Annotated in this window: 428 protein-coding genes, 14 tRNA genes, 2 pseudogenes and 1 riboswitch (2 of these 445 running past the window's edge); of the genes and pseudogenes, 228 read left to right on the top strand and 216 right to left on the bottom strand. The window is 58.4% G+C overall.

Translation table 11 applies throughout. The features are described 5' to 3' along the window. Positions 1-690: the final stretch of a hydroxylamine reductase gene (hcp, locus tag ACQUTP_RS11805; protein ID WP_428902370.1), read on the top strand. The gene continues 963 nt to the left of window position 1, outside the view; 690 of the gene's 1,653 nt are visible here — the last part of the coding sequence; its start codon lies beyond the left edge, outside the window; its stop codon occupies positions 688-690. 10 nt (positions 691-700) lie between these two features. Continuing rightward, entirely contained in the window at positions 701-1,669 is a 969-nt protein-coding gene (hcr, locus tag ACQUTP_RS11800) for an NADH oxidoreductase (protein WP_043522152.1), read from the top strand. Positions 1,670-1,875: 206 nt separating this feature from the next. Here hcr and ACQUTP_RS11795 read toward each other — a convergent pair whose 3' ends face one another. Further along, positions 1,876-2,310, bottom strand: a complete 435-nt coding sequence (locus tag ACQUTP_RS11795) for a DoxX family protein (RefSeq protein WP_064150404.1) — start codon at positions 2,308-2,310, stop codon at positions 1,876-1,878. Positions 2,311-2,461: 151 nt separating this feature from the next. Between ACQUTP_RS11795 and poxB the strand changes: the two genes are divergently transcribed. The 4 genes from poxB to ACQUTP_RS11775 all read left to right on the top strand — a co-directional run bounded on the left by poxB (position 2,462) and on the right by ACQUTP_RS11775 (position 7,774). Then, positions 2,462-4,180: a ubiquinone-dependent pyruvate dehydrogenase gene (gene poxB, locus ACQUTP_RS11790; protein WP_285755702.1), complete on the top strand. Its 1,719-nt coding sequence runs from the start codon at positions 2,462-2,464 to the stop codon at positions 4,178-4,180. Positions 4,181-4,218: 38 nt separating this feature from the next. Then, entirely contained in the window at positions 4,219-5,220 is a 1,002-nt protein-coding gene (ltaE, locus tag ACQUTP_RS11785; RefSeq protein WP_048323519.1) for a low-specificity L-threonine aldolase, read from the top strand. Between the two features lie 10 nt (positions 5,221-5,230). Continuing rightward, on the top strand, positions 5,231-6,673 hold the full coding sequence (locus tag ACQUTP_RS11780) for an SDR family oxidoreductase (protein ID WP_043522155.1): 1,443 nt from the start codon (positions 5,231-5,233) through the stop codon (positions 6,671-6,673). An 87-nt stretch (positions 6,674-6,760) separates the two neighbouring features. Beyond that, positions 6,761-7,774: an NAD-dependent epimerase/dehydratase family protein gene (locus tag ACQUTP_RS11775; RefSeq protein WP_032455772.1), complete on the top strand. Its 1,014-nt coding sequence runs from the start codon at positions 6,761-6,763 to the stop codon at positions 7,772-7,774. On the opposite strand, the gene ACQUTP_RS11770 is transcribed toward ACQUTP_RS11775, so the two are convergent. Both ACQUTP_RS11770 and ACQUTP_RS11765 read right to left on the bottom strand, forming a co-directional pair. Then, positions 7,771-8,601, bottom strand: coding sequence for an N-acetylmuramoyl-L-alanine amidase (locus ACQUTP_RS11770; protein WP_004201345.1), 831 nt, complete (start codon positions 8,599-8,601; stop codon positions 7,771-7,773). The genes ACQUTP_RS11775 and ACQUTP_RS11770 overlap by 4 nt on opposite strands. Positions 8,602-8,632: 31 nt before the next feature. Continuing rightward, positions 8,633-9,772 (bottom strand): sensor domain-containing diguanylate cyclase, encoded by a 1,140-nt coding sequence (locus ACQUTP_RS11765; protein WP_004201344.1) that lies wholly within the window; start codon positions 9,770-9,772, stop codon positions 8,633-8,635. Positions 9,773-10,132: 360 nt separating this feature from the next. Between ACQUTP_RS11765 and yahO the strand changes: the two genes are divergently transcribed. The 7 genes from yahO to artJ all read left to right on the top strand — a co-directional run bounded on the left by yahO (position 10,133) and on the right by artJ (position 15,185). After that, positions 10,133-10,405, top strand: a complete 273-nt coding sequence (gene yahO / locus ACQUTP_RS11760) for a DUF1471 family periplasmic protein YahO (RefSeq protein WP_004201342.1) — start codon at positions 10,133-10,135, stop codon at positions 10,403-10,405. Between the two features lie 250 nt (positions 10,406-10,655). Then, a complete protein-coding gene (locus tag ACQUTP_RS11755; protein WP_004201341.1) occupies positions 10,656-11,171 on the top strand; it encodes a lipoprotein in 516 nt (171 codons plus the stop codon). A 226-nt stretch (positions 11,172-11,397) separates the two neighbouring features. Continuing rightward, entirely contained in the window at positions 11,398-12,126 is a 729-nt protein-coding gene (artP, locus tag ACQUTP_RS11750; protein ID WP_004201340.1) for an arginine ABC transporter ATP-binding protein ArtP, read from the top strand. Between the two features lie 20 nt (positions 12,127-12,146). Continuing rightward, positions 12,147-12,878 (top strand): arginine ABC transporter substrate-binding protein ArtI, encoded by a 732-nt coding sequence (artI, locus tag ACQUTP_RS11745; protein ID WP_002896390.1) that lies wholly within the window; start codon positions 12,147-12,149, stop codon positions 12,876-12,878. Between the two features lie 6 nt (positions 12,879-12,884). Continuing rightward, a complete protein-coding gene (artQ, locus tag ACQUTP_RS11740; protein ID WP_004201339.1) occupies positions 12,885-13,601 on the top strand; it encodes an arginine ABC transporter permease ArtQ in 717 nt (238 codons plus the stop codon). Further along, positions 13,601-14,269, top strand: a complete 669-nt coding sequence (gene artM / locus ACQUTP_RS11735; protein WP_004201338.1) for an arginine ABC transporter permease ArtM — start codon at positions 13,601-13,603, stop codon at positions 14,267-14,269. Before artQ ends, artM begins: the two co-directional genes overlap by 1 nt. A gap of 184 nt (positions 14,270-14,453) precedes the next feature. Then, positions 14,454-15,185 (top strand): arginine ABC transporter substrate-binding protein ArtJ, encoded by a 732-nt coding sequence (gene artJ, locus ACQUTP_RS11730; RefSeq protein WP_004201336.1) that lies wholly within the window; start codon positions 14,454-14,456, stop codon positions 15,183-15,185. An 83-nt stretch (positions 15,186-15,268) separates the two neighbouring features. On the opposite strand, the gene ACQUTP_RS11725 is transcribed toward artJ, so the two are convergent. The 12 genes from ACQUTP_RS11725 to ACQUTP_RS11670 form a co-directional block, all read right to left on the bottom strand. Continuing rightward, a complete protein-coding gene (locus tag ACQUTP_RS11725; RefSeq protein WP_023320046.1) occupies positions 15,269-16,741 on the bottom strand; it encodes a sensor histidine kinase in 1,473 nt (490 codons plus the stop codon). After that, complete coding sequence (locus ACQUTP_RS11720) at positions 16,738-17,454, bottom strand: response regulator transcription factor (RefSeq protein ID WP_004201334.1); 717 nt, start codon at positions 17,452-17,454, stop codon at positions 16,738-16,740. Before ACQUTP_RS11720 ends, ACQUTP_RS11725 begins: the two co-directional genes overlap by 4 nt. 78 nt (positions 17,455-17,532) lie before the next feature. Further along, positions 17,533-18,660 (bottom strand): 23S rRNA (uracil(747)-C(5))-methyltransferase RlmC, encoded by a 1,128-nt coding sequence (rlmC, locus tag ACQUTP_RS11715; protein ID WP_285755698.1) that lies wholly within the window; start codon positions 18,658-18,660, stop codon positions 17,533-17,535. Between the two features lie 41 nt (positions 18,661-18,701). Further along, positions 18,702-19,190, bottom strand: a complete 489-nt coding sequence (locus ACQUTP_RS11710; protein ID WP_004201332.1) for a YbjO family protein — start codon at positions 19,188-19,190, stop codon at positions 18,702-18,704. 57 nt (positions 19,191-19,247) lie between these two features. Continuing rightward, positions 19,248-20,093, bottom strand: a complete 846-nt coding sequence (gene potI / locus ACQUTP_RS11705) for a putrescine ABC transporter permease PotI (protein WP_002896372.1) — start codon at positions 20,091-20,093, stop codon at positions 19,248-19,250. Beyond that, on the bottom strand, positions 20,090-21,043 hold the full coding sequence (potH, locus tag ACQUTP_RS11700; RefSeq protein WP_004201331.1) for a putrescine ABC transporter permease PotH: 954 nt from the start codon (positions 21,041-21,043) through the stop codon (positions 20,090-20,092). Before potH ends, potI begins: the two co-directional genes overlap by 4 nt. Positions 21,044-21,053: 10 nt before the next feature. Further along, positions 21,054-22,187, bottom strand: a complete 1,134-nt coding sequence (potG, locus tag ACQUTP_RS11695; protein ID WP_004201330.1) for a putrescine ABC transporter ATP-binding subunit PotG — start codon at positions 22,185-22,187, stop codon at positions 21,054-21,056. Between the two features lie 161 nt (positions 22,188-22,348). Further along, positions 22,349-23,461 carry a spermidine/putrescine ABC transporter substrate-binding protein PotF gene (potF, locus tag ACQUTP_RS11690; protein WP_004201329.1) on the bottom strand — a complete coding sequence of 371 codons (1,113 nt, stop codon included), beginning with the start codon at positions 23,459-23,461 and terminating at the stop codon, positions 22,349-22,351. A gap of 348 nt (positions 23,462-23,809) precedes the next feature. After that, positions 23,810-24,289: a YbjN domain-containing protein gene (locus ACQUTP_RS11685; protein WP_017899416.1), complete on the bottom strand. Its 480-nt coding sequence runs from the start codon at positions 24,287-24,289 to the stop codon at positions 23,810-23,812. An 88-nt stretch (positions 24,290-24,377) separates the two neighbouring features. After that, positions 24,378-25,280 carry a 30S ribosomal protein S6--L-glutamate ligase gene (gene rimK / locus ACQUTP_RS11680; RefSeq protein WP_004201328.1) on the bottom strand — a complete coding sequence of 301 codons (903 nt, stop codon included), beginning with the start codon at positions 25,278-25,280 and terminating at the stop codon, positions 24,378-24,380. Positions 25,281-25,394: 114 nt separating this feature from the next. Then, a complete protein-coding gene (gene nfsA, locus ACQUTP_RS11675; RefSeq protein ID WP_004201327.1) occupies positions 25,395-26,117 on the bottom strand; it encodes a nitroreductase NfsA in 723 nt (240 codons plus the stop codon). Beyond that, positions 26,101-26,388 (bottom strand): YbjC family protein, encoded by a 288-nt coding sequence (locus ACQUTP_RS11670; RefSeq protein ID WP_032455809.1) that lies wholly within the window; start codon positions 26,386-26,388, stop codon positions 26,101-26,103. Before ACQUTP_RS11670 ends, nfsA begins: the two co-directional genes overlap by 17 nt. 202 nt (positions 26,389-26,590) lie before the next feature. On the opposite strand from ACQUTP_RS11670, the gene ACQUTP_RS11665 reads away from it, so the two are divergent. Further along, positions 26,591-26,854 (top strand): GrxA family glutaredoxin, encoded by a 264-nt coding sequence (locus ACQUTP_RS11665; RefSeq protein ID WP_002896352.1) that lies wholly within the window; start codon positions 26,591-26,593, stop codon positions 26,852-26,854. A gap of 6 nt (positions 26,855-26,860) precedes the next feature. Here ACQUTP_RS11665 and ybjM read toward each other — a convergent pair whose 3' ends face one another. Continuing rightward, complete coding sequence (gene ybjM, locus ACQUTP_RS11660; protein WP_004201325.1) at positions 26,861-27,244, bottom strand: inner membrane protein YbjM; 384 nt, start codon at positions 27,242-27,244, stop codon at positions 26,861-26,863. Positions 27,245-27,511: 267 nt separating this feature from the next. On the opposite strand from ybjM, the gene ACQUTP_RS11655 reads away from it, so the two are divergent. Then, positions 27,512-29,197: an aspartate:alanine antiporter gene (locus tag ACQUTP_RS11655; protein ID WP_004179131.1), complete on the top strand. Its 1,686-nt coding sequence runs from the start codon at positions 27,512-27,514 to the stop codon at positions 29,195-29,197. A 221-nt stretch (positions 29,198-29,418) separates the two neighbouring features. Here ACQUTP_RS11655 and ACQUTP_RS11650 read toward each other — a convergent pair whose 3' ends face one another. The 15 genes from ACQUTP_RS11650 to ACQUTP_RS11580 form a co-directional block, all read right to left on the bottom strand. Next, positions 29,419-29,637: an ogr/Delta-like zinc finger family protein gene (locus ACQUTP_RS11650; protein WP_032431668.1), complete on the bottom strand. Its 219-nt coding sequence runs from the start codon at positions 29,635-29,637 to the stop codon at positions 29,419-29,421. 87 nt (positions 29,638-29,724) lie between these two features. After that, entirely contained in the window at positions 29,725-30,813 is a 1,089-nt protein-coding gene (locus ACQUTP_RS11645; RefSeq protein ID WP_410293332.1) for a phage late control D family protein, read from the bottom strand. 5 nt (positions 30,814-30,818) lie between these two features. Next, positions 30,819-31,304 carry a phage tail protein gene (locus ACQUTP_RS11640; protein WP_141490230.1) on the bottom strand — a complete coding sequence of 162 codons (486 nt, stop codon included), beginning with the start codon at positions 31,302-31,304 and terminating at the stop codon, positions 30,819-30,821. Beyond that, on the bottom strand, positions 31,301-33,931 hold the full coding sequence (locus tag ACQUTP_RS11635) for a phage tail tape measure protein (RefSeq protein ID WP_428902371.1): 2,631 nt from the start codon (positions 33,929-33,931) through the stop codon (positions 31,301-31,303). Before ACQUTP_RS11635 ends, ACQUTP_RS11640 begins: the two co-directional genes overlap by 4 nt. Beyond that, positions 33,924-34,043, bottom strand: coding sequence for a GpE family phage tail protein (locus tag ACQUTP_RS11630; RefSeq protein WP_054828977.1), 120 nt, complete (start codon positions 34,041-34,043; stop codon positions 33,924-33,926). Before ACQUTP_RS11630 ends, ACQUTP_RS11635 begins: the two co-directional genes overlap by 8 nt. 14 nt (positions 34,044-34,057) lie before the next feature. Beyond that, a complete protein-coding gene (locus tag ACQUTP_RS11625; RefSeq protein WP_141490228.1) occupies positions 34,058-34,348 on the bottom strand; it encodes a phage tail assembly protein in 291 nt (96 codons plus the stop codon). Positions 34,349-34,400: 52 nt separating this feature from the next. Further along, on the bottom strand, positions 34,401-34,916 hold the full coding sequence (locus tag ACQUTP_RS11620) for a phage major tail tube protein (RefSeq protein ID WP_141490227.1): 516 nt from the start codon (positions 34,914-34,916) through the stop codon (positions 34,401-34,403). Between the two features lie 9 nt (positions 34,917-34,925). Further along, positions 34,926-36,098: a phage tail sheath protein gene (locus tag ACQUTP_RS11615; protein ID WP_428902372.1), complete on the bottom strand. Its 1,173-nt coding sequence runs from the start codon at positions 36,096-36,098 to the stop codon at positions 34,926-34,928. Positions 36,099-36,246: 148 nt separating this feature from the next. Further along, positions 36,247-37,407 (bottom strand): phage tail protein, encoded by a 1,161-nt coding sequence (locus tag ACQUTP_RS11610; protein WP_428902373.1) that lies wholly within the window; start codon positions 37,405-37,407, stop codon positions 36,247-36,249. 58 nt (positions 37,408-37,465) lie between these two features. Next, positions 37,466-37,732 carry a hypothetical protein gene (locus tag ACQUTP_RS11605; protein WP_428902374.1) on the bottom strand — a complete coding sequence of 89 codons (267 nt, stop codon included), beginning with the start codon at positions 37,730-37,732 and terminating at the stop codon, positions 37,466-37,468. Positions 37,733-37,745: 13 nt separating this feature from the next. Next, positions 37,746-39,752, bottom strand: a complete 2,007-nt coding sequence (locus ACQUTP_RS11600; RefSeq protein ID WP_428902375.1) for a hypothetical protein — start codon at positions 39,750-39,752, stop codon at positions 37,746-37,748. A gap of 5 nt (positions 39,753-39,757) precedes the next feature. After that, positions 39,758-40,354 (bottom strand): phage tail protein I, encoded by a 597-nt coding sequence (locus ACQUTP_RS11595; RefSeq protein WP_265241157.1) that lies wholly within the window; start codon positions 40,352-40,354, stop codon positions 39,758-39,760. Further along, positions 40,347-41,255, bottom strand: coding sequence for a baseplate J/gp47 family protein (locus ACQUTP_RS11590; protein ID WP_428902376.1), 909 nt, complete (start codon positions 41,253-41,255; stop codon positions 40,347-40,349). The genes ACQUTP_RS11595 and ACQUTP_RS11590 overlap by 8 nt, the downstream gene beginning before the upstream one ends. Beyond that, entirely contained in the window at positions 41,242-41,604 is a 363-nt protein-coding gene (locus ACQUTP_RS11585; RefSeq protein WP_428902377.1) for a GPW/gp25 family protein, read from the bottom strand. Before ACQUTP_RS11585 ends, ACQUTP_RS11590 begins: the two co-directional genes overlap by 14 nt. Continuing rightward, positions 41,601-42,173: a phage baseplate assembly protein V gene (locus ACQUTP_RS11580; protein ID WP_335303723.1), complete on the bottom strand. Its 573-nt coding sequence runs from the start codon at positions 42,171-42,173 to the stop codon at positions 41,601-41,603. The genes ACQUTP_RS11585 and ACQUTP_RS11580 overlap by 4 nt, the downstream gene beginning before the upstream one ends. Positions 42,174-42,248: 75 nt before the next feature. Between ACQUTP_RS11580 and ACQUTP_RS11575 the strand changes: the two genes are divergently transcribed. Beyond that, entirely contained in the window at positions 42,249-42,800 is a 552-nt protein-coding gene (locus ACQUTP_RS11575; RefSeq protein ID WP_142764333.1) for a hypothetical protein, read from the top strand. Positions 42,801-42,840: 40 nt separating this feature from the next. Here the strand turns inward: ACQUTP_RS11575 and ACQUTP_RS11570 are convergent, their stop codons facing one another. From ACQUTP_RS11570 to ACQUTP_RS11515, 12 genes are all read right to left on the bottom strand, one after another. Beyond that, complete coding sequence (locus tag ACQUTP_RS11570) at positions 42,841-43,287, bottom strand: phage virion morphogenesis protein (protein ID WP_428902378.1); 447 nt, start codon at positions 43,285-43,287, stop codon at positions 42,841-42,843. Beyond that, a complete protein-coding gene (locus ACQUTP_RS11565; protein ID WP_428902379.1) occupies positions 43,280-43,711 on the bottom strand; it encodes a phage tail protein in 432 nt (143 codons plus the stop codon). Before ACQUTP_RS11565 ends, ACQUTP_RS11570 begins: the two co-directional genes overlap by 8 nt. Beyond that, positions 43,674-43,919 (bottom strand): Rz1-like lysis system protein LysC, encoded by a 246-nt coding sequence (gene lysC, locus ACQUTP_RS11560; RefSeq protein ID WP_256657029.1) that lies wholly within the window; start codon positions 43,917-43,919, stop codon positions 43,674-43,676. The genes ACQUTP_RS11565 and lysC overlap by 38 nt, the downstream gene beginning before the upstream one ends. Beyond that, the gene (gene lysB, locus ACQUTP_RS11555) at positions 43,807-44,235 is read right to left on the bottom strand and encodes an Rz-like lysis system protein LysB (protein WP_135697555.1); all 429 of its coding nucleotides are present in this window, start codon (positions 44,233-44,235) and stop codon (positions 43,807-43,809) included. Before lysB ends, lysC begins: the two co-directional genes overlap by 113 nt. After that, positions 44,232-44,615, bottom strand: coding sequence for a DNZ54_00345 family protein (locus ACQUTP_RS11550; protein WP_135697554.1), 384 nt, complete (start codon positions 44,613-44,615; stop codon positions 44,232-44,234). The genes lysB and ACQUTP_RS11550 overlap by 4 nt, the downstream gene beginning before the upstream one ends. Before the next feature lie 4 nt (positions 44,616-44,619). After that, positions 44,620-45,129 (bottom strand): lysozyme, encoded by a 510-nt coding sequence (locus tag ACQUTP_RS11545; protein WP_428902380.1) that lies wholly within the window; start codon positions 45,127-45,129, stop codon positions 44,620-44,622. Continuing rightward, on the bottom strand, positions 45,110-45,325 hold the full coding sequence (locus ACQUTP_RS11540) for an HP1 family phage holin (RefSeq protein ID WP_032700479.1): 216 nt from the start codon (positions 45,323-45,325) through the stop codon (positions 45,110-45,112). The genes ACQUTP_RS11545 and ACQUTP_RS11540 overlap by 20 nt, the downstream gene beginning before the upstream one ends. Positions 45,326-45,328: 3 nt before the next feature. Next, positions 45,329-45,532, bottom strand: a complete 204-nt coding sequence (locus tag ACQUTP_RS11535; protein WP_064169155.1) for a tail protein X — start codon at positions 45,530-45,532, stop codon at positions 45,329-45,331. Beyond that, positions 45,532-45,996 (bottom strand): head completion/stabilization protein, encoded by a 465-nt coding sequence (locus tag ACQUTP_RS11530; RefSeq protein ID WP_049106755.1) that lies wholly within the window; start codon positions 45,994-45,996, stop codon positions 45,532-45,534. Before ACQUTP_RS11530 ends, ACQUTP_RS11535 begins: the two co-directional genes overlap by 1 nt. Before the next feature lie 95 nt (positions 45,997-46,091). Further along, positions 46,092-46,745 carry a phage terminase small subunit gene (gpM, locus tag ACQUTP_RS11525; protein ID WP_032700482.1) on the bottom strand — a complete coding sequence of 218 codons (654 nt, stop codon included), beginning with the start codon at positions 46,743-46,745 and terminating at the stop codon, positions 46,092-46,094. 3 nt (positions 46,746-46,748) lie between these two features. Next, positions 46,749-47,801: a phage major capsid protein, P2 family gene (locus ACQUTP_RS11520; RefSeq protein WP_032700483.1), complete on the bottom strand. Its 1,053-nt coding sequence runs from the start codon at positions 47,799-47,801 to the stop codon at positions 46,749-46,751. Between the two features lie 16 nt (positions 47,802-47,817). Beyond that, positions 47,818-48,651 (bottom strand): GPO family capsid scaffolding protein, encoded by an 834-nt coding sequence (locus ACQUTP_RS11515; protein WP_064169159.1) that lies wholly within the window; start codon positions 48,649-48,651, stop codon positions 47,818-47,820. Positions 48,652-48,791: 140 nt separating this feature from the next. Here ACQUTP_RS11515 and ACQUTP_RS11510 point away from each other — a divergent pair, with 140 nt between their 5' ends. Both ACQUTP_RS11510 and ACQUTP_RS11505 read left to right on the top strand, forming a co-directional pair. Next, positions 48,792-50,555 (top strand): terminase ATPase subunit family protein, encoded by a 1,764-nt coding sequence (locus ACQUTP_RS11510; RefSeq protein ID WP_319854546.1) that lies wholly within the window; start codon positions 48,792-48,794, stop codon positions 50,553-50,555. 26 nt (positions 50,556-50,581) lie between these two features. Continuing rightward, positions 50,582-51,577: a phage portal protein gene (locus tag ACQUTP_RS11505; RefSeq protein ID WP_428902392.1), complete on the top strand. Its 996-nt coding sequence runs from the start codon at positions 50,582-50,584 to the stop codon at positions 51,575-51,577. 50 nt (positions 51,578-51,627) lie between these two features. On the opposite strand, the gene ACQUTP_RS11500 is transcribed toward ACQUTP_RS11505, so the two are convergent. The 9 genes from ACQUTP_RS11500 to ACQUTP_RS11460 all read right to left on the bottom strand — a co-directional run bounded on the left by ACQUTP_RS11500 (position 51,628) and on the right by ACQUTP_RS11460 (position 57,800). Continuing rightward, the gene (locus ACQUTP_RS11500) at positions 51,628-52,245 is read right to left on the bottom strand and encodes a TIR domain-containing protein (protein WP_086817003.1); all 618 of its coding nucleotides are present in this window, start codon (positions 52,243-52,245) and stop codon (positions 51,628-51,630) included. Next, positions 52,245-52,976: a hypothetical protein gene (locus ACQUTP_RS11495; protein ID WP_428902381.1), complete on the bottom strand. Its 732-nt coding sequence runs from the start codon at positions 52,974-52,976 to the stop codon at positions 52,245-52,247. The genes ACQUTP_RS11500 and ACQUTP_RS11495 overlap by 1 nt, the downstream gene beginning before the upstream one ends. 615 nt (positions 52,977-53,591) lie before the next feature. Beyond that, on the bottom strand, positions 53,592-55,973 hold the full coding sequence (locus ACQUTP_RS11490) for a replication endonuclease (protein WP_428902382.1): 2,382 nt from the start codon (positions 55,971-55,973) through the stop codon (positions 53,592-53,594). Positions 55,974-55,992: 19 nt separating this feature from the next. Continuing rightward, positions 55,993-56,220, bottom strand: coding sequence for a TraR/DksA family transcriptional regulator (locus ACQUTP_RS11485; RefSeq protein WP_224325688.1), 228 nt, complete (start codon positions 56,218-56,220; stop codon positions 55,993-55,995). Then, positions 56,220-56,456, bottom strand: a complete 237-nt coding sequence (locus tag ACQUTP_RS11480; protein WP_032700491.1) for a DUF2732 family protein — start codon at positions 56,454-56,456, stop codon at positions 56,220-56,222. Before ACQUTP_RS11480 ends, ACQUTP_RS11485 begins: the two co-directional genes overlap by 1 nt. A 67-nt stretch (positions 56,457-56,523) precedes the next feature. Then, positions 56,524-56,865 carry a DUF5347 domain-containing protein gene (locus ACQUTP_RS11475; protein WP_032700492.1) on the bottom strand — a complete coding sequence of 114 codons (342 nt, stop codon included), beginning with the start codon at positions 56,863-56,865 and terminating at the stop codon, positions 56,524-56,526. Beyond that, a complete protein-coding gene (locus ACQUTP_RS11470; RefSeq protein WP_065799428.1) occupies positions 56,829-57,029 on the bottom strand; it encodes a phage filamentation protein Fil family protein in 201 nt (66 codons plus the stop codon). Before ACQUTP_RS11470 ends, ACQUTP_RS11475 begins: the two co-directional genes overlap by 37 nt. 7 nt (positions 57,030-57,036) lie before the next feature. Then, entirely contained in the window at positions 57,037-57,546 is a 510-nt protein-coding gene (locus tag ACQUTP_RS11465) for a phage regulatory CII family protein (RefSeq protein WP_032700493.1), read from the bottom strand. 32 nt (positions 57,547-57,578) lie between these two features. Then, positions 57,579-57,800, bottom strand: a complete 222-nt coding sequence (locus ACQUTP_RS11460) for a hypothetical protein (RefSeq protein ID WP_012016743.1) — start codon at positions 57,798-57,800, stop codon at positions 57,579-57,581. 95 nt (positions 57,801-57,895) lie between these two features. Between ACQUTP_RS11460 and ACQUTP_RS11455 the strand changes: the two genes are divergently transcribed. The 4 genes from ACQUTP_RS11455 (at position 57,896) to ACQUTP_RS11440 (ending at position 62,277) form a co-directional block, all read left to right on the top strand. Further along, positions 57,896-58,492 carry a phage repressor protein CI gene (locus ACQUTP_RS11455; RefSeq protein WP_072010702.1) on the top strand — a complete coding sequence of 199 codons (597 nt, stop codon included), beginning with the start codon at positions 57,896-57,898 and terminating at the stop codon, positions 58,490-58,492. 20 nt (positions 58,493-58,512) lie between these two features. Continuing rightward, complete coding sequence (locus ACQUTP_RS11450; RefSeq protein ID WP_428902383.1) at positions 58,513-60,189, top strand: DUF4041 domain-containing protein; 1,677 nt, start codon at positions 58,513-58,515, stop codon at positions 60,187-60,189. A gap of 16 nt (positions 60,190-60,205) precedes the next feature. Further along, positions 60,206-61,135 carry a hypothetical protein gene (locus ACQUTP_RS11445; protein WP_428902384.1) on the top strand — a complete coding sequence of 310 codons (930 nt, stop codon included), beginning with the start codon at positions 60,206-60,208 and terminating at the stop codon, positions 61,133-61,135. Between the two features lie 89 nt (positions 61,136-61,224). Next, complete coding sequence (locus ACQUTP_RS11440) at positions 61,225-62,277, top strand: phage integrase (RefSeq protein ID WP_428902385.1); 1,053 nt, start codon at positions 61,225-61,227, stop codon at positions 62,275-62,277. 122 nt (positions 62,278-62,399) lie between these two features. Here ACQUTP_RS11440 and ACQUTP_RS11435 read toward each other — a convergent pair whose 3' ends face one another. Then, positions 62,400-62,963 carry a TetR/AcrR family transcriptional regulator gene (locus ACQUTP_RS11435; RefSeq protein ID WP_285755694.1) on the bottom strand — a complete coding sequence of 188 codons (564 nt, stop codon included), beginning with the start codon at positions 62,961-62,963 and terminating at the stop codon, positions 62,400-62,402. 82 nt (positions 62,964-63,045) lie between these two features. On the opposite strand from ACQUTP_RS11435, the gene ACQUTP_RS11430 reads away from it, so the two are divergent. After that, on the top strand, positions 63,046-64,248 hold the full coding sequence (locus ACQUTP_RS11430) for an MFS transporter (RefSeq protein WP_428902386.1): 1,203 nt from the start codon (positions 63,046-63,048) through the stop codon (positions 64,246-64,248). Continuing rightward, positions 64,248-65,060 carry a Cof-type HAD-IIB family hydrolase gene (locus tag ACQUTP_RS11425; RefSeq protein WP_017900140.1) on the top strand — a complete coding sequence of 271 codons (813 nt, stop codon included), beginning with the start codon at positions 64,248-64,250 and terminating at the stop codon, positions 65,058-65,060. The genes ACQUTP_RS11430 and ACQUTP_RS11425 overlap by 1 nt, the downstream gene beginning before the upstream one ends. A 38-nt stretch (positions 65,061-65,098) precedes the next feature. Here ACQUTP_RS11425 and kdeA read toward each other — a convergent pair whose 3' ends face one another. Continuing rightward, complete coding sequence (gene kdeA / locus ACQUTP_RS11420) at positions 65,099-66,331, bottom strand: multidrug efflux MFS transporter KdeA (protein ID WP_043522168.1); 1,233 nt, start codon at positions 66,329-66,331, stop codon at positions 65,099-65,101. 326 nt (positions 66,332-66,657) lie between these two features. Here kdeA and ybjG point away from each other — a divergent pair, with 326 nt between their 5' ends. Together ybjG and deoR are read left to right on the top strand one after the other, a co-directional pair. Beyond that, positions 66,658-67,251, top strand: coding sequence for an undecaprenyl-diphosphate phosphatase (gene ybjG, locus ACQUTP_RS11415; RefSeq protein ID WP_004201292.1), 594 nt, complete (start codon positions 66,658-66,660; stop codon positions 67,249-67,251). 102 nt (positions 67,252-67,353) lie between these two features. Further along, positions 67,354-68,112 (top strand): DNA-binding transcriptional repressor DeoR, encoded by a 759-nt coding sequence (deoR, locus tag ACQUTP_RS11410; protein WP_048294430.1) that lies wholly within the window; start codon positions 67,354-67,356, stop codon positions 68,110-68,112. A gap of 39 nt (positions 68,113-68,151) precedes the next feature. Here deoR and dacC read toward each other — a convergent pair whose 3' ends face one another. After that, positions 68,152-69,354, bottom strand: coding sequence for a serine-type D-Ala-D-Ala carboxypeptidase (dacC, locus tag ACQUTP_RS11405; RefSeq protein WP_004201290.1), 1,203 nt, complete (start codon positions 69,352-69,354; stop codon positions 68,152-68,154). Positions 69,355-69,609: 255 nt separating this feature from the next. Here dacC and ACQUTP_RS11400 point away from each other — a divergent pair, with 255 nt between their 5' ends. Next, complete coding sequence (locus tag ACQUTP_RS11400; protein ID WP_285755693.1) at positions 69,610-70,236, top strand: glutathione S-transferase family protein; 627 nt, start codon at positions 69,610-69,612, stop codon at positions 70,234-70,236. A gap of 2 nt (positions 70,237-70,238) precedes the next feature. Here the strand turns inward: ACQUTP_RS11400 and ACQUTP_RS11395 are convergent, their stop codons facing one another. Then, positions 70,239-71,348, bottom strand: a complete 1,110-nt coding sequence (locus ACQUTP_RS11395; RefSeq protein ID WP_060656374.1) for a PQQ-dependent sugar dehydrogenase — start codon at positions 71,346-71,348, stop codon at positions 70,239-70,241. Positions 71,349-71,463: 115 nt separating this feature from the next. After that, entirely contained in the window at positions 71,464-71,847 is a 384-nt protein-coding gene (gene bssR, locus ACQUTP_RS11390) for a biofilm formation regulator BssR (protein WP_004201285.1), read from the bottom strand. A 377-nt stretch (positions 71,848-72,224) separates the two neighbouring features. Here bssR and ACQUTP_RS11385 point away from each other — a divergent pair, with 377 nt between their 5' ends. Next, complete coding sequence (locus ACQUTP_RS11385; RefSeq protein ID WP_080935889.1) at positions 72,225-73,466, top strand: oligosaccharide MFS transporter; 1,242 nt, start codon at positions 72,225-72,227, stop codon at positions 73,464-73,466. Between the two features lie 235 nt (positions 73,467-73,701). Continuing rightward, positions 73,702-75,027 (top strand): 30S ribosomal protein S12 methylthiotransferase RimO, encoded by a 1,326-nt coding sequence (gene rimO / locus ACQUTP_RS11380; RefSeq protein ID WP_048323498.1) that lies wholly within the window; start codon positions 73,702-73,704, stop codon positions 75,025-75,027. Between the two features lie 538 nt (positions 75,028-75,565). On the opposite strand, the gene gsiD is transcribed toward rimO, so the two are convergent. From gsiD to iaaA, 5 genes are all read right to left on the bottom strand, one after another. Then, positions 75,566-76,477: a glutathione ABC transporter permease GsiD gene (gene gsiD / locus ACQUTP_RS11375; RefSeq protein ID WP_004886276.1), complete on the bottom strand. Its 912-nt coding sequence runs from the start codon at positions 76,475-76,477 to the stop codon at positions 75,566-75,568. A gap of 1 nt (position 76,478) precedes the next feature. Continuing rightward, positions 76,479-77,399 (bottom strand): glutathione ABC transporter permease GsiC, encoded by a 921-nt coding sequence (gene gsiC / locus ACQUTP_RS11370; protein ID WP_285755692.1) that lies wholly within the window; start codon positions 77,397-77,399, stop codon positions 76,479-76,481. A 72-nt stretch (positions 77,400-77,471) separates the two neighbouring features. Beyond that, complete coding sequence (gene gsiB / locus ACQUTP_RS11365) at positions 77,472-79,013, bottom strand: glutathione ABC transporter substrate-binding protein GsiB (RefSeq protein WP_032455764.1); 1,542 nt, start codon at positions 79,011-79,013, stop codon at positions 77,472-77,474. Between the two features lie 32 nt (positions 79,014-79,045). Continuing rightward, positions 79,046-80,905, bottom strand: a complete 1,860-nt coding sequence (gsiA, locus tag ACQUTP_RS11360; protein ID WP_032455763.1) for a glutathione ABC transporter ATP-binding protein GsiA — start codon at positions 80,903-80,905, stop codon at positions 79,046-79,048. A gap of 17 nt (positions 80,906-80,922) precedes the next feature. Beyond that, a complete protein-coding gene (gene iaaA / locus ACQUTP_RS11355) occupies positions 80,923-81,864 on the bottom strand; it encodes a beta-aspartyl-peptidase (protein ID WP_131079878.1) in 942 nt (313 codons plus the stop codon). 235 nt (positions 81,865-82,099) lie between these two features. Here iaaA and moeA point away from each other — a divergent pair, with 235 nt between their 5' ends. The 6 genes from moeA (at position 82,100) to ACQUTP_RS11325 (ending at position 89,984) form a co-directional block, all read left to right on the top strand. Continuing rightward, complete coding sequence (moeA, locus tag ACQUTP_RS11350) at positions 82,100-83,335, top strand: molybdopterin molybdotransferase MoeA (protein ID WP_017900147.1); 1,236 nt, start codon at positions 82,100-82,102, stop codon at positions 83,333-83,335. Continuing rightward, the gene (gene moeB / locus ACQUTP_RS11345; protein WP_428902387.1) at positions 83,335-84,090 is read left to right on the top strand and encodes a molybdopterin-synthase adenylyltransferase MoeB; all 756 of its coding nucleotides are present in this window, start codon (positions 83,335-83,337) and stop codon (positions 84,088-84,090) included. Before moeA ends, moeB begins: the two co-directional genes overlap by 1 nt. 156 nt (positions 84,091-84,246) lie before the next feature. Further along, on the top strand, positions 84,247-85,146 hold the full coding sequence (locus tag ACQUTP_RS11340) for a glycyl-radical enzyme activating protein (RefSeq protein WP_004886257.1): 900 nt from the start codon (positions 84,247-84,249) through the stop codon (positions 85,144-85,146). Positions 85,147-85,150: 4 nt separating this feature from the next. Beyond that, complete coding sequence (locus ACQUTP_RS11335; protein WP_043521840.1) at positions 85,151-87,583, top strand: formate C-acetyltransferase/glycerol dehydratase family glycyl radical enzyme; 2,433 nt, start codon at positions 85,151-85,153, stop codon at positions 87,581-87,583. A gap of 179 nt (positions 87,584-87,762) precedes the next feature. Continuing rightward, positions 87,763-88,578, top strand: a complete 816-nt coding sequence (locus ACQUTP_RS11330) for a Cof-type HAD-IIB family hydrolase (RefSeq protein ID WP_032455759.1) — start codon at positions 87,763-87,765, stop codon at positions 88,576-88,578. Positions 88,579-88,718: 140 nt separating this feature from the next. Then, positions 88,719-89,984, top strand: coding sequence for a DUF1479 domain-containing protein (locus ACQUTP_RS11325; RefSeq protein WP_017900150.1), 1,266 nt, complete (start codon positions 88,719-88,721; stop codon positions 89,982-89,984). On the opposite strand, the gene ACQUTP_RS11320 is transcribed toward ACQUTP_RS11325, so the two are convergent. Next, complete coding sequence (locus ACQUTP_RS11320) at positions 89,981-91,054, bottom strand: LacI family DNA-binding transcriptional regulator (protein ID WP_004886244.1); 1,074 nt, start codon at positions 91,052-91,054, stop codon at positions 89,981-89,983. The two genes, ACQUTP_RS11325 and ACQUTP_RS11320, sit on opposite strands and share 4 nt — an antisense overlap. 300 nt (positions 91,055-91,354) lie before the next feature. Between ACQUTP_RS11320 and ACQUTP_RS11315 the strand changes: the two genes are divergently transcribed. Next, complete coding sequence (locus ACQUTP_RS11315; RefSeq protein WP_004886240.1) at positions 91,355-92,656, top strand: MFS transporter; 1,302 nt, start codon at positions 91,355-91,357, stop codon at positions 92,654-92,656. Between the two features lie 15 nt (positions 92,657-92,671). Next, a complete protein-coding gene (locus ACQUTP_RS11310; protein ID WP_285755687.1) occupies positions 92,672-95,035 on the top strand; it encodes a glycoside hydrolase family 31 protein in 2,364 nt (787 codons plus the stop codon). A gap of 375 nt (positions 95,036-95,410) precedes the next feature. Here ACQUTP_RS11310 and ACQUTP_RS11305 read toward each other — a convergent pair whose 3' ends face one another. Further along, entirely contained in the window at positions 95,411-97,003 is a 1,593-nt protein-coding gene (locus tag ACQUTP_RS11305) for an ABC-F family ATPase (protein WP_004886235.1), read from the bottom strand. Between the two features lie 48 nt (positions 97,004-97,051). Here ACQUTP_RS11305 and ACQUTP_RS11300 point away from each other — a divergent pair. Continuing rightward, a pseudogene (locus ACQUTP_RS11300) lies at positions 97,052-97,967 on the top strand (tyrosine-protein phosphatase). Positions 97,968-98,144: 177 nt separating this feature from the next. Then, a complete protein-coding gene (gene ldtB / locus ACQUTP_RS11295) occupies positions 98,145-99,059 on the top strand; it encodes a L,D-transpeptidase (RefSeq protein WP_004886230.1) in 915 nt (304 codons plus the stop codon). 131 nt (positions 99,060-99,190) lie between these two features. Here the strand turns inward: ldtB and ACQUTP_RS11290 are convergent, their stop codons facing one another. From ACQUTP_RS11290 to mntR, 4 genes are all read right to left on the bottom strand, one after another. Beyond that, positions 99,191-99,907 (bottom strand): GntR family transcriptional regulator, encoded by a 717-nt coding sequence (locus tag ACQUTP_RS11290; RefSeq protein ID WP_004886227.1) that lies wholly within the window; start codon positions 99,905-99,907, stop codon positions 99,191-99,193. 67 nt (positions 99,908-99,974) lie between these two features. Further along, entirely contained in the window at positions 99,975-101,351 is a 1,377-nt protein-coding gene (locus tag ACQUTP_RS11285) for a glycoside hydrolase family 1 protein (protein WP_004886222.1), read from the bottom strand. A 170-nt stretch (positions 101,352-101,521) separates the two neighbouring features. Beyond that, positions 101,522-102,634, bottom strand: a complete 1,113-nt coding sequence (locus ACQUTP_RS11280) for an anion transporter (RefSeq protein WP_048294421.1) — start codon at positions 102,632-102,634, stop codon at positions 101,522-101,524. Continuing rightward, a complete protein-coding gene (gene mntR, locus ACQUTP_RS11275) occupies positions 102,631-103,104 on the bottom strand; it encodes a manganese-binding transcriptional regulator MntR (RefSeq protein WP_004886216.1) in 474 nt (157 codons plus the stop codon). The genes ACQUTP_RS11280 and mntR overlap by 4 nt, the downstream gene beginning before the upstream one ends. Positions 103,105-103,289: 185 nt before the next feature. On the opposite strand from mntR, the gene mntS reads away from it, so the two are divergent. Further along, entirely contained in the window at positions 103,290-103,415 is a 126-nt protein-coding gene (gene mntS, locus ACQUTP_RS11270; protein WP_004886214.1) for a manganase accumulation protein MntS, read from the top strand. A 268-nt stretch (positions 103,416-103,683) separates the two neighbouring features. Further along, entirely contained in the window at positions 103,684-105,264 is a 1,581-nt protein-coding gene (locus ACQUTP_RS11265; RefSeq protein WP_004886211.1) for a phosphoethanolamine transferase, read from the top strand. A 96-nt stretch (positions 105,265-105,360) separates the two neighbouring features. Here ACQUTP_RS11265 and ompX read toward each other — a convergent pair whose 3' ends face one another. Next, positions 105,361-105,873: an outer membrane protein OmpX gene (ompX, locus tag ACQUTP_RS11260; RefSeq protein ID WP_004886207.1), complete on the bottom strand. Its 513-nt coding sequence runs from the start codon at positions 105,871-105,873 to the stop codon at positions 105,361-105,363. A gap of 351 nt (positions 105,874-106,224) precedes the next feature. Here ompX and rhtA point away from each other — a divergent pair, with 351 nt between their 5' ends. The 6 genes from rhtA (at position 106,225) to ybiO (ending at position 112,825) form a co-directional block, all read left to right on the top strand. Continuing rightward, a complete protein-coding gene (gene rhtA, locus ACQUTP_RS11255; RefSeq protein ID WP_004886203.1) occupies positions 106,225-107,112 on the top strand; it encodes a threonine/homoserine exporter RhtA in 888 nt (295 codons plus the stop codon). Between the two features lie 237 nt (positions 107,113-107,349). Continuing rightward, entirely contained in the window at positions 107,350-107,853 is a 504-nt protein-coding gene (gene dps / locus ACQUTP_RS11250; protein ID WP_004886200.1) for a DNA starvation/stationary phase protection protein Dps, read from the top strand. Positions 107,854-108,268: 415 nt separating this feature from the next. Continuing rightward, on the top strand, positions 108,269-109,015 hold the full coding sequence (gene glnH / locus ACQUTP_RS11245; protein WP_004886198.1) for a glutamine ABC transporter substrate-binding protein GlnH: 747 nt from the start codon (positions 108,269-108,271) through the stop codon (positions 109,013-109,015). Positions 109,016-109,140: 125 nt separating this feature from the next. Beyond that, positions 109,141-109,800, top strand: coding sequence for a glutamine ABC transporter permease GlnP (gene glnP / locus ACQUTP_RS11240; RefSeq protein WP_002895837.1), 660 nt, complete (start codon positions 109,141-109,143; stop codon positions 109,798-109,800). Continuing rightward, positions 109,797-110,519, top strand: coding sequence for a glutamine ABC transporter ATP-binding protein GlnQ (gene glnQ / locus ACQUTP_RS11235; RefSeq protein ID WP_064189339.1), 723 nt, complete (start codon positions 109,797-109,799; stop codon positions 110,517-110,519). The genes glnP and glnQ overlap by 4 nt, the downstream gene beginning before the upstream one ends. Before the next feature lie 110 nt (positions 110,520-110,629). After that, entirely contained in the window at positions 110,630-112,825 is a 2,196-nt protein-coding gene (ybiO, locus tag ACQUTP_RS11230; protein WP_004886194.1) for a mechanosensitive channel protein, read from the top strand. Here ybiO and rlmF read toward each other — a convergent pair whose 3' ends face one another. Continuing rightward, a complete protein-coding gene (gene rlmF, locus ACQUTP_RS11225) occupies positions 112,826-113,740 on the bottom strand; it encodes a 23S rRNA (adenine(1618)-N(6))-methyltransferase RlmF (protein WP_044521825.1) in 915 nt (304 codons plus the stop codon). A 96-nt stretch (positions 113,741-113,836) separates the two neighbouring features. Here rlmF and ACQUTP_RS11220 point away from each other — a divergent pair, with 96 nt between their 5' ends. From ACQUTP_RS11220 to ybiJ, 4 genes are all read left to right on the top strand, one after another. Next, a complete protein-coding gene (locus tag ACQUTP_RS11220) occupies positions 113,837-114,451 on the top strand; it encodes a flavin reductase family protein (protein WP_023320023.1) in 615 nt (204 codons plus the stop codon). Between the two features lie 140 nt (positions 114,452-114,591). Further along, positions 114,592-114,852: a DUF1471 domain-containing protein gene (locus tag ACQUTP_RS11215; protein WP_023320022.1), complete on the top strand. Its 261-nt coding sequence runs from the start codon at positions 114,592-114,594 to the stop codon at positions 114,850-114,852. 20 nt (positions 114,853-114,872) lie between these two features. Then, positions 114,873-115,139: a DksA/TraR family C4-type zinc finger protein gene (locus ACQUTP_RS11210; protein WP_002895824.1), complete on the top strand. Its 267-nt coding sequence runs from the start codon at positions 114,873-114,875 to the stop codon at positions 115,137-115,139. A 285-nt stretch (positions 115,140-115,424) separates the two neighbouring features. Further along, positions 115,425-115,685, top strand: coding sequence for a DUF1471 family protein YbiJ (ybiJ, locus tag ACQUTP_RS11205; RefSeq protein ID WP_004176772.1), 261 nt, complete (start codon positions 115,425-115,427; stop codon positions 115,683-115,685). 109 nt (positions 115,686-115,794) lie between these two features. Here ybiJ and ybiB read toward each other — a convergent pair whose 3' ends face one another. The 8 genes from ybiB to ACQUTP_RS11165 all read right to left on the bottom strand — a co-directional run bounded on the left by ybiB (position 115,795) and on the right by ACQUTP_RS11165 (position 125,119). Then, entirely contained in the window at positions 115,795-116,760 is a 966-nt protein-coding gene (gene ybiB, locus ACQUTP_RS11200; protein WP_004886183.1) for a DNA-binding protein YbiB, read from the bottom strand. A gap of 27 nt (positions 116,761-116,787) precedes the next feature. Next, entirely contained in the window at positions 116,788-118,944 is a 2,157-nt protein-coding gene (gene dinG, locus ACQUTP_RS11195) for an ATP-dependent DNA helicase DinG (RefSeq protein WP_048294418.1), read from the bottom strand. Between the two features lie 192 nt (positions 118,945-119,136). Further along, positions 119,137-120,492: an ATP-dependent RNA helicase RhlE gene (gene rhlE, locus ACQUTP_RS11190; RefSeq protein WP_004886179.1), complete on the bottom strand. Its 1,356-nt coding sequence runs from the start codon at positions 120,490-120,492 to the stop codon at positions 119,137-119,139. Between the two features lie 215 nt (positions 120,493-120,707). After that, positions 120,708-121,700, bottom strand: coding sequence for a transketolase family protein (locus tag ACQUTP_RS11185; RefSeq protein WP_211773428.1), 993 nt, complete (start codon positions 121,698-121,700; stop codon positions 120,708-120,710). Further along, positions 121,700-122,545, bottom strand: a complete 846-nt coding sequence (locus ACQUTP_RS11180) for a transketolase (RefSeq protein ID WP_017900161.1) — start codon at positions 122,543-122,545, stop codon at positions 121,700-121,702. Before ACQUTP_RS11180 ends, ACQUTP_RS11185 begins: the two co-directional genes overlap by 1 nt. Positions 122,546-122,558: 13 nt before the next feature. Then, on the bottom strand, positions 122,559-123,308 hold the full coding sequence (locus ACQUTP_RS11175; RefSeq protein ID WP_004886175.1) for an SDR family NAD(P)-dependent oxidoreductase: 750 nt from the start codon (positions 123,306-123,308) through the stop codon (positions 122,559-122,561). Positions 123,309-123,358: 50 nt separating this feature from the next. Next, positions 123,359-124,693 carry an MFS transporter gene (locus ACQUTP_RS11170; protein WP_004886173.1) on the bottom strand — a complete coding sequence of 445 codons (1,335 nt, stop codon included), beginning with the start codon at positions 124,691-124,693 and terminating at the stop codon, positions 123,359-123,361. A gap of 288 nt (positions 124,694-124,981) precedes the next feature. Then, positions 124,982-125,119 carry a hypothetical protein gene (locus ACQUTP_RS11165; RefSeq protein WP_032431308.1) on the bottom strand — a complete coding sequence of 46 codons (138 nt, stop codon included), beginning with the start codon at positions 125,117-125,119 and terminating at the stop codon, positions 124,982-124,984. Here ACQUTP_RS11165 and ACQUTP_RS11160 point away from each other — a divergent pair. From ACQUTP_RS11160 to ACQUTP_RS11135, 6 genes are all read left to right on the top strand, one after another. Then, positions 125,111-126,034 carry a LysR substrate-binding domain-containing protein gene (locus ACQUTP_RS11160; RefSeq protein WP_032455748.1) on the top strand — a complete coding sequence of 308 codons (924 nt, stop codon included), beginning with the start codon at positions 125,111-125,113 and terminating at the stop codon, positions 126,032-126,034. The two genes, ACQUTP_RS11165 and ACQUTP_RS11160, sit on opposite strands and share 9 nt — an antisense overlap. A gap of 57 nt (positions 126,035-126,091) precedes the next feature. After that, complete coding sequence (gene cecR / locus ACQUTP_RS11155) at positions 126,092-126,766, top strand: transcriptional regulator CecR (RefSeq protein ID WP_085956527.1); 675 nt, start codon at positions 126,092-126,094, stop codon at positions 126,764-126,766. After that, positions 126,766-127,761, top strand: coding sequence for a secretion protein HlyD (gene hlyD / locus ACQUTP_RS11150; protein ID WP_285755681.1), 996 nt, complete (start codon positions 126,766-126,768; stop codon positions 127,759-127,761). The genes cecR and hlyD overlap by 1 nt, the downstream gene beginning before the upstream one ends. Next, complete coding sequence (locus tag ACQUTP_RS11145; RefSeq protein ID WP_285755680.1) at positions 127,754-129,493, top strand: ATP-binding cassette domain-containing protein; 1,740 nt, start codon at positions 127,754-127,756, stop codon at positions 129,491-129,493. Before hlyD ends, ACQUTP_RS11145 begins: the two co-directional genes overlap by 8 nt. Continuing rightward, positions 129,483-130,616, top strand: coding sequence for an ABC transporter permease (locus ACQUTP_RS11140; RefSeq protein WP_428902388.1), 1,134 nt, complete (start codon positions 129,483-129,485; stop codon positions 130,614-130,616). The genes ACQUTP_RS11145 and ACQUTP_RS11140 overlap by 11 nt, the downstream gene beginning before the upstream one ends. 129 nt (positions 130,617-130,745) lie before the next feature. After that, positions 130,746-131,852 (top strand): ABC transporter permease, encoded by a 1,107-nt coding sequence (locus ACQUTP_RS11135; RefSeq protein WP_004886162.1) that lies wholly within the window; start codon positions 130,746-130,748, stop codon positions 131,850-131,852. On the opposite strand, the gene ACQUTP_RS11130 is transcribed toward ACQUTP_RS11135, so the two are convergent. Beyond that, positions 131,814-132,224: a YbhQ family protein gene (locus ACQUTP_RS11130; protein WP_012542390.1), complete on the bottom strand. Its 411-nt coding sequence runs from the start codon at positions 132,222-132,224 to the stop codon at positions 131,814-131,816. The two genes, ACQUTP_RS11135 and ACQUTP_RS11130, sit on opposite strands and share 39 nt — an antisense overlap. A gap of 131 nt (positions 132,225-132,355) precedes the next feature. Here ACQUTP_RS11130 and ACQUTP_RS11125 point away from each other — a divergent pair, with 131 nt between their 5' ends. Genes ACQUTP_RS11125 through ACQUTP_RS11115 form a run of 3 tightly spaced genes read left to right on the top strand, consistent with a single transcriptional unit; the run spans position 132,356 to position 135,320 of the window. Beyond that, positions 132,356-133,117 (top strand): endonuclease/exonuclease/phosphatase family protein, encoded by a 762-nt coding sequence (locus ACQUTP_RS11125; RefSeq protein ID WP_428902389.1) that lies wholly within the window; start codon positions 132,356-132,358, stop codon positions 133,115-133,117. Beyond that, positions 133,114-134,358 carry a cardiolipin synthase ClsB gene (gene clsB / locus ACQUTP_RS11120; protein WP_004886156.1) on the top strand — a complete coding sequence of 415 codons (1,245 nt, stop codon included), beginning with the start codon at positions 133,114-133,116 and terminating at the stop codon, positions 134,356-134,358. The genes ACQUTP_RS11125 and clsB overlap by 4 nt, the downstream gene beginning before the upstream one ends. After that, entirely contained in the window at positions 134,355-135,320 is a 966-nt protein-coding gene (locus tag ACQUTP_RS11115; RefSeq protein ID WP_017900169.1) for a lysylphosphatidylglycerol synthase domain-containing protein, read from the top strand. The genes clsB and ACQUTP_RS11115 overlap by 4 nt, the downstream gene beginning before the upstream one ends. A gap of 298 nt (positions 135,321-135,618) precedes the next feature. Here the strand turns inward: ACQUTP_RS11115 and ACQUTP_RS11110 are convergent, their stop codons facing one another. From ACQUTP_RS11110 to moaA, 6 genes are all read right to left on the bottom strand, one after another. Further along, positions 135,619-136,323, bottom strand: coding sequence for a Bax inhibitor-1/YccA family protein (locus ACQUTP_RS11110; RefSeq protein ID WP_285755679.1), 705 nt, complete (start codon positions 136,321-136,323; stop codon positions 135,619-135,621). A gap of 45 nt (positions 136,324-136,368) precedes the next feature. Continuing rightward, positions 136,369-136,821, bottom strand: coding sequence for a molybdopterin synthase catalytic subunit MoaE (gene moaE, locus ACQUTP_RS11105; protein WP_004886150.1), 453 nt, complete (start codon positions 136,819-136,821; stop codon positions 136,369-136,371). Between the two features lies 1 nt (position 136,822). After that, the gene (gene moaD, locus ACQUTP_RS11100) at positions 136,823-137,071 is read right to left on the bottom strand and encodes a molybdopterin synthase sulfur carrier subunit (protein ID WP_004886145.1); all 249 of its coding nucleotides are present in this window, start codon (positions 137,069-137,071) and stop codon (positions 136,823-136,825) included. Continuing rightward, complete coding sequence (moaC, locus tag ACQUTP_RS11095; protein WP_004886142.1) at positions 137,064-137,552, bottom strand: cyclic pyranopterin monophosphate synthase MoaC; 489 nt, start codon at positions 137,550-137,552, stop codon at positions 137,064-137,066. Before moaC ends, moaD begins: the two co-directional genes overlap by 8 nt. 3 nt (positions 137,553-137,555) lie before the next feature. Continuing rightward, positions 137,556-138,068 carry a molybdenum cofactor biosynthesis protein B gene (gene moaB, locus ACQUTP_RS11090; RefSeq protein WP_004886139.1) on the bottom strand — a complete coding sequence of 171 codons (513 nt, stop codon included), beginning with the start codon at positions 138,066-138,068 and terminating at the stop codon, positions 137,556-137,558. A 23-nt stretch (positions 138,069-138,091) separates the two neighbouring features. Continuing rightward, positions 138,092-139,081, bottom strand: coding sequence for a GTP 3',8-cyclase MoaA (moaA, locus tag ACQUTP_RS11085; protein ID WP_004886137.1), 990 nt, complete (start codon positions 139,079-139,081; stop codon positions 138,092-138,094). Continuing rightward, positions 139,069-139,207: riboswitch (molybdenum cofactor riboswitch) on the bottom strand. Its footprint overlaps the gene before it by 13 nt. 208 nt (positions 139,208-139,415) lie before the next feature. On the opposite strand from moaA, the gene yvcK reads away from it, so the two are divergent. From yvcK to pmrB, 4 genes are all read left to right on the top strand, one after another. Further along, positions 139,416-140,321, top strand: coding sequence for a uridine diphosphate-N-acetylglucosamine-binding protein YvcK (yvcK, locus tag ACQUTP_RS11080; protein ID WP_004886135.1), 906 nt, complete (start codon positions 139,416-139,418; stop codon positions 140,319-140,321). Positions 140,322-140,424: 103 nt separating this feature from the next. Further along, positions 140,425-142,065 (top strand): phosphoethanolamine transferase EptA, encoded by a 1,641-nt coding sequence (gene eptA, locus ACQUTP_RS11075; RefSeq protein WP_285755678.1) that lies wholly within the window; start codon positions 140,425-140,427, stop codon positions 142,063-142,065. Continuing rightward, on the top strand, positions 142,065-142,736 hold the full coding sequence (gene pmrA / locus ACQUTP_RS11070; protein WP_004886130.1) for a two-component system response regulator PmrA: 672 nt from the start codon (positions 142,065-142,067) through the stop codon (positions 142,734-142,736). Before eptA ends, pmrA begins: the two co-directional genes overlap by 1 nt. 3 nt (positions 142,737-142,739) lie before the next feature. Further along, the gene (gene pmrB, locus ACQUTP_RS11065) at positions 142,740-143,837 is read left to right on the top strand and encodes a two-component system sensor histidine kinase PmrB (protein WP_023288917.1); all 1,098 of its coding nucleotides are present in this window, start codon (positions 142,740-142,742) and stop codon (positions 143,835-143,837) included. Between the two features lie 252 nt (positions 143,838-144,089). Here the strand turns inward: pmrB and uvrB are convergent, their stop codons facing one another. Then, positions 144,090-146,111 carry an excinuclease ABC subunit UvrB gene (gene uvrB, locus ACQUTP_RS11060; protein ID WP_004886127.1) on the bottom strand — a complete coding sequence of 674 codons (2,022 nt, stop codon included), beginning with the start codon at positions 146,109-146,111 and terminating at the stop codon, positions 144,090-144,092. Between the two features lie 410 nt (positions 146,112-146,521). Between uvrB and ACQUTP_RS11055 the strand changes: the two genes are divergently transcribed. Further along, on the top strand, positions 146,522-146,734 hold the full coding sequence (locus ACQUTP_RS11055) for a hypothetical protein (protein WP_004886124.1): 213 nt from the start codon (positions 146,522-146,524) through the stop codon (positions 146,732-146,734). 86 nt (positions 146,735-146,820) lie between these two features. Further along, a complete protein-coding gene (locus ACQUTP_RS11050; protein WP_017900923.1) occupies positions 146,821-147,543 on the top strand; it encodes an ABC transporter ATP-binding protein in 723 nt (240 codons plus the stop codon). On the opposite strand, the gene bioD is transcribed toward ACQUTP_RS11050, so the two are convergent. Genes bioD through bioB form a run of 4 tightly spaced genes read right to left on the bottom strand, consistent with a single transcriptional unit; the run spans position 147,485 to position 151,133 of the window. Next, positions 147,485-148,207, bottom strand: coding sequence for a dethiobiotin synthase (bioD, locus tag ACQUTP_RS11045; protein WP_023320010.1), 723 nt, complete (start codon positions 148,205-148,207; stop codon positions 147,485-147,487). The genes ACQUTP_RS11050 and bioD overlap by 59 nt on opposite strands. Then, positions 148,200-148,955 (bottom strand): malonyl-ACP O-methyltransferase BioC, encoded by a 756-nt coding sequence (gene bioC / locus ACQUTP_RS11040; RefSeq protein WP_004886115.1) that lies wholly within the window; start codon positions 148,953-148,955, stop codon positions 148,200-148,202. Before bioC ends, bioD begins: the two co-directional genes overlap by 8 nt. Next, positions 148,939-150,096, bottom strand: a complete 1,158-nt coding sequence (gene bioF, locus ACQUTP_RS11035) for an 8-amino-7-oxononanoate synthase (RefSeq protein ID WP_032455743.1) — start codon at positions 150,094-150,096, stop codon at positions 148,939-148,941. Before bioF ends, bioC begins: the two co-directional genes overlap by 17 nt. After that, positions 150,093-151,133 (bottom strand): biotin synthase BioB, encoded by a 1,041-nt coding sequence (gene bioB / locus ACQUTP_RS11030; RefSeq protein ID WP_004886109.1) that lies wholly within the window; start codon positions 151,131-151,133, stop codon positions 150,093-150,095. The genes bioF and bioB overlap by 4 nt, the downstream gene beginning before the upstream one ends. Before the next feature lie 85 nt (positions 151,134-151,218). On the opposite strand from bioB, the gene bioA reads away from it, so the two are divergent. Both bioA and ACQUTP_RS11020 read left to right on the top strand, forming a co-directional pair. Further along, positions 151,219-152,508, top strand: coding sequence for an adenosylmethionine--8-amino-7-oxononanoate transaminase (gene bioA / locus ACQUTP_RS11025; RefSeq protein WP_116397369.1), 1,290 nt, complete (start codon positions 151,219-151,221; stop codon positions 152,506-152,508). Positions 152,509-152,578: 70 nt separating this feature from the next. Further along, a complete protein-coding gene (locus ACQUTP_RS11020) occupies positions 152,579-153,055 on the top strand; it encodes a kinase inhibitor (protein ID WP_064183015.1) in 477 nt (158 codons plus the stop codon). Positions 153,056-153,307: 252 nt separating this feature from the next. Here the strand turns inward: ACQUTP_RS11020 and ACQUTP_RS11015 are convergent, their stop codons facing one another. From ACQUTP_RS11015 to hutI, 6 genes are all read right to left on the bottom strand, one after another. After that, entirely contained in the window at positions 153,308-154,690 is a 1,383-nt protein-coding gene (locus tag ACQUTP_RS11015; protein ID WP_285755677.1) for an amino acid permease, read from the bottom strand. A gap of 98 nt (positions 154,691-154,788) precedes the next feature. Continuing rightward, entirely contained in the window at positions 154,789-156,324 is a 1,536-nt protein-coding gene (gene hutH / locus ACQUTP_RS11010; protein ID WP_285755676.1) for a histidine ammonia-lyase, read from the bottom strand. Next, positions 156,321-158,009, bottom strand: a complete 1,689-nt coding sequence (gene hutU / locus ACQUTP_RS11005) for a urocanate hydratase (protein WP_004886099.1) — start codon at positions 158,007-158,009, stop codon at positions 156,321-156,323. The genes hutH and hutU overlap by 4 nt, the downstream gene beginning before the upstream one ends. A gap of 142 nt (positions 158,010-158,151) precedes the next feature. Continuing rightward, on the bottom strand, positions 158,152-158,877 hold the full coding sequence (locus tag ACQUTP_RS11000) for a histidine utilization repressor (RefSeq protein ID WP_043521795.1): 726 nt from the start codon (positions 158,875-158,877) through the stop codon (positions 158,152-158,154). A gap of 57 nt (positions 158,878-158,934) precedes the next feature. Beyond that, the gene (gene hutG, locus ACQUTP_RS10995; RefSeq protein ID WP_023320005.1) at positions 158,935-159,891 is read right to left on the bottom strand and encodes a formimidoylglutamase; all 957 of its coding nucleotides are present in this window, start codon (positions 159,889-159,891) and stop codon (positions 158,935-158,937) included. Next, complete coding sequence (gene hutI / locus ACQUTP_RS10990) at positions 159,888-161,147, bottom strand: imidazolonepropionase (protein WP_072500723.1); 1,260 nt, start codon at positions 161,145-161,147, stop codon at positions 159,888-159,890. Before hutI ends, hutG begins: the two co-directional genes overlap by 4 nt. 214 nt (positions 161,148-161,361) lie before the next feature. On the opposite strand from hutI, the gene ACQUTP_RS10985 reads away from it, so the two are divergent. After that, entirely contained in the window at positions 161,362-162,645 is a 1,284-nt protein-coding gene (locus ACQUTP_RS10985) for a putative acyl-CoA thioester hydrolase (RefSeq protein WP_285755675.1), read from the top strand. Positions 162,646-162,721: 76 nt separating this feature from the next. On the opposite strand, the gene ACQUTP_RS10980 is transcribed toward ACQUTP_RS10985, so the two are convergent. Then, positions 162,722-165,409, bottom strand: coding sequence for a cation-transporting P-type ATPase (locus tag ACQUTP_RS10980; protein WP_049116087.1), 2,688 nt, complete (start codon positions 165,407-165,409; stop codon positions 162,722-162,724). A gap of 51 nt (positions 165,410-165,460) precedes the next feature. Continuing rightward, positions 165,461-165,892: a universal stress protein gene (locus ACQUTP_RS10975; protein ID WP_004886076.1), complete on the bottom strand. Its 432-nt coding sequence runs from the start codon at positions 165,890-165,892 to the stop codon at positions 165,461-165,463. A gap of 534 nt (positions 165,893-166,426) precedes the next feature. Here ACQUTP_RS10975 and ACQUTP_RS10970 point away from each other — a divergent pair. Genes ACQUTP_RS10970 through ACQUTP_RS10960 form a run of 3 tightly spaced genes read left to right on the top strand, consistent with a single transcriptional unit; the run spans position 166,427 to position 171,540 of the window. Next, the gene (locus ACQUTP_RS10970) at positions 166,427-167,512 is read left to right on the top strand and encodes an efflux RND transporter periplasmic adaptor subunit (RefSeq protein ID WP_004886070.1); all 1,086 of its coding nucleotides are present in this window, start codon (positions 166,427-166,429) and stop codon (positions 167,510-167,512) included. Then, a complete protein-coding gene (locus tag ACQUTP_RS10965) occupies positions 167,513-170,578 on the top strand; it encodes an efflux RND transporter permease subunit (protein ID WP_285755674.1) in 3,066 nt (1,021 codons plus the stop codon). Positions 170,579-170,616: 38 nt separating this feature from the next. Next, a complete protein-coding gene (locus ACQUTP_RS10960; protein ID WP_074186554.1) occupies positions 170,617-171,540 on the top strand; it encodes an acyltransferase in 924 nt (307 codons plus the stop codon). Positions 171,541-171,556: 16 nt separating this feature from the next. On the opposite strand, the gene ACQUTP_RS10955 is transcribed toward ACQUTP_RS10960, so the two are convergent. Continuing rightward, complete coding sequence (locus tag ACQUTP_RS10955) at positions 171,557-172,063, bottom strand: hypothetical protein (RefSeq protein ID WP_017899621.1); 507 nt, start codon at positions 172,061-172,063, stop codon at positions 171,557-171,559. A gap of 53 nt (positions 172,064-172,116) precedes the next feature. Continuing rightward, a complete protein-coding gene (locus ACQUTP_RS10950) occupies positions 172,117-172,413 on the bottom strand; it encodes a hypothetical protein (RefSeq protein WP_162492928.1) in 297 nt (98 codons plus the stop codon). Between the two features lie 370 nt (positions 172,414-172,783). Here ACQUTP_RS10950 and ACQUTP_RS10945 point away from each other — a divergent pair, with 370 nt between their 5' ends. Both ACQUTP_RS10945 and ACQUTP_RS10940 read left to right on the top strand, forming a co-directional pair. Beyond that, positions 172,784-172,996: a biofilm development regulator YmgB/AriR family protein gene (locus tag ACQUTP_RS10945; protein ID WP_004886058.1), complete on the top strand. Its 213-nt coding sequence runs from the start codon at positions 172,784-172,786 to the stop codon at positions 172,994-172,996. Positions 172,997-173,078: 82 nt separating this feature from the next. Further along, entirely contained in the window at positions 173,079-173,633 is a 555-nt protein-coding gene (locus tag ACQUTP_RS10940) for a helix-turn-helix transcriptional regulator (protein ID WP_017899620.1), read from the top strand. A gap of 41 nt (positions 173,634-173,674) precedes the next feature. Here the strand turns inward: ACQUTP_RS10940 and ACQUTP_RS10935 are convergent, their stop codons facing one another. Together ACQUTP_RS10935 and ACQUTP_RS10930 are read right to left on the bottom strand one after the other, a co-directional pair. Further along, complete coding sequence (locus ACQUTP_RS10935; RefSeq protein WP_004886056.1) at positions 173,675-174,409, bottom strand: MerR family transcriptional regulator; 735 nt, start codon at positions 174,407-174,409, stop codon at positions 173,675-173,677. A 154-nt stretch (positions 174,410-174,563) separates the two neighbouring features. Beyond that, entirely contained in the window at positions 174,564-175,775 is a 1,212-nt protein-coding gene (locus ACQUTP_RS10930) for a diguanylate phosphodiesterase (protein ID WP_032455737.1), read from the bottom strand. A 329-nt stretch (positions 175,776-176,104) separates the two neighbouring features. Here ACQUTP_RS10930 and ycgZ point away from each other — a divergent pair, with 329 nt between their 5' ends. The 3 genes from ycgZ (at position 176,105) to ACQUTP_RS10915 (ending at position 177,098) form a co-directional block, all read left to right on the top strand. Then, complete coding sequence (ycgZ, locus tag ACQUTP_RS10925; RefSeq protein ID WP_004151693.1) at positions 176,105-176,350, top strand: regulatory protein YcgZ; 246 nt, start codon at positions 176,105-176,107, stop codon at positions 176,348-176,350. A gap of 124 nt (positions 176,351-176,474) precedes the next feature. Beyond that, on the top strand, positions 176,475-176,780 hold the full coding sequence (locus ACQUTP_RS10920) for a hypothetical protein (protein WP_285755673.1): 306 nt from the start codon (positions 176,475-176,477) through the stop codon (positions 176,778-176,780). A gap of 51 nt (positions 176,781-176,831) precedes the next feature. Beyond that, on the top strand, positions 176,832-177,098 hold the full coding sequence (locus tag ACQUTP_RS10915) for a biofilm development regulator YmgB/AriR family protein (RefSeq protein WP_004886050.1): 267 nt from the start codon (positions 176,832-176,834) through the stop codon (positions 177,096-177,098). Positions 177,099-177,207: 109 nt separating this feature from the next. Here the strand turns inward: ACQUTP_RS10915 and pgl are convergent, their stop codons facing one another. After that, entirely contained in the window at positions 177,208-178,203 is a 996-nt protein-coding gene (gene pgl, locus ACQUTP_RS10910; protein ID WP_004886043.1) for a 6-phosphogluconolactonase, read from the bottom strand. 227 nt (positions 178,204-178,430) lie between these two features. Here pgl and ACQUTP_RS10905 point away from each other — a divergent pair, with 227 nt between their 5' ends. Beyond that, positions 178,431-179,249: a pyridoxal phosphatase gene (locus ACQUTP_RS10905; protein WP_004886041.1), complete on the top strand. Its 819-nt coding sequence runs from the start codon at positions 178,431-178,433 to the stop codon at positions 179,247-179,249. Here the strand turns inward: ACQUTP_RS10905 and modC are convergent, their stop codons facing one another. The 4 genes from modC to ACQUTP_RS10885 all read right to left on the bottom strand — a co-directional run bounded on the left by modC (position 179,250) and on the right by ACQUTP_RS10885 (position 182,065). Beyond that, positions 179,250-180,308, bottom strand: a complete 1,059-nt coding sequence (gene modC, locus ACQUTP_RS10900; RefSeq protein WP_004886036.1) for a molybdenum ABC transporter ATP-binding protein ModC — start codon at positions 180,306-180,308, stop codon at positions 179,250-179,252. Between the two features lie 2 nt (positions 180,309-180,310). Continuing rightward, positions 180,311-181,000 carry a molybdate ABC transporter permease subunit gene (gene modB, locus ACQUTP_RS10895; RefSeq protein WP_004886033.1) on the bottom strand — a complete coding sequence of 230 codons (690 nt, stop codon included), beginning with the start codon at positions 180,998-181,000 and terminating at the stop codon, positions 180,311-180,313. Next, positions 181,000-181,773 carry a molybdate ABC transporter substrate-binding protein gene (modA, locus tag ACQUTP_RS10890; protein WP_004886031.1) on the bottom strand — a complete coding sequence of 258 codons (774 nt, stop codon included), beginning with the start codon at positions 181,771-181,773 and terminating at the stop codon, positions 181,000-181,002. Before modA ends, modB begins: the two co-directional genes overlap by 1 nt. Positions 181,774-181,915: 142 nt before the next feature. After that, on the bottom strand, positions 181,916-182,065 hold the full coding sequence (locus ACQUTP_RS10885) for an AcrZ family multidrug efflux pump-associated protein (RefSeq protein WP_002895156.1): 150 nt from the start codon (positions 182,063-182,065) through the stop codon (positions 181,916-181,918). 153 nt (positions 182,066-182,218) lie between these two features. Here ACQUTP_RS10885 and modE point away from each other — a divergent pair, with 153 nt between their 5' ends. From modE to gpmA, 7 genes are all read left to right on the top strand, one after another. Further along, positions 182,219-183,007, top strand: coding sequence for a molybdenum-dependent transcriptional regulator (gene modE, locus ACQUTP_RS10880; protein WP_004886029.1), 789 nt, complete (start codon positions 182,219-182,221; stop codon positions 183,005-183,007). Between the two features lie 67 nt (positions 183,008-183,074). Then, a complete protein-coding gene (gene modF, locus ACQUTP_RS10875; protein WP_032455736.1) occupies positions 183,075-184,547 on the top strand; it encodes a molybdate ABC transporter ATP-binding protein ModF in 1,473 nt (490 codons plus the stop codon). A gap of 209 nt (positions 184,548-184,756) precedes the next feature. Continuing rightward, complete coding sequence (gene galE / locus ACQUTP_RS10870) at positions 184,757-185,773, top strand: UDP-glucose 4-epimerase GalE (protein ID WP_017899610.1); 1,017 nt, start codon at positions 184,757-184,759, stop codon at positions 185,771-185,773. 9 nt (positions 185,774-185,782) lie between these two features. Beyond that, the gene (galT, locus tag ACQUTP_RS10865) at positions 185,783-186,829 is read left to right on the top strand and encodes a galactose-1-phosphate uridylyltransferase (protein WP_004886023.1); all 1,047 of its coding nucleotides are present in this window, start codon (positions 185,783-185,785) and stop codon (positions 186,827-186,829) included. A 2-nt stretch (positions 186,830-186,831) separates the two neighbouring features. Beyond that, complete coding sequence (gene galK / locus ACQUTP_RS10860) at positions 186,832-187,980, top strand: galactokinase (protein ID WP_023319997.1); 1,149 nt, start codon at positions 186,832-186,834, stop codon at positions 187,978-187,980. Continuing rightward, positions 187,974-189,017, top strand: coding sequence for a galactose-1-epimerase (gene galM, locus ACQUTP_RS10855; RefSeq protein WP_032455735.1), 1,044 nt, complete (start codon positions 187,974-187,976; stop codon positions 189,015-189,017). The genes galK and galM overlap by 7 nt, the downstream gene beginning before the upstream one ends. A 290-nt stretch (positions 189,018-189,307) precedes the next feature. Continuing rightward, the gene (gene gpmA / locus ACQUTP_RS10850; protein WP_002895089.1) at positions 189,308-190,060 is read left to right on the top strand and encodes a 2,3-diphosphoglycerate-dependent phosphoglycerate mutase; all 753 of its coding nucleotides are present in this window, start codon (positions 189,308-189,310) and stop codon (positions 190,058-190,060) included. A 72-nt stretch (positions 190,061-190,132) separates the two neighbouring features. Here gpmA and aroG read toward each other — a convergent pair whose 3' ends face one another. After that, positions 190,133-191,185, bottom strand: coding sequence for a 3-deoxy-7-phosphoheptulonate synthase AroG (aroG, locus tag ACQUTP_RS10845; protein ID WP_023319995.1), 1,053 nt, complete (start codon positions 191,183-191,185; stop codon positions 190,133-190,135). Positions 191,186-191,501: 316 nt separating this feature from the next. Here aroG and ACQUTP_RS10840 point away from each other — a divergent pair, with 316 nt between their 5' ends. After that, complete coding sequence (locus ACQUTP_RS10840) at positions 191,502-191,879, top strand: YbgS-like family protein (RefSeq protein WP_004886014.1); 378 nt, start codon at positions 191,502-191,504, stop codon at positions 191,877-191,879. 118 nt (positions 191,880-191,997) lie between these two features. After that, positions 191,998-192,942 (top strand): CDF family zinc transporter ZitB, encoded by a 945-nt coding sequence (gene zitB, locus ACQUTP_RS10835; protein WP_004886012.1) that lies wholly within the window; start codon positions 191,998-192,000, stop codon positions 192,940-192,942. Here zitB and pnuC read toward each other — a convergent pair. Then, entirely contained in the window at positions 192,939-193,658 is a 720-nt protein-coding gene (gene pnuC, locus ACQUTP_RS10830) for a nicotinamide riboside transporter PnuC (protein WP_004151689.1), read from the bottom strand. The genes zitB and pnuC overlap by 4 nt on opposite strands. A gap of 35 nt (positions 193,659-193,693) precedes the next feature. Further along, the gene (gene nadA, locus ACQUTP_RS10825) at positions 193,694-194,737 is read right to left on the bottom strand and encodes a quinolinate synthase NadA (RefSeq protein ID WP_004886008.1); all 1,044 of its coding nucleotides are present in this window, start codon (positions 194,735-194,737) and stop codon (positions 193,694-193,696) included. A gap of 69 nt (positions 194,738-194,806) precedes the next feature. On the opposite strand from nadA, the pseudogene ACQUTP_RS10820 reads away from it, so the two are divergent. Beyond that, positions 194,807-194,969, top strand: a pseudogene (locus tag ACQUTP_RS10820) (hypothetical protein). Between the two features lie 59 nt (positions 194,970-195,028). Here ACQUTP_RS10820 and ACQUTP_RS10815 read toward each other — a convergent pair. The 26 genes from ACQUTP_RS10815 to sdhC all read right to left on the bottom strand — a co-directional run bounded on the left by ACQUTP_RS10815 (position 195,029) and on the right by sdhC (position 215,931). Continuing rightward, positions 195,029-195,104 (bottom strand) — tRNA-Lys (locus ACQUTP_RS10815). Between the two features lie 134 nt (positions 195,105-195,238). Next, positions 195,239-195,314, bottom strand: a tRNA-Lys gene (locus ACQUTP_RS10810). A 147-nt stretch (positions 195,315-195,461) separates the two neighbouring features. Continuing rightward, positions 195,462-195,537 (bottom strand) — tRNA-Lys (locus ACQUTP_RS10805). 3 nt (positions 195,538-195,540) lie between these two features. Beyond that, a tRNA-Val gene (locus ACQUTP_RS10800) sits at positions 195,541-195,616 on the bottom strand. 52 nt (positions 195,617-195,668) lie between these two features. Next, positions 195,669-195,744 (bottom strand) — tRNA-Lys (locus ACQUTP_RS10795). A gap of 2 nt (positions 195,745-195,746) precedes the next feature. Then, positions 195,747-195,822, bottom strand: a tRNA-Val gene (locus ACQUTP_RS10790). Between the two features lie 125 nt (positions 195,823-195,947). Beyond that, positions 195,948-196,023 (bottom strand) — tRNA-Lys (locus ACQUTP_RS10785). Between the two features lie 161 nt (positions 196,024-196,184). Further along, complete coding sequence (gene cpoB / locus ACQUTP_RS10780) at positions 196,185-196,979, bottom strand: cell division protein CpoB (RefSeq protein WP_004886003.1); 795 nt, start codon at positions 196,977-196,979, stop codon at positions 196,185-196,187. 9 nt (positions 196,980-196,988) lie between these two features. Continuing rightward, positions 196,989-197,513 (bottom strand): peptidoglycan-associated lipoprotein Pal, encoded by a 525-nt coding sequence (pal, locus tag ACQUTP_RS10775; RefSeq protein ID WP_002895068.1) that lies wholly within the window; start codon positions 197,511-197,513, stop codon positions 196,989-196,991. Between the two features lie 34 nt (positions 197,514-197,547). After that, entirely contained in the window at positions 197,548-198,840 is a 1,293-nt protein-coding gene (gene tolB / locus ACQUTP_RS10770; protein ID WP_004885999.1) for a Tol-Pal system beta propeller repeat protein TolB, read from the bottom strand. 132 nt (positions 198,841-198,972) lie between these two features. Continuing rightward, positions 198,973-200,313 (bottom strand): cell envelope integrity protein TolA, encoded by a 1,341-nt coding sequence (tolA, locus tag ACQUTP_RS10765; RefSeq protein ID WP_004885996.1) that lies wholly within the window; start codon positions 200,311-200,313, stop codon positions 198,973-198,975. 99 nt (positions 200,314-200,412) lie between these two features. Next, positions 200,413-200,841, bottom strand: a complete 429-nt coding sequence (gene tolR, locus ACQUTP_RS10760) for a colicin uptake protein TolR (RefSeq protein ID WP_002895061.1) — start codon at positions 200,839-200,841, stop codon at positions 200,413-200,415. A 3-nt stretch (positions 200,842-200,844) separates the two neighbouring features. Continuing rightward, a complete protein-coding gene (tolQ, locus tag ACQUTP_RS10755) occupies positions 200,845-201,537 on the bottom strand; it encodes a Tol-Pal system protein TolQ (RefSeq protein ID WP_004152221.1) in 693 nt (230 codons plus the stop codon). Continuing rightward, a complete protein-coding gene (ybgC, locus tag ACQUTP_RS10750; protein WP_002895056.1) occupies positions 201,534-201,938 on the bottom strand; it encodes a tol-pal system-associated acyl-CoA thioesterase in 405 nt (134 codons plus the stop codon). The genes tolQ and ybgC overlap by 4 nt, the downstream gene beginning before the upstream one ends. 149 nt (positions 201,939-202,087) lie before the next feature. Next, positions 202,088-202,378, bottom strand: a complete 291-nt coding sequence (gene ybgE / locus ACQUTP_RS10745; protein ID WP_002895053.1) for a cyd operon protein YbgE — start codon at positions 202,376-202,378, stop codon at positions 202,088-202,090. Next, a complete protein-coding gene (gene cydX, locus ACQUTP_RS10740) occupies positions 202,378-202,494 on the bottom strand; it encodes a cytochrome bd-I oxidase subunit CydX (RefSeq protein WP_002895051.1) in 117 nt (38 codons plus the stop codon). The genes ybgE and cydX overlap by 1 nt, the downstream gene beginning before the upstream one ends. 15 nt (positions 202,495-202,509) lie before the next feature. Continuing rightward, positions 202,510-203,649: a cytochrome d ubiquinol oxidase subunit II gene (cydB, locus tag ACQUTP_RS10735; protein ID WP_004885993.1), complete on the bottom strand. Its 1,140-nt coding sequence runs from the start codon at positions 203,647-203,649 to the stop codon at positions 202,510-202,512. A gap of 15 nt (positions 203,650-203,664) precedes the next feature. Continuing rightward, on the bottom strand, positions 203,665-205,233 hold the full coding sequence (gene cydA / locus ACQUTP_RS10730; protein ID WP_032455734.1) for a cytochrome ubiquinol oxidase subunit I: 1,569 nt from the start codon (positions 205,231-205,233) through the stop codon (positions 203,665-203,667). 826 nt (positions 205,234-206,059) lie between these two features. Beyond that, positions 206,060-206,929, bottom strand: coding sequence for a succinate--CoA ligase subunit alpha (sucD, locus tag ACQUTP_RS10725; protein WP_004885990.1), 870 nt, complete (start codon positions 206,927-206,929; stop codon positions 206,060-206,062). Beyond that, positions 206,929-208,095, bottom strand: a complete 1,167-nt coding sequence (gene sucC, locus ACQUTP_RS10720; protein ID WP_002895039.1) for an ADP-forming succinate--CoA ligase subunit beta — start codon at positions 208,093-208,095, stop codon at positions 206,929-206,931. Before sucC ends, sucD begins: the two co-directional genes overlap by 1 nt. Before the next feature lie 103 nt (positions 208,096-208,198). Further along, a complete protein-coding gene (gene odhB, locus ACQUTP_RS10715) occupies positions 208,199-209,425 on the bottom strand; it encodes a 2-oxoglutarate dehydrogenase complex dihydrolipoyllysine-residue succinyltransferase (RefSeq protein ID WP_285755672.1) in 1,227 nt (408 codons plus the stop codon). A gap of 14 nt (positions 209,426-209,439) precedes the next feature. Further along, on the bottom strand, positions 209,440-212,247 hold the full coding sequence (gene sucA, locus ACQUTP_RS10710; protein ID WP_004147623.1) for a 2-oxoglutarate dehydrogenase E1 component: 2,808 nt from the start codon (positions 212,245-212,247) through the stop codon (positions 209,440-209,442). Between the two features lie 440 nt (positions 212,248-212,687). Further along, positions 212,688-213,404, bottom strand: coding sequence for a succinate dehydrogenase iron-sulfur subunit SdhB (gene sdhB / locus ACQUTP_RS10705; protein ID WP_002894954.1), 717 nt, complete (start codon positions 213,402-213,404; stop codon positions 212,688-212,690). A 15-nt stretch (positions 213,405-213,419) separates the two neighbouring features. Beyond that, on the bottom strand, positions 213,420-215,186 hold the full coding sequence (gene sdhA / locus ACQUTP_RS10700) for a succinate dehydrogenase flavoprotein subunit (protein ID WP_004179067.1): 1,767 nt from the start codon (positions 215,184-215,186) through the stop codon (positions 213,420-213,422). Continuing rightward, positions 215,186-215,533, bottom strand: a complete 348-nt coding sequence (sdhD, locus tag ACQUTP_RS10695) for a succinate dehydrogenase membrane anchor subunit (protein WP_002894949.1) — start codon at positions 215,531-215,533, stop codon at positions 215,186-215,188. Before sdhD ends, sdhA begins: the two co-directional genes overlap by 1 nt. Continuing rightward, positions 215,527-215,931 carry a succinate dehydrogenase cytochrome b556 subunit gene (sdhC, locus tag ACQUTP_RS10690; RefSeq protein ID WP_004142216.1) on the bottom strand — a complete coding sequence of 135 codons (405 nt, stop codon included), beginning with the start codon at positions 215,929-215,931 and terminating at the stop codon, positions 215,527-215,529. Before sdhC ends, sdhD begins: the two co-directional genes overlap by 7 nt. Before the next feature lie 324 nt (positions 215,932-216,255). Here sdhC and ACQUTP_RS10685 point away from each other — a divergent pair, with 324 nt between their 5' ends. Both ACQUTP_RS10685 and gltA read left to right on the top strand, forming a co-directional pair. Next, positions 216,256-216,387: a hypothetical protein gene (locus ACQUTP_RS10685; protein WP_418268517.1), complete on the top strand. Its 132-nt coding sequence runs from the start codon at positions 216,256-216,258 to the stop codon at positions 216,385-216,387. Between the two features lie 184 nt (positions 216,388-216,571). Continuing rightward, positions 216,572-217,855, top strand: coding sequence for a citrate synthase (gltA, locus tag ACQUTP_RS10680; protein WP_004885983.1), 1,284 nt, complete (start codon positions 216,572-216,574; stop codon positions 217,853-217,855). Positions 217,856-217,945: 90 nt separating this feature from the next. Here gltA and nei read toward each other — a convergent pair whose 3' ends face one another. Genes nei through ACQUTP_RS10650 form a run of 6 tightly spaced genes read right to left on the bottom strand, consistent with a single transcriptional unit; the run spans position 217,946 to position 222,509 of the window. Next, on the bottom strand, positions 217,946-218,737 hold the full coding sequence (gene nei / locus ACQUTP_RS10675; protein ID WP_032455732.1) for an endonuclease VIII: 792 nt from the start codon (positions 218,735-218,737) through the stop codon (positions 217,946-217,948). 15 nt (positions 218,738-218,752) lie between these two features. Next, a complete protein-coding gene (pcp, locus tag ACQUTP_RS10670; protein WP_032455731.1) occupies positions 218,753-219,397 on the bottom strand; it encodes a pyroglutamyl-peptidase I in 645 nt (214 codons plus the stop codon). Between the two features lie 29 nt (positions 219,398-219,426). After that, positions 219,427-220,179, bottom strand: coding sequence for a 5-oxoprolinase subunit PxpA (pxpA, locus tag ACQUTP_RS10665; protein ID WP_032455730.1), 753 nt, complete (start codon positions 220,177-220,179; stop codon positions 219,427-219,429). Then, entirely contained in the window at positions 220,169-221,101 is a 933-nt protein-coding gene (gene pxpC / locus ACQUTP_RS10660; RefSeq protein WP_004885976.1) for a 5-oxoprolinase subunit PxpC, read from the bottom strand. Before pxpC ends, pxpA begins: the two co-directional genes overlap by 11 nt. Next, positions 221,095-221,751, bottom strand: coding sequence for a 5-oxoprolinase subunit PxpB (pxpB, locus tag ACQUTP_RS10655; protein ID WP_017901415.1), 657 nt, complete (start codon positions 221,749-221,751; stop codon positions 221,095-221,097). The genes pxpC and pxpB overlap by 7 nt, the downstream gene beginning before the upstream one ends. Before the next feature lie 14 nt (positions 221,752-221,765). After that, positions 221,766-222,509, bottom strand: coding sequence for a type 2 GTP cyclohydrolase I (locus ACQUTP_RS10650; RefSeq protein WP_004885970.1), 744 nt, complete (start codon positions 222,507-222,509; stop codon positions 221,766-221,768). Positions 222,510-222,776: 267 nt separating this feature from the next. Here ACQUTP_RS10650 and ACQUTP_RS10645 point away from each other — a divergent pair, with 267 nt between their 5' ends. Further along, on the top strand, positions 222,777-224,255 hold the full coding sequence (locus ACQUTP_RS10645; RefSeq protein WP_004885969.1) for an MFS transporter: 1,479 nt from the start codon (positions 222,777-222,779) through the stop codon (positions 224,253-224,255). On the opposite strand, the gene phrB is transcribed toward ACQUTP_RS10645, so the two are convergent. Both phrB and ACQUTP_RS10635 read right to left on the bottom strand, forming a co-directional pair. After that, a complete protein-coding gene (gene phrB, locus ACQUTP_RS10640) occupies positions 224,227-225,666 on the bottom strand; it encodes a deoxyribodipyrimidine photo-lyase (protein ID WP_285755671.1) in 1,440 nt (479 codons plus the stop codon). The two genes, ACQUTP_RS10645 and phrB, sit on opposite strands and share 29 nt — an antisense overlap. 183 nt (positions 225,667-225,849) lie before the next feature. Continuing rightward, positions 225,850-226,059 (bottom strand): DUF2517 family protein, encoded by a 210-nt coding sequence (locus tag ACQUTP_RS10635; protein ID WP_004142243.1) that lies wholly within the window; start codon positions 226,057-226,059, stop codon positions 225,850-225,852. A 305-nt stretch (positions 226,060-226,364) separates the two neighbouring features. Here ACQUTP_RS10635 and kdpF point away from each other — a divergent pair, with 305 nt between their 5' ends. From kdpF to kdpE, 6 genes are read left to right on the top strand one after another with little or no spacing between them, the layout of a single operon-like run. Next, positions 226,365-226,454: a K(+)-transporting ATPase subunit F gene (gene kdpF, locus ACQUTP_RS10630; RefSeq protein WP_020323459.1), complete on the top strand. Its 90-nt coding sequence runs from the start codon at positions 226,365-226,367 to the stop codon at positions 226,452-226,454. Beyond that, on the top strand, positions 226,454-228,133 hold the full coding sequence (gene kdpA / locus ACQUTP_RS10625) for a potassium-transporting ATPase subunit KdpA (RefSeq protein WP_202678186.1): 1,680 nt from the start codon (positions 226,454-226,456) through the stop codon (positions 228,131-228,133). Before kdpF ends, kdpA begins: the two co-directional genes overlap by 1 nt. Positions 228,134-228,153: 20 nt before the next feature. After that, positions 228,154-230,202, top strand: coding sequence for a potassium-transporting ATPase subunit KdpB (gene kdpB, locus ACQUTP_RS10620; protein ID WP_004885966.1), 2,049 nt, complete (start codon positions 228,154-228,156; stop codon positions 230,200-230,202). Between the two features lie 10 nt (positions 230,203-230,212). Continuing rightward, positions 230,213-230,788, top strand: coding sequence for a potassium-transporting ATPase subunit KdpC (gene kdpC / locus ACQUTP_RS10615; protein ID WP_004885963.1), 576 nt, complete (start codon positions 230,213-230,215; stop codon positions 230,786-230,788). Then, entirely contained in the window at positions 230,789-233,476 is a 2,688-nt protein-coding gene (gene kdpD / locus ACQUTP_RS10610) for a two-component system sensor histidine kinase KdpD (protein ID WP_032455728.1), read from the top strand. Further along, positions 233,473-234,150, top strand: a complete 678-nt coding sequence (kdpE, locus tag ACQUTP_RS10605; RefSeq protein ID WP_002894776.1) for a two-component system response regulator KdpE — start codon at positions 233,473-233,475, stop codon at positions 234,148-234,150. The genes kdpD and kdpE overlap by 4 nt, the downstream gene beginning before the upstream one ends. On the opposite strand, the gene ACQUTP_RS10600 is transcribed toward kdpE, so the two are convergent. From ACQUTP_RS10600 to seqA, 3 genes are read right to left on the bottom strand one after another with little or no spacing between them, the layout of a single operon-like run. Continuing rightward, positions 234,132-234,569 (bottom strand): hypothetical protein, encoded by a 438-nt coding sequence (locus tag ACQUTP_RS10600; RefSeq protein WP_004885958.1) that lies wholly within the window; start codon positions 234,567-234,569, stop codon positions 234,132-234,134. The genes kdpE and ACQUTP_RS10600 overlap by 19 nt on opposite strands. A gap of 54 nt (positions 234,570-234,623) precedes the next feature. Beyond that, positions 234,624-236,264, bottom strand: coding sequence for a phosphoglucomutase (alpha-D-glucose-1,6-bisphosphate-dependent) (gene pgm, locus ACQUTP_RS10595; protein ID WP_428902390.1), 1,641 nt, complete (start codon positions 236,262-236,264; stop codon positions 234,624-234,626). A gap of 32 nt (positions 236,265-236,296) precedes the next feature. Next, positions 236,297-236,845, bottom strand: coding sequence for a replication initiation negative regulator SeqA (gene seqA / locus ACQUTP_RS10590; RefSeq protein ID WP_004885956.1), 549 nt, complete (start codon positions 236,843-236,845; stop codon positions 236,297-236,299). A gap of 183 nt (positions 236,846-237,028) precedes the next feature. Between seqA and ybfF the strand changes: the two genes are divergently transcribed. The 8 genes from ybfF (at position 237,029) to ACQUTP_RS10550 (ending at position 244,687) form a co-directional block, all read left to right on the top strand. Further along, positions 237,029-237,802, top strand: coding sequence for an esterase (gene ybfF / locus ACQUTP_RS10585; RefSeq protein WP_186997633.1), 774 nt, complete (start codon positions 237,029-237,031; stop codon positions 237,800-237,802). Positions 237,803-237,935: 133 nt separating this feature from the next. Further along, positions 237,936-238,229, top strand: coding sequence for a LexA regulated protein (gene ybfE, locus ACQUTP_RS10580; RefSeq protein WP_004885954.1), 294 nt, complete (start codon positions 237,936-237,938; stop codon positions 238,227-238,229). A 151-nt stretch (positions 238,230-238,380) separates the two neighbouring features. Continuing rightward, entirely contained in the window at positions 238,381-238,911 is a 531-nt protein-coding gene (gene fldA / locus ACQUTP_RS10575; RefSeq protein ID WP_002894765.1) for a flavodoxin FldA, read from the top strand. Between the two features lie 291 nt (positions 238,912-239,202). After that, positions 239,203-239,655 carry a ferric iron uptake transcriptional regulator gene (gene fur / locus ACQUTP_RS10570; protein ID WP_004885952.1) on the top strand — a complete coding sequence of 151 codons (453 nt, stop codon included), beginning with the start codon at positions 239,203-239,205 and terminating at the stop codon, positions 239,653-239,655. Between the two features lie 127 nt (positions 239,656-239,782). Further along, positions 239,783-240,709, top strand: coding sequence for a tricarballylate utilization LysR family transcriptional regulator TcuR (gene tcuR, locus ACQUTP_RS10565; protein ID WP_135722075.1), 927 nt, complete (start codon positions 239,783-239,785; stop codon positions 240,707-240,709). A gap of 97 nt (positions 240,710-240,806) precedes the next feature. Then, a complete protein-coding gene (gene tcuA, locus ACQUTP_RS10560; protein ID WP_017901423.1) occupies positions 240,807-242,210 on the top strand; it encodes an FAD-dependent tricarballylate dehydrogenase TcuA in 1,404 nt (467 codons plus the stop codon). Beyond that, positions 242,197-243,336, top strand: coding sequence for a tricarballylate utilization 4Fe-4S protein TcuB (gene tcuB, locus ACQUTP_RS10555; protein ID WP_285755670.1), 1,140 nt, complete (start codon positions 242,197-242,199; stop codon positions 243,334-243,336). The genes tcuA and tcuB overlap by 14 nt, the downstream gene beginning before the upstream one ends. Positions 243,337-243,391: 55 nt before the next feature. Next, complete coding sequence (locus ACQUTP_RS10550) at positions 243,392-244,687, top strand: MFS transporter (RefSeq protein WP_200927501.1); 1,296 nt, start codon at positions 243,392-243,394, stop codon at positions 244,685-244,687. Between the two features lie 51 nt (positions 244,688-244,738). On the opposite strand, the gene chiQ is transcribed toward ACQUTP_RS10550, so the two are convergent. From chiQ to nagE, 4 genes are all read right to left on the bottom strand, one after another. After that, entirely contained in the window at positions 244,739-245,071 is a 333-nt protein-coding gene (gene chiQ / locus ACQUTP_RS10545; protein WP_023288851.1) for a ChiQ/YbfN family lipoprotein, read from the bottom strand. Positions 245,072-245,118: 47 nt separating this feature from the next. Then, positions 245,119-246,522, bottom strand: coding sequence for a chitoporin ChiP (chiP, locus tag ACQUTP_RS10540; protein ID WP_049003863.1), 1,404 nt, complete (start codon positions 246,520-246,522; stop codon positions 245,119-245,121). A 436-nt stretch (positions 246,523-246,958) separates the two neighbouring features. Beyond that, a complete protein-coding gene (gene glnS / locus ACQUTP_RS10535; RefSeq protein WP_004885933.1) occupies positions 246,959-248,626 on the bottom strand; it encodes a glutamine--tRNA ligase in 1,668 nt (555 codons plus the stop codon). Positions 248,627-248,804: 178 nt separating this feature from the next. Continuing rightward, positions 248,805-250,760 carry a PTS N-acetyl glucosamine transporter subunit IIABC gene (gene nagE, locus ACQUTP_RS10530; RefSeq protein ID WP_017901426.1) on the bottom strand — a complete coding sequence of 652 codons (1,956 nt, stop codon included), beginning with the start codon at positions 250,758-250,760 and terminating at the stop codon, positions 248,805-248,807. Between the two features lie 315 nt (positions 250,761-251,075). Here nagE and nagB point away from each other — a divergent pair, with 315 nt between their 5' ends. The 12 genes from nagB to ACQUTP_RS10470 all read left to right on the top strand — a co-directional run bounded on the left by nagB (position 251,076) and on the right by ACQUTP_RS10470 (position 258,172). Further along, positions 251,076-251,876, top strand: a complete 801-nt coding sequence (nagB, locus tag ACQUTP_RS10525; protein ID WP_002894749.1) for a glucosamine-6-phosphate deaminase — start codon at positions 251,076-251,078, stop codon at positions 251,874-251,876. 113 nt (positions 251,877-251,989) lie between these two features. Further along, positions 251,990-253,138 carry an N-acetylglucosamine-6-phosphate deacetylase gene (nagA, locus tag ACQUTP_RS10520; RefSeq protein WP_004885928.1) on the top strand — a complete coding sequence of 383 codons (1,149 nt, stop codon included), beginning with the start codon at positions 251,990-251,992 and terminating at the stop codon, positions 253,136-253,138. 8 nt (positions 253,139-253,146) lie between these two features. After that, positions 253,147-254,367: a DNA-binding transcriptional regulator NagC gene (nagC, locus tag ACQUTP_RS10515; protein WP_004885919.1), complete on the top strand. Its 1,221-nt coding sequence runs from the start codon at positions 253,147-253,149 to the stop codon at positions 254,365-254,367. 119 nt (positions 254,368-254,486) lie between these two features. Further along, positions 254,487-255,239 (top strand): HAD-IIA family hydrolase, encoded by a 753-nt coding sequence (locus ACQUTP_RS10510; RefSeq protein ID WP_004885918.1) that lies wholly within the window; start codon positions 254,487-254,489, stop codon positions 255,237-255,239. 278 nt (positions 255,240-255,517) lie between these two features. Beyond that, on the top strand, positions 255,518-257,182 hold the full coding sequence (asnB, locus tag ACQUTP_RS10505) for an asparagine synthase B (RefSeq protein ID WP_102006650.1): 1,665 nt from the start codon (positions 255,518-255,520) through the stop codon (positions 257,180-257,182). Between the two features lie 237 nt (positions 257,183-257,419). Further along, a tRNA-Met gene (locus tag ACQUTP_RS10500) sits at positions 257,420-257,496 on the top strand. Positions 257,497-257,505: 9 nt separating this feature from the next. After that, positions 257,506-257,590, top strand: a tRNA-Leu gene (locus ACQUTP_RS10495). A gap of 23 nt (positions 257,591-257,613) precedes the next feature. Then, positions 257,614-257,688: transfer RNA gene (locus tag ACQUTP_RS10490), tRNA-Gln, on the top strand. A 36-nt stretch (positions 257,689-257,724) separates the two neighbouring features. Then, positions 257,725-257,799 (top strand) — tRNA-Gln (locus ACQUTP_RS10485). A gap of 23 nt (positions 257,800-257,822) precedes the next feature. Further along, a tRNA-Met gene (locus ACQUTP_RS10480) sits at positions 257,823-257,899 on the top strand. A 47-nt stretch (positions 257,900-257,946) separates the two neighbouring features. Beyond that, positions 257,947-258,021, top strand: a tRNA-Gln gene (locus tag ACQUTP_RS10475). A gap of 76 nt (positions 258,022-258,097) precedes the next feature. Beyond that, a tRNA-Gln gene (locus ACQUTP_RS10470) sits at positions 258,098-258,172 on the top strand. A 119-nt stretch (positions 258,173-258,291) separates the two neighbouring features. Here the strand turns inward: ACQUTP_RS10470 and ubiF are convergent. Next, positions 258,292-259,467 (bottom strand): 3-demethoxyubiquinol 3-hydroxylase, encoded by a 1,176-nt coding sequence (ubiF, locus tag ACQUTP_RS10465; protein WP_023319974.1) that lies wholly within the window; start codon positions 259,465-259,467, stop codon positions 258,292-258,294. Between the two features lie 179 nt (positions 259,468-259,646). On the opposite strand from ubiF, the gene miaB reads away from it, so the two are divergent. The 11 genes from miaB to ACQUTP_RS10410 all read left to right on the top strand — a co-directional run bounded on the left by miaB (position 259,647) and on the right by ACQUTP_RS10410 (position 272,900). After that, positions 259,647-261,071 carry a tRNA (N6-isopentenyl adenosine(37)-C2)-methylthiotransferase MiaB gene (miaB, locus tag ACQUTP_RS10460; RefSeq protein ID WP_004885906.1) on the top strand — a complete coding sequence of 475 codons (1,425 nt, stop codon included), beginning with the start codon at positions 259,647-259,649 and terminating at the stop codon, positions 261,069-261,071. Between the two features lie 153 nt (positions 261,072-261,224). Next, positions 261,225-262,271: a PhoH family protein gene (locus ACQUTP_RS10455; protein ID WP_004176871.1), complete on the top strand. Its 1,047-nt coding sequence runs from the start codon at positions 261,225-261,227 to the stop codon at positions 262,269-262,271. Further along, entirely contained in the window at positions 262,268-262,741 is a 474-nt protein-coding gene (gene ybeY / locus ACQUTP_RS10450) for an rRNA maturation RNase YbeY (RefSeq protein ID WP_002894722.1), read from the top strand. Before ACQUTP_RS10455 ends, ybeY begins: the two co-directional genes overlap by 4 nt. A gap of 146 nt (positions 262,742-262,887) precedes the next feature. Continuing rightward, complete coding sequence (corC, locus tag ACQUTP_RS10445; protein WP_004197606.1) at positions 262,888-263,766, top strand: CNNM family magnesium/cobalt transport protein CorC; 879 nt, start codon at positions 262,888-262,890, stop codon at positions 263,764-263,766. A gap of 126 nt (positions 263,767-263,892) precedes the next feature. Then, entirely contained in the window at positions 263,893-265,431 is a 1,539-nt protein-coding gene (gene lnt / locus ACQUTP_RS10440; protein ID WP_428902391.1) for an apolipoprotein N-acyltransferase, read from the top strand. A gap of 354 nt (positions 265,432-265,785) precedes the next feature. Continuing rightward, positions 265,786-266,697, top strand: coding sequence for an amino acid ABC transporter substrate-binding protein (locus ACQUTP_RS10435; protein ID WP_004885900.1), 912 nt, complete (start codon positions 265,786-265,788; stop codon positions 266,695-266,697). A gap of 164 nt (positions 266,698-266,861) precedes the next feature. Continuing rightward, positions 266,862-267,602, top strand: coding sequence for an amino acid ABC transporter permease (locus ACQUTP_RS10430; RefSeq protein WP_002894709.1), 741 nt, complete (start codon positions 266,862-266,864; stop codon positions 267,600-267,602). Continuing rightward, positions 267,602-268,276, top strand: coding sequence for a glutamate/aspartate ABC transporter permease GltK (gene gltK, locus ACQUTP_RS10425; RefSeq protein WP_002894707.1), 675 nt, complete (start codon positions 267,602-267,604; stop codon positions 268,274-268,276). The genes ACQUTP_RS10430 and gltK overlap by 1 nt, the downstream gene beginning before the upstream one ends. Next, on the top strand, positions 268,276-269,001 hold the full coding sequence (locus tag ACQUTP_RS10420; RefSeq protein WP_004885898.1) for an amino acid ABC transporter ATP-binding protein: 726 nt from the start codon (positions 268,276-268,278) through the stop codon (positions 268,999-269,001). Before gltK ends, ACQUTP_RS10420 begins: the two co-directional genes overlap by 1 nt. A gap of 372 nt (positions 269,002-269,373) precedes the next feature. Beyond that, entirely contained in the window at positions 269,374-271,044 is a 1,671-nt protein-coding gene (locus tag ACQUTP_RS10415; RefSeq protein ID WP_004885896.1) for a ShlB/FhaC/HecB family hemolysin secretion/activation protein, read from the top strand. 62 nt (positions 271,045-271,106) lie between these two features. Next, positions 271,107-272,900 carry a filamentous hemagglutinin N-terminal domain-containing protein gene (locus ACQUTP_RS10410; RefSeq protein WP_285755669.1) on the top strand — a complete coding sequence of 598 codons (1,794 nt, stop codon included), beginning with the start codon at positions 271,107-271,109 and terminating at the stop codon, positions 272,898-272,900. A 77-nt stretch (positions 272,901-272,977) separates the two neighbouring features. Here ACQUTP_RS10410 and ACQUTP_RS10405 read toward each other — a convergent pair whose 3' ends face one another. Further along, entirely contained in the window at positions 272,978-273,460 is a 483-nt protein-coding gene (locus ACQUTP_RS10405; RefSeq protein ID WP_004885892.1) for a zinc ribbon-containing protein, read from the bottom strand. 226 nt (positions 273,461-273,686) lie between these two features. On the opposite strand from ACQUTP_RS10405, the gene leuS reads away from it, so the two are divergent. From leuS to lipA, 15 genes are all read left to right on the top strand, one after another. Beyond that, a complete protein-coding gene (leuS, locus tag ACQUTP_RS10400; protein ID WP_004885891.1) occupies positions 273,687-276,269 on the top strand; it encodes a leucine--tRNA ligase in 2,583 nt (860 codons plus the stop codon). Positions 276,270-276,283: 14 nt separating this feature from the next. After that, positions 276,284-276,874 carry an LPS assembly lipoprotein LptE gene (lptE, locus tag ACQUTP_RS10395; RefSeq protein ID WP_004885890.1) on the top strand — a complete coding sequence of 197 codons (591 nt, stop codon included), beginning with the start codon at positions 276,284-276,286 and terminating at the stop codon, positions 276,872-276,874. Further along, a complete protein-coding gene (holA, locus tag ACQUTP_RS10390) occupies positions 276,874-277,905 on the top strand; it encodes a DNA polymerase III subunit delta (RefSeq protein ID WP_004885888.1) in 1,032 nt (343 codons plus the stop codon). The genes lptE and holA overlap by 1 nt, the downstream gene beginning before the upstream one ends. Then, on the top strand, positions 277,898-278,548 hold the full coding sequence (gene nadD / locus ACQUTP_RS10385; RefSeq protein ID WP_023319968.1) for a nicotinate-nucleotide adenylyltransferase: 651 nt from the start codon (positions 277,898-277,900) through the stop codon (positions 278,546-278,548). Before holA ends, nadD begins: the two co-directional genes overlap by 8 nt. A gap of 72 nt (positions 278,549-278,620) precedes the next feature. Next, on the top strand, positions 278,621-279,250 hold the full coding sequence (locus ACQUTP_RS10380) for an adenosylcobalamin/alpha-ribazole phosphatase (protein WP_004885883.1): 630 nt from the start codon (positions 278,621-278,623) through the stop codon (positions 279,248-279,250). 223 nt (positions 279,251-279,473) lie between these two features. Then, positions 279,474-279,791: a ribosome silencing factor gene (gene rsfS, locus ACQUTP_RS10375; RefSeq protein WP_002894623.1), complete on the top strand. Its 318-nt coding sequence runs from the start codon at positions 279,474-279,476 to the stop codon at positions 279,789-279,791. Between the two features lie 3 nt (positions 279,792-279,794). Continuing rightward, positions 279,795-280,262, top strand: a complete 468-nt coding sequence (gene rlmH, locus ACQUTP_RS10370; RefSeq protein WP_002894620.1) for a 23S rRNA (pseudouridine(1915)-N(3))-methyltransferase RlmH — start codon at positions 279,795-279,797, stop codon at positions 280,260-280,262. A gap of 27 nt (positions 280,263-280,289) precedes the next feature. Further along, positions 280,290-282,191, top strand: coding sequence for a peptidoglycan DD-transpeptidase MrdA (gene mrdA, locus ACQUTP_RS10365; protein WP_004885880.1), 1,902 nt, complete (start codon positions 280,290-280,292; stop codon positions 282,189-282,191). Next, positions 282,191-283,303: a peptidoglycan glycosyltransferase MrdB gene (mrdB, locus tag ACQUTP_RS10360; RefSeq protein WP_004885876.1), complete on the top strand. Its 1,113-nt coding sequence runs from the start codon at positions 282,191-282,193 to the stop codon at positions 283,301-283,303. The genes mrdA and mrdB overlap by 1 nt, the downstream gene beginning before the upstream one ends. An 11-nt stretch (positions 283,304-283,314) precedes the next feature. Continuing rightward, positions 283,315-284,457 carry an endolytic peptidoglycan transglycosylase RlpA gene (gene rlpA, locus ACQUTP_RS10355; RefSeq protein WP_043521635.1) on the top strand — a complete coding sequence of 381 codons (1,143 nt, stop codon included), beginning with the start codon at positions 283,315-283,317 and terminating at the stop codon, positions 284,455-284,457. Positions 284,458-284,596: 139 nt separating this feature from the next. Then, positions 284,597-285,796: a D-alanyl-D-alanine carboxypeptidase DacA gene (dacA, locus tag ACQUTP_RS10350; protein WP_017899089.1), complete on the top strand. Its 1,200-nt coding sequence runs from the start codon at positions 284,597-284,599 to the stop codon at positions 285,794-285,796. A 112-nt stretch (positions 285,797-285,908) separates the two neighbouring features. Further along, entirely contained in the window at positions 285,909-286,172 is a 264-nt protein-coding gene (ybeD, locus tag ACQUTP_RS10345; protein WP_002894474.1) for a DUF493 family protein YbeD, read from the top strand. Between the two features lie 104 nt (positions 286,173-286,276). Then, a complete protein-coding gene (gene lipB, locus ACQUTP_RS10340; protein WP_004885871.1) occupies positions 286,277-286,921 on the top strand; it encodes a lipoyl(octanoyl) transferase LipB in 645 nt (214 codons plus the stop codon). A gap of 130 nt (positions 286,922-287,051) precedes the next feature. Next, positions 287,052-288,011 carry a YbeF family transcriptional regulator gene (locus tag ACQUTP_RS10335; RefSeq protein WP_017899088.1) on the top strand — a complete coding sequence of 320 codons (960 nt, stop codon included), beginning with the start codon at positions 287,052-287,054 and terminating at the stop codon, positions 288,009-288,011. 180 nt (positions 288,012-288,191) lie between these two features. Continuing rightward, on the top strand, positions 288,192-289,157 hold the full coding sequence (gene lipA, locus ACQUTP_RS10330) for a lipoyl synthase (RefSeq protein ID WP_004885864.1): 966 nt from the start codon (positions 288,192-288,194) through the stop codon (positions 289,155-289,157). A gap of 180 nt (positions 289,158-289,337) precedes the next feature. Here lipA and tatE read toward each other — a convergent pair whose 3' ends face one another. Continuing rightward, on the bottom strand, positions 289,338-289,544 hold the full coding sequence (gene tatE / locus ACQUTP_RS10325) for a twin-arginine translocase subunit TatE (RefSeq protein WP_004885862.1): 207 nt from the start codon (positions 289,542-289,544) through the stop codon (positions 289,338-289,340). A 242-nt stretch (positions 289,545-289,786) separates the two neighbouring features. Next, positions 289,787-290,575 carry a deaminated glutathione amidase gene (locus ACQUTP_RS10320; RefSeq protein ID WP_285755666.1) on the bottom strand — a complete coding sequence of 263 codons (789 nt, stop codon included), beginning with the start codon at positions 290,573-290,575 and terminating at the stop codon, positions 289,787-289,789. Between the two features lie 89 nt (positions 290,576-290,664). Between ACQUTP_RS10320 and crcB the strand changes: the two genes are divergently transcribed. After that, positions 290,665-291,048: a fluoride efflux transporter CrcB gene (crcB, locus tag ACQUTP_RS10315; protein WP_002894459.1), complete on the top strand. Its 384-nt coding sequence runs from the start codon at positions 290,665-290,667 to the stop codon at positions 291,046-291,048. Positions 291,049-291,114: 66 nt separating this feature from the next. Here crcB and cspE read toward each other — a convergent pair whose 3' ends face one another. Further along, complete coding sequence (cspE, locus tag ACQUTP_RS10310; RefSeq protein ID WP_002439184.1) at positions 291,115-291,324, bottom strand: transcription antiterminator/RNA stability regulator CspE; 210 nt, start codon at positions 291,322-291,324, stop codon at positions 291,115-291,117. A gap of 194 nt (positions 291,325-291,518) precedes the next feature. Then, positions 291,519-292,037 carry a lipid IV(A) palmitoyltransferase PagP gene (gene pagP / locus ACQUTP_RS10305; protein WP_004885852.1) on the bottom strand — a complete coding sequence of 173 codons (519 nt, stop codon included), beginning with the start codon at positions 292,035-292,037 and terminating at the stop codon, positions 291,519-291,521. Positions 292,038-292,374: 337 nt separating this feature from the next. Here pagP and dcuC point away from each other — a divergent pair, with 337 nt between their 5' ends. The 4 genes from dcuC to uspG all read left to right on the top strand — a co-directional run bounded on the left by dcuC (position 292,375) and on the right by uspG (position 295,844). Next, on the top strand, positions 292,375-293,748 hold the full coding sequence (dcuC, locus tag ACQUTP_RS10300) for an anaerobic C4-dicarboxylate transporter DcuC (protein ID WP_023319964.1): 1,374 nt from the start codon (positions 292,375-292,377) through the stop codon (positions 293,746-293,748). Between the two features lie 92 nt (positions 293,749-293,840). Then, on the top strand, positions 293,841-294,638 hold the full coding sequence (rna, locus tag ACQUTP_RS10295) for a ribonuclease I (RefSeq protein WP_117263396.1): 798 nt from the start codon (positions 293,841-293,843) through the stop codon (positions 294,636-294,638). A 178-nt stretch (positions 294,639-294,816) separates the two neighbouring features. Further along, a complete protein-coding gene (gene rnk / locus ACQUTP_RS10290; protein ID WP_004885849.1) occupies positions 294,817-295,227 on the top strand; it encodes a nucleoside diphosphate kinase regulator in 411 nt (136 codons plus the stop codon). A gap of 188 nt (positions 295,228-295,415) precedes the next feature. After that, on the top strand, positions 295,416-295,844 hold the full coding sequence (gene uspG, locus ACQUTP_RS10285) for a universal stress protein UspG (RefSeq protein ID WP_002894401.1): 429 nt from the start codon (positions 295,416-295,418) through the stop codon (positions 295,842-295,844). A 77-nt stretch (positions 295,845-295,921) separates the two neighbouring features. Here uspG and ahpF read toward each other — a convergent pair whose 3' ends face one another. Together ahpF and ahpC are read right to left on the bottom strand one after the other, a co-directional pair. Continuing rightward, positions 295,922-297,487, bottom strand: coding sequence for an alkyl hydroperoxide reductase subunit F (gene ahpF / locus ACQUTP_RS10280; RefSeq protein WP_017899084.1), 1,566 nt, complete (start codon positions 297,485-297,487; stop codon positions 295,922-295,924). A gap of 242 nt (positions 297,488-297,729) precedes the next feature. Next, the gene (ahpC, locus tag ACQUTP_RS10275) at positions 297,730-298,293 is read right to left on the bottom strand and encodes an alkyl hydroperoxide reductase subunit C (protein WP_002894394.1); all 564 of its coding nucleotides are present in this window, start codon (positions 298,291-298,293) and stop codon (positions 297,730-297,732) included. A 410-nt stretch (positions 298,294-298,703) separates the two neighbouring features. Between ahpC and dsbG the strand changes: the two genes are divergently transcribed. The 4 genes from dsbG (at position 298,704) to ACQUTP_RS10255 (ending at position 302,514) form a co-directional block, all read left to right on the top strand. Next, positions 298,704-299,453, top strand: a complete 750-nt coding sequence (gene dsbG, locus ACQUTP_RS10270; protein WP_004885845.1) for a thiol:disulfide interchange protein DsbG — start codon at positions 298,704-298,706, stop codon at positions 299,451-299,453. A 179-nt stretch (positions 299,454-299,632) separates the two neighbouring features. Further along, complete coding sequence (gene citR, locus ACQUTP_RS10265; RefSeq protein WP_049004684.1) at positions 299,633-300,565, top strand: DNA-binding transcriptional repressor CitR; 933 nt, start codon at positions 299,633-299,635, stop codon at positions 300,563-300,565. A gap of 114 nt (positions 300,566-300,679) precedes the next feature. Continuing rightward, the gene (locus ACQUTP_RS10260; protein ID WP_004885837.1) at positions 300,680-301,903 is read left to right on the top strand and encodes a phosphoadenosine phosphosulfate reductase; all 1,224 of its coding nucleotides are present in this window, start codon (positions 300,680-300,682) and stop codon (positions 301,901-301,903) included. Further along, positions 301,888-302,514, top strand: a complete 627-nt coding sequence (locus tag ACQUTP_RS10255) for an IbrB-like domain-containing protein (RefSeq protein ID WP_004885834.1) — start codon at positions 301,888-301,890, stop codon at positions 302,512-302,514. Before ACQUTP_RS10260 ends, ACQUTP_RS10255 begins: the two co-directional genes overlap by 16 nt. On the opposite strand, the gene ACQUTP_RS10250 is transcribed toward ACQUTP_RS10255, so the two are convergent. Beyond that, positions 302,515-303,660 carry a pyridoxal phosphate-dependent aminotransferase gene (locus ACQUTP_RS10250; protein WP_170921476.1) on the bottom strand — a complete coding sequence of 382 codons (1,146 nt, stop codon included), beginning with the start codon at positions 303,658-303,660 and terminating at the stop codon, positions 302,515-302,517. 141 nt (positions 303,661-303,801) lie between these two features. On the opposite strand from ACQUTP_RS10250, the gene mtnC reads away from it, so the two are divergent. Together mtnC and ACQUTP_RS10240 are read left to right on the top strand one after the other, a co-directional pair. Continuing rightward, positions 303,802-304,491: an acireductone synthase gene (gene mtnC, locus ACQUTP_RS10245; protein ID WP_004885828.1), complete on the top strand. Its 690-nt coding sequence runs from the start codon at positions 303,802-303,804 to the stop codon at positions 304,489-304,491. After that, complete coding sequence (locus ACQUTP_RS10240; protein ID WP_004885825.1) at positions 304,488-305,030, top strand: 1,2-dihydroxy-3-keto-5-methylthiopentene dioxygenase; 543 nt, start codon at positions 304,488-304,490, stop codon at positions 305,028-305,030. Before mtnC ends, ACQUTP_RS10240 begins: the two co-directional genes overlap by 4 nt. Before the next feature lie 126 nt (positions 305,031-305,156). On the opposite strand, the gene ACQUTP_RS10235 is transcribed toward ACQUTP_RS10240, so the two are convergent. Next, the gene (locus tag ACQUTP_RS10235) at positions 305,157-307,466 is read right to left on the bottom strand and encodes a molybdopterin-dependent oxidoreductase (RefSeq protein WP_285755661.1); all 2,310 of its coding nucleotides are present in this window, start codon (positions 307,464-307,466) and stop codon (positions 305,157-305,159) included. Between the two features lie 408 nt (positions 307,467-307,874). Here ACQUTP_RS10235 and ACQUTP_RS10230 point away from each other — a divergent pair, with 408 nt between their 5' ends. Genes ACQUTP_RS10230 through ACQUTP_RS10210 form a run of 5 tightly spaced genes read left to right on the top strand, consistent with a single transcriptional unit; the run spans position 307,875 to position 313,342 of the window. Continuing rightward, positions 307,875-308,855 carry a sugar ABC transporter substrate-binding protein gene (locus ACQUTP_RS10230; protein ID WP_004885820.1) on the top strand — a complete coding sequence of 327 codons (981 nt, stop codon included), beginning with the start codon at positions 307,875-307,877 and terminating at the stop codon, positions 308,853-308,855. Positions 308,856-308,899: 44 nt separating this feature from the next. Next, a complete protein-coding gene (locus ACQUTP_RS10225; protein WP_025999138.1) occupies positions 308,900-310,402 on the top strand; it encodes a sugar ABC transporter ATP-binding protein in 1,503 nt (500 codons plus the stop codon). After that, positions 310,399-311,388: an ABC transporter permease gene (locus tag ACQUTP_RS10220; RefSeq protein WP_004885817.1), complete on the top strand. Its 990-nt coding sequence runs from the start codon at positions 310,399-310,401 to the stop codon at positions 311,386-311,388. Before ACQUTP_RS10225 ends, ACQUTP_RS10220 begins: the two co-directional genes overlap by 4 nt. Continuing rightward, positions 311,385-312,389: an ABC transporter permease gene (locus ACQUTP_RS10215; protein ID WP_004885814.1), complete on the top strand. Its 1,005-nt coding sequence runs from the start codon at positions 311,385-311,387 to the stop codon at positions 312,387-312,389. The genes ACQUTP_RS10220 and ACQUTP_RS10215 overlap by 4 nt, the downstream gene beginning before the upstream one ends. A gap of 11 nt (positions 312,390-312,400) precedes the next feature. Then, positions 312,401-313,342 (top strand): carbohydrate kinase family protein, encoded by a 942-nt coding sequence (locus tag ACQUTP_RS10210; protein ID WP_032455712.1) that lies wholly within the window; start codon positions 312,401-312,403, stop codon positions 313,340-313,342. A gap of 42 nt (positions 313,343-313,384) precedes the next feature. Here the strand turns inward: ACQUTP_RS10210 and ACQUTP_RS10205 are convergent, their stop codons facing one another. From ACQUTP_RS10205 to ACQUTP_RS10195, 3 genes are read right to left on the bottom strand one after another with little or no spacing between them, the layout of a single operon-like run. After that, on the bottom strand, positions 313,385-314,413 hold the full coding sequence (locus ACQUTP_RS10205; protein ID WP_004885809.1) for a 2-hydroxyacid dehydrogenase: 1,029 nt from the start codon (positions 314,411-314,413) through the stop codon (positions 313,385-313,387). Beyond that, positions 314,410-315,906, bottom strand: coding sequence for an FGGY-family carbohydrate kinase (locus tag ACQUTP_RS10200; protein WP_257708169.1), 1,497 nt, complete (start codon positions 315,904-315,906; stop codon positions 314,410-314,412). The genes ACQUTP_RS10205 and ACQUTP_RS10200 overlap by 4 nt, the downstream gene beginning before the upstream one ends. A 12-nt stretch (positions 315,907-315,918) precedes the next feature. After that, the gene (locus tag ACQUTP_RS10195; RefSeq protein ID WP_165707882.1) at positions 315,919-316,527 is read right to left on the bottom strand and encodes a methylthioribulose 1-phosphate dehydratase; all 609 of its coding nucleotides are present in this window, start codon (positions 316,525-316,527) and stop codon (positions 315,919-315,921) included. A gap of 451 nt (positions 316,528-316,978) precedes the next feature. On the opposite strand from ACQUTP_RS10195, the gene codB reads away from it, so the two are divergent. From codB to ACQUTP_RS10160, 7 genes are all read left to right on the top strand, one after another. Beyond that, the gene (codB, locus tag ACQUTP_RS10190) at positions 316,979-318,241 is read left to right on the top strand and encodes a cytosine permease (RefSeq protein ID WP_017899073.1); all 1,263 of its coding nucleotides are present in this window, start codon (positions 316,979-316,981) and stop codon (positions 318,239-318,241) included. After that, positions 318,238-319,473 carry a PucR family transcriptional regulator gene (locus ACQUTP_RS10185; protein WP_017899072.1) on the top strand — a complete coding sequence of 412 codons (1,236 nt, stop codon included), beginning with the start codon at positions 318,238-318,240 and terminating at the stop codon, positions 319,471-319,473. The genes codB and ACQUTP_RS10185 overlap by 4 nt, the downstream gene beginning before the upstream one ends. Beyond that, positions 319,470-320,708, top strand: a complete 1,239-nt coding sequence (gene codA / locus ACQUTP_RS10180) for a cytosine deaminase (RefSeq protein ID WP_285755655.1) — start codon at positions 319,470-319,472, stop codon at positions 320,706-320,708. The genes ACQUTP_RS10185 and codA overlap by 4 nt, the downstream gene beginning before the upstream one ends. A 145-nt stretch (positions 320,709-320,853) precedes the next feature. Next, a complete protein-coding gene (locus tag ACQUTP_RS10175) occupies positions 320,854-321,804 on the top strand; it encodes a LacI family DNA-binding transcriptional regulator (RefSeq protein ID WP_072140537.1) in 951 nt (316 codons plus the stop codon). 121 nt (positions 321,805-321,925) lie between these two features. Further along, the gene (locus ACQUTP_RS10170; protein ID WP_043521680.1) at positions 321,926-322,735 is read left to right on the top strand and encodes an inositol monophosphatase family protein; all 810 of its coding nucleotides are present in this window, start codon (positions 321,926-321,928) and stop codon (positions 322,733-322,735) included. 110 nt (positions 322,736-322,845) lie between these two features. Beyond that, the gene (locus ACQUTP_RS10165; protein WP_023319949.1) at positions 322,846-324,204 is read left to right on the top strand and encodes an MFS transporter; all 1,359 of its coding nucleotides are present in this window, start codon (positions 322,846-322,848) and stop codon (positions 324,202-324,204) included. Positions 324,205-324,230: 26 nt separating this feature from the next. Then, a complete protein-coding gene (locus tag ACQUTP_RS10160) occupies positions 324,231-325,499 on the top strand; it encodes a histidine phosphatase family protein (RefSeq protein WP_285755653.1) in 1,269 nt (422 codons plus the stop codon). A 68-nt stretch (positions 325,500-325,567) separates the two neighbouring features. On the opposite strand, the gene mtnA is transcribed toward ACQUTP_RS10160, so the two are convergent. Next, positions 325,568-326,596, bottom strand: a complete 1,029-nt coding sequence (mtnA, locus tag ACQUTP_RS10155) for an S-methyl-5-thioribose-1-phosphate isomerase (RefSeq protein WP_285755651.1) — start codon at positions 326,594-326,596, stop codon at positions 325,568-325,570. Between the two features lie 101 nt (positions 326,597-326,697). Between mtnA and mtnK the strand changes: the two genes are divergently transcribed. Continuing rightward, the gene (mtnK, locus tag ACQUTP_RS10150) at positions 326,698-327,897 is read left to right on the top strand and encodes an S-methyl-5-thioribose kinase (RefSeq protein ID WP_004151657.1); all 1,200 of its coding nucleotides are present in this window, start codon (positions 326,698-326,700) and stop codon (positions 327,895-327,897) included. Between the two features lie 413 nt (positions 327,898-328,310). Here mtnK and ACQUTP_RS10145 read toward each other — a convergent pair whose 3' ends face one another. From ACQUTP_RS10145 to ACQUTP_RS10130, 4 genes are all read right to left on the bottom strand, one after another. Next, positions 328,311-329,552, bottom strand: coding sequence for an LVIVD repeat-containing protein (locus ACQUTP_RS10145; protein WP_017899065.1), 1,242 nt, complete (start codon positions 329,550-329,552; stop codon positions 328,311-328,313). Between the two features lie 128 nt (positions 329,553-329,680). After that, positions 329,681-330,745 (bottom strand): sugar ABC transporter substrate-binding protein, encoded by a 1,065-nt coding sequence (locus ACQUTP_RS10140; protein ID WP_004885784.1) that lies wholly within the window; start codon positions 330,743-330,745, stop codon positions 329,681-329,683. Positions 330,746-330,765: 20 nt separating this feature from the next. After that, the gene (locus ACQUTP_RS10135; protein WP_062914492.1) at positions 330,766-331,764 is read right to left on the bottom strand and encodes an ABC transporter permease; all 999 of its coding nucleotides are present in this window, start codon (positions 331,762-331,764) and stop codon (positions 330,766-330,768) included. Continuing rightward, positions 331,761-333,263, bottom strand: coding sequence for a sugar ABC transporter ATP-binding protein (locus ACQUTP_RS10130; RefSeq protein WP_100098369.1), 1,503 nt, complete (start codon positions 333,261-333,263; stop codon positions 331,761-331,763). Before ACQUTP_RS10130 ends, ACQUTP_RS10135 begins: the two co-directional genes overlap by 4 nt. A gap of 163 nt (positions 333,264-333,426) precedes the next feature. On the opposite strand from ACQUTP_RS10130, the gene ACQUTP_RS10125 reads away from it, so the two are divergent. From ACQUTP_RS10125 to ACQUTP_RS10110, 4 genes are all read left to right on the top strand, one after another. After that, entirely contained in the window at positions 333,427-334,515 is a 1,089-nt protein-coding gene (locus ACQUTP_RS10125; RefSeq protein ID WP_048323352.1) for an oxidoreductase, read from the top strand. Between the two features lie 57 nt (positions 334,516-334,572). Next, on the top strand, positions 334,573-335,316 hold the full coding sequence (locus ACQUTP_RS10120; protein WP_004885764.1) for an SDR family NAD(P)-dependent oxidoreductase: 744 nt from the start codon (positions 334,573-334,575) through the stop codon (positions 335,314-335,316). Positions 335,317-335,499: 183 nt separating this feature from the next. Next, entirely contained in the window at positions 335,500-335,802 is a 303-nt protein-coding gene (locus ACQUTP_RS10115) for a type II toxin-antitoxin system RelE family toxin (protein ID WP_043521690.1), read from the top strand. Next, positions 335,777-336,181: a helix-turn-helix domain-containing protein gene (locus tag ACQUTP_RS10110; protein WP_004885761.1), complete on the top strand. Its 405-nt coding sequence runs from the start codon at positions 335,777-335,779 to the stop codon at positions 336,179-336,181. Before ACQUTP_RS10115 ends, ACQUTP_RS10110 begins: the two co-directional genes overlap by 26 nt. Here ACQUTP_RS10110 and ACQUTP_RS10105 read toward each other — a convergent pair. The 7 genes from ACQUTP_RS10105 to entC form a co-directional block, all read right to left on the bottom strand. Further along, positions 336,178-336,375 carry a YbdD/YjiX family protein gene (locus ACQUTP_RS10105; RefSeq protein ID WP_004885759.1) on the bottom strand — a complete coding sequence of 66 codons (198 nt, stop codon included), beginning with the start codon at positions 336,373-336,375 and terminating at the stop codon, positions 336,178-336,180. The genes ACQUTP_RS10110 and ACQUTP_RS10105 overlap by 4 nt on opposite strands. 104 nt (positions 336,376-336,479) lie before the next feature. Continuing rightward, a complete protein-coding gene (gene cstA, locus ACQUTP_RS10100; RefSeq protein WP_043521693.1) occupies positions 336,480-338,585 on the bottom strand; it encodes a pyruvate/proton symporter CstA in 2,106 nt (701 codons plus the stop codon). Between the two features lie 407 nt (positions 338,586-338,992). Beyond that, the gene (gene entH, locus ACQUTP_RS10095) at positions 338,993-339,406 is read right to left on the bottom strand and encodes a proofreading thioesterase EntH (RefSeq protein ID WP_023319943.1); all 414 of its coding nucleotides are present in this window, start codon (positions 339,404-339,406) and stop codon (positions 338,993-338,995) included. Continuing rightward, positions 339,407-340,153: a 2,3-dihydro-2,3-dihydroxybenzoate dehydrogenase EntA gene (gene entA, locus ACQUTP_RS10090; RefSeq protein WP_094311510.1), complete on the bottom strand. Its 747-nt coding sequence runs from the start codon at positions 340,151-340,153 to the stop codon at positions 339,407-339,409. An 8-nt stretch (positions 340,154-340,161) separates the two neighbouring features. Further along, complete coding sequence (gene entB, locus ACQUTP_RS10085) at positions 340,162-341,013, bottom strand: enterobactin biosynthesis bifunctional isochorismatase/aryl carrier protein EntB (RefSeq protein ID WP_017899057.1); 852 nt, start codon at positions 341,011-341,013, stop codon at positions 340,162-340,164. Positions 341,014-341,026: 13 nt separating this feature from the next. Beyond that, on the bottom strand, positions 341,027-342,634 hold the full coding sequence (gene entE / locus ACQUTP_RS10080; protein ID WP_023319941.1) for a (2,3-dihydroxybenzoyl)adenylate synthase EntE: 1,608 nt from the start codon (positions 342,632-342,634) through the stop codon (positions 341,027-341,029). A gap of 9 nt (positions 342,635-342,643) precedes the next feature. After that, on the bottom strand, positions 342,644-343,819 hold the full coding sequence (gene entC / locus ACQUTP_RS10075) for an isochorismate synthase EntC (protein ID WP_004885741.1): 1,176 nt from the start codon (positions 343,817-343,819) through the stop codon (positions 342,644-342,646). A 188-nt stretch (positions 343,820-344,007) separates the two neighbouring features. Between entC and fepB the strand changes: the two genes are divergently transcribed. Next, on the top strand, positions 344,008-344,967 hold the full coding sequence (gene fepB / locus ACQUTP_RS10070) for a Fe2+-enterobactin ABC transporter substrate-binding protein (protein WP_004885740.1): 960 nt from the start codon (positions 344,008-344,010) through the stop codon (positions 344,965-344,967). A gap of 131 nt (positions 344,968-345,098) precedes the next feature. Here fepB and entS read toward each other — a convergent pair whose 3' ends face one another. After that, positions 345,099-346,340, bottom strand: a complete 1,242-nt coding sequence (entS, locus tag ACQUTP_RS10065; RefSeq protein ID WP_049116385.1) for an enterobactin transporter EntS — start codon at positions 346,338-346,340, stop codon at positions 345,099-345,101. 112 nt (positions 346,341-346,452) lie between these two features. On the opposite strand from entS, the gene fepD reads away from it, so the two are divergent. From fepD to fepC, 3 genes are read left to right on the top strand one after another with little or no spacing between them, the layout of a single operon-like run. Next, complete coding sequence (gene fepD, locus ACQUTP_RS10060; protein WP_004885733.1) at positions 346,453-347,460, top strand: Fe(3+)-siderophore ABC transporter permease; 1,008 nt, start codon at positions 346,453-346,455, stop codon at positions 347,458-347,460. Continuing rightward, complete coding sequence (gene fepG, locus ACQUTP_RS10055; RefSeq protein WP_049004480.1) at positions 347,457-348,449, top strand: iron-enterobactin ABC transporter permease; 993 nt, start codon at positions 347,457-347,459, stop codon at positions 348,447-348,449. Before fepD ends, fepG begins: the two co-directional genes overlap by 4 nt. Next, a complete protein-coding gene (fepC, locus tag ACQUTP_RS10050; protein WP_065878914.1) occupies positions 348,446-349,240 on the top strand; it encodes an iron-enterobactin ABC transporter ATP-binding protein in 795 nt (264 codons plus the stop codon). The genes fepG and fepC overlap by 4 nt, the downstream gene beginning before the upstream one ends. A gap of 64 nt (positions 349,241-349,304) precedes the next feature. On the opposite strand, the gene entF is transcribed toward fepC, so the two are convergent. The 3 genes from entF to fes are packed head-to-tail and all read right to left on the bottom strand — an operon-like array spanning position 349,305 to position 354,636. After that, positions 349,305-353,186 carry an enterobactin non-ribosomal peptide synthetase EntF gene (gene entF / locus ACQUTP_RS10045; protein ID WP_285755645.1) on the bottom strand — a complete coding sequence of 1,294 codons (3,882 nt, stop codon included), beginning with the start codon at positions 353,184-353,186 and terminating at the stop codon, positions 349,305-349,307. Between the two features lie 10 nt (positions 353,187-353,196). Next, positions 353,197-353,400: an MbtH family protein gene (locus ACQUTP_RS10040; RefSeq protein ID WP_017899052.1), complete on the bottom strand. Its 204-nt coding sequence runs from the start codon at positions 353,398-353,400 to the stop codon at positions 353,197-353,199. A gap of 27 nt (positions 353,401-353,427) precedes the next feature. Further along, positions 353,428-354,636: an enterochelin esterase gene (gene fes / locus ACQUTP_RS10035; protein ID WP_285755643.1), complete on the bottom strand. Its 1,209-nt coding sequence runs from the start codon at positions 354,634-354,636 to the stop codon at positions 353,428-353,430. A gap of 259 nt (positions 354,637-354,895) precedes the next feature. Here fes and fepA point away from each other — a divergent pair, with 259 nt between their 5' ends. The 7 genes from fepA (at position 354,896) to ACQUTP_RS10000 (ending at position 363,281) form a co-directional block, all read left to right on the top strand. Next, a complete protein-coding gene (gene fepA, locus ACQUTP_RS10030; protein WP_017899050.1) occupies positions 354,896-357,124 on the top strand; it encodes a siderophore enterobactin receptor FepA in 2,229 nt (742 codons plus the stop codon). A gap of 66 nt (positions 357,125-357,190) precedes the next feature. After that, positions 357,191-357,850: an enterobactin synthase subunit EntD gene (gene entD, locus ACQUTP_RS10025; RefSeq protein ID WP_151628494.1), complete on the top strand. Its 660-nt coding sequence runs from the start codon at positions 357,191-357,193 to the stop codon at positions 357,848-357,850. A 117-nt stretch (positions 357,851-357,967) separates the two neighbouring features. Beyond that, complete coding sequence (locus ACQUTP_RS10020; RefSeq protein WP_004178959.1) at positions 357,968-358,909, top strand: D-ribose ABC transporter substrate-binding protein; 942 nt, start codon at positions 357,968-357,970, stop codon at positions 358,907-358,909. Positions 358,910-358,919: 10 nt separating this feature from the next. Continuing rightward, positions 358,920-359,528 carry a DUF2291 family protein gene (locus ACQUTP_RS10015; RefSeq protein WP_167875406.1) on the top strand — a complete coding sequence of 203 codons (609 nt, stop codon included), beginning with the start codon at positions 358,920-358,922 and terminating at the stop codon, positions 359,526-359,528. Then, on the top strand, positions 359,528-361,054 hold the full coding sequence (locus tag ACQUTP_RS10010; protein ID WP_044521535.1) for a sugar ABC transporter ATP-binding protein: 1,527 nt from the start codon (positions 359,528-359,530) through the stop codon (positions 361,052-361,054). Before ACQUTP_RS10015 ends, ACQUTP_RS10010 begins: the two co-directional genes overlap by 1 nt. A gap of 1 nt (position 361,055) precedes the next feature. Next, positions 361,056-362,144, top strand: a complete 1,089-nt coding sequence (locus ACQUTP_RS10005; RefSeq protein ID WP_004885708.1) for an ABC transporter permease — start codon at positions 361,056-361,058, stop codon at positions 362,142-362,144. A gap of 153 nt (positions 362,145-362,297) precedes the next feature. Continuing rightward, positions 362,298-363,281, top strand: a complete 984-nt coding sequence (locus ACQUTP_RS10000; RefSeq protein WP_048296995.1) for an Rpn family recombination-promoting nuclease/putative transposase — start codon at positions 362,298-362,300, stop codon at positions 363,279-363,281. Here ACQUTP_RS10000 and ACQUTP_RS09995 read toward each other — a convergent pair. Then, the gene (locus ACQUTP_RS09995; RefSeq protein WP_004885703.1) at positions 363,271-364,221 is read right to left on the bottom strand and encodes a sugar-binding transcriptional regulator; all 951 of its coding nucleotides are present in this window, start codon (positions 364,219-364,221) and stop codon (positions 363,271-363,273) included. The genes ACQUTP_RS10000 and ACQUTP_RS09995 overlap by 11 nt on opposite strands. 311 nt (positions 364,222-364,532) lie before the next feature. Between ACQUTP_RS09995 and ACQUTP_RS09990 the strand changes: the two genes are divergently transcribed. The 4 genes from ACQUTP_RS09990 to ACQUTP_RS09975 are packed head-to-tail and all read left to right on the top strand — an operon-like array spanning position 364,533 to position 369,273. Then, complete coding sequence (locus ACQUTP_RS09990) at positions 364,533-365,363, top strand: transketolase (RefSeq protein WP_004885699.1); 831 nt, start codon at positions 364,533-364,535, stop codon at positions 365,361-365,363. Beyond that, positions 365,356-366,306 (top strand): transketolase family protein, encoded by a 951-nt coding sequence (locus ACQUTP_RS09985; protein WP_049116388.1) that lies wholly within the window; start codon positions 365,356-365,358, stop codon positions 366,304-366,306. Before ACQUTP_RS09990 ends, ACQUTP_RS09985 begins: the two co-directional genes overlap by 8 nt. 34 nt (positions 366,307-366,340) lie before the next feature. Beyond that, a complete protein-coding gene (locus ACQUTP_RS09980; RefSeq protein WP_004885694.1) occupies positions 366,341-367,759 on the top strand; it encodes an L-fucose/L-arabinose isomerase family protein in 1,419 nt (472 codons plus the stop codon). 14 nt (positions 367,760-367,773) lie between these two features. After that, positions 367,774-369,273 (top strand): FGGY family carbohydrate kinase, encoded by a 1,500-nt coding sequence (locus ACQUTP_RS09975; RefSeq protein WP_062914500.1) that lies wholly within the window; start codon positions 367,774-367,776, stop codon positions 369,271-369,273. A 62-nt stretch (positions 369,274-369,335) separates the two neighbouring features. Here the strand turns inward: ACQUTP_RS09975 and ACQUTP_RS09970 are convergent, their stop codons facing one another. Further along, positions 369,336-369,941 carry a glutathione S-transferase family protein gene (locus ACQUTP_RS09970; protein ID WP_004885688.1) on the bottom strand — a complete coding sequence of 202 codons (606 nt, stop codon included), beginning with the start codon at positions 369,939-369,941 and terminating at the stop codon, positions 369,336-369,338. A 253-nt stretch (positions 369,942-370,194) separates the two neighbouring features. Here ACQUTP_RS09970 and ACQUTP_RS09965 point away from each other — a divergent pair, with 253 nt between their 5' ends. After that, on the top strand, positions 370,195-371,088 hold the full coding sequence (locus ACQUTP_RS09965; RefSeq protein ID WP_004885684.1) for a LysR substrate-binding domain-containing protein: 894 nt from the start codon (positions 370,195-370,197) through the stop codon (positions 371,086-371,088). On the opposite strand, the gene ACQUTP_RS09960 is transcribed toward ACQUTP_RS09965, so the two are convergent. After that, positions 371,085-372,341, bottom strand: coding sequence for a mechanosensitive ion channel family protein (locus ACQUTP_RS09960; RefSeq protein ID WP_057213890.1), 1,257 nt, complete (start codon positions 372,339-372,341; stop codon positions 371,085-371,087). The genes ACQUTP_RS09965 and ACQUTP_RS09960 overlap by 4 nt on opposite strands. 225 nt (positions 372,342-372,566) lie before the next feature. Here ACQUTP_RS09960 and ivy point away from each other — a divergent pair, with 225 nt between their 5' ends. After that, positions 372,567-373,013 (top strand): Ivy family C-type lysozyme inhibitor, encoded by a 447-nt coding sequence (ivy, locus tag ACQUTP_RS09955; RefSeq protein ID WP_017899040.1) that lies wholly within the window; start codon positions 372,567-372,569, stop codon positions 373,011-373,013. Positions 373,014-373,058: 45 nt separating this feature from the next. On the opposite strand, the gene betT is transcribed toward ivy, so the two are convergent. Then, a complete protein-coding gene (gene betT, locus ACQUTP_RS09950) occupies positions 373,059-375,092 on the bottom strand; it encodes a choline BCCT transporter BetT (RefSeq protein WP_032753851.1) in 2,034 nt (677 codons plus the stop codon). Between the two features lie 128 nt (positions 375,093-375,220). Between betT and betI the strand changes: the two genes are divergently transcribed. From betI to betA, 3 genes are read left to right on the top strand one after another with little or no spacing between them, the layout of a single operon-like run. After that, entirely contained in the window at positions 375,221-375,808 is a 588-nt protein-coding gene (betI, locus tag ACQUTP_RS09945; protein WP_017899038.1) for a transcriptional regulator BetI, read from the top strand. A gap of 13 nt (positions 375,809-375,821) precedes the next feature. Further along, positions 375,822-377,294, top strand: a complete 1,473-nt coding sequence (betB, locus tag ACQUTP_RS09940; protein ID WP_004885669.1) for a betaine-aldehyde dehydrogenase — start codon at positions 375,822-375,824, stop codon at positions 377,292-377,294. Between the two features lie 13 nt (positions 377,295-377,307). After that, entirely contained in the window at positions 377,308-378,972 is a 1,665-nt protein-coding gene (gene betA, locus ACQUTP_RS09935; protein WP_017899036.1) for a choline dehydrogenase, read from the top strand. Between the two features lie 63 nt (positions 378,973-379,035). Here the strand turns inward: betA and ACQUTP_RS09930 are convergent, their stop codons facing one another. Then, entirely contained in the window at positions 379,036-379,392 is a 357-nt protein-coding gene (locus ACQUTP_RS09930; protein WP_049004475.1) for a hypothetical protein, read from the bottom strand. A gap of 201 nt (positions 379,393-379,593) precedes the next feature. Here ACQUTP_RS09930 and ACQUTP_RS09925 point away from each other — a divergent pair, with 201 nt between their 5' ends. The 3 genes from ACQUTP_RS09925 (at position 379,594) to ACQUTP_RS09915 (ending at position 381,895) form a co-directional block, all read left to right on the top strand. After that, on the top strand, positions 379,594-380,262 hold the full coding sequence (locus tag ACQUTP_RS09925) for a helix-turn-helix transcriptional regulator (protein ID WP_004885662.1): 669 nt from the start codon (positions 379,594-379,596) through the stop codon (positions 380,260-380,262). After that, positions 380,252-381,052 (top strand): PhzF family phenazine biosynthesis protein, encoded by an 801-nt coding sequence (locus ACQUTP_RS09920; protein WP_080935923.1) that lies wholly within the window; start codon positions 380,252-380,254, stop codon positions 381,050-381,052. The genes ACQUTP_RS09925 and ACQUTP_RS09920 overlap by 11 nt, the downstream gene beginning before the upstream one ends. A 624-nt stretch (positions 381,053-381,676) precedes the next feature. Further along, positions 381,677-381,895 carry a YgdI/YgdR family lipoprotein gene (locus tag ACQUTP_RS09915; RefSeq protein ID WP_004885657.1) on the top strand — a complete coding sequence of 73 codons (219 nt, stop codon included), beginning with the start codon at positions 381,677-381,679 and terminating at the stop codon, positions 381,893-381,895. A 53-nt stretch (positions 381,896-381,948) separates the two neighbouring features. On the opposite strand, the gene ACQUTP_RS09910 is transcribed toward ACQUTP_RS09915, so the two are convergent. After that, on the bottom strand, positions 381,949-382,644 hold the full coding sequence (locus ACQUTP_RS09910; RefSeq protein WP_017899033.1) for a GNAT family N-acetyltransferase: 696 nt from the start codon (positions 382,642-382,644) through the stop codon (positions 381,949-381,951). Positions 382,645-382,849: 205 nt separating this feature from the next. Here ACQUTP_RS09910 and ACQUTP_RS09905 point away from each other — a divergent pair, with 205 nt between their 5' ends. The 5 genes from ACQUTP_RS09905 to ACQUTP_RS09885 all read left to right on the top strand — a co-directional run bounded on the left by ACQUTP_RS09905 (position 382,850) and on the right by ACQUTP_RS09885 (position 387,914). Beyond that, complete coding sequence (locus ACQUTP_RS09905) at positions 382,850-384,418, top strand: ABC transporter substrate-binding protein (protein ID WP_080935924.1); 1,569 nt, start codon at positions 382,850-382,852, stop codon at positions 384,416-384,418. Between the two features lie 120 nt (positions 384,419-384,538). Further along, positions 384,539-385,561 carry an ABC transporter permease gene (locus ACQUTP_RS09900; RefSeq protein WP_049004472.1) on the top strand — a complete coding sequence of 341 codons (1,023 nt, stop codon included), beginning with the start codon at positions 384,539-384,541 and terminating at the stop codon, positions 385,559-385,561. Next, positions 385,561-386,394: an ABC transporter permease gene (locus ACQUTP_RS09895; protein WP_004885647.1), complete on the top strand. Its 834-nt coding sequence runs from the start codon at positions 385,561-385,563 to the stop codon at positions 386,392-386,394. The genes ACQUTP_RS09900 and ACQUTP_RS09895 overlap by 1 nt, the downstream gene beginning before the upstream one ends. Further along, on the top strand, positions 386,387-387,223 hold the full coding sequence (locus ACQUTP_RS09890) for an ABC transporter ATP-binding protein (RefSeq protein ID WP_049004471.1): 837 nt from the start codon (positions 386,387-386,389) through the stop codon (positions 387,221-387,223). Before ACQUTP_RS09895 ends, ACQUTP_RS09890 begins: the two co-directional genes overlap by 8 nt. Beyond that, a complete protein-coding gene (locus ACQUTP_RS09885; protein ID WP_004885642.1) occupies positions 387,210-387,914 on the top strand; it encodes an ABC transporter ATP-binding protein in 705 nt (234 codons plus the stop codon). Before ACQUTP_RS09890 ends, ACQUTP_RS09885 begins: the two co-directional genes overlap by 14 nt. 732 nt (positions 387,915-388,646) lie before the next feature. Here the strand turns inward: ACQUTP_RS09885 and ACQUTP_RS09880 are convergent. Continuing rightward, positions 388,647-389,984, bottom strand: coding sequence for an aspartate aminotransferase family protein (locus ACQUTP_RS09880; protein WP_285755635.1), 1,338 nt, complete (start codon positions 389,982-389,984; stop codon positions 388,647-388,649). Positions 389,985-390,164: 180 nt separating this feature from the next. On the opposite strand from ACQUTP_RS09880, the gene ACQUTP_RS09875 reads away from it, so the two are divergent. Continuing rightward, the gene (locus ACQUTP_RS09875) at positions 390,165-390,929 is read left to right on the top strand and encodes an SDR family NAD(P)-dependent oxidoreductase (RefSeq protein ID WP_057213863.1); all 765 of its coding nucleotides are present in this window, start codon (positions 390,165-390,167) and stop codon (positions 390,927-390,929) included. A gap of 54 nt (positions 390,930-390,983) precedes the next feature. On the opposite strand, the gene ACQUTP_RS09870 is transcribed toward ACQUTP_RS09875, so the two are convergent. From ACQUTP_RS09870 to ACQUTP_RS09855, 4 genes are read right to left on the bottom strand one after another with little or no spacing between them, the layout of a single operon-like run. Beyond that, entirely contained in the window at positions 390,984-391,745 is a 762-nt protein-coding gene (locus tag ACQUTP_RS09870; protein WP_004151676.1) for an amino acid ABC transporter ATP-binding protein, read from the bottom strand. Continuing rightward, positions 391,738-392,403, bottom strand: a complete 666-nt coding sequence (locus ACQUTP_RS09865) for an amino acid ABC transporter permease (protein ID WP_004885631.1) — start codon at positions 392,401-392,403, stop codon at positions 391,738-391,740. Before ACQUTP_RS09865 ends, ACQUTP_RS09870 begins: the two co-directional genes overlap by 8 nt. A 14-nt stretch (positions 392,404-392,417) precedes the next feature. Continuing rightward, complete coding sequence (locus ACQUTP_RS09860; RefSeq protein ID WP_002893187.1) at positions 392,418-393,059, bottom strand: amino acid ABC transporter permease; 642 nt, start codon at positions 393,057-393,059, stop codon at positions 392,418-392,420. A gap of 47 nt (positions 393,060-393,106) precedes the next feature. Next, on the bottom strand, positions 393,107-393,958 hold the full coding sequence (locus ACQUTP_RS09855; RefSeq protein WP_023319919.1) for a transporter substrate-binding domain-containing protein: 852 nt from the start codon (positions 393,956-393,958) through the stop codon (positions 393,107-393,109). Positions 393,959-394,198: 240 nt separating this feature from the next. Here ACQUTP_RS09855 and ACQUTP_RS09850 point away from each other — a divergent pair, with 240 nt between their 5' ends. Next, positions 394,199-395,662, top strand: a complete 1,464-nt coding sequence (locus ACQUTP_RS09850; protein ID WP_096833610.1) for a PLP-dependent aminotransferase family protein — start codon at positions 394,199-394,201, stop codon at positions 395,660-395,662. Here ACQUTP_RS09850 and ACQUTP_RS09845 read toward each other — a convergent pair. Next, positions 395,659-396,993 carry a PLP-dependent aminotransferase family protein gene (locus ACQUTP_RS09845; protein WP_080847288.1) on the bottom strand — a complete coding sequence of 445 codons (1,335 nt, stop codon included), beginning with the start codon at positions 396,991-396,993 and terminating at the stop codon, positions 395,659-395,661. The genes ACQUTP_RS09850 and ACQUTP_RS09845 overlap by 4 nt on opposite strands. Positions 396,994-397,117: 124 nt before the next feature. On the opposite strand from ACQUTP_RS09845, the gene ACQUTP_RS09840 reads away from it, so the two are divergent. After that, on the top strand, positions 397,118-398,026 hold the full coding sequence (locus ACQUTP_RS09840; protein ID WP_094309539.1) for a DMT family transporter: 909 nt from the start codon (positions 397,118-397,120) through the stop codon (positions 398,024-398,026). A gap of 106 nt (positions 398,027-398,132) precedes the next feature. On the opposite strand, the gene ACQUTP_RS09835 is transcribed toward ACQUTP_RS09840, so the two are convergent. The 6 genes from ACQUTP_RS09835 to ACQUTP_RS09810 all read right to left on the bottom strand — a co-directional run bounded on the left by ACQUTP_RS09835 (position 398,133) and on the right by ACQUTP_RS09810 (position 405,072). After that, positions 398,133-399,401, bottom strand: coding sequence for a Zn-dependent hydrolase (locus ACQUTP_RS09835; RefSeq protein ID WP_032455679.1), 1,269 nt, complete (start codon positions 399,399-399,401; stop codon positions 398,133-398,135). Between the two features lie 94 nt (positions 399,402-399,495). Continuing rightward, positions 399,496-400,506: an ABC transporter ATP-binding protein gene (locus ACQUTP_RS09830; protein WP_017899022.1), complete on the bottom strand. Its 1,011-nt coding sequence runs from the start codon at positions 400,504-400,506 to the stop codon at positions 399,496-399,498. Beyond that, a complete protein-coding gene (locus ACQUTP_RS09825) occupies positions 400,496-401,533 on the bottom strand; it encodes an ABC transporter ATP-binding protein (protein WP_017899021.1) in 1,038 nt (345 codons plus the stop codon). The genes ACQUTP_RS09830 and ACQUTP_RS09825 overlap by 11 nt, the downstream gene beginning before the upstream one ends. Before the next feature lie 3 nt (positions 401,534-401,536). Further along, on the bottom strand, positions 401,537-402,430 hold the full coding sequence (locus ACQUTP_RS09820) for an ABC transporter permease (protein ID WP_285755630.1): 894 nt from the start codon (positions 402,428-402,430) through the stop codon (positions 401,537-401,539). Positions 402,431-402,432: 2 nt separating this feature from the next. After that, the gene (locus tag ACQUTP_RS09815; protein WP_017899019.1) at positions 402,433-403,386 is read right to left on the bottom strand and encodes an ABC transporter permease; all 954 of its coding nucleotides are present in this window, start codon (positions 403,384-403,386) and stop codon (positions 402,433-402,435) included. Between the two features lie 18 nt (positions 403,387-403,404). Then, entirely contained in the window at positions 403,405-405,072 is a 1,668-nt protein-coding gene (locus ACQUTP_RS09810) for an ABC transporter substrate-binding protein (protein ID WP_048323285.1), read from the bottom strand. 326 nt (positions 405,073-405,398) lie between these two features. On the opposite strand from ACQUTP_RS09810, the gene ACQUTP_RS09805 reads away from it, so the two are divergent. After that, positions 405,399-406,514, top strand: a complete 1,116-nt coding sequence (locus ACQUTP_RS09805) for a YbdK family carboxylate-amine ligase (RefSeq protein WP_004202501.1) — start codon at positions 405,399-405,401, stop codon at positions 406,512-406,514. A gap of 47 nt (positions 406,515-406,561) precedes the next feature. Next, the gene (locus ACQUTP_RS09800) at positions 406,562-407,281 is read left to right on the top strand and encodes a phosphodiester glycosidase family protein (protein ID WP_004202500.1); all 720 of its coding nucleotides are present in this window, start codon (positions 406,562-406,564) and stop codon (positions 407,279-407,281) included. A 348-nt stretch (positions 407,282-407,629) separates the two neighbouring features. On the opposite strand, the gene ACQUTP_RS09795 is transcribed toward ACQUTP_RS09800, so the two are convergent. From ACQUTP_RS09795 to ACQUTP_RS09785, 3 genes are read right to left on the bottom strand one after another with little or no spacing between them, the layout of a single operon-like run. Continuing rightward, a complete protein-coding gene (locus ACQUTP_RS09795) occupies positions 407,630-410,722 on the bottom strand; it encodes an efflux RND transporter permease subunit (protein ID WP_285755629.1) in 3,093 nt (1,030 codons plus the stop codon). Positions 410,723-410,735: 13 nt separating this feature from the next. Next, the gene (locus ACQUTP_RS09790) at positions 410,736-411,815 is read right to left on the bottom strand and encodes an efflux RND transporter periplasmic adaptor subunit (protein ID WP_004202498.1); all 1,080 of its coding nucleotides are present in this window, start codon (positions 411,813-411,815) and stop codon (positions 410,736-410,738) included. A 52-nt stretch (positions 411,816-411,867) separates the two neighbouring features. Next, complete coding sequence (locus ACQUTP_RS09785; RefSeq protein ID WP_017899015.1) at positions 411,868-414,591, bottom strand: cation-transporting P-type ATPase; 2,724 nt, start codon at positions 414,589-414,591, stop codon at positions 411,868-411,870. A 501-nt stretch (positions 414,592-415,092) separates the two neighbouring features. Between ACQUTP_RS09785 and ACQUTP_RS09780 the strand changes: the two genes are divergently transcribed. After that, positions 415,093-415,341, top strand: coding sequence for a DUF1158 domain-containing protein (locus ACQUTP_RS09780; protein WP_002893037.1), 249 nt, complete (start codon positions 415,093-415,095; stop codon positions 415,339-415,341). A gap of 17 nt (positions 415,342-415,358) precedes the next feature. Here the strand turns inward: ACQUTP_RS09780 and ACQUTP_RS09775 are convergent, their stop codons facing one another. Both ACQUTP_RS09775 and ACQUTP_RS09770 read right to left on the bottom strand, forming a co-directional pair. Next, on the bottom strand, positions 415,359-415,700 hold the full coding sequence (locus ACQUTP_RS09775; RefSeq protein ID WP_049116895.1) for a RamA family antibiotic efflux transcriptional regulator: 342 nt from the start codon (positions 415,698-415,700) through the stop codon (positions 415,359-415,361). A 30-nt stretch (positions 415,701-415,730) separates the two neighbouring features. Beyond that, positions 415,731-416,846 carry an MBL fold metallo-hydrolase gene (locus ACQUTP_RS09770; protein ID WP_074404017.1) on the bottom strand — a complete coding sequence of 372 codons (1,116 nt, stop codon included), beginning with the start codon at positions 416,844-416,846 and terminating at the stop codon, positions 415,731-415,733. A gap of 179 nt (positions 416,847-417,025) precedes the next feature. Between ACQUTP_RS09770 and ACQUTP_RS09765 the strand changes: the two genes are divergently transcribed. From ACQUTP_RS09765 to ACQUTP_RS09725, 9 genes are all read left to right on the top strand, one after another. Further along, positions 417,026-417,607, top strand: a complete 582-nt coding sequence (locus ACQUTP_RS09765) for a TetR/AcrR family transcriptional regulator (protein ID WP_017899014.1) — start codon at positions 417,026-417,028, stop codon at positions 417,605-417,607. After that, the gene (locus tag ACQUTP_RS09760) at positions 417,607-417,975 is read left to right on the top strand and encodes an MmcQ/YjbR family DNA-binding protein (RefSeq protein WP_285755626.1); all 369 of its coding nucleotides are present in this window, start codon (positions 417,607-417,609) and stop codon (positions 417,973-417,975) included. Before ACQUTP_RS09765 ends, ACQUTP_RS09760 begins: the two co-directional genes overlap by 1 nt. Before the next feature lie 119 nt (positions 417,976-418,094). After that, positions 418,095-418,748 (top strand): oxygen-insensitive NAD(P)H nitroreductase, encoded by a 654-nt coding sequence (gene nfsB, locus ACQUTP_RS09755; protein WP_004202485.1) that lies wholly within the window; start codon positions 418,095-418,097, stop codon positions 418,746-418,748. Between the two features lie 247 nt (positions 418,749-418,995). Continuing rightward, positions 418,996-419,430 carry a PTS sugar transporter subunit IIA gene (locus ACQUTP_RS09750; protein WP_285755624.1) on the top strand — a complete coding sequence of 145 codons (435 nt, stop codon included), beginning with the start codon at positions 418,996-418,998 and terminating at the stop codon, positions 419,428-419,430. Beyond that, complete coding sequence (locus tag ACQUTP_RS09745; RefSeq protein ID WP_004202482.1) at positions 419,423-419,893, top strand: PTS sugar transporter subunit IIB; 471 nt, start codon at positions 419,423-419,425, stop codon at positions 419,891-419,893. The genes ACQUTP_RS09750 and ACQUTP_RS09745 overlap by 8 nt, the downstream gene beginning before the upstream one ends. Positions 419,894-419,907: 14 nt before the next feature. Next, positions 419,908-420,651, top strand: a complete 744-nt coding sequence (locus tag ACQUTP_RS09740) for a PTS mannose/fructose/sorbose/N-acetylgalactosamine transporter subunit IIC (protein WP_004183295.1) — start codon at positions 419,908-419,910, stop codon at positions 420,649-420,651. 2 nt (positions 420,652-420,653) lie between these two features. Further along, positions 420,654-421,508: a PTS system mannose/fructose/sorbose family transporter subunit IID gene (locus ACQUTP_RS09735; RefSeq protein ID WP_004176976.1), complete on the top strand. Its 855-nt coding sequence runs from the start codon at positions 420,654-420,656 to the stop codon at positions 421,506-421,508. A 16-nt stretch (positions 421,509-421,524) separates the two neighbouring features. After that, complete coding sequence (locus ACQUTP_RS09730) at positions 421,525-422,586, top strand: SIS domain-containing protein (RefSeq protein ID WP_032455674.1); 1,062 nt, start codon at positions 421,525-421,527, stop codon at positions 422,584-422,586. A gap of 64 nt (positions 422,587-422,650) precedes the next feature. Continuing rightward, a complete protein-coding gene (locus ACQUTP_RS09725) occupies positions 422,651-423,637 on the top strand; it encodes an SIS domain-containing protein (protein WP_004202478.1) in 987 nt (328 codons plus the stop codon). A gap of 52 nt (positions 423,638-423,689) precedes the next feature. Here ACQUTP_RS09725 and ACQUTP_RS09720 read toward each other — a convergent pair whose 3' ends face one another. The 3 genes from ACQUTP_RS09720 to ACQUTP_RS09710 form a co-directional block, all read right to left on the bottom strand. Continuing rightward, complete coding sequence (locus ACQUTP_RS09720) at positions 423,690-426,419, bottom strand: sigma 54-interacting transcriptional regulator (protein ID WP_008805532.1); 2,730 nt, start codon at positions 426,417-426,419, stop codon at positions 423,690-423,692. Between the two features lie 96 nt (positions 426,420-426,515). Further along, positions 426,516-427,550 carry a DUF2157 domain-containing protein gene (locus ACQUTP_RS09715; protein WP_069135135.1) on the bottom strand — a complete coding sequence of 345 codons (1,035 nt, stop codon included), beginning with the start codon at positions 427,548-427,550 and terminating at the stop codon, positions 426,516-426,518. Positions 427,551-428,082: 532 nt separating this feature from the next. Then, positions 428,083-428,952 (bottom strand): helix-turn-helix transcriptional regulator, encoded by an 870-nt coding sequence (locus ACQUTP_RS09710; RefSeq protein ID WP_004202474.1) that lies wholly within the window; start codon positions 428,950-428,952, stop codon positions 428,083-428,085. A 108-nt stretch (positions 428,953-429,060) separates the two neighbouring features. Here ACQUTP_RS09710 and ACQUTP_RS09705 point away from each other — a divergent pair, with 108 nt between their 5' ends. Together ACQUTP_RS09705 and ACQUTP_RS09700 are read left to right on the top strand one after the other, a co-directional pair. Further along, positions 429,061-430,488 carry an MFS transporter gene (locus tag ACQUTP_RS09705; RefSeq protein WP_065802290.1) on the top strand — a complete coding sequence of 476 codons (1,428 nt, stop codon included), beginning with the start codon at positions 429,061-429,063 and terminating at the stop codon, positions 430,486-430,488. A 70-nt stretch (positions 430,489-430,558) separates the two neighbouring features. Next, complete coding sequence (locus ACQUTP_RS09700) at positions 430,559-431,803, top strand: mechanosensitive ion channel family protein (protein WP_004202471.1); 1,245 nt, start codon at positions 430,559-430,561, stop codon at positions 431,801-431,803. Between the two features lie 2 nt (positions 431,804-431,805). Here the strand turns inward: ACQUTP_RS09700 and ACQUTP_RS09695 are convergent, their stop codons facing one another. Next, positions 431,806-432,786 (bottom strand): LacI family DNA-binding transcriptional regulator, encoded by a 981-nt coding sequence (locus ACQUTP_RS09695; protein WP_004202470.1) that lies wholly within the window; start codon positions 432,784-432,786, stop codon positions 431,806-431,808. 261 nt (positions 432,787-433,047) lie between these two features. Here ACQUTP_RS09695 and ACQUTP_RS09690 point away from each other — a divergent pair, with 261 nt between their 5' ends. From ACQUTP_RS09690 to ACQUTP_RS09660, 7 genes are all read left to right on the top strand, one after another. Further along, complete coding sequence (locus tag ACQUTP_RS09690) at positions 433,048-433,446, top strand: NUDIX hydrolase (protein ID WP_285755621.1); 399 nt, start codon at positions 433,048-433,050, stop codon at positions 433,444-433,446. Between the two features lie 680 nt (positions 433,447-434,126). Further along, entirely contained in the window at positions 434,127-434,744 is a 618-nt protein-coding gene (locus ACQUTP_RS09685; RefSeq protein ID WP_004202469.1) for a LuxR C-terminal-related transcriptional regulator, read from the top strand. 70 nt (positions 434,745-434,814) lie between these two features. Continuing rightward, entirely contained in the window at positions 434,815-435,393 is a 579-nt protein-coding gene (gene ecpA, locus ACQUTP_RS09680) for a common pilus major fimbrillin subunit EcpA (RefSeq protein WP_004151820.1), read from the top strand. Between the two features lie 64 nt (positions 435,394-435,457). Then, a complete protein-coding gene (locus ACQUTP_RS09675; protein WP_004202468.1) occupies positions 435,458-436,135 on the top strand; it encodes a hypothetical protein in 678 nt (225 codons plus the stop codon). Positions 436,136-436,143: 8 nt separating this feature from the next. Beyond that, complete coding sequence (locus ACQUTP_RS09670; protein WP_016831621.1) at positions 436,144-438,681, top strand: TcfC E-set like domain-containing protein; 2,538 nt, start codon at positions 436,144-436,146, stop codon at positions 438,679-438,681. Continuing rightward, positions 438,671-440,290 carry a hypothetical protein gene (locus tag ACQUTP_RS09665; RefSeq protein WP_004202465.1) on the top strand — a complete coding sequence of 540 codons (1,620 nt, stop codon included), beginning with the start codon at positions 438,671-438,673 and terminating at the stop codon, positions 440,288-440,290. The genes ACQUTP_RS09670 and ACQUTP_RS09665 overlap by 11 nt, the downstream gene beginning before the upstream one ends. Further along, positions 440,287-440,970 (top strand): fimbrial protein, encoded by a 684-nt coding sequence (locus ACQUTP_RS09660; protein ID WP_032425845.1) that lies wholly within the window; start codon positions 440,287-440,289, stop codon positions 440,968-440,970. Before ACQUTP_RS09665 ends, ACQUTP_RS09660 begins: the two co-directional genes overlap by 4 nt. A gap of 6 nt (positions 440,971-440,976) precedes the next feature. Here ACQUTP_RS09660 and ACQUTP_RS09655 read toward each other — a convergent pair whose 3' ends face one another. Continuing rightward, positions 440,977-441,672 carry a helix-turn-helix transcriptional regulator gene (locus ACQUTP_RS09655; RefSeq protein ID WP_004228166.1) on the bottom strand — a complete coding sequence of 232 codons (696 nt, stop codon included), beginning with the start codon at positions 441,670-441,672 and terminating at the stop codon, positions 440,977-440,979. Positions 441,673-442,352: 680 nt separating this feature from the next. On the opposite strand from ACQUTP_RS09655, the gene ACQUTP_RS09650 reads away from it, so the two are divergent. Next, positions 442,353-442,769: an Exc2 family lipoprotein gene (locus tag ACQUTP_RS09650; RefSeq protein WP_004202462.1), complete on the top strand. Its 417-nt coding sequence runs from the start codon at positions 442,353-442,355 to the stop codon at positions 442,767-442,769. An 18-nt stretch (positions 442,770-442,787) separates the two neighbouring features. On the opposite strand, the gene ACQUTP_RS09645 is transcribed toward ACQUTP_RS09650, so the two are convergent. The 7 genes from ACQUTP_RS09645 to ACQUTP_RS09615 form a co-directional block, all read right to left on the bottom strand. Further along, on the bottom strand, positions 442,788-443,939 hold the full coding sequence (locus ACQUTP_RS09645; protein ID WP_135711686.1) for a Gfo/Idh/MocA family protein: 1,152 nt from the start codon (positions 443,937-443,939) through the stop codon (positions 442,788-442,790). Between the two features lies 1 nt (position 443,940). Beyond that, entirely contained in the window at positions 443,941-444,963 is a 1,023-nt protein-coding gene (locus ACQUTP_RS09640) for a sugar phosphate isomerase/epimerase family protein (RefSeq protein ID WP_004202459.1), read from the bottom strand. Between the two features lie 16 nt (positions 444,964-444,979). Beyond that, positions 444,980-446,185, bottom strand: a complete 1,206-nt coding sequence (locus ACQUTP_RS09635; RefSeq protein WP_025999301.1) for an MFS transporter — start codon at positions 446,183-446,185, stop codon at positions 444,980-444,982. Between the two features lie 187 nt (positions 446,186-446,372). Continuing rightward, complete coding sequence (gene pheP, locus ACQUTP_RS09630; RefSeq protein WP_004202454.1) at positions 446,373-447,749, bottom strand: phenylalanine transporter; 1,377 nt, start codon at positions 447,747-447,749, stop codon at positions 446,373-446,375. A 107-nt stretch (positions 447,750-447,856) separates the two neighbouring features. After that, positions 447,857-450,040 carry a TonB-dependent receptor gene (locus ACQUTP_RS09625; protein WP_032455669.1) on the bottom strand — a complete coding sequence of 728 codons (2,184 nt, stop codon included), beginning with the start codon at positions 450,038-450,040 and terminating at the stop codon, positions 447,857-447,859. 59 nt (positions 450,041-450,099) lie between these two features. Next, positions 450,100-451,182, bottom strand: coding sequence for a YncE family protein (locus ACQUTP_RS09620; protein ID WP_265241395.1), 1,083 nt, complete (start codon positions 451,180-451,182; stop codon positions 450,100-450,102). Positions 451,183-451,579: 397 nt separating this feature from the next. Beyond that, entirely contained in the window at positions 451,580-453,064 is a 1,485-nt protein-coding gene (locus tag ACQUTP_RS09615; protein WP_017900837.1) for an aldehyde dehydrogenase family protein, read from the bottom strand. 159 nt (positions 453,065-453,223) lie between these two features. On the opposite strand from ACQUTP_RS09615, the gene ACQUTP_RS09610 reads away from it, so the two are divergent. The 4 genes from ACQUTP_RS09610 to ACQUTP_RS09595 all read left to right on the top strand — a co-directional run bounded on the left by ACQUTP_RS09610 (position 453,224) and on the right by ACQUTP_RS09595 (position 457,407). Further along, a complete protein-coding gene (locus ACQUTP_RS09610) occupies positions 453,224-454,525 on the top strand; it encodes an NAD(P)/FAD-dependent oxidoreductase (protein ID WP_017900836.1) in 1,302 nt (433 codons plus the stop codon). A gap of 13 nt (positions 454,526-454,538) precedes the next feature. Beyond that, the gene (locus tag ACQUTP_RS09605; protein ID WP_002892824.1) at positions 454,539-454,904 is read left to right on the top strand and encodes a cupin domain-containing protein; all 366 of its coding nucleotides are present in this window, start codon (positions 454,539-454,541) and stop codon (positions 454,902-454,904) included. Between the two features lie 432 nt (positions 454,905-455,336). Next, complete coding sequence (locus ACQUTP_RS09600) at positions 455,337-456,836, top strand: APC family permease (protein ID WP_002892820.1); 1,500 nt, start codon at positions 455,337-455,339, stop codon at positions 456,834-456,836. Continuing rightward, positions 456,814-457,407, top strand: a complete 594-nt coding sequence (locus ACQUTP_RS09595; protein ID WP_049116873.1) for a DUF3156 family protein — start codon at positions 456,814-456,816, stop codon at positions 457,405-457,407. The genes ACQUTP_RS09600 and ACQUTP_RS09595 overlap by 23 nt, the downstream gene beginning before the upstream one ends. Before the next feature lie 6 nt (positions 457,408-457,413). On the opposite strand, the gene ACQUTP_RS09590 is transcribed toward ACQUTP_RS09595, so the two are convergent. After that, on the bottom strand, positions 457,414-458,388 hold the 3' portion of the coding sequence (locus tag ACQUTP_RS09590; RefSeq protein WP_048294347.1) for a class II histone deacetylase. 141 nt of this gene lie beyond the right edge of the window; the window shows 975 of its 1,116 coding nt (coding positions 142-1,116); the start codon falls outside the window, past its right edge — the gene reads right to left on this strand; it ends in the stop codon at positions 457,414-457,416.

Genomic DNA, 458,388 nt, shown 5'->3' with positions numbered 1-458,388 from the left:
ACCGTCGGCGCTTACGACGATCGCATCTGGACTCGCAGCATCGTCGGCTGGCCGGGCGTGAACCACCTGGAAGGCGAAGACTTCTCCCCGGTCATTGCCCAGGCGCAGCAGATGGCGGGCTTCCCGTACAGCGAAATCCCGCATCTGATCACCGTCGGCTTTGGCCGTCAGACCCTGCTCGGCGCGGCGGATACGCTGATCGATCTGGTCAGCCGTGAAAAACTGCGCCATATCTTCCTCGTCGGCGGCTGCGACGGCGCGCGCGGGGAACGTAACTATTTCACCGATTTTGCCACCAGCGTGCCGGACGACTGTCTGATCCTGACGCTGGCCTGCGGTAAATACCGCTTTAACAAGCTGGATTTCGGCGATATCGAAGGCCTGCCGCGTCTGGTCGACGCTGGTCAGTGTAATGATGCCTATTCGGCGATTATTCTGGCGGTCACGCTGGCGGAAAAACTGGGCTGCGGCGTCAACGATCTGCCGCTGTCGCTGGTGCTCTCCTGGTTCGAACAGAAAGCGATTGTCATCCTGCTGACGCTGCTGTCTCTCGGCGTGAAAAATATCGTCACCGGCCCGACGGCGCCGGGCTTCTTCACTCCGGATCTGCTGGCTGTCCTCAATGAGAAGTTTGGTCTGCGTTCCGTGACCACCGTGGAACAAGATATGCAGCAGCTGCTGAGCGCGTAAGGAGTCCCTGATGACCATGCCAACTTCGCAATGCCCGTGGCGGATGCAGGTTCACCACATTCACCAGGAAACCCCGGACGTGTGGACCCTTTCGCTGCTGTGCCACGATTACTATCCGTATCGCGCCGGGCAGTACGCCCTGGTCAGCGTGCGTGATTCCGCGGAAACGCTGCGCGCCTACACCCTCTCCTCCACGCCGGGGGTCAGCGAGTATATTACGCTGACCGTTCGCCGCATTAACGAGGGTGCGGGTTCACAATGGTTAACCCACGAGGTCAAACGCGGCGATTATCTTTGGCTGTCCGATGCGATGGGCGAGTTTATCTGCGACGATAAAGCAGAAGATAAATTCCTGCTGCTGGCCGCCGGCTGCGGGGTGACGCCGATAATGTCGATGCGCCGCTGGCTGGCGAAGTACCGCCCGCTGGCAGACGTGCAAGTGATCTATAGCGTTCGTTCGCCGGAGGATGTGATCTTTGCCGAGGAGTGGCGCAACTATCCGGTTACCCTGGTGGCGGAGCACAACGCAACGCACGGTTTTGTCGCCGGCCGTCTGACCCTGGAGCTACTGCAGAGCGTGCCGGATATCGCCAGCCGCACCGTGATGACCTGCGGGCCAGCGCCGTATATGGAGAAGGTTGAGCAGGAGGTGGCCGCCCTGGGTGTCACCCGCTTCTTTAAGGAGAAGTTCTTCACACCGGTGGCAGAGGCCGCCACCAGCGGGCTGAAATTCACCAAACTGCAGCCGGCGAGAGAGTTTTACGCGCCGGTGGGCACCACCCTGCTCGAGGCGCTGGAGAGCAATCAGGTGCCGGTGACCGTCGCCTGCCGCGCCGGCGTCTGCGGCTGCTGCAAAACCAGAGTCGTTTCCGGGGAGTATAGCGTCACCAGCACCATGACGCTGACCGAAGATGAAATCGCCGACGGCTATGTGCTGGCCTGCTCCTGTCACCCGCAGAGCGATCTGGTTCTCGCCTGAGGTCAAAATCCCCGGTGGCGCTACCGCTTACCGGGGCTACAGCGCTGTGCGATTTGGTAGCCCGGAGAAGGCGCAATGCGCCGCCTCCGGGAAAACCCCTGGCGACAATAAACTCTCAGGCGACATGAGATAAACGCTTTCCCGGACTGAAAAGCGGCCAACCGACAACAGTATCGACTTTACGCCCCAGGACGAATGAGGCATTTTTACCGCCAAACCGACTGACCGGCCAGCGAGTAACGCCCGGCGCCCAAAAGCGCAATCGCCAGCGCGCCAACAAAGAAATAGACCAGATTCTCGATCGCCCACGCCCCCACCGCATCAAGCGCAAATGTCTTGCCGAGACCGACCATCAGCCACGCCACCACCATGGTGAAAGCCAACACCAGCGCCGCAGGGCGCGTCAGGATGCCGACAATTAACAAACAGGGGGCGACCACTTCCCCCGCCAGCACACCGTAGGCGATAAACCCCGGCAACCCCTTCGCCGCCAGCATCCCGCTAATGCCGTCCACGCCATCCAGCAGCTTGTGCAAACCGTGAAACAGCATTAACCCACCGACGGCGAGTCGTAACAAGAGTTTACCGGCGTCTTCATGCGACAGCGTTCTGTTTACTGCGTTTAACAATCCCTTAACCATTTGATGTGCTTCCTGTTTTACACCCTGTGAGATCCCAGAGTATGCCCAATGCTTCAGCAATAAAACCAGCAAAAAATTGAGGGCAATCGGCAACGTAAGCTGCAGTTTCATCTAAGCTTGAAGGCGTTATCAAAAAAAGGAGATGGAGATCATGAAACAAACCGTGGCCGCATACATTGCCAAAATGCTGGAACAGGCCGGCGTGAAACGTATCTGGGGCGTCACCGGCGATTCCCTCAATGGATTGAGCGATAGCCTGAACCGCATGGGCACCATCGACTGGATGGCCACCCGGCACGAAGAGGTTGCCGCTTTCGCCGCCGGCGCGGAGGCGCAACTGACCGGTGAACTGGCGGTCTGCGCTGGTTCCTGCGGACCGGGTAACCTGCATCTGATCAACGGTCTGTTTGACTGTCACCGCAACCATGTCCCGGTGCTGGCGATTGCCGCCCACATCCCATCCAGCGAGATTGGCAGCGGCTATTTCCAGGAGACCCATCCCCAGGAGCTCTTCCGCGAATGCAGCCACTACTGCGAGCTGGTCTCCACCCCGGAGCAGATCCCGCAGGTGCTGGCGGTGGCGATGCGCAAGGCGGTGATCAACCGCGGCGTTTCGGTGGTGGTGCTGCCCGGCGACGTGGCGCTGAAGGCGGCCCCGGAGAGCGCCAGCAGCCAGTGGTATCATGCGCCGTTGCCGACGGTCACCCCGGCGGAAGAAGAGCTGCGCAAGCTGGCCCAGCTGATCCGCTACTCCAGCAATATCGCGCTCATATGCGGCAGCGGTTGCGCCGGCGCCCACCAGGAGCTGGTGGAGTTCGCGGCGAAAATTAAAGCTCCCATCGTCCATGCGTTGCGCGGTAAAGAGCATGTGGAGTATGACAACCCGTATGATGTGGGCATGACCGGGCTGATTGGCTTCTCTTCTGGCTTCCACACCATGATGAATGCCGACACCCTGATCCTGCTCGGCACCCAGTTCCCCTATCGCGCCTTCTATCCGACCGACGCCAAAATTATTCAGATCGACATTAACCCCGGCAGCATCGGCGCGCACAGTAAGGTCGATATGGCGCTGGTGGGCGACATTAAATCAACGCTGAAGGCGCTGCTGCCGCTGCTGGAAGAGAAAACCGATCGCCGCTTCCTCGATAAGGCGCTGGAGCACTATCGCGACGCGCGAAAAGGACTCGACGATCTGGCGAAGCCCAGCGAGAAGGCGATCCACCCGCAATATCTGGCGCAGCAGATCAGCCATTTTGCCGATGAAGACGCCATTTTCACCTGCGATGTCGGCACCCCGACCGTCTGGGCGGCACGCTATCTCAAGATGAACGGCAAACGCCGCCTGCTGGGTTCATTCAATCACGGCTCCATGGCCAACGCCATGCCGCAGGCCATTGGCGCCAAGGCCACCGCGCCGGAGCGTCAGGTGGTGGCCATGTGCGGCGACGGCGGGTTTAGCATGCTGATGGGGGATTTTCTGTCGCTGGCGCAGATGAAGCTGCCGGTGAAAATTATCATCTTTAACAACAGCGTGCTGGGTTTCGTGGCGATGGAGATGAAGGCCGGGGGCTATCTCACCGACGGCACGGAGCTACACGACACCAACTTCGCCCGCATCGCCGAAGCCTGCGGGATTAAAGGTATTCGCGTTGAGAAAGCCTCCGAGGTGGATGAAGCGCTGCAGACCGCCTTCCGCACCGACGGTCCAGTGCTGGTCGACGTCGTGGTCGCCAAAGAGGAGCTGGCGATCCCGCCGCAGATCAAGCTGGAGCAGGCGAAAGGCTTTAGCCTGTATATGCTGCGGGCGATCATCAGCGGGCGCGGCGATGAAGTCATCGAACTGGCGAAAACCAACTGGCTCAGGTAAAACAGAAGCAATACTCTGAACCAGAACAAGGAAAAGCCGTGATCGATCTGCGCAGTGATACCGTTACCCGTCCCGGGCGCGCCATGTTGGAAGCCATGATGGCCGCCCCGGTCGGGGACGATGTGTATGGCGACGACCCTACCGTCAATGAACTTCAGCGCTACGCCGCCGACCTGGCCGGCAAAGAGGCGGCGCTGTATCTGCCCACCGGCACCCAGGCCAACCTCGTCGGCCTGCTCAGCCACTGCCAGCGCGGCGAAGAGTATATCGTCGGCCAGGGGGCGCATAACTATCTGTACGAAGCCGGCGGGGCGGCGGTTCTCGGCAGTATTCAGCCGCAGCCGATTGACGCCGCGGCGGACGGCTCGCTGCCGCTGGATAAAGTCGCAGCGAAAATCAAACCTGACGATATCCATTTTGCCCCGACCCGCCTGCTGAGCCTGGAAAACACCCATAACGGTAAGGTGCTGCCGCGCGACTATCTCCAGGAAGCCTGGGCGTTTACCCGCCAGCGCAATCTGGCGCTGCACGTCGACGGCGCGCGCATCTTTAACGCCGTGGTCGCCTACGGCTGTGAGCTGCGCGATATCGCCCAGTACTGCGACTCCTTCACCATCTGCCTGTCAAAGGGGCTTGGCGCCCCGGTTGGCTCGCTGCTGGTCGGCAGTGAGGCGTATATTCGCCGCGCCGTTCGCTGGCGGAAAATGGTCGGCGGCGGGATGCGCCAGGCGGGCATTCTGGCCGCCGCCGGGCTGTACGCGCTGAAAAATAACGTGCAGCGCCTGCAGGAGGATCATGATAACGCCGCGTGGATGGCGGATCAGCTGCGCGCCATCGGCGCCGACGTCACCCGTCACGATACCAACATGCTGTTCGTTCGCGTCGGTGATGAACAGGCCCGGGCGCTCGGCGAGTTTATGCAGGCGCGCGGCGTGCTGATCAACGCCTCGCCCATCGTCCGTCTGGTCACTCACCTGGATGTCAATCGTCAGCAGTTGAGCGAAGTGGTCGCCCACTGGCAGGCTTTTTTACAACGCTAAGGAGTCAGGCGTGTCGCAATCGGTTTTGGTGCTCGGCGCCAGCGGCTATATCGGTCAGCATTTAGTCCGCGAATTAAGCGCGCGGGGTTATCCGGTGCTGGCGGCGGCGCGCCATACCGACCGACTGCAAAAACTCGCTTTGCCCGGCGTCACCTGCCGGTCAGTCGATCTCAATCAGCCGCAGGCTCTGCCTGCGCTGCTCACCGGTATCGATACCCTTTACTATCTGGTACACGGCATGGGCGAAGGCGGCGATTTTATCGCCCATGAGCGTCGGGTGGCGACGCATGTTCGCGATGCCCTGCGCCAGACGCCGGTGCGTCAGATTATCTTTCTCAGCTCGCTGCAGGCACCAGCGCAGGAGCAGTCCGACCATCTGCGCGCTCGTCAGGTCACCGGCGATCTCCTGCGCGAGTCGGGTGTGCCGGTAACCGAGCTGCGGGCCGGAATTATCGTCGGTGCCGGCTCCGCCGCCTTCGAGGTGATGCGCGACATGGTCTATAACCTGCCGGTGCTGACTCCTCCGCGCTGGGTGCGTTCGCGTACCACCCCTGTCGCGCTGGAAAATCTGCTCGTTGACCTCGTTGAGCTGCTGAATCATCCTTCCGACGCGCACCGCGTCTTCGAAGCCGCCGGTCCGGAGGTGTTAAGCTACCAGCAGCAGTTCATTCGCTTTATGGCCGTCAGCGGCAAACACCGCCCGCTTATTCCGATTCCCCTGCCGACGCGCTGGATCTCGGTGTGGTTCCTCAATGTCATCACCTCGGTGCCGCCGACCATCGCCAAAGCGCTGATTCAGGGGTTGAAGCACGATCTGATCGCCGATGACCGGACGCTGCGGGCGCTGATCCCGCAAACGCTGATCCCCTTCGATCAGGCGGTTCGCCGTACCCTGAAAGAAGAAGAGCAACTGGTAAACTCCAGCGACTGGGGCTACGACGCCCAGGCTTTCGCCCGCTGGCGACCGGAGTATGGCTACTATCCGAAACAGGCAGGCTGCACCGTCGCCACTCCGGCGAGCCGCAAAGCCCTGTGGCAGGTTGTTAACCAAATCGGCGGTAAAGAGGGATATTTTTTCGGCAATCTGCTGTGGAAAACCCGCGGCGCGATGGATCTGCTGGTCGGCCACCGGCTGGCCAAAGGGCGACCGCAGCGCGACTATCTGCAGACCGGCGATACGGTCGACAGCTGGAAGGTGATTATTGTGGAGGAAGAAAAACAGCTCACTCTGCTGTTCGGCATGAAAGCGCCGGGGCTGGGCCGGTTAAGCTTTACCATTAACGATAAAGGCGATCGTCGTGAACTGGACGTCCGCGCCTGGTGGCACCCGCACGGTATGCCGGGCCTGGTCTACTGGCTGCTGATGATCCCGGCGCACCTGTTTATTTTCCGCGGTATGGCGCAACGCATCGCCCGATTGGCCGAACAAATCTCAGGCAGAGTCGAAGGATAAGCATTATTCTTTCATGATTCTCATTGCATAGTCGGGAGAATCACGGAAAAATGCGCACGAAATTCTTTTCTGGGACAGTAGAGTGATATGAAGGTACTGGTTACCGGTGCGACCAGCGGATTAGGCCGCAACGCAGTGGAATATCTGCGCAACAAGGGCATCAGCGTGCGAGCGACCGGGCGCAACGAAGCGATGGGTAAGCTTCTGAGCAAAATGGGGGCGGAATTCATCCCGGCGGATTTAACCGAGCTGGTCTCTTCGCAGGCTAAAGTGATGCTCGCCGGTATCGATACCCTGTGGCACTGCTCAAGCTTTACCTCGCCCTGGGGCACGCAGCAGGCTTTCGATCTCGCTAACGTCCGCGCCACCCGTCGCCTCGGCGAGTGGTCTGTAGCATGGGGCGTACGCAATTTCGTTCATATCTCTTCGCCCTCGCTCTATTTTGATTATCACCACCATCGCGATATTCAGGAAGATTTCCGCCCGCACCGCTTCGCCAACGAGTTTGCCCGCAGCAAGGCAGCCAGCGAAGAGGTGATCAACCTGCTGGCGCAGGCCAACCCGCACACCCGTTTTACCATTTTGCGCCCGCAGAGTTTGTTCGGGCCGCACGATAAAGTCTTTATTCCCCGGCTGGCGCAAATGATGCAACACTATGGCAGCGTCCTGTTGCCACGGGGCGGCAGCGCGCTGGTCGATATGACCTATTATGAAAACGCCGTCCACGCGATGTGGCTGGCGAGCCAGCCGGCGTGCGATCATCTTCCCTCCGCCCGCGCGTGGAATATCAGCAACGGCGAACCGCGCACCCTGCGCAGTATCGTGCAGAAACTGATCGACGAGCTGAGCATCAAATGCCGGATCCGCTCAGTCCCCTACCCGATGCTGGATATTATCGCCCGCAGCATGGAGCGTTTTGGCGATAAAACGGCCAAAGAGCCGGCCTTTACCCACTACGGCGTCTCGAAACTGAATTTTGATTTTACGCTCGATATCACTCGCGCGCAGGATGAGCTGGGTTATCAGCCGGTGGTGACGCTGGACGACGGGATTGTGCGTACCGCCGCCTGGCTGCGCGACCACGGTAAACTTCACCGCTAACCCTGACCATACTTTTCTAACAGCGCCTCGGCTATCGCTTCGGTTTGCGCATCTGCTACGCCATCCCAGCGCTGGGGGCGGAAGTGCATCTGGAAGGCGGTAATCACTCGTTTTTTCTGCGCGGGAGTCATCTCCGGCGTGACCTGATAGCCGTAGCGCGCCAGCAAATCCAGTACTACCTCAGGGTCCACTGGCTCACTGGCCGGGCGCCCGTTCAGATAGAAAGCCACCCGCTGCTCGTCCGGCCAGGCGCCAATCCCCTGCTGCGCCAGCTGTTGCCAGGGGAACAACGGTCCCGGATCGTCTTTGCGCTGCGGGGCGATATCGGCATGGGCTACCACGTTCTGCGGCGCGATGTGGTAGCGGGTGATAATATCGCGCGCCAGCGGGATCAGGGCCGCGATCTGCTCCGGGTGAAAGGGGGTAAAGCTTTTACCCCCCGCAGTCTTCTGCCAGCCGCGGTTTTCCAGTTCAATACCAATGGAAGTATCGTTGATGCGCGTGCTGCCGCGCCAGTAGCTCACCCCGGCGTGCCAGGCCAGATCCTCTTCCGGCACCAGCTGCCAGATCCGCGGTTTATGATGGTGGCGCGGCGGCTGTTCAGGAATTAAATAGTGGGAGCTGACCTCTTTATCAGTCAGGGTTGCCAGGGAGACATCAAAATTATCTGCGGTATAGTGGATAACCAGCACTTTTATGCGCGGATAGGCCGCCTGCGCCGGATGGCGAGTGTCCAGCTGATATCCGTCGCGATCGATGATGCCTTTTTCCCCCGCGCAGCCGGCCAGCAGTAGCGCCAACAGGAGTACATAGGCAATCCGTTTCATCCCTTCTCCCTTGCCCGGCAGCGTCTCCGGGTTAATAAGACCATTGATTACGTCCTTTATTTTTCGCCTGGTACAGCGCACTGTCCGCCCGGGCGATCAGCGTCTCCATCGGGACCGTGCCATCGGAATCGACGATCCCGATACTGACGGTCACCACCGACGCCACCTCTGATGCCTCATGAGGAAGCGCCGCCTCGTGAATTTTCTGCTGAATGCGCTCGGCAATCGCGGTGGCATGCACCAGGGGAACCCTAGGCAACGCCACCACAAATTCCTCGCCGCCATAGCGAGCCACCAGATCATCTTCGGCCCGGACCGCCATTTTCAGCACCTGCGCGACAGAAGATAAGCACTCGTCACCAGCCTGATGACCATAGCGATCGTTATAGCGTTTAAAGTAATCGACATCGATCATCATCAGCGACAACGGCGTGTTTTGCTGCCAGATCTCCGCCAGATACGCATTCAGCGCCCGGCGGTTAGCGGTCCCGGTTAATGCATCCTGGTTGGCAATACTTTCCAGCCGCTGAATAAGCTGCATATTTTCCTGATGCGTATCCCAGGCTTCATCGTACCAGCGCTGGAGAATACGTCGTCCATACAGCAAAATCGCCGTAAAGATGGTCCACAGGATCAAAAAGCGAATTTCAGCGTGATAGTGGATCTGAATTCCCGCTAGCAAGGCCGTCCCCCATAGCGGCAGCATAAAAGCGATAATGCCCGGCCAATGGTGATACAACGCAGTGAGGCCAGTGGTCAACAATATAACCAGCAGCGGCCAGGCGAAGGGCAAAGCCCAGAAAAAGATAAAACAGTAATTACTCAGGGACCAGCACAGGCTGAGCACCAGCAGCAGCGCGGTGATGATATTCAGCGTATAACGCCCCTGCGCCAGACGCGGCGTGATGGCAATAATCACTAAAATGGCCGAAATAATAATAACCGCAATCAGCGCTATTTCGATATAAGGAATAACCGCCTGGTGAGTCAGGAGCTTCTTATCAAAATAGGTAAAAATAAAGTTGCGGGAGAAAATCATTAACGCAAACGCGATATTTACAAAAGCCAGCCAGGGCAGACTCATTGACAGCGCATGGCGCTGGACATCATCTCTGGTGGCCCACAACGCGGTTCGCTGCTGCCGGGCGCGCTCTCGCTTATTTGTTAACATCTTATCTCCCTGGTGACCTGCATGACCATAGGCGCAGCCCCTGCTTGTCTATATGATAAACTATGTTTCCGGGAATGTCTGTCCGCGCGCTGTCTCCCCTGCCCCGGCCTCTTAAGCTGATTTTCAGCTAATGTCAGTAGAAATTGGTATGCTCCGTTCACGATGTGTAAACGGCAAAAAAAAGCAAGCATTATCAATGCGAATTCTGTCATCTTTTCTTTAAAAAAGAGTTAACTAGCCGTCATAAAATTGCAGTATTTTGCTTGAAAAAAAAGCAGTGTTAGTACAATCTGAAATCGCTCATTGGTGAGTTAAAACAAGAGCATGATGATAGCAAGATAAACAATGGAGTCTAAAAATATGAAATATGCAGCTTTAGTGGCAGGTGCGGCATTGTTTTTAACGGCGAACGCCTTCTCCGCTGAGATTTTATCGAAAGAAGCTTTTGATAAGGTCCATACGCAATACACCAAGATCGGCACCATTTCTTCTACCGGCCAGACCGCACCGAGCGATGCTCGTGAAGAGCTGATTAAAAAAGCTGATGAAAAAGGCGCGGATGTTATCGTGCTCTCTTCCGGGAACACGGATAAAAAACTGCACATTTCCGCTAATATCTATAAGAAGAAATAACTAATCTTATCTCTCAAGAAACACTACCCTGTTTCCGGGGTAGTGTTTCTTGTTTATGCAAAGCCATAATTTATTTTTATCCCGCCGTGATTTTTTCTGCCTGAAAACCGCCGTCATCCCCCTGCTGATTTCCAGCCCTAAGGCTGTAGCCACATCAAGGTCTTAGCTCTTTGCGTCAAGTACAATCCGCACGCTATACGCTATGCTTTAACGGAAACTGAAAACGTAGTTCGCTTATAAGGAAATCATCATGCGCTACAAACTTCTTGCAGCACTTCTCCCTTGCGCGCTGGCGCTCAGCGCCTGTACGACCGTCACCCCGGCCTATAAAGATAATGGCACCCGCAGCGGCCCTTGTGTCGAAGGCGGCCCTGACGACGTAGCGCAAAAATTCTACGACATTCAGATCCAGAACCGTACTCAGGATCCGGCGGCGCTGCGCCCCTATCTCAGCGACGGCCTGGCGAAGTTACTCAATGACGCCCGTCAGGATCCCGCCAACAGCAAGCTGCTGCAGGCTAACCCGTTCTCCAGCAGCAGCACCCCCGCGGACAGCGCCGTCGTCGCCAGCGCCTCAACCATCCCTAATCGCGATGCGCGCAACATTCCGCTGCGCGTGGAGCTGAAACAGGGAACCCAGAACTGGAAAGACGAAGTGCTGATGATCCAGGAAGGCCAGTGCTGGGCCGTCGATGACGTTCGCTATCTCGGCAACAACAGCCACGCGCCGGCCGGAACGTTGCGACAGAGTCTGGAGAAACGCTAGTTCGGGAGTTGAAGCGACGCCGCTGAAACGATAACCCCGGTAAAATGTCGGTATTCGCCCCGAGAATGCCGACATTTACGCCCCCCTCACCCACCAGGCAATATTTTGTGCTAACTTTAAAGCTAAACGTGGTTTAGATTTAACTTTTAACGCATAAATATTGCATAACTATTCTGCCAAAGGTACTATTTGCGGCCTCAATAGCTATTCGTATCAGACTGCCCAGATGAGTATTAAACTAAACGGCATTAATTGCTTCTACGGCGCGCACCAGGCGCTGTTCGACATCACGCTGGATTGCCCGCAGGGGGAAACGCTGGTGCTGCTCGGCCCCAGCGGTGCCGGGAAGAGCTCGCTGCTGCGCGTACTCAACCTGCTGGAGATGCCGCGTTCCGGTTCGTTAACCATCGCCGGTAACCATTTCGACTTCACCAGAGCGCCGTCCGATAAAGCGATTCGCGAACTGCGGCAGAACGTCGGCATGGTTTTTCAGCAGTACAACCTGTGGCCGCACCTGACGGTACAGCAGAACCTGATCGAAGCCCCCTGTCGCGTACTGGGGTTAAGCAAGGATCAGGCGCTGGCTCGCGCCGAGAAGCTGCTGGAGCGCCTGCGTCTGAAGCCCTACAGCGATCGTTACCCGCTGCATTTATCCGGCGGCCAGCAGCAGCGTGTGGCGATCGCCCGCGCGCTCATGATGGAGCCGCAGGTTCTGCTGTTCGATGAGCCTACCGCGGCGCTCGACCCGGAAATCACCGCCCAGATCGTTAGCATCATCCGCGAGCTGGCTGAAACCGGCATCACCCAGGTTATCGTCACCCATGAAGTTGAAGTGGCGCGCAAGACGGCCAGCCGGGTGGTGTATATGGAAAATGGCCATGTCGTCGAGCAAGGGGATGCCTCCTGCTTCACGCATCCGCAAACTGACGCGTTTAAAAACTATCTTTCACATTGATGTTTTTCGGGGAAATGACGATGAAAAAAGTACTGATTGCCGCCCTGCTCGCAGGCATGAGCCTCTCCGCTTCCGCCGCGCAGACCATTCGTTTCGCCACCGAGGCCTCCTACCCTCCGTTTGAGCTGGTGGACGCCAACAACCAGATCGTCGGTTTCGATGTGGATCTGGCTAACGCGCTGTGTAAAGAGATCGATGCCACCTGTACCTTCACCAACCAGGCCTTTGACAGCCTGATCCCGGGGCTGAAATTCCGCCGTTTCGACGCGGTCATGGCCGGGATGGACATCACGCCTGAGCGTGAAAAGCAGGTACTGTTCTCCACCCCGTATTATGACAACTCGGCGCTGTTCGTCGGTCAGCAGGGCAAGTTCACCAGCATTGATCAGCTGAAGGGCAAAAAAGTGGGCGTACAGAACGGTACCACGCACCAGAAATTTATCACCGATAAACATCCGGAAATCACTACCGTCCCTTACGACAGCTACCAGAATGCGAAGCTGGATCTGCAGAACGGTCGTATTGACGCGGTCTTTGGTGATACCGCCGTGGTCACCGAATGGCTGAAGAGCAATCCGAAGCTGGCGGCCGTGGGCGATAAAGTGACCGACAAAGCCTATTTCGGCACCGGGCTGGGCATTGCCGTGCGTCAGGGCAACACCGACCTGCAGCAGAAATTTAACGCTGCGCTGGAAAAAGTGAAGAAAGACGGCACTTACCAGACCATCTATAACAAATGGTTCCAGAAGTAAGACTGAATGAACGAAATTTTTCCATTAGCAAGCGCCGCCGGGATGACCGTCGGCCTTGCCGTTTGCGCGCTCGCCATCGGCCTCGTCCTGGCGATGCTCTTCGCGGTACTGGAGTCAGTGAAATGGCGCCCGGTAGCCTGGCTTGCAACCGGCATTGTGACCATCCTGCGCGGACTACCTGAAATTCTGGTGGTGCTGTTTATCTATTTTGGCTCGTCCCAGCTGCTGCTGACGCTCTCTGACGGTTTTACCATCCCGCTCGGGTTCATCCAGATCCCGGTGCAGATGCAGATTGAGAACTTTGACGTCAGTCCGTTCCTCTGCGGGGCGATCGCCTTGTCGCTGCTGTATGCCGCCTACGCCTCGCAAACGCTGCGCGGCGCGCTGAAAGCCGTTCCGCAGGGTCAGTGGGAGTCCGGCCAGGCGCTCGGGCTGTCGAAAGCGGCCATTTTCTTCCGCCTGGTGATGCCTCAGATGTGGCGCCATGCGCTGCCCGGTCTCGGCAACCAGTGGCTGGTGCTGCTAAAGGACACCGCGCTGGTGAGCCTTATCAGCGTCAACGATCTGATGCTGCAGACTAAAAGCATCGCCACCCGCACTCAGGAGCCCTTTAACTGGTATATCATTGCCGCGGCAATCTATCTCGTCATCACCCTGTTGAGTCAATACATCCTTAAGCGGATTGACCAGCGTGCGACGCGCTTCGAACGGAGACCAGGCTGATGCTCGACTACTTACCCGAACTGCTGAAAGGACTGCATACCAGCCTGACGCTGACCGTGGCGTCGATTATCGTGGCGCTGATCCTGTCGCTGATCTTTACCATTATCCTGACGCTGAAGACGCCGGGGCTGGTGTGGATAGTGCGCGGCTACATCACCCTGTTTACCGGTACGCCGCTGCTGGTGCAGATCTTCCTGATCTACTACGGCCCAGGACAGTTTCCTTCGCTACAGGAATATCCCTGGCTCTGGCACCTTATCTCCGAGCCGTGGCTGTGCGCCCTGATCGCCCTGTCGCTCAACAGCGCCGCCTATACCACCCAGCTGTTTTATGGCGCCATCCGGGCGATCCCCGACGGGCAATGGCAGTCGTGCAGCGCGCTGGGGATGAGTAAAAAGGATACCCTGGCGATCCTGCTGCCGTATGCCTTTAAGCGCGCGCTGTCGTCCTATTCCAACGAAGTGGTGCTGGTCTTTAAGAGTACCTCTCTGGCCTACACCATCACCCTGATGGAAGTGATGGGCCACGGCCAGCTGCTGTACGGACGGACCTACGACGTGATGGTGTTCGGCGCCGCCGGGATTATCTATCTCATCGTCAACGGGCTGCTGACGCTGCTGATGCGGCTGGTGGAGCGCAAAGCGCTAGCCTTCGAGCGGCGTAATTAGCGCCTGGCGTATTTTGCATAATAAGTGAACAACAAGACGGACAAGTCTAATACCTGTCCGTCTTTTTTTATATCAAATAAAATACTTAATCATTTTTATTGCATACAAATTCATTTAATGGCATTGTCACCCTATGCCGCAGACACGGCGAATAATCATAAGATTGACAGACGGGAGTTCCACGATGAAAAAGTTAGTTCTGGCTGCACTGCTCACCACGTTCACCTTCGGCGCCGCCGCCGCGGAGAAAATCAGCTTCGGCGTGTCCGCGACCTATCCGCCGTTTGAATCGATGGACGCTAATAACCAGATTGTCGGCTTTGATATCGATCTGGCCCATGCGCTGTGCAAACAAATGCAGGCAGAATGCACCTTTACCAACCACGCGTTTGACAGCCTGATCCCGGCGCTGAAGTTTAAGAAGTATGACGCGGTGATTTCCGGAATGGATATTACGCCGGAGCGCAGCAAGCAGGTCGCCTTCACCGACCCGTACTACGCCAACTCCGCGCTGGTGATCGCCAAAAAAGACGCATTCCACTCGTTCGATGATTTGAAAGGCAAACGGATCGGCATGGAAAACGGCACCACCCACCAGAAATATCTGCAGGATAAACATCCTGAGGTGAAGACCGTCGCCTATGACAGCTACCAGAACGCGATTATCGATCTGAAAAATGGCCGTATCGACGGCGTGTTCGGCGACACGGCGGTGGTCAACGAGTGGCTGAAAACCAACCCGCAGCTGGGGGCAGCCACGCCGAAAGTGACCGACCCGCAATACTTCGGCACCGGCCTTGGGATTGCCGTGCGCCCGGATAACAAGGCGCTGCTGGAGAAACTGAACGCGGCGCTGAAGGCGATTAAAGCCGACGGTACCTACCAGAAAATCAGCAACCAGTGGTTCCCGGAGTAACTTTTTTGCCGGGTGGCGCTGCGCTGACCCGGCCTACACTTTCCCCGTAGCCGGGTAAGGCGTAGCCGCCACCCGGCAATTTCTCAAAGTGGCACGAAGAACCTGAACCGCGCCCCGCTTACCGACTCCACCAGCCTGATCCCGCCCCCGTGCAGCTCCAGCATTCGTTTCACAATCAGCAGCCCTAACCCGCCTCGATCCTCCCGCGACGCCTGGGCAGACAACGCCGACGGCCGCTGGAACAGATCGTCGCGCAGCGCGGCATCGACGCCCGTTCCGTTGTCAGCCACTTCGACCTGGATCTGTTGATTCTCCTGCCAGACCGCCAGACGAATCTCCCCGCCGACGGGAGTATGCCGCATGGCGTTGTCGAGCAGATTGGTCACCACCCTCTCAATCATCGACACATCGGCGTTAACCAGCGGCAGCGGCCCCGGCACATCAATTTGCAGGTTCACCTCGCGCGTGCGGGCGGTTAATTCAAACTTCTGCGCCACGTCGGAAATCAGCTCCCCCATCGCGAAACGCTCGCGCTGCGGCTTAATGCCCCCGTGCTCCAGTCGCGCCAGCTCAAACAGCTGCTGCGAAAGATGGCGCACTTTGTTGCCCTGGCGCAGGGCGATGGTGAGATACTGCCTGCGCTCCTCGGCGGTCAGCCGTTCGTCCTTCAGGGTCAGCGTTTCCAGATACCCCAGCAGCGAGGTGAGCGGCGTACGTAAATCGTGGGAAATATTGGCCACAAATTCGCGGCGCTGGCGGTCGCTGTCGGCCAGCCGATCCCACTGACCGGCTATCTGCCGGGCAAGGTCAATAAAGCGATTTTCGAGCACCGCCACCTCGTTACCGGGATGGGGCTCCGGCGTGCGGGCCGCCAGGGTTTTGATGGCGCTGATGCTGTCCCGATCGTTCGCCGCCACCTGGGCGGTGAGCTGGCGGACCGGCCGGGTCACCCAGAACCATGCCAGGCCTCCCGCCAGCAGGCCAAACAGAGCCACCAGCAGCAGGGTCCACAGAACAATGCTCCACAGCGTTTTTTGCCAGGCGTCGGCCGCCAGCTGATTAAAGGTCTCCCCCTGCAAAATGATATACAGGTAACCGCGCAGCTGGCCGTCGACGCGCAGCGGGGCGGCGCTGAAGACTTTTCGCCCGTCAAGGCTGCGGGGATCGTCGCCATACACCGGCGACGTACTGCCGGTGAGAAAAACCTGCACCGGCGCCATGTCGATCCGCTGGCGTTGGATATGTCCCGGCGGCGCCGCATCGGCCAACAGGTCGCCATCCGGCGACAGCAGATAGAGCTCCACGCTGGGATTAAAGGTCATCAGACGGTCAAACAGCGACTTCAGGGTTTGCCGGTTGACCTCGCCGTGGGCGTCCAGCAGCGGTTCGCGGGCCACAATTTGCTGAGCCAGCCCGGCGGAGAGGCGCTGCACCATGGCGTTGCCATACTGCGCGCTGCTGTGTAACTGAACGACACACACCGCCGCCGCGCACAGTATCAGCAGGGAGACCACCACCAGCGCCAGCCGCTGGCTGAGGCTCAGGCGGCGGATCACGGGGCGGCCTCTTGCGTCACCGGGGCGAACTTATAGCCTTTGCCCCAGACGGTCAGAATGATGTCCGGCTCGGCCGGGTCACGTTCGATTTTGCTGCGCAGGCGGTTGATATGGGTATTGACCGTGTGCTCATAGCCCTCGTGCTGATATCCCCAGACCTGCTCCAGCAGCGCCAGCCGCGAAAACACCTCCCCGGGATGGCGGGCAAAGTAATATAGCAGCTCGAATTCGCGCGGCGTGAGGTCCACCAACTCGCCGCGCAGCCTCACTTCGCGAGACAGCGGGTCGATGCTCAGACCATGGCAGGACAGGCGCCCGGCGTCCATCAACAGGTTCTGCCCCATCGCCTCCTGGCGACGAAACAACGCTTTAACGCGGGCGATAAGCTCCAGCAACGAAAAGGGTTTCGCCAGATAGTCGTCGGCCCCCATCTCCAGCCCCAGCACGCGGTGCATTTCGCTGGTGCGAGCGCTGATGATGATCACCGGCAGATAACGGGTCATCTGGCGGATACGCCGGCAGATCTCCAGGCCATCGACGCCGGGCAGCATCAAATCGAGGATCACCGCATCCCAGACCCGCGTTTCCAGCCGGGCGAGAGCCTGGCTGCCGTCGGCCTCATGCACAATCTGATAGCCCTCATCCTGAAGATTGAGCCGCAGCAGCGTGGCAATATCCTCATCATCTTCCACCAGCAGAATGGTTTTGGCCATTAGATTCCCCCCACCAATAACAAAACATGCTGCGTCAAGCTTACCCGATTTCTGCGACGCAAAGCCTTCACATTTTGTTTAAACTTCGCGGACCAGCAGGGACAGCACTTCGTAGTGGGCGGTGTGGGGGAACATATCAAACAGCTGGACCCGCTCGACGCGATAGCCGCTAAGAAGAGCAATGTCGGTCGCCATGGTGCGGGCGTTACAGCTGGAATAGATAATATAGGGCGGCGCCATGCGGCTTAAATAGTCGCACAGTTCGGCGCCAATGCCGCGACGCGGCGGGTTGACCAGCACCAGCTGCGGGATATCCGCTTCATGCGTGGCGAACTGCGTGGAGTCCAGCGCCTGAAAATGCAGATTGCTGAGCCCCAGCTGCGCGGCAGACTGCCTGGCGCAGGCGATGGCTTCCGGGGCAATCTCTATACCGGTCAGGCGCATCGCCGGCGTCGCGCAGTGCAGGCCGAAACCCCCGACGCCGCAAAACAGATCCCACATATGCTGGACCGGCAGCGCGCGCACCCAGTCGCGGGCGGTGGCGTACAGCCGGCTGGCTACCGTCGGGTTAGTTTGAAAGAAGCTTTGCGGACGGATCCACAGCGGCACCTCATTAAAGACCTCCCCCAGCGCCTGCTGTTCAGTGAAGAAGATCTCCTGCTCGCCTTCCATAATAGCCATATGCACTGGCTGGATATTCGCCGTGATCACCTTAAGCTGCGGCAACTGTGCCTGTAACCAGGGCAGCGCGGCGCGCAGCTGGGCCAACTTGGCCTCTGAGCGCAGCACGAAGCGCAGCACCATCTCCCCTTGCTGGCTGGCGGTTAGCAGCAGATATTTCAGCTCCCCGCGCTTGCGCGCAACGTTGTAGGGGGTTAACCCGGCGCGGGCGATAAAGGGCTTCAGGACGGCAAATACCGGCGCAAACTCGGCGGGATAGAGCGGGCAGTCGGTGAGATCCACCGGGGTGCCGTCGCGGTGCAGCATCCCCAGCAGCGGACGCTCAACGCTGCCGCTGACCACCATTTTGGCCTTGTTACGGAATGCCGCCTCCGGCCCGCTGACCGGCTCGCCCCAGTCGGCGACAGGGATCGCCGCCAGCAGCGTGCGCAGGTCGGCCATTTTATCGGCGAGCTGTTGCGGAACCGACCGTTCCAGCCATTGACAGGAGCGGCAGCGGCCGGCGTCGTAGAGTGCGCAATGCATAATTGACCTTCAAAATTCCAGGGGCGGGGATTGTATCACCGTTATTGCAGGCGGAAAAACCGGCGGCAGTTCGCAGGCACAAACAGCAGCGTCAGGACCAGCAGATCCGGCAGTTTTTGCATCACCAGCGAGTGGAAGATCTCCCGTTTGGATTCGCCGGGAATGCTGAACAACTCCGGATACCCGTAGCCCAGCGACGCCGCCCACAGGTAGCCGGCGGCTATCATCTGCGTCAGCAGATAGACCCAGCGCGCCCAGTTGCGCCCTTTCACCAGCGAGAAGGCGCACCAGATTTCGATAAACACCAGCGCCAGGCTGCCGAGGAAGACCAGCGTCAGGTTCCAGGTCTGGACGCTACGGTGTATGAATTCGTTCAGCCCCTGCAGGCCCAACAGATTGAGGATCATCAGCAGATCCAAACCGCGAATCAAAATAATCGCAAAGGCCGCCACCTGCACCAGCGCAGGGACGTTAAGGCGGGCATGCGATGAGCGAGTTTTCGTAAACAATCCCAACGTAATGTCTTCCATGAAAACGGCGCCACAGGGTGGCGCCGACCGGAGGCTGCTGTACCGATTTTAGGTGGTTCAGCCTTGTCTTGCACGCTGGATATCGCGCACTCGCTGCTTTTCTGCGCGGGCCATCAAATACCAGGCGATAAAACCAACAATACCGACCACGCCGAGGATGAGCGTCGCCAGGGCGTTGATCTCCGGGTTGACCCCCATGCGCACGCTGGAGAAGACCAGCATCGGCAAGGTCGTTGCCCCGGGACCGGAGACAAAGCTGGCGATCACCAGGTCATCCAGCGACAGCGTGAAGGCCAGCAGCCAGCCGGAGATCACCGCCGGCATAATCATCGGCAGCGTGATGACGAAGAAGACCTTCAGCGGCGCGGCGCCCAGATCCATCGCCGCCTCTTCGATCGAGTGGTCCAGCTCACGCAGGCGCGAGGAGATCACCACCGCCACGTAGGCGGTACAGAAGGTGACGTGCGCCAGCCAGATGGTCAACATCCCGCGATCCGACGGCCAGCCGATGGCGTGACCCAGCGCCACGAACAGCAGCAGCAGCGAGAGCCCGGTGATCACGTCCGGCATGACCAGCGGCGCGGTGATCATAAACGCGAAGCCGTTGGAGCCGCGAAAACGCCCAAAGCGCACCATCACCACCGCGGCGATGGTGCCCAGGATCGCCGCCGCCGTCGCCGCGCAGGCGGCGATAGTCAAGCTCAGCCCCACCGCGCTCATCATCGCGTCATCGTGGAACAGTTCGCTATACCAGCGCGTCGACCACCCGGCCCAGACCGTCACCAGCTTTGAGCTGTTGAACGAGTAGATCACCAGCATCAGCATCGGGGCATAAAGGAAGGTGAATCCGAGCACGAGGATCAGAATGCGCCACGGCGAGCGTACTACAGGCAAGTCGTTCATCCCTGCTCCCCCATCTGTTTTTGCTGGTGCTTGTGGAACCACATGATCGGCACAATCAGCAACAGCAGCATGACAATCGCCACCGCCGAGGCGACCGGCCAGTCGCGGTTGTTAAAGAACTCCTGCCACAGCACGCGGCCAATCATAATGCTGTCCGGCCCGCCCAGCAGCTCCGGGATCACGAACTCCCCCACCGCCGGGATAAACACCAGCATGGAGCCAGCGATAATCCCCCCTTTGGTGAGCGGAACGATCACCTGAAAGAAGGTCTTCAGGGGCCGGGCGCCGAGGTCCAGCGAGGCCTCCACCAGCGAATAGTCGATGCGGGTCAGCGCGGTATAGATAGGCAGCACCATAAACGGCAGATAGGCGTAGACGATACCGATATAAACCGCCAGGTTGGTGTGCAGGATCTCCAGCGGCTGATCGATAACCCCTAGCCACAGCAGGAAGTTATTCAACACCCCGTTGCTCTTCAACAGCCCCATCCAGGCATAGACGCGGATCAAAAACGACGTCCACGACGGAAGGATCACCAGCAGCAGCAGAATATTGCGCGTCGATGGCTTGCTGTGCGCCACCGCCCAGGCCAGCGGATAGCCCAGCAGCAGGCAGCAGAGCGTCGAGATGCCCGCCACCTGCAGCGACTGCAGATAAGCCTCGAAATAGAGCGGATCGTCGGTCAGCTGCAGGAAGTTGGCAAAGTTAAGGGTCAGCGTCAGCTGGCCATCCGCCCACTCCATCAGATCGGTGTAGGGAGGGATCGCCCGCGCCATCTCGGCAAGACTTATCTTGAACACGATCAGGAACGGCAGCATAAACAGCAGGATCAGCCACAGATAGGGCAGCGCGATCACCAGCTTGCGGCCATGCGCCATCTGCAGGCGCGCCGCCCACAGCGCGAAGCCGCCCGGTTTTTTCGCCCCTGACGGGGATTCAACGGTACTCATCGCCCTCTCCTTACACCGTCAGTACAACGCAGCTGTCCGCATCCCAGCATAAACGCACCTCGTCACCCCAGGTGGGCGTCCCTTTCCGATGGCGGTGCTCATTCTGCAGCTGGGCGCTGATCATCTGCCCGCTTTGCAGGCGCACATGATAGATAGAGAGATCCCCCAGATAGGCGATATGAATCACCTCGCCGACGGCAAAATTGTAGCCATCCGCCGGCGGCTCATCGCACAGCATGATCTTCTCCGGACGCAGCGCCACCCATACCGGCACGTTGTCCACCACCGAGGCGTCGGGGTCAACCTTCAGCGGATGCACCAGGCCCGGCGAGCTCAGCACCAGGCCATCTTCGAGGCGCTCTTTCACCAGTCCTTCAAAGACGTTCACCGAGCCGATGAACTCGGCGCTGTAGCGGGTGGTCGGGTGTTCGTAAATCTCTTCCGGTTCGCCAATCTGCACAAACTTGCCGCGGTTCATGATGGCGATACGGCCCGCCATGGTCATGGCCTCTTCCTGATCGTGGGTCACCATCACGCAGGTCACGCCAACGCGCTCAAGAATATCCACCACCTCCAGCTGCATGCGATCGCGCAGCTTTTTATCCAGCGCCCCCATTGGTTCGTCGAGCAGCAGCAGCTTAGGTCGTTTCGCCAGACTGCGCGCCAGCGCGACGCGCTGGCGCTGGCCGCCAGAGAGCTGGTGCGGCTTACGTTTAGCGAACTCCTGCATGTGCACCAGAGCCAGCATCTCCTGCACCCGGGCGGTGATTTCCGCCTTCGGCAGGCGATCCTGTTTCAGGCCGAAGGCGATATTCTGCTCAACGGTCATATGGGGAAACAGGGCGTAGGACTGGAACATCATATTGATAGGCCGCTGATAGGGCGGCACGCGCGCCAGATCCACGCCGTCGAGCATAATCTGTCCGGCGGTCGGTTGCTCAAAGCCCGCCAGCATGCGCAGCAGGGTCGATTTCCCGCAGCCTGATGCGCCCAGCAGAGCAAAAATTTCGCCTTTGTAAATAGTGAGACTGACATCGTCGACAGCATGCTGGCCGTCAAACGACTTGGTTAAGTTACGGATTTCCAGCAGCGGGGTCAGCGCTTTGGGGGCTTTCGCCTGTGGGCGGGGCATTACGTCGTTCAATCGGGTGCTCTCCGGCAAAAAAACGATCACCATATGGTCCGGTGCCATACTTCGTGCTTAACAGTGCATGTGCACCATCCTGGTGCTTCTGCTCGCCGGGCGCGCTGCCATTTCCCGGCGAGTGCCGTTCTGATTCGGCCCGCTTACCGGGCCGTCAGAGTTTATTTACCGCTCTTCACTTTGGTCCACGCGCGAGTACGCACGCGGTCGATCTTCGGATCCTGCACCTTCAGCGTGAACAGTTTGGCGAACACATCCGCTGGCGGATAAATCGCCGGGTTGTTACGGATAGTCTCGCTGACCAGCGGCGTGGAAGCCTTGTTGCCGTTGGCGTAGAACACCTGGTCGCTGATTTTGGCGATCACATCCGGGCGCATCAGATAGTTAAGAAACTGATAGGCCTCATCTTTATTTTTGGCGTCGGCCGGCATGGCAAAGACGTCAAAGAACGCCAGCGCGCCCTCTTTCGGAATAAAGTAAGAGACGTTGACGCCGTTCTTGGCCTCTTTCGCACGGTTTGCCGCCTGCCAGACGTCCCCTGCCCAGCCGATCGCCACGCAGATGTCGCCATTGGCGAGGTCGTTAATATATTGCGAAGAGTGGAAGTAGCGGATGTTCGGCCGCAGCTTCAGCAGCAGATCGGTAGCCGGACCGGTGTAATCATTCGCTTTGCTGCTGTTCGGATCCTTGCCAAGGTAGTTCAGCACAGTGGCGAAAATCTCTTCCGGCGCGTCGAGGAAGGAGACGCCGCAGCTTTTCAGTTTTTCAAGGTTCTCCGGCTTCAGCACCAGATCCCAGCTGTCCACCGGCGCATCTTTGCCGAGGACGGCTTTCACTTTATCCACGTTATAGCCAATGCCCGTCGTCGCCCACAGGTAAGGCATAGCGTATTTATTATCCGGGTCATGCTTGGCGACCAGCTTCAGCACTTCGGGATCAAGGTTCTTCCAGTTGGGCAGCTTGCTCTTATCCAGCGGCTGGAACACCCCCGCCGCCAGCTGGCGCTCAAGGAAGCTTGCTGACGGCACCACCAGATCGAAACCGGTGCTGCCGGCCATTAATTTGCCTTCCAGCACTTCATTGGAATCAAAAACGTCATACACGACTTTAATCCCGGTCTCTTTTTCGAAATTGGCCACAGTGTCCGGCGCAATATAATCAGACCAGTTATAGACATGCAGGGTTTTTTGTTCGGCGGCGAGCGAACCGGCAGAGACGGCCATCAGCGCACCCGTAACCAGACCTGTTAACCATTTTTTACCAAAGGCGGTCATATCTCTTTTCCTTCTCAACGCCCGTTAACTTACGGGCTCAAATATACGCATTTCTACGCATGCAAAAATCATGCATATTTTTTCATTGCCTGAGAAAAGGAGAGCGGATCTCTCCCGGAGTGGTTGCTCGCAACTGGAAGCATCGCCAGAATAACTGTAGCCAGAATAAGAGGCTATAGCCCAGGTAAAAAAACGCCTTTTATCAAATTTTTATGCAGTAACGGTCTACGTGATAAGCCAAAACGGCCTGAATGGCGGTGAATAATGCTTTAAAGGAAGGTTAAATACAGAATAAAAGCGGGTAATACGCAGCCGCTGCGGTAGTGGCTGCGCTAATTTTAGGCAGGTTTAGTGAAGAAAATGGTATTGCACGTTTTCCGCGGCCGGCTCTTCTTCTTCGCCTTTGTACAACAGCTGATTGGCGCCGGCTTCGAGGATCACCATCGAGATCTGCTCCTCGCTTTGGCGGAAGAACCAGGCGAACTGCTCCATGGTCACCCCAGGACCGATAGACAGCGACTGGCAGACCACCAGCTTGGGCAAATTATCGTCCTGAATGTCGATAAACGCCTTCACGGTTAACGAGCTGGCGTTGATGGCCGAGAGATCCGCTGACAGCGCCAACAGAGCAGTCGGCTTCACCTCCGCCAGGGCGGAAAAGAGCACCACGTTGTCCACCAGGTCAATTTTGGCATCAAAAATACCGTCGAAATTCTGCATATGCGGCAGGTGCAATGCCTGGCAGGAATCGCACTCAAAAAAGCTGATGCCGATCTCATCCAGCCAGCGACGTAGCGTATCCAGACCCGGTACGACCAGTGAATCCATAGTGCCTGTGACCTCTTACAGTGGAAAAACGACGCCATAGCTTACGCAAAAAAAGCGCCGCATACCATGACAGTCTTGCATCCGGCGGTTAGCCGCCTATTTTCAAACAGAATTCCGGTGTCGCCTGGCGCTCGATCCAGGCGATCATCCTGCTGGCGATGTCCACACCGGAGGTGGTTTCCACCCCTTCCAGCCCGGGCGAGGCATTTACCTCCATCACCAGCGGCCCGCGGGTGGCGCGTAAAATATCGACACCGGCGACGTCCAGCCCCAGGGTTTGCGTCGCCTTGATGGCGATGGCCCGCTCCTCGTCGCTAATCTGCGCCACCGAGGCCATGCCGCCGCGGTGCAGGTTAGAGCGAAAATCGCCCTCTTTCGCCCGCCGTTCGATCGCCGCCACCACCTCATTGCCGACCACCAGGCAGCGAATATCGCAGCCTTTCGCCTCGGCAATGTACTCCTGCACCAGGATGTGGGCGTTCAGCCCGCGAAAGGCGTCTATCACGCTCTCCGCCGCCTGACGGGTCTCCGCCAGCACCACGCCGATCCCCTGGGTGCCCTCCACCAGCTTCACCACCAGCGGCGCGCCGCCGACCATGGCGATCAGATCGCTGGTGTCATCGGGGGAGTGAGCGATGCCGGTCAGCGGCAGATCGATGCCCTGGCGCGCCAGCAGCTGCAGCGAGCGAAGCTTATCGCGAGCGCGGGTAATAGCGACCGATTCGTTCAGCGGATAGCTTCCCAGGAGCTCAAACTGTCGCAGGGCCGCGGTGCCATAGTAAGTGATCGCTGAGCCAATGCGCGGGATCACCGCATCAAAGTGCGGCAGCTGGCGACCTTTGTAGTGGATCGACGAGGCCACCGGACTGACGTTCATATAACAGGAAAGCGGATCGAGGATCTCGACCTGATGCCCGCGCTGTTGCGCCGCTTCGCGCAGGCGTCGACATGAATAAAGCGTTCCATCCCGGGATAATATGGCAATTTTCATCCTGCACCTCTGCAAAAAGACCCGCTCTGGCGGGCCTCAGCTATCGAACACATTTTCACCTTTCCTGCCGCCAGCGGTGGATACCGCCTGGCCGGAGCAGCAGTGTACACGTAATCAGCGCGTTGCCCACCCCTGCTTATGCAGATAGTCGAGAATAAACGGACGACTCTCTTTCACGATAGTGCGACGGATATGATCGCTCCAGGTATCGCGGCGGGCGTTGCTGCCGCGCGACAGATAATAGTGCGCCAACTGGTCGTCATACTCCGCCAACAGCGCGTTATCCAGCGGCTGATAGCGGTTCTCATGCACCAGCATGGCGGCCGGCATCCGCGGCTTGATGTCCGGGTTATCCGCCGGCCAGCCAAGGCAAAGGCCGAACAGCGGCAGGACGTGCTTTGGCAGCTCCAGCAGCTCGGTCACCGCCTCGATGCTGTTGCGCAACCCGCCGATATAGACGCCGCCCAGCCCGAGGGACTCGGCGGCGGTCAGCGCGTTCTGCGCCAGCAGCGCCGTATCGACAACGCCGATCAGCAGCTGTTCCGCCAGCCCCAGCTCCGCCTGCGGGCAGATCTGCAGGTGGCGATTAAAGTCGGCGCAGAAGACCCAAAACTCCGCCGCCTGGGCGACATGCTGCTGGCCGCCAGTCAGCGGGACCAGACGTTCACGCAGGGCCGGGTCAGTAATACGGATGATGGAGGTGCACTGTAAAAAACTCGAGGTAGATGCCGCTTGCGCGCTGGCGATAATCGCCGCGCGCTGTTCGTCGCTCACGGGCGCATCGGTGAAGTGGCGGATAGAACGGTGGCTGCGCAGCAGCTCAATGGTCGGCGTCATTTCGTTTTTCTCTGTCAGACAAGGATTCAGGCTCAGGAGAGTGGGTTAACTGCGGGGCCACGATCTGCGCCATCCGCCACATCACGACGATGGCGGCGGGGATCATCAGCACGATCCCGACAAAGAGCATCACCAGCGCCGCGGTCGGGCTGGCAATGGACGCAGGCAGCTGGACATACTGGTTAAGTGAGAGCCAGGCGAGGGTTAACAGCCCCATCCCGAGGATCTCAACCAGCAGAATGCTTTTCGGCAACGGGGCAAATTTTCGCATCACGCCTCTCCGGTTGATAAACGCAACGCGCCAGCCAATGCCGCCGCGCCGCCGGGTCAGTATACGGGTTTTGATAGTAAGACATTTATCAAACATAGCCGTAAACCATCGAAGCAAAAGGCAGAACCTGCTTTCCCTCACCGACCAATGCAGGCATCATAAGCGCCATTCGCCATCCGGCTGAGGTTTAAGGAGAGAAGCAATGTTTACCGTTATTTTTGGTCGTCCAGGCTGCCCTTACTGTGTTCGCGCCAAAGAGCTGGCCGAAAAACTGACCAACGAGCGTGATGATTTTAACTACCGTTACGTGGATATTCACGCCGAAGGCATCAGCAAAGCTGACCTGGAAAAAACCGTCGGCAAACCGGTTGAAACCGTACCGCAGATTTTCGTCGACCAGAAACACATCGGCGGTTGCACCGATTTCGAAGCCTGGGCGAAAGAGAACCTTGGCCTGTTTGCCTGAGTAAATTTATTTGCTCGATGAATGACTGCGCCAGGTATCAAGCCAGGCGCAGATAAACAAAAAGCACAACGCCCCCAGCGCACACCAGAACACCGCGCTCAGTACCCACGCCATCTCCTGCCAGAACGTCCGGTGCGTGACGAAAAACAGCCGCATCGTCACCATGCAGACCGGCGCCGCCAGCATCGCGCCGAGCAAAGGACGCAGCACCCGCCGACCGGGAGAGAGACAGCTCGCCGCCGCTCCTGGCAGCAAAAAGAAGAGCAGGCCCAGCTCCGGGTTGCCGCTGGCGCGAAAGGCCCCTTTCATATGTAACAACAACGATAAGCACACCACAATGAACAGAACGAAGCCACAGATAATGCCGGCCCAACTACGCTCAGATTTCACCGTATCCTCCTGATGTTGCCTCTAACTCACGTCCACGTCGCCCAGTCAGATAAAGCATTTCGGCAATCCATGCCAATAACTCCCCTGCCAGCCTGAAAACGATTGTCACTAGCCGCCGCATCCAGGAAGGATTAAACTAGCGGGTATATTTTTGCTGGTTATAACAGGGTGCCAGAATAGGTTCGCGACAACGCGAACGCCTGAGCAACCTTAGACCAAATAACCATTTCCTTCAACAACTTACTAGTAAACGAGAAGTTGGCTTTCGTGAATATAAACGTCGCAGATTTGTTAAACGGGAATTACATCCTGTTATTATTCGTTGTACTTGCATTAGGACTATGCCTGGGAAAACTGCGTCTCGGCTCAGTACAACTTGGTAATTCCATTGGCGTTTTAGTCGTTTCTCTATTATTAGGTCAGCAGCATTTCGCGATTAACACCGATGCCCTTAATCTCGGCTTTATGCTGTTTATTTTTTGCGTCGGCGTGGAAGCCGGTCCTAACTTTTTTTCGATTTTTTTCCGTGACGGGAAAAACTATCTGATGCTGGCGCTGGTGATGGTCGGCAGCGCGATGCTGATCGCCATGGTGTTGGGTAAAGTGTTCGGCTGGGATATCGGGCTCACCGCCGGTATGCTGGCGGGGGCGATGACCTCCACCCCGGTGCTGGTGGGCGCGGGGGACACTCTGCGCCATTTCGGCCTGCCCAGCGATCAGCTGGCGCAGTCGCTTGACCATCTGAGCCTCGGCTATGCCCTGACCTACCTGGTTGGTCTGGTGAGCCTCATCGTCGGCGCCCGCTATATGCCCAAGCTGCAGCATCAGGATCTGCAGACCAGCGCCCAGCAAATCGCCCGCGAGCGCGGCCTCGATACCGATTCCAAACGTAAAGTTTACCTGCCGGTGATCCGCGCCTATCGCGTCGGCCCGGAACTGGTGGCGTGGGCGGATGGCAAAAATCTGCGCGAGCTGGGCATTTATCGCCAGACCGGCTGCTATATCGAACGCATCCGCCGCAACGGCATTCTGGCCAACCCGGACGGCGACGCGGTGCTGCAGATGGGCGACGATATTGCGCTGGTGGGCTACCCGGACGCGCACGCTCGCCTCGACCCGAGCTTCCGCAACGGTAAAGAGGTGTTCGACCGCGATCTGCTCGACATGCGCATCGTCACCGAAGAGATTGTGGTTAAGAATCACAACGCCGTCGGCCGCCGCCTGGCGCAGCTCAAGCTCACCGACCACGGCTGCTTCCTGAACCGGGTTATTCGCAGCCAGATCGAGATGCCTATCGACGACAACGTGGTGCTGAACAAAGGCGACGTGCTGCAGGTCAGCGGCGACGCCCGCCGCGTGAAGACCGTAGCCGATCGCATCGGCTTTATCTCCATTCACAGCCAGGTGACCGACCTGCTGGCCTTCTGCGCCTTCTTTATCGTCGGCCTGATGATCGGCATGATCACCTTCCAGTTCAGCTCCTTCAGCTTCGGCATCGGCAACGCCGCCGGCCTGCTGTTCGCCGGCATCATGCTTGGCTTCCTGCGCGCCAACCACCCAACCTTCGGCTATATCCCGCAGGGGGCGCTGAACATGGTGAAAGAGTTTGGCCTGATGGTGTTTATGGCCGGGGTCGGGCTCAGCGCCGGGGCCGGGATCAATAACGGGCTGGGCGCCGTCGGCGGCCAGATGCTGGCGGCAGGGCTTATCGTCAGCCTGGTGCCGGTGGTGATCTGCTTCCTGTTTGGCGCCTATGTGCTGCGCATGAACCGGGCGATGCTGTTCGGCGCCATGATGGGGGCGCGCACCTGCGCCCCGGCGATGGAGATCATTAGCGATACCGCGCGCAGCAACATTCCGGCGCTCGGCTATGCGGGCACCTACGCCATCGCCAACGTGCTGCTCACCCTCGCCGGGACGCTCATCGTGATCATCTGGCCGGGGCTACAATAAATTTTTTGCGAAAAAAGCCGCCACAGGCAGAACTTTTTCTCAGGGCATCAGTCATAAGTAATGCCACTGCTTTTCTTTGATGTCCCCATTTTGTGGAGCCCATCAACCCCGCCACTTCGGTTCAAGGTTGATGGGTTTTTTGTTGCCTGAATTTTAAGACATTTAAAATCATATAGTTAAAAACCCTCTTTTTAAGCCATGGCGACAAAGTGGCGGCAGCCTCAAAGAGACAGTGCTGCCTGACCTGAATTTGTAGGGTGAGGCTGCACATGATGGGCCTCTTTAGGTGTAGAGATTGAGCGCACAAAAGTCTCATGCGTTACGAACGTATGGCTGCAGTTGATATTCTGGCACTGGTTGTAACGTTCTTTGGTCATTGAAGAGACCTGGAAACTGCTGCGAGTATGGGCTGCACTTCCACACAATGGGCAAATCATCATTTTTACGTCCCCACCATTTTTCCTGAAATCGCAATAATGATACAACATTATTTCATTTTGTGAACTTTAAGTTCTTTTTTGAAAACCTCAATCCATTACTAGATCATCAATTTTCACTTCCAGTTCGATGCTGGTCGTAAATCCGCTATCCGCACTGACCGTGTGCGTTAACGTTGTGATGGTCCATTCCGCATCATCAATGGGTTGTTTAAAGCCGCTGACCTTAACGGGCATTTCCGTATAGAGATCCGCGCGTCCTTCTGCCAGCTGAAGAGAAAATGACGCCACACCGCGCTGCAGCCGCTCCCAGTTCATTTTTGCAGCCCGCTCTGCATTACTGCGGTTCGCATAGGTTCGGTTCAGAACCAGCACGTTCTCATCCGTCCCGATCAGGTAATCCCCCTGCTTTGCCTCCGGCTCTTTGGGTTTTGTCGTCCTCCGGCGGCGCTTCACCTTAGCCGTTTCTTTCTTTGCCGGTTCCCGCGTATGCAGCCAGTGAGCAATCACCCCGGTATACGCTCCCCTGTCAGCCAGGCTGAACCGGTGGCTGTCACCGTCCTTACGGGTAATAGTGATGACCGGCAGCGCTTTACCACTTGCCGTTTTTCCCTGCCCCTGCCGGATAAACAGCAGATTACTGTCCTTCACCGAGGCAATCGCACCGTACTGCCGCGCCAGCTTCATCAAAAAACTCGCATCGCTTTCGTTGGTCTGATCAAGGTGGTCCAGTGCCTGCGCAGCAACATCTTTGCCGATGGCAACCTTCAGGCTGTGCCGCGTGGCAATTTCCTTCACCACCTCGCCCACCGTCGTTTTGTGCCATGACTTTTCACGCCTGACATTTAGCGTCTCCCTGAAATCCGCGCTACGGGCACGGATTATCAGCCTGTCCGGGCTGCCGCTATGCTCTATTTCATCAACGGTAAATTTCCCTTTTGAAAACAGCGGCTCGCCCTTCCATCCCAGCGCCAGAGAAATCACCGCGCCACGACGCGGCATAATCACCAGGCCGTCGGCGTCGTCCAGCTCCAGATCGAGCTGGTCAGCCTCAAATCCGCGGTTGTCGGTCAGCGTCATACCCAGCAGACGTTTATCCAGGGTCTGCGTTGCGTCTTTGCCTTCGATCACGATGCGAAAGGCCGGTGTCTTACTGCCTTGATTGAGTAAATCAGTCATCTCACTCACTGCAGTAATCCTCCCACCGTGTTTCTGATATTCCCTACCGCTGACGCAGCGGAGTCCTGCAGACTGCTAAGCTGGTCGTTCAGGCTGCCGAACATTTCAGACAGCGACTCATCCACCCGTTTAAGTCCCAGCGAAAACTCTATTTTTCTCGCTTCACCGCTGGCGAAAAATTCCATTTTCGTCTGGCTCAGACTTTCAATCACATACATACCGTAGATGGTCCCGCCGCCCTCGATCAGAGGCCAGGCCTTGCCCTGCTCCGCCATCAGCTCCAGCGCCAGCAGCGACAACCTGCCGCCAGTAACTTCCGGCATGAGGACGCCGGAGAGCGTCAGCTGATCGTTATCTGGCCCCAGAAACTGCGTTGTCGGACGGCGATTAACGCGGTTGTTGGTCACATGCCGCCAGTTCCGCTGATACTGCAGTTGCTGATAGGGCACCGTGCGCAGCTGGAACACAAACAAGCCCAGAACCATCATCATGAATCGTACCCCCCTTGATCGCTGAAACTGCTGCGGGCCTTAGCCCTCATGCGGCGCTCGCGCTCATCGAGTTGTCGCGCGACCTCCCGCGCAATATCCTGCGGACTCTGCCCTGGTTGCGCCTGGATAATAATTTGTGCCTGGGTTTCAAACTGGAATACCGGCTGCGTACCTGCCGGTTTCTCTGCTGCTGGGCGGTATGATGCTGCCGGCAGGCTCATTGGATGAAGCGGTGCAGCCTCTGCAGGCATTGCTCCCCCCATCATTCCGGCGACAACGGACGCCAGCGCTGCGGTCCTCCGGCGGCTGGTCACATAGGCCGGACCGTTAATCAGTTCCGGGCCATTTTCTCCCGCGATGCCCACTTGCCCGCGCGGAATATAACCGCCACTGTCATACATCCCCGCAAAGAATCCTCCGGCGCCTTTTTGCTGGGTGGCGCCAGGTGATTTGTCGCCGCCGGTCATCCAGTCCGGCAGGTAGCTTTTTACCGATGCCAGCTTGCTCTTGAGCGTCTCCCATTTCTCATTGATACCGCTCAGGATGCCGTCAATGATTGCCCCGCCCACTTCTTTAAACTTCGCGGGCAGCGCGGCAACATCATTCAGAATTTCATCCCATTTATTGCTGATAGTCTGCTTAATCACAGCCCATGCCCCTGATACGCCGGATGAGATGGCATCCCACAGAGCTTTAAACTTCGGCCCCAGCGTTTCCCAGTTCTGCCAGATGTAAATGGCCCCCATCGCAATGAGGCCAATTATTGCCAGTATGGGGTTAGCCATCATAAATCTACCCAGCCACAGGATCGCCTGGCCCGCACCGCTAATCACTTTCGTGATAAGGGCAAACGCAGAGGTAAATTTAAGGCCCAAAACCCCGGCGCTTACCCGTACAATTGCCATCGGTCCCAGGATGGACGCCAGCGCCAGCGACAACACACCCGCAGCAGTAGCAACGATGGCAAATACGGCCGCAATCTTGAAAAGTGCGGCTGTCAATTGCGGATGACGCTTAACAAGCCCGTCGAGAGCTGACGCCAGATCGCCTAACCAGTCAGCAATATTTTTCAGTACCGGCGCGACGGTTTCACCGATACTCGCCATGGCGTTAGTAAACGAGCCGCCAGCAGCTTCCCATTTATTCCCCAGGGTATTAAGCGACGCCTCTACACGCTCACGCAGGGTCGCCTGGTTCTCCAGTTTGGCGGCGGTTTCACGATAGCCCGCTATCCCTTTTGTGATCATGATGTTCAGTGCCTGCAGGGTTTCCGCGTCATCACCAAAAAGGGTTGCTTTGACAGCCTGCTTTTTCCCATCGTCGGTAATTTTATTCAGCTTATCCAGTTGCTTATAAAGGTTTTCCAGCCCTGCAAACTGGCCTTTACTGTTCTGAAAACTCAGCTTTATACCTGTCCCTGCAAGTACATCATTTGCTTTATCAATCTTTTTATTGTTCAGTGTGGCCTGAAAAATCTTTCGGTAGGCATTACCAGCAGACTCCCCTGCCATCGACGCCTGATCAGCCATGACCAGCAGCGGCGCGAAGGTTTTTGCAGCGTCCAGGCCTTGGAGCTTGATAATGTCCATCGCGGCGCTGATTTTTGAAAATCCCTGCAGCATATTGCCAGGGTCAACGCCCGCGTAATAACCCCGCTGGATCACGTCCATCAGGCTCATCATGTCTTTTTCGGTGGTCTGCGTGGCGTCCTGCAGTTTCGCAGCGAACTCGGCGGCATCCGTCGGTGCCATTTGCAGCTGCACGCCGAGATACGCCGCCGACTCACCCAGCCCGCCCAGGATGACCTGCGCAGACATACCCTGGCGGCGTAACATGGTCATCATGTTTTGAAAGTCTGCCGTGGTGCCGGGCAGCCTGTCCCCCAGGGCGATCGCCAGCTTGTTTAGCTTCTCAAACTCCGGCACAACCTTTCCGCCCGGCCCCATCATAGAGCCTGCCAGCTGGTTAGCCGCGTTCTCTGATTCCGAGTAGGCGCGAATAGGCGCCAGCAGAGTTGCGCCCGTTGTCACCCCGGCCGCCATCATCCCGGCACCGTTCCCCGCCAGGCTGTTACGCACGTCACGCATCTTGTCAGCTTTGGCCCTGATCGCATTCAGCTTGCGCTGGCGCTCGCCCACATCCCGCAAGCGCCTTTCCTGCTCTGCCAGCTGTTTGTTATAGCGATCCGTTTCGCGGGTAATGCGTGCCGTTTCACGGGCACCGCCGCCCGCAGAGATGCCAAGGCGGTACAGCTCCGCCCTGGCTGCCGCCATCTGTCGCGTTTCCTGCTGCTGCTTTTGCTCCAGACGTGACACGGCCCGCCATTGCGTTTCAAGCGCCGCCGTCTGCTTTTTTGTCGGGGATTCGAGGGCTGACATTTCACGGGTCATCATCTGCGCACGCAGCCGCGCCTGGTCCAGTTCGGTACTGGTCCGGCTCAGGCTCTGTGACAGCTGATCGAATGATTTTAACTGGCCCCCCGCATCATTCAGCCGTTTAAGCTGTTCGCGGGTCTGCCGGACGGCGGAGGCCAGCTCCTTAGAGCCAGCCTGCGCCATTTTTAAAGGGCGGGTGAGTTTATCAACCGCATTCAGAACCACCTGCAGGCGCAGGTTTTTATCACTCATCGCTGGCCCCGCTTCGCATTATCGCTCTGTGCCGCCACTCCAGCACTTCTGTAAGCGACATAACGTCAGTGACGGACGGCGGCCAGTGAAAGATCGTGGCGATATCCGCCACCAGGTCTTCTACCGTCAGGTCGTCGGCAAACTGGCAAGCGCCGACTTCGGCAACAAAAAAAGGACAACCTCGATCGACATCGCAGAAAGGTCTGCCGGGTCAAGGTCCGCCATTTCCTGCGGGGTCAGCGCTGGCGTGGAGATGCGGGGGATCACGGTCATCATAGAGGCCACATCCATTTCCATCACCGCCTGAAGGCGCGTACCGCGCAGTGCGCCGGACGGCGGTTTACGCAGCACAATTTCCGTAATGGTGGTGTCGCCGCGCTTGATTGGGGTATCCAGAGTTACTGTTTTCTCGCTCATGTTTTTTTCCTGTTTTGGGGTGGCTGGCGCGGTGGTCCGCGCCAGTGCTGCATTAAAGACCGATGGCGTTACGGTGCGCTTCCATCAGGTCAACACCGTCAACGATTTCAATCATGTTGATCACATCGACCTCATAGAGCACTTCGCCGTTAATGGTCAGCTTCGCGTAACTGTTAACGCTGCTGACTTTGGTGGTGTTGCTCTCGCCGGTTTTCCACTCGCCGGAATCCACCTCTTTGTGGCGTCCGCGTACAACCAGCTCAACGGCCTGCACCTCGCCGGTGTCATCACGCTGGATAGAGCCGGTGAAGCGCATCTGCACCCCGTCAACCGTGGCTTTACCCATCTGTTTAAACAGCAGCGCCTCAGTACCGCCGATGGTCATTTCCGTATCCAGTGCCCCATCATCCAGCCCCAGATCGATACCGACGGAACCGGGCATACCACCGCCGCGATAGTTCTCAAGCTTGCGGGAAAATTTCGGCAGGGTGACGGATTCAGCAATCCCCATCCAGTTGTTACCGGCGTTAAAAATGTTCAGGTGTTTTAACTTGCGTGGTAAGGCCATGAGTCCCCCTTATGCGCTTACGCGGGTGGTGAAATCCACCAGGTAACGGTCAGTGATGCGCTGGCGCAGCATCAGGTTTTCCAGCGGCGGCACTGGCGTGTAGTCGTAATCAATCCAGAGCTTCCCGGCCTTCAGGGTGTCTTTGTCGTTAACGCTGTCATCAATCCAGCAATCACCGCCGATGAGGTAGCCCTGATTCACCAGGCTGCGCATTTTGGCGCGGATGCCCTCGATAATGTCGCGGGCCAGCGACGGGTTAAGCGGCATGTCCACCGCCCACATATGGCCTTCTGCCATAGTGTCAGCCAGTACCTGCGCGGTGCGGGTGTAGTTTTCAAACTGGAAGAGCGGATCATCGCTGAGGCAGCGGGAACCCCAGAAGCGGAAACCATCCTTGCGGATCAAGGTGGTGACGTCGTTCTGGTTCAGCAGCCCGGCATCGGTTGCCGGGTCCTGCAGGTCCCAGAACACATCCGCAGACAAGCCGGTTACGCCGTTGACGCCCACGTTAGAAAGGGTTTTGTGCCAGCCGGTCTGCTCGTCGATTTTTGCACGCAGACCCAGCGCGCGGGCAGTGGCGTAAGCAGTCGCATCCGCCTGCAGCACCGTGTCAAAGTTGATGAAATCAGGCCAGATCAACATCCCTTCTCGCTGACTGAAATTTTCGCGGTAGGCAATCGCTTCTTCCACGGTTTTACAACCGTAGGCAGACAGATAAGCAAAACCGCGCAGGCTCTGCGCCACGCTTAACAGCTCAGTGGAAACAGCCTGCGTGTCATGGCCCGGCACGCCCAGAATGCGCGGCTTCACGCCCAGCTGCGACTGCGCCGAAAGCAGCGCTTTGATGCCCGTTTTCTTACCGTCAGCGGTTACGCCGCCGATAATATTGGAGGTGGTTTCCGCTTCGGTGTCGCCCTGGGCAACACGCACCACTACGGTGACGGGTTTTGCCTGGTCTGCAATGGCGTCCAGTGAGCGGGCCAGCGTGCCGGACTCGCCCGCTTTGCCGCTGGCGGTCAGTACATCGGTAAGCAGAACCGGCTTATTGAGCGGGAACATGGAGGCATCGGCATCATCGCCGGTGCATACCATGCCCACAATCGCCGTGCTCACCGTCGTGATAGAGCGGGTGCCGTCGTTAACTTCAACAACACGCACACCATGGTGATAGTCTTGCGCCATGAATGAATCTCCTGATTAGGGGTTCACCCATGGTAGGGAAATCATTCACCGCAAGCCGTTGATGGCCGTTGTACCGTGGTTGATACAACCGCAGGCAGAAAAAAAGCCCCGTTACGGGGCTTATTGGGTCAGTGATTTGACTGGCGATTCAGGCAACGCGGCTCCAGCACATCAGCAGTGTGTGGGCTTCTACCACGCTGAACGATTTACCCTCGCCGAGGTTGTCGGTTTTGCCGCTTGTCGAGTGTTTGTGCGGCGGCTGCACAACTTCGTGATCATGTTCTCCGGCCTCGTCTGTTTCACCCAGGTTTGCCGGGTTAAAACGCTGGCTGATATCACCGCCAATCTCCCACGGATTATCCCGACTCGGCACGCCGCCGTGCTTATGTTTACCGGCGGGTTTTGTGGTCAACTTCGCCTCGGGCAATTCACTGGTTTCGCCGCTGACGTCAATCTGCACGGCGGGCAGGTTGGTCTTCTGGAGCGTAACAGTGTCATTGCCGCCGGTGGTGCCTACGTTGGAGCCGTCCGCTTTGCCGATGCGGATCGCTTTATTCTCTCCGGTGTAAACCCATGTCGACCACGGGTAGTTTTCATTCGGATTGACGTTCTGTGCGTAAAACCGCACCGTCCCGACCGGGTTTTCCAGATCCCACGCAGACCGGATGGCGGAGGCAATGGCCGCCTTTATCGCCGCCGGTGTCGCAGCTCGCGTCTGGTCATCGCTGTCCAGCGCATTACTCAGACGGGTGAACCCCTTTTCATTCAGGGTGGCGTCGGGATGACTGCGGGAACGGGCGTGTTCACTTAACTGATTATCGGTGTAATCCTTTGCTTCGTTGCCGACAGTTATCACGTCCTCAACCGTTGCCACCACCACACCGGGATCGACAATTAAATCCAGTGTCTCGGTACTACTGACTGCCAGCCATATTCTCAGCACGGTAAAACGCCCGGAACCCTCCTCCAGTAAGGGTTTGTAGGTTTCCGGGACGCTGGCAACAGCCATGCAGTCCCCTTCGTCATCAAATAACGCGGCCTCACGGATAGTAAAACCGCCGATTTCAGGGGGGATTATCATTTCCGCCGAGATAATATTTTTGCTTTCATCAACGATTTTCAGGCTGTTCAGCTGAGTGCGGAACCGCTCATTGATGAGTGCCACCTGATTTTCGTCCGTGGCAAGGGGAGTGCCGAAGCCGTCCCCGACTGACATCTGAGAGAAAACAACCCGCTCTCCGGAAATAACGGAGCTGGCTATTTTCTCGCTCCCCTTACGGGTCATCAGGGCGATAAACTTTGCGCTCATCCTGTCCTCTTCTGTGCATCGGGTGTCATTATCTGGCGCCTCATGAAATCTTCAGCGCTCAGCGAATACTGGCCTCAAGCCATTGTTCGGCTTCTTTTAACGGGTCGCCTGAACCCGACCATTCAAATTCGAACTGTATTTCCCCGGAAACCGCACTGTCCGCCGTGGAGACCCGGTATGTTGCAATGCCGAGTTGCCCGTAAAGAGAATTAATTCCCGACACCTCATAGGTGATATCTACCGTCACTTCCCTTGATGGCTCCTGAATACCCAGTGACGGATAATATCCACATTTACTGACTGTCTTTGATATTGTAAAACCCATATATTCACCTCAGTTATCCTGATGTTTTTACCCACTCACCCCACCTGGAATCGTCCAGACGTTGCTTATATATCCCACCCGATGTTTTTATGGGCGAAACGGTAATCACCCGATACCCTGCTGAAATGTAGCCAATATAAATTTCAGCAGCACCGGTAACACCAGACGGAATATTACTGTGCCGGGTAATGTCTGATGTGTAATAGCCCGCACTGACGGTCAGCGCGTGCAAATCGGTTGCAGTCTCCAGCGCCGTTAAATCCCCGGACATATCACGCCAGCGTGCCCCGTCAGATGAGTAGGGTTTTCCCCCGACAACGATAAACTCACCATAACGCGATGCGGCATCCGGTAAAGAGCCATACGGAAACGAGGTGGCAAAGGAGCCACCCAACTGGCGGACAAATGTCGGATTAGAAATACTGCTTCGTGCATAGGAAGCAGAGAATCCGGACGACCCGCCAATCGAACTTATCGGATACCCGGGCTTTGCGGTGATTTTTAACGGCCTGCCGAGATTAACACGGCTGGCGTCTCCTTTTTTCGGTGCCAGCCCCCTGAAATGCCGGTTATTTATTTTCGTGTTATACACATCATCGCAATAAATATCGTCTTCACCGGTATCATCGGAGTCACAGTCGCGGAAATTGGATTCAATGGTGGATGAATACAATTTTGACACATAAATCCCGCCCTGATTGATATGCCAGAAATCGCAGGCAACAATTTCCGCACTGACCAGACCGATACCTTCTGCTGACTTAATTCCCCACCCCGTAAAAAGGTCGGCATTGGTCGAGCCATCAAAATAGACACCGATGAGTTTCATGGTATCAATGTCATATTTATTATCATTAAACAGAAAAATCCCGGCTTCCCGCCCCGGGACAATCTGGGTGCCATCGCCAATCGTTCCCCCGGCACTGAGTTCAACAGCCCGCTCCCGGTATGCGCCCCATAATTCGCAATCAGAAATATTATAATCAGTCCCGTTAATCATCAGGGTACCGTTGGTAATACGGGACCCCTTCATGTGGGCAACAAAACCATCCTCGCCTTTTAGCGTGGTATTTCTCGCCAGTCCCAGAAGGACTCCGTAGCGGTCAGCCGTCACAATCATGTTACCGGAAGCATCCTTACGTCCCGGACAGTCAATCCAGCAGCCGTCTAATCCGCTGCTGTTACCGTTAGATAAATCGACGGTATAGTGGCTGACGCGAGAGGGTGCCATATCAATAATATGCAGGTCCCGCAAACGAACATTCGGGAATCCTTTTGCGTCCTTATCGGTGTAATTCGCCCTGGCAATAGCGGGCGCGTCCCCACCGACCCAGACTAACGACGGATTGCCACGCCCGGCACCATGAATGTTAATTCTCCCGGCATAACACAGCGGAGCGTTAATTTTCCTGCGCAGGCTGTCAAGCTCGACATGCTTTCCTTCTGCCTGAATCATCCTGTTTATTGCGGCAGTATTAGCATCAGCAGCCTCATCATCTTCAGCCCCTTCCTGCGGTGCATTCCAGCATGCATTTCTAATGTTAACCCGCCCGGTAATCACAGCAGGCGCTCGCATCGCCTCACCGACAGAAACACCAACAGAAGTCTGAAGCATATCAGCCCCCAACCCCTCATCGCCGGAGGCCATCTCCTGACGAATGGCGGCATCGGAAGTGTAAGCCCAGCGGCCCACCCCAATCCCTCCTGTGCTGACCGGGGATGAGTTCGGCGGTACCGTTTTGGGAAATGCCCCGGTCCAGACCAGACGATAATTTCCTGATAATATTTCATCTCGCGGTGACGTCAGAACGGCACCGGCAATAAAGGTTTTTATCGCTTCAACTTTCCCGGAAATATCCTCCGCGTTTTCATCATATTTTTCTTTCAGAAAACGGGTTCGATTCGCCAGTAATTTCAGCGGGCGGTTAGCAACGCCATCCTGCCCGCCGGTAACACGCTCAGTCCTGCCGATAATGTCAATCTCGTCTTCCCACGATGGAGACTCTGTCATTCTGGTCATAGTCATTACCTGTAGCTATAATTCCCATCGTGAAAAATCACGCCGTTATACAAAACATTTTCATCCGGCATATAACCATCAGGATAAACGGTGATGATTTCTCCGCTGGATAATGTTGCCCCTATAAATATCGTTCCCGTCACTTTCGCGGATATATTGAATTGCGCCATATGACGGCTGACGGGCTTTGTTTCATTTATCAGCCGGGTCAGCTCATCCAGCATTCGGGATGTAATACCGATATCATTCACATCCGTTTCAAGCCTGAATGTGCCCGCCGGGTCTGCCACATCCCACCATTCCGTTATTGACAGGGAGTAACCCATTTTTTCAATCACGCGACGGAGGGCTGCAACGGTACCTTTTCGCTGATGCAACCAGAACGCCTCACCGATAACGCTGCGCTTTTCCGCTTCACTCCAGTTCTCATCCCAGCTGTCTACAGAAAATGCCCAGGCCAGATAGGGCAGAAACTTTGCCGGGCATTTCCACGGGTTCCACAGGTCACGCAGAGGCACGTTTAAATCGCTGATGCCAGAACATGCCTGTGCCAGCCTTCGCTCCAGTGCGGACGATCCCGGCGGTAACAGGCTGCTACTCATCAGAGCCACCAATTTCTGCTTTAAAATCGGTGCAATAGGACGCCTGCGTTTTATCTAACACCATGTCCGCCAGGGGCTTCATCAGCTCAACGCGCTGGACGCCCTGAACATGCAGAGCGGCATAAATCGCGGACAGTCGCACATCACGCCCCAGGCGACGCTGCTCGTTGATGTATGCCGCGCCCTGTGCTTTCGCCGCCGCCAGAATGGGTTCCTTTGCCGGACCGGGATAGACATACAGAACCGCGTCGATTTCATAGCGGACAATCTCAGCAGAGCGGACGCTCACCCGATCCGCCACAGGGCGCACGGCTTCATCATTCAGGGCCGCACCGACCACCTGCAGTAAGTCATCAGGCGCAGTGCCATCACCGTCGCTGGCCAGAATCGTCACCACGACTTCCGCCGGTGACGGGCTGAACGCCGATGCATCCGCCACCCGACCATCCGAGCTAAGCGCGTGATATTCATAGGCTCCGACTGGCCCGGCAACGCTCATCCCCTCAAAGGCCGCCGGAATGCGCTGGCGATAATCCGCGTCAGATTCCATTACCACCTCCGTGGGCGGCGTTGTGGTGTCGTCCGCAGCCGTAATCACCCGTCGCTGTACGTTGTTATTCGCGCCTAAATTGTCCAGGTCATCCCCGCCGGAATAGGCCACCATCACGGCTTTCGCCGCCTCGTTAATCCGCTGGCGCAGCAGCAGCTCCCGGTACACATTTTCCTGCAGCATTTTCACCACCGGCTCAGATTCAAGCGTTAAGGTGCGGGCCACGGCCTCCTGTTCGTCTGCCTGAAATAACGCGACAAATTCAGCCTTGCGCTCAGACAGCAGGGTTTCAAAATCCGGCATATCCACAATTTGCGGCGGCGGCAGCTGGGAAAGGTCAATAACGGCCATTGTCTGCTCCTGTCGATACGGAAAGGGACACGGGCACGCCGTCATTACGCTGGCCTGCCAGCTCAATCACCATTGCGCCATCCATGCTGCTGCTGTTAATCGTGATGGTGTCGAGCTGCAGCCGTGGCTCCCAGCGCTGCAACGCGACGTACACCGCAGACATGATCTGCAGGCGCAGCGCCGGGTTTTGCGGCTGGTCAATCAACACGGACAGCAGGGAACCATATTCCCGACGGGCAAGGCGGCTACCCTGCGGCGTCAGCAAAATATCCCGCACGGACTGGCGCAGGTGGTTCGTTTCCGTAATGGCCTGGCCGGTATCGCGATTCATCCCGATATAGAGCGTCAAATTGGATCTCCCGTTGTTCCGCCGCTGTCGCCAGGGTGTTTATGCTTATCGGCCACAATGCCGTTTGACGTCATCGCTCCGCCGCCGTGGGTGACGTCGCCATTCAGGATCACGTTGCTGTTAATACGGGTCGTGTCAGCCTCGAGCACAAACTCCTCTGTTTTGCAGGAAACAAGCTGCGAGGATTCGATAAGCACGGCTTTAACGCCCCGGATAATCCAACGCCCGGTGGCCGGGTCGTATTCGAACCAGCCGCCATCCTCGTATGTGGTCACGTCCGCGCTTTCAGAGTCGGACGGCGGCGGGCATGCGTCGGAGTAGATGGCCGGAAGCGCAAACGCTGTTTCCAGATTGCCGCCCAGGCTGAACAGCACCACCTGCTCCCCCGGCGACGGACACCACCAGGTGCGGGATTTACCGGCGCGGTAGGTCAGCCAGTTAATCCAGTTGGTTTCGAGGTCGCCTGTTTTCACCCGGCACAGCCAGCCGTCCCGGTCCACTTCGGTCACAATGCCGGTGCGGATCAGATTGGTGATAAGGCGCATGATTTCGGTTAGTTGTGCGTTCATAAAAAAATAATGTCATCAAAAATTTTATGATGTAATCTAATGTTTATGTATGGTTAATCACACAATGTAACTTCCATGAATCCACTCGCCCTTACAGCAATAATCTTAGTTCTTGCAATATTTATATTCCGAAAAAGTCAATTCATAATAGATATCAAAAATATTTTTAAATATAAATCTGACGATCCAACCACTAATACTTCTGATGAGTCTCTAAACCCAGCAGAAATATCAGCCAATAGAATACAGTTTTTTTGTCAGAGATTGATTTTTGCAGCCTTGACTATTTTCCTACTTGTAAAAGGTGGTGTTGAAATAATCGACACCTTACACCCTAATTTTTTATCAGATCATAAGTTTTTAACACATATAAAAGAGATAAAGACACTTAGTTATGTAGCAAAAGCTTTAGCTGTTTCCTGTGGATTCCAACTTGCTTTTATGTTAATAACCAAAGGCCCCGATGAAGCAGTAGAACCAATAATGCTTGGCATTGCCTCTGTCATTTTATTAATGTTATCAGTAATAGATCCAGAAAAATGGAGTGTGCACAATTCAATATCAGTCACACTGTTAATAATTTGTATTGCAGGTTTATTTTATTTATCAAGAAAACTTAAAAAGTGATAATTAAACATATAACCTACTTCTAACTAGTCATTTAAATTCACCTTATTAACCAGTAGAGTAAGGTATCGCGTGTGATGTCCTCCACTTCGTCATTGATGCCGAGTAACTGGCGCTCTGAATACTTCACCTCCGGCCCCCTGCGGCTGACACGGTCACGCAGACCGTAATGATGAACGCGGGCAATACGCTGCACCCTGCCCTCAAATTCGACACTAGCAGAGTCCGGGGTGGCAACAGCTTTCAGGTATTTTGCGGTGCGGAGTCTGGCAAACATTTGCCGACGTATGCGGCCAGTTTTCGTGCGTGCCGTTACCCGCCGTGGTTCGTATGCCGTACCGTCCGGGTTACGCTGCATCCTGATATTTTTCTGCTGGCTGCGGCGCAACTGCTGCGCCAGCTCCCGCATCATTCGCTTACGTGCGGCAGGCTCCAGCCCCGCCAGCAGCGCATCTAACCAGGCGTCAACTTCCTGTAGCTCAGCCACGGCGCACCGCCCACATTTCGTCCGGTTCGTCCGGTTCCGGCACAGCTTCAACGCTGGACACGTCACCCTCAGCACTGACGATCACGCGCTCTGTCAGCTGCAGGTTCAGGCTGATATCGCAGATATCATTGCGCAAGATATCGACCTCAAACGTAAACAGCTTTTCACGCAGTTCCGGGTTATGGATTGCATCGGGCTGATTCTCCATCAGCCAGGCCAGCACGGGAGCCATCAGTAATCCCTGATCGCCGCTGAAATCCACGACCACCACGTTAAGGGTATAGCGATACTCCCAGGACAACGACGCTGCGCCGGTCGCCACCACCGATCCGTTATCCACGAATAAATGAAGCTTGTCCGGGTTGTCCCGAACATATGCCACGGCTTTATTCAGGGCGAGGCGTAAGGACTGAGGTTTGTTCACTGTTTCGCTCCTGGCAGGAAATTATCGCGTCCACCTTGTCAGCACAGATTGACCAGGCCGCCTCTGCCTCATCCAGTGCCGCCAGTAAATCGCCGTTAGTGCTGGCCGCTGACTTTTCCAGGCGGCATTGCGTCACCCTGGGACAACCATTCACGGTAAGCTGCACCTCCGGCGAGGGCCGGACGTTCGCGCATCCTGATAATATCAGGAGGCAAAGGAGTACCAGCCCAGCGGCGCAAATCCTCGTTTTCACGTTTTAGCTCCTCAATCCGGCGCTGGCGACCCCGCAGCAGCGCGTTTGTACTTTCTGCCGCCGCGTAAAGCCGCGCCTGTTCCCGGTTGTTGGTTTCTGACAGGATGGACAGGGCGATGAGCTGGCTGTTCGTTTTTGCCAGTTTGTCGCCCGCCGTTTTCAGGGCCCTGCCTTGCTGATCGATGGTGTGACTGGCCTCATTCAGTCGCCATGACTGCCAGCCCAGCGCCGCGAGTACGAGCGCCAGAATAACCGCCAGCGCGTGCGTCATACCGTCACCGGCTGCGCATCAACAACCTGCGCACGCAGGACCTTAAGCGCGACCAGCGTCAGCAGATAAAATGCCAGGGTGATAACGTGGCCCGTAAAGGCGAGAAAAATCACAAGCAGCGAACGCCTGGCCCATCTGATCACCTGGTTTCCTGGCGTACTGAAAAAGCGGGTCAGCGCCTGCGTTGCCTCTTCCCGATGAATGCCACCCGCATACCACCCAGCCAGGCAAAACAGCACCGCCACCCAGACCAGCAAACAGGCGACCCAGGTCAATGCGGTGACCAGCGCTGAGGCCATGCCGTTTGGGACAAAGAGACTTAAAATCATCAACGCCGCGTACAGCACAGAAAGCAACCCACTGATAAATTTCTTCTTCATTTCGTTATGCTCCTTTTAAGCACCAGGCCAGCTCCCGCCCGCGGCGGTTATCCAGCCCCTGATTAAATATGCCTTTGACATACACCCAGCGCGGCAGCTGATAGCAGGCATCACGCCAGCGCTTCTGATTGATAAACTTCACCATGGTTGAACCACATGCATTGCCTGTGCCCACGTTGAACGCCAGCGACACCAGCGCGTCATAGACATACTGCGGCACATCCACCAGAACACAGCGGGCCAGAGCCTTCTCCACCCGCAATACGTTGGTGATGAAGTTCCCCGCCGCCTGCCGCTCTGTGATGGTCTTTCCCGGCACCACACCGGATGTGTTACCGATGCCATCGGTCCACACGCCAGCGTCACACTGGTACGGCTGCAGGCGGCAACCCTCGTAATCGGCAATCAGTTTCAGCCCGTCCACAGAGGTGTGAAGCTGCTGGAAATTGGGCAGTGTGGCAGCGATGGCCAGCACTGCACCAACCAGGCAGCGCTTAACGATTGAAGGACTCATATTCCCCCTGGGTTATCTTCCCGCCGCGTAGCAGCTGATAGGTTTTGTGTTTGTAGTACCAGTTGATCGCCATCATCAGCAGACCAATCAGCACACCGCCCACCGTAGAGGCGTCTTTAAGCGATAAATCCCCCAACCACGCCAGCAGCACCGCGATGCAGTACGTAATAAAGGCGCTGATCCGTTCAAGCGTCATAATTCAGTCCCATAACTGGACGGTCTGCACCGTGGTAGCGGTGGCAATATCCGGCAGCTCCACCTGCAGCCCGTGAGGTAAAAAAGGGCCATGCTCAGCCAGCCCCGGATTTGCCTGCAGTACCTGCTCTGTGACGCCCTGTGTGCGTCCGTAATGACGCCAGCAAAGCGCATCCACCGTGTCGCCCTGGTACGCACGCACTTTCATTAGATCAGCTCCACCGTACAGTGGGGTGCATCCTGCACCCGGCTGATTGCCCAACGGGCATCACGCCACAGATCGCCGCTGGCTTCCGCCAGCTCATCACCCCGTTTGACGCCGGACGCCGTGGCGTCGTAGTCCTGATAACGCTCATTCACCTGCGCACGCGCCCAGCAAAACACAGCGTTATGATAGTGGTGGATGCGCTCGCTTTTGCCGTCCAGCTCTTCCGCCGGTACGTCTGCCAGTGTCTGAAACCCCAGCGCCTGCTGGCGCTTGCGGAAGTCGTACAGCTCCGCATTGACCTCTGACATTGCGGACCGGATAAGCTGCCCGAGACGCGGCGACGTCACCGTGCCATCCGTCCGCATCACGCTTCGAAACTCCGACAAATCAACATCGGGCCAGAATGGGGTATTTTTGATGACCTCCGCCTGTTCTGGCGCCTGTTCTGGCGCAACAAACTTCATGCGGGTTTTCTCCTGAAAAGGTGGGCGGTGAACGGGATTTTGATAAGGTAATGCCTGTCGCCATCCCGTGCCGCCCGTGCGCGGGGCACGTTCCGTTAGTGGCTGTTACGCAACTGGCGCTCCAGCCGCTCTTTGTCTTTCTTCACACCGCAGCGGGGATCGAGCTGCAGCGCAAAGTTGTAGTGGTTTAACGCTGCTGCCGGACTGGACTCACTGATCACAGCGGCGATGGCTTTATGCAGCCTGGCGCGTGACTGGTCCGGCATATCCAGTGCATCCGTCAGTGAAAGCGCCTGCAGCAGCACGTCAGCAGGAAAATCTGCTTTCATGCGCTGCGCGGCCTCTGCCTGGTCTGCCAGCTCTTCGGCGATAACGGTCTGCACGTTGCGACGTCCCAGCGCCTGCGGCATCACCCAGCCATGTCTGAGCGCGTGGGCCGCAATCTGCAGACCACCGGCAAAATCACCGGCATCAATACGCCAGACCATCAGAAACATCAGCACGTCATCCTGCTGCGCTCCACCGGCTGCCAGTACGCCATCCGCCCAGGCGGTATATTTGGGTAACAGCTCCACCTTGATTTGTGCCTTTTTCACGGTGGACTGAACCCCCTTGAGGCGGCGGCGATCTTCAGCCAGTTGCAGCAGCATCAGGTCATACCCTGACGCATGGCGAACACTGCCGCCCTGACGGGCGGCCTGTTCAGCCTGAACGCGCAGGCGGTGCTGCCGTGCGGGACTCAGGCTCATGCGTTACTCCCCGGCACCGGCGCTGAAATCGCCAATCGTGATGTTTTCCACCAGTGCCACGCAGCGGTAATCCTCCACCACATACGCTTCATTGACGGATTCGAAGTTTTCGATGCGATCACGTTTCGGGTTATCAATCACCGAACGGCGGCGGGTGTCTTCCTGCCAGTAGATGGACAGGTTATCCAGGCGGGTGATCAGCACGGCGTTTGCCGGGAATGACGGGGCGCGAACGGCCTGCAGACCGCCCATGCGTTTCTGACTGATAATCATGTCAGCCGCCAGCTTTTCGCTGTTCTCCTGGTCTTTATTGACCAGCGGGAAATACTTGTCGGACAACAGCTCACGTCCACAGATCACGACCAGTTCCGCATCGTCCTGGAAAATCGGGTCAATCAGCTCATTGACTGCATCCATCACCAGCGCATCCAGGTTGGCATATTTACCGCCTTTGCCGACCTTCACCGGGTCTGCAGTGGTGGTGCCATCTTCTGCCGTGGTACTGCCCATCACACAATCCGGGGCATCTTCGCGGACCTTCTGCAGCCAGCCTTTGTTAACGTCCTGCAGCAACGGATTGGCGGCACGGTCTGAGGTTTTGGCACGCTTTACGCCGTTAAATCCGATCATGATGCGGTCCAGCGCCTGACGTTTCACGATGGCGTTACGGATGCGCACCTGAAAATCCTGGAATTTCGCCCACATATCCAGTTTTGCGTAGGTCAGCACCGTATCAAAGTTGGTCTGTTCACATTTGTACTCAACATCCACCATCTCAGTGGGGTCGGTTGGCTCGCGCTCCTTCGTAGTCGTGTCAGTGGTCCCGGCAATGGTGCTGCCGACGCCCAGGCCCAGAAGCTGGCCTGACTGCTCCGCCACGCCAATCACGTTAACCATGGTCAGGAATGCCGTGGACTGCTGGATCTGGTCTTCCAGCGTCTGCTGTACAGACGGTTCAACGGTGAATTTGCTGGATAACTCTTCGACTTCCACGCCATTCAGACGCGCCAGCTGCTGCAGGTAAGCGTTAAAGGCAAAACGGGTATTCTTTTTCATGGGTTCTCTTGCTCCATCAGCAATTGGTCAGTGTGCCTGCAGGTGCTTCACCACCTGGCGCACGCTGGCGATAATCTTTACGGCTGTCTTCCTGGCTCAGCTTCTGCTTAAGCGCAGAAAAATCGGTCTGCTGCTTCTGCAGTGCGGTTTCCAGCTCAGCAATGCGCTTATCCTGCGCGGACAGGGATTGATCGGTGCGCTCGCCCAGGCTCTGCTGCTCAGTGGCGACCAGCTCAACAGCCCGATGCACATCAGAGAAACGCGCATCATCGGTCTGCTCTTTTTTGGTAAACATCGCGGTGACGCGGGCAAAGAGGGAGGGTTTTTCGCCCTGGACCTCTTCCCACTCGATCAGCGTTTCTTCTGCGGCGGTAAAGAGGTTTTCCGGGTTCTGTTTACGGCCTGCCAGCGGGTTGCTTTTTGCGCTGGCACTAAACTGCAGCATTTCTGTACCCAGGCTTGCCGGGTCGTCAGTCGCTGCAAGGCCAATCAGGTACGCCTTGCCGGTATCGGCAAAGCTGGTGTTTACCTCCATCGAGGTGAACAGCTTTTGCAGCTTGCGGGTATACGCCACCAGATCATCTGACGGGGTGATCCACGCATACAGGGCCATTTTTCCTTTCAGCGGGCCATCCGTAATTTCTTCAGCCTCTAACTTATCCACGGTCCCGAAACGGCGGAACGGACTGTCCGGGGTGTAGCCCTTGATGTGTTCCAGATTAATCAGCGCGGTATAGACCTGCGGGTTATAGCTTGCCGCCATCTGCTCCAGCCAGGCGCGCTCAATGGTGCGTCCGTCTGTTGTTGCCCCTTCCACACCAATGCGGAAGCGTTTTGCTTTAACTGCCATTTGAGCGACTCCATCAAATAACTCTGTGAGGCCTTATGGTTGCTGTGATGGAGGTGGGGAAACAACGCGCAGACCTTGTGCGGTAAACCACACAAAAGCCAGCCGGGGAAAGGCTCAGGGCAAGCCCGTATGTTTGTGCCATGGAAACGATGACCCCCGCAGACCTCGATCCCCGTCGGCAGGCACTACTGCTGTATTTTCAGGGATACCGCATAGCCCGCATTGCTGAAATGCTGGGCGAGAAAGCCGCAACCGTTCACAGCTGGAAAAAGCGCGACAAGTGGGGCAGCTATGGCCCGCTTGACCAGATGCAGCTCACCACCGCCGCACGGTATTGCCAGCTGATCATGAAGGAGCACAAAGAAGGGAAAGATTTTAAGGAAATTGACCTGCTGGCGCGGCAGTCCGAGCGCCACGCCCGTATCGGGAAATTTAACAACGGAGGCAACGAGGCCGATTTAAACCCCAATGTGGAAAACCGCAACCGCGGCCCCCGCAAACCCCCAGAAAAAAACCAGTTCAGCGACGAACAGATCGAAAAGCTGCAGGAGATTTTCCACAGCTCAATGTTCGATTATCAGCGCCACTGGTGGGAAGCGGGCAATAAACACCGTATCCGCAACGTGCTCAAATCCCGCCAGATCGGGGCGACGTACTATTTTGCCCATGAGGCGCTGATAGATGCCCTGGTGACGGGCCGTAATCAGATATTCCTGTCAGCCAGCAAATCCCAGGCACACATGTTTAAGCAGTACATCATTGAGTTTGCCAAAGAGGTCGATGTTGAACTCAGAGGTGATCCGATGGTGCTTCCGAACGGCGCCACGCTGTATTTTCTGGGGACCAACGCCCGCACCGCGCAAAGCTACCACGGCAACCTGTATCTTGATGAATATTTCTGGATACCGAAATTCCAGGAGCTACGCAAAGTCGCCTCTGGCATGGCACTGCACAAAAGATGGCGGCAGACCTATTTTTCTACGCCGTCCAGCCTGACGCACAGCGCTTATCCCTTCTGGTCTGGCGCCCTGTATAACCGTGGTCGCTCAAAATCGGACCGTGTCGATATCGATTTGACCCACTCCGCGCTGGCTGCGGGCCTGCTTTGTGCTGATGGTCAGTTCCGGCAGATCGTGACGGTAGAAGATGCCGTGTGCGGCGGCTGTAACCTGTTCGACCTGGACCAGCTGCGACTGGAATACAGCCCGGACGAATACCAGAACCTGCTGATGTGCGAATTTCTTGATGATCTCGCGTCCGTGTTCCCGCTGTCCGAGCTGCAGGCCTGCATGGTGGACAGCTGGGAGGTCTGGGAAGATTTTCAGGCGCTGGCCCTGCGTCCGTTTGGCTGGCGTGAGGTCTGGATCGGATATGACCCGGCAAAAGGCACGCAGAATGGTGACAGCGCCGGGTGTGTCGTCATTGCGCCGCCAATGGTGCCCGGCGGTAAGTTTCGCATCCTTGAGCGCCACCAGTGGCGCGGAATGGACTTCCGCGCACAGGCGGAGGCTATCCGCAAGCTTACCCAGCAGTACAACGTGTCCTACATCGGCATTGACTCTACCGGCGTCGGTCATGGCGTTTATGAAAACGTGAAAGCCTTTTTCCCTGCCGTCCGGGAGTTTGTCTACAACCCCAACGTCAAAAACGCCCTGGTGCTCAAGGCATACGACATTATCAGCCACCGCCGCCTGGAGTTCGACGCCGGGCACACCGACATTGCGCAGTCATTTATGGCTATCCGCCGGGCTACTACCGCCAGCGGCAACCGTCCGACCTATGAAGCCAGCCGCAGCGAAGAAGCCAGCCACGCCGATCTGGCCTGGGCAACGATGCACGCACTATTTAATGAACCACTGCAGGGCGAAGCCGCCAATACAAGCAACATCGTGGAGATTTTTTAATGACTGAGAATACCGCACAGGATGTGATGCCACCTGACGTGCAACCCAATGATGCAGCGACTACCCAGGCGTTCAGCTTTGGCGATCCCATTCCTGTACTGGACCGACGCGAACTGCTGGATTATGTGGAGTGCGTGCAAATGGACCGCTGGTATGAACCACCGGTGAGTTTTGACGGACTGGCCCGCACCTACCGTGCCGCCGTGCACCACAGCTCGCCGATTGCCGTTAAACGTAATATTATGACCAGCACGTTTATCCCGCACCCGTTGCTGAGTCAGCAGGCATTCAGCCGTTTTGTGCAAGACTATCTGGTATTTGGTAACGCCTATCTGGAAAAGCGCACCAACCGCCTCGGAGGCGTTCTGTCGCTGGAACCTTCACTGGCAAAATATACTCGCCGAGGTCTGGACCTCGACACCTACTGGTTTGTGCAATACGGCATGACCACACAGCCATATGAGTTCACTAAAGGCAGCATCTTTCACCTGATGGAACCGGATCTGAACCAGGAGATTTACGGCCTGCCGGAATACCTGTCTGCCATCCCCTCGGCCCTACTTAATGAGTCCGCCACGCTGTTTCGCCGTAAGTATTACATCAACGGCAGTCACGCCGGGTTCATCATGTACATGACCGACGCTGCGCAGAACCAGGAAGACGTGAATAACATCCGCCAGGCGATGAAAAGTGCCAAAGGCCCGGGCAACTTCCGCAACCTGTTTATGTATTCACCCAATGGCAAAAAGGACGGCATCCAGATTATCCCATTATCAGAGGTGGCGGCAAAGGATGAGTTTCTGAACATCAAGAACGTGAGCCGCGATGATATGATGGCAGCGCACCGTGTACCGCCACAGATGATGGGGATCATGCCGAGTAATGTTGGGGGGTTTGGGGATGTGGAAAAGGCTAGCAAGGTATTTGTCCGCAACGAATTAATACCATTACAAAAGAGGCTTGAGGAATTAAATGAATGGATTGGAGATTCATGCATTCAATTCACCCCATATAATCTTTAAGCATTTTATAAATATAAAACCAGGTGCATATGTGTTATGCACCTGGTTTGTTACCAATTAAAAAGAGAGACACTTCTAATCGCTGGAACATCTAAAGGATTCTTTTTAGCCGCAGGAATCATCATTTTTCTTTTATCGAATGCTTGGTTAATATAATACTCAGGATTTTTTATAAAAATAGAGTATTTTACCAAAGCACAAAACACATCAGAATCATTATAATGCGGCACTGTCTTTTCATAAACATGATTCATTCTCACTAAATATGGTAAATAGTATTCATAACCAAACCCTGGTGTTCTTAGGCTTATTGAACATCCGCACGCTGGATCTGCGCATACGGCTGGAGTAAATACACTATCATATATTTCATCTCGAATAACCCCAACCAATCCATTAAAATCATCCCCCCAAAGCGAGGCCTGTATTTCTGAATTAACAAATGGGCGATTCTTTGTTTCCGTCCCAATTAAAACAACAGTAACAGTTGAGTCCTCTAAATAATCCTCTCTGATCGTCCTCATTATTGTCTCATCAGTATTGGTCGTGCTGATATCACCATCACTAACCGATTTATCAATGAATGAATCGCCTCCAAACAGAGTAATAATCTCATCTTTTAGGTCTTGCTCTTTAGCATGATGATAACTAAGAAACGTCTTATGCATTACTCACTCCATTTTTCAATGTTAATATCAAACTCACCGACAACATTGGTATTAAAAAAATTATTCACACCTACAAAACCAGACAATATTTGATTAAAATGATAATAATGAGTTTGAATAGTGCTGATAGGGGTAAGGTGATAAGGTAACGATATAAAACTGCCGTTAGCGTCCTTATCTTTTGTAATCACACTATCATTATCTGAAACATATTTATGCCATCTACGATAATTATTTTGATGTTGCGTAAGGAAATTATTCAATGTTTTTAAAATCTCATTAGATAGTATATAAAGTTTCTTATCCCTTCTTTTTTTTACATCTAAAAGCTTCATCTCATCTCTGATAAATTTATAACATTCAAAATAAGAGTTTAAAACCTCATCAATGGAATCATAATTAGGGTCAAATTTAAATAATGTTCTTTTTGTATCCAAGTAATTCTTAACGCTTTTCTTAAATAACAAATCAGATTTATTTAGCAGGATATTTACCCCACCAAAGCTTAACTGCTCCAGTCTCAATGAATACCTTTGGTGAAATGCTCCAACCATTAGTATGTAAGCGACCAAGAACAATATCAACACAGATAAAAATGCACGAATAATGTTAACATTAGACATGAAATTAACTGTAAACCACCATTTCTCAAAAGGAGAGAATGGAATACACCCCATAACTATGAGTAGCAGAAAAAAAACACATCCCCACAAAATCCACAATCTGTACATAAGATAAGTCCTGTTTTTTTTACTCATCATACTGCAACTATACTTCAAGTCAAAACCCCCCGTGAGAGCGATGTCCTATCACAAAGTACAACTACTTAATCTCATTGCGCGCGCTCGTATCCCCGCCACGCCTGCCCGCTTTATGGAGTGGTTTTCATGCAGGTGCATGATAGGCCAGAAAGCCCGCCAGTACTGGCGGCTATGGCCCGTTGCGATCCTTTCTGGATCATGCGAATCCATGCACCATAGACATGCACTATCTTCTCAACATCAAGTGCGCTCTGTGGGAGGGAATTTCACAGAGAACAAAACGATTAATGCTTACATTCATCCTGACCTACCCCGTACTGATTTAACCTGTTCACCAGTTCGCTTGTCAGTTCTGACAACCACGAAATGGCAACCTCCTTATCGTCATCGCTACAATCTGAGCTGGCAACCAGCCGGGCCATAAGTTCTATCCGCTGCAGTGCAAGTGATTCCATGAACAAATCGTTCACAACTCCCTCCCAATATTACTGTTTATATATACAGTACATCATATAATTTTAAAGCTGAAATACTTTTTTACTCAGCTAACCCTTTGATTAATCTATAACCTCATTCCTGCATTTTTCAGTACCACTGACGCCATTTGTCATCCTCCTGTAGACGCTGGTTCCGGTAGAACAGGCGCAGCCCGGCCCCAGATGGCAGACTTCCGCCACGCAGAAGCAGATCCACCTCCGTTTCACTCGCGTCAAATCCTCTAGACCGCAGCTCCGCATCAAGCTGCAGCCGTTGGTGTTCCGTAATTTCCTGTTTGTAGCCTTTACGGCGCTTCGGTTTGACCAGCCGCAGCCTTGCTGTCAGCTCACGCAGCTCTTTTGTACTCATGTTTTCGAAGTCCGGTAGCGCTGCAGGTTCTTTGCTGCCCGGTAATTCGCCCCCTGCCTGGTACATTTTTTCAACAGGGGGACAGTTATTGCCACGAGTCCAAGGGGCGCGAACGCCCTGGTCGGCTATCGCCTCCTGAACATCAACGACCTTACGAACCATTTTCCACTTCATCGCGTGCGTGCAGATCCGGCCCTCAACGAGCGGGGACCAAATGCCATAGATGCGGATTCCGTGATCGCCGTAGGTGCCAGGCTCGTCGTTAAGCTCGTAGGCCGTTCTGATAAGGTGATTTTTGCGGGGAACTAATACGCCGCCCTGCTTCATGATGTAGGTGGCAAAACAGCCCACATCAGCGGCGGCTAGCACGGCATCGAGTTGCGGATTTTCCAGCACCGGCGCACCGGCTTTTTTGTTACCCTGCGCTCTCGCGGCCTGCCCGGCCAGAAGACGCAACTCGCGGTATGCCTGACGCCCTGGAATACCAAAGAAACGGAACTGCTGAACACGGTGAAGTGATGCCCAAGTACTAACGTGCTCAGCGCTATCGCGCAGTGATTTGCCAGTTTCTTTGCTGATCTCTTTCGCCAGGCCGCGCCCGTCGATGTTCTTGCTGATGTATTTGGCGATGTAGCTGGTCGGAGTGCCTTTACGCGGATTGATAAGCTCAGATTTGAAGCGCGGGCCGGTATTGTTGCCTAGCTCGGCGCGATCTTCACGAATGGCAAATTTACGCAGCAGCGCAGTGAGGGTGCGACGGTCTTTTTTGCGCATGAAGCACAGCAAGTGCCAATGTACGGTGCCGTCGTGGTGCGGCTCGGCAACGCGCACGCCATACCAGCGCAGCCCGGCTTTGTGCATGGCTTTGCGGAATGCGGCGAATGTATCGACAAGATAATCACTGCTCTGCCGGACCGTTTCGCTGGTCCACTTCAGATTGGGTCTGCCGTTGTTGAGCGTGGCGTGGAAGCGTGACGGGCAGGTGATGGTATAGAACACGGCGCAGTCGCCGCGCATTTCTGCGATCAGCTCCAGTCCTTTCACACAGGCCATCATTTCATTACGACGGTGCGCTGGGTTGCTGCTGCTTGCATTCACCACGTCTTCCATGTCCAGTGTGTCGCCGTCGGCATTGACCAGCTCGTGCGACTGGAAAAACTCGAGCGATTTACGGCGCTGCTCGCGTTTGTGGATCACAGCTTCATAGCTGACATACGGGGACGCTTTCTTGTTGACCAGGCAAACAGCACGCAGCTGTTCCTCCCGCCACTCGCAGCGCATCTGCCACAGTTTGCGATACCACCAGTCTGCACACAGCATCCGCGCCAGCGAACCCGGAATAAGGTCATAGGGTACAGGCTTGCGGCGGCGTTTCTTGCGGCGCAGCTGTTCAAAGGCAGGCGGAATGACATCAAGACGCATAGCCTCTGCTGCTACTTTTTCCCATGACTGTCGGATTTGCTCAGGCTTGACGTCATCATTCACAAACAGATCGCTGCAGGCGGCATCGAGACACATGCTCATATGTGCCGCAACCAGTGTAGATAGACGTTTAACCTGGTTCTGGCTCATTTCAGGCAGAAGCAGCAGCCCCTCCAGCCCTTCATGGCTCGCCATAAACCGAAAAGAGGCAGACACCTGACTTTCACGCACGCGATCCAGTCGCTCAAGGCACGGCCTGATGGTTTCACGCAGATAGCGGGAATAAGCCTTCGCCCTTCCCAGCCCCTGGAAGAATTTAATTCTCTCCAGCAGAGGTTTGCTGACGTGAGCAGGCTCGGCGCTGACGTTTGCCAGAATGACCAGATCGGGGTTAAAACACTGCTGCTCACGGGCCATTTTGGCGCGGCTGATAAGCTGGTCCTGTTCCAGTTCACGCTGGACAGGATCACGGGATTCATTGAAGAAATAGCGTTCCCAGACCTGATCACTCAGGGCCTCGCGGCGCAGCTGTTCCTGCTCGTTGTCTGCAGTGTAGAGAGTGATCAGGTTTGAAAGCGCAGACACCGGCGCAACTTCCGCCGGGTCCAGATAGGGGTTTACTGCTTTTTTCGGGGCGTTCCATGGGAAAACCCCGGCGGCCTCAGCAGGGCCACCTTTGTCGTTTGTTAATTCAGGCATCACTGACAGGCTCCGAAGCTCACAGCGCGCCTCGGGTGTAGTGCTTCCCTTTTAGCTCAGCGATTTCCTGGCAAGTCACGCAGCACTGCACGCCAGGGATAGCTTGTCTGCGAGCAGTTGGAATTGGCGCGTCACAGTCGATGCAAAGAACGCGGGCAATGCCTGGCTTTCTGGTGCGGGCGTTATGAATATGGCGTTGAAGGTTTTCTTCGACGCGCTGCTGTACGAGATCCATGGAGTCCGCCATCAGTGCCAGTCTCCGCGTGATTCAGCTTCATAACGAGCGACTTCACGGCGCAGCAGTTCTGCCGCCTCCACTCCGTTCATCCCCTCTTTCAGGATGTGGATCGCCAGTGCCTCCATGCGGATGGAAACGGCAAAGGCGCAGCTTTTACGCTCATCCAGGCGAGTCTCGTTAAACAGCTGGAACAAACCGGCATCATTCGGTCCGGTTTTGGTAGAACGGGTTTCACTATTTCGCATAATCAATTCTCCTGAATTTGGGCAAAAGAATGCCCGGCGGGTTTACGCCATTAATTTCTGTTTTGGGTTAATTCGGCATGGTTAGCCGTTTGGGAAATAAGCTCACCACTGCACGAAAATGATTCATTGCTTTAATCAACTCCCGCGTTTCGTCAGTGGTCAGCTCATTAATATTGACGCTGTGACGTTCTGCCGGAATTTTTGCCATGAAGAATATGGCGGCCAGTGCCCTCTCATTTTGTTTGTGGTTAATGTCGCGGGGATCGCGCATCTCATTAATAAACCGTTCCAGCTCCCGCTCAATATTCAGACCAAACACTTTTGCTCTCAGCTCCGCTATGTGGTTCAGCCCATTCAGGCGCTGACCGGGACTCAGTGGAACAGTCGCTGCAGGACCTTCAATAGCCATGGTTTCCCCTGTTGGATAGTAGACAGGTCGGCCAAAAGTGCATCCTGCGAGCGGCACGGATGCCAGCGCTTACCATCTTTCCCCATGATCCAGCCGTGGCCGCAGTGCATTGCCGGGCTTTGCTTAATTAGAAGAGACGCAAACGAGGGTTCATTGTTCAGCATAAACACCTCAGCTCAGACCGAACGAGGAGCCAAGGCCCGTCATGGTATCGACAACACTTGCCATTGCAGGGTTGGCCTGTAAACGCGCCTGCAGTGAAATAGCAGTTAAAGCCATCAGACGAGTAACGGAGTTGACGCTTTCAACAACCTGGCGGCGGGTGGTCGCATTTAACTGAACACCTGAAACCGCACTCGCAGCAACACGGCCGATCTCAGCGGTGGCTTTCAGTACGTACTGCGGCATTTTCTCCCGCGCGACTTCATTGGTTGGTACACATGGCAGGCAATGGATCTGCGCCAGAAAACCATCAACCAGCGTTGAGTCTTCGGTGAGATCGGTCAGCAACCAAATATCTGGCGCTGTGAGCTGGTGAGGTTGCTCCGGATTGAGCTTATTACGCAGGGTTTGAACGTTCATGCCTGCACGTTCAGCCAGCTTCGCCATATTATGGCGCAGCGCGAAAGCACGGCAGGCCTCATTGAAATGGGGATGTTTTGATATGCGATAGTCAAACATAGTCAGTTGCTCCGTGAAGTCTCAAAATGGAACTAATTGATAGTCACGTTGCAATCTGAAAGTGCATCAACGGTTAAAGCAACGATGTTAATCATTACCTTTTCACGCTTCTTATCTTTGCGCAGGCGGTGACGAGGCAACCGACCATCTGCAAGCATGTCGTTAATGGTGTCAACAGGTAGCCCAGTAAGCTCGCTATAGCGTTCAATTGTGACGTGCGGTGTGTTCAGAGTGATTGAAATATTAGGGGTCATGATGCAACATCTCCTATTGGCTTGTGGTGAGCCGTTTGTAATCGTGACAAGTCCCCAAATGGGAACAGAACTGATACTAGGATCGCATAAGAGATATGTCAACATCAAAGTACCCAAATGAGATCAAAATAAATCCCAATCAGGGTGGCAAAGCTGCGATTGAACGATTGGTAGAGGCGTATGGTTTTTCAACACGGCAAGCATTAGCAGATCACCTAGACGTCTCGAAAAGCACTTTGGCTAACAGGTATATGCGTGACACGTTCCCTGCTGATTGGATAATCCAATGCGCCCTCGAAACTGGTGTATCTCTCAATTGGTTAACCACTGGGCAGGGTCTAAAGCAAAGCTCGAAAACAGCGACTACCGAAGAACTGGCACAGTTTACTTTCACTGCTGGCAAAATGGTTGAAGATGGTTCTTGCGTTTTTGACGCATCATTTCTCCCCACCAATCTTTCATCTCCGATTGTTGTTCGTGATGGTCGTACCACATATATCTGTGATCAAAAATTCACTGAAGTGTTAGATGGGTTCTGGTTGATCAATATTGATGGAACCTATTCCGTTAGACTGATTACAAGGCTGCCGAAAGGCATGATTAAAATCTCTACTGCAGAAAATAGTTTTGAGTGTGCTTTTTCAGATATAGAAGTTATTGCATGTATAAGAAGCACAACAGTTTCACATTGATTCAGTAAAAGGATTTAAAAATGGATTTGTTTCTTGTTGTAGTTTTGCTTTTAGCCATACTCTCCCCCATCTTGGCTGTCATTTTGCTCAAGAAGAGCAAACAATATAAGATCGAGATCAAGGCACTTAGTGACCGCAATGTAACTCTGTCGAATGAATTGAGTGAAAGCCAAGAACATTTAGCGAATGCTATACGAGAGCACTCAGATCTGGAGGGGAGAGCTGCTCCATTGTGGCGATATGAAGAACTGCATAGTGCGGTTCTGGATGCAGAAAAGACGATAAAAACAGCAGACTCGATTGCTAAAAGCACAGTGAATGAAGCGCAACTTAAAGCCTCCAGCATCGTTTTAGAAGCAAATAATCAAGCCCGACTCACAATAAGTAATGCTAACAACGAAGCAGTTGTAATAACTAAAGACGCTCGCGATTCTCGTTTAAAAGCCAAGGAACGATTGGACAACGCCAATAGTAGGGCAGATGAGCTAATCTCAAATGCAAATGATAATGCGATGAAAATAATCGAAGATGCTGAGACACGTGCAAAAGAAATTGCCGGGTCCGCATACGAAGCGAAAGAGTTTGCAGAGACCTACCAAGCTGTAGCCAACTCAATGAAAAATAAAATTGAAGGGTATGGTGATGAATGGATAGTTCCAAATCGAAGCGTTTTGGACGAATTGGCAGATAATTATGAATTTACAGATGCAGGGAAAGAACTGCAAAAAGCTAGAGAATTAACCAAGTCTCTTATCAAAACAAGCAAAGCGGCAAGTTGTGAGTACGTCGAACCGAACAGACGAAACACCGCAATAAAATTTGTACTAGATGCTTTTAATGGAAAGGTCGATAGCACCCTTTCAAAAATAAAACATAATAACTACGGTAAATTATCCCAAGAAATAAAAGATGCTTTTGAGCTTGTGAATTATAACGGTTCTGCCTTTAGGTCAGCCAAGATCACTGATATCTTCTTACAGGCCCGTCTCAACGAGCTTAAATGGGGAGTAGCTGTAAATGAAATTATGCTCGAAGAAAGAGAAGAGCAAAGACGAATCAAAGAGCAGTTGCGTGAAGAAGAAAAAGCGCGTCGCGAGTACGAAAAAGCGATAAAAGAAGCTGAAAAAGAAGAAAAAACCATTCAGCTGGCCATTGATAAAGCAACTAAAGAACTGATGCTCGCAGGCGAAGAACAACGTATATCCCTCGAACAGAGACTGGCTGAGCTGCAAGTTAAATATGAAGAAGCTGAAGCCAAAAACCAACGGGCTATTTCGATGGCACAGCAAACTCGCTCAGGTCACGTATATGTGATCAGTAACATTGGCTCGTTTGGGGAAAACGTTTATAAGATTGGGATGACGCGCAGACTTGAACCCCTTGATCGCGTTCGTGAACTTGGTGATGCCAGCGTACCTTTTTCATTCGATGTGCATGCAATGATCTACAGTGATGATGCACCATCACTCGAAAATCATCTTCACAAAGTGTTTAACGATAAGCAAGTGAACAAAGTTAACTCACGCAAAGAGTTCTTCAATGTTGGTATAAAAGACATCAAATCTACGATTCAAGAAATGAGTATTGATGCGCATTGGACGATGTTTGCAGAGGCTAAAGAGTATCGTGAGTCACTAGCCATAACTGAAAAAATCCTTACTGATAAAATCCCCGAAGATGAACTGATCGTTGCTTAGCTAAGGAGAGTTTGTAATGAAATTTAAAGCTAATTCCATTAGAACATTAGATCGTTTTTTGAAATGTTGTGGTGGTCAAGAAAATATAACATTAGGTATCAAATTAGATGATTTAGGACCTGAAAAGCTAGTTGAAATTGGTTTTGGCATTTCGCCAGAAGAAGGCCTATCGATAATACCAAGTGTTATTGGTAAGTTTACTAGTTTCAATGCTAATGGAAAGGAAATCCTACGACCTGATTTGCCAAAAGAACAATACAGCGTTTCATATACAAGCACTACATACGACTGGCATAGAAATCCTCATTATGGGATGCGCACACGAACAGCTATGCGGATAGCAAGAGAACATATTCCAGCTCCTGCTATAATGATCTCTGTTGCTAAAACAAAAAATGGGACATACATAACTTCACCTTTACTAAATTTGTCCGAAGAAAATCCAGAGTTAAACATCCACATTATAAACTTAATGCTCGAATGTTTCGATGAGATAGAAATTTTAGATACAGAAAAAGAACCATTAATAACAACAAAATTCAAAAAAGTGTTATGGACTGTATTACCTAAAGGGAAATACCCATGGGACGAAATTTCGAAAATAATAGCTTCTAACACCCAAAAAACTTCAGCATCAGATAGCGATAGAGAGGTCATTGAATCCAGACTCAAGTTTATCAATGTCTACAAACCTGATTTCATTGCTACTGGTCATGCGGGATTCAACGGATATTTTATCTTTGGTTTTGAAAGTAAAAGTATATACGTACTTGAAAGCATTTTTCTTGATAACGCAACTTACATTTTCAAAAAAGATTGGGAAATATTATCTCAATTAACTAAAGCAGAGATCATTAATGGTGACCTTGAATATGAGCGTATCGTTCATAATAAAGTTTGGAAACGAGCAATAGGTGACCGCTTATCAAAGGCCTTAAGAACTTAAGTAGATGATGTTTGAATTTATGAAATTCATACATTGACCACTGTTCAAACATACAGTTAAATTTAGCCCTCAAACATGAGGGCTTTTTTATGGCAGTACGAAAACTCGACACAGGTAAATGGATATGCGAATGCTACCCCGCAGGGCGCAGCGGGCGGCGTGTGCGTAAACAGTTCGCCACCAAAGGTGAAGCATTGGCTTTTGAACGCCACACTATGGATGAGACGGAGGCGAAACCCTGGCTAGGTGAATCGGTAGACCGTCGGACGTTGAAAGACATCGTTGAACTCTGGTTCAAACTGCACGGCAAATCCCTTACCGCTGGCGAGCATGTTTACGACAAGCTACTCTTGATGGTCGATGCCCTCGGAAATCCTCTCGCTACAGATCTCAGTTCCAAATTGTTCGCGCATTACCGTGATAAACGCCTAACGGGTGAAATTTACTTTAGCGACAAGTGGAAAAAAGGTGCCAGCCCGGTAACTATCAACCTTGAGCAAAGCTATCTTAGCGGCGTTTTTAGCGAACTGGTCCGACTAGGTGAATGGACAGCGCCGAACCCGCTGGAAAACATGCGCAAATTCACCATCGCAGAAAAGGAGATGGCCTGGCTGACGCATGAACAAATAACTGAGCTTTTGTACGACTGCAACCGCCAAAGTCCTCTGCTCGCACTGGTCGTTAAAATCTGTCTGAGCACCGGAGCACGCTGGCGCGAAGCAGTGAATCTCACCCGCTCTCAAGTCACAAAATATCGAATCACTTTCGTCAGGACCAAAGGCAAAAAGAACCGTAGCATTCCGATCAGCAAAGAGCTGTATGAGGAAATCATTGCCCTTGACGGCTTCAGGTTCTTTACCGACTGCTATTTCCAGTTTTTATCTGTTATGGATAAGACCTCTATCGTGCTGCCACGCGGGCAGCTTACCCACGTTCTGCGCCACACATTCGCTGCTCATTTTATGATGTCAGGTGGAAACATCCTCGCCTTGCAGAAAATCCTAGGTCATCACGACATTAAAATGACTATGCGCTATGCTCATCTGGCACCAGATCATCTTGAAACTGCCCTGCGCTTCAACCCGTTGGCTACGCTGCCAAATGGCGACAAAGTGGCGGCAGCGGTTGGCAATGCCCCGTAATCGCCACTCCTTACCACCAACCTAACTTATTGATTATATTGCAACTCATTGTTTTTACTAACCCATTTACATAAATGGGTTTTTTGTTGCCTGCGTTTAGCCATCCCGGGTAAAACACCGCCTCAGCGCCCCTCTTGCTGCGCCCTCTCCCCCGCCAGCTGCCCGACCATCAGGCGGATCGCCGCCTTCGATAGCGGCGCGCGGTCGGTGACAAAGTGCAGGGTCATCCCTTCAATAAAGGCGTCGAGGCCGCGGGCGGTGTCAGGGGCAAACCACTGCTCCAGCGTCTGCTGGCTGCGCCGCATCCAGTTCTGCATCACCGCCTTCAGCGCTGGCTGGCTGCTACAGAACGCATACAGCTGGTACATCAGCTCCATATTGCGCGCCGTGGTCACCTGGGCGCTGAAGATCAGCTCCGCGATGGCATCGCAGGCTTGTTGCCGGTTCGCTACCCCGGCGAAGCTTTGCTGATACTGCGCCGACATCTCGGCGGTAAACAGGCTGAACGCCTCCTCGATCAGCGCCTCGATGCCGCTGAAATAGTAGGTCAGCGACCCCAGCGGCACATTCGCGCAGGTGGCGATTTTACGGTGCGTCACCGCATGGACGCCGTGCGCCGCGATGGTGTCCAGCGTCGCCTGCAGGATGCGCTCGCGGCGCTGCGGATCGTTCGGTCTACGGGCCATGATTTTCCTCTTCCGGTTTATGTACAAATGTACACATGCTTGCTACTGTTGTCTTCATTCTTCTCCTTTAAGGCGTTTACGGATGACGACGCAATCTTCGCGCAGAGCGCTCCAGCTTCAACTGTGGGCGCTGTTTATGTTCTTTTTCATCCCTGGCTTATTAATGGCCTCCTGGGCCACCCGCACGCCGGCGATCCGCGATCTGCTGGCGCTTTCTACCGCAGAGATGGGCGTCGTGCTGTTTGGCCTGTCGGTGGGGTCGATGAGCGGTATTCTCTGCTCGGCGTGGCTGGTGAAGCGCTTTGGCACCCGCAAGGTCATCCGCACCACCATGTCCTTCGCCGTACTCGGCATGCTGGTGCTCAGCCTGGCGCTGTGGCTTGCCTCCGCCCCGCTGTTCGCCTTCGGTCTGGCCATCTTTGGCGCCAGCTTTGGCTCGGCAGAGGTCGCCATTAACGTCGAAGGCGCGGCGGTTGAGCGGGAGATGAATAAAACGGTGCTGCCGATGATGCACGGCTTCTACAGCTTTGGCACCCTGTTCGGCGCCGGGGTGGGCATGGCGGTGACCGGGTTCGGCCTTCCCGCCGCCCCGCATATCCTGGCGGCCGCGCTGGTGGCCATCCTGCCCATCGCCATTGCTATCCGCGCCATTCCGGAGGGTACCGGTAAAAATGCCGCCGAAGCCGCCCACGGCGAGGCGAAAGGTCTGCCGGTATGGCGCGATGCGCAGCTGCTGCTTATCGGGGTCATCGTCCTGGCGATGGCCTTCGCCGAAGGCTCAGCCAATGACTGGCTGCCGCTGCTGATGGTGGACGGCCACGGCTTTAGCCCCACCTCCGGCTCGCTGATCTATGCCGGCTTCACCCTCGGCATGACGCTGGGCCGCTTTACCGGCGGCTGGTTTATCGATCGCTACAGCCGGGTGACGGTGGTTCGTGGCAGCGCGGTGATGGGCGCTCTGGGTATTGGCCTGATTATCTTCGTCGACAACCCCTGGGTGGCGGGCATTTCGGTGCTGCTGTGGGGCATTGGCGCCTCGCTCGGCTTCCCGTTGACCATCTCCGCCGCCAGCGATACCGGTCCGGATGCCCCTAAGCGCGTCAGCGTGGTGGCGATTACCGGGTATCTTGCTTTCCTCGTCGGGCCGCCGCTGCTGGGCTTCCTCGGCGAGCATTTCGGCCTGCGCAGCGCCATGATGGTGGTGCTGGGCCTGGTGATGGTGGCGGCGCTGGTCGCCCGCGCGGTGGCTAAGCCACAGTCTGAACCCGTTATGGAGAACAGCTAATGAGCATCAAACTGATTGCGGTGGATATGGACGGCACCTTTTTAAGCGATGCCAAAACTTACAACCGGCCGCGCTTCCTCGCCCAGTATCAGCGAATGCGCGAGCAAAACATTCGCTTCGTGGTCGCCAGCGGCAACCAGTACTACCAGCTGATCTCCTTCTTCCCGGAGATCGCCCACCAGATCGCCTTCGTGGCGGAAAACGGCGGCTGGGTGGTGAGCGACAATGAAGACGTCTTCAACTGCCAGCTGCCGGTTCACCATTTCAACGCCGTGGTCGACCATCTGCAGACGCTGCCGAATATCGAAATCATCGCCTGCGGGAAGCGCAGCGCCTACACCCTCAACCGCTACAACGACGCGCTGAAGACGGTGGCGGCGAAGTATTATCACCGCCTTGAACTGGTGGATGATTTTAACCATCTCGATGACACCATCCTCAAATTTGGTCTCAACGTGCCGGACCGCCTGATCCCGGAAATTCAGCCGAAGCTGCACGCGGCGCTGGGGGACATGGTGACAGCCGTAGCCACCGGCTACGGTAGCATCGACTTAATTATCCCGGGGGTGCACAAAGCCAACGGCCTGCGTATTTTGCAGCAGCGCTGGGGTATTGAAGATCACGAGGTGGTGGCGTTCGGCGACAGCGGCAACGATATCGAAATGCTGCAGCACGCCGGATTTGGCTTCGCCATGGCCAACGCCCGGGAAGACGTCAAAGCCGTCGCCCGCTATCACGCGCCGCACAATAACGAAGAGGGTGTTCTGCAGATTATCGATAAGGTATTGGATCGCGAAGCGCCATTCGCCTGATAAGACCCGGATGCGAGCGCATCCGGGTTTTCAACCGGTTATCCCTGCTGCGAATTGCCGACGCTTTTATCTTTCAGGAAGTAGATCATCAGCCCCAGCCACAGTACCCCGCCCAACAGGTTAAACAGGCTGAACAGCCCGTTGCCGCCGAGCTCGTAAGCATGTTTGCTGAGCTCGATGCCGACGGTGAAGATCAGCATCTGCAGCATCCCCATCGCCGCCGAAACCGTGCCTTTGCTCATCTCGCTGGCGAACAGGGTTAAGCGCACCAGGCCGGCGTTCGCCAGGCCAATCCCGAAGGCGTAGAAGCTCAGACCGGCGGTCATCCACAGATAGGCGTGGGAAGAGACCACCGTCGCCACCGCGGAGAGGAGCAGGCCAAACACGATAGGCCAGCCGCCCATGATAATCAGCGAGCGCACGGTACGGCGCGAAGTCAGGCGCGCCAGCACCAGGTTGCCGGCAATCAGCGCGCCGAAAATCGGCACCTGCAGCATGCCATACTCATAGCTTGTCGCCTGTTCGCCGCTGATAATAATCACCGGCGACTGGGCGATCCACGCCAGCAGCGGCAGGCTGACAAAGCCGGTAGCCAGCGCGCCGGCGACGAAGCGCAGGTTCTTCAGCACCAGCCGATAGTCGCGGCCCAGCTCTTTGACCGACAGCTTTTCACCCAGTCGCGTCGCGGTTTCCGGCATCGCCCGCTGCAGGCCGACAAACGAGATAGCCGCCAGCACGGCGAACAGCACGAACATCATCTCCCACGGCAGGATATGCACCCAGGCGGCGCCCACCAGCGGCCCCAGCAGCGGGGCAATCAGCGCCACGTTGGCCATCAGGGCGGTGATTTTAATACACACCGCCTCCTCAAAGGACTCCTGGATCGCCGCGTAGCCGACCGCGCCGATAAAACACAGGCTGATCCCCTGCAGGAAGCGCAGCAGGGTGAACTGTTCAATGGTCTGCGCCAGCAACGTCGCCAGGCAGGTGACGATAAACCACACCACCCCGGTCAACATCACCGGACGGCGGCCAATACGGTCCGACAGCGGCCCCAGCAGCCACTGTAGAAACATGCCGCCGGCCAGATAAGCGGTCATCGAGGTGGGTACCCACTCGTTGCCCACCTGAAACTCCTGAACCACGGCCAGCATACCCGGCTGGATCATATCGTTGCCGATATAGGTGGAAAACTCGTACAGCACCAGACATAGCGGGAACAGCAGCGCCTGCCTTCCGAGGCGGCGACCTGAAAGCGAATAATTTTGCATGAAATCTCTTATCTATCAAAAATCGCGCAAAGTGTAATGAAACTCCCGGCGCGGAGATAGTGAATTGTGGGTGACACCGCACAATATTGCGAGTTGCGCGCCAGCGTCAGGGCTCGCCTTAGCAATTCACTCTGCGTATATATTCCGTTTATGTTTCAGCCATGTGACAAAGGATATACTGACGCTTTTCAGGGGGTTAGCGCCGCACCTCAGAAGGCGACATTTCTTAACAACCTGATATTTAAGACAATACTGCTTTATCTCCGCACCGCTTTTATTTAGGGTAAGCGGCTTATTTGCTATCGGACCAACGAGCCTGGAAGTCTATGCTGGAAAATATTAACTACGCGCTGTTCGCCCTGCTCAACGCGACCCCGGCCTCGCCGCAGTGGGCCATTGAGGTGGCGATTTTCATCGCTAAAGATCTGATTCTGATCGTGCCCCTGCTGGTGGTGACCTTGTGGCTGTGGGGGCCTGCCCAGCGGCAGATGGTGTTTAAGCTGATGCTGGCGCTGAGCATCAGCCTGACCGTCTCATGGGCGATCGGCCACCTCTATCCGCACGATCGGCCGTTTGTCGCTGGCGTGGGCTATAACTTCCTGCACCACGCGGCGGACGATTCCTTCCCCAGCGACCACGGCACCGTCAGCTTTACCTTTGCCCTGGCCTTCCTGTTCTGGCACCGCGTCTGGTCCGGCGCCCTGCTGATGGCCCTTGCCGCCGCCATCGCGTGGTCCCGCGTCTATCTCGGCGTCCACTGGCCGCTGGATATGGTCGGCGGCCTGCTGGCCGGGATGTGCGGCTGCCTTGGCGCGGCGCTAATCTGGCATACTGTCGGCTCGGCGCTGTACCGTCAGCTGCAGCGCCTCTATCGCCTCTGCTTCTCCCTGCCGATCCGCAAAGGCTGGGTGCGCGGCTAAACGCCGACCGTCGCGGCGGCGACCGCGTGACTAACCCGCAAGCGACAGGTAAAATCCCGCTAACGCCCTGCCTCCGCAGGGCGATTTTAGCGCAGAGGGAATATGGAAACTCGCCGTGACGAACGCATCAGTCAGCTCATTCAGGCACTCAAGCGCAGCGATAAGCTGCATCTGAAAGAAGCGGCATCCCTGCTCGGGGTGTCGGAAATGACCATTCGTCGCGACCTCAACGGACACAGCGGTCCGGTCGTGCTGCTCGGCGGATACATTGTGCTGGAGCCGCGCAGCGCCACCCATTACCTGCTCAGCGACCAAAAAACCCGGCTGGTCGATGAAAAACGCCGCGCCGCCCGCCATGCGGCCGCGCTGCTGGAGGCCCATCAGATGGCCTTCTTCGACTGCGGGACCACCACCCCGTGGATCATCGACGCCATTGACGACGCTCTGCCCTTCACCGGCGTCTGCTACTCCCTGAACACCTTTCTGGCCCTGCAGGAAAAGCCCCAGTGCCGCGCGGTCCTGTGCGGTGGGGAATTTCATGCCAGCAACGCGATTTTTATGCCGCTGAGCCTTGAGGATACCCTCAGCCATCTGAGCCCTGACATCGCCTTTTACTCGGCGGCGGGCATTGACTGCGAGCAAGGGGCAACCTGCTATAACCTGGAGGAACTGCCGGTCAAGCACTGGGCGATGCGACACGCGCGCTACCACGTGCTGGTGGTAGACCACAGCAAGTTTGGCAAAGTGCGTCCGGCGCGCATGGGGGCGTTAGCAAAGTTTGATGTGATCGCCAGCGATATCTGCCCGGATGACGAGCTGGTCGCGCTGGCGAAGGCGCAGCAGATTTCGCTGCTGTACTGAACATGAACGGACCGCGCCCCGCCGGGCGCGGTCATGACATCAGGAGAACCAGCTGCCGAACCAGCCGTGCAATTTCATCAGTACGAAGTCGATCATTCGGCTGAAGAAGCCACCTTCTTTCACCGGCTCCATGACGATCAGCGGGCGCTGCTCGATGGTTTTATCATTCAGCTTAAAGTCGATAGTCCCGACCACCTGCCCCTTCTCCAGCGGCGCGGTAAGCTGCGGCTGGTTTAAGGTGTAGCTGGCTTTCAGGTTTTTCAGCTGGCCCTTCGGCAGGGTGATAGAGCCCGCTTCGCCAGCCCCCAGTTTCGCTTCGCTGCTGTCGCCAAACCACACACGCTGGGTAACGAAGGTGGCATCCGGTTTAATCGGCGTCACGGTTTCATAGAAGCGGAAGCCCCAGGTCAGCAGTTTTTCTGACTCGTTAAAACGAATGCGGTCGGTTTTGGTCCCCAGCACCACGGCAATCAGACGCATATCGCCCTGCGTGGCCGAAGAAACCAGGTTATAGCCGGCCCCGGCGGTGGTCCCGGTTTTCACACCATCGGCGTTGAGGTTGGTGCTCCACAGCAGACGGTTACGGTTTGGCTGACGAATTTTATTAAAGGTGAACTCTTTCTCTTTATGTACCGCGTACTCTTCCGGTACATCGTGGATCATCGCTTTGGTCAACAACGCCATATCGCGAGCGGTACTGAACTGCCCCGGCGCATCAAGGCCGTGAACGGTCATAAAGGTGGTGTTGGTCAGCCCCATTTTTTTGGCGTAGCCGTTCATCAGGCTGACGAAAGCGTCCTGGCTGCCCGCCACGTAGTCCGCAATGGCAATGCTGGCGTCGTTACCGGACTGAATGATGACCCCTTTGTTCAGATCTTCCACGGAAACCTGCATGCCGGGCTTGAGGAACATCACCGATGAGCCGCGCAGCGCCGGGTTGCCGGTCGCCCAGGCATCGCGCCCGACGGTCACCATATCGGTCAGTTTAATTTTTCCCGCTTTTATCGCCTGCCCCACCACGTAGCTGGTCATGATCTTCGTCAGACTGGCCGGGTCGAGTTTTTCATCGGCATTGCCTTCGCTCAGCACCTTCCCGCTGGCGTAGTCCATCAGGATCCAGGCGCGAGCGTCAATCGAAGGGGCGTCGGGGAGTTGTTCTGCAGCCTGCACCGCAGGTGCGACAAGAAATAACAGCGCGCAACCTGCCGCGAGGCCGCGAAGGGAAAAAGCGTCATGCATCATAAGAGCCACCCAAGTATCCTTTCCAAACAAAATATGCCGCGCCACTCTGACCGCGCCGCAGCAACCGGTGAGTAAAGCGTACAAATGACCTTAAAGAAACAGCGAGTTGGTAAAGTTTTTAAAGTTTACGCAATAACATGCCGCCGTGCTTTAATCAGAACAATTTTTTTGATCGTGATTGCCTAAATATTAACTTTATCCCAACATGATCGCCGATCGCGCTGCAACGGCAGTGAAACAAACTCAGGAGCGAAAATGATTACACTGTGGGGACGTAATAATTCGACCAACGTGAAGAAAGTGCGCTGGGTGCTGGAGGAGCTGGATCTGCCGTATGAGCAGATCCTCGCCGGGCTGGAGTTTGGTCTCAATCATGACCCGGAATATCTGGCGATGAACCCCAACGGGCTGGTGCCGCTGTTAAAGGACGATGCCACCGGGGTGGTGTTGTGGGAATCAAATACGATTATTCGCTACCTTGCCGCCCAGTATGGCGTTGACCGTCTGTGGCTGGCCGCGCCGGCGCAGCGCGCGCAAGGCGAAAAGTGGATGGACTGGTCCAACGGCACCCTCTCTCCCGCCCATCGCCCGGTGTTAATGGGCCTGGTGAGGATGCCGCCGGAGCAACGCGACCCGGCGGCCATAGCCGCGGGGATCAGCGCCTGCGAAGCGCTATTCGCCATGCTGGATGACGAACTGGCCAAAATGCCGTGGCTCTCTGGCGAGCAGTTCGGCCTTGGCGATATTGCCGTCGCCCCCTTCGTCTACAACCTGTTGTCGATCCTCGACAGCTGGCAACCGCGGCCCCATCTGCAGCGCTGGTATCAGCAGATTAGCCAGCGTCCCGCCTGGCGCGAAGTGGTGCAGATCCCGGTCACCTGACGCTACTTCTCCGGACTCAGCCGCAATAGCTCGCCGTTAGACTCGTCGGTTAACACATACAGATAGCCGTCGGGTCCCACGCGAACGTCGCGGATACGTTTCCCGCGCGCCTCCAGCAGGCGCCCCTCCTCGCGGACCTGGTTGCCGTCCACCGCCAGGACAATCAGCGACGTCTCCTTCAGCGCGCCGATAAACAGCTTATGTTGCCACTGGGGAAAGGTCTGCGCCGCGTAGAAGGCCATCCCGCTTACCCCGGGTGAGACCGGCCAGACATACAGGGGAGGCTCGGTTCCCGGAACCGTTTTGCCCCTGGCCTCCGGAATGGGCAGGCCACTGTAGTTAATGCCGTGCGTCGCCAGCGGCCAGCCGTAGTTTTTTCCCGCCTGCGGGATATTAATTTCATCCCCGCCGCGCGGGCCGTGCTCGTTCAGCCACAGCGCCCCGCTCCACGGATTTATCGCCATCCCCTGCGGGTTGCGGATGCCGTAGACCCAGATCTCCGGCCTCACGTCGGCCCGGCCAACAAAGGGATTATCCGGCGGCACACCCCCGTTCTCCGTCAGGCGGACCACTTTTCCCTGCAGCTTGTCGAGATCCTGAGCGGTGGGACGCTGATTGTTCTCCCCGAGGCCAATAAAGAGATGCCCTTTGCCGTCAAACACCAGCCGGCCGCCAAAATGATTGCCGACGGAGAGTTTCGGCTGCTGGCGAAACACCACGGTGAAATTCGTCAGTTGAGTGGCATCCTGGCTCAACTGCCCGTAGCCCACCGCGGTGCCCGCTTTGCCGCTGGCGTCGCTTTCCGCATAGCTTAGCCACACCCGCCGCGACTGCGCGAAATCCGGGGCCAGCGCCACGTCCAGTAAGCCCCCCTGGCCGTTGGCCCACACCTGCGGCACGCCGGCTATCGGCGCCGACAGGCCTTTACCCGGCTGCCAGCGCTTGAGCTCGCCGCCACGCAGGGTAATCAACATGCCCTGGTCGCCGGGGAGAAATGCCAGGCTCCACGGATGGGCCAGCCGGTTCTGCAATACCTCCACCCGCGCCGCGGCCTGGCTCAGGGCCGGCAGCGACAGGGCGCTCAATAGCAACAGCAGCGGGATCGGACGCATGGCATTCTCCTTTCGTCAGCTCTGCGCTAAAGGGTAGCCAGCGGGGAAATTTGCGCGGGGATTTTTACATAACCTTTAACAGGGGAAGCATCCACTTCCCCTGGGTTTCAGCCGATCAGGCATGAGGAATTGGCGACAATTTATTCAATTTATGAATATTTGAAGTCAATCCTGTCAGACAGCGTTCTAGCTTCTCTACGTTAACAGCGATGTACAGCGGACAATCATGATGCCCGCTCATCAGGCATACTGCAGCGGCGGCGACGGACTCGCCGGCCAAACGAAGGGCATCCTTTTCCTCCGGTGAAATGACATGCTGCAGGCGCGGCGCCTGGGCACGCATTTCACGGCAAAGCTCAAACAAGTTTTCACGCAGATGGTCATTTTCGCTGACTGACATGTAGCCTTTGGCCTTCCGCAGCTGCAGATAGGCGTCAATATCGATATTGGCGTTAATGAGCTTCTGCAAAAGGTGGCGGTATAGTCTGTCAACGGTCATCACGGTTCCTCCTCTGTCGTCCTTTACCCTATCCATGATACGGTTATTTTTTGTACAAAATGATGCGCCAGGTCAATTATTCCCAAGACTTTAACACCATTTACAATTTGACAACCTTGCCGCTTTGTCAGGTCTATAACAAAAATAATGTAATACGATCACATTTAATTTCGCAAAGAAACAAAATCGCTATCATCGCCATTAAGTGGCCAAAATAGTGCTGCAATGATCACATTATATCGCAGACTCTATTGCACGATCGTCAGCCAGAGTGCCATAACAAATCATTAATGTAATACGTATAACATTTAATAAAAACAGCGACCGCGGCCGCGGTTCGCTGATAATCTCTCTGCCCGTTTGTAAGGAACTGAACCATGACGTCCGGTAAAAGAAACTACCTTCTGTTGAGTCTTTTCGATTTCCTCTACCTGTTCGCCTGGTCGTCGACCATGGCTTTCTTTGTCATTTGGACCACCCAGCATCTTGGCATCAGCGCCACGAAAACCGGCCTGCTCTACTCGGTAAACGCCTTTATCGCCCTGCTGATGCAGCCTTTCTTCGGCTTTATTTCCGACAAGTTCGGCCTGAAAAAACGGCTTATTTGGCTGCTGGTCGCCCTGCTCCTGCCGGTAGGCCCCTTCTTTATCTACGTTTACGCGCCGCTGCTGATGCACAGCTTCTGGATTGGCGCGCTGCTGGGGGGGATCTATCTGGGGATCATCTTTAACTCCGGCTGCGGGGTGATCGACTCTTATATCGATAAGATTTCCCGCCGCTACCAGTTCGAATACGGTCGGGTGCGGATGTGGGGCTCGTTAGGCTGGGCGGCAGCGGCCTGGATCGTCGGTAAATATATCGACAGCAATCCCAATCTGGCCTTCTGGCTCGCCAGCCTCGCCATCGTCATCGCCGCCGTCTGCTTTATGCTGACCAAAATCGAATTAACCGACGCCGATGTAGCGCGAAGCGAATCGCTGAAGGTCTCCCATGCCCTCGAGCTGGCGAAGAATGGTCAGTTCTGGATGCTGCTGCTCTTTACCCTGTTCGTCACGCAGATTTATGACACCTACGATCAGCAGTTTGCCCAGTACTTCTCGCAACAATTCCCGACGCCGGAGGAAGGCAACCGCTGGTATGGGATCCTCGCCTCCATTCAGGTGTGCGGCGAAACGCTGTTCTTATGCCTGATGCCGTGGTTTGTTAACCGGACCGGCGCCAAGTGGGCGCTGATCATTGCCGGGCTGATCATGTCGGTACGTATTGTTGGTTCGGCGGTGCCTCTTGGCCCAGTGTGGATTGGCGCAGTAAAAATGATGCATGCCCTGGAGAAACCGTTAATTCTGGTGTCGGTCTTTAAATTCATCGCCGCCAACTTCGACCACAAGCTCTCTTCGACAGTCTATTTACTGGTGCTGTTTGTCGCCTCGATCGCCACCGCCATTTACTCCCCGCTGGCTGGCTATCTGTACGATACCATTGGCTTCGCCGACACCTATCTGATCCTCGGCGGCATCGCCGGGCTCTTTACTTTGATCTCTGTCTTCACGCTGCAGGATAAGCGCGAGCCGAAAAAGCCCGGCGCCGCCCCCTCCGGAGCCGTCACCCCGGCGCAATAAGTCTCTGCCCGGCAGCAACGCCGGGCGTGAATCGCCGCCTGCGCGCACGGCTTGCCGGAAGCGTTTCCCGCCCCTCTGCTCCGGGGCGTGCGGGATCCGCTTTAGCGGCAGGGGCATGAAAGGCAGGGCTGGGTGCGCTTTTTCACCATTAACCGTGACGGAGCTATACTCTTTTTCGCAAAGATCTGTAGAATTCCTGCCCTGACCATTCCAATAATTGAACACTTTTTAAGCTATGAGCAATGTCACGCACCAGCCGAAAATCGGCTTCGTCTCCCTGGGCTGCCCGAAAAACCTCGTGGACTCAGAGCGTATCCTGACCGAACTGCGTACCGAAGGTTATGACGTCGTTCCTACCTACGACAACGCCGATATGGTGATCGTTAATACCTGCGGCTTTATCGACAGCGCTGTGCAGGAATCGCTGGAAGCGATCGGCGAAGCGTTGAAAGAGAACGGCAAAGTGATCGTCACCGGCTGTCTCGGCGCAAAAGAGGATCAGATCCGTGAAGTGCACCCGAAGGTGCTGGAGATCACCGGTCCGCACAGCTATGAGCAGGTGCTGGAGCACGTCCACCACTATACGCCAAAGCCGAAGCACAACCCGTTCCTCAGCCTGGTGCCGGAACAGGGCGTTAAGCTGACGCCGCGCCACTACGCCTACTTAAAAATTTCTGAAGGCTGCAACCATCGCTGCACCTTCTGCATTATTCCGTCCATGCGCGGCGACCTAGTGAGCCGTCCGATTGGCGAAGTGCTGGCGGAAGCCAAACGCCTCGCTGACGCTGGCGTGAAAGAGCTGCTGGTGATTTCGCAGGACACCTCCGCCTACGGCGTCGACGTCAAGCACCGCACCGGTTTCCACAACGGTATGCCGGTGAAGACCAGCATGGTCAGCCTGTGCGAAGAGCTGGCGAAGCTCGGCATCTGGGTGCGCCTGCACTATGTCTACCCGTACCCGCACGTTGACGATGTGATCCCGCTGATGGCGGAAGGCAAAATTCTGCCATACCTCGATATTCCGCTGCAGCACGCCAGCCCGCGCATCCTGAAGCTGATGAAGCGTCCAGGTTCCGCTGACCGTCAGCTGGCGCGCATCAAGCAGTGGCGTGAAACCTGCCCGGATCTGACCCTGCGCTCCACCTTTATCGTGGGCTTCCCGGGGGAAACGGAAGAAGATTTCCAGATGCTGCTCGACTTCCTGAAAGAGGCGCGTCTCGACCGCGTCGGCTGCTTCAAGTACAGCCCGGTTGAAGGCGCCACCGCCAATGAGCTGGCGGATCAGGTGCCGGAAGAGGTGAAAGAGGAGCGCTGGAACCGCTTTATGCAGCTGCAGCAGCAGATCTCTGCCGAGCGTCTGCAGGAAAAAGTGGGTCGCGAAATCCTGGTGCTGGTGGATGAAGTTGATGAAGAAGGCGCCATTGGCCGCAGCATGGCCGACGCCCCGGAAATCGACGGCGCGGTCTACCTGAACGGCGAAACCCGCGTCAAGCCGGGTGACGTGGTGCGGGTGAAAGTCGAGCACGCCGACGAATACGACCTGTGGGGAACCCGGGTCTAGTCCAGCTTCCCGGATAGCGGCTTAGTGCATTCCCAGCCTACGGGGTCCTCCCGTAGGCTCCCCCCCCAGGCCCGCGCAAGCGCAGCGCTGCCGGGCAAGCGTTGATGACCTTCCAGGCAACCCTGTTGCGCCGTTATTTTGCCGGGTGGCGCTACGCTTACCCGGCCTACGGGGACCAGTCCCAATATGTGAATCGCCGCCGGACATGGGGCCGCTGAAACTGCCGGTGCTGGCGGCCTCAACATCGCTGAGACGTTCCCGGAAGGCCGGGGCAGCCCGCATGGATGCGGGCTGAGGGCCGTGTTTTGCACGGACGCTGCCTCGGCCCGACCCGCAGCCTGCAGGGATAAGTCGAAGGCACCACGCAGTGGCGATGTTGCTGGCCGGAGCCCGGGGGGACAGGGGGCGGCGGCGACTGGCCGCCCCCTGTGCGCTCCCTGCGCTATGAGAGACATAACGCAGAAGATTAACCGGGAGCGCAATGTGCGCTGAAGCCACAAATAATATAAAGCACCGCACGGCGGTGCTTTCCCTCACCCTACCCCTTTAACTTCGGATCCAGCGCATCGCGCAGGCCATCCCCCAGCAGATTAAACGCCAGCACGGTCACGAAAATCGCCACCGCCGGAAACAGCGCCACGTGCGGGGACATCACCATATCCGCCCGCGCCTCGTTGAGCATCGCGCCCCACTCCGGCGTGGGCGGCTGCGCGCCGAGACCGAGAAACGACAGACTGGCCGCCGAGATAATCGATACCCCAATGCGCATGGTGAAATAAACCACGATCGACGACACCGTCCCCGGCAGGATGTGGTGGAAGAGGATGGTGGCATCGCTGGCGCCAATGCTGCGCGCCGATTCAATAAAGGTCTGCTGCTTTAATACCAGAGTGTTGCCCCGCACCAGCCGGGCGAACGCCGGGATCGAGAAGATCGCCACGGCGATAATCACGTTGGCCATCCCGCTGCCCATGACGGCGACCACCGCGATCGCCAGCAGGATCCCCGGAAAGGCGAACAGCACGTCGCACAGACGCATAATCAGCCGGTCCCACCAGCCCTCATAGTAGCCGGCCAGCAGCCCAAGCACCGTGCCGATGGCCGCGCCAATCAGCACCGCCAGCACCCCGGCGGCCAGCGAGATCTGCGCCCCCACCAGCACCCGGCTGAAAATATCGCGCCCCAAAGAGTCGACACCGAACCAGTGCACCAGCGAAGGCCCCTCGTTAAGCCGGTCGTAGTCGAAATAATTTTCCGCATCGTACGGCGCTATCCATGGGGCGACGATGGCCACCGCAATCAGCAACAGCACGAAAATACCGGCGCCCATGGCCACCGGCTGACGCCGAAAGCGCCGCCAGAACTCATGCCAGGGGGTATGGATCTCGCCGGGCCTGATGCCCGGCATGGCGTTCAGCGCCGCCTGCCTTCTCCAGTTAAGCAATCGCACCTTACTTATACCTGATAGCCGGGTTTATGGCCGCGTACAGCACATCCACCACTAAATTGATAAGAATAAACTCCAGCGAAAAGAGCAGCACTTCCGCCTGAATCACCGGGTAATCGCGCATTTCTACCGAATCGACCAGCAGTCGCCCCAGCCCGGGCCAGTTGAAGACCTTCTCCACGACGATCGAGCCGCCGAGCAGGAAACCGAACTGCAGCCCCATCATGGTGACCACCGGGATCATCGCATTGCGCAGACCATGCTTGAGCACCACCCGCGTTTCGCTCACCCCTTTCGCCCGGGCGGTACGCATATAGTCTTCATGCAGCACATCGACGAACGACGCGCGGGTAAAGCGCGCCATCACCGCCGCCACCGCCGCGCCGAGGGTCAGCGACGGCAAAATATAGTGCCGCCAGCTGTAGGCGCCCACCGTCGGCAGCCAGCCCAGCTCAACCGAAAACACCTGCATCAGCAGCATGCCGAGGGCAAAGGCCGGAAACGAAATACCGCTCACCGCCAGCGCCATTCCCAGACGGTCAGGCCAGCGATTGCGCCACACCGCCGCCGCGATCCCCGCCGCCATGCCAAACAGCACCGCCCAGCTCATGCTGGCCAGCGTCAGCCACAGGGTGGGCATAAAGCGGCTGCCTATCTCACTGGCAACGGGACGCCGCGAGGCCATGGACATGCCAAAATCGCCGCGCAGCACGTTGGTGATGTAGTGCCAGAACTGGACGTGCAGCGGCTGGTCAAGTCCCAGCTGCTGGCGCACCATCGCCACCACCTGGGCATCGGCCTCTGGTCCGGCAATCAGCCGCGCCGGGTCGCCGGGCAGCATATGGACGAAGAGAAACACCAGCACCGCGACGATTAGCAGGGTGGGGATCAGCCCCAGCAGGCGCTTAATCACATAGTTGAGCATCGTACCTCCACAACCCGCCCCGCGGAAAAACCGCCCTCCGCCCACTAGCGCCGGAGGGCATCATCTCGACCTTCACGGTGTTAAATCTGCCTGTTCGAAGCTGAAGCCGGTGTCCGGCTGGATATAAAAGCCGGTGAGGTTCTTGCTGTGGGCGGAGACCAGTTTCTCCACCACCAGCGGCACCCACGGCGACTCTTTCCAGATAATATCCTGCGCCGCTTTGTAGAGTTTGGTTTTCTCTTGCGGATCGGTGGTTTTCAGCGCCTCGCTCAGCGCGCTATCAACCTGCGGGTTGCTGTAAAAAGCGGTGTTGAACAGGGTCGGCGGCCAGTTTTGAGAAGCAAACAGCGGCGACAGCGCCCAGTCGGCTTCGCCAGTGGAGGCGGACCAGCCGGTATAGAACATCCGTACCCCGCTCTCTTTCTGCCCTTTACCTTCCACTTCCGCCGCCCGCTGACCGGCGTCCATCGCCGTCACTTGCGCCTTTATGCCCACCTGCGCCAACTGCTGCTGGGTAAACTGCAGCACTTTCTGCGCGGTGCTGTGGTTATGTGACGACCACAGCGTAGTGCTAAACCCGTTGGGGTAGCCGGCCTCTTTTAGCAGCTGGCGCGCTTTCGCCGGATCGTAAGGCCACGCGGGGTAGCTCTGAGCGTAGGCAATCGATGGCGGCACCACGCCGGTCGCCGGGGTGGCATAGCCGGCAAACGCCACCTTGACCAGCGCCTGGCGGTTGATGGCGTAGTTGATCGCTTCGCGCACCTTCGGATTATCGAACGGTTTCTGCGTCACGTTCATGCTGATGTAACGCTGCATGATCGACGGACTGGCCACCAGCTCCAGTTTGCTGTTTTTCGCCAGCAGCGGCGCCTGCTCGTAGGGTATCGGGAAGGCAAACTGCGCCTCGCCGGTCTGCAGCATCGCCGCCCGGGTATTGTTATCGACCACCGGTCGCCAGGTAATGGAATCCAGCTTCGGCAGCCCCGGCTGCCAGTAGCCATCGAACTTGCTGACCTTCACGAAATCGGTCTGGTTCCAGGTATCGAGCTTATACGGCCCGGTGCCCACCGGGTGGAAGCCGATATCCTTGCCATATTTTTTCAGCGCCGTCGGCGAAATCATCGCTGTCGCCGGATGGGCGAGAATATTAATAAACGCCGAGAACGGCTGTTTAAGGATGATTTTCACCGTGGTCGGATCAACCGCCTCGGTGCTGGCGATATTTTTATACAGGTTATAGCGCTTGAGATGGTTTTCCGGGTTGCTGGCGCGGTCGAGGTTAGCCTTGACCGCCTCGGCGTTAAAGTCGGTGCCATCCTGGAATTTCACCCCGCTGTGCAGCTTGATGGTGTACACCAGGCCATCCGGCGACACGGTGTAGCTCTCGGCAAGGACATTTTGCAGCTTCATCTCTTTATCAAGGCCGAACAGGCCTTGATAAAAGGACTTCGCCACCGCCTGCGACAGAGTATCGTTAGCATCATAGGGGTCGAGCGTCGTGAAGTTAGACCCGACCGCCACCACCACATCTTTGGCGGCAAAAGCGGGGGCGCTCGCCAGGGCCGCCGCGATACTCAGCGCCAGCCACCATTTGCGTGAAACAGGTTGTGTCATCGTGTTCTCCTGAAAAGGTGCGTTATGTGTTGTTATGTTCTGCCCAGCACGTCGGCGGCGTCGCGGGCGACGAAGTGGCCCGGCCCAACCTGCTGCAATGGCGGGCTGGCGATCTCCTCGCCCCGCTTATAAATATTGCCCGGGACGTCATCAGACAGCAGGACCCGCTGCGGATGACGGTAGGCCGGGTCGGCCACCGGTACGGCAGCCATGAGCTTACGGGTATAGGGGTGCTGCGGGTTTTCAAACACTGCGCGGCGCGGGCCGATTTCGACAATCCGGCCGCGATACATCACCGCCACGCGGTGGCTGATGCGCTCCACCACCGCCATATCATGGGAAATAAACAGAAACGCGATGCCCATCTCGCGCTGCAGGTCGAGCATCAGATTGATAATCTGCGCACGAATGGAGACATCCAGGGCCGACACCGACTCATCGGCAATCACCACCTTCGGATTCAGTGCCAGCGCGCGGGCAATGCAGATCCGCTGCCGCTGGCCGCCGGAAAAGGCGTGGGGGTAGCGCCAGGCATGCTCCGGCTGCAGCCCCACGCGCTTCAGCAGCCAGGCGACCCGCTCGCGCGCCGCCTCCCTGTCCAGCAGGCCATGCACCCGCAGCGGCTCCATAATCGAATCGCCGACCGTCTGGCGCGGATCGAGCGAGGCGTAAGGATCCTGAAAAATAAACTGAATATTGCGCCGCAGGGACTGCAGCTTGCTGCCGGAGAGGGTATCGATCCGCTGACCGTCGAAGGTAATGGTGCCACCCTGGGTCTCAACCAGCCTCAGCAGCGCCCGGCCGGTGGTCGACTTGCCGCAGCCGGACTCCCCCACCAGAGAGAGGGTCTCTCCCGGCCAGAGATCAAAACTCACCTTCTCCACCGCATGCACTTCGCGCGTCACGCGATTGAGCAGCCCGCCGCGCACCGGGAAACGGGCCACCAGATCGCGCACCTGCAGAATCGGCTCCCCCGCCACCACCGTGTCTGGCGTTTCTGTCTCCGCCAGCGGCTGCCCCGGCAGCGGAAAGCGGCGCGGCAGATCCCGACCGCGCATCTCACCCAGCCGGGGGACCGCCGCCAGCAGGGACTGCGTATAAGGGTGCTGCGGTGAACGGAAAATCTCCTCGACGCTGCCGGTCTCCACCGCCTCGCCGCGATACATGACCAGCACCCGATCGGCGATATCGGCCACCACCCCCATGTCATGGGTGATAAAGATTACCCCCATCGCCATCTCCTTTTGCAGGACGGCGATAAGTTGCAAAATTTGCGCCTGGATGGTGACATCCAGCGCCGTGGTCGGCTCGTCGGCAATCAGCACCGCCGGCCGACAGGAGAGCGCCATGGCGATCATCACCCGCTGGCGCATGCCGCCGGAGAGCTGGTGCGGATAGCGTGAGAGCATCTCTTCCGCCTGGGGAATACGCACCTGGTCGAGCATCTTTTTGGCCGCGCGCAGCGCCTCATCGCGCCCCAGCCCCTGGTGCAGACGCAGGGATTCGGCGATCTGCTCGCCGATGGTGAACACCGGGTTCAGCGAAGTCATCGGCTCCTGAAAAATCATCGCCAGGTCCGCGCCGCGTACCCGGCGCATTTCGGCCTCCGATTGCTCATTGAGCGCGATCACCTGCCGGTTGCGCCGTCGCAGCCACAGCCCCTCGCTGCTCACCTCGCTGCTGGCGGCGTCAAGCAGACGCATCAGCGCCAGAGCGGTGACCGATTTTCCCGAACCAGACTCCCCGACAATCGCCAGCGTCTCGCCGCGGCGCAGGCTGAAGGAAAGCTGACGCACGGCCTGCACCTCTGGCGCATCCTGCTGGCGAAACGCCACGTTCAGGTTGCGCACCACCAGTACTTCGCAGGTATCCGTTTCGTGAGTTTGCGGCACTCTCCCTCTCCCTTGTTCTATTCGCGATAAATGCCAATGGTCGGCGTATCGCCGGCATAGCACCAGGCGCGGTACATGCCTTCGCTGTTAAACGGTAAAACGACGTTGCCTTCGCGATCGACGGCAATCAGTCCGCCGCTGCCGCCGAGGGCCGGCAGCTTCTCCATCACCACCCGCTCGCAGGCGGAATAGAGACTGAGCTGACCGTACTCCATCAGGGCGGCGATATCGTAGGCCGCCAGAGTACGCATAAAGACTTCGCCGGTGCCGGTGCAGGAGACCGCCACGCTGGCGTTGTTGGCGTAGCACCCCGCGCCCGGCAGCGGGCTGTCGCCAACGCGTCCGGGCAGTTTGTTGGTCATGCCGCCGGTGGAGGTCGCCGCCGCCAGATTGCCGGCCAGATCGAGCGCCACCGCCCCGACGGTGCCCATTTTCTGGCGTTCGTCGAGCGGAGCGGCATGGTGGTCAAGGATGATCTCCCCACCCGCTTTCGCCTCCTGCAGCTGCAGCAGGCGCTCGGGGGTGGAAAAGAGATCGTTATCGACGCGCGCCATTCCGTGGGAGAAGGCGAAATTTTCCGCCCCCTCACCGATCAGCAGCACGTGCGGGCTCTTCTCCAGCACCAGACGCGCCGCCAGCACCGGATTACGTAAATGTTTGACCCCGGCCACCGCCCCCGCCTGCAGGCTGTAGCCGTCCATCACGCAGGCGTCCAGTTCGTGGGTTTGATCGTGGGTAAATACCGAGCCGATCCCGGCGTTAAACAGCGGACACTCCTCCAGCAGACGGACGGCCTCGGTCACGGCATCCAGCGCACTGGCGCCCGCAGCCAACATTTTCTGTCCGCTTTCGACGATAGCCGACAGCGCCGCCACGTACTCCCGCTCCCGCTCCGGCTTCATCTGCGCGCGAGAAATCGCCCCTGCGCCGCCGTGAATTGCTATAACCGCCTTGCCCATTTCGCCAGTCCTTAACGATGAAGTGGATAGCCCCCGCCCTGTCGTAGCGCGTCGCGGCGCCGGTCACGTCAGGAATAAGGGTATTGATATCATTATATTGCTGAATGTCTTATACAATTTTTGAATATAGAAAGAGCGGCGGGCGATGTAAAGCCTCGTACCCAGGTGGCATACAGCCCGCGCCGCTTTTCTGCCATAATAGGCGTTTTCGCCGTTTTGCCCGCAGGAGTGACCCATGGATTTTACCGCCGGACTGATGCCGCTCGACACAGCCCTCACCCAGATGCTCGATCGTATTACGCCGCTGAGCGCCACGGAAACTGTACCGCTGTTGCAGGCCTTCGCGCGCGTTACCGCCCATGACATTATCTCCCCGCTGGATGTCCCCGGCTTTGATAACGCGGCGATGGATGGCTATGCCGTCCGGTTGAGCGACCTTCGCGACGGCGCGGCCCTGCCGGTCGCCGGGAAGGCCTTCGCCGGCCAGCCGTTTCACGACGCCTGGCCCACCGGCACCTGTATCCGCATTATGACCGGCGCGCCGGTGCCTGCAGGCTGCGACGCGGTAGTCATGCAGGAAGAGACTGAACAGACCGACGCCGGCGTGCGCTTTACCGCGCCGGTGAAAGCCGGGCAGCATATTCGCCGCCGCGGAGAAGATATCGCCCATGGCGCGGTGGTCTTCCCGGCGGGAACGCCGCTGACGGTAGCCGAGCTGCCGGTGCTGGCCTCGCTGGGCATTGCCGACGTCGAGGTGGTGCGCAAGGTTCGCGTCGCGGTCTTCTCGACCGGCGATGAGCTGCAGCTGCCGGGTCAACCGCTCGGCGACGGCCAGATTTACGATACCAACCGCCTGGCGGTGCATCTGATGCTCGAACAGCTGGGCTGCGAGGTCATTAACCTCGGCATTATTCCTGACGATCCGGCGCAACTGCGTGAGGCCTTTATCGCCGCCGACCAGCAGGCCGACGTGGTCATCAGCTCCGGGGGCGTCTCGGTGGGCGAAGCCGACTACACCAAAACCATTCTTGAAGAGCTGGGGGAGATCGGCTTCTGGAAGCTGGCGATCAAGCCGGGCAAACCCTTCGCCTTCGGCAAGCTCAGCAGCAGCTGGTTCTGCGGCCTGCCGGGCAACCCGGTTTCCGCCACCGTCACCTTCTGTCAGCTGGTGCAGCCGCTGCTGGCGAAGCTCTCGGGCAAGTACGGCCCGCTTCAGGCAACTCGCCTGCGGGTACGCGCCGCCACACGACTGAAAAAGTCGCCGGGCCGCCTCGATTTTCAACGCGGTATTCTGCAGCGCAACCCGGACGGCGAGCTGGTGGTGACCACCACCGGCCATCAGGGCTCGCACATATTTAGTTCCTTCAGCCTCGGCAACTGCTTTATCGTGCTGGAGCGCGAGCGCGGCCACGTTGAAGCGGGCGAATGGGTCGAGGTCGAACCGTTCAGCCATCTGTTTGGGGGGCTGTAATGGCCGTGGAGCTGAGCGATGAAGAGATGCTGCGCTATAACCGGCAGATTGTTTTGCGCGGTTTTGATTTTGACGGCCAGGAGCGGCTAAAGGCCGCTCGGGTGCTGGTGGTCGGCCTCGGCGGGCTTGGCTGCGCCGCCGCGCAGTATCTGGCCGCCGCCGGGGTGGGGCAGCTCACCCTGCTCGATTTCGACACCGTCTCGCTCTCCAATCTGCAGCGCCAGACGCTGCACAGCGATGCCACCCTCGGCCAGCCTAAGGTGGATTCCGCCCGCGAGGCGCTGGCGCGCATTAATCCGCACGTTCATCTGGTGCCGCTCAATGCCTTACTGGATGAACCGGCGCTGGCGGCGCAGATTGCCGGGCACGATCTGGTGCTCGACTGCACCGACAACGTCGCCATCCGTAACCAGCTCAACGCCGGCTGCTTCCGCCACCAAACCCCGCTGGTTTCCGGGGCGGCGATCCGCATGGAGGGGCAGATCAGCGTCTTCACCTATCAGCAGGGCGAATCCTGCTACCGCTGCCTGAGCCGCATGTTTGGCGAAAATGCCCTCACCTGCGTCGAAGCCGGCGTGATGGCCCCGCTGGTGGGCACTATCGGTTCCCTGCAGGCGATGGAGGCCATTAAGCTGCTGACCGGCTACGGCACCCCTGCCAGCGGAAAAATCGTGATGTACGACGCCATGACCTGCCAGTTTCGTGAAATGAAGCTGATGCGCCACCCGCAGTGCGAGGTATGCGGTACGCGCTAACGTTCAACCACCGGCGAGGATCGTCGCCGGTGAGGTTGTGACCTCTGCCGTTATTCTATCCCCTGGCGATTATCTCCATCCCGCTTGTTGATTTGCATCAATATAACTTTCATTCGAAAGTGTTTTTATATTCATACGCAAACGAGAGGGTAAGCCATGATCTTCAATATCCAGCGCTATTCCACCCATGACGGCCCAGGGATCCGCACCGTCGTCTTCCTGAAAGGCTGCTCGCTGGGCTGCCGCTGGTGCCAGAATCCGGAGAGCCGCGCCCGCAGCGAAGACCTGCTGTATGACCCGCGCCTGTGCCTTGCCGGCTGCGAGCTGTGCCAGCAGGCGGCGCCGGCGGTTATCACCCGCACCCTCGATGGCCTGATCATTCACCGGCAACACGTTAACGACAGCCATATCGCCGCGCTGCGCGACTGCTGCCCCACCACCGCGCTCACGGTGTGCGGCGAAGAGAAGAGCGTCGAGGAGATCATGGCGACGGTGCTGCGCGATAAACCCTTTTACGATCGCAGCGGCGGCGGCATCACCCTTTCCGGCGGCGAACCCTTTATGAATCCGGGCCTGGCGCGGGCGCTGTTCGAGGCCAGCCATCAGGCAGGGATCCATACTGCTGTGGAAACCTGCCTGCACGTCCCCTGGAAATACATTGAACCGGCTTTACCCTTCGTCGACCTGTTTCTCGCCGACCTGAAGCATGTCGACGAGGCCGTTTTCCGGCAGTGGACCGACGGCAGCGCCCGCCGGGTGCTGGACAACCTGCAGCGTCTGGCGCAGGCGGGGAAAAACATGATCATTCGCGTGCCGTTAATCCAGGGATTCAACGCCAGCGAAGCCGACATCACCGCCATCACTGATTTTGCCGCCGACCGCCTGCGGGTCAGCGAAATCCATTTCCTGCCCTACCACACGCTGGGAATGAATAAATACCAGTTACTCAGTCAGCCCTACACCGCACCGGATAAACCGCTGGATGCTCCCGAGCTGCTCGCCTTTGCGCAGGATTATGCGCGGAGCAAGGGGCTAACGGCGATCTTACGAGGATAACCTTATGACGACTCTGAAACTCAACACCCTCAGCGCCCGCATCCAGGCCCATAAAATGGCGCTGGTGCATATTGTCAAGCCGCCGGTCTGTACCGAACGCGCCCGCCACTACACCGAGATGTATCAGCAGCATCTTGATAAGCCAATCCCGGTGCGTCGTGCCCTGGCGCTGGCGCATCACCTTGCCGAGCGCACCATCTGGATCAAGCACGATGAGCTGATCGTCGGCAACCAGGCCAGCGAAGTGCGCGCCGCGCCGATCTTCCCGGAATACACCGTCAGCTGGATCGAGAAAGAGATCGATGATCTCGCCGACCGCCCCGGCGCCGGCTTCGCGGTCAGCGAAGAGAACAAGCGCGTGCTGCATGAAGTGTGCCCGTGGTGGCGCGGCCAGACCGTACAGGACCGCTGCTACGGCATGTTTACCGATGAGCAGAAAGCGCTGCTCGCCACCGGCATTATTAAGGCAGAGGGCAATATGACCTCCGGCGACGCCCACCTGGCGGTCAACTACCCGCTGCTGCTGGAGAAAGGCCTGGACGGCCTGCGTGCAAAAGTCGCCGAACGCCGGTCGCGCATCAATCTGACGGTGCTGGAAGACCTGCACGGCGAACAGTTCCTGAAAGCGATTGATATTGTGCTGGCGGCGGTCAGCGACCACAGCAAACGCTTCGCCGCGCTGGCGCGCGAGATGGCGACGGCAGAATCCCGTGACGCACGCCGCGAGGAGCTGCTGACGATTGCCGAAAACTGCGACATCATCGCCCATGAGCCGCCGAAGACCTTCTGGCAGGCGCTGCAGCTGTGCTACTTCATTCAGCTGATCCTGCAGATTGAATCCAATGGCCACTCGGTCTCGTTTGGCCGCATGGACCAGTACCTCTATCCGTACTACCGCCGCGACGTTGAGCTGCAGCAATCGTTGGATCGCGAACAGGCCATTGAGCTGCTGCACAGCTGCTGGCTGAAGCTGCTGGAGGTTAACAAGATCCGCTCCGGCTCGCACTCCAAGGCCTCGGCCGGCAGCCCGCTGTATCAGAACGTCACCATCGGCGGCCAGAACCTGGTGGATGGCCAGCCGCAGGACGCGGTCAACCCGCTGTCGTATGCCATCCTGGAATCCTGCGGTCGTCTGCGTTCGACCCAGCCGAACCTCAGCGTGCGCTACCACGCCGGAATGAGCAACGATTTCCTCGACGCCTGCGTCCAGGTGATCCGCTGTGGCTTCGGTATGCCGGCGTTTAATAACGACGAAATCGTGATCCCGGAATTTATCAAGCTGGGTATTGAGCCGCAGGACGCCTACGATTATGCGGCCATCGGCTGTATCGAAACCGCGGTCGGCGGCAAATGGGGCTATCGCTGCACCGGCATGAGCTTTATCAACTTCGCGCGGGTGATGCTGGCGACGCTGGAAGGCGGCCGCGATGCCACCAGCGGCCAGGTGTTTCTGCCGCAGGAGCACGCCCTGTCGAAAGGCAACTTCGCTAACTTCGACGAGGTGCTGGCCGACTGGGACCGCCAGATCCGCTACTACACCCGTAAGTCGATTGAGATTGAGTACGTGGTCGATACCATGCTGGAAGAGAACGTCCACGATATTCTCTGTTCGGCGCTGGTGGACGACTGCATCGAACGGGCGAAGAGTATCAAGCAAGGCGGCGCGAAATATGACTGGGTGTCCGGTCTGCAGGTGGGCATCGCCAACCTCGGCAACAGCCTGGCGGCGGTGAAAAAGCTGGTCTTCGATCAGGGCGTTATCGGCCAGCAGGAACTGGCGAAGGCGCTGGCGGAAGATTTCGACGGCCTGACCCACGAGCAGCTGCGCCAGCGGTTGATCAACGGCGCGCCGAAGTACGGTAACGATGATGACAGCGTGGACGCATTGCTGGCGCGGGCCTACCAGACCTATATCGACGAGCTGAAGCAGTATCACAACCCGCGCTATGGCCGCGGCCCGATCGGCGGCAACTATTACGCCGGCACGTCGTCTATCTCCGCCAACGTGCCGTTCGGCGCGCAGACCATGGCGACGCCGGATGGCCGTAAAGCGCACACCCCGCTGGCGGAAGGGGCCAGCCCGGCCTCCGGAACCGACCATCTGGGGCCGACGGCGGTCATCAGTTCGGTGGGTAAACTGCCCACCGGGGCGATCCTCGGCGGCGTGCTGCTTAATCAGAAGCTGAATCCGTCCACCCTGGAGAACGAGTCCGATAAGCAGAAGCTGATGGTGCTGCTGCGCACCTTCTTCGAGGTGCATAAAGGCTGGCATATCCAGTACAACATTGTCTCGCGCGACACGCTGCTGGAGGCGAAGAAACACCCCGACCAGTACCGCGATTTGGTGGTGCGCGTCGCCGGGTACTCGGCGTTCTTTACCGCCCTGTCGCCGGATACCCAGGACGATATCATCGCCCGTACCGAGCATACGCTCTAACCCCTCAGGCCCGCTGGCGCGACGCTTAGCGGGCCTTCCCTGTCCTGCAGGCCGGGAAAGGCAACGCCGCCTCCCGGCATTTTCTGAATGCATGAACTTTCATTCGAAATAAATTTGTGCTCCCCATCACATTGTAATTAGAATGTTACTGGTCGAAGTTAAGCCAGGAGCACCCCCTTATGACCGTTAAAGTTATCGTCACCGATATGGACGGAACTTTTCTCAATGACGCCAAAACCTACGATCGCGCACGGTTTCTGGCGCAATTCGCCCAGCTGCAGCAGCGCGGCATTGAATTCGTTGTCGCCAGCGGCAACCAGTACTATCAGCTGATCTCCTTCTTCCCGGAGATCCGCGAGCAGATCTCGTTCGTCGCCGAAAACGGCGCGCTGGTCTTTGCGCATGGTAAGCAGCTGTTCCACGGCGAACTGACCCGCCACGAATCGCAGGTGGTGATTGGCGAACTACTCAAAGATCCGCAGCTAAACTTCGTTGCCTGCGGCCTGCAGAGCGCTTACGTCAGCGATAACGCCCCGGATGCCTTCGTCGACCTGATGTCAAAGCACTACCACCGTCTGCAGCGGGTAAGCGACTATCACGCCATCGACGATACGCTGTTCAAATTCTCTCTGAACCTGCCGGACAGTGAGATCCCGCAGCTGATCGATAAACTGCACGTGTCGCTCGACGGCATTATGAAGCCGGTCACCAGCGGCTTTGGCTTTGTCGATTTGATTATTCCCGGCCTGCATAAAGCCAACGGCATCAGCCGCCTGCTCAAGCGCTGGAACCTGTCGCCGCAGCAGTGCGTGGCCATCGGCGACAGCGGCAACGACGCCGAAATGCTGAAGCTGGTGAAATACGCTTTCGCCATGGGTAACGCCGCCGACAGCATTAAGGCTATCGCCGGATACGCGACCGACGATAATAACCATGACGGCGCGCTGAACGTCATTCAGGCCGTCCTCGATAACAGCGCTCCCTTCAACGATTGACCTCTCTCCGGGGCTGCGCGCCCCGGCTTGTCCATTTTGTGCGCCGCAGCAAGATTTTAAACTTGCATTAACTCCATTTTAACTTAAATTAACGTTTGTAAGATTTAATACTTTCGAATGAAAGATACAGCGAGGTTATTATGGCTGCTCTCCCGACCCACGAAACACTCCCCGCCGACCACAAAGCGGCGATTCGCCAGATGAAGCAGGCGCTGCGGGCGCAAATCGGCGACGTCCAGGCGGTGTTCGATAAGCTCTCAGCGCGCATCAGCGAGCGCCTGCAGGAAATTGAGACGCTGAAAGCCGCAGGCCAGGAGGTCTGGCCAACCATTCCGTTCCGCGATATCGCCGAGGGAACCGTGAGCGATGCCCAGCGCGCGGCCATTAAGCGTCGGGGCTGCGCGGTGATCAAAGGCCACTTTCCGCGCGAACAGGCGCTGGCCTGGGATACCGCGATGCTGGAATATCTGGATCTGAACCATTTCGACGAGGTCTACAAAGGGCCAGGCGACAGCTTCTTCGGTACGCTGGAGGCTTCGCGGCCGGAAATCTATCCCATCTACTGGTCGCCCTCGCAAATGCAGGCCCGCCAGAGCGATGAAATGGCCGCGGCGCAGTCCTTCCTCAACCGCCTGTGGCGCTTTGAGCAGGACGGCAAGCGCTGGTTCGATCCGGACGTCAGCGTCATTTACCCTGACCGCATTCGCCGCCGTCCGCCGGGAACCACCTCGAAGGGGCTGGGCGCGCATACCGATTCCGGTGCGCTGGAGCGCTGGCTGCTCCCCGCCTACCAGCAGGTCTTCGCCAACGTGTTTAACGGTCATGTCGACGCTTACGATCCGTGGGACGCCGCGCACCGTACGGAAGTGGAAGAGTACACCGTCGACAACACCACCAAATGCTCAGTGTTCCGCACTTTCCAGGGCTGGACCGCGCTGTCGGACATGATCCCGGGTCAGGGGCTACTGCACGTGGTGCCGATCCCCGAGGCGATGGCTTATGTTCTGCTGCGCCCACTGCTTGACGATGTGCCGGAAGATGAGCTGTGCGGCGTCGCGCCGGGCAGAGTACTGCCGATCTCTGAGCAGTGGCACCCGCTGCTGATCAAAGCCCTCAGTTCGATTCCGGCGCTGAATGCTGGCGATTCCGTCTGGTGGCACTGCGACGTCATTCACTCGGTGGCGCCGGTGGAAAATCAGCAGGGCTGGGGCAATGTGATGTACATTCCGGCAGCGCCGATGTGCGAAAAGAACCTCGCCTACGCGCAGAAAGTGAAAATTGCTCTGGAAAAAGGGGCCTCGCCGGGGGATTTCCCGCGCGAGGACTATGAGGCCAGCTGGCAGGGGCGCTTCACTCTGGAAGATCTGAACATCCACGGCAAGCGGGCGCTGGGTATCCCGGTTTAATCGTCATACAGCCCCTGCGGCTCCACGGCGGTATGGCCTTTGCCCGGCCGGATCCGCCGTACCGAATCGCGCACCACCAGCGTACCGTGCAGCAGCAGCGAACCGTGCGGCGCCTCCGGGCGCAACAGGCGCTGCTGCAGGAGATGCACCGCCTCGCTGCCCAGTTCATCCCGCGGCACATGCACCGCGGTCAGGGGCACCTCCTGGATCGCCGCCAGATTAAACCCGTCGATGCTCATCACCGAGACATCCTGCGGCACCCGCAGGCCGCGCTTTTGCAATGCGCTGACCGTGCCGGCGGCCATGAAATCGCCGCCCACCAGGAAGGCGGTGGGCAACGGCCTGCCCTGTAAGCCATCAAGCCAGGCCCCCACCTGCTCTTCGGTCTCTCTGGCGCTAAAGTTGGCGACGCTGATGAGATCCCGGCTGGCGGTAAAGCGCAAATTGCGCGCGCGCCACGCCTCCTCGATCCCCCCCAGCCGCAGCTCCATGGTATAGCGGCGCAAACACATGACGTTCATCACCACCCGATGCCCCATATCAAACAGATAGCGGGCGGCGCACTGGCCAATCAAACGATGATCGGGGGCAATGGACGGCAACCGCATCCCTTCATCCCGACAGTTGATCAAGACGCAGGGTTTACCCAGATCCGCCGCCAGGCCATGAATATGCGGATCGTCGATCCCCAGCAGCACCGCGGCCTGGGTTTCCGCTTCGTTCATGCGGGCAAGAAACAGATTGGCGTCGCTGTCGTTTTCGTCCAGCGCGCAGTAGCGCAGGCGCACTTCATGCGCCGCCAGCGCGTTATTGATGCTCTGGATCACCCGGTAGTAGAAGATATCCGACCGCTCATCGAAGGCGCGCTGCGGGGCAAACACCAGCAGATTATTGAGCAGCAGACGCCCGGCGGCCAGCCCCTGCATGACCCCCAGCTCGCGGGCGCACTCCAGCACCGCCCGGCGCGCCTTGTCGCTGGTATTCGCCTTTCCGGCCAGGACGCGCGAAACGGTACTGGCCGACAGCCCAGTGCGGGCGGCGATTTCGGCGACGCGCAGCTTTTTATCCATTTTGTGATCCAGCTCCGATTGGAAAATGAAAGAATTTTCATAATCGCCAAAGCGCTCCCTGTAAGCAAATGACAGAGCAAAATTTGAGATCCCGGTCATTTCATGAAAAAACTTGCATAAATAGCACTTTGCCCGCCGTTTTTTCTCCCTTAGCCTGAATTGGTCCAACATCTCCCATACTAGTTATACCAATGATGTTGAGATAAAAAAATAGACTATTCAAATAGTTAATAACACTACGTGGCCACTCAAGGATTGAGGTCGTCACTTTCCCCCTACTAACGTCATGTGGAGTGTGCTATGAGTCAAGGCCTCAACAATGATATCGCGGTCAGCAAAACGCGCCGGGTGGTAAAAAACCTGCGCTGGTGGGTGCTGGTCCTGTTTTTACTTGGCGTCACCGTCAACTACATCACACGCAACTCGCTGGGGATTATCGCCCCGGAACTGAAAGCGACGCTCGGCATTACCACCGAACAATATTCCTGGATCGTCGGCGCGTTTCAGCTGGCTTACACGATTTTCCAGCCGCTCTGTGGCTGGCTTATCGACGTCATCGGCCTGAAGCTCGGGTTTATGATCTGCGCCACCTTGTGGGCGCTGGCCTGTATCGCCCACGCCGGGGCCGGCAGCTGGCTGCACCTGGCGATATTGCGCTTCTTTATGGGCGGGGCCGAGGCGGCCGCTACCCCGGCCAACGCCAAGACCATCGGCGAGTGGTTCCCGAAGTCTGAACGGCCAATCGCCGCCGGCTGGGCTGGCGTCGGGTTCTCTATCGGCGCAATGCTCGCCCCGCCGATCATCTACTTCGCCCACGCTTCCTTCGGCTGGCAGGGGGCGTTTATGTTTACCGGCGCGCTGGCCCTGCTGTGGGTGGTGCTGTGGTGGGCCTTCTATCAGAACCCGGAAAAGCACCCCAACCTCAGCAAAAGCGAGCTGGAGTACATCAAGCAGGATAACGAAGCGCCACCGGTGAAACAGCCCTTCTTTACCGCACTCAAAACCGTCTCGAAGAATAAACGTTTCTACGGGATCGCCATTCCCGCGTTTATGGCCGAGCCCGCCTGGGCGGTGCTGAGCTTCTGGGTACCGCTGTACCTGGCCAAAGAGCACGGCATGGATCTCAAGCAGATCGCCATGTTCGCCTGGCTGCCTTTCCTCGCCGCCGACCTCGGCAGCGTGGTCAGCGGCTACCTCACCCGCCTGTACGTTCGCTGGTTCGGCTGTACGCGAGTCAACTCAGTGATCGCCAGCTCGGTGACCGGAGCATTTCTGATGATCTCCCTGGCCCTCGTCGCTATCACTCGCGATCCCTATATCACCATCGTCCTGATCTCCATTGGCGGCTTCGGACATCAGATCATCTCCTGCATGCTCAGCGCGCTGGTGGTGGAGTCGTTCGACAAGGGACAAATGGCGACGGTAAACGGTATGCGCGGATCCGCGGCGTGGATCGCCAGCTTCCTGTTTTCGTTATTAATCGGGGTGACCGCCGACAAAATTGGCTTCAACCCGCTGTTCATCGCCATGGGGTTCTTTGACCTGATTGGCGCCGTTTTCCTGGTGGCATTTATTGCTGAACGTCGCGCCAAGCGCGCCTGAGAGTGGATGTAAGATATGAAAACGTTGAAACACTGGAGTTTACATCAACAGCTGGAGCATCACGTTGAACTGACGGTCGATGGCCAGCACACCCTGTGCCTGTACGTACTGGAAGAGAATTTATTCCGCGTGCTGCTGAAACGCCAGGGCCAGCTGGCGCTGGATCGCACCTGGAGTATCGCTCCGCAGCAGGATGTGCCGTGGGAAGGCCGCGCCCGGGATGACCTCAGCGGTTTTAGTCTCCCGGCCTGGCAGCTGACACAGGAGGCCGATACGCTGACCATCGCCACCCGCCAGCTGCGCGTCACCGTCCATCAGCCGCTGTGGCTGGAGTGGAGCTATCGCGACGACGCCGGGGAATGGCAGCAGCTTGCTAACGACCGCCCCACCAGCGCCTATCTGGCCAATGCCCACGGCGACGGCGTCGCCCACTATCTGAGCCGCCGGAAAGACGAGCGTTTCTATGGTCTGGGCGAAAAGGCCGGCGATCTGCAGCGCACCGGTAAGCGTTATGAGATGCGCAACCTCGACGCCATGGGCTACAACGCCGCCAGCACCGACCCGCTGTATAAACATATTCCGTTCACCATCACCCAGCGCAGCGACGTCAGCTATGGTCTGTTTTACGACAACCTGAGCAGCTGCTGGCTGGATTTGGGTAACGAAATCGACAACTACCACACCGCCTACCGCCGCTGGCAGGCGGAAGCCGGCGATATCGATTACTACCTGTTCACCGGTAAACAGGTGCTGGATGTCACCAAAGCCTTTGTACGTCTGACCGGTAAAACCCTGTTCGGGCCAAAATGGAGCCTCGGCTACAGCGGCTCGACCATGCACTACACCGACGCGCCGGATGCGCAAAATCAGCTGATGAACTTCATCCGCCTGTGCGATGAGCACGCTATTCCGTGCGATTCGTTCCAGCTCTCATCCGGCTATACCTCGATTAACGGCAAGCGCTACGTCTTTAACTGGAACTACGACAAGGTGCCGCAGCCAAAAGTGATGAGTCAGTCGTTTCACGACGCCGGGCTGAAGCTGGCCGCCAATATCAAACCCTGCCTGCTGCAGGACCATCCGCGCTATGGCGAGGTGGCGGAGCGCGGCCTTTTCGTTCGCGATTCGCAAACCGACGCTCCGGAGCGCTCCAGCTTCTGGGACGATGAAGGATCGCACCTCGACTTCACCAATCAGCAAACCGTGGCCTGGTGGCAGGAAGGGGTCACCAGCCAGCTGCTGGAGATGGGCATAGACTCGACCTGGAACGATAATAACGAGTATGAGGTGTGGGACGGCGAAGCGCGCTGCTACGGCTTTGGCCGCGAAATCGCCATCAAGCATATTCGCCCGGTGATGCCGCTGCTGATGATGCGCGCCTCGATGGAAGCCCAGCAGCGCTTTGCGCCGGAAAAGCGCCCGTATCTCATCTCTCGTTCCGGCTGCGCCGGGATGCAGCGCTACGTCCAGACCTGGAGCGGCGATAACCGCACCAACTGGGATACGCTGCGCTATAACATCCGCATGGGGCTGGGCATGAGCCTTTCCGGGCTGTTTAACGTCGGCCACGACGTCGGCGGTTTCTCCGGCGATAAACCGGAGCCGGAGCTGTTTGTGCGCTGGGTACAAAACGGCGTGATGCACCCGCGCTTTACCATTCACTCATGGAATGACGACCAGACGGTCAACGAAGCCTGGATGTATCCGGCCGTTACCCCGGCCATTCGTTCCGCGATTGAGCTGCGCTACCGCCTGCTGCCCTATCTGTATACCCTGCTGTGGCAGGCGCATGCTGACGACGAACCGATGCTGCGCCCGACCTTCCTCGATCATCAACACGACGCGCAGACCTTCGCCGAATGCGATGACTTCCTGCTGGGGCGCGACCTGCTGGTGGCCAGCGTGGTCGAGCCTGGCGCCCGTCAGCGTGAGGTGTGGCTGCCGGATAATCAGGCCGGCTGGTACGATTTCTACAGCCACGAGTGGTTCGCCGGCGGCCAGTGGGTCACCCTCGACGCGCCGCTGGAAAAGCTGCCGCTGCTGGTCCGCGCCGGGGCCGGTCTGCCGCTCAGCGAGCGCATCCGTCATGTTGCGGCGCAACAGGACGATCGTCGCGAACTGCAGCTGTTCCCGCTGAAAGGCGTCGGGACCTCTTCGGGTCTGCTGTTTGAGGATGACGGCGAAAGCTGGGGCTATAAACAGGGCGATGCGCTATGGCTGGAGTGGGAAATGGCGTGCGACAGCAGCACCATCAACCTGAAGGTCAACGCCCGCGGCAACTATCGCCCGGCGTGGAAAGCGCTGAAGCTGTCATTACCGGCGGGAGAAAAACGCAAACTGCTGGTGAATGGCGTTGAAGGAACGGAGTGGAGGCGCTAAGCGATATGCCGGGCGGCGGCTTACGCCTTGCCCGGCCTGGATTTAATGATGTTCCCGGATTGCGCTACGCTAATCCGGGCTACAAACTGGTGGCCTCAAAATCCACGGTGGCGCTACCGCTTACCGGGGCTACAGCACTGTGCGGTTTGGTAGCCCGGTAACGGACAGTTTCAGTAACCATGGGTACAAGATAGGGCTCTTAAGCTCACAATAGCACCGACCGTAGGCCGGATAAGGCGCAGCCGCCATCCGGCGCGAAAGTGGCTCTTTACCCGCGGTTATTGCCCGGCGGCGCTACGCTTGCACGGGCCTACAGATCCCATGCCAGGCGTAGCCCGGGTAAGGCGTAGCCGCTACCCGGGTAACGAAGAGGGATTACTCGATACCTTTGCTGCGCAGGTAGTCTTCGTAGTTGCCGCTGAAGTCGATCACCCGTTCCGGGGTAATCTCCAGCACGCGGGTGGCCAGCGAGCTGACGAACTCACGGTCATGGGAGACGAATATCAGGGTACCCTGATACATCTCCAGCGCCATGTTCAGCGATTCGATGGATTCCATATCCAGGTGGTTGGTCGGTTCGTCCATGATCAGGATGTTTGGCTTCTGCATCATCAGCTTACCAAACAGCATCCGCCCCTTCTCACCACCGGACAGTACTTTCGCCGGCTTCTTGATGTCATCCTGGCTAAACAGCAGTCGACCAAGGATACTGCGCACCGCCTGCTCGTCGTCGCCTTCCTGTTTCCACTGGCTCATCCACTCGAAGACCGTCAGGTCGTTTTCGAACTCGTATTCATGATCCTGCGCGTAGTAGCCAAGTTGCGCGTTTTCAGACCATTTCACGGTGCCGTTATCGGGCTGCAGTTCGCCCACCAGGGTTTTCAGCATCGTGGATTTACCCACGCCGTTGGCGCCCAGAATGGCAATCTTCTCGCCCACTTCCAGCAGCAGGTTGACGTTTTTGAACAGCGGACCTTCTTCAAAGCCTTTGGTGAGGGCTTCCACTTCCAGCGCGTTACGGAACAGTTTCTTGTCCTGCTCGAAGCGGATAAACGGGTTCTGACGGCTGGAGGCTTTAACCTCTTCCAGCTTGATCTTGTCAATCTGACGCGCGCGCGAGGTGGCCTGACGCGATTTAGAGGCGTTGGCGCTGAAGCGGCTAACGAAGGACTGCAGGTCGGCAATCTGCGCTTTTTTCTTGGCGTTGTCCGCCAGCAGACGCTCACGCGCCTGGGTGGCCGCCGTCATGTATTCGTCGTAGTTGCCCGGATAGACGCGCAGCTCGCCGTAGTCCAGATCCGCCATGTGCGTACAGACCATGTTCAGGAAGTGACGGTCGTGCGAGATGATAATCATCGTGCTGTCGCGGTCGTTCAGCGTCTGCTCCAGCCAGCGAATGGTGTCGATGTCCAGGTTGTTGGTCGGTTCGTCGAGCAACAGAATGTCCGGGTTAGAGAACAGCGCCTGCGCCAACAGGACGCGCAGCTTCCAGCCCGGGGCGACTTCGCTCATCGGGCCGTAATGTTGTTCAACCGGAATGCCCACGCCCAGCAGCAGTTCGCCCGCGCGCGCTTCAGCAGAGTAGCCGTCCATTTCGCCATATTTAACTTCCAGATCGGCCACTTTATAGCCATCTTCTTCGCTCATCTCAGCGAGGGCGTAGATGCGATCGCGCTCCTGCTTCACTTCCCACAGCTCGCTGTGGCCCATGATCACCGTATCCAGCACGGTGAACGCTTCAAAGGCGAACTGATCCTGACGCAGCTTACCGATGCGCTCGTTCGGGTCGAGAGAAACGTTGCCCAGCGTCGGTTCGAGATCGCCGCCGAGGATCTTCATAAAGGTCGATTTACCGCTGCCGTTGGCGCCGATCAGACCATAACGGTTGCCGCCGCCAAATTTAACGGAGATATTTTCGAACAGCGGCTTACTGCCAAACTGCATGGTAACGTTGCTGGATACTAGCACGGGGATATCCTGAAAAAAGAGTATGAGGGGTGTGATACAGCAGACATTATGCCAGTAAATGACGCACTTTTCACGGTCTGCGGTAAATTCCGCCGCGGCGCTTGTGCTATGGTCTTTGTCAGATGCGCCAGAGACCTGCGCGCAAACCGTTATTCTGTACGTGATGATGAGGAGTCCCATGACCACCAGCCTACCGCGACATCCGGCCTTTTTATCCCTGCAGGGCGGCATCAATTTTCGCGACCTGGGCGGCCAGCGCACCGCCGACGGACGCCGGGTACGCAGCGGCAAGCTGCTGCGCTCCGGCGCGCTAAACCGGCTAACGGCTGAGGATCTCAACCACCTGGATACCCTGCCGCTCAGCCGGGTGCTCGACTACCGCGACCCCGGTGAAGTGCAGCGCACCCCGGACAAACTGAGCCCGCTCACCCACTATCTCAACGCGCCGGCCAATCCGCCGCTCGGCGAGGTCAATGCGAAGGTCACCGAGCTGAATGCCGCCACCCTTAATGCGCTGAACGGCGAGCAGTTTATGCTGCAACTCTATCGCCAGCTGCCGTTTAACAACCCGGCCTATCGCCAGCTCGCCGCGTGGCTGACGACCCCTTTCGACGGCGCCTTGCTGCAACACTGCGCGGTCGGAAAAGATCGCACCGGCGTCGGCTGCGCGTTAACCCTGTTCGCCGTCGGATGCGACAGCGAGACGGTGATGGAGGAGTATCTCCTCACCCATGGCATGCTGACGCAGGTGGAGGCCTGGATGCTGGAGATGCTCGGCAACGACCTGACGGCCCAGGGGCGCCAGAGCCTGGCGGACATCCTGACGGTGAAAGAGTCCTATCTCGCCGCCGCGCTGTCGGCCATTCAGCAGCGCTATGGCAATGTCGACGCCTGGCTGGCGGAAGAGTATCAGCTCACCGCCCCGGCCCGCGTCGCGCTGCAGGCCCGGCTGCTGGAAGACTAACCCCTGTCGCCCCCAACGCCAGGGCGCGGCAGCCGAGGCGACAGGGAAAAAAATGTGATTTCGTACACATCTGATTTACCTGTTCAGCGGAATGCACATATAATGCGCTCCCATCTACTGTCTCAATCATTAACAAAGGCCTGTGTGGCGTTGATTTCGCACACGACATTAAAAACTATGAAATTATCTACACTCTTAGCGGCAGCCTTCGCCATCGTAGGCTTTTGCAATACAGCGTCTGCTGTCACCTATCCTTTGCCAACCGATGGCAGCCGTTTGGTTGGTCAGAACCAGGTCATCACCATTCCGGATGATAACAAGCAGCCGCTGGAATACTTCGCGGCCAAATATCAGATGGGGCTTTCCAACATGCTGGAAGCCAACCCGGGGGTGGATACCTATCTGCCGAAGGGCGGTAGCGTCCTGAACATCCCTCAGCAGCTGATCCTGCCGGATACCGTGCATGAAGGGATCATCATCAACAGCGCGGAAATGCGTCTGTACTACTACCCGAAAGGCACCAATACCGTGATCGTTCTGCCGATCGGCATCGGCCAGTTGGGTAAAGATACGCCAATCAACTGGACCACCAAAGTCGAACGTAAGAAGGCCGGTCCGACCTGGACGCCGACCGCCAAGATGCATGCGGAATACGCTGCCGCCGGCAACCCGCTGCCTGCCGTCGTACCGGCCGGTCCGGATAACCCGATGGGTCTGTACGCGCTGTATATCGGCCGCCTGTACGCCATCCACGGTACCAACGCTAACTTCGGTATCGGCCTGCGCGTGAGCCACGGCTGCGTGCGTCTGCGCAACGATGACATCAAATTCCTGTTTGAGAACGTGCCGGTCGGTACCCGCGTGCAGTTTATCGATGAGCCGGTAAAAGCCACCACCGAGCCGGACGGCAGCCGTTACATCGAGGTTCATAACCCGCTGTCGACCACCGAAGCCCAGTTCCAGGGCGGCGAGATCGTGCCTATCACCCTGACTCAGCCGGTACAGGCGATCACCAGCCAGTCTGATGTCGATCAGAGCGTGGTTGAGCAGGCTATCCAGAACCGCTCCGGTATGCCGGTGCGTCTGAACTAAGTTCTGCATGACAAGAAAAACGGCGGGCCTGATGCCCGCCGTTTTTTTATCTGTATTGTCTCTGGCTGCGGCTGGCTAAACCTGACAACACCGTGGCCCTGCTGAGCGCTGCGCCGGCAGGGTCCCCCGGTCTAGCCGTTATTCACCAGAATAATCCCGCCGTGGTCGTAGCGATAGTGGCAGTGGGCGTACTCCAGCGGCGTGCCGTCTTCCAGATAGATAACCTGTTCCACCTCCAGCACCGGATCGGTGGCCTCGCAGTGAAGATGCTGTTTATCCAGTTCGTCCGGCTTCATCGCCCGCACCACGCGGTAAGATCCCATCAGCTTCAGCCCCAGCGTCTCCTGCACGTAGCGAAACACCGACCCCTCCAGATGGCTTTTGGTTAACCCCGGCACCAGCCCCACCGGCATGACCGTCAAATCCAGCGACACCGGCTCGCCGTTGAGCAGCCGCAGGCGGACAAAGTCATACACCGGGGCATCGGCGTCGATCAGCAGCGAACTCTGCTCCTTGTCAGTGGGAAAACGCACCTCGAAGCGCACCACTTCGCTTTGCACCTCGCCAAGATGTTCCCAGGTTTTGGTGGCGCCGAAATAGTCGCTACCGGGCAGCTCCCACTGCGACAGCTGAAGGAAATTTTTCCGCACAAAGGTGCCCTGCCCTTTGCGAGTATAGATAAGCCCTTCGACGATTAACTGGCGCATCGCCTGCTGGATGGTCATCCGGCTGGTGTTGAACTCCGCCGCCAGCGCAAACTGGTCGGGTAGCGGCGCGCTGGCAGGATACTGCTGGCTGATGATGCGTTTTTTTATTTCCCGCGCAATTTGCAGATACTTCGCCGTCATTCCCGGTCCTTTTACATTCAGTGAGTGACTGGCGGGCAGCATACTTGACCTGACCGCCAGAACATCGTTACATCACGTCGCCGTTGCTGTGGATCACCTGCTTCAGCCACGCATAGCTCTTCTTCGGCACCCGCCGCAGATCCTTGAGGTCATGGTTCTCGCGATTGACGTAGACCACGCCGTAGCGCTTACGCATATCACCCTGCGAGCTCAGGATATCGATTAATCCCCAACCGAGATAGCCGATCACCTGCGCCCCATCCTCAAACATGGCCGCTTTCATGGCGTTGATATGGTCGCGATGGTAGGCGATGCGGTAATCGTCGGCAACCGGATGTTCACCGTCCCACGACTCAATCACCCCGATGCCGTTTTCAATCGGGAACACCGGCAGGCGCCAGTCGTTATAATAACGGGTGATGATGGTCCGGAAGCCCAGCGGATCGATCTGCCAGTTCCATTCTGTCGCTTTCAGGAACGGGTTATCCTGATTGCCAAACAGCATATAGTTGTTAACCGCCGTTCCCGCCGGGATGGTGTCGCTGTTCAGCGTCCGGCTGGCGTAATAGCTGAACGCCAGATAATCGACCTTCACCGTCGCCATCAGCGCCAGATCCTCAGGACGATAGATATCATCGAACCCTTCAGCGGCGACAAAATGCATCACTTCCGGGCTGTAGCCCTCCCCGGCGTAAGCCCGCAGCAGGTTCTGGTTTAAAAACTCGTCCAGCTGCTGGGCGCACAGGATATCGCGCGGTTTGCAGGTCGCCGGATAAACCAGGGCGTGGGCCAGCATTCCGCCCATCAGACACTGCGGCTTCGTCTGATGCAGGTGATCGGTCAGATGGACGTGCGCCATCATCACATGATGCTGGATCAGATACAGCTCGCGCAGGGTCTTCTCCCCCTGCAGGTAGCCGGAAATCAGAAACGCTTCCGGCGAATGGTACAGATTCTGTTCATTAAAGGTGAGCCAGTATTTCACCTTGTCGCCATAGCAGGCGATCATCTTCTGGCCATAGCGAATAAAGGCGTCCATCACCCGGCGGTCGGTGAATCCGTTGTAGCGCTCCGCCAGCGAGAGCGGCATATCGAAGTGGTACAGGCAGATCATCGGCTCGATGCCGCGGGCGATCAGTTCATCAATAAACTGATGGTAGAAGGCGATGCCCTCTTCATTAAATTCGCCGTCTCCCTCAGGACACACCCGGCTCCAGGCGATCTGAAAACGGTAGCAGTTCATGCCCAGATCCTGCATCAGATCGAAATCTTCCCGATAGCGATGATAGGAGTCGGTCGCCACCTTCCAGTCGGAAGCGAATTCCGCCGGTTGCCGGATATCGTACACCGACATCCCCTTGCCGCCCTCGTTCCACGCCCCCTCCGTCTGCATGCTGGAGACGGAATTACCCCATAAGAAATCTGCCGGTAGTCTGTTCTTCATCCTGCGCCTCGGTATATGACTAGTCATTTAAATTTCATGACTAGTCATATACCGAAAAGCGAACCGATGCGCAAAGCCAGGGATCGTTTTCTGTGAGCCGGGCAAAAAAAAGATCGCCCCGAGGGGCGATCCTGTCGAACGGCGTGGAGGGCGGCGTACCGCTGCGGAAATCAGGCGCAGAGTTTGAAGAGCCAATAGCCGGTAAGGGCCGCCCACAGCAGCATGGGAATGGAGTAGAGATGGAAACGCCACCAGATCCGCCGATCGCCTGCCATGCGCAGCGCGATGATATTGGCCAGCGAGCCCGGCAGCAGACCAAAGCCGCCCACGTTAACCGCCCAGGCGAGCTGGATCGACGGCGGGACATAGTTGAGCAGCAGAATGGTCGAGGGCACATTGCTGATCACCTGCGACAGGCCGATGGCGGTCAGCCACAGTCCACCGCCGGAGAGCGCCCCGACCCCGCTCAGCACCTGGTGCAGCGCCGGAAGCTGGGTCAGCAGATGGACGTCGATAAACATCACCATAAACACCAGCAGCAGCGACCAGTCCACATGGACGATCACCGCCCGGGCCAGTATCAGGAAGCCCAGCAGCACCAGCGCCAGCCCCCACAGCGCCTGATTCATCTCCAGCGCGGTCAGGAACACCAGATACAATCCCAGACAGCTCCAGACCAGCTTTGGCTGCCACGATGGCGCCTTATCGCTACTCTGGTAGTTGAGCCGGTTTGCCGGGAAACAGAACCAGCACAGCGCCAGCAGGGTCAGCATCATTGCCGCCGCCAGCGGCAGCATCTGGCCGATGAATCCAGGGAAAGAGAGACCGGAGCGTCCCCACAGTAAGATATTCTGCGGGTTGCCGATCGGCGTCAGCAGCGACCCGGCGTTCACCGCCAGCGCTTCGAAAATAATCAGCCGGTTCACCGGGATGGCGCACCACTTCTTCAGCGTCAGGGTCAGGGGCACCACGATAAACAGCGCGACGTCGTTGGTGAGGAAGGTGGATAGCAGCGCCGCCGCCAGCACCATAAACATAGCCAGCTGGCGCTCGGTGACAAAGCGGCGGGCCATTTTACGCCCCAGCACGTCAAAATAACCGCTCAGTTCAATCCCCTTGGTCAACAGCATCAGGCCGCTGAGGGTGATGATAGTATGCCAGTCAATGGCCGCCGGCCAGCTTGCCGGGACAAACGGCACCATCACGCTGAGTACGCAGGCGATAATCAGCAGCAGATGGAGAAAACGGTCGCGCAGCAGCGACTGGACGAAGGGAAGAGTCATGCTTCCTGAGATCCCTGTGTTTGGGTAAATTTCAGGAACATCGCCAGCGTCTCCTCGCTCACGTGATGCTCCATTCCCTCCGCATCGCGGCGGGCAATCTCCGGGCTGACGCCGATAGCCAGCAGGAAGTTCTCCACGATTTGATGGCGCTCGCGGCTCTCCTGGGCCAGCTTCTCACCCTCCGCCGTTAAGAATATGCCGCGCCACGGGATCTGTTCGATAAGGCCGACGCTGGCCAGCCGTTTGAGCATCTTGGCGACGGTGGGCTGCGAGACCCCCAGCCGGGCGGCCATATCCACCTGACGCGCCTCGCCCACCTCGCGGATGAGATCGGAAATCAGTTCAACATAGTCGTCAATCAGCTCGCGCCGATGCGCTTCCCGCACCTGGCGGAATCCTTCAACGTGCTCTTCAACATTTACCAACTGCGTCACTTTTTTTGTTATTGGCTTACCTGCGCGACGGTTCATTGTGCTTCCTCATTCGTGTGACGCGTCAAGCATCATATAAAAAGATCCACATTGTAATGGATTGCGCCAAGAGCACAAAAATTTAACGTTTTAGCCATAGCTATAAAATATAGCCTGTGCTATATCTGTATATAATGCAAACATCCATCAGGGAATGATGGAGCGAACAGGCAGGAGGAGAGCAGATGAACGAATTCAAGAGGTGCTTAAACGTGTTTAGTCATTCCCCCTTTAAAGTACGCTTAATGCTGCTCGGTATGCTGTGCGAGATGATCAACGGTAAACCGCAGCAGGACAAACCCCATTCCTGAGGCGGCGTCGCGGTACGCCGCTTCATTTTTCTGTCATCGTTTGCCGCTAAACTGACCGGTTTTTCCCGTTTCCCCCACCTTTTTTCAAGTTTTGTAAGCGCCCTCGCAAAACAATCTGTTATGTCTGGTTGACCTTACCATTTACAAGCCCTATCTTTGCACAGCCCTGCCACATTCGCGGCTCGCAGAGACCCTCTTCACGCACTGTCCAGCAGGTTTTACCCCTTGACGCCAGGGGATGCGCATGGCCTCTTTTTGATTGTTTACTATGAATGTCACCACCCTGAAAGATACGCTGGTCGCCCGCCGACTGGCACTGAACCCATGGACAGGATTCTACTTTTTACAATCGCTGTTGATTAACCTGGCGCTGGGCTATGAATTTAGCCTGCTCTATACCGTGGCATTTACCTGCGTGTTACATCTTCTGTGGCGCGCCTTTCCGCGCGTGCAGAAAGGGGTGGTCGGCGCCTATTCTCTGCTGGCGGCCCTCTACTACCCCTTTGGCCAGGCTTACGGCGCGCCCAACTTCAACACCTTGCTGGCGCTGCACGCCACCAACGTGGAAGAGTCCACGGAAATTCTCACTATCTTCCCGTGGTACAACTATCTGCTGGCGGTATTTATCTTCGCGCTGGGGATCATTGCGGTCCGCCGCAGGATCGTCGAGCAGACCCGCTGGGGAAAAATGGAGACCCTGGGCCTGCTGTTCAGCATCGGGATCTTTTTTCTCCAGCCGGTGCAAAATCTCGCCTGGGGCGGGGTATTCAAGGTGATCGATACCGGTTACCCGGCCTTCCGTTTTGTCAAAGACGTGGTGGTGAATAATAACGAGGTGCTGGACGAGCAGGCGCGGATGGCGCAGCTGGCCGGCATGAAAGACAGCTGGCACGTGCTGGCGGTGAAGCCGAAGTACCATCTCTATGTGGTGGTGATCGGTGAAAGCGCCCGCCGCGACGCCCTCGGCGCCTTCGGCGGCCACTGGGACAACACGCCGTTTGCCAGTTCGGTGAACGGGTATCTGTTTAACAACTACGTCGCCGCCAGCGGCTCGACGCAAAAATCCCTCGGCCTGACGCTTAACCGGGTGGTCGATGGCAAACCGCAGTTTCAGGATAACTTTGTCACCCTCGCCAACCGCGCCGGTTTCCAGACCTGGTGGTTCTCCAATCAGGGACAGATCGGCGAGTACGACACCGCTATCGCCAGTATCGCCAAACGGGCGGACGAAGTGCAGTTCCTGAAAAACGGCGATTTCGAAGCCAATAAAAACACCCAGGACGAGCAGTTACTCAAGTTGACCGAGCAGGTACTCTCCACCCAGCGCACCCAGCCGCAGCTGATTGTTCTGCACCTGATGGGCTCGCACCCGCAGGCCTGCGACCGGACCAAAGGCAAATACACGGTTTTCGTCCAGTCGAAAGAGACCTCCTGCTATCTCTACAGCATGACGCAAACCGATACCCTGCTGGCTAAGCTCTACAGTCAGTTGCAAAATTCCGGCGCCACCTTTTCCCTGACCTACTTTTCCGATCATGGTCTGGCGTTCAAGGAGCGAGGCAAAGAGGTGCAGTATCTGGCGCACGACGATAAGTTCCAGCAGAACTTCCAGGTGCCGTTTATGGTGCTCTCCAGCGATGACAAAGCGCATAAAGTGATTAAGGCGCAGCGCTCGGCGAATGATTTCCTCAGTTTCTTCTCGCAATGGACCGGAATCAAGGCGGCGGAAATCGCCCCGCGCTATCGGTTTATCTCTGAGCAGAAGGCCGGCCCGGTGTATATCACCAACTTCCAGCTGCAGAAGGTAGACTATTCACACCTCGGCAGCGATGAGTTCACCATCAACTAAAACGACGCGATCAGCGCCGGCCAACCGGCCGGGCTGGCGATCGCCAGGCAAAAAAAATCCGCCCCGGGAGGCGGATTTTTTATATCATCGGAGAGATTAGAAGCGGTAACCCACGCCAGCAATCCAGGTGCCGACGTCAACGTTACGAATACGAGACTGCTCGTAGGAGAAGTCCAGGGCAACGTTTTCGATCGGGTTGAACTGCAGACCAGCACCGTAGGAGAAACCGTAGTCGCTCATATCGGATTTATTAGGGAAGTTGTTGTTCTGGAATTTACCGTAACCAACACCCACTACGCCGTAGATGCTTGCCCAGTCGTTCAGACGGTAAGCCGGACCTGCGGTGATGCCGTAGTACTGACCTTTGTTGTAAGTACCGTTGCTGTTGTTATCCTTCTCGGTGTAGGTGAAGGAACCGATAACACCCAGCGGGTTGTTATCTTGCTCGTAACGGTATTTCAGGTTGAAACCGCCAGCTTTGTTCGCTTTACCCTGCATGTCGCTCTGCGCGTAACCGCCGGTTACAGTAGAAGTTGCAGCAAATGCAGTGGTACCTACGGATGCAGCCAGAACAACGGCCAGTGCTGAAAGACGTGCAATTTTATTCATAACCACCTCAAATGTGTTTCTAATAAGTCCTAAGCCTTAAATATATCAAAAACTTTTGGGAAACTCTTTGGAGTTTACATTGTCTAACATACTTTTTCATGTAACCAAAAGTTTCCATATTTCTATAACAATATGGAAAACAACAGTTTTTGGCGTTAACTTACAGTTTAACGCTCATTAAGAAATTCGCAAGCATCCAGATTAATCCTAATCACCTGGTGAATTTCTCAGCAACGTTCGCCATTGTACTGTTTTTGCCCGTGTTTTTTTCAACATTAGCTCAACCGTCAGCAGCTAATTCCAGTACACTGGAACTTTTACCCCTTTTGACAAAAACTGACAGGAGAAAGGATGCCCGGTCCATCCCGAAAAGCGGCGGCATGGTTGCCAATAGTGGTGATTTTAATCGCTATGACCTCGATTCAGAGCGGCGCATCGCTCGCCAAATCGCTGTTCCCGGTGGTCGGCGCCCCGGGGGTTACCGCCCTGCGCCTGGCGCTCGGGACGCTGATCCTGGTGGTGGTGTTCAAGCCCTGGCGGCTGCGTTTCTCTCCGGCCCAGCGCGTGCCGCTGCTGCTATATGGCCTGGCGCTCGGGGCGATGAACTATCTGTTTTATTTATCCCTGCAGCGTATTCCGCTCGGCGTGGCGGTAGCCCTCGAGTTTACCGGCCCGCTGGCGGTGGCGCTTTTCGGCTCGCGCCGCCCGCTGGATTTTGTCTGGGTGGCGCTGGCGATCCTCGGGCTGTGGTATCTCCTGCCGCTGGGCCAGAACGTGGCGCAGGTGGATTTAACCGGCGCGCTGTTCGCTCTCGGCGCCGGAGCCTGTTGGGCGGTCTATATTCTGACCGGCCAGCGCGCGGGCGAGGAGCATGGTCCAGCCACGGTGGCGATGGGGTCGCTTATCGCCTCGCTGGTCTTTGTCCCGTTAGGCATGGCGCAAGCTACCGATACGCTGTGGCAATGGTCGCTGCTGCCCCTGGGGCTGGGGATTGCCATTCTCTCCACTGCACTCCCCTACTCCCTGGAGATGATGGCCCTGACGCGTCTGCCGACGCGCACCTTCGGCACGCTGATGAGCCTCGAGCCGGCGCTAGCCGCCCTGTCCGGTATGGTCTTCCTCGGCGAAACCCTGAATCTCTCCCAGACCCTGGCGCTGGGCGCTATTATCATCGCCTCAATGGGCGCCACGCTGACCATGCAGCGGCAGAGCAAAATTAAGCAAGTCGATATCAATTAACATTCTGTTACGGCGGCGGCCCGCGCGAGTTACGGGCCCGCCAGCCTCCGCTAACCTTCTGACTTAGCTTGCTTTTTCAAATAGCCAACCACTTTACGCTATCGGAGTAATATGGCCTGCCGATGCCTCATACTTTAAAACCCTTGCTATACTTAGTCCCGAAGTTACCTGGGACAACGCTCCACATCATTCAGCTTTGAAGTGTGACGAGCATCAATATCAAGAGGATATGAAACGATGAGTACCGCTAAACTGGTTAAATCAAAAGCATCTAATCTGGTCTATACCCGCAACGATGTCGCTGACAGCGAAAAGAAAGCGACCATTGAGCTGTTGAATCGCCAGGTGATCCAGTTCATTGACCTGTCCCTTATCACCAAGCAGGCACACTGGAATATGCGCGGTGCGAACTTTATCGCCGTGCACGAAATGCTGGATGGCTTCCGTACCGCGCTCACTGAGCATCTGGATACCATGGCGGAGCGCGCCGTACAGCTGGGCGGCGTCGCCCTGGGCACCACTCAGGTGATCAACAGCAAAACCCCGCTGCAGAGCTATCCGCTGGATATCCATCATGTTCAGGATCACCTGAAAGCGCTGGCGGACCGTTACGCGGTAGTGGCGAACGATGTGCGCAAAGCGATCGGTGAAGCCAAAGACGAAGATACCGCAGATATCTTCACCGCCGCTTCCCGCGACCTGGATAAATTCCTGTGGTTTATTGAAGCGAACATCGAGTAAGGCTTTGCCGTCGGCCGTAGCGCGGTCGACGGCGCCTTTGCTTTCCCATCCCAACCCTTGCTGTTTTTCCCCTCCGCCTTTCCCTCACCCGCTGTCCTTGCACCATTTCAGGGCGTCAAATTGATGAAAATGCGCACAAAAGTAAAACAATTGTAATAATCACCTCACACAATCGTTACACCGAGATTGTTTTCCCATCAGGGTTTGCGCTAAAAATGGGCTCGTTATTCAGCGACCTCAGGATGCACCAAAATAACGCCCCGTTATGGTGCACTCTTTGCCTGAAATGATCGATATTGTGCAGCGGCTACCGCTTCGTTTGTTTAAAAACAACAGGTTGTAAAAGTGGCACGATTTTTTCATTAGGCTAGTCGTTCTCGCAGGGGATCGTCCCGTGGATATAAAAGGAAATGCTATGAAGTCTGTATTTAAAGTTTCACTGGCTGCACTGACCCTGGCTTTTGCGGTTTCTTCCCATGCCGCCAATAAGACCCTGGTTGTCGCCACCGATACGGCGTTCGTCCCGTTCGAATTTAAGCAAGGCGATAAGTATGTGGGTTTTGACGTTGACCTGTGGGCGGCCATCGCCAAAGAGCTGAAGCTCGACTACACCCTGAAGCCGATGGACTTCAGCGGCATTATCCCGGCGCTGCAAACCAAAAATATCGATCTGGCGTTGGCGGGGATCACCATTACCGACGAGCGTAAAAAAGCCATCGACTTCTCTGACGGCTACTACAAAAGCGGCCTGCTGGTGATGGTCAACGCCAATAATAACGACATCAAAGATGTGAAAGATCTGAACGGCAAAGTGGTCGCGGTGAAGAGCGGCACCGGCTCCGTTGACTACGCCAAAGCTAATATCAAAACCAAAGATCTGCGTCAGTTCCCGAACATCGATAACGCCTATATGGAGCTGGGTACCGGCCGCGCGGATGCCGTCCTGCACGATACGCCGAACATCCTCTACTTCATCAAAACTGCGGGCAACGGCAAATTCAAAGCGGTAGGTGAATCACTGGAAGCGCAAAACTACGGTATCGCCTTCCCGAAAGGCAGCGACGAGCTGCGTGAGAAAGTGAACGGTGCGCTGAAAACGCTGCGCGAGAACGGCACCTACAACGAAATTTATAAAAAATGGTTCGGCACTGAACCAAAATAATAAAAATGTCCTTCGCCGGGCGCAGGCCCGGCGACATCACAACGGTCTTCCGGCACAGACGCTGCGGGAGACCGTATTTTGGCGGAGGCTTTCCTCTGCTCTCGACACGGTAACAGGAACGTATTATGCAGTTTGACTGGAGTGCCATCTGGCCCGCCATTCCGATTTTGCTGGAAGGCGCCAAAATGACGCTGTGGATTTCCGTCCTCGGCCTGGCCGGCGGCCTGATCATCGGTCTGGTGGCCGGTTTCGCCCGCTGCTTCGGCGGCTGGATCGCCAACCACATCGCGCTGGTGTTTATTGAAATCATTCGCGGCACCCCGATTGTGGTGCAGGTTATGTTCATCTACTTTGCGCTGCCGATGGCCTTTAGCGATCTGCGCATTGACCCCTTCTCCGCGGCGGTAGTGACCATCATGATTAACTCGGGCGCCTATATCGCGGAAATTACCCGCGGCGCGGTGCTCTCCATTCATAAAGGCTTCCGCGAAGCGGGCCTGGCGCTCGGCCTGTCGCGTCGCGAAACCATTCGCCACGTGATCCTGCCGCTGGCGCTGCGCCGCATGCTGCCGCCGCTGGGCAACCAGTGGATCATCAGCATCAAGGATACCTCGCTGTTCATCGTCATCGGCGTCGCCGAACTGACCCGTCAGGGACAGGAGATCATCGCCGGCAACTTCCGCGCGCTGGAAATCTGGAGCGCCGTTGCCGTGATCTACCTGATCATCACCCTGGTCCTGAGCTTTATTCTGCGTCGTCTTGAAAGAAGGATGAAAATCCTGTGATTGAATTTAAAAACGTCTCCAAGCACTTTGGCCCAACCCAGGTGCTGCACGATATCTCTCTGAAAATCAATCAGGGTGAAGTGGTGGTCATCATCGGCCCGTCCGGCTCCGGTAAATCGACGATGCTGCGCTGTATCAATAAACTGGAAGAGATCACCAGCGGCGATCTGATTGTCGATGGCCTGAAGGTCAACGATCCAAAGGTGGACGAACGTCTGATTCGTCAGGAAGCAGGAATGGTGTTCCAGCAGTTTTACCTGTTCCCGCACCTGACGGCGCTGGAAAACGTGATGTTTGGCCCGCTGCGGGTACGCGGCGCCAGCAAACAGGTAGCGGAGAAGCTGGCGAAAGATCTGCTGGCGAAAGTCGGTCTGGCTGAGCGCGCGCATCACTATCCGTCTGAACTCTCCGGCGGCCAGCAGCAGCGTGTGGCCATCGCCCGCGCGCTGGCGGTGAAGCCGAAGATGATGCTGTTTGATGAGCCCACCTCCGCGCTCGACCCGGAACTGCGCCATGAAGTGCTCAAGGTGATGCAGGATCTGGCGGAAGAGGGTATGACGATGGTGATTGTGACCCACGAAATCGGCTTTGCCGAAAAAGTGGCCTCGCGACTGATCTTTATCGACAAAGGACGAATTGCCGAAGACGGCAATCCACAGGAGTTGGTGAACAACCCGCCAAGCCCGCGTCTGCGCGAATTCCTGCAGCACGTCGCCTGACCCACAACGGCTCTCTCCCTCGCGGAGAGAGCCGCTTTCCAGATTCCTCTTCCCTCCCCTTCCGCCAGCGGCTTCTATACTTACCCGTTTACGTTGCAACGGAGGTGCCCATGCCGTGGATCCTGCTTTTGCTCGCTGCGCTGTTTACTGCCCCGCTTTCCGCCGCCGCCCTGCCCGGCGTGCCGACCGCTAACGCCGATAAAACCAGCGCCAGCGAACCCGATGTAGAACAGAAAAGAGCGGCCTATGCCGCGCTGGCCGACGTGCTGGCCAACGACGCCGCCCGCCAGGAGCTCATTGACCAGCTGCGTAAAGCGGCCGCCACGCCGCCGCCCGACAGCACCCCGACGCTGACGCCGCCGGCGGTGAAAGAAGAGACCACCGTGCTGGAGAACGTCACGCAGATCAGCCGGGAATATGGCGATGAGCTCTCATCGCGCTTTTCCCAGCTGTGGCGCAATATTACCGGCTCGCCGCATAAGCCCTTTAATCCACAAACCTTTACCAGCGCCGCCTGGCATTTTTTACTGCTGGCCGGGCTGGTGTTTGCCTTCTGGTGGCTGGTACGCCTCGCGGCGCTGCCGCTGTATCGTAAAATGGGCGAATGGGGACGGCATAAAAACCGCGATCGCGGAAACTGGCTCCAGCTGCCGTTGACCATCGCCGGGGCGTTTATTATCGATCTGCTGCTGCTGGCGCTGACCCTGTTTGTCGGTCAGCTGTTGAGCGATCGTCTGGATGGCAACAACCCCACTATCGCCTTTCAGCAGAGCCTTTTCCTCAACGCCTTCGCGCTGATCGAGTTCTTTAAAGCCATCCTGCGGCTCATTTTCTGCCCGCGCATTCCAGCGCTCAGGCCCTTTAACCTCAGCGACGAGGCCGCCTCCTACTGGAGTCTGCGCCTGAGCGCCCTCAGCAGCCTGATCGGCTACGGCCTGATCGTCGCGGTGCCGATTATCTCTAACCAGGTGAATGTTCAGGTCGGCGCGCTGGCTAACGTCATCATCATGCTGTGCATTACGCTGTGGGCGCTGTATCTGATTTTTCATAACAAAGCGGTGATTACGCAGGGGCTGATCCATCTGGCTGACCGCTCGCTCTCCTTTTTTAGCCTGTTTATCCGCGCCTTCGCCCTGATCTGGCACTGGCTGGCCTGCGCCTACTTTGTGGTGCTCTTCTTCTTTTCCCTGTTCGACCCAGGCAACAGCCTGAAATTTATGATGGGCGCCACCCTGCGCAGCCTGGCGATTATCGGCGGCGCGGCGCTGGTGTCCGGCATCCTGTCGCGCTGGATAGCCAAAACCATCACTCTCTCCCCTGCCACCCAGCGCAACTATCCTGAGCTGCAAAAGCGGCTGAACGGCTGGATCTCCGCCTCGCTGAAGGCAGCGCGCATTCTCACCGTCTGTGTCGCCATTATGCTGCTCCTGAGCGCCTGGGGGCTGTTTGACTTCCGCGAATGGCTGCACAACGATGCCGGGCAAAAAACGGTGGATGTGCTGATCCGTATCGCTCTTATCCTCTTCTTCTCCGCTATCGGCTGGACGGTGTTGGCCAGCCTGATCGAAAACCGTCTGGCCTCGGATATCCATGGCCGTCCGCTGCCCAGCGCGCGGGCCCGTACGCTGCTAACCCTGTTTCGCAACGCGCTGGCGGTGGTGATCAGCACCATCACGGTGATGATTTTGCTCTCGGAGATTGGGGTTAATATCGCGCCGCTGCTGGCGGGCGCCGGGGCGTTAGGGCTGGCCATCTCGTTTGGCGCGCAAACCCTGGTTAAAGACATTATCACCGGCATTTTTATCCAGTTTGAGAACGGGATGAATACCGGCGACCTGGTCACCATCGGGCCTTTGACCGGCACGGTGGAACGGATGTCGATTCGCTCAGTGGGGGTGCGCCAGGATACCGGCGCCTATCACATTATTCCCTGGTCCTCGATCACCACCTTTGCCAACTTCGTGCGCGGCATTGGCTCGGTGGTGGCTAACTATGACGTCGATCGCCATGAGGATCTGGATAAAGCCAGCCAGGCGCTGAAGGCGGCAGTGGACGATCTGCTGGCCCAGGAGGAGATCCGCGGCCTGATCATTGGCGAACCGTCGTTCGCCGGGCTGGTGGGGTTGAGCAATACCGCCTTTACGCTGCGCGTCAGCTTCACCACCCTGCCGCTGAAGCAGTGGACGGTGCGCTTTGCCCTTGATACCCAGGTGAAAAAGCACTTCGACCGCGCCGGGGTTCGCGCCCCGGTACAGACCTGGCAGCAATTGCCGATGCCGGGCGCCGACAGCCCGGCCGTGGAGTAGTCAGAACGGACGGCGGCGTTTGGCGTCGTCCATAAAGCTCCAGGCGATAAAGCGGCTCTGCTTTTGCCCCTGGGCCATCTCTTTTTTCACCACTTTCACTGCCCCGACCTCGGTCAGCAGGCGGTAGAGCGGCGGCAGATTGTCGCCGCGCGACACCAGCGAGGTAAACCATTTCACCTGGCGGGCGAAGGCCTGACTTTCGCGGATCATCTGCGAGATAAAGGCCACTTCGCCCCCCTCGCACCACAGCTCCTGCTGCTGACCGCCAAAGTTAAGCCCGCTGTCGGCGCCGAGTCCGAGATTGCGGCGCTTGCGCTCGCCGCCCGCCCGGGCGCTCTCTGCGGAGTCATGGAACGGCGGATTGCACAGGGTGGCGTCATAGGTCTCGTTTTTGTGGATCACGCCGTGGAAGATGGCCTGGCTCTCTTTTTGCCGACGCAGACGGATCTGCCGGGTCAATCCCGGGTTGCCATTAACAATCGCCTGCGCGCTGGCGAAGGCTTCCGGGCTGATTTCGCTGCCGGTAAAGCGCCAGCCATATTCGTGAACGCCGATCAGGGGATAGATGAGGTTGGCGCCGGTGCCAATATCGAGGATCGTGGCTTGCTTCGGCACTTCGCCGCTGTCCCCGGCCAGCAGATCCGCCAGATGATGAATATAATCGGCCCGCCCGGGCACCGGCGGACAGAGAAAACCGTCAGGAATGTCCCAGTGTTTGACCGCGTAGAAATGCGCCAGCAGCGCTTTATTCAACGCCTTAACCGCCTGCGGATTGGCAAAATCAATGGTCTGCTCACCCAGCGGATTGAGCGTAATGTATCCCTGCAGGTCAGGATGCGCCTGGCAGAGCGCGGGCAGGTCGTAGCGTTGATGGTGGCGGTTACGCGGGTGTAACCCCGGTTTCTGGGCTTTCATGACAATCTCCTTTGAACAGCCGCGTAAGATACCCGTTGACGGCGGCGCGGTAAATAAGGGAGTCTGGATATCTCCTTTATCCGTGACAGGTGCAGCATGTACTTTTATCAACCTTCGCAGGGCCACGGCCTGCCGCATGACCCGCTGAACGCGATAATCGGGCCTCGCCCGATAGGCTGGATCGCCTCGCAGGACGCCGAGGGCCAGCGTAATCTGGCGCCATACAGCTTTTTTAACTGCTTTAACTATCGTCCGCCGATCATTGGTTTCGCCAGCAGCGGCTGGAAAGACAGCGTGCGAAATATCGTCGAAACGAAGGAGTTCGTCTGGAACCTGGCGACGCGCCCGCTGGCCGAAGCGATGAACGAAACCTCCGCCTCGATCCCGCACCATGAGGATGAATTCGTGCGCGCCGGGCTCACCGCCGCCGCCAGCCGCCTGGTCAAGGCCCCCCGGGTGGCGGAGAGCCCGGTGAACTTTGAGTGCCGCCTGTCGCAATGTATTCAGCTCGCCACCGCCGACGGCAATCTTGTCGATACATGGCTGGTGCTCGGCGAAGTGGTCGCCGTGCATATCGATGAATCACTGCTGGATAACGGCATCTATCAAACCGCCCGCGCTCAGCCGATCCTGCGCGCCGGAGGTCCGAGCGCCTATTACAGTATTGATGACAGCCTGCGTTTTGACATGATCCGCCCGGACGCCCGCTAAATAATTTACCGGCCAGAGTATCGCTACCCTGCGCCGGTAGCATGCAAAACGCCTTGTTTTTGCATAAAAAATTCCCTGCTGCGCGGTCTGGAAAGGCCTACACTTAAGCTATGTCCCATGCTGTTTATGAGGATATGCTGATGAAAATCACCTCGCTGCTGTTTGCCGCTGCGCTTGCCGCTCAGGCCAACGCGGCCTCTTCCCTGCCGCTGACACCTGAACTGCCCTATGACGGGCCGCTGCGCCCTGTCGGCACCGTCTCCGCTTCCGGCGCCCGTACCCTTGACGACCTGGTGGCTGCCCTCGCGGATAAGGCCCACCGCCGTGGGGCGATAGCCTGGCGGGTCAATGCCGCCAGCAGCGGTAACCGGCTGTACGGTTCAGCTATAATTTATCAATAACCTTTTACAGGAGGCAGACGATGGCATCAGGTTGGGCAGGCGACGGCGCCGTTCAGGATCAGATCGACAGCACCATTGACGATGCGGTGGCTCGCGCCCGCCGCGAGCTTCCACGCGGCGAAAGCAACAAATTTTGTGATGAATGCGGAGAACCGATTCCGGAGGCTCGTCGACAGGCTATTCCTGGCGTCAGATACTGCGTGAAGTGCCAACAGGAGAAAGATTTACATAACAATACATTTTCAGGATATAATCGCCGTGGTTCCAAGGATAGCCAGCTACGCTGACTTTCCTTTACCGTTCATGACAGCTTTTCGCATTATCTTTTCGCGCACACTTTTTGGCGATAAATGTCGCAATATGTGCCCTTAAGCGTGCCGGTCTCCCTCGCTCCGCCATCAGACGAAAAGAATCAGAAATAATTTATTAATAATCAGTAAATTATTAGTCATTCAAAAAAATCGATGAAGACTGTGAATTTCCTTCGATTTTATCTCCCGCAAAAAAGCGTGATACTTATCACATCGACGGAACATCGTCCCCTGAACAGAACAACCTGCGAGAGATTAACTATGAAAAACATCAAATATGCTGCCGCTGCCATCGCTCTGACCGCCCTTTCCTTCGGCGCCTTTGCCGCCGAGCCGGTTACCCCCGCTCAGGCTGAAAGCATGAATAAGATCGGTGTGGTGTCTGCGCAAGGCGCAACCACATTAGATGGTCTGGAAGCGAAACTGGCTGCTAAAGCCGAAGCCGCTGGCGCAACCGGCTATAGCATCACTTCCGCTAACACCAACAACAAACTGAGCGGTACCGCGGTTATCTATAAATAATCGCAACTCAACCCTGTAAGCCACTGAATTAACCCTGAAAAGACCTTTAATACCCTTGCCTTGCCCGTCCGAGCCACCGGACGGGCTTTTTTTTATCCTGCCGATCCGATCACCAGCAGTCGTTGACGCGGCTGAGACCCTGCTCCAGGGTTGAGACCTCGCCGCAGGCCAGCAGACAGCAGGCGAGCTGGATCTTCAGCGAGTGGGGTACCGGTTCGACGCCGGCGACGCAGCGCTCGATCCAGCGCGCGGTCACTTCGGGATCTTTCGAGGCCGGCAGAATAACTTCCGCCGCCGCCTCGGTCTGGCGGTCGCACAGCACCCGCACGCCCTGGTCATCAATCAGGCTGATCTGCGGGCAGCGCTGCGGGTTGGCGTACACTTCGCCTTCGGTACCGTGCATCAGCAGCGCGCGGCCACCGGTCTCGCGAAAGAAGCCCGCCACCCGGGGAACATATTCCGGATGCGACACGCTGGAGAGGCGTAGCGCCTCCCCTTCGCCAAACGGCGTGGCCAGTTTGGCCAGCGTATGGGCGCTGTTGCGTACGCCCATCCGCCAGCGCATCGCCAGCTGTTTCTCCAGCGGCGGGCAGAAGGCGCCCACCGGGATATACACCGGTTCATGCCCCTCCAGCTGCGCCTGCGCCTGACCGGCATGCCGGGTAGCCGGAATGTCCAGCAGGGTAAAAATGGTCTCGGTCAGCACCCGGGTTGGATCGTGACTGACGCCGTGAACCACGACCGGAAACCCCAGCTTATGCAGGAGCATCGCCAGCAGCGGCGTCAGGTTCGCCTGCTTGCGCGCGCCATTGTAGCTGGGGATAACGATCGGCATCGGCTTGCCTGCCGGCGGGGTCAGGCGCAGCGTATGCTGCTGCATCGCGGCGTAAAAGCCTTTCATCTCCGCTTCGCCTTCGCCTTTGATGCGCAGGGCGATTAATATTCCTCCCAGCTCCAGCTCCGGCACCTCGCCGTTCAGCATCCGCGCGTAGAGCGCACGGGCGGTCTCTTCATCCAGGTCGCGGGCATGATTCTTACCGCGGCCCACCTCTTTTATAATTTTGCTGTACTCCATGGCTCCCCCTGGTGCAACGCGCCGTCGTCAGCGACGTTTGCGGCCTGTCTGTTTTGCTGTCTGTTTTGCTTTCCGTTTTACTATAACCTCCGGAACGCCCGGCTGCTCAATGGGAAAAACAGGTAACGCGTTCAGTAGACGCGCGCCGTAGTTTTTGGTCAACAGACGCTTATCGTAAATCACCACCTCTCCCCAGCAGTGATGGCTACGGATCAAACGCCCCACCTGCTGAATAAGATTAAAGGAGGCGCTGGGCAAACTCTGTACCTCGAAGGGATAACGATTGAGGCTTTTCAGCCATTCGCCTTCGGTGATCACTACCGGGCTGTCGATGGGCGGAAAGGCGATTTTATGGATATGTACCTGGCTTAACAGATCGCCCTTTAAATCGAGACCTTCGGCAAAGGACTGCAGGCCCACCAGCACGCTGCGCTCGCCGCTTTCCACCCGTTTGCGATGCAGCTCCACCAGCCGGTAACGCGGCTGGTCGCCCTGCACCAGCAGCATCAGACGCAGGTCGGTCACATGCTCCAGGAAGCGATTCATCGCTCGCCCACTGGCAAACAGCACCAGCATCCCGAGATGCTTCTTGCTCTCCACCTGCTGGCGAAAATAGGCCGCCATCTCGGCAATGTGCTGCTCTTCGTTATCCATCAACGGTTCATAGCGCATTTGAGGAATAATAATTTTCCCCTGCTCCACGTGGTTGAACGGCGAATCCAGCGCCACGAAGCGGTCACCCGCTTTTTCCTTCAGGCCGCTCATCTCCTGCAGGCGCGAGAAGCTGTTAAGAGAGCGCAGCGTCGCTGACGTCACCACGATATGCGGCACGCTGCGCCACAGCAGCCGCTCAAGCTGATCGCTGACGCGGATGCCGACGCAGTGGAACCAGACGTGGATCTGGCCGTCTCGCACTACCCGCGTCGCCCATTTGGTCACCGGCGCGCCAGAGGACTGCGCCAGCGACGCCAGACGCCACAGCTTGCTTTGGCTTTCAAACATGCCGAGGGCGCGGTTCATCTGCAGCAGCACCCGATGCAGACGCACCACGTCATGGCTGCCGGTCTTTTCGCTGAGATCGTTAAGAAACAGCTCCGCCAGCCCGCGCAGCGTCTCGGTGAGCTTCGCCAGCCGCTGGCAGATCTCCATCACCTCCTGCGGCAGTTCGCCCATCGGGAAGCGATGCTCCGCTTCCTGGCCGGCGGGCATGTAGAGATTGAGAATATTATTCAACGACGCAATCAGCTCGAACAGCTCTTCGCAATGGCCGGCGAGCCGCTCCGGATTGGCCAGCGGCGGCGTGGTTTTCGGGCGGAACTGCTCCATGCAGGTAGCCACCAGCTTGCAGAACAGATCCAGCTGCAGGCGAAACCAGGGGGCGGTGATCTCGGCGCTCATCTCCAACGCGTCGCGGGCGACGTCCGGCAGATGATGGCCTTCATCAAGGACCAGCAGCAGGTTTTTCGGCTCCGGCAGCACCGCCTCGCTCTCCATCGCCGCCATCACCAGCGCATGGTTGGCTACCACCACTTCCGCCTCCTGAATTTCCCGCCGCGCCACAAAGAACGGACACTCGCGATAATAGTGGCAGTTGCGGTTCAGGCAGCTGGCCTTATCGGTGCTCAGCCGGCTCCATAGTCCATCGTCGATGGGTTTGTCGGTATGGTCGCGCAGGCCGTCCCAGCGATAGCTGTCAAGGTCCTGCTTCAGCGTCGCGCACAGTTTCTGCTCCGCCTGGTTGTTCGGGGTGAGATCGTCGTCGAGGAAAGCCAGCAGATCCTGCTGCGTCGGCTCGGTGCTGGCCAGCGCCGCCAGGTTGCGCGGGCAGACGTAGCGTCCGCGACCAAAGGCGGCGGTGAAGCGCAGGTCGGGGATAATCTTGCGCAGCAGCGGCAGGTCTTTACTGTAGATTTGATCCTGCAGGGCGACGTTGGCGGTGCTGACCACCAGCGTTTTTTGTTCCTCACGGGCGATGGCAATGCCAGGGATAAGGTATGACAGCGTTTTACCGACGCCGGTCGGCGCTTCGATAGCCAGATGCCTGCCCTCATCCCCGGCGAGGGTTTTCGCCACATCAGCGATCATCTGCCGCTGCGGGGGGCGGGGAATAAAGTCCGGGATCTGTTCCTGAAGCGCCTTATACCAGGCGGCGATTTGCGCTTTCAGCGCAGCGGTCAAAGCCATGAGAAAACCTGAATACTGTATAAACAGCCACTATTGTGCCATTTTTACCCGTCCGGAGGTATTGCTTTCTGCTGTGTGTGGAAGCGTGCTCGACAAATAGTGTAATGGAAAGAAAAAGGCCCGCCGCCGCGTAGCGGACAGACGGGCCTGAGCCGTGCTTAACCGCGTTATCGCGGCCCGGGCATCAGCCTGTTATTCGCCAGCCGGCTTACGCGGGCGACGGCGGCGCGGCGGTTTGCCGTCCTGAGTGCGCGCTTTCGGCGCCTCGCCGTCCTGGCGACGCGGGGCGCTGCTCTGGCTGCGCGGCTGTCCGCTGCGCCCCTGCCCCTGGCCGCCGCGTCCCTGCCCCTGACCACGACCGCCGCCGCGCTGCTGGCGACCGTTCTGGATAGGTTCGGCTTTAATCGACGGGTCCGGCTCATAGCCGGCAATCGCGATGCGCGGAATCTCTTTTTTCAGCAGGCGCTCGATATCGCGCAGCAGCTTGTGCTCATCGACGCACACCAGCGACAAGGCTTCGCCGGTGGCCGCCGCGCGACCGGTACGCCCAATACGGTGGACATAATCTTCCGGCACGTTCGGCAGCTCGTAGTTCACCACGTGCGGCAGCTCTTCGATATCCAGTCCGCGGGCGGCGATATCGGTCGCCACCAGCACGCGAATGCCGCCGGATTTAAAGTCGGCCAGCGCGCGGGTACGCGCCCCCTGACTCTTGTTGCCATGGATCGCCGCGCTGCGGATGCCGTCTTTGTTGAGCTGCTCCGCGAGGTGGTTGGCGCCATGCTTGGTGCGGGTAAAGACCAGCACCTGCTGCCAGTTGCCTTCGCCGATAAGCTGCGACAGCAGTTCGCGCTTGCGGTTCTTATCAACAAAATGGACGTGCTGGGTGATCTGCTCGGAGGCGGTGTTGCGACGCGCCACTTCCACTTCCAGCGGGTTGTGCAGCAGTTTCTCCGCCAGGCCTTTGATCTCGTCGGAGAAGGTCGCCGAGAACAGCAGGTTCTGCCGACGCGGCGGCAGTTTCGCCAGTACGCGGCGGATGTCATGGATAAAGCCCATATCCAGCATGCGGTCCGCCTCATCCAGTACGAGGATTTCCACTTTATCGAGGCTGACGGCGTTCTGATGTTCGAGGTCCAGCAGACGGCCCGGGGTGGCGACGAGGATATCGACGCCGCCGCGCAGCTTCATCATCTGCGGGTTGATACTCACGCCGCCGAACACCACCAGCGAGCGAATATTCAGATATTTGCTGTAATCCCGCACGTTCTCGCCCACCTGCGCCGCCAGCTCGCGGGTCGGGGTCAGGATCAGCGCGCGCACCGGACGACGGCCCTTCGCATGCGGCTCGTTCTGGATCAGGCGCTGCAGCAGCGGCAGAGTAAAGCCCGCCGTTTTACCGGTGCCGGTCTGGGCGCTGGCCATCAGGTCGCGGCCCTGCAGTACCGCCGGGATCGCCTGCTGCTGGATAGGGGTCGGCTCAACGTAGCCCTGCTCAGCGACAGCGCGCAGGATATCGGGATTCAGGCCAAGGGAATCAAAAGACATAACAACTCCGAACCGCCCCGGCCCGGTGAAGGGCGTAGTTTTCAGGGAGATTATTGCGATAAGAGATGGCAAAAACCACAATGCCATGAAGGGGCGCAGTCTAGCAGATTTTGTGACAGGCCGCATAAAATCTGTAAAAGAATGCCGCGCCTGGCTGGCGGGAGGAAGAAGGCCGCTGAGAGCGCTCAGCGGCCAGGCGCGTCGCCGCAGCGCGGTTAACGCAGACGATACTTAATCTTTTCGACGATCTTCGCGGTGGAGATGCCGTAGCGATCGTGGAGGGTCGGCAGCGCGCCGGCCAACAGAAACGCGTCAGGCAGACCAACGGTATCCAGCTCGCAGCGAACCCCTTTGCGCATCAGCAGGCCGGCCACCGCCTCCCCTAACCCGCCGACCGCGGTGTGGTTTTCGGCGGTGACCACCAGCCGACCCGGCTTCGACGCCTGTTCAATAATCGCTTTTTCATCCAGCGGTTTGATGGTCGGCACGTGCAGGACCGCCACGCTAATATTATCGGCCCGCAGCTTTTCAACCGCCTCCAGGGCGCGCATGGTCATCAGCCCGGAGGAGATAATCAGCACGTCGTTGCCGTCCTCCAGCAGCTTCGCTTTGCCCAGTTCGAACTGATAGTCGTATTTATCCAGCACCAGCGGCACCTTCCCGCGCAGCAGACGCATATACACCGGCCCCTGGTGATCGGCAATGGCCGGTACCGCCTGCTCAATCTCCAGCGCATCGCAGGGATCGACGATGACCATGCCGGGGATACCGCGCATGATCGCCAGATCTTCGGTGGCCTGATGGCTGGGGCCATAGCCGGTCGTCAGGCCCGGCAGCGCCGCGCAGATCTTGACGTTCAGATGTTCCTCAGCGATCACCTGATGAATAAAATCATAGGCGCGACGGGTCGCAAAGGCGGCATAGGTGGTGGCGAAGGGAATAAATCCCTCCTTCGCCATGCCTCCCGCCGCCGCCATCAGCAGCTGCTCCGCCATTCCCATCTGGAAAAAACGATCCGGGAAGGCCTGGGCGAAAATATGCAGGTCAGTATATTTTGACAGGTCCGCGGTCATACCGACGATTTCAGGGCGCTGCGCCGCCAGTTTCGACAGCGCGACGCCAAAGGGCGCAGAGACGGTCGCCTGGCCTTCATCGGCAATCGAAGCAATCATCGCCGACGTTTTTAAACGGGGTTTACTCTGGCTCATTACAGCACTCCTTCCGGTTTGTTAGCGTCCAGCACCGCAATCGCTTTTTGCCATTCGTCGGCATCGACGCGAATAAAATGGTTCTTATCGCGGGTTTCGAGGAACGGCACCCCTTTGCCCATCAGCGTGTCGCATAAAATGACCCGCGGCTGGTTGCCGGAATAACTTTTCGCGTTGTCAAAGGCGGCCATCACCGCCGGCAGATCGTTACCGTCTACGCGCTGTACGTACCACCCGAAGGCGGCCCATTTATCCTGCAGCGGCTCAAAGCCGAGGATCTTGCGTGAATCGCCGTCGGCCTGCTGTTTGTTGACGTCGACAAGGTTAATCAGGTTGGTCAGGCCATAGTGAGCCGCCGACATCGCCGCTTCCCAGGTCGAACCTTCGTCCAGCTCCCCATCGGACATCGAGTTGTAGACCCAGGCTGTGCTCTGTTTCTGCCGCAGCCCGAGCGCCATGCCGACGGCGATAGACAGCCCCTGCCCCAGCGAGCCGCCGGACATCTCCATCCCCGGCGTGTAGGTCGCCATGCCGGACATCGGCAGGCGGCTGTCGTCGGAGCCGTAGGTTTCCAGTTCCGCTTCCGGAATAATGCCCGCCTCCAACAGCGCGGCATAATAAGCGATAGCGTAATGGCCATGAGAAAGCAGGAACCGATCGCGCCCCTCCCACTCAGGATCTTCCGGGCGATAGGTCATGGCGTGGCTGAAGGCGGTAGCCAGCACATCGGCATATCCCAGCGCCTGGCCAATATAGCCCTGCCCCTGCACTTCCCCCATTTGCAGGGCGTAGCGGCGGATACGCCACGCCGCCGCAGCGACTTTTTGTGATTCGGTGATCTTCATCTCTGTGCCTCGCTTAGTGAATTAACATGCCGCCGTTAACATCCAGGGTGATACCGGTGGAGTAGGAAGAGAGGTCGCTGCCGAGGAACAGCGCGGCGCGGGCGATGTCCACCGCGTCGCCGAGGCGGTTCATCGGAATGCCGGCAAGAATATTGGCCGTCATGTCGTCCGTCAGCTTGCCGGCGGTGATGTCGGTCTGAATCAGCCCTGGGGTAATGCAGTTAACGCGGACGTTATCCGGGCCAAGTTCGCGCGCCATCGCTCGCGCCAGGCCGAGCACGCCGGCTTTTGCCGCGCTGTAGTGCGGACCGCCGAAGATACCGCCGCCGCGCTGGGCGGAAACGGACGAGATGCAGACGATGCTGCCGGATTTTTGCGCCCGCATCGTGGGGATCACCGCCTGCGACATCAGCAGCGTGCCGCGCAGGCTGACATCGAGCACCGCGTCATAGTTGGCGCGTTTGATGTCCATCAGCTTCAGCGGCTGGGTGATCCCGGCGTTATTGACCAGCACATCGACCCGGCCGTATTTCGCCAAAATCTGTTCGATGGCCGCCTGCACCTGCACTTCGTCGGCGACGTTCGCCGCCAGGCCGAGATGGCCTTCGCCCAGGGCCGCCGCGGCGGTTTTACTGGCTTCGCCATTGAGGTCGATAATGACCACTTTCGCGCCGTTTTCGGCGAATAATTTCGCAGTCGCAAAACCCAAACCGCGTGCGGAGGCCGCGCCAGTAATAATGGCGACTTTATCTTTTAATAACATAGTTTCACTCCATGACATTACGTCATATTAATTAACAGGATCTATTTTCGTTATTGTGGCTCATCGAGGAAAAGAATCACCACCAAACCCAATGCGGCGCAGATACCAAAATAGGTAAATACAGAATTAAAGCTCCCCGTCTTATCCAGTAAGAAACCGGCCACCATCGGCGCTACAAATCCGCCGAGGTTACCGCCGCTATTTATAATAGAAGAGGCAATGGGATAAGTTTTCGTATCCGAAACCGCCATACCGTAGGCGGTAAAAGCCGGCCAGCCGATATTCAAACAGAAACCGACAAAGAATAAACCAATACAGACCGCCAGGGTGCTTGCCGGTATATTTAGCATAATTAACATCATGACTACGGTTGATACCGCTGTGAATATCATGGTGGGTTTGCGCCGGCGGCCTAATAATTTATCCGAAATCCATCCGCCGCCAATCGCGCCAATAAAGCCGCCAATGCACGGCATACTGGCTACGAAGCCCATACTCATCACATCGAAACCGCGCTCTTTCACTAAATACAGCGGAATCCAGGTTAATAACCCATATAACACGCTGACCATCATAAAATAGGCCAGGCAGTCTCCGAGAATATTTTTTGAGGTAAATAAGCCCTTCGCCGTATCCACAGGCGCCATTTTTTTCACCCGAATAATTTTATCCAGCCAGGTGAAGCGATCGGCGATTAATATATTTTCGCGTACACCGTCGTTATGATGGCTGTCGCGCCCGGCGTTGATCTCTGCCAGTTCGCTTTGAGATACAAATCCGCTCTCCGCGGGCTTTGACTTGACCAACAGGTACCACGCTATCGCCGCCACGATCCCGGGAATGGCAAAGGAGAAAAAGACCCACCGCCAGCCCCAGGTCACCGCAATCCACACCGCCAGCGGCGGCACGATAATCGGCGCAAACATGGTCGCCGCGATGTAAACGCCGGTTGCTGTGGCTTTCTCTTTCGGCGGAAACCAGTTATTTATCGTCGACGCCAGCCCCACCGGGCAGGGACCTTCGCTCAGCCCCAAGCCCAGCCGCACCAGCTTCAGGCCAAACACGGAGCTCACCGTGCCCATCAGCCAGGTAAAAGCGGAAAAGCCGAAAATGGATAGTGAAACCAGCCCCCGGGTGCCGCGTCTGGCGATGAAAAAGCCGGCCGGGATCTGGCTGACCGCATAGCCGAGGAAAAACATACTGGCAATCGCCCCGGCCTCAAAATTATTGATATGAAATTCATCAATGATAAACGGCAGTACCGCGCCGATATTCGTTCTGTCGGCGTAATTGATGGCATACACCAGGAAAATCATCGTCAAAACCACAAAACGATATTTTGTTTTCCTGGCGTCAGTACAGACCAGCGTATCTATACGTGACATAGGGTTTCCTCATCTTATACCTCATCCACTTCGCCGTAGGTTGCCGTCTGGGTCGCCGCGTTTCACGCGCCCCGGCGCAACAAGAGAGACATGTCTTTTTGCACAGCGAAACAGGTGGTTAGGTGTTTTATTATTGCGATCCAAGCGCATCGCAGTTTGTGATCAGGCCTGTGAGGGGAATATAACAACCCAAAAATGAAACGGTATTCAAAAAAGCTCAATTATGATTGAGAAAAATTGAGTTAGTGACTCCCCGCAAATTTTTAGCGTTTACTGAGAGGCGTGCTTTTAACGAGATAAATTGTTAAGCCCATCACAAATTAAAATGGTTTTTTCGCTTTTCCCTGGGCTGTTCATCACGGCTGCGCCACGCTGTTCGCCATTTTCTTTTATTCGCGCCCCGCGCAGGATGCCGCCATGAGTCAACCACTGCCCAATAAAAATCTGCCGATGCCCTCTTTACGCAATATCCAGGCTTTTATTGAAGTCGCCGCGACCGGCAGCCTCAACCTGGCGGCAGAGAATCTCAACATTACCGCCTCGGCGGTCAGCCATCAGATAGCCAGTCTTGAGCACTTGCTGGGAAAAAAACTGTTTTCCCGCAGCAGCAAAGGCGTGATGTTAACCACGGTGGGAGAAAAATATCTTAAAGAGGTCTCCGGAGCGCTGAATATGATTGGCCAGGCCACCAGCCAGGTGATCAACGATATTCATCAGGATTATTTACGCATTCACTCGGCGCCGAGCTTCGGCCTGCTGTGGCTAATGCCGCGGCTGGATAAATTCCGTCAGGCTTGGCCGGAGCTAAAAATCAGCCTCACCTGCTCTTACGAAAGCATCCAGTTTTCCCGGGATAATATTGATATCGATATTCGCCACGGGCTGTCGCAGTGGCCGACGCTGCTGGTCAGAACCATTAAAAATGAGTGCGTCCTGCCCTACAGCGCCGCCTCTTATTTAACCCGCCATGCGGTTCACGCCCCGGAAGATCTGCTGGCCTGCGATCTGATCCATTCCGACAGCACCTTAATTAACTGGAGCAACTGGCTGTCGTGGCACAAGGTCCGCGGCTGGCACAAAAACTTTATCTTTAATTTCGACCGGTCGTACATGAGCATCGAGGCGGCCCGAATGGGGATGGGGGTGATCCTGGAAAGCAATCTGCTGGCCGGCGGCCATGTGCGCCAGGGACAGCTGACGCCGGTGTTTGCCGACGAACGGAGCATGCCGGTCGGCGCGCACCACTTCGTCCTTCCCCACGCTAATGAACAGAAGGAGAAAGTGCAGCGCTTCTTCGCCTGGGTCGCCGGTGAGCTAGAGGAAGACGGCTTTCATATTTAGCCCTGGCGGGTGGACAAAGCGCCAGTCGACGCCTAAAGTTAATCAATCGATTGATTAATTTTTAAGAGCGCGATGACCAGTAAAGGCGAACAGGCAAAAAGTCAGCTTATCGCGGCCGCTATCGCCCAGTTTGGCGAGTATGGCCAGCACGCCACCACCCGCGACATCGCCGCCCAGGCCGGGCAGAATATCGCCGCTATCACCTACTATTTTGGCTCGAAAGACGACCTGTATCTCGCCTGCGGCCAGTGGATCGCCGATTTTATCGGTGACAATTTTCGCCCGCACGCCGAAGCGGCGGAGGCTCTGCTCGCCGGAGAGTCGCCGGATCGCCAGGCGATCCGCGCCCTTATCCTCAGCGCCTGCCATAACATGATCCTGCTGCTGACCCAGGAGGATACGGTCAACTTGAGCAAATTTATTTCCCGGGAACAGCTGGCGCCCACCGCCGCGTACCATCTGATCCACCAGCAGGTGATCGCCCCCCTGCACCACTATCTCACCCGGCTAATCGCCGCCTGGACTGGCCGCGATGCCGGTGATACGCAAATGATCCTTCATACCCACGCCCTGCTGGGCGAGGTGCTCGCTTTCCGTCTCGGGCGTGAAACTATCCTGCTGCGCACCGGCTGGACGCAGTTTGACGCGCAAAAAACCGAACAGATTTTTGAGGTCATTACCTGTCATATCGATTTCATCCTGCATGGGTTATCGCAAAGGAGTTTGGGCTGATGAAAAGACCCGTCGTCGTCATTCTGCTGATCGTGATTCTTCTCGCCGCGCTGGGCGGCGGCTGGTGGTGGTACCAGAGCAGCCGGCAGCAGCCGCTGACCCTGTATGGCAATGTCGATATCCGCACCGTCAATATGAGCTTCCGCGTCGGCGGCAGGCTGGCCTCGCTGACCGTCGACGAAGGCGACAGCATCCGCGCCGGGCAAACCCTCGGCGCGCTTGACCGAGCTCCCTATGAAAACGCCCTGCTGCAGGCGCAGGCCAACGTCTCCACCGCCCAGGCGCAGTATGACCTGATGATGGCCGGCTACCGCTCGGAAGAGATTGCCCAGGCCGCGGCGGCGGTAAATCAGGCGCAGGCCGCTTACGACTACGCGCAAAACTTTTATCAGCGCCAGCTGGGTTTACGCGCCAGCAGCGCCATTTCCGCCAACGATCTGGAGAACGCCCGCTCCTCGCGCGACCAGGCGCAGGCAACGCTGAAGTCAGCGCAGGATAAACTGCGTCAATACCGCGCCGGCAACCGTCCGCAGGAGATAGCCCAGGCCAAAGCCAGCCTCGAACAGGCGCAGGCGGCGCTGGCGCAGGCCAAACTGGACCTGCACGATACGGTGCTGACCGCCCCTTCCGACGGCACGCTGATGACCCGCGCCGTCGAGCCCGGCACCATGCTCAACGCCGGCAGCACGGTGCTGACGCTGTCATTAACCCATCCGGTATGGGTCCGGGCCTACGTTGATGAGAAAAACCTCGGCCAGGCGCAGCCGGGACAAGAGGTGCTGCTCTATACCGACAGCCGGCCGGATAAGCCCTATCACGGCAAAATCGGCTTTGTCTCGCCAAGCGCTGAATTCACGCCGAAGACCGTTGAAACGCCGGATCTGCGTACCGACCTCGTTTATCGTCTGCGTATTGTGGTGACCGATGCCGACGGCGCCCTGCGCCAGGGGATGCCGGTGACCGTCTCCTTTAACCACGGGAACGGACATGAGTGAGGCCGTCATCGCCTTAAACGGCCTGAGCCGCCGTTTCTCCGGGATGGACAGGCCAGCGGTGGCGCCGCTGACCTGTACGATCCGCGCCGGCTACGTCACCGGGCTGGTAGGCCCCGACGGCGCAGGGAAAACCACTCTGATGCGGATGCTCGCCGGGTTGCTCAAGCCTGATGAGGGCAGCGCCAGGGTGATCGGCTTTGATCCGCTAAAAGACGACAGCGCTCTGCACGCGGTGCTCGGCTATATGCCGCAGAAGTTCGGCCTGTATGAAGATCTGACGGTGATGGAAAACCTGACCCTGTACGCCGACCTGCGCAGCGTCACCGGCGAGGCACGGAAGAAAATTTTCGACCGCCTGCTGGATTTTACCGCCCTTGGCCCGTTCACCGAACGGCTGGCGGGCAAGCTCTCCGGCGGTATGAAGCAAAAACTGGGGCTCGCCTGTACCCTTGTGGGTGACCCGAAGGTGCTGCTGCTGGATGAACCCGGCGTCGGCGTCGACCCGATCTCCCGCCGCGAGCTATGGCAGATGGTGCACGAGCTGGCCGGCGACGGCATGTTGATCCTGTGGAGCACCTCTTATCTCGATGAAGCCGAGCAGTGTCGCGATGTGCTGCTGATGAACGAAGGCAAATTGCTTTATCAAGGAGAGCCGACGGCCCTGACGCAAACCATGGCCGGGCGCAGCTTTCTGGTCTCCAGCCCGCAGGAGAACAACCGCCGCCTGCTGCAGCGGGCGCTGAAGCTGCCGCAGGTTAGCGACGGGGTGATTCAGGGCAAATCGGTGCGTCTGATCCTGAAAAAGGAGGCCCGCATCGATGAGGTTCAGGAACATGACGATATGCCGCCGCTGCAGGTGGCCGACACCGCGCCGCGCTTTGAAGACGCCTTTATCGACCTGCTTGGCGGCGCCGGCACCGCCGAATCGCCGCTGGGGGCGATTATCCATCGCGTTGACGGCAGTAAAGACGAAACGGTGATTGAGGCGCAGTCGCTGACGAAAAAATTTGGCGATTTCGCCGCCACCGACCACGTCGATTTCCAGGTCAAGCGCGGCGAGATCTTCGGCCTGCTCGGCCCCAACGGCGCCGGGAAATCCACCACCTTCAAAATGATGTGCGGCCTGCTGGTGCCCACCTCCGGCAAAGCGCTGGTGCTGGGGATGGATCTTAAGGTCAGCTCCGGCAAGGCGCGTCAGCATCTGGGCTATATGGCGCAAAAATTTTCGCTGTACGGCAACCTCAGCGTCGAGCAGAACCTGCGCTTTTTCTCCGGCGTCTACGGCCTGCGCGGCCGGGCGCAAAATGACAAAATCGCCCGCATGAGCGATGCCTTCGGTCTGAAGAGCATTGCCCGCCACGCCGCCGACGAGCTGCCGCTCGGCTATAAGCAGCGGCTGGCGTTGGCCTGCTCGCTGATGCATGAGCCAGACATTCTGTTTCTCGACGAACCCACCTCCGGGGTCGATCCCCTCACTCGTCGCGAATTCTGGTTGCATATCAACAGCATGGTGGATAAAGGGGTGACGGTGATGGTCACCACTCACTTTATGGATGAGGCGGAGTATTGCGACCGCATTGGGCTGGTCTATCACGGCAAGCTTATCGCCAGCGGCACCCCGGACGCGCTGAAGGCCCAGGCGGCGGATGACAACCAGACGGACCCGACCATGGAGCAGGCGTTTATTACCCTGATTAACCGTTGGGATAAGGAGAATGGCCATGAGCAGTAACCTTCTCTCCTGGCGACGGGTCCGCGCCCTGTGCGTGAAAGAGACCCGGCAGATCGTCCGCGATCCCAGCAGCTGGCTGATTGCGGTGGTGATCCCGCTATTGCTGCTGTTTATCTTCGGCTACGGCATTAACCTCGACTCCAGCAAGCTGCGGGTGGGGGTTCTGCTGGAGCAGCAGAGCGAAGAGGCGCTGGATTTCGTCCATACCATGACCGGCTCACCCTACATCGACGCCACCGTCAGCGATAATCGCCAGCAGTTAATTCAGCTGATGCAGGCCGGTCGCATCCGCGCCATGGTGGTCATTCCGGTGGACTTCGACCGCCAGATGGCCCGCCCCGGCGCCAGCGCGCCGCTCCAGCTCATCACCGACGGCAGCGAGCCCAATACCGCTAACTTCGCCCAGGGCTACGTGGAGGGGATCTGGCAGATCTGGCAGCAGCAGCGGGCGGAAGATCGCGGCGAGACCTTTGAACCGCTGATCGACGTGCAGATGCGCTACTGGTTTAACCCGGCGGCTATCAGCCAGCACTTTATTATCCCCGGGGCGATCACCATTATCATGACCGTAGTCGGCGCGATACTGACCTCGCTGGTGGTGGCGCGGGAATGGGAGCGCGGCACCATGGAGGCGCTACTGTCGACGGAGATCACCCGCGCCGAACTGCTGCTGTGCAAGCTCATTCCCTACTACTTCCTCGGCATGCTGGCGATGCTGCTGTGTATGCTGGTGTCAGTATTTATTCTCGGCGTGCCCTATCGCGGTTCGCTGCCGATCCTGTTTGTCATCACCAGTCTGTTTTTGCTCAGCACCCTGGGGATGGGGCTGCTTATCTCAACCATTACCCGCAACCAGTTTAACGCCGCGCAGGTGGCGCTGAACGCCGCGTTTTTACCGTCGATTATGCTGTCCGGGTTTATTTTCCAGATAGATAGTATGCCGGCGGTGATCCGCGCCGTGACCTACGTGATCCCGGCGCGCTATTTCGTCAACACCCTGCAAAGCCTGTTTCTGGCGGGCAATATTCCGGTGGTACTGCTGGTGAATGTGCTGTTTTTGATTGCTTCGGCGGTGATGTTTATCGGTCTGACAAGGTTGAAAACCAAGCGGCGTCTGGATTAGGTTTTGCCCGGTGGCGCTGCGCTGACCGGGCCTACGGTTTGACCAACATCGATTATACGTTTCGCCGATCCCCCCAGCCGGGCAAACGCAGTGCCGCCCGGCGTTGTTGAATGGGCCAAAGGAGCTATTATGTTTCACCGTTTATGGACATTGATCCGCAAAGAGCTGCAGTCGCTGCTGCGCGAACCACAGACGCGGGCAATTTTAATCATGCCGGTGCTGATTCAGGTGCTGCTGTTTCCCTTTGCCGCGACGCTGGAGGTGACCAACGCCACCATCGCCATCTACAACGAAGACAGCGGTCGCCACGCGGTGGAACTCACTCAGCGCTTCGCCCGCGCCAAAGCCTTTACCCACGTCCTGCTGCTGAAAAGCCCGCAGGCGATCCAGCCGACCATCGATGAACAAAAAGCCCTGCTGGTGGTGCGCTTCCCGGCGGATTTCTCTCGCAACCTCGACAACTATCAAACCGCCCCGCTGCAGCTCCTGCTCGACGGGCGCAACTCCAACAGCGCGCAAATCGCCGCCAACTATCTGCAACAGGTCGTGAAAAATTATCAGCAGGAACTGCTGGAGGACAAAGCGAAGCCGAACAACAGCGAACTGGTGGTGCGCAACTGGTATAACCCGAATCTCGACTACAAATGGTTCGTGGTGCCGTCGCTCATCGCCATGATCACCACCATCGGAGTGATGATCGTCACCTCGCTGTCGGTGGCCCGCGAGCGCGAGCAGGGCACCCTCGATCAGCTGCTGGTCTCGCCCCTCGCCACCTGGCAAATCTTTGTCGGTAAAGCGGTACCGGCGCTGATCGTCGCCACCCTGCAGGCGACTATCGTGCTGGCGATTGGTATCTGGGCCTATCAGATCCCGTTTGCCGGCTCGCTGCTGCTGTTCTATTTCACCATGGTGATTTACGGTCTGTCGCTGGTGGGATTTGGCTTATTGATCTCATCGCTATGTTCAACGCAACAGCAGGCGTTTATTGGCGTGTTCGTCTTTATGATGCCGGCGATTCTTCTCTCCGGCTATGTTTCACCGGTGGAAAACATGCCGCAGTGGCTGCAGGATCTGACGTGGATAAACCCGATCCGCCACTTTACCGATATCACCAAGCAAATTTATTTGAAGGATGCGAGTCTGGAGATTGTGTGGGGAAGTTTGTGGCCGCTACTGGTCATAGCGGCCACCACCGGCTCAGCGGCGTATGCGATGTTCCGAAGAAAGATTGCGTAATTTTTTATCTTTCGCCAGCAGCGAGACCACCGCCGGGCCTGCCAGTATCACCAGCCCGGCGAGGGCCAGCAGCAGGTTGTTGTGCAGCACGCGCGACAGCAACCACAGCGCTATCATGGCGGCGCCGAAGTACCAGGTGGTGGTGAGCTCCTCAAGGAAGTCTCCCACATCGCGCCAGCGCGCCTCATGGTGACGCTGCAGAAACAGCATCGCCAGCAGCGTGACGCTGTAGAGGACGCACAGCCCTAATCCGACGCGCACCAGCGCGCCGCTCATCCATCCCATCACCAGCACTGCCACGACCAGTAGATGCAACATAATCTGCCAGCAACTAAGACCTGTTGCGACGCGTACACGTTGTTGCCACTTCATGGCTTCTCTCCTGAAGGATTTTTCTCTGCTACTCAGAGTACCGCACTTTACGGAAAATTCCGTATCACCGCATCTTTTTGTGACGTCTACTACACTATTTTATTCAGGAAAGTGACATTTACTGGAGAATTATGGCTGAGCCAACGTCGGGATTTTCGTTGAACGTGCTGACAATTAACACCCATAAAGGCTTTACGGCGTTTAATCGGCGTTTTATTTTGCCCGAGCTGCGCGAAGCCGTTCGCAGCGTCAGCGCTGACATAGTTTGCCTGCAGGAAGTGATGGGCGCTCACGAAGTTCACCCGCTGCATATCGAAAACTGGCCAGATAAGACCCATTACGAATTTCTTGCCGACACCATGTGGAGCGACTACGCCTATGGGCGCAACGCGGTCTATCCGGAAGGTCACCACGGGAATGCCGTGCTGTCGCGCTTCCCGATTGAATACTATGAAAATCGCGATATCTCGGTCGGCAACGGGGAGAAACGCGGCCTGCTGTACTGCCGCATCGTACCGCCGCAGAGCCGCGTTACGATTCACGTCATTTGCGTCCATCTCGGACTGCGTGCCGACCAGCGGCAGGCGCAGCTGGCGATGCTGGCGGAGTGGGTCAATACCCTGCCCGCCGGCGAGCCGGTGGTGGTGGCCGGAGATTTTAACGACTGGCGTCAGCAGGCTAACCAGCCGTTAAAGGTCCAGGCAGGGCTGGAAGAGATCTTTACCCGCGCCCGCGGACGGCCGGCGCGCACCTTTCCGGTCAGTTTTCCGCTGCTGCGCCTCGATCGCATTTACGTCAAGAACGCCCACGCCAGCCGCCCGAAGGCGCTGGCCCTCAAACAGTGGCGGCATCTGTCCGATCATGCACCCCTTAGCGTGGAGATTCATTTGTGAAATGTCGTTGGCAGGAAGGCAACCGCATTACGCTACTGGAGAACGGCGACCAGTATTACCCGGCGCTGTTTGCGGCCATCGGTCGCGCCAGCCGGCGGGTGATCCTCGAATCCTTTATCTGGTTTGAAGATGAGGTCGGCTGGCGGCTGCACGCGGTTCTGCTGAAGGCAGCCCGCCGCGGCATCCAGGTGGAAGTGCTGCTTGACGGCTACGGCTCGCCGGATCTTAGCGATGAGTTTGTCGGTGAACTGACCGCCGCGGGGGTGATTTTCCGCTATTACGACCCGCGCCCTAAGCTGATGGGAATGCGTACCAACCTGTTCCGTCGCATGCACCGTAAAATCGTGGTGATCGACGACACCACCGCCTTTGTCGGCGGCATCAACTACTCCGCCGAACATATGAGCGACTATGGCCCGGAGGCCAAACAGGATTACACGGTGCAGGTCGAAGGGCCGGTGGTGCTCGATATTCTGCAGTTCGAACTGGAGAATCTGCCCAACAGCGAAACCGCCCGCCGCTGGTGGCGCCGTCGTCGCCATCAGCCGGAGATCAACCAGACCCCCGGCGAGGCGCAGGCGCTGTTCGTCTGGCGCGATAACCAGGATCACCGCGACGATATCGAACGCCACTACCTGAAGATGCTGACCAGCGCCCGCCGGGAGGTGATAATCGCGAACGCCTATTTTTTCCCCGGCTACCGTCTGTTGCATGCGATGCGCAATGCCGCGCGGCGCGGGGTGCGGGTGAAGCTGATCGTCCAGGGCGAACCGGATATTCCGATTGTGAAGTTCGGCGCCCACCTGCTCTACCACTACCTCGTCAAAGGCGGCGTGCAGATCTACGAATATCGCCGCCGTCCGCTGCATGGCAAAGTCGCCCTCGCGGACGACCACTGGGCCACCGTCGGGTCGAGCAACCTCGATCCGCTCAGCCTGTCGTTGAATCTGGAAGCCAATCTGATCATCCACGACCGGGTGTTTAACCAGACGCTGCGCGATAATCTTAACGGGCTTATCGCCCGGGATTGTCAGCGGATCGATAAAACGATGCTGCCGAAACGCAACTGGTGGCGGCTGGGGGTGAGCGTGATGGCCTTCCACTTTCTGCGCCACTTTCCGGCGTGGGTCGGCTGGCTGCCGGCCCATACTCCGCGGCTGGCCAGGGTCAGCCCGCCGGTGCAGCCGGAGATTGAAACTCAGGATCGCGTCGAGTCACCTACCAGGGATAATCCACTATGAGCAAATCGCACCCTCGCTGGCGGATGGCAAAAAGAGTGCTGACCGTACTCTTTTTTATCGCCGTGATCGTCCTGCTGGTGATTTACGCGCAGAAGGTCGACTGGCAGGAAGTATGGAAGGTGATCCGCGGCTATGATCGGCTGGCCTTGTTCAGCGCCATTGCGCTGGTCATCGTCAGCTATCTGATCTACGGCTGCTACGATCTGCTTGGCCGGGCCTATTGTGGGCATAAGCTGGCGAAACGCCAGGTGATGCTGGTGTCGTTTATCTGCTATGCCTTCAACCTGACCCTCAGCACCTGGGTCGGCGGCATCGGCATGCGCTACCGGTTGTACTCGCGGCTGGGGCTCAACGGCGGCACCATCACCCGTATTTTTTCATTAAGCATCACCACCAACTGGCTGGGCTATATCCTGCTCGGTGGGGTGATATTTACAGCGGATCTGGTGAAGCTGCCGCCGCACTGGTACATCAGTCAGACCACTCTGCGCATTATCGGCGGAGTGATGCTGTTTCTCACGCTGTGCTATCTGTTTGGCTGCGCCTTCGCCAAACGCCGTCACCTGACGATCAAAGGTCAGCGGCTGGTGCTGCCCTCCTGGCGATTCGCGCTGCTGCAGATGGGGGTCTCGGCGGCGAACTGGATGGCGATGGGGGCGATCATCTGGCTGCTGTTGGGCAGCGAGATTAACTATTTCCTTGTATTGGGGGTACTGCTGGTGAGCAGTATCGCCGGGGTGATTATCCACATTCCGGCCGGGATTGGCGTGCTGGAGGCGGTGTTCATCGCCATGCTCTCCGGGGAAGAGATTTCGAAGGGAGCGATCATCGCCGCTCTCCTCGCCTGGCGCGCACTCTATTACTTCCTGCCGCTGCTGCTGGCGACGGTGGCCTATTTGCTGCTGGAGAGTCGGGCGAAAAAGTTGCGGCAAAAGAACCAGCGCAAGCTGGCCCGCGAATGAAATCGCCCGGCGGCGCTGCGCTTGCGCGGACCTACTGGGTCTGAGCCTGTGAAAGGATCCTGTAGGCCGGGTAAGGCGTAGCCGCCACCCGGCAATACCACGGGTACCGTGCCTGACGTCTCGCCCGGCGGCGCTGCGCTTGCGCGGACCAACGGGGTCTGAGCCTGTGAGAGGAGCCTGTAGGCCGGGTAAGGCGCAGCCGTCACCCGGCAACATCACGGGTACCGCGCCTGACGTCTCGCCCGGCGGCGCTGCGCTTGCCGGGCGGTAGGGGATGCAACCTTTTGATATAAAGAGGTTAGCGGCGGTTGCCCATAATACGCAGCAGCATCAGGAACAGGTTGATGAAATCCAGATACAGCGTTAAGGCGCCGAGGATCGAGTATTTACGCAGATTGGCACTGTCGCGGGTATCAATCTGCTCGCCGATGTTTTTCAGCTTCTGGGTGTCGTAGGCGGTCAGGCCGACAAACAGCACCACCCCGATGTAGGTCACGGCCCACATCAGCGCCTCGCTCTTCAGCCACAGGTTAACCAGCGACGCCAACACGATGCCAATCAGCCCCATAAACAGCATGCTGCCGAAGCCGCTCAGATCGCGCTTGGTGGTGTAGCCGTACAGACTCATCGCCCCGAACATCCCGCCGGTGACCACAAAGGTGCTGGCGATGGAGGAGTAGGTGTAGGCGATAAAAATGCTCGACAGCGTCAACCCGGTGAGCGCCGAATAGAGCATAAACAGGGTGGTCGCCATCCCGGAGCTCAGCCGCTGCACCATCCCCGACAGCACAAACACCAGCGCCAGCTGGGCGATGATCAGCCCGAAAAAGGTGATTTTGCTCGAAAAGACGAACATCATCACCGGCGGAGTATTCGCCGCAAACCACGCGATAAACGCCGTCAGCAGCAGGCCGACCGTCATCCAGCCGTACACCTGCGCCATATAAGTCTGCAGGCCGCTGCGGCCCTGCACTATTGAATCGGAACGCGGATATCTGTCCATGACTCTCTCCTGATTAACAAAGTTTCACTCTGTAAGCGTATCACACTACCAGCGCTCTGCCGCCTGACGATCGCTGTCGCGGGCATCGACCCAGCGCTCGCCCTCCGGTGTCGCCTCGCGTTTCCAGAACGGCGCGCGGGTTTTCAGGTAGTCCATCATAAACTCGCCGGCGGCGAAGGCGCTGCCGCGGTGGGCGCTGGTGACGCCGACAAACACAATCTCTTCCCCCGGCCACATTTCGCCGATGCGATGGATAATGGTCACCCGGCCCAGCGGCCAGCGCTCGCGCGCCTGGTCGACAATCTCCGCCAGCGATTTCTCGGTCATCCCCGGATAGTGCTCGAGAGTCAGCGCTTTCACGCTGTCGCCGAGGTTGTGATTACGCACTTTGCCGGTGAAGGTAACCACCGCGCCGTCTTCGTCGCGTTCGGCCAGCCAGAGATACTCCTCGCCAACGCTAAAGCGCGCCGGGCTAACGACGATACGAGTTTGCGTCATGTCAGCCTCCGGTGACCGGTGGGAAGAACGCCACTTCATCCCCGCTGGCGACAGGATGGTCAAAGGCGGTCAGCGTCTGGTTAACCGCCGCCAGCAGCTTGCCCTCCTCCAGGGCCAGCGCCCAGCGATCGCCGCGAGCGGCAAGCTGCTGACGCACAGCCTCAACGGTGGCCAGCTCGCTGGCGTCGAGAGTCAGCGAATCAGTCCCCACCAGCTCGCGCACCTGGGCAAAAAACAGAACCTTAATCATGGCGTTCGTCCACCTTAAAATCGCCGGACTTGCCGCCGCTTTTCGCCAGCAGGCGCACCGGGCCAATCACCATATCCTTCTGCACCGCCTTGCACATATCGTAAATGGTCAGCGCGGCAACCGAGGCGGCGGTAAGGGCTTCCATCTCGACGCCGGTTTTGCCGGTCAGGCGGCAGAGCGATTCGATGCGCACCCGGTTATGTTCCGGCTGCGCCTGCAAATTGACTTCCACTTTGCTGAGCATCAGCGGATGGCACAGCGGGATCAGCTCCCAGGTGCGCTTGGCCGCCTGGATCCCGGCGATCCTCGCCGTGGCGAAAACGTCGCCTTTATGATGGCTGCCGTCGATAATCATCGCCAGGGTTGTCGCCTGCATCTCGACATAAGCCTCGGCGCGCGCTTCGCGTACCGTTTCCGCTTTGCCGGAGACATCCACCATATGGGCTTCGCCCGCGGCGTTAATATGGGTCAGTTGTGACATACATTATTTCTTCAGGTGAGGAATAAAATTACAAGGACGGGTGCGGGCATCCAGCTGCGGGGCAATGATGTTGTCCCACGCCGTGCGGCAGGCTTTCGTCGAGCCCGGCATAGCGAAGATCAGCGTGTGGTTAGCGACGCCGGCCACGGCCCGGGACTGCAGCGTCGAGGTGCCGATCTCTTCGAACGACAGCATGCGGAACACTTCGCCAAAACCTTCCACCTCACGGTCAAACAGCGGCAGCAGCGCTTCCGGCGCCTGGTCCCCTTCGGTGAACCCGGTCCCGCCGGTGATCAGCACCACCTGTACCTCATCGCTGGCGATCCACACCGATACCTGGGCGCGGATGGCGTAGCGGTTCTCTTTGACTATCGCCTTATCGACGACATGGTGCCCCGCCTCCTGCGCCGCCTCACGCAGCCAGTGGCCGGAAGTGTCGTCCGCTTCGCCGCGACGACTGGAAACGGTAAGAATAGCAATACGGGTCGGAATAAACTCAGCGCTAGCCTGGCTCATCTGAATGCTCCTTTCGAAAACGATTATCCGCCAATATAGGACAGGTTCTGCGTAATACCGGTGTTGCCCTGATGCAGGAAATGGGTCTGCTTTTTATGGGTTAAGGCTTCGGCGATCCGCGCTTCCAGCGCGGCCTGCTGCCGATCATCGGCCATCAGGTCGCGCAGGTCGACGCCGCCTTCGCCAAACAGGCACAGGTGCAATTTGCCGACGGAGGAGACGCGCAGACGGTTGCAGGTGGTGCAGAAGTCTTTTTCGTACGGCATGATGAGGCCGATCTCGCCGGCGTAGTCCGGATGACAAAAGACCTGCGCCGGACCATCGCTGCGCTGGCGGATCTGGTGGATCCAGCCGCGACGCAGCAGCTCGTCGCGCAACACCATGCCGGAGAGATGGTGACGGCGGAACAGGTCGCTGCCCTCGCCGGTTTCCATCAGCTCAATAAAACGCAGCTGAATACGACGCGGCTGGATCCAGGCGAGGAAGGTATCAAGCTGGTGATGATTAACATCGCGCATCAGTACGGTATTCACCTTCACCTTGTCAAAGCCCGCGGCGAAGGCGGCGTCAATCCCGTCCATCACCTGGTGGAATTTATCCTGGCCGGTGATGGCATGGAACTGGCGGGCGTCGAGGCTATCGACGCTGACGTTGATCGCCGTCAGCCCGGCATCGCGCCAGCGTTCGACATCGCGCGCCAGGCGATAACCGTTAGTGGTGACGGCAATCTGACGGATCGCCGGGTTTTCACGCACGGCGGCGATGATCTCGGTGAAGTCACGGCGCAGGGAGGGTTCCCCACCGGTGAGGCGAACTTTTTCAGTGCCCAGCGCGGAGAAAGCGCGCGTGACCCGGCGCACTTCGTCTACGCTAAGAAAGCCGTTGTTATTGACGGCGCCGGGCTTGTAGCCATCCGGCAGGCAGTAGGTGCAACGGAAATTGCACACATCGGTAATCGACAGACGCAGGTAATAAAACTTACGCGCGAATGCATCGGTAAGCTGTGAGGCCATATACACCTTTCCAAATACGGGAGACGCGGTCATTTCTTCCCACGCCCTGGCGACAACCGGCGGCGTCGCGGCCAAACCGCCATATCTTTTGACACAGGCGAAGAGGCTAGAGTGTTAACAGGTTATGCCGATAGTAGCGCGTTCCAGACGGTTTCGCCATTTGCGATTTCGCTATATATTCTTGTATATATCGCTACCTTCGTGCATTTTCGCTACAGAATAGCCATAAATCATCTTTTTGCCTTGATATCGGTCAGTTTGTCGGGCTCCTCCCATCGTCTTTTAGGGGTAGATCGGGTAGTGTGTGGCCGTTTATGTGAAATAAGGAATTTCTATGCGCAATCGTACATTCGCTGACCTGGATCGGGTGGTGGCGCTCGGCGGCGGGCATGGTCTGGGTCGGGTAATGTCCTCCCTCTCCTCGCTGGGCTCACGGCTGACTGGCATTGTGACCACCACCGACAACGGGGGATCCACCGGGCGGATCCGCCGCTCGGAAGGCGGCATTGCCTGGGGCGATATGCGCAACTGCATCAATCAGTTAATCGCCGAGCCGAGCGTGGCGTCGGCGATGTTTGAGTACCGTTTTAGCGGCAATGGCGAGCTTTCCGGCCATAACCTGGGAAATCTGATGTTAAAGGCGCTGGATCACCTCAGCGTGCGGCCGTTGGAAGCGATCAATTTGATCAGAAACCTGCTCAAAGTGGACGCTTTTCTTATTCCGATGTCGGAACAACCGGTGGATTTGATGGCGCTTGATCATGAAGGCCATGAAGTTTACGGTGAAGTCAATATCGATCAGCTCGATAGCGTGCCGCAGGAGCTGATGCTCACCCCGCCGGTACCGGCCACCCGTGAGGCGGTGGAGGCCATCGCCGAAGCCGATCTGATCCTTATCGGCCCGGGCAGTTTCTATACCAGCCTGCTGCCAATCCTGCTGCTTGACGAGATGGCCCAGGCGCTGCGTCGCACTCCGGCGCCAATGGTGTTTATCGATAACCTCGGCAAAGAGCACAGCCCGGCCGCGAGGCTGTCGCTGGCGGAGCGCATCGCGATTATGGAGCGCTATGTGGGCAAGCGGGTGGTGGATGCGGTCATCGCGGGCCCAAAAGCCGATATCAGCGGCATCGACAACCGGCTGGTAATTCAGACGCCGCTGGAAGCCAGCGACGTTCCCTATCGCCATGACCGGGCGCTGCTTCGCGGGGCGCTGGAGAAAGCGCTCCAGCTGCCGGGCTGATCCTGCGCGCCGGAGGATCGGCTTTCGGCGCACCTTAAAATCTTAAGGTTGTCTTAAAACAGAGCTGGCATTATACCCATATCTCTTTCTGTAGGTAGGTGTTATGTCTTTATTGCCTCTGCGTCGGCCCGTTCTCAGCCGCACAACGTATCTGATTCTCTTTGCTTGCTATATCGGTATCTTTCTCAACCTGGCTTTTTATCGCCAGGTTTTCCCGCTACTGCCGGTAAATAGCCTGCATAACTGGCTGGTATTCCTCAGTATGCCAATCGTGGCCATTTGCGTGATGAATATCCTCACCACCCTCGCCTCGTTCCTGAAGCTGGACCGGCTGGTGATTAGCCTTTTTATTCTACTCAGCGCTTCGGCTCAGTACTTTATCTGGTCCTTCGGCGTGGTGATTGACCGTTCGATGATCGCCAATATCTTCGATACCACACCGGCGGAAAGCTTCGCTCTGCTGTCGACGAAAATGGTCATCGTGCTTGGAGTTTCCGGCCTGTTGATGGTTCTGGTGGCCTGGTGGATTAAAGTTCGTAAACCTGCCTCTTTCTGGCGCGGCGCGGCGATGCGTCTGCTCAATATCGCCGTTTCGGCACTACTGATAATTCTGGTGGCCGCGCTGTTCTACAAAGATTACGCCTCGGTGTTCCGTAACAACAAAGAGCTGGTGAAATCCCTGAGCCCCTCCAACAGCATTGTGGCGCTGAACTCCTGGTATGCGCACCATCGCATGGACAACCTGCCGCTGGTGAAGATTGGCGAAGATGCCACGCAGAAACCGGTTATGCATAACGGTCCCCGTAAGAACCTGACGATTGTGGTGCTCGGCGAGACTTCGCGAGCGGATAACTTCTCACTGGGCGGCTACGATCGGGAGACTAACCCGCGCCTGCAACAGGACAACGTGGTGTACTTCCCGAAAACCACCTCCTGCGGCACAGCAACTGCGGTTTCCGTGCCCTGCATGTTCTCCAATATGCCGCGCGCGCGCTACGACGAAGAGCTGGCCCATCACCAGGAAGGCGTCCTGGATATTCTGCAGCGCGCTGGCATCCAGGTGCTGTGGAACGACAACGATGGCGGCTGCAAGGGGGCATGCGATCGGGTACCGCACCAGAACGTGACCGATCTGAAGCTAACCGGACAGTGCATCGACGGCGAGTGCTACGACGACGTGCTGTTCCATAATCTCGACAGCTATATCGATAACCTGCAACAGGATGGCATTATTGTGCTGCATACCATCGGCAGCCACGGCCCAACCTATTACAATCGCTATCCGGCTGAATTCAAAAAATTCACCCCAACCTGCGATACCAATGAAATCCAAAGTTGTACGCAACAACAGTTGACCAATACCTACGATAACACCATTCTGTATGTCGACTATGTCGTTGATAAAGCGATAAAAATACTGCAATCTAAACAGGACAAATTCACCACTAGCCTGGTTTATTTGTCCGACCACGGCGAATCGCTGGGCGAAAATGGCGTCTATTTGCATGGTCTGCCGTACTCCATTGCGCCGGATACGCAAAAGCACGTGCCCATGCTGCTGTGGCTGTCGCCGGATTACCAGCAACGTTACGGTGTTTCCAGCCAGTGTTTGCAACAACAGGCTAAGACGAAGGATTATTCACAAGATAATCTGTTCTCCACCCTGCTCGGCCTGCTCGGCGTCAGCACCCACGAGTACCAGGCGGCAGATGATATTTTAACGCCATGTAGAGAGGCTGGTTGATGAAAATCTTAGTCATTGAAGACGATGCGCTGCTGTTGCAGGGGTTGATACTGGCGATGCAAAGTGAAGGATACGTGTGCGACGGCGTCTCCACGGCGCACGAAGCGGCGCTGTCGCTGGCCAGCAATCACTACAGCCTGATCGTACTCGACCTCGGCCTGCCGGACGAAGACGGCCTACATTTTCTCGCCCGTATGCGGCGGGAGAAAATGACCCAGCCGGTGCTGATCCTCACCGCCCGCGATACCCTTGAGGATCGCATTAGCGGTCTCGACACCGGCGCGGATGACTATCTGGTGAAACCCTTTGCCCTGGAAGAGCTAAACGCGCGCATCCGCGCCCTGCTCCGTCGGCATAATAATCAGGGCGATAACGAAATCAGCGTCGGCGATCTGCGCCTCAACGTCACCCGCCGCCAGGTGTGGCTTGGTGAGACGGCGCTGGATCTGACGCCGAAGGAGTATGCCCTGCTGTCGCGGCTGATGATGAAAGCCGGCAGCCCGGTACATCGTGAGATCCTCTACAACGATATCTACAGCTGGGACAATGAGCCAGCGACCAATACCCTGGAAGTGCATATCCATAACCTGCGCGATAAGATTGGCAAATCGCGGATCCGCACCGTCAGGGGCTTCGGCTATATGCTGGCTAACCATATCGATACGGAATAGACCATGGCTCTGTTTGCAACCGAAAACTGGACCATGCGTCACCGGCTGCTGTTGACCATCGGCGCCATTCTGGTGGTCTGCCAGCTGATCAGCGTCTTCTGGCTATGGCATGAGAGCAAAGAGCAGATCCAGCTGCTGGTGGCCAGCGCCATCGAAGGGCACAACAACCAGAAGCATGTGGAGCATGAGGTTCGGGAAGCGGTCGCCAGCCTGCTAGTGCCGAGCCTGCTGATCGTGGGTCTGGCGCTGTATATCAGCATGCTGGCGGTACGCAAAATCACCCGCCCGCTGTCACGTCTGCAAAGCGAGCTGGAGAGTCGTACCCCGGACAACCTCACCCCCATCGTGCTCAGCGAATCGGTGCCCGAGGTGACGGCGGTGACCACCGCCCTGAATCAGCTGGTTTCCCGCCTCAATCTGACTCTCGATCGCGAACGGCTGTTTACCGCCGACGTAGCGCACGAGCTGCGCACCCCGCTGGCCGGGCTGCGGCTGCACCTTGAGCTGCTGGCGAAAGTGCACGGCATGGGCGTCGACCCGCTGATCCAGCGGCTCGACCAGATGACCACCAGCATTTCGCAGCTGCTGCAGCTGGCGCGCGTCGGTCAGTCCTTTTCCGCCGGCAGCTATCAGCAGGTGCTGCTGCTGGATGACGTGGTCAAACCGCTGCAGGATGAGCTGGAGACCATGCTGGCCGAGCGCCAGCAACGGCTGCTGCTGACGGATGTCGAAAGCGAGGCCGTCGTCTCTGGCGACGCGACGCTCATCCGCGTCATTCTGCGCAATCTGGTGGAGAATGCCCATCGCTACAGCCCGCAAGGGTCGACGATCCGCGTGTCGGTGAAAGCGGGTCTGATGCCGGTGATGGCAGTGGAAGATGAAGGACCGGGAATTGATGAGGCGAAAAGCGGCGAACTCAGTAAGGCCTTCGTGCGCATGGACAGTCGCTACGGCGGCATAGGGCTAGGACTGAGCATCGTCACGCGCATCGCTCAGCTGCATGACGCCCAGTTCTTTTTACATAACCGCCAGCCGGGGCCAGGGGTCCGCGCGTGGGTGTTATTCCCGCGGCGCGCGGGTCAGAACGTCAGCACCCACTGATGGAAGAAGGCAACAATAATGACCAGGGCGGTGGCGACCGCCAGATATTCACGGAAGTTGATTTTTTGCATGGGCGCTATCCTCATCAGGTTGAGGATAGTGTCGCCTGGCGAGATTAAGCAAACATTAAGAAGGCCGCTTTGCGGCCTTTTTTCTTCACCGCGAATGGTTATCTGGCTGCGGAACAGGGCGATAAGGGCCACGCCTTGTCTGCTTCCCGCACGTCCACCTCCCGGCAGTACACGCCGGCACTCAGGAGGCGGCGATAAACAGTTCGCGCAGCTGATGCAGCTGGTCGCGAATTTGCGCCGCCTCTTCAAACTCGAGGTTCTGCGCGTGCTGCATCATCTGCCCTTCCAGCTCGTGGATTTTCTGCTGCAGCGCTTTTGGCGTCATATCCACGCCGCTGAGCCCGGCAGGCTCGACGGCCTTCGCTTTACCGCGCCCTTTGGCTTTGGTTTTCGCCAGGCTCTGGCCCAGCTGCAGGATATCCACCACTTTCTTGTTGAGCCCCTGCGGCACAATGCCGTGCTCTTCGTTATAGCGCTGCTGTTTCTCCCGTCGACGCTCTGTCTCGCCGATGGCTTTCGCCATCGAGGGGGTGATCTTATCGCCGTACAGGATAGCCTTGCCGTTGACGTTGCGCGCCGCACGGCCGATGGTCTGGATCAGCGAGCGTTCGGAGCGCAGGAAGCCCTCTTTGTCCGCATCCAGGATCGCCACCAGCGACACCTCCGGCATATCCAGCCCCTCACGCAGCAGGTTGATCCCGACCAGCACGTCAAACTCGCCAAGACGCAGGTCGCGGATAATCTCCATACGTTCGACGGTGTCGATATCCGAGTGCAGATAGCGCACCCGCTCGCCGTGCTCCTCAAGGTACTCGGTTAAGTCTTCCGCCATCCGCTTGGTGAGGGTAGTGACCAGCACGCGCTCGTTGATGGCCGTGCGCAGGCGGATCTCCGACAGCAGATCGTCGACCTGGGTCGCCACCGGCCGCACTTCGATGATCGGATCCAGCAGACCGGTCGGCCGCACCACCTGATCCACCACCTCGCCGCCGGATTTATCCAGCTCGTAGGCGCCGGGGGTGGCCGACACGTAGATGGTTTGCGGCGCCAGCGCTTCGAATTCTTCAAACTTCATCGGCCGGTTATCCAGCGCCGACGGCAGGCGGAAGCCGTACTCCACCAGCGTCTCTTTGCGCGCCCGGTCGCCGCGGTACATACCGCCGATCTGCGGCACCGTGACGTGAGATTCGTCAATCACCAGCAGGCCGTCTGCCGGCAGGTAGTCGAACAGGGTGGGCGGCGGCTCGCCGGGGCCGCGCCCGGAGAGGAAGCGCGAGTAGTTTTCAATGCCCGAGCAGTAGCCCAGCTCGTTCATCATTTCGAGGTCGAACTGGGTGCGCTGGGTTAAGCGCTGCTCTTCCAGCAGCTTGTTGTTGGCCAGCAGCACCTTGCGCCGCTCCGCCAGTTCCAGCTTAATCTCTTCCATCGCCTGGACAATGCGCTCCCGCGGCGTCACGTAGTGGGTCTTGGGATAAATGGTGTAGCGCGGCACCGTCGATTCCACATGGCCGGTGAGCGGGTCGAACAGCGACAGGCGCTCAACTTCTTCGTCAAACAGCTCAATGCGCAGGGCGATATCGTCCGATTCCGCCGGGAAGACGTCGATCACCTCGCCGCGCACCCGGAAGGTGCCGCGCTGGAAGGCCTGATCGTTGCGGGTATACTGCAGTTCGGCCAGGCGGCGCAGGATCGCCCGCTGGTCAATCAGCATCCCCACCGTCAGATGCAACATCATTTTCAGATACAGGTCCGGGTCGCCGAGGCCGTAAATAGCCGAGACCGAGGCCACCACCACCACATCGCGCCGCTCAAGCAGCGCTTTGGTGGCCGACAGGCGCATCTGCTCGATATGTTCGTTTACCGAGGCATCTTTCTCAATGAAGGTATCTGAGCTGGGGACATAGGCTTCCGGCTGATAGTAATCGTAGTAGGAGACGAAATACTCGACGGCATTTTCCGGGAAAAACTCTTTCATCTCGCCGTAGAGCTGGGCCGCCAGAGTTTTGTTTGGCGCCAGCACCATCGTCGGCCGCTGCAGATCGGCAATCACGTTGGCGATGGTAAAGGTCTTACCGGAGCCGGTGACCCCCAGCAGCGTTTGATGCGCGAGCCCATCCTCCAGCCCCTCTTCCAGGCGGCGGATGGCTTCCGGTTGGTCTCCGGAGGGGCGAAAGGCGGAATGCAGAACAAACGATTTACTCATCAATCAGAACCTAAAAAAGATTTAGCGGCCGGTGTTTAATTCTACCCCCCGGGCCGTTTTTTGCCAATAAATTATACTGGATATTTAAACAGTGCGTGCTTATGATAGCGCCACAATATGGCCTTTTTTGCCGGTAAGCAGGGTATAAAACGCGCGCCGGGCGGAATAATCCTCCGGCCGTCAGGGTTATCCCCAGAAATTTTTACCTTTTAACATTTGTCAAGCGGACGGGTGAAAGTTTTATGGCAGCAGATGACGCTTTTCTTACACCCATTGATTTTATCTAACAAGCTGATATTTAATGCTTTTAAAGAAAAGACGCCTTTCGCGCCAATTCAGCCGCAAGCCGCGTACGCTCTAGCTTACCGCAGGTTTTCTAACTCTAATACACAAGGTTATCCACAGGAATAGTGGATAACTGTCTGCAGCCCAAGACCGCCGCCGCCCGGCGCAAATCGTCTGGCGGCCTTAATCACGTGGCGAAAAATTTTTATCGAACTATTTTTGATAACTATCCGCTTAAAGCCGCTCGATTTTTGCTGCTTTTTGCACCACCCTTTAGCGTCGGGCACCGGAAAAGTGCACCCCAGGCGCTGGCTGTGCCTGATGGTATCGGCATTTAGCGTTTTTTTCCGAGCGTTCTTTTTCCTGGCAAGAGTTTTGCAGCATCTTTCTGTCGCCCTGACGCCAGGATAAGGAGAAAACGTCCATGTTGAATTTACAGGCAGTAAATCACTTTTACGGCAACCAGCATTCGCTGTGGAATGTTGATCTTGAACTACGCCCGGGGGAGTGCATTGGCGTACTGGGACGCGAGGGCATGGGAAAAACCACCCTGGTTAACTGCATTGCCGGGCACCTGCCGGTGGCCAGCGGCCGGATGACCTGGCATGACATTGGCGCCCCGCCGCAGGATCTCACCCCCCTGTCGGCCCAGTCGCGCAGCGCCATCGGTATCGGCTATGTGCCGCAGGATAAACGCATCTTTTCGCAGCTCAGCGTGGAAGAGAATCTGCATATTGCCCTCGCAGCCGGGAAACCCGGGGCTAACGCCAGCGGCGGCGAGATCTATGAACATTTTCCCGAACTCTATGCCCTACGGCAGCGCAAAGGCGCCTCGCTGAGCGACGACGATCAGTACCAACTGGCGCTGGCCAGGGCGCTGATTGTCCAGCCACGGCTGCTGATCCTTGATGAACCCTCGCGCGGCAGAGGGCCGCGCTGTCTGCAAAAGCTGGCGGATCTGCTGCTGCGGTTGAATCGCGATATCGGCCTGACGGTGCTGCTCGCCGAGCAGCACCTGCCCTTTATCCGCCGGGTAGCGGATCGTTTCTGTGTTTTGCACCGGGGCCGTAACGTCGCCGAAGGCGATATTATGGCGCTGGATGAACCGCTGCTGGCGCAGTGGATGACGCCGGATCCAGCGCCCTGAGATCCAGATACTGGCCGAGATCGTCGCGCTGCGCGATATCGGCAAGCCACGGTATTTCGCCGAGGAACGGCGCGGCCAGCCGGTTTTTCAGCGTCGCCAGATACTCGGCGTGGCGCTTGCCCGGCGGCTGCACGTCATTGGCGATCCACCCCGCGAGCGGCAGCCCTGCCTGGCGTACCGCCTGGGCGGTAAGCATCGCGTGATTGATGCAGCCGAGCTTGACGCCCACCACCAGAATCACCGGCAGCTGCTCCGCCTGCGCCCAGTCGGCAAAGGTCAGGGTTTCCGACAGCGGCGTAAACCAGCCGCCGGCCCCTTCCACCAGCACCCAGTCGGCGAGGCGTTCTAACTCGCGCAGCCCGCTGGAGAGCCTCGCCGCGGCGATCGGCCGCCCTTCGTCGGCGCTGATGATGTGCGGTGAGGTCGGCTCGGCGAAGGTATACGGGTTAACCTGTTCATAGCGCAGCGCGACCCGGCTATGACGCTGCAGCGCCAGGGCGTCTTCATTACGCAGCCCTGCGGCGGTAAGCTCGCTGCCGGAAGCCACCGGCTTGTAGCCAGCGGTGTGAAAACCCAGCTGATTCGCCGCCTGCAGCAGGGCGCTGCTGGCGATGGTTTTCCCGACTTCAGTATCGGTCCCGGTGACAAAAAAACGTTTAGTCACGCTCAATGACTCCTGTAAAAAGAGAATACGTCAGCGGGCAGACGCCCTGCCGCTGCGGCCAGGCCAGCTGTAGCTCGCGCAGTTTGCCGCGGCCAAGCGGGGCCGATGCCCGCCCCTGGTGCAAATGGGTGGCGCCGATGCCCTTCAGCGATCGCATGGCGCTCAGCGCGTCGGCGAACGGCAGGCTAATCTGATGCACCTCGCCGGACGCCCGCAGGCCGCTCAGCGCCGCGCGCACCGCCGCTTCGCTGAGAAAACGGTTGGCATGCGGCCGGTCGTCGATGGCCTGCCACGCCTGATTGAGCTCCGGCAGCGAGTCGGCCAGCAGCGTGCTAAACGCCACCCTGCCGCCGGGGCGCACCACCCGGTACAGCTCGCCAAGGGCGGCGCGCAGATCGTCGCACCACTGCACCGCCAGATTGCTCCACGCCAGATCGACGCAGGCGTCCGGCAGCGGCAGCGCCTCAATGTCGCCCAGCAGGTAATACTGGGCGGCGTCGTTACGCTGCGCCTCGGCCAGCATCCCGGGGGAGAGATCCAGCGCGGTCACCACGCTGCCCGCCTCACGCCAGCGGCGGCTCATGCCGCCGGGGCCGCAGCCAGCATCCAGCACCCGGGGAAAATCGCGACGCGCCAGCTGGCGCAGCAGCAATTCCGCGCTGCGCCGCTGCAGTTCATCATGTTGCGAATAGCCGCCGGCCGCCCGGCCAAACGCCGCGGCCACCGCCTGCTTATTCACCGTGGCCATGCAGCACCTCCAGTAAACGGTTAATGTCCTCAGCTTGATGGGCGGCGGTCAGGGTCAGGCGCAGACGTGCGCTGCCGACCGGCACCGTCGGTGGACGGATCGCCGTCGTCCAGCAGCCCGCGTCGCGCAGACGTGCGGCCAGGCTCAGCGCCCGGCCGTTATCGCCGACGATCAGCGGCTGGATCGCGCTGACGGAGTCGGTCAACCCCAGCGACACCTCGCCCATCCCCTCACGGAACTGACGGATGCGGGCGGCCAGGATGTCGCGACGCTGCTGTCCTTCATTGCTGCGAATGATCCGCAGGGCGGCGCTCAGCGCCACCGCCTGGGCGGGCGGCATCGCGGTGCTGTAGATCAAATGGCGGGCAAACTGCAGCAGATAATCGGCCATCGCTTCATCGCACAGCACCGCCGCGCCGCTGACGCCGAACGCCTTGCCGAAGGTAACCACCAGTAGCTCAGGGCGCACCGCCTGCGCGGCGCAGCTCCCGCATCCTTCGTCGCCGACCACGCCGACGCCGTGGGCGTCATCCACCAGCAATAGCGCCCCGGCGGCCTGCGCCGCGGCGTGAAGGGCCGCCAGCGGTGCGCTGTCGCCATCCATGCTGAAAATGCCTTCAGTGACCGCCAACTGTTCGCCCGCCAGCGGCTTAGCCAGCAGTTGCGCGAGGTGTTGCGGATCGTTGTGGGCGAAACGGCGTAGCTGCGCCGGGCTGAGGCTTGCCGCCTCCAGCAGGGAGGCGTGGCTCAGGCGGTCGGCCACGATCCGATCCTCTTTATCCGCCAGGGCGGCGATCAGCGCCTGATTGGCGGCAAAGCCGGAGATAAACAGCAACGCGCGCGGATAGCCCAGCCAGTCGGCAAGTTCCTCTTCCAGCGCGCGGTGGGCCTCGTTATAGCCGCTTACGTGTCCCGAACCGCCGGAACCGACGCCATAACGTTCCGCCCCCTGCTGCCAGGCGGCGATAATCGCCGGATGCTGGCTCAGGCCAAGATAGTCATTGCTGGAGAAGTTAAGCCAGCGCTCCCCTTCCCGCGCCAGCCAGCGCCCGGCGCCGTGCGTCACCGGCAGGCGGCGGCGAAGAGCATCCGCCGCTCGTCGCTCGTCCAGCGCCCGATCGATTCGCTGCTGCCAGCTCATAGCACCGCCGCGTTGTAATATTCCTCAGTGTCCGGGGTGAGTAAGGCCTGCTCCAGGCGCTGCTGCTGCTCATTATCACCTTCCAGCACCGCCGTCTGCTGCGGGTTGATCCCCAGCTTGCGGAACAGTTGCAGGTCTTTATCTTCTTCCGGATTAGGCGTCGTCAGCAGTTTGCAGCCATAGAAAATCGAGTTCGCCCCGGCCATAAAGCACATCGCCTGGGTCTGCTCGTTCATCTGCTCGCGGCCGGCGGAGAGACGCACGTAAGAGGTGGGCATCATGATGCGCGCGATGGCGATAGTGCGAATAAAATCGAAAGCGTCGACATCGTCGTTATCCGCCAGCGGCGTACCTTTGACCTTCACCAACATGTTGATCGGTACGCTTTCCGGCGGCGTGGGCAGGTTAGCCAACTGCAGCAGCAGGCCGGCGCGGTCTTTCACGGTCTCCCCCAGCCCGACGATACCGCCGGAGCAGACTTTGATCCCGGCGTCACGCACTTTGTCCAGGGTATCCAGGCGCTCCTGGTAGGTGCGGGTGGTGATGATGTTGCCGTAAAATTCCGGCGAGGTATCGAGGTTGTGGTTGTAGTAATCGAGGCCCGCCTCGGCCAGGCGCTGCGCCTGGCTGTCGGTCAGAGTGCCAAGCGTCATGCACGACTCCAGCCCCAGGGCCTTCACCCCTTTCACCATCTGCTCCAGATACGGCATATCGCGGTCATTGGGGTTTTTCCACGCCGCGCCCATGCAGAAGCGGGTCGAGCCGGCGTTTTTCGCCTGACGCGCTGATTCCAGCACCTGCTCGACTTCCATCAGGCGCTCTGTTTCGAGCCCGGTTTTATAGCGCGCGCTCTGCGGACAATATTTACAATCTTCCGGGCAGGCGCCGGTTTTGATCGACAGCAGGGTGCTGACCTGCACCTGGCGCGGATCAAAGTGTTGCCGGTGGATTTGCTGCGCTTCGAATAACAGATCGATGAGTGGTTTATTAAATAATTCAGTTACTTGCGACATTGTCCAACGTACGTGGTGAGCCATTGGCTTCTCCAAAGGGTTTTGTTAATTTACGGTTCGGTTTATACTCGTAAACCTAAATGTTTTTAAAATGGTTTACAAGTCACTTATGACCCTGGACGATCTCGCCTTCGATCGGCGCCACATCTGGCACCCCTACACCTCTATGACTTCCCCCCTGCCGGTCTACCCGGTGGTTTCCGCCCACGGTTGCGAGCTGTCCCTCGCCGGCGGCGAACAACTGGTTGACGGTATGTCCTCCTGGTGGGCGGCAATCCACGGCTACAATCACCCGCGTCTTAATGCGGCGATGAAAGCGCAAATCGACCAGATGTCGCACGTCATGTTCGGCGGGATCACTCACCCCTCGGCGGTGGCCCTGTGCCGCCAGCTGGTGGCGATGACGCCGGAATCGCTGGAGTGCGTTTTCCTCGCTGATTCCGGTTCGGTGGCGGTTGAGGTGGCGATGAAAATGGCGCTGCAGTACTGGCAGGCGAAAAGCCAACCGCGTCGACGTTTCCTGACCTTCCGCAATGGCTATCACGGCGATACCTTCGGCGCGATGTCGGTCTGCGATCCGCAGAACTCGATGCACAGCCTGTGGCAGGGCTATCTGCCGGATAACCTGTTCGCCCCCGCGCCGCAGAGCCGCTTTGACGGCGAGTGGGATGAAATGGATATGGTGCCCTTTGCCCGCCTGATGGCCGCGCACCGTCACGACATCGCCGCGGTGATCCTCGAACCGATCGTACAGGGCGCGGGCGGAATGCGGATGTACCATCCGGAGTGGCTGAAGCGGGTGCGTAAAATGTGCGACCGGGAAGGGATACTGCTGATCGCCGATGAGATTGCCACCGGCTTTGGCCGCACCGGCAAGCTGTTCGCCTGTGAACACGCCGGGATTACCGCCGACATACTGTGTCTGGGCAAGGCGCTGACCGGCGGCACCATGACCCTCTCCGCCGCGCTGACCACCCGCGAGGTGGCGGAAACCATCAGCAACGGTGAAGCCGGCTGCTTTATGCACGGCCCGACCTTTATGGGCAACCCGCTGGCCTGCGCGGTGGCCAGCGAAAGCCTGAGCCTGCTGGAGAGCGGCGAATGGCAGCGGCAAGTGGCGGCGATTGAAGCCCAGCTGCTGGCCGAGCTGGCGCCGGCGCGGGGATCCGCCCTGGTCGCCGATGTCCGCGTGCTGGGCGCTATTGGCGTGGTTGAAACCCGTCGCCCGGTCAATATGGCTGCCCTGCAGCGCTTTTTCGTCGAGCAGGGGGTGTGGATCCGCCCGTTTGGCCGCCTGATCTATTTGATGCCGCCGTATATCATCGCGCCTGAACAGCTGTCCCGCCTGACCCGCGCCGTTAACCTGGCGGTGCAGGACGAAACATTTTTTAGCGAATAAATAGCGGAATTGCGTCGTGGTGCAGGCTACACTTCCAGGTTAATCAGCGCATTATCAATGAGGATGAAGCATGAAACTGATCAGTCACGATCTCCAGGACGGCGGTAAGCTGCCTAATCGTCACGTCTTCAACGGCATGGGCTACGATGGCGACAATATTTCGCCGCATCTGATGTGGGATGATGTGCCCGCGGGAACCAAAAGCTTTGTGGTGACCTGCTACGATCCGGATGCGCCGACCGGCTCCGGCTGGTGGCACTGGGTGGTGGCTAACCTGCCTGCGGATACCCGCGTCCTGCCCCAGGGGGCCGGTTCCGGTCAGGCGGAGCTGCCGGAAGAGGCCGTTCAGACCCGCACCGATTTTGGCAAGGCGGGATACGGCGGCGCAGCGCCGCCGAAGGGCGAAACCCACCGCTATATCTTTACCGTCCACGCCCTGGACGTCGAGAAAATTGAAGTGGGTGCCGAGGCCAGCGGCGCAATGGTCGGCTTTAACGTCCATTTCCATTCCCTCGCCAGCGCCTCCATCACCGCCCTGTTCAGTTAATCTCCCCCCGGATAGCGGCTGTCGCCTTATCCGGGCTACTTGCGGCGCCATTTGTTTTTCGGGTGGCGCTGCGCTTACCCGACCTACAATACCCCCAGGCCCACGCAAGCGCAGCGCCGCCGGGCGATTGCCGCGGGCTCGGAGCCGCTTTTATGCCGGGCGGCGGCTGACGCCTTGCCCGGCCTACGGGGGCCTCTCCCAGCCTCACACCTCGTAGCCCCGGTAAGCGCAGCGCCACCGGGGAAATTGGCCTTACTGTTCAGTGGCTACCTGCAGCGCCGTTTTACGCACCCGCGCGTACCACACCACCGTCAGCAGCCCGAGCCAGACCAGGCCGGCAATCAGCGCCATCCGCGTCTCAGCAAACATCCCCAGCACCGCGATAACCAGCCCCATAAACAGCAGCGTCAACAGCGGCGCAATCGGCCAGAACGGGACGGGGAAGGCAATCTGTCTGCGCTCTTCAGCAGACAAACTACGGCGCATGGCGAAATGGGACAGCAGGATCATCAGCCACACCCACACCGTGGCGAATGCCGCCAGCGAAGCAATCAGCACAAAGACCTGCTCGGGGATCAGATAGTTCAGCACCGCCGCCGCCAGCAGCGCGCCGCCCATGACCACCACCGTCATCCAGGGGACGCCGTTGCTGGCGATGCGCTGGAAGCTTTTCGGCGCCAGCCCCTCTTTCGACATGCCGTACATCATGCGCCCGGCGCCGAAGATATCGCTGTTAATCGCCGAAATGCTGGCGCTGATCACGATGATGTTAAGGATTGTCGCCGCCGCCGGGATCCCCAGACCGTCGAAAATCAGCACAAACGGACTCCCCTGCTCGCCAAAGCTGTTCCACGGGAAAATCGCCATCAGCACCGCCAGGGTGCAGACGTAGAACAGGATAATACGCAGCGGAATGGTATTGATGGCCTGCGGGATGACCTTTTTCGGATCTTTCGCTTCCGCGGCGGTGACGCCGATAATCTCCACCCCGCCGAAAGCGAACATCACGATGCCAAGCGAAGCGATAACGCCCTGCCAGCCGTTAGGAGCAAAGCCGCCGTGGCTCCACAGATTTTCCAGCCCGGTAGCCGGGAAGCTATGGCCGAAGCCAAAGAAGATGATCCCGGCGCCCGCCAGCATCATGGCGATAATCGCCACCACCTTCACCAGCGACAGCCAGAACTCCATCTCGCCGAACACCCGCACGTTGCACAGGTTCATGGCGCCGATAAAGAAGATGATGCTGAGGATCCAGATCCAGCGCGGGACATCGGGATACCACAATCCCATATAGATGCCGAAGGCGGTGACGTCGGCCAGGGCGACGATCACCATTTCAAAAGTATAGGTCCAGCCGGTAATAAACCCGGCCAGCGGCCCGAGATACTGGCGGGCGTAGCTGCCGAAGGAGCCGGAAACCGGGTTGCGCACCGCCATCTCGCCTAGCGCGCGCATGACGATAAACACCGCCGCGCCGCCAATCAGATAGGCCAGCAGCACCGCCGGGCCCGCCGCCTTGATGGCGGAGGCCGAGCCGTAGAACAGCCCGGTGCCGATAGCGGAGCCGAGCGCAATAAATCGAATGTGTCGGGCATTGAGCCCGCGCAGCAGATGTGGCTTGTGTTGTTGTTGCATATACAGGTGTCCAGGTTTTTTTATATGACGACAAATATGCGATGTAGGGCGGTCGGGGGAATGACTTCCCCCGACGCGGGTACAGAGAACAACGGTGATTAGTGCAGGCCTGGCAGTACGGCAGGCAGCAGACGCGTCAGGTGACGGGCCGCCAGAAGCGCAATGGCATTATCGATATCCGGGGCGAAGTAGCGATCCTGCGTATAATGAGGGACACGTTCGCGCAGCAGATGACGCGCTTCTTCCAGCAGTGGGCTGGTGGTCAGCCCTTCGCGCATATCCAGCCCCTGCACCGCCGCCAGCCACTCAACGGCCAATACGCCGCGGGTGTTCTCGGCCATCGCCCACAGGCGGCGACCGGCCGCCGGCGCCATCGAGACGTGGTCTTCCTGGTTGGCGGAGGTCGGCAGGCTGTCGACGCTGTGCGGGTGCGATAGCGCTTTGTTTTCACTGGCCAGCGCCGCCGCCGTGACCTGGGCAATCATAAACCCGGAGTTCACCCCGCCGTTTTTCACGAGGAACGGCGGCAGCTGCGACATATGGCTGTCCATCATCAGCGCGATGCGGCGCTCGGAGAGCGAGCCGATTTCGGCGATCGCCAGCGCGATATTATCCGCGGCCATCGCCACCGGTTCGGCGTGGAAGTTACCGCCGGAGATGACGTCATTTTCAGCGGCAAAGACCAGCGGGTTATCAGAGACCGCGTTGGCTTCGGCCAGCAGCACTTCCGCCGCCTGGCGGATCTGGGTCAGGCAGGCGCCCATCACCTGCGGCTGACAGCGCAGGGAGTACGGGTCCTGCACCTTGCTGCAGTTATGGTGCGACTGCGAGATCGCGCTATCGTCGGTCAGCAGATGGCGATACAGCGCCGCCGCATCAATCTGCCCGCGCTGGCCGCGTACCTCATGAATACGCGCATCGAACGGACGACGCGAACCCAGCGCCGCTTCGGTGGTTAACGCCCCGCAAACGACCGCGGAGGCGAACAGATCTTCGGCTTCGAACAAACCGCGCAGGGCAAAAGCGGTCGAGGCCTGGGTGCCGTTGAGTAGCGCCAGCCCCTCTTTCGCCGCCAGGGTAATCGGCTCCAGCCCAACCTGACGCAGCGCTTCGGTGGCCGGCAGCCATTCGCCGCCGCGTACCCGCGCTTTGCCTTCGCCAAGCAGGGTCAGCGACATATGCGCCAGCGGCGCGAGGTCGCCGGAGGCGCCGACGGAACCTTTCGCCGGGATCCACGGCGTCACGCCGGCATTCACCAGGCCAATCAGCGACTGGATCACGCTCAGGCGGATCCCGGAGAAACCGCGGGACAGGCTGTTAATCTTCAGCACCATAATCAGCCGCGCCAGATCATCGTCCAGCGGCTCGCCAACGCCCGCCGCATGGGACAGCACCAGCGAACGCTGCAGGTTCTCCAGATCTTCCGTCGAGATCCGGGTCTGCGCCAGCAGGCCAAAACCAGTGTTAATGCCGTAGGCAGTCCGCCCTTCGGCAAGGATGGCGTTGACGCAGGCCACGCTCTCGTCGATGGCGGCAAACGCGCCGCTGTCGAGGGTAATATTCACCGGGTGGCTGTAGATGTCGCGGAGCTGCGACAGGCTGAGTTGACCCGGGATCAGAGTTAAAGATTTCATTTCGCGTTCCCCTGCGTTGCCGCGACCATCGGAAGATTGAGACCCTGTTCTGCTGCGCATTCAATGGCAATCTCGTACCCCGCGTCGGCATGACGCATCACACCGGTGGCCGGGTCGTTGTGCAGGACGCGGGCGATACGCGCCGCCGCTTCATCGGTGCCATCGCAGACGATAACCATCCCGGAGTGTTGCGAGAAGCCCATGCCTACCCCGCCGCCGTGGTGCAGCGACACCCAGGTCGCGCCGCTGGCGGTGTTGAGCAGGGCGTTGAGCAGCGGCCAGTCGGAGACCGCGTCAGAGCCGTCGCGCATCGCTTCGGTTTCGCGGTTTGGGCTGGCGACGGAGCCGGAGTCAAGGTGATCGCGGCCAATGACGATCGGCGCGGAGACTTCGCCGCTGCGCACCATTTCGTTAAACGCCAGGCCCAGCTTCTGCCGCCATTCCAGACCGACCCAGCAGATACGCGCCGGCAGCCCCTGGAAGCTGATGCGCTCGCGCGCCATATCCAGCCAGTGGTGCAGATGCTTATCATCCTTAATGATCTCTTTCACTTTGGCGTCGGTTTTGTAGATATCCTGCGGATCGCCGGAGAGCGCTACCCATCGGAACGGTCCGATACCCCGACAGAACAGCGGGCGGATATAGGCCGGCACGAAGCCCGGGAAATCAAAGGCGTTGCTGACGCCCACTTCCTGAGCCATCTGGCGAATGTTGTTACCGTAGTCAAAGGTCGGGACCCCCATCTCATGGAAGGCCAGCATCGCCTGCACGTGGTCGGCCATCGAGCGTTTCGCCGCCAGAATGGTGCCCTGCGGATCGGATTCGGCTTTCTGCTGATACTCTTCCCAGCTCCAGCCTTTCGGCAGATAGCCGTGCAGCGGGTCGTGGGCGCTGGTCTGGTCGGTGACCATATCCGGGCGCACGCCGCGTTTCACCAGCTCCGGCACGATCTCCGCGGCGTTGCCGCACAGGGCGATGGAGATAGCGCGACCTTCGGCAGTGTATTTCTTGATGCGCGCCAGGGCGTCATCCAGAGAAGTAGCTTGTTCGTCCACATAGCGGGTGCGCAGACGGAAATCGATGCGGCTCTGCTGGCATTCAATGTTCAGCGAGCAGGCCCCGGCCAGCGTCGCGGCCAGCGGCTGCGCGCCGCCCATGCCGCCCAGCCCGGCGGTTAGCACCCAGCGGCCTTTCAGGCTGCCCTGATAGTGCTGACGACCGGCTTCGACGAAGGTTTCGTAGGTGCCCTGCACGATGCCCTGGCTGCCAATGTAGATCCAGCTGCCAGCGGTCATCTGGCCGTACATCGCCAGCCCTTTGGCATCCAGCTCGTTGAAGTGTTCCCAGGTCGCCCAGTGCGGGACCAGGTTGGAGTTAGCGATCAGCACGCGCGGCGAGTTTTCATGGGTTTTGAAAACGCCCACCGGCTTGCCGGACTGGACCAGCAGGGTTTCGTCGCTTTCCAGGTTCTTCAGCGCCTTCACGATAGCGTCATAGCATTCCCAGTTGCGCGCTGCGCGACCAATACCGCCATAGACCACCAGCTCGTGCGGGTTTTCGGCGACATCGGGATCGAGGTTATTCATTAACATACGCAGCGGGGCTTCGGTCAACCAGCTCTTCGCGGTCAGCGTCGTGCCTCTTGGCGCACGGACGTCCAGCTGGCGATATTTGCTTTGCGACATCGGGGTTTCTCCTGACAATGAACGTTGTTTACGTAGATACATATACTTGTCTATACAAGCATGCGCAAGCCAGGATTTAACAGAAATGATACAATTTTGTTATATTGCGTCAGCAATCACGTTTTGCTGACGCCAGTGTGGATCAGGAGCCAAAGCGGCCCTGCAGACGATAACGGCTGCCGGGGAACAGCAGGCGCGCGTGGGAAACGATATGGGTTGTCGACCAGGTGCGGCGACGGATCAGCAGGCAGGGATCGTGGGCGTGAATATGCAGCAGCGCGCACTCTTCCGCTGTGGCCTGCACCGCTTCAACAATATGTTCACCTTCGGTTAACGGGGCGATCAGCGACAGATAATCATGGGGCGTGGTGGCGGTATAATCCTGCTGGAGATAGTCCGGCACCACCGCGGCATTGACGCAGCGATCTTCGATTTGTACCGGCACCTCGTTTTCGTAATGCACCATCAGCGAGTGAAAGATGCGGGTGCCTTCCGCTACGCTGAGCGCCGTCGCCTGAATATGATCCGCCCGGGTCTCCTCCAGCAGCAGCACCTCGCAGCGGTGCTGATGGTGACGGGCAAGAATTTCTTCGGCAATGCTGCGCACCTCAAACAGCGCCGACTGCCCTTTCGGCTCGGCGACAAAGGTCCCCACCCCTTGCAACCTGACCAGCAGGCCTTCATCCGTTAGCTCGCGCAGCGCGCGGTTGATGGTCATCCGGCTGAAGCCGAACTGGGCCACCAGCTCCGCTTCCGAAGGGATACGGTCATGCGGTCGCCAGACGCCGCTGTGAATTTTTTCACCGATAGCCTGCTTCACCTTCTCATAAAAAGGCGCGGGCGCGGAACGGGGTTGCTGTGAAAACATAGCCTGGCTTTCCTTTTGCAAAATGGGCGGCGAAACACCCAGAATATACCGGAATGGCTACTGCCACCAATGGGCGATTTGCCATGCCAGACGGGCCGCCGCGCGGGCGCCCTGACCGTCAATGTCAAACTGCGGGTTGAACTCCACCAGATCCACCGCCTGCAGCTTACCGCTGCGGCACAACGGCTCTACGATGCGCAGCAGGGTCGCCAGCGGCACGCCCAGCGCCGCCGGCGCGGACACCGCCGGCATTTCGCGCGCCGGCAGCACGTCGAGATCGATAGTCAGATACAGACGGTCGAATTGCGCGATATTGCGCTCAAGCTCCGCCAGCACCCGGGTTTCAAAGGCCTCTAATACCTGTAGATCCTCCACAATAGCCACCTCGCGCCTCGCCGCTTCCTCCCAGAGCGCCTGGGTGTTTGCCGCCCGACTGACCCCGATGCAGGTATAGTGAAAACCGCGCTGCTGCGCGTCACACTCTAGCGCCAGCTGGCGGAACGGCGTCCCGGAGCTGGCGCACTCGGCAAAGCGCAGATCCAGATGCGCATCGAGGTTAATAATGCCCACTTTTTCGCCGGGGAAGGCATCCAGTATCCCGGCGCCGTGACCGAAGGCGGTCTCGTGGCCGCCGCCCAGTACCAGCGTGCGTTTGCCGGCGCGCTGGCAGGCGGTCACCGCCTCGCGCAGCGCCTGATGCGCGGCTTCCAGCTGGTCGCCTTCGACGCTAATCGTGCCCATATCCACGCAGCGGTCGTGGCCCTGATGGCTGGCCATATTGGCCAGCGCCCGGCGTAGGGTCGCCGGGCCGTCAGCCGCTCCGGTACGCCCTTTGTTGCGCCGGACGCCTTCGTCACAGGCGAAGCCGAGCAGCGCGATATCGCCGGGCATCTCCTGCGGCGCGAAGCGTTCGGCGCGGGGAATGGTCTGGAACAGACGCAGCGCATTCGGCGCTTCCGCGCTGTCGTCGCGACCTTGCCAAAGGTTAGCGGGGGTAGCTTGCCACAGCATCATTGTAGTTCTCCTCGTACCACACGCTGCCAGAGCGGACTGCGCCCCGGCTCATACACCATCTCGACCGGATGCTCAGCATCCCAGATGGCAAAGTTCGCCACAAAGCCCGCCGCCAGCTGGCCGTGGCTGTTCTGCCGCCCCAGCGCCCGCGCGGCATGGCGCGTCACGCCGGCCCACGCCTCTTCCGGCGTCAGGCCAAATTTGACGCAGGCCATGTTCATCGCCAGATGCAGGCTGGCGAAGGGGCTGGTGCCGGGGTTGAAATCCGTCGCCACCGCCATCGGCACCTGGTACTTGCGCAACAGTTCCACCGGCGGTTTGCGGGTTTCATTGAGGAAGTAGAACGCGCCGGGCAGCAGGGCCGCCACGGTGCCGCTCTCGCGCATCGCCGCCACCCCCTCTTCCGTCAGATATTCGATATGGTCGGCGGACAGTCCGTGATAACGGCTCACCAGCTGCGCGCCGCCCAGCGAGGAGAGCTGCTCAACGTGACCTTTAACCGGGATGCCTAGCGCCTGCGCCGCCTGAAACACCCGCTCGGTTTGCTGCGGGCTGAAACCGACGTTTTCGCAGAAGACGTCGACGCTTTCAAACAGTCCCTCCCGCCACAGCGTCGGCAGGATCGTCTCGCAGACCAGCGTAATATAGCCGTCGGCGTCGCCTTGATATTCCGGCGGCGTGGCGTGGGCAGAGAGCAGCGTCGCCGAAAGCTCGACGCCATTGTCGTCGGCCAGCTGGCGGGCGACCCGCAGCATTTTGCGCTCGTTTTGCAGATCGAGACCGTAGCCGGATTTGATCTCCAGAGTGGTTACCCCTTCACGCAGCAGGCGGGCCAGCCGCGGCTGGGCCAGCGCCAGCAGCTCGGCTTCGCTGCTGTCGCGGGTGGCGCGCACGGTGGCATTAATCCCCCCGCCGCTGGCGCTGATGGTCTGATAGGAGACGCCGTTCAGACGCTGCTCCCACTCCTGGGCCCGGCTGCCGCCGAAGACGAGATGGGTGTGGCAGTCGATTAATCCCGGCGTGACCAGCCGGCCTTCGAGATCGATCCTGCGCCCGCTGGGAAGGTCATCTTCGGCGACGATCGCCGCAATGCGACCGTCGCGGACCAGCAGCGCGTGGCGCTCCAGCAGACCGTACGGTTGAGCGTGGTCGGGGTTCAAGGTGGCGAGACGGGCGTTTCGCCAGATAACGAGTTCGGAAGTGGCTTCAGTCATAGCGCTTAACTTGTCATGGGTTGTATAGACATTTATTTTCATAACGCCGGGAATGTCAACAAAAGCGCGACTAAATGTTATTTATTTGTGACTAGGGACCGTCCCGGAAAAGCGTTCATTGCGTAAAGAAGGTAAGTTTTTCAGCCCGCATCTTCCCGTTTCGTTCAAGTTAGTATAAAACAGCAGGTTTTAAAGGACTTATACCCTGGCGTCTCAGCCGGGGTATTTCACTACGCTTAATTTTGCCCGGAGCAACATGAACACATATTCCGTTTCCCGTCTGGCGCTGGCGCTGGCCTTCGGCGTGACGCTGTCCGCCTGTAGCTCGACGCCTGCCGATCAACAGCCCTCAACGCAGACTGCACCGGGCACCACCGCGCGTCCCATTCTGAACGCCGATGAAGTGAAAAACTTTACCCCGGCGGCCTATTTCCAGTCGCTGAACCCCAATGCCGCGGCCTGGACGCCGTCCGCCATCAGCCTGCCGGCGCAACCTGACTTTATCGTCGGCCCGGCGGGAACCCAGGGCGTGACCCATACCACCGTCCAGGCAGCGGTGGATGCGGCAATTGCCCGCCACTCTAACCGTCGCCTGTTTATCGCCATCATGCCGGGCGAATACCCGGGCACCGTCTACGTTCCGGCGGCGCCGGGCGCCCTGACTCTGTATGGTACCGGCGATAAACCGATTGACGTAAAAATCAGCGAAGCCATTGATTCTGAAATGGATCGCAATACCTGGCGTCGTCTGGTCAACCCGGGTGGCAAATACATGCCGGGCAAACCGGCGTGGTATATGTTCGACAGCTGCCAGAGCAAATCCACCGCCACCGTCGGCGTGATGTGCTCCGCGGTCTTCTGGTCGCAGAATAATGGCCTGCAGCTGCAGAACCTGACCATCGCCAACAACCTTGGCGACAGCGTCGATGCCGGTACCCACCAGGCCGTTGCCCTGCGCAGCGATGGCGACCAGGTGCAGATCGATAAGGTGAACATTCTTGGCCGCCAGAACACCTTCTTCGTGACCAACAGCGGCGTGCAGAACCGTCTGCAGGACAACCGTCAGACTCGCACCCTGGTGACCAACAGCTATATTGAAGGCGACGTGGATATCGTTTCTGGCCGTGGCGCCGTGGTGTTTGATAACACCGACTTCCGCGTGGTGAACTCCCGTACTCAGAAAGAAGCCTATGTCTTCGCGCCGGCCACCCTGAAGAGCGTGACCTACGGCTTCCTGGCGACTAACAGCCGCTTCACCGCCTCCGGGGATAACGTCGCGCAGCTCGGCCGCGCGCTGGATGTTGACGGCAACAGCAACGGTCAGGTCGTGATCCGCGACAGCGCCATCAACGAAGGCTTTAATATCGCCCAGCCGTGGGCGGCAGCGGTAGGCTCCGGCCGTCCGTTCAGCGGCAACACCGGCAGCGCGGATGACAAAGGCAATCTGCAGCGCAACCTCAACGACAACAGCTTCAACCGCATGTGGGAATATAACAACCGCGGCGTGGGAAGCAGCGTGGTCGCCGAGCCGAAACAGTAAAGCGCAACAAGCGTGAAGCATAATAAAAGAGGGGGCGATGCCCCCTCTTTCCTTTTTCGTTCAGCGCTTCATGCCGTCAGGCGGTTCGCCATTTGCGGGTCAGCGGTTTTTCCAGTTCCACGATCAGGAACATGGCGAAGCCGATGATAAAGGTGATCACCCAGTAGCGGAACGGCAGCCCGGTGGTGCCGAACAGCATCTGCATAAACGGCGCATAGATAATCAGCAGCTGCAGCACCAGCAGCACGCCGCTGACGATCCAGATCCCCTTGTTAGCCAGCAGACCTTTGGTTAACGAGAAACCATCCGACACGCGGCAGTTCAGCATATAGAACCACTGGGCGGTGACCAGGGTCTGCAACAGCACGGTACGGATAAACTCCGGCGAATAGCCGCGCGGCTGCAGCCAGGCTTCGAGAATAAAGGCGCTGACCGCAATCATCGACCCCACAAACGCCACGCGCCAGATGGCAAACCCGTCCATGACGTGAATTTTCGGGTCGCGCGGCGGCCGCCGCATAATATTTTTCTCACCGGCTTCAAACGCCAGACCAAACGACAGCGTGGCGGAGGTGGCCATGTTCATCCACAGGATCAGCACCGGCGTCAGCGGCAGCACGTTGCCTGCCAGCAGCGCGATCACGATCAGTAAACCCTGCGCAAGGTTGGTCGGCATGACAAAAAGAATGGTTTTCTTCAGGTTGTCATACACCCGGCGCCCCTCGCGGACCGCGCTGGCGATGGTGGCGAAGTTGTCGTCGGTCAACACCATATCGGCGGCTTCCTTGGTGACTTCGGTTCCCTTGATCCCCATCGCCACGCCGACGTCAGCCTGCTTCAGCGCCGGGGCATCGTTCACCCCGTCTCCGGTCATGCCGACAATCTCTTTCTTGCTCTGCAGAGCCTGCACCAGACGGAACTTATCTTCCGGGCTGGTGCGGGCGAAGATATCGAACTGCTGCGCGGCGACGCTCAGCTGCGCGTCGTCCATCACCTCCAGCTCGCGCCCGGTGATGGCGTTACCCGCATTGCCAATCCCCAACATTTTGCCGATGCTCATCGCCGTTTGCGGATGGTCGCCGGTGATCATCTTCACGCGGATCCCGGCCTGCAGGCAGTCGGCAATCGCCGTGATCGCTTCCGGACGTGGCGGATCCATCATCCCGGCAACCCCTAATAAAATGACCCCCTGCTGCAGATCCTGATGGGTCAGCTCGGTCTGGCCTGCGGCAGCCGGCTTCCAGGCCGCGGCCACCATGCGCAGCCCCTCCCGGGCGTACTCTTCAATTTTGCTTTCCCAGTACGGGAGATCCAGCGGCTGCAGTCCGTTGTCGCTCTGCTGATACTGGCACAGGCGGAACAGAACGTCAGGCGCGCCGGTGACCAGCACCACCTCCTCTTCGCCCAGCCGGTAAAGCGTCGACATGTATTTATATTGCGAATCAAAAGGAATTTTACTACGCAGCTCGCTGGGCTGCGGCGGCAGGGTTATCTTCGCCGCCAGCACCTTCAATGCCCCCTCGGTGGGGCCGCCGGTAATTTTCCACAGCCCGCCTTCCTCTTTGATAAGCTGGCTGTCGTTACACAGATCGATGGTGCGCAGATAGCGCTCAAGAAGCGATCCTGGCGCCACGGCGATCGGCGTCGGGTCGTCGATGGCATGGATTTTACCGACCGGCTCATAGCTGTCCCCTTCCACCCGATAGACGCTGTCCGCGGTGATCACCGCCTTCACCGTCATTTCGTTCATGGTCAGGGTCCCGGTTTTATCCGAGCAGATAACGGTCATCGCACCGAGGGTTTCCACCGTCGGCAGCTTGCGGATAATCGCTTTCTGACGGGCCATCGCCTGCACGCCGAGCGACAGAATAATGGAGATGATCGCCGGCAACCCTTCCGGGACCGACGCCACCGCGAGGCTAATCAACGACAGCATCAGTTCGGAGACCGGCATATCGCGGAACAGCAGGCTAAAGACGAACAGCGCCGCCATCATCACCAGAATGAGGATAAAAATGGCTTTGCCCAGCTTATCCATCTGCACCAGCAGCGGCGTGCGATGTTTCTCAATGCCCGCCATCATCTGGTTGATGTGGCCCAGCTCGGTATCGCCGCCGGTAGCCACCACGATCCCTTTCCCCGCCCCTGAGCTGACGGTGGTCCCGGAAAACACCAGGTTGCTGCGATCGCCGAGCGGCAAATCACCGCTTAGCGGCTCGGTGGTTTTTTCCACCACCGTCGACTCGCCGGTGAGGATCGCCTCTTCCACCCGCAGGTTGTGCGCCTCAATCACCCGTAAATCGGCGGGGATTCGGTCGCCGGCGCGGATCACCACGATATCGCCGGGCACCAGCGAGGTGGTGGGGATGGTTTCATGGTTGCCCTGGCGGATCACCACCGCCTCGCTGGAGAGCATATTGCGGATACTCTGCAGCGATTTTTCCGCATTACTCTCCTGAATGAAGCCGATCAGCGCATTGACCACCGCCACCGCGAGGATCACTGACATGTCGATCCAGTGGCCCATTACCGCCTTCAGCAGCGCCGCCGCCAGCAGGACGTAGATCAGCACATCGTTAAAATGCACAATAAAACGCAGCCAGGCGGGTTTACCCGGCTTCTGCGGCAGGGCGTTTTCGCCATACTGCTGCAGGCGCGTGGCCGCCTCTGTTCCGCTAATCCCGTCCGGCGAACTCTGCACGCTGGCGAGCGTCTCCTCGACGGAGCGCTGATAGTAGGGCGCCCCCGGTTTATCTGTATTCATACTCTCTCCCTCGATTTATGAAGCGGAAGTCAGGACGACATCCCGCCGTCATCAGCGCACAACGAAAACCGGTACATGGGCATAGCGCACGATATTGGCCGCTTCCGAGCCCAGCAGGTGAGTCTGGATCCCCGGATTGCGTGAACCGACAATCACTACGTCCGCTTTTAGCTCATCGGCCAGGGCGATCACTTGATCGCGAACATTGCCACTGCGCACATAAAGATGGCTGGCGTCTTCCGCCAGGCCATTTTTTTTGACCAGCTCGGTCAGTTTTTCCTTAGCGGTAGTAATCAAATGGTCTTCCATCTTTCGGGCATCAGAGATAAATCCACGCGTTAACACCGGAGAGAATGCCGGAATGACATGGACAAGATGAATTTGCCCGGCAGAATGTTGGGCAAGGAATTTTGCATGAGAGAGCGCTTTGTCGGCCAGGCCTGCATCAAAAACGTCAACGGGAACAACGATATTTTTATACATGAGATAATCCTTTTATTACCAATACAATGCGTAGTGATGAATAACCCCATACTTGGGGAGGAACGAAATCTCAACAACAGAAGCGGCGAGCGGAATAGATGTTATTAAACGTAGCACAGGAAAATTAACATTAGAAAATGACGGATTAATAGACTGAAAAATATTATAAAAAGCTCTTATCTCCTGCGAATCTCCTGCCCTTTCCCCAACGATGCCGCCAACGCTCGGGGTATTCACTTTTTTAACACTTCACCTTTTCTCCGACTATGCTGATTACAAGCAGGAGTGCCGCTCCGAATGTCCAGTGGTCACAGCGAGGGCCGAATTAAATGACATTCGCGGTTAGGGTGGGTGTTAAGGGAGAAAATCATGTTTGGTTATAGCCTGTTACGTCTGGGATTCTTTGTCGCGTTGGCGATTGTCGCCTGCACGCTGGTGGGACTATTCACCTATCTGGTTGTCGCCGCCCTCGCCGAATAAGCGTGCGCCGCGTAATAAAAATGTAAAATAAATCCTGAATCTGAGGGGAATACTGTGAACCGTTATTTTTCTCTCATCCCGGTTGTTATTTTATTGACAACCGCTTGCGATCAGAAATCGCCGTCCGTCGAGTCCGCCCCGCGCATGGTCAAGGTGGCGCAGGTGACCGCCGTGGGCAATACCCAGCAGCGAACGTTTCCGGCACGTATCGAGTCTGGCGACTCCACCGAGCTGTCGTTTAAGCGGGGGGGCCAGGTGGAATCGCTGGATATTCGCCAGGGGGCGACCATCGCCCAGGGACAAACGCTGGCGCGCCTGAATGCCCGCGAGGCCCAACAGCGGGTCAATGAACGACAAACGGCGGCCACCCTCGCCCAGCGTCAGTTCGACCGCTTCCAGACCCTGGCGGGACGTCAGGCCATCTCCCAGGCGGAAATGGACGTGCAGCGCGCCAATCGCGATGCCGCCAACGCGGCCTTAAAAATCGCCCGTGAAGAGCTGGCGCAAATGAGCCTCACCGCGCCCTTCGGCGGGATTGCCGCCGGCGTGCATATCCGCAACCATCAGGTGGTCGCCGCCGGCCAGCCGGTGATCACCCTGACGCGGACCGACCTGCTGGATGTAGTCTTCAGCATTCCCGAAAATCTGTTCACCTCCCTGGATATCCGTAATACCGCCTACCGTCCCGTCGTCAGGATCAATACCCTGCCGGGCCGCGAATTTACGGCGGAATACAAAGAGCATACCGGCAGCAGCGATAACAGCACCCTCACCTGGCAGATCATTTTAACCATGCCGCGGCCGGATGATTTTCCCACCGTCGGCGGGGTTAGCGGCACCGTGACGGTCAACCTCGGCAATTTACCGGCCAGCGCCGGAAGGGAAACCCTCGTGGTGCCAGTGGAGGCGGTGTTTAACCCGGATAACCGGCCGAAGAATGAACCCATCGTCTGGGTGGTGAAAGGCGACAATGCGCATCGGTTTCTTGAAGAGCGCAAAGTCACCGTCGGCGAGGTGACCGCGCAGGGAGTGACTATCACCGACGGTCTCCACGCGGGTGAGCAGGTGGTCGCGGCGGGCGTGAGCGAGCTGCATGCCGGGCAGCCGGTGCGGATCTGGACGCGTGAACGAGGATTATAAATGGACATTTCCCGTCAGTTTATTAATAACCCGACCCGCGTCTGGTTAGCCATTCTGCTGCTGGGGGTGGGGGGTCTGTTCGCCCTGCTCAATATCGGCCGTCTGGAAGATCCGGCCTTCACCATTAAAACGGCGGTGATCGTCACCCACTACCCTGGCGCGTCCGCTCAGCAGGTGGAGGAGGAGGTGACCCTGCCGCTGGAAAATGCGATTCAGCAGCTTCCCTCACTGGATAACGTCAGCTCCATCTCCTCAAATGGCTTATCGCAAATTACGGTGAATATCGCTTCGCAGTACCATTCCAGCGAGCTGCCGCAAATCTGGGATGAGCTACGTCGCCGCGTCGGTGACGCCAGCCGACTTTTCCCGCCTGGCGTCGTGACCCCCTTCGTCAATGACGACTTTGGCGATGTGTTTGGCTTTTTCTTCGCCATCTCGGGCGACAGTTTTACCAACCCCGAACTGGTGCGCTATGCCGAACAGCTGCGTCGGGAGCTGGTGCTGGTTCCTGGGGTCGGTAAAGTCGCTATCGGCGGCGTCATTCCGCAACAGATCAATGTTGATATCTCGCTGGCGAAGATGGCGGCGCGCGGGATCACGCTCAACCAGCTCGCCGCTATCCTGACCCGGCTCAACGTGGTGTCCAGCGCCGGAGAGATCCGCGTTGGCAGCGAATCGATCCGCCTTCACCCCACCGGGGAGTTTCAGAGCATCGATGAGCTGGGGGATCTGCTGGTCAGCCCTCACGGCGCCAGCGCCACCACCCGACTGCGGGATATTGCCACACTGTCGCGCGGGCTGACCGATTCGCCGTCCAGTATCTATCATGCCAACGGCCGCCAGGCGGTGACCATGGGGGTCTCTTTTATTCCTGGCGTCAACGTCATTGACGTCGGGCACGCCCTTGAAGCCCGCCTCCAGCAGATGGCCGCCGACAAACCGGCGGGGATCGACATCGCCATTTTTTACGATCAAGCGGCAGAGGTCGCCCACTCGGTCAATGGCTTTATTACCAACTTCCTGATGGCCCTTGCGATCGTGGTCGGCGTGCTGTTGGTGTTCATGGGGGTGCGCAGCGGGATCATTATCGCCCTGTCGCTGGCGCTCAACGTTCTCGGCACCCTGCTTATCATGTATATCTGGGGGATAGAGTTACAGCGGATCTCCCTCGGGGCGCTGATCATCGCCCTGAGTATGCTGGTGGACAATGCCATCGTTATTGTCGAAGGGGTGCTGATCGCCCGCCAGCAAGGTTCGCCGCTGCTGGGCGCCATTAACTATGTGATCCGCCGCTCCGCCCTGCCGCTGCTCGGCGCCACGATCATCGCCATCCTCGCCTTCGCGCCGATTGGCCTCTCGCAGGACTCCACCGGGGAGTATTGCAAATCCCTGTTCCAGGTGCTGCTGATCTCGCTGATGCTAAGCTGGTTCTCCGCCCTGACCATCACGCCGGTACTCATTAAGTGGTGGTTGTTTAAACACGCCCCGTCGGCCGCCGCGTCGGCGGAAAAAGCCGATCCATACCGCGGCCGCTTTTATCGCGGCTATCAACAGACGCTGCGAATACTGCTGCAGCAAAAGACCGTGACCCTGGTGCTGATGGGCGCCCTGCTGGCCGCGGCTATCTGGGGCTTCACCTTCGTTCGGCAGAATTTCTTTCCGTCATCGAATACGCCCATTTTCTTTGTCGACCTGTGGCTCCCCTACGGTACCGATATTAACGCCACCGAGCAGATGACCCGCGATATTGAGCGGTCGATCGCCGGCCAGCCGGGGGTAGTCACCACCGTCGCCACCATTGGCCAGGGCAGTATGCGTTTTATTCTTACCTACAGCGGCCAGCGGCAGTACAGCAACTACGCGCAAATTATGGTGCGGATGGACGACCAGCGCGGCATCGCCCCCGTCACCCGCCACGTGGAAGCCTGGATCGCCAGAAACTACCCGCAGGTGAACGCCAGCACTAAACGCATTATGTTCGGCCCCTCCGGGGATAGCGCAATTGAGGTGCGCATTAAGGGCCCTGACCCGGATACGCTGCGCGCGCTGGCCAGTCAGGTGAGAGATATTCTCGCCGAAGATCCGGCCACCGACAGCGTGCGTAACGACTGGCAGAACCGCAGCAAGGTGATCCGCCCGCAGTACTCCCCGGCGCTGGGGCGCGAGCTGGGGGTGGATAAACAGGACATTGATCATGCGCTGGAGATGAATTTCTCCGGCAGTCGCGCCGGGTTATATCGCGAGGGCGCCGATCTGCTGCCGGTGATCGTCCGGCCGCCGGCAACGGAGCGACAGGATGCCAACCACCTGAATAACGTGCTGGTCTGGAGCCAGAGCCGCCAGCAGTATATCCCGTTGAGTAACGTCATCCATGGCTTCTCACTGGAGTGGGAAGATCCATTGATTCTCCGCCGGGATCGCACCCGGGTGCTGACGGTCCAGACCGACCCCAGTCCGCAAAGCGGCCAAACCTCGGGTGATATTCTCGCCCGGGTGAAACCACGCATTGACGCATTGACGCTGCCGCATGGCTACCGTATCGAATGGGGCGGCGATGCGGAGAATTCCAGTGAGGCGCAGCAAGGGCTGTTCACGACCCTACCGCTTGGCTATCTGGTGATGTTTATCATTACGGTACTGATGTTCAGTTCGCTAAAAAACGCCGTCGCCATCTGGCTGACCGTCCCGCTGGCGCTGATCGGCGTCACGCCCGGCTTTTTGCTGACCGGCATCCCCTTCGGCTTTATGGCTTTAATCGGCCTTCTCAGCCTCAGCGGCATGCTGATCCGCAACGGCATTGTGCTGGTGGAAGAGATAGAGCAACAAAAACAAGAGAAAGATCAACGACAAGCGATCATTGATGCGGCAACATCCCGTCTGCGGCCAATCCTGCTGACCGCCTTCACCACCGTGCTTGGCCTTGCCCCGCTGCTGCGCGATGTTTTTTTCCAGAGTATGGCGGTGGTGATTATGTTCGGTCTGGCCTTCGCCACCGTGCTGACGCTGCTGGTTCTGCCGGTGATTTACGCCTGCTTTCACCATAAGGATATGACGCCTCAACGATGAACAGTACCGGTCTGAGCATTATTAAGACACTCGGCTGTATGACAGCGGTGACTTTTTTCACCATCTATAACACCTGGGATCGCTTTGATTATGATTATCACTGGATCCTCGGGCTGCTGACCTTCGTCTCGACCATCGCCACGCCGCTGTTTTTTGTGGTGGCCGGCTATCTTGATGCGCAGACGCGCCACGACGCCAACTGGCAAATTGGCAAAATTAAAAGCGTGGTGATCGTCTTTCTGTTTTGGATGACGGTCTATTATGTCTGGGAGCCTTATCAGCGCGGCTACCTGATCCAGCCCTGGTTTATTTTCGCCCTGATCGTCATCTATACCTTCCATCCCCTGATTGCCTGGCTCAGTCAGCGGCGCGGCCTGTTTTTCACCGTGGTCCTGACGCTGCTGTGCTGCTCTTATGGTTACGACCTGCTCTCAGTGCTCTATCCGGAAAGACATCTTTTCAGTCTGGCGCCGCAGTATCGTCTGTGGACATGGCTACTTTTTTATTTAACCGGGCAGTTGTTTAACGATCCGCGAGTCACGGAGTGGATACGCGACCCGCGGGTCATTAAAGGGTCGATTATCGCCCTGCCCTTTGTCTATTTATTTACCTGGTTTTATGAGCGCCACTTTTTCTTCGCGCTGTTTAAAGCCGATCGCAATGCGTTCATTCTCACGGGGTCGCAGATTTATATTCTGATCGTCCTGCTGGTGATCGCCGCTAACGCCGTGCAGTTTAAAAAGAACCGCGAGCTGAAGGAGGCGGTGCTGGCGACGGTTAGCAAAGCGATGACCGGGGTCTATATTCTGCACTACTCCGTTTTTCACCTGCTGGTGATGCTGATCCCTATACACTCGTTAGCCACCAAGCTGGGAGTGATTGCGCTAACGTTTGTCCTGTCGGTGCTCATTTCCCTTGCCGCGCTCTCCAGTACGCTGCTCAAGAAGGTGATAACCCTGTAACCGACAACGCGGCGATTTAGCGGAAGCTCCACTGAATGCTGATCACAAACACGCTGGGAATAATGATGCCACTCTCAAGAGCGAAATAGTCGGTAAAGTTGTACTGGATGGCATGGTAAATATAAGGTGAAAAGCCGATCCCGGTGGCATCCTTAAAATCTTTATAGGAGCCATGATCGCCGCAATGCTCGAAGGCGTCGAAGAAGAATTCGCCGGTATAGCCGTAAATGCCTTTGAAGGTCCATCCGCTGCCGTTGTGGTACCAGTCTCTTCTCACGCCCAGCGCCAGGCAGCGATCGTCGAAGCTATTATTCATAGTGCCAATCAGCAGACTGTATTTCGAGTCTTCTGAGAATTTACGTTCCACTGAGAAAAAGTGGTTTTCGAAATTCTCAGTATATTGCCCATGGTTATTGGTCAAATGGTAAACATAGGAACCGGTATTCATCGAATAGAGGTTAATCTCTTTCGCCTGCGCGAGAGTCGCTAACCCGGCCAGGAGCATTACGGTTCTACCGCGCATTTTCCCTCCTCAGTCTTCAAGGCCTGTCCATGGACAGATAGCTTCTGCCATATTTATCCGTCGGGACAAGGGGAAAAGCCCGAGAGGGAAATGGGGGAAAGATAACGATGCCCAACCGCCACATCGTTATTAAAAAGCGTAGCACACCCCTTATCCGCCAACAAACTGAGCAAACCGACAACGAAATGACCGATGTGTTTCCCTTTACCTAATTGTGCAAAAAAAAGACAAAACCTCACCTGCTTTTCGTTATGATCAGCGTCCGACGCGGAAGAAAGCCACCTGTCGACGACAGAGTTGCTGTGTACCCCTTCCTGCGTCGGCGCTATTTCATCCAGCACGCCGGTCAAAACATCACCTTCTCATTATCGTCAGCCTCTTCCCGCCAGTTTTACAAAGGTATCTTGCACAAACCGGATTTTATGTACAAGTAATGCAGACAACAAAATTCTTTAAAATCAATCGATTAATACAAAATACAAAAATAAGTCGTTCCGTTGTACATATAGTCCTGAAAAAAGTTGTACATAGCAGAATCACCGTCTATAGTTTTGGAGTGTTAACTGCTTGTTGCGCAACGAAGCGGGGATGTTTAACAGTGGCGCGGCAAGTCAGGCGGTGGTTCCTGGTTTTGCATTTCCTGTTCGTGACTTAGCGCGTACCAATGGTACGTAGCGACTTTTATTGTCAGTTTGCGTTATACGTGGGAGAGTTCGAGCTATGCATATTAAAAATACCATTCCAGCAGAGTTTGTCTTCAATTCGGCCCTGATGAAGAATATTGAAAATACGCTCATTAAGCAGCACAGAACGATAAATAATGAGCGGATGATTACGGAAATCCAGCATCGCCTGCAAACGGAAAGTAATGAAATACTTTCCGACCTCTATTTGCAGGCGCTGGATATGCTGTCCAGCAAACCTCATCATTAATTAACCGCGCGGAGCTGGCAGCAGGCTCAACCCTGCGGTGCCGGCACGCCTGGGTCTCTATCGGCTAACTGAGGCAAATAAAATGTCACACCATAATACCTGCTATCGTACTGAACATTACGATCTGTGGTTTGATAATCGTTTTCTTCTCTACGGGATGTCGCTGATCCTGAATAGTCTGCCGGCATCTTACTTTCGCAAAAAACATGTTTTCTTTACCAGCGACAATTATTTCGCAGTACTGCAGCACAACTATAACCGTCGGGATACGTTATTTATTCTGTTAACCGAAGGCAACGATCTTAATTTTCTGAGTGAACTGCCTATGCTGCGCTTACCGGCCAATTCAACGCCGGAAGAGTTAAAGATATTTCTGCACCAGCCCACCCGCTACTATAAAACCCACCCGGCGCCGGGCGCCTCGGTGCAGTTTACCGAGCGGGAAAAGAAAGTTATTCAACTTATCAGCAATGGCGAAGCGGTCGCCAGCATTGGCCGGTCGCTGAATCTGCATATTAAAACTATTTATCAGATCCGGCTGAATCTGATTAAAAAGCTCGGCTGTAGCGGTAGGACCGATTTTTTTAATATCAGCCGCAGCGAAACCTTTAAATCCTGGAGCCAGATCCACCTGTAACCCGGCGCGTTAGCCCCGGTCTGCTTTGCGGATCGGGGCGATTAATTATTACCGTGAAAATGGATGCTGAAGCCCTGCTCTTGCCAGTGGCTGAGCAGCTCTTCCTGCAGAGGGGTGGCAGCGCGTCCGGTCCAGACGAAGATGTGCTGGCCGGGAAACAGCTCGGGCCGCGGCGACTCCAGCGGTTCAGCGAGGACGTTGACGTGCCAGCCACGCTGGGAAAGACGCCATGCCTCCAGCCACAGACGGGTCCTGTCCTCATTGCTCCAGCCCACCAGCAGCGTCTCCCTGCCGTTCTTCTTACGCGCTTCGGCAAGAAACAGCGCCACGCAGTCAATCAACAGACCATCCAGCATACTGCTAATCACCAGCGAGGTATTCTGATCGAGCTTCAGACGCTGACGTACCGGCACTAACAGGCTGTCGATGAGCGTGTCGACGGGGTGTTGATGGCTTAGTGCCAGTAATTTGGCACGGATTCTGGCAGGCTGCATATAACGCAGAATGGACATCATCTCTTCCTGAAGATGCGCGGATTCGTCGCGCGCCGCCGGCAGGTTATCCTCCAGCAGCGCTTTAACTTTCCCTACTGATACACCGCGCTCTATCCAGCGCTTGATCTCTTCAATGCGCAGGATATCTTCTTCATCAAATTGTCGATGCCCACCTTCGCTACGCTGCGGTTTCAGTAGACCGTAACGACGCTGCCAGGCGCGCAGTGTGACCGGATTGATTCCGCAACGTTCGGCTACCTCACCGATACTGTAAAACGCCATAGCAGCCTCACATCAATCTGATACTTTAATACCTAAACTAACGAATTCAGGCATCCTGTACAACTCTATTTTCTTGTACAGATAAAGATATCAGGTTGTGGCTCACAGCGCTTGGGAAAAAGATGAAAAAATAATTAGCTGATTTCGAGATGGATCATTTTTTCTCTGGCCAGGCGACGGCAGGCAAGCCTCCCAGACGCGCGCTGGCGAACAAATTCCCTTGAAACTGCGAAATACCGGCTGATTCCAGCCACATCCACTCTTCAGCGCGCTCAACGCCGACGGCTGAGACCGCAATCTCCAGTGAAAAACAGCATTTGATAATCGCCTGTACAATCGACTGGCGCGGCCCATCCTGGTGGATATTGCGGATCAGCTCATGGTCGATTTTAATTCTGTCGGGCTGGTATTGCGCCAGCAGTGACAGCCCGGCAAACCCGGCGCCGAAGTGGTCGATGGCGAGATTGATGCCTGCCCCCTTTAGCTTTCGCACCGCATCGGTAAAATCATCCATCCGCGAAATCACTTCCCGCTCGGTAAACTCGACAATAATCTGCTCAGGAATAAGATCATTACGCTGAATTTGATCGAGCAGGAAACCCACCGCGTTCGGCGCTTTAACCAGCGTCATCGGCAGTAGATTAATACTTAACGCCTTATTACGTAACCCTAATTTCCCCGCCAGCGACAGCGCCACCCGTTTACTGTGCAGATCGGCGAGATAAATGTCGTCACCGGAAAGCCCGGCAAAATAGGCGCCAGGCGACTGGCCGTCCGGTGCGCGTAACAGCGCTTCCCACGAAATAATTTCGCAGGCGAAAGGGTCGACGATCGGCTGGAAGGCAAAGGACCAGCTTTCATTATTATCACTTATCGGGGTATCAGGATAGAAAGTATTCTGATCGGGGATAAATACCCAGCTGTCAGCGGAAGGAATCTCAAAATAGTTCGCTTTTTCCGTTGATTCGACGAAGGTACGGAAAAATTGCAGTGCCCGGTCGTCATAGGTGAGCTGATATTTTGAGGTCCCGCGGTCCATCACCGTCTGCAGCACTTCCTCGCGATCATGTTCGCGTAAATCAAACAGTTCCATGCCGACATTACCGAAACGGCGGGACGGCGCATAGTCGCACAGAAGCTCCACCAGGTTATAGTGGCGGGGATCGCGGCAAATATGCTGATAAATATCCCGAACCTTTTCTTCAGGCCCCTCAATGAGTTGAAAAAAATGCGTCCCGTTAAAAAGTAAAATACCGGTGACATCCGCCTGCCCATTTCTCTCGTTTGCCCTGGCAACCATGGCCTCGATCGATTTGAATGAGACATTGTCGCAAATATGGCTGCGATAAATGATGGTGGTTAGCATAGTGATTCCAGATGGGAGGGATAAGCATTCACAGTAGCAGTTATCAGGCTAATCGTCTTGTAAAACTAGGTTTTGTCTTAACAAAAAAGATACACTAAAAATCCATGTTTTGTGCAAGGCTTTTGCATTTTTCTTTTCTTGTACAACATGCAACGCTAACCCCTACCTTTACAAACCAGAATCTCGCCAAACACAAAAAAATTAACTTAATATAAATCAGAATCTTAACATTTTTTGAATCATTTCTGTGCAACTTTGTGTGTACAGGTTAATAATTATTGTATAAGTTTAATGACAGTTAACAGATGAATGAAATGAAAGGAGCACATATGCAGCAGAATGGTTACATTCCAGATACAGCGAACGCAATTGCCCAGTATTTCAACAAAGCATCGTTACCTTCCCAGCAGGAAACGCTGGGTCAGATTGTGATGGATATTCTCAACGAAGGGCGTCATCTCAACCGCAAAGCGCTGTGCACCAAACTGTTGAGCCGCCTCGACCGCGCCCGTGCCCCAGAGGAAGAGAGTCACTATCAGACCTTAATTGGTCTGCTGTTTGCCGGTCAGGAATAACGTCATCGATCGTCGCCTGTTGCGCCGCAGTAGCAGATGAGGGGCGATCGCATCCACAAACCTGCTGCTGACCTGAATGCCCGTTCGCAGGTTCAGGGAGAGAGTGGCATGCAGAGAGACGGTTATGAATAGCAGTGAAACTGAGGAAATCACCGATGAGATCATCGGCGAGGCGGTGCTCGCGCTTCTGAAAACGAATCGCCCGATTACCACCCCGACCCTGCTGGTTCGACTTCGGTTGATGCAGGCGACAGAGTCAGACCGACAGCGAAGAAAGGTCATCGCTGCTGTGATCGAAGAAATTTGCACGAAGCTTGCCCTTCAGCGCAAGCAAGCGCCTTTGCAGGTAAAGAAAATCAATGGCCGTTGGGAAACCCGAGGTTCGCCGACACAAAGCGCCATGGCGCTGGAAGGTAAAAAGATCCACTGAGTCTCCCAACCATGGTGAATAACACAGAGTGAGAATGTGATGAGACAGACTATGCATCAGCAACCCGATATTTACGCAGGACTGCAGGACACCGCGCTCTCCGACTATTTCCGTAACGCCGGTGATAAGCTGGTTGATGAGTCCGCCGTGATGTCGCTGGCCATCAACAGTATTCTCCAGTCCGAGGGTCACTTGAACAATAAGGCCATTATTTTATGGTTGATTCAGGCGCTGGAAAGCACCGATGACGTGGTGACCGCAGACGTGATCCGTAAAACGCTGGAGATTGTCGTCGGCTACACCATGGACGATATCTAAAGCCATCACGCTTCAGGTCTACCAGGGCAACACCTTCCCTACAGAGCCTGTCCGCTCTGATCAAAAAAACCTCGCTCACGCGAGGTTTTTTCTTTTACCGCCTGACGGATCAGTGAGCGTTGACCACCACCCACATCGGTCCCTGCCCGACCGCATAGCGGCCTTTCTCCTGCAGCAGCCCCTGCTCGCCGGTAATTTCGTACACCGCGATATGGTGCGACTTCTGCCCGGCGGCAATCAGATACTTACCGCTGTGATCGAGGTTAAAGCCGCGCGGCTGGGTCTCGGTCGGCTGATAGCCTTCCACCGCCAGCACGCTACCATCTTCCGACACGCTGAACACCGTGATGATGCTGGCGGTACGATCGCAGGCGTACAAATGACGCCCGTCCGGAGTGATATGAATATCCGCCGCCCAGCGCACGCCGGTGAAATCAGGCGGCATCATATCCAGAGTTTGTACACATTCGATGTTGCCATTCGGGTCTTTCAGCTCCCAAACGTCAATTGAGCTGTTCAGCTCATTGACGCAGTAACCATACTGCTGATTCGGATGGAACACCATGTGGCGCGGACCCGCCCCCTCGACGGTGGTGACTTCCGCTGGCTCCTGGGCGGAGAGGAAACCATCTTCGCTGAGGGTAAACAGGCAGATGCGATCCTGCTTCAGCGCCGGCACCCACAGGGTACGGTTGTCAGGGGAGATATTGGCCGAGTGGCAGCCTTCCAGCCCTTCCACCACGGTGATAGTTTCACCCGGCAGGCCATCCTGCAGCGGGGTCACGCTGACGCAGCCCTGATTGTAGGAGGCGCTGAAGACAAAGCGGCCATGATGATCGGTAGAAATGTGGGTCGGGCTGCCCGGCAGCGCCGCTTCCCCCGCAAAGGTCAACGCCCCGTTATCCGGCGTGATGCGATAAGCTAACACGCGAAACTCCGGACGAACGCCAACGTACAGATACTCCTTATTGGGACTGACCACCATCGGCTGGACCTGACCCGGGGCATCAACCACCTGCACCAGCGTCAGTTTGCCGTCCGCTTCAAGACTCCAGACGTGGATTTGTTGGCTTTCCGGGCTGGCGGTATAAACGGTTTGTTTCATGACTACTCCTTCCCTCACTGCACGTGGATTTTTCATTTTCAGGATAACAGCACCCTGAAAATTATAAGACATCCGCCCATGATACTCGCATCGCCGACCGAATTACCGACGGAAGGCGGCACAAAGGGCATACAGACATTCACGGCAGATGTGGAAAAATTGGTCCTGACGCCACGGCGGTGTACCATCATGGCCAGGTACTTTTCAACATCAACCGGAAATAACACATGACAACACGCGTGATTGCCCTGGATTTAGACGGCACCCTGCTTACCAGCAAAAAAACCATCCTGCCCGCTTCGCTGGAAGCGCTGGCCCGCGCCAGAGAGGCGGGCTACCAGGTGATCGTCGTTACCGGACGTCATCACGTCGCTATTCATCCTTTTTATCAGGCACTGGCCCTCGATACACCTGCAATTTGTTGTAATGGCACTTATTTGTATGATTATCACGCAAAAAAGGTTTTGGCGGCCGATCCTATGTCGGTGGAACACGCGGTAAGCCTCACCGCCATGCTCGCCGAACAGCAGATCCACGGTCTGGCCTATGTGGATGACGCGATGCTTTACGAACAGCCCACCGGGCATGTGATCCGCACCCGCAACTGGGCGCAGGCGCTACCGGAGGATCAGCGCCCGGTCTTCAGCCAGGTCGACTCGCTGGCGCAGGCGGTCCGCGAGGTCAAAGCGGTATGGAAATTCGCCCTCACCGACGATGACATTCCCCGTCTGCAGCGCTTTGCGCAGGAGGTCGGCGAGACGCTGGGCCTGGCGTGCGAATGGTCGTGGCACGACCAGGTGGATATTGCCCGCGCCGGCAACAGCAAAGGCAAACGCCTGGCGCAGTGGGTCGCTGACCAGGGGCTGTCGATGCAGAATGTGGTGGCCTTCGGCGATAACTACAACGATCTGAGTATGCTGGAAGCAGCAGGCACCGGGGTGGCGATGGGCAATGCGGTGGACGAGGTCAAAGCCCGCGCCAACGTGGTCATCGGGGACAATGAGTCCGCCAGCATCGCCGAGTTCATCTACCGTCAGCTGCTGTGATCAGGCGGCGATCGACACGCTTTTGATCTGGGCAAACACCTGCTGGCCTGGCGCTATCGCCAGGTCATCCCGCGCCCACGGGCTGATTCGAGCCCACAGAGGATGGCCGCTCACCCTGAGCTGAACCTCGATCTGTCCGTTGACCTCCAGACACTGAACCACCTCGGCGCGCAAGATGTTGCGGATGCTGGTGGCGGACGGCTGGGCCAGCACCAGCGAAACATCCGACGCCTGAATGCGGATCCGCGCGGTATCACCTGCGGGACGTTCGAGCCGGTTGACCCACAGCATTTGATCCCCCAGCGTCAGCGCGGTCATCGCGTACTGCGGATGCTGCGCGGCGATGGTGGCGCTGAGGATCGTACTCTGCTGTTCCGCCGGCAGCCAGGGGTGCATCACGCTGCTGCTCCAGACCTCCTCCAGCGGACCGAAAGCCTTCACCTTACCGGCCTCCAGCACCAGCACGCGATCGGCCAGATGCTGGATCTCGTCCAGCGAGTGGCTGACGTAAAGCATCGGAATATGGATCTCCTGCGCCAGTCGCTGCAAATAGGGCAACAGTTCGCGTTTGCGCGGAATATCCAGCGAGGCCAGCGGCTCGTCCAGCAGCAGCAGCTCCGGCGCGGTCAGCAAAGCGCGGCCGATGGCTACACGCTGCTTTTCGCCGCCGGATAACCGGCCAGGCAGGCGATCCAGCAAGGGAGCGATCCCCAGCAGCTCCACCAGCTTATCGAACTGGCTGACCATGGATTTCGCCATGCCGTACTGTAGATTGCCGCGCACTTTATAGTGGGGAAACAGGCGCGCATCCTGAAAGACATAGCCGATCCGCCGCTGCTCCGGCGCCAGGCAGATACGCTGCGCGGTGTCGTTCAGCACCCTGCCGTTGAGCACGATCCGCCCCGCCTGCGGCCGGGTCAGGCCGCTGATAGCGTTGATCAACGACGTTTTCCCGGCGCCGGAGACGCCAAAGATGGCGGTGATCCCGCTGCTGGGCAGCGTTTCACGGATCTGCAGACAGTGGCTGCCGAGGGTCTGGGTAAAGTCCAGCTCCAGCATCATTATCCTCCTATGCGCTGGCGGCTCACGCGGGCCAGCCATTCTGATATCAAGAGCGAGACCAGCGCCAGGCCGATAGCGATGAGGCACAGGCGAGCCGCCGCCCCCTCCCCGCCCGGAGTCTGGATCAGGGTGTACATCGCCGAAGGCAGGGTACGCGTTTCGCCGGGAATATTGGAGACGAAGGTGATGGTCGCGCCAAATTCCCCTAACGAGCGGGCGAAGGCCAGCACCGTGCCAACAATAATTCCCGGCAGAGTCAGCGGCAGCGTAATGGTGAAAAATACCCGCCAGCGGCTGGCCCCGAGGGTTCTCGCCGCCTGCTCCAGTTTGATGTCCACCCCCTCCAGCGCCAGGCGGATGGCGCGCACCATCAGCGGGAAAGACATCACCGCCGCCGCCAGCACCGCCCCGCGCCAGCTGAAGGCAAAGCTGATGCCGAACCAGTCATACAGCCAGCTGCCAATAAACCCGCGCCGCCCCATGGCCACCAGCAGCAGATATCCCACCACCACCGGCGGCAGCACCAGCGGCAGATGGAGAAGGCTGTCGAGCAGCGCCTTGCCGGGGAAGGTGCGCCTGACCAGCAGCCAGGAAAAAAAGATGCCAAAGGGCAGGCTCAAGGCCACCGCCAGGGAGGAGACTTTCAGGCTCAGCAGCACCGCCTGCCATTCGGGTTCGCTCAGAAACATCAGCGGGTGGTAAATCCGTAACGTTGGAAAATCGCGGACGCTTCAGGCCCTTTCAGGTAGTCATAGAAAGCGCTCACGGCCGCATTGCGGTGGCCATCGACAATCGCCAGCGGGTATTCGACTTTCTGATGCGACGCCTCCGGGAAGGTGCCCACCACTTTCACCCCTTTGCTGGCCACGGCATCCGATCCGTAGACGATGCCCAACGGCGCTTCGCTACGCTCCACCAGCGCCAGCGCGCCGCGCACGTCTTCCGCCGGCGCAAGCTTCGGCGACAGGGTCTCCCAGGCGCCCAGTTTCTGCAGCGCTTCTTTGGCGTAGATCCCTGCCGGAACGTGCTGCGGATCGCCCACCGCCAGACGGCCCCCTTTCAGCAGGCTGGTCCAGTCGGTTTTCTCATCAATGGTAATCGCACCCTGCGCGCTGGCTTTCGGCGCCACCACCACCAGGCTGTTGCCAAGCAGGGTGGCGCGGGTCGCCGGATCGATGGCCTTTTTGTCAGCCGCGTAGTCCATCCACTTTTGATCGGCGGAGATAAACAGATCCGCCGGGGCGCCTGCTTCAATCTGCCGCGCCAGCGTCGACGACGAGGCAAACGACGAGACGACCTCGACGTTTTTCTCTTTCTTATACGCCTGGGCGATATCCTGCATCGCGTTGGTTAACGATGCGGCGGCGAAAACGGTCACTTTCCCCTCTGCCGCCAGCGCCTGACCCGCGACGCACAGCGTGAGTGATACCCCGATAACCCCGCGTAACCAAGAACCTGCCATCTGAATCTCCTGTCAATGCGTTATGTATTCGACAATATAACGATATGCAGAGCATTTTTATAGTGACACAGGACAATAAAACGAAGGGAAATGATACAGGAGGGAAATAGCACAGCGCCCGGTTAAACCGGGCGCCGGGAAATCAATGATTTTGCTGGCTGCGATCTTTGTGGCCTACGCCGGAGAAGAGGTTGAACACTTCGCCAAGACCGTAAATCAATCCCAGGATGACCGCCATCACCACCGGTACCATGATGACCGCAAAAACCAGACTTTTCAAAAGCTCTAACATGGTTCACTCCAGATAGTATGATTTGCTGATTGTAACGGTTTCAGCCGAAAAAACACGCCCCATTTGTGCGGTGGGTAATGACAAAACCGCGCACAGAGGTTTTGCAACTGGGTGACTATCGGTCACAATACGCTTTTTTGTCAGGAAACGATTATGCAGGCTGAAATTCTTCTCACCCTTAAGCTACAGCAGCGCCTGTTTGCCGACCCCCGGCGGATCGCCCTGCTCAAACAGATTGACCAGACCGGCTCGATAAGCCAGGGGGCGAAGCACGCGGGCATCAGCTATAAAAGCGCGTGGGATGCCATCAACGAGATGAACCAGCTCAGCGAACAGCCGCTGGTGGATCGCGCCACCGGCGGCAAAGGCGGCGGCGGCGCGGTGCTGACCCGCTACGGGCAGCGTCTGATCCAACTGTACGATCTGCTGGCGCAGATCCAGCAGAAAGCGTTTGATGTGCTCAGCGATGACGACGCCCTGCCACTGGACAGCCTGCTGGCGGCCATCTCGCGCTTTTCCCTGCAGACCAGCGCCCGCAACCAGTGGTTCGGCACCATTACCGGCCGCGATCGCCAGCAGGTGCAGCAGCACGTTGAGGTGCTGCTGGCCGACGGTCAGACCCGCCTGAACGTCGCCATTACCGCCCAGAGCGCTGAAAAGCTGGGGCTCGATGAGGGCCAGGAGGTGCTGGTTCTGTTGAAAGCGCCCTGGGTCGGCATCACCCTCGACCCGGCGGTGGCCCGCCAGGCCGAAAACCAGCTGTCGGGTCGTATCAGCCATATCGAATGCGGCTCCGGGCAGTGCGAAGTGCTGATGACGCTGGCCGACGGTCAGACCCTGTGCGCCACTCTGCCACAGGCGCAGACGTCTGGCCTGACGGAAGGGACGGAGGCGATCGCTTACTTCAACGCCGATCGCATCATTCTCGCTACGTTATGCTGACCCCATTGACATTGCGCGCCTGAAGTCGTATCCCTGATGCACATCGCTGCAAAAAATGGGATACATCATGTCATCATTGCAAATTTCGCAAGGCACGTTTCGCCTGAGCGATACAAAAACCTTAAAAATAGACCACCTGAGCGTGGCGGCGGGTGAAAGCTGGGCGTTCGTCGGCAGCAACGGCAGCGGCAAATCCGCCCTCGCGCGAGCCCTGGCCGGCGACCTGACCCTGCTCAGCGGTCAGCGCGAAAGCCACTTCTCCCGCGTAACACGCCTCTCCTTCGAACAGCTGCAGAAGCTGGTCAGCGACGAGTGGCAGCGCAATAACACCGACCTGCTCAGCCCCGGAGAAGAAGATACCGGCCGCACCACTGCGGAGATTATTCAGGACGAGGTGAAAGATCCTGCCCGCTGCGCGCAGCTTGCCGAACAGTTTGCCATCAGCGCCCTGTTGGACCGCCGCTTTAAGTATCTATCCACTGGCGAAACGCGTAAGACCCTGCTGTGCCAGGCCCTGATGAGCGATCCGCAACTGCTGATCCTCGACGAGCCTTTCGACGGCCTCGACGTCAACTCCCGCCAGCAGTTGGCCGCGCTGCTGGCCGACCTGCATCGCGCCGGCCTCACCCTGGTGCTGGTGCTCAACCGCTTCGATGAGATCCCGGAGTTTGTGCAATACGCCGGCGTGCTGGCTGATTGCCTCCTCAGCGAGACCGGCGAGAAGCGCGCTCTTCTGCAGCAGGCGCTGGTCGCTCAGCTGGCGCACAGTGAAAAACTGGACGGCATCACCTTGCCTGAGCCAGATGTACCACCAGCCCGTCATGCGCTGGCAGACTCGGCGCCGCGTATCGTGCTCAATGACGGCGTGGTCTCCTACAACGATCGTCCGGTCATCAACCATCTCTCATGGACCGTGAGCCCGGGCGAACACTGGCAGATCGTCGGCCCCAACGGCGCCGGTAAATCCACGCTGCTGAGCCTTATCACCGGCGATCATCCGCAGGGCTACAGCAACGATCTCACCCTCTTTGGCCGCCGCCGCGGCAGCGGCGAGACCATCTGGGATATTAAAAAGCATATCGGCTACGTCAGCAGCAGCCTGCATCTGGACTACCGGGTCAGCACCAACGTCCGCAACGTTATTCTGTCGGGCTATTTTGACTCGATCGGCATTTATCAGGCGGTGTCCGATAAACAGCATAAGCTGGTGCAGCAATGGCTGGATATTCTCGGCATCGATAAGCGCACCGCCGACGCGCCGTTTCACAGCCTGTCGTGGGGCCAGCAGCGGCTGGCGCTTATCGTTCGCGCGCTGGTCAAGCATCCAACCCTGCTGATCCTCGATGAACCTCTGCAGGGGCTGGATCCCCTCAATCGCCAGCTGGTACGCCGCTTTGTCGACGTCCTGATTGGCGAAGGCGCCACGCAGCTGCTGTTTGTCTCGCACCATGCGGAAGATGCCCCGGACTGTATTACCCATCGCCTGGCATTCGTTCCCAGTGAAGACGGTTACACTTATCAGCTCGGCCCCGTGGCCTGACGCCTCCTGCCGGGGATCGAAAGATCCCTGGTATTTTTCAGAAAAATAGCGCCAACCTCATATAACCAATTGTATATAAAACAAAATAAATTAAATGATGTCGTTTCACCCTCAAGTGTAAACGATTCCACTAACTTGTTCTGTGTCACACTTTTCACTTCTTTGATATGCTATCTTCCTCATACACGATAAGCCGAATGGAGCGAATCATGAAAGTTCTGGTTACAGGTGGTAGCGGTTACATTGGAAGTCATACCTGCGTTCAACTGCTGCTGCAGGGGCATGAGGTGGTGATCCTCGACAATCTCTGCAACAGCAAGCGCAGCGTACTGCCGGTGATTGAGCGTCTCGGCGGCAAAAAAGCCACCTTTATTGAAGGCGATATTCGTAATGAAGCGCTGATGACCGAGATCCTCCACGACCACGCCATTGAAGCGGTGATCCACTTCGCCGGGCTGAAGGCCGTCGGGGAGTCCGTCGCCAAACCGCTGGAATATTACGACAATAACGTCACCGGCACACTGAAATTAGTCTCCGCCATGCGCGCCGCGGGCGTGAAGAACTTCATCTTTAGCTCCTCCGCCACCGTCTACGGCGACCAGCCGAAAATCCCGTATGTCGAAAGCTTCCCGACTGGCACCCCGCAAAGCCCCTACGGTAAAAGCAAACTGATGGTGGAGCAGATCCTGACCGACCTGCAGAAAGCCCAGCCGGAGTGGAGCATTGCCCTGCTGCGCTACTTCAACCCGGTCGGCGCCCATCCGTCGGGCGACATGGGTGAAGACCCGCAGGGGATCCCGAATAACCTGATGCCCTACATCGCCCAGGTCGCCGTTGGCCGTCGCGAATCGCTGGCCGTGTTTGGTAACGACTACCCGACCGAAGATGGCACCGGCGTGCGCGATTATATCCACGTGATGGACCTCGCTGACGGTCACGTCGCGGCCATGGAAAAACTGGCTGACAAAGCCGGGGTTCATATCTACAACCTTGGCGCCGGCGTCGGCAGCAGCGTGCTCGACGTGGTCAATGCTTTCAGCAAAGCCTGCGGCAAACCGATTAACTACCATTTCGCGCCGCGCCGCGATGGCGACCTCCCGGCCTACTGGGCGGATGCCGCCAAGGCCGACCGCGAGCTGAACTGGCGCGTGACGCGCAACCTGGACGAAATGGCGCAGGACACCTGGCACTGGCAGTCCCGCCATCCGCAGGGTTATCCAGACTAAGGAACCTTCATGAGCGTATTTAACCCCGTTGACCATCCGCATCGTCGTTATAACCCGTTAACCGGGCAGTGGATTCTGGTTTCTCCGCATCGCGCCAAGCGCCCCTGGCAGGGGGCGCAGGAAACGCCGGCAAAACAGACCTTGCCGGCCCACGATCCGGACTGTTTCCTGTGCCCGGGCAACACCCGGGTCACCGGCGACACGAATCCGAATTACACCGGTACCTACGTGTTTACCAACGACTTTGCGGCCCTGATGACCGACACCCCGGACGCCCCGGAGAGTGACGATCCGCTGATGCGCTGTCAGAGCGCGCGAGGCACCAGTCGGGTGATCTGCTTCTCGCCAGACCACAGCAAAACGCTGCCGGAACTGAGCCTTGAAGCGCTGGAAGGCGTGGTTAAAGCGTGGCAGGAACAGACCGCGGACCTCGGGAAAAGCTACCCGTGGGTCCAGGTCTTTGAAAATAAAGGGGCAGCGATGGGCTGCTCCAACCCGCACCCGCATGGTCAGGTGTGGGCCAATAGCTTCCTGCCCAATGAAGCGGAACGGGAAGACCGTCTGCAGAAAGAATATTACGCCAGCCAGGGCCAGCCAATGCTGCTGGACTATGCCCGGCGCGAACTGGCCGACGGCAGCCGCACCGTGGTCGACACCGAGCACTGGCTGGCGGTCGTGCCCTACTGGGCCGCGTGGCCGTTTGAAACGCTGCTGCTGCCGAAAGCGCCCGTGCAGCGTATTACCGATCTCACCGACGCCCAGCGTAGCGATCTGGCGCTGGCGTTGAAAAAGCTGACCAGCCGTTACGACAACCTGTTCCAGTGCTCATTCCCCTACTCCATGGGCTGGCACGGCGCGCCGTTTAACGACGAAAACCATAATCACTGGCAGCTCCACGCCCACTTTTATCCGCCGCTGCTGCGATCCGCGACGGTCCGCAAGTTTATGGTTGGCTACGAAATGCTGGCCGAAACGCAGCGCGATCTGACCGCCGAGCAAGCTGCTGAACGACTGCGCGCCGTCAGCGACGTCCATTTTCGTGAATCCGGAGTGTAATGATGAGTCTGAAAGAGAAAACCCAAACCCTGTTTGCTGAGGCCTTCGGTTACCCGGCCAGCCATGTCATTCAGGCGCCAGGCCGCGTCAACCTGATCGGCGAGCATACCGATTACAACGACGGCTTTGTGCTGCCCTGCGCTATCGACTACCAGACGGTGATCAGCTGTGCGCCGCGCGACGATCGTACCGTGCGGGTGATTGCCGCCGATTACGACAATCAGAGCGATGAATTCTCTCTCGACGCGCCGATTATCAGCCACGACACCCAGCAGTGGTCGAACTATGTCCGCGGCGTGGTGAAGCATCTGCAGCAGCGGAACAGCCACTTCGGCGGCGCGGATCTGGTGATCAGCGGCAATGTGCCGCAGGGCGCGGGCTTAAGCTCCTCAGCCTCGCTGGAGGTCGCCGTCGGCACCGTGTTCCAGCAGCTGTATCATCTGCCGCTGGACGGCGCGCAAATCGCCCTCAACGGCCAGGAGGCGGAAAACCAGTTCGTCGGCTGCAACTGCGGGATCATGGATCAGCTGATTTCGGCGCTGGGCAAAAAAGACCATGCGCTGCTGATCGACTGCCGTTCTCTGGGCACCAAAGCCGTCTCGATGCCGAAAGGCGTGGCGGTGGTGATCATCAACAGCAACTTTAAGCGCACCCTCGTCGGCAGCGAGTACAACACCCGTCGTGAACAGTGCGAGACCGGCGCGCGCTTCTTCCAGCAGCCCGCTCTGCGCGATGTCACCCTTGAGCAATTCAACGCCGTTGCCCATGAGCTGGATCCGGTGGTCGCGAAGCGGGTACGCCATGTGCTGACGGAGAATGCCCGCACCGTAGAAGCTGCCAGCGCCCTCGAAAAAGGCGACCTGAAGCGGATGGGCGAGCTGATGGCCGAATCCCACGCCTCGATGCGCGATGATTTCGAGATCACCGTCCCGCAGATCGACACCCTGGTGGAGATCGTCAAGGCGACAATCGGCGATAAAGGCGGCGTGCGCATGACCGGCGGCGGCTTTGGCGGCTGCGTGGTAGCGCTGGTCCCGGAAGATCTGGTCGATACCGTGCAGCAGGCCGTTGCCAACGAGTATGAAGCGAAAACCGGAATTAAAGAGACGTTCTATGTCTGCAAACCGTCACAGGGGGCTGGCCAATGGTAACGCAAACCACCGCGCTGGCGCCGGACGGCCAGCCCTGGCAGCAGGTGACCCTGCGCAATAAGGCGGGGATGACCGTCACCGTGGCGGACTGGGGCGCGACGCTGCTCAGCGCCGAGGTGCCGCTGGCCGATGGCAGCCTGCGCCGCCCGCTGCTGGGATGCGCCAGGCTGGAAGACTATACCCGCCAGGCCGCGTTTCTTGGCGCCTCGGTAGGCCGCTACGCCAACCGCATCGGCAATAGCCGCTTCCCGCTTGACGGCCAGCTCGTCAACGTTACGCCGTCAAACGACGCGGGCCACCAGCTCCACGGCGGCCCGGAAGGGTTTGATAAACGTCGCTGGCGCATCGTCCGCGCCGACGAGCAGGAAGTGCTGTTCGCTCTGACCTCGCCAGATGGCGATCAAGGCTTTCCCGGCACGCTGCAGGCCACCGCGCACTATCGTCTGACCGACGATAACCGCATCGCGATTACCTATCGCGCCACCGTGGATAAACCCTGCCCGGTGAACATGACCAATCACGTCTATTTCAACCTCGACGGTGAACAGCGCGACGTGCGCCAGCACCAGTTGCAGATCCTCGCCCAGAGGTATCTGCCGGTGGAAAGCGACGGTATCCCGGGTGGTGAACTCAAAGATGTTGCTAACACCAGCTTTGATTTCCGCCAGCCGAAAACCATCGCCGCCGACTTCCTCGCCGACGCCGATCAGCAAAAGGTGAAAGGATACGATCATGCCTTCCTGCTGGACGCCGGAGGCGACGCCAGTCAGCCTGCGGCGCAGGTCTGGTCGCAGGACGGTAAGCTGCAGATGACGGTCTATACCTCCGCTCCGGCGCTGCAGTTTTACTCCGGCAACTATCTCGGCGGCACCCCGTCGCAGACGACAGAGCCCTACGCCGACTGGCAGGGGCTGGCGCTGGAAAGCGAATTCCTCCCGGATTCGCCGAATCATCCGGAATGGCCGCAGCCGGACTGTGTGTTACGTCCGGGCCAGGAGTACGTCAGCCTGACGGAATATCAGTTTATCGCCCGTTAATAGCCAGCGCCCTCCGCCGGGGGCGCTGCTTTTCGTCCCCGCCCTCCTCTCTGGCGCCTCTTTTTTCAGCAACCTGCTCTATTTTCCGTCACCAAAGGGCAAAAAAATAACCTGTGTTTTACAAGCACCTTACACTGAGCCACTATTTTCGCTATGGTTAGGGATAAGCATTGCCGTGAGCCAAATCACGGCAATATAATGAGAATAGTTATCAATCAATAACACATACACCAACATATTCAGCGCACCGTTCGCGGCGCGAGGGATGGCGTGTAGAGAGGAGTAAGAGAATGGCTGTAACTAAGCTGGTACTGGTTCGTCATGGCGAAAGCCAGTGGAACAACGAAAACCGCTTCACCGGTTGGTACGACGTTGATCTGTCCGAGAAAGGCGTTAGCGAAGCGAAAGCGGCAGGTAAACTGCTGAAGGCTGAAGGCTTCAGCTTTGATTTTGCTTATACCTCCGTGCTGAAACGTGCCATCCATACCCTGTGGAATGTACTGGACGAACTGGATCAGGCCTGGCTGCCGGTTGAGAAATCCTGGAAGCTGAACGAGCGTCATTACGGCGCGCTGCAGGGCCTGAACAAAGCGGAAACCGCTGAGAAATACGGTGACGAGCAGGTTAAACAGTGGCGTCGTGGCTTCGCTGTCACTCCGCCGGAGCTGACCAAAGACGACGAGCGCTACCCGGGCCACGACCCGCGCTATGCAAAACTGACCGACGCGGAACTGCCGACCACTGAAAGCCTGGCGCTGACCATCGACCGCGTCGTGCCTTACTGGAACGAAACCATTCTGCCGCGCCTGAAAAGCGGTGAGCGCGTGATCATCGCCGCTCACGGTAACTCCCTGCGCGCGCTGGTGAAATACCTCGACAACATGGGCGAAGACGAGATCCTCGAACTGAATATCCCGACCGGCGTACCGCTGGTGTATGAGTTCGATGAAAACTTCAAGCCGATCAAACATTACTATCTGGGCAATGCGGAAGAGATCGCGGCGAAAGCTGCTGCCGTCGCCAACCAGGGTAAAGCGAAGTAATTTCCCCGGTCAAAACAAAAAAGCGTGGAAATCTCCACGCTTTTTTTATGACCTGCGCTAACGCAGAGTAGCTTAGCCGCGACGGGTTTTCACTGCTTCCGCCAGCTGACGCAGGATCGTGTCGGTATCCTCCCAGCCGATGCAGGCGTCGGTGACGCTCTTGCCGTAGGTCAGCGTTTCACCACTCTCGAGGCTCTGGTTGCCTTCCACCAGATGGCTTTCAATCATCACGCCCATAATGGCGCGCTCGCCGCCGGCAATCTGCTGGCATACGTCGGCGCCCACTTCCATCTGCTTCTTGAACTGCTTGCTGGAGTTGGCATGGCTGAAGTCGATCATCACCTGGGCCGGAAGACCCGCTTTCGCCAGACCGATTTTCACTTCCGCCACGTGCTTCGCGCTGTAGTTCGGCTCTTTGCCGCCGCGCAGAATAATATGGCAGTCGCCGTTGCCGCTGGTATTAACGATAGCGGAGTGGCCCCACTTGGTGACCGACAGGAAACAGTGCGGCGCGCCGGCGGCGTTAATCGCGTCGATAGCCACCTTGATGGTGCCATCGGTACCATTCTTAAAGCCCACCGGGCAGGAGAGCCCCGAGGCGAGCTCGCGGTGAACCTGAGATTCGGTGGTACGCGCCCCAATGGCGCCCCAGCTCATCAGATCGGCGACATACTGCGGGGTGATCATATCGAGGAATTCCCCCGCCGCCGGCAGACCGCTGTCGTTAATGTCCAGCAGCAGTTTGCGCGCAATGCGCAACCCGTCGTTGATGCGGAAGCTGTTATCCATATGGGGATCGTTGATAAGCCCTTTCCAGCCGACGGTGGTGCGCGGTTTCTCAAAATAGACGCGCATGACGATCTCGAGCTCGCCCTTCAACGCCTCGCGCAGGGTCAGCAGACGGGAAGCGTACTCTTTCGCCGCCGCCGGGTCGTGAATAGAACAAGGCCCAATCACCACCAGCAGGCGGTCATCATCGCCTTTGAGGATCTGGTGGATCGCTTTGCGAGCATGTGCAACGGTGTTTGCAGCATTTTCGGTAGCAGGGAATTTTTCCAGGAGCGCAACGGGAGGTAATAATTCGTTGATCTCTTTAATGCGTAAATCGTCGTTCTGATAATTCATCTTCTTTCCAGCGTTGCCATACTTATTCAATGAAATGCAATCCCTCCAATCTATCTCTTCGCTGAAATAGTGTAAACGTGATTTTACAGTAGTGATGGAATAATCCTGGAAATAGGCAAAAATACGCCATAAAGTAGCGAAAGCAGGCTCATGAACTACAATATTTAACTGTTAAAGCTAATTAAGTCTTACGTTTCAGGATTATATAGTGACACTGCGATCGTCTGCGGAGTCTTAAACCATAGCGAGTCAGATCCCTGGCACACTTACCGCTGGAGGCGTTTTTTACCGCTTCCCGACCCAACAGGAGTATCCGATGAATATGAAAAAACTGACGACCCTTTTGCTCACCGCCACCTTAAGTCTTGCCAGCGGCGCGGCCCTGGCGGCAGACACCGGCGCCCAGTCCAACAATGGCCAGGCCAACTCTTCCGCTGATGCCGGCCAGGTGGCGCCGGATGCCCGTGAAAACGTGGCGCCGAATAACGTGGATAATAGCCAAATTAACTCTGGCTCTGGCGGCACCATGCTTCATCCTGACGGCTCGACGATGAGCCAGGACAATATGTCGAGCGATGAGGTACATAAAAACTCGATGTGTAAAGACGGCCGCTGTCCGGATACCGGTAAGAAACTGGACAACGGCGACAGCATAAACCATGACAACAGCAAAACCGACGGCACCACCCAGTAATTGATGCGGTGAGTGCGAACAGAGAAAAGGCGAGCTGGGCTCGCCTTTTCTCTGTTTGTTATCGTTCTCTGTTTATGCTGTCATAGCGTGATAATGATAACTATCAAGGGACGACACCATGGCGCACTCGCATTCGCACTCCCCTGCCCAGGCTCCGGATAACGGCAACGCCCGCCGGCTGCTTTGGGCGTTCATCGTCACCGCCGGTTTTATGCTGATAGAAGCCATCGGCGGCGCGATCTCCGGCTCGCTGGCCCTGCTGGCGGATGCCGGCCATATGCTCACCGACTCCGCCGCCCTGCTGTTTGCGCTGCTGGCGGTTCGCTTCGCCAGCCGTCCCCCGAACGCCCGCCATACTTTTGGCTGGCTGCGTTTGACCACCCTGGCGGCGTTTCTCAATGCCATTGCTCTGGTGGTGATCACCATGCTGATTGTCTGGGAGGCCATTCAGCGCTTCCAGCATCCGCAGCCGGTTGCCGGGGTGACGATGATGGTCATTGCAGTCGCCGGTCTGCTAGCCAACGTGCTGGCGTTTTGGATCCTACATCGTGGCAGCGAAGAGCGGAATCTCAACGTGCGCGCCGCGGCGCTACACGTGCTCGGCGATCTGCTGGGTTCGGTTGGCGCGATTGTGGCCGCCGTGGTGATCCTCACCACCGGCTGGACGCCTGTCGATCCGATCCTTTCCGTGCTGGTTTCCTGCCTGGTGCTACGTAGCGCATGGCGGCTGCTGAAGGAGAGTCTGAATGAGCTGCTGGAAGGCGCGCCGCGTTCGCTGGATGTGGCGGCCCTACAGCGGGATATCCGCCGCTCTATCCCGGAGGTGCGCGATGTTCACCACGTTCACGTCTGGCTGGTGGGGGAAAAACCGGTGATGACGCTGCATGTGCAGGTTGTCCCGCCGCACGATCATGATGCGTTACTCAACCGCATCCTGCATTTCCTGGAACATAAATATGAAATTGAGCATGCCACGGTGCAGATGGAGTACCAGCCCTGCAGCGGCCCGGAGTGCCATCTCAACACGATGCACGCCGGGCACGATCATCACCACCATCATTAGCCAGAAAACGCGTGAGAACCTCGCTCACGCGCGCTGTTTATCCACATTCGGCTGCCGTTCAGCGCAATGAACGTCAGCAAGAGATATTCCAGCGACATAGCATAGACGCCCTGACGGGCAAAAATCACCACGCTTATGACGTTGACGATGACCCACAGCAGCCAGTTCTCAACGTATTTGCGGGTCATTAAGATCATCGCCACTACCGACAGCACCGTCATACAGGAGTCCCAGAACGGGAAGGCATCCGGCTGCAGTTCCGGCATCGTGACCTGCAAACCAAGCGCTTGCATCAGGCTGACCGCGATTCGCGTCAGGAAGGCAAAAAACGGATTGATAAACAGGGTCAGCAAGCCGATCGCCACCACGCAGGCCGCCAGCCAGCCCAGGGCTTTACTGCGTGGTAGCCAGCGGATCTGCAGCTCGGCCTCATGATTGCTGCTTTGCCGCGACCAGGCATACCAGCCGTAAACGTTAGCGGCAAAGAAGAACAGCTGCAGCAACAGGCTGGCGTACAGCTGGATCTGAAAGAAGATGATGGCGAACAGCGTGACGTTGACCAGACCGAATGCATAGTTGCTGATCTTCTCCAGGCTCGCCAGCCAGATACACAGCAGCCCGGCGATGGTCCCCACGGCCTCTATCCAGGAGAGATCGTACCCCCCGGCGCCGATGGGTATATGTACTAAAATATTCTGCGTGCTAAAAAAATCCATTTTATCCTCTCAGCGTCAGATGACGCGGCAATAGGTTATCCCCGTAGTGTAGCCGCAAAATCCAGCATCCGGTTAAGGGGAATTAATGCGCCGGTCCGCAGCGCTTCGTCGACGTGGATTTCATGTTCAGCGCCGCCCTGCTCGAGCCCCTCGGCAATGGCTTTCAGGCCGTTCATCGCCATCCACGGACAATGCGCGCAGCTGCGGCAGGTCGCCCCTTCACCAGCGGTGGGCGCTTCCAGCAGCGTTTTCTCCGGCACCGCCTGTTGCATTTTATAAAAGATACCGCGATCGGTCGCCACGATCAGCTGGCGCTGGGGCAGGCTTTTCGCCGCCGCGATCAGCTGACTGGTGGAACCTACGGCATCGGCCATCTCGACGATTGCCTGCGGCGACTCGGGATGGACCAGTACAGCAGCTTCAGGATAGAGGGCCTTCATCCGCATCAACGCCTGAGTTTTAAACTCGTCGTGCACGATGCACGCCCCCTGCCAGCAAAGCACGTCTGCGCCGGTCTGACGCTGAACGTAGCGGCCAAGATGGCGGTCCGGCGCCCAGAGGATCTTTTGACCCAGGCTGTCCAGATGATCAATGAGTTCCACGGCGATACTGGAGGTCACTACCCAGTCAGCGCGGGCCTTCACCGCGGCGGACGTATTGGCATAAACCACCACGGTGCGATCGGGATGGGCATCGCAGAAGGCGTTGAATTCCTCAATCGGACAGCCCAGATCCAGCGAACACTCGGCGTTCAGGGTCGGCATCAGAATGGTCTTTTCCGGGCTAAGGATTTTGGCGGTTTCCCCCATAAAACGCACCCCGGCGACCAGCAGCGTGGAGGCCGAATGGCGGGCGCCAAAGCGCGCCATCTCCAGCGAGTCGGCTATACAGCCGCCGGTCTCTTCCGCCAGTTGTTGAATTTCAGGATCGGTGTAGTAATGCGCCACCATCACGGCATCGCGCTCGCGCAGCAGACGCTTGATTTTCTCGCGGTAAAACTGCTTTTCGTCGACGGTCAGCGGCTGCGGTTTCGGTGGGAAGGGATAAATCGCCGTTTCAGGATCAAACATTACGCTCATCATGCAATCTCGTTTTACTGGCTTAACTCTAAGACCGTCACTATGGCCTGTCTGCGCCTTAACACGGTCATGGTGTTTTATATGCTAAACAAGATAGCGGATTACGAGCAAAAAGTCGTGATGAATTTTGTACATGAGCACCTATTCCCCGGGGACGATGCTACGCATCTTCCCGGGCTACCGGTTCGTGCCTTATGGCGTCACGGTAAGCGGCGGCAGGGGGTCATGCTGAAGTAGGATTGTGGAGAATGACGCATAGCAAAAAGGCGCCTTTAGGGCGCCTTTTTACATTGGTGGGTCGTGCAGGATTCGAACCTGCGACCAATTGATTAAAAGTCAACTGCTCTACCAACTGAGCTAACGACCCCTTGCGGGATTTTGCTACTGTAATCATTCAGGATGGTGGGTCGTGCAGGATGACTCGGCTTCGCCTCGCCCTTCGGCGCCGTTGCTGACGCAACGTTATCCTTCACTTTTCTACCAGTTACCATCATTAAAGATTGGTGGGTCGTGCAGGATTCGAACCTGCGACCAATTGATTAAAAGTCAACTGCTCTACCAACTGAGCTAACGACCCGCTCTGGTATTACCTGAATAATTTCACTCGACACCAATATTGAAATTGGTGGGTCGTGCAGGATGACTCGGCTTCACCTCGCCCTGGGGCGCCGTTGCTGACGCAACGTTATCCTTCACGTTCAACATCTGAGTTAAATGCTGAAATTGGTGGGTCGTGCAGGATTCGAACCTGCGACCAATTGATTAAAAGTCAACTGCTCTACCAACTGAGCTAACGACCCGAGTGGTGGGTGATGACGGGATCGAACCGCCGACCCCCTCCTTGTAAGGGAGGTGCTCTCCCAGCTGAGCTAATCACCCGAAACTGCGCTGGATACTACTGATACTGCCTCCACCGACCCCATCATTATAATGGTGGGTCGTGCAGGATTCGAACCTGCGACCAATTGATTAAAAGTCAACTGCTCTACCAACTGAGCTAACGACCCGGTGGTGGGTGATGACGGGATCGAACCGCCGACCCCCTCCTTGTAAGGGAGGTGCTCTCCCAGCTGAGCTAATCACCCGATACTACGCTGGATACTGCTAATTGGTGGGTCGTGCAGGATGACTCGGCTTTGCCTCGCCCTATGGGCCGTTGCTGTCGCAACGTTATCCTTCACGTTTTACTATCGCGTTCCACCAGAACGATTGGTGGGTCGTGCAGGATTCGAACCTGCGACCAATTGATTAAAAGTCAACTGCTCTACCAACTGAGCTAACGACCCACTCTGGCGTCGCTTTGGGCTTGTTTGATATCCCTTGGCAACGGCGGCATATATTACTGATTTCAGAATTCAGCGCAACTAAAATTTCGATAAAGATCACTTAACTGCTGGCGATTCAGGCGACAAGACCAGAAATGATGCGATTTCTGGTCATGCCGTAATCAACCAAGGGCATTAAGTCGTTTTTGCGCTTGTTTCGCACCGTCGGTGCCGGGGAATTTGTTGATCACCTGCTGGTAAACCGCTTTCGCTTTCGCGGTATCACCTTTGTCCTGCATGATCACACCGACCTTAAACATGGCGTCTGGCGCTTTTGGCGATTTCGGGTAGTTCTTCACCACCGAGGCGAAGTAAAACGCCGCATCGTCTTTTTTCCCCTTATTGTAGTTCAACTGTCCGAGCCAATAGTTGGCGTTCGGCTGATAAGTCGAATCCGGGTACTTTTTAACGAAGTTCTGGAACGCCGCCATGGCGTCATCCTGGCGTGAAGCATCCTTCACCAGGGCAATGGCCGCATTGTAATCGGTGTTCGCATCGCCGGTCATCGCCGGAGCGCCTGAAGAGGCCGCTGGCGCTGCGCTGGTAGCAGCCGCGCTCTGATCGCCGGAAGACGACGTCTGGGCGCCAGCCGCTGCTGCGCCACCCCCGCTCGTCAGCCCGTCAATCTGCAGCAGAATCTGCTTTTGACGCTCAACGATCTGATTCAGCTGATACTGGTTCTCCTGGATCTGACCACGGAGAGAATCAATGTCAGTCTGGTTATCAGAGAGTTGTTGCTGGAGTTGGGTTAAAAGCTGGCTGTGAGCATTGGAAATACGCTCAAGTTGAGTGACACGGTCTTCGACCGAGCCTGAGCCGACACTACTGATTGGCGCCTGAGCAAAAGCGGCCCAGGGGGCCGCTATGCCAACCAGTAACGACAGACTCAATAAATGATGTCTGAAGTTACTGCTCATGCAATTCTCTTAGTAAACCAGTACGGCGCGACGGTTTTTGGCATATGCCGCTTCGTCATGACCCAGTACTGCTGGTTTTTCTTTACCGTAAGAAACGATGGAGATCTGATCGGCAGAAACACCTTTGCCCTGCAGATACATCTTAACGGCGTTAGCACGACGCTCACCCAGCGCGATGTTGTATTCCGGCGTACCGCGCTCATCCGCGTGACCTTCTACAGTCACTTTGTAGGACGGGTTGCTGCGCAGGAAGTTAGCGTGCGCGTCCAGCATGGCAGCGAAGTCAGAACGGATATCGTACTTGTCCAGATCGAAGTAAACGATGTTGTTCTGCTGCAGCTGCTGCATCTGCAGACGAGCTTGCTCTTCAGAAGACATGTTGCCGCCGTTACCGTTAGCGTCCATACCAGTGCCGGCACCCAGCATGCCTTCACCGCTCTGGTCGTTGCTGGCGTTCTTGTTAGAAGAACATGCCGCGATTGCCATAACCGGCAGAGCGATCATCAGCCCTTTCAGCACTTTGTTCAGTTGCATTTCTTTGATTCCTTTAATAATCAATTATTTATTATCACAGATACGGCGACCAGGCAGGTGATTTTACCTGTCCATCAGTTGCCGGAAGACGCGCTTTGAAACGCCCATCTGTAGAAACCAGATTCAGCACGGATCCCATCCCCTGAGAAGAGCTGTAGATTACCATAGTGCCGTTAGGTGCCAGACTTGGCGTTTCGTCTAAAAACGTTGATGACAGAACCTGTACACCACCCGCTTCCAGATCTTGTTTGGCAATGTGCTGCTGGCCGCCGGCCGAGCTGACCATTACCATCGTTTTACCATCCGCGCTCACGTCAGCGTCCTGGTTCTGCGAACCTTCCCAGGTGATACGCTGCGGCGTGCCGCCATTAATATTGACTTTATACACCTGCGGACGACCGGCCTGGTCAGAGGTGAAGGCCAGGTTCTGGCTGTCCGGGAACCAGCTTGGTTCGGTGTTGTTGCTGCGACCGTTGGTCACCTGACGAATCTGACCCGAGCCCAGATCCATCACGTACAGGTTCAGGCTACCGGTTTTCGACAGCGCGAAAGCCAGTTTAGAGCCATCCGGCGAGAACGCCGGCGCGCCGTTGTGCTGCGGGAAGGAGGCAATCTGACGCACTGCGCCGTTCGCCAGGGTCTGCACCACCAGCGCAGAACGACCGCTTTCGAAGGTTACGTAAGCCAGTTTTGAACCGTCCGGAGACCAGGCCGGGGACATCAGCGGCTGGGAGGAGCGGTGAACCACGAACTGGTTGTAGCCATCATAATCGGAGACACGCAGCTCATACGGGAACTGACCGCCGTTGGTCTGCACCACGTAGGCGATACGGGTACGGAAGGCGCCTTTAATACCAGTCAGCTTTTCAAATACCGCATCGCTGGCAGTGTGCGCTGCATAGCGCAGGTACTGCTTAGTGACTTTGAAAGAGCCTTGCGCCAGCGTTGTGCCCGGCGCACCGCCGGTATCCACCAGCTGATACGCGACCTGATAAGAACCATCCGGGTTTGACGTCACCTGACCGACGACCACGGCGTCAATACCCAGCGCAGACCAGGCTGCAGGCTGCACTTCCTGGGGACTGGTCGGCTGCTGCGGCAGACGCGAGCGATCCAGCGGGTTGAATTTACCGCTGTTGCGCAGGTCAGCTGCCACGATACCGCCAACATCTTCCGGCGCAGCGCCCTGGCCGGCCCACTGGAACGGTACCACGCCGATGGGGCGCGCCGAGTCCACCCCCTGGGTGATCTCGATACGTACTTCTGCGTGCAGCACCGCCGCCCACAGCATTAAAAAACCAAATGCTACTCGTAATGCCTGCTTCATCATATCTCCCTTATCCGGGCGGAAAGCCCACGATAATTTAGCAGAATGTTAACAAACTCAAATACACAAAACTACCAAAACCCATGACCGCCCTATTTTCTTTCCCCCCGCTAACGCGGGGAGAAAAAGCGCTTAAGGTTTGAAGTCCAGTGGCGCATTTTTGAACGTTTCATAAACAGCCTGCGACGGCGGTTTAGGGAATTTGCTCATCCGACTGGTAGCCGCCAGCATTTGCTGGCAGAAAGCCGGATCGCCGCCTTCCGATTTCACACTCAACAACGTTCCATCCTGAGCCAGGTTTACGCGCAACGTACATACTTTACCCTTGTACGTATCCCAGTCATAGAGATGTCCTTTAATCGCGGCCTGCACCTGCGAAATATAGCTGGCAATCTCCGCCTGAGATGCACCGCCCTGCCCCGGTTTACTTCCTTTAGCAGGTGAAGAGCCACCTGTGCTACCGCTGGTGCTACCTTTCGGCGCATTCTTACCAGAGCTCAGATCGCCGAGCAGGTCGTCAACGCCGTCCGCTTCTTTCGCTGCAGCAGCTTTCTTCGCTGCCGCGGCTTTTGCTGCTGCCGCTTTGGCCGCTTTATCAGCCGCCGCCTTCTCAGCAGCTGCCGCTTTGGCTGCCGCTGCTTTTTCAGCTGCGGCGGCTTTCTCGGCGGCGGCCTTCTCCGCGGCCGCTTTTTGCGCGGCCGCTTTCTCAGCTGCTTTTTCGGCGGCTTTTTCTGCAGCCGCTTTTTCAGCCGCTGCCTGTTTAGCCGCTTCCTGCTGGGCCTTCTTCTCCGCTTCCTGTTGCGCTTTCTTCGCCGCTGCCGCTTCTGCTTTCTTCTGCGCCTCTGCCGCGGCTTTCGCCGCTTCGGCTTCCGCCTGTTTCTTCGCATCGGCCGCTGCTTTCGCGGCGGCGGCTTCGGCCTGTTTCTTCGCGTCAGCAGCCGCTTTCGCTGCCGCCAGTTCAGCCGCTTTCGCCTGGGCATCCGCCTTCGCTTTCGCCTCGGCGGCCGCTTTGGCCGCTGCTTCCTGCGCTTCTTTAGCCTGCGCATCCGCTTTGGCTTTCGCCGCCGCGGCAGCCTTGGCTGCGGCTTCCTCAGCCTGCTTCTGTTGTTCCTTCGCTTCTTTCGCCGCTTCCTGCGCCTGCAGCCGCTCCTGTTCGAGCTGTTTCAGCCGTTCCTGTTCCGCCGCCTGCTTCTCACGTAACTCTTCCGCCTGCTGCTGCGCCTGTTTTTCGCGCTGTTCAGCGGCGCGACGTGCGCTGGCCTGCTGCTGTTGCTGACGGTTATAGTTATTTACCACCGCCCCCGGATCGACCATGACGGCATCAATCGACGATCCCCCGCCGCCGCCGGCAGAGGCATCCAGATGCTCGTCAAACGAACTCCAGATCAGCAGCGCGATCAGTATGATGTGCAGCGCGACTGAAATGATGATCGCTCGTTTAAGCTTGTCGTTTTGTTCGGTTGCCTTTGACACTATCGGTTCCCAAAAACTGTTCGCCTGTACCCGCGATGCGCACCGACGGCGAGCGATACTCGCCGCCGAACGCCGCGCGGACGCACCTACCTGAAGCGATTAAATAGGTTTGGTCATCAAGCCGACCGATTTAACCCCTGCACTATGCAACAGGTTCAGCGCTTTAATAATTTCATCGTAAGGGACGTCTTTCGCACCGCCGATCAGGAATACCGTTTTCTCATTGGCTTCAAGACGACGCTTCGCTTCGGCAATCACCTGCTCCGGCGGCAGCTGGGACAGCGTCTCCTGCCCCACTTTCACGCTGTACTGCCCTACCCCGGAGACTTCCACAATCACCGGCGGATCGTCATTGCTTTTCACCGCTTGCGATTCCGTGGCGTCCGGCAGATCGACTTCCACGCTCTGCGTAATGATCGGCGCCGTTGCCATAAAGATCAGCAACAGCACCAGCAGGACATCCAGCAGCGGAACGATGTTGATCTCGGACTTCAGTTCGCGACGTCCGCGTCCACGTGCTCTGGCCATGGCTTACCCCTTATTGCTTTCGCTGGTGGTAAAAGCCTGACGGTGCAGAATGGCGGTGAACTCTTCCATAAAGTTGTCGTAATTCAGTTCAAGCTTGTTCACGCGCTGGTTCAGGCGGTTATACGCCATGACCGCCGGGATAGCAGCGAACAGACCGATCGCCGTGGCGATCAGCGCTTCGGCGATACCCGGCGCCACCATCTGCAGAGTGGCCTGCTTCACCGCGCCAAGAGCGATAAAGGCGTGCATGATTCCCCAAACGGTACCGAAGAGACCGATATACGGGCTGATGGAGCCTACGGTGCCGAGGAACGGAATATGGGTCTCCAGCGTTTCCAGCTCGCGGTTCATCGAAATACGCATCGCGCGCGATGCCCCTTCGACGATCGCCTCCGGCGCATGGCTGTTGGCCCGATGCAAGCGCGCAAACTCTTTGAAGCCGCTGTAGAAGATCTGCTCCGAACCGGTCAGATTATCGCGACGCCCCTGGCTTTCCTGATACAAACGGGACAGTTCAATCCCGGACCAGAATTTGTCCTCGAACGCTTCAGCTTCGCGCGCGGCCGAGTTAAGGATACGCGTTCTCTGAATAATAATAGCCCAGGAAGCGATAGAAAAACCAATCAAAATCAACATGATAAGTTTAACCAGAAGGCTCGCCTTCAGGAACAAATCAAGGATATTCATGTCAGTCACTGCTTAAACTCCGCGACAATAGACTTGGGAAGCGCACGTGGCTTCATTAAGAGTGGATCAACGCACACAATGAGAACCTCAGCTTCGTTTAACACTGTATTCTCGGCGTTGACGATTCGCTGCGTGAAAACCAAAGAGGTGCCGCGCATCGAGGTAATTTCCGTCTGGACTTCGAGCATGTCGTCGAGTCTGGCGGGGGCAAAATACTCCAGCGTCATTTTGCGAACCACGAAGGCAACGCGTTCAGCCAACAGAACCTGTTGACTAAAGTGATGGTGGCGCAGCATCTCTGTGCGTGCTCTTTCATAAAAAGCGACGTAACTGGCGTGGTAAACCACACCACCGGCGTCGGTATCTTCGTAGTAGACCCGAACCGGCCATCGAAACAGCGTTGTATTCACTTTACATCCCGGTAATGCAAAAAAAGGTTAGAGCTTTCAAACTTCGCTACTATACGCGCGGGAAAGATGGTTTGGAATGGGGGAAAGTAAACGGGGCGTAAATTTTTATGGGCTTATGCAAGCCCATAGCATTAACAGAGATCTCTTATTCAAAAGAAGAAAAAGAAGAGACCTAAAGCGAGCACGATATCAGCGATAAGCGGACAAAAAATCCCCTGCCAGTGAACGGCACGCGGGCGGAAGCCTACGCCGTGAATAACGCCGCTGCAAACTGCCCACATCAGCAAGAAACCATGCCAGATTTCCAGCTCGCTGGTCTTCGCGGCAAAGCGCGACGGATCCCAGAAGATGCAGCCTGCCAGCAGCAGCGCCATCAATAAGGAAAGCGCCCGGAGCGGGCGCTTGTCCATTATCGCGTACAGAGTAGCGATAAATTTCATCAGATTTCTTCTTTCTTCCCGGCTTTGGTGGCTTCCACGTGCTCAAGCGCCAGCGCGGTAATCACCCCAAAGGCACAGGCAAGAAGCGTTCCCAAAATCCATGCGAAGTACCACATATATAGCTCCTTACCTTAGTACAGCGAGTGGGTGTTCTTTTCGATGTCTTCGCGCGTGATGCGGCCAAACATTTTCCAGTAACACCAGCTGGTGTAGCCCAGAATGATCGGCACGAAGACAATCGCCACGTAGGTCATCAGATTCAGCGTCCGCTGGCTGGAGGTCGCGTCCCACATCGTCAGGCTGGCGTTCAGCATAGTGCTGGACGGCATGATGAACGGGAACATCGCGATACCGGCAGTCAGAATGATGCAGGCCAGGGTCAGCGAGGAGAACAAGAATGCCCAGGCGCCTTTATCCGCTTTGGTCGAAACGACGGTCAGCAGCGGCAGCACCACGCCCAGGGCAGGGATCGCCCACAGCGCTGGCATATTGTTAAAGTTCACCATCCACGCACCAGCTTCACGCACCACTTCTTTGGTCAGCGGATTAGACGGGCCGGTATGGTCAATCACCGATTTCACCACATAGCCGTCGATACCGTAGTAGACCCACACGCCCGCCAGCGCGAAGCAGACCAGCGTCACCAGCGCCGCCACCGTGGAGACGGTGCGGGTGCGCAGGTGCAGTTCGCCTACGGTACGCATCTGCAGGTAGGTCGCGCCCTGGGTCAGGATCATCGCCACGCTGACGATACCGGCCAGCAGACCAAACGGGTTCAGCAGCTGGAAGAAATTACCGGTATAGAAGAGACGCAGGTATTCGTCGACATGGAACGGCACGCCCTGCAGCAGGTTGCCGAAGGCCACGCCAATCACCAGCGGCGGCACGAAGCTGCCGATGAAGATGCCCCAGTCCCACATGTTGCGCCAGCGGGTGTCCTCGATCTTGGAACGGTAGTCGAAACCGACCGGACGGAAGAACAACGAGGCCAGCACCAGAATCATCGCCACATAGAAACCGGAGAACGCCGCGGCGTAGACCATCGGCCAGGCAGCGAACAGCGCGCCGCCGGCGGTGATCAGCCACACCTGGTTACCGTCCCAGTGCGGGGCGATGGCGTTGATCATAATCCGACGCTCGGTGTCGTTACGGCCGAGGAAGCGGGTGAGCATGCCCACCCCCATGTCGAACCCGTCGGCGACGGCGAAGCCAATCAGCAGGATGCCAATCAGCAGCCACCAGATAAAACGCAATACTTCATAATCGATCATTTGACGACTCCTGTCTTAGCGTGCCGACTGAATAGCCGCAGAGGACTGTTCAAAGTGATAGCGGCCGGTTTTCAGGCTGCTAGGTCCTTTGCGGGCAAACTTGAACATCAGGAACAGTTCAGCCACCAGGAACAGCGTGTACAGGCCGCAGATCAGCAACATAGAGAAGATCAGATCGCCCGCGGTCAGCGACGAGTTGGCCACCGCCGTCGGCAGGACTTCACCAATCGCCCACGGCTGACGGCCGTATTCGGCAACAAACCAGCCCGACTCCACGGCAATCCATGGCAGCGGCAAGCCATAGAACGCGGCGCGCAGCAGCCATTTTTTCTCGCCGATACGGTTACGGATCACGCTCCAGAAGGAGGCGCCGATAATCAACAGCATCAGGATGCCGCACGCCACCATGATACGGAAGGCGAAGTACAGCGGTGCGACGCTTGGAATAGAGTCTTTGGTCGCTTTGGCGATCTGCTCTTCCGTGGCGTCAGCGACGTTCGGGGTATAGCGTTTCAGCAGCAGACCATAGCCAAGATCTTTCTTCACGTTATTGAACTGGTCGCGAACGGACTGGTCGGTGGAACCGGCGCGCAGTTGCTCCAGCAGCGCATAGGCCTTCATGCCGTTACGGATACGCTCTTCGTGCTGAACCATCAGATCCTTCAGACCGATAACCGGCTTATCCACCGAGCGGGTGGCAATGATGCCCAGCGCGTAAGGGATCTGGATGGCGAAGTGGTTGGTTTGCGCATTCTGATCGGGAATACCAAACAGGGTAAAGGCCGCCGGCGCAGGCTGGGTTTCCCACTCTGCTTCGATAGCCGCCAGTTTGGTTTTCTGCACGTCGCCCATTTCGTAACCAGATTCGTCACCCAGCACAATAACGGAGAGGATCGCTGCCATACCGAAGCTGGCTGCGATGGCGAAGGAGCGCTTAGCAAAGGCAAAGTCACGGCCTTTCAGCATGTACCAGGAGCTGATAGCCAGGATGAACATCGCACCGGTGACATAGCCAGACGCCACGGTGTGAACGAATTTCACCTGAGCAACCGGGTTGAGCACCAGTTCGGAGAAGCTAACCATCTCCATACGCATGGTTTCAAAGTTGAAGTCCGATGCGATAGGGTTCTGCATCCAGCCGTTTGCGACGAGGATCCACAGCGCGGAGAGGTTGGAGCCCAGTGCGACCAGCCAGGTGACGGCCATGTGCTGAACTTTACCCAGACGATCCCAACCGAAGAAGAACAGACCTACAAAGGTGGATTCGAGGAAGAAGGCCATCAGACCTTCAATGGCCAGCGGCGCACCGAAGATATCCCCCACGTAGTGTGAGTAATACGACCAGTTAGTCCCGAACTGGAACTCCATGGTCAGACCGGTCGCCACACCCAGCGCGAAGTTGATACCAAACAACTTGCCCCAGAATTTGGTCATATCTTTATAAATCTGTTTGCCGGAAAGGACGTAGACCGTTTCCATGATGGCCAGCAGGAACGCCATACCGAGCGTCAGTGGCACAAACAGGAAGTGGTACATCGCGGTCAAGGCAAACTGTAAGCGCGACAGTTCGACTATATCTAACATCATGACTCCTTGCTCATCGCATGAAGACTCCGAAAATGAACCGAGAAGCTCTGGCTCATACGCATGCCCCAATACAAATTTTTATTTGTCGCCCGCCCGGAGCGGGTTTCAACCGAAAGTGAAACCATGCCAGGACAAGGTTACAAATACGTTAACGAAAAACCCAATTGATTCCCCAATATATTACGCCGCAATAACCTTACAATAAATATGTTTTTATTGTTCCAGTTTTACATTTTTCGACGGTGATCAATATATAGCGAAGATGGCCAGTTTAGGCCAATTTGACTTGAGACAATTTAACGTTTTTTGAAGGATTTTTCCAAGCATTAAGTATTGATATAAATCAATTTTTACTCTACGTGTTAATTATGTAGCCCAATAAAGAATATTGGTAAACTTAATGTTAATACTGTGTTTAAAGTATACTTCGATTGGTTACTAAAAAGGGAGAGATGAGAATCATAGGTAATATTATTTAACGCCGCAGAAAAAAAAGAAAAAAAGAGCCGATCCGATTAATGCTAGACCGCTCACAGTATTTTTTCCTGTTTTCTTATCCCCTCCCCCACTCTTTTTTTAGTGTCTGTTTTGCTTCCCTCCGATACGGCCAGGGCATATTTTCCTTTCCGACAACCGCACGTCGAGAATATTTATGAAATAATTCTTAAAATCAATATGATAGATAAGGTTTTCGCCAAACGCGGGGTTTGCTGGCTCAGCGGCTTTCGGGAGAAGCGGATAACGGCCAAAAAAAAGGCCACCTGACGGTGGCCAACCATGTCGAAATCGGACAGATTTCTGCTTGCGGACAAGCAGAGAGGGTTTACTTGATGATCGCTTTCAGCGCTTCGCCGATATCGGCCAGGCTGCGAACGGTTTTCACACCGGCTGCTTCCAGGGCTGCGAATTTCTCATCAGCAGTACCTTTACCGCCAGCGATGATGGCGCCCGCATGGCCCATACGCTTGCCTTTCGGCGCGGTCACGCCCGCGATGTAGCCTACAACCGGCTTGGTCACGTGCTCTTTGATGTAGGCAGCCGCTTCTTCTTCCGCGCTGCCGCCGATCTCACCGATCATGACGATAGCTTCGGTCTGCGGGTCTTCCTGGAACAGCTTCAGGATATCGATGAAGTTAGAGCCCGGGATCGGGTCGCCGCCGATACCGACGCAGGTAGACTGGCCGAAGCCGTAGTCGGTGGTCTGCTTAACCGCTTCATAGGTCAGGGTACCGGAACGGGAAACGATGCCCACTTTACCCGGCTTGTGAATGTGACCCGGCATGATGCCGATTTTGCATTCGCCCGGGGTGATAACGCCTGGGCAGTTCGGGCCGATCATGCGCACGCCCGCTTCGTCCAGTTTCACTTTCACGGTCAGCATATCCAGGGTCGGGATACCTTCGGTGATGGTGATGATAAGCTTAATGCCCGCGTCAATCGCTTCCAGAATGGAATCTTTGCAGAACGGCGCCGGAACGTAGATCACGGTCGCGGTAGCGCCGGTCGCTTCAACGGCTTCGCGCACGGTGTTGAACACCGGCAGGCCCAGGTGCGTGGTGCCGCCTTTGCCTGGCGTCACGCCGCCAACCATTTGCGTACCGTAAGCGATCGCTTGTTCAGAGTGGAAGGTCCCCTGGCTACCGGTGAAGCCCTGGCAGATAACCTTGGTATCTTTATTAATTAAAACTGACATTATTTCCCCTCCACTGCGGCAACAACCTGCTGTGCTGCGTCCGTCAGACTTTTCGCTGCAATAATATTCAGGCCGCTGTCAGCCAGTTTTTTCGCGCCCAGTTCGGCGTTGTTACCTTCCAGACGAACCACCACCGGAACGTTAACCCCAACTTCCGCTACCGCACCGATGATACCGTCAGCGATCAGGTCGCAGCGTACGATACCGCCGAAGATGTTCACCAGCACCGCTTTCACGTTGTCGTCAGAGAGGATGATTTTGAACGCTTCGGTGACGCGCTCTTTGGTGGCGCCGCCGCCCACGTCGAGGAAGTTAGCCGGTTCGCCGCCGTGCAGTTTAACGATGTCCATGGTACCCATCGCCAGGCCCGCGCCGTTAACCATGCAACCAATGTTGCCGTCCAGCGCGACGTAGTTCAGTTCCCACTGCGCCGCCTGTGCTTCACGCGGGTCTTCCTGAGACTGGTCGCGCATTTCGCGCAGATCCGGCTGGCGGAACAGTGCGTTGCCGTCAGCGCCCAGTTTGCCGTCCAGGCAGATCAGGTCGCCCTGCTTGGTGATCACCAGCGGGTTAATTTCGATCAGCGCGAGGTCGCGCTCCAGGAAAATGGTCGCCAGGCCCATGAAAATCTTAGTGAACTGCTGAACCTGCTTACCTTCCAGGCCCAGCTTGAACGCCAGTTCACGGCCCTGGTAAGGCATCGGGCCAGCCAGCGGATCGATGGCGATCTTGTGGATCAGGTGCGGGGTCTCTTCCGCCACTTTTTCGATTTCCACGCCGCCTTCAGTAGAGGCCATGAACACCACGCGACGGGAACTACGGTCAACGACCGCGCCCAGGTACAGCTCTTTGTCAATATCGGTCGCCGCTTCAACCAGGATCTGGTTAACCGGCTGGCCGTTCGCATCTGTTTGATAGGTCACCAGACGTTTGCCCAGCCAGTGCTCGGCAAATGCGCGGATCTCTTCTTTGCTCTTCACCACTTTCACACCGCCCGCTTTGCCGCGGCCACCAGCGTGAACCTGACATTTCACTACCCACGGACCCGCGCCGATTTTTGAAGCGGCTTCTTCTGCTTCACGCGGAGTAGTACAGGCATAACCCACCGGCGCCGGTAAGCCATAGCGGGCAAAAAGTTGTTTTGCCTGATATTCATGTAAGTTCATGTGTTCAGTCCATCCTTCAGGGTGTAATTATCTTTAAACCTGTAGGCCTGATAACGGCGCTAACGCGTGTTATCCGGCCTACGGTAGGTAATACGCTTGCTGACTACACGTCCAGCAGCAGACGGGTCGGATCTTCCAGCAGCTCTTTAATCGCCACCAGGAAGCCTACCGACTCACGTCCGTCGATCAGACGGTGGTCGTAGGAGAGCGCCAGGTACATCATCGGCAGGATCTCTACCTTGCCATTCACCGCCATCGGACGGTCTTTAATGGCATGCATACCCAGGATGGCGCTCTGCGGTGGGTTGATGATCGGCGTGGACATCAGGGAGCCGAACACGCCGCCGTTGGTAATGGTGAAGTTACCGCCGGTCAGGTCATCTACGGTCAGCTTGCCGTCGCGGCCTTTCACTGCCAGCTCTTTAATATTCTTTTCGATATCCGCCATGCCCAGCAGGTCGACGTCACGCAGAACCGGGGTGACCAGGCCGCGCGGGGTGGATACGGCCATGCTGACGTCGAAGTAGTTGTGGTACACCACGTCGTCGCCATCGATGGAAGCGTTCACTTCCGGATAGCGTTTCAGCGCTTCCACTACCGCTTTCACGTAGAAGGACATAAAGCCCAGACGGATGCCGTGACGTTTTTCGAACGCCTCACCGTACTGCTTACGCAGATCCATGATTGGCTTCATGTTGACTTCGTTGAACGTGGTCAGCATGGCGGTGGAGTTTTTCGCTTCCAGCAGACGCTCGGCCACGCGTTTACGCAGGCGGGTCATCGGGACGCGTTTTTCAGAACGATTGCCCAGCTGCGGCGCCGGCGCGGCTGCCGCGGCGGAGGCTGGCGCTTTGGCTTCTGCCGACGCCGGGGCTTTCGCCAGATGTTTCTCAACGTCTTCGCGGGTCAAACGGCCGCCGACGCCAGTGCCTTTGATGGCCGCTGCGTCGAGGTTGTGTTCAGCCAGCAGACGACGGATCGCCGGGCTCAGCGCGTCGTTGTTCTGCTCTTCCAGAGAAGCCTGCTGACGCTGCGCCGGCGTGGACGCCTTCGCATCGGCTTTTTCGCTGCTTTCTTTACCTGCGCTGTTACCTTCGCGCAGGCGGCCAAGGATCTGGCGAGACAGGACGGTAGCGCCCTCGTCTTCCAGCACTGCATCCAGAATGCCGTCCGCTGATGCCGGTACTTCCAGTACCACTTTGTCAGTTTCGATTTCGACCAGGACTTCGTCACGGACGACCGCGTCGCCCGGTTTTTTGTGCCAGGTGGCGACGGTTGCGTCAGCTACGGACTCAGGCAGGTCGGGAACCAGAATATCTACGCTACTCATTGTGTATCCTTTAATTAATCGACGTTCAGCGCGTCATTGACCAGATCTTGTTGCTGTTTCTGGTGAACGGACATATACCCTACCGCCGGAGAGGCGGAGGCCGGGCGGCCTGCATAACGCAGAGAGGCCCCAAACGGAATCACTTCACGGAAGTGATGCTGGCTGCAGTACCATGCGCCCTGGTTGAGCGGCTCTTCCTGGCACCAGACAAAATCATGCACGTGCGCATACGCTTTCAGCGCTTCCTGCACCGCCTGATGCGGGAACGGATAGAGCTGCTCGATACGAACGATAGCGACATCTTTTTGCTCGTTTTTGCGGCGCTGTTCCAGCAGGTCGTAGTAAACCTTACCAGAGCACAGCACAACGCGCTTCACAGCCTGCGGATCAAGTTGATCGATTTCACCGATGGCCGGCAGGAAAGTGCCGTTCGCCAGCTCATCCATGCTGGAGACTGCCAGCGGATGACGCAGCAGCGACTTCGGCGACATCACCACCAGCGGACGACGCATACCGCGCAGCGCCTGACGACGCAGCATGTGGTACACCTGCGCCGGTGTGGACGGTACGCAGACCTGCATGTTCTGCTCAGCGCACAGCTGCAGATAACGCTCCAGACGCGCGGAGGAGTGCTCCGGACCCTGGCCTTCATAGCCGTGCGGCAGGAGCATCACCAGGCCGCACATCCGGCCCCACTTCTGCTCACCGGAGGAGATGAACTGGTCGATCACCACCTGAGCGCCGTTGGCGAAGTCGCCAAACTGCGCTTCCCAGATGGTCAGGGTGCGCGGCTCAGCGGTGGCGTAACCATATTCAAACGCCAGTACGGCTTCTTCAGACAGCACCGAGTCCCAAACGCGGAACTGGCCCTGACCGTTATGGACATGCTGCAGCGGGGTGTAAGTTGAACCATTGGTCTGGTTATGGATCACCGCATGACGATGGAAGAAGGTGCCGCGACCGGAGTCTTCCCCGGACAGACGCACCGGAATACCTTCGTCAACCAGCGTGGCGTAGGCCAGGTTTTCGGCGCCGCCCCAGTCGAACAGCTTCTCACCTGCCGCCATCGCCTGGCGGTCGGCGTAAATTTTCGCTACGCGGGACTGCATTTCGATACCTTCCGGCACCGTGCTGATGCGTTTCGCCAGCTCCTGCAGACGCTTCGGCTCCACTTTATCCGGATAGCTCTCGTCCCACTCATGATTGAGGTACGGCGACCAGGTAAAGGAGTGCATGTTCATCGGACGCCATTCCTGCACCACGCATTCGCCGGCATCCAGCGCATCGCGGTAGAGGTTAACCTGCTCGGTCGCGTCTTCCAGAGTCGCCACCTTCTCCTGCTCCAGCTTGTCAGCATAGATTTTGCGCGGGGTCGGGTGCTTTTTGATCTTCTGATACATCAGCGGCTGAGTTGCGCTCGGCTCATCGGCTTCGTTATGGCCGTGACGGCGGTAGCACACCAGATCGATGAAGACATCGCGTTTGAATGTGTTGCGGAAATCCAGCGCCAGACGAGTGACGAACGCGACCGCTTCCGGATCGTCGGCATTGACGTGGAAAATCGGCGCCTGCACCATTTTACCGATGTCGGTGCAGTACGGGGTCGAACGCGCATCCAGCGGGTTAGAGGTCGTGAAGCCCACCTGGTTGTTGATAACGATGCGCACGGTACCGCCCACTTCGTAACCGCGGGCTTTCGACATGTTCAGGGTTTCCTGAACCACACCCTGACCGGTGACGGCGGCGTCGCCGTGGATAGTGATCGGCAGAACCTTGTTGCTGCTCGGCTCGTCCAGACGATCCAGACGGGCGCGTACGGAACCGATAACCACCGGGCTGACGATCTCGAGGTGCGACGGGTTAAACGCCAGCGCCAGGTGCACCAGACCGCCTTCGGTTTCCATATCGGATGAGAAGCCCATGTGGTACTTCACATCGCCGGTACCGAGATGTTCTTTATGTTTGCCGGCGAACTCGTCGAACAGATCCTGCGGTTTTTTACCCAGCACGTTGACCAGCACGTTGAGACGACCGCGGTGCGCCATGCCCAGCACCACTTCGCGGGTGCCGCTCTTGCCCGCATGGCGGATCATCTCTTTGAGCATCGGGATCAGGGCATCGCCACCCTCCAGCGAGAAGCGCTTCGCCCCCGGGAATTTGGCGCCGAGGTAGCGCTCCAGGCCTTCCGCGGCGGTCAGTTCGCTGAGGAAGCGTTTTTTCTCTTCCGCGGTAAAGCTCGCTTTGCCAGCTACCGATTCAATGCGCTGCTGGATCCAGCGTTTTTCTTCGGTAGAGGTGATATGCATGTATTCCGCGCCGATGGAGCCGCAGTAGGTTTGCTTGAGGGCGGCAATCAACTCGCCCAGCTTCATCGTGTCTTTACCGATGGCAAATGAACCTACGTTATAGCTTTCCTGGAAATCGGCCTCGGTCAGATCGTGGTAGGCCGGATCGAGATCCGCCACTCTCTCTTGCTTCCACAGCCCCAGCGGATCGAGATTCGCATGCTGGTGGCCACGGAAACGGTATGCGTTGATGAGCTGCAGGACTTTAACCTGCTTCACATTGGTGTCTGGGTCGGAAATCGAAGAAGTGTAACGTGAGGCATCCTTCGCCAGTCGACGGAAATAATCACGCGTTTTGGAATGAAATTGATCCGGTTTAACTCCGGTGCCAGGTAACTGCTGGAACATTGAACGCCAGTTGGCGTCAACAGAGTCAGGATCGGTTAAGAAGTCTTCATAGAGCTGTTCTATCCAGCTCTGGTTCGAACCAGAGAGGTAAGAAGAGTCCAGCCAGGCTTTCATTGCGCCGTTCTGCATCGTGATCCCTTAAGCATTCATATGCTTATTTCGCCGTAGAAACTACCACGCACACCGAGTGCACGTGCCGGGGTTCACTTGTTGCGGACGAGTTGTGGTTTCTATCCGCTAAGGAACCTTTAAAAACTGCCATTAATCTTCGGCGTTCAGGCTGCGGTTGCGTTAGCTGCCTTCACTTACCCCGGTCACATAGTTCGCTATGCTCCCGGGGATGCGTTCAGTTGCCGCCTTACCTCGCACTGAACGCCTTGATTACTGGTACATCTTGTGGCGGTTTTTAAAGATTTCCTGCTATCCCTTCATACTTCAAGTTACATGTACGTTGTCCTGTAACTCGAATTATTTAGGGTATTCATTTCCCGGTAGCACAAACGCTACCGGGGTTACTGCTTTTGGTAGCCCGGATAAGCGGTAGCGCCATCCGGGACACACCGGGTTTCTTACGCGCTGCGCTGCAGCAGCATCGACTTAATATGGCCGATGGCGCGCGTCGGGTTCAGCCCCTTCGGACACACACTGACGCAGTTCATAATGCTGTGACAGCGGAATACGCTGAAAGCATCGCTCAGGCCGTCCAGACGCTCGCTGGTTTCGGTATCGCGACTGTCGATCAGGAAGCGATACGCGGCCAACAGGCCAGCCGGGCCGATGAACTTATCCGGGTTCCACCAGAACGACGGGCACGAGGTCGAACAACATGCGCAGAGAATACACTCGTACAGACCATCGAGTTTCTCACGCTGCTCAGGCATCTGCAGATGCTCGCGAGCCGGAGGATTTTGCCCATTATTCAACAAGTAAGGCTTAATCTTCTCATATTGTGCATAGAATTGCCCCATGTCCACCACCAAATCACGGATAACCGGTAATCCAGGCAGCGGACGGATAACAATCTTCTTGCCCGGCTGATTCAGCGCGGAGATCGGCGTGATGCACGCCAGACCGTTTTTCCCGTTCATATTCAGGCCATCGGAACCACAAACCCCTTCACGGCAGGAGCGGCGGAACGACAGCGACGGATCTTTTTCTTTCAGCTGGATCAGCGCATCCAGCAGCATCATGTCACGACCTTCTTCCGCTTCGAGGGTGTAATCCTGCATGTGCGGAGCGTCATCAACATCCGGGTTATAGCGATAAATTGAAAACTCGAGTTTCATTTTCCTGTCTCCGCATTAGTAAGTACGAATCTTCGGCGGGAATGCCGGACGCAGTTTCGGTTCCATGTTGACGCTACGACGCGTCATGGATTCCGACTCTGGCAGATACAGGGAATGGCACAGCCAGTTTTCATCATCACGATCCGGGAAGTCGAAGCGGCTGTGGGCGCCACGGCTCTCGGTACGGAAGTTAGCGGATACGGCGGTCGCGTACGCGGTTTCCATCAGGTTATCCAGCTCCAGGCACTCAACGCGCTGGGTGTTGAACTCGCTGGAGGTATCGTCGAGACGGGCGTTTTTCAGGCGCTCGCGGATCACTTTCAGCTGTTCCAGACCTTTGTGCATCGCATCGCCTTCGCGGAACACCGAGAAGTTATGCTGCATACATTCCTGCAGCGCTTTGCGGATCGCCACCGGATCTTCACCGGAACGGGTGTTGTTCCAGCGGTTGAGGCGGTCCAGCGAGCCTTCGATATCGGATTCGCTGGCGTCGCGCAGCGTGCCCTGCTCGGCGATGGATTCCTGCAGATGCAGGCCCGCCGCGCGGCCGAAGACCACCAGGTCGAGCAGCGAGTTGCCGCCAAGACGGTTAGCGCCGTGGACCGATACGCAGGCGATTTCGCCTACCGCGAACAGGCCCGGGATCACCACGTCTTCGCCCTTCTCATTGACGGTCAGCGCCTGGCCGGTCACTTTGGTCGGAATACCGCCCATCATGTAGTGGCAGGTTGGGATAACCGGGATCGGCTCTTTCACCGGATCGACGTGAGCAAAGGTACGGGACAGCTCGAGGATACCCGGCAGACGAGATTCCAGAACCTCTTTACCCAGGTGATCCAGCTTCAATTTCGCGTGCGGGCCCCACGGGCCATCGCAGCCGCGACCTTCGCGGATTTCGATCATGATGGAACGCGCCACCACGTCACGACCCGCCAGGTCTTTGGCGTTCGGGGCATAACGCTCCATAAAGCGTTCGCCGTGTTTATTGAGCAGATAACCGCCTTCGCCGCGGCAACCTTCGGTGACCAGAACCCCTGCCCCGGCGATGCCGGTCGGGTGGAACTGCCACATTTCCATATCCTGCACCGGCACGCCGGCACGGATGGCCATCCCGACGCCGTCACCGGTGTTGATGTGGGCGTTGGTGGTGGACTGATAAATACGGCCTGCGCCGCCGGTCGCCAGCACGGTGGCGCGGGCTTTAAAGTAGACCACTTCGCCGGTCTCGATGCACAGGGCAGTACAACCCACCACCGCGCCGTCCTGGTTTTTCACCAGATCGAGGGCATACCATTCGGAGAAAATAGTGGTGTGGTTTTTGAGGTTCTGCTGGTACAGGGTGTGCAGCAGGGCGTGGCCGGTACGGTCAGCCGCCGCCGCGGTGCGCGCCGCCTGCTCGCCGCCGAAGTTCTTCGACTGGCCGCCGAACGGGCGCTGATAAATACGGCCGTCGTCAAGACGGGAGAACGGCAGGCCCATGTGCTCCAGCTCGAGAATCGCTTCCGGGCCGGTCTTACACATATATTCGATGGCGTCCTGGTCACCGATATAGTCCGACCCTTTTACGGTGTCGTACATATGCCATTCCCAGTTATCTTCATGGGAGTTACCGAGCGCGACGGTGATACCCCCCTGCGCTGACACGGTATGGGAACGGGTCGGGAAGACTTTAGAGAGCAGCGCACAGGTCTGTCCGCTCTGGGAAATTTGCAGCGCCGCGCGCATACCTGCGCCGCCGGCACCGATGACAACAGCATCAAACTCTCTGACTGGCAATTTCATTACACACCCCACACCACAACAAATCCATAAAGAACGTAAGCCACCAGCGCCACAACGATAGCCAGCTGCAGAACCAGGCGCAGAGCCAGTGGTTTAACGTAGTCCGTTAACACCTGCCACATCCCGATCCAGGCATGGATAAGAATGGAAACGAGAGCCAGCAGAGTGAAGACTTTAGTGAAGCCGGAGGCAAAGAATCCGGTCCACACTTCCCATGAGATCTCACCGGTGGTAGCGAAGAAGCCAACCATGTAGATGATGTAGAGGGTCAGAACGATGGCGGTAGCACGGACCAGAATAAAGTCATGTACGCCGTTGCGTCCCAGTGCTGAGGCGTTGCTTACCATACGAGGACTCCTGCGAGAAGTGAAAGCACGACAGTAATAACAAAAGAAATCTTGGCGGAACGTTTCCCTGCTTCGAGGGTTTCGTCCAGGTAACCAAAGTCCATCATCAGATGGCGGATACCGACAACGACGTGATAGGCCAGCGCGGTGAGAATGCCCCACATGATGAACTTCACAAAGAAGCTATCCATGATCGAGGCCGCCGTCAGAAAACCTTCAGGGGAGGAGAGGCTGGTGCCCAGCAGCCAAAGCAGAATTCCGACCGCCACGAAGGTGATGACACCGGAAACGCGATGGAGAATGGACGCTATCGCCGTGATTGGGAACCGTATCGTTTGTAGATCCAGATTGACAGGTCTTTGTTTTTTCACATTTCTTACCATGAATAACGCCCACATGCTGTTCTTATTGTTTCCTTCCTCCGGTCTGCTTGCGGGTCAGACAGCGTCCTTTCTATAACCAGAAGTCATGTTAAAACGTCTTTTCAGGCATTAAAACATCACTAAACAACGCTGGGTGGCTCGGGATTGCAGGGTGTTCCGGAGACCTGGCCGCAGTATAGGCCGTTCACAAAATCATTACAATTAACCTACATATAGTTTGTTGGGTTTTCTCCGGAACAGTGATCAAGGTCACGATAACAACATTTTTTTAATTTTTAATCACCTGATTTGACAAATATTAAACATTCTTGTTACAACCATTACCAGTTAAATGCAATAATGCTCAAAAGTTATGGGGTCACTCTTTCACCTGAGAATAAGTTATGTAACAGTGTGTCAGTATTGACCGATGTAATCAGGACAGTTATTAGTGGTATACAGGTTTTAATATTCGGACTGCTAAAACGCTGATTTGCTGTTGTTTCACCGCAGCCCTGAAGAACGTGCCATCAAGCGCCGTTGCTCTGTACCCTGCCCTTTTCGCTGACGCAGAGCTGTGTGCAACATAACAAACTGGTAACGTATACGGGCGCGGGCCGAAAGCAAATCCACCACCCGGCAGTCTTAAGCAATAAAGGCGCTAAGGAGACCATAAATGTCTGATGCTAAAGCAAAAATCACCCTGGGTGGTGACACTGCTATTGAACTGGATGTGCTAAAAGGCACGCTCGGTCAGGATGTTATTGATATTCGTAGTCTTGGTTCAAAAGGCGTATTTACCTTTGACCCAGGTTTCACATCTACCGCTTCCTGTGAATCTAAAATTACGTTTATCGATGGTGACGAGGGGATCCTGCTGCACCGCGGCTTCCCGATCGACCAGTTAGCGACCGAATCAAACTATCTTGAAGTTTGTTACATTCTGCTGAACGGTGAAAAACCAACCCAGGCCGAATATGACGAATTCAAAACCACCGTGACCCGTCACACCATGATCCATGAGCAGATCACCCGTCTGTTCCATGCGTTCCGTCGCGATTCTCACCCGATGGCCGTTATGTGCGGGATCACCGGCGCCCTGGCGGCGTTCTATCACGACTCCCTCGACGTGAATAACCCGCGTCACCGTGAAATCGCCGCCTATCGCCTGCTGTCCAAAATGCCGACCATGGCAGCTATGTGTTACAAGTATTCTATCGGCCAGCCGTTTGTTTATCCGCGCAACGACCTCTCCTACGCCGGCAACTTCCTGCGCATGATGTTCGCCACGCCGTGCGAAGAGTACGAAGTCAATCCGGTGCTCGAGCGCGCCATGGACCGTATTCTGATCCTGCACGCCGATCACGAGCAGAACGCCTCGACCTCGACGGTACGTACCGCGGGCTCTTCCGGCGCTAACCCGTTCGCCTGTATCGCAGCCGGCATCGCCTCTCTGTGGGGACCGGCGCACGGCGGCGCCAACGAAGCGGCGCTGAAAATGCTGGAAGAGATCAGCTCCGTTGAACACATTCCGGAATTTGTTCGTCGTGCGAAAGACAAGAATGACTCTTTCCGCCTGATGGGCTTCGGCCATCGTGTTTACAAAAACTACGACCCGCGCGCCACCGTGATGCGTGAAACCTGCCATGAAGTGCTGAAAGAGCTGGGCACCAAAGACGACCTGCTGCAGGTAGCCATGGAGCTGGAGCATATCGCGCTGAACGACCCGTACTTCATCGAGAAGAAGCTCTACCCGAACGTCGACTTCTACTCCGGTATCATCCTGAAAGCGATGGGTATTCCGTCCTCCATGTTTACCGTTATCTTCGCCATGGCGCGTACCGTGGGCTGGATTGCGCACTGGAACGAAATGCACAGCGACGGCATGAAGATCGCCCGTCCGCGTCAGCTGTACACCGGCTACGCCAAACGCGACTTCCAGTCCGACATCAAGCGTTAATCTCGCTGTCCGGATGATAAAAACGCGCCTGCAGGCGCGTTTTTTATGCCTGACGATGAAGCCTGGCGCTGACACTGCCTGGCTGCCGGCTTAATGCTGGCAGTGCGGACACCAGTAAAACGGCCGCGATGAGAGCATGGTCTTCTCAATCACGCCCCCGCAGCGCTCGCACTTTTCCCCATCGCGATGGAAGACCTTAAAGCGGAACAGCGCGCCGTGGTGCTTGTTGTTATCGGGCTGGCCGCGAGTGCGATAAGAAAGCCGCGGGATATCGAGTAGCGCGTGCGCCAGCGCATCCAGCTGTGTTTCATTAAGCTCCGAGGCCTTATGCCCCCCGGTCAGCCCCACCTGCCAGAGGATTTCCACCCGCAGATAGTTACCCAGACCGGCAAGAAAAGCCTGATCCAGCAGCAGGCCGGAAAACTGACGATTGCGGAATTTGGCCGACAGCAGTCGCGCTTTCACCTGCTCTGCGGTTAACGTCATATCCAGCACGTCCGGACCGACGCGCAGCAAGAACGGATGGTTGGCCTCCTGCTCCGCCGTGAGCATCTCAATGTCCGACGCGCTGTAGAGCAAAATCGCCTTGCTGGCCGTCTGTAGCCTGACGCGCAACACCCGGTTAGAGGCAGGCTGTTCGCCGGCCTCAACCACGCGCCAGACGCCGTACAGCTGATTATGGCTGTACAGGGTCAGGCCGCCGGAGAAGCGGGTCAGCAGGGCTTTGCCCCGGGTGTCGATATGGGTAACCCGCTGACCAATCAGTTCGGTTTGATAGGGTTGCAACCGGGGAAAAGCGAACCAGACGTCGGTTAAGGGTTCGTCTTTGATTGCTGCCTCCAGTGTATCCGCCGCGCGGCGGATCTCCGGACCTTCCGGCATACTGTCATCCTTCTGTTAGTGGGTGGCGCCGCCGCCCAGTTTACTATCCACCGGCTGGTGCAGGGCTACGGCTATGGCCGCCTCCAGCGCTTCCCGCACGGTGGCGGTCGCCATACTCGGCTCGCCGGGATGGGCCGCCGCCTGCGCCGGTAGCCATGGAATATGGATAAACCCGCCCCTTACCTCATTCTGTCCCTGCAGCCTGTGCAGCAGACCGTACATGACGTGATTGCAGACGAAGGTGCCGGCGGTTTGCGACACCGAGGCCGGGATCCCGCGATCGCGCAGCGCGCTGACGATCGCTTTGATCGGCAAGGTGCTGAACCACGCGGCCGGCCCGCCGTCGACGATCGGCGTGTCGATGGGTTGCTGGCCTTTGTTATCGGGGATACGCGCATCATCGACGTTAATCGCCACACGTTCGACGCTGATATCGACCCGGCCGCCGGCCTGTCCCACCGCGATAACCAGCTTCGGCTGCAGGTCTTCAATCGCCGCGTCCAGCGCCGACAGCGCCTCGCCAAACACGCAGGGAAGCTGCCTGGCGATCACCGGCTGACCAGCAATCATTGTGCCGTCAAGCTGCTGCACCACTTCCCAGGAAGGGTTCACCGTCTCGCCGTCAAAGGGTTCAAAACCGGTGAGTAATACGCCCGCCATCGTCTTCTCCTTCGCGGTCCTTCAGATTGTCATATCTCAGCCTCTGGCTGAGCGCTGACCATAATATGGCGCCCGGCGAACGCCGCCCGCAAACGGCGGGCAAATTCGAGGGCATGCGGACCATCGCCATGCAGACATACCGTCTGCGCCACCACGTTCGCCCATTCGCCGCTGACGCTACGCACCCGGTGGTGTTGCACCATTTCGAGGGTTTGCGCCAGGGCCTGCTCTTCGCTGTCAATCAGCGCGCCAGGCTCGGTGCGCGGCACCAGGCTGCCGTCGGCCAGATAACCGCGATCGGCAAACACCTCCTGACGCGTCGTCAAGCCATAGCGTTGCCCGGCGCGGATCAGTTCGCTGCCCGCCAGACCCACCAGCACCAGCTGCGGGTTAACATCGCGGACCGCGCGGGCGATCGCGTCGGCCAGCGGCGGCGATTTGGCCGCCTGGTTGTAGAGCATGCCGTGCGGCTTTACGTGCTGCAACTCGCCGCCCTGAGCCTGAACGATCGCCGCCAGAGCGCCAATCTGATACAGCGTCTGGGCATAGACCGTTTCCGGCGGCAGATCCATCGCCGTGCGGCCAAAATTTTCCCGGTCGGGATATCCCGGATGGGCGCCCACCGCGACGCCGTACTTCAGCGCCTCGCGCACGCTCTGCACCATCAGCCCGGCATCGCCGGCGTGAAAACCACAGGCGATATTCGCCGACGACACCAGCTGGAGCAGCGCGCTATCGTTCGCCCCGCCTTCCCCGAGATCGGCATTGAGATCAATCATCATCGTGGAGTCTCCACGCCAGTTGTTCAAGATAACGCTGACGATCGGCCCGCGCCTTCAGCGCCTCCTCCAGCGAGCAGGCCACGAAATGGATCGGCTGCCCCAGCGGGATCTGCGCCAGCTGGTACATATCGGCATCGATGATGCAGGCGATCCGCGGATAGCCGCCGGTGGTTTGCGCGTCGTTCATCAGCACAATGGGCTGGCCGTTGTGCGGCACCTGCACCACGCCCGGCAGCAGGCCGTGCGACAGCATTTCGCGATCGGTGGTGCGTTTCAGCGGCTGCCCCTGCAGGCGGTACCCCATGCGGTTACTCTGCGGACTGAGCTTCCAGGGGGCGCGCCAGAATGACGCCTGCGAGGCCGCGTCAAATTCGTGGTACTCCGGCCCGGGCAGCGCACGAATGCGGTTGCCCAGCGGCAGCTGCTTGACGCCGCGCGGGGTGGTGAAGCGGCGGGCGGCTTTCCCAAGCTTCAGCTTGTCGCCGTCCTGCAGGCGGCGTCCTTCCAGACCGCCAATCCCCGCCTTGAGATCCGTGCAGCGCGAGCCAAGGACCTCGGGAACCGCAATCCCGCCCGCCACCGCCAGATAGCTGCGAATGCCATGCTGCGGCGTTTTCAGCACCAGGCGCTGCCCGGGCCGGTAGGCGGTGCGCCAGCCCACCCAGACCGCTTTACCGTCCAGCGTCGCTTCGCAGGCGGCGCCGGTCAGCGCAAACCAGCCGCTGCGGGCAAATTCGATCTCCACCTGGCCGAGGGTAATCTCCAGCCCGGCGGCATTCGCCTCGTTGCCAACCAGCAGATTGGCAATCACCAGCGAGGGATAATCCAGAGCGCCGCAGCGGCTGATGCCAGACTGGCGCAGGCCTTCTCGTCCACCGTCCTGTACCGAGGTGTACAGGCCGGCGCGGATCAGAGTCAACATACCCCCTCCTTTTGCGGCACAAAGCGAATTTTATCGCCCACGCGCAGCAGCGCAGGCTCCTTCCGCGACGGGTCGAACAGCGTTAGCGAGGTCCGCCCCAGCAGCTGCCAGCCGCCGGGCGTCGCCAGCGGATAGATCCCGGTTTGCGCGCCGCCGATACCCACCGACCCGGCCGGGACGTGCACGCGCGGTTCGGCGCGACGCGGCGTCGCCAGCGCCGCTGGCAACCCGCCCAGGTAGGGAAATCCCGGCTGAAAACCAATAAACCAGACCAGATACTCCACCGAGGCGTGCAGCTCCACGACCTGCTTTTCACTGAGGCCGCTGTGCTGCGCCACCACCCCGAGATCCGGTCCGGCCTCGCCGCCGTAGACGACCGGAATGGTCAGCGAGCGCGACTCCGGCTCGATCGCGAGGCTCTCCTCCCACCAGCGCTGCAGACGGTCTATCGCCTCCCACGCCACCTCCTGCGGGCGGCGGAGCACCACAGTGATATTGTTCATGCCGGGAATGGCGTCAATCACTTCCTCATGGTTCGCCAGACGCTGGGCTAAGCCCCAGATCCGCTGCTGGCTCTCAAGGGTGACCGGCGGCTCCAGCTCCAGCACGACGGCCGTTTCTCCTAACAGATAACAACGCGCTCGCTGCACTTTTCTCTCTCCCGTCAGGCAGGGTTGGGAATATCAATAAAGGTGACGTCCAGGTCAGTGGTTTCCGTCAGCCATTCGCTGAGGGCGCGAATACCGCCCCGCTCGGTGGCGTGGTGGCCGGCGGCATAAAAATGCAGGCCCTGCTCGCGGGCGGAATGGATGGTTTGTTCCGACACCTCGCCGGTGATAAACGCGTCCACGCCAAAGCGCGCCGCGGCGTCGATAAAGCTCTGGCCGCCGCCGGTACACCAGGCGACGCGGCTGACGGTGTCCGGCCCGGTATCGCCGCACCACAGCGGCTTACGCCCCAGCCGCGCTTCAATCCATGAGGCCAGTTCAAGGCCGGAAACCGGCATCGACAGTTCGCCCCAGGGCACCAGCGGTTCGATTTCCCCCAGCACGTTAATCCCCAACAGATGCGCCAGTTGCGCGTTATTGCCCAGCTCGGGATGGGCATCCAGCGGCAGGTGCCAGCCGTAGAGATTGATATCATTGGCCAGCAGGGTTTTCAGGCGCCGGCGCTTCATACCGCGGATCACTGGCGATTCGTTTTTCCAGAAATAGCCGTGATGGACAATCACCGCATCCGCCTGAAGACGAACGGCCTCATCCAGCAGCGCCTGGCTGGCCGTCACTCCGGTGACGATCTTGTGCACCGTGTCGCGCCCTTCCACCTGCAGACCGTTAGGGGCGAAGTCACTGATGGCTGCACTATTGAGCTTGTCGTTTATCAGTTGTTCCAGTTCGCTATTTTTCATCGCCACTCCAGCAGATAATCAGGGTATACAAAGGCATAACATAACCAGATCCATTCGGGTCGTCGATAGTCCGCCTCCGACACTGACGATGACTTTTTACCGAATAGCGCAATTTGTCTATTCACCCCGCCGCGCATTCGTGTATATTTATGCACTAATAAAGCATATTAAATAATCAGAAAGCCCCTCAAGCCATGAATATGACTAATTAAACGCTATTCATGCAGAACGATCGACTTTCGCTTTAGGCCAGGAAACACACTTCTCATGAAGACAACATCATCGCAACCGCGGGCGATTTACTACGTCGTGGCGCTGCAAATCTGGGAATATTTTAGCTTCTACGGCATGCGCGCCCTGCTGATCCTCTATCTCACCAATCAGCTCAAATATGACGATAACCACGCTTACGCCCTGTTCAGCGCCTACTGTTCGCTGGTCTATGTGACGCCGATCCTCGGCGGCTATCTGGCCGATAAGCTGTTAGGCAACCGGATGGCGGTCATGCTCGGCGCGCTGCTGATGGCCATTGGCCATCTGGTGCTCGGGGCCAGCGAAACCGCCCCGGCCTTCCTCTACCTGTCGCTGGCGATCATCGTCTGCGGCTACGGGTTGTTTAAATCCAACGTCAGCTGTCTGCTGGGCGAACTGTACGAACCCGCCGATCCGCGTCGCGATGGCGGCTTCTCGCTGATGTATGCCGCGGGCAATATCGGCTCTATCATCGCGCCCATCGCCTGCGGCTACGTTCAGGAGGAGTATAGCTGGGCGATGGGCTTTGCCCTGGCGGCCATCGGCATGGTGGCGGGACTGGTGATTTTCCTCTGCGGCAACCGTCATTTCCAGCATACCGCCGGCGTGAACCGCCAGGCGCTGTGCGCCCGCCGCTTCCTGCTGCCGAACTGGGGCTGGCTGCTGGTGCTGCTGGTCATCGCGCCGCTGCTGATTGCCGTGCTGTTCTGGCAGGAGTGGTCGGTGTATGCCCTGATCGTGGCCACGGCCATTGGCCTCGCGGTGCTGGCGCGGATCTACCTGCGTGCCGAGACCGATAAACAGCGCAAGGATCTGCGCCTGATCGTCGTCCTGACCGCCTTCAGCCTGCTGTTCTGGGCCTTCGCCCAACAGGGCGGCAGCTCCATCAGCCTGTATATTGACCGCTTCGTTAACCGCCATATCATGAGCTACGAAGTCCCTACCGCTATGTTCCAGTCGATCAATGCCTTTGCGGTGATGCTCTGCGGCATGGTGCTGGCGTGGCTGGTGAAAGAGAGCGTCGGCGGTAACCGCACCGTGCGCATCTGGGGGAAATTTGCCCTCGGTCTGGGCCTGATGAGCGCCGGGTTCTGCATTTTGACCCTCAGCGCCCGCTGGTCGGCGGCCTATGGCCAGTCGTCCATGCCGCTGATGGTGCTGGGGCTGGCGGTGATGGGTTTTGCCGAACTGTTTATCGACCCGGTCGCGATGTCGCAAATCACTCGCATTGAGATCCCGGGGGTGACCGGGGTGCTGACCGGCATCTATATGCTGCTCTCCGGGGCCATCGCCAACTATCTGGCCGGCGTTATCGCCGACCAGACCTCGCAGGCGTCATTCGACGTCGCCGGGGCGGTGAACTATTCCATTGACGCCTACATCAACGTCTTCAGCCAGATCACCTGGGGCGCGCTGGCCTGCGTCGGCGTAGTGCTGGTTATCTGGCTGTATCACTCGCTGAAGGTCAGGACCCGCCGTCTGGCGGTGGAATAATCCCCTTTCTGGCGGCCTCCCAGGCCGCCAGCGTCTCCTGCCGCGCCTGCTTGTGATCGACTATCGGGCGCGGATAATCCAGCGTCACCCCCTGTTTATCCGCCCACACCCACGGCTGATGCAGCGCCTTCTCCGGCACCTTTGCCAGCTCCGGCAGCCAGCGACGCATAAACACCCCCTGCTTATCAAACTTCTCGCCCTGGGTGGTGGGATTAAATATGCGGAAATAGGGCGCGGCGTCGGTGCCCGTCGAAGCCGCCCATTGCCAGCCGCCGTTGTTCGCCGCCAGATCGCCGTCAATCAGCTGGCTCATGAAATAGCGCTCCCCTGCCCGCCAGTCGAGGCGCAGATCTTTGGTCAGGAAACTGGCGACAATCATGCGCAACCGGTTATGCATCCAGCCGGTGGCGTTAAGCTGGCGCATGGCGGCATCGACAATCGGAAAGCCGGTCTCCCCGCGCTGCCAGGCCTGCAGGGCGCCATCCTCTTCGCGCCAGGCGACCTTATCGGTCCAGGCGACAAACGGCCGACCTTTACAGAGTTTCGGATAGTAGACCATCAGATGGCGGTAAAACTCGCGCCAGATCAGCTCATTAAGCCAGGTGGCGCCTGCCCCGCCATCCAGTGCGGCGGGGTGTTCCGTCAGCAGCCGATGCAGGCACTGGCGCGGCGACAGCACCCCGATGGCAAGGCAGGACGACAGGCGACTGGTCCCTTCCACGGCCGGGAAGTCGCGCTGCCCCTCATAATCCGCCGCCGGTTGCTGACAAAACGCGCGCAGCCGCGCCAGCGCCGTTTTTTCATCCGCGGCAAACAGCAGCCCATCGAACGGCGTTTGCGGATAGTTAAGCTCCGGCACCGGCGGCGCCAGGCGAGCGGGCGCCTGGCGCGGCTTTGGCGCGGCCACGCACGCCGGCAATCCTTCCCGCAGCCGGCGAATAAACGCGTTCTTAAACGGGGTGAAGACTTTATACATTTCGCCGCCGGTCAGTACGCTGCCGGGCGGCAACAGGACGCTGTCGTCAAATCCCTGGCAAATCACTTCGCTCAAAGAGCTCTCAACGGCGGCATCGCGCTGGCGTTCATTGAATTCGTACTGATAGTTGTAGAACAGGTGACTGACCTGGTGCTGCTGGCAGAAATGGGCCAGTCGCTCGACGCTGGCGCTAAAATCGTCCGCCTCTTCTACCCACAGCGGTATGCCCCGCTCCGCCAGCGCGGCGTGCAGACTGCGCAAATGGCTGGTGATAAAAGCGGCCTGCCGCGGCGCCAGGTGATGTTCGCGCCACTGCCCCGGGGTGGCAATATACAGCGCCAGCACCTGCGCCTGCGGATCGCGGCAGGCGGCGGCCAGCGCCAGGTTATCGTGAATGCGTAAATCCGTGCGTAACCAGACCAGATGGGTGGCCATATCACTCCTCACTCTCCGTCAGCAAAACTCATCTTATGATCTAAGCCGGCAAAAATAGCGCGCCCCGGCAAAATAAGCACCTGCCAATTCCGCTGCGGCGCCTGAAAACGAGTGTAGACAAGCGGCGAAAAAAAACCGCCGGGGGCAACCGGCGGTTAGTGGTTTTCCTCGCAGCAGGGCGAATTAGTAGAAGTCGTGCGCGGCTTTTTCCGCCTGCGCCATCCACACCGGCTGCTCGCTGGTTTTCGACCATACACGGTGCAGCCAGCTGTAATAGCGGGCGCGATCCTTCCAGAACAGCATCACCGGCAGCGCCGCGACGCCAGCCACGACGGCGAAAGCACGACGCAGCAAAATAATATGAGCAGGATAAGCTTTGTACAACGCCATCATTTCTCTCCCCTTTGTCAGGCCGGCAAGCAGCGCCGGAAAATTAATCATGTTTGTCTGAGCAAAATAATACCGCTCTGGTTGTAATTTTACTACTCATCCGACCACTAAAAAGCACGTATTTATACTTAATTTACATTCGCCACGTAAATTAGTTACAAAAAAGTTAAATTAATACTAACCATTAGTTAATTTGTGCCTTTGTCATTTTTATACTTTTTTTACACCGCGCCCGCGGATTTTTGCGAAATCTTTGCGCCGTAATTTCTATTCTCCTGGTAAATCAAAAACACACCCGGAGGTGGATTGTGACTGCAGGCGTACTCACTGGCGTTGGGCTGGTGTTCCTGTTACTGGCTTATCTGGTTTATGCCTTGATACATGCGGAGGCATTCTGATGGCTGCCCAGGGATTTTTATTATTAGCCAGCTATCTGCTGGTTTTGCTGGTGCTGGCGCGCCCGCTGGGGATGTGTCTGGCAAGAATGGTGAATGACATCCCGCTTCCCGGCCTGGCCGGGGTCGAGCGCGTCCTGTGGCGCGTGGCCGGGATCCGCGCCGAAGAGATGGGCTGGCTGCAGTATTTGCTGGCGCTCCTGCTGTTCAACGCCCTCGGCGGCCTGGCGCTGTTTGCCCTGCTGATGCTGCAGGGCGTGCTGCCGTTTAACCCGCAGCACCTGCCGGGGCTGACGTGGGATCTGGCGCTCAACACCGCGGTCAGCTTTGTCAGCAATACGAACTGGCAGGCCTACGCCGGCGAAAGCACCATGAGCTATCTCAGCCAGATGGTGGGGCTGACGGTGCAGAATTTCCTCTCCGCCGCCACCGGCATCGCCGTGGTCTTCGCCCTGACCCGCGCCTTCGCCCGGCAGAAAATGTCCACCCTCGGCAATGCCTGGGTCGACCTGACGCGCATTACCCTGTGGCTGCTGCTGCCGCTCTCTCTGCTGGTGGCCCTGTTCTTTATTCAGCAGGGCGTGCCGCAGAACCTGCAGGCCTACCAGCCCTTTACCACCCTCGAAGGGGCGCACCAGCTGCTGCCGATGGGGCCCGTCGCCTCACAGGAAGCGATTAAGCTGCTGGGCACCAACGGCGGCGGTTTCTTTAACGCCAACTCCGCCCATCCGTTTGAAAACCCGACGGCGCTGACCAATCTCGTGCAGATGCTAGCCATCTTCCTGATCCCGGCGGCGCTGTGCTTCGCTTTCGGCGAGGTGGTGAGCGATCGCCGCCAGGGGCGCGCCATCCTGTGGGCGATGACGCTGATCTTTATCCTCTGCGTCGCCGTGGTGATGTGGGCGGAAACCCGCGGTAACCCGCACCTGATGATGCTGGGCGCCGACAGCAGCCTGAATATGGAAGGTAAAGAGAGCCGATTCGGTATTCTCGCCAGCAGTCTGTTCGCGGTGATCACCACCGCAGCCTCCTGCGGCGCGGTCAACGCCATGCATGACTCCTTCACCGCGCTGGGCGGGATGGTGCCGATGTGGCTGATGCAGATTGGCGAAGTGGTGTTCGGCGGCGTCGGCTCGGGTCTCTATGGCATGCTGCTGTTCGTTATGCTGGCGGTGTTTATCGCCGGCCTGATGGTCGGCCGCACCCCGGAGTACCTCGGAAAGAAAATCGATGTCCGGGAAATGAAAATGATCGCCCTGGCCATTCTGGTCACCCCGACGCTGGTGCTGCTCGGCACGGCGCTGGCGATGATGACCGAGGCCGGCCGCGCCGGGATGTTCAACCCCGGACCGCACGGCTTTAGCGAAGTGCTGTACGCCGTCACTTCGGCGGCCAATAACAACGGCAGCGCCTTCGCCGGCCTGGGCGCGGCGACGCCATTCTGGAACCTGCTGCTGGCGTTCTGCATGCTGGCTGGACGCTTCGCCGTCATCATTCCGGTGATGGCTATCGCCGGCTCGCTGGTGGCGAAGAAAATTCAACCGGCCAGCCCCGGCACCCTGGCCACCCACGACGCCCTGTTTATCGGTCTGCTGATCGGCACCGTGCTGCTGGTGGGCGCCCTGACCTTTATTCCTGCGCTGGCGCTTGGCCCGCTGGCCGAACACTTTTCCTTACTTTGAGCGATGCGGAGCACCCTGTTATGAGTCGCAAACAATTAGCACTGCTGGAGCCGACGCTGGTGCGCCAGGCGCTGCTGGATGCCGTGAAAAAACTCAGCCCGATGGTGCAGTGGCGCAATCCGGTGATGTTTATCGTCTGGGTGGGCAGCCTGTTAACCACCCTGCTGGCCATCGCCATGGCTGGCGGCGCCCTGACCGGCAGCGCCACTTTTACCGCCGCCATCAGTATCTGGCTATGGTTTACCGTGCTGTTCGCCAACTTTGCCGAAGCGATGGCGGAAGGCCGCAGCAAAGCCCAGGCCAATAGCCTGAAAGGGGTGAAAAAAACGGCCTTCGCCCGTAAGCTGCGCGCCCCGCAGCATGACGCGACGGTCGACCACGTGCCGGCGGAAGACCTGCGCAAAGGCGACGTGGTGCTGGTGGAAGCCGGGGATATTATCCCCTGCGATGGTGAAGTCATCGAAGGCGGCGCCTCGGTGGATGAAAGCGCCATTACCGGCGAGTCTGCTCCGGTGATCCGCGAATCCGGCGGTGATTTCGCCTCGGTGACCGGCGGGACGCGCATCCTCTCCGACTGGCTGGTGATCCGTTGCAGCGTTAACCCGGGAGAAACCTTCCTCGACCGGATGATCGCCATGGTGGAAGGCGCCCAGCGCCGTAAAACGCCGAACGAAATCGCCCTGACGATCCTGCTGATCGCCCTGACGCTGGTGTTCCTGCTGGCCACCGCCACCATCTGGCCATTCTCGGCGTGGAGCGGCAATGCGGTCAGCGTAACCGTACTGGTGGCGCTGCTGGTGTGCCTGATCCCGACCACCATCGGCGGTCTGCTGTCGGCCATCGGCGTCGCCGGGATGAGCCGTATGCTGGGCGCCAACGTGATCGCCACCAGCGGCCGCGCGGTGGAAGCGGCAGGCGACGTTGATGTGCTGTTGCTGGATAAAACCGGGACCATTACGCTCGGCAACCGCCAGGCCTCCGCTTTCCTGCCGGCGCGCGGTGTGGAAGAGCGAACCCTCGCCGATGCCGCCCAGCTCTCCTCGCTGGCGGACGAAACCCCTGAGGGACGCAGCATCGTGGTGCTGGCGAAACAGCGCTTTAACCTGCGCGAACGCGATCTGCAGTCGCTGCATGCCACCTTTGTCCCCTTTACCGCGCAAACGCGGATGAGCGGCATCAATATCGATCAGCGCATGATCCGCAAAGGGTCGGTGGACGCCATTCGCCGCCACGTAGAGGCCAACGGTGGCCACTTCCCTGCCGATGTCGAGAAGCAGGTGGAAGAGGTCGCCCGCCAGGGGGCCACGCCGCTGGTGGTCGCCGAAGGGGAAAAGGTGCTGGGGATTATTTCACTCAAAGATATCGTCAAAGGCGGCATCAAAGAACGTTTCGCCCAGCTGCGCAAAATGGGCATTAAAACGGTGATGATCACCGGTGATAACCGCCTGACCGCTGCGGCGATCGCCGCCGAGGCCGGCGTCGACGATTTCCTCGCCGAAGCGACGCCGGAAGCCAAGCTGGCGCTGATCCGCCAGTATCAGTCGGAAGGTCGGCTGGTGGCGATGACCGGTGACGGCACCAACGACGCGCCCGCGCTGGCGCAGGCCGACGTGGCGGTAGCCATGAACTCAGGCACCCAGGCGGCGAAAGAGGCGGGCAACATGGTCGACCTGGATTCCAACCCCACCAAGCTGATTGAGGTGGTCCATATCGGCAAACAGATGCTGATGACGCGCGGCTCGCTGACCACCTTCAGTATTGCCAACGACGTGGCGAAATATTTCGCCATTATTCCGGCGGCGTTTGCCGCGGTCTATCCCCAGTTGGCCATGCTGAACGTGATGGGCCTGCATTCGCCATCGTCGGCGATCCTCAGCGCCGTTATCTTCAACGCGCTGATCATCGTCTTCCTGATCCCGCTGGCCCTGAAAGGGGTGAGCTATCGCCCGCTCTCCGCCTCGGCGATGCTGCGCCGCAATCTGTGGATCTACGGCCTCGGCGGTCTGCTGGTGCCTTTTATCGGTATTAAAGCCATCGACCTGCTGCTGACCCTGAGCGGTCTGGTGTGAGGAACAAACTATGTCATTGATTCGTCCAGCACTTGTGCTATTTATTCTGTTAACCCTGCTCACCGGCGGCGTTTATCCTCTGCTGACCACCAGCCTGGGGCAGTGGTGGTTTAACTCACAGGCCAACGGCTCGCTGATCCGCATGAACGGCGAGGTGCGCGGCTCGGCGCTGATTGGCCAGAACTTTACCGCCGCAGGCTATTTCCAGGGTCGCCCGTCAGCCACCGCGGAGACAGCGGATAACCCGATGGCCTCTGGCGGCAGCAACCTCGCCGCCAGCAACCCGGCGCTGGATAAGGCGGTGAGCGAGCGGGTGCAGGCCCTGCGCGCCGCAAACCCGGATGCCGACCCGCGTGTGCCGGTCGAACTGGTCACCACCTCGGCGAGCGGTCTCGATAACAACCTGACCCCGGCCGCCGCGCTGTGGCAGGCGCCGCGGGTGGCCAAAGCGCGCCAGCTGAGCGTCGACCAGGTGACCGCGCTGGTTAACCAGGCCACACAAAAGCCGCTGCTGAGCTTCCTTGGCCAGCCGGTGGTCAATATACTGCAACTCAATATGGCGCTGGATGCCCTGAAGGATAAGTAAATGAGTGACGAGCCGCTGCGTCCGGACCCTGACCGCCTGCTGCAGCACACCGCCGCCCCGCATCGCGGCAAACTAAAAGTGTTCTTCGGCGCCTGCGCCGGGGTGGGGAAAACCTGGGCGATGCTGGCGGAAGCGCAGCGGCTCCGGGCGCAGGGGTTGGATATTCTGATTGGCGTGGCGGAGACCCACGGCCGGAAAGAGACCGCCGCGATGCTGCAGGGCCTGAGCACCCTGCCGCCGCGGCGGCTCGCCCACCGCGGGCGCTACGTGTATGAGTTCGATCTCGACGCCGCCCTCGCCCGCCGTCCGGCGCTGATTCTGGTGGATGAGCTGGCGCACAGTAATGCCCCCGGCTCCCGCCATCCAAAGCGCTGGCAGGATGTGGACGAACTGCTGGAGGCCGGGATTGACGTCTTCACCACCGTTAACGTCCAGCATCTGGAAAGTCTGAATGACGTCGTCAGCGGGATCACCGGCGTGCAGGTGCGAGAGACCGTCCCCGATCCCTTCTTTGACGCCGCGGACGACGTGGTGCTGGTGGATCTGCCCCCTGACGATCTGCGCCAGCGGCTCAATGAGGGCAAAGTCTATATCGGTGGCCAGGCCGAGCGCGCTATCGAGAACTTTTTCCGCAAAGGGAACCTGATTGCGCTGCGTGAACTGGCCCTGCGCCGCACCGCCGATCGCGTCGATGAGCAGATGCGCGCCTGGCGCGACCGCCAGGGCCAGGAGAAAGTCTGGCACACCCGCGACGCGATCCTGCTCTGTATCGGGCACAACACCGGCAGCGAAAAGCTGGTGCGTACCGCCGCACGGCTCGCCGCCCGTCTGGGCAGCGTCTGGCATGCGGTGTATGTCGAGACCCCTTCCCTGCACCAGCTACCGGAAGCCCGGCGACGGGCCATCCTCGCCGCGCTGCGTCTGGCCCAGGAGCTGGGCGCCGAAACCGCCACCCTCTCCGACCCGTCAGAAGAGAAAGCGGTTCTCCATTACGCCCGCGAACACAACCTTGGGAAAATTGTCATCGGCCGCCAGAGCAAGCGCCGCTGGTGGGATCGTAGCGGTTTTGCCGACCGTCTGGCTCGCCACGCGCCGGACCTCGATCTGGTGGTCATCGCCCTGGATGAAAAACCCTTCCCCTTTCCGGTGCGCGCCAGCGACAGTCGTCCGGCGCTGGAGAAATGGCGCCTGCAGCTGCAGGGCTGCGCGGTGGCGGTGGCGCTGTGCGCCATCATTACCCTGGTGGCCATGCAGTGGCTGATGGCCTTCGAAGCCGCTAACCTGGTGATGCTCTATCTGCTGGGGGTGGTGATCATCGCTCTGCTCTACGGCCGCTGGCCGTCGGTCCTGGCGACGGTGATTAACGTTATCAGCTTCGATCTCTTTTTTGTCGCCCCGCGCGGCACGCTGGCGGTGTCCGATGTCCAGTATCTGCTCACCTTCGGCGTGATGCTCACCGTGGGCCTGCTTATCGGTAACCTCACCGCCGGCGTGCGCTACCAGGCGCGGGTGGCGCGCTACCGCGAGCGGCGTACCCGCCATCTGTATGAGATGTCCAAAGCGCTGGCGGTGGGTCGTAGCCAGCAGGATATCGCCACCACCAGCGAGCGGTTTATCGCCTCCACCTTTCAGGCCCGCAGCCAGCTGCTGCTCCCGGACGCCCAGGGGAAACTGCTGCCCTTAACCCACCAGCCCGGGCTGACGCCGTGGGATGACGCCATCGCCCGCTGGAGCTTTGATAAGGGTCAACCCGCCGGCGCTGGCACCGATACCCTGCCCGGCGTGCCGTATCAGATCCTGCCCCTGAAGAGCGCCGCCCGCACCTGGGGCCTGCTGGTGGTGGAGCCGGCGAATCTGCGCCAGCTGATGATCCCGGAGCAACAGCGGCTGCTGGAGACCTTCACTCTGTTGGTGGCCAGCGCCCTGGAGCGTCTCACCCTGACCGCCAGCGAAGAGCAGGCCCGACTGACCAGCGAGCGCGAAAGCCTGCGTAACTCGCTGCTCGCCGCCCTGTCGCACGATCTGCGTACCCCGCTGACCGTGCTGTTTGGCCAGGCGGAAATCCTGACCCTCGATCTGGCCAGCGAGGGCTCGAAGCATGCCCCGCAGGCCAACGAAATCCGCCAGCATGTGCTCAACACCACCAGGCTGGTGAACAACCTGCTGGATATGGCGCGGATCCAGTCCGGCGGCTTTAACCTCCACAAGGAGTGGCTGACGCTGGAGGAGGTGGTCGGCAGCGCGCTGCGCATGCTCGAACCGAGCCTCGGCGGCCAGCACGTTCAACTGGATTTACCCGATCCGCTGCAGCTGGTGCATGTTGACGGGCCGCTGTTCGAGCGGGTGCTGATCAATCTGCTGGAGAATGCCCATAAGTATGCCGGCGCCCGGGCGGACATCGGTATTCGCGCCGAAGCGGACGCCCGGCAGCTGTCGCTGGAAGTATGGGATAATGGTCCAGGGATCCCGGCGGGCCAGGAACAGGCTATCTTTGATAAATTCGCCCGCGGCAACAAAGAATCGGCGATCCCCGGCGTCGGGCTGGGCCTTGCCATCTGTCAGGCCATCGTCGACGTCCACGGCGGGACCATCTCCGCCTGCAACCGGCCAGAGGGCGGCGCCTCATTCCGTGTTACACTGCCGGGAGAAACGCCCCCTGAACTGGAAGAGCTATCTGAGGAATTGTGATTAACGTTCTGATTATCGAAGACGAACACGCTATCCGTCGATTTCTGCGCACCGCGCTGGAAGCCGACGGCATGCGCGTATTTGAAGCGGAAACCCTGCAGCGCGGGCTGATCGAAGCCGCCACCCGTAAGCCCGACCTCGCGATCCTCGATCTCGGCCTGCCGGATGGTGATGGCATTGATTTTATTCGCGACCTGCGCCAGTGGAGTCAGATGCCGATTATCGTCCTGTCAGCGCGTAGCGAAGAGCATGACAAAATTGCCGCCCTGGATGCCGGCGCCGATGACTACTTAAGTAAACCCTTTGGCATCGGCGAGCTGCAGGCCCGCCTGCGCGTCGCGCTGCGTCGCCACGGCGCGGCGCAGGCCGACGAGCCGGTGGTGCGCTTCGCCGACCTGGAGGTCAATATCCCCGCCCGCCGCATCCTGCGCGGCAGCGAAGAGATCCACCTGACGCCCATCGAGTTTCGCCTGCTGGCGGCGCTATTGAATAATCCCGGCAAAGTGCTTACCCAGCGCCAGCTGCTGAATCAAGTGTGGGGCCCTAACGCCGTGGAGCACAGCCATTATCTGCGGATCTATATGGGTCACCTGCGGCAAAAGCTGGAGGCCGATCCGGCGCGCCCTCAGCATCTGCTGACCGAAACCGGGATTGGCTATCGCTTTATGCCCTGAGCCCCGCCTCTGCAGTACCAGAGGCTGGTGATTTTCAGCCCTTCAGAGAGCAGCAGGAAGCCTGCCAGGATCGCTAAATGCCTGACGCCGGCGGCCTGAATCAGCCACAGACCCAAAGAAAGCGAAGGCTGCATAAACACCAGCCTGAGCGGCGCCTGCCCCCAGGCCAGCCACAGCCCATAGCGGCTCTGACGGAAAAAGAGGATCATCGACAACGGGATGCTGATAATCAGCAGCACATTTAGCGGATAGAGCCAGACCGCCGCAGAGCCCCAGGTGTGCAGCAGCTGGAGATAAGCCAGCAGGTCGTCGTAAAAAGGGAGTCGGCGGTGGGCAATATTCCACCATAAGAATTGCAGGACGAAAAAGAGATCCATCCACGCCCAGAACAAAAACAGGGACTTCCGTTGTATTTTCATCGCTATCCTTGCGAAAAAAATCAGGCCCACAAGGGGCCTGATGATCGTGCGCCGTTAAGCGTTCTTCAGCACTTCACTGACAATCTCTACCGCTTCTTTTTCAATCAGCTTGCGATGTTCTTCGCCGAGGAAGCTTTCGCAGTAGATCTTGTAGGCGTCTTCGGTGCCTGACGGGCGTGCCGCAAACCAGCCGTTGTCGGTCATCACTTTCAGGCCGCCAATCGCCGCCCCGTTGCCCGGCGCCGCGGTCAGACGAGCGGTGATTGGATCCCCCGCCAGGGTGTCAGCACTGACCATTTCCGGCGACAGCTTAGACAGCGCCGCTTTCTGCGCGGAGGTCGCGGAAGCCTGCAGACGGTTGTAGCTCTGCGCGCCGAAGCGTTCCGCCAGCTCGTTATAGTGCTCCTGCGGGTTTTTCCCGGTCACTGCGGTGATTTCCGCCGCCAGCAGGCACATGATGATGCCGTCTTTATCGGTGGACCACGGCGTGCCGTCGAAGCGCAGGAAGGAGGCCCCGGCGCTCTCTTCGCCGCCGAAGCCGAAGCTGCCGTCGAACAGGCCGTCAACGAACCACTTAAAGCCCACCGGCACTTCCACCAGCTTGCGGCCCAGATCGTTCACCACGCGGTCAATCATCGCCGAGGAGACCAGGGTTTTACCGACCGCCACCTCTTTGCCCCACTGCGGACGATGCTGGAACAGGTAGTTAATCGCCACCGCCAGGTAGTGGTTCGGATTCATCAGCCCGGCAGGGGTGACAATCCCGTGACGGTCGTAATCCGGGTCGTTGGCAAATGCCAGATCGAACTTATCGCGCAGCGCCAGCAGGCCCGCCATCGCACATTCCGATGAGCAGTCCATGCGGATGGCGCCGTCTTTATCGAGGTGCATAAAGCGGAAGGTCTGGTCCACCTGGTCGTTCACAATGGTCAGATTGAGCTTGTAGTGCTCGCCAATGCGCTTCCAGTATTCGATACCGGACCCGCCCAGCGGATCGACGCCCAGCGTCAGGCCCGCTTTCTGGATCGCCGCCATGTCGACGATGTCCGCCAGGCCTTCAATGAACGGCTGCACCAGATCCTGCTCTTTGACGTGGCCGGAAGCCAGCGCCGCGTCCAGAGAAATGCGTTTCACACCCTGCAGGCCAGCGGCCAGCAGTTCGTTGGCACGGTTTTCCACCACTTTGGTGACGTTGGTATCAGCCGGACCGCCGTTTGGCGGGTTGTACTTGATACCGCCATCTTCCGGCGGGTTGTGTGACGGGGTGATCACAATGCCGTCCGCCAGCGGACCGCCTTTTTTGTTATGCACCAGAATCGCGTTGGAGACCGCCGGCGTCGGGGTGAATCCGTTGTTTTCCTGAACGATAACGTCAACGCCGTTGGCGGTTAACACTTCCAGCACCGAAATAAACGCCGGCTCGGACAGGGCGTGGGTATCTTTACCGACATAGCACGGACCGGTGATCCCGTTCTTCGCACGATCTTCCGCAATAGCCTGGGCGATGGCCAGGATATGCGGTTCGTTGAAGTTGTGACGCGCCGCGCTGCCGCGATGGCCGGAGGTGCCGAATTTGACCGCATGCTCCGCATTACCGACTTCAGGCTTCAGCACGTAGTACTGAGCAGTCAGTTGGGCGACGTTAATCAAATCACTCTGTTGCGCAGGCTGCCCCGCACGTTTATCGATTGCCATTGCCTGATCCTTCTGGTGCAAATGTTAAAAAGCTAGATCGTGCCGCAAACCTTTTCAATCAGCTCCGCAGGGAACTGCATCGACTGCATGATGTGCTCAATCATGCTGCATTTACGGCCGGTATTGGTATTGGTGATCACCCACCACGGTGTACCAGGAACCTGTTTCGGTTTGGTCTGATTACCGCTTTTCAGCAGCGTACGCGCATCTTCCGCGAAGTAAACGCGCGTGCGGCCGTGCAGAGACTCAGTGGCCTCGGCAAATGCTTTACTGTCCAGGGAATAGAGGGTGGTCAACACCAGCATAAAACGGTTCACCGCGCGCTTCTGCTCGGCGTATTCATCAGATAACAGCATCTCGCGCATGGCGCGGACTTTATCTTTCACCGGGTTAGCGGTTTTCACCTCAGCGGCAGGCGTGGGCGCCAGCGTCGGCGCGGCTTTGCTGACCGGTGTAGCCGGTTGGGAAACGGCGGAAAATTTCAGCATACGCCGTAAAATGTCGGATGCGCTCTCGCCGATATGCAGAGTGTGGCTGGCAATATAGCGGTAGAGTTCATCATCAACTTCAATTGTTTTCATCTTAATCCAGTGCGATATCTTTTCTGAATACAAATCGTTGGGATTATAAGTACAAATCCCAACCGCGGATAGCGTCAAACCAGGATGGCGGTAAAACTCAGAAAACTTCTGGGTCTTGCAGCCGGATGGCAGAATGTCCAACATAATACCCTAACCCGACGGAGCGAAAAAAAGAACTTTGCCATGAAATTAAATAGCCGAGCGCAATCTGCACAGAATCCGCACAACCACTCCCCGATCGTGCTGGTCCATGGTCTGTTTGGCAGCCTGGACAACCTGGGCATCCTCGCCCGCGACCTGATCGCCGACCACGATATTCTGCAGGTCGATATGCGCAACCACGGTTTGTCGCCGCGGTCGCCAGAGATGACCTACCACGCGATGGCGCAGGATCTGCTCGACACGCTCGATGCACATAAGATTGAACGGGCCACCTTTATCGGCCATTCGATGGGCGGCAAAGCGGTGATGGCGTTGACCGCCCTGGCCCCGGAGCGCATCAGCGGTCTGGTGGCTATTGATATCGCGCCGGTGGATTATCACGTTCGCCGCCATGATGAGATCTTCGCCGCTATCCGCGCCGTCAGCGAATCCGCCGCCAGCACTCGCCAGCAGGCGGCGCAGGTGATGCGCGAGCATCTGCAGGAAGAGGGCGTGATTCAGTTCCTGCTGAAATCTTTCGTCGACGGCGACTGGCGCTTCAACGTCCCGGTGCTGTGGGACCAGTACCCGCATATCGTCGGCTGGGAAACCATCCCGGCCTGGCCGCACCCAACGCAGTTTATTCCCGGCGGCAACTCCCCCTATGTGACCGACGCCTACCGCGACGCGCTGCTGGCCCAGTTCCCGCAGGCTCGGGCCCACGTCATTGCCGGCGCCGGACATTGGGTCCATGCCGAGAAACCCGAGGCGGTGTTGCGCGCGATCCGCCGCTATCTGACGAGCATAGCCGCCTGATTGGCTAAAATATGCCCGACCGCGCCGCAGAATGCCCGCGGTCGTTGGCGCAGCCGTTCGCCTGATGTATGATGGCGCGCTATCTGCGCCGGCTAGAGCCCGGCAGCTTGTTTCCCCGAAGTCACTCAGAATCATGGCAAAAGAACAAACGGACCGTACGACATTAGATTTGTTCGCAAACGAGCGTCGCCCGGGAAGACCGAAAACCAATCCGCTGTCGCGCGATGAACAACTGCGCATCAACAAACGTAATCAGCTGAAACGCGATAAAGTGCGCGGGCTGAAGCGCGTGGAGCTAAAGCTCAACGCCGACGCGGTCGATGCGCTTAACGAACTGGCGGAAGCGCGTAATATGAGCCGCAGCGATCTCATTGAAGAGATGCTGATGACGCAATTAACCGCCCTGCGCAGCCAGGGAAAACTCTAACTTTCCGCGAAAAATCCGCATTCATGTAGCAGAGTGTGCAGTCGGGCGTGATTGCTGTTTCCGCGCCCTTGCCTGTTCTGCTATGATTGCCGTTATCTGTGGGCATCGCGTCCCTACCACATCATTTAAGTTTCAAGAGGTTATTTTACTCATGGCAATCATCGGCATCTTTTTTGGCAGCGACACCGGCAACACCGAAAATATTGCAAAAATGATTCAAAAGCAGCTTGGTAAAGATGTTGCTGATGTTCACGACATTGCCAAAAGCAGCAAAGAAGATCTGGAAGCCCACGACATCCTGCTGCTCGGCATCCCGACCTGGTACTACGGTGAAGCGCAGTGTGACTGGGACGACTTCTTCCCGACGCTGGAAGAGATCGACTTTAACGGCAAACTGGTGGCGCTGTTCGGCTGCGGCGACCAGGAAGACTACGCCGAGTACTTCTGCGATGCGCTGGGCACCATCCGCGACATCATTGAGCCGCGCGGCGCGACCATCGTTGGCCACTGGCCGACTGCCGGCTATCACTTCGAGGCCTCTAAAGGCCTGGCGGATGACGACCACTTCGTCGGCCTCGCCATTGATGAAGACCGCCAGCCGGAGCTGACCAACGAGCGCGTTGAGAAGTGGGTGAAGCAGGTGGCCGAAGAGCTGCACCTCGAAGAAATCAAAAACGCCTGATGATTAAGCGGCGCAATCATTGAGTTGCGTCGCATTAATAGACAAAAGCAATCAAACTAATAGCTACAAGTTTTTAACTTTTAATCACATATCTGTACAATGTCCTCTGATTCTACGAGGCACGTGACGCAGTTTGTAGCTGGTGCCTCGTTTTTGACAGCAAACCAGGCCCGATACTTGCAGTTTTCATTTACCAGTGGCAGTTCTATAATGAGACGCATTACGTCGGGTTAATTTCTGTATGACTTCCGTTGAAGGAAGTAGATCGTTTAGCAACAGGACAGATTCCGCATGACTGACAACAATACCGCATTAAAGAAGGCTGGCCTGAAAGTCACACTTCCTCGACTGAAAATCCTTGAAGTGCTGCAGGAACCGGATAACCATCATGTCAGTGCGGAAGACTTATATAAACGCCTGATCGACATGGGCGAAGAGATTGGTCTGGCGACCGTTTACCGCGTCCTCAACCAGTTTGATGACGCCGGTATCGTGACTCGTCATAATTTTGAAGGCGGTAAATCCGTTTTCGAACTGACTCAGCAGCATCACCACGATCACCTGATCTGCCTCGACTGCGGCAAAGTGATCGAATTCAGTGATGACTCTATCGAAGCGCGCCAGCGTGAAATCGCTTCCCGTCACGGCATCCGCCTGACCAACCACAGTCTGTATCTGTACGGCCACTGTGCGGAAGGTGATTGCCGCGAGGACGAACACGCCCACGACGCGGTGGAAAAGTAATTCCCCGCTTCGCCTGCTCTGAAAAGCCAACCAGTCGGTTGGCTTTTTTATGGGCGCTTCTGCCGCGCACCCCGCTCACGTCCCGGCGGTGACCCTCGCGAGTCCCCGCTTTGTCCGGAGAGTTGATATGGAACTTCGCCAGCTACGCTATTTTGCGCGCATTGTTGAAACCGGCAGCATGGGCCGCGCCGCGCTCGATCTGAATATCGGCGTCTCGGCGCTCAGCCAGCAGATCGCGCGTCTGGAAAATGAGCTGGCCATTCGCCTCCTGCAGCGGACCTCCCGCGGCGTGACGCCCACCAGCGCGGGCCTTGCTTTCTACTCACAGGCGCAGCTGGCGCTGCGTCATGCCGATGATGCCATCCTCGCCGCCCGCGAGGCGCGGCTGTCGGGCCACGTCAGCGTCGGCATGGCTCCAAGCACCGCCTCCGTTCTGGGCGTTCCGTTCATCAACGCGATGCGCGAGAGCTACCCCGACGTCCGCCTACACCTGGTGGAAAGCCTCTCCGGGAATCTGGAGCGGATGATCAACACCCGCCAGCTGGATTTAGCCATCGTCTTCCAACAGGAGAAGATCCTGCGCTGGAGCGCCAGACCGGTGCTCGAAGAGCGCCTGTTCCTGATTGGCACCCATGCGCTGTTGGCCTCGCTGCCGGATGATCCTGTATCCCCTTACCAGCTCACCACCCTACCGCTGATTATGCCAAGCCAGGGCCACGGCCTGCGCGGCAGGCTGGAGACGGTTTGCCAGCAGCACAACCTCAGCGTTGAGGTGGTGGCGGACATTGACGGTCTGGCCCTGCTGATGCAGGCCGTGCGCAGCGGGCTGGGCGCCACCCTGCAGCCTGGGGCCGCCATTTCCCATCTCGACCATCAGGCGCTGAGGGTGATCGGCATCGCTAATCCGGTCCTCAGCCGCCCCAACTTTCTGGTCAGCCTGTCGGATGATGAGCTCACTCCGGCTGGCCTTGCAGCACGGGTAATACTGAGCAAAGTCATGCGCCAGCTGGTGGAGTCCGATCGCTGGCCAGGCGCTACCCTTTACGTTAACTAAACCCCTCTTTAGCGCTACGCCATAGCGCCCTGCCGCCGTTACCGCCTACATTCCCATTACAAATTTAACAATTAATTAAATTACAAGGGAACCGATAATGGTGGATGTACTGGTCATTGGCGGCGGCAATGCCGCGCTATGCGCCGCCTTAACCGCCCGGGAAGCCGGCGCCTCGGTGCTGCTGCTGGAGGCGGCGCCGCGGGAGTGGCGAGGCGGCAACTCGCAGCACACGCGTAACCTGCGCTGTATGCACGATGCGCCACAGGACGTGCTGGTCGACAGCTACCCGGAAGAGGAGTACTGGCAGGATCTGCTGCGCGTCACCGAAGGGAACACCAACGAAGCGCTGGCCCGGCTGGTGATCCGCACCTCATCCCAGTGCCGGGACTGGATGCGCCAGCACGGGGTTAACTTTCAGCCGCCGCTCTCCGGCGCCCTGCACGTGGCCCGCACCAACGCCTTTTTTATGGGCGGCGGCAAAGCGCTGGTCAATGCCTATTACCGCAGCGCAGAGCAGATGGGGGTGCAGATCCGCTACAACACGCCGGTGCAGGCCCTGGAACTGCGCAACGGTGAATTTGTCGCCGCGCTGGCGGGCGAGGAACGGATTGTCGCGAAAAGCTGCGTTCTCGCCGCCGGCGGATTTGAATCCAACCGCGAGTGGCTGCGCGAGGCCTGGGGGCAAAATGACCGCGGCGAATGGCCCGCCGATAACTTTCTCATCCGCGGCACGCGCTTCAACCAGGGGGTGCTGCTCAAGTTTATGATCGACGCCGGGGCCGATATCATCGGCGATCCTTCTCAGTCCCACTGCGTCGCCATTGACGCCCGGGCGCCGCTCTATGACGGCGGGATCTGCACCCGCGTCGACTGCGTTTCGCTGGGGGTGGTGGTCAACCGCGATGCCGTGCGCTTTTATGATGAAGGGGAAGATTTCTGGCCTAAACGCTACGCCATCTGGGGCCGACTGGTCGCCCACCAGCCCGGACAGATCGGCTACTCGATCATCGACAGCAAAGCCATCGGCCACTTTATGCCCCCGGTCTTTCCCGGCGCTCAGGCCAATACCATCGCGGAACTGGCCCGCCAGCTGGGGCTTGACGGCGAACGCTTAGCGCAAACCATCGCCGACTATAATGCCGCCTGCGCGCCGGGCCAGTTCGATCACACCCGCCTGGATAACTGCGCGACCTCCGGCCTCACCCCGGCGAAAACTCACTGGGCGCGCCCCATCGATACGCCGCCTTACTACGGCTACGCCCTGCGTCCGGGGATCACCTTCACCTACCTTGGGCTCTACGTCGACGACACCGCCGCCGTCCATTTCGCCGGTCAACCCAGCCGTAATCTCTTCGTCGCCGGGGAAATGATGGCTGGCAACGTGCTGGGCAAGGGCTACACCGCCGGCGTCGGGATGTCGATCGGCACCACCTTCGGCCGTATCGCCGGCCAGCAAGCCGCCCGGGCGGCGCAGCAGGAGAAACACCATGAAGTCGCTTGAAAAGCTGATCATTGACGCGCAGATCATCACCGAACCGGAAGCGGAAGTCGAACGGGTTATGCAGGTGTGTAACGCCTGCCGCTACTGCGAAGGGTTTTGCGCCGTCTTCCCGGCGATGACCCAGCGCCTGGCCTTTGGCAAGGCGGATATCAACTATCTGGCTAACCTGTGCCATAACTGCGGCGCTTGCCTGCACGCCTGCCAGTACGCGCCACCGCACGAGTTCGCCATTAACGTGCCGAAGGCGATGGCCGAAGTCCGGCTCGAGACCTATCAATACTACGCCCAGCCCGCCGCCTTTGGCAGCCTGTACCGCCGGGCCGGCATGACCACCGTGCTGGCGCTGGTCGGCGGCCTGATTGTCTTTCTGCTGCTGGCGATGGGGCTCAAAGGCTCGCTGCTTCATCCGCCGCTGGCGGGCGACTTCTACCAGATATTCCCCCATAACCTGCTGGCGTGGATGTTTGGCTCGGTCTTTGTGCTGGCGATTGGCTTACTGATGACCGGGGTGATCCGCTTCTGGCGCGAGATCTCCTCTGGCCAGCCGCAACCGATTGATATCGCAAAGGCATCCCATGATGCGCTGACGCTGAAATATCTCGACGGCGGGCACGGGAAAGGCTGCAACGAAGCCGATGACGCCTTCACCCTGCTGCGCCGCCGATTCCACCACTGCACCTTCTACGGTTTTATGCTCTGCTTCGCCGCCACCGTGGTGGCCACGGGCTATCACTATATCGCCGGCCGGGAAGCCCCCTACCCGTTCTTCAGCCTGCCGGTGCTGCTCGGCACCCTCGGCGGCATCGGCCTGCTGGTCGGCCCGGCGGGCCTGCTGTGGCTGAACCTGCGCCGCTCGCCGCTGCACGGCGACGCGCGGCAGAAGCCGATGGATCGCGGATTTATTCTGCTGCTGCTGCTGACCAGCTTCACTGGCCTGGCGCTGCTGGCGGGGCGGGATACCTCGTGGATGGGCATCCTGCTCGCCATCCACCTCGGGGTGGTGATGGCCCTGTTCTTAACCCTGCCGTATGGAAAATTCGCCCACGGATTTTATCGCTGTGCGGCGTTACTCACGTGGGCGATTGAGAAACGCCGCGGAAAACAGGCGGGCGTCGCCGGCGACTGACCTACCCCCTCTGCACCCGATAACAACAAGATAAAGACAATGGAGAGCACCCCCTATGACCCAACAACCCACCCGCGTCGGCACCGTCGGCGCTATCCTCCGCGTGACCAGCGGTAATTTTCTCGAACAGTTCGACTTCTTCCTGTTTGGCTTTTACGCCACCTATATCGCCCGCACCTTCTTTCCGGCGGAGAGCGAGTTCGCGGCGCTGATGCTCACCTTTGCGGTATTTGGCTCGGGCTTCCTGATGCGTCCCATCGGCGCGGTGGTGCTCGGCGCCTATATCGACAGAATCGGTCGCCGCAAAGGGCTGATGGTCACCCTGGCGATCATGGGCTGCGGGACGCTACTCATCGCCCTGGTCCCTGGCTATCAGACTATCGGTGTGCTGGCGCCGATCCTCGTATTAGTGGGCCGTCTGCTGCAGGGGTTCTCGGCGGGCGTCGAGCTTGGCGGAGTGTCGGTCTATCTCTCTGAAATCGCCACACCGGGCAATAAAGGCTTCTATACCAGCTGGCAGTCCGCCAGCCAGCAGGTGGCTATCATCATGGCGGCGCTGATCGGCTATGCGCTGAACGCCACGCTGGAATATGAGGAGATCGCCGCCTGGGGCTGGCGCATCCCCTTCTTTATTGGCTGCCTGATCATTCCGCTGATTTTCGTGCTGCGCCGCTCACTGCAGGAAACCGAGGAATTCCTGCAGCGTAAACATCGCCCGGATACCAAAGAGATCCTGACCACCATCGCCAGGAACTGGCGCATTATTACCGCGGGGACCCTGCTGGTGGCGATGACCACCACCACGTTTTACTTTATTACCGTCTATACGCCAACCTACGGCAGAGCGGTGTTGCACCTCAGCGCCCGCGACAGTCTGCTGGTAACCATGCTGGTGGGCATCTCCAACTTTATCTGGTTGCCGATTGGCGGAGCCATCTCTGACCGGATCGGTCGTCGCCCGGTGCTGATGGGAATTACCGTGCTGGCGCTGCTCACCACCTGGCCGGTGATGCACTGGCTTACCGCCGCGCCGGATTTCACCCGTATGACGCTGGTCCTGCTGTGGTTTTCGTTCTTCTTTGGCATGTATAACGGCGCGATGGTGGCGGCCCTCACCGAAGTGATGCCGGTTTATGTCCGCACCGTGGGCTTTTCGTTGGCCTTCAGCCTCGCCACCGCCATTTTCGGCGGCCTGACGCCGGCTATCTCCACTGCCCTGGTCGAGCTTACCGGCGATAAAAGCGCGCCGGGATGGTGGCTGATGTGCGCTGCACTGTGCGGCTTCATCGCCACCGCGCTGCTGTTTGTGCGCCTGAGTCGCGGCTATCAGCCGGCGGAGAGTCAGCGCTAAAAAAACAAACGGGCGGAAATATGCTCCGCCCGTTTGCCGCTGCCGTCTGGCTTAATGGGTCGTATTATTGCTGCGGATCTCCTTCCAGATCTGGTCGCAGCGCGCTTTCACCGCCTGATCGTTGCCGGTGCGGGTAGCCTGGATACACTGTTGGTAATCCAGCACCCGGACGCTCTCCTGGTTAGCAAACTGCTGGTGCTGTTTATCCTCTTTCAGGACATTCAGTACGCTCTGGCAGGCTTCAATCTTGTCCGGATTGCCTTCCGCCGTATTAATACAGGCACTATAGGCATCTTTCAGTTTGGTGTCTTCTTTCGGGGCCGGGGACGTGGTGCAGGCCACCAGAGCCGATGCCATCATGGCAATAAGCAGCATTTTTTTCATTGTCGTTCTCCCAGAGGTGCGGCAGGCTCATGCCCGCCGCGCAGGCATTAGAAAATGGTGAACGGGGCGATAACCATGAACTTCACGTCGCGCTCATCCTGGAAGATGTTGCCGTAGCCGCCGCTCCAGCTCGGAATATCGGAATGGTTGTCGTACTGGGTAAAGTGCAGTTTAAACAGCGTGCCCTTCGCCCGGCCTTCCTGCACGGTATACATAGCATCGAGGCTATAGGCCGACTCTTTCAGGCGATAGTCAGGGTCATAGTATGCATCCGGAGAAGCCATTTTGCCAGGCTTCGCATCCCAGGCGTACACATAAGACGCGCCAAACGCCCAGCCCGGCATATCCCAGTTTTTCATGTCATACATCGCGCCGAAGAAGACTGCTTTTTCACCGTTGGCGTTGAAGTCGGAGCGGTTATCCCACCAGATATCGAGACGACCGTTGGAGGAGGCGTAGGTCGGGGTCATACGCTGCAGGAAGTAGCCCTGCTGGCCATCGGCCTTCACCCAGGTCCCTTCCAGACGCAGATCCAGCACATCCGCCACTTTATAGCCAAAGGTTAACGCCTGCAGCCATGCGGTGCCGTCATAGATGTCGTTGACCCCGCCGTTGCTGACCTTATCGCGAGTGCCGTAGAACTGGTAGCTGGTGCTCAACGGCGCGCCGGCGACGTCAAATTTGTAGCTGGCTTTAGCAAAGTACTGATCGATATAGCCCTGAGCCTGACCAAATGCCGCCTCCAGCACCAGGTCGTTTTTGAAATCATATTTGGCGCCGATGGAGTGAAGATAATCAACTTTGGTCTTCTTATCGTTCTGGTAGAAATCATCCATTTCGATATGCCATGGCGCTTTGTACTCGTTCGTCCACATGTAGGAGAAACTTAACGCGCCCGCGGTGCCATAGTCGAAGTTGGCCCCGGCTTCCGCCCCCTGATAGGTCCCCGGCATGAAGCTCCAGTGCGGCGCCAGCAGGGTCTGACCGGTTGGCTGGATGTAGCCCGCGCGCGCCCACGCCGGACCGTATTTAAATTTCGCGGCGGCTTTATACAGGCTGATGCCGCTCTTATCGCCGGAGTAGTCTTCGTCATAGGCTTTGTTGCGCGACGAGAAGGCGATTTCGTTCGGGTGGCCGCTGTCGCCGTTCTCCGCCATTTCAATCGCGGTAAACGCCGCAATATCAAGGCCAAACATATCGGCGGCATAGCCGGACTGGAAGTCCAGGTTGGCGTTCCAGGTGGAGTGGGAAAGGTTGGTTTTGTATTTGTCGCCGTCGGTCACATCTTTACGGTCACGCTCACGCTGCCAGTAATAGATACCGCCGGTTAAAGTAGAATCATCGATAAAGCCTGCTGCGCTGGCCTGCGGAATCACAACCCAGCCCGACATCGCGGTGACGGCGGCAATAGCCAGCGCCAGCGTACTACGTTTGCCACTAAACGTACGCATGTGCATATCCTCTTTGACGTTTTAAAAGGCGAAGACCAGAGGTCATTCGCTAAAAAATAAATAAAACTGCAAAATGTGGGGCGGCGAAAAAGGCCGCGAAACCACTGTAGATAGACTATTTTTCGTGACGCGAATTATCAATGTTTTTCGTGAGGCAAAGCTTAAGATTATGACAAAGCGCACATAATTTATGTCGTTTTGTTACAGTCTTATCTCTGATGATTTTGTCATGGAAGTCATTGCTAAATCAGGGAAAAATGCGAAGGCTGAAAGCGATTACATTGGTTTTTTATATGAGACAGGAAATATCAGAAGCGTTATTTATTTCCGGAGCGAAACAGAATTAATTCGCTTCGCGAAAATAAAAAGAGTAATTGGCTGATTCTGAAACAAAAAAAGCGCCGCAGAGTGCGGCGCTTTGACGGTAGGGAAAATGTTATTCGCCCGCTTTCGCCCAGGTATCGCGCAGACCGACGGTGCGGTTAAACACCAGACTGGTTGCGGTTGCATAGCGGCTGTCGAGGCAGAAGTAACCTTCACGCTCAAACTGGTAAGCTTTACCGGCTTCCGCCTGCGCCAGGCTCGGCTCCGCGTAACCCTGTTTGATCACCAGCGATTCCGGATTGATCACCGCGAGGAAATCCTCCGCTGCACCCGGGTTTGGTACGCTGAACAGGCGATCGTAGAGACGGATCTCTACCGGCAGCGCATGCGCCGCGCTCACCCAGTGGATCACGCCTTTGACCTTGCGGCCGTCAGCCGGATCTTTGCTCAGGGTGTCGGCATCGTAGGTGCAGAAGATAGTAGTGATATTGCCTTCGGCATCTTTCTCCACGCGTTCCGCTTTGATGACGTAGGCGTTGCGCAGACGTACTTCTTTGCCCAGCACCAGACGCTTGTACTGCTTGTTGGCTTCTTCACGGAAGTCCGCGCGGTCGATCCAGATTTCCGCGCTGAACGGCACTTCGCGGCTGCCCATCTCCGGCTTGTTCGGATGGTTCGGCATCGCCACCATTTCGCTTTCGCCCTGCGGGTAGTTCTCGATAACCAGTTTCACCGGATCGATCACCGCCATCGCGCGCGGCGCGTTTTCGTTGAGATCTTCGCGAATGCAGGACTCCAGCGACGCCATCTCAATGGTGTTGTCCTGCTTGGTCACGCCGATACGCTTGCAGAATTCGCGGATGGATTCGGCGGTGTAGCCGCGACGACGCAGACCGGAGATGGTCGGCATCCGCGGATCGTCCCAGCCTTCCACGTGCTTCTCAGTCACCAGCTGGTTCAGCTTACGCTTGGACATCACGGTGTATTCGAGATTCAGGCGCGAGAATTCGTACTGGCGCGGGTGCACCGGGATGCTGATGTTGTCCAGCACCCAGTCGTACAGACGACGGTTGTCCTGGAACTCCAGGGTACACAGCGAGTGGGTAATGCCTTCCAGCGCATCGCTGATGCAGTGGGTGAAGTCGTACATCGGGTAGATGCACCACTTGTTGCCGGTCTGATGATGCTCAGCGAACTTAATGCGGTACAGCACCGGATCGCGCATCACGATGAACGGCGACGCCATATCGATCTTCGCGCGCAGGCAGGCCTTGCCCTCTTCGAAGCCGCCGCTGCGCATTTTTTCGAACAGCGCCAGGTTTTCTTCCACGCTGCGGTCGCGATACGGGCTGTTTTTACCCGGCGCTTTCAGGGTGCCGCGATATTCGCGGATCTCATCAGGAGAGAGTTCATCAACGTAGGCCAGGCCTTTGTTGATCAGCTCAACCGCATACTGATGCAGCTGATCAAAGTAATCAGACGAGTAGCAAACGTCCCCGGACCAGTGGAAACCTAACCACTGCACGTCGTTTTTAATCGACTCCACGTATTCGATATCTTCTTTCACCGGGTTGGTGTCATCGAAACGCAGGTTGCATTGGCCCTGATAATCCTGGGCGATGCCGAAGTTCAGGCAGATGGATTTCGCATGGCCAATGTGCAGATAACCGTTCGGCTCCGGCGGGAAGCGGGTGTGAACAGTGGTGTGCTTACCGGTAGCCAGATCTTCATCAATGATCTGACGGATAAAGTTAGTCGGGCGGGCTTCTGCCTCACTCATCACGGGTTCCTCAAAGCGTAAACAACGTATAACGGCACATGATCTTACAAGCAGGGCGTAGTGACAACTATTAGTTACGTAAAATAGGTATCAGGAGAGGATTATGGGGCCGATTGCTGGAAAAAAAAGCGGCGAAGGTTTCCCTTCGCCGCTGAGGCATAAACTCGACTCAGGAGCCTTACTTGCCTTTAATCTCATACAGCGGCGTCTGGCCGGCTACGACCTTACCGCTCGCCAGTATCACCAGCGCGCTGTAGTCATCGCTATTGCTGCAGACTACCGGGCTAATCATCGAGCGCGCGTTGGCGTTGAGGAAGTCCAGATCCATTTCCAGAATCGGCTCGCCCGCCTTCACGTCCGTGCCCTCTTCAACCAGACGTTTGAAGCCCTTGCCTTCCAGCGCCACGGTGTCGATACCCATGTGGACGACGATTTCCGCACCGTTGTTGGTTTCGAGGCAGAACGCGTGGTTAGTGTTGAAAATTTTCACCACGGTACCGGCGGCCGGGGCCACCACGATGTTGCTGGTCGGTTTCACCGCGATACCGTCGCCGACGGCTTTGCTGGCGAAGGCTTCGTCCGGCACCTGCTCGAGGGCCACCACGTCACCGGTAATCGGCGAAACCAGCGACTCAACGGTCTTCGCGTTCGCTACCGCCTGCGGTTTAGCCGCTGGCGCTGCGGTGGCGACGTTGCCAGCCGGTGCGGTTGCCGCTGCCGCTACCGGGCCACGGGTAACCACTTTTTTCATCTCATCGCCGATAGACTCTGCCTTCGCGCCGACGATAACCTGGATGGTTTGCTTATTCAGCTTCACCACCCCGGATGCGCCGAGACGTTTACAGGCGGCGTCGTTCACTTTCGCCGAATCGCCCACGGTCAGACGCAGACGGGTAATACAGGCGTCAATCGCTTTCAGGTTGTCCGTTCCGCCCACCGCGGCGATATAGCTGGTCGCCAGCTGGGTCAGGCCTTCTTCAGTGTTGCTGTTGGCTTCTTCCGTTACCACGTCAGCGGCTTTGTCTTCACGACCCGGTGTTTTCAGGTTGAACATGCGGATCACCGCGCTGAACAGCAGGAAGTAGACGAAGAAGAAGACCACGCCCATCACCAGCAGCATCCAGACGTTTTTGCTGGCGGCCGGCAGGCTATACATCAGCACGTAGTCAATGGCGCCGGCGGAGAAGGAGAAGCCCGCATGAATGCCCAGCGCCGTTGCGATGAACAGGCTGATACCGGTCAGTACCGCGTGCAGGAGGTACAGCAGCGGAGCCAGGAACATGAACAGGAATTCCAGCGGCTCGGTTACCCCGGTCAGGAACGCGGTGATGGCAACAGACAGCAGCATACCGCCCACCATTGGACGACGCGCTTTCGGAGCGGCCAGATACATCGCCAGCGCCGCGCCCGGCAGACCAAACATCATGATTGGGAAGAAGCCGGACATGAACATCCCCGCGGTGCCGTCGCCGGCGTAGAAGCGGTTGATGTCGCCGTGGAACACGGCGCCTGCGGCGTTAGTAAACTCACCAATCTGGAACCAGGCGATGGTGTTCAGCACCTGATGCAGGCCGGTCGGGATCAGCAGACGGTTGATAAAACCGAAGATACCGGAACCCAATGCCCCTGCGGAAACGATCCACTCGCCGCCCGCATGGATAGCGTGCTGCACCGGCGGCCAAACGTAGCCGAAGATCGCCGCGAGAATCAGACAGAAGAAGCCGGTGGCGATCGGCACGAAGCGTTTGCCGCCGAAGAAGCTCAGGAAGTCCGGCAGCTTGATGCCGGCCCAGCGGTTGTACACCGCCCCTGCTACCAGACCGGTAATGATACCGGCCAGTACGCCCATGTTAATTTCCGGATTGATGGTGACCATCGCTTTGGTCATCACGAAATAACCTACTGCCCCGGCCAGCGCCGCAGAACCGGCGTTATCCTTGGACCAGCTTGACGCCACACCGATAGCAAAGATCAGCGCCAGGTTGTCGAAGATAGCCCCACCCGCTTGCGCGATGAAGGGTACATTCAACAGGTCTGGTTGCCCGAAACGCAGCAGCAATGCTGCGACCGGCAGCACTGCGATAGGGAGCTGTAACGCCCTACCCAGCCGCTGAAAGAAACCTAAAATATTCATCTTATTCCCCCTATGAGACCCCGATGAGGCTCATTTTCAAAGCCACTTTTTTATTGTGTAACAAGGTCGGTTTTATCACTTACCGGCAAAGTGTGTGAAAAATTAATTCGTATCGCAAATTAAACGGGTATTTTTTGTGATAATTATCACCAAATATCGTATTCCCCCCTCCCTTACACTGGCTAACATCGAAAACTTATTTTATCATTCAAAAAATCAACACGGATTGACCCCGGTCGGCGCAGTTGCTGCAATACTCTCCTCAGAGTGCTGGCGCCAATCCGCCAGAATCTACTTTAACTATAGAGGTGAAGAATGAGACTGATCCCCCTGGTAACCGCTGAGCAGGTCGGTAAATGGGCTGCCCGCCATATCGTTAACCGCATTAATGCATTTAAACCAACCGCGGACCGTCCGTTCGTCCTGGGACTGCCGACCGGCGGCACCCCACTCACCGCCTACAAGGCGCTGGTTGAAATGCATAAAGCAGGCCAGGTTAGCTTCAAACACGTCGTCACCTTCAACATGGATGAATACGTTGGCCTGCCGAAAGAGCATCCGGAAAGCTATCATAGCTTCATGCACCGTAATTTCTTTGACCACGTTGATATTCCGGCAGAAAATATCAACTTGCTGAATGGTAACGCGCCGGACATCGATGCGGAATGCCGTCGCTATGAAGAAAAAATTCGTTCCTACGGTAAAATCCACCTGTTCATGGGCGGCGTGGGCAACGATGGTCACATCGCGTTTAACGAACCGGCCTCCTCTCTGGCGTCTCGTACCCGTATTAAGACCCTGACCCATGAAACCCGCGTGGCGAACTCCCGCTTCTTCGACGGCGACGTGGATCTGGTGCCGAAATATGCGCTAACCGTCGGCGTGGGCACCCTGCTGGACGCAGAAGAGGTAATGATTCTGGTGCTGGGCCATCAGAAAGCGCTGGCGCTGCAGGCGGCGGTAGAAGGTAACGTCAACCACATGTGGACCATTACCTGTCTGCAGCTGCATCCGAAGGCGGTGATCGTCTGTGACGAACCGTCTACCATGGAGCTGAAAGTGAAGACACTGAAATATTTCAACGAATTAGAAGCTGAAAATATTAAAGGTCTGTAATGTAGTCGTGTCCCGCGATTTGCGCGGGACCATCTTTTTCTTTGTATGCATCATCATGCCGGCGGCAAACGAACGTACCCGGGCCTGATGAGGCGTATATACCGGGGGTCGTAATGTATGCATTAACCCAGGGCCGGGTTTATACCGGTCATGAAATTCTTGATGACCATGCGGTTGTTATCGCTAATGGCCTTATCGAACGTCTTTGTCCGCTGGCAGATTTGCCGTCTGACATCGAGCAGCGCTCAGTCAACGGCGCCATCCTCGCCCCCGGTTTTATCGACGTCCAGCTCAACGGCTGCGGCGGCGTACAGTTTAACGACAGCCCTGACGCGGTCACTGTCGACACGCTGGAGATCATGCAGAAGGCCAACGAACGCTCAGGCTGCACCAGCTTCCTGCCGACGCTGATTACCTCCAGCGACGATCTGATGAAGCAAGGCGTGCGCGTGATGCGCGAATACCTGCAAAAGCACCCGAACCAGGCGCTGGGTCTGCATCTTGAAGGACCGTGGCTGAATATCGTCAAGAAAGGCACCCACAACCCGGACTATGTGCGTAAACCGGACGCGGCGCTGGTCGATTTCCTGTGCGACAACGCCGATGTGATCACCAAAGTGACCCTCGCCCCTGAGCGCGTTGAGCCGGAAGTGATCCGCAAACTGGTCGCCGCCGGGATCGTCGTCTCCGCGGGCCACTCCAACGCCACGCTGAAAGAGGCGAAAGTGGGCTTCCGCGCAGGCATTACCTTCGCCACCCACCTGTATAATGCAATGCCGTACATTACTGGCCGCGAACCGGGTCTGGCCGGGGCGATTTTTGACGAGCCGGATGTCTACTGCGGTATTATTGTCGACGGGATGCACGTCGATTACGCCAACGTGCGCAACGCCAAGCGCCTGAAAGGCGACAAACTGTGCCTGGTCACCGACGCCACCGCGCCGGCGGGGGCGAATATTGACCAGTTCATTTTTGCCGGGAAAACAATATACTACCGCAACGGGCTGTGCGTAGATGAAAACGGCACCCTCAGCGGATCTTCCCTGACCATGATTGAAGGGGTACGTAATCTGGTTGAGCATTGCGGTGTGGCGCTGGACGAAGTATTGCGCATGGCGACGCTCTATCCCGCGCGCGCCATTGGTGTGGACAAGCAGCTCGGCAGTATTGCGCCGGGTATGGTCGCTAACCTGACCGCCTTTACACGCGATTATAAAATCACCAAGACCATCGTTAATGGTAACGAGGTCGTCACTGAGTAAGTAAAAGTATGACAGCAGGCGGACAAGCTCAAATTGGTAACGTTGACCTCGTAAAACAACTGAACAGCGCGGCCGTGTACCGCCTGATTGACCAGCATGGGCCTATCTCGCGCATTCAGATCGCGGAACAAAGCCAGCTTGCCCCTGCCAGCGTGACCAAAATCACGCGTCAGCTTATTGAGCGCGGCCTGATCAAAGAAGTCGATCAGCAGGCCTCCACCGGGGGGCGCCGCGCCATCTCCATCATTGCGGAGACGCGCAACTTCAACGCCATTGGCGTGCGCCTTGGCCGCTATGACGCCACTCTCACCCTCTATGATTTAAGCAGCAAGACCCTGGAAGAGGAGCATTTCCCGCTGCCCGAGCGCACCCAGGAAACGCTGGAACACGCCCTGCTGAATATCATCGCCACTTTTATTGAAAACTGTCAGCGCAAAATTCGCGAGCTGATCGCCATCTCGGTGATCCTGCCGGGGCTGGTGGATCCGGAAAGCGGGGTGATCCGCTATATGCCGCACATTGCGGTGGAAAACTGGGGCCTGGTCGGGGCGCTGGAAAAACGCTTCAACGTTACCTGCTTTGTCGGACACGATATCCGCAGCCTGGCGCTGGCCGAGCACTATTTTGGCGCAAGCCAGGATTGCGAAGACTCCATTCTGGTGCGCGTGCACCGCGGCACCGGGGCAGGGATCATCTCCAACGGACGCATTTTTATCGGCCGTAACGGCAACGTCGGCGAAATCGGCCATATTCAGGTCGACCCGCTGGGCGAGCGCTGCCACTGCGGCAACTTTGGCTGTCTGGAGACCGTCGCAGCTAATGCCGCCATCGAACATCGCGTTCGCCACCTGCTGGAGCAGGGCTATCAGAGCCGTCTGACCCTCGATGACTGCACCATCAAAACCATCTGCAAAGCGGCCAACAAAGGCGATGCCCTGGCCTGCGAAGTGGTCGAGTACGTAGGGCGTCACCTCGGAAAAACGATCGCCATCGCCATCAACCTGTTCAATCCACAAAAAATCGTCATCGCCGGCGAAATTGTGGAAGCCGAGAAAGTGCTGCTCCCGGCCATTGAGGGCTGCATTAACGCCCAGGCGCTGAAGGCGTTTCGTAAGAACCTGCCTGTGGTGCGCTCCACCCTCGATCATCGCTCAGCGATTGGCGCCTTCGCGCTGGTCAAACGCGCCATGCTCAATGGCACGCTGCTGCAGCGCTTGCTTGAGAGCTAACCGCCCCCCTTTATTGATAAGCGCGTCGCTCTGTCGTTGGCGGGCATCGCCCGTCAGAGGTGTGAAACCTCATCAATGACGCGTATAGTTTCGTCTTTGATAATGATTCTGGACCCACCATGACCATTCAAAACATAATTTGTGATATTGACGGTGTGCTGATGCACGATAACGTCGCCGTTCCCGGCGCTGCCGAGTTTATCAAGCGCATCCTCGAGAAAGGCATGCCGCTGGTGATGCTGACCAACTACCCGTCGCAAACCGGCCAGGATCTGGCGAACCGTTTCGCCACCGCCGGGATTGAGGTTCCGGATAGCGCCTTCTACACCTCGGCGATGGCGACGGCCGATTTTCTGCGCCGCCAGGAAGGTAAGAAAGCCTATGTGGTGGGTGAAGGGGCGCTGATCCACGAGCTGTACAAAGCCGGCTTTACCATTACCGACGTCAACCCGGATTTTGTCATCGTCGGGGAAACCCGCTCCTTTAACTGGGAGATGATGCATAAGGCGGCCTTCTTTGTCGCCAATGGCGCCCGCTTCATTGCCACTAACCCGGATACTCACGGTCGCGGCTTCTACCCGGCCTGCGGCGCCCTGTGCGCCGGGATCGAGAAGATCTCCGGCCGTAAGCCGTTTTACGTCGGTAAACCCAGCCCGTGGATCATCCGCTCAGCGCTGAACAAAATGCAGGCCCACTCCGAACAGACGGTGATTGTCGGCGACAATCTGCGTACCGACATTCTGGCTGGCTTCCAGGCGGGGCTGGAGACCATTCTGGTGCTCTCCGGAGTCTCAACCCTCGACGACATCGACAGCATGCCGTTCCGCCCGTCGTGGATCTACCCCTCCGTCGCGGAAATCGATATTTTCTAATGTCAGCCACGTCTCAGGACGTGGTTGTTCATTTTTGACGCCTGCCAAAAGTACCATATCTAATAAAAACGGCTTAAAATTGCGTATTCTTCAATGAAGCCGTTCAAAAGATACTCTTTTTTTACTATTCAACAATCGCAGTTGCGTTTTTTCTTTTTCCGGCCGTAAAACCCTTGCGCCTGCTCCCCCTTTACGGCATTTTCTTAAGCACGCACTCAGGCTTCGCCACGAGACGAAGCCAGCACAACATCAAACACGACAGGGTAATGGAGAAGGCTATGTGTTCTATTTTTGGCGTACTGGATATTAAAACTGACGCAGGCGAGCTGCGTAAAAAGGCGCTGGAGCTTTCCCGCCTGATGCGCCATCGCGGTCCGGACTGGTCTGGCGTGTATGCCAGCGACAAAGCGATTCTGGCGCACGAGCGCCTGTCGATTGTCGATGTCAACGCCGGCGCTCAGCCGCTGTACAACGCCGAAAAAAACCATGCGCTGGCCGTTAACGGCGAAATCTACAACCATCAGGCGCTGCGCGCGGAATATGGCGACCGCTATCAGTTCCAGACCGGCTCCGACTGCGAAGTGATCCTCGCGCTGTATCAGGAAAAAGGCCCGGCGTTCCTCGACGACCTGCAGGGGATGTTCGCCTTCGCCCTGTACGACAGCGAAAAAGACGCGTACTTAATCGGCCGCGACCATATCGGCATTATCCCGCTGTATATGGGCCATGACGAACACGGCAACTTCTATGTCGCCTCTGAAATGAAAGCCCTGGTGCCGGTGTGCCGCACCATTAAAGAGTTCCCGGCGGGGAGCTACCTGTGGAGCAAAGACGGTGAAATTCGCCAGTACTATCAGCGCGACTGGTTCGATTACGACGCGGTAAAAGACAACGTTACCGATAAGAACGAGCTGCGCCAGGCACTGGAAGAGTCGGTGAAAAGCCATCTGATGTCCGACGTCCCCTACGGCGTGCTGCTCTCCGGCGGCCTTGATTCTTCGGTCATCTCCGCCATCACCAAGAAATTTGCCGCCCGTCGCGTTGAAGATCAGGAGCGTAGCGAAGCCTGGTGGCCGCAGCTGCACTCCTTCGCGGTCGGTCTGGAAGGCTCTCCTGACCTGAAAGCGGCGCAGGAAGTGGCTAACCACCTCGGCACCGTGCACCATGAAATTCACTTTACCGTCCAGGAAGGGCTGGATGCGATCCGCGACGTTATCTATCACATCGAAACCTACGATGTGACCACTATTCGCGCTTCGACGCCGATGTACCTGATGTCGCGGAAAATTAAAGCCATGGGCATCAAAATGGTGCTTTCCGGCGAAGGCTCGGACGAAGTGTTCGGCGGCTACCTCTACTTCCATAAGGCGCCGAACGCCAAAGAACTGCACGAAGAGACGGTACGTAAGCTGCAGGCGCTGCATATGTTTGACTGCGCCCGCGCCAACAAAGCGATGTCCGCCTGGGGCGTGGAAGCCCGCGTACCGTTCCTTGACAAGAAGTTCCTCGACGTGGCGATGCGCATCAACCCGCAGGATAAGATGTGCGGCAACGGCAAAATGGAAAAACACGTGCTGCGCGAATGCTTTGAATCCTATCTGCCGGCCAGCGTTGCCTGGCGCCAGAAAGAGCAGTTCTCTGACGGCGTCGGCTACAGCTGGATCGATACGCTGAAAGAAGTGGCCGCGAAACAGATCAGCGACCAGCAGCTGGAAACCGCAAGCTTCCGCTTCCCGTACAACACGCCGACCTCCAAAGAAGGCTATCTGTACCGCGAGATCTTCGAAGAGCTGTTCCCGCTGCCAAGCGCGGCGGAGTGTGTTCCTGGCGGTCCGTCGGTGGCCTGCTCTTCTGCTAAAGCCATTGAGTGGGATGAAGCATTCAAAACCATGAACGATCCGTCAGGCCGCGCGGTAGGCGTCCACCAGTCGGCCTATAAATAAGCCCTGACAGGCGTTGAAACGCGAAACGGACCCTCCGGGGTCCGTTTTCTTTTTGCGGGAATTATGCCGCTGAAAAACGATAAATAACCAATAATTGCCGATTATTGCAGCGAGCTGTTCGCAACCTAACCAAACAGTCACATTACAACGATTTTCCTTGAAAAAGAGGTTGACGCTCGCAGGCCCAATACGCATAATGCGCCCCGCAACGCCGATAAGGTTACGCGAAAAAAAGATGGCTACGTAGCTCAGCTGGTTAGAGCACATCACTCATAATGATGGGGTCACAGGTTCGAATCCCGTCGTAGCCACCATCTTTTTTTGCGGGAGTGGCGAAATTGGTAGACGCACCAGATTTAGGTTCTGGCGCCGCAAGGTGTGCGAGTTCAAGTCTCGCCTCCCGCACCATTCACCAGTCAGCGTTGTACGGATGGGGTATCGCCAAGCGGTAAGGCACCGGTTTTTGATACCGGCATTCCCTGGTTCGAATCCAGGTACCCCAGCCATATTTCTTCGATATTTGCGGGTCACCGCGACGGTATTGGGGTATCGCCAAGCGGTAAGGCACCGGTTTTTGATACCGGCATTCCCTGGTTCGAATCCAGGTACCCCAGCCATCGAAGAAACAGTAAGACAATTTGGCTACGTAGCTCAGCTGGTTAGAGCACATCACTCATAATGATGGGGTCACAGGTTCGAATCCCGTCGTAGCCACCATATTCGGGACGTATCGATACACATCGATAAATCCGCAAACAATTTGTTGGGGTATCGCCAAGCGGTAAGGCACCGGATTCTGATTCCGGCATTCCGAGGTTCGAATCCTCGTACCCCAGCCAAATTAAAAAGTCGTTCAGCAATGAACGCACTGTTGCTCTTAAACCGGGATAGTGTCGGTCAGGCGCAACAGACAATTGGGGTATCGCCAAGCGGTAAGGCACCGGATTCTGATTCCGGCATTCCGAGGTTCGAATCCTCGTACCCCAGCCACTTAAATGCAAAAAAGCCCACCTCGGTGGGCTTTTTTGCTATTGGCGTATAGCCATCCTGGCGCGTCACTGACTGCCGGGCAGGCGCTTTCCACTACGCCCCCGCCCGGGAAGCCGGAGTTACAAGCCTAACGCATACTTCAGCGCCTGACGCTTCAGCACCCCGGCGCGTTCGGCCGCCATCAGGCCAATATTACGCAGCATCCGCACCGGCGCCAGGTCATTGCTGAATCCGGCGTAAAACAGATCCATCCCCGACTGCATAATAAAATTATCCGCCCGCCGCCGCGCCTGGTAGCGCTTGAGCACCGGCAGGCTGGCCCACTCTTCGCCTCGGCCGCGCGCTTGCGCCAGGATCTCCAGCAGGGCGTCGACATCGCGATAGCCAAGGTTAACCCCCTGCCCCGCCAGTGGATGAATGGTGTGCGCCGCATCGCCCACCAGCGCCAGACCGGGCTGAACATACTGCAGCGCATGACGCCGGGTGAGCGGGAAGGCGCCGGCCGCCTGCGGCGTCACCCGTCCGAGACGCGCCGGGAAATGGCGGGCGATCTCCTGCTGAAGCTGGGGCATGGACATGCCCTGTAGCTGACGGATCCGCGCCGGGGCGTCATACCACACCAGCGAGGCCCAGTTGTCGAACAGCGGCAGGAAGGCGCGCGGTCCGCTGGGGGTAAACTGCTGCCAGGTGCTGTCGCCGGGATCGTCGGCGCATTGGACGCTGATGAGCATACAGGACTGCTGATATTGCCAGGCATGCACGCCGATGCCGGCCATCTCCCGCACCTGAGAGCTGGCGCCGTCGGCGCCGATAACCAGCCGGGCGTGGATCGTCTCCCCCTCGCGTAAACGCAGCGCCGTCTGCGCCTCGCCGCGCTGCATCGCCTCCAGTTCGCCGCCAACGCGGAGGGTAACCCCTTCGTGCGCCGCCAGCGCTTGCCACAGGCCCCACTGCAGGACCTTGTTCTCAACCATATAGCCCAGCTCTGGGAGCTTGAGCTCTGCGGCGTCAAAGGCGACGTGCGCGCTCTCCCACTCCCAGGTCTCCAGACGACGGTAAGCGTGGACGCGCATCGCCCGCACGGCATCCCAGACGTCAAGGCTTTTCAGCAGGCCGACCGAGGCCGCGCTGATCGCCGAGATCCGCACATCCGGGGCGGATGCCGGATCGAAAGCCGGGGGCGCCGTTTTCTCAAGCACCGTCACGGTAAATCCCTGTTGCGCCAGCCCTAACGCCAGGGCGCCGCCGACCATGCCGCCGCCCACGATGGCGACATCTGTTGCGTGAATTGTCATGGCTATTATCCTTAAAGCAGAATCCGTTAAGTTTACCGGATTTTTCGCCCTCTTGCGGTGATAACGCTCGCACTGGTCAGGGGGCGACCAAAGCATTACAATACGCGCCCTGGAATGCGAAATTCACCCTGTATATATCCCCGCGTTTTGGATATCTATTACTGAGCATGAGCAAGTCAATGACAAAAAAACTCCATATTAAAACCTGGGGCTGTCAGATGAACGAGTATGATTCATCAAAGATGGCCGATCTGCTGGATGCGACACATGGGTATCAACTGACCGAAGTGGCGGAAGAAGCAGATGTGCTGTTGCTCAATACCTGCTCAATTCGTGAGAAGGCCCAGGAAAAAGTTTTCCATCAGCTTGGACGCTGGAAGCTGCTGAAAGAGAAGAACCCGGACCTGATTATTGGCGTTGGCGGCTGCGTGGCCTCCCAGGAAGGCGACCATATTCGTCAGCGCGCGCACTATGTCGATATTATTTTCGGGCCGCAAACCCTGCACCGCCTGCCGGAGATGATTAACTCTGTGCGCGGCAACCGCAGCCCGGTGGTTGATATCAGCTTCCCGGAAATTGAAAAATTCGATCGCCTGCCAGAACCGCGCGCCGAAGGCCCGACCGCCTTTGTCTCGATTATGGAAGGCTGCAACAAATACTGCACCTACTGCGTGGTGCCCTACACCCGCGGTGAAGAAGTCAGCCGCCCGTGCGACGATATCCTGTTTGAAATCGCCCAACTGGCGGCGCAGGGCGTGCGTGAAGTCAACCTGCTGGGCCAGAACGTGAACGCCTGGCGCGGTGAGAACTACGACGGCACCACCGGCAGCTTTGCCGATCTGCTGCGCCTGGTGGCCGCTATCGACGGCATCGACCGCATTCGCTTCACCACCAGCCATCCGATCGAATTTACCGACGACATCATCGACGTCTATCGCGATACGCCGGAGCTGGTGAGCTTCCTGCACTTGCCGGTGCAGAGCGGTTCCGACCGCGTGCTGAACCTGATGGGACGGACCCATACCGCGCTGGAGTATAAAGCGATTATTCGTAAGCTGCGTGAAGCGCGTCCGGATATTCAGATTAGCTCCGACTTTATCGTCGGCTTCCCCGGCGAAACCACGGAAGATTTCGAAAAGACGATGAAGCTTATCGCCGACGTCAATTTCGATATGAGCTACAGCTTTATCTTCTCCGCCCGTCCGGGCACCCCGGCGGCCGATATGGTCGACGACGTGCCGGATGCCGACAAGAAACAGCGTCTGTATATTCTGCAGGAGCGCATCAACCAGCAGGCGATGGCCTGGAGCCGTCGCATGCTCGGCACGGTACAGCGCATCCTGGTGGAAGGCACGTCGCGCAAGAACATCATGGAGCTCTCCGGGCGTACGGAGAACAACCGGGTGGTCAATTTCGAAGGCACCCCGGACCTCGTCGGCAAGTTTGTCGATGTCGAAATTGTCGATGTTTACACCAACTCGCTGCGCGGCAAAATCGTGCGCACCGAAGCGGAGATGGGTCTGCGTATCGCTGAATCACCCGAATCAGTGATTGCCCGCACCCGTAAAGAGAACGATCTTGGCGTGGGTATCTATCAGCCGTGATCCCTTCAGGCCTGTCGGTTCCGGCAGGCCTTGTAATTCCTCTCTCCGTCCCTATATCTACAGCAATGCTTGCGCCATTTTCCTGTGACGTAAATAATTTCCTGATTAGCCGGCCACGCGCCGCGTCCGGCCACCTGCGTAAAGAGGAACAGTTTGAACATAGACACTCGTGAAATTACCCTGGAGCCAGCGGATAACGCACGCCTGTTAGCCCTGTGCGGCCCGTTTGACGACAACATCAAACAGCTGGAGCGTCGGTTAGGCATTGAGATCAACCGCCGTGACAATCACTTTAAGCTGACCGGACGCGCCCTGTGCGTACACGCCGCCGCCGATATTCTGCGCAGCCTGTATGTCGACACGGCGCCGATGCGCGGTCAGATTCAGGATATTGAACCAGAGCAGATCCATCTGGCGATCAAAGAGGCGCGCGTGCTTGAGCAAAGCGCCGAGAGCGTGCCGGAGTACGGAAAAGCCGTCAATATCAAGACCAAGCGCGGGGTGATCAAACCGCGTACGCCGAACCAGGCGCAGTACATCGCCAATATCCTCGATCACGACATCACCTTCGGCGTGGGTCCGGCGGGTACCGGGAAAACCTATCTGGCGGTGGCGGCGGCGGTTGATGCGCTGGAGCGTCAGGAGATCCGCCGCATTCTGCTGACCCGTCCGGCCGTCGAAGCGGGTGAAAAGCTCGGCTTCCTGCCCGGCGATCTGAGCCAGAAGGTCGACCCGTATCTGCGCCCGCTGTACGACGCGCTGTTCGAGATGCTCGGCTTTGAGAAGGTGGAAAAGCTGATTGAGCGTAACGTCATCGAAGTGGCCCCGCTGGCCTATATGCGCGGACGGACGCTGAATGACGCCTTTATCATTCTTGATGAAAGCCAGAACACCACCATCGAGCAGATGAAAATGTTCCTGACCCGCATCGGCTTTAACTCCAAGGCGGTGATCACCGGCGATATCACGCAGATTGACTTGCCGCGCAGCACCAAATCCGGTCTGCGCCACGCCATCGAAGTGCTGGCGGAAGTCGATGAGATCAGCTTTAACTTCTTCCATAGCGAAGACGTGGTCCGCCATCCGGTGGTCGCCCGCATCGTGAACGCCTATGAGGCATGGGAAGCCGCAGACCAAAAACGTAAAGCAGAACTGGCCGCCGAGCGCAAACGCGAAGCCCAGGAACAGGAGCAAAAATGAGTCAGGTGATCCTCGATTTACAGCTGGCCTGCGAAGAGACCAGCGGCCTGCCGGACGAAGCCCTTTTTCAACGCTGGGTCGACGCCGTCATTCCGCCGTTTCAGGAGGAGTCAGAGTTAACGATTCGTCTGGTCGACGTTGCAGAAAGCCATGAGCTGAACCTGACCTATCGCGGCAAGGATAAGCCGACCAACGTCCTCTCTTTCCCGTTTGAAGCGCCGCCGGGAATTGAAATGCCGCTGCTCGGCGATCTGATCATTTGCCGTCAGGTGGTGGAGCAGGAAGCCAGCGAGCAAGGGAAGCCGCTGGAGGCGCACTGGGCGCATATGGTGGTGCACGGCAGCCTGCATCTGCTGGGCTACGATCACATCGAAGATGACGAAGCGGAAGAGATGGAAGGCCTCGAAACAGAGATAATGCTTGCTCTGGGCTATGAGGACCCGTACATTTCCGAGAAGATTGCTGAATAGCCCCCTGCCGGATCGTGGCGCTTGCGCCTCATCCGGCTGCTGTTCATGCATTTTACCCGCCTGAACGTCAGGCAACCCATGCCGTCCGGCGCTGAGTTTACGCGCGACGAGCGACATTAAATCAACATGAGAACCCAAACGACGCCATGAGCGACGACAATTCACACAGTAGTGACACAGTAAACAGCAAAAAGGGATTTTTCTCCCTGTTACTCAGCCAGCTCTTTCACGGGGAACCGAAAAACCGCGATGAACTGCTGGCGCTGATCCGTGATTCCGGGCAGAACGACCTTATCGATGAAGATACTCGTGACATGCTCGAAGGGGTAATGGATATCGCCGACCAGCGGGTCCGCGACATTATGATCCCCCGTTCACAAATGATTACCCTGAAACGCAATCAGACGCTGGACGAGTGCCTCGATGTCATCATCGAATCCGCTCACTCGCGCTTCCCGGTCATCAGTGAAGATAAAGATCACATCGAAGGGATTCTGATGGCCAAGGATCTGCTGCCGTTTATGCGCAGCGACGCCGAAGCCTTCAGCATGGAAAAAGTGTTACGGCCGGCGGTTGTCGTTCCGGAAAGCAAGCGGGTCGACCGCATGCTGAAAGAGTTTCGCTCACAGCGCTACCATATGGCGATCGTTATTGACGAATTCGGCGGCGTCTCCGGTCTGGTGACCATCGAGGATATCCTTGAGCTCATCGTCGGGGAAATTGAAGACGAGTACGACGAAGAAGAAGATATCGATTTCCGCCAGCTGAGCCGCCATACCTGGACGGTACGCGCCCTGGCCTCCATTGAAGACTTCAACGACGCCTTCGATACGCACTTCAGCGATGAAGAAGTGGATACCATTGGCGGGCTGGTAATGCAGGCCTTTGGCCACCTGCCGGCTCGCGGCGAATCTATCGACATTGATGGTTACCAATTCAAGGTAGCAATGGCAGATAGTCGTCGTATCATTCAGGTGCATGTTAAGCTGCCGGATGATGCTCCCCAGCCGAAGCTGGAAGAGTAAGCGGCGGCGCTGAAGGTCACGGCCAGCCGGGAGACAGACCGTGGCGATACTCGGTTGTCCCCTCCCCGGCTGGCAAACAGCATAGCCTGTGGCAACAGGCGTTAATTTACGGGACGATTAGCCTAAATGGTATTTGCCTCTCTTCTTGAACGCCAGCGCGTACGTCTGCTGCTGGCGCTGCTATTCGGAGCCAGCGGAACGCTGGCTTTTTCACCTTACGACTTCTGGCCCGCAGCGATTATTTCACTGGTCGGTCTGCAGGCGTTAACCCTCAACCGCCGCCCGCTGCAAAGCGCCGGCATCGGCTATTTCTGGGGACTCGGCCTGTTCGGCACGGGAATCAACTGGGTTTATGTCAGTATCGCGCAGTTTGGCGGTATGCCGGGTCCGGTTAACGTCTTCCTCGTCGTTTTGCTTGCGGCCTATCTGTCGCTCTACACCGGCCTGTTTGCCGGCCTGCTCGCCCGGCTGTGGCCCAAAACCAGCTGGCTACGGGTGGCGATCGCCGCCCCCGTCGTCTGGCAGATCACCGAGTTCCTGCGCGGTTGGGTGCTGACCGGCTTTCCGTGGCTGCAGTTCGGCTATAGCCAGATCGACGGCCCGCTGAAAGGCCTGGCGCCGGTGATGGGGGTTGAGGCGATCAACTTCCTGCTGATGATGGTTAGCGGCCTGCTGGCTCTGGCCCTCGTGCAGCGCAACGGGAAGCCGCTGGTGATCGCCGCGGTGCTGTTCGCCCTGCCGTTCCCGCTGCGCTATATCCAGTGGTATCAGCTGCTGCCGGAGCGCGCGACGCAGGTCTCGCTGGTGCAAGGCGATATCCCGCAGGCCATGAAGTGGGACGAGAAACAGCTGGTTAATACCCTGAAAACCTACCTGGCGCTGACCCAGCCGCATATCGGCCACTCGCAGCTGATTATCTGGCCTGAATCGGCGATCCCGGATCTGGAGATCAACCAGCAGCAGTTCCTCAGCATGATGGACGATCTGCTGCGCGCAAAAGACAGCTCGCTGATCACCGGCATCGTCGACGCGCGTCTTAATAAGCAGAATCGCTACGACACCTACAACACCATCATTACCCTCGGCAAAGATAACCCGTACCGCTACGACTCGACCAACCGCTACAACAAGAACCATCTGGTGCCGTTCGGCGAGTTTGTACCGCTGGAGTCGATTCTGCGTCCGCTGGCGCCATTCTTCGACCTGCCGATGTCCTCCTTCAGCCGCGGTCCCTACGTGCAGCCGCAGCTGATGGCGCATAACCTGAAGCTGACCGCGGCCATCTGCTACGAGATCATCCTCGGGGAACAGGTGCGGGATAACTTCCGTCCGGATACCGACTTCCTGCTGACCATCTCTAACGACGCCTGGTTCGGCAAGTCCATCGGCCCGTGGCAACACTTCCAGATGACGCGGATGCGCGCCCTGGAGCTGGCCCGCCCCCTGCTGCGCAGTACCAACAACGGCATTACCGCCGTGATCGGCCCGCGCGGCGAGATCCAGAAGATGATCCCGCAGTTTACCCGTGAGGTGTTGACCACCACCGTGACGCCCACCAGCGGCATGACCCCTTACGCTCGCACTGGCAACTGGCCGCTGTGGGCGCTGACGGCGCTGCTCGGCTTCGGTGCGCTGCTGATGAGCCTGCGTCAGCGTCGCCGATAAGTTTTCTACCGGCGACGCCCGTCGCCGGCTTTTTTCTTCCCGTCATTTGCCACCCTGGCACAGTCATTGCTTTATTTAATCGGGTAGCGCCGTCCTCCGGCCCAGTGCAACCGGGTTGCACCATAAACGATCGGTGGTCGCGCTATTTTGGTGCAATGGAAGATATTTGCCTCCCATTGGTGCGGAGCGCTTCGCAAAAATAAACAATAAAGCAGCAAAATATTTACATTAAGCCAAACTAAATGCTAACAAACACATACAAATGCGGCACGTGGATGCGTGCCCCTAATAACAACACACACAATCACAATGGGTATCAATAGCGTCGGTGACGCTGCGGATAAGGAGTTGGATATGCAATTACGTAAACTGGCCACGGCAATGCTGGTAATGGGAATGACCGCTGGTCTGGCGCAGGCGGAAGATGCTGCCCCGGCGGCTGGCCAGAGCACTCTGGATAAGATCGCGAAAAATGGCGTTATCGTTGTCGGCCATCGCGAATCTTCCGTCCCTTTCTCTTACTACGATAACCAACAGAAGGTTGTGGGTTACTCTCAGGACTACTCCAACGCCATCGTCGATGCCATCAAGAAAAAACTGAACAAACCCGATCTGCAGGTCAAACTGATCCCGGTCACCTCGCAGAATCGTATTCCGCTGCTGCAGAATGGCACCTTTGATTTCGAGTGCGGCTCTACCACCAACAACCTCGAGCGCCAGAAACAGGCGGCCTTCTCCGATACTATCTTCGTCGTCGGCACCCGTCTGCTGGTGAAGAAGGGCGGCCCGATCAAAGATTTCCCGGACCTGAAGGATAAAGCGGTCGTCGTCACCTCCGGGACCACCTCTGAGATCCTGCTGCATAAGCTGAACGATGAGAAAAAAATGAATATGCGCATCATCAGCGCCAAAGATCATGGCGACTCTTTCCGTACTCTGGAAAGCGGACGCGCGGTGGCCTTTATGATGGATGACGCTTTGCTGGCCGGCGAACGCGCCAAGGCGAAGAAACCGGATAACTGGGAAATCGTCGGCACCGCGCAGTCGAAAGAAGCCTATGGCTGCATGCTGCGTAAGGACGATCCGACCTTCAAGGCATTGGTCGATGAAACCGTTGCCCAGGCCCAGACCTCTGGCGAAGCGGCGAAGTGGTTCGACAAATGGTTCAAAAACCCGATTCCGCCAAAAAATCTTAACCTGAACTTCGAGCTGTCGGACGACATGAAAGCGCTGTTCAAATCACCTAATGACAAAGCACTGAACTAATTATAACAACCAGGGGCGGGATATCCTGCCCTCCCGATGATTGTCACAGCACGGACAGACTATACGGCGGCTGGTCGTTCCCCAGCCGCCGCGAATACCGAAACAAGCTGGACAACCGTCTTCGAGGGTAGCAATGGCTACCCTTTTTTTTCCAGGAGTCATGTATGTCAATAGACTGGAACTGGGGGATATTCCTGCAACAGGCCCCCTTCGGCAACACTACCTACCTGGGCTGGCTGTGGAGCGGTTTTCAGATCACCGTCGCCCTCTCCATCTCGGCCTGGATCATCGCTTTTCTCGTCGGCTCGCTGTTCGGCATTTTACGCACGGTCCCCAATCGCTTCCTCTCGGGCATTGGCACCTGCTATGTCGAACTGTTTCGCAACGTGCCGCTGATCGTGCAGTTCTTTACCTGGTACCTGGTGGTGCCGGAATTCCTGCCGGAAAATATCGGCATGTGGTTTAAATCGGAGCTGGACCCAAACATTCAGTTCTTTGTCTCCTCCATGCTGTGCCTGGGGCTGTTTACCGCCGCTCGCGTCTGCGAGCAGGTACGCGCCGCTATCCAGTCGCTGCCGCGCGGGCAAAAGAACGCCGGTCTGGCGATGGGGTTGACCCTGCCGCAAACCTACCGCTACGTGCTGCTGCCGAACGCCTATCGCGTTATCGTGCCGCCGATGACCTCGGAGATGATGAACCTGGTGAAAAACTCGGCCATCGCCTCCACCATCGGTCTGGCCGATATGGCCGCGCAGGCGGGCAAACTGCTGGACTACTCAGCTCATGCCTGGGAGTCTTTTACCGCCATCACCCTGGCCTATGTTTTCATCAACGCGGTGATTATGCTGATTATGTATGTGGTCGAGCGTAAGGTTCGCCTGCCTGGCAATATGGGAGGCAAATAATGTACGATTTTGACTGGAGTTCGATCGTTCCCTCCATGCCCTACCTGCTGGCAGGGCTGGTGATCACCCTGAAGATTACGGTGATCGCCATCGTGGTCGGCATCGTCTGGGGCACCCTGCTGGCGGTCATGCGCCTGTCCAGCTTTCTGCCGCTGGCCTGGTTTGCTAAATCCTACGTTAACGTGTTCCGTTCTATCCCGCTGGTGATGGTTCTGCTGTGGTTCTACCTGATTGTCCCGGGCTTCCTGCAGAACGTGCTGGGACTGTCGCCGAAAACGGATATTCGCCTGATCTCGGCGATGGTGGCCTTTTCGATGTTCGAGGCCGCCTACTATTCAGAGATTATCCGCGCCGGTATCCAGAGCATCTCCCGCGGCCAGTCAAGCGCCGCGCTGGCGCTGGGAATGACCCACTGGCAGTCGATGCGGCTGGTGATCCTGCCGCAGGCCTTCCGCGCCATGGTGCCGCTGCTGTTAACCCAGGGGATCGTCCTGTTCCAGGATACCTCGCTGGTGTATGTATTGAGCCTCGCCGACTTCTTCCGTACCGCCTCCACGATTGGCGAGCGTGACGGGACCCAGGTCGAAATGATCCTGTTCGCGGGCGGCGTCTATTTTGTGATTAGCCTCAGCGCCTCGCTGTTGGTCAGCTGGTTGAAGAAAAGGACTGTGTAATGATTACCCTGAAAAACGTTTCAAAATGGTATGGTCACTTTCAGGTGCTGACCGATTGCTCCACGGAAGTGAAAAAAGGCGAAGTCGTGGTGGTCTGCGGGCCGTCAGGCTCCGGTAAATCCACGCTGATTAAAACCGTAAACGGCCTTGAGCCGGTGCAGCAGGGGCAGATTATCGTCGATGGCACCGTGGTTAACGATAAAAAGACCAATCTTGCCAAACTGCGCTCGCACGTCGGAATGGTGTTTCAGCATTTTGAACTGTTCCCGCACCTGTCGATTATCGACAACCTGACGCTGGCGCAGGTTAAGGTTCTCAATCGTGACAAAGCGTCGTCGCGCAAGAAGGGTCTCAAGCTGCTGGAGCGCGTTGGCCTGGCGGCGCACGCGGAAAAATATCCGGCGCAGCTCTCCGGTGGCCAGCAGCAGCGCGTGGCCATTGCCCGAGCCCTGTGTATGGACCCGATCGCTATGCTGTTTGATGAGCCCACCTCAGCGCTCGACCCGGAGATGATCAACGAGGTACTGGACGTCATGGTGGAACTGGCCAACGAAGGGATGACCATGATGGTAGTGACCCATGAAATGGGCTTCGCCCGTAAGGTGGCCAACCGGGTGATCTTTATGGATGAAGGAAAGATAGTCGAAGATGCCGATAAAGAGGCCTTCTTCGCCAATCCACAATCCGATCGCGCTAAAGATTTCCTCGCCAAAATTCTGCATTAATCGTTATTCGCTGCGCATACCACCCGGTATGCGCAGTTTATCTTTCCCGCCATATTATTCGCCAATATTATTTGTGCGCGCCATTACCGCCAATATCATTTACATAATAAATAAACTTCAGCGAGACAAGCTGAACTTATTTATTAAATCGATCAATTCATAAAAAAATCACTAATGAATTCGTGGACCGGTATTTCCACCACCGCTAGCATATAACACCTCGTAACAGGTTCGTCGCATGATTATGGAATTAATTAAATATAATATCCTTGCCTGACCTTGCCTGCGCCGAAATAAAGGCCATCAATCATTTTGCCAGAGGTAATGGTATTGATGCGTCGCCGAACCAATGAAACAAATGGATATTGCTTCATGTTAATTCGATCTCGCTCGCTCACCGGGCTGCTGTTTATAACGCTGGCTGGCGCCTCTGCCGTCAGTGCTGCGCAATTGACCACCTCAGCTCATCAGACCGAGCAGGATAAAGCTCGCCAGGAGGCGCTGACCCCGCAGCAACAGGAGTTTCAGTCCTCACAACAGCGCGGGGCGCCGCAGGGTATCCACTTTCCTGAGGAAGCACATTGCAGATTAATCAATAAAGTCGACATCGATTCCGATAACCAGGCGCTCACCCGGAAATTACTGGCGAAAACCGCGCAGCAGGCACAGGGCCGCTGTCTGGGTAGCGAGGGTATACGCCTGCTGGCGTATAGGCTTCAAAACGAACTGATCGTGCAAGGCTATATCACCTCTCTGATTGATGTTCCCTCCCAGTCGCTGGAGCAAGGCATCCTCCGGCTGACACTGAAGTATGGCAAAGTGGGCGCTATCGACTATGCCGGCGGATCAGACATCACCCGTCTGTGGAATTCACTGCCCCTGTCTCCCGGCGCTATCCTGCGTTTAAGCGACCTTGAGCAGGGTATGGCCAATCTGCAGCGCCTGCCGGGTTCTACGGCGCACATGAAACTGCTGCCTGGCCAGCGCGAGGGGGAAAGCGATCTTCAGATCGCCCGCAGCCTGGAGAAAAAATGGCAGCTTGGCGCCTGGCTTGACGACGCCGGCAGCAAAGCCAGCGGCCGCTATCAGGCCGGTGGCGCCCTCTATCTCTATGATCTGACCACTCTTAACGACATTCTGTATATTTCCGGCGGGGGCGATATTGAATTCAACCAACACAATGACGGCAACCATAACGGTAGCCTGTACTACTCCATCCCCTTTGGCTACTGGTCACTAAGCGCCTACGGGGCATATAGCCAGTATCGCCAGCAGTTCAACGGCAACTGGTCAACGATGGATTATAAGAGCAAGAATCGTTACTACAGCGCCACGCTGAGCCGACTGCTCTCCCATACCCGCCAGCAAAAAACCACCGCCGACCTGCGAATTGCCAAGAGCACCTCGCACTATTACTTCGGCGGCAGCGAACTGCAGGTCATGCGCAAGCAAACGCCATCATGGGAGCTTACCCTCAACCATCAGCACTATTTTAATAAAAAAATCGTCGACGCCAGCATTGGCATCCAGCGCAGCCTGCCGTGGCTCAGCTCAACGGCAACGCCGGAGGAGAAAGCCGGGATGTACAGCCCGCTGTCGCGGATCGTCCATGCGAACCTGCAGGCGATGATGAAATTTGACGCGGCTGGCGACGCATTTACCTGGGCGCCCCGATTGAGCGCGCAGTTCAGCCCGGACCCACTCTCCTCGGATAATAAATTCAATATTGGCAGTCGCTGGACCGTGCGTGGGTTCGACGGGGAAAACAGCCTGTCCGGCAATCAGGGATGGTACTGGCGCAATGATTTTATCTGGGATATCCCGACGCCTGACCGCCAATTTTATTTTGGTGTAGATATTGGGCGTATAACAGGAAACGAGCAATACCAGAGGGGAAAAACGCTTTCTGGCGCAGTAAGCGGTATTCGTGGCTCGCTGCTCGCCACGCAGTATGACTTTTTCATGAGTACCCCTTTAATCAAACCCGTTCGTTTCCATAGCGATGCTCTTAACCTGGGCTTCTCATTACAATGGAGGTATTAATTTCAACAAGCAAAATTTAAAACTAACATTTCTCAACCACTCTTCATTAAAGGAATAATAGAATGTTTAAATTTAATTTAACTTATGTCGCACTCGCGGCAGCCCTTAGCTCATCGTTTGTCTATGCCGACCCAAACACATGGACGCACTCATCAGGCACAACCGTTGTTGATATTGAAAAACCTAACGCGGCTGGCGTATCTCACAATATGTACCGTGATTTTAACGTCGGCAGCAACGGGATGATTTTGAACAACAGCGGCGACGATCTTACCCATGACAAATTTGGCAATATTGCCAGGAATAATAATTTAACCAACGGCAGCGCATCCGTTATTCTCAATGAAGTGACCTCAAATAAGTCCAGTTCCCTCAACGGATTTATAGAAGTCGCGGGTCAAAAAGCCGATGTTATTATCGCTAACCCGAACGGTATCTCCTGCTCAGGCTGCAGCTTCATTAATACCAATTCAGCAGTATTAACGACCGGGCAGGTGAAACTTAACGATAACGGAGGGATCGGGTCCTATACCGTCAGTAAAGGCAAGATTACTATCGGCAAGAACGGTATGGATGCCACGAACAACTATGCCCTGCTGCTGGCGGAAACTATTGCTATCAATGGTACGCTCAGCGCTGCCAACGCTACATTAGGCGCAGGAAGTTTTACCTTTGATAACACAACACAAAAGATGACTTCCGCAGGTAAAACCCCAAGCATTATGCAGATGCTATTTCCTGAATACAGTATCGACATTAGTAATCTTGGCGGAATTAAAGCTAATAGCATCAGTATGATGGGTAACGATTATGGTTTGGGCGTGCGTAATAAAGGAAGCATTGTTTCTAACAGCATGCTGTCGATGACCAGCAGCGGAGCATTGGTCAACGAAGGCTCAATCACCAGCAATGGTCTGCTCACGCAGATGACTTCGGCCGGCAGCTTTAAAAATACAGGGAGTATAGCAACAACCAATACGACTATAATTAACAGCTTACAGTCCCTGACTAACAATGGGGCTATTACGGGCACCAGGCAGCTGATGGTTAACTCCGCGGGGAATCTGGAGAATAACGGTACTATAAGAAGCAACACGGTGTTAAGCGTAACCACTAACGGGAATTTGAAGACATCATACGGCTCCTATCTGCTTTCCGACGACCAATTATTGTTAGGGGCTCTCGGAAATATCGAAAACGGCGGTTCTGCTCGCGCAAAAAATACCACTGTCTCTTTTAGCGGTGACTCGTTCAATGTGACAGGCAACATCTACGGAACAGAAACTCTCGCCATTCAGTCTATCAAAGACAGAGAGATTTCGTCTGGTGCGATAAGCAACTCAGGGACCATCAAAGGTGGTAATATTGCGATCCAAACAAAAGGGAGCATGGTATTTAATAGAGATAGCCAACTCCTTGTCACAGATAAACTGACAGCAGAGAGTAATAGTTTTAATAATAAAGGCGGTACGATTCGTGGCGATAAGGCAGTCATGAACTTTACTCATAGTGGAATGCAAAACAGCGGAGAAATCATTGGCGGAACTGTCAGTATCAATACTAAATCTGATTTCCTTAATGAATGGCTGATTCAATCTTTTGGTGACATGACCATTGATACCAACAAAAAAGGCAATATTATCAATCGCGAACTCATCCACGCTGACGGAACCATGACGTTAAATGCCAAACAGATTGTTAATGGCGGATATAAGTGCGGATTCCTGGGTATGATGACCTGTGAAAAAGGAACGCTCAGCGGCAATAAATTGATCGTCAACGCTTCGCATAACTACGCGAGTGAAATAGGTGGAAATCAGTACTTCAAGTCAACTGAAATTAACACGCTCAAATAATTGATAAAACACTAAAATTACAGCTACTGCTGGTGTCAACAGCGCCAGCAGTAGATCCCGAGTTTAGCGTTTACTCTTTATGGCTCAAAGGGCCGCCTTTGGAACTGGTCGTGACCACATTTTGGGCAACGCGGCAGTACGTCAGGCGTATACACCGGAAGGTGATAATGACATTTTTCACACACCAGGTTACCCAACCCCACCACTTCGCCGCTGTGATAGACTCCGTGATGGTTGAGATCCTGAAACACCTCGCGCCACTCAAGCTGGGTTTTATCGGTAATATCCGCCAGTTCCTGCCAGAGACTCTCTTTGATCACCCGCATAAAGACGCTATCAGTCAGCTCATCCTGACTCTCTTCATAACTGAGGGCGAACTCTTCCAGATCGCGTCGAACAGCGCGGATCACATTGTTGATTTCGCTCTGCGTTAACTCGCCGGACTGGCTAATCTTGACCCTGGCCTGCTCCACCAGCGCATCAATATCACGTTCTCCATTGCGTAACCGCTCGCTGAGCGTCGACACCAGCTCTCGGTAGAACTGAGCAACCTTGTTCATCTTTTCGCCTCCGGTGTGGTTAACTTCTTCTTATGATAGCCGTTATCTGCGGATAGCTCTGCCAGCCAAGCCACAGAGTCGCGAAATATTCTCCACCGCTTTCCTCTCTGTAAATGTGTGAAAGGCTGTTTTGACGTTGGCGTTTGGGCTATGCTATGCCGATCTGAAATAACACATCCATTGGCTACATTTTGTAGCTGTATTGAAAACAGGACCACTGGCTGCCATGCAAGAGCAATACCGCCCGGAAGAGATAGAATCGAAAGTCCAGCTTCACTGGGACGAAAATCGTACATTTGAAGTAACTGAAGACGAGAGCAAAGAGAAGTATTACTGCCTGTCGATGCTTCCTTATCCTTCTGGTCGACTACACATGGGTCACGTGCGTAACTACACCATCGGCGACGTGATTGCCCGCTATCAGCGCATGCTGGGTAAAAACGTCCTGCAGCCAATTGGCTGGGATGCGTTCGGTCTGCCGGCGGAAGGGGCGGCGGTAAAAAACAACACCGCGCCAGCGCCGTGGACCTACGACAACATCGCCTACATGAAAAACCAGCTCAAAATGCTGGGCTTCGGCTATGACTGGAGCCGCGAGCTGGCAACCTGCACCCCGGAATACTACCGCTGGGAGCAGAAGTTCTTCACTGAGCTGTATAAAAAAGGCCTGGTGTACAAAAAAACCTCCGCAGTGAACTGGTGCCCGAACGACCAGACCGTGCTGGCCAACGAGCAGGTTATCGACGGCTGCTGCTGGCGCTGCGACACCAAAGTCGAGCGTAAAGAGATCCCGCAGTGGTTTATTAAAATCACCGCCTACGCCGATGAGCTGCTGAACGATCTGGATAAGCTGGACCACTGGCCGGACACCGTGAAGACCATGCAGCGCAACTGGATCGGCCGTTCTGAAGGGGTGGAAATCTCCTTTGACGTCAATAACTACGCCGACAAGCTGACCGTCTATACCACCCGCCCGGACACCTTTATGGGCTGTACCTACCTGGCGGTCGCTGCGGGTCACCCGCTGGCGCAGCAGGCTGCGGCGAACAATCCGGCGCTGGCCACCTTCATCGACGAATGCCGCAACACCAAAGTGGCGGAAGCCGACATGGCGACGATGGAGAAAAAAGGCGTCGATACCGGCTTTAAAGCTATCCACCCGCTGACCGGTGAAGAAATTCCGGTATGGGCGGCTAACTTTGTGCTGATGGAGTACGGCACCGGCGCGGTGATGGCCGTTCCGGGCCACGACCAGCGCGACTACGAGTTCGCCAGCAAATACGGGCTGAACATCAAGCCGGTGATCCTCGCCACCGACGGCTCCGAGCCGGATCTTTCCCAGCAGGCGCTGACCGAGAAAGGCGTCCTGTTTAACTCCGGCGAATTCAGCGGCCTCGATTATGAAGCGGGCTTCAACGCTATTGCTGACAAACTGGCTGCCATGGGCGTAGGTGAGCGTAAAATTAACTACCGCCTGCGTGACTGGGGCGTATCCCGTCAGCGCTACTGGGGCGCGCCGATCCCGATGGTTACCCTGGAAGACGGCACCGTGCTGCCGACCCCGGAAGATCAGCTGCCGGTGATCCTGCCGGAAGACGTAGTCATGGACGGTATCACCAGCCCGATCAAAGCCGATCCTGAATGGGCCAAAACCACGGTTAACGGCCAGCCGGCGCTGCGCGAAACCGACACCTTTGACACCTTTATGGAATCCTCCTGGTACTATGCGCGCTACACCTGCCCGCAGTATCAGGAAGGGATGCTGGATTCGCAAGCGGCCAACTACTGGCTGCCGGTCGATATCTACATCGGCGGCATCGAACACGCGATCATGCACCTGCTCTACTTCCGCTTCTTCCACAAGCTGATGCGCGACGCGGGGATGGTCAACTCCGATGAGCCGGCGAAACAGCTGCTGTGCCAGGGCATGGTGCTGGCTGACGCCTTCTACTACGTAGGCGAAAACGGCGAACGTAACTGGGTCTCCCCGGTTGACGCCATCGTCGAACGTGACGAAAAAGGCCGCATCGTGAAAGCGAAAGACGCGGCGGGTCACGAGCTGGTGTACACCGGCATGAGCAAGATGTCCAAGTCGAAAAACAACGGCATCGATCCGCAGGTCATGGTTGAGCGCTACGGCGCGGATACTGTCCGTCTGTTCATGATGTTCGCATCCCCGGCGGATATGACCCTCGAGTGGCAGGAATCTGGCGTCGAAGGGGCGAACCGTTTCCTGAAACGCGTCTGGAAGCTGGTCTACGAACACACCACCAAAGGGGACGTTGCGGCCCTGAACGTGGCGGCGCTGAGTGAAGATCAGAAAGCGCTGCGTCGCGATATCCACAAAACTATCGCCAAAGTGACCGATGACATCGGCCGTCGTCAGACCTTCAACACCGCCATCGCGGCGATCATGGAGCTGATGAACAAGCTGGCGAAAGCGCCGCAAGAAGATGAGCAGGATCGCGCCCTGATGCAGGAAGCCCTGCTGGCGGTAGTGCGTATGCTCAACCCGTTCACCCCGCACGTCAGCTTCACCCTGTGGCGTGAGCTGAACGGCGAAGGTGATATCGACAACGCGCCGTGGCCGGTGGCGGATGAAAGCGCGATGGTGGAAGACAGCACCCTCGTCGTCGTCCAGGTCAACGGCAAAGTTCGTGGTAAAATTACCGTTGCGGTAGACGCAACTGAAGAGCAGGTCCGCGAGCGCGCCGGCCAGGAGCATCTGGTGGCGAAGTATCTCGACGGCAAAACCGTGCGTAAAGTGATTTACGTCCCGGGTAAACTGCTCAATCTGGTCGTTGGCTAAGCGCGGGAGGAAGCGTGCGATATCTGGTAACAATGTTGTTATCTCTGGCGGTGCTTGCCACCGCCGGCTGTGGCTGGCATCTGCGTAGCACTACCAAGGTGCCCACCACCATGAAAACCATGATTTTCCAGTCGAGCGATCCGAATGGCCCATTAAGCCGCGCGGTGCGCAATCAGCTGCGTCTTAACGGCGTGGAACTGATCGACGCCAGCACGCTGCGTAAAGATGTCCCTTCTCTGCGCCTCGATGGTTCGTCGATTCAGAAAGATACGGCCTCGGTGTTCCAGGACGGTCGTACGGCGGAATATCAGATGGTCATGACCGTCCATGCCAGCGTTCTGATCCCGGGTCACGATATCTATCCGATAACCACTAAGGTCTATCGTTCGTTCTTTGATAACCCGCAGGCGGCGTTAGCCAAAGACGCCGAGCAGGATATGATTATCCAGGAAATGTACGATAAAGCGGCGGAACAGCTGATTCGTAAACTACCAAGCGTTCAGGTAGCGGATGTTGAAGCCACCCAGCAGGAAGAAAAACCGGTCGCGGGCAGCACCGCGCCGGCGTCCTCGGGTAACCGCGTCTCCACCACGCTGGGTCAATGATGATTCGGTTGTACCCGGAACAGCTCCGCGCGCAGCTCACTGAAGGGCTGCGCGCGGCCTATCTGCTGCTTGGCAACGATCCTTTGCTATTGCAGGAAAGCCAGGACGCTATTCGCGAAGCCGCTGCCGCACAAGGCTTTACCGAACACCATACCTTTTCTATCGACAACAGCACCGACTGGCAGGCGCTTTTCGCCTTAAGCCAGGCGATGAGCCTGTTTGCCAGCCGGCAAACCCTGTTGCTAATCCTGCCAGAGAATGGCCCCAACGCGGCGATCAACGAACAGCTGGCGACGCTGGTCGGTCTGCTGCACGACGACCTGCTGCTGATAGTTCGCGGTAGTAAGTTGACCAAAGCCCAGGAGAATGCCGCGTGGCTCACCGCGCTGGCGCAGCGCGCCGTCCAGGTCAGCTGCCAGACGCCGGAATACGCGCAGCTGCCGCGCTGGCTTGCCGCCCGGGCCAAACAGCATCAGCTGCAGCTCGACGACGCGGCCAGCCAGCTGCTGTGCTACTGTTACGAAGGCAATCTGCTGGCGCTGGCGCAGGCGCTGGAGCGTCTGGCGCTACTCTGGCCGGACGGTAAGCTGACGCTGCCCCGCGTTGAGCAGGCGGTGAACGATGCCGCACACTTTACCCCTTACCATTGGGTCGATGCCCTACTGGCAGGCAAAAGTAAGCGCGTGCTGCACGTCCTGCAGCAGCTCCGTCTTGAAGGCTGCGAGCCGGCGATCCTGCTGCGTACGCTACAGCGGGAGCTGCTGCTGCTGGTGACCCTCAAGCGCCAGTCGGCACAGACGCCGCTGCGTTCGCTGTTTGATAAACATCGGGTCTGGCAAAACCGCCGTCAGCTGCTCAGCGACGCCCTCGCCAGACTGAGCGGCGAACAGCTTCGCCAGGCGGTGACTCTTCTGACCCGCGCGGAACTGACCTTTAAACAGGATTACGGGTACGACGTCTGGCCCGAACTGGAAAGTCTTTCGTTGTTGCTCTGCCACAAAGCCCTGGCGGACGTTTTTATTGATGGTTGATATGACTCACTTACAGGCAATCTATGGCGGCACCTTCGATCCGGTGCATTATGGTCACCTCAAGCCGGTCGAGATCCTGGCGAATCAGATTGGCCTGAGCAAGGTCATCATCATGCCTAATAACGTCCCGCCGCACCGTCCACAACCGGAAGCCACCAGCGCCCAGCGCGTGCACATGCTGAAGCTGGCGATTGCCGATAAGCCGCTGTTCACGCTCGATGAACGCGAACTGCAGCGCGATACCCCCTCCTGGACGGCGCAAACGCTGCAGGAGTGGCGCCAGGAGCAGGGGCCGCACAAGCCGCTGGCGTTTATCATTGGCCAGGATTCGCTGCTCACCTTTCCCACCTGGCACCGCTATGAAACCATCCTCGACAATGTCCACCTGATTGTCTGCCGCCGGCCGGGTTACCCACTGACCATGGCCCATGAGGCCGATCAGCGCTGGCTGGATCGCCATTTAACCCACGATGTGGAATCTCTGCATCGCCGCCCTTCCGGCGTGATCTACCTGGCTGAGACACCGTGGTTCGATATTTCGGCGACGATCATTCGCCAGCGCCTCGAGCGCGGCGAGTCCTGCGCCGAGATGCTGCCGGCCGCGGTGCTGGACTACATCCGCGAGCAGGGTCTCTATTGCTGACCCCGCGCTGGGCCTGGCGCGAAAAAAGCGCTATCGTAACGCCACCTCTCCATCGCCCGTCAGAGCCTGTTCATGAAATTATGGTTAGTTCGCCATGGCGAAACCGAAGCCAACGTTGCCGGGTTATACAGCGGCCATGCCCCAACGCCCCTGACGCCGCGAGGCGTCGCTCAGGCACGAGCGCTCGGCGAACGGCTGCGCGCGGTGCCTTTCGATAAAGTCTTCTGTAGCGAGCTGGCGCGGACCGGGACAACGGCCGATCTGCTGCTTGGCGATCGCGCTATCCCGCGCGAATGCCATGCCGCGCTCAATGAGATGTTTTTCGGCGACTGGGAGATGCGTCATCATCGCGACCTTCAACGAGAAGATGCGCAAAACTATGCCGCGTGGTGTGCTGACTGGCAGCACGCGGCCCCCACTAACGGCGAAAGCTTTCAGCGTTTTGCCCGCCGCGTCAGCGAGTTTATCCCCACGCTGACCGACTGCCGCCATCTTGACCATCTGCTGATCGTCGGCCATCAGGGCGTTCTGAGCCTGCTGACCGCCCTGCTGTTGCAGATGCCCGCCGCGGCGATGTGGCACTTTCCGATAGCCCATGGCGCCTGGAGCCTGCTCGAAATCCGCCACGATTTCACCACCCTGCGGGTATTAAATAGCCAGGCCGTCTGGCAGTCGGAAGAAGAATTCCCGCCGAACCATTGACAGGCCAGAGCAGGCTGCTATTCTCCGCTGCCAGGCAGCATCCGCCAAAGCCGCTTTGCAGAAAATTGTTTTACAAAAATGGCGATGCAATCCTCGGCGAGGGATGGGATGATACCCCGCCGCGAACGCCTGCCGACAGACATTTCACCCGACTTTTTCATCAGTTCAGGTATACTGTCAGGCTCTTTATGATTATCAATCTTCACGCACCCAGGGGGAACACTTGCAGGGTAAAGCACTCCAGGATTTTGTTATCGACAAAATTGATGACCTGAAAGGTCAGGACATCGTTGCCATTGATGTACATGGCAAATCCAGCATCACCGATTGCATGATTATCTGCACCGGCACCTCCACGCGTCATGTGATGTCCATCGCCGACCACGTGGTTCAGGAATCCCGCGCCGCCGGCATGCTGCCGCTGGGCGTTGAAGGGGAAGCCGCCGCCGACTGGATCGTCGTCGACCTCGGCGACGTGATGGTTCACGTCATGCAGGAAGAGAGCCGTCGTTTGTACGAGCTGGAAAAACTCTGGAGTTAATGCGTGAAGTTGCAGCTGGTGGCCGTTGGCACCAAAATGCCGGACTGGGTACAGACCGGCTTTAGCGAGTATCTGCGCCGTTTTCCCAAAGATATGCCGTTCGAACTGGTGGAGATCCCAGCCGGTAAGCGCGGCAAGAACGCTGATATCAAGCGCATCCTCGAAAAAGAGGGCGAGATGATGTTAGCCGCTGCCGGTAAAAACCGCATCGTGACCCTGGATATTCCGGGTAAACCATGGGATACGCCGCAGCTGGCGCGCGAACTGGAACGCTGGAAACAGGACGGGCGCGACGTCAGTTTGCTGGTCGGCGGCCCGGAAGGCCTCTCTCCAGCCTGTAAAGCAGCGGCGGAACAGAGTTGGTCGCTCTCCACCCTCACCTTACCTCACCCGCTGGTGCGCGTACTGGTGGCCGAGAGCCTGTATCGGGCGTGGAGCATTACCACCAACCATCCGTACCACCGTGAGTAATGATGATCAGGGTAGACTGAGCAGCGAATGAAATTACAGAATTCTTTCCGCGACTATACGGCTGAATCCTCGCTGTTCGTGCGCCGGGCGCTGGTCGCTTTTTTGGGGATTTTGCTGCTTACCGGCGTTCTGATCGCCAACCTGTACAATGTGCAAATCGTTCGCTTCGACGACTATCAGACGCGTTCGAACGAAAACCGCATCAAGCTGGTGCCGATCCCGCCGAGCCGCGGCATTATTTACGATCGTAACGGCACTCCGCTGGCGCTTAACCGCACCATTTATCAGCTGGAGATGATGCCGGAGAAAGTCGATAACGTGCAGCAAACGCTGGATGCGCTGCGCGACGTCGTCGATTTAACCGACGATGATATCGCCGGCTTCAAAAAGGAGCGCGCCCGCTCCCATCGCTTTACCTCGATTCCGGTAAAGGTCAACCTCAGCGAAGTGCAGGTGGCCCGCTTTGCCGTCAACCAGTACCGCTTTCCCGGCGTGGAAGTCAAAGGCTACAAGCGCCGTTACTATCCCTATAACTCGGCGCTGACGCACGTCATCGGCTACGTTTCGAAAATTAACGATAAAGACGTCGACCGCCTCGATAAAGAGGGCAAACTGGCCAACTACGCCTCGACCCACGACATCGGTAAGCTGGGTATTGAGCGTTATTACGAGGACGTCCTGCACGGTCAGACCGGCTACGAGGAGGTTGAAGTGAACAACCGCGGCCGCGTGATTCGTCAGCTCAAAGAGGTGCCGCCGCAGGCCGGACGCGACATCTACCTCACCCTTGACCTCAAGCTGCAGCAGTATATCGAAACGCTGCTGGCTGGTAGCCGCGCCGCAGTGGTGGTCACCGACCCGCGTACCGGCGCCATTCTGGCGCTGGTTTCGACGCCGAGCTACGACCCGAACCTGTTCGTCGACGGCATCTCCAGTAAAGATTACTCCGGCCTGCTCAACGATCCGAACACGCCGCTGGTCAACCGTGCGACGCAAGGGGTCTATCCGCCGGCATCGACGGTCAAACCGTACGTCGCCGTCTCGGCGCTGAGCGCCGGGGTGATCACCCGCAATACCAGCCTGTTTGACCCGGGCTGGTGGCAGTTGCCCGGCTCGGAAAAACGCTATCGTGACTGGAAAAAATGGGGCCACGGCCACCTGAACGTCACCAAAGCGCTTGAGGAGTCCGCGGATACCTATTTCTATCAGGTCGCCTATGACATGGGCATCGATCGCCTCGCGGAGTGGATGAGCAAGTTTGGCTACGGCCACTATACCGGTATCGACCTTGCCGAAGAGCGCTCGGGCAACATGCCGACCCGCGAATGGAAGCTCAAACGCTTTAAGAAACCCTGGTACCAGGGGGACACCATTCCGGTGGGCATCGGCCAGGGTTACTGGACTGCCACGCCGATCCAGATGAACAAAGCGCTGATGATCCTGATTAACGACGGGGTGGTGAAAGTGCCGCACCTGCTGCAAAGCACCGTGGAAGACGGCAAGCCCGTTCCGTGGGTCCAGCCTCATGAGCCGCCGGTAGGCGACATTCATTCCGGCTACTGGGAAATCGCCAAAGACGGCATGTTCGGCGTGGCCAACCGCGGCAACGGCACCGCGCACAAGTATTTCGCCAGCGCGCCGTATAAAATCGCGGCCAAGTCCGGTACCGCCCAGGTGTTTGGCCTGAAGGCCAACGAAACCTATAACGCGCACCGAATCTCTGAGCGTCTGCGTGACCATAAACTGATGACGGCGTTTGCGCCTTATAACAACCCGCAGGTTGCCGTGGCGATGATCCTGGAAAACGGCGGTGCCGGCCCGGCGGTCGGTACGATTATGCGCCAAATCCTCGATCACATCATGCTGGGCGATAACAACACCACGCTACCAAGCGAAAACCCGGCGGTGACCGCAGGGGAGGATCAATAATGACGGATAATCCGAACAAAAAATCGCTGTGGGATAAGATCCATCTTGACCCCACCATGGTGCTGATCCTGCTGGCGCTGCTGACCTACAGCGCACTGGTTATCTGGAGCGCCAGCGGTCAGGACGTCGGCATGATGGAGCGTAAAATCGGCCAGATCGCCATGGGCGTGGTGATCATGATCGTCATGGCGCAGATCCCGCCGCGGGTCTATGAAGGCTGGGCGCCCTATCTCTATATTTTCTGTATTATTCTGCTGGTGGCCGTCGACGCCTTCGGCGCCATCTCCAAAGGGGCGCAGCGCTGGCTGGATCTCGGTATCGTCCGCTTTCAGCCGTCGGAGATTGCAAAAATTGCCGTGCCGCTGATGGTGGCGCGCTTTATTAACCGCGACGTCTGCCCCCCTTCGCTGAAGAACACCGGTATTGCCCTGGTGCTGATCTTTCTGCCGACGCTGCTGGTGGCGGCGCAGCCTGACCTCGGGACCTCGATTCTGATCGCCCTCTCCGGTCTGTTTGTGCTGTTCCTCTCCGGCCTCAGCTGGCGACTGATCGGCATTGCGGTGGTGCTGGTCGCCGCCTTTATCCCGATTTTGTGGTTCTTCCTGATGCACGACTATCAGCGCCAGCGCGTGATGATGCTGCTTGATCCGGAAACCGACCCGCTGGGCGCGGGGTATCATATTATTCAGTCTAAAATTGCCATTGGCTCTGGCGGTCTGCGCGGCAAAGGCTGGCTGCACGGCACCCAGTCGCAGCTGGAGTTCCTGCCGGAACGCCATACCGACTTTATCTTCGCCGTTCTCGCCGAAGAGTTGGGCCTGATTGGCGTGCTGATCCTGCTGGCGCTCTATATTCTGCTGATCATGCGCGGACTGTGGATCGCCGCTCAGGCGCAGACCACCTTTGGCCGGGTCATGGCCGGTGGTTTAATGTTGATTTTATTCGTTTATGTCTTCGTAAATATTGGTATGGTGAGTGGTATTTTACCGGTGGTGGGCGTACCGTTGCCGCTGGTGAGCTACGGGGGCTCCGCCCTGATCGTATTGATGGCCGGGTTTGGTATCGTGATGTCGATCCATACCCACAGAAAAATGTTGTCGAAAAGCGTTTAAAGGGGTTCGCAATGCGTAAGCAATGGCTGGGGATCTGCATAGCAGCGGGGCTGCTGGCGGCATGTTCGAGTGATGACGTGCAACAAAAGACGGTCAGTACTCCACAGCCGGCCGTCTGTAATGGCCCGACGGTTGAGATCAGCGGCGCCGATCCGCAGTATGAAACGCCGAACGCGACGGCGAATCAGGATTATGAGCGCGACGGTAAGCGCTACAAAATCGTCCAGGATCCGGCAAACTTTACTCAGGCCGGTTTCGCGGCGATCTATGACGCGGAACCCAACAGCAACCTGACCGCCAGCGGTGAAACCTTCGACCCAACGCAGTTGACCGCGGCGCACCCGACGCTGCCGATCCCGAGCTATGCGCGGATCACCAACCTCGCCAACGGGCGCATGATCGTCGTGCGGATTAACGATCGCGGTCCCTACGGCAACGATCGGGTTATCTCGCTCTCGCGCGCGTCCGCCGACCGCCTGAACACCTCGAACAACACCAAAGTGCGTATCGACCCCATCATCGTCGCGCCTGACGGTTCGCTTTCCGGCCCGGGAATGGCTTGTACCACCGTCGCCAAACAGACTTACGCTCTGCCCGCCCGTCCGAATCTGGACGGCGGTGACGCTGCTGGCATGAACCAGCCTGCGCCCACTGACGTTCGCCCGATCAGCAACAGCACGCTGAAGCCGGAAGATAGCGTTGGCGCTCCGGTGAACAGCGGCGGTTTCCTCGGCGCCCCGACGCCGCTGAACAGCGGCGTGCTGGAGAGCAGCGAACCCGCGGCCGCCACCGTGACCGCACCTGCCGCCGGCGCCACGCCAGCAGCGCCGGTGACCGCCCCCGGCTCCATCCAGGGTAGCGTCGCGCCCGCAGCGGCCGCAGCCGCCGGCGCCGTTGCCGCTTCCTCTTCCGCCACCTCCAGCGCCAGCGGTAACTTTGTCGTCCAGGTGGGCGCAGTGAGCGACCAGGCGCGGGCGCAGCAGTATCAGCAGCGTCTGAGCCAGCAGTTCTCTGTGCCAGGCCGGGTCATGCAAAACGGCGCGGTGTGGCGTATTCAGCTGGGACCATTTGCCGACAAGGCGCAGGCCAGCGCCGTTCAGCAGCGCCTGCAAAGCGAAGCGCAGCTGCAGTCCTTTATTACTCGCGCCAACTAAAGGCCGCGGGCAGCCCGTTCACCTTGCGCATGTAAAAGTCATTAACAAACTCATGCGCAATGTCGGATGCTGGCCCGCAGAGCATTTGCTATAGTAAGGCACTTTTTTTAACTCCATCACGGATGCCGTTGTTCTGACCATGAAGACCTCTTTCACCGCTCGTTTACTCATCACGGCGCTCTCCGTTGCAGCGCTCTCCTCCGCTGCCCGCGCCGATGACCTGAATATCAAAACGATGATCCCAGGCGCCCCGCAGATTGACGCCGAATCCTGGATCCTTATCGATTACAATTCTGGCAAGGTGCTGGCTGAAAACAACGCCGACTCCCGCCGCGACCCGGCCAGTCTGACCAAAATGATGACCAGCTATGTTATTGGTCAGGCGATGAAAGCGGGCAAATTCAGAGAGTCCGATCTGGTCACCGTCGGCAACGACGCCTGGGCCACCGGCAACCCGGTATTCAAAGGCTCTTCCCTGATGTTCCTCAAACCGGGGATGCAGGTGCCGGTTTCCCAGCTGATCCGCGGTATCAACCTGCAGTCCGGTAACGATGCCTGCGTGGCGATGGCCGACTATGTCGCCGGCAGCCAGGATGCCTTCGTCAGCCTGATGAACAACTACGTCAACGCCCTCGGCCTGAAAAACACCCATTTCCAGACCGTTCACGGCCTCGACGCTGACGGCCAGTACAGCTCGGCGCGCGACATGGCGCTGATTGGCCAGGCGCTGATCCGCGATGTGCCGAACGAATACTCGATCTATCGTGAGAAAGAGTTCACTTTCAACGGCATCCGCCAGCTGAACCGTAATGGCCTGCTGTGGGATAACAGCCTGAACGTCGACGGCATCAAAACCGGCCACACCGACAAAGCAGGCTACAACCTCGTCGCTTCCGCCACCGAAGGCCAGATGCGTCTGATCTCGGCGGTAATGGGCGGCCGGACGTTCAAAGGGCGTGAGTCGGAAAGCAAAAAACTACTGACCTGGGGCTTCCGCTTCTTCGAAACCGTCAACCCGATTAAAGCCGGCAAAGAGTTTGCATCCGAACCAGCCTGGTTCGGCGACAGCGATCGCGCTTCGCTGGGGGTGGATAAAGACGTCTACCTGACCATCCCGCGCGGCCGGATGAAAGATCTGAAAGCCAGCTACGTGCTGAATAACACTGAGCTGCATGCCCCGCTGCAGAAAAACCAGGTCGTCGGCACCATTAACTTCCAGCTGGATGGTAAAACCATTGACCAGCGCCCGCTGGTGGTGCTGCAGGAAATTCCGGAAGGTAATTTCTTCGGTAAAATTATTGATTACATTAAATTAATGTTCCACCACTGGTTTGGTTAAAAATCGAACGCTTGAAAGTGTGATTTCCATCCCCATATACTATTCATCCAAGTAACCTGATAACTCCCGCCCTTGGTGGGAGTTATTATTTTGTCGTAACACCGGAGCTGACATGAAAACCAAACTTAACGAACTGCTTGAATTCCCTACGCCATTTACTTACAAAGTAATGGGGCAGGCGTTGCCTGAGCTGGTTGATCAGGTGGTGGAAGTGGTACAGCGCCATGCGCCTGGTGATTACTCGCCGTCAGTAAAACCGAGCAGCAAAGGTAACTACCACTCGGTCTCCATCACCATCAACGCCACCCACATTGAACAAGTGGAAACGCTGTACGAAGAGTTAGGCAATATCGATATCGTTCGGATGGTGCTGTAACCCTTTCCCTGACCCGGCCGCCGTGCCGGGTCTTCTCATTCCCTTTCACACGGCTGTGATATACTCCCCGACCTGAATTCTCTCTTCCCGGCGGAGATGTTGTTTTGCAGCACAATAAAATTCTAATCCGGCAGCTTGGCCTGCAACCTTACGAACCCGTCTCGCAGGCGATGCATGAATTTACCGACGCCCGTGATGAAGATACCCTCGATGAGATCTGGCTGGTAGAACATCACCCGGTCTTCACCCAGGGTCAGGCCGGCAAAGCGGAACACCTGCTGGTGCCCGGTGATATTCCGGTGATCCAAAGCGATCGCGGCGGCCAGGTAACCTATCACGGCCCGGGACAGCAGGTAATGTACGTCCTGTTGAACCTCAAGCGCCGCAAGCTGGGGGTGCGTGAACTGGTGACGCTGCTGGAGCAAACGGTCGTCAATACCCTTACCGAATATGGGATTGAGTCGCACCCCCGCGCCGATGCCCCTGGCGTCTACGTCGGCGATCGCAAAATCTGCTCTCTGGGATTGCGGATCCGTAAAGGCTGCTCTTTCCACGGCCTGGCGCTCAATATCGCGATGGATCTGACGCCGTTTCTGCGTATCAACCCCTGCGGCTATGCCGGTATGGAGATGACGCAAATGCGTCAGTGGCTACCGGAAGCCACCCCGGAGACTGTCGCTCCGCGGCTGGTCGCCAATCTGCTGGCGCTGTTGAACCATCCCCCGCACGAATACCTGCCTCAGGGTTAAGCGGCAGAGCAGCGCCCCGCTTACGGCGGGGGGCTGAACAAGTAACACATTATTTTTGCAATCAATTGTCACGCACGGCAACGCCGCGGGCCGCTATACTTGGCCTATCATTCCCAACCGGACTCATCGCGTGCCAGAGAATACGCCGCCGTCAGAATCTCCTGACAGACAGGACGAACGTTACGACCGTCAGATGTTTCGCATCCTGCGTAATATTGACCTCAATCTGTTGACCATCTTCGAAGCCGTGTATGTACACAAAGGTATCGTCAATGCCGCGAAGATACTCAATATCACGCCGTCGGCCATTAGCCAGTCAATTAACAAACTGCGGGCGCTGTTCCCCGATCCGCTGTTTATCCGCAAAGGCCAGGGCGTGACGCCCACTGCCTATGCCACCCACCTTCACCAGTACATCAGCCGCGGTATGGAGGCTTTCCTTAGCGCGCTGGATATCACCGGCAGCCCGGACCAGCAGCGGGTGATCACTATCGCCACTACGCCAGCCATGGGGGCGCTGCTGATGCCTTGCCTGGCCAGCGCGCTGAAGCCGGCCTTTCCGCAGATCCTGCTGCACAACATCGCCCTTACCGACGCCGCGCGGCAGCTCGACCAGCGCCAGGTGGATCTGTTAATCGACACCCATCTGCACAGCGGTCAGGCGCTAAGCCATCACGTGCTGTATCAGGATCGGGTGCAGATGTACTGCCGCGCTGGGCATCCTGCGCTGGACGGTCCACAAGATGAATCCGCGCTCGCGCAATACGAGTTTGCGCTGCTGCTGCCTGAAGGCCAGCGCTACCCTACGCTGCATCGTCGACTGCAGGAGGAGATGGGCGAGCGCCGCTGCGGTTTCAGCACCTTCAACCTGCTGACCCAGGCGGCAATGATCGCCGAGAGCGATATGCTGGGGCTAACCACCGAGCGCCTGTTCGCCATGGTATCCCGTCTCTGGCCGCTGCAAACCCTGGATGTTCCCTCCCTGCGGGAAGAACAGATTGATGTTGCGCTGCACTTCAATAAGCAGAGCGGGAAAGAGCCATTGCTGAAAGAGATCATTGAGACCGTGATCCAGGCGTTTAAGGCGTAGCGCACGGAAGGGAAAAGGATAAAACAACAACTATTTTACAATTTGCCGGGCAGGCAGGCTGCTTTCTGCCCCTTTTCAATGGTATACTGCCTGCTCTTGATTCAAAAATAGTTGATAATTGCAACATTTCATTGAATTAATTCGCTTTCCTTCGTGACTCGCAACTGGAACACGCACGCTATGAGTAAACCCATTGTGATGGAACGCGGTGTTAAGTACCGCGACGCCGATAAAATGGCCCTTATCCCGGTGAAGAACGTGGCAACTGAGCGTGAAGCTCTGCTCAGAAAACCGGAATGGATGAAAATCAAACTTCCGGCAGACTCGTCCCGTATCCAGGGAATCAAAGCAGCGATGCGTAAGAACGGCCTGCACTCCGTATGCGAAGAGGCCTCCTGCCCGAACCTTGCAGAATGCTTCAACCACGGTACCGCGACCTTTATGATCCTCGGCGCGATCTGTACCCGCCGTTGCCCATTCTGCGACGTCGCGCATGGCCGCCCGGTCGCGCCAGATGCGAACGAGCCACAGAAGCTGGCGCAAACTATCGCCGATATGGGGCTGCGCTACGTGGTGGTCACCTCGGTGGACCGTGACGACCTGCGCGATGGCGGCGCACAGCATTTTGCCGACTGCATCAGCGCCATTCGCGAGAAAAACCCGACGATTAAAATCGAAACGCTGGTCCCGGATTTCCGCGGCCGCATGGATCGCGCCCTGGAGATTCTGACGGTGACCCCGCCGGACGTCTTCAACCACAACCTCGAAAACGTACCGCGCCTCTATCGTCAGGTGCGTCCGGGCGCGGATTATAACTGGTCGCTGAAGCTGCTGGAGCGTTTTAAAGAAGCGCACCCGGAGATCCCAACAAAATCCGGTCTGATGGTGGGTCTGGGCGAAACCAACGACGAGATCATCGAAGTTATGCGCGACCTGCGCCGTCATGGCGTCACCATGCTGACGTTAGGCCAGTATCTGCAGCCGAGCCGTCACCACCTGCCAGTGCAGCGTTACGTTAGTCCGGAAGAGTTTGAAGAGATGAAAGCAGAAGCCATGGCGATGGGCTTCACCCACGCCGCCTGCGGCCCCTTCGTTCGCTCTTCCTATCATGCCGACCTGCAGGCTAAAGGGATGGAAGTTAAATAACCTGCCGCTTCTCCCGCTGCGTCACTTCCCGGCGCAGCGGCGCTCTCCGCTTCGCCTTCCCGTAACAATTAGTTGCATCTTTCCTGCGCGGCGTCGATAAAAACGACAAAGGCCGCAACGTAAACGTCGCGGCCTCTTCGCCGAACCTTCCGCATCCCGCCAGGGGACGCAGCCGGAGAATTACTCTTTATGAGAGAGCTTCTGCGCCGGTACTTCGTCTTCAGCGGTGGTTTTCTTCGCGCTATCGTCATCTTCGTTCATGGCCTTTTTAAAGCCCTTGATAGCCGAACCCAGGTCGCCGCCCAGCGTACGTAATTTCTTGGTACCAAACACTAAGATAATCAGTGCTGCAACTACCAGCAGTTTGGTAATACTAATCTCACCCATAGCTAACCTTCTTCTCTATACAAGCTGCGAATACGCCATCATACACGTATTTATCCGTCATATTGTAATCCACCTGTGCGCGGGCCGCGTGATTCAGCCCGAGGCCTCCCCTCCGGGAGTGAGCGCTGGGGTGTCCGTCCTGACGTGCACAGCGAATTATTGGGATAAACAATACGGGTATTTGGCGCGCGGACACAATAGCAATCTGTAACAAGGTGAATCAAGCCTTGTTTAAAAAAACGTCACAATAATTGCGGTGGCGCAAACCGTCGGTTCTGCAGCACCGGCAAACGCTCGCGAACCCGCGTAAGGTAGTCTGCGGAAATATCGGCATAGATCAGCTGCGGCTCGCTCCCCGCGCCCGCCACGGTGGTCCCCAGCGGATCGATGATGCGGCTCTGCCCGATGTTACGCGTCCCGCATTCGCCTGCCGCCACGACGTAGCAGGTCGTGTCCAGCGCGCGCGCTGCCAGCAGCGTCGCCCAATGATGCTCTTTTTGCGGCCCTTTCACCCATGCGGTGGGCAGCACCAGCAGCTGCGCACCGTTCAGCGCCAGCGACAACGCCAGTTCCGGAAAACGCAGATCGTAACAGGTCATCAGGCCAACGCGAAATCCCGCCACGTCAATCACCGGGGGAATTTGCCGGCCGGGATCCACCCGCCGGGACTCCTGCATTGCGAAGGCGTCGTATAAATGAAGTTTGTGATAATGGGCAATGATTTTCCCTTCACGCAATACCACCAGCGTGTTGGTTGCTCTTCCCTCCCCCGACGGCACATGCAGCGTCAGGATCGTCGTCAGGCCGTTACGCGCGCTCTCGGCCTGCAGCAGCTGCAAAAACGCCCCATCCAGCGTTTGGGCCGATTTCACCGACAGATCCGGGTCGTTGTCATCACGTGCCAGCAACGCCTCCGGCAGCACCAGCAGCGCCGCCTCTTCACGCGCCGCCTGCTGCATCATCGCCACACAAGTGTGCGCATTCGTCTGCCATACTGGCGTGACGATAAACTGCCCTGCCGCTACCCGCATGTTTTTCTCCCGTCAGGTTATGAATAGCCAATTGCGCCCGTTGCGCGCTACACTTGACACTCTCTTACATCAAATAGCAGGAAACGACCGTGTTTCAACTTCTTTGCGCCGTTTTTATTGGCGGCGGCACCGGCAGCGTTTTGCGCTGGTGGCTCGGCATGAAGCTCAATCCTGTGCACCATGCTATCCCTATTGGAACGCTGACCGCCAACCTGTTAGGCGCCTTTGTGATCGGCGCCGGGCTGGCGTGGTTTAATCGACTGACCGGCATTGACCCGATGTGGAAGCTACTGATCACCACGGGTTTCTGCGGCGGGTTGACCACCTTTTCCACCTTCTCTGCGGAAGTGGTGTTTCTTCTGCAGCAGGGGCGAGTGAGCTGGGCGCTCCTCAACGTTGCGGTGAACTTGCTGGGTTCGTTTGCCATGACGGCTGTCGCCTTCTGGCTCTTCTCGCAGGCCGCCAGCCGCTAAAGGCGTAATCAACAGGCAAAAAAAACCCGCTGTTTAGCGGGTTTTTATATTCTACTGACGCGTTGCTTACAGAGCGATTACGTTTGCAGCAGAAGGGCCTTTGGCACCGTTAGTGATTTCGAACTCTACGCGCTGACCTTCAGCCAGAGTTTTGAAACCGTTGGACTGGATTGCAGAGAAGTGTACGAATACATCTTTGCTGCCATCTTCCGGAGTAATGAAACCGAATCCTTTGGACTCATTAAACCACTTAACGTTACCTTTAATCTTAGACATCAAAATTACCTTTATATGAAAAATCGACACTAATGCTGTGTCGGGTATCAGTACACCAATTGTGGTACCTTTTGTCCAGTGCAACTTTGCTAAAAAGTGATAAAAGTCGCTATCTTTTTTAGTGGGTAACGCTTTAGTCCTTGTTTTTCCACAAGACGCGTCACTTATCTCATTTATTGCTAAGACTTAGCGAATTAAAACTGTATGCGAGCCCAGGCGAAGTAAACGTTACCGTTATTGTAGGTGCCGGGAATGTAGGTCATCTGGAACGTTGCCGGACCGTAACCTATTGACGCTAATGGCAAGATCACCGGAATCGGAATGTAGTTCCAGTTATCGCGCGCCGTCACCCCAAGGGTATAGCCGAGACCGAGGCGGAAGTTCTGATCCGTCAGCGGGCGCCAGGTTTTCTCCCAGCCGTAGCCGCCAATGGGCTCCCACTTATTGAAAGAGTCTTTAAACGCCATCAGGTACAGACCGTGCCAGTTCCCTTTCTCATCCCAGCGGGAGACGCCGAAACCGGCCCCCCACGGACGTTCGTTATACTTATCCGTCTTTTCCTTATCGTAGGCAAAGCGCGCGTGCCAGGTGATGGCTGGAACGTACAGATCATAGTGCTCTGGCTCGTTCCAGGTCTGCGCAACGTTATTACTTAAGGTATGGTAACCTTCGCTAAGGGTCGATGAAAACGACGCGCTGGCGTTTCCGGACACCAATAACCATCCTAAAAAACCAAGAGAAAACAATGAAAAACGACGTAACATCAACACTTTTCTATTACCACTTTCATTTAAAAGCCACCTAAAATAGCAAAGATAGTCTCAATACAGGTTGAACGAAATAAGGCAAACTCCTGATTTTCTCCCGCTGACCATCAGAACCACTTAACTATCCATCTGGTGATTATATCCAGGCGTAACGGGGACGCGTAGTTCTTGTCGCTTTATTGATTTGCATCAGCGAGTTTCGTCCGTTTTTTCGGCACATTCGCACATTAAAATTTGGTGTGACGCTTTTTCACTACATATTCTTTGGGCTTAGGGGTAATAAATGCTGACGTTTATTGAGATCCTGATCGGGATCGTGGTCATTGTGGGCGTCGCCCGCTATATCATCAAAGGCTACTCGGCCACCGGGGTGCTGTTCGTCGGGGGCTTAATCTTATTGATCGTCAGCGCCCTGCTGGGACATAAAGTCTTACCAGGCAATACCGCGGGCACCGGTTACTCCGCCACTGACATTATTGAATACATTAAGATTCTCCTCATGAGCCGTGGCGGCGATCTGGGTATGATGATCATGATGCTGTGCGGCTTTGCCACTTATATGACTCATATTGGCGCCAATGATATGGTGGTGAAATTAGCCTCAAAGCCATTGCGCTATATCAATTCGCCCTATCTGCTGATGATTGCCGCCTACTTTGTCGCCTGCCTGATGTCACTGGCCGTCTCCTCCGCGACCGGCCTCGGCGTGCTGCTGATGGCGACCCTGTTCCCGGTGATGGTAAACGTCGGTATCAGCCGCGGGGCGGCGGCGGCCATCTGCGCCTCGCCGGCGGCGATTATCCTTTCGCCCACCTCGGGCGACGTCGTGCTGGCGGCCAAAGCGGCCGAAATGCCGCTGATCGACTTTGCCTTTAAGACCACGCTGCCGATCTCCATCGCCGCTATCATCTGCATGGCGATCGCCCACTTCTTCTGGCAGCGCTACCTGGATAAAAAAGAGAACATTTCCCACGAAATGCTCGACGTCAACGAGATCACCACCAACGCTCCGGCGCTGTACGCCATCCTGCCGTTTACGCCGATTATTGGCGTGCTGATCTTCGATGGCAAATGGGGACCGGAACTGCACATTATTACCATCCTCGTCGGCTGCATGCTGCTGGCGGCGATCCTCGAATTCCTGCGCGGGTTCAACACCAAAAACGTCTTCAGCGGACTGGAAGTCGCCTACCGCGGGATGGCTGACGCCTTCGCCGGCGTGGTGATGCTGCTGGTCGCCGCCGGCGTTTTTGCTCAGGGATTAAGCACCATCGGCTTCATCAATGGTCTGATCTCCATCGCTACCTCCTTCGGCTCGGCCAGTATTATTCTGATGCTGGTGCTGGTGATCCTGACCATGCTGGCGGCGATGACCACCGGCTCCGGCAATGCCCCGTTCTACGCCTTTGTCGAGATGATCCCCAAGCTGGCGCACTCCTCCGGCATCAATCCGGCCTATCTGTCGATCCCGATGCTGCAGGCCTCGAACCTTGGCCGCACAATATCGCCAGTCTCTGGCGTGGTGGTGGCCGTCGCCGGGATGGCGAAGATTTCCCCGTTCGAAGTGGTCAAACGCACCTCGGTGCCGGTGATGGTTGGCCTGCTGGTGGTGATCGTCGCGACCGAGATCCTCGTCCCCGGCAGCGCGGTCCACTAATGGTCTAACCACGTGAAAAGGCGCCAGCAGGCGCCTTTTTTATGCTTTAATAACCCCCCGTTATCTTTTGCCATCCACAATCAGGAATAAACATGTTCAGGAAGGAATTCGCCGCGCTTGCCCTTGTGCTTACCGCCACTCAGGCCGGCGCTGAACCGCTCACCGCGACGCGATACGCTGATTTTGACCGCTATGTCCTGGCCCTCTCCTGGCAAACCGGATTCTGTCAGAGCATGTATGACCGTAACCGCAACGAACCGGAAGAGTGTCGCCTGCAGCAGGAAACCGCGAATAAAGCCGATTTTCTGACCGTGCATGGCCTGTGGCCCGGGCTGCCAAAGTCCATTGCCGCGCGCGGAGTGGATGAACGACGCTGGATGCGCTACGGCTGCGCCACGCGCCCGGTGCCCGACATGCCGGAGGTGAAAGCGAACCGCAAATGTCAGGCGGCGGAGACCGGGTTGTCGCTGGAGATGGCCAACAAACTGAATAGCGTGATGCCGGGCGCGGGCGGCACCTCCTGCCTCGAACGTTACGAATACGCCAAACATGGCGTCTGCTTCGGCTTCGATCCCGACAGCTATTTTGGCGCCATGGTGCGCCTGAATGGAGAAATTAAGCGCAGCCCGGTGGGCGATTTCATTGCCAAACACTATGGCCAAACCGTTAGCCGCGCCGACTTCGACGCCGCTGTGGCCCACGCCTGGGGTCCGCAGAGCGTGAAGGCGTTTAAATTAACCTGTAACGGTAATCCGGCCTATTTGACCGAGATGCAAATCTCGCTCAACGCCGCGACCATCAATGCCCCGCTGGCCACTTCCGCCTTTTTGCCTCAGCCTCACCCAGGTAACTGCGGCGCGCAGTTTATCCTCGATAAGGTTGGCCACTAGCGCGACGCCGCGTGCTGACCAGAAAACGTCGTTCGCCGGGGGTCGTTGCGCGCTGATTGTGCGTTTCATCACTTCAAACTGCCGGCAACTCTCAGTATGATGGGAGAACCTTAACCCTTGCCTTTTTCGGCGAGGGTTTTCTTTTACGGACAGGTTCCTGGATAACATGGAGTATGCAATGACCAGACCCGCAATCATCATTAACGAACTGGATGCCGAACGTATCGACAGGCTGCTGGAGCAGCCAGCTTTCGCCAGCTCGCCGGTTGCCGATGCCCTGAACGACGAGCTCGACCGCGCGCAAATGCTGGCGCCGGAAGCGATGCCGCACGATGTCGTCACCATGAACAGTACGGTTAAATTCCGCGATTTAACCAGCGGCGAAGAGCGCGTGCGGACGCTGGTGTTTCCGTCGCAGGTGACCGACAGCGCCAGCCAGCTCTCGGTCCTCGCGCCGGTGGGCGCCGCTCTGCTCGGCCTCAAGGTCGGCAGCACCATTCACTGGGAGCTGCCGGGCGGGGCGTCAACGCACCTGGAAGTGCTGGCGCTGCTGTACCAGCCGGAAGCCGCTGGCGAATTCCACCGCTAATCTCCGCTGCCTGAGGCGTATCGCGCTTTATTCAGAGGATGTCCACACATCCTCTTTCTGCTGTCTTGCCCCCCGCTAACCTTTTTTTACGCTTTGCGCCTGCCTGACTGACAGTTTTGCGACCTGAATGACACAATATCCGCATATAATATGTTGATATAGACGCAAACGAACAAGGAGGATTGCATATGTATAAGACTATCATTATGCCGGTTGATGTCTTTGAGATGGCGCTGAGCGATAAAGCCGTCCGGCACGCGGAGTTTCTGGCCCAGCAGGACGGGGTAATCCATCTGCTCCACGTATTACCCGGTTCAGCGAGCTTCACCATGAGCCGGTTTACCGCCGACTTGCGGCGTTTTGAGGAGCATCTGCAGCATGAGGCGGAAACCCGCCTGCAGACCATGGTCAGCCATTTCAGCATTGACCCCTCACGTATCAAGCTGCATGTGCGTTTCGGCAGCGTGCGCGACATGGTCAACGAACTGGCCAGTGAAATAAACGCCGACGTGGTGGTGATTGGCTCACGCAATCCCTCCATCAGTACCCACCTGCTGGGATCCAACGCCTCGAGCGTCATCCGTCATGCCCATATCCCGGTGATGGTCGTCAGGTAAGGGTGAAGAAAAAGAGCATAAAAAAAGAGGCTACCCCAGGGTAGCCTCTTGGTTATGCAGGTCTATTGTCTGACTTGTTATGCGGTTTTCGTGCGGATCAGGTAGTCAAAGGCGCTCAGCGACGCTTTCGCCCCCTCCCCTGCCGCGATAATAATCTGCTTGTACGGCACAGTGGTGCAGTCACCGGCGGCGAATACGCCTTTGACGTTGGTTTCGCACTTCGCATCGATGATGATCTCACCCATACGGTTACGCTCAACCGCGCCTTCCAGCCAGGTGGTGTTAGGCAGCAGGCCGATCTGCACGAAAATACCCGCCAGCGCGACATGATGCTCATCGCCGCTCACCCGGTCACGGTACTGCAGACCGGTGACCTTACTGCCGTCGCCTTTCACTTCCGTAGTCTGCGCATTGAGAATGATATCGACATTCTTCAGACTGCGGACTTTATCCTGCAGCACCTGGTCGGCCTTCATCTCCGGTGCGAATTCCAGCAGGGTCACGTGCTCCACGACGCCCGCCAGGTCGATAGCCGCTTCCACGCCGGAGTTACCGCCGCCAATTACCGCCACGCGTTTGCCCTTAAACAGCGGACCGTCGCAGTGTGGGCAGTAGGTTACGCCCTTGGTGCGATACTGATCTTCGCCAGGCACGTTCATATTGCGCCATTTCGCCCCGGTGGCAATGATGACGCTGCGCGCCTTCAGCACCGCGCCGGAGGCGGTTTCGATCTGGTGCAGGCCGCCCTCTGTCGCCGCCGGCGTCAGTTTGGTCGCGCTCTGGGAGTCGATCACATCGACGTTATAGTCGCTAACGTGCGCTTTCAGGGCCCCGGCCAGCTTCTGGCCTTCGGTTTTCGGCACCGAAATGTAGTTTTCGATATCCACGGTATCCAGCACCTGGCCGCCGAAGCGTTCGCCCATCAGGCCGGTACGAATCCCTTTACGCGCAGAGTAAACCGCGGCCGCCGCGCCGGACGGGCCGGAACCGACGATCAGCACATCGTAAGCGTCACGCTGATTCAGCTCTTCCGCTGCGCGTTTTTCCGCACCGGTATCCACTTTGGCGACGATTTCCGTCAGCGTCATCCGTCCCTGACCAAACTCCTGGCCGTTCATGAACACCGCCGGCACGCCCATCACGTTGCGCTCGGTGATCTCATTCTGGAACGTCCCGCCGTCAATCGCCGTATGTTTGATACGCGGGTTGAGCACCGCCATCAGGTTCAGCGCCTGGACTACGTCCGGGCAGTTATGGCAGGAGAGCGAGTAGTAGGTTTCAAACTCAAAGTCGCCATCGATATCGCGGATCTGCTCCAGCAGAGACTGGGCCTCTTTCGACGGATGACCGCCGGTCCACAGCAGCGCCAGCACCAGCGAGGTAAACTCGTGGCCCAGCGGGGAGCCCGCAAAGCGTGGGCCCTGGTCGGAACCTGGGTTAGTAATCAGGAACGATGGCTTGCGTACCGCCAGCGTGTTGTCTTCTTTAAAGGTGACTTTGTCTGACAGTTCAGCAATTTCAGCCAGCAGTTCCCTGATTTCTGCCGATTTAGCGCTGTCATCCAGCGTGGCAATCAGCTCAACAGGCTTAGTCAGCTTCTCAAGATAGGCCTTGAGCTGGGTTTTCATGTTGGTGTCGAGCATTGTTATCTCCTGGGCTTAAAACATCATCATGCAAGCGGCCTTGTCAGGCTGCCTGAATGCGCTTGCATCATGGTGTTGGAATAAAATGGGCGCCAAAGCGCCCTGATAATCTACGCAATTTCCTGAGCATTTCGCGCCAGAGCAAGGCGGCTAGCCTGAGAATCCCCGGGAGCTTACACCTGTAAGTGACCGGGGTGAGCAGGCAACGCCAACGCCGCTATAGCGTGAAAGGCGACGGAAATTTAGATTTTACCGACCAGGTCCAGAGATGGAGCCAGCGTCGCTTCGCCTTCTTTCCATTTCGCCGGGCACACTTCGCCTGGGTGGGAAGCAACATACTGCGCCGCTTTGATTTTACGCAGCAGGTCAGACGCATCACGGCCGATACCTTCAGCGGTAACTTCGATTGCCTGGATGATACCCTGCGGGTCAACCACGAAGGTGGCGCGGTCAGCCAGACCTTCATCTTCACGCATGTTGTCGAAGTTACGGGTCAGGGCGCCAGTCGGGTCGCCAATCATCGCGTATTTGATTTTCGCGATGGTTTCAGAGCTGCTGTGCCACGCTTTGTGGGTGAAGTGGGTATCGGTAGAAACAGAGTAAACGTCTACGCCCAGCTTCTGCAGTTCTTCGTAATGGTCAGCCACGTCGCCCAGTTCGGTCGGGCAGACGAATGTGAAGTCAGCCGGATAGAAGAAGAAGACGCTCCAGCGGCCTTCGGTGTCTTTCTCGGTGACTTCGATGAATTCACCATTTTTGAATGCCTGGTTTTTGAACGGTTTGATTTTGGTGTTAATTAAGGACATCTATACTTCCTCCGTGTTTTCGTTGAGGTCTAAGTTAACGAATTTTTCCTGACCCGACCAATGCGTTTACATTATCGAATCAATAAGCGTTATCTAACAACCGGAACAAGACAACTTTGTGAACCTGGCGACGCGTTCAGCGCTGTTCGCTGTTTTTCGCATCATTTGCCGCGACAAAAGTAAAAAGGCCACCTTTTCAGGCGGCCCCGTTACCTGAAATACCCGAAGGTAGGTTCAGCGCCAGTCAGACTGGCTATGTGTTGCGCTCTACATTACCTTAATGTAACAGCATCCAGGATTACATCACCCACGCCAGGAAAGGGCAATCCGTCGTTCTGCTGATCCTGCCTATAACTGTAATAGGTTTGGCAATCTTTCTTCCTTTCCTGCTGATTTTACAAGGAATACTCATGTTAAAACGTCTGCTGTTGCTCAGCCTTTTGCCTTTTTGCAGCTATGCGGAAGAACTACCCGCCCCGGTAAAAGCTATTGAAAAACAAGGCATTACCATCATCAAACCCTTTGACGCGCCGGGGGGAATGAAAGGCTGGCTGGGTAAATACCAGGATATGGGCGTCGCCATCTACCTCACGCCAGACGGCAAACATGCCATTTCCGGCTATATGTATGACGAGAACGGCAACAACCTCAGCGAGCAGTTGTTTCAAAAAGAACTCTACACGCCGGCGGGACAAGAGATGTGGAAGAAGATGGCCAGCGCCCACTGGCTGCAGGATGGCAACAAAGACGCCCCCATCGTGCTGTATGTCTTTGCCGATCCCTTCTGCCCTTACTGCAAACAGTTCTGGCAGCAGTCCCGTCCCTGGGTAGACGCCGGTAAAGTGCAGATCCGCACCCTGCTGGTGGGCGTGATCAAGCCGGAGAGCCCGGTCACTGCCGCAGCGATTCTCGCCAGTAAAGATCCGGCGAAAACCTGGCATGATTACGAGCAATCGAACGGCAAAATGGCCCTGACGATCCCAAAGGCTATCCCGCCCGAGAAAATGAAAATGCTCAACGTCAATCAGCAGCTGATGGACGATCTGGGGGCCAACGTCACGCCAGCCATTTATTATATGAATAAGGACAATATGCTGCAGCAGGTGGTCGGCCTGCCGGATAAAGAGAAGCTACAAATTATGATGGGTGAAAAGAAATAATCTTATTGTGGAGTGGCGCCAGACAACAACCACCGCTGGCGCCGCTATCGACAATAAGATATATTAAGCAAAGCTTAATATTACTGGCCAAAAATAAATTCACACCACGCATATTAAGCCATTCAACATTCTTATTATGAATATTTCAATTCGCACTGATAATACACAGGACTGCATTAATGGCAAATCTTTACGACCTGAAAAAGTTCGATTTAAACCTATTGGTTATTTTTGAGTGTATATATCAACATTTAAGCATCAGCAAAGCGGCGGCGACGTTATTTATCACCCCGTCGGCGGTGAGTCAGTCATTGCAGCGTCTGCGCCAACAATTAAATGATCCGCTATTTGTTCGGGTCGGGAAAGGCATGACGCCCACCACCGCCTCCGTCAATCTTCATTATCATCTGCAACAAAACCTTGAACAACTGGAAAAAACAATCAATCTCAATAAACGCACCGAACTGCGAAAGCGTATTGTGATATATGGCCCGCCGCTGTTCTGTTCAGTAAACAGCCATTTTATGATTAACCAGCTCTGTCATCAGGCTAATTTACAGATTGAGCACCATAACCTGACCACCACGGAATCGGCGGAGGAGTTGCTGGCGTATCGCCAGGCGGATCTGGTATTCACCCGAATGCCCATCAACAACCGCGCTACTATTTGTCAGCCCTATAAGACGGTGCAGACGCTGGCGTTGTGCCGGAGGGACCATCCGCGGCGTGAGGAACTCACATCGGTTGAAGCGCTGGCGCAGGAGTTTTTTACCCACTTCATCACCAACGATCCCGTGATTCAGCGCGTTCAGCAGAGCAGCATGCCGTGGCTGAACCCGAACAATATCGCCTTTCGCAGTGACTCGTTTATGACCATTCTTAATATGATCAGTAAAACCGACTTAATTGGCTTCGTTCCTTCCTATTTATTTGATTTTATTTCACCCACTATGCAGCTTCACGTCATTAATATAGACAATCTCTTCCCGGATATCACAATATACATTAACCACCATCATTCATCTTCGCAGAATCATTTCTTATCTGAATTAATCAGCATTCTAATGGATGATAGAGTAGCATCACAACCACAAATTAATAACAATGGATAACATATCCACTATTTACCCCACATTGTCCGAATAAAAAAAACGACCATTAAACTCCCGGCCCTCATCGTTTATACTGACCAAATGGGAATATCTCGTATTAAAGGATTAATGGTCATGTCGTTTATTAAATATCCCTTACCGGAGTCGGTGCTGCAGGCGACGGAACAGCGGATCCAATGGGTTCTGGATAATTTTTCACGCGTTTGCGTCTCTTTCTCTGGCGGAAAAGACTCCACCGTTATGCTGCATTTAACCGCGCAGGCAGCTCGGTTACAGGGCAAGAAAATCAGCGTACTGTTTATTGACTGGGAAGCACAGTTCTCTTGCACCATCGCCCACTGTGAAAAACTGCGCGCCCTGTATCAGGATGTCATCGACACCTTTTACTGGGTCGCCCTGCCGCTCACGACCCAAAATGCCCTGACGCAGTATAAGCCGCAATGGCAATGCTGGGAGCCCGGAGCCCGCTGGGTCCGCCAGCCGCCGCCAGGGGCGATCGCCCACCCGGATTATTTCCCCTTCTACCAACCCGGAATGAGCTTTGAGGCTTTCGTCAGCCATTTTGCCGAGTGGTTTTCCCAGCGGCGGCCCGCCGCCGTGCTGGTGGGCATTCGGGCTGATGAGTCGCTGAATCGCTTTATGACCATCTCTTCCCAGCGCAAACAACGCTTCGCTGACGATAAACCGTGGACCACCTCGGCGCCGGGGGGACACGCCTGGTACATCTACCCGCTCTATGACTGGAAAACCGCCGATATCTGGACCTGGTTTGCCAGAAGCGGCCAGCCCTATAACCCGCTGTACGATCTGATGTATCAGGCCGGGGTGCCGCTGCGCTACATGCGCATCTGCGAACCCTTCGGTCCGGAGCAGCGCCAGGGGCTGTGGCTGTACCATGTGCTGGAGCCGGAACGCTGGGCCGCGATGTGTCAGCGGGTCAGCGGCGCGCACAGCGGCGGCGTCTATGCCGGGCATGACAATCAGTTCTACGGTCACCGAAAAATCGACAAACCCGACCATTTGACATGGAAAAGCTATGCTCTTTTCCTGCTCGACAGCATGCCGGAAACCACCGCCGAGCACTATCGCAATAAAATCGCCGTCTACCTGCGCTGGTATCAGAAAAAAGGGATGGAAGATATTCCCGACACCCAGCCCGGGGACATTGGCACAAAGGATATCCCCTCCTGGCGACGAGTCTGCAAAGTGCTGCTCAATAACGACTACTGGTGCCGTCAGCTCTCGTTCAGTCCGACCAAAAGCAGTCACTATCAGCGCTACCGAAAACGTATGGAAAAACATCGTCAACAATGGGGGATATTATGCAACAACAACTAACGCAGGCGCTGGACGCTTTCCTGCAAACGCTGGATGATGAAGCGCGCATCGAGGCTATCAACGCGTTTCGCCATGTGCTCCACCAGCGCAGCCCCTTCCGCTCCCAGCCGGTTGACTGCGTGCTGTGGGTCAAACAGGAGCAGGTCGCCCCCAATGACTACAATCCGAACAACGTGGCGCCGCCGGAAAAACGTCTGCTGCAGACCTCGCTGGAAGCCGATGGCTTTACCCAGCCGGTGGTGGTCATCCGCCAGGGTCCGCAGGCGTATACCATTGTCGATGGTTTTCACCGTCATGAACTGGCCTGCAGCAAAGCGTCATTGAAAAATGCCCTGCATGGCTATCTGCCGGTGACCTGTCTGCCGAATGAAACCGCCTCCCGCGATGGGCTGATGGCGGCAACCATACGCCACAACCGGGCGCGGGGACGTCACCAAATCCACGCCATGTCGGAGATTGTGCGCGAGCTGACCCGGCTCGGCTGGACACCGCAAAAGATCGGCAAAGAGTTGGGGATGGATGCCGATGAGGTACTGCGTCTGAAGCAAATCAGCGGCCTGACGGAAATGTTCGCCGGCCGCCAGTTCTCTCAGGCATGGACCATTAAATAACTATAGCTGGCACAAACGCGCCGCCGCGGCCAGCAGGGTCTCCGGTTGTTTAGCGAAGCACAAACGGATCAGCTTGTGCGGGAACGGGTCGGCGCAGAAGACGGAGAGCGGGATCGCCGCCACCCCAACCTCTGTCGTCAGCCAGCGGCAGAAGCTCACGTCGTCAAGATCGGAGAGGGCGCTGTAGTCCGCCAGCAGGAAGTAGGTGCCCTCACAGGGCAGGAGTTCCAGCCGGCTGGGGCGCAGCGCCTCAATAAACAGATCGCGGCGTTCACGATAAAACGCCGGCAGCTCGAGATAGTGCTCTGGCGCCTCGCGCAGCATATCGGCGATCGCCAGCTGCGCCGGGGTATTCACCGAGAAGGTCAGATACTGATGAACCTTACGCAACTCCGCGCTGATGGCCGCCGGGGCCACGCAGTAGCCAACCTTCCAGCCGGTCATATGAAAGGTTTTGCCAAACGAAGAGACTGCCACCGCCCGCTCGCGCAGCTGCGGATGCGCCAGCACGCTGGCGTGGCCGTCTTCGGCAAAGTTGATATGCTCATAGACCTCGTCGCTGAGAACATAGATCTCACGTTCGGCTATCGCCTGCCACAGGGCGGCAAAATCCTCGCGTTGCCAGACCGTGGCCGAGGGGTTGTGCGGGGTATTGAGGATCACCAGCCGGGTTTTGTCGCTCAGCGTCGCGGCAAACTGCTGCCAGTCGACGCGAAAATGCGGCGGCTGGAGCGCAATACGGTGTAATTCGCCGCCGGCCAGCGCCACCGCGGGGGCATAGCTGTCGTAGCTGGGATCGAAACAGACCACCTCATCCCCACGGCGCACCAGGGCGGTGATCGCCGCGTACAGGGCCTCCGTCGCCCCGGCGGTGACCGTGATATCGCTGTTGACGTCGGGTCGATATCCATACAGCTCCGCCGTCTTGTCAGCGATCGCCTCGCGCAGCGCCGGCACGCCGGTCATCGGGGCATACTGGTTCGCCCCCTGCGCCACGTGGTACGCCAGACGCTCCTGAAGATAGCGCGGGCCGTCAAAATCGGGAAAGCCCTGAGACAGGTTGATGGCCTGATGCTGCTGGGCCAGGGCGCTCATCTGGGTAAAAATGGTGGTACCGAGCGCCGGGAGTTTACTCTCTGGAATCAACGGGTTATTGCTCATTCTTGTTTTACCGATTGTAATGCTGTTGTTGAAGCCACTATAACACGATGTTAATATTTGGCAATCAAGACGCTTAGACGTCTAAATGCTAATGTTATTCCACGCTACGCCCACTCTGGAGAAACCATGATCCGCGCCATCGTGACCGACATCGAAGGCACTACCAGCGATATCCGCTTCGTGCATAACGTGCTGTTCCCCTACGCCCGCGAACGACTGGCCGGCTTTGTGACCGCTCAACAGCACGCTGAGCCGGTGAGAACGATTCTCGACAACTTGCGCCGAGAGACAGACTCCCCCGCCGCCAGCACCGCCGACCTGATTGCTACCCTCTTCGCCTTTATGGACGAAGACCGTAAATCCACTGCGCTGAAGGCACTCCAGGGGATCATCTGGCGCGATGGCTACCTCAACGGCGACTTTACCGGCCATCTCTACCCGGACGTGCTGCCGGCGCTGGAGAAATGGAAAGCACAGGGCATTGATTTGTATGTATATTCTTCTGGCTCCGTGGCAGCGCAGAAATTGTTATTTGGTTACAGCGATGAAGGTGATATTACTCATCTGTTTACGGGCTATTTCGATACCCTGGTAGGCGCTAAACGCGAAGCGCAGTCCTACCGCAACATTGCTGAACACCTGGGCCACGCCCCCGGGGCCATCCTGTTCCTGTCGGATATCCATCAGGAACTCGACGCCGCCGAAGCCGCGGGGTTGCGCACTGTCCAGTTGGTACGCGGCGATCGCGACCCGGCAAGCCACCACCCTCAGGTTCAGCGTTTTGACGACATTCATCCGGAGCAGATCCCAGCATGAGCGCATTAACCCTATTTTCTGTGACCGATCCGCAAACGCCGGTCTGGCACAGCACCGACGCCAAAGCGATTCAGGAGCAGCTTAACGCCAAAGGCGTCCGTTTCGAACGCTGGCAGGCCGACCGCGACCTCGGCGCAGACCCCAGCGCAGAAACGGTGATTGCCGCCTATCAGCATGCGATTGACAAACTGGTCGCCGAAAAGGGCTATCAGAGCTGGGACGTCATCAGCCTGCGCGCCGATAACCCGCAGAAAGAGGCGCTGCGGGAAAAATTCCTGAATGAGCACACCCATGGCGAAGACGAGGTCAGGTTTTTTGTCGAGGGCGCCGGTCTGTTCTGCCTGCACATTGGTGACGAGGTGTTCCAGGTGCTGTGCGAAAAGAACGATCTGATTTCGGTTCCTGCCCACACTCCGCACTGGTTTGATATGGGATCAGAACCGAACTTCACCGCCATTCGCATTTTTGATAACCCGGAAGGCTGGATCGCCCAGTTTACCGGCGACGATATCGCCAGCGCCTACCCACGGCTGGCGTAACGTCGTCCTGTCATCCATTACCGCCTGGTCAGGAGCCTTAAACTGCCTGGCCCGCGCTTTCCCGGAGGCGGCGCATACTGCGCCTTCTCCGGGCTATCCGCCCCGCCGCCGGCGATCCTCCCACGCTTAAACCGCAATAAACTTCGGCGGGTCAAAGGCGGTGATCGGCGGCAGTTCCTCTCGCCACGGGGCGATTTCCACCCAACAACTCTGGGCGCTACAGCCCTGCCCCAGGCGCGAACTGCCGCGATCCGCGGTTAACACGTTGGGATTACCGTGCTTATCGAGGGTTCCTTTTTCATTCGGATCCAGAGGGTCATACCAGGCGCCGGTGGACATCTGTACCACCCCCGGCAAAATCTGTTCACTCAAATGCACGCCCGCCAGAATCGCCCCGCGGTCGTTATACACCTTCACCACGCTGCCTTCGTGGATGTCTCTTGCCTGCGCGTCCCGCGGATGCATCCACAGCGGCTCGCGTCCCTGAATTTTCGTCGCCCGACTGACGCTGCCGTGATCATACTGGCTGTGCAGGCGGGCGCGTGGCTGACTGGAGAGCAGATGAAGCGGCCAGCGCGCCGCCTCCAGTCGTTGCCGGGCAGCCTCTTCCTCATCCCACCAGGGATGGCCAGGGCATTCGCGATAGCCAAACCCGGCGACGGTAGAGGAAAAGAGTTCAATCTTGCCGGAGGGCGTGGAAAGCGGATAGCGCTGCGGATCGGCGCGAAAATCGGCGAGAAAGACCTGCGGCCGCTCCGGCGCGCTGTACTCCAGCACCCCTTGCTGCCAGAAATCCTCGAACGAGGGCAGCGCAATGCCCTCCTCCTGCGCCCGCGGCCTTGACTCCTCATAGAGATAGCGCAGCCACTGCCCGGCGTCCCGCCCCTCGCTGAACAGTTCGCCGAAGCCCAGCCGCCCGGCAAGATCGAGGAAAATAGCGTAATCATCACGCGCCTCGCCCACCGGCGGGATCTGCGCGCTCATGGCAATCATAAATCCGTCATGACCGCCGCTGCCGATATCCTCTCGCTCCAGCGAGGTGGTAGCCGGCAGAACGATGTCAGAGAATTTGGCCTGCGCGGTCCAGTACTGCTCATGCACCACCACCGTCTCCGGACGGCGCCAGGCCTCGCACAGTCGGTTAATATCCTGGTGATGGTGAAACGCATTGCCTCCCGCCCAGTAGACCAGACGGATGTCGGGATAATGCAGCAGCTGACCGTCGAACTCATAGGCTTCTCCCGGGTGCAGCAGCATATCGGACAGCCGCGCCACCGGGATAACGCTGTCCACCGCATTTTCGCCGGCGGGCAAGCGCGGGCCGGAAAACGCTTTTCGCACCGCCCCCGCCAGGTTGGTACAGGCATAGCCAAACCCGAGGCCGCCGCCCGGCGTGCCGATCTGTCCCAGCAGCGCGGTCAGGGCCACCGTCGCCCAGTAGACCTGCTCCCCCTGACGGGCGCGCTGGATGGACCAGGAGATATTCACCATCGTCCGGTGGCGGGCCATCTCCCGCGCCAGCTCGGCGATGCGCTGGGCGTCAAGGCCGGTAATTGCCGCCGCCCACGCCGGTGTTTTCGCTATGCCGTCATGCTCGCCCAACAGATACGCGCGGTAAGGGGCAAACCCGACGGTATGGCTGGCGATAAACGCCTGGTCGTAGAGGGACTCAGCGATCAGCACATAGCTCAGCGCCAGCAGCAGTGCGGTATCGGTGCCCGGCCGAATGGCCAGCCACTCGGCGTCGGGCACCGCGCTGAGGTCATTGCGCACCGGACTGATATTAATAAACCGCGTGCCGTTGGCCTGCATCTTATCCAGCCAGTACGGCAACATATGGTCATTGGCGCCGCCGCCGTTGACCTGGGCATTGCGCAGCGGCAGGCCGCCAATCGCGACAAACAGCTGACACTCCCGCGCCAGCTCGGAAAAATGGGTATGCTGACGATGCAGCGGGCTCAGCGGCCCAAGGATATGCGGCAGAATGCGCTCGCCCGCGGCGCTGCTATAGGTATTGGTGCTGGCGGTATACCCGCCAAAGCCCTTAAGAAAACGGTGCAGCTGGCTCTGCGCATGGTGAAAGCGCCCGGCGCTGGCCCAGCCGTAGGAGCCGCCGTAAATCGCCTCATTGCCGCAGCGCGCCTTGACCGAGCGCAGCTCGCGAGCCACCAGGTCCAGGGCCACCTCCCAGCTGACTTCGACAAAGGGCTCCTTGCCTCGCCCTTCTCGTGACGCCGGCCCGTGCTGCAGATAGCCGGCGCGTACCGCCGGGCGACGAATGCGCGTTTGGCTGGTCACCGCGTCGGGGAGCGACTGACCGATGCGTGAAGGGTTTTTATCCCAGGGCACCGGCTTAACCGCCACGATCTCGCCCTCGCGGCTCTCCACCTGCCAGGTTCCCCAGTGCATCACCGTATAATTATGCTGTTTCTTCATAGCGCCCGCGTTCTTCTCAGCCTCAGGTTCGTTAAAATAAAGCGGGGAAATGCGGTAATATTGCTTACCCGGCCAGACATTGCGCTGCTAAAAAAAGCTTTAGCCCGCGTAATCTTCTCTTTTTCTCTGTAGATGCCGTATTTCCCATACACTCATAATAAACAGAAAATTGTCTTTATCTGCTAAATAAACACGGAATAAGCCAAAAATAAAACCACAAAATAAAAAGGCCTATCCGCCATCATGAAATATTTTCAGGTTCTTCATGACAAAATAAACTTTTTCTCTGGCGTTTCCGCGATATAACATTGCCGGCATAACTTAGACTTATTTTGTATTTGAGGTGGCGAGGTGCTTCTTGTCATGCTACCGGTCCGCAACCACCTTCATCACAGGATCATAATAACAATGTCGCAGAAGAGAAAATTATTGCCTGCCGCGCTGGGACTGCTTTCCCTTGCCTCGCTGAGCGTCACTGCCGCTGATACCCTCTCCTTACAGGGAAAAACCATTGGCGTTGCCGTAGTAGGCACCCAGCATTTCTGGGATCGCGAAGCTTTTAAAGGCGCGACAGAGGAAGTGGAGAAACTGGGAGGCAAAGTCATTGGCGTCGATGGCGGCCGGGATAATCAGGTTCATGCCAATAATCACGATATTTTACTGTCACGCAAGGTGGATGCGGTAATTAGTATTCTCGGCGACAGCGCCGTCGAACCCAAATTTAAAGCATTGCGTGATGCTGGTATCCCGGTATTCACCGTGGATCATGTTTCACAATATTCGGTCAATAATACCACCTCCGATAACTACACTCTGGGCTCCACCATCGGTCGCTACATGGCGGACGAATTAGGCGGTAAAGGCAACGTCGCTGTATTTAACGCGTTCTCCAGCGCGCTGCGTATTTGCGGAATTCGTTACGATCAGTGGAAATATGTCCTTAAGGATTACCCGGATATTCATATTATCCAGCCCGAGCTCGCGGAACAGTTCGCCAACTCGCCGGAAGACGCGCGGAAGAAAACCCTCGAATTACTCAGCCAGTATCCGAAAGGCAAACTGGACGCCATCCATGTCGCCTGCTGGGATCAACCGGCCATCGGTATCGTCCAGGCGCTGGAAGAGACCGGCCGTGATAAGGACGTGAAAGTGACGGCCATCGACGCCGGTCCGGAAACGCTGGAGATCATGGCGGAGCCCGGCAGTCCCTTCGTGGCTAACGTCGCGCAGCAGCCGCATCTGATCGGCCAGACCTCCGCCGACAACGTGGCCCGCTACTTTGCCGGTCAGAAACTGCCGGTGCAAACCTTTATCCCGGTGATACCGGTGAAAGGTCCGCAGGAAGCGAAAGCGGTGTATAAACAGTTGGGATACGGCGAACTGCAGTGATAAATCAACACCCTGGCGGGGAGCGCCCCGCCGCGGGTCTGGTCATGGACCAGATCGGCAAACGTTTTGCCAGCGTAATGGCGCTTAATGCGGTTACCCTGCGCCTCAATCCGGGGGAGATTCATGGCCTGATTGGCGAGAACGGCGCCGGTAAATCGACGCTGATCAAGATCCTCGCCGGCGTTTATCAGGCCGACAGCGGCAGCGCGACCCTCGACGGTCGCCCGCTGCCCCTCGGCAACCCGGCAGCCATCGAAGCCGCCGGCATCCGCGTTATCCACCAGGAGCTCAACCTGATCCCGCACTTTACCGTCGCGGAATCGGTGTTTCTGGGCCAGGAGTATCGCACCCGCTGGGGGGCGCTGGATCGCCGACGGATGAAGGCCGCCACGGCGCAATTTTTCCAGCAAAACTGGCAGTTGGCGATCGACCCCGAACGTCTGGTGCGAGACCTGAGCCTGGCCGAGCGCAAGCTGGTGCAGATTGCCCGCGCGCTGATCGACGGCGCGGCGCGGCTTGTGGTGTTCGACGAGCCCACCGCCCCCCTCGAGGCCCAGGAGGCCAGTCTGGTCACCTCCGCCATCCTGCGCCTGCGCGACCAGGGCATTGCCATTCTGTATATTTCCCACTATCTCAATGAGATAGCCAGCCTCTGCGACCGTGGCACTGTGCTGCGCAACGGGGAAGTGGTCGGTTATCCCGACCGCGACCTGCTGCAGAATACCGAGGCGCTGATCGCCATGATGGTCGGCCGGGAAATCGACCAGCTGTATACTCCGCGCCAGCGCCCGGCGGCAGACAACGGGGAGGCTCCGCTGCTCTCGGTGCGCCAGCTGAGCGACGGACGGCAGCTGCAGGATCTCTCTTTTGATATTCACCCGGGGGAGATCGTCGGCGTCGCCGGCCTGCTCGGCGCCGGGCGCGATGTGCTGGTGGACTTACTCTACGGCTTGCGCCCGGCGGAGCGAGGCACTATCCATCTCGACGGCCTGCCGCGACGAATCCGTACGCCAAAGCAGGCGATCCGCGCCGGAATGGCGCTGGTCCCGCGCGACCGCCGCCATCAGGGGCTTATCCTCTCCTTCACTACCGCCGACAATATTAATCTCGCCTCGCTGCCGGAGACCGCCACCTTTGGCTGGGAGCGGCGGGGGATCGCCGAGAGGAAAGCGCGCGACTGGATAGAACAGCTGGCGATCCGCCCGGGTCGCCCGGCGCTGCCGGTACGCTACATGAGCGGCGGCAACCAGCAAAAAGCGATCCTCGCCCGCTGGCTCGGCACCGATGCCCGGCTGTTTATTCTCGATGAACCCACCCTCGGGGTTGATATCGGCGCCCGCCGCGATATTTATCAACGTACGCGCCAGCTGGCCGATAAAGGGCGGGCGGTGCTGGTCTCCTCCAGCGACGCCACCGAACTGCTCGGACTATGCGACCGGATCCTCGTCCTCTGGCGCGGTGCGCTGGCGGCGAATCTGCCCACCCGCGGGCTGACCCTCGACGCCCTGCTGGTGGCGATCAACGGCGGACAGGAGCCTTCACCATGAATACCGCTATCCAGCGTCGCGGCCGTCCGGGCCTGGCGACGCTTGTTGAAAAATTCCCCCTGATCCTGTTTCTGGCGCTGCTGGTGTGGCTGAGCGTGCAGTCGCCCTACTTCCTCAGCTGGCAAAATATCAGCCTGATGCTGGTCCAGAGCGTTCCGCTGGCGATCCTCTGTTTCGGCCTGGTCTGCGTCATCGCCGTTGGCGGAGATGACGTGGTCTCCGGCGGCATCGACCTCTCCCTGCCGGCGACGGCGGTGCTCGGCGTCGCGCTGCTCAGCCTCGGGCTGGCCGAATGGCACACGCCGTATCTCCTGCTGCTGGCGCTGCTGGCGGCGGTTTGCCTGCTCTGCGGGGCGATCAACGGCTTCCTGGTGCTGGCGGCCGGCCTGCCGCCGCTGCTGGCTACCCTCTCGACCTCCGTGGCGTTTACCGGCCTGACGGACCTGCTGACCGGCCAGCGGCGCATCGCGGTCAGCGATCCGCTGATGGTCGCCTTTCGCGATAACAGCCTCCTCGGCCTGCCCTGGCCGCTGGTCTATCTGCTGGGGGTATTTATCCTGTTCCAGTTCCTGCTCCATCACTCCCGCTTCGGTCAGCATGTGCAGGCGGTGGGCGGCAATCGCGATATGGCGCAAATGAGCGGCCTGAACGTGCGCCGCTTAACCCTGCAGGTCTGGCTGTTAGCCGGCATCGCCGCCGGGCTGGCTATTCTGCCGCTGCTCAGCCAGGGCTCCGGCAGCTCCAGCGGAACGGCCACGCCGCTGCTGCTGGAAACCGTGCTCGCGACCTTTATCGGCGCCGCCTTCTCCCGCCGTCGGGTAGTCACCATCTGGGGCGCGCTGCTGGGGGCGATTCTGGTTAACGCCCTCTCTAACGGACTCGGCCTGTTGGGGGTCAATATCTTCTGGATGGGCGCCATTAAAGGCGGCCTGATCCTGGTGGTACTGGCGGCCTCGGCGGTCAGACACAAAGGAGGCGAGGCATGAGCCAAATCACTCTGAAAACCCCAGCTCCTGCGGAACAGACGGCCAGCAGCCCGCTGGCCTGGCTGTCGCGGGCCGGATTCGGCATCATCACCCTGCTGGCCATCGCCCTGTTCGGCTGGGCGAATCCAGTATTTTTAACCGTGGATAACTGGGCCAACCTGCTGCAGGGCAGCGCGATCCTGCTGATTGTGGCGATGGCGATGACCCTGATTGTCAGCGCCGGGGCGATTGACCTGTCGGTGGGCGTCGCGCTCGATTTCGGCGCCGCCTTCGCCCTCGTCGCCCTGAAAACCTGGCATCTGCCGTGGCAGGCGGCGGTGGGCTGCGCCCTGCTCGGCGGGGTGCTGATTGGCCTGCTCAATGCCTTTCTGATCCTCATCTGCCGGATCCGCCCCTTCCTCGCCACCCTCGGCACCTGGTTTATCGCCAGCAGCGCCGAACGTATCTATACCGATGGCGGCGGCGCGATAGCCTATCGGCGGATGGCTCCCGAGTATCACGACCTGGCGGTGGGTAACCTTGGCGGGATCCCCACGCCGGTAGCGATCGTGCTGGTGCTGTGGCTGGCGGCCTGGCTGGTGACCGAGCGCACCCTGTGGGGCAAATATATCCGCGCCATCGGTCAGAACAGCGAAGCGGCGCGCATCGCCGGGATCCGCGATCGCCTGACCATGCTCGGCGTGCTGGTGGCCGCCTCAGCCCTCTGCGCCGTCGGCGGGGTGATCCTCTCCGCCAACCTGCGGCAATTTACCCCGCTGGCCGGGCAGTCTTACCTGATGGACGCCATTGCGGCGGTGTTTATCGGCACCGCCTTTAACCGTCTGGGCCGGGTCAGCATCGCCGGCACCCTCGGCGGCGTGCTGTTCCTCGCCATTATTGATAATGGTCTGAACCTGATGGGCCTCAATTATCTGGTGAAGGACGCGCTGGTCGGCGTGATTCTGGTGGTGGCCCTCGCCCTATCCTTCTGGCAGGCGCGTCTGCGCCAAACGCATCGCTAAACGGGAGAACGATGGCAACCTTTGACGCCGTATTTGTCGGCCTGACTATTCTGGATATTGCCGGGCGCCCGGTGGTGGCGATCCCGCCGCGCGGTGGCGTCGCTTTTATTGAGCAAATTCGCCTCAACCCCGCCGGCACCGCTGCGGGGGCTAATATTAACGCCGCGAAGCTCGGGATCCGCACCGCGGCGGTGGCCTGCCTGGGCGAAGATGAAAAGGCCGACTTTATCCTCGCCAGCTATGCCCGGCTGGGCATTGACTGCTCGCTTATCCAGCGCACCGCGCTGAAGGAGACCTCGGCGACGATCCTGCCGATTCGCCCCAACGGCGAACGTCCGGCCCTGCACTGCCGGGGCGCGTCTGACGCCCTGTTCGTCAGTGAAGCGGAATTTGACGCCGTCCTTGACTGTCGCTTCCTGCATCACGGCGGGAGCGGACTGCTGGCGGCAATGGACCAGGGACAGAGCGCACGGCTGCTGCAGGCGGCCAAAACGCGTGGAGTCACCACCAGCTTTGACCTTATCGCGCCGAATGAACACACCCTGGAACTGCTGCGGCCCCTGCTGCCGTCGGTGGATTATTTTATGCCTTCGCTGGAGGAAGCCGCCTTTCTCTCCGGGGAGACGCAGCCGGAGGCCATCGCCCGCTTTTTCTTCGCGCTGGGCGTGGGCACCTGCATTCTGAAAGACGGCGAGAACGGTTCCTGGCTTATCGGCCGCGATGGCGCGCTGGAGCATATTGCGCCGTGGCCCGTCGAGGCGGTGGATACCACCGGCTGCGGCGACAGCTACTGCGGCGGGTTTATTGCCGCGCTGGCGCGCGGGCTCAGCGTGAAAGCGGCGTGCGACGTCGCCTCGGCGGTGGCCGCGCTGGTGGCGACCGGGATGGGCTCGGATGCCGGGGTGGTAGACTGGGAACAGACCCAGGCTTTTATGGCGGCCCATCGCCCCTGACGTTGGACCCACGCCGCTGCAGGACGCGGCGGCGCAAGCGGCTTAACGCCACTGGTACAGCAGCGGCTCCCCGGCGACATAGCGCTGAAGATCGGCGGCGATCATCGCCGTGTGTTTGGCGATACTCTCCCGGGTGGCCCCGGCGATATGCGGCGTGATAATCACGTTATCGAACTCGGTGACAAAAGGGTGATCGCGCCACAGCGGTTCGCGATGATACACGTCCAGCGCCGCGCCGCCCAACGGGCCGTGACGCAGAGCCTCAATCAGCGCCGCTTCGTCGACCACCGCCGCGCGGGAGGTATTGATCAGCAGCGCGCCGGGCTTCATGCTGTTTAGCAGCGCCGCATTCACCAGCCCGTCGCTGTGCGGCCCGCTGCTCAGATGCAGGCTGACGATATCCGCCTCACGGAACAGCGCCTCCAGGGTGGTTTTCTGTAGCCCTGGCTCATTGATATCCTCTGCGGCGACGAACGGATCCACCACCCGCACCGCCATACCGAACGCCCGGGCGATACGCGCCACCCGGCGGCCAATGTTGCCATACCCCACCAGGCCCAGCGTTTTATTGCGCAGTTCACTGCCCTTAAACACTTCATAGGGGCTTTCCGGACTCACGTCCCAGACCACATCCCGGCGCAACCCCTGCTGGGTGGCGGCGGCGGCATTGTCAGCCTGCGTGAATTCCCCCCGCTTCAGCGCCGCATGGGATTGCGGAATATGGCGCGCCAGGCTGAGCATCAGGCCAAGCGTCAGCTCCGCGGCGGCATCGGCATTGCGCCCCGGGGTGTAGAGTACCCGGATGCCGCGCGCCTGCGCGGCCTGGGTATCAATATTCACCGGATTCGCGCGGGTACAGGCGATCACCTGCAGGCGCGGACAGGCGGCCATCACCGCATCCGTCACCTCATCATAGCTGGTCACCAGCACCTCAGCGTCGTGGGCCAGCTCAATCAGCTGACCGGCGCTGAGTTTCGGTTTGCCCAGCGCCCACCCCTCCACCAGCAGCTCACCCAGCTGGTGGAAGGCGCTAAGGTCGCCAGCATGCTCGGCGGTAAAAACGATTTTCATGGTTGTACTTCCTGAGAAAGACGTTGAAGAGCGGCCTGCCTGGCCTGCCATACCGGCAGCATCTGCTCACGCAGCAGGCGATAAACGGGATACAGCGCCGCGTAGCGGGCATGCGCCTGAGGGCGCGGCTGATAGCGGGTCTGCGCCAGCGGAGGCGTCTCGGCCAGCGCCGCGACGCTGCGGGCCGCCAGAATCGCCGCACCGCGCGCGCTTAGTTCATTAAAGGCGCTGGAGACCACCGTGCGCCCGGTACAGTCGGCGATAATCTGCAGCCAGGTGGCCGAGGCTGCGCCGCCGCCGGTCAGATACAGCTCGCCGCCCTGGGGATAACCCTGCAGCGCATCGACAATGGCGAAGGCCAGGCCTTCAAACACCGCGCGCTGTAGTTCGGCGCGGGTGGTATGCGGGCTAATGCCGATAAAGCCGGCCCGCGCGTCAGGGCTGTAAAACGGCGCGCGTTCGCCATTGAGATACGGCTGCCAGAAGACGCCGCCGCTGCCTGGCTCCACCTCCGCGATCGCCTGCTCCAGCCGACCCAGATCGGCGTCCAGCGAAATATGCTGCTGCAGCCAGTCAATGTTTGGCGTACCGGCCTGCATCGGAAACAGCGAGATCACCTGCCCGGCTTCGGTGTGAGTGACGAAGCGCGTCGCCTCGTTCACCGTCTGCGGACCGCGGCAAACGATTCCGGTACAGCAGGTGGTGCCGAGGATCGTGTAGATATCCCCTTCGTTGACCGCGCCGCAGCCCAGCGCGGCGCTACAGACATCCAGCGCCCCGGCGGCCACTGGCGTCGCGGCGGGCAGTCCGGTCAGCGCCGCCACCGCGTCGCTCAGCGTACCGGCCGGAGCGTCCGGGGCCAGCAGAGGGGGAAACAGCGGCAGCAGTTCGTCCAGCCCCATCTCGTTCATCACCACCGAGGACCAGCTGCCGCTCTGCTGATTGAGTAATGAGCTGCTGGCGTCCGTCAGTTCCAGCGCCGCCACGCCGGTCAGGCGAAAGCGGATCCAGTCCTTGGCGAAAAACAGATAGCGCGCGGCCGCCAGCCGCTCCGGCTGATACTGTTTCAGCCAGTACAGCTGCAGGCTGGTATTGCAGGGCTGCAGGTGGGTGCCGGTATCGGCGAAATAGCGGCGGTCAAAACCGGGCCGGCGCAGCAGGTCGTTCATCAGCTCGTGGCTGCGGGTATCGCTCCACAGGATCCCCGGCCCCACCGGTTCGCCCTGCGCATCGCTGAGCCAGACCCCCTCCCCTTGCCCGGCGAGGCCGATAGCCCGCAGCCGCCCCTCCTGCAGCGCCGGGTGGCGCGCAATCTGGCGCAGAATAGCCAGCACCGAATGCCACAGCTGGGTCATATCCTGTTCCGCGTAGCCATTGGCCGACAGGCGGGGGGAGGTGTTTTCCGCAGCGCTGGCGCGCGCGGTGAAATGCTGATCAAACAGCACCGCTTTCACCCGGGAGGTGCCGATATCGATACCAAGATAAAAATCCATACCTGCTCCGGCTCAGGGCTCGTAACGGCGGCGCATCAGCTCGCACTCGAACAGGAACTCCAGCCCCTCCAGTTGCCGGCGGGCCTCCTGAATATCTTTCCCCCAGCAGGTCAGGCCATGTCCGCGCAGCAGAAAGCCGTAACGCAGCGGGCGGGTTTGCGCATAATCGGCAATCCGCGCCGCCAGGGCGTCAATATCCTGATCGTTATCGAAGATGGCGACCGGAACGGTATCGAGATGGCTGTGCTGCCCGCTGAGGGTTTTCTGCATTTCATACCCCTGCAGCGCCAGCGTGTCGCTTTTTTCGATGCGCGACAGCACGGTGGCATTGACGGTATGCACATGCAGCACCACGTTGGCCTCCGGGAACAGGCGGTAGACCAGGGTGTGCAGGCCGGTCTCCGCCGACGGTTTCCGTCCGGAAGGGGCCTGATTGGTGGCGATCTCCACCTGCAGAAAATCCTCGGTCGTCAGGCAGCCTTTATCGCGGCCCGACTCGCTTAGCCAGCACCAGGTATCATCCTGACGCACCGACATATTGCCGCCGGTCGCCGGCGCCCAGCCTTTCGCGCCGATCCAATGACAGGTGGTGACCAGTTGCGCGAGTCTTTCTTGCCACATAGCAGTTCCTTAGGTTAGCGATGATTTGTTTAGCCGTCTAAATGGCTATTTATCCGATACTAACACCGCTAACCGGAGGGAACAATATTTCAGGAAACACACATAAGACAAATGGTTATATCATAAATGCATATTAAATAACCTTTATTCACAGCAATTTAACCAACCGCAGTGAATCCGCTACGATCCCCTGCTGCCTGGCGCCACAACGCTGGCGGATTGTGCTGGCTGAAATTCTCCTTCTGCGCCAGGCATGCCCTCGCCGCCCTCCTCTGCCCCGGACTGGTGCAAAACATGGCAGGATGCACACTAAAATGGCATTACTCCTCCTGAATCCCTCATTAACAGTGCACATTGCACACTATGCGCTATTCCTCATGCCCGGTTTTTCCTGGCACATCTCTTGCTACTTCCGGCAATCACCGCTCATCTACCAGCCAGAGGTTCCAGGATGTCAAACAGCAATGATTTTCCCCTCGTCGAAGCGCCCACCGCCGGACGTAAAGGCGTATTTTCCATCGCCATGGTGTTATTCAGTTTTACCTTTTTCACCGGCACGATGTTTGCCGGCGGCAAACTCGGCGTCTCCTTTTCCATCGTTAATCTGCTGTGGATAGCCGTCATCGGCAACGCCTTGCTGGCTCTCTATGCCGCATCGCTGGGCTGGATTGCCGCGCGCAGCGGCCTGAATACGGTGCTGATGGGCCGGTTCTGCTTCGGGGAGATCGGCAGCAAGCTGGCCGATTTTATCCTTGGCTTTGCCGAGCTGGGCTGGTACGCCTGGGGGACCGCCACGGTCGCTATCTCGCTGGTGAAGATCCTCGCCCTGCCCGAGGCGCTGACCCAGCCGCTGATGGTGCTGTTTGGCATTCTGTTCTGCGTCACCGCGCTGGTGGGCTACAAGGGGCTGGACGCGCTGTCGCGCCTGTCGGTGCCGCTGATGTTCGTGCTGCTGGTGGTCTCCATGTATCTGGCGCTGCACCACGCCGGCGGCTGGCAGGCGATGACCCGCATTGCGCCGAGCGACACCATGACCTGGTCGGCGGCCATCACCATGGTCTTTGGCACTTTCGCCAGCGGCGCCACCCAGGCGACAAACTGGACCCGGCTGGCCAACTCCAGCCGGACCGCCATTCTCGCCAGCATGGGCAGCTTCCTCATCGGCAACGGGCTGATGATCGTCGCCGGCGCCTGGTGCGCCATCGTTTATCAACAGGCCGATATCGTCGAAGTGCTGATCCTGCAGGGGCTGTCAGTCGCCGCGGTGATCATGCTGTGTCTCAACCTGCTGACCATCCAGGGCCCCACCATCTATAACGTCTCCGCCGCCGCCTGCCATCTGCTGCGCAGCGAACGCCGCCGCACGCTGACCCTCGCCGCCGCCGGGGTGGGCATTGTGCTGGCCATTGGCGGGATGTACGAAATGCTGATCCCGTTCCTTGTGCTGCTGGGCAGCATTATCCCGCCCATCGGCGGGGTGATTCTCGCCGACTACTGGTTCGCCCGCGGCGGGCGCTATCCCCTGCTGCAGAACGCCCGCCTGCCGCGTTTTAACTGGCTGGGACTCGGCGCCTACGCCGCCGGCGCGGTGGTGGCTTATCTGTCACCGTGGATCGCGCCGCTGGTGGGGATCACCGTCTCCGCGCTGGTCTATATCGCCCTGACCATGGTCAGCAAACGTCAGCCTGCCGCCGTCGCGGAGCAAGAGCCATGAGCCTGACGGTCAGCGAACTGCTGGCCCTTGAGGGACTCTCCGCCCTGCGTTTGCGGGCGGGAAAGCAAGGGCTGCAGCGGGCGGTACGCTGGTACTACGTGGCGGAAAATGAGCATATCGCCGAGTGGATCATGGGCGGCGAGCTGGTCTTTATCACCGGCATCAACCATCCCCGGGATGAAGCCAACCTGATCCAGCTGCTGATGGAGGGCAAACAGCGCGGCATCGCCGGGATGGTGATCCTCACCGGCGAGGCCTATATCCACGCCATTCCCGCCACGCTGATCGCCCTCGCCGACGAGCTGGGCATTCCGCTGATCGAGCAGCCCTACCTGCTGAAGATGGTGATTGTCACCGAGCGGGTCGGCACCGCGCTGGTCCGCAGCGAAAACGCCCTTCAGTCGCAGCGCGACATCCTGATGCAGCTGGTCACCGGCGACTATCCGGACCTGCAGATGCTTCACCAGCGCGCCCTCCACCAGCAGCTCGATTTTACCCGCCCGCTGCGGCTGGCGGCGCTGCGCCTGGAGGGGCTGTCCCGCCTGTTTCGCCAGTACCCGCCCGAACAGGCCGAAGCCTGGCTGCAGCAGGCCCACCGCAGCGTGCGCCAGCAACTGCAGCAGCAGCTCAACCAGCAGGGCAACCCCTTCCCGCTTCTGGAACGCAGCAACATGTTCCTTTTCCTGCTGCCGGATGAGGAGGGGGAAGACTTTCAGCAGAAAAAGTGGCTGCAGCAGTGGCTGCAGACGCTGGCGGAGGGGGAAGAGCGTTTGTCACTGCTCTGCGGCCTCTCGGCACCGGTCAGGCAGCTGCAGGGCTACCCGCGGGCGTTGTCGCAGGCGCGCCAGGCGCTGGATCTGTGCGAAACCCTGCGGCCGACCCAGCGCATCAGCGACTATCAGCAGTTGGGGTTTATCAAACTGCTGTCCGCGGTCAGCGACCCGGCGCTGCTCAACGATTTTATGCACGACACCCTGGGCTGCCTGATCGAGCCGGGCCGTAAAGCGCCGTGGCTGCTGCTGGAGACCCTCGAGACGCTGCTGCAGGAGAACGGCAACGTGGTGCGAGCCGCCGACCGGCTGGGTCTCCATCGCAACACCCTGCATCAGCGCATCCAGCGTATTGAAAAACTGACCGGCTACCCGGTCAGCCACCCTCAGTTTCATCTCAACGCCTCGGTCGCGCTGGTGATCTGGCGTTTATCGCAAAACCATTTACAGGACCAACCATGAAAATTGTTAACGCCCGCCTGCGCCGCCAGGAGGCGCTGTTTACCCTTGAGCTGCAGGACGGCATCATTCGCGGCATGACCGCCCAAACCGCGATGCGGACCGCCGACACCGGGGATATCGACGCCCAGGGTCGGCTGGCGATCCCGCCCTTCGTCGAGCCGCATATCCATCTTGACGCCACCCTAACCGCGGGCGAGCCGGAGTGGAACCGCAGCGGCACCCTGTTTGAAGGCATCACCCGCTGGAGCCAGCGCAAAGCGAGCATTACCCCGGAGGACACCCGCCAGCGGGCGCTGAAAACCATCGGCATGCTGCGCGATTTCGGCGTTCAGCACGTCCGGACCCATGTGGATGTCACCGACCCGTCGCTGGCGGCCCTGCAGGCGCTGCTGGCGGTGAAACAAGAGGCCGCCGATCTCATCGATCTACAGATTGTCGCCTTTCCGCAGGAGGGGATCGAATCGTATCCCAACGGCCGGGAGCTGATGACGCGCGCCATCGAGATGGGCGCCGACGTGGTGGGCGGCATTCCGCACTATGAGAATACCCGCGACAAAGGGGTCAGCTCGGTGATGTTTTTGATGGACCTCGCCCAGCGCTACGGCCGCCTGGTGGATGTCCACTGCGATGAAATCGACGACCCGCAGTCGCGTTTCCTCGAAGTGCTGGCGGAAGAGGCCCGGGTGCGCGGTATGGGGGCGCAGGTCACCGCCAGCCACACCTGCGCGATGGGCTCTTATGATAACGCCTACTGTTCGAAGCTGTTTCGCCTGCTGAAAGCCTCGGGGATCAACTTTATCTCCTGCCCGACCGAAAGCATTCATCTGCAGGGCCGGTTTGACAGCTGGCCAAAACGGCGCGGCGTCACCCGGGTGGCGGAGCTGGCTCGCGCCGGCATCAACGTCTGCTTTGCTCAGGACTCGATTCAGGATCCGTGGTATCCGCTGGGGAATGGCAATATCCTGCGCATTCTGGATGCCGGACTGCACATCTGCCATATGCTCGGCTATGACGATCTGCAGCGCTGTCTCGACTTCGTCACCGACAACAGCGCCCGGGCGCTTTGTCTGGGCGATAACTACGGCCTCGCCGAAGGCCGCCCGGCTAACCTGTTGATCCTCGATGCGGAAAACGACTACGAGGCCGTCCGCCGCCAGGCGCGGGTGCTGACCTCCATTCGCCACGGCAAGGTGATTTTGCAGCGTGAGGTGGAGCACATCCGCTATCCGGCATAAGGCGCAAGGCGCTGCGCGTCGGCGCCTTTCTGTGATACCTTTTCAGGCAGTGTGCGTGACCGACGCCCGTCCGGGCGTCGGCTTCCTGGAAAACAGACGGCGCGAAACGACGATGAGCGATAAAAAATGGATTAAGGCCGAGGACGTGGCCAGACTGGCCGGGGTCTCGCGCTCGGCGGTCTCCCGCACCTTCACCCCCGGCGCCTCGGTGTCGGAGAAGACCCGGCAGAAGGTGCTGAACGCCGCGGAAGCTCTGGGCTATCAGGTGAATATCATCGCCCGGACGATGATCACCGGCAGCAGTAATTTTATCGGCATCGTCACCGCCGGTTTCGACAACCCGTTTCGCAGCAAACTGCTGGCGCCGCTGGTCCATCAGCTGGCGCTCAACGGCTTTATGCCGCTGCTGATGAACGCTGACGATCCGCAGCAGCTCGCCCCTTCGCTTAAGCAACTGCTGAGCTACCACGTCGCCGGGGTGATCATCACTTCCGGCGCGCCGCCGCTGTCGCTGGCGGAAGAGTATCTGGCGCGCAAGATCCCCGTCACCCTGATCAACCGTCATGCGGATCTCGCCGGCTGCGACCGGGTGTGCAGCGATAACGCCCAGGGGGCGAAGCTGGTGGCGGGCTTGTTCAGTCGTCGAGGCTGGCGGCAGGTTGGCTTTATAGGCGAAAATCGCGAGAACTTCAGCACCCGCCAGCGTTATGACGCTTTCATCGCGCAGACGTCGGGCATGACGGTGACCAGCCGCTTCTGCGACGGCGGCGGCTATCAGGCTGGCTACCAGGCTGCCAGAGAATTCGTTGCTGAAAATCCCGGGGTGCAGGCGCTGTTTTGCGCTACCGATATGCTGGCGCTGGGCGCCCAGGACGGCCTGCGGGACGCCGCTGCCCCGCTGCCGGCCATCGTCGGCTTTGACGATATCCCGCAGGCGGACTGGCAACCCTACCAGCTTACCACCGTTCAGCAGAATACCGCCCTGCTGGCCCACCACGCGGTGGATCTGTTAATGACGCGGATCGCCCGCTTCAGCCTGCCCTCGCGCCATCGCGAAGTGCCGGTGAAATTAATTATTCGTCAAAGTGCGAAATGAAAAAATCATTTTATGCTGGAGCGATCACAGAATCTTCTGCGAAACCCGGCCACACTCATTCGGCCCTTCGGGGCTGTTTTTTTCACGCAAAATGCACACGTGTGCAAAATAGGGAGTCAATATGCAATCTCAGGAATCAGAAGCGCTACAGGCCCGCTACCGCCTGGCCTGCGAGCTGGCGAAAGCAGGGGCTGAGCTGGCGTTTGAATACTATCAGCAACGCGAAGCGCTGACCGTCGACCATAAAGGCGACGACCTGCAGGACGTGGTCAGCGTGGCCGATAAGCGGGTGGAGGCCTTTGTGAAACAGCGTATTCAGAGCGCGTTTCCGGAGGATGGCTTTCTCGGCGAAGAGAGCGGCGCCCGCCTGCCCGACGCGCGAGTGCTGTGGGTAGTCGACCCCATTGATGGCACCAGCTGTTTCCTCAACGGCCTGCATACCTGGTGCCTGTCGCTGGCGATCGTCGCCGACGGCGAACCGGTCATCGGCGTGGTCTACGACCCCAACCATCGCGAGCTGTTTCACGCCCTGCGGGGTCATGGCGCCTGGCTCAATGACGCCCCGATCCGTCCGCACCCCGCGGCGACGGTCAGGGAGGGAGTGATGGGCGTCGGCACCTCGCATCGCGTCACCCCGGCGGACTTTCTGCCGTTTCTGCAGGCGCTGCTCAGCGACGGCGGCATGTTTATCCGCAACGGCTCCGGCGCGCTGATGAGCGCCTGGGCGGCGGCAGGCCGGTTGATTGGCTACTACGAGCCGCACATGAACCCGTGGGACGCCCTGCCGGGGCTGGTGCTGATGCGCGAAGCGGGCGGCGCCAGCAACGATTTTCTGGCGCAGGAGGGGATCCAGCGCGGCAACCCGCTGCTGCTGGCCAGCTCAACGCTCTACCCGCAGCTGAAAAAGATGATCCCACAACCATTACATTAACCCTTACGGGTCAGGCTATTTCTGATTATGTACTCTACACAGTAACGATAACTTCATTCACGGACGAACCACATCAATCAGTCAGGCCTCCGACCTGCGGAGAACCACCTATGTCTGGAATTATCGCTTTTTTCCGGGCGTCGCCGCCGAAAGCGGGCGCCGCGTTTGATGAACAGCGTTTTCGCCGGGTGCGCTGGCAAACCTTTATCGCCATGACCCTAGCCTACGTCACCTTTTACGTCTGCCGGTTATCCTTCACCGTCGCCAAAAGCGCGCTGGTGGAGTTGGGGATCACCCCGACGGAGCTCGGCATGATCGGCTCCACTCTGTTCTTCAGCTACGCCATCGGCAAGCTGGTCAATGGCTTTATCGCCGATCACGCCAACGTGGTGCGCTATATGAGCCTCGGTTTATTGCTCAGCGCCGGGATGAACCTGATGATGGGGATGACCACCAACGCCCTGCTGCTGGCCATCTTCTGGGGGATCAACGGCTGGGCGCAGTCGATGGGCGTCGGCCCCTGCGCGGTCTCGCTGGCGCGCTGGTACGGCGTTAAAGAGCGCGGCACCTTCTATGGCATCTGGTCGACGGCGCATAATATCGGCGAGGCCGTCACCTATATGGTGATCGCCGCGGTGATCGCCGGGTTTGGCTGGCAGATGGGCTACCTGTCCACCGCCGCGCTCGGCGCCGCCGGCGTGGTGCTGTTGGTGCTGTTCATGCACGATTCGCCGCAGAGCAGCGGCTTCCCGTCCATCAACGTCATCCGCGATGAACCGCAGGAGGAGGTCGAAGCCCGCGGCTCGGTGTTTAAAAACCAGTTGCTGGCGCTGCGCAACCCGGCGCTGTGGACCCTCGCCCTCGCCTCCGCCTTTATGTACATCGACCGCTACGCCGTCAACTCCTGGGGGATCTTCTTCCTCGAGCAGGATAAAGCCTATTCCACGCTGGAGGCATCCGGGATTATCGGCGTCAACGCCATCGCCGGCATCGCCGGGACCATCATTGCCGGCATGCTCTCCGACCGCTTTTTCCCGCGCAACCGCAGCGTGATGGCCGGGTTTATCAGCCTGCTGAACACCGCCGGCTTCGCCCTGATGCTCTGGTCGCCGCACAATTATTACACTGATATTCTGGCGATGATTATCTTCGGGGCCACCATTGGCGCTCTGACCTGCTTCCTCGGCGGGCTGATCGCCGTCGATATCTCCTCGCGCAAAGCGGCGGGGGCCGCGCTCGGCACCATCGGCATCGCCAGCTACGCCGGCGCCGGCCTGGGCGAGTTTCTCACCGGGATCATTATTGATAAAACAGCTATCCTTGAGAACGGCAAAACGCTGTATGATTTCAGCACGTTGGCGCTGTTCTGGGTGGGTACCGGTCTGGGTTCCGCGCTACTCTGTTTTACCACTGCCGCCATCGTCGCCCGGCGCCATGCCGTCGAACGGCAGACCTCGTTCTCCTCATAACCGATTAACGAATTAAGGAAGAAGATATGATGCCTGCAAGACATCAGGGGCTGTTACGCCTGTTTATCGCCTGCGCGCTGCCGCTGCTGGCGCTGCAATCAGCCGCCGCCGCAGACTGGCAGCTGGAGAAAGTGGTGGAGCTTAGCCGCCACGGCATTCGTCCGCCGACGGCCGGCAACCGGGAAGCCATCGAGGCCGCCACCGGACGTCCATGGACCGAGTGGACCACCCATGACGGCGAGCTCACCGGTCATGGCTATACCGCCGTGGTCAACAAAGGGCGTGAGGAAGGCCAGCACTATCGCCAGCTCGGCCTGCTGCAGGCGGGATGCCCGACGGCGGAGTCGATTTACGTGCGCGCCAGTCCGCTGCAGCGGACGCGGGCGACCGCCCAGGCGCTGGTGGATGGCGCCTTCCCCGGCTGTGGCGTCGCTATCCATTACGTCAGCGGGGATGCCGATCCGCTGTTTCAGACCGACAAGTTCGCCGCCACGCAAACCGACCCCGCCCGCCAGCTGGCGGCGGTGAAAGAGAAGGCCGGGGATCTGGCGCAGCGTCGGCAGGCGCTGGCGCCGACTATCCAGCTATTGAAACAGGCGGTTTGCCAGGCCGATAAGCCCTGCCCGATCTTCGATACCCCATGGCAGGTCGAGCAGAGCAAAAGCGGCAAGACCACCATTAGCGGACTGAGCGTGATGGCCAATATGGTGGAAACGCTGCGTCTCGGCTGGAGTGAAAACCTGCCTCTCAGCCAGCTGGCGTGGGGCAAGATCGCCCAGGCCAGTCAGATCACGGCCCTGCTGCCGCTGTTAACGGAAAACTACGATCTGAGTAACGACGTGCTGTATACCGCGCAAAAACGCGGGTCGGTGCTGCTCAACGCCATGCTCGACGGCGTCAAACCAGAGGCGAGTCCGAACGTACGCTGGCTGCTGCTGGTGGCGCATGACACCAACATCGCCATGGTGCGCACGCTGATGAACTTTAGCTGGCAGCTGCCGGGCTACAGCCGGGGGAATATCCCGCCGGGCAGTAGCCTGGTGCTGGAGCGCTGGCGCGACGCGAAGAGCGGTGAACGCTATCTGCGGGTCTATTTCCAGGCGCAAGGCCTCGACGACCTGCGTCGTCTGCAGACGCCGGACGCGCAGCACCCGATGCTGCGTCAGGAGTGGCGTCAGCCGGGCTGCCGTCAGACCGACGTCGGTACGCTGTGCCCCTTCCAGGCGGCCATCACCGCGCTGGGTCAGCGTATCGATCGGCCCTCCGCCCCGACGGTAGCGATGGTCCTGCCGTAGCGGCGTTTGCCGGGCCCGGGAAAGCCGTTTTTTCCAGGCCCGGCACGGCGTCCGTTATCCGTTATCCGTTATCCGTTATCCGGCGCAAACGCCCCGGCGGAGACCTGCGCCGGGGTGACCACCCCGCTGTCCAGCACCCAGCCGCTTATCAGCCCAGCAGGCGTGACATCGAACGCCGGATTGTACACGGCGGCCCCGGTCGGCGCCCACTGTACCGCGCCAAAGCTGCCCGCCACTCCGGTCACTTCGGCCGCGGCGCGCTGCTCAATGGGAATGGCCGCCCCGTTCGGGCAATGGCGGTCAAGGGTCGTCTGCGGCGCAGCGACATAAAACGGGATCTGGTGGTAATGGGCCAATACCGCCAGGGAATAGGTGCCGATTTTATTCGCCACGTCGCCGTTGGCGGCGATGCGGTCGGCGCCGACCCACACCGCATCCACCTTCCCTTGCGCCATCAGGCTGGCGGCCATTGAATCGGCGATCAGCTGATAGGGCACGCCCAGCTCGCCCAGCTCCCAGGCGGTTAAACGACCGCCCTGCAGCAGCGGCCGGGTTTCATCGACCCACACGCTGGCCACTTTTCCCTGCTGATGCGCCAGCGCAATGACCCCCAGGGCGGTACCTACCCCGGCGGTCGCCAGGCCACCGGTGTTGCAGTGGGTCAGCAGTCGACTGTCGGGCTTCACCAGCGCACTGCCCGCCTCAGCGATGCGGTCGCACAGCTGTTTATCTTCTACGACCAGACGCAAGGCTTCCGCTTCCAGCGCCTGCGGGTAATCCTCCCGGGCCAGCGCCTGCTTCATGCGATCCAGATTATTCATCAGGTTGACCGCCGTCGGCCGCGCCGCGCGCAGCGTCTCCAGCGCCAGCTGGAGTTCATCCCGGCTCAGGCCGCGCTGGGCCAGCAGGGCCAGCAGCAGGCTGGCGGACAGGCCAATCAACGGCGCGCCGCGCACCCGCAGGGCGTGAATATGGTCCACCAGCAGCGCAACGTTATCCGCCGCCAGCCAGCGTTTTTCCTGCGGCAAGGCCTGCTGGTCGAGAATAAAAAGCTGATTTTCACTCACCCGCAGGCTGGTGGTCTGTAATGTCTGCATGTCGTTAAATCCCTGTTGCGTTGTTGTATCACATTGTGTCAGGATGGAATCCAGAAGTATAGACGTCTGAACGGCTTAATCAGAATTCGAGGATCGAGGCAATGTCGCAATACCATACCTTCACCGCCCATGACGCCGTGGCTTACGCGCAGCAGTTCGCCGGCATCGACAACCCATCTGAGCTGGTCAGCGCGCAGGAAGTGGGCGATGGCAACCTCAATCTGGTGTTTAAAGTGTTCGATCGCCAGGGCGTCAGCCGGGCGATCGTCAAACAGGCCCTGCCCTACGTGCGCTGCGTCGGCGAATCCTGGCCGCTGACCCTCGACCGCGCCCGTCTCGAAGCGCAGACCCTGGTCGCCCACTATCAGCACAGCCCGCAGCACACGGTAAAAATCCATCACTTTGATCCCGAGCTGGCGGTGATGGTGATGGAAGATCTTTCCGACCACCGCATCTGGCGCGGGGAGCTTATCGCTAACGTCTACTACCCTCAGGCGGCCCGTCAGCTTGGCGACTATCTGGCGCAGGTGCTGTTTCACACCAGCGATTTCTATCTTCATCCCCACGAGAAAAAAGCGCAGGTAGCGCAGTTTATTAACCCGGCGATGTGCGAGATCACCGAGGATCTGTTCTTTAACGACCCGTATCAGATCCACGAGCGCAATAACTACCCGGCGGAGCTGGAGGCCGATGTCGCCGCCCTGCGCGACGACGCCCAGCTTAAGCTGGCGGTGGCGGCGCTGAAGCACCGTTTCTTTGCCCATGCGGAAGCGCTGCTGCACGGCGATATCCACAGCGGGTCGATCTTCGTTGCCGAAGGCAGCCTGAAGGCCATCGACGCCGAGTTCGGCTACTTCGGCCCCATCGGCTTCGATATCGGCACCGCCATCGGCAACCTGCTGCTGAACTATTGCGGCCTGCCGGGCCAGCTCGGCATTCGCGATGCCGCCGCCGCGCGCGAGCAGCGGCTGAACGACATCCACCAACTGTGGACCACCTTTGCCGAGCGCTTCCAGGCGCTGGCGGCGGAGAAAACCCGCGACGCGGCGCTGGCTTACCCCGGCTATGCCTCCGCCTTTCTGAAAAAGGTGTGGGCGGACGCGGTCGGCTTCTGCGGCAGCGAACTGATCCGCCGCAGCGTCGGACTGTCGCACGTCGCGGATATCGACACTATCCAGGACGATGCCATGCGTCATGAGTGCCTGCGCCACGCCATTACCCTCGGCAGAGCGCTGATCGTGCTGGCCGAGCGTATCGACAGCGTCGACGAGCTGCTGGCGCGAGTGCGCCAGTACAGCTGAGTGCGGCCTGTTTTCCCTCACCCCACCCCTCTCCCACAAGGTGAGGGGGCAAGCCCTAAAAAGTGCAATTTTCTGGGATTGCCCGGCGGCGCTGCGCTTGCGCGGGCCTACAGATAACCGCATAACGGTTTGATGTTGCAGTCTTTCGTAGGCCGGGTAAGGCGAAAGCCGCCACCCGGCAGAAATGCGGGCACAATTTTGCTTTTACCTTGTCCTCACCCCGGCCCTCTCCCACAGGGAGAGGGAGCAAGCCCTAAAAAGTGCAATTTTCTGAGATTGCCCGGCGGCGCTACGCTTGCGCGGGCCTACAGATAACCGCATAACGATTTGATGTTGCAGTCTTTCGTAGGCCGGGTAAGGCGAAAGCCGCCACCCGGCAGAAATGCGAGCACAATTTTGCGTTGACCTTGCCCTCACCCCAGATACTCAATCACCGACAGCCCGCCGTTGTAATCGGTGCTGTAGATAATTCCCTGGGCATCGACAAACACATCGCAGGACTGAATTACCCGCGGGCGGCCGGGACGGGTATCCATCATTCTCTCAGGAGCAGCCGGCACCAGCGCCCCGGTCTCCACCGGGCGATAAGGATTAGAAATGTCGTACGCCCGCACGCCGGCATTCTGATACGTGGCGAAGATAAGCGTTGAGCTGACAAAGCTCCCCGGCCGGTTCTCATGCAGATTGTGCGGGCCAAAATGCGCCCCTTTCGCCACATAGTCGATTTCATCCGGCTGTGGGAAAGTCGAGATACTCACCGGGTTCGCCGGCTCGCGGATATCAAACAGCCAGATCAGCTTCTCGCCGTCCTCCTGGTTGTCGAGCACCGCTTCATCCAGTACCACCAGCAGATCGCGATCCGGCAGCGGCAGCGCGGTATGCGTTCCGCCGCCGAACGGCGGGCTCCAGTTGCGATGGCTAATCAGCGTCGGCTGAGTTCGGTCTTTGACGTCCAGCAGCGTCAGGCCGCCGTCGCGCCAGCTGCCGTAGGCGGTATCCCCGGCAATAATGGCGTGGTGCAGCGCGTAGCGTTTGCCCTGCGGCCAGTCCGGTGTTTCGCCGCCTGCCTGGTGCATCCCCGGCAGCCACCAGCGCCCGGCAACCTGCGGTTTACGCGGATCGGCCAGATCGATGGTCAGGAAGATGTAGTCGGTAAAACCGTCGATCAGCGCGGACACATACGCCCAGCGGCCGCCGACGTACCAGATGCGGTGAATACCGATGCCATTAAGCGACAGAAAGCCAATTTCACGCGGCTTATCCGGCGTGGAGATATCAAACACGCGCAGCCCGGCGCTCCAGCCTTTGTCCTGCACATCGCTGACTGTGTCACCCACCGATCGGGTGTAGTACACCTTCTCATCGGCAAAACGGGCGTCGGCAAACAGGTCCCGGGCGTTGATCACCAGCAGCAGATCGTCATGCGCCTGGAGGTGCACGTTCCAGGTGCCCGACGGCGCGGCAATATAGTTGACCGTAGTGGGCCGGGTCGGATCGCGAACATCGACCACGGAAAAACCCTGCGACACCATATGGCCGATATAGGCGAATCCGCGGTGCACCATCAGTTGCACGCCGTCCGGACGACCGCCCTGGTCGCTATGGCCAATCAGCCGCATATTGCGGCTGTATTCGGGGGAAGGTAATGCTGACATAGTGGATTCCTTACGCCCGGTGGCGCTACGCTTACCTGGCCTACGGGTGCAGTTGGTGTTCCCCCTCTCCCTGCGGGAGAGGGCCGGGGTGAGGGCACCAGACCGCCCCACCGCCACCCGGCTTCGTTTTATTTGTTTTTCGCTTCCAGCGTCGCGAACCACGGGGCGATAAAGTCTTCCGTCTGGCCCCAGCCCGGAATGATTTTCCCCAGCGAGGCCACGTTCACCGCCCCCGGCTGGGCCGCCAGTAGCGCCTGCGGGATTGCCGCCGCCTTAAAGTCGTAGGTGGCTGGCGTCGGCTCGCCGGCGATCTTATTAGCGATCAGCCGCACGTTGGTCGCGCCGATAAGCTTCGGATCCACCGCCACGCTCACCTTCCACGGGCTGCCGGCTTCGCGCATCAGCTGCAGATCCTGGTTGGAAATATCAATGCTGTAGAGTTTGATCTCGGTGCGGCCGTTCTCTTTCAGCGCTTTATAGGCCCCCTGGCTAAAGGCATCCCAGGTGCCCCAGATAGCGTCGATTTTCCCTTTCGGATACTTGGCGAGGATCGCCCCCACCTTGTTAGCGGTGTCGCCCTGCACATCGGATGAAACGGCGCCGATCGACTCCAGCTCTTTAATTCCCGGATTTTGCTTCAGCAGTGTCTGGTAAGCCGCCTGACGGCGCTCCATCGGCGGGAAGCCCGCCACCCACAGCTTGACGATGTTGGCCTTGCCGTTGAAGTCTTTCACCAGCTGGCCAAAGGAGAGCTCGGTCAGTGAGGCGTCATCCTGCTGGCTGACCGTCACTCCCGGGATCTCACCGCTCACCGCAGTATCGAACACCGCCACTTTGATCCCGGCGTCCACCGCCTTCTTCACCAGGGCCGTCGAATAGGGGTCACGCCCCTGGGAGAGAATAATGCCGTCATATTTCTGGCTGATCGCCTGGTTGACGAAGTCCTGGAACTTGGCGTCATCGCCGTTGCTCAGGAAGGTGCTGATTTTGAAACCGAGCTTTTTGCCTTCCTGCAGCGCCCCGGCGACAAACTGGGTGGTGTTATCGTCAGACCCCAGGTTGCGGATCACGGCAATGCGGATCGGGCCGTTGTGTTCGGCAATGGCCGCCGGCACCGGCGTCGGGGCGGTGGCCAGCGCCGCCGTCGACTGCAGCAGACCCAGCGTAATGAGAGAGAGTGCGATCTTTTTCATGCGGTTTACCCTGTAAAATGTTAAGTACGGCGCTGAAAATAGGTCAGTGCCAGCGCGCCAGCCAGTACCAGCCCTTTAATAATGTCCATCGCGTAATACGGCACCGAGAGCATCACCAGGCCGTTGGAGAGCACGCCGAGGATCACCGCCCCCACCAGCGTCCCCAGGGCGTTCGGTTTCCCGGAACCGGCCAGCGAAAAGCCGATCCAGGCCGCCGCCACCGCGTCCATCAAATAGCCGCCGCCGGCATTAACCTGCGAGGATCCGATACGCGAGGCCAGCAGAATGCCGCCCAGCCCGGCCAGCAGCGAAGCAATCACATACGCCGCCACTTTATAACGCGTGATCCGCAGGCCGGAGAGCCTCGCCGCCTCCGGGTTGCCGCCGATGGCGTACATCCGCCGGCCGTGGGTGGTGAACGACAGCGCCAGCTGGGCGATCAGCGTTACCACCAGCATGATGATGACGATAGTCGGCACCTGGCCCAGCGCGCCAAACGCCGCCGGGATGGTGCCTTCCGCCATCTCGCCGCTCGGCAGCACCATGTTTTCGGTAATCGACCCGCCGTAGCTGTAGGTCATCGCCACCCCCTGAATCACAAACAGGCTGGCCAGGGTGGCGAGCATGTCGGGGATGCGCAGCACCACGATCAGAAAGGCGTTAAACAGTCCTACCAGAGTGCAGAGCACGAGGGTGATCAGGATTGCTTCGGTGGTCCCCAGGCCATGCCAGACGAACAGGGAGATCACCAGGGCGTTGGCCAGCGATGCCGTCGATCCGACGGACAGATCGAAGCCGCCGATGGTGAGGGAAATCGACACCCCAATGGCAATCACCGTCACGATGGCAATCGAGCGCAGAATGTTGATGATGTTGAACGGGTCAAGGAAATTGTCCGAGGCGAGGCCAAAGACCGCCACCAGCAGCACCACGGTCAGCAACATGCCCCACTTATAGAGAAAATCAAAAAATCGCTGACGGCCCGATACCGTCGCGTTCACTGCCAGGGCCTTGCTCACGCTGCCGCTCCTCCGGTTGAATAATAAAGCAGTGTCTCTTCCCGGGCTTCCGCGCCGGGGATCTCCGCCACGATCCGTCCGTCCCACAGTACGCAGATGCGGTCGCATAAACCGACCAGCTCGGCGAATTCACCCGAGGCATAAATCACCCCTTTGCCTTCCCGCGCCAGACCATCGATCAGCATGAACAGATCGGTTTTCGCTTTCACATCGACACCTTTGGTCGGTTCGTCAAAAATCAAAACATTGGCATGACTGCGCAGCCATTTGCCAATGGCCACTTTCTGCTGATTGCCGCCGGAAAGACGGCGCAGCGTCTGACCGGGACCGGTGGCGCGCACGCCGAGGCGGGCAATCACCTCCTCCGCCCAGCGCCAGGCCTGCCGATGGCCGAACAGGCTCCAGCGCGAAAAGTGGTTATCGGCGCTGACCGCCAGGTTCATCGCGATCGGCTCTTCGATGAAAATGCCCTCTTTGCGCCGCTCCTCCGGGACCAGCGCCAGGCCGCGCCCTACCGAATCGGCCGGATCGCGCGGCCGCCACGGCTGGCCGTTCAGCTCGCCGCGCTGTACCCGGCTTTTGCTGGCGCCGAACAGCGCTTTGCACAGCTCAGTTTTGCCCGCGCCGGCCAGCCCAGCGATACCAAGAATTTCCCCCTTGCGCAGGCGCAGCGAGATATCCTGCAGCAGCGCCTCATCGTGCAGCCCTTCTACCTGCAGCAGCACTTCTTCACCGTGCGGCGGTCGCGGCGGCGGGAAGATATCGCTCAGCTCGTGGCCCAGCATCTTTTCGACAATCTGTTCTCCGCTCAGCGGCGCCATCGGGCCGCTCTCAATCAACCGCCCGTCACGCAGCACCGTCAGGGTGTCGCAGATCGCCTTCAGCTCGTGAATACGGTGCGAAATAAACACCACCCCGATCCCCTGCTGCTGCAGACGGCGCACCACCGCAAACAGGCGTTCGCTTTCATGCTGATCCAGCGGCGCGGTGGGTTCATCCAGAATCAAAAAGCGGCAATGGTGCGACAGGGCGCGGGCCAGCAGGATCTGCTGTTTTTCAGCAAGGGTGCAGCTATCAATAGAGCGCCTGACGTCCAGCGCCACGTCCAGCTGCGCCAGCGCCTCGCGCGCCAGCTGCCGAACCCGCGCCCAGCGGAAGGTCGTCCCCGGATCAGCCAGCCTGTCCAGCATGATGTTTTCGGCAATGCTCAGGCCCGGCACCAGCGCCACGTCCACCTCCTGCTGCACCAGGTGGATCCCCAGCTGTTTGGCATCCCGCGGCGAACGAATGGTGACCGGCTGGTTGTTGATCGTCACCTCGCCTTCATAGTGGGCGTGGGTGCCGCACAACACGGCCATCAGCGTCGACTTACCCGCGCCGTTGGCGCCGGTCAGGGCATGCACCGACCCGCCATAAAGGGTGAAGGCCACCTTGTTCAGCGCCTGAAAGCCGGAGAAGGCCAGGCTAATGTTATGCATCTCAAGGCGATTCGCGCTCATCACTGCTCCCGTGCGGCAATTAATCTTCTGATTTAACGAATTTTTCATAGCCGCCGCTGGCTGACAACTGCGTAAAAAGCATAAGATACAACGAAATAATATTAGCCATCTGGATGTCCAGACATAACATCAGGTTAGCCCAACACCTATAAGGACAGCTTCCATGAGCAACAGCGATATCCGCGTCGTGCCCGGCCCGGCCAACTATTTCTCCCATCCTGGCAGCCTTGAGCGGCTGAGCGATTTTTTTAACGCCGACCAGTTGTCGCGGGCGGTGTGGGTCTATGGCGAGCGCGCCCTGGCCGGCGCCGAGCCTTTTCTGCCGGCGGCCTTCCACTTGCCGGAAGCGAAAAAGATCCGCTTTACCGGCCACTGCAGCGAACGCGACGTGGCGGGGCTGGTGCAGGCCTCAGGTGACGATCGAGCGGTAGTGATTGGCGTCGGCGGCGGCGCGCTGCTTGACAGCGCAAAAGTGCTGGCCCGCCGCCTGGGGGTTCCGCTGGTGGCCATCCCGACCATCGCCGCCACCTGCGCGGCGTGGACGCCGCTGTCGGTGTGGTACAGCGACGCCGGACAGGCGCTGAATTTTGAGATGTTCGATGACGCGAATTTCCTGGTGCTGGTCGAGCCGCGCATCATTCTCAACGCCCCGGCGGAGTACCTGCTGGCGGGCATTGGCGACACCTTAGCCAAATGGTATGAGGCCGTGGTACTGGCGCCGCAGCCGGAGGCTCTGCCGCTCACCGTGCGGCTGGGGATTAACGGCGCGCTGGCGATCCGCGACGTGCTGCTGGACAGCAGCGAAACGGCGCTGGCGGACCAGCGCCGCGGCGAGCTGACCCAGGCGTTTCGCGATGTGGTGGATGCAGTTATCGCTGGCGGCGGGATGGTTGGCGGGCTGGGGGAACGCTACACCCGGGTCGCCGCCGCCCATGCGGTGCACAACGGGCTGACGGTGCTGCCGCAGACGGATAAATTCCTCCATGGCACCAAGGTGGCCTACGGCATTCTGGTGCAAAGCGCCCTGCTCGGTCAGGATGAGGTATTGGCGCAGCTGGTGCAGGCCTGGCAGCGCTTTAACCTGCCGGCGACGCTGGCGGCGCTGGAGGTTGATATCAATAACCGCGCAGAGCTTGACCGGGTCATTGCTCATACCCTGCGCCCGGGCGAGTCGATTCATTATTTACCGGTGACCTTAACCCCTGGGGTTCTGCGCGCGGCGTTTGAGAAGGTGGAATACTTCAGCCGTTAATCACCCCGACCGTCTATACCTAATGATGATGCTCACCACTCTCGCAACGAGGTCATCATGCAGATCGATTTAACAGGTAAGAAGGCGCTGGTTACCGGCGCCAGCCGTGGATTGGGGCGCGCTATCGCGCTGTCGCTGGCGCGCGCCGGCGCAGATGTGGTTATAACGTATGAAAAATCGGCCGATAAAGCCCAGGCGGTCGCCGAGGAAATAAAGGCGCTGGGTAGGCACGGTGAAGCGGTGCAGGCCGACAGCGCCAGCGCGCAGGCGATACAGGATGCTGTGACCCATGCGGCGCGGTCCCTCGGCGGGCTGGATATTCTGGTCAACAACGCCGGGATCGCGCGCGGCGGCCCGCTGGAGTCCATGACGCTGGCGGACATTGACGCGCTTATTAACGTCAATATTCGTGGGGTGGTTATCGCTATCCAGGAGGCGCTGGTGCATATGTCCGACGGCGGCCGGATCATCAACATCGGCAGCTGTCTGGCTAACCGCGTGGCGCAGCCGGGCATCGCGGTTTACTCAATGACCAAGTCCGCTCTCAACTCCCTGACCCGCGGCCTGGCGCGCGATTTAGGCCCCCGCGGTATCACCGTTAACCTCGTCCATCCCGGTCCGACCAACAGCGATATGAACCCGGAAGACGGCGAGCAGGCCGATGCTCAGCGTCAACTTATTGCGTTAGGCCACTACGGCCAGCCGGAAGACATCGCCGCGGCGGTCACCTTCCTCGCCAGCCCGGCCGCCGGGCAGATCTCCGGCACCGGTCTCGATGTGGACGGTGGTTTGAACGCCTGATCGCACATTTCCTGCAAGCCTCTGTCGTCCGGCAGAGGCCTTCCCGAGCACCCTCGACGGTTCCCGTTTTGCCGCTTTCTCCCGGTTTTTCTCCGCTCTACAGTAACCCATTAGAAATTCGGAATTTATCTAATAGTCTTATTATTTCCTTATATTCTGTGTGGGCGTACAGTGGAGGTACGGATGAAGATTGTCTGGTCAAAAATAGCAGAGAAGCAATTTTCTAAAATCGATACGCGATATCAGAACCGCATTAAATTCAGGCTGGAGAAGATGGATGATAAAACATCACCTGTCGCGGATATCAAGAAATTATCTTCTCCCGAAAACCACTACAGGTTGCGATTAGGTGATTACAGGGTCATTTACACCTTCGGAGACCCGCCGGGTGATACCTGTTACGTAGTGGCGGTAAAACGCCGGACAACCACCACCTACCTTCATGAGGAGCATACGGAATATGACTATTCAGTTCATCAAGGATGAAGAAGGAAAAAAACAGTATGTTGTCATTCCCTACGGTGAATATTTTCGCATGCGTTTAGCCATGCTTGAGTATGATGACGATGATGAAAACGACTGGGAAGACATCCCTTACGAATCAGATATCTACGATAACGTAGGTTTACCGGGTGAAGTGTGCGACATCATGCATAGCGAGAACGTCAGCCTGCAGGCCGCGTGGCGTATCCTGCGTGGGTTATCCCAGCAGGAGGTGGCTGACAAACTGGGCATCAGCCAGTCCGCCGTGTCACAGCTGGAAGCGCTGGACTCCCGGCCGCAGAAGCGCACCCGCGAAAAGCTGGCGGCGCTCTACGGCTGTAAGCAGGAGCAGATCAGCCTCTATCTGCCGAAAGAGGGTTAACAGCACTTTGCCCCGCCCTTGCCGCCGTAGCGAGCGTCCTGGCGTTCGCGGAAAAATTCTTCCCAGGTCATTGGCGTCTGATCCGGATGGTTGACGCGCATGTGCTCGACGTAGTTGTCGTAATCCGGCACGCCGATCATCATTTTGGCGGCCTGGCCCAGGTACTTACCTGCTTTGGAAAGGGTGTCAAACATAAGTCATTTCTCTTTTGTTTCCCTCACCCCGAGCCTCTGCCAAAGGGAGAGGGAGGATCAGAAAGACAGGCCGGGTAAGGCGAAGCCGCCACCCGGCACACAGGTTAATGCGCCCCTTTCGCCTGGGTCACCATCGCGTCCAGGTTTTCAGGCATTGGCTCATAGGGTGTCTCTTTCGCCGTCGGTTTATTCTCCTTCAGCGCCGCCAGCGCGGTTTTAATCGAGAACAGCGCCAGCACCACCACCACGATCATAAAGAAGATGGTCAGCCCGGCATCGAGACGGTTGTTAAACACCAGCTGCGCCAGCTGCGACTCGGTATACTGCGCCGGGATTTTGCCGCTGTCGATCATCGCCTGGAACTTGTTGGCAATCGCCAGGAAGCCCACTTTATTGTCCGGGCTGAAGGCTTTCTGCCAGCCGGCGGTGAGGGTACAGATCAGCAGCCAGGCCGTCGGCACCAGCGCCACCCACGCATAGCGCTGACGTTTCATCTTGAACAGCACCACTGCGCAGAGCATCAGCGCCATCCCCGCCAGCATCTGGTTGGCGATACCGAACAGCGGCCACAGGGTGTTAATACCGCCCAGCGGATCGACCACCCCCTGATGCAGGAAGTAGCCCCACGCCAGCACGCACAGCGCCGTCGCCAGCAGGTTAGCCGGTAACGAATCAGTACGCTTCAGGTTCGGGGAGATCACACCCAGCAGATCCTGCAGCATAAAGCGCGCCGCACGGGTGCCGGCATCCACCGCCGTCAGGATAAACAGCGCTTCAAACAGAATGGCAAAGTGGTACCAGAACGAGACGTCCATCAGCCCGCCCAGCGCGCCGTGGAGAATGTAGGCCATGCCCACCGCCAGCGTAGGCGCCCCGCCGGCGCGGGAGATGATGGACTGCTCGCCCACCTCATTAGCGATATGCGTCAACGTTTCCGGGGTAATCGCAAAGCCCCAACCGCTCACCACCTGCGCCGCCGACGCCACCACATCGGTGGTTCCCGCCGGCGCCAGCACCGCCATCGGGCTGTTCATCGCGAAGTAGACGCCCGGGTCAATGATACAGGCGGCGACCAGCGCCATAATCGCCACGAAGGATTCCATCAGCATGCCGCCGTAGCCGATAAAGCAGGCCTGATTTTCATTCGCCAGCATCTTCGGCGTGGTACCGGAGGCAATCAGGGCGTGGAAGCCCGACACCGCGCCGCAAGCGATAGTGATAAACAGGAACGGGAACAGGTTGCCAGTCCATACCGGGCCAGTACCGTCGATAAATTTGGTCAGCGCCGGCATGGTCAGGGTCGGACGCATAATCAGAATGCCGATCGCCAGACCGACGATAGTGCCGATTTTGAGGAAGGTGGAGAGGTAGTCGCGCGGGGCCAGCAGCAGCCAGACCGGCAGCACCGCGGCGACAAAGCCATAGCCCACCAGCATCCAGGTGAGCTGGACGCCGGTAAAGTCAAAGAACGGCGCCCAGGTCGGGCTTTCCGCTACCCAGCCGCCGGAGATAATGGCGAACACCAGGAATATCAGGCCAATCACCGACACTTCGCCAATGCGTCCCGGGCGCAGATAGCGAATATAGATCCCCATAAACAGCGCCAGCGGAATGGTAAAGGCCACGGTATAGGTTCCCCACGGGCTGTGGGTCAGCGCTTTCACCACGATCATCGCCAGCACCGCGAGGATGATCACCATGATCATAAAGGTCGCCACCAGGGCAATCACCCCGGCGGTCGCCCCCATCTCCTCTTTCACCAGTTCGCCCAGCGAACGGCCGTCGCGACGGGTGGAGACGAACAGCACCATAAAGTCCTGCACCGCCCCGGCCAGCACCACGCCGGCGAGGATCCAGATCATCCCCGGCAGATAGCCCATCTGCGCGGCAAGCACGGGGCCCACCAGCGGCCCCGCGCCGGCGATGGCGGCAAAATGGTGTCCGAACAGCACTTTTTTGTCAGTCGGGACATAGTCGAGGCCATCGTTATGCCGCACCGCGGGCGTCATGCGCGTCGAATCGACGCCGAGCACGGTTTTGGCGATATACAGGCCGTAAAAACGATACGCGATCAGATAAACGCAGACTGCCGCGACGACAATCCACAGCGCGTTGATCTGCTCACCCCGGTTTAAAGCAATGTAGCCGAGGGCAAAGGCTCCGATCACGGAGAGCAGTGCCCAGATAAGGTATTTCCCTGAATTATTCATTGTTGTGGTCCACCGGTAGGGTAATCAGGATGTTACATTTTGTTTCTAGATCACAACGCAGAATTTAACAACATCGAAACAGCGCAGATGCCGTCCACCCACAGAGATTTGTCTCACATTGCTAGCGAGATCACTTAAGGCAGGAAAATGAATGAAAGGATTATGCGGGTTGCCAGTCGATGACCGAATCGGTCCAGTTACGCCGTGAGTTTGCCGGGTGGCGCTGCGCTGACCCGGCCTACAACGGCATCGATGCTGACTGAAACTGCCGGTGTTGGCGGTCTCAACATCGCTGAGACATTCCCGGAAGGCCGGGGCAGACCGTAGGCCCGCGCAAGCGCAGCGCCGCCGGGCGTCAAAACCGTAGCCCGGCTAAGCGTAGCGCGAGCCGGGGAAACAGCGGCTCCTTAGCCCAGCACCGCGGTGCCCAGACGACAGGTGCAGCAGCGCCGCCCCTTCTCGTCATACACCACAATCTCCCAGCTCTGGCTCTGCCGGCCAAGATGCAGCGGGCGGCACTCGCCGCGCACTTTCCCGCTGGAGACCGCCCGGTGATGGGTGGCGTTCAGCTCGGTGCCCACCACACACTGCCCCTCTTCGGTCATCAGCCAGCCGGCCATCGACCCCAGCGTCTCCGCCAGCGCCGCTGAGGCCCCGCCGTGCAGCAGGCCAAACGGCTGATGGGTGCGGGCATCCACCGGCATTTCCGCCTCCAGCAGCCCAGCTTCCAGCCGGGTGTAGACGATCCCCAGATGCGCCACCAGGGTGTTTTCGCTACTGGCGTTCAGCGCCGCCAGCGTGAGCGCTCGTTTCCAGGCCATTTACGCCCCCAGCGTCGAGCCGCCGTCTACCACGATATCCTGCAGGGTGATATGGCTGGCGTGAGAAGAGGCGAGGAACAAAATGGTATTGGCGATCTCCTGTGGGCGGGCAATCTTACCCAGCGGGATGCCGAGCTTAAACTGCTCGCCGAAACCGCGGATCCGCTGCTGCTCCGCATCGTCGCTGACCCACAGCGTGCGCTGCATATCGGTATCGGTAGAACCCGGCGACACCAGATTACAGCGCACCCCGCTGCCCGCCAGCTCAAGGCCGACGGTTAGCGCCAGGCTTTTCAGCGCCGCTTTCGAGGCGCCATAGGCGCTCATGCCGATACGCGGCGTATGCGCGGCATCGGAAGCGACGGTGACGATGGCCCCGCCCCGCTGGCGACGGAACTGGGCCATCGTCTGCTGAAACAGATTAAACGCCCCGCCGACGTTGACCGCGAAGGTCTGCCGCCACTCTTCCGCGCTCAGCTGGTCGGTGGCGCCCATGCGCAGGATCCCGGCGGCGTTCACCAGCACGTCTAATCGCTCGGTGTTCGCCAACAGGCGGCTGCACACTTCGCGTACCCGGTCGGCATCGGCGACGTCCAGCGTTTCGGTGGCAAACGGGTAGCGTTCGCCGTCAAAGGCGAGGTCGAAACCGGTGACGTTGGCCCCGGCCTCCACAAAAGCCAGCGCGGTGGCATAGCCAATGCCTTTACCGGCGCCGGTCACCCACACGGTCTGGCCGCGAAAATCCAGCGCCGCCATTATTGCACCTCGCGGGAAAGCAGCGCCCACCAGGCGTCGATGGTCGGGTTTTTCGCCAGCATCACGAAGTCGATATCGCCGTGCACTTTGCGCCAGCGGGCGGCGAGGGCCATCATCCGCACCGAATCCAGACCGTAGTCGATTAGGTTTTCATCATCCAGCGGTTCGTCGGATTCGTCGAGCAGCGGCAGGATCAGCGCGCGCAGCGCCGCTTTGCTGGCCGGCAGCGGCAACAGCTCTTCGGTCATCACCACGCGGCCGGAACGGCCGGCGACGTATTTCAGCGCCATCAGGTGCTCTTCGCGGCTGAAGTCCGCCAGCGCGTCGGCGACAAAGAACGGTTTGATATCGCGCATAAAGGCGTCGGTGGCGGTGGTCATGCAGCCGATATGGGCGTAAACGCCGGTGATGATCAGCTGGTCGCGGCCGCTCTCTTTCAGCATCTCTTCAAGCGGCGAGCGATGAAACGCGCTGTAGCGCCATTTCACCAGCACGGTGTCGTCTTCGTCCGGCGCCAGGGCGGCAATCACTTGCTGCTGCTCCGGCGAACGGGTCAGCCCCGGCCCCCACATATCATTCAGCAGGGCGCGGTCTTCATCGCTCTGCTCTTTCGGCTGGGCGGTGTAGTACACCGGAATGCCGTTCTGTTTGCAGAAGTCGCGCAGGGCGGCGATATTGGCCACCACTGTTTCCATCATCGCGCTGTTTTCGCCCCAGAAATTGAGAAAGTATTCCTGCATATCATGGATCAGCAGCGCGGCGCGGGAAGGTTCAAAGGCCCAGCTGACTTTGTTCGCCGGAATATCGCTGGCTTCCGGCAGCGCGTAAGCCTGTAATTTAGGGATTGCCATTTTCTGTTCTCCTTCAGCCCAGCTTGCCTTCGGCCAGCCACTGACGTAATTGTTTCTTATCGACTTTGCCCACCGGCGTCAGCGGCAGCGCGGCAACGCACTCCACGCGGTCCGGCAGTTTAAATTCAGCCACCCCCTGCTCGCGCAGGAAGCGGCGCACCGCGACGGCGCGCAGCGGCGAGGTCACCACGAGGTAAGCGCAGCTCTTCTCGCCCAGCAGATTGTCTTCAATGCTGACCAGCGCGGCGTGGATCACCGCCTCATGGCGCAGCAGCAGGTTTTCGATCTCTTCGGCGGCGATCTTCTCGCCGCCGCGGTTGATCTGATCTTTTTCCCGGCCCTGAACGGTGATATACCCGTCTTCATCGATCGAAATCAGATCGCCGGAGCAGTAGAAACCCTCGGCGTCGAAGGCTTCCGCGTTATGCTGCGGGCTGTTGTAGTAGCCGCGGAAGGTGTAGGGCCCGCGGGTCATCAGGCGGCCAACTTCGCCGCGTGGCAGCGGGTTGCCCTCGGCATCTGCCACCCACACTTCATCGTCCGGGCACATCGGGCAGCCCTGGGTATGGATGATCCGCTCAGGACTGTCGTTAAGGCGGGTGTAATTCACCAGCCCCTCCGCCATGCCGAACACCTGCTGCAGCTGGCAGCCGATTTCCGCCGGAATGCGCGCGGCGAGGGTCGCCGACAGGCGCGCGCCGCCGACCTGCAATAGCTGCAGCGATTGCAGTTGCGCGTTGCTGCCCCATTCGTGAATGGCCTGCAGCCACAGGCTGACCGCCGGCGGCACCAGCGAGGCAACGTTGATCTGATGTTGTTCAATCAGCGGGAAACAGAGGGTGGCGCTCGGGTCGGCGGCGAGGATCACCCGCCCGCCGGCGAGGAAAACGCCGAGCGAACCCGGGGAACTCATCGCATAGTTATGCGCCGCCGGCAGCGCGTTGAGGTAGCGCGTCTCAGCGTTGATCCCGCAGATCTCGTTGCTGCGGCGGATACTGTAGTCGTAATCGTTATGGGTGCGCGGGATCAGCTTCGGCGTCCCGGTGCTGCCGCCGGAGAGCTGGAAAAAGGCCACTTCGTCGGCAGGGGTTGGGTTGGCGATAAAGTTATCCGCCGGGCGGTTAATCTCTGTCGCCAGATTGCGCTCGCCGCCGTCGTTACGCAGCAGCGCCACGCGCAGGGAAGCATGTTCAGCAATAAACGCATGGAGGAAGCTATCGTCGGCAAACAGCGCGTGCTCGCGGTCGGCGATCAGCAGCGCCGGCTTAATCTGCGCGGCGTAGGCGTTAAGCTCGCTGCGCTGGTGGCTGAACAACGCGTTCACCGGCGCGACGCCGATGCGCAGCAGCGCGAAGAAGGTGATGTAAAACTCGGCGACGTTGCCCAGTTGCACCAGCGCGGTTTCTCCGCGCTTCAGTCCCTGACGCTGCAGAGAGCAGGCAAGGTTGTCCACCCGCTGGTTAAACTGGCGGTAGCTAATGTGTCGATCGCCATCGATAATCGCCACGGCGTCGTTTTCTGCGTGACGGGTGATCAGATTGGTTAACGGCAGATCCTGCCAGTAGCCTTTTTGACGATAGCGGGCCGCGAACTCATCCGGCCAACGGGTAAATGCAATCATCCTTGCCTCTTAATTCAAGCCAAATACGTTAAGCATGGTGGTCAGTTTGACGCCGGTTTCGCGCCATTCGCCCAGCGGCGAGGAGGCCGGAACAATGCCCGCGCCGGCAAACAGGCGCAGCGTACGCTGCTGCAGACGCGCGCAGCGGATGGTCACCACCCATTCGCCGTTGCCTTCATCGTCACACCAGCCGACGATGCCGCCGAACAGCTGACGGTCGAAGGGTTCCAGTTCGGCAATCAGGCGCTTCGCCGCCTGGTGCGGGAAGCCGCTCAGCGCCGGAGTCGGGTGCAGCAGGCAGGCCAACGACATGGCATTTTCTTCCGCCAGCGCCGTGCCTTCGATCGGCGTCGCCAGATGCCAGAGCGTCGGGGTGGTGATCAGCTGCGGCGATGACGGCAGCGACAGCTGGCTGCTGCGCGGGCCCAGCACGCTCTTCATCGCCTGGGTCACCAGCTCGTGCTCATGGCGATCTTTGCCGGACGCCAGCAGCCTGTTGCCCGCTTCGCGGTCCAGCACATCGTCAGGCTGGCGGCGGGCGGAGCCGGCCAGCGGCAGTGAGCTGAAGTGCGCCCCTTCTTTACGCAGCAGTAGCTCCGGGCTGGCGCCCAGCAGCACGCCGCCGTCGGCGAGCGGCACATGGAAGTTAAAGCTGGCGGGGTTCTGAGCGATCAGGCGCTCCATCAGGGCGCCGCTATCGACAGGATCGCGGGTAGTGATATCGATTAGTCGTGATAGCACCACTTTGTCGACTTCCGGGGTGGCGGTCAGCGCGGCGGCGCGTTCAACCATGGCTAGAAACGCGTCCTGCTCCGGGATCTCCCGGCGCTCCACCACCGCCATCGCCTCCAGCGGCGCGGCATAGCGGGCGGAACGCTGTTTTTCCGGTCGCGAGAACGCTTCCCAGCGCTCGGGGATATAAAGCTCGGAAGGCTGACAGGTGTCGAACGGGATGGCCCCGACCATCACCGGCTTGCGGATCCCCGCCGCCCGGGCCTCGGCAAAGGCGGCGGCCATCTGCTGCTGGAACTCGCCGTTCAGCGCATCGCCGCCGACAGCGGGCGCTGAGAGGCGGCGGAAGCAGCCTGAGGTGCTAAAACTGCGGTACGGCGACATAAAGAAGAAGCTGTCCGGCGACAAGGTCCGGGTAGGTTTCTGTACATCCTCAGCCAGTGACGTTTCCATATCATCCTCCAAAAACGATAAATATATTACGAATAATTATCATTTGTATTTTGGTTGGCTAACCTAAAAGGTATTGCCCGCCATGTCAACCGCGTTACGTCATCGCGCCGCCACTTTGGCTTGCATCCTGTCAACGCAAAGTTGAAAATGAGACGCATTTATTACCCTTCGAATCAGGATGCGATGACGTGAACTTCTCTTCTTTTTGCCGCCGCGGTGCGCTGACCGGCATGCTGTTGTTTTTAGGAATTACCTCAGCCCAGGCGGCGGACTGGCCGCGCCAGGTCACCGACAGCTACGGGACACACACCCTGCCGAGCCAGCCGTTGCGCATTGTCTCCACCAGCGTGACCCTCACCGGCTCGCTGCTGGCGATCGACGCGCCGGTGGTCGCCAGCGGCGCCACCACCCCGAACAACCGCGTGGCCGATAGCCAGGGCTTTCTGCGCCAGTGGAGCGAGGTCGCCAAAGCCCGCAAGCTGGCGCGGTTGTATATCGGCGAACCGAGCGCGGAAGCGGTGGCCGCCCAGATGCCGGATCTGATCCTGGTGAGCGCCACCGGCGGCGACTCCGCCCTGCCGCTGTACGATCAGCTCAAAACGATCGCCCCGACGCTGGTCATCAACTATGACGATAAAAGCTGGCAAACGCTGCTCACCCAGCTGGGGCAGATCACCGGCCATGAGCAGCAGGCCAGCGCGCGCATCGCCGACTTCAATAAACAGCTCGTTTCGTTAAAAGAAAAAATGAAGCTGCCGCCGCAGCCGGTCACCGCCCTCGTCTATACCGCGGCCGCGCACAGCGCCAATATCTGGACGCCGGAATCGGCCCAGGGGCAGATGCTCCAGCAGTTGGGCTTTAGTCTGGCGACGCTGCCAGGCGGCCTGCCCGCCAGCCACAGCCAGGGCAAACGCCACGATATCGTGCAGCTGGGCGGGGAGAACCTGGCGGCCGGACTGAACGGCCAGAGCCTGTTCCTGTTCGCTGGCGACCAGAAAGATGTCGATGCCATCTACGCCAATCCGCTGCTGGCGCATCTCCCGGCGGTCGAAGGGAAACGCGTCTACCCGCTGGGCACCGAGACCTTCCGTCTTGACTACTACAGCGCCCTGCTGGTGCTCCAGCGTCTCTCCAGCCTGTTCGGCTAACGCGGGCTGTGCCATCAGGACGGGAACCCAGCCTGAACGCTTTGCCGGGCGGCGCTGCGCTTGCCCGGCCTACAATGCCCGCGCCCCCAGGCCCGGTAAGGCGCAGCCGCCACCGGGCAATCGCCCCCTACTTAACTTTCTTTGACGATTTCCGGGCGCTGGAAGCGGCGCAGCTCGCGTAGCAGCCCCACCAGCAGCACGCCGACGAGGGCCAGCGCCCAGCCGCTGGCGCTGGCGGAAGCGACCGGCGTCATCACCGCCCCTAACCCGCCGAGCAGCGCCGCTCCGATGGCGTCGCCGGTAACGTTCTGGGCGGTCCACAGACCGTTAATCCGCCCGAGCATATGTTCCGGCGTCTGGGTCTGGATCAGGGTGTACTGCAGCAGCGAGCTAATAGCGCTCAGCCAGCCAAACAGCGCCAGGCACAGCGCGCCCAACGCCCAGTGTGGCATCAGGCTGAACAGCGCAATGGCGACAAAGGAGCACACCGTCGTCGCCAGCATCAGCGCGCCCGGCCGCACGGTCTGGGCCAGCTGGCCGCTGGTCAACGCCCCCAGCGCCGCGCCGAGCGGAATCGCGGCGTACAGCAGGCCAATCTGTCCGGCCGACATCTGCCAGCTCCCGGCCAGCGCCGGATAGAGCACCCGCACCGCGCTGGCCATGGTCAGCAGGCCGCCGAGCAGCGCAATCCCGCCGATAAGCGGGCTCTGACAGAGGAAGGTCAGCCCCGCCAGCAGGGCACTCAGCGGATGCTCACGCGGCTGCGGAGGCGGCGGCAGCTGCGGCAGACGCAGCAGGGTTAAGGTGGTGATAAACGTCCCCGCCGCCGCCAGGCCGAAGTTCCACGCCACGCCGCCGGAGGCCAGCAGCAGGCCGCCGATCATGGGCGAAATCACCGAGCCCAGGCGCACCGTCAGCATAGTGATGGCCCCGGCCTGCATCAGATTTTCCCGCCCCACCAGCGCCGGGGTCGCCGCCAGCAGCGCGGTCACACCTAAAGAAGCGAAGAAACCGTCCCAGATCCCCAGCAGATAAATCGCCGCCAGCGACGGCTCCGGCAGCAGGGCGTTCAGACACAGGCCGACAAAGCCCACGCCGCAGGTGCCGCGCGCCAGCAGGATCAGGCGTTTGCGCTCATAGCGGTCAGCTAGTACGCCCCCCACCATCAGGCCAATAAACATCGACGCGCCGGTCAAGGTCACCGACAACCCGACCTGCCAGGTCGAATGGGTCATCATCTGGATCTGCACCGGAATGGCCACGCCCAGCAGACCAAGCGACAGAATAGAGATAAAGCGAGCGATAAAAACGGCGCGAAACGCCGGGTGAGTTTTCAGCAGGCTGAGGTTAAGCAGCCAGGATTGTCGGTTCATTACAGCGCCTTGTCGTTATTTTTAATACCCTTTTTCCTGTGGGTCATGCTACCATAGCTGAATAAAATCGATAACGATAATTACTATCATTATCATATCAGGGATGTCAGTTATGTCGTTTTCTACGACCGCGGTACGCTCTGTCGCCGTGCCCGGATTGTTGCTACTACTCGCCTTAGCCGCCGCGCTTAGCCTGACGATCGGCGCCAAATCGTTGCCGATCGGCACGGTATTCACCGCCTTTAGCGGAACCTGTCAAAGCGCCGACTGCACCATCGTGCTGGATGCGCGCCTGCCGCGCACCCTGGCCGGTCTGCTGGCGGGCATCGCACTCGGTCTCGCCGGCGCGCTGATGCAGACGCTCACCCGTAACCCGCTGGCCGACCCCGGCCTGCTGGGGGTCAACTCCGGCGCCAGCTTCGCCATCGTCCTCGGCGCGGCGCTGTTCGGGATCACCTCTCCACAGGAGCAGCTGCTGCTGGCGTTTTGCGGCGCGCTCTGCGCCTCGCTGCTGGTGGCCTTCACCGGCAGCCAGGGCGGCGGCCAGCTGAGCCCGGTGCGCCTCACCCTCGCCGGGGTCGCCCTTGCGGCGGTGCTGGAAGGGCTGTCCAACGGCATCGCCCTGCTCAACCCCGACGTCTACGATCAGCTGCGCTTCTGGCAGGCCGGTTCGCTGGATATCCGCACCCTGCAGACGCTGAAAATTGTCCTGCTGCCGGTGGTGGTGGCGGGGATCGCCGCCCTGCTGCTGAGCCGGGCGCTTAACAGCCTGAGCCTCGGCAACGATACCGCCACCGCCCTCGGCAGCCGCGTCGCCCGCACCCAGTTGATCGGCCTGATCGTTATCACCGTCCTGTGCGGCAGCGCCACCGCCGTCGTCGGCCCTATCGCCTTTATCGGTCTGATGATGCCGCATATGGCGCGCTGGCTGGTGGGGGCCGATCATCGCTGGTCGCTGCCGGTCACCCTGCTCGCCACCCCGGCGCTGCTGCTGTTTGCCGACGTGATTGGCCGCCTGCTGGTGCCCGGCGAACTGCGGGTATCGGTGGTGAGCGCCTTTCTCGGCGCGCCGGTGCTGATCTGGCTGGTGCGCCGCCAGCCGCGGGGAGGTGGCCTGTGATTGCCCCGTCCCGCCGCCTGATAGCCAGCTGTCTGCTGCTGATGGCCGCCAGCCTGCTGATTTCCCTGCTCGGGCTGGCGCAAGGCCCGGTGCCGCTAACGATTGACCAGGTGTTCTCGGCGCTGTTCGGCGACGCGCCGCGCAACGTCACGATGGTGGTAAACGAATGGCGGCTGCCGCGGGTGTTAATGGCGCTGCTCATCGGCGCCGCGCTCGGCGTCAGCGGCGCCATTTTCCAGTCGCTGACCCGTAACCCGCTCGGCAGCCCGGACGTGATGGGCTTTAACACCGGCGCCTGGAGCGGCGTGCTGGTGGCGATGGTGCTCTTCGGCCAGAACCTGACGGCGATCGCCCTGGCGGCGATGGCCGGCGGGGTGCTGACCTCGCTGGTGGTCTGGCTGCTGGCCTGGCGCAACGGGATCGAGACCTTCCGCCTGATCATTATCGGCATCGGCGTGCGCGCCATGCTGGTGGCATTCAACACCTGGCTGCTGCTGCGCGCCTCGCTGGAGACCGCCCTTTCTGCGGGCCTGTGGAACGCCGGATCGCTAAACGGCCTGACGTGGGGTAAAACCTGGCCGTCAGCGCCGCTGATCCTGTTGATGCTGGTGGGCAGCGCCCTGCTGGTTCGCCGGATGCGGCTGCTGGAGATGGGCGACGATACCGCCTGCGCGCTGGGGGTGCAGGTCGAACGCTCGCGCCTGCTGCTGATGCTGGTGGCAGTGGTGCTCACCGCCGCCTCGACGGCGCTGGCCGGGCCAATCTCATTTATCGCGCTGGTGGCGCCGCATATCGCCCGCCGCCTGAGCGGCACGGCCCGCTGGGGATTAACCCAGTCTGCCCTGTGCGGCGCGCTGCTGCTGGCGCTGGCCGATTACGGCGCCCAGCGGCTGTTTATGCCCTGGCAACTGCCGGTGGGCGTGCTAACCGTCAGCCTCGGCGGTATTTACCTTATTGCTTTGTTGATTCAGGAGTCCCGCAAAAAATGAGTGCTGTCCCCTCCCGTTTGCGCGGCGAGCAGTTAACCCTGGCCTACGGGAACAAGACTATCGCCGAGTCGCTGAACGTGACCATCCCTGACGGCCACTTCACCGCCATTATCGGCCCCAACGGCTGCGGCAAATCGACGCTGCTGCGCACCCTCAGCCGCCTGATGGCGCCGGCCAGCGGCCATGTCTGGCTCGACGGCGCGCAGATCCAGCAATATGCCACGAAAGAGGTTGCCCGCCGCATCGGACTGCTGGCGCAGAATGCCACCACTCCTGGCGATATCACGGTGCAGGAGCTGGTGGCCCGCGGGCGCTACCCGCACCAGCCGCTGTTCACCCGTTGGCGCAAAGAAGATGAAGCGGCGGTAAACAACGCGATGCGGGCGACCGGAATCAGCGACCTGGCGCTGCAGAGCGTCGATACGCTCTCCGGCGGCCAGCGCCAGCGGGCGTGGATTGCGATGGTGCTGGCCCAGGAGACAGAGATTATGCTGCTGGATGAGCCGACCACCTGGCTGGACATCAGCCATCAGATCGACCTGCTGGAGCTGTTGAGCGAGCTGAATCGCGAGAAGGGCTATACCCTGGCGGCGGTGCTGCACGATCTTAACCAGGCCTGCCGCTACGCCACCCACCTGATCGCCCTGCGCGACGGCAAGATCGTCGCCGAGGGGGCGCCGAAGGAGATCGTCACGGCGGAACTGATTGAACGAATTTACGGCCTGCGCTGCACGATCATTGAGGATCCGGTGGCGCATACGCCGCTGGTGGTGCCGCTGGGCCGCCGGTAATTCTCCCTTTCCCCGGCTTGCGCTACCCTGAGCCGGGCTACCTGCTGTAGCCCGAACTCAACCGTTATCCCAGAATCTCCTTGACCACCGGGCCGATGGCTTCAAAGGCATGCGGGGAGATAATGTCGACGTGGGCGCAGTTCTGGCTGAACACCTCCAGCTCGCCCACCCATGGGCCCCATACGACCTGCGGATCCATCCCCGCCTGCCGCGTCTTCTCCGCCACGAACAGCGTCGCCTTGCCGTCAAACTTCGCGCTGTGCGCGGTGGTTAACAGCCGTACCGCATCGGCATAGTTGGCTTCGATGGCGCTGAACAGCTCGCCGGAGGCTTGCCCCTGCTGGGCGGCAAGAAACGCTTCGCGCTCGCGGGCAATCTCCGCCAGCACCGCCGGATCCAGTCCGTTAGTCTCTTTCTCCGCCCAGTTTTGCGTCTCCGGCGGCCAGGTATCCAGCAGGCCGAGGAAGGCCACCGCTTCGCCGCGCTGGCGCAAGCGGGCGGCAATGCCCTGGGCTAAGGTGCCGCCCAGCGAATACCCGAACAGGTAATAAGGGCCGTGCGGCTGCTGCGCCAACAGCGTTTGCAGATGATGCTCGCAGACCTCGTCGAGGCTGGCGGCGCTGGCCATCGGCCCCTGCGGGCGCGGCGACTGAATACCGGTAATTGACCAGCGCGGGCTGAGATAGCGCGCCAGCACGCTGAACTGCCAGGCGAAGCCGGAAGCCGGATGGAAGCAGAACAGCGTCGGACCGTCGCTCTCGCGCAGCGGCAGAAGCGTATCCAGCCCCAGGCGCTGAGCCTGCTCATCGCTGAGATCGGCCGTCAGCAGCACGCTCAGTTTGCCCACCGTCGAGGCCACCATCACCTGCCCCGGGGTCACCTGTCGCGCCAGCTGGCGGCTAAGCTGTGCCGCCAGGCGCATCGCCAGCAGCGAATGGCCGCCGAGGGCGAAGAAATCAGCATCGATATCATTCACCTCGCAGCCCAGCAGCTGACTGAAGGCGGCGGCGACAAGAGTTTCCATGCCGGGCTCCGGCGGCCGGCCGCTGCGCTCGCCGCCGAGGGTCGGCAGCGGCAGCGCTTTGCGATCCAGTTTGCCATTAGCGCTGAGCGGTAGGTCAGCGAGCTGCATCAGCACCACCGGCACCATATGCGGCGGCAGCTGTTCCGCCAGCCGCGCTTTCAGCGCCGCGGTATCCAGCGGCAGGCCGGAGTCAGAGACCAGATAGCCCACCAGCTGCCGGGCATCGCCGCCGGTCGCCGCCGCCTGGTTGAAGACGCAGGCGTGACTCACCGCCTGCGCCACGTCCGGCAGGGCCGACATCGCCCGGTCAATCTCGCCAAGCTCGATGCGCTGCCCGCGGATCTTCAGCTGATCGTCGCTGCGGCCAAGATACTCCACTGCGCCGTTCGCCAGCCAGCGCGCCACGTCGCCGGTACGATACATCCGCTCGCCAGGGGCAAACGGGTCGGCGATAAAGCGGCTGGCGGTGAGGTCCGGACGCCCCAGATAGCCCTGCGCCAGCTGAATGCCGGTGAGATAAAGATCCCCCGCCACCCCCGGCGGCACCGGGCGCATCGCGGCATCCAGAATGCGCAGCCCGGTGTTCCATACCGACCAGCCAATCGGCACGCTGCTGCCGGTCACCGCCGCCAGCTCAGGCCCGCAGGCCGGATACCAGCTGACGTCCACCGCCGCTTCCGTCGGGCCGTACAGGTTATGCAGCGGCGCGCCGGTCAAGCGCTCCCACTCGCGGCACAAGTCCGTCGGCAGCGCTTCGCCGCTGCAGAATACCCGCCGCAGCGTGCGGCAGGCGGCGACGCTGTCGGCATCCAGCGAGGCGACAAACGCCGCCAGCATCGACGGCACAAAGTGGGTGGTGGTCACGCCGTAGTGGGCGAAGAACTGCTGCATCGCCTGCGGGTCGCGGTGCGCCTCCGGCTCGGCCATCACCAGCCGCGCGCCGGCGATAAACGGCCACCAGAACTCCCACACCGAAACGTCAAAACTGCACGGCGTTTTCTGCGCCACCACGTCGTCGGCAGATAACGGATAGCGATCCTGCATCCACAGCAGGCGGTTGACGATGGCGGTCTGGCCGACCATCACCCCTTTCGGCCGTCCGGTGGAGCCCGAGGTAAAGATGATGTAGGCGGTATGGTCCGGTTTTGACAGCGCCAGCGGCGCGTCATCCGCAACGGCCAGCGGCTGCTGGTAGCAGAGGCTCTCCAGCCCGGGGATATCGCTGAAGCGGGCCAGCTGATCCTCCGAGGCGATCAGCAGCGACGGCCGGGCGTCTTCCAGCATCATCCGCAGACGGTCGTCCGGGTAGCCGGTGTCCAGCGGCAGCCAGGCGGCCCCCGCTTCGACAATGCCGTGCAGCGCCAGGGTCAGGAACACCGAGCGCGGCAGGGCCACCGCCACGCTGTCGCCCGGCTTCACGCCGCGTTGACGCAGCAGCTGCGCGAGCGCCACCACCTGCTGACGCATCTCGCGATAGCTGAACTGCCAGTTTGCATCCGCCAGCGCCGGGGCATCCGGGGTCTTCCGCGCCTGGTCGGCCACCAGCGCGCTGAGGGTGGTGGCGGGCAGCGGCATAGCGGTATCGTTGACCGCCGCCAGCCGGGCCAGCTCGTCGGCGGAGAGCATCTCCGCGTCGCCGCAGCGCAGCGTCGGATCGGCGGCAAACTGCGCCAGCAGCGCGGTCAGTCGCGCCATGTGGCGACGCAGCTCGGCTTCATCATACCGGGCCTTGTTGGCGAGGATCTCCAGCGACAGGCCGCCGGTCTCATCGGGGAACAGCGCCAGCTCAAGATCGTTGACCGGGCCGGTGGCGAGAGTATGGGTCACCGCCTCGACGCCGTCGATATCCAGTTGGTAATCAAAGACTTTGACGTTCAGCACCGGGCCGAACAGCGGTTCGTCCCCTGCCGCTTTGCCGCTGTCGCGGACGATCTGCTCGGCGTCATAGCGCTGATGGCGGCGCATCTTTTTCAGCTGAGCGGCGAGGCGCATCGCCAGGTCCGCCAGCGTCTCCTGGGCGTCAATATGCACCGCCAGAGGCAGGACATTGAGCACCGGCCCCGTCGAGGTCAGCGCCGCTGAGCCCATCCGGCGCATAAAGATAAAGCCCGCCGCGTAGTCCATCCGGTTGCACAGGCGGCCCAGCCACAGCGTGGTGAGCGCCAGCGCCAGATCAGCGGGCTGACACTGCGGCACATGGCTGGCCAGGCGGCGGAAGGCGTCGGCGTTCATCTCCAGCTTCATCCGCCAGATATCGCTCCCGGCGGCGCGTCCGCCCAGCGGCGCGGCAGAGAGTGAGGCGGGAGCCGGTAACGCCTGACGCTGGGCCTGCCAGAAAGCTTTATCCCGCTGCCAGGCCTCGCTGCCGGCGTAGCGCTGGTACTCGTCCACCACCTCGGCGAAGGAGGTGAAAGGCGACTCAGGAGTGGCTTCCCCGCGCTGCCAGGCGCGGTAGATGGCGGCGATCTGCCGGGTTATCGCCGGGAAGCTAAAGCCATCCACCAGCAAATGGTGATAACGCTGATACCAGTACCAGCGCTCGTCGCCGACGCGCAGCAGCTGATGGCACACCAGCGGGTTACCGCCGTCGACGCGCAGATCCTGCGCCAGATCTGCCTGCATCCGCTCCGTGGCGGCACGATGCGGATCCGGCGTCGTACGCAGGTCAATGATGGGCGGTTCGGCAAAGGTGCGCTCCGCCGCTACCCACTGCCAGACTTCCCCCTCCTGTTCCTCAAAGCGCAGGCTGAGGGTGTCTGCCTGCTGCAGACCGGCGACAATCGCCTTACCCAGCAGCGCGGGGTCGAGCGCGCCGCGCAGTTCAACATAGTGGGCCACGCTCCAGGCGCCAGGCAGAGTGGAGAGGCGCTCGGCCATCCAGATCCCCGGCTGCGCGGCAACCAGCGGTAAACGAGTGGTCATGGTCAGCTCCTTATGCCGCATGATGAGCGGGGGTCAGTGTCGGCCAGTTAGCCGCCAGCCAGGCGTTGCACGCCTCAACCGACTGCGGAGGGCACACTACCGTCCATCCGGCAGGCAGCGCGCAGTGCCCCGGCCACAGGCTGTACTGCTGCTGATCATTGCGCAGAATGTAAAACTGCCCTTGCGGATTGTCGAAGGGGTTACTGAATTGCATATCAAACTCCTGTCGTAAAGCGCTGTGCTAAGGGGGCGACAGCAGCGGCTGCCAGAGCTGGATAAGCCCTGCCGTCAGCCCGCCTCGCCAGCAGAGCGCATCATGCCCGCCGTCAACCTGACGCCAGAAAATTGTCTGCTGCGTGGTGGTGAGTTGCGCCAGCAGCGCCTGGTTGGCGCGAAAAATAATCGGTTCACGCTGGCCCGCCTCCAGCCAGATGCGCAGCCCGGCCGCGGACGCCTCGCCCTGGCGCAGACGTTCGCCGATAAAGCCCTCCCCGCGGCCATCGCGATGCGGCCACCAGTAGGAGCCTGACTGGCTGAGCACGCAGCCAAAGCGCTGCGGCCAGTTGAGGGCGGCGAACATCGCCGCCAGGCCGCCGAAGCTTTGCCCGGCCACCACCGTCCGATCCGGGCGGTCGCTGAACGGGGCATGGCCGCGGACCAGGGGCAGAAGCTCCTCCTGCACCGCCAGCCAGAAATCGCGATGACAGGGCAGCTCAACCCCGCGGCGCTGGTTATCGATCGCGTCGATCAGCAGGTAGACCGCCGGCGGCAGTTCCCCCTCGCGGGTCAGCGCGGCCAGCGGCGACCACACCGGCATGCTTTCGGCCCAGAACTGGCCGTCAAGCAGGATCGCCAGCGGCCGTGTTTGCGGATCGACGGCCTCGCCGGGGGTGTAGATCCAGACCCGGCGATGGTTGCCCAGACGCGCGCTGCGCCACTCAAGGCAACGAGCGGGAGAATGCGCTGCATTAAGCTGGTCCCAGCCGGGCTGCGCCGGCGCCTGCGGCATCTCCAGAGCCGAGACCCCATGGCCGCGTCCACCCCGCCAGCTGTGCGGGTTCAGCGGATCGGCTATCGCCCGCGGCAGCAGTTTGCGCCAGCCTTCGCGCAGCAGCGCGCGGTCCGGCTTATCAGCGCTGAACACCTCAGGGGAAAAATCATCGTCACGGTCGGAAGGAATAATGCAGTAGCTGCCGCGCCAGGTCGGCGACAGCGTGGTTCGCCAGCACCAGGCGTCGGTCCCGGGCAGACGTTGCAGCGATTGCGGCCGCGCATTTTGATGGTGGTCGGTCACGCCGGTGATATAGAGCCATACCCGACGGCGTGGAGAACGCGTTTCATCCCCTGCCGGATCCCGCCACCAGAACGTCACCTCGATGGCGTCATCCACCGCCCGGGACTGCGGACCCTGCAGGGTTCGCCACCACTCCTCGCTTCCTGTCGTTAACATTCTGTCATTAACCCTATGTATCGCGTGACTTTTTTAATTAATTGTCATTCTTTATTGATAATATTATTGATAACTATTTGCATTTGCAATAGCGTATTAGCGCGCCGTGGGAAGCGCGTCTTTCACAACACATGTCGAAGAGAGCTTATTCAGCTAGCGACGGAGTGCCTTTGCCCTCTTCCGGCAACATTTATGCCGCCTCCCCTCCCGGTGGGAAGGGGCGTTTGGGGAACGTGGCGACAAAAAAGCAGGAATAACAATGAATAACAGGATCAAATCCCTGGCCTTGCTGGTCAATCTGGGAATTTACGGGGTTGCTTTTCCGTTAAGCGCAGCGGAAACCGCCACCGACGATAAAAACAGCGCCGCGGAAGAGACCATGGTGGTCACCGCCGCCGAGCAGAACCTGCAGGCGCCGGGCGTCTCCACCATCACCGCCGATGAGATCCGCAAGCGTCCGCCGGCGCGCGACGTCTCGGAGATCATTCGCACCATGCCGGGGGTCAACCTGACCGGCAACTCCACCAGCGGCCAGCGCGGCAATAACCGCCAGATTGATATCCGCGGCATGGGCCCGGAAAACACCCTGATCCTGATCGACGGCAAGCCGGTCACCAGCCGCAACTCTGTGCGTCTCGGCTGGCGCGGCGAGCGCGACACCCGCGGCGACACCAGCTGGGTGCCGCCGGAGATGATCGAACGCATCGAAGTGATTCGCGGCCCGGCCGCCGCCCGCTACGGTAACGGCGCCGCCGGCGGCGTGGTGAATATCATCACCAAAAAAACCGGCGATGAGTGGCACGGCTCCTGGAACACCTATATGAACGCCCCGGAGCACAAAGACGAAGGCTCCACCAAGCGCACCAACTTCAGCCTCAGCGGCCCGCTGGGCGGCGATTTCAGCTTCCGCCTGTTCGGTAACCTCGACAAAACGCAGGCCGACGCCTGGGACATCAACCAGGGTCATCAGTCCGAACGCACCGGGATCTATGCCGACACCCTGCCGGCCGGGCGCGAAGGGGTAAAAAATAAAAACATCGATGGTCTGGTGCGCTGGGAATTCGCCCCGATGCAGTCGCTGGAGTTTGAGGCCGGCTACAGCCGCCAGGGGAACCTCTATGCCGGCGACACTCAGAACACCAACTCCAACGACCTGGTGAAAGAGAACTACGGCAAAGAGACCAACCGTTTGTACCGCAACACCTACTCGGTCACCTGGAACGGCGCCTGGGACAACGGCGTGACCACCAGCAACTGGGCGCAGTACGAACGCACCCGCAACTCGCGCAAAGGCGAAGGTCTGGCCGGGGGTACCGAGGGGATCTTCAACAGCAACCAGTTCACCGATATCGATCTGGCGGATGTGATGCTGCACAGCGAAGTCAGCATCCCGTTCGACTATCTGGTTAATCAGAACCTGACGCTGGGCAGCGAGTGGAACCAGCAGCGGATGAAGGATAATGCCTCCAACACCCAGGCGCTGTCGGGAGGAGAAATTCCGGGCTACGACAGCACCGGCCGCAGCCCGTACTCGCAGGCGGAGATCTTCTCCCTGTTCGCTGAGAACAACATGGAGCTGACCGACACCACCATGCTGACCCCGGCGCTGCGTTTCGATCACCACAGCATCGTCGGCAACAACTGGAGTCCGTCCCTTAACCTGTCCCAAGGGCTGTGGGACGACTTCACGCTGAAGATGGGCATCGCCCGCGCCTATAAAGCGCCGAGCCTGTATCAGACCAACCCGAACTACATTCTCTACAGCAAAGGCCAGGGCTGCTACGCCAGCAAAGACGGCTGCTATCTGCAGGGGAATGAAGATTTAAAAGCCGAGACCAGCATCAACAAAGAGATTGGCCTTGAGTTTAAACGCGACGGCTGGCTGGCGGGCGTGACCTGGTTCCGCAACGATTACCGCAACAAGATTGAGGCAGGCTATGCCCCGGTCTATCAAAACGGTAAAGGTACCGATCTCTACCAGTGGGAAAACGTGCCGAAAGCGGTAGTGGAAGGCCTGGAAGGCACGCTCAACGTCCCGGTGAGCGAGACCGTCAACTGGACCAACAACATCACCTATATGCTGCAGAGTAAGAACAAAGAGACCGGCGATCGTCTGTCGATTATCCCGGAATACACGCTAAACTCCACGCTGAGCTGGCAGGTACGCGATGATGTTTCGCTGCAATCGACCTTTACCTGGTACGGCAAACAGGAGCCGAAGAAGTACAACTATAAGGGTCAACCGGTTACCGGCAGCGAGAAGAACGAGGTCAGCCCCTACAGCATCCTCGGCCTGAGCGCGACCTGGGACGTCACCAAATACGTCAGTCTGACCGGCGGCGTGGATAACGTCTTCGACAAGCGCCACTGGCGCGCGGGCAACGCCCAGACCACTGGGGGTGCCACCGGCACGATGTACGGCGCCGGCGCCGAGACCTACAACGAATCGGGCCGCACCTGGTACCTGAGCGTCAACACCCACTTCTGATAGCGGGTTCTCCCTGCCCCGCCCTTGCAGGATAAAGGGCGGGGACAACCACGGTATTCTTGCCCTATGCGCATCCATCACGCCACCCTGCCGCTGGCCGGCTATACGCTGCAGCAGATCGATTTCGACCCGGCGACTTTCCAGCCTGAAGATCTGTTGTGGCTGCCCTACCACGCCAGCCTGAGCGGCTGGGGCCGCAAGCGGCAGGCGGAGCACCTGGCCGGGCGCATCGCCGCGGTGTACGCCCTGCGCGAGGTCGGGGAAAAACAGCCTCCCGCCATCGGCGATCGGCGCCAGCCGCTGTGGCCCGCGCCCTGGTTCGGCAGCATCAGCCACTGCGGCCAGCGCGCGCTGGCGGTAGTGACTGACCGGCCGGTGGGCGTCGATATCGAGCGCCAGTTTACGCCACCGCTGGCGGCGGAGCTGGAGAGCAGCATTATCAACGAGGTGGAAAAAAAGGTGCTGTTACACAGCGGCCTGCCCTTCCCGCTGGCGCTGACGCTGGCGTTTTCGGCGAAAGAGAGTGGGTTTAAGGCCTGGTCCTCTCACGCTTTAGCCCTGCCCGGCTTCCACAGCGCCCGGATTGTGGCACTCACTGCGCAGCAGATCCATTTACGTTTTACCGCCAGCTTCTCCGTACAGCTTGCTCATTTCACCTTGCAAATCAACCATCTGATAAAAGACGATTTCGTTATTACCTGTACCTGCCCGCCTCGCGAAGCGTGATCCTTTTCGCTTTTTAAGAAATTACCTGTGCAAACCGTAGACAGTTCTGGCTGTCCGCTTTATGGTTACATTGAATAATAAATCATTGTTGAATATATATTCAATGCAGAGATAATAATGAAAACTACCCTGATAAAGTCTGTTCTGTTTGCCTCCATGATGGCCGCATCTGGCTCACTTTTCGCCGCCGATAATGGCCTGATCGCAATCATTACCCCTTCACATGATAATCCGTTCTTTAAAGCCGAGGCTGACGGCGCAGCGGCGAAAGCGAAAGAGCTGGGTTACAGCACCCTGGTCGCCTCGCACGACGATGACGTCAACAAACAAAACCAATTGATTGAAACGGCTATTGCGCGGAAAGCCAAAGCCATCATCCTGGATAACGCTGGCGCGGATGCCACCGTCGGCCCGTTGGAAAAAGCAAAAGCGGCAGGTGTGCCGGCATTTTTAATCGACAGAGAGATCAATAAAACCGGCGTCGCCGTGGCGCAGATCGTCTCTAACAACTATCAGGGCGCCCAGCTTGGCGCAGAAAAATTCGCCAGCCTCCTCAACGGTAAAGGCAAGTATGTCGAACTGTTAGGTCGTCAGTCCGACACCAACGCCAGCGTCCGCTCGCAGGGTTATCACGATGTGCTGGACGACTATCCGGAAATGAAAATGGTCGCCCAGCAGACGGCGAACTGGAGCCAGACGGAAGCCTTTACCCGTATGGAAGCTATTCTGCAGACGAATCCGGATATCGTCGGTGTGATTTCCGGCAACGATACCATGGCGCTGGGGGCGGAAGCGGCGCTGAAAGCCGCAGGTAAAAACGACGTGATTGTCGTCGGCTTCGACGGCAGCGACTACACGCGCGACTCGATACTCAAGCAGGGCAACATTAAAGCCACGGTTCTCCAGCCTGGCTGGAAGCAGGCGCAAATGGCCGTGGAACAGGCGGACTTTTTCCTCAAGAACGGGAAAGCCCAGAAAGAAGAGAAGCAGTTGATGGACTGCATCCTCATCGATAGTGGCAATGCGAAAAAACTCAACATGTTCAACCTCAGCGAGTAAGGCGGAAATGATGCGGTTAAAACAATGGGGCGCCGTGATGATGGGCTGCGCCGCCCTGTTGCTGACGGCCTGCACGGTGGTGGACTTAGATGAGAATGGCAAGCCAGTGCTGCCTGCCGACCCGAACGCGAAACCCAGCTTCGACCATCTCACCCCGCAGCAGATCGCGCAACAAACCTGGCAATCTCGTGTGATTGACGCAGCGAACCAACATGCGCTGGACGCGACTGCGCTGGAAAAAGTGCGCCAGGCGTCTGGCGCTACGCCACAGAGCGTCTTTGTCCACCTGAACAGCGAGGTGACCGGGATTGACGTCGGCAACCCACGCGAGCAAAAGCTCAAACTTACGCTACACGGCCAGCCGTTGGTCGTGCAATTAGGTCCTGTCATGCGAGGCAATGCCATCCGCGATGCCAGCGGTTTCAAATTTGAAGACTTTACCAACCAGGTGCAGTTTGCGCAGCTTTCACGCGCCTACAATCGAGAGGCTATTAAACAGTTGCCGAAAGTGGACGCGAGCTGGACAGGCAAGCCTGTCGATATTCTCTTTGCGGTCACGGTTATTAACGGCAGTCTGCAGGATGCGGCCGCTCTTCAGCTAAAACAGGAGGTGCGCTGATGGCCAGTTCACCCGCAGAGGATATCATTTTACGCACCCGTGGTATTTCGATGTTGTTCCCCGGCACGGTGGCGTTGGATAACGTCGACTACAACGTCTGGCGCGGCAAAGTTAACGTGATCATCGGCGAAAATGGCGCCGGTAAATCAACGCTCATGAAAATTCTCGCCGGTGTGCAACAGCCGAGCCTGGGTGAAATGGAGCTCAACGGCAACATAGTCCATTTCTCCAGCACCCGCGAGGCCGCCGCCCACGGCATTGGTATGGTCCACCAGGAGCTGAACCTGTTTGAAAATCTTAGCGTCGCGGAAAATATCTTTCTTGGTCGCGAGCTACAGCGCGGGCTGACGCCAATTAACGAAGCAGAGCAGGAACGACAAGCCGCGGAGCTGTTGCAGCGACTCGATCAGCCGATCTCGCCGCGGGAGCTGGTGGGTAACCTGAAGGTCGGTCAGCAGCAGTTGGTCGAAATAGCCAAAGCGCTGGCGGAAAATGCGGACATTCTGATCCTTGATGAGCCCACTTCAGCCTTAAGCAAAACCGAGGTGGATATCCTGTTTCGGGTCATCCGCGAACTGACGCGTCAGGGGGTGTCCATTATCTACATCTCACACCGTCTGGAGGAGCTGATGGCCATCGGCGACGTCATTACCATACTGCGTGACGGCAAATTCCAGGCGGAGGCTAGGGTGAGTGAAATTGATGTGCCATGGATCGTCCGTGAAATGCTGGGCAGCGATCCGGTAAGCCATTTTCTTCCCCCGGATCGCCGCTTCGGCGCCCCACTGCTGGAAGTGGAGAACCTGACCTGCGTGAATGCCGCGGGCAATACGGTGGTGGATAACGTCAGTTTTAAAGCACATGCCGGTGAAATTATTGGGATCTACGGTCTGATGGGCGCCGGGCGAACCGAGCTGTTTGAATGTCTGCTGGGGACAGCGCGCCACTACTTTGGCAAGATCTGGCTGGACAGCAAACCGGTTCCCCAGCGGTTAACCACGGCCGAACGTATCCGCATGGGCATGAGTCTGGTGCCGGAAGATCGTAAGCGGACCGGGATTTTTCCCATCTCGTCAGTCGCCAGCAATCTGACCATTGCCAGCCTGTGGCGTCGTCTTCAGCGCGGGTTAACCATTGCCACTAAAAAGGAAGAGGCCGTCGTCGCCAGCACGATTGGCAATCTCTCCATTAAGGTCTCATCACCAGAGGTCGAGATCCAGGCGCTCAGCGGCGGCAATCAGCAAAAGGTGGTTATTGGCCGTTCGCTGTTAACCAATCCGAAGGTGCTGTTTCTTGACGAGCCTACGCGCGGAATCGACATCGGCGCCAAGGGGGATGTGTTTCGCATGATGGTGCAATTGTCGCAGCAGGGAATGGCAGTGGTGTTCTCCACCTCCGATTTAAAAGAAATCATGGCGGTCTCTGACCGTATCCTGGTGATGTCAGGCGGCAAACTGACCGCCGATATCGTTCGTGACCAGGCCGAAGAGTCGGCGCTGGTTTCAGCAAGCGCTCAGGGGTTCTAAGATGAAAATGACACAATCGGTCGCACTGGCGCCGCGCGGCGGAGCCTCTCTCTCCCGTGAAAATATCCTGCTGTTGTTATTAAAACTGCGCACCTTTATCGCGCTGTTCCTGATTGTCGGCTTCTTCACGATGACCGTGCCCGGTTTTTTATCCGCTGGCAGCATGGTGATTATGATTAAACACATTGCGATTAACGCCTTTCTGGCGTTGGGGATCACCTTTGTCATTATCACTGCCGGTATCGACCTTTCGATTGGCGCTACGCTCGGTCTCTGCGGAATGATAGCCGGCTGGCTTATCACCAAAGGGATCGTCTTGCCGATGTTCGGCATCGCCATTTTTCCAAGCGTGTGGGTCATTGTGCCCCTGGTGCTGCTGATAGGCGCGCTGATTGGCGCCGTTAATGGCTGGATCATTACCCGCTACAATGTGGCGCCGTTTATCTGCACCCTCGGTACCATGTATGTGCTCCGCGGAGCCGCGATGCTGACCTCTGATGGCCAAACCTTCCCCGGGCTCGCGGGCAATCCGCAGCTGGGCAACACGGGTTTCGATGAAATTGGCGCAGGTGCGCTCTTTGGCATCCCGTGGGCCATCTGGCTGATGATCCTGCTGGCGCTGATCATCGCCTATATCGCGCGGCGTTTGCCCTTTGGCCGCCATGTTTACGCGATCGGTGACAACGAGCGCGCCGCCGAGCTCTCCGGCGTGAAAGTGAAGCAAATTAAAGTGCTGGTCTACACGCTGTCCGGTTTTTGCGCCGCCATTGCCGGGATAGTGGTCTCCGCGCAGCTGCTGGCCAGCCATCCGGCTAACGGTACCGCTTTTGAGATGAATGCTATCGCCGCCGTCGTACTGGGCGGAACATCACTGGCCGGCGGCCGGGGAACCATCCTGGGTACGCTGATTGGTGCGTTTGTCATCGGTTTTCTCGCCGACGGGCTGGTGATGATGGGGGTGAGCGAGTTCTGGCAGATGGTCATCAAAGGGATCGTGATTATTGTGGCGGTCATTATCGATCAGATGCAAAACCGGATGCAGCAGAAGGCGGCGGTGGTCGCCCAGAAAGCGGTCATGGAGAATAAGTAACCGCAAGACCTCCTGTGGCTCAGACCACAGGAGGCGAGACTGACTCACGATGCGCCTTTCTCCGAGGCGCTTCGCAAAACCTCATCGAAAAATCCTGCCCGACAGCAAGCGGTGGTAGCATCCCGCCACTCTGCTCTGCCAGGCAAGGAAGCCATGAAAAAACGTCCTCACTCGACCCCGCACGACAGTCTGTTTAAGCGCTTTCTGCGCGACAGCGAAACCGCACGCGATTTTCTGGATATTCATCTGCCGCCCGCGCTGCGGCAACTGTGCGACTTAAGCACTCTGCACCTGGAATCCGGGAGCTTTGTTGAGGACAACCTGCGCGCCAGCTATTCCGATATTCTCTACTCTCTGCAGACCAGCAAGGGAGAGGGCTATATCTATGTGGTCATTGAGCATCAGAGCACCCCGGACAGCCATATGGCATTCAGACTCCTGCGCTATGCCCTCGCGGCCATGCAACAGCATCTTGATCGCGGCCATAAAGCGCTGCCGCTGGTAATTCCCATGCTGTTTTATCATGGCAGCATTTCTCCCTATCCCTTTTCACTGTGCTGGCTGGATGAGTTTCCACCTGACTCACCGGCAAAACAGCTTTATCTCGGGGCCTTTCCGCTCGTCGATGTGACCGATATTCCCGACGACGCCATATTACAGCATCGGCGGATCGCGCTTCTGGAACTGGTCCAGAAACACATCCGTCAACGCGATCTTAGCCATATCCTCCAGCAGTTGGTGGAGGTGGTGCTGATGGGATACACTGACCACCAGCAGTTCAAAACGTTATTTACCTATATGTCGCTGCATGGTAATAGCGCCGACCCGGATAACTTTATCGACCAGTTGGTCGAACGTCTGCCGCAATATGAGGATACCCTGATGACGATTGCCGAGTACCTGAAGCAGAAAGGTCGCGAAGAGGGAAAACAACGCTGGTTACAGCAAGGCCAGCAAGAGGGGCTTCAGGAAGGTTTACAGGCGGGTGAGCATCGCGAAGCCTGCCGCATCGCGCTGATGATGTTAGAGAACGGTATGGACACTGAAACCGTGTTGCGGATGACTCGCCTCAGCGCGGACGAACTGGCGACGCTGGCACGCCAAGCACGCCAGTCTCCACCCCCGCTTAGCCCTTAATTAACGCGCGCGCGGTCGGGAAGTCGGTGATCAGGACATCAATATAGTCGCCCTGCAACGCGCCGCGGATGGCGTTCTCTTTGTCCACGCCGCCGGCCAGCGCAATCACCTGCGGACAGCGACGAATTTGCTCAAGCTCCATCCCGATCACCGGATCCTCATCCTGGCTCAGTACCGGTTTGCCCGCCGCATCATAGTAATGCAGGCAGATATCCCCCACCGCGCCGCGCTCCGCCAGCAGCTGGAGCATGCTTTCATTATAATAGTTACCGGAGTTTTTCAGCAGCTGAGAAGGCTCCAGTTCACCAATACCGACGATGGCCACATCCACTTCGGCAAATTTCGCCACCACCGCCGCGACGTCCGGGCTGTTTACCAGACGGCTGCGCTCCTCCACGGAATGCTCAATACTCTGCGACGGCAACAGCCACGCCGGGCAGCCTAAATGCGCCGCCAGCTGCTGGGTTAAAATGGTAGCCTGCACGTTGCCGTTGGGACCGACGCCGCCCAACAGCTGAATCACCCCGGCGGCGCGAATGTTCTGCGGATGCATCTCATCCACCATGCAGCGGATCGTACTGCTCCAGGACGAGATACCCACGAGGTCTTCCGGCCGCAGCCGCGTTTCGACATAGTGCGCCGCCGCGCTGCCGATGGCATGCTTTACCTGGCTGTAACTGGCATTCTCGCCCACATCCACGACTATCGCTTGTCGAATGCCAAAACGCTCCTCAATCGCCTTTTCCAGATCGACAAAAATGTTTGTCGGCTGGACTACGGTAATTTTCACCAGCCCCTCTTTCTGGCAGCGGGTAAGCGCCCGTGAAACAAAAGACTGGGACAGATGCAGCAGCGAGGCGATCTCGGACTGCTTTTTATTCTCGCTGTAGTAAAGCGTGGCGATCTTCACCAGCAACCGCTGTTCATCCTGCTTCGACATGGCATTCCCCTCTGTTTTCTGCTCGTTATTTTTATGCATCATTGAATAGATAACAAGCGCAGCGCCCTTTTCCCGACGATCCAAATGTGATCGTTTTCTCCTTTTTTAGAAAATAGGCCGTACAAATCGTGGACAAACCCCGTCGCAGGGCATATCTTACCTATGTGAATAATAAATCAGTAGTGAATATATATTCAATCACTTATTAATACTTTGTTTTGTCGACGATAAAAGGTAGTCAGGATGGAAAGTGTTTTTTTACCCTGCTGGAATATTTATTCATACAAGAATTTACTTTCAAGAGGTGTTTTATGAATCCGTTTTCACTCTCCGTTAAGGAGTTAGAACAAAAAGCACGCGCCATCCGCCGCCGCATCATCGTCTTAAATGCGGAAAGCCCGGCAGGCGGCCACACCGGTGCAGATTTGTCACAAGTCGAACTTCTGACCGCCCTCTACTTTCGCATCCTTAACTGCTCTCCTGCGCTAGAAAAGAGCGACGAGCGCGATATTTATATTCAATCGAAGGGGCACGCTGTCGGCGGTTACTACTGCGTGTTGGCCGAGGCAGGCTTTATCCCCCTTGACTGGCTGGCAACCTATCAACACGCCGACTCGCATCTGCCTGGACATCCGGTGAAGCACAAGACGCCGGGTATTGAGCTCAATACCGGCGCATTGGGCCATGGTCTGCCCGTGGCGGTAGGCATTGCGCTGGCAGCGAAACGCGATAACAACCCGCGTCGCGTATTTGTCGTCACCGGCGATGGCGAACTGGCGGAGGGCAGCAACTGGGAGGCCGCGCTGGTCGCCGCCCACTACCAGCTGGATAACCTTATTATTATCAACGACAAAAATAATCTGCAGCTGGCCGGTGCGACCAAAGAGATCATGAATACCGACCCGCTGGATGAAAAATGGCGCGCTTTCGGCATGGAGGTCACACAGTGCAACGGCAACGATATGGCGGAGGTGGTCGCCACCCTTGAGCGCTTGCAGCCGAACGGGAAACCACACGTCGTGATTGCCAATACCACCAAAGGCGCAGGTATTTCATTTATTCAGGGAAGGCCCGAGTGGCATCACCGGGTACCGAAAGGAGAAGAAATTGAACTGGCGCTGGAGGAACTGAAAGATGAGTAATAGCGAACATCTCGCCACGGTGATGGTGAATGCCTTTATTGATGCCGTAGACCGCGGCGTGGATCTGGTGCCAGTAGTGGCTGACTCCACCTCAACGGCGAAAATTGCCCCATTTATCAAAAGATTCCCTGGCCGGCTGGTCAACGTCGGCATCGCCGAGCAGACGCTGGTTGGCGCTGCCGCCGGCCTGGCGCTGGGGGGTAAAGTGGCCGTGACCTGCAACGCGGCGCCATTCCTTATCTCACGTGCCAATGAGCAGATTAAGGTCGACGTTTGCTACAACAACACCAACGTCAAACTGTTCGGGCTGAACGCGGGCGCCAGCTACGGTCCGCTGGCCAGCACTCACCATAGCATTGACGATATCGCCGTTCTGCGCGGTTTTGGCAATATTGAAATTTACGCGCCGTCCAGTCCCGGCGAGTGCCGACAGATTATCGATTATGCCCTTGCCCACATCGGGCCAGTGTATATCCGCCTCGATGGTAAAGCGCTACCGGAACTGCATGACGAACATTACCGGTTTATTCCGGGCAACATTGATGTGCTGCGTTCGGGGCGTGATGTTGCGTTGGTTGCTATGGGCTCAACGGTACATGAAATAGTGGAAGCCGCCGCACAACTCGCTGCAGAAGGTATTGACGCCACCGTTATCAGTGTCCCATCTATTCGTCCTTGTGATACCCAGGCGCTACTAAAGGCAATACAGTCCTGTCCGGTCGCGATCACGGTGGAAGAACACAACGTCAACGGCGGCGTCGGGAGTCTGGTGGCGGAAGTGCTGGCCGAGGCCGGATGCGCTATCCCGTTGAAACGCTTAGGTATCCCTGACGGGCAATACGCCATTGCCGCCGATCGCGCCGCCACGCGCGCGCGCCATGAAATCGATGCCGCCGGGGTGACGAAGTACGCCCGCAAGCTGCACACAAAAAAAGCATCCTGAAAAATAACAAGAACATCTTACTGGAGAGAACGCAATGTCCCGTATTCCTCAACAACTCACCATGGGCGTCATTATTGGCAATCGGGGATTTTTCCCCAGCTATCTGGTCGCCGAAGCGCGCGAACAGGCGGTAGCCCTGTTTAGCCGCCTTGGGATTAACACCATTATGCTTGATCCATCCCAGACGGAACTGGGTGGCGTGGAAACCCGGCAGGATGCCAAAATTTGCGCCGAGCTGTTCCGCACCCACCGCGACAACATTCACGGTGTCGTGGTGCTGTTACCCAACTTTGGTGATGAAAAAGCCATCGCCGAGACGCTGCGCCTCTCCGGTCTCAACGTCCCGGTGCTTATTCAGGCCGAAGAGGATAATCTGGATAAAATGGGGTTGTCGACGCGCCGCGATAGCTTCTGCGGCAAAATTTCCCTTTGCAACAACCTGCGCCAGTACGGTATCCCGTTTACGCTGACCACCCAGCACGTTTGCGCACTTAGCGGCGAGGTGTTTGAGCAGGATCTCCGGCGCTTCACGCAGATATGTCGCGTGGTAAACAGTATGCGCGGTGTACGCGTTGGCGCGATTGGCGCCCGTCCTGCGGGCTTTAACACCGTGCGCTACAGCGAAAAACTGCTCGAACGTTTGGGCATCGCAGTGGAAACGTTAGATCTATCCGAGGTATTTACCCGGATTAAGTGCCTGCGTGATGACGATATTCGTGTGGATGAGAAGCGCCGCCTGCTGATCGATAATGCCGACGCCAGCGGTATTCCGGCAGATAAACTGATCACTATGGCAAAACTGTTTGTGGTCCTGAGCGAGTGGATTGTTGCCAACGATATCGACACCACCGCGATTCAGTGCTGGACCTCGCTACAGGAAAATCTGGGGATTAACGTCTGCTCCATCATGAGCGTGATGTCCGGACAACTGATGCCAAGCGCCTGTGAAGTCGATGTCATGGGCGCGCTCTCCATGTATGCACTCGCCAGCAGCAACCTGAGCCCCGCCTCGATCGCGGACTGGAATAATAACTTCGGCGACGATCGCGATAAATGTGTGCTGTTCCATTGCGGGAACTTTGCCTCGGCCAGTCTCGAGTCGCCGCACATGGGAACGGCCGATATTATCGGCACCACCGTCGGCAAAGAAAACACCTGCGGTGCCGTGCATGGTCGCATGAAAAGCGGCGCGCTGACCTATTTTCGCCTCAGCACTGACGACCTGACTGGCGAAATCAAGGCCTACGTCGGCGAAGGCCAATCGGTTGACGATCCCCTGGATACGGTAGGCTGTCGGGCGGTCATTCAGGTTCCCCACCTGGAAAATCTGCTGTCGTGGATCTGCCGTAACGGCTTTGAGCACCATGTCGCGATGAACCATTCTGCCAGTGCTTCAATTCTGCACGAGGCGTTTACGCGATACCTGGGCGTGTCGACCTATCTCCACCAGTAAGGCCGGAGGCCGCTATGTCGGTAAACAAGGATATTATTATTGCCCTCGATGAGGGCACGACCAATGCCAAAGCCGTTGCCTTCGATAGCCACGGGCGGGTAATCGCGCAATTTTCCCGCGCGCTTGAGATCGCTACGCCTCAGGAAGGATGGGTAGAACAGTCAGCGGAGCTTCTGCTTGCCGCGTCGCTGGAGGTGATTTCTCGCACAGTGGCCGCTGTTGGCGCGGAGCGTGTGGCGGCCCTGGCGATCAGCAACCAGCGCGAAACCGTCGTGGGCTGGTATCGGGAAACGGGCGAGGCCATAGCGCCCGCCCTGAGCTGGCAATGTTCACGTAGCGCCACATTTTGCCGCTCGCTGCGTGAACAAGGCCATGAGCCGCAGATCAAGGCGGTAACCGGTCTGCCAATCGCCCCGCTCTTTTCCGCCTCGAAAATGCGCTGGCTGTTGGACCACACGCCGGATGGCCTCAACCGGGCGAAAGATGGCGAGATTTGCCTCGGTACGGTGGATAGCTGGCTACTCTGGCACCTGACGCAAAGCCAGCAATTTTGTTGTGATTACGCGAACGCGTCTCGTACGCAGCTCATGAATCTGCAAACAGCGGACTGGGATACCGATATGCTCGCCCTGTTTGGCATTCCGCGTGCAGCACTCCCGGTGATAAAACCATCGAGCGGCCTTTTTGGTTACACCGCTGGTTTAGCCACCCTCCCTGATGGGATCCCGGTAATGGCGATGATTGGCGATTCACATGCCGCCCTTTTCGCCCACGGTCTGGGCGCCGCCGGTTGCGTTAAAGCTACTTACGGTACAGGAACCTCGGTGATGGCGCCCGTCGATTCGGTGGCGTGTCACGTCAGCAATCTCGCCACCACGGTGGCCTGGCACGACGGAGAAAAGCTGGTCTATGCACTGGAGGGGAATATTCCCCATACTGGCGATGCGGTGGCGTGGATGGCCGACAGTACGGGCTTGAGCGAACTCTCTCCCGTTGAGCTGGCCCAGGCGCTGAATGCTCTGCCTCGCTCGGTAGACTCCACCTTAGGCGTCTTTTTTGTACCTGCCCTCACCGGCATGGGGGCGCCCTGGTGGGACGAGAATGCCCGCGGACTGATCCATGGGTTAAGCCGGGGGGTGAAGCGTGCCCATCTCATTCGTGCCGCGCTCGAGTCTATTACCTACCAGATTGCCGATGTAATCACTGCGATGCGTGCCCATCATGGCTTTACGCTCAACACGCTGCTGGTGGATGGGGGCCCCACCAAAAACGACTGGTTAATGCAGTACCAGGCCGACCTGCTGGGTTGTCCGGTGATGCGCAGCGATGTGGCCGAGCTGTCAGCGACCGGTGCGGCACTGCTGGCGCGTAAAGCGTTGCACAAGCTGACGGTGGCAGAGCTTCAGCCCTTTTTGCCAGAACACATCACTTATGCGCCAGACCCGCTCCGGCATCATCGGCTTGTGCAGCGATGGCAGTCCTGGCAACACGCGGTGACGCTGGCAAGACGCTGAGCGCAACCCAGCCGGGCGATAACGTCTTCGTCCGGCTGCAATCCAACGCGCCATCCCCGCCGTTAACTCAGCGGATACTGTTGAAACGCCGGCAGCGCCTCCCCCTTCTGCGCCAGCGCGCGAATATGCGCAAACTCCGCTGCCGGCACCACCGCCGGGATCATCAACTGGATAAAGGACCAGACCACCGTGCTGGTGACCATCACCTGGTCCGGATGCGCGGCGACAGCGCGGTCTGCCAGCCGGGCGTCCCATTCCCGACAGGCGGCGAGCAGCTGGCCGGTCACCCGGGCTATCCACGGCTGATGCTGCTTCTCTTCCGGCCGCAGACGGTGCTCATAAACATGCTGGACCGCTTTTTCACTGGCGGCGAGGATCACCCCCAGCAGGTGCAGGTCGTGGGCCAGCGCCTCGGGATGAGCGGGAAGCAGCCGACGCCCGGCGGGGTTGGCCGTTTCGAAATAATGGAGGATCAGCGTGGAGTCCATCAGCTGCGTCCCGTTATCAAGAATCACCGTCGGTGCCTTGACCACCGGATTAATACGGGAGAATTCGTCAAAGCCGCTAAAAACCGATAGCGGCAGGCTCTCGAATTCCACGCCATAGAGCGCCAGAGAAACCGCCACGCGTCTTACATAAGGTGAATCCATCATACCAATGAGTTTCATCGTCACTCCTGCCTGCGATAAAGGGGTTGCTGGCTTACCTTACTGGAAAACCCGCCCCGCGAATATCAGGGGATGCTTACCGCAATGGTTAGGAAAACTAACAAACTGGCGCCACGGGGTAGTCCGCCGGTCTCCCCTGTGCTATACCGACTGAGACAGCCTGCATCCCCTCGACAGCCTGTTCACGGCGGCTATAAAACCCGCTAACCCGGTAGTAACGTTAACGTATCGACTCACTGACTGAGAGATCACCATGGCAGATTTTCCCCCTGTCGCCAGCCTGCGCAGCTTTGAGGCGGTGGCGCGCCTCGGCAGCGTGACGCAGGCCGCCCACGAAATGAGCGTGACCCATTCGGCGGTCAGCCAGCACATCAAACAGCTGGAAGCCCTGGTCGGCGTCTCACTGTTTGTCCGCCACGGCCGCGGGGTGCGCATTACGGAAGAGGGGCGGCTCTATGCCCTGCAAATCCGCGAGGCGTTACAGCACATCGCCGACGCCACGCGGATGGTGCAGATCAAACCCCGCACCATGGAACTGACCCTGGCGACCCTCCCCTCCTTTGGCTGCCACTGGCTGCTGCCGCGGCTGGCGCGCTTTCAGGCGCGACATCCGCAGATCGCGGTGCGCCTGCTGACCAGTCTGGCGGTAGTCAACCTGCAGCAGGAGGGTATCGATCTGGCCATTCGCATGGGGCAAGGCGACTGGGAGGGGATGGAAAGCCGGCATCTGTTTGCCGATGAACAGCTGGTGGTGGCCGCGCCGCACTATCGCGGCGGCGACCTGCCGACCACCCCGCAGGCGATCGCCGCCAGCGATATCGTTTTTTCCATGGAGTCGTGGCACGCCTGGTGCAGCCAGGCGGGGCTGGAAAAGACCATCGTCCCCGCGGGCCTGCGCCTGAACGACTCCAACCTGGTGCTGGAGGCGGTTCGCCTGGGGGCCGGCGTGGCGCTGGAGCGGCGCTCGCTGGTGGCGGGAGCCATAGCCCGCGGCGAGCTGGTGCAGCTCACCGCCGTCACCGTCCCCTACCCCTGGCACTACTGGCTGACCGTCTCCCCGCAGGCGGAGAACCGGCCGGAAATCGCCCGGTTCATCGCCTGGCTGGAAGAGGAGATCGCCCTCTGGCGCCAGCAGATCAGCGCTTAGCCTTCGGCCGACGGCGGCAGGCCAGCCCGGGCGGCGTGCTCCTGGGAGAGACGCCAGAAATCGTGCCCGGCGGGATACTGATAGAGGCGCAGGGAGAACTGCCCGGCCACCGCGGTAATGTACTCAAATATCGCCGACTGGGTGTTTTCGTAGTCTTTCCACAGCGTCGAGGAGGTGAAGCAGTAAATCTCCAGTGGGATACCCGACGGCGACGGTTTCAGCGTTCTCGCCACAATGTACATCTCCTTAATAATATCCGGCCGCTCGGCGAGATAGTGCATCAGGTAGTGGCGAAACAGAGTCAGGTTGGTCAGGCCGTTATCGACAAACCAGCGGTCCGCCACGCCGCCGGGATCCCGGCCGTCAAGCAACGTGGTCAAAGGCTCATTCACCCCGCGGATGGCCAGCATCGAGGAGAGCATCTCCTGGTCGAGAAAACGCACCGAGTGCTGATCGATGGCGATACTGCGCATGATCCGCCGCGCCCCGGAGGAGAACATCGCCTGCCAGTTGGTATAGGTCTCGGTGAGGAAATTCTTGGTGGGAATACGGGAGATGGTATTGTCCCAGTTGCGGATGGTAATGGTGTGCAGCGCGATATCCGTCACCTCGCCGCTGAGGTTCTTGTCAGGCATTTCAATCCAGTCCCCCAGCTGGAGCACGTCGTTGGACGACAGCTGAACGTTCGCCACCAGCGACAGCAGGGTATGCTGGAACACGATCATCAGTACCGCCGCCACCGCCCCCAAACTGGAGATAATAATAATCGGCGATTTATTCGACATCACGGCGAGGATCATAATCGCCGCCAGGATGTGAACTAAGATTTTGCCTATCTGGATATAGCCCTTAATGGAATGATTTTTACGTTTGGTTTTTCGCAGATAAGAGCTGTTGACAATATCCAGCATCTCGTTGAAAAACACCGACATAAAAATAAAAAACAAGATCCCGCAGACGGTATTAATCGCCGTCACCAGCGATGCCGGCATCGCCGGCATAAACTGCAGAACGTAATAGACGATAATAACCGGAATGAAATTGGACAGCTTTTCGGCGATGCGTCGATCCTTCTCCAGCGGCACGTCCTGTTTATGGCTACTAAAGAAGACCTTACGCACCACTTTAATCAGCAAGAACTTGCATAAAAGGTGGGCAAATATGCCGGAGAGCAGCAGCAGAATAAGGTTAAATCCCACCGCCAGCGCCGGATTACTCTCAATAAACGTCAGTAGATGATTCACATACGCCATGCTTTATCGCCTGAATAACTATGCCATTTCGCTAACTGCTTTATCACAAGGGCATATATTGGAAAAAGTTAATCAATCCGCATCATGGCATATCGCTTAGCGTAACGTCCATGCGCGCACCGCCGCTAATCATTCACGGGATATATGTCAAAGTTTGCATTAATCATTATCTACGCTCACTATAAAGAGGCTTGTTATCAGGACGGAATAAGTCCAGGAGGAAACATGTTTAAAACGCTTACCGCTATTATCGCCTTAGCCGCCTCCGCCAGCGTTATGGCGCAAGGCGACGTCACGCTGAACAGTCTGGCCCACGATAGCGCCACCCGGGCGTCGTTTAACCAGATGGTCAAAGGCCATCAGCTGCCCGCCTGGGTGACCACCGGCGGCACCGGTTCGCCGGCGCAGACGGTGAAGCTGGGCAGCGAATCCTGGCAGGTGTTAAGCGCCTGCAAACCCCACGACTGCGGCCACGAGCGTATCGCGGTGATCTGGTCGGAGAAAAGCAAACAGATGTCAGGTGTTTACTCGGTGGTCGATGAAAAAACCGACCAGGAGAAGCTGACCTGGCTTAACGTCAGCGACGCCCTGTCCATCGATGGCAAAACCGTGCTGTTTGCCGCCCTCAGCGGTAGCCTCGACAACCATCCGGACGCCTTTAACTACCAGTAACCGCCCGTCGCCCCCGTCAGCCTTTCGCCGACGGGGGCTCCCTGGCTAGCCATCCGGGAACATCACGCTGTTCCCCGGCGCTTCCCTGTGCAAATGGATAAAGTTCAGGTGCCGCTCGTACTGGTCGAGAATATCGGTGATCACCTGCTCTTTGCTGTAGTCCATCAGGTCGTTACCCTGGCTGCCCTCCAGCAGGAAGGTCTCCAGCCGGTAATAGGTGGATTTCCCGCTGCGCGCCCGGTAGGTAAAGCCCGGCACCGAGTACTGCTGCGGCCAGATCTTGTAGATAAAGTTCTGCTCGTCGCCCATGTGCACCAGCAGGTCGAGGTGGCCAAGGTTCTCACCCTCTTCCGGCGGCAGGCTCTTCAGTTCCACCGCGGCGCCGCGCAGCCGCAGCTCCTGGGCCACTTCCTCCATCGCCGGGTAGCACACCGTCTCCATCATCTGTTTGGTATAGCGCGTGCCCGGGTAATTCATCAGCCGCGACAGGCGCTTCTTCCAGCTCAGCCGGTCCTGCAGGCCCATCGGGCGCGGGGCGGTGTCGCGGCTGGCGCTGACCCGGCGGTAATCTTCCACTTTCAGGGATTTATACAGTCCGGCCATCACGAAGAAAATCACAAAGCTGAACGGCAGCCCCATGATCACCGTGGTGTTCTGCAGCGCCGAGATGCCGTTGGTCATCAGCATCCCGAGGGTTAGCAGGCCGATAGCTACCGACCAGAAGATGCGCAGCCAGTTCGGGGCGTCGCTGTTAATGTCCTTCAGCTTCGAGGTGAAATTCCCCAGCACCAGCGCGCCGGAGTCGGCGGAGGTGACGTAGAACAGCAGACCGGTAATGGTCGCCACCGAGGCGCTAAAGGTAAACGCCGGATACTGCGCCAGCAGGCTGTAGAAGCCGCGCTCCGGGTGGAGCATCGCCTCCTCGGCAAAGGCCGCGTCGCCGTGGATGATCTCATACAGCGCACTGTTGCCGAACACCGACAGCCACAGCAGGGTAAAGGTGAACGGAATGATCAGGGTGCCCATCACAAACTGGCGGATGGTGCGCCCGCGCGAAATGCGCGCCAGGAACAGGCCAACGAACGGCGACCAGGCCACCCACCACGCCCAGAAAAAGAGCGTCCAGTTGTTCATCCACTCTACCGGGCGGTCGAAGGCGAAGCTGTTCAACGTCATGCCCATAAAGCGGTTGACGTAGTCGCCGACGTTGAGCACTAACGCATTGAGCAGGAAGGAGGTATCGCCCATGAACAGCACGAACAGGATCAGCCCCAGCGCGAGGGCGACGTTCAGTTCAGAGAGCACGCGGATGCCCTTGTCCACCCCGGAGGTGACCGAGATGGTGGCGATGATCACCGACAGCGCAATCAGGGCCGCTTTCGCCGCCAGCGAGTCCGGAATATCGAACAGCACGCTCAGACCGTAGTTGAGCTGCACCACGCCAATGCCGAGGGTAGTGGCGATGCCGAAGATGGTGCCGATCACCGCCGCGATATCGACGCTGTGGCCGATGGGCCCATTGATCCGTTTGCCGAAAATCGGGTACAGCGCCGAGCGGATGGTCAGCGGCAAATTATAACGATAGCTAAAGTATCCCAGCGCCATGCCCATCAGGGCATACATCGACCAGCCGGTTAAGCCATAGTGAAACAGAGTCCAGACCATCGCCTGGCGCGCCGCCTCGATGGTCTGCCCCGCCCCTTCCGGCGGCTGCATATATTGCGTCACCGGCTCGGCCACGGAGAAGAACATCAGGTCGATGCCGATCCCGGCGGCGAACAGCATCGCCGCCCAGCTCAGCAGGCTGAACTCGGGCTTTGACTGCTCCGGCCCGAGCTTCACCGAGCCGAAGCGCGAGCAGGCAATGCAGACGACGAAGACGATATACAGCGTCGCCGCCAGCAGATAGTACCAGCCGAAGGTTTTCGACACCCAGTCCAGGGTGCGCCCAATCCACTCGGCAGAAAAATCGCGAAAAAAGATCGTCATCAGGGAAAACAACAAAATCAGTCCGGCCGAGGTATAAAAAACCACCGGATTGATTTTGTCCTTTTCTCTGTTTTGCGAAAGATCTGTCATCCAGTATCCCCACTGTTTTTGTAACTATTAAAATTCAATAACGTAACAATTAAGACACATTTTATATTGAACGTCCAATCAAAAACCGCTTTAATAGTTAACCAACGCTGATGAATGGAGTGGCAAAAATGCCCAAACTGGGGATGCAGCCAATCCGGCGCAGGCAACTGATCGACGCCACGCTGGACGCAATAAATGAAGTCGGAATGCATGATGCGACCATCGCGCAGATCGCCCGACGGGCGGGCGTATCGACGGGGATCATCAGTCACTATTTCAAAGACAAAAATGGTCTGCTGGAGGCGACCATGCGCGACATCACCAGCCAGCTACGCGACGCGGTGCTCAACCGTCTGCACGCTCTGCCGGACGGCAGCGCCGGAGAGCGCCTGCAGGCGATAGTCGGCGGCAACTTTGATGAGACGCAGATCAGCAGCGCGGCGATGAAGGCCTGGCTGGCCTTCTGGGCCAGCAGCATGCACCAGCCGATGCTCTACCGCCTGCAGCAGGTGAGCAGCCGCCGCCTGCTGTCGAACCTGGTGTACGAGTTCCGCCGCGAGCTGCCGCGCCAGCAGGCCCAGGAGGCCGGCTACGGGCTGGCGGCGCTGATAGACGGCCTGTGGCTACGGGCGGCGCTCAGCGGCAAACCGCTGGATAAGACGCTGGCGCAGTCGCTGACCAGCCACTTCATCAGCCAGCATTTACCGACCGAATAACCGAGGAGAATTTATGTCCCGAATGGCAGAACAGCAGCTTTATATCCATGGTGGTTATACATCCGCCACCAGCGGTCGCACCTTCGAGACCATTAACCCGGCCAACGGTGAAGTCCTGGCAAGCGTACAGGCTGCCGGACGCGAGGATGTCGACCGCGCCGTCGAGAGCGCGCGGCGTGGGCAAAAAATCTGGGCGGCGATGACCGCCATGGAACGCTCGCGCATCCTGCGTCGCGCCGTCGATATCCTGCGCGAACGGAACGACGAGCTGGCAAAGCTGGAAACCCTCGACACCGGTAAAGCGTATTCCGAAACCTCAACCGTGGATATCGTCACCGGCGCGGACGTGCTGGAGTATTACGCGGGGCTGATCCCGGCGCTGGAAGGCAGTCAGATCCCCCTGCGCGAGACGTCGTTCGTCTACACCCGCCGCGAACCGCTGGGTGTGGTGGCCGGGATTGGCGCATGGAACTACCCGATCCAGATCGCTCTGTGGAAATCCGCCCCGGCGCTGGCCGCCGGCAATGCGATGATCTTCAAGCCGAGCGAAGTGACCCCGCTCACCGCCCTGAAACTTGCCGAAATCTATACCGAAGCGGGTCTGCCGGACGGCGTGTTTAACGTCCTGCCGGGTGTGGGCGCGGAGACCGGCCAGTACCTGACCGAGCATCCGGGTATCGCTAAAGTCTCCTTTACCGGCGGCGTCGCCAGCGGCAAAAAGGTGATGGCCAACGCGGCGGGCTCGTCCCTGAAAGAGGTGACGATGGAGCTGGGCGGCAAATCGCCGCTGATTATTTTCGACGATGCGGATCTCGATCTCGCCGCCGACATCGCCATGATGGCCAACTTCTTCAGCTCCGGACAGGTGTGCACCAACGGCACCCGGGTGTTCGTCCCCGCGAAGGTTAAGGCGGCGTTTGAGCAGAAAATCGTTGAGCGCGTGGGCCGCATCCGTGCAGGCGATCTGTTCGATGAACGCACCAATTTTGGCCCGCTGGTCAGCTTCCCGCACCGTGACAATGTGCTGCGCTACATCGCCAAAGGCAAAGCAGAAGGCGCGAACCTGCTGTGCGGCGGCGACGTGCTGAAGGGCGAAGGCTTTGACAACGGCGCGTGGGTGGCCCCGACCGTGTTTACCGACTGCAGCGATGAGATGACCATCGTGCGCGAGGAGATCTTCGGCCCGGTGATGTCCATCCTCACCTATGACACCGATGAAGAAGCGATCCGCCGCGCCAACGATACCGACTACGGTCTGGCGGCGGGTATCGTCACGGCCGACCTGAACCGCGCCCACAGCGCCATTCATCAGCTCGAAGCGGGTATCTGCTGGATCAACACCTGGGGGGAATCCCCGGCGGAGATGCCGGTCGGCGGCTATAAGCACTCCGGCATTGGCCGCGAGAACGGCGTGATGACCCTGCAGAGTTACACCCAGGTGAAGTCCATCCAGGTTGAGATGGGTAAATTCCAGTCCATATTTTAACCGGGAGGTTTTTTTGCAATTTGACTACATCATTATTGGCGCCGGCTCCGCCGGCAACGTTCTGGCGACACGACTGACTGAAGATCCAAACACCACCGTCCTGCTGCTGGAAGCCGGCGGCCCGGACTACCGGTTCGATTTCCGCACCCAGATGCCCGCCGCGCTGGCTTATCCGCTGCAGGGCAAGCGCTACAACTGGGCCTACGAGACCGAACCTGAGCCGTACATGAACAATCGCCGCATGGAGTGCGGACGCGGCAAAGGGCTCGGCGGCTCGTCGCTGATCAACGGCATGTGCTACATACGCGGCAACGCCCTGGACCTCGATAACTGGGCCGCCGCGCCAGGGCTGGAACACTGGAGCTATCTCGACTGCCTGCCCTACTACCGGAAAGCGGAAACCCGTGATATCGGGCCCAACGACTACCACGGTGGCGATGGCCCGGTGAGCGTCACCACGCCGAAGCCGGGCAATAATCCGCTCTTCGAGGCGATGGTTGAAGCCGGGGTGCAGGCGGGTTATCCGCGCACCGACGATCTTAACGGTTACCAACAGGAAGGCTTTGGTCCGATGGACCGCACCGTGACGCCGCAGGGCCGTCGCGCCAGCACCGCCCGCGGCTATCTCGACCAGGCGCGCGGTCGCCCCAACCTGACCATCCGCACCCATGCGCTGACCGATCATATTATTTTTGCCGGCAAGCGCGCGGTGGGCGTCGAGTGGCTGGAGGGGGAAAGCACTATCCCGTCAAAAGCGACGGCCAACAAAGAGGTACTGCTGTGCGCCGGGGCGATTGCCTCGCCGCAGATCCTGCAGCGCTCCGGCGTCGGCAATCCCGAGCTGCTCAGGCAGTTCGATATCCCGGTGGTGCACGATCTGCCCGGCGTGGGTGAGAACCTGCAGGACCATCTGGAGATGTATCTACAATATGAATGCAAAGAGCCGGTGTCGCTCTACCCGGCGCTGCAGTGGTGGAACCAGCCGAAGATCGGCGCCGAGTGGCTGTTCGGCGGCACCGGGATCGGCGCCAGTAACCAGTTCGAAGCGGGCGGTTTTATCCGCAGCCGCGCCGAGTTCGCCTGGCCGAACATTCAGTACCACTTCCTGCCGGTGGCGATTAACTACAATGGCTCCAACGCGGTGAAAGAGCATGGCTTCCAGTGCCACGTCGGTTCGATGCGTTCTCCCAGCCGCGGCCACGTGCGCCTGAAGTCGCGCGACCCGCACGCCCACCCGGCGATCCTGTTTAACTATATGTCCCATGAGCAGGACTGGCAGGAGTTCCGCGACGCCATTCGCATTACCCGGGAGATCATGAACCAGCCGGCGCTGGATAAGTATCGCGGCCGCGAAATCAGCCCGGGTATTGACTGCCAGAGCGATGCCGAGCTGGATGAGTTTGTGCGCAACCACGCCGAGACCGCATTCCACCCATGCGGGACCTGTAAGATGGGTTACGACGAGATGGCGGTGGTCGACGGCGAAGGCCGGGTCCACGGTCTGGAAGGCGTGCGGGTGATCGATGCGTCGATTATGCCGCAGATCATCACCGGCAACCTGAACGCCACCACCATTATGATCGGCGAGAAGATGGCTGACGCTATTCGCGGCCGCCAGCCGCTTCCGCGCAGCACCGCGGCGTATTATGTCGCTGGCGACGCGCCGGTTCGCCGCTAACCGTTTAGGCCACGCTTGTCCTTTCCCGTGCGGAAAGGACACTCCTCACCTTTCCAGCATCCCTTAGCGCTCAAGGCACGGCTGAATAATGCTATCAACAGCAGCATTCACCTGTTTTGCACCGGATATCAGGGTGATACTTATCGCCCTCGCCCCAGCCACCTGATACATATCGATCTGGGCGACTCGTGTGCCATGCTGCGAAATATCAAAGAAGTTTGGCGCATTCTGCTCGGGGATGATGCGCTCAACCTCATAGCCATGCGGCTTCAGGGCGCTGCGTATGCAGTCATAGCGCCAGTGCAGCCCCAGCCGATCGGATACCGAATAAGTCTGATAGATGGTTTTGTCGCCGAAGGGGTGAATGACTCCGCAGGCCACCAGCAGAACGGCAATGACTATCAAGCCAAAAATTCTCATTATATTTCCATAACATAAAGACGCACCCGACATGAGCGCTGACGCTTTGCGCAGCGGAATTTACGCTGCCAGCACTAAAAATTCAACTTTTTGTTGATAATTAAACATTGTGCGTATAACTTAATCCTGTCAGCGTATCTCCCATGGTAAAATGGCGTTCCGGGGTCGCTTCCTGACCACGATTCCAGCAGAGGATCATCCATGACATCAGAGTACACACAGCAGGTTGCACAGATCGCCGGGCCGCTTGAAGCAGCCATGGACGCCATGGCGGGAACGTTATCAGCGAATCAGGAGGTGGTGTTGCATAATCTCACTACCCCTGAACATTCCATTATCAAAATTATTAACGGTCATGTTAGCGGCAGGGGTAATGGTGATCATTTATTAGCCGGCCCGGAAAAAGATACCGGTTTTGCGCTGCTTCTGCAGAAGACGAATAACAACAAGCCGAGAACCATAAGCGATTATAAAACCGTCACCGCTTCAGGGAAAACGCTCAATAGCGCATCGACAATTTATTACAGCGAAGAGGGATATCCGCTTATCGCCTTCTGTATTAATGTCGACCCCTCGCCTTTTGAGCAAATACGCAAGAGCCTTGACGCGCTGCTGCCATCGCCGGCGGAGGCCGCAGAGGCGGTCGATCTTAATTTAGGCGGATTGATCGATCAGTCAATCCAGGAAATCATTGATAAATATTCAGTGCCGGGTAAAAAAATACAAAAAGCGCAGCGTTTGAAAATTGTCGCTGAAATGCATACGAAAGGTATTTTTAAAATGCGCGGGGGCGTGCAGCAGGCGGCTCAGGCCCTGGGGGTAACACGATATACGGTTTATAATGACCTTGAGGTGATGAATGAAAAATAATTCACAGCAGCGCATTCGCTTTTATCAGGTCGATGCTTTCTCAAAAGGCCCCTTTACCGGCAATCCCGCCGCGGTTTGTTTGCTGGAGGCGTGGCCTGAAGATAGCGTGCTGCAGCGCATTGCGACGGAAAACAACCTGTCGGAAACGGCCTTTGTTGTCAGGCAGCCTGACGGTTTCGGATTGCGATGGTTTACCCCAGCCGTCGAGGTCGATCTCTGCGGTCATGCCACGCTGGCTGCGGCCAGCGTGCTGCTCAATCAACAAGCGCGCGAACGGGTGCGTTTTTTCACCCGCAGCGGCGCGCTGGACGTCACGTTGCATGATGGAAAATATACCCTGGATTTTCCGCTGGTTGTTCCGTCACCCATCGCCGCGCCGCAAGGATTGTTCAAGGCGCTGGGACTGGCTGAAGACGCAGGTGAAACCTGGCAAGCCTCCGATATTATTGTCGTCATTGATGACGAAGCGCTGTTGGACGCGCTTAAACCCGACTTTAACGCCTTGAATGCCTTCAACACCCGTGGCGTGGTGGTCACCTCCGCATCACGGACCTTCGATTTTCGTTCTCGCTGGTTCGGTCCGCAGGTGGGAGTCAACGAAGATCCGGTCACCGGTTCGGCACATACTTTTCTGGCGCCGCTGTGGAGTGAGAAACTGGCGAAAAAAACGCTTCATGCCCAGCAAGGTGGCAACCGTAAGGGAGAACTCTTCTGCCACATCAAAGATAACGGACGTGTTGAACTCTCAGGCGAAGCCTGTCTGGTTATTGAAGGTACCTTTATTTTGTAAACCGACGAATCTATAGCTTATTTGCAAAATTATATTAGCTTAATGGCGAATTGTGATTCTCATCATCTTAAATAGGCCTCATTAATATTTTGGTGAGAATCATTTAATAACGTCATCCGGGGTTTGCCGTTTCCAGCCCCGGAGCATTGATAATAACAGGCATTTCTTATCCGTTACGTGCGAAAAGATAATAAGCGTGCTGCCTGCGCAACAGAGTCTGCGGCAGGCATAGCCAGCTTCAGCCATAAAAATGAGATTTTTAATGTTGTGTTAGCCAAAAATGCCTGAACGGGTCTTTGAATGGTTATCACTGGAATCGTTACTTTAACTCTGGGTATTAAATAACAACTAGCAAGTCGTTCATCCCGACAATATTGCCGAGAACTCACCTCTGCCGGTGTCGGAATCGGGAGCACTGACAGGGCTAACAGAGAGAATATTATGTTAACAAAACCAGATGATGAATCTAAGAAAAAGGCCACGCCCCTTGAGCGTCGTATTGTGGTTATTACGTTAGTCGCCATGTTAATACTTTATTCGGTGTTAATTATGACCCACTTTCGATAACTGGTTAGTCTGTCATATTCTGCGGCCCACCGTGGCTTTCTTACAACAGGTAGCACAATGAAAAAGTTCGTTGCAGTATTCGGTTTGGCATTATTAACGTTCACCGTTGCGGGGTGTTCCAGCGATTATGTATTAGAGAAAAAAAATGGTGAGATGATTATCACCCACGGAAAACCGGAGGTCGATGACGATACTGGGTTAATCACCTATGAGGATATCGCGGGAAATGAACATGCCATTAACCGGGATCAAATTATTCAGATGATCGAGAAATAGCCTTTGTATGGGCAGAGCTGGCGTGATGCGCTCTGCCCATTCACTTTGCAGAGTTAGCGAAACGCCTCCAGGCGTTTGATCTGCTGCCCGTCGGCAGTAAAGTTTTCCGCCGCCAGCCACGCCCGCAGCGCCGCATCGCGCGCAGGCCACTCGCCGTCGATGATGGACAGCATATCGCTGTCGCGCGTCCGCCCTTTACGCACCAGCCTCTGCCGCAGGCGTCCTTCCCAGCTAAAGCCCAGCCGTTCGGCGGCGCGGCGCGAGGCGACATTCATCGAATCGCATTTCCACTCCAGCCGACGATAGCCATGGTCAAAGCCGTTCTTCAGCAGCAGCCAGACCGCTTCGGTACCCAGCGGGGTGTTTTTCATCCGTCGCGACCAGGTGACATGGCCGATCTCAACCGTGCCCATTTCCCGTTCGATCGCCATATAGCTGACGATGCCCACCGCCTGCTCGCTATGGAGGTCAATCACCGCATACGGTACCAGGGCATCATCATTCACCTTGCCCGCGATCCAGTGGGCGGTCGCTGCCACGCTCTCCGGCCGCGTAGACGCCAGCCACGTCCAGTCGCTGTTGTCACCGAGCGCATAGGCGGCAAACAGATCCGCCGCATGACGGTCAACGTCCAGCGGCTCCAGTCGACAAAAACGGCCATTTAACGCCGTCCGTCGCAGGACTCGCGCCCCCTGCCAGCCTGGGACAAGGTCGTTCACCTGCTGGCCAAACTCATTGATTTCCGGCACACCCACCTCCTCGCAATAGACAATGCGTTATAGCAAGAAGCCCGCAGCGGAGAAAGGCGCTTCTGCGCGACCGGCAATAACCTGTCGTTCTTGATTATGCGTTTTTAGCATAAGAATATCCTTATTTTGACTTTACGCCTTTTGGCAAGCGGCCTAACGTAGCGAGGCATAAAAAATTAAAATAACCATTTTTCAGGGATTGCACATGACCAAAAAACTGTTGCCTTTACTGGTACTGACGGCGCTCTCCACCGCCGCGCATGCCGCCACGCCGCCCAACACGCTGGTGGTCGCCCAGGGTCTCGACGATATCGTCAGCCTCGACCCGGCGGAAGCAAACGAACTCTCCAGCATTCAGACGGTCCCCAGCCTCTACCAGCGTCTGGTGCAGCCGGACCGCAACAACCCTGAAAAAATCGTACCGATTCTCGCCGAAAGCTGGCAGGCCGATCCGGCGGCGAAAACCCTGACCATTAAACTGAAGCCGGATGCCAAATTCGCCTCCGGTAATCCGCTGCGCCCGGAAGATGTGATTTTCTCATACACCCGCGCGGTGACGCTGAATAAATCGCCAGCGTTTATTCTTAACGTGCTCGGCTGGCAGCCGGACAACATCGCCAGCCAGCTGAAAAAAGTTGACGATCATACCCTGACGCTGCACTGGACCGCCGACGTCAGCCCGGCGGTGGCGCTGAATATTCTCTCCACCCCCATCGCCTCCATCGTTGATGAAAAACAGGTGGCGCCGAACGCGAAAAATAACGACTTCGGCAACGACTGGCTGAAGATGCACTCGGCGGGCAGCGGGGCCTATAAAATGCGCGTCTACCAGCCGCATCAGGCCATCGTGCTGGAGGCCAACGCCAGCTCCCCCACCGGCGCGCCAAAGATCAAAAGCATTATTATTAAAAACGTCCCCGACCCGGCTTCCCGCCGCCTGCTGATCCAGCAGGGGGATGCCGACGTGGCCCGCGACCTCGGCGCTGACCAGATAGCCGCCCTGCAGGATAAACCCGGCGTGAAGGTGCTGAGCATCCCGTCCGCCGAGCAAAACTACCTGGTGTTTAATACCGACAACAGCGCCAACCCGCTGCTGAATAATCCGGCCTTCTGGGAGGCGGCGCGCTGGCTGGTCGATTATGAAGGCATCACCAAAAATCTGCTGAAAGGACAGTACTTTATTCATCAAAGCTTCCTGCCGGCCGGACTGCCGGGGGCGCTGGAGACCAATCCATTCACCTTCAACCCGCAAAAAGCTAAGGCTATCCTCGATAAAGCGGGCATTAAGGATGCCCACTTCACCCTCGACGTGGAGAACAAACCGCCGTTTATCACCATCGCCCAGTCGCTGCAGGCCAGCTTTGCCCAGGGCGGGGTGAAGGTGGATCTGCTGCCGGCCGCCGGCAGCCAGGTCTATGCCCGGGTGCGCGCGAAGCAGCATCAGGCGGCGATCCGCCTGTGGATCCCGGACTACTTTGATGCCCATTCCAACGCCAGCGCCTTTGCATGGAACGATGGTAAATCCAGCACCGTGGCCGGGCTCAACGGCTGGCAGATCCCTGAGCTGAATAAAGCCACCCTCGCCGCGGTGGCGGAGCCGGACCCGGCGAAACGCCTCGACCTGTACAAAACGATGCAGGAAACCCTGCTGCAGCATTCGCCATACATCTTTATTGACCAGGGGAAAACCCAGATCGTGGTGCGCGACAACGTGAAGGGCTATCAGCAGGGGCTGAACGCCGATATGGTCTGGTACGATAACGTCACCAAGTAAGCGGGTTATGTCACCGGGCATGGCGGCCTCGCCCTGCCCGGATGACCGTTTCGCCACCCGGGTCCGGTGGGCGTCGCGCCGCCGGGAACCATGTTGATATACCAGGAATTTCCATTTTCCATGCCATCGTTTTCCACTCATTTTACCCGCCTGCTGCAGGGGCTGTTTACCCTGCTGCTGACGCTGTTCGGGCTGCTGCTGGTCACCTTCGCGCTCTCCGCGCTGTCGCCGGTCGACCGCGTGCTGCAGATCGTCGGCGACCATGCCAGTCAGTCGACTTACGACCAGGTTCGCCATCAGTTGGGTCTCGACCAACCGCTGCCGGTCCAGTTCTGGCACTACCTGGTCAACCTGTCCCATGGCGATCTTGGCATCGCCAGCGCCACCGGCCAGCCGGTGCTTCACGACCTGCTGGCGGTCTTTCCGGCAACCCTTGAGCTGGCGACCCTGGCGCTGATCGTCGGCGCGGTACTGGGCATCGTCGCCGGGGTACTGTGCGCCCGTTACGCCGGTTCGCCGTGGGATTTGGCGGTGCGCACCTTTACCCTGTTGGGCAACTCGGTGCCCATTTTCTGGCTCGGCCTGCTGATGCTGGCCCTGTTTTACGCCCGGCTGCAGTGGGCGCCGGGCCCGGGTCGACTCGACGATATTTATCAGTACACCGTCGAGCCGCGCAGCGGTTTTGCGCTGATCGACACCTGGCTCTCCGGCGATACCGCCGCATTTAAAAATGCCATCGGCCATCTGGCGCTGCCGGTGCTGGTGCTGGCCTATTACTCGCTGGCGAGTATCACCCGCCTGACCCGCTCCGCCTGCCTGAGCGAGATGAACAAAGAGTACATTCTGCTGGCGCGGGCCAAAGGGGCCGGAGAGATGACGATTTTGCTGCGCCACGTCCTGCCCAATATCCGCGGCACTCTGCTGACGGTGACCGCCCTCGCCTGGACCTCGATGCTCGAAGGGGCGGTGCTCACCGAAACCGTCTTCTCGTGGCCGGGGATCGGCCGCTACCTCACCACCGCGCTGTTCGCCGGGGATACCACGGCGATCATGGGCGGCACGCTGCTGATTGGCGTGAGTTTTGTGCTGATCAATAACCTGACCGACCTGCTGGTGCGGTTAACCGACCCGAGGGTGCGCTGATGCCGACTTATCTGTTTTTACGCCGTCTGCGCCGATCACCCGCCGCCTTCAGCGGCCTGGCCCTGGTGATCCTGCTGGTGCTGACCGCGCTGTTCGCCCCGTGGCTGGCGCCGCACGATCCCAACTGGCAGGATGCCGCCGCCCGTCTGCAGGGACCTGGCGCGGGGCACTGGCTCGGCACCGACAGCTACGGCCGTGACCTGCTGTCGCGCCTGCTCTACGGCGCCCGTCCGGCGCTGGGTCTGGTGGCGCTGGTAACCGCCATTACCCTGCCCGTCGGGCTGCTGGTGGGTATCCTCTCCGGCTACTATGGCGGGTGGCTGGAGCGAATACTGATGCGGTTTACCGACGTGGTGATGTCGATGCCGCGGTTGATCCTCGCCTTCGCGTTCGTGGCGATGCTCGGCCCGGGGCTGGTCAACGGGGCGCTGGCGTTAGCCCTGACTACCTGGCCGGCCTACGCCCGTCAGGCGCGCAGCGAAATTCAGCGCCTGCGTCATAGCGACTATCTCGCCGCGGCGGAGATGCTGGGCATCCGCGGCGGGCGGCTGCTGGTCGGCCATATTCTGCCGCTATGTCTGCCGTCGGCGATAGTCCGGCTGGCGCTCGATCTGGCGGGTATTATTCTCGCCGCCGCCGGGCTCGGCTTTCTCGGCCTTGGCGCCCGCCCGCCGATGGCGGAGTGGGGAGCGATGATTGCCGACGGGATGCAGGTGATTTTCGACCAGTGGTGGATCGCTGCCATCCCCGGCGCGGCGATCCTGCTCGCCAGCCTGGCGTTTAACCTGCTGGGCGATGGCCTGCGCGATATTCTGGAGCCGCAACATGACTGACATCCGACTGACCGTGCAGGGACTCGCTGTCGACTACCCCACCGCCCGGGTGGTGGACAACGTCAGCTTCACCCTCGGCAACGAGCGGCTGGCGCTGGTGGGCGAATCCGGCTCCGGCAAATCCATGACCGCCCGGGCGCTGATGGGCCTGGTGCGCAAGCCCGGGATAGTGAGCGCCGAACGGCTGGAGGTGCTGGGGCGTGATGTGCTGACCCTTAGCGCCCGCGGCTGGCGCGAGCTGCGCGGCAACGATATCGCTATGGTGCTGCAGGACCCGCGCTATGCGCTGAATCCGGTGCAATCCATTCAGACGCAGCTGGAAGAGGCGTTAACCCTGCATCAGCGTCTCAGCCGCCGCGGGCGCGCCGAGGCGGTCAAAGACGCTATCGCCGCCGTCGGTCTGGAGCTCCCGGTCCTCAGCCGCTATCCCGGCGAACTCTCCGGCGGGATGGGGCAGCGGGTAATGATCGCCCTCGCGCTGCTCAATAACCCGAAGGTGCTGATAGCCGACGAGCCGACCTCGGCCCTTGACGCCCGCCTGCGCAACCAGATCCTCGAGCTGCTGGTGGAGCAGTGCGCGCAGCGGCAGATGGCCATGTTACTGATCAGCCACGATCTGCCGTTAGTGGCCGCGCATTGCGATCGCGTGCTGGTGATGTACCAGGGGAGACAGGTCGACGAGATGCCAGCGCGGGCGCTACCGACGGCGACGCACCCTTATACCCGCACCCTGTGGACCTGCCGGCCGAATGCGCATACTTACGGCCAGATGCTGCCGACCCTCGACAGAACTCAGGACTTTACGGAGACGGCCCATGGCGATCGTTAATCTTCAGGATTTACAGGTAACATTCGGCGCGAAGACGGCGGTCTCCGCCGCCAGTTTCCGTGTCGACGCCGGGGAAACCTTCAGCCTGATCGGCGCCTCGGGCTGCGGTAAATCGACGATTTTGCGCGTGCTCGCTGGATTGCAGCGCGAATGGCGCGGCAGCGTGGATCTACTTGGCCAGGCCATTACGCCGGGCGCCCGCTTTCAGGGCGAGCTGCGGCGCAACGTGCAGATGGTGTTTCAGGATCCGTATGCTTCGCTGCATCCCAACCATACCCTGTGGCGCACCCTGGCGGAGCCGCTGCAGATCCACGGCATCCGCGACGTTGCCTCGCGGGTGACCACCGCCCTTGAGCAGGTGGGTCTGGCCGCCGACGCCGCGCGCCGCTATCCGCATCAGCTCTCCGGCGGTCAACGGCAGCGCGTGGCCATTGCCCGCGCCCTGCTGCTGCGCCCGCAGCTCCTGCTGCTGGATGAGCCGACCTCGGCACTGGATATGTCGGTACAGGCGGAAATCCTCAATCTGCTTAACCGCCTGAAACAGGAGCACGGCATGACCTATCTGCTGGTCAGCCATGATGCCGACGTCATCGCCCATATGTCCGATCGGGCAGCGTTTATGGCGGAGGGCGTGATCCAGCGCTTTTTCGATCGCGACGCGCTGGTCAACGGGGAACACCGAATGAGGTGAAGGCAGCGGATGCGCGGTTGTTTTGTCGGGTGGCGCTTCGCTTACCCGACCTACGATTCGTGCGACCTGCCGTTAATTTACCCACTTGCGGCGACTGAAACTGCCAGTTTTCCCCCTATCCCTATGTATGAAGGGCCGGAGTGAGGCTCGGTTTTCCCCCTCTCCCTGTGGGAGAGGGCCGGGGTGAGGGCAACAGAGCGCACCCTGTCCCCGCTGCCCGGCGCCTTAGCCCGATGCGCCGTTGCTTTGTCGGGTGGCGCTTCGCTTACCCGACCTACGATTCGTGCGACCTGCCGTTAATTTATTCACCAGCCTTGCTGAAACTGCCGGGGCTGGCGGCCTCAAAATCGCTGAGACGTTCCCGGAAGGCCGGGGCAGCCCGCATGGATGCGGGCTGAGGGCCGTGTTTTGCAGGGACGCTGCCTCGGCCCGACCCGAAGCCTGCAGGGATAAGTCGAAGGCACCGCGCAGCGGCGATGTTGCTGGCCGGAGCCCGGGGGTACAGGGGGCGGCGGCGACTGGCCGCCCCCTGTGCGCTCCCTGCGCCATGAGTGACATAACGCAGACGATTAACCGGGAGCGCAAACTACGCTGAAGCCACAGATAACATAAACAACCACACTGCAGTGCTTCCCCTCACCCTGGCCCTCTCCCGGAGGGAGAGGGAACCGTCCGGCTGGCGTTTAGGCCCGGCAAGCGTACTGCCGGATAACGTTATCCGATGCCACTCCCCTACTTCGCCAGGCTGGCAAAGCGGGCGAATACCGCATCAAAAATCGCCAGCCCCTGCGCCACCTGCTCAGCAGTAATGGTGCACGGCGGCACCACGTGAATGCGGTTCTCCACCACAAAGACCAGCAGCCCGGCCTCGGTCAGGGCCCCTTTGATCGCGGCCATGTCGGCGGCAGTCAGCGGCGTTTTTTGTTCACGGCTGCTCACCAGCTCCAGCGCCTGGAACAGGCCGCGACCACGCACCTCGCCGATAATGGCGTGCATCTCCGCCAGCGCCTCGAGACCGGGGCGCAGCACCTCGTTGCCGATATAGGCCGCGTTCTCAACCACCTTCTCCTCTTTCATCGCGTCGATGGTGGCGACAATCGCCGCCATCGCCAGCGGATGGCCGGAGTAGGTCAGCCCGCCGGCAAAAAAGTGGTCGTCAAAATAGCGGGCAATCGGCTCGCTAATCAGCACCCCGCCCGCCGGCACGTAGCCGGCGTTAACCCCTTTGGCAAAGGTCACCAGATCCGGCACCACGCCATCCTGTTCGAAGGCGAACCAGCTGCCGGTGCGGCCAAAGCCGGCCATCACCTCATCGAGGATCAGCACGATGCCAAACTCGTCGGCCAGAGCGCGCACGCCCTGCATATAGCCTGCCGGCGGCACGAGGATCCCGGCGGTGCCGGGGATGGACTCCAGCAGGATCGCCGCGATGGCCGTCGGCCCCTCGCATTCAATGATCCGCCGCAGATGCGCCAGCGCGCGCTGGCACTCCTCTTCCTCGGTCGCGGCGTTGAACTCGCTGCGGTAAAGGTAGGGGTTGAAGAAGTGTATATGGCCGCGGGAGAACTCATTCGGCACCCGGCGCCAGTCGCCGGTGGCGGCGATCGCGCTGCCGGTGTTGCCATGGTAGGAACGATAGGCCGAGAGCACCTTGTCGCGCCCGGTATAGAGCCGCGCCATGCGAATCGCGTTCTCATTGGCATCCGCCCCGGCGTTGGTGAAGAACACCTTGCTGAAGCCCGCCGGCGCCAGGTCGACGATGCGCTTCGCCGCTTCGCCGCGGGCAAGGTTGGCGGTGGCGGGCGCGATGGTGACCAGGGTCTCCAGCTGCGCCTTCATGGCCGCCAGTACCCGGGGGTGCTGATAGCCAATGTTGACGTTCACCAGCTGGCTGCTGAAATCGAGCCAGGTATTCCCCTCGTAATCCCATAGCTCGCAGCCTTGCGCCCCGGCAATCACCAGCGGATGGAGATTGCCCTGCATCGACCATGAATGAAACACATAAGCGCGATCCAGCTGCCGAACTTCATCATTGCTTACCGCGACCTCGTTCTGTAGTGCCAGCTTCATACCCTGCCCTCTCTCATGTCGTTGTGGTTGGCTTCATCATTGGCCGCGGCCGCGCAAAACGGATAGAGCCAGTGCGCGAAAAACGATGTGACACGGTGTCACATCCGCGTCCGCCGTCTGGCCCTGTGCCTTGCCGTCCGGCGTTTTTATAGTGGAGGGACAACCGCACAGGAGAATGAGATGGCAACGAGCAACGTAGTGTTTATCACCGGGGCGACCTCGGGTTTTGGCGAAGCGGCAGCGCAGGTGTTTGCCGACGCGGGCTGGTCGCTGGTGCTGAGCGGGCGCCGCTATCCGCGACTGAAGGCCTTACAGGACAGCCTCGCCGCTAAGGTGCCGGTGCATATTATTGAGCTTGACGTTCGTGACAGCGAGGCAGTGGCTGCCGCCGTGGCGTCGCTGCCCGCCGATTTCGCCGATGTCACCACCCTGATCAACAACGCCGGGCTGGCGCTGTCGCCGCTGCCGGCGCAGGAGGTGGCGCTGGAGGACTGGAAAACGATGATCGACACCAACGTCACCGGTCTGGTGACGGTCACCCACGCCCTGCTGCCGACGCTGATTCGCCATGGCGCCGGAGCGAGCATTATCAATATCGGCTCGATCGCCGGACAGTGGCCCTATCCCGGCAGCCATGTCTATGGCGCCAGCAAGGCCTTCGTGAAACAGTTCAGCTATAACCTGCGCTGCGATCTGCTTGGCACCGGCGTGCGAGTCACCGATCTGGCGCCGGGGATTGCCGAGACCGAATTTACCCTGGTGCGCACTAAGGGCGACCAGGCGGCATCGGATAAGCTCTATCGCGGCACCACGCCGCTGAGCGCGCACGATATCGCCGAGCAGATGTTTTATATCGCCACGCTGCCGGCGCATATGAACATTAACCGGGTAGAGGTGATGCCGGTGCGTCAGGCGTGGCAGCCGTTCGCTATTGACCGGGACTAGACGAGCGCGTGGTTTTTCCCCTGCCGGCGCTGCCGGCAGGGGGTACAGGCCGGTCTAGCGGCTGCTTTGCAGAAACTGCCTGACGCGCTCGGAGTCAGGTTGCGTGAAAAACTTCTCCGGCGGCGCCTTCTCAATCAGCAGCCCCTTCTCCAGAAACACCACCTCATTGGACACCTGGCGGGCAAAATCCATCTCGTGGGTCACCACCACCATGGTGTAGCCCTCGGCGGCAAGGGCTTTCATCACTCCTAACACCTCGTTCACCAGCTCCGGATCCAGCGCCGAGGTCGGTTCATCGAAGAGGATGACTTCTGGCGACATCGCCAGCGAACGGGCGATCGCCACCCGCTGCTTCTGCCCGCCGGAGAGGGTGATCGGGTAGACATCGGCTTTGTGCGCCATGCCGACTTTCTCCAGCTGCTGCATGGCCATGGCCTTCGCCTCGTCCCGCTTCATGCCCTTAACGCGCAGCAGCGCCTCACTGACGTTTTGCTGCACGGTCAGATGCGGCCACAGGTTAAAACTCTGAAACACCATCCCCACCCGCTCGCGGATTTTGGCCAGCTGGCGGTGCGACATCGCCCGGCCGCGCTGTTCATCAATCCCCAGCCGCTGACCGCCGATATGAATTTCACCGCGGTCCGGCTGTTCCAGCCAGTTCATACAGCGCAGCAGGGTGGATTTTCCCGACCCGGACGAACCGAGAATACTCACCACGGTCCCCTTCTCCACCGTCAGGTTAATATCCCGCAGGACTTCCACATTATCGAACTGCTTGGAGACGTTTTTGACGCTTACGGCAATAGACTCAGGCATGGCTCATTCCTCGTTTGGCTCCCCAGGCGGTCAGGCGCTTAATCAGCAGTTCCAGCAGAATGCTGATCGCCCAGTAAAGCCCAATGGCGACGATAAAGGCGTTAAACGGAATAAAATAGGTCGCCTGGACGCTGTTGGCGGCGGCGGTGATCTCCTGAACGGTAATAATGCTCAGGAAAGCGGTGTCCTTCAGGCAGATAATCAGCTGATTGCCGATCAGCGGTAAGGCGGAAGAGACGATATTGGGTAAAATAATCCGCCGAAAAATGGCATAGCGAGAAAAGCCCTGAGCAATCGCCGCTTCAATATACCCGCCGGAAAATACCCGCCGCTGGCTGCGCAATATTTCAAAGAAGTAGGCGCCATGATAAATAATCAGGGCCAATAAACCGGCGGTCCACGGCTCCATGCTAATACCGAGCTGCGGCAGTCCGTAATACAGCAGATAGGCGAGGATCAAAAAAGGGATCGCGCGCATCAGGCTGACAAAGCCAATGATAACCCGGTTAAGGACTTTCTTTTGATATTCACTCAAATAGCACAGCGCAATACCGATAATAAGGGCCGCCAGGGCGGCGGTAATAAACAGTTCGAGGGTCGCGAATAACCCGGCAATAAAGCTATCGCGTACCGACCAGATAACGCCCCACTGATTCATAATACCTCCCGTTGCTAGCGCGCCAGGCGCCTGGCTTTCCGTTCCGCGATCCCCTGCAGCTTCAACAAACAGCCGATGATCGCCACATACAGCAGGCCGGCGGCGAGGATCGGCGACAGCGGCTCGTAGGTGACCGAGGAGATACGGTTGGTCACCCGGGTAAGATCCACCACGCCAATCACGGCGATCGCCGGGCTACCTTTGATCAAAAACGACATCTCATTGACCAGCGCCGGCAGGCTCTCGATCCACATCTGCGGCAGCATGATGTAGCGGAAGTAGGTCCAGCGGCGCATTCCCACCGACTCCGCCGCCTCCCGCTGTTCGCGCGGAAAGGTGCGGAAGGCGTTGCGCCAGATCTCAGCGTTAAACGCCGACGTGTTAAGCGTCAGCGCCACAATCGCGGCCACGTTCTTGTCGAGGTTAATACCCATCGTGGGCAGCGAAAGAAACAGAAACAGCACCAGCGTCACCAGCGGCGTCGCGCGGGCCAGGCTGATATAGACCACCAGCAGCTGGTCGATAACCGGCAGACGCAGCATCCGCACCAGGGCGATCAGCAGCCCCGCCACCACCCCGAAGGCGATAGCGATGGCCGAAATCCAGAGGGTCGTCCATGCGCCTTCGATTAATAACTGCCAGGAAATTGCATCCATGAGGCCCTCCTTCTCAGCAACAGGCGGCGGTCGCCCGCCGCGAAATATTACAGACCGGCAAGCTTATGAAACTGTTCCGGGCTGGTGATCGCCTCGGTGGGCAGGTTGTCATAGGTTTCGCCGAACCATTTTTTCTGCAGCTCGGCGAGCTTGCCGGTCTCCTTCATGTGGTTCATAAACTTGGTCATATAGGCCAGCAGCTGCGGCGAGTTTTTCGGGATCGGCCACGCCATATAGCCAGGTCCGGAGACGGCCAGCCCTTTGGCGAAGACCTTCGGTTTGGCTTTCGCCAGGTCGTTCACCGAGATAACCACGTTAATCACGTAATCCAGCCGCTTATTCGCCAGGTCGGCGTAGGCTTCCGGATAGGAGGGGTACTCCACCACCGGTCCCAGCTTGCCGCCGGTCTTCTCCAGCATCGCCTTCAGCTCCGGCAAACGCGCCAGCAGCGCGCTGCCCGCCTGCACGCCCACTTTTTTGCCGCTGAGATCGGCAATGGTATTTAGCGAGGTATCGCCAGCGCGTTTGACAAAATAGTGCTGTGCAGAGGCCCACGGCGGGGTGAAATCAAAAACCTTCAGCCGCTCATCGGTAATAACCGCCCCGGTTAAGGCCATATCATATTGCCCGGTGGAGACAGCCGCTAATAATCCGGTCCATGGTAATATGCTCTGGTCGACATGAAATTTGGCGTATTTACGTAACTCCTCAAGCATATCCTTGTTAAAGCCATCGGCCTGGCCATTATTCATAAAGTTAAACGGCGCATAATCATCTTCCGTCGCCACTTTCAGGGTGCCGGATTTTTCTATTTCCGGCAGATCGGCCGCGACGGCGTGATAAGAAAAAGCAACCGTTAATACAGCGCTCAGACATATTGATGCCAATGATTTTTTCATTATTTCACCCCTGATGGATTGGCCAGACGGGTTCATTCCAGAACGCGAAAAGGTTTATGCAAAATAGAGGCCGGGAGGTTCCGGTCCACGGCGGCTGAATGCGTTTTTAATGTGGGAGCGTTTTGCAATTCCGTATAGAGCCAGATGGGCCGCATCGCTGTGTCAGATGGCGGAAGGGTGGTATGGAATTTGCTGAGCTTATGGGGTGGTCGCGATGCGTTATTGCCAGAGGAGCCCCGTATGATCCGTCACCTGTTACACGTTGATTTTGAGCCTGGCCGCGGTTTGCAGGAGCAGGTGCGAGAGACGCTGGTGAATGCCATTCTCAGCGGGATCTTCGCCGCCGACACCCCGCTCCCCTCCTGCCGCCAGCTGGCCAGCCAGCTGCGCGTCTCGCGCAACACCACCGCCCTGGTGTTCGAAAGTCTGGTCAACGAGGGCTACCTGATTAGCCGCCCGCGAAGTGGTTACTACCTGCACCCCCACTATCACGATGCTTCACCTGCCGCGGTCGAGAGTGCACCGCAGCGCGAAGCGGCTGCACCACGCTGGGGCGACCGGCTGCAGATGACCCCCAGCCAGCAGGAGTCGATCCTCAAACCGGCGGGCTGGATGCACTACCGCTACCCGTTTATCTACGGCCAGCCCGATACCCGTCAGTTCCCGCTGGCCACCTGGCGCTCGGCGGCGAACTGGCTGCACGGCGGGGTGCGCGACCCGGCGTGGGTCATCGACCATATTGACCAGGATGTGCCGATGCTCATCGAGCAGATCCGCACCCGGGTGCTGCCCAAGCGCGGCATTGTCGCCGCCCCGGACGAAATTCTCATCACCCTGGGCTCGCAAAACGCCCTCTACCTGCTGACCCGGCTGCTGCTCTCCTCCACCACCCGCATTGGCGTCGAAAACCCCTGCTTTCGCGAAGCCATCAACACCTTTCTGCTCGCCGACGCCGAGGTGGTGCCGCACCCGGTGGATGAAGAGGGGATCGTGCTTAACGAACGTCCCTGCGATTACTACTATGTCACCCCCGGCCACCAGGTGCCCACCGGGGTGGCAATGAGCAGCGCGCGGCGTCGCCAGCTGCTGGAGCATGCCGCCCGCCATGACGCGGTGATCATTGAAGATGATTATGACTCGGAGAGTAACTTTACCCTCAACCCGCTGCCGGCGCTGAAGGCCAGCGACCGCAGCGGCCGGGTGGTGTATGTCAGCAGCCTGTCAAAGGCGCTGTCGCCGGGGCTGCGGCTGGGATTTATGGTCGCCGACCCGGACCTGATCGACGAGGCGCGCGCCCTGCGCCGGTTGGTCTATCGCCATCCGCCGACCAACATTCAGTACCAGATGGCCCATTTCCTCGCCCAGGGACATTATGAAACCCATCTGCGGCGCTACCACTACGACTCCGCCCAGCGCTGGGAGCGCCTGCACGCCGCCCTGCAGCGCTATCTGCCGTCCTGTCGCGCGCTGGCGGGGAGCGAACACGCTAACGCCTTCTGGCTGCAGACCCCGGCGCAGATCAACACCCAGCAGCTCACCTGGCGCGCCGCCCACGCCGGCGTGCTGATTGAGCCCGGGGCGCGCCATTTTCTCAGCGCCGCGCCGCCGGATAACTACTTTCGCATGGGATTCCACGCCATTAACCCCGACGCCATCGCCCAGGGGGTGGAGGTCCTGCGCGGCCAGCTGGAGCAGATGGGTTAGCGATATTGTTCGTACTCAACGGCATCGCGCACGCTGAGCAGCGCCGGGCGCAGACTGTCGAAAGGCACCGATCCGAGCGCAACGCGCAGCGCCTGTGGGATCGTGGCGGAGACGCAGAACGGCTCGGCGGTCGACACCGAAATACGCCGTTCCATCAGCGCGTTCGCCAGCCGATCGGCCCGGCTCTCTTCCCCCAGAGGCAGCCAGACGAAGTACGAATCGGGATGACTGACAACGGGAAGCCCACAAAGCACCTCGCGGGCCACCTGCTGCCGCTGTCGCGCATCCTGGCGTTTCTGTGTTTCAAAGCGGGCCACCGTGCCATCTTCAATCCAGGCGCAAATCAGCGAACTTATCAGCGTCGGCGTATTCCACGTCGTGGCCCGGATGGCGCGCTCAATCTCCGGCCGATAGCGCGGCGGAGAAATCACCACCCCCACGCGCAGCCCGGTGGCGATATTTTTCGAAAATCCGGTGACATACACCGTTCTTTCCGGCGCATAGCTGACCACCGGCGGCGGCGGGCGGCTCACCAGCCTGGCGTAAGCCGCATCTTCAATAATCAGCAGATCGTGCTGGCGCGCGAGGTCGGCCAGCGCCTGCCGCTGCCCGGCGTTGAGCACCCAGCCCAGCGGATTGTGCAGCGTCGGCATGGTATACACCGCCCGCACTCGCCGCTGCTGGCACAGCGCATGAAGCGCCTGCAGGTCCGGCCCCTCGGCCCCACAGGGGATGGCCGCCAGCTCCAGATGATAGAGCGCCGCCAGAACCTTGAAGCCCGAATAGGTCAGAGCATCAACCGCCACCACATCGCCCGGACGTAACAGCCCCATAACGGTCACCGCCAGCCCGTGCTGTGCGCCGTTAACGATCAGGACATTTTCCGCGGCCGGCGCAAAGTGTCGGCAGGTCAAATGGCGGGCGATAATGTCCCGCTCGGCGAGCCGCCCGGCGTGAGGCTGATAGCGCAGATGCGAATCAATATCGCCCGCCATCGCCAGCTGCCTGAGCGCCTCGCGCAGCGCATCGCCCTGCGCCGGCAGCGAAGGGTAGTTGAAGTTAAGATCCACGACGTCAGCGGCCACCACCTGCTGATCGACCCCATGCCCCGGCGGCAGCGCGAGGTCGCGCACGAAGGTGCCGCGGCCGGTTTCGCCGCTAACCAGCCCCATCTCTTCCAGTTCACGGTAGACGCGGGTGGCGGTGGCCAGCGAGAGGCGTTCATCGGCGGCAAGGGTACGGTGAGTTGGCAGACGGCTGCCGGCGGGCAGCTGCCCGCTGCGGATCGCCTGCGCGTATCGGTCGACAACGGCTTTGTATCGAGCTTTCATCGTGAAATGTATCTATGACAATAATTTGATTGTATCAGATTGGCCACATTACCATCGCCACTGACGATGCTCAAGCGGGCGCAGCCCAATCAGATAACGCGAGGTTAACGTGGTAGATTCAATATTGGATAAATCGGCGCCCGGTCCCTGGTCCGGATGGTTTCATGGTTTACTGGGGGTGATTATTTTTAGCGGTTCCCTGCCCGCGACGCGGCTGGCGGTGCAGGATATGGATCCGTTGTTATTGACCTTTCTGCGCGCCTCCATCGCCGGGCTGCTTGCCGTCGCCCTGCTGGTCGGCTTTCGCCAGAAACGCCCGCGCCTGGTGCAGCTTGTCCCCCTGATCATCATCTCATCAGGGGTGGTGATCGGCTTTCCCCTGCTCACGGCGCTGGCCCTGCAGCGCATCACCTCGGCGCATTCGATTGTGTTTATTGGTCTGCTGCCGCTGATGACCGCTATTTTTGGCGTGCTGCGCGGCGGCGAGCGTCCGCAGCGCGCTTTCTGGATCTTTTCGCTGCTGGGCAGTCTGCTGGTGATGGGATTCGCCCTGACGCAAAGCGCGGCGACGTCGCTCAGCGGCGATCTGCTGATGCTGGCGGCGGTTATCGCCTGCGGCCTCGGCTATGCGGAAGGGGCGAAGCTGACGCGGGAGCTCGGCGGCTGGCAGGTGATCTGCTGGGCGCTGGTGATTGCCCTGCCGTTGATGCTCCCCGCCTCGCTGATGGTTCAGCCTGCGTCCTGGCATGCCATATCGGCCTCCTCCTGGACCGCGCTCGGCTATGTGTCGCTCTTCAGTATGCTGATCGGTTTTATCTTCTGGTACAAAGGGCTGGCCGCGGGCGGGATCGCCGCCGTCGGCCAGCTCCAGCTATTGCAGCCGTTCTTCGGGCTTGGCCTGTCGGCGGCGCTGTTGCACGAAACCGTCAGCCCCTTGATGCTGGCGGTTACCCTCGGCGTGGTGCTGTGCGTGGTGGGCTCGCGCAAATGTGGCCGCCGGCGGGTTAGCGCAGAGAGCAGGAGCAGTGATTGACCGCCCCTACATCCGCCGTCCCGGGTTTCGGCGGCGTAACCGCTGACCCGGGCTACCACATGACAAACGGCTGGAAACAGGTCGCCCCGCCGGGGATGGCGACCGCCTACAGCGGCCGCGCGTACTGGAGCATCACCTGCAGCAGCACGTTGGCGCCGGCGGCGACGTGCTCCGGCGAGGCATACTCCATTTCGTTATGGCTGATCCCATCCTTGCAGGGGATAAAAATCATCCCGGTCGGCGCCAGGTAGCTCATATACACTGCGTCATGCCCGGCGCCGGAGACGATCGGCCGCGCCGGGTAGCCCAGCCGCTGCGCGGCATCGGCAATGGCCTGCTGGCATTCGCCATCGAAGGGCGCCGCCGGATAGTGGCTCACCTGCTTCAGGGCCACCTGCAGACCGCTTTCCCGCTCAACCTCCGCGATAAACGCCCGCAGCTGGCGATCCATTTCATCCACCAGCGCATCGCTGAGATTGCGCATATCAATGGAGAAGGTGACCTCTCCGGGCACCACGTTGCGGCTGTTGGGCCACACCTGCACGCTGCCGACGGTGCCGCGTCCCTCTTCGCTGCGTCCGGCAATCGCTACCACCTCCTGCATAATGCGGGTCGCCACCTGCAGGGCATCCTGACGCAGGCGCATCGGCGTGGGCCCGGCATGCGACGCCTGACCGGTCACCACGCAGTCGTACCAGCGGATCCCCAGCACGCCCTGCACGATACCGATGGTTTTCGCTTCATCTTCGAGAATCGGCCCCTGCTCAATGTGCGCCTCAAAATAGGCGCCTACGGGATGCTCTCCCGGGGTCTGCTCGCCGATATAGCCGATCTGCGCCAGCGCCTCGCCGACGCTGACGCCCTCTTTATCCGTGACGGCCCAGGTCTCCTCCAGCGGGAAGACCCCGGCAAAGACCCCGGAGCCCATCATCACCGGCACAAAGCGCGACCCCTCTTCGTTGGTCCAGAACACCACCTCAATCGGCGCCTCGGTGGCAATCTGCAGATCGTTGAGCGTGCGCACCACCTCCAGCGCCGCCAGCACGCCGTAGTTGCCGTCAAATTTGCCGCCGGTGGGCTGGGTGTCGATATGGCTGCCAGAGACGATGGGCGGCAGGCTGGGGTTGCGCCCTTCCCGACGCATAAACACATTGCCGATTTTATCGATGGTGACGCTCATCCCGGCCTCCCGCGCCCAGCCAATCACCCGGTCCCGCCCCTGACGGTCGAGGTCGGTGAGGGTCAGACGGCGGCAGCCGCCCTTCGGCGTGGCGCCGATCTGCGCGAGATCCATTAACGACGCCCACAGGCGGTCGCCATTGATGCGCCAGCCGGTGGTGTCGGTGGCGGGGGTAAAAAGTACATCACAGCTCATGGTGGTCTCCTGACATCAAGGTCGCCGCCAGCGCAACCGGCGGTGGGAAAAAAGGCATCAGCGCCTGGTCTTCATCGTGGTGTGTTGCCGCCGGTCAGACGGCCAGGGCCTGCGCGTTGGCGTCAATCGCCAGCTCGCGCCAGCGGTGGCAACTCACCGCATGGCGCTCCGCGACGGATTCCGTCGGCGGCAGGCTCTGCTCGCAGACCGGGCGACGGTGCGGGCAGCGCTCGGCAAAGGCGCAGCCGGGCGGCAAGCGCGCCAGATCCGGCGGCGCGCCGGGAATGCAGTGCAGGGCATCGCCTTTCTTAAGCCCCTCTTTCGGCCGGCTGCCCAGCAGCACCCGGGTATAAGGATGGCGTGGGTGGCGCAGGATCTCACTCATAGAAGCCTCCTCGACGATCCGCCCGGCGTACATCACCGCCACCCGGTCGGCGATCTCCACCGCGGCGCCGATGTCGTGGGTCACAAACACGATCGACAGCCCGCGCTGCTTTTGCTGCTCGCGCAGCAGGATCAGGATCTGGATTTGCACCGTGGCGTCGAGGGCGGTGGTCGGCTCATCCGCCAGCAGCAGCTGCGGGTTACAGGAGAGCGCGAGGGCGATCATCGCCCGCTGGCGCATCCCGCCGGACATCTCGTGCGGGTAAGCGTCCAGCCGCCGCTCGGGGCTGGGAATGCGCACCTGGCGCAGGGCCTCCAGTGCCCTGTCCCGGGCCGCCTGGCGCGACAGCCCTTCGTGGCGACGCAGCCCTTCAATAATCTGCTGCCCAACGGTGTAGACCGGGTCGAAGGCCAGCAGCGGCTCCTGAAAAATCATCGCGCAGCGCCCGCCGCGGTAGCGCCGCAGCTGGCTGGCGCTCATCGTCAGCACCGCGTCGTCACCCACCCGCAGGGTGCCGGAGAGCTCACTGCTCCCCGGCGGGTGCAGGCGCATCAGCGCCCGCAGGGTCACGCTCTTGCCGGAACCCGACTCGCCAATCAGCGCCATCACCTCCCCCTTTTGTACGTCAAAGGAGACCCCGTTGACCGCGTTGATGGTCTGCCCGTCGCGGCGAAAGACGACCCGCAGATCGCGCACATGGACAAAGGCGTTATCCGACATGGCTGACCTCCTTAAGGGGGATGCTCTGATGCCAGAGCGAGGCCGGCTGCGCCATCAGGCAGGCGCTCTGGTGCCCCTCCCCGACCGCCTCCAGCCGCGGTTTCACTTCGGCGCAGACCGCCTTCGCATGCGGGCAGCGGGTGTGAAAGCGACAGCCGCTCGGCGGCGCGATGGGGCTGGGGGGATCGCCGCTCAGCGGCGAGGTCAGGGTGCGGTGTTCCGGGTCCATGGAGGGCATGGAGCTTAACAGCGCCCGGGTATAGGGGTGGGCGGAGGCGGTAAACAGCTGCTCCGCCGGGCCGATCTCTACCACTTCGCCAAGGTACATAACGAGGATCCGATCCGACAGCCAGCGAACCACGTGCAGATCGTGGCTGATAAACACATAGGTCAGCTCGAGGGTGCGTTTTAGCTCCTGCAGCAGCTGCAGCACCTGGGCTTCCACCGATTTATCCAGCGCCGACACCGCCTCATCAAGAATGACCAGCCGCGGCTTCATCGCCAGCGCGCGGGCGATATTCACCCGCTGCCGCTGGCCGCCGGAGAGCGCATGCGGGTAGCGGTCGGCAAAGCGCGCCGGTTCAAGGCCGACGTGCGCCAGCAGATAGCGGGCGTATTCGCTGGCCTCTCTGGCGCTGACGCCGTGGACGCGCTGGCCGAAGGCGATGCTCTCCTCCATGGTCATGCGCGGATTGAGCGAGGCATAGCTATCCTGGAAAACCATCTGCACCTGGCGACGGTAGGCTTTCATGGGCAGACGCGACGAGCCAACCTCCAGCCCGTCGAAGATCAGTTCGCCGCTGTCCTGGGTGAGCAGCTGCATCAGCAGTCGGGCGGTGGTCGATTTGCCGCAGCCCGACTCGCCGACCACCCCCAGGGTTTCACCTTTCATCACCGTGAAGCTGATATCGTCCACCGCCTGGACCACCTCCCGGCCTTTGCCGCCGCGGAAGTACTTCAGCAGGTGATTGACCTTCAGCAGCGGCTGCGCCGGCCCGCCGAGATCGATATTGATAAAGGGTTGCATCGCTTACTCCTTAATCGCCATTGCCGCACGCAGGCGGTCCGCGAGGATATTGAACGAAATGGAGGTGATAAAAATCATCAGGCCCGGCAGGGCGGCCACCCACGGCTGGGTATAGATTGCCGTGCGCAGGGTATTGAGCATCAGCCCCCACTCGGGCTCCGGCGGCCGCACGCCGAGGCCGAGAAACGACAGGCCGGAGGCGAGGATCATGCACACCGAAATCAGCCCGGTGGAGAAGACGAAGATCGGCCCGAGCACGTTACCCAGCACCTGGACGCGGATAATGGTCAATGCGCTGGCGCCGGTGGCCCGGGCGGCGTCGATATAGTCCATATGCCGTACCTGGGCGATCACGCTCTCGGCAATCCGCGCCACCTGCGGGACAAACACCAGGGTCAGCGACAGCAGCGCATTGCCGATGCCCGCCCCCAGCGCCCCCGACAGCGCAATCGCCAGCAGGACCGAGGGAAAGGCATAGAACACATCCACGGTGCGCATAATCACGGTATTGATTTTGCCGCCCATGTAGCCGGCGATGATCCCGATGGCGCCGCCGATAAAAAAGGCGAACACCACCGGGACAATCCCCATAAACAGCGACAGCCGGGTGCCGAGAATCAGTCGCGACAGCATGTCGCGCCCCAGCTCATCAGAGCCCAGCGGGAAGCCGTCGCTGCCGATGGGCTTCAGGCGCAGGAACATTGACGTTTGATAGGGGTCTTTGACGATAAGCCATGGCCCTAACAGCGCCAGGGCCAGCAGCAGCAGGATCACTACCCCCACCACCACGCCGCCGGGATCGCGCAGTAAGCGGCGCAGCACGCCGCGCCAGTAACCTTGCCGGGAAGCGTTGGCCGGCGCGGCCGGGACCGCTTTCGTCGTTGCCGTATCCACCATGGTCAGCTCCTCTTAATGCGCGGGTCGAGGGTGGCCTGCAGAATATCCACCAACAGGTTGAGCAACACGAAAAACAGCGCCAGCACCCAGATAGTACCCTGCAGCAGGGGCAAGTCGCGCTGAAAGATGGCGGTGTTGAGCAGCAGCCCGGTCCCCGGCCAGGAGAAGACGGTCTCCACGAGGATCGAGCCGCCCATCAGATAGCCCACCTGCAGCCCCATCACCGCCAGCGCGGTTGGCGCGGCATTTTTCATGACGTGGACAAAGATGCGCGATTCGTTAAGGCCGCGGGCGCGCAGGCCAACGATAAACTCCTGGCTGAGGATATCGGCTACCTGCGAGCGCACGGTGCGGGCGATAATCCCGGTCGGGATCACCGACAGCGTGATGGCCGGCAGCAGCATGAACTGCAGGTGCGCCCAGTCCCATTGCCAGCCCACCTCGCCTATCGGCCCGCCGCCGGTGGCCGGCAGCAGCGCGAACTTGACGCTGCAGAGGATCACCAACAGCATCCCCAGCCAGTAATGCGGCACGCTGACGCCAAACACCGACAACACCGAGGCCAGACGGTCAATGACGCTGTTGCGAAAATAGCCGGCGACAAAGCCAAACAGGCTGCCGAGGACGAAGCCGATCGCCGTCGCCAGCAGCGCCAGGCGCAGGGAGTAAGCCACTGCGGTCATCACCTCGTCTATCACCGGGCGGCCGGTGGCGACCGACATACCGAGGTCGCCGTGCAGTGCCCGCCACAGCCAGTGGATAAACTGCAGAGGCAGCGGCTTATCAAAGCCGTAGGCCTGCATCAGCGTCTGGCGTAGCGCCTCCGAGGCGTCCGGCGGCATCACCGACACCAGCGGGTCGCCCGGCGCGATCTGCACCAGCATGAAACAGATCACCGCCACCCCAAGCATGGTGGGGATAGCCAGCAGAATGCGGTATAGCAGCGTATTGATCATCGGTTGCCCCTTTCGCGATTACTCTTTTTTGCTCACCAGGCTGAGGTCGATAAACCAGCTCTGCGGTTGCACCACTCCGGTCACCGCGGGCGAAATCGCGCGCGGCCCGACGTCGTGGGCGACAAACAGGAACGGCACCTGATCCACCAGCGCGGCGTGCAGATCGCCGGCGGCTTTATTCATCGCTTCCGGGGTAAAGGCGTGCTTGACGGCGGCGGCGAGTTTTTCCGTCTCTGGGGTGGCGAAGTAGCCCCAGTTGGTCGCCACCGGCGGAAACGCTTTGGCGGTCGAGAAGCGGATCAGGCCAAAATAGGGATCATTGACCGCGGCGCTGACGTTGATCGCGTCGATCCCTTTTGCCGAGGGATCCCGGGCGCCCAGGCGCCAGTTGGTGAACAGGGTGTTCCATTCCACCACTTTAATATCCACATTGAAGAAGCAGCTCTTCAGGCTCTGCTGGATATACTCGTTCATCGGCAAAGGCTGCATCTGCCCGGAGCCGGAGGCCGAGGTGGCCACCGTGACGTGCAGCGGCTTGCCGGCGCTGTATCCAGCCTCGGTCATCAGCTGACGGGCGGCGTCCGGGTCATATTTGATCTGGAAGGTGGGTTTGCCATGCCACGGGCTGTCGGCCTCGTAGACCCCGGTGGCCTCGGTCATGTAGCCGCCGAGGTAGCTTTTCAGCTCGGCGCGGTTCAGACACAGGTTGGCCGCTTTGCGCACCCGAATGTCCTGCCACGGCGATCCTTTTTCAAAGGAGAACTGCCAGGGCCACAGGTGCGGCTGGGTGTTGGCGTAAAGGTGAAAACCCTGAGACTTGATCTGATCGATGGCGTCCGGCGCCGGGGCTTCAATCCAGTCCACCTGCTTCGACAGCAGCGCCGCGGTGCGGGCGTTGGCCTCCGGCAAAGGGATCAGCACCACCTTATCCACCCGGGGAATGCGATCTTTGTTCCAGTAGTCGGGGTTTTTCGCGAGGATCAGCTGCTGACGCGGCACCAGCTTCTCCAGTTTGAACGGGCCGCTGCCCACCGCATGGGCGGCGAAGGCGGTCCATGCCTGTTTGCTGCGCGCGGCGCTATCCCCCGCGCTGGCCGGCACCGCGTCATACTGCTTCTGCCACGCCGTGGGCGAGACAATAAACAGGTTGGTGATGTTGTACGGCAGCAGCGCGTCCGGTTCCGAGGTGGTCAGCGCCACGGTGTGGTCGTCAATTTTCTCCGCGCCGGTGAGGGTCGGCATGCGCGACAGGGTGTTGCCGATCTGCCCCGGGGCGTACTGCGGCGCCGCTTTATTCAGCACCTTATCCACGTTCCAGACGATGGCGTCGGCGTTCACCTCCGTCCCATCATGGAACCTGACGCCCGGACGCAAGGTGAAAATCCAGCGGCTGGTGTTCTGCGGATCGATGTGCCACTCGGTCGCCAGCCCCGGCACCAGACCGCTGGGCTTTTCACCTTGCGACAGATCCCACTCCACCAGCGCGTCGTACAGCGGGATGCCGGTAAAGCGGTTGCCCTCATAGCCCTGATCCGGCTGGCCGAGGGTTAACGGAATATCCGCGGCGGTCATGGCGATCCGCAGCGTGGAGGCGTTGGCAGGTAAGGCGGCGCCCGCCAGGGCCAGTGCGCCGCTCACCGCCACGGCGAGACGACCGGCACGCGAAAATAACGTCTTTTTGTGCATCACATGATCCCTGTTAAATAAAGTGTCACGGATTAACAGGCAAAATGCGTACCAGCTCTTACGCGGGCGATAATAGGCCAAAACCGACCGGTAAAATAAGAAGGACTTATATTATCACCATGATAATTATGGGAAAATAATTGCACCTTATTCCGTCGCACCGCCAGCGGGAAATATGTTGCAGAATTGCACCAGTCGCTATATGGCAAATTTCAAATAATCACTCTGCGTCACTTTTTTATTCATCCCCGTCCTCCGCCGCGGCGTATTCTCCGTCGGGATCAATCCCTTCTATACTTCAGGGAACACATCGACCGGGAGAGACTATGCCTTTAGCCGATTTTCACCGCTCCGATCCTTTTACCCTCGGTATCGAACTGGAGCTGCAGGTGGTGAACCCGCCGGGTTACGACCTCAGCCAGGATGCCTCGACGCTGATTGCCGACGTCCAGCATGAGCTGACCGTGGGAGAAGCCAAGCACGATATCACCGAGAGCATGCTGGAGATCGCCACCGGGGTGTGCCGCGACATCAGCCATGCGCAAATCCAGCTCAGCGCCATCCAGCAGGCGGTCCAGCGCGCGGCGCTGCATCATCATCTGCAGATCTGCGGCGGGGGTTCCCACCCCTTTCATGCCTGGCAGCGTCAGCAGATCAGCGACAATCCGCGCTATGTCAAAACCGTCGAGCATTTTGGCTATCTGGCGCAGCAGGCGACGGTCTTTGGCCAGCATGTGCACGTCGGCTGCCAGAGCGGCGACGACGCCATCTATCTGCTGCACGGCTTGTCGCGCTTTGTGCCGCACTTCATCGCCCTCAACGCCGCCTCGCCGTGGTTCGACAGCACCGACAGCCGCTTCGCCTGTTCGCGCCTCAACCGCTTCTCCTCTTATCCCGACAACGGTCCGATGCCGTGGGTGGCCGACTGGCAGGGGTTTCGTCGCCTGTTCCGCCAGCTGAGCTACACCAGCATGATCGACAGCATGAAAGATCTGCACTGGGATATTCGCCCCAGCCCGCAGTTTGGGACCGTCGAGGTGCGGGTGATGGACACTCCCCTGACCCTCGCCCAGGCGATCCATATCGCCGGCTTTATACAGACCCTGGCCTGCTGGCTGTTGACGGAGCGCCCCTTTAAGCACCAGCCTGATGATTATCTGCTGTACCCTTTTAACCGCTATCAGGCCTGCCGCTACGGGCTGGACGGGACCCTTACCGACGTGCGCAGCGGGGAGCAGCGCAGCATCCGCCAGGAGATCCTGCAGCTCGCCGACCGGCTGGCTCCTTTCGCCCATCAGCTGAAGGCGACGGCGGCGCTGGAGGCGGTCGTTCGCCAGGCGAAATCGCCGCACAGCGAGGCGCAGCAGATGCGCGAGTTTATCGCCAACGGCGGTTCGCTTTCCGGGCTGGTGCAAAAACACTGTGAGATTTGGGCGGCATAAGACAGCGAGGCGGGTATACTCGGCGCAGACCATAGAAAGGATTGCCCATGTTATTACGCTGCCTGCTCCCCCTGGCGCTGCTGCCCCTGGCCGCCGTCGCCAGCGCCGCCTGTACCCTCACCGACCCGACGCTAACCCTGCAGAGCTATCGGGTGGATGCGCAGAAAGAGCGCATTGCAATGTACTGGCTGGATCGGCACGGTAAAGCCTGGGGTTCCCTGCGTTCGCTGCTGGCGGGTATCGATGGCGATGGCCGGGTGCAGATGGCGATGAACGGCGGCATTTACGATAAGGCCTACGCGCCGCTGGGGCTGTATATCGAAGACGGCAAACGCCTGACGCCGGTAAACCGCTCCGCCGGCGGCGGGAACTTCTTTATCCGCCCCGGCGGCGTATTCCTGGTGGAGAACGGCCGGGCAAAAATCGTGCCGCTGCCGGCGTACAAACGCTCTCCCGCCATCCGCTATGCGGTGCAGTCCGGCCCGATGCTGATTGAGAATGGCGTCATCAACTGGCGGCTGAAGCCCTCCGCCAGCTCGCGCAAACTGCGCAACGGGGTTGGCATCGATAAGCAAGGCCGGGTGGTGTTTATGCTCAGCGATCGCGAGACCAACTTCTATGATTTTGCCTGCTATGCGCAGTCAAAGCTTGGGGTGCGGCAGATGCTTTATCTCGACGGCACCCTGTCGAAGATGTACCGCAAAGGCGGCAGCGTGCCGTGGCAATATCATCCGTTCGTGACCATGATAACGGTGGAGAGGAAATAGCGGGCGCGTTTGGGGGCGGCCATTCCAGCCAGAAGAGTGAATAAATTAACGACAGGCCGGGAAAGGTATTGCCGCCGTGCCCGATGTCCTTGCCCGGTGGCGCTGCGCTTACCGGGCCTACAGAGTCTGTTCGCTATGATATGGCCCCTGAAATCTACGGGCGTGCAGCAGGGCCGATTCCCGCTGAAATCGGCGAACCGGAGGTCGGCAGATAAGGCAGGGCTCACGCCCAAACGCAACGTGAACGCAAAACCCCCCCTCACCCTCCCCCTCTCCCTAAGGGAGAGGGGACCGCCCGGTAGTCGTTGCAGCCTGGAGTATCCCCGTTACCGACCGGTAGCGCCGCGCTTACCCCCGCCGATGCGCCCACTCGCGCATACGCTGAAACAGCACATACAGCGAAGGAATAAACAGGATGCCAATCATCGTCGCCACCAGCATTCCGCTGAACACCGTGGTGCCGATGATCCGCCGGCTCTGCGCCCCGGCGCCGGTGGCGAGCATCATCGGCATGATGCCGATAATAAACGACACCGCGGTCATCATCACCGCGCGGAAGCGGCGGGTGGCGCCCTCGCGCGCGGCGTCGACTATCGACAATCCCTCTTCGCGCCGGCTGCGGGCAAACTCAACGATCAGAATCGCATTCTTCGCCGCCAGGGCGATCAGCAGCACCAGTCCTATCTGGACATACACATCGTTGGCATAGCCCGCCGTCCACAGCCAGAGCAGCGCTCCGCCAATGGCGAACAGCACCGAGAGCATGACGCTCGCCGGCAGCGTCCAGCTCTCATACTGCGCCACCAGGAACAGCCACGCCATCGCCACCGCCGCCAGCACGATCCACACCGCCTGATTGCCGGTCTGCTGCTCCTGCCAGGAGATGCCGCTCCAGGCGTAGTCATACCCCGGCGGCAGATGGGCCTGCAGAATCTGCTCCATAGCCGCCATCGCCGTACGGCTGCTGACCCCCTCGGCCGCTGAACCGCTCACCGACACGGACGGGAACTGGTTGTACTGCTGAATAAACGGCGCCCCCACCGTCGGCGTAATGGTGACCAGATTGCTCAGCCGCACCCGCTCGCCGTCGCGGCTGCGGACGTACAGCTCGCTAATCTGCTCAGCCCGCTCGCGCCACTGCATCTCATTTTGCATCACCACATGATAGACACGGTTGTTAAGGCTGAAATCGCCGGCGCGCGTGCCGCCGAACGCCGTCTGCAGGCTGCTGAAGATCTGCGCCACCGGCACATCCAGCAGCGCCGCCCGGTCGCGGTCGACCGTCAGGGTCAGCTGCGGCACGTTGCTGCTCCAGGTGGTAAACACCCGGCTCAGCTGCGGATGCTGTTTCGCCAGTTGAAGGATCTCCTGCGTCACCTGCTCCAGCTCCGCCGACGACTGACCGGCCTGCGCCAGGATGCGCAGGTCAAATCCTGAGGCATTGCCCAGGCCCGGCAGGGTCGGCGGCGCGAAGGTCATGATCGTCGCCTCCGGCAGCGACAGCAGCTGGCGCTGGATATCCGCCATCACCGCATCCAGCGGCGGCCGCTGATGCCAGTCCTTGAGCATTACCGAGATAAACCCGCCGTTAGAGGCGCTGGTGCCGTTGAGAATGTTAAAGCCGGACACCTGAATCACATCCTCCACCGCCGGGTTAGCCGTCAGCAGCTTGCGCGCCTGGGCCATCACCGCTTCGGTGCGCTCCAGCGACGCCGCCTCCGGCAGCTGTACGCTGGCAAACAGGTAGCCCTGATCCTCCTGCGGCAGGAAGCCTTTCGGCATTGAGCTAAAGCTGAACGCCACCAGCGCGCCCGCCGCGACCGTCGCCGCCAGCGCCAGCCAGGGACGGCGGTTCATCCAGCCAACCAGCCGGCCATAGCCGTCGCGGGTGCCGTCGAGGAGACGGTTAAACGCCCGCCACACCGCCGCCGGCCGGGCGGGACGCGGGCGCAGCAGTAGCGCGCAGAGGGCCGGGGTTAGGGTTAACGCCACCAGGCTCGACAGGGCCACCGCGGTGGAGAGCGTCACGGCAAACTGCCGGTACAGCTCGCCGACGATCCCCGGGAGCAGCGCCACCGGCACAAACACCGCCAGCAGCACCAGGGTCGTAGCGATCACCGGCCCGGCAATCTGCCGCAGCGCCTGGGCGGTGGCCTGCAGGCGATCCAGCCCTTCCGCCATTTTGGTTTCGACATTCTCCACCACCACAATGGCGTCATCCACCACCATCGTCAGGGCGAGAATGATCGCGAACAGGCTGAGGGTGTTGGCGCTGTAGCCCAGCAGATAGAGCACCGCAAAGGTGCCGATCAGTGACACAGGGATTGCCAGCACTACGATCAGCGTCGCCCGCCAGCTCTGCAGGAACAGCGACACCACCACGACCACCGCCAGCAGGGTCAGCGCCAGCGAGACGCCGATCTCTTTGATCGTCGCCGCCACAAAGCGGGTGGTATCGAACTTCACCTCCCAGGTGAGATCCGCCGGAAAGCGGGTGTGCAGGCGGTTAAGCTCAGCGCGCACTGCGCTGGCGACCTGCAGGGCATTGGCGGTGGGCGTCGGGTAGATACCCAGATAGGCCGACGCTTTACCGTTCAGCTGCGCGCCGGAGCTGTAGCTGCGGGCGCCCAGCTCAATGGTCGCCACGTCAGCGAGGCGAACCAGCTGCCCCTGCGCGCCGCGGCGGAGGATAATCTCGCCAAAGCTGGCCGCCTCGTTCAGACGCCCCAGCCCGTTGATGGTCAGCGTCTGCTGCTGACCGTTGAATACCGGCGGGGTGCCCACCTGCCCCGCCGCGCCCTGCACATTCTGCTCGCGCAGCGCCTGGGCAACGTCATCCGTGGTGATGTTGAGGGCGTTCATGCGGTCCGGACGCAGCCAGATGCGCATACTGTAATCCCGGGCGCCAAACATCTGCACCTCACCGACGCCGGGCAGGCGCGCCAGCGCCTCGCGCACCTGGGTGCTGGCGTAGTTACTGACAAACAGCGGCGACAGCGTGCCCAGCGGCGAGTAGAGGCTCACCCCCATCAGCAGGTTGCTGGCGCGCTTGCGTACCTGGACCCCATTCTGCTGCACCTCCGCCGGGAGCTGAGCCAGCGCCTGCGACACCCGGTTTTGCACGTCGATCGCCGCCAGGTCGGCGTCGGTGCCCGCCGCGAAGGTAATACTCAGACGGTACGTTCCCTCATCCGAGCTGGTGGACTCCATATACAGCATATGATCGACGCCGTTGAGCTGGGTCTCCAGCGGGGCGGCGATAGCCTCCGCCACGTCTGACGCGCTGGCGCCTGGCCAGCTGGCGGTAACGTTCACCACCGGAGGCGTGATCGCCGGGTACTGCTCCACCGGGATCAGCTTCAGCGACACCGCGCCGACAAAGGTCAGCAGCAGCGCGATCACCATGGCAAATCGCGGACGACGGATAAAAAAGGTCAGCATCCCTTCTCCTTACTTAGTTCAGCACCTGTACCGCGGCGCCTTCGCGTAAACGCTGCGCGCCGTCGGTGATCACCTGCTCGCCCGCCTGCAGCCCTTTCTCAACCGCAAACTGCTGCCCCTGCTGCCCGGCGAGGGTCAGACGACGCTGCCCGGCGGTATGGTCCGGCTTCAGCACCCAGCTGAAAAAGCCCTGCGGATCCTGCTGCACGGCGGCGGCCGGGATCATCACCCGTGACTGCAGCTCCTGCGGACGGAACAGGATTGTTACGCTGCCCCCCGGCAGCAGACGGTGCTGCGGATTGGCGAACTCCGCCCGCACCGCCACGCTGCCGGTGCGGGCATCAATCCGGTTATCGATGGAGGTCAACACCCCATCGCGCCGTTTGCCATCCACGTCAATCTGCGCCAGCCACGCCTGCTTCAGAGCGTGGATGTCGGCATGCTGGCCGGTTTTGCTGAAAAACGCGGCTTCGTCGAGGGCGAACGAGACCCGCACCGGATCCAGCTGCACAATGTCCACCAGCACTCCGCTGGATGGGTTAATCAGCGTCCCGACGTGAAAGGCGCTGTGGCCCACCCGTCCGGTCACCGGCGCCGCAATCCGGGTATAACTGAGCACAATCTGCTGGGCCTCGACGCGGGCTTTCGCCTGCTGCACGGCGGCGGCGGCGACGTCGCGCTGCATCCGGGCTGTGTCGACGTCGTTGCGGCTGATGGAGTGGTTGTTGATGAGTCGCTCGTAGCGAGTGAGCAGCTGTTGCGACTGGCGTAATGAGGCCTCTGCGCTTTTCAGCTCGGCCTGCGCCAGGGCCAGCGCCGCGCGGGGCTGTGCGTCGTCGAGGGTAAACAGCAGGTCGCCCTCGGTCACATACTGCCCGTCCTGGAAGTGGCGCTGAACAATCACCCCTTCGGTGCGCGCGCGAATGTCGACGGCGCGGATTGCCTCGACCCGTCCGGGGATGGCGCGTTCTTCAGCATGAGGAGCCAGTTCGGCCGTGGCGACGCGGACCGGCACCGCCGGCGCGGCGGTGGCCGTCAGGGCGCTGCTGGCCAGGGCGCTAGCCAGCAGCGCAAAGCGGAAGGTTTTAATCATAGGGGATCCTTGCGACAGTAACGCGCGCCTGCGGCGAGGCGCGCGAGATCGATCAGGCCGTTTTGCGGAACCGGCGCGTCAGACGCTTCTCGATTTCCACCACCAGGAACATGGCGATGCCGATGACCAGGGTGACAAACCAGTAGCGCAGCGGCAGCGCTTCCGTGCCAAACATGTTCTGCATCAGCGGGACATAGATAATCACCAGCTGCATCAGCAGCAGGACACCGGTCACCAGCCAGATGCCTTTGTTACGCAGCAGGCCCATGCTCAGGGAGAAGCTGTCGCTGCTGCGGCAGTTGATCATGTAGACCCACTGCGCCGTCACCAGCATCTGCAGCAGCACGGTGCGGATAAACTCCGGACTGTGACCGCGCGGTGCCAGCCAGGCCTCAAGGATAAAGGCGGCAATAGCAATCATAGACCCGACAAAAGCCACCCGCCACACGGCGAAACCATCCATCACGTGCTGGCCGGTTTTACGCGGCGGGCGGTTCATCACGTTGCGCTCCGCGGCCTCAAAGGCCAGGCCGAAGGAGAGCGTCGCCGACGTCGCCATGTTCATCCACAGGATCAGCACCGGGGTCAGCGGAATCATGTTCCCCGCCAGCAGGGCGATGATGATCAGCAGCCCCTGCGCCAGGTTGGTCGGCATGATGAAGAGGATGGTCTTCTTCAGGTTGTCATAGACCCGACGGCCCTCTTTTACCGAGCTGGCGATGGTGGCGAAGTTATCATCGGTCAACACCATGTCAGCCGCCTCTTTGGTGACTTCGGTACCTTTGATACCCATCGCGATACCCACGTCGGCCTGGCGCAGCGCCGGCGCGTCGTTGACGCCGTCGCCGGTCATGCCGACCACTTCGCCGTTATCCTGCAGGGCTTTCACCAGGCGCAGCTTATGCTCCGGACTGGTGCGGGCAAAGATGTCGTACTCCACCGCCGCCTTCGCCAGCGCCGCATCGTCCATGTGCTCCAGCTGGTAGCCGGTCATGGCCTGGCTGCTGTTGGTGATCCCCAGCATCTGGCCGATGCTCATCGCCGTCTGCGGGTGGTCGCCGGTGATCATCTTCACGCGGATGCCGGCGGTCTGGCAGGCGTGGATAGCGTCAATAGCTTCCGGACGCGGCGGATCCATCATTCCGGCGATGCCGAGGAAAATCAGTCCCTCCTGCAGATCCTCATGGTTCAACGTGGTGGCATCAAGGCTGGCCGGCTTACAGGCCGCCGCCACCATGCGCAGCCCCTGACGGGCGAAGCGCGCCATCTCCTCTTCCCAGTACTGCGCCTCGAACGGCACCGCGCCCTGGCGGCTCATCTGCTCACGGCACATGCCGAAGATGACGTCCGGCGCACCGGTGATTAACACCCGGGCATCGCCATCGATGTGCTGCAGCGTGGACATATATTTGTACTGCGAGTCAAAGGGGATCTTGGCCACCAGACGGGCCTCCACCGCCGGGAGCTGCGCTTTCGCCGCCAGCACCTTCAGCGCCCCTTCGGTTGGCCCGCCGGTGATCCCCCACAGGCCGCGCTCATCCTGGATAAGCTGGCTGTCGTTGCACAGGTCGATGGTGCGCAGCCAGGTCTCCAGCACGGTACCCGGCTGAACCTGCACGGGCTCATCGCTCCCCTCAAGGAAGATCCGCCCCTGCGGCTCATAGCTGTCGCCTTCCACCCGGTAGCAGCAGTCGGCGGTGATGATCGCCTTGACGGTCATTTCGTTCATCGTCAGGGTGCCGGTTTTATCCGAGCAAACCACGGTCATGGCGCCGAGGGTTTCCACGGTCGGCAGCTTACGAATAATCGCCCGCTTGCGCGCCATCGTCTGCACGCCGAGCGACAGAATAATTGAGATGATCGCCGGCAGCCCCTCCGGTACCGCGGCCACCGCCAGGCTAATCAGCGACAGCAGCAGCTCGCCCATCGGGATATCCCGCAGCGCGAGGCTGAAGATAAACAGCGCCACCATCATGGCGAGGATAATGACGAAAATCGCTTTGCCGAGCTTATCCATCTGCACCAGCAGCGGGGTGCGGTGCTTCTCAATGCCCGCCATCATCTGGTTAATGTGGCCGAGTTCGGTCTGCGCGCCGGTGGCGGTCACCACGCCGACGCCGCCGCCGGCGCTGACGGTGGTCCCGGAGAAGACCATGTTCACCCGGTCGCCCAGCGGCAGGTCGCCTTCCAGCGCGTCGGTGATTTTATCCACCACCGTCGACTCGCCGGTGAGGATCGCCTCTTCCACCCGCAGGTTGTGCGTTTCAATTAGCCGCATGTCCGCCGGCACGCGGTCGCCGGCGCGCAGGATAACGATATCCCCCGGAACCAGGTCGCGCGTCGGGATAGTCTCATGTTTGCCGTTACGCTGGACGCGGGCATCGCTGGAGAGCATGTTGCGGATCCCCTGCAGGGACTTTTCGGCGTTGCTCTCCTGGATATGGCCGATCAGGGCGTTAATCACCGTCACGCCGAGGATCACCAGGGTATCGACCCAGTGCCCCATGATGGCGGTCAGCGCCGCGGCGGCCAGCAGCACGTAAATCAGTACGTCGTTAAAGTGGGCAAGAAAGCGCAGCCAGGCCGGTTTCCCTTTCTTTTCCGGCAGCGCGTTCGGCCCACAGCTATTCAGGCGCTCGGCGGCGTCTGCGGAACTTAACCCAGCGGCCTGGCTTTTGGTCTGCGCCAGCACTGCGTCAACGGTCTGCTGCCAGACCTGCCGTGGCGCGGTGTCGCCCGAGGGCGTCGTAAACTTTGGGTTATTCATCTTGGTCAAATTACATTTTCCTTATAAATTCCGTGAGTCGGAAAGCCTGAAATCATTCCTGGCCAATGCAGTAAAAGGTGGCGAAAAAGCCGATAAAAATGTGAACCAATACAAGCCTAAATTTTTCGCAAAATAAAAAATATGTGGTAAGTTAATTCCACGAGCCAACTATTACAGAATATTAATAAACCAAAACTAAACGAGGTTAAATATGTTTGGAATCTACCGCGGACGCCGTCTGGCGCTGTACATCTTGCTGGCCATCATCGCTGCCACGCTGGTGGGATATAGCACTTATAGTTTTGTAAAAGCGCTGGCATAATAATGACAGTAATTTACAGGAGACTGATTTTAATTTAATTACAAATTATTTCAGATTAATTAACATGGGAATAAAAGGCAGACCATAATATTAAACAGAGGCGCATTAAGGCGAGTAAAATACAAAGCATATTGCGTTAGGGATTATTTTGCCGGACAATATGTTTTTTAACTGATGATTAACATGACATGAAACATCCGCTGGAAACGCTCCTCTCCGCCGCCGGGATCCTGCTCCTGGCTCTGCTCTCCTGTCTGCTGTTGCCCGCGCCGTCGCTGGGCCTGACGCTGGCGCAAAAGCTGGTTGAGACATTCCATATGATGGATCTCAACCAGCTTTATACGGTGTTGTTTTGTTTGTGGTTCTTAGCACTGGGCGCCATTGAGTATCTGGTGCTGCGCTGGGTGTGGCGTCGCTGGTTTTCGCTCGAACGCTAAACCAGGAAGGGCGCGCCTCAGTGGGCGCGACTGTGGTTCTCTTTACGGTAGGCGCCCGGCGGCAGATTGAAGGTCCGGGTGAAGACGCGGGTAAAGGTCTGTTGCGAATCGAAGCCATACTTCAGGCAGATATCGTAGACCCGCTGATCGGTGTCACGCAGATCGCGGGCGGCCAGCAGCAGCTTCCTTTCGCGAATATAGCGCCCCAGGCTCTCCCCTTTATACTGTAAAAACAGCCGTTGCAGATGCCATTTCGAATACCCGGCATGGCGAGCGATATCATCAATACGCAGCGGTTGATGCAGGTTTTCATCAATCCACTCGACGATAGTATCAATCACCTGAGCGGAAATCGTCATATGCTCTCTCCTCTGATACTGCACTGGCGCTTAGCGCCACCAGGCGTTAAATGATTGCGTCTTATCGGCGACCCACACCGGCTCGCCCTGCACAGGCGTCAGCAGACGCCAGGCCCTTCCTTCGCTGGCAGCCGCCAGCCGTTGATACGGTTCATCCCAGCTGTGTTTCGCCAAAACGAATCGTCCTGCATGCCCAGGCAGCACCGCGCGAGCGCGCAGGTCGTCGGCGGCCTGAGCTGTTTCATCCGGCATCATGTGAATATATTTCCAGTCCTGGTCATACTGCCCGTTCTCCATGATCGCCAGATCGACCGGACCAAATTCATCGCCTATCGCTTTAAAGTGCGGCCCATAGCCGCTGTCGCCGCTGTAATAAATCTTTTGCTGCGGGGTAACGAACAGAAAACTGGCCCACAGCGTCTGGTTGCGCTTCAGCCCACGGCCGGAAAAGTGCCGCGCCGGCAGGACGTGGACGGTGAGCTCGTCGTTAACCGGAATCGCCTGCTGCCAGTCCGCTTCGGTAATCAGCGCCCCGTCCATCCCCCAGTAACGCAGGTGCGAGCCAACCCCCAGCGGCGTAATGACCCGCTTAATTTTCGGCAGCAGAGCGCGGATGGTGGCGTAATCCAGATGGTCGTAATGATCGTGGGAGATGATCAGCAGATCGATCTCCGGCATCCCTTCCGCCCGCCACGGATAGTCGCCGGGAAAAGCTTTATTAATAAAGGAGAACGGCGCCGCGTAATCGCTGAACACCGGGTCGATCAGGATGCGTTTTCCCGCCAGCTGCAGATACCAGGAGGAGTGGCCGAGCCAGACCATCACGTTCTGCCCGAGGGGCAGCGTCGCCAGATCGGTCTTCACCAGCGGCAGCGGCTGCGCGGGACGGGCGTTTTCCCGTTTGGTCATCAAAAAATCCCACCATGCCGCCAGCATATTCTTTTGCCCGGTGAACCCCGGCGTGGGCAGCTGGTTATGGAACTGGCCATCCCGGTAGTGGGGGGACGCTTCCACCTGGCTAAGCTGTGCCCCCTGCGGCGCCTTACCAAAACCGGCATTGAGGACAAACGGCAATGTCGTTGCTGCTGCGAGTAACATGATGGCGACCACGCTGAAAGTGACACGGTTCATATCCTGACCAGACAAAAGCCTCCATCCCGGAGGCTTTATGATATAACTTGATTATGAGTGAGTACGCACTCATTATTAGGAATGTGATGAAAGTCGTCAAGACGATTTTCAATTTTTGCGTTCCGCCGTTGCAGCAACCAGGTCAGACGTGCAAAGATCGGCGGTTTGTTTAAACCTGCGTGAGGAAAAAAGTAGTGGCTCGTCCAAAGAGTGAAGATAAAAAGCAAGCGTTACTGGAAGCTGCCACCGCGGCTTTCGCCCAGTCCGGCATCGCCGCCTCGACGTCGGCCATCGCCCGCAGCGCCGGTGTGGCCGAGGGGACGCTGTTTCGCTATTTCGCTACCAAGGATGAGTTGCTCAACGAACTGTACCTCGCCATTAAGCTGCGCCTGGTGCGCACCATGATCGCTGGGCTGGATCCGGACGAGAAGCGCCCGAAAGAGAATGCGCGCAATATCTGGAACAGCTATATCGACTGGGGCGTGCGCAACCCGATGGAGCACAAGGCGATCCGCCGTATGGCGCTCAGCGAGCGCATCACTGACGAAACCCGCCGCCAGGTGAAAGAGAGCTTTCCGGAGCTCAACGAAATGTGCCAGCTGTCGGTGAAAGAGATATTCCTCAGCGAGGCGTATCGCGCCTTTGGCGACGCCCTGTTTTTGTCGCTGGCGGAAACCACCATCGAATTCGCCAGCCACGATCCGCAGCGCGCCCGGGAGATTATCGCCCTCGGTTTTGAAGCCATGTGGAACGCCCTGCATGAGGCGGACGCCTAATGACGCCGGAAACACTGCATCCCTGCGCTCACCGTATCGCCCTGACCTACCCGTTTACCGAACACTGCTGGCCCTTTGGGCCGGAGTACGATGTGTTTAAGGTCGACAGCCGCATCTTTATGATCACCATGACCATTCGCGGGCGGGCGCTGGTCAACCTGAAGGCCGAGCCGCAGAAGTCGCTGCTCAATCAGGAAATTTATCGCAGTATCGAACCCGGCTACCATATGAACAAGAAACACTGGATCACGGTGGTGCCGGGCGACGACATCAGCGAGGATCTGCTGGCCGAGCTGATTGACGATTCGTGGCACCAGGTGGTGAACAAGCTGAGCAAAAAGGCGCAGCAGCGCCTGCGTCCGCGCTGATTTTCAGCCAAACGCGATAAGTGTTATCGCATTTTTCACCCTTATCATTTTGCGATCTTCGCTGTACTCTTCCTCTCCTGAACGCACCGGTAAGGTGCTGTAAACTGTGAGGAAGAGTTATGGATATCGTATCGGTCGCTTTGAAGCGCTATTCCACCAAGGCCTTTGACGCCACGAAAAAGCTGACTGCCGGGGAAGCGGAACAGCTGAAAACGCTGCTGCAGTACAGCCCGTCAAGCACCAACTCCCAGCCGTGGCACTTTATCGTTGCCAGCACCGATGAAGGCAAAGCCCGCGTGGCGAAAGCCGCCAGCGGTACCTACGTGTTCAACGAACGTAAAATTCTTGACGCCTCGCACGTGGTGGTGTTCTGCGCGAAAACCGCGATGGACGACGCCTGGCTGCAGCGCGTCGTGGATCAGGAAGAGGCCGATGGCCGTTTCGCCACTCCTGACGCAAAAGCCGCTAACCACAAGGGTCGCACCTTCTTTGCCGATATGCACCGCAAAGAGCTGAAAGATGACGATCAGTGGATGGCGAAGCAGGTGTATCTCAACGTCGGCAATTTCCTGCTGGGCGTAGCGGCGATGGGCCTCGACGCCGTGCCGATCGAAGGGGTTGATTTTGCGATCCTCGATGAGGAGTTTGACCTGAAAGCCAAGGGCTACACCAGCCTGGTGGTGGTCCCGGTTGGCCACCATAGCGTGGAAGATTTCAACGCTACCCTGCCGAAGTCGCGTCTGCCGCAGTCGACGACCATTACCGAGATTTAATTCCCTTCTGCCGGGAACGCCCGGGCCATGGCGCAGCAGCGTCTCGCCCGGGACTTTCTTCCCCCACTCTTTCCCCTCTTTTTCTGCCGTTTGTGCCAGGTTTCTGGCGCTAATGAGCCCGCTTGTGCCAGGAATAACGCCTTTAGTGTGAACCAGCTGGTTTAATTAATTGATAAATAATATTTTTTATTTCTGGCACGCCCTTTGCTCTTAACAGATACCGCTATCTGGATGAAGGAGAAACCGGGTGAAACATATCTATGTGGCCAGCCACGGCCATTTTGCTCGCGGACTGGTGAACAGTTTGTCGCTACTGATTGGCGATGAACACGGCGTTATCCCGGTCTGCGCCTATGACGAAGATATCGTGACCACCGAACAGCTGGAGCAAACCCTGGAGCATCTCATCATCCAGGCGAATGGTGATGAAGTGGTGATCTTCACCGACCTGCTTGGCGGCAGTATTAACAATAGCGCCGTGAGCGTCTTGATGCGACATCGCAACGTTTTCGTGGTCGCCGGCATCAATCTGACTCTGCTGCTGGAGTTTCTGCTGTGCGAAGAAGCCACTACCGAGGCCGCGATTATCTACGCCACCAGCGCGGCGCGTGAATCCATTGTTTTCATCAATCCTCTAATAACACAACCATCCTCTGACCCACAGGGAGAATCTCATGATTAAACTCGTGCGCATTGATTATCGGCTGCTGCACGGCCAGGTGGTTTTTGCCTGGACCCGAGCGCTGGATATCGACCATATCATCGTCGCCAACGCCAAAGCCGCGGCGGATGCCTTCATTACGATGTCGCTTAACCTGGCAAAGCCAGCGGGCGTCACGCTGGACATCGCCACCGTTGAACAGGCGGCGGAAAAGCTTAACAGCGGCAAGTTGGATCATAAAAAAGTCATGGTGGTCCTTGGCAATACTGCGGAAACCCTCGCGCTAGTGGAAAAAATCCCGGAAATTAGCGCAATTAATTACGGTGGTCTGCCACAGAAGGAAGGGGCAAGACAATTCGGCAAGGCCATCTATCTGACCGACGAGGAAATCGCCCATAGCAGAGCGCTAAAAGAAAAAGGCATTCGGCTGGAGATGCGTCAGGTACCCGCCCACTCGGCTGAACTCCTTAACGACCAACTTTAACTTCGGAGGTCACTATGTTGCTCACCGCAACGTTACTCGGCCTGATCGCCGCCCTGGGAATACTTGATGGCCGCCTGCTTGGGGTATCAATGATCGATCGACCGCTGGTGATGTGCGCCCTCACCGGTCTGGTCTGCGGTAATTTGCATGAGGGGATTCTGATTGGCGCTACGCTGGAGCTTATTTTCCTCGGCAACGTCGCCATCGGCGCCGCGCACCCGCCAGATATCGTGACCGGCTCCGTATTGGCCACCGCGTTTTCGATCATGTCCGGCCGCGGTCCGGAGGCTGCGCTCACCATCGCCATCCCTGTCTCAATGCTGGCGCAGACGCTGGGCATCCTGGTGCGCGTGGTGAACGCCCGCTTTGGTCATCTGGCGGATCGCTATGCGGCACAGGGTAATACCCGAATGGTCGGCCTGATGCACCTCGCCGGTCCGACGCTACTCTATTTTTTAAACGGATTTCTACCGGTTTTTTTTGCCATTCTGCTTGGTTCTTCGGCGGTAAGCTGGTTCCTGGAGGCCATTCCACCGGTGATAACCAACGGATTGATCGTCGCCAGTAAGATCCTGCCAGCGCTCGGCTTCGCCCTGCTGATCAGCATGATGCTCAGCAGCAAACTGATGCCGTACCTCGGTCTGGGATTTCTGATAGCGGCATATACCAAACTGGATATCATCGCCATTGCGCTGTTCGCTGTGGTGTTGGCATTTATCATCAGCCAGTTCCTTAATCTTAAGCAGCAGGAGAGCTAATCATGAGCGAAATGACGCAAACTGTGACTGGCGCTACCCAGCCGCAAAGCGATGACGCAAGCCGCATCACCGCCCGCGATTTACGCAGCGTGTTCTGGCGCTCCTTTACGCTACAGGGCTCGTGGAACTACGAGCGCCAGCAGCATATGGGCTACGCCTTCGCCATGTCGCCAGCCCTGAAGCGTATCTATCAGGACCCAACGGAGCTGGGGCGCGCCCTGCAGCGTCATCTGGTGCTGTTTAACACCACGCCCCATCTCTCGACCTTTATCTTCGGCCTGTCGATTGCCATGGAAGAAGAGAACCAGCGTAACCCCGAATTTAATGAGGAGTCGATAAACGCGATTAAAACCAGCCTGATGGGACCGCTGGCGGGCATCGGCGACTCCATTTTCTGGGGGTCATTAAAGGTTATCGCCGCCGGGATGGGTATCTATTTCGCCCAGCAGGGCAGCCTGCTGGGACCGATACTGGCGCTGTTAGTTTATAACCTGCCGCATCTTTTGTGCCGCTGGTATGGCCTGAAGCTCGGCTACCGGGCGGGTACGACCTGGCTGATGAGAATTTACCAAAGCGGCCTTATGGACCGGGTGACCTATATCGCATCAATTGTTGGCCTCATGGTCGTCGGCGCGATGACCGCCAGCATGATAGATATCACCACCCCGCTCAGCTTTACCGCCGGGCAGACCACCATGAAGGCGCAGGAGTTTATTGACAAAATTCTTCCTTCGCTGCTGCCGCTGCTTTTCACCCTCGGGATGTACAAGTTGATCCGTAAGGGAGTCAATATTAACTGGATCCTGCTAGGAACCGTCGCGTTTGGCATGGCGGCCAGCGCGCTAGGCCTGCTTTAAGAAGAGGAATATCCCCATGCACGTAGAAGACTATATGAATGAAACACCCGCCTGTCTGCTCGCTATGCTGACGCAGACGCGGGAAGATCTCTGGCAGGCGGCGAAAGCGCTAACGGAGCGCGGCATCACGCGTATTATCCTGACCGGCTCCGGTACCTCTTATCACGGCGCGCTGACCGCCCGCTCGTTTATGCAGCAGTGGTGCGGGCTACCCGTTGATGTCTACTGGCCTTTTCTGCTGGATGATTCGGCGCTGACCCTCAGCGACAAAGCGCTGGTCATCGGCATTTCTCAGGGAGGCGGCAGCCTCTCTACCCTCGCCGCAATGGAACGCGCCCGGGCAGCCGGGCATCTCACCGCTTCCATGGCCGGGGAAGCGCCAGCCGTTATCGACCGGGCGGCAGATTTGGTCTTAACAGTACCCTGTGGAGAAGAGCGGGCTGGCGCTAAAACCAAAGGGTATCACTGCACCATACTTAATCTGATGCTGCTGGCGCTTGCTGTCGCCAGTCGCCAGCGGCGCCTGAGCGATGAGGAGCGCAAAGCGCTACTCATCCGCATGGATACCACGTTTAATCATTTGCCGACGCTCATTGAGGCCTCGCAGGCGTGGGTTCTCAATCATGCCCGACCGCTTATCGACAGCGCGGACATTCGCCTGACCGGTCCGGCAAGGCTGTTTGGCACCGTTCAGGAAGGTGCGCTAAAGATGCTTGAAACGCTACGCTGTCCGGTTGCCGGTTATGAATTTGAGGAGTTCATCCACGGGATCTATAACGCCTTCGACGAGCGCTCTACCCTGATCATGCTCGATCCGTTTCCCGATGAGCGTCAGGATCGCCTGGCGGAAATACTTGGCGGCTGGACTCAGCATATTTATCGCATTGGTCCACAAGTCGAAAATAACGGCAAAAATATGCCCTTCGCATTTATTAACGATCCCGACTTTGCGGTCTTTGAATATATCATTCCGTTACAAATGGTTTGTGCCCGACTGCCACCAGTGAAGGGCATCGATCCCGCGATACCGAAGGATCCGCAGTTCCACCAAAAAATGAAAAGTAAACAACCCAATTAATTGACGCATAGTAAAAGTTATCCGCTATTCAGCGGAGGACCCGTTACATCTCAAGGAGACCAATATGTCTATAGCTCATAAAAACGCACATACTATTATTCGCGATATTTTATCTAAGCAGCACATTGAGCGCGTATGGTTTGTTGGCTGCGGTGGTTCATTAACCGGTTTCTGGCCGGGGAAATATTTTCTCGATTGTGAAGCTAAAAAGCTGGCCGTCGGCTATGTTACCAGTAATGAATTTGTCCACGCGACGCCGAACGCGTTAGGTAAAAACAGCGTAGTGATCCTCGCCTCGCAGCAGGGCAACACCGCTGAAACGGTGGAAGCCGCCCGCATCGCGCGTCAGAAAGGCGCCGCCACTATTGGACTGGTATATACCCCTGGCACGCCGCTGTGCGAACACAGCGATTACACTATTGAATACTGCTGGGCGCGCTATCCCGAAACCGTCGATCCGACGCAGCAAAAAGCGGCATACAGCCTGTGGCTGGCGCTGGAAGTGCTTGCGCAAACTGAGGGATACGCCCATTACGATGAGATGGTCAGCGCCTTTGCCAGTTTTGAATCCGTGGTACGCGGCGCTCAGCAGCAGGTTCAGGCGGATGCGCGCCATTTTGCCGAAGCCTGGAAGAGCGAAAAGGTCATCTACATGATGGGCAGCGGCCCCTCATTCGGCGCCGCGCATCAGGAATCCATCTGTATTCTGCTGGAGATGCAGTGGATTAACTCCGCGAGCATCCATAGCGGCGAGTATTTCCACGGTCCCTTTGAGATTACCGAAGCGGGAACGCCGTTTATTTTATTAAAAAGCAGCGGCCGCACACGCCCGCTGGATGACCGCGCGATCCGCTTTATCGAACGTTACCAGGGAAAACTGCAGATTATTGACGTGGAAAAGGTGGGAATCGACACACTGCACGCCAGCGTGCGCGAATATTTCTGCGGCCTGCTGCACAACTGCGTACTGGATGTTTACAACCTGGCGCTGGCCACCGCCCGCAACCACCCGCTGACCACCCGCCGCTATATGTGGAAAGTCGAATATTGATTCGCTAACCGCCTGCCAGCCCCGGCGTAATTCTCCGGGGCTGCGTTGAGAATTACCAGCTAAAATCTTCAATACGTAATTCAAAAATATCGTGAATATAGCCAATTTCCGCTACCGGTAGCGCCACGTTATAGAGTATTTTCAGGCGCTGGAACGAGTGATTCACCATGGCAATAAATTCGCCATGCTGGCGGGTAAATTGCTCAAGATCTTTATAATGGCTAATTTCATTACGCATTACCAGACGCTCAATCATACAGCTGAGATGCACATATAAACTGATAATTAAGTTATTATTAAAATGAAAACCAAGCGTATTTTGCCACTCAGCGATAATGGTTTCGATATGGCCCATGGTTTTTCCGGCATTCAGTATCGTCAGAGAGTTGACAACGTTATGCAGCGAAAACTCACGAACCATATTTTTATTAATCAGCGCAATTTGCTTTTCATTAAGATAGCCACTTAAGAGCTGACTCAGATGTCGATGCCCCTGCTCGCCAAGTAGTTCCTCAATGCCAACCCAGGGCACTCCGGCCAGCTGCGGGTCGTGGGTACCCACGACCGCAATAACTTCATACTGGTGGAGCAACGATACCGCCGTACGACTGTTTTTTAAGCGCGTATACTCGCAGGCGATGATGTTAATATCAAAATCGTTGAGCAGGCTCTTCTCCATCAGATTTTTAAATTTAAATGCGGTACCGATACCTGTAATACAGGTCACCAGCAGCGCACGCTCTTTTTTTTCTGCGGGCCAGAACACATCCCAACGCGACTGATTAAGCGGCACGATCTCTTCGGCGATTTGTTCGATGTTTTTTCCCAGCGCGATCTCGCTGGCAACGTTCAGCGCCATGCGGGTCGTGACGTTATCCACCACCACCAGCGGGCCGTGAATCACCGACAAAAGCGCATCGGCAATCTCCTTGGTGTAGCCCATATCAATAAGCACCATCACACCCGCACGCGTGTCCGTATGCTGGAGATAATCAACCACGGCGCGACTGACATCGTTAAACGCCACCTCCATCGGCATATCCATGGCCTGGTAGATCTTCTCGCCAATCAGGCGGTTGGCAACGCCGGCAATGCTGCTGGCGGTCGAATAACCGTGGGCGATTATCAGCGCTTTCACTTTTCCGCCGCTGGTCGCATCAATCGCATTGCTGACGATAGCGGCAACCGCCAGGCGGTCAAGCGTATCGATGAGCAGATCGTATTTATTATTGACGACATCCAGTAGTTTCTCTGCGATACGCTGCGCCAGCCCCGCCGAGGAGTCCAGCCAGCGCTGCATCACCAGACGCACGGGCTCAGCAACGCTACGCGGCGCCAGAGGGAGGCTGGTGAGGTAGCGGCCGGTAAGATAAGCGAATTCGACATTTAGCTGAAGGTCATAATTGACAGCGATTGCTTTGCCCACATCTTCAATAAAGCGCAGCCGTTTGTCCTGCAGAGAGACCGTACTCTCCTGATTCATCAGCGCATCAAGATAGAGCGTCACGTTCTGATAAATAAGCTTTTCAAAGGTCCGCACGCTAATATTATCCTGAGCCAACTCCTCGCACAGGCTACAAATATTTTCCGTTAGCCGTTGGTATTCATGGTGACGACCAGAAAAAAGAGGCTGCGCGTCGCCATCGCGGTAAATCATAACCCGCTCGCTATTTTGCTGAAGGGAAAAAGGCGCATCCGCCAGTAATCGGTCGGGCAGCAAACCCGCTTTTATGTGTAAAAGACCGCTATCACGTTCGCCAAATGTCCAGGCGCTGGCGCAAATATTGCGAATCAAATTTTCCAGCCCACCGACATTTCCTTCAAGCGTTTCACGCATGAGCTGGCTGACGATTTCGCCATCCAGCGCCAGATCGTGGTTCAAACGCTGGGCTTCACGGCGGAAAAAGTGGTGGATAAACGCCAGCCGCTCGAATTGGCCGCGTTCAGCGATCGGCAGAATTTTTACAATGACCGGAATACGGCGAATAAAGGTCGCCAGGAAGTGTTTTTCCAGATCCTCGGTTGAAGCAAAAATTAGCCGCACCGTGGCGCTGCGCTCATCGGTGCTCTCCCCCAGCCGGCGCCAGCTACCGTTATCCATAAAATGAAACAGCTTTTCCTGACCTTCGGGCGGCAGCCGATGAACCTCATCGATAAACAACACCCCACCGTTGCTGGTCTCGATAAGACCAGGAACGGCTTTATCGGCGCCGGTAAAGGCCCCCTTCGCATGACCAAATAACTTCGAGGTCAGTAGTTCTGGATTATTCGCGTACTCGGCGCAGTTAAATACGGTAAAAGGCGCATCGGCAGGTAAAATGCCTTCATCTATTGCGTAGTGCCAGAGCTGGCGAGCTAGAAAACTTTTCCCGGTGCCAGTAGGGCCCCGCAGCAGCAGCGGCAGACCTGCGCCAGGGTAGCTGATGGCAGCCTTGCACTGGCGCAATGCTTCCTGCAGGCTGCCCTGCGCGCCAATCAGCTGCGCCAGACTATCCTGACGCTCCGCGCACAGCGCCTGAATGGAGGCGTATTCGCCGTGCCGAACCGCCAGGCGGTGATGATCGCGCAGAACGGTAACGGGTAAAAACAGCACCGGGCGACCATTCACTTTGACCACCCGCTGCTCGCGATGGAGATTATTCAGATGATGGCTGATGATGCTGCGTTTTTGCTTCAAGCTATCGGCAATGGCCATAGCGTTAAACTCGCCCAGCGCTTCCGCCGTCAGCGCTCGCCCGGCGATCCGTTGTTCTAGCTGGCGAAAAATCGACTCCTTGTTCATCTCGCTCCCCTGTCAAAAGCGTAAAATTCGCTTATACGACAATTCGCGCAGGACGTCGCTGCCGTCAGCCACACTTCTTTAAAAGCGCTTAATTTTTCATGGCTTAACGTTCCCCGCGTGCCAGATGCGCTCGGCATAGCGGCCAATCACCGCCAGCGAGACGGCAAGGATCAAGAAAAACAGCACTTTGTGCATCCCGTTCCAGAAAAACTCAAAGAAGCGGGTATAGAGATTGATCGCCAGGAAGGTTAACCCAAAGCCGCGCAGCATGGCGTCATCGGTTTTCAGGCTGATAAAAATGCAGACGCCGGCCGCCGCGGCAAACAGCAGCCCCCACGGCAGGAGTCGCGCCTGGCTTACGTTGTACCAGCTGTCAGCGTCGTAATTGCCGAAAATCGACAGGATCCACAGCGCAATAAACAGGTACGTGAGGCCCATCGCCTTGCTGACGGTAAACAGCTGACGCTGGCGAAGCAAGGACTGCGCGCCGTAGCAGAGCGCCAGCAGCGCGCCGCCGAACAGGACGAAGCGAATCGGGTAGTTCATGCCCAGCCAGTAGGCGCCCCACCCCGAGACATAGCCGGTTTCTGCGCCAAACCAGTTGCCCAGCGCCAGCAGAAAAAAAAGCCACACCAGCCCGGAGCGGGCTACATAGCCGATAGCGCCGTAAATCATACATCCGGCCAGAAACAGCGGCGCGATATGGCCGCTGCCGTTATCCAGCCGTTCACCCAACTGCCATAGCGCCACCGCGGTAAAGACGACGCCCAGAAACAAAATCGCCTCGGTGCTGTAGTGCCACTGCGTCTCCCGCTGCTGGCGGCGAAAACCCCAGCCATAGCAGGCGACTGCCAGCAGTGCAGGCAGCAGGATCCGCGTCAGCGCCGAGTGGCTGAACAGGCTCAGCAGCCACGCCACCAGTTCGCTGTCGGCAAACAGACTGCCCAGAGCAATCAGCACGCAGGCCAGCGCGGTCCAGAAGGCATAGCGGCTCAGGCGCCGCCAGTCGAAGGGGGAGACGCGCAGCGTGTGCGCCAGCCGCTGACTGTCCGACGGGGTTAACTCCCCGCTGGCCTGCCAGGCATTCAGCGCGCGCTGAATAATGCGCTGCTCTTTTCGGGTTACGTTCATAGGCATTCCTTGAGGCTGATGACAAACCTGTTTTCGCTAATGTGCTCGCCTTTTTGCCGGGTGGCGGCGTACGCCTTACCCGGCCTACAAACCCAAATCACCGCGGGTCCTGGGGCTGCTGAAACTGCCGATACTGGCGGCCTCAACATCGCTGAGACGTTCCCGGCAGGCCGGGGCAGCCCGCATGGATGCGGGCTGAGGGCCGTGTTTTGCATGGACGCTGCCTCGGCCCGACCCGTAGCCTGCAGGGATAAGTCGAAGGCACCACGAAGTGGCGATGTTGCTGGCCGGAGCCCGGGGGTACAGGGGGCGGCGGCGACTGGCCGCCCCCTGTGCGCTCCCTGCGCCATGAGAGATATAACGCAGAAGACTAACCGGGAGCGCAATGTGCGCTGAAGTCGCAGATAACATAAAAGACTTCCCTGCAGTGCTTTCCCTCACCCTGGCCCTCTCCCGGAGGGAGAGGGAACCGTCCAGCAGCCCGGCCGGGCAATACCCGAAGATGGCACATTCTCAACCATCTGAGTCCTTGTCATGAATGTTGGTCCAGCCACGTCAGCGCCTGCTCGCCCGCCTCGTCCATCGGCAGGTAGACCAGCAGACGCGAACCATTGCGCGGCGCCGAATACCAGTACATCTGCTGCAGGCTGAATCGCCCGAGCTGCGGGTGGTTAAAATGTTTAATCTGGTTTTCCACGCCGCGCACCTCGTAGCGCTGATGCCACAGCGCTTCAAACTCCGACGAGGCGGCGAAAAAGCGCGCCAGTTTGTTTTCCCATGCCGGATCGCCACGGTGCTCGGCCATCGCGGCGCGGAAATAGGAGACAAAAGTCGGCAGCACATCGCGATTTTCAATCCGGCTGCGCCAGGTCTCATGGGTCAGATACAGATAAATGCAGTTGCGATCTTCTTCCGCAAGGGTGGCGAAATCGACACCCATCAGGCGGCAGAAGCTGTCGTTCCAGGCCACAATATCAAAGTTCGGTTTTTGAATGCTGGCCGGCTGCGGCATCAGGCTGTCCAGCATGCGGCGGGTGCCGGGGCTGATGCCTTCGCACGCCGTCACCTGGGTGGCTTCCGGCGGGGTCAGCCCGGCGAGCACGAACAGATGCCGGGTCTCCAGCGGACTGCACTGCAGGGCATTCGCCACCCCCACCAGCACTGCCTCCGACGGATTCACCTCCCGCCCCTGCTCCAGCCAGGTGTACCAGGTAACGCCGACGTCGGCGAGCATCGCCACCTCTTCCCGGCGCAGACCCGGCGTGCGTCGGCGGCCCACCCGGGGTAACCCCAGGCGCTGCGGATCGAGGCTTTCACGGCGGGCGCGCAGAAACGCCCCCAGCTGTTTGCGCCGATCGTCCGGCACGGCGAACGTCGACTCCCGTTGCGGCATCGTGGTCATCACCCCTCCAGCATGGTAGTTCCAGTACCAGTATAGACAGGAACTGGTACCCGTTTAATTTATCGGTAATGCTACGTCGGTCTGCTGAATGACGCAATGGAGATTCCCATGAAAACGTCTGCTGTTTCACCCGGCCGCGCCGGTCTGTTGCTGCTGCTGGGCGGCCAGATGCTGCCGCTTATTGATACCTCGATCACCAATGTGGCGCTGGACGCCATCACCCATACCCTGGCGGCCAGCGCCACGCAGCTGGAACTTATCGTCGCGCTCTACGGTGTCGCCTTTGCCGTCTGCCTGGCGATGGGCAGTAAGCTTGGCGATAACTATGGCCGCCGGCGCCTGTTTATGTGGGGCGTCGCGCTCTTTGGCATTGCTTCCCTGCTGTGCGGCATAGCAAACAGCATCAGCGCCCTGCTGGCCGCCCGCACTCTGCAGGGCGCCGGGGCGGCGCTGATTGTGCCGCAGATCCTCGCCACCCTGCACGTCACCCTCAAAGGCCCGGCCCACGCCCGGGCTATCAGCCTGTACGGCGGGATCGGCGGGATCGCCTTTATTGTCGGACAGATGGGCGGCGGCTGGCTGGTATCGGCGGACATCGCCGGGCTGGGCTGGCGCAACGCCTTTTTTATCAATGTGCCGATCTGCCTGCTGGTGCTGGCCCTGAGCCGCCGCTATGTGCCGGAAACCCGTCGTGAGACGCCGTCGCGGATTGACTGGCAGGGCACGCTGTACCTCGCCCTCATCCTCTGCTGCCTGCTGTTCCCGATGGCCCTCGGTCCGGAGCTGCGCTGGCCGCTGTGGCTGCAGCTGATGCTGGTGGCGGTCCTGCCGCTGCTGTTCGCCATGCGTCAGAGCGCCCTGCGCCAGCAGCAGCGTGGCGATCATCCCCTGCTGCCGCCGCGTCTGCTGCAGTTGACCAGCATCCGCTTCGGGATGGCCATCGCCCTGCTGTTTTTCAGCGCCTGGTCCGGCTTTATGTTCTGCATGGCGCTGACCATGCAGGAGGGGCTGGGGATGGCGCCGTGGCAGTCCGGCAATAGCTTTATCGCCCTCGGCGTGGCCTATTTTATTTCGGCGCTGTATGCCCCGCGGCTTATCGCCCGCTACAGCATGGGGCGGATCCTGCTGACCGGTCTGGCGGTGCAGATCGCCGGTCTACTGCTGCTGTGCGCCACCTTCTCCCGCTTCGGGATCGCCACCACCGCCCTGACGCTGGTCCCCGCCACGGCGCTGATCGGCTACGGCCAGGCGCTGATCGTCAACAGCTTTTACCGGATTGGCATGCGCGATATCAGCGCCAGCGACGCCGGGGCCGGGAGCGCCATCCTCAGTACCCTGCAGCAGGCGACTCTCGGCCTTGGGCCGGCTATCCTCGGCTCGCTGTTCCTGGCGCTGGCCCGTCGCGGCGGCGGAAACTATCCGCAGGCGCTGATTGATTTTCTGCTGGTCGAGGTGGCTATGATGCTATTGCTGGCGGCCATCGCGCTGTGGCTGCGTCATCATCTCAACCGACAGCCGGCGACGGTAGCGTCGTAATACCGGCGGCGGTGATTTGCATAATCGTTATCCAGCGGTCATCATACCCGCTGGATATTCAGGAGACGTTATGCAGGAATTAATATCGCAAATTGCCGCCTTAGGAATCGAAATAACTCCCACCCGCTCGCTGATGATTATCTTCGGCATTATCTTGTTCACCGCCGTCGTCGTGCATCTGATATTGCATAAAGTGGTGCTTCGCGCTTTTGAAAAACGGGCATTGGCCAGCAGCCATCTGTGGCTGCAAATCATCACGCAGAATAAACTCTTTCACCGACTGGCCTTTACCCTGCAGGGGATCATCGTCAACGTGCAGGCGGTGCTGTGGCTGCAAAAAGGCAGCGAGGCCGCGGAAATATTAACCACCGTGGCTCAGCTATGGGTGATGATATATGCCATGCTGTCCTTCTTCTCACTGCTGGATGTGATCTTAAAGCTGGCGCAGAAATTTCCCGCCGCCTCTCAGCTGCCGCTGAAGGGGATATTCCAGGGAATTAAGCTGGTGACGGCGATTATTATCGGCATCCTGATTATTTCCCTGCTGATAGGCCAGTCGCCAGCGATCCTGATTAGCGGGCTCGGCGCCATGGCCGCGGTGCTCATGCTGGTATTTAAAGATCCGATCCTTGGCCTGGTGGCCGGTATCCAGCTCTCGGCCAACGATATGCTCAAGCTTGGCGACTGGCTGGAGATGCCGAAATACGGCGCCGACGGCGCGGTGATCGATATCGGCCTCACTACGGTCAAGGTACGTAACTGGGATAATACCATCACCACCATTCCGACCTGGTCGCTGGTCTCCGACTCGTTTAAAAACTGGAGCGGCATGTCGGCCTCCGGTGGCCGCCGCATTAAGCGCAGCCTCAACATCGACACCACCAGCATTCATTTCCTCGATGAACAGGAGCAGCAGCGCTTGATCCGGGCGAAGTTGCTTAAACCCTATATGGATTCGCGCCACGAGGAGATTAGCGCCTGGAACCAGCAGTATGCCGGGGAACAGTCGGTTCTCAATGAGCGGCGAATGACCAATGTCGGCACCTTCCGCGCCTATCTGCAGGAGTATTTACGTCATCATCCGCGCATCCGCCAGGATATGACCCTGATGGTGCGCCAGCTGGCGCCGGATGCCAACGGCTTGCCGATCGAGATCTATTGCTTCACCAACACCGTGGTGTGGGCGGAATATGAGGGGATCCAGGCGGATATTTTCGATCATGTCTTCGCCGTGGTGGAGGAGTTTGGCTTACGCATTCATCAGACGCCCACCGGCAACGACATTCGCGCGCTGGCGGGCGCCTTCTCCCGCTGACCTCAGGCGCTGGCGCGGGCTATCACGCGCCAGTCCATCATCACCCGCTCGACGGCAGCGTCGGGATCGTCGATGCGTTTCATTAACAGATCCACCGCCGTGCGGCCGATCGCCCGGGAGGGCTGTTCGACGGTGGTCAGCTGCGGGGAGACCACTTCCGCCAGCTCGGTGCCGTCGAAGCCGATCACCGCGATATCCTCCGGCACCCGCAGTCCAGCCTGGTCAATCGCCCGTAGCGCCCCGGCGGCAAGGGAGTCCGAAACGGCAAACACCGCGTCGGGCTTCTCGTCTTGCGACAGCAGCTGCTCCATCGCCCGTTTACCGGCCGCCGCGCTAAGATCCTGCGCGTAGGTCACCTGCTGATACGCCAGACCGTGCACGTGCAGCACGCTTTTATAGCCGCGCTCGCGCAGGCGGGCGTAGCGATAGCTGAGGTCGTGATTAATGAGCGCGATGCGACGGCGGCCGGCGTCGGCCAGCCGGGACACCGCCCCCTGGGCCGCCTCGACGTCGTTAATCCCGACGCAGGAGATGCTGCCGGTGTCGGCATACTCCGCGCACTGCACCCAGGGTGCATCGCCAATCATGGTGGTCAGTTCCGGCAGGCTGGAGAGCGCGTTCATGGTAATAATGCCGTCGACCATTTTGCCGGAGAGCAGCTGCAGGCCCGAGGTCGAGCGGGCCAAATCCGACCCGGAATTACACAGCAGAATGCGGTAGCCGTTCTTCTCCGCCTCTTCTTCTATCCCTTTCACCACCTCGGCGCAAAAAGGGTTAGCGATATTGGAGACCATCACCAGGATCATATTGCTGCGGGCGGTTCGCAGCTGACGCGCCAGCAGGTTCGGCTGATAGTTGCTCTCTTTGATCGCCTGCAGCACGCGCTCACGGTTTTTGGCTTTTACCGTATCGCTGTTGTTCAGCACCCGCGACACCGTGGCCACCGAGACGCCGGCCAGACGAGCAATTTTCTGAATAGACATAAACCCTGCACTTCCTGCCATAGAGGTGGATCCTGCAGGCTATCATAAATGAGCGCAGCCCGCGCCGCTAGCCGGGCTGCGTGCGAACTGGGAGCCTTACGCTTTTGCGATGCCAGGACGTTAACCGCTTTTGCAAAACATGACGGGATTGATTAGCACGCTTAGCGGGCTATCATGGTGGCGCTGATGTAATTTCGCAAAATGCAAAACTCACTCGGGTATGCTACGGCATTGGTATAGAAATGGGGTATTTTGAGCGCAATGAAAATGATTATTATCGCAGCGGCAATTATCACCGACAGTCAGGGACGCTGTCTTTTAGTGCGTAAGCGGGGAACTGAATATTTTATGCAACCCGGCGGCAAGCCTGAAATCGGCGAGACCCCGCACGCGGCGCTGATCCGCGAGCTGGAGGAGGAACTCAACTTCAGCGTCTCACCAGAAGAACTGGTCCAGGTAGGCCGTTTCACTGATGCGGCGGTAAACGAGCCAGGTCATCTTGTCTCTGCGGATGTCTTTCTGATAGCCACGAACAGGGTAAGCTTTACACCGACGATGGAAATAGAAGAAGTGATCTGGTTTACGCCGGGTCAGGATCGGCATATTAAGCTTGCTCCCCTTACCGAAAACCACCTGCTCCCTCTGCTGAAAGGGGTGTAACCACCCCAAACGCATCGAAAGTTTTGGCTCATTTATCTGCAAGTAAAAATCCACACCATCCTCGTCTTGAAGTATTTACGGCTACCTGTAGGCAGACCCAATCCATGCGGCCCCCTAACTCTCTCCGTGACCTGTTTGTCCGCTTTGTACCATCACTATTCCGCACAGACTGCTGACGAGTTCTCCTTAAACATTAACGCGTCTTTATGCATGGGCCTCTGCTGTTTTGTACGCCAGATCATATTTTGCCCGCGCCTTCTTTCACTCTGAGCATCAAACAGCGCAACTTCACCTTACAAAAAAGGGAATATCCGCCTGAAAAAACACAAATTAAAAAACAAATTTAAAACAAAATGTTAACAAAATAGTGTGTGGCTGCGCTTTTTTTGACTTATTGTGCTGTTTTTTTTTAACCAATTACTGCTCATTCAGCGAGAAAATTCCTGGTCGCAATGGATAATTCTTAAGCTGCGTTCGCTATAAAATTCTGCCCATTAAGATTTTTCTTATTAATAAGAGCAGGTTAGTATGATTCGCAGTATTTTTTGACTTTAAGAATTTACACATTTTTCAGCAAAATAACCACCTTGAAATTAAAGTTGTCACATTTATTAACTAGTCATAATATAGCCACATCATTGAACGATAAGGTAAGACAATATAGGGAAATAAATCGACACATGGTTCCACAGAAATATGAGAAGGCATACTGTATTAGCTGCCAGTATCAGTGCGAAATCTATCCACGACCTACGATAAAATCGATTAGATGTATTGAAACTCACTATTGCGTATGGCCTGATAAAAACATCTACTTAAAAAATGGCGTGCATTGTTTTTTAATTAACAAGCATTACAACTTCTCTAATTCTGGATATGTTTTTGTTGATTTTTCTCGCTACAACATCAGATTATTCACCAATGATAAATGGATTGAATATCTGATCAAAACAGGATTGCGGATAGTTTTGATTGCCGACAGATTAGCGCAACCACTGGCGTTGTACTGGAAACACCGTTGTCAGCAAATACTTTCAATTATCTATACCAGCGATACCCGAAATGAGATTGAAAGGAAAATACATCTTTCCTTTCTCGGCCAAAAAGATGGACGCGGCTATCGTCAGAAACTAAGCGCTCAAGAGGTATTGGTACTCGATCTTTTACTTGCAGAGAAGTCAGTTAAAGAGATAGCACAAGAATTGCAGATGGCAGAAAAAAGAATCTACGCAATCAAGCTCAGCTTGCAGAATAAGATGGGAGGCAGAGGGAAGTTAAACATTACTTTATCTGGATAAAGTCATTATCAGTATTTATAGCAATAACTCCATAAATGGAACTAACTTAATTATTCTCAGGAAATTGAAAATGAAAAAAATCGTATTAGCGGGTGTTGCGGCTGCGGCTCTTATCTCTTCCAACGCAATGGCTGACGTAACTGCTTCCGCCACTGCAAGCTGGGATGCAAGCGCAACGAAAGACACCACCAGCGCGCTAGTTGTCACTCCGCTGAAATCCCTGAATTTCCAGTACGCGGAAGGGATTAAAGCGTTTAACTCTCAGAAAGGCGCTTTTGACATCACCATCCAGGGCCAGTCTGGCGCGACTGACTTTACGCTGACCTCTCAGATCGTGAGCAACACCCTGAGCCGTACCACTGACGCCTCTACTCTGGCCGTCGGTGTGAACTGGAACGGCAACGCGCTGAACAAATCCACCCCGGTAACGATGATTGATACTTCCAACAACATTTCCGCGGGTCTGGATGCGCTGGCTGTCGCGACCGCCTTCGCAGGCGCCGATCGCGTCAGCACTCAGGGTAACTTCGATTTCACTATCGACTCCGCGACTTCTGACGGCAGCACTGCCGCTGAGTTCAAAGATTTAACCGACGGTTACTGGAGCGGCGACGTTCGCGTTCAGTTTAATGCGGTCTGGACTATCTAATCAGGTGTAGCCAACACCTGTCCGGTAAGACAAGGAGGCCTCGGCCTCCTTATAAGGATGCGCCATGAAACTGAATCCATTATTCCTCTCTCTCTTTTTATTCACCGTGACGCCCTCCTCCCATGCGATTAATGTCGGAGACGTCACCTCAATAATGGGGCCGGATGCCTCGACTCTGGCAAAAGAAATCATTAATACCACCGATACGGCGCGTTACGTTAGCGTCAGCGTGGAGCGTATCTCATCGCCAATGGCCGGTGGCACGGTTATCCCGATGGCGAACAGATCGGAATTATTATCAACACCCGCCAGCCTGATATTACCCGGCAATGCTAAAGAGAACTTTCGTTTTTTTTACAAAGGACCTCAGGATAACCAGGAACGTTACTACCGAATATCCTGGACCGATGAGCCGGTAACCGAGTTTGAAGCCAGTAAAAAGAAAAAACAGGGCGAGGCAACGACTTCAGCCATTATTGGTACCATTCTGGTGGTCGCGCCGCGAGAAGAAAGATTTGACTATCGTCGCGATAATGACACGGTAACCAATACTGGTAACGCTTCATTCCGTGTGATCTCCTACGGTCCCTGTCGTGATAAAGCGAAGGATGAGGGACAAGGCTGCCGTGAGCGATATTATGTCATGCCTGATGTCAGCGTAAAAATAAAGCATACCGATCTCACCAACAAAAAAACGCGAATTGGAATATGGCACGGTGAGCAATATATAAATGTAAACTGAGTAACATCATGGATAATCTTGGTTATGTCAAAGGGACGTTGTTCGCTGGGTTATTAATTACAGTAAACCAGGGTTGGGCAGCTAATGCTACAGCGCCAGTCAAAGTCAGTAACTATATTATTCCTTCGGTATTTGCTAACGCGTTATATCAGGGCATGTCGGTCCCTGTTTTTATTCGTTATGAAGGCGATAATAGTACCCAACGCAGTCAGCAAAAAATCGCTGATGCCATCCTGACCATCAAGGATAATGAGTTTCGCCTGAATCAGATCGCGCTCAGCGATCTGCCGGAGCGAACCGAACTATCACCTCAGATTAAATCATTGCTCAACGAGATGCAGGATAAAAGCATCGGCGACGGTCAGCGCGTTTATATCAACAAAGACGCCTCACTTTCACTTGATACGCGTTCCTTTTATCTCGAGCTGACGGTTAACCGGGCAGCCATGCAGGCCGCTATTTTGCCGCGTACCAATATGCTTGGAGAATCTACCGCCCAGAATCTCTCGAGCGTGCTGAATTACTCGATGGGGAGCTATTACAACAAATATGAGAATACCGATAACGCCAGCAGCTATCTGACGCTGGATAATACCTGGTCGCTGCGGGAACACCATCTGAACTTTAACGGTTCTCTTTACGGGATAGGTACCGGCAACCAGGAGAGTAAACTGTATCGCTCGATGTACGAACGTGACTATCAGGGACGCCGCCTGGCAATGGGTATGGTGGATACATGGAATCTGCAATCGATTGCCAGCATGAGCGCCCTGAATTCCAGCCGTATTTACGGCGTCAGCTATGGCAATAAAAGCAGTTCACAAACGCAGGACAATACGCTTGCTCTGGTGCCCGTCACGGTGTTTCTCCCGGCCGCTGGTGAAGTACACGTCTATCGTGACGGCAAACTGCTCAGCATTCAAAACTTCTCGATGGGTAGCTACGAGCTCGATACGTCGCGTCTGCCATTTGGCATCTACAACGTTGATATCCAGGTGGTAGTTAACGGGCGCGTGGTCAGCAGCCGGACGGCGAACATCAATAAAACGTTCGCCCGTAAATCGAGCGTGACCGGCGATCTCTCGTGGCAAACCTTCGGCGGCAGCCTCGAATACAACAAGATGGACTATCGCCACAAATACAACATCAATTATGGCACAAAGAATACATGGATAGCCGGGATCGCCGCGGCAACCAGCCAACCCTGGCTTTCCGGCGTCAATCTGAAAACCACGCTCTACGGTTTTGACACTAACGGCGTCAATGAAACGGAAGCGAACGTTATTTTCAACGACGCGTTCAGCTTTAACCAGCAGGGGCTGCTCGCTACCGACGGCAGCTGGCAGAGTACCTCCACCTTTAATATGAGTTTACCCGACGGTTACGGCAACCTGTGGGGGTCGCGCCAGTACAGTTCCATCGGTAACGCGCTCCCGATGCAGCAGAATGACTACGTGACCATCGGCGCCAATGCCAATCTGCGCAAAATCGCGCCGTTCCTCGGTACGCTGAGCGTCAGCCGAACCAATAACAAATATACCGGCAGCACCTATACCAACGTCGATTACGACCAATCGCTGTTAGCCAATCGCTATGCGACCGTGTCGCTGCGCGCCGGTATTCAGAACTATCAATACAACAACCATGAAAATCTGCGTGATAAGTACGTCAATATTGATGTCTCTATCCCCTTCTCTACCTGGCTCAGCACCGGCGTGTCCAGCCAGAATGGAAACATGCTGGCGAACGCCACGCTGCGCAAAAGCTTTGACGACAGCGCTATTACCCAAGTGGGAGCATCGGTTTCGAAGCAGATTAAACAGAATAAAAATGACGATAGCCGCTATCGTTCCGACGATTACGCCGCCAATGGTTACGTCAGCTATGACACCAAATATAACGCTGGCACCGTCTCCGTTAGCCGCTCATCGCAGCACAGTTCAAACTACAGCCTGAGCTCGCAGGGCAGCCTGGCCTGGACGGAAAAAAATGTTTATGTCGGCAAAGGCACTCAAACCGCAGGCCTGGTGGTGAATACCAATTTCAGCGGCAAGGGGAGGATGATGGCGCAGATCAACGGCCAGAACTACCCGCTGACCGGCAAAAGCAACTTCATCAGTCTTCCGCCCTACGCCGAATACAAGGTGGAGCTGATGAACGACAAAAATTCGGAAGACAGCGTCGACATCGTTAACGGCCGGCGGAACAAAGTCGTGCTCTATCCCGGCAACGTCAGCGTGATTAACCCGGAAGTCAAACAGCTCGTCACCGTATTTGGCCGGGTGAAAGATCGCCGCGGTGGTTACTACGCCAACGCCGATATACATAACCACATTGGTAAAACACGCACCGACGAACTCGGCGAGTTCGCCATGGACGTTGATAAGCGCTATCCGGTGATTACCCTGGTCGATAAATTCGGCGGTATTTGCGAAGTGGATTTGGATCTGCGAGAAGCGAAAGGTGCCGTATGGGTCGGTGAGATCCCTTGTGAGATCCAACAACAAACGGCATCAGTGACTGGAGATATTAAGAATGTCTATTAAACCCCAGGCCATCATGCTGCTGGCCGGCTGGCTGCTAGCCGCGCCGGCTATGGCACTTACCGCTACTAACGACGGGAGCGGCAGCAACACCTATATGTTTATCGACAACGATGTCGATGATGAATATTTCATCACCACCAGCTCCCTGTCCCCGCGCTTCACTGGAGCCAATATCTGGACGAAATATAAAACGAACCAGCGTAGTCTGGGATACATGGGCAACTCAGGCTGGAGTTACAGCAACCGCTATTTTGATCTCTGGATAGACAACTCCCCGATTAACCAACCGTTTCTCGGGCTCCGCTGCATGTCAACGGGCGCAAACTGCCCGGCTTCGGGCTATATCCCCGCCGATGTACTCGACAAAGACGGCTTCTATCACGCGATGTCCGGCAACAGCGTGGCCAATGGTTACTACGGCGCCGGGGTGCTGAGTCAGTCGGCATATGAGTATTTTCGTAATCGGCCGGTGGGAACCATCGATAGTTTGCAGTTGAATCTTTGCTATATGGACTCCAAAGCTGATTATGACTTTGCTTCCGGCGTTCGCTGTAAAGATCTCCCCAGCGGAGGAAAGTGGGTTTACTACACGATGAACCTCGAAAAGGTCTCGCATCTGACCTTGAACAGTACCGGCGCGATGGCGGAAGTGTGGATTGCCAGCGACGGTACGCCAAGCGTCAACCTCGGCTCTGAATTGTGCCAGATGGGGGTGGTAGGGAGCGCTTCGGGGATCATTTGTAAAATGGTGTCTTACAGCTTTCAGGAAACCAAAACCCTCACCACTTCGCTTGATTTCCGGATGGTTATCGATACGACGCTGCTGGGATTTTCCCCTTCTTCGTCTGACGTCAAGTACAGCGGTGATGGCGCCAGCTGGACCAATTTCGGCTCGATCAGCACCTATAACAAGGTCTTCAAACCGTCAGGGGAGTACATCTATGTCTTTCTGTCCAACGCCTTTTTCAAAAAAGCTCTCAAGGCGGGCACAGATTTAACCAACAAAGATGAGCTGTTCACCTTCTATTTTGATAACTCCGTGACTCCTCAATCAGGTTATTATCAGTTTACGCCATCAACACTAATTAACATCATCCCGCGTGAATACGGCATCAGCATTATCGCCAGCGACGGGAGTGCTCATCCAAAAGCATCTGGCAAGATCGGTAGCGAAACGCCCATCACCTTTGAGTATAAAGTTACTACCTCCGCGTCGCGTCAGGCGGACAGCATCACCGCCCAGGTGACTGGCGACGCCATCAACATATATGGTCAGCCATACTGTCTGTTTACCTCAGCAGACGAGACGCTAAAAGTGCCGGTCCCGGCCTTCCTCGAATGGACTTCCGCTGCCGGTAACGCGGTAAGAGTGCGCAACAGCTGCGGTGAAAACCCCGTTGATATGACCAACGCCGCCTGGGTTCAGACGGCCTGGAACGCCAACGTCAACGATGGTTTCTTTTTTACCACCACGCTGAAACTGCTGTTTCCGATGGATGACTCGCATTCACAGTTCACTACTGATGGTCATGACTGGATGGGAACCGTCAGCGCCACCGGGGATGTAAAAGTGACCGCCACCTGGGTTGGCGTCGATCGGGGGGTATGATGAAGAAAATGCTTTTCATCGGATTGTGCGGGCTGTGTATTCAGCCCGCTTCCGCGGTGTACTTTGATTCCATCATTTATGATATGGATGCCAGTAAAGATTTTATCTCCCGGCCGTTAGTCAATGATACAAGCAGCAATAACTTATATACCATCTCGGCTTACAAAATCGCCAGGCCGGGCAACGGTAATGAACGGCCGGTGCCCGGTCAGGACAAAGACCTGGTCTGGTCGCCGCTGCAGTTCACCGTACAGGCCAATGGCCAGGAGTATTTTAAACTCTATTACCGTGGGCCTGGAGATGACATTGAGCGATATTATCGGGTGATCTTTAAAGAAACGCCCGTCACGGTTTTTCCCTGGCGCATGGAGCAGAAAAAACTGAATATTGTCCCTTCGGTATCGATGAGCACCATTCTCATTGTTCGCCCTCGAAAAACGCGTTTCCAGTATGAGATCAACGAAGCCACGGGCACCATTAAAAATACCGGCAATACCTATTTCAGAGTCATTCTCCAGAAAGGTTGTAATGGGGATGATGAAAGCTCTACACAGTTTTATATGCTGCCAGGGGATAGCTGGACAGGCCCTGAGGCGAAGAATGGCAACAGGAAATATATCGTCGCATTAGGCCGTTATCATAAATTAGGTGATGGCTGTTTCATGGATGCGCCGGATTAATCACGGCTAATCCAGCGCGGGGATGGTATGCCTGAAGCGCAGATTGCGCAGGCGATTGAGCCCACCGAACTTCTTGCATAAAGAGTATTGAAAGCGGTAGACGCTGCGGGTATCGCACGCCATGATACGGGCGATATCCTGGCTGGAATGCCCCTCTGCAAGCAGGCACAGCGTCTTCATTTCATGCTCCGTCAGCGACGGTGTGCGCCTGCACAGAAGGTTCCGCCCCAGCATAACGCGTTTTATTTTATTAATTAAGTTGCTTAAGTCACTATTCACTTCCACTACTGCCCAGGAAAACCCGGAACGCAGCCTCCAAAAATTAGCCATTGGCAGCATGTTTTTATCTGCTATCAGAATGATTTTCAGACCACTATCCCGCAATTTCCTGGTCCAGCACTCATTCAGAAAGTACAATATATTTCCCAATGAAAAATCCACCACCACTATACCTTCAGGTACAAAACAGGTGAGTTCACGGAAAACCAGATCATTTACTGCCCGTTTAAAAAAATAGTTCCTGTCTGGCCACACAGAAAATTTCTTTTCTCCGCAGAGAGTGCGCTCTATTTTATTTTTCGCTTCAATCCGGCAGTTTAATCCACAGGCGATACATTTAATCTCACAGTTACACCCTCTCATTATAATTACCTCGCAAGTCATTAAAAAATTTAGTAAAGATACATAAGCAATATCAAACACTTTGTAAACAATAAACCCAAAGTGTATTTTATTTACTATAAGATAATAAAATAAAGATTAATGTATAATACCCTTGCACAAGCAGATAAATATCAACACAAGCAATCAAAAGTTAAAAAAAAACTGAAATTTAACCTCATACTGTTCCTATGTTTAGCTGCCATACTTATGCATTACAGCTAATAAATATCATATTTATTATTTTGATGCCTGTCAGTAAAGATAAACGTGATATGCAAACCAGCGGCTAAATCAGTCTGGGCCTGCTGTCAGAGCGATGGAGGATGTGAAGAGTAAATAAAATTTGTTTCTGCCGTAGCGAACTGTGCGAGGAATGCCTGAATCATTGTGAATTCAGCATGAACGTTGCTTATAGGGATAAGGATCCCCGCCGTAGCCCGATAAACACGTCTAAGGGTTGCCAGCTTATCCGGTGTGGAAGAGCGCAGCCATAGAGGTGGATCCTGCAGGCTATCATAAATGACCTCTGATTGGCCTGCCAGCCTGGCGCGAAAGCGTGGCTCAGTGAGACAGCGTCTCGGGACACTATTAATAATCAGGGCTTCTCTCCCGCCCCGATAACGCGCATCCTTTTGCCGTTTCATATTCTCATTAGCGCAGGAGGCGCAACAGACCGCCTGCGCCCCATTTGTTCTTTTATGATTAAGGATGATATCCCCATGAGGCTCTCCACCGCGATTCTCGCCCTCAGCTGTGCCCTGGCAACGATCACCGGCTGCACCTCGTCAAAATCGTCACCGGAACGCCACGCCTACGCGTTCGTCGCCCACCGCTCCGATTTTGTCGGCGGCAACTTCACCGTCAACCGTCAGGAAAATTACCGTTTAAACCTGCCGACCTTCACGGCGATGTACGCCCGCGGCCAGCAGGATAAAGCCGCTGGCATGAGCGAAAGCGACGCCCGCCGCACCGCGGAGGCCATCAAACAGCAGGCGGCGCAGGGCACCCGCACCGAGCACGCCTTTACCGGCAACGCCAGCGACAAATGGGATAATGCAATGGAAAATAAAGATGCCGTCCTGTTCGGCAACGAACTCTCCGGTGCCTATCTCGACGGCTATCTTGGGGTGAAATAATCCTTCGCTCCCCCGCCCTCAGCGTTCGACGCTCACCCAGCGCTGCTGCTGATGGCTTTTGACGATCGCCTCGATGATGTACATCACATCGGCGCCGTCGTCGAAAGCGGCGAAGCGCCGGGCCCCGGCCTCCGGCATCTTCCCGGCGCGCACCGCCTGATAAAAATGCCCCATCATATTCTTAAAGGCGTCCGGCCAGCCCTCAATATGGCCGCCGGGGTAATGGGCGCTGTCAGCGATCTCCGGCCGCAGCAGGCTGGGGTCGTCGCTGAGCCGCCGATCCGGCTGCTCGCGGTGACCGATCCACAGCCGCTGGGGCACTTCCTGATCCCAGGCCAGAGAACAGCGGCTGCCGTTAACCTCCACCGCCAGACGGTTTTTCCGCCCGGCGCTCACCTGAGAGACCATAAAGCTGCCTTTGCTACCATCGTCAAAACGCAACAGCACCGTGCCAAAGTCCTCAGTATCGACAGGCCGGGTTTCATATCCCTGCGCCTCGTGAACGGCGCTGAAGGTCGCTTGGCCATTGACCGGCGCTTTACGCGTCGGCCAGACGATAGACAGATCCGCCATCACCTCGACAATCCGCCGACCGGTCATAAACTGCACGGTATCGCACCAGTGGGAGCCGATGTCAGCCACCGTCCGCGATGCGCCGCCCTGCGCCGAATCAACCCGCCAGTTGTAATCGGTCTCCAGCAGCATCCAGTCCTGTAAATAGCTGCCGTGCGCCGCGAAGATCCTGCCGACCTCGCCATGGCGGATCATCGCCGCCGCCTGCTGGACCATGGCGAACTGTCGATAGACGAAGCTGACGCCATGCACCACGCCGGCCCGGGCGGCAAGCGTCACCATCTCCCGCGCCTCCTCCGCCGTCATACACAGCGGTTTTTCGGAGAAGACGTGCAGCCCGGCGGCGAGGATCTGCCGGTTAATCTGGGCATGCAGATGGTTCGGCGTACAGTTATGCACCACCTGTAGCCCCGGATGGGTCAGCAGCGCTGCCACGCTGTCGTAGGCATGGGCAATATTCAACGCTTGCGCCTTGCGCTGCGCCGCCTCAAGGCTGCTGTCGCACAGCGCCACCACCTCGATATCCCCCAGCCGCCGCAGCGCCTCCAGATGCGCCGGGCCAATAAACCCAGCCCCAATAATCGCAACCTGAATCATGTTATTCCCTCCCACCGGCGGCAAAGTCATCGAAGGCCCGTCCGGCAACGGGAATGATATGGCGACGAATAAACTCGCTGCCCTCGCGCGCGCCGGTCTCGGCATCCTTCAGGCAGCACTCCCACTCCAGCACCGCCCAGCCGTCAAAATCATATTCGGTCAGCTTACTGAACACCCCTTTGAAGTCGATCTGCCCGTCGCCGGGAGAGCGGAAACGGCCAGCCCGCTGCTGCCAGGGCTGATAGCCGCCGTAGACGCCATTGCGCCCGTTGCGGCGAAATTCGGCGTCCTTGACGTGAAACGCTTTAATACGCGCATGATAGATATCGATATAGGTCAGGTAATCCATTTGCTGCAGATGCAGGTGGCTCGGGTCATAGAGCATATTGCAGCGCGGATGGTTATCCACCCGCGCGAGAAAACGCTCAAAGGTCACGCCATCGTGCAGGTCTTCGCCGGGGTGGATCTCGTAGCAGACATCGACCCCCTGCTCGTCGAAGAGGTCCAGCAGCGGCCGCCAGCGCCGGGCCAGCTCGGCAAAGGCCTCATCCAGAAGCGACTGATTATGCGGCGGCCACGGATAAAAAAAGGGCCATGCCAGCGCCCCGGAAAAGGTCGCATGCGCCTGCAGCCCCAGGCGGCCGGAGGCCACCGCCGCCTGGCGCACTTTCTCCACCGCCCAGCGCTGGCGCGCCTGCGGATCGCCGTGCAGCGCCGCCGGGGCGAAGGCGTCAAACGCCGCGTCATACGCCGGATGCACCGCCACCAGTTGTCCTTCAAGATGAGTGGACAGCTCGCTGATGACCAGCCCATGCTCCGCCAGGGTGCCGCGGACCTCGTCGCAGTAGGTCTGGCTCGCCGCCGCCCGCTCGACATCGAAAATCGCCGGGTGGTTGCAGGGGATCTGCAATGCCTTGTACCCCAGGCCGGCGGCCCACTGCGCCATCCCCGCCAGGGTGTTGAACGGCGCCTGCGGGCCGATAAACTGCGCCAGAAAAATGCCCGGTCCCTTGATCGTTTTCATACCCCCTCCTGTAAAATTAGTGCGGCTCTTTCTCGTTGTACTGGAAAGAGAAAAGGAAAATCAGCGCGATAACCGCGGCGGCCACCGCCGGGATCCACCAGAAGGTCACCCAGGCCTGCGGCACGCTCTGGCCGGCCACCAGATGGTTATACAGCGCGCCGGAGATCTGCGAGCCCAGCAGCATGCCGATCCCGTAGGTGAACATCACAATCATGCTCTGCGCCTGGCCTTTGACCTTCTCGCCCGCCACGCGGTCGGTGTAGATAAAGCCGACGACAAAGAAAAAGTCATAGCACACGCCGTGCAGCAAAATACCCAGATAGAGCAGGAAGCGCCCCTCTTCGCTGACCCCGAGGGCGAAAAAGGCATAGCGAACAAACCACGCCGCCATGCCGATAAGCAGCATGTATTTCACCCCGAGGCGACGGAACAGCAGCGGGATCACCAGCATAAAGACGATCTCTGACATCTGGCCGAAGGACATCGCGGTGCTGACATCCTTAACGCCGGCATCCGCCAGATACGACGCGGTATAGGCGTAATAGGTGCCTAACGGCACGGAAATTAAGGTGGCGCAGAGGGAGAAAATCAGGAAATGGCGGGTTTTCAGCAGCGCGAAGGCGTCCGCGCACAGCAGATCGCGAAACTGAACCGGCATGCCTTTGGCCGGCGCCGGGGTGTGGGGCAGCGTCAGGCTGTAGATCGCCAGCGCCACCGAACAGAGCGCCGCCACGGTGAAGATGCCGGTGGTGTCAGAGATGCCGGTCACCCCGATGCAGATCCCGGCGATAATCCAGCCGATGGTGCCGAACACGCGGACCACCGGAAAGGTTTTATCGACGTTAGCCAGGCTGTGGAAGGCGATATTGTTGGTCAGCGCCAGGGTCGGCATATAGCACAGCGTATAGCCGAACAGCAGGCCAATCAGCAGCGCGCCGTTCTGCGCCACCAGCGCCTGGGGGACAAACCACAGGATCGCCGCCCCGGCCAGGTGCATCACCGCCATCACCTTCTGCGAGGCGAAAAAGCGATCCACCAGCATCCCCAGCACAAAGGGGGACAGGATGGAGGCGATCGGCCCGGCGGAGAACGCATCGCCGATCAGCAATGACATCTCATAGCGGGTCATCACCAGCCCCAGGGTCACCGACCAGCTGCCCCAGATAAAGAACTGCATAAACATCATTAACGACAGCCGCGGCACCAGAAAACGGTGGCTCACGCGGACACTTTCCCGACCTTCTGTTGTTGTGACCATGTTGCTCGCCCTCAGAAAAGTAATCGATTACAAAATCGCTCCAAACAAAAGTAATCGATTACAAAAAGAAGATCGCCAGGCAAATGCCCCACCTGCGAAGAGGATCACAATAAAAAGCCAGGCAGCCCCGCCGGACGGCGGGGCATCTCGCTTACGCCGGGCGGCGCAGCAGTTTGAAGGCGATAAACAGGAACAGGATCCACACCGGCAGCAGGATCGCCGACAGGCGCATCCCGTCGATAGTGCACATCAGCGCCAGAATCAGCCCAAGGAAAGCAATGCAGAAGTAGTTGCTGGCGGGCGCCAGCAGCGCTTTAAACTTCGATTCACGCCCTTTGCGGCGCTGGGCGGCGCGGAACTTCAGGTGCGCCATACAGATCATGATCCAGTTCAGCAGCAGCGTCGCCACCACCAGGGCCATCAGCAGTCCCAGCGCTTCATGAGGCAGTAAGTAGTTCAGCACCACCACCAGCGAGGTGATAATCCCCGAGAGCAGCAGAGAGTTCACCGGCACGCCGCGCTTGCTGACGCGGGCGAGGAACGTCGGCGCATTGCCCTGCACCGACAGGCCAAACAGCATCCGGCTGTTGGAGTACACGCCGCTGTTATACACCGACAGCGAAGCCACCAGAATGACGAAGTTCAGCGCGGAGGCCACCAGGTTGCTGTCGAGATGATGGAAAATCATCACGAACGGGCTACTGTCGGATTTGATCTCCACCCACGGGTAGAGCGCCAGCAGCACCACCAGCGAACCGATATAGAACAGCAGGATACGATAAACCACCTGGTTGACAGCTTTTGGAATGCTCTTTTCCGGGTTTTGCGCTTCAGCGGCGGTGATGCCGATAAGTTCCAGCCCGCCGAAGGAGAACATGATCACCGCCAGCGACAGGATAAGACCGTGCCAGCCGGTGGCGAGGAAGCCGCCGTGTTTCCACAGGTTGTCGAACCCGGCTTTGCTGCCGCCGTGGCCGCCAAACAGCATCCACAGGCCAAAGGCAATCATGCCGATAATCGCCAGCACTTTTATCAGCGCAAACCAGAACTCCGCTTCGCCATACAGGCGCACGTTGACGAGATTGACGGCGTTAATAATAAGGAAGAAGGCCGCCGCCCAGATCCAGGTCGGGACGTCGGGCAGCCAGTACTGCATGTAGATCCCGGCGGCGGTCAGCTCCGCCATTCCCACCAGCACGAACATCACCCAGTAGTTCCAGCCGGAAAGGAAGCCGGCGAACGGGCCCCAGTATTTGTAGGCAAAGTGGGCAAAGGAGCCGGATACCGGCTCTTCCACCACCATTTCGCCCAGCTGGCGCATGATCAGAAAAGCGACAATCCCGGCAACGGCGTAACCCAGTAATACCGCCGGACCGGCCATCTGGATAGCGGGACCAATGCCGAGAAACAGCCCGGTGCCAATCGCGCCGCCAAGGGCGATAAGTTGAATGTGTCGGTTCTGTAAACCGCGATGAAGCGTCGGGCCGCTCTCTTCTACGGCATCCGACGACGTTGACGCGTCTTTCACGTCGTTCCCCTGTGTGTTTTTGCGAAGGGGCACCTTTTATCACTAAGGGGGGATTGTCGCAAGTTGCGAGGGGCGAGCGTCAGCCGCCCGCCCCGCTTTTTTTAGCGTCAGAAGTCGTAGCTCATTGAGACGCGAACGGTACGCGGATCGCCTTCGAACAGGTAAGTACCGGTATCGTCAATGCCGGACCAGTACTTCTCGTTGGTCACGTTGGTCACCCCGACGCGCCAGGTCATTTCGTTCTGGTCGGCGTTCAGACGCATACGATAGCGCAGGCCTAAATCCAGGGTGGTGTAGCTATCCAGCTTTTTGGTGTTGGCCGCATCGGCATACTGCGGACCGCTATGATTCACACGCGCGGTCGCGGTCAAGCCCTCCACCGGCTTGATGTCATACTCGGCGCCGAGCACCGCGTAGAAGTTTGCCACCCCGATGGCATCTTTACCGTCGGTTGCGCCTTCAGCGGTTTTAGTCTGTTTTGCATCCAGCCAGACGGTACTGGCGTTAAGACGCAGTCCCAGCATCGGCTCGCCAAAGACGTTCATCTCTACGCCGCGGTTACGCTGCTCGCCGTCGAGGCCGTAATTGCCAGCGGTATCGGAAATGGCGTTCGGTTTTTTGATTTCAAACAGCGCCAGCGATCCGCCGATCGTACCGTAGTCGATCTTGACGCCCACTTCGTCCTGCTTCGAGTGCGCGATACCGGTGCTCTCACCGGCATTGGCCGCCGTCGTCGGCGCCACGGAACCCGGCTGCAGCGCTTCGGTATGGTTAGCATACAACGACAGCGACTCCCACGGTTTGTACACCAGGCCAAACGTCGGCATCCAGCGGCTTTGGGTATAACGCGAGGAAGTATCTTCCAGTCCGGTGGCGTTGCTGTAGTTGCGCACGACCACTTTCTGATGGCGAGCGGCGGCGGTAAACAGCACTTTATCGTTAAAGAAGCCGAGGGTATCGCTCAGCAGCCAGCCCTGCGTACGACTGCGTGAGGTGACCAGCGGATCGTGGTAGTTACCGCCAAAATAGGCGTTATCCGGCATGGCCACATCGCGGTTGTCATAGATATTGGTGGTCGGATTCTTCGCCGACATCCGCCAGGCGGTGGCATCGGTATGCACCTGCGCCGCATAGCCGAGGTTCACCTTATGCGAAATCGCGCCGGTATTAAAATCGCCGCGAACCCCGCCCATGCCGCTTATCGCGTCGATGATGCGGTTAGTATCCAGGCGGCCAACCGTGGCATCGCCGTTTTTATTGAGCAGCTTCGGCGCGCTGTAGGTGCCAATTTCATGCGAATGCTGGCCGCCAAGGGCGCTGTATACCGTCCAGCTATCGGTCAGGTCATATTCTGCCTTCGCCATACCGAATTCGCTTTCGATATCGCTATAGCCCCACTTCTGGCTGTAGTTTTTGCTGTTGTCCGGCAGCGCCGGGACGAAATCCACGCCGCTGATATTGACGCCCATCGTACCGCCGTGGAACGTTTTCTTCTGGTAGCCGAAATCCAGCGAGGAGCGGAAACGGTCGCCACGGTAATCAAGTCCCAGCGAAGCCAGCGTGGTACGGCGTTTATCGTTATCGATAGCGCCTTCACCCTCGCGATGTACCAGGTTGACCCGGGCGCCGAACTGGTTGTTGTCGCCGAAACGCCGCCCAAGGTCGAGGGTGCCGCCCACCTGAGAATCAGAAGTATAGTCGACGCCAACGCGCGCGGTCGGCAGATCTTCCGCCCGTTTCGGCTCAAGGTTAATCATCCCGCCGACGCCGCTGCTGGCCGCACCGTTAAGCAGGCTATTGGCCCCTTTAAAGATTTCAACGCGCTCCAGCATCTGGGTGTCCATCACCTGACGCGGCACCACGCCCGCCAGGCCGCCAATGGTCATATCGTCGCCATCGAGCTTAAACCCGCGGATTCGATAGGTCTCGGCGAAGTTGCCGTAGCCCTGTACGGCCTGCACGCCAGCGTCGTTACTGACGACATCGGCGATGGTTTTCGCCTGCTGATCCTGAATCAGTTTCGAGGTATAGCCGATAACGTTAAAAGGAACGTCCATCGCCTTTTGTTCGCCAAGCATCCCCAGACGACCGCCGTGAGCGATCTGCCCGTCGAGGAATGCCGGAACCACCAGGTCGCCGCCGGATTTAAAATCGCTGGTTTCGTTAGCCTCGACGATCAGAGTCTCTTCGCCAGGCTGCTTCGCGGCCACCGCCGCCTGGCTGGCGGCGCCGATGGCTAAGACCAGCAGCGTTTTACGCAGCGGGAAGGATGAATAGAGCGTGGTGTGCATAATTTGCCCCGTGGATGAGGATAAATGAATCAAAGGGCCCGTCGTCGGACCCGTTATTTTTATTGCGCGTTCAGGTCAATGCGTACGACGCTGTCCGGGCCTTTTGTGGAGTGGTCTTTATTGAAGGGCTGTTTGACGGTGACAAACAGCGTCTGACCATCGGCGGAAAGCAGCATACTGTTAGGATTGGCCGGTAACGCCCAGCTTTTCTTCAGCGTGTAGCGGCTGGCGTCAAGGCTGATGACCTTGCCGGATTCTCGCTGTGAAATATAAATTTCCTGGCGTTTCTTATTGAACTGCACCGCCAGCGAATCGCCGACGTCGAGCTGTTTAAGCAGCTTGCCGCTGTGGATATCCAGCACCAGCGTGGTTTTCGCTTTCGAGTTATCGGTCACGAACAGGCGGCCGGTGTCGCTATCTTCAGCCATATTAAGGAGCAGCGCTGGCTTGTCGCCCAGTGGCTTCCAGCGCTGTTCAATGCGCTGGTTATCTGGGTTGATCACCAGAATTTCACCGCTGCCGTTAGCGGCGTATACGCGCCCGGTTTGTGCGGAGTAGTGCAGTCCGGTCATCCATTTACCGGTATTTGTAATGCGTGTTTTCAGCTTCAGGGAGGTGGCATCAACCACCCAGATTTGCGCCGGGTCGGCGACCGCGCCCACGTAGAGAGTATTGTTCAGCAACAGCAGCTGACGCGCCCCATAAGGGCGTCCTTTTTCATTGCGCTCGCTGAACAGCAGGCGGTTTTTGACCTTGCCGGTAGCGGTATCGATAGCGCTGATGCCGCCGTCCAGCGAATTGCTGACATAAAGCGTTTTACCATCCGCAGAGAGCTGCAAAGCGAAGTTTTTCAGATCGGTATGCGTCAGGCCGATGGTGTTGAGGGTTTGCGGATCCAGTGTGTAAACCGCCCCACCCTGCACATGTTTAAAGCCTTCGGCGCTGGCGACGTACAGCGCATCACCCTGCGGGCTTAGCGCCATCTCGTACAGTCCTTCCGCTAGATGGCGCTGCAGCGGTTGCGCCACGTTAGGGGCTGGAGAGTCGATAACCGATTGGGAAACGGCAGAGGAATGATGCGTCGCGCAGCCGCTTAACGCCGCGCTGATGGCCAGCATCAACGCCGGAAGTGTGTATTTCATTGGATCAACCCTATAAAAAATCAATGACCCGATGGACGCGCAGCGGCCGATATTGTGTGTTTCCAGCCTGCTGTCTTTACGTCACCCTACGCCTTCGCGACTCTTTGTGAACGACTCACTGGCGCAGCTCGAACCTTGCCTGACATGCAAATAAAAAAGAGAATGAGAACTATACGCATTATCCAATGTCAGGCAAGCCCTGGCGGGCAAAAAAGATAATCTGCTAATTTTTTTTACGGCAATGGCGGATAACGGGGGGAAGAAAGGATCCGCGAAGGGAAAAAGAGTCCCGGAAGCGAGGCAGTGCCCCCTCCCGGTTTCAGGGCCAGAAGGCGCAGGATGTGTCGCCCATCTGGCGCAAAACGACAAATGCCTGCGCTATTTCGCTGAGCGGCGGTTAATAGCGCACCATCACCGACTTCAGCTCCGTGTAGTCATCGATAAACGCGCTGCCGAATTCGCGCCCGATGCCCGAGCCCTTCATGCCGCCGAACGGTACCGCCGGGTCGAGGAAAGTATGCATATTGACCCACACGATGCCGGCCTCAATCGCCTCCGAGTAGCGTAGCGCCAGGCGAATGTTATCCGACCAGACGCTGGCCGCCAGGCCATACGGCGAGGCATTGATCCGCGCCAGCGCCTCGTCTTCACTGTGATAACCGATAAAACTGCACACCGGGCCGAAGGTCTCCTCGCGCATCAGGGTGCTCTCTTCGCTGCGCACTTTGACCGCCGTCGGCTGCAGGAAATAGCCCTCCCCCGGCAGGGCTTCGCCGCCGCAGACGATGGTATCGCCCTCGTCGCGCGCGGTCTGAATGAGCCGCAACACTTTGTCATACTGCTGGCGGTTGGCCAGCGGCCCCATCAGCGTGCGCTCATCCAGCGGCGATCCCGGCGCGAAGGCGCTGAGCTTATCTTTCAGCAGCGCCAGCACCGCATCCAGTTTACCCTGCGGCAGATAAAAGCGCTCCGCGGCGGCGCAAATCTGCCCCTGGTTCAGGTAGCCGGCTTCCAGAATGCCGTTGACCATCGCCTCCGGCGTCAGATCATCCAGGAACAGCGCGGCGTTTTTGCCCCCCAGCTCAAGGGTCACCCGTTTACCTGACGCACTGGCCGACTGCTGGACTTTCTCGCCAGTGGCCACCGAGCCAGTGAAGCTCACCTTGGCGCAGGCCGGATGGGTAATCAGCCGCTGAGCAATCTCGCCGCCGGCGCCGTTGACCACGTTAATCACCCCGTCCGGAATACCCACCGCTTTCGCCAGCTCCGCCACGCGCAGCAGCGTCAGCGGCGTATACTCGCTCGGCTTGAGAACAATGGTGCAGCCGCAGACCAGGGCCGCCGCCAGCTTCCAGACGGCAATCATGATAGAGAAGTTCCACGGCACGATGCCCACCACTACCCCCAGCGGCTGACGGCGAGTGAAGGCGGTATATTTCTCCCCGGCCATCGACGGCAGCGACACATTCAGGGTTTCGCCGGTGACTTTCCCCGCCCAGCCGGCGAAGTAGCGAAGGAAAGCGACCGATTGATCCAGCTCGAGCATGCGCGCCAGCGTGATGGTCTTGCCGGAGCAGAGACTTTCCAGCTGCGCCAGCGCTTCGCGATGCTCAGCCAGGGCATCCGCCAGCTTCAGCAGCAAGGTTCCGCGCGCCAGCGTCGGCATTTCGCGCCACTGATTAAACGCCTGGCGGGCACTCTCTACCGCGCGATCCGCCTGGTCGCTATCCGCCGCGGTGACCTCGGCGATCGCCCGCCCGGTGGCAGGGTTGATCACCGCAAACGGCGCGCCGCGGCCCGCCTCTCGCTCACCGGCGATAAACTGCCCGTGCGGCTGGCGTAAAAAGGCGGTCACTTCCGCCAGTAAGGTTATCTCGCTCATCGTCAGTACCCGTTTTTTCAGCAACGTTGGCCCATCACAGCACGGCTTCCCGCCGCCGCCTATCGTTCTAAAGAACGTCATTCTTCCGGACGATATTCAACGCCCGCGCGGCGTGCTGTGATGAGGCACTTGAGCGAGGCAAGACCACAGGGTAACGCGATGAACATCAAAATCGATGCGCTGAACTACTACGGCGCGACGAAGAAATACCACCTCCATTTTCCGGCGCTGCGGGAAGATATTGAAGCCGACGTGGTGATTATCGGCGGCGGCTTCTCCGGTATTAACACCGCCCTTGAGCTGGCGGAACAGGGCATCACCAACGTGGTGGTGCTGGAAGCGCGCCATCTCGGCTATGGCGGCACCGGGCGCAATGGCGGCCAGGTGATGGCCGGTATCGGTCACGACATCGAAGCGGTGAAAAAGCACGTCGGCAAAGAGGGGCTGGAAACGCTGTTTAAAATCGCCAACCTTGGCGCGGGCATCATTCGCGAACGCATCCGCAAATATAATATCGACGCCGATTTCGTCCCCGGCTACGGCTATCTCGCTTATAACCAGCGGCAACTGAAAACGCTGCGCCAGTGGGAGAAGGAGTTTAAGGCTGCCACCCCGGATGAAGAGATCGAGCTGTATACCGGGAAAGAGGTGCAGCAGGTGGTGGGCTCCGAGGTCTACTGCGGCGCGCTGAAACATATGGGCGGCGGCCAGATCCATTCGCTCAATATGCTCCTCGGCTCGGCGCAGGCCGCCCATTCGCTGGGAGTGAAGATCTTCGAATCCTCGCCGGTGGTGGAGGTGAATTACGGCAAACAGGTGCGGGTACGTACCGCGATGGGCAGCGTCAAAGCCGCCAAACTGCTGTGGGCCTGCGACAGCTTCCTCAACAATATGGAGCCGGAGATCTACAACAAAACGCTGGTCACCTACTCCTATCAGGTATCGACCGAGCCGCTCTCCGATGAATTGATCGAGCGCATCAGCCCGCTGCGCGGCGCCTTCAGCGATATTCGCCCGGTGATTAACTACTACCGCGTCACCCGGGAAAACCGCCTGCTGTTCGGCAGCGCCACCCGCTTTGTGGAGTATACGCCGAACGATTTCGCCGCCTGGAACCGCACCCTGCTGGCGGAGGTCTTCCCCTATTTGAAGGATGTGAAGATCGATTTCGCCTGGGGCGGGCCAATGGCCTGTAGCGCCAACCTGTTCCCGCAGATCGGCACGCTACGCGATCACAACAACGTCTTTTACGTCCAGGGGTACTCCGGCTTCGGCGTCACCCCATCGCACATCGTGTGCAAAATCCTCGCCGAAGGGATCAACGGCGGTTCAGACCGCTATCGTCTGCTGAGCAGCATCCCCCACGCGACCATCCACGGCCGTGACAGCCTGCGCCTGCTGCTGGTCACCGCCGGAAAATTGATGCATCAAACCGCCGGTTTCTGGAAAGGCCGGAGTTAACCAGGAGAACGCTATGCACGCTTTTAAACTTAAACACCCGGTGCCCGACCTGCAGCCAATCGGCAGCGTCAGCCTGCTCGGCGCGACGCCGACCGCCGGCGACCCGCAGGTGGCCGGGGCGATGATCTACGGCGAGCCGCAGGATGCCTTTACCTGCGGACTGTTTTCGTCCACTGAGGGGAGCTTTACCATGACCTATCCGTTTACCGAACACGCCACCGTGCTGGAAGGCGAAGTAGAGCTGACCGTCGCCGGCGGTGAACCGCAGCGCTTTGCGCCAGGCGATAGCTGGTTTGTTAAACAGGGCACCGAAGTGGAGTGGAAAATCCTGACGCCGCGCTTTGTGAAGCACTACCTGGCGAACGTCGAGACGCGCTAACGCGCTGATACTGCCCGGCGGCGCAGGGGGGGGACCCGGAGGCGACGCATTGCGCCTTCTCCGGGCTACCAAATCGCACAGCGCTGTAGCCCCGGTAAGCGGCAGCGCCACCGGGAGTTTTGAGGCCGCCAACACCGGCAGTTTCAGTCAGCATGGTGAATAAATTACAGGCAGGCCGCGCGGATCGTAGGCCGGGTAAGGCGCAGCCGCCACCCGGCAGAAACAGGCGCAACGTGGCAAGACGGATGGCCCCGGTTTTCGGGGTCATCTTGTTTATCCACCCTCACATTCATGGACTGCGTCACAGAATCATGCGCCACCCTCAACCTTCCGGACGATATTCGTTGAGCAGGATGCCCGCCTAAATTATGACTATCCGGGAGTGGCGCTGGCTATTCCCTGCCCTACCCCATTATTGTGCAGAGGTTGACTATGTTTAGTAACAGACTTGCCAGCCATCTTGAGCGCGGCGTCGTCGGCTTCCCGACCACCCTCGCCAGCTCCGTCGGGCTGATTATGGCCAGCCCGGTGATCCTGACGGTGACCAGCGGCTTCGGCATGGGCGGCGATACCTTCGCGCTGGCGGTGCTGCTGGCCTTTATTATGATGCAGGCGCAGGTCACCACCTTTGCCGAGGCGGCGACGCTCATTCCCACCACCGGTTCGGTGTACGACTATATCTCCTGCGGCATGGGCCGCTTTTTCGCTATCACCGGCGCGCTGTGCGCCTATCTGATCGTCCATATTTTCGCCGGGACGGCGGAGACGATCCTGGCGGGCATTATGGCGCTGGTGAACTTCGAATCGATCAACGCCCAGATGGCCGCTCACCAAAACACCTGGATGGTGGGCGTCGGCATGGTGGTGATTTTCGGCCTGCTGAACGCCATCGGCGTGGAAATCTTCGGCAAGGTCGAAGTGGTGCTGACCTTCGGCATGTGGACCACGCTGACCATTTTCGGCCTGTGCGGCATTTTTATGGCGCCGGTGACTCATCTTTCCGGCTGGTTCGGCACGCCGCTGAACGTTAGCGATATCAACGGCCTGTTCGGCTATATCGGCATGGCGATGTTTATGTTCGTCGGTTGCGAACTGGTGACGCCGATGGCGCCGGAGATCAAACAGGCCCACCGCACCATACCGCGGGCGATGGCGCTGGGCCTGCTGGGGGTCGCCAGCTGCATGTTTATCTACGGTGCGGCGATCAACCGCCAGGTGGAGAATACCGTGCTCGACGCGGCCAACAACGTCCATCTGCTGGATACGCCGATGGCGATCCCGGCTTTCGCCGAGCGGGTGATGGGCCACGCCGGCCAGTACTGGCTGGGGGTCGGGCTGCTGCTGGCGGGCTGCGCCACCATCAATACGCTGATGGCCGCCGTGCCGCGCATTATCTACGGTATGGCGCTGGACGGCGCGCTGCCCCGCTTTCTGACCTGGCTGCATCCGCGCTTTAAAACGCCGGTAATCGCCATCGCCATCGGGGTGGCGATCCCCTGCCTGCACGCCTGGTATCTGAACGGCGATCTGGACCGCATCGTGCCGCTGATCCTCGCCGCGGTCTGCGCCTGGGGCGTCGCCTATCTGCTGGTGACGCTGTCGGTGGTGATGCTGCGCATTCGCCGCCCGGACCTGCCGCGCGCCTACCGCTCGCCGTGGTTCCCACTGCCGCAGATTATCTCCAGCGTTGGCATTATCATCGCTATCGTCAATATCACCCCGCCGGGGATGGACAGTCGCCAGGTGCTGGTGCCGTTCGGCATTATGCTCGGCCTGACCGCCGCCTACGCCCTGTTCTGGACGGTGTGCGTGCAGCGCGTCAATCCGTTCAAGCCGCTGGTGGTGGAAGAGGTAGTGGAGCGCGCCATCAACAACTACGAAAAACAGACCCGCGGGGAGATGACGCCAGATGTCCTCCGTCCCCTGGTTTGAAACGCCGTTAATGAACGCGGTGCAGCGCGATCTGGCCGGCTGGCCCTGCGAAAAGCTGAGCGAGCGCAGCGCGCTGCTGCGCTTGAACAACGCCACCGCCGTGACCTTCAGCGTGCGTCAGAAGCGGCTGTTTATGGCCAGCATTCACAGCTGCGAGTTTGTCGTCGAGGGGCCGGTGACCCGGCCCGTACGCGGTAAAATTCGCGCCCATCAATCCGGCTGGTGGAAACGCCAGCCGATCCGCTTTATCGGCGGCAAAGGCAGCGAGGCACTCGCCGGCTATCTCAATGGTTTCCCTAATCTCCAGCAGACCTTAAGCGAGCTGGACTACCGCCGCTTTTCGCTGACCTTTAACGGTCGCGGCTGGCGCTGCAGCATTGAACCCTGGGCCGCCAGCGAAGTGGTCTGTAAAATGCCGCCGCTGCGCCGTTATCTGCGGCTGGAAGCGCAGCAGCGGATGCTGCTGCTCAGCGTGCTGGCGATGATCGATCAGGCAGTAAGTCAGTGGATGCGCGGTGAAATCGTAGAAGAGAAAGCATTGACTTCCCCGCCATCACCGCGGGGAAGCTGAGGCGTTTTATAGCAGGCCAAACTGCTGCGCCAGCCGATCGAGAGCCTGCCTCTGGAACTGCGCAAACTCCGCCCGCGGCTGTTGTTGTTGAATAAATTCCCGCAGCGGATCCTGGACCTCGGTGCGGATGCCGCTCAGAGCCTCCATCACCGCCAGGCCGCAGAACGGCACGTAGGATTCGGCGTAGCCGCCTTCGTGCACCATCACCAGTTTCCCGCCGCACAGGCGATCCGCCGCCTGCTGGACCTGTTCAGTCATCGCCCGGAAGCTGTCGCTGTGCAGCTGCATGCGCGCCAGCGGATCCATGGCGTTGGCATCATAGCCGCAGGCGATGATAATCAGCTCCGGCTCAAAGCGCGCCAGCGCCGGAATAACGATGGTTTCCAGCGCATAGCGCCAGCTGTCATCCCCCGCGCCGGCCAGCAGCGGAATATTGATGTTGTAACCCTCCCCCGCCCCCACGCCGCGATCCTCCTCGCCAGAGTAGCCCGGCGGGAAGCAGCCGTCCTGATGCAAGGAGATAGTCAGCACGTCGTCGCGCTGCAGGTAGATATGCTGGGTGCCGTTGCCGTGGTGAACGTCCCAGTCAATGATCGCCACCTTGCCGAGCCCGAGCAGCGCTTTCGCTCGCTCCACGGCAATGGGGATATTGGCAAGAAAACAGAAGCCCATCGACTGGTCCGGCAGGCAGTGGTGTCCGGGCGGACGCGACAGCGAATAGGCGTTATCCAGTTCCCCCTTCAGCACCGCTTCCACCGCCGCGCAGGCCAGCCCGGCGGAAAGACAGGCGATTTCATAACTGCCCGGCCCCAGCGGCGCCTCTTTGCCGAGCATGCCGCCGCCGTTATCGCTAATCGCCTTGAAGCGCTCCAGATAACTGTCGGGATGGATCCGCCGCAGGTCCGCAAGGCTCGCCGGCGCCGCGCTGCGCAGCGCCAGCTGTGGCGTCAGCCCGGAGACATCCATCAGGTTTTTCATCCG

The sequence above is a fragment of the Klebsiella sp. 2-CIP_Kleb. genome, from assembly GCF_050378715.1.
Classification (GTDB): Bacteria; Pseudomonadota; Gammaproteobacteria; order Enterobacterales; family Enterobacteriaceae; genus Klebsiella; species Klebsiella quasipneumoniae.
This window is presented reverse-complemented; position numbering and strand designations above follow the sequence as displayed.

Excerpts from the sequence above, each read along its gene's own strand:
- ACQUTP_RS11285 (WP_004886222.1), bottom strand. The coding sequence starts at position 101,351 with ATGAAGAACAGACTACCGGCAGATTTCTTATGGGGTAATTCCGTCTCC.
- ACQUTP_RS11710 (WP_004201332.1), bottom strand. The coding sequence starts at position 19,190 with ATGGAAGACATTACGTTGGGATTGTTTACGAAAACTCGCTCATCGCAT.
- bioB (WP_004886109.1), bottom strand. The coding sequence starts at position 151,133 with ATGGCTCACCACGTACGTTGGACAATGTCGCAAGTAACTGAATTATTT.
- ACQUTP_RS11450 (WP_428902383.1), top strand. The coding sequence starts at position 58,513 with ATGGATTTGTTTCTTGTTGTAGTTTTGCTTTTAGCCATACTCTCCCCC.
- fur (WP_004885952.1), top strand. The coding sequence starts at position 239,203 with ATGACTGACAACAATACCGCATTAAAGAAGGCTGGCCTGAAAGTCACA.
- cspE (WP_002439184.1), bottom strand. The coding sequence starts at position 291,324 with ATGTCTAAGATTAAAGGTAACGTTAAGTGGTTTAATGAGTCCAAAGGA.
- pgl (WP_004886043.1), bottom strand. The coding sequence starts at position 178,203 with ATGAAACAAACCGTTTATACCGCCAGCCCGGAAAGCCAACAAATCCAC.
- cydX (WP_002895051.1), bottom strand. The coding sequence starts at position 202,494 with ATGTGGTACTTCGCATGGATTTTGGGAACGCTTCTTGCCTGTGCCTTT.
- ACQUTP_RS11145 (WP_285755680.1), top strand. The coding sequence starts at position 127,754 with ATGAGTGAGGCCGTCATCGCCTTAAACGGCCTGAGCCGCCGTTTCTCC.
- ACQUTP_RS09860 (WP_002893187.1), bottom strand. The coding sequence starts at position 393,059 with ATGGATGCAATTTCCTGGCAGTTATTAATCGAAGGCGCATGGACGACC.
- betB (WP_004885669.1), top strand. The coding sequence starts at position 375,822 with ATGTCCCGAATGGCAGAACAGCAGCTTTATATCCATGGTGGTTATACA.
- ACQUTP_RS09865 (WP_004885631.1), bottom strand. The coding sequence starts at position 392,403 with ATGAATCAGTGGGGCGTTATCTGGTCGGTACGCGATAGCTTTATTGCC.
- ACQUTP_RS09720 (WP_008805532.1), bottom strand. The coding sequence starts at position 426,419 with ATGAACAAGGAGTCGATTTTTCGCCAGCTAGAACAACGGATCGCCGGG.
- ACQUTP_RS10940 (WP_017899620.1), top strand. The coding sequence starts at position 173,079 with ATGTCACACCATAATACCTGCTATCGTACTGAACATTACGATCTGTGG.
- ACQUTP_RS10920 (WP_285755673.1), top strand. The coding sequence starts at position 176,475 with ATGAATAGCAGTGAAACTGAGGAAATCACCGATGAGATCATCGGCGAG.
- ACQUTP_RS11770 (WP_004201345.1), bottom strand. The coding sequence starts at position 8,601 with ATGAAACGGATTGCCTATGTACTCCTGTTGGCGCTACTGCTGGCCGGC.
- ACQUTP_RS10110 (WP_004885761.1), top strand. The coding sequence starts at position 335,777 with ATGACTATTCAGTTCATCAAGGATGAAGAAGGAAAAAAACAGTATGTT.
- ACQUTP_RS09835 (WP_032455679.1), bottom strand. The coding sequence starts at position 399,401 with ATGAGCTGTGATGTACTTTTTACCCCCGCCACCGACACCACCGGCTGG.
- ACQUTP_RS10905 (WP_004886041.1), top strand. The coding sequence starts at position 178,431 with ATGACAACACGCGTGATTGCCCTGGATTTAGACGGCACCCTGCTTACC.
- ACQUTP_RS11265 (WP_004886211.1), top strand. The coding sequence starts at position 103,684 with ATGAATGTCACCACCCTGAAAGATACGCTGGTCGCCCGCCGACTGGCA.
- gpmA (WP_002895089.1), top strand. The coding sequence starts at position 189,308 with ATGGCTGTAACTAAGCTGGTACTGGTTCGTCATGGCGAAAGCCAGTGG.
- ACQUTP_RS10005 (WP_004885708.1), top strand. The coding sequence starts at position 361,056 with ATGAAAATGACACAATCGGTCGCACTGGCGCCGCGCGGCGGAGCCTCT.
- pnuC (WP_004151689.1), bottom strand. The coding sequence starts at position 193,658 with ATGGATTTTTTTAGCACGCAGAATATTTTAGTACATATACCCATCGGC.
- uspG (WP_002894401.1), top strand. The coding sequence starts at position 295,416 with ATGTATAAGACTATCATTATGCCGGTTGATGTCTTTGAGATGGCGCTG.
- dinG (WP_048294418.1), bottom strand. The coding sequence starts at position 118,944 with ATGGCTTTGACCGCTGCGCTGAAAGCGCAAATCGCCGCCTGGTATAAG.
- ACQUTP_RS10380 (WP_004885883.1), top strand. The coding sequence starts at position 278,621 with ATGAAATTATGGTTAGTTCGCCATGGCGAAACCGAAGCCAACGTTGCC.
- ACQUTP_RS10930 (WP_032455737.1), bottom strand. The coding sequence starts at position 175,775 with ATGCTAACCACCATCATTTATCGCAGCCATATTTGCGACAATGTCTCA.
- moaA (WP_004886137.1), bottom strand. The coding sequence starts at position 139,081 with ATGGCCTCACAGCTTACCGATGCATTCGCGCGTAAGTTTTATTACCTG.
- ybjG (WP_004201292.1), top strand. The coding sequence starts at position 66,658 with ATGCTGGAAAATATTAACTACGCGCTGTTCGCCCTGCTCAACGCGACC.
- ACQUTP_RS11685 (WP_017899416.1), bottom strand. The coding sequence starts at position 24,289 with ATGGATTCACTGGTCGTACCGGGTCTGGATACGCTACGTCGCTGGCTG.
- ACQUTP_RS11395 (WP_060656374.1), bottom strand. The coding sequence starts at position 71,348 with ATGCGTCCGATCCCGCTGCTGTTGCTATTGAGCGCCCTGTCGCTGCCG.
- ACQUTP_RS10650 (WP_004885970.1), bottom strand. The coding sequence starts at position 222,509 with ATGAAAAATAGCGAACTGGAACAACTGATAAACGACAAGCTCAATAGT.
- ACQUTP_RS11575 (WP_142764333.1), top strand. The coding sequence starts at position 42,249 with ATGAATCCACTCGCCCTTACAGCAATAATCTTAGTTCTTGCAATATTT.
- ACQUTP_RS09885 (WP_004885642.1), top strand. The coding sequence starts at position 387,210 with ATGGCGATCGTTAATCTTCAGGATTTACAGGTAACATTCGGCGCGAAG.
- ACQUTP_RS10170 (WP_043521680.1), top strand. The coding sequence starts at position 321,926 with ATGCAATCTCAGGAATCAGAAGCGCTACAGGCCCGCTACCGCCTGGCC.
- ACQUTP_RS10225 (WP_025999138.1), top strand. The coding sequence starts at position 308,900 with ATGGACCAGATCGGCAAACGTTTTGCCAGCGTAATGGCGCTTAATGCG.
- bioA (WP_116397369.1), top strand. The coding sequence starts at position 151,219 with ATGACCCTGGACGATCTCGCCTTCGATCGGCGCCACATCTGGCACCCC.
- ACQUTP_RS10000 (WP_048296995.1), top strand. The coding sequence starts at position 362,298 with ATGAAAAAACGTCCTCACTCGACCCCGCACGACAGTCTGTTTAAGCGC.
- ACQUTP_RS11310 (WP_285755687.1), top strand. The coding sequence starts at position 92,672 with ATGAAAACGTTGAAACACTGGAGTTTACATCAACAGCTGGAGCATCAC.
- ybeY (WP_002894722.1), top strand. The coding sequence starts at position 262,268 with ATGAGTCAGGTGATCCTCGATTTACAGCTGGCCTGCGAAGAGACCAGC.
- ACQUTP_RS09925 (WP_004885662.1), top strand. The coding sequence starts at position 379,594 with ATGACATCAGAGTACACACAGCAGGTTGCACAGATCGCCGGGCCGCTT.
- ACQUTP_RS11510 (WP_319854546.1), top strand. The coding sequence starts at position 48,792 with ATGGAAACGATGACCCCCGCAGACCTCGATCCCCGTCGGCAGGCACTA.
- ACQUTP_RS10165 (WP_023319949.1), top strand. The coding sequence starts at position 322,846 with ATGTCTGGAATTATCGCTTTTTTCCGGGCGTCGCCGCCGAAAGCGGGC.
- rna (WP_117263396.1), top strand. The coding sequence starts at position 293,841 with ATGTTCAGGAAGGAATTCGCCGCGCTTGCCCTTGTGCTTACCGCCACT.
- ACQUTP_RS11455 (WP_072010702.1), top strand. The coding sequence starts at position 57,896 with ATGTCAACATCAAAGTACCCAAATGAGATCAAAATAAATCCCAATCAG.
- nagA (WP_004885928.1), top strand. The coding sequence starts at position 251,990 with ATGTATGCATTAACCCAGGGCCGGGTTTATACCGGTCATGAAATTCTT.
- ACQUTP_RS09675 (WP_004202468.1), top strand. The coding sequence starts at position 435,458 with ATGAAACTGAATCCATTATTCCTCTCTCTCTTTTTATTCACCGTGACG.
- dsbG (WP_004885845.1), top strand. The coding sequence starts at position 298,704 with ATGTTAAAACGTCTGCTGTTGCTCAGCCTTTTGCCTTTTTGCAGCTAT.
- seqA (WP_004885956.1), bottom strand. The coding sequence starts at position 236,845 with ATGAAAACAATTGAAGTTGATGATGAACTCTACCGCTATATTGCCAGC.
- artP (WP_004201340.1), top strand. The coding sequence starts at position 11,398 with ATGAGTATTAAACTAAACGGCATTAATTGCTTCTACGGCGCGCACCAG.
- hutG (WP_023320005.1), bottom strand. The coding sequence starts at position 159,891 with ATGATGCTGTGGCAAGCTACCCCCGCTAACCTTTGGCAAGGTCGCGAC.
- ACQUTP_RS10210 (WP_032455712.1), top strand. The coding sequence starts at position 312,401 with ATGGCAACCTTTGACGCCGTATTTGTCGGCCTGACTATTCTGGATATT.
- modA (WP_004886031.1), bottom strand. The coding sequence starts at position 181,773 with ATGGCAGGTTCTTGGTTACGCGGGGTTATCGGGGTATCACTCACGCTG.
- ACQUTP_RS09905 (WP_080935924.1), top strand. The coding sequence starts at position 382,850 with ATGACCAAAAAACTGTTGCCTTTACTGGTACTGACGGCGCTCTCCACC.
- zitB (WP_004886012.1), top strand. The coding sequence starts at position 191,998 with ATGGCGCACTCGCATTCGCACTCCCCTGCCCAGGCTCCGGATAACGGC.
- ahpC (WP_002894394.1), bottom strand. The coding sequence starts at position 298,293 with ATGTCCTTAATTAACACCAAAATCAAACCGTTCAAAAACCAGGCATTC.
- ACQUTP_RS10015 (WP_167875406.1), top strand. The coding sequence starts at position 358,920 with ATGCGGTTAAAACAATGGGGCGCCGTGATGATGGGCTGCGCCGCCCTG.
- ACQUTP_RS09820 (WP_285755630.1), bottom strand. The coding sequence starts at position 402,430 with ATGGTGGATACGGCAACGACGAAAGCGGTCCCGGCCGCGCCGGCCAAC.
- ACQUTP_RS10960 (WP_074186554.1), top strand. The coding sequence starts at position 170,617 with ATGACAGCGGTGACTTTTTTCACCATCTATAACACCTGGGATCGCTTT.
- sdhA (WP_004179067.1), bottom strand. The coding sequence starts at position 215,186 with ATGAAATTGCCAGTCAGAGAGTTTGATGCTGTTGTCATCGGTGCCGGC.
- sdhC (WP_004142216.1), bottom strand. The coding sequence starts at position 215,931 with ATGTGGGCGTTATTCATGGTAAGAAATGTGAAAAAACAAAGACCTGTC.
- ACQUTP_RS11115 (WP_017900169.1), top strand. The coding sequence starts at position 134,355 with ATGAGCAAATCGCACCCTCGCTGGCGGATGGCAAAAAGAGTGCTGACC.
- ybfE (WP_004885954.1), top strand. The coding sequence starts at position 237,936 with ATGGCAAAAGAACAAACGGACCGTACGACATTAGATTTGTTCGCAAAC.
- gltK (WP_002894707.1), top strand. The coding sequence starts at position 267,602 with ATGTACGATTTTGACTGGAGTTCGATCGTTCCCTCCATGCCCTACCTG.
- modE (WP_004886029.1), top strand. The coding sequence starts at position 182,219 with ATGCAGGCTGAAATTCTTCTCACCCTTAAGCTACAGCAGCGCCTGTTT.
- glnP (WP_002895837.1), top strand. The coding sequence starts at position 109,141 with ATGCAGTTTGACTGGAGTGCCATCTGGCCCGCCATTCCGATTTTGCTG.
- ACQUTP_RS09875 (WP_057213863.1), top strand. The coding sequence starts at position 390,165 with ATGGCAACGAGCAACGTAGTGTTTATCACCGGGGCGACCTCGGGTTTT.
- moaB (WP_004886139.1), bottom strand. The coding sequence starts at position 138,068 with ATGAGCCAGGCTAGCGCTGAGTTTATTCCGACCCGTATTGCTATTCTT.
- ACQUTP_RS09600 (WP_002892820.1), top strand. The coding sequence starts at position 455,337 with ATGTTTAGTAACAGACTTGCCAGCCATCTTGAGCGCGGCGTCGTCGGC.
- ACQUTP_RS11435 (WP_285755694.1), bottom strand. The coding sequence starts at position 62,963 with ATGGCCCGTAGACCGAACGATCCGCAGCGCCGCGAGCGCATCCTGCAG.
- codB (WP_017899073.1), top strand. The coding sequence starts at position 316,979 with ATGTCAAACAGCAATGATTTTCCCCTCGTCGAAGCGCCCACCGCCGGA.
- ACQUTP_RS11460 (WP_012016743.1), bottom strand. The coding sequence starts at position 57,800 with ATGACCCCTAATATTTCAATCACTCTGAACACACCGCACGTCACAATT.
- pxpC (WP_004885976.1), bottom strand. The coding sequence starts at position 221,101 with ATGTTGACTCTGATCCGCGCCGGCCTGTACACCTCGGTACAGGACGGT.
- ACQUTP_RS11490 (WP_428902382.1), bottom strand. The coding sequence starts at position 55,973 with ATGCCTGAATTAACAAACGACAAAGGTGGCCCTGCTGAGGCCGCCGGG.
- ACQUTP_RS10235 (WP_285755661.1), bottom strand. The coding sequence starts at position 307,466 with ATGAAGAAACAGCATAATTATACGGTGATGCACTGGGGAACCTGGCAG.
- rlmF (WP_044521825.1), bottom strand. The coding sequence starts at position 113,740 with ATGAAAGCCCAGAAACCGGGGTTACACCCGCGTAACCGCCACCATCAA.
- betT (WP_032753851.1), bottom strand. The coding sequence starts at position 375,092 with ATGACAGATCTTTCGCAAAACAGAGAAAAGGACAAAATCAATCCGGTG.
- ACQUTP_RS11385 (WP_080935889.1), top strand. The coding sequence starts at position 72,225 with ATGACGTCCGGTAAAAGAAACTACCTTCTGTTGAGTCTTTTCGATTTC.
- ACQUTP_RS09620 (WP_265241395.1), bottom strand. The coding sequence starts at position 451,182 with ATGAAATACACACTTCCGGCGTTGATGCTGGCCATCAGCGCGGCGTTA.
- lysB (WP_135697555.1), bottom strand. The coding sequence starts at position 44,235 with ATGACGCACGCGCTGGCGGTTATTCTGGCGCTCGTACTCGCGGCGCTG.
- dps (WP_004886200.1), top strand. The coding sequence starts at position 107,350 with ATGAGTACCGCTAAACTGGTTAAATCAAAAGCATCTAATCTGGTCTAT.
- ACQUTP_RS10140 (WP_004885784.1), bottom strand. The coding sequence starts at position 330,745 with ATGAAAAAGATCGCACTCTCTCTCATTACGCTGGGTCTGCTGCAGTCG.
- mrdB (WP_004885876.1), top strand. The coding sequence starts at position 282,191 with ATGACGGATAATCCGAACAAAAAATCGCTGTGGGATAAGATCCATCTT.
- artM (WP_004201338.1), top strand. The coding sequence starts at position 13,601 with ATGCTCGACTACTTACCCGAACTGCTGAAAGGACTGCATACCAGCCTG.
- ACQUTP_RS10185 (WP_017899072.1), top strand. The coding sequence starts at position 318,238 with ATGAGCCTGACGGTCAGCGAACTGCTGGCCCTTGAGGGACTCTCCGCC.
- holA (WP_004885888.1), top strand. The coding sequence starts at position 276,874 with ATGATTCGGTTGTACCCGGAACAGCTCCGCGCGCAGCTCACTGAAGGG.
- entD (WP_151628494.1), top strand. The coding sequence starts at position 357,191 with ATGCGCATCCATCACGCCACCCTGCCGCTGGCCGGCTATACGCTGCAG.
- ACQUTP_RS09825 (WP_017899021.1), bottom strand. The coding sequence starts at position 401,533 with ATGCAACCCTTTATCAATATCGATCTCGGCGGGCCGGCGCAGCCGCTG.
- cydB (WP_004885993.1), bottom strand. The coding sequence starts at position 203,649 with ATGATCGATTATGAAGTATTGCGTTTTATCTGGTGGCTGCTGATTGGC.
- ACQUTP_RS11795 (WP_064150404.1), bottom strand. The coding sequence starts at position 2,310 with ATGGTTAAGGGATTGTTAAACGCAGTAAACAGAACGCTGTCGCATGAA.
- sdhB (WP_002894954.1), bottom strand. The coding sequence starts at position 213,404 with ATGAAACTCGAGTTTTCAATTTATCGCTATAACCCGGATGTTGATGAC.
- ACQUTP_RS09890 (WP_049004471.1), top strand. The coding sequence starts at position 386,387 with ATGACTGACATCCGACTGACCGTGCAGGGACTCGCTGTCGACTACCCC.
- gpM (WP_032700482.1), bottom strand. The coding sequence starts at position 46,745 with ATGAGCCTGAGTCCCGCACGGCAGCACCGCCTGCGCGTTCAGGCTGAA.
- bssR (WP_004201285.1), bottom strand. The coding sequence starts at position 71,847 with ATGACCGTTGACAGACTATACCGCCACCTTTTGCAGAAGCTCATTAAC.
- ACQUTP_RS09695 (WP_004202470.1), bottom strand. The coding sequence starts at position 432,786 with ATGTCTATTCAGAAAATTGCTCGTCTGGCCGGCGTCTCGGTGGCCACG.
- ACQUTP_RS11215 (WP_023320022.1), top strand. The coding sequence starts at position 114,592 with ATGAAAATCACCTCGCTGCTGTTTGCCGCTGCGCTTGCCGCTCAGGCC.
- ACQUTP_RS10130 (WP_100098369.1), bottom strand. The coding sequence starts at position 333,263 with ATGAGCGCGAATCGCCTTGAGATGCATAACATTAGCCTGGCCTTCTCC.
- ecpA (WP_004151820.1), top strand. The coding sequence starts at position 434,815 with ATGAAAAAAATCGTATTAGCGGGTGTTGCGGCTGCGGCTCTTATCTCT.
- hlyD (WP_285755681.1), top strand. The coding sequence starts at position 126,766 with ATGAAAAGACCCGTCGTCGTCATTCTGCTGATCGTGATTCTTCTCGCC.
- rhtA (WP_004886203.1), top strand. The coding sequence starts at position 106,225 with ATGCCCGGTCCATCCCGAAAAGCGGCGGCATGGTTGCCAATAGTGGTG.
- ACQUTP_RS09595 (WP_049116873.1), top strand. The coding sequence starts at position 456,814 with ATGTCCTCCGTCCCCTGGTTTGAAACGCCGTTAATGAACGCGGTGCAG.
- gsiC (WP_285755692.1), bottom strand. The coding sequence starts at position 77,399 with ATGCTCAACTATGTGATTAAGCGCCTGCTGGGGCTGATCCCCACCCTG.
- ACQUTP_RS11430 (WP_428902386.1), top strand. The coding sequence starts at position 63,046 with ATGACGACGCAATCTTCGCGCAGAGCGCTCCAGCTTCAACTGTGGGCG.
- ACQUTP_RS09850 (WP_096833610.1), top strand. The coding sequence starts at position 394,199 with ATGATCCGTCACCTGTTACACGTTGATTTTGAGCCTGGCCGCGGTTTG.
- ACQUTP_RS10195 (WP_165707882.1), bottom strand. The coding sequence starts at position 316,527 with ATGTGGCAAGAAAGACTCGCGCAACTGGTCACCACCTGTCATTGGATC.
- modC (WP_004886036.1), bottom strand. The coding sequence starts at position 180,308 with ATGCTGGAGCTGGACTTTACCCAGACCCTCGGCAGCCACTGTCTGCAG.
- mrdA (WP_004885880.1), top strand. The coding sequence starts at position 280,290 with ATGAAATTACAGAATTCTTTCCGCGACTATACGGCTGAATCCTCGCTG.
- ACQUTP_RS11050 (WP_017900923.1), top strand. The coding sequence starts at position 146,821 with ATGTTGAATTTACAGGCAGTAAATCACTTTTACGGCAACCAGCATTCG.
- ACQUTP_RS11400 (WP_285755693.1), top strand. The coding sequence starts at position 69,610 with ATGATTACACTGTGGGGACGTAATAATTCGACCAACGTGAAGAAAGTG.
- ACQUTP_RS11180 (WP_017900161.1), bottom strand. The coding sequence starts at position 122,545 with ATGAAGATCACCGAATCACAAAAAGTCGCTGCGGCGGCGTGGCGTATC.
- fes (WP_285755643.1), bottom strand. The coding sequence starts at position 354,636 with ATGTTAACGACAGGAAGCGAGGAGTGGTGGCGAACCCTGCAGGGTCCG.
- ACQUTP_RS11645 (WP_410293332.1), bottom strand. The coding sequence starts at position 30,813 with ATGACTGATTTACTCAATCAAGGCAGTAAGACACCGGCCTTTCGCATC.
- lipA (WP_004885864.1), top strand. The coding sequence starts at position 288,192 with ATGAGTAAACCCATTGTGATGGAACGCGGTGTTAAGTACCGCGACGCC.
- nfsA (WP_004201327.1), bottom strand. The coding sequence starts at position 26,117 with ATGACGCCGACCATTGAGCTGCTGCGCAGCCACCGTTCTATCCGCCAC.
- ACQUTP_RS11495 (WP_428902381.1), bottom strand. The coding sequence starts at position 52,976 with ATGTACAGATTGTGGATTTTGTGGGGATGTGTTTTTTTTCTGCTACTC.
- mtnK (WP_004151657.1), top strand. The coding sequence starts at position 326,698 with ATGTCGCAATACCATACCTTCACCGCCCATGACGCCGTGGCTTACGCG.
- glnS (WP_004885933.1), bottom strand. The coding sequence starts at position 248,626 with ATGAGTGAGGCAGAAGCCCGCCCGACTAACTTTATCCGTCAGATCATT.
- ACQUTP_RS11140 (WP_428902388.1), top strand. The coding sequence starts at position 129,483 with ATGAGCAGTAACCTTCTCTCCTGGCGACGGGTCCGCGCCCTGTGCGTG.
- ACQUTP_RS10635 (WP_004142243.1), bottom strand. The coding sequence starts at position 226,059 with ATGATGGCGTTGTACAAAGCTTATCCTGCTCATATTATTTTGCTGCGT.
- ACQUTP_RS09710 (WP_004202474.1), bottom strand. The coding sequence starts at position 428,952 with ATGACCACGATGCCGCAACGGGAGTCGACGTTCGCCGTGCCGGACGAT.
- ACQUTP_RS09880 (WP_285755635.1), bottom strand. The coding sequence starts at position 389,984 with ATGAAGCTGGCACTACAGAACGAGGTCGCGGTAAGCAATGATGAAGTT.
- ACQUTP_RS09980 (WP_004885694.1), top strand. The coding sequence starts at position 366,341 with ATGTCCCGTATTCCTCAACAACTCACCATGGGCGTCATTATTGGCAAT.
- ACQUTP_RS09855 (WP_023319919.1), bottom strand. The coding sequence starts at position 393,958 with ATGAAAAAATCATTGGCATCAATATGTCTGAGCGCTGTATTAACGGTT.
- ACQUTP_RS11325 (WP_017900150.1), top strand. The coding sequence starts at position 88,719 with ATGGCTGCTCTCCCGACCCACGAAACACTCCCCGCCGACCACAAAGCG.
- ACQUTP_RS09605 (WP_002892824.1), top strand. The coding sequence starts at position 454,539 with ATGCACGCTTTTAAACTTAAACACCCGGTGCCCGACCTGCAGCCAATC.
- dacC (WP_004201290.1), bottom strand. The coding sequence starts at position 69,354 with ATGATGCATGACGCTTTTTCCCTTCGCGGCCTCGCGGCAGGTTGCGCG.
- tatE (WP_004885862.1), bottom strand. The coding sequence starts at position 289,544 with ATGGGTGAGATTAGTATTACCAAACTGCTGGTAGTTGCAGCACTGATT.
- ACQUTP_RS09800 (WP_004202500.1), top strand. The coding sequence starts at position 406,562 with ATGTTATTACGCTGCCTGCTCCCCCTGGCGCTGCTGCCCCTGGCCGCC.
- tcuA (WP_017901423.1), top strand. The coding sequence starts at position 240,807 with ATGGTGGATGTACTGGTCATTGGCGGCGGCAATGCCGCGCTATGCGCC.
- tolB (WP_004885999.1), bottom strand. The coding sequence starts at position 198,840 with ATGAAGCAGGCATTACGAGTAGCATTTGGTTTTTTAATGCTGTGGGCG.
- ACQUTP_RS11500 (WP_086817003.1), bottom strand. The coding sequence starts at position 52,245 with ATGCATAAGACGTTTCTTAGTTATCATCATGCTAAAGAGCAAGACCTA.
- ACQUTP_RS09705 (WP_065802290.1), top strand. The coding sequence starts at position 429,061 with ATGAAAACGTCTGCTGTTTCACCCGGCCGCGCCGGTCTGTTGCTGCTG.
- ybfF (WP_186997633.1), top strand. The coding sequence starts at position 237,029 with ATGAAATTAAATAGCCGAGCGCAATCTGCACAGAATCCGCACAACCAC.
- pmrA (WP_004886130.1), top strand. The coding sequence starts at position 142,065 with ATGAAAATCTTAGTCATTGAAGACGATGCGCTGCTGTTGCAGGGGTTG.
- ACQUTP_RS09760 (WP_285755626.1), top strand. The coding sequence starts at position 417,607 with ATGACGCCGGAAACACTGCATCCCTGCGCTCACCGTATCGCCCTGACC.
- ACQUTP_RS09810 (WP_048323285.1), bottom strand. The coding sequence starts at position 405,072 with ATGCACAAAAAGACGTTATTTTCGCGTGCCGGTCGTCTCGCCGTGGCG.
- ybeD (WP_002894474.1), top strand. The coding sequence starts at position 285,909 with ATGAAAACCAAACTTAACGAACTGCTTGAATTCCCTACGCCATTTACT.
- bioC (WP_004886115.1), bottom strand. The coding sequence starts at position 148,955 with ATGGCCACGGTGAATAAGCAGGCGGTGGCCGCGGCGTTTGGCCGGGCG.
- ACQUTP_RS11020 (WP_064183015.1), top strand. The coding sequence starts at position 152,579 with ATGAAACTGATCAGTCACGATCTCCAGGACGGCGGTAAGCTGCCTAAT.
- sucA (WP_004147623.1), bottom strand. The coding sequence starts at position 212,247 with ATGCAGAACGGCGCAATGAAAGCCTGGCTGGACTCTTCTTACCTCTCT.
- nadA (WP_004886008.1), bottom strand. The coding sequence starts at position 194,737 with ATGAGCGTAATGTTTGATCCTGAAACGGCGATTTATCCCTTCCCACCG.
- kdpA (WP_202678186.1), top strand. The coding sequence starts at position 226,454 with ATGGCTGCCCAGGGATTTTTATTATTAGCCAGCTATCTGCTGGTTTTG.
- ACQUTP_RS11720 (WP_004201334.1), bottom strand. The coding sequence starts at position 17,454 with ATGGCCAAAACCATTCTGCTGGTGGAAGATGATGAGGATATTGCCACG.
- entH (WP_023319943.1), bottom strand. The coding sequence starts at position 339,406 with ATGGCCTGGAAACGAGCGCTCACGCTGGCGGCGCTGAACGCCAGTAGC.
- ahpF (WP_017899084.1), bottom strand. The coding sequence starts at position 297,487 with ATGCTCGACACCAACATGAAAACCCAGCTCAAGGCCTATCTTGAGAAG.
- ACQUTP_RS11480 (WP_032700491.1), bottom strand. The coding sequence starts at position 56,456 with ATGCGAAATAGTGAAACCCGTTCTACCAAAACCGGACCGAATGATGCC.
- ACQUTP_RS09815 (WP_017899019.1), bottom strand. The coding sequence starts at position 403,386 with ATGATCAATACGCTGCTATACCGCATTCTGCTGGCTATCCCCACCATG.
- ACQUTP_RS10200 (WP_257708169.1), bottom strand. The coding sequence starts at position 315,906 with ATGGATTTTTATCTTGGTATCGATATCGGCACCTCCCGGGTGAAAGCG.
- potI (WP_002896372.1), bottom strand. The coding sequence starts at position 20,093 with ATGAACGACTTGCCTGTAGTACGCTCGCCGTGGCGCATTCTGATCCTC.
- ACQUTP_RS11610 (WP_428902373.1), bottom strand. The coding sequence starts at position 37,407 with ATGAGCGCAAAGTTTATCGCCCTGATGACCCGTAAGGGGAGCGAGAAA.
- ACQUTP_RS09625 (WP_032455669.1), bottom strand. The coding sequence starts at position 450,040 with ATGCACACCACGCTCTATTCATCCTTCCCGCTGCGTAAAACGCTGCTG.
- ubiF (WP_023319974.1), bottom strand. The coding sequence starts at position 259,467 with ATGACAATTCACGCAACAGATGTCGCCATCGTGGGCGGCGGCATGGTC.
- ACQUTP_RS11220 (WP_023320023.1), top strand. The coding sequence starts at position 113,837 with ATGTACTTTTATCAACCTTCGCAGGGCCACGGCCTGCCGCATGACCCG.
- ACQUTP_RS10420 (WP_004885898.1), top strand. The coding sequence starts at position 268,276 with ATGATTACCCTGAAAAACGTTTCAAAATGGTATGGTCACTTTCAGGTG.
- ACQUTP_RS09970 (WP_004885688.1), bottom strand. The coding sequence starts at position 369,941 with ATGAAACTCATTGGTATGATGGATTCACCTTATGTAAGACGCGTGGCG.
- ACQUTP_RS11170 (WP_004886173.1), bottom strand. The coding sequence starts at position 124,693 with ATGTCACGTATAGATACGCTGGTCTGTACTGACGCCAGGAAAACAAAA.
- ACQUTP_RS09660 (WP_032425845.1), top strand. The coding sequence starts at position 440,287 with ATGATGAAGAAAATGCTTTTCATCGGATTGTGCGGGCTGTGTATTCAG.
- fepC (WP_065878914.1), top strand. The coding sequence starts at position 348,446 with ATGAGTGCTGTCCCCTCCCGTTTGCGCGGCGAGCAGTTAACCCTGGCC.
- ACQUTP_RS09845 (WP_080847288.1), bottom strand. The coding sequence starts at position 396,993 with ATGAAAGCTCGATACAAAGCCGTTGTCGACCGATACGCGCAGGCGATC.
- ACQUTP_RS11135 (WP_004886162.1), top strand. The coding sequence starts at position 130,746 with ATGTTTCACCGTTTATGGACATTGATCCGCAAAGAGCTGCAGTCGCTG.
- entB (WP_017899057.1), bottom strand. The coding sequence starts at position 341,013 with ATGGCAATCCCTAAATTACAGGCTTACGCGCTGCCGGAAGCCAGCGAT.
- ACQUTP_RS09795 (WP_285755629.1), bottom strand. The coding sequence starts at position 410,722 with ATGCTGACCTTTTTTATCCGTCGTCCGCGATTTGCCATGGTGATCGCG.
- ACQUTP_RS09615 (WP_017900837.1), bottom strand. The coding sequence starts at position 453,064 with ATGAGCGAGATAACCTTACTGGCGGAAGTGACCGCCTTTTTACGCCAG.
- ACQUTP_RS10105 (WP_004885759.1), bottom strand. The coding sequence starts at position 336,375 with ATGTTTGACACCCTTTCCAAAGCAGGTAAGTACCTGGGCCAGGCCGCC.
- ACQUTP_RS09930 (WP_049004475.1), bottom strand. The coding sequence starts at position 379,392 with ATGAGAATTTTTGGCTTGATAGTCATTGCCGTTCTGCTGGTGGCCTGC.
- ACQUTP_RS11505 (WP_428902392.1), top strand. The coding sequence starts at position 50,582 with ATGCCACCTGACGTGCAACCCAATGATGCAGCGACTACCCAGGCGTTC.
- artI (WP_002896390.1), top strand. The coding sequence starts at position 12,147 with ATGAAAAAAGTACTGATTGCCGCCCTGCTCGCAGGCATGAGCCTCTCC.
- ACQUTP_RS10115 (WP_043521690.1), top strand. The coding sequence starts at position 335,500 with ATGAAGATTGTCTGGTCAAAAATAGCAGAGAAGCAATTTTCTAAAATC.
- nfsB (WP_004202485.1), top strand. The coding sequence starts at position 418,095 with ATGGATATCGTATCGGTCGCTTTGAAGCGCTATTCCACCAAGGCCTTT.
- entF (WP_285755645.1), bottom strand. The coding sequence starts at position 353,186 with ATGACCACTCGTTTACCGCTGGTTGCCGCGCAGCCGGGGATCTGGATG.
- ACQUTP_RS09900 (WP_049004472.1), top strand. The coding sequence starts at position 384,539 with ATGCCATCGTTTTCCACTCATTTTACCCGCCTGCTGCAGGGGCTGTTT.
- uvrB (WP_004886127.1), bottom strand. The coding sequence starts at position 146,111 with ATGAGTAAATCGTTTGTTCTGCATTCCGCCTTTCGCCCCTCCGGAGAC.
- ACQUTP_RS10320 (WP_285755666.1), bottom strand. The coding sequence starts at position 290,575 with ATGCGGGTAGCGGCAGGGCAGTTTATCGTCACGCCAGTATGGCAGACG.
- ACQUTP_RS11160 (WP_032455748.1), top strand. The coding sequence starts at position 125,111 with ATGAGTCAACCACTGCCCAATAAAAATCTGCCGATGCCCTCTTTACGC.
- ACQUTP_RS11765 (WP_004201344.1), bottom strand. The coding sequence starts at position 9,772 with ATGTTAACAAATAAGCGAGAGCGCGCCCGGCAGCAGCGAACCGCGTTG.
- ACQUTP_RS11775 (WP_032455772.1), top strand. The coding sequence starts at position 6,761 with ATGAAGGTACTGGTTACCGGTGCGACCAGCGGATTAGGCCGCAACGCA.
- ompX (WP_004886207.1), bottom strand. The coding sequence starts at position 105,873 with ATGAATAAAATTGCACGTCTTTCAGCACTGGCCGTTGTTCTGGCTGCA.
- chiP (WP_049003863.1), bottom strand. The coding sequence starts at position 246,522 with ATGCGTACGTTTAGTGGCAAACGTAGTACGCTGGCGCTGGCTATTGCC.
- sucC (WP_002895039.1), bottom strand. The coding sequence starts at position 208,095 with ATGAACTTACATGAATATCAGGCAAAACAACTTTTTGCCCGCTATGGC.
- ACQUTP_RS09985 (WP_049116388.1), top strand. The coding sequence starts at position 365,356 with ATGAGTAATAGCGAACATCTCGCCACGGTGATGGTGAATGCCTTTATT.
- ACQUTP_RS10205 (WP_004885809.1), bottom strand. The coding sequence starts at position 314,413 with ATGAAAATCGTTTTTACCGCCGAGCATGCTGGCGACCTTAGCGCCTTC.
- ACQUTP_RS11335 (WP_043521840.1), top strand. The coding sequence starts at position 85,151 with ATGACGACTCTGAAACTCAACACCCTCAGCGCCCGCATCCAGGCCCAT.
- ACQUTP_RS11615 (WP_428902372.1), bottom strand. The coding sequence starts at position 36,098 with ATGGCGCAAGACTATCACCATGGTGTGCGTGTTGTTGAAGTTAACGAC.
- mtnC (WP_004885828.1), top strand. The coding sequence starts at position 303,802 with ATGATCCGCGCCATCGTGACCGACATCGAAGGCACTACCAGCGATATC.
- entE (WP_023319941.1), bottom strand. The coding sequence starts at position 342,634 with ATGATTGCATTTACCCGTTGGCCGGATGAGTTCGCGGCCCGCTATCGT.
- galK (WP_023319997.1), top strand. The coding sequence starts at position 186,832 with ATGAGTCTGAAAGAGAAAACCCAAACCCTGTTTGCTGAGGCCTTCGGT.
- nagB (WP_002894749.1), top strand. The coding sequence starts at position 251,076 with ATGAGACTGATCCCCCTGGTAACCGCTGAGCAGGTCGGTAAATGGGCT.
- yvcK (WP_004886135.1), top strand. The coding sequence starts at position 139,416 with ATGCGCAATCGTACATTCGCTGACCTGGATCGGGTGGTGGCGCTCGGC.
- moaE (WP_004886150.1), bottom strand. The coding sequence starts at position 136,821 with ATGACGCAAACTCGTATCGTCGTTAGCCCGGCGCGCTTTAGCGTTGGC.
- ACQUTP_RS09775 (WP_049116895.1), bottom strand. The coding sequence starts at position 415,700 with ATGACGATTTCCGCTCAGGTGATTGATACTATCGTCGAGTGGATTGAT.
- ACQUTP_RS09650 (WP_004202462.1), top strand. The coding sequence starts at position 442,353 with ATGAGGCTCTCCACCGCGATTCTCGCCCTCAGCTGTGCCCTGGCAACG.
- ACQUTP_RS11425 (WP_017900140.1), top strand. The coding sequence starts at position 64,248 with ATGAGCATCAAACTGATTGCGGTGGATATGGACGGCACCTTTTTAAGC.
- ACQUTP_RS09670 (WP_016831621.1), top strand. The coding sequence starts at position 436,144 with ATGGATAATCTTGGTTATGTCAAAGGGACGTTGTTCGCTGGGTTATTA.
- ACQUTP_RS10010 (WP_044521535.1), top strand. The coding sequence starts at position 359,528 with ATGGCCAGTTCACCCGCAGAGGATATCATTTTACGCACCCGTGGTATT.
- deoR (WP_048294430.1), top strand. The coding sequence starts at position 67,354 with ATGGAAACTCGCCGTGACGAACGCATCAGTCAGCTCATTCAGGCACTC.
- mtnA (WP_285755651.1), bottom strand. The coding sequence starts at position 326,596 with ATGCAGACATTACAGACCACCAGCCTGCGGGTGAGTGAAAATCAGCTT.
- ACQUTP_RS09915 (WP_004885657.1), top strand. The coding sequence starts at position 381,677 with ATGAAAAAGTTCGTTGCAGTATTCGGTTTGGCATTATTAACGTTCACC.
- fepD (WP_004885733.1), top strand. The coding sequence starts at position 346,453 with ATGTCGTTTTCTACGACCGCGGTACGCTCTGTCGCCGTGCCCGGATTG.
- fepA (WP_017899050.1), top strand. The coding sequence starts at position 354,896 with ATGAATAACAGGATCAAATCCCTGGCCTTGCTGGTCAATCTGGGAATT.
- ACQUTP_RS11530 (WP_049106755.1), bottom strand. The coding sequence starts at position 45,996 with ATGAAGTTTGTTGCGCCAGAACAGGCGCCAGAACAGGCGGAGGTCATC.
- entS (WP_049116385.1), bottom strand. The coding sequence starts at position 346,340 with ATGAACCGACAATCCTGGCTGCTTAACCTCAGCCTGCTGAAAACTCAC.
- rlmC (WP_285755698.1), bottom strand. The coding sequence starts at position 18,660 with ATGCATTGCGCACTCTACGACGCCGGCCGCTGCCGCTCCTGTCAATGG.
- hutH (WP_285755676.1), bottom strand. The coding sequence starts at position 156,324 with ATGAAATCTTTAACTCTGATCCCGGGTCAACTCAGCCTGTCGCAGCTC.
- ACQUTP_RS11210 (WP_002895824.1), top strand. The coding sequence starts at position 114,873 with ATGGCATCAGGTTGGGCAGGCGACGGCGCCGTTCAGGATCAGATCGAC.
- ACQUTP_RS11445 (WP_428902384.1), top strand. The coding sequence starts at position 60,206 with ATGAAATTTAAAGCTAATTCCATTAGAACATTAGATCGTTTTTTGAAA.
- ACQUTP_RS11545 (WP_428902380.1), bottom strand. The coding sequence starts at position 45,129 with ATGAGTCCTTCAATCGTTAAGCGCTGCCTGGTTGGTGCAGTGCTGGCC.
- ACQUTP_RS09730 (WP_032455674.1), top strand. The coding sequence starts at position 421,525 with ATGCACGTAGAAGACTATATGAATGAAACACCCGCCTGTCTGCTCGCT.
- ACQUTP_RS11625 (WP_141490228.1), bottom strand. The coding sequence starts at position 34,348 with ATGAGCGAGAAAACAGTAACTCTGGATACCCCAATCAAGCGCGGCGAC.
- ACQUTP_RS10985 (WP_285755675.1), top strand. The coding sequence starts at position 161,362 with ATGAACACATATTCCGTTTCCCGTCTGGCGCTGGCGCTGGCCTTCGGC.
- ybgE (WP_002895053.1), bottom strand. The coding sequence starts at position 202,378 with ATGAAATTTATCGCTACTCTGTACGCGATAATGGACAAGCGCCCGCTC.
- ACQUTP_RS09735 (WP_004176976.1), top strand. The coding sequence starts at position 420,654 with ATGAGCGAAATGACGCAAACTGTGACTGGCGCTACCCAGCCGCAAAGC.
- ldtB (WP_004886230.1), top strand. The coding sequence starts at position 98,145 with ATGAAATTATCTACACTCTTAGCGGCAGCCTTCGCCATCGTAGGCTTT.
- ACQUTP_RS09715 (WP_069135135.1), bottom strand. The coding sequence starts at position 427,550 with ATGAACGTAACCCGAAAAGAGCAGCGCATTATTCAGCGCGCGCTGAAT.
- ACQUTP_RS11540 (WP_032700479.1), bottom strand. The coding sequence starts at position 45,325 with ATGACGCTTGAACGGATCAGCGCCTTTATTACGTACTGCATCGCGGTG.
- ACQUTP_RS10230 (WP_004885820.1), top strand. The coding sequence starts at position 307,875 with ATGTCGCAGAAGAGAAAATTATTGCCTGCCGCGCTGGGACTGCTTTCC.
- ACQUTP_RS11605 (WP_428902374.1), bottom strand. The coding sequence starts at position 37,732 with ATGGGTTTTACAATATCAAAGACAGTCAGTAAATGTGGATATTATCCG.
- ACQUTP_RS11485 (WP_224325688.1), bottom strand. The coding sequence starts at position 56,220 with ATGGCGGACTCCATGGATCTCGTACAGCAGCGCGTCGAAGAAAACCTT.
- ACQUTP_RS10240 (WP_004885825.1), top strand. The coding sequence starts at position 304,488 with ATGAGCGCATTAACCCTATTTTCTGTGACCGATCCGCAAACGCCGGTC.
- dcuC (WP_023319964.1), top strand. The coding sequence starts at position 292,375 with ATGCTGACGTTTATTGAGATCCTGATCGGGATCGTGGTCATTGTGGGC.
- ACQUTP_RS10965 (WP_285755674.1), top strand. The coding sequence starts at position 167,513 with ATGGACATTTCCCGTCAGTTTATTAATAACCCGACCCGCGTCTGGTTA.
- rimO (WP_048323498.1), top strand. The coding sequence starts at position 73,702 with ATGAGCAATGTCACGCACCAGCCGAAAATCGGCTTCGTCTCCCTGGGC.
- ACQUTP_RS09740 (WP_004183295.1), top strand. The coding sequence starts at position 419,908 with ATGTTGCTCACCGCAACGTTACTCGGCCTGATCGCCGCCCTGGGAATA.
- ACQUTP_RS11665 (WP_002896352.1), top strand. The coding sequence starts at position 26,591 with ATGTTTACCGTTATTTTTGGTCGTCCAGGCTGCCCTTACTGTGTTCGC.
- ACQUTP_RS10435 (WP_004885900.1), top strand. The coding sequence starts at position 265,786 with ATGCAATTACGTAAACTGGCCACGGCAATGCTGGTAATGGGAATGACC.
- nadD (WP_023319968.1), top strand. The coding sequence starts at position 277,898 with ATGGTTGATATGACTCACTTACAGGCAATCTATGGCGGCACCTTCGAT.
- ACQUTP_RS11320 (WP_004886244.1), bottom strand. The coding sequence starts at position 91,054 with ATGGATAAAAAGCTGCGCGTCGCCGAAATCGCCGCCCGCACTGGGCTG.
- potF (WP_004201329.1), bottom strand. The coding sequence starts at position 23,461 with ATGACCGCCTTTGGTAAAAAATGGTTAACAGGTCTGGTTACGGGTGCG.
- ACQUTP_RS09920 (WP_080935923.1), top strand. The coding sequence starts at position 380,252 with ATGAAAAATAATTCACAGCAGCGCATTCGCTTTTATCAGGTCGATGCT.
- ACQUTP_RS11465 (WP_032700493.1), bottom strand. The coding sequence starts at position 57,546 with ATGTTTGACTATCGCATATCAAAACATCCCCATTTCAATGAGGCCTGC.
- ACQUTP_RS09870 (WP_004151676.1), bottom strand. The coding sequence starts at position 391,745 with ATGCCTGAGTCTATTGCCGTAAGCGTCAAAAACGTCTCCAAGCAGTTC.
- phrB (WP_285755671.1), bottom strand. The coding sequence starts at position 225,666 with ATGGCCACCCATCTGGTCTGGTTACGCACGGATTTACGCATTCACGAT.
- ACQUTP_RS10945 (WP_004886058.1), top strand. The coding sequence starts at position 172,784 with ATGCATATTAAAAATACCATTCCAGCAGAGTTTGTCTTCAATTCGGCC.
- ACQUTP_RS10430 (WP_002894709.1), top strand. The coding sequence starts at position 266,862 with ATGTCAATAGACTGGAACTGGGGGATATTCCTGCAACAGGCCCCCTTC.
- gsiB (WP_032455764.1), bottom strand. The coding sequence starts at position 79,013 with ATGACACAACCTGTTTCACGCAAATGGTGGCTGGCGCTGAGTATCGCG.
- hutU (WP_004886099.1), bottom strand. The coding sequence starts at position 158,009 with ATGTCGCAAAGCAAATATCGCCAGCTGGACGTCCGTGCGCCAAGAGGC.
- ACQUTP_RS10120 (WP_004885764.1), top strand. The coding sequence starts at position 334,573 with ATGCAGATCGATTTAACAGGTAAGAAGGCGCTGGTTACCGGCGCCAGC.
- rlpA (WP_043521635.1), top strand. The coding sequence starts at position 283,315 with ATGCGTAAGCAATGGCTGGGGATCTGCATAGCAGCGGGGCTGCTGGCG.
- ACQUTP_RS09805 (WP_004202501.1), top strand. The coding sequence starts at position 405,399 with ATGCCTTTAGCCGATTTTCACCGCTCCGATCCTTTTACCCTCGGTATC.
- ACQUTP_RS11535 (WP_064169155.1), bottom strand. The coding sequence starts at position 45,532 with ATGAAAGTGCGTGCGTACCAGGGCGACACGGTGGATGCGCTTTGCTGG.
- iaaA (WP_131079878.1), bottom strand. The coding sequence starts at position 81,864 with ATGGGCAAGGCGGTTATAGCAATTCACGGCGGCGCAGGGGCGATTTCT.
- nagE (WP_017901426.1), bottom strand. The coding sequence starts at position 250,760 with ATGAATATTTTAGGTTTCTTTCAGCGGCTGGGTAGGGCGTTACAGCTC.
- miaB (WP_004885906.1), top strand. The coding sequence starts at position 259,647 with ATGACAAAAAAACTCCATATTAAAACCTGGGGCTGTCAGATGAACGAG.
- ACQUTP_RS10405 (WP_004885892.1), bottom strand. The coding sequence starts at position 273,460 with ATGAACAAGGTTGCTCAGTTCTACCGAGAGCTGGTGTCGACGCTCAGC.
- ACQUTP_RS10645 (WP_004885969.1), top strand. The coding sequence starts at position 222,777 with ATGAAGACAACATCATCGCAACCGCGGGCGATTTACTACGTCGTGGCG.
- chiQ (WP_023288851.1), bottom strand. The coding sequence starts at position 245,071 with ATGAAAAAAATGCTGCTTATTGCCATGATGGCATCGGCTCTGGTGGCC.
- yahO (WP_004201342.1), top strand. The coding sequence starts at position 10,133 with ATGAAATATGCAGCTTTAGTGGCAGGTGCGGCATTGTTTTTAACGGCG.
- codA (WP_285755655.1), top strand. The coding sequence starts at position 319,470 with ATGAAAATTGTTAACGCCCGCCTGCGCCGCCAGGAGGCGCTGTTTACC.
- galT (WP_004886023.1), top strand. The coding sequence starts at position 185,783 with ATGAGCGTATTTAACCCCGTTGACCATCCGCATCGTCGTTATAACCCG.
- mntS (WP_004886214.1), top strand. The coding sequence starts at position 103,290 with ATGAACGAATTCAAGAGGTGCTTAAACGTGTTTAGTCATTCCCCCTTT.
- ACQUTP_RS11620 (WP_141490227.1), bottom strand. The coding sequence starts at position 34,916 with ATGGCCTTACCACGCAAGTTAAAACACCTGAACATTTTTAACGCCGGT.
- corC (WP_004197606.1), top strand. The coding sequence starts at position 262,888 with ATGAGCGACGACAATTCACACAGTAGTGACACAGTAAACAGCAAAAAG.
- ACQUTP_RS11175 (WP_004886175.1), bottom strand. The coding sequence starts at position 123,308 with ATGTTATTAAAAGATAAAGTCGCCATTATTACTGGCGCGGCCTCCGCA.
- ACQUTP_RS10410 (WP_285755669.1), top strand. The coding sequence starts at position 271,107 with ATGTTTAAATTTAATTTAACTTATGTCGCACTCGCGGCAGCCCTTAGC.
- modB (WP_004886033.1), bottom strand. The coding sequence starts at position 181,000 with ATGTTTCTGAGCGAACCCGAATGGCAGGCGGTGCTGCTGAGCCTGAAA.
- rhlE (WP_004886179.1), bottom strand. The coding sequence starts at position 120,492 with ATGTCTTTTGATTCCCTTGGCCTGAATCCCGATATCCTGCGCGCTGTC.
- ACQUTP_RS09895 (WP_004885647.1), top strand. The coding sequence starts at position 385,561 with ATGCCGACTTATCTGTTTTTACGCCGTCTGCGCCGATCACCCGCCGCC.
- rimK (WP_004201328.1), bottom strand. The coding sequence starts at position 25,280 with ATGAAAATTGCCATATTATCCCGGGATGGAACGCTTTATTCATGTCGA.
- ACQUTP_RS09725 (WP_004202478.1), top strand. The coding sequence starts at position 422,651 with ATGTCTATAGCTCATAAAAACGCACATACTATTATTCGCGATATTTTA.
- dacA (WP_017899089.1), top strand. The coding sequence starts at position 284,597 with ATGAAGACCTCTTTCACCGCTCGTTTACTCATCACGGCGCTCTCCGTT.
- ACQUTP_RS11590 (WP_428902376.1), bottom strand. The coding sequence starts at position 41,255 with ATGGCCGTTATTGACCTTTCCCAGCTGCCGCCGCCGCAAATTGTGGAT.
- ACQUTP_RS10160 (WP_285755653.1), top strand. The coding sequence starts at position 324,231 with ATGATGCCTGCAAGACATCAGGGGCTGTTACGCCTGTTTATCGCCTGC.
- pmrB (WP_023288917.1), top strand. The coding sequence starts at position 142,740 with ATGGCTCTGTTTGCAACCGAAAACTGGACCATGCGTCACCGGCTGCTG.
- ACQUTP_RS10220 (WP_004885817.1), top strand. The coding sequence starts at position 310,399 with ATGAATACCGCTATCCAGCGTCGCGGCCGTCCGGGCCTGGCGACGCTT.
- moaC (WP_004886142.1), bottom strand. The coding sequence starts at position 137,552 with ATGTCACAACTGACCCATATTAACGCCGCGGGCGAAGCCCATATGGTG.
- ACQUTP_RS09790 (WP_004202498.1), bottom strand. The coding sequence starts at position 411,815 with ATGATTAAAACCTTCCGCTTTGCGCTGCTGGCTAGCGCCCTGGCCAGC.
- kdpD (WP_032455728.1), top strand. The coding sequence starts at position 230,789 with ATGAGTGACGAGCCGCTGCGTCCGGACCCTGACCGCCTGCTGCAGCAC.
- bioF (WP_032455743.1), bottom strand. The coding sequence starts at position 150,096 with ATGAGCTGGCAGCAGCGAATCGATCGGGCGCTGGACGAGCGACGAGCG.
- ACQUTP_RS11580 (WP_335303723.1), bottom strand. The coding sequence starts at position 42,173 with ATGAACGCACAACTAACCGAAATCATGCGCCTTATCACCAATCTGATC.
- galE (WP_017899610.1), top strand. The coding sequence starts at position 184,757 with ATGAAAGTTCTGGTTACAGGTGGTAGCGGTTACATTGGAAGTCATACC.
- ACQUTP_RS11440 (WP_428902385.1), top strand. The coding sequence starts at position 61,225 with ATGGCAGTACGAAAACTCGACACAGGTAAATGGATATGCGAATGCTAC.
- ACQUTP_RS11315 (WP_004886240.1), top strand. The coding sequence starts at position 91,355 with ATGAGTCAAGGCCTCAACAATGATATCGCGGTCAGCAAAACGCGCCGG.
- ACQUTP_RS11550 (WP_135697554.1), bottom strand. The coding sequence starts at position 44,615 with ATGAAGAAGAAATTTATCAGTGGGTTGCTTTCTGTGCTGTACGCGGCG.
- modF (WP_032455736.1), top strand. The coding sequence starts at position 183,075 with ATGTCATCATTGCAAATTTCGCAAGGCACGTTTCGCCTGAGCGATACA.
- ACQUTP_RS09990 (WP_004885699.1), top strand. The coding sequence starts at position 364,533 with ATGAATCCGTTTTCACTCTCCGTTAAGGAGTTAGAACAAAAAGCACGC.
- ACQUTP_RS11290 (WP_004886227.1), bottom strand. The coding sequence starts at position 99,907 with ATGACGGCGAAGTATCTGCAAATTGCGCGGGAAATAAAAAAACGCATC.
- moeB (WP_428902387.1), top strand. The coding sequence starts at position 83,335 with ATGGCCGTGGAGCTGAGCGATGAAGAGATGCTGCGCTATAACCGGCAG.
- ACQUTP_RS10885 (WP_002895156.1), bottom strand. The coding sequence starts at position 182,065 with ATGTTAGAGCTTTTGAAAAGTCTGGTTTTTGCGGTCATCATGGTACCG.
- moeA (WP_017900147.1), top strand. The coding sequence starts at position 82,100 with ATGGATTTTACCGCCGGACTGATGCCGCTCGACACAGCCCTCACCCAG.
- poxB (WP_285755702.1), top strand. The coding sequence starts at position 2,462 with ATGAAACAAACCGTGGCCGCATACATTGCCAAAATGCTGGAACAGGCC.
- ACQUTP_RS10215 (WP_004885814.1), top strand. The coding sequence starts at position 311,385 with ATGAGCCAAATCACTCTGAAAACCCCAGCTCCTGCGGAACAGACGGCC.
- tcuR (WP_135722075.1), top strand. The coding sequence starts at position 239,783 with ATGGAACTTCGCCAGCTACGCTATTTTGCGCGCATTGTTGAAACCGGC.
- ACQUTP_RS09665 (WP_004202465.1), top strand. The coding sequence starts at position 438,671 with ATGTCTATTAAACCCCAGGCCATCATGCTGCTGGCCGGCTGGCTGCTA.
- ACQUTP_RS10840 (WP_004886014.1), top strand. The coding sequence starts at position 191,502 with ATGAATATGAAAAAACTGACGACCCTTTTGCTCACCGCCACCTTAAGT.
- ACQUTP_RS09960 (WP_057213890.1), bottom strand. The coding sequence starts at position 372,341 with ATGGCGTATGTGAATCATCTACTGACGTTTATTGAGAGTAATCCGGCG.
- ACQUTP_RS10975 (WP_004886076.1), bottom strand. The coding sequence starts at position 165,892 with ATGTATAAAAATATCGTTGTTCCCGTTGACGTTTTTGATGCAGGCCTG.
- ybiO (WP_004886194.1), top strand. The coding sequence starts at position 110,630 with ATGCCGTGGATCCTGCTTTTGCTCGCTGCGCTGTTTACTGCCCCGCTT.
- ACQUTP_RS11755 (WP_004201341.1), top strand. The coding sequence starts at position 10,656 with ATGCGCTACAAACTTCTTGCAGCACTTCTCCCTTGCGCGCTGGCGCTC.
- kdpB (WP_004885966.1), top strand. The coding sequence starts at position 228,154 with ATGAGTCGCAAACAATTAGCACTGCTGGAGCCGACGCTGGTGCGCCAG.
- ycgZ (WP_004151693.1), top strand. The coding sequence starts at position 176,105 with ATGCAGCAGAATGGTTACATTCCAGATACAGCGAACGCAATTGCCCAG.
- ACQUTP_RS11280 (WP_048294421.1), bottom strand. The coding sequence starts at position 102,634 with ATGACTCTTCCCTTCGTCCAGTCGCTGCTGCGCGACCGTTTTCTCCAT.
- ACQUTP_RS10260 (WP_004885837.1), top strand. The coding sequence starts at position 300,680 with ATGTCGTTTATTAAATATCCCTTACCGGAGTCGGTGCTGCAGGCGACG.
- hutI (WP_072500723.1), bottom strand. The coding sequence starts at position 161,147 with ATGAAAATAAATGTCTATACAACCCATGACAAGTTAAGCGCTATGACT.
- sucD (WP_004885990.1), bottom strand. The coding sequence starts at position 206,929 with ATGTCAGTTTTAATTAATAAAGATACCAAGGTTATCTGCCAGGGCTTC.
- mntR (WP_004886216.1), bottom strand. The coding sequence starts at position 103,104 with ATGAACCGTCGCGCAGGTAAGCCAATAACAAAAAAAGTGACGCAGTTG.
- ybiJ (WP_004176772.1), top strand. The coding sequence starts at position 115,425 with ATGAAAAACATCAAATATGCTGCCGCTGCCATCGCTCTGACCGCCCTT.
- citR (WP_049004684.1), top strand. The coding sequence starts at position 299,633 with ATGGCAAATCTTTACGACCTGAAAAAGTTCGATTTAAACCTATTGGTT.
- ACQUTP_RS11640 (WP_141490230.1), bottom strand. The coding sequence starts at position 31,304 with ATGATGATGGTTCTGGGCTTGTTTGTGTTCCAGCTGCGCACGGTGCCC.
- ACQUTP_RS11340 (WP_004886257.1), top strand. The coding sequence starts at position 84,247 with ATGATCTTCAATATCCAGCGCTATTCCACCCATGACGGCCCAGGGATC.
- ACQUTP_RS11130 (WP_012542390.1), bottom strand. The coding sequence starts at position 132,224 with ATGAAGTGGCAACAACGTGTACGCGTCGCAACAGGTCTTAGTTGCTGG.
- ACQUTP_RS10955 (WP_017899621.1), bottom strand. The coding sequence starts at position 172,063 with ATGCGCGGTAGAACCGTAATGCTCCTGGCCGGGTTAGCGACTCTCGCG.
- ACQUTP_RS09830 (WP_017899022.1), bottom strand. The coding sequence starts at position 400,506 with ATGTCGGATAACGCCTTTGTCCATGTGCGCGATCTGCGGGTCGTCTTT.
- ACQUTP_RS09965 (WP_004885684.1), top strand. The coding sequence starts at position 370,195 with ATGGCAGATTTTCCCCCTGTCGCCAGCCTGCGCAGCTTTGAGGCGGTG.
- ACQUTP_RS11185 (WP_211773428.1), bottom strand. The coding sequence starts at position 121,700 with ATGAGCCAGAGTAAACCCCGTTTAAAAACGTCGGCGATGATTGCTTCG.
- ACQUTP_RS09645 (WP_135711686.1), bottom strand. The coding sequence starts at position 443,939 with ATGATTCAGGTTGCGATTATTGGGGCTGGGTTTATTGGCCCGGCGCAT.
- ACQUTP_RS11470 (WP_065799428.1), bottom strand. The coding sequence starts at position 57,029 with ATGCTGAACAATGAACCCTCGTTTGCGTCTCTTCTAATTAAGCAAAGC.
- ACQUTP_RS11000 (WP_043521795.1), bottom strand. The coding sequence starts at position 158,877 with ATGTTTTCACAGCAACCCCGTTCCGCGCCCGCGCCTTTTTATGAGAAG.
- ACQUTP_RS10980 (WP_049116087.1), bottom strand. The coding sequence starts at position 165,409 with ATGAATACAGATAAACCGGGGGCGCCCTACTATCAGCGCTCCGTCGAG.
- entC (WP_004885741.1), bottom strand. The coding sequence starts at position 343,819 with ATGGAAACGTCACTGGCTGAGGATGTACAGAAACCTACCCGGACCTTG.
- ACQUTP_RS11515 (WP_064169159.1), bottom strand. The coding sequence starts at position 48,651 with ATGGCAGTTAAAGCAAAACGCTTCCGCATTGGTGTGGAAGGGGCAACA.
- ACQUTP_RS10020 (WP_004178959.1), top strand. The coding sequence starts at position 357,968 with ATGAAAACTACCCTGATAAAGTCTGTTCTGTTTGCCTCCATGATGGCC.
- ACQUTP_RS09640 (WP_004202459.1), bottom strand. The coding sequence starts at position 444,963 with ATGAAAACGATCAAGGGACCGGGCATTTTTCTGGCGCAGTTTATCGGC.
- ACQUTP_RS10550 (WP_200927501.1), top strand. The coding sequence starts at position 243,392 with ATGACCCAACAACCCACCCGCGTCGGCACCGTCGGCGCTATCCTCCGC.
- ACQUTP_RS09975 (WP_062914500.1), top strand. The coding sequence starts at position 367,774 with ATGTCGGTAAACAAGGATATTATTATTGCCCTCGATGAGGGCACGACC.
- hcr (WP_043522152.1), top strand. The coding sequence starts at position 701 with ATGACCATGCCAACTTCGCAATGCCCGTGGCGGATGCAGGTTCACCAC.
- betI (WP_017899038.1), top strand. The coding sequence starts at position 375,221 with ATGCCCAAACTGGGGATGCAGCCAATCCGGCGCAGGCAACTGATCGAC.
- ACQUTP_RS09610 (WP_017900836.1), top strand. The coding sequence starts at position 453,224 with ATGAACATCAAAATCGATGCGCTGAACTACTACGGCGCGACGAAGAAA.
- moaD (WP_004886145.1), bottom strand. The coding sequence starts at position 137,071 with ATGATTAAGGTTCTGTTTTTTGCCCAGGTGCGCGAGCTGGTGGGGACT.
- pxpA (WP_032455730.1), bottom strand. The coding sequence starts at position 220,179 with ATGATGATTGATCTCAATGCCGATCTCGGGGAAGGCGGGGCGAACGAT.
- asnB (WP_102006650.1), top strand. The coding sequence starts at position 255,518 with ATGTGTTCTATTTTTGGCGTACTGGATATTAAAACTGACGCAGGCGAG.
- ACQUTP_RS09995 (WP_004885703.1), bottom strand. The coding sequence starts at position 364,221 with ATGTCGAAGCAGGATGAACAGCGGTTGCTGGTGAAGATCGCCACGCTT.
- pcp (WP_032455731.1), bottom strand. The coding sequence starts at position 219,397 with ATGGCGGGCGTATTACTCACCGGTTTTGAACCCTTTGACGGCGAGACG.
- potH (WP_004201331.1), bottom strand. The coding sequence starts at position 21,043 with ATGAGTACCGTTGAATCCCCGTCAGGGGCGAAAAAACCGGGCGGCTTC.
- glnH (WP_004886198.1), top strand. The coding sequence starts at position 108,269 with ATGAAGTCTGTATTTAAAGTTTCACTGGCTGCACTGACCCTGGCTTTT.
- ACQUTP_RS11650 (WP_032431668.1), bottom strand. The coding sequence starts at position 29,637 with ATGATGATTTGCCCATTGTGTGGAAGTGCAGCCCATACTCGCAGCAGT.
- cydA (WP_032455734.1), bottom strand. The coding sequence starts at position 205,233 with ATGTTAGATATAGTCGAACTGTCGCGCTTACAGTTTGCCTTGACCGCG.
- ACQUTP_RS11475 (WP_032700492.1), bottom strand. The coding sequence starts at position 56,865 with ATGGCTATTGAAGGTCCTGCAGCGACTGTTCCACTGAGTCCCGGTCAG.
- ACQUTP_RS10600 (WP_004885958.1), bottom strand. The coding sequence starts at position 234,569 with ATGAAAATACAACGGAAGTCCCTGTTTTTGTTCTGGGCGTGGATGGAT.
- ivy (WP_017899040.1), top strand. The coding sequence starts at position 372,567 with ATGTTTAAAACGCTTACCGCTATTATCGCCTTAGCCGCCTCCGCCAGC.
- ACQUTP_RS11600 (WP_428902375.1), bottom strand. The coding sequence starts at position 39,752 with ATGACCAGAATGACAGAGTCTCCATCGTGGGAAGACGAGATTGACATT.
- ACQUTP_RS11330 (WP_032455759.1), top strand. The coding sequence starts at position 87,763 with ATGACCGTTAAAGTTATCGTCACCGATATGGACGGAACTTTTCTCAAT.
- ACQUTP_RS11595 (WP_265241157.1), bottom strand. The coding sequence starts at position 40,354 with ATGAGTAGCAGCCTGTTACCGCCGGGATCGTCCGCACTGGAGCGAAGG.
- ACQUTP_RS09780 (WP_002893037.1), top strand. The coding sequence starts at position 415,093 with ATGAAACATCCGCTGGAAACGCTCCTCTCCGCCGCCGGGATCCTGCTC.
- ACQUTP_RS10915 (WP_004886050.1), top strand. The coding sequence starts at position 176,832 with ATGCATCAGCAACCCGATATTTACGCAGGACTGCAGGACACCGCGCTC.
- ACQUTP_RS10125 (WP_048323352.1), top strand. The coding sequence starts at position 333,427 with ATGAGCAACAGCGATATCCGCGTCGTGCCCGGCCCGGCCAACTATTTC.
- aroG (WP_023319995.1), bottom strand. The coding sequence starts at position 191,185 with ATGAATTATCAGAACGACGATTTACGCATTAAAGAGATCAACGAATTA.
- pgm (WP_428902390.1), bottom strand. The coding sequence starts at position 236,264 with ATGGCAATCGATAAACGTGCGGGGCAGCCTGCGCAACAGAGTGATTTG.
- cstA (WP_043521693.1), bottom strand. The coding sequence starts at position 338,585 with ATGAATAATTCAGGGAAATACCTTATCTGGGCACTGCTCTCCGTGATC.
- ACQUTP_RS11110 (WP_285755679.1), bottom strand. The coding sequence starts at position 136,323 with ATGGACAGATATCCGCGTTCCGATTCAATAGTGCAGGGCCGCAGCGGC.
- ACQUTP_RS10255 (WP_004885834.1), top strand. The coding sequence starts at position 301,888 with ATGCAACAACAACTAACGCAGGCGCTGGACGCTTTCCTGCAAACGCTG.
- ACQUTP_RS10685 (WP_418268517.1), top strand. The coding sequence starts at position 216,256 with ATGCTCAAAAGTTATGGGGTCACTCTTTCACCTGAGAATAAGTTATGT.
- tolR (WP_002895061.1), bottom strand. The coding sequence starts at position 200,841 with ATGGCCAGAGCACGTGGACGCGGACGTCGCGAACTGAAGTCCGAGATC.
- galM (WP_032455735.1), top strand. The coding sequence starts at position 187,974 with ATGGTAACGCAAACCACCGCGCTGGCGCCGGACGGCCAGCCCTGGCAG.
- tcuB (WP_285755670.1), top strand. The coding sequence starts at position 242,197 with ATGAAGTCGCTTGAAAAGCTGATCATTGACGCGCAGATCATCACCGAA.
- leuS (WP_004885891.1), top strand. The coding sequence starts at position 273,687 with ATGCAAGAGCAATACCGCCCGGAAGAGATAGAATCGAAAGTCCAGCTT.
- ACQUTP_RS10935 (WP_004886056.1), bottom strand. The coding sequence starts at position 174,409 with ATGGCGTTTTACAGTATCGGTGAGGTAGCCGAACGTTGCGGAATCAAT.
- ACQUTP_RS09690 (WP_285755621.1), top strand. The coding sequence starts at position 433,048 with ATGAAAATGATTATTATCGCAGCGGCAATTATCACCGACAGTCAGGGA.
- odhB (WP_285755672.1), bottom strand. The coding sequence starts at position 209,425 with ATGAGTAGCGTAGATATTCTGGTTCCCGACCTGCCTGAGTCCGTAGCT.
- ACQUTP_RS11520 (WP_032700483.1), bottom strand. The coding sequence starts at position 47,801 with ATGAAAAAGAATACCCGTTTTGCCTTTAACGCTTACCTGCAGCAGCTG.
- ACQUTP_RS10415 (WP_004885896.1), top strand. The coding sequence starts at position 269,374 with ATGTTAATTCGATCTCGCTCGCTCACCGGGCTGCTGTTTATAACGCTG.
- ACQUTP_RS10040 (WP_017899052.1), bottom strand. The coding sequence starts at position 353,400 with ATGCAATTCAGTAACCCCTTCGACAATCCGCAAGGGCAGTTTTACATT.
- sdhD (WP_002894949.1), bottom strand. The coding sequence starts at position 215,533 with ATGGTAAGCAACGCCTCAGCACTGGGACGCAACGGCGTACATGACTTT.
- lnt (WP_428902391.1), top strand. The coding sequence starts at position 263,893 with ATGGTATTTGCCTCTCTTCTTGAACGCCAGCGCGTACGTCTGCTGCTG.
- rnk (WP_004885849.1), top strand. The coding sequence starts at position 294,817 with ATGACCAGACCCGCAATCATCATTAACGAACTGGATGCCGAACGTATC.
- ACQUTP_RS11125 (WP_428902389.1), top strand. The coding sequence starts at position 132,356 with ATGGCTGAGCCAACGTCGGGATTTTCGTTGAACGTGCTGACAATTAAC.
- ACQUTP_RS09685 (WP_004202469.1), top strand. The coding sequence starts at position 434,127 with ATGGTTCCACAGAAATATGAGAAGGCATACTGTATTAGCTGCCAGTAT.
- eptA (WP_285755678.1), top strand. The coding sequence starts at position 140,425 with ATGTCTTTATTGCCTCTGCGTCGGCCCGTTCTCAGCCGCACAACGTAT.
- kdeA (WP_043522168.1), bottom strand. The coding sequence starts at position 66,331 with ATGCAAAATTATTCGCTTTCAGGTCGCCGCCTCGGAAGGCAGGCGCTG.
- kdpC (WP_004885963.1), top strand. The coding sequence starts at position 230,213 with ATGTCATTGATTCGTCCAGCACTTGTGCTATTTATTCTGTTAACCCTG.
- ACQUTP_RS11670 (WP_032455809.1), bottom strand. The coding sequence starts at position 26,388 with ATGCGAAAATTTGCCCCGTTGCCGAAAAGCATTCTGCTGGTTGAGATC.
- ACQUTP_RS09700 (WP_004202471.1), top strand. The coding sequence starts at position 430,559 with ATGCAGGAATTAATATCGCAAATTGCCGCCTTAGGAATCGAAATAACT.
- nagC (WP_004885919.1), top strand. The coding sequence starts at position 253,147 with ATGACAGCAGGCGGACAAGCTCAAATTGGTAACGTTGACCTCGTAAAA.
- nei (WP_032455732.1), bottom strand. The coding sequence starts at position 218,737 with ATGCCGGAAGGTCCGGAGATCCGCCGCGCGGCGGATACACTGGAGGCA.
- gltA (WP_004885983.1), top strand. The coding sequence starts at position 216,572 with ATGTCTGATGCTAAAGCAAAAATCACCCTGGGTGGTGACACTGCTATT.
- cpoB (WP_004886003.1), bottom strand. The coding sequence starts at position 196,979 with ATGAGCAGTAACTTCAGACATCATTTATTGAGTCTGTCGTTACTGGTT.
- pal (WP_002895068.1), bottom strand. The coding sequence starts at position 197,513 with ATGCAACTGAACAAAGTGCTGAAAGGGCTGATGATCGCTCTGCCGGTT.
- artQ (WP_004201339.1), top strand. The coding sequence starts at position 12,885 with ATGAACGAAATTTTTCCATTAGCAAGCGCCGCCGGGATGACCGTCGGC.
- ACQUTP_RS10145 (WP_017899065.1), bottom strand. The coding sequence starts at position 329,552 with ATGTCAGCATTACCTTCCCCCGAATACAGCCGCAATATGCGGCTGATT.
- ACQUTP_RS11635 (WP_428902371.1), bottom strand. The coding sequence starts at position 33,931 with ATGAGTGATAAAAACCTGCGCCTGCAGGTGGTTCTGAATGCGGTTGAT.
- ybiB (WP_004886183.1), bottom strand. The coding sequence starts at position 116,760 with ATGGAGTACAGCAAAATTATAAAAGAGGTGGGCCGCGGTAAGAATCAT.
- ACQUTP_RS10510 (WP_004885918.1), top strand. The coding sequence starts at position 254,487 with ATGACCATTCAAAACATAATTTGTGATATTGACGGTGTGCTGATGCAC.
- artJ (WP_004201336.1), top strand. The coding sequence starts at position 14,454 with ATGAAAAAGTTAGTTCTGGCTGCACTGCTCACCACGTTCACCTTCGGC.
- fldA (WP_002894765.1), top strand. The coding sequence starts at position 238,381 with ATGGCAATCATCGGCATCTTTTTTGGCAGCGACACCGGCAACACCGAA.
- ACQUTP_RS09745 (WP_004202482.1), top strand. The coding sequence starts at position 419,423 with ATGATTAAACTCGTGCGCATTGATTATCGGCTGCTGCACGGCCAGGTG.
- ACQUTP_RS11015 (WP_285755677.1), bottom strand. The coding sequence starts at position 154,690 with ATGCAACAACAACACAAGCCACATCTGCTGCGCGGGCTCAATGCCCGA.